General features: G+C 69.8%; 404 protein-coding genes, 5 tRNA genes and 14 pseudogenes (2 of these 423 only partly in view). 207 read left to right on the top strand and 216 right to left on the bottom strand.

What is annotated here, in order from left to right; all coding sequences use genetic code 11:
• A protein-coding gene (locus AC5DRG_RS28530; RefSeq protein WP_491802302.1) for a 3-oxoacyl-ACP reductase family protein crosses the window boundary here: on the bottom strand, positions 1 to 600 show its 5' portion. Its footprint begins 180 nt before the window's first position; 600 of the gene's 780 nt are visible here — the first part of the coding sequence; the start codon lies at positions 598 to 600; its stop codon lies off the left edge, out of view.
• A 123-nt stretch (positions 601 to 723) separates the two neighbouring features.
• Between AC5DRG_RS28530 and AC5DRG_RS28525 the strand changes: the two genes are divergently transcribed.
• Positions 724 to 1317 (top strand): TetR/AcrR family transcriptional regulator, encoded by a 594-nt coding sequence (locus AC5DRG_RS28525; protein ID WP_491802301.1) that lies wholly within the window; start codon positions 724 to 726, stop codon positions 1315 to 1317.
• Positions 1318 to 1340: 23 nt separating this feature from the next.
• Here AC5DRG_RS28525 and AC5DRG_RS28520 read toward each other — a convergent pair whose 3' ends face one another.
• The 4 genes from AC5DRG_RS28520 to AC5DRG_RS28505 form a co-directional block, all read right to left on the bottom strand.
• Positions 1341 to 2174: an alpha/beta fold hydrolase gene (locus AC5DRG_RS28520; RefSeq protein WP_491802300.1), complete on the bottom strand. Its 834-nt coding sequence runs from the start codon at positions 2172 to 2174 to the stop codon at positions 1341 to 1343.
• Position 2175: 1 nt separating this feature from the next.
• Positions 2176 to 3030 carry an alpha/beta fold hydrolase gene (locus AC5DRG_RS28515; RefSeq protein WP_491802299.1) on the bottom strand — a complete coding sequence of 285 codons (855 nt, stop codon included), beginning with the start codon at positions 3028 to 3030 and terminating at the stop codon, positions 2176 to 2178.
• Positions 3031 to 3162: 132 nt separating this feature from the next.
• Positions 3163 to 3966, bottom strand: a complete 804-nt coding sequence (locus AC5DRG_RS28510) for an alpha/beta hydrolase (RefSeq protein ID WP_491802298.1) — start codon at positions 3964 to 3966, stop codon at positions 3163 to 3165.
• Between the two features lie 451 nt (positions 3967 to 4417).
• The gene (locus AC5DRG_RS28505; protein ID WP_491802297.1) at positions 4418 to 7201 is read right to left on the bottom strand and encodes a helix-turn-helix transcriptional regulator; all 2784 of its coding nucleotides are present in this window, start codon (positions 7199 to 7201) and stop codon (positions 4418 to 4420) included.
• Between the two features lie 459 nt (positions 7202 to 7660).
• Here AC5DRG_RS28505 and AC5DRG_RS28500 point away from each other — a divergent pair, with 459 nt between their 5' ends.
• On the top strand, positions 7661 to 8569 hold the full coding sequence (locus tag AC5DRG_RS28500) for a helix-turn-helix domain-containing protein (protein ID WP_405536125.1): 909 nt from the start codon (positions 7661 to 7663) through the stop codon (positions 8567 to 8569).
• Positions 8569 to 9537 (top strand): alpha/beta hydrolase, encoded by a 969-nt coding sequence (locus AC5DRG_RS28495; RefSeq protein ID WP_491802296.1) that lies wholly within the window; start codon positions 8569 to 8571, stop codon positions 9535 to 9537. Before AC5DRG_RS28500 ends, AC5DRG_RS28495 begins: the two co-directional genes overlap by 1 nt.
• 225 nt (positions 9538 to 9762) lie before the next feature.
• Here AC5DRG_RS28495 and AC5DRG_RS28490 read toward each other — a convergent pair whose 3' ends face one another.
• The gene (locus AC5DRG_RS28490) at positions 9763 to 10287 is read right to left on the bottom strand and encodes a SigE family RNA polymerase sigma factor (protein WP_491813182.1); all 525 of its coding nucleotides are present in this window, start codon (positions 10285 to 10287) and stop codon (positions 9763 to 9765) included.
• A 218-nt stretch (positions 10288 to 10505) separates the two neighbouring features.
• Positions 10506 to 11348, bottom strand: coding sequence for a sigma factor-like helix-turn-helix DNA-binding protein (locus AC5DRG_RS28485; RefSeq protein ID WP_491802295.1), 843 nt, complete (start codon positions 11346 to 11348; stop codon positions 10506 to 10508).
• Between the two features lie 247 nt (positions 11349 to 11595).
• Here AC5DRG_RS28485 and AC5DRG_RS28480 point away from each other — a divergent pair, with 247 nt between their 5' ends.
• Positions 11596 to 11796 carry a hypothetical protein gene (locus tag AC5DRG_RS28480; protein WP_491802294.1) on the top strand — a complete coding sequence of 67 codons (201 nt, stop codon included), beginning with the start codon at positions 11596 to 11598 and terminating at the stop codon, positions 11794 to 11796.
• Between the two features lie 455 nt (positions 11797 to 12251).
• On the opposite strand, the gene AC5DRG_RS28475 is transcribed toward AC5DRG_RS28480, so the two are convergent.
• Positions 12252 to 12695, bottom strand: coding sequence for a PIN domain-containing protein (locus tag AC5DRG_RS28475; protein ID WP_491802293.1), 444 nt, complete (start codon positions 12693 to 12695; stop codon positions 12252 to 12254).
• Positions 12692 to 12952 (bottom strand): ribbon-helix-helix domain-containing protein, encoded by a 261-nt coding sequence (locus AC5DRG_RS28470; protein WP_491802292.1) that lies wholly within the window; start codon positions 12950 to 12952, stop codon positions 12692 to 12694. The genes AC5DRG_RS28475 and AC5DRG_RS28470 overlap by 4 nt, the downstream gene beginning before the upstream one ends.
• Before the next feature lie 248 nt (positions 12953 to 13200).
• On the opposite strand from AC5DRG_RS28470, the gene AC5DRG_RS28465 reads away from it, so the two are divergent.
• Positions 13201 to 13515, top strand: a complete 315-nt coding sequence (locus tag AC5DRG_RS28465) for a substrate-binding domain-containing protein (RefSeq protein WP_491802291.1) — start codon at positions 13201 to 13203, stop codon at positions 13513 to 13515.
• Between the two features lie 21 nt (positions 13516 to 13536).
• On the opposite strand, the gene AC5DRG_RS28460 is transcribed toward AC5DRG_RS28465, so the two are convergent.
• Positions 13537 to 14133, bottom strand: coding sequence for a helix-turn-helix domain-containing protein (locus AC5DRG_RS28460; RefSeq protein WP_491802290.1), 597 nt, complete (start codon positions 14131 to 14133; stop codon positions 13537 to 13539).
• 132 nt (positions 14134 to 14265) lie between these two features.
• Here AC5DRG_RS28460 and AC5DRG_RS28455 point away from each other — a divergent pair, with 132 nt between their 5' ends.
• Both AC5DRG_RS28455 and AC5DRG_RS28450 read left to right on the top strand, forming a co-directional pair.
• Positions 14266 to 14910 carry a class I SAM-dependent methyltransferase gene (locus tag AC5DRG_RS28455; protein ID WP_491802289.1) on the top strand — a complete coding sequence of 215 codons (645 nt, stop codon included), beginning with the start codon at positions 14266 to 14268 and terminating at the stop codon, positions 14908 to 14910.
• Between the two features lie 70 nt (positions 14911 to 14980).
• Positions 14981 to 16576, top strand: coding sequence for an MFS transporter (locus tag AC5DRG_RS28450; RefSeq protein WP_491802288.1), 1596 nt, complete (start codon positions 14981 to 14983; stop codon positions 16574 to 16576).
• Positions 16577 to 17220: 644 nt separating this feature from the next.
• On the opposite strand, the gene AC5DRG_RS28445 is transcribed toward AC5DRG_RS28450, so the two are convergent.
• Genes AC5DRG_RS28445 through AC5DRG_RS28430 form a run of 4 tightly spaced genes read right to left on the bottom strand, consistent with a single transcriptional unit; the run spans position 17221 to position 22089 of the window.
• Complete coding sequence (locus AC5DRG_RS28445) at positions 17221 to 18882, bottom strand: glycoside hydrolase family 13 protein (RefSeq protein WP_491802287.1); 1662 nt, start codon at positions 18880 to 18882, stop codon at positions 17221 to 17223.
• Between the two features lie 44 nt (positions 18883 to 18926).
• A complete protein-coding gene (locus tag AC5DRG_RS28440; protein WP_491802286.1) occupies positions 18927 to 19775 on the bottom strand; it encodes a carbohydrate ABC transporter permease in 849 nt (282 codons plus the stop codon).
• A 2-nt stretch (positions 19776 to 19777) separates the two neighbouring features.
• Positions 19778 to 20698 (bottom strand): carbohydrate ABC transporter permease, encoded by a 921-nt coding sequence (locus tag AC5DRG_RS28435; protein WP_491802285.1) that lies wholly within the window; start codon positions 20696 to 20698, stop codon positions 19778 to 19780.
• Positions 20699 to 20703: 5 nt separating this feature from the next.
• Positions 20704 to 22089, bottom strand: coding sequence for an ABC transporter substrate-binding protein (locus AC5DRG_RS28430; RefSeq protein ID WP_491802284.1), 1386 nt, complete (start codon positions 22087 to 22089; stop codon positions 20704 to 20706).
• A 291-nt stretch (positions 22090 to 22380) separates the two neighbouring features.
• Between AC5DRG_RS28430 and AC5DRG_RS28425 the strand changes: the two genes are divergently transcribed.
• Positions 22381 to 23400 carry a LacI family DNA-binding transcriptional regulator gene (locus AC5DRG_RS28425; RefSeq protein ID WP_491802283.1) on the top strand — a complete coding sequence of 340 codons (1020 nt, stop codon included), beginning with the start codon at positions 22381 to 22383 and terminating at the stop codon, positions 23398 to 23400.
• A 624-nt stretch (positions 23401 to 24024) separates the two neighbouring features.
• Here AC5DRG_RS28425 and AC5DRG_RS28420 read toward each other — a convergent pair.
• The 4 genes and pseudogenes from AC5DRG_RS28420 to AC5DRG_RS28405 all read right to left on the bottom strand — a co-directional run bounded on the left by AC5DRG_RS28420 (position 24025) and on the right by AC5DRG_RS28405 (position 29087).
• Entirely contained in the window at positions 24025 to 24375 is a 351-nt protein-coding gene (locus AC5DRG_RS28420) for a helix-turn-helix domain-containing protein (RefSeq protein WP_491802282.1), read from the bottom strand.
• 9 nt (positions 24376 to 24384) lie between these two features.
• Positions 24385 to 24695: pseudogene (locus AC5DRG_RS28415) on the bottom strand (type II toxin-antitoxin system RelE/ParE family toxin).
• 467 nt (positions 24696 to 25162) lie between these two features.
• The gene (locus AC5DRG_RS28410) at positions 25163 to 25309 is read right to left on the bottom strand and encodes a hypothetical protein (protein WP_491802281.1); all 147 of its coding nucleotides are present in this window, start codon (positions 25307 to 25309) and stop codon (positions 25163 to 25165) included.
• A gap of 712 nt (positions 25310 to 26021) precedes the next feature.
• Positions 26022 to 29087, bottom strand: a complete 3066-nt coding sequence (locus AC5DRG_RS28405) for an AfsR/SARP family transcriptional regulator (protein ID WP_491802280.1) — start codon at positions 29085 to 29087, stop codon at positions 26022 to 26024.
• A gap of 179 nt (positions 29088 to 29266) precedes the next feature.
• Between AC5DRG_RS28405 and AC5DRG_RS28400 the strand changes: the two genes are divergently transcribed.
• Positions 29267 to 31720, top strand: coding sequence for a tetratricopeptide repeat protein (locus AC5DRG_RS28400; RefSeq protein WP_491802279.1), 2454 nt, complete (start codon positions 29267 to 29269; stop codon positions 31718 to 31720).
• 618 nt (positions 31721 to 32338) lie between these two features.
• Here AC5DRG_RS28400 and AC5DRG_RS28395 read toward each other — a convergent pair.
• From AC5DRG_RS28395 to AC5DRG_RS28385, 3 genes are all read right to left on the bottom strand, one after another.
• A complete protein-coding gene (locus AC5DRG_RS28395; RefSeq protein WP_491802278.1) occupies positions 32339 to 33595 on the bottom strand; it encodes a hypothetical protein in 1257 nt (418 codons plus the stop codon).
• Between the two features lie 655 nt (positions 33596 to 34250).
• A complete protein-coding gene (locus tag AC5DRG_RS28390; protein ID WP_491802277.1) occupies positions 34251 to 34940 on the bottom strand; it encodes a response regulator in 690 nt (229 codons plus the stop codon).
• Complete coding sequence (locus AC5DRG_RS28385) at positions 34937 to 36586, bottom strand: sensor histidine kinase (RefSeq protein WP_491802276.1); 1650 nt, start codon at positions 36584 to 36586, stop codon at positions 34937 to 34939. Before AC5DRG_RS28385 ends, AC5DRG_RS28390 begins: the two co-directional genes overlap by 4 nt.
• A 295-nt stretch (positions 36587 to 36881) precedes the next feature.
• Here AC5DRG_RS28385 and AC5DRG_RS28380 point away from each other — a divergent pair, with 295 nt between their 5' ends.
• From AC5DRG_RS28380 to AC5DRG_RS28370, 3 genes are read left to right on the top strand one after another with little or no spacing between them, the layout of a single operon-like run.
• Entirely contained in the window at positions 36882 to 38021 is a 1140-nt protein-coding gene (locus tag AC5DRG_RS28380) for an ABC transporter substrate-binding protein (RefSeq protein WP_491802275.1), read from the top strand.
• Positions 38022 to 38054: 33 nt separating this feature from the next.
• Positions 38055 to 39824, top strand: coding sequence for an ABC transporter permease (locus AC5DRG_RS28375; RefSeq protein ID WP_491802274.1), 1770 nt, complete (start codon positions 38055 to 38057; stop codon positions 39822 to 39824).
• Positions 39817 to 40944 (top strand): ABC transporter ATP-binding protein, encoded by a 1128-nt coding sequence (locus AC5DRG_RS28370; protein WP_491802273.1) that lies wholly within the window; start codon positions 39817 to 39819, stop codon positions 40942 to 40944. Before AC5DRG_RS28375 ends, AC5DRG_RS28370 begins: the two co-directional genes overlap by 8 nt.
• A gap of 478 nt (positions 40945 to 41422) precedes the next feature.
• Here AC5DRG_RS28370 and AC5DRG_RS28365 read toward each other — a convergent pair whose 3' ends face one another.
• A complete protein-coding gene (locus AC5DRG_RS28365) occupies positions 41423 to 42913 on the bottom strand; it encodes a sensor histidine kinase (RefSeq protein ID WP_491802272.1) in 1491 nt (496 codons plus the stop codon).
• The gene (locus AC5DRG_RS28360) at positions 42910 to 43659 is read right to left on the bottom strand and encodes a response regulator transcription factor (RefSeq protein ID WP_491802271.1); all 750 of its coding nucleotides are present in this window, start codon (positions 43657 to 43659) and stop codon (positions 42910 to 42912) included. The genes AC5DRG_RS28365 and AC5DRG_RS28360 overlap by 4 nt, the downstream gene beginning before the upstream one ends.
• Positions 43660 to 43882: 223 nt before the next feature.
• Here AC5DRG_RS28360 and AC5DRG_RS28355 point away from each other — a divergent pair, with 223 nt between their 5' ends.
• The 4 genes and pseudogenes from AC5DRG_RS28355 to AC5DRG_RS28340 form a co-directional block, all read left to right on the top strand.
• The gene (locus AC5DRG_RS28355; RefSeq protein WP_491802270.1) at positions 43883 to 45235 is read left to right on the top strand and encodes a ferredoxin reductase family protein; all 1353 of its coding nucleotides are present in this window, start codon (positions 43883 to 43885) and stop codon (positions 45233 to 45235) included.
• A gap of 7 nt (positions 45236 to 45242) precedes the next feature.
• Entirely contained in the window at positions 45243 to 45692 is a 450-nt protein-coding gene (locus AC5DRG_RS28350; protein WP_491802269.1) for an FMN-binding protein, read from the top strand.
• Between the two features lie 149 nt (positions 45693 to 45841).
• Positions 45842 to 46228 (top strand): class II glutamine amidotransferase domain-containing protein, encoded by a 387-nt coding sequence (locus AC5DRG_RS28345; RefSeq protein WP_491802268.1) that lies wholly within the window; start codon positions 45842 to 45844, stop codon positions 46226 to 46228.
• Positions 46229 to 46455: 227 nt separating this feature from the next.
• Positions 46456 to 46627, top strand: a pseudogene (locus AC5DRG_RS28340) (PIN domain-containing protein); the annotation flags it as partial.
• Between the two features lie 110 nt (positions 46628 to 46737).
• Here AC5DRG_RS28340 and AC5DRG_RS28335 read toward each other — a convergent pair.
• Together AC5DRG_RS28335 and AC5DRG_RS28330 are read right to left on the bottom strand one after the other, a co-directional pair.
• Positions 46738 to 47337 carry an FMN-binding protein gene (locus AC5DRG_RS28335; protein WP_491802267.1) on the bottom strand — a complete coding sequence of 200 codons (600 nt, stop codon included), beginning with the start codon at positions 47335 to 47337 and terminating at the stop codon, positions 46738 to 46740.
• A 43-nt stretch (positions 47338 to 47380) separates the two neighbouring features.
• Positions 47381 to 48712 (bottom strand): ferredoxin reductase family protein, encoded by a 1332-nt coding sequence (locus tag AC5DRG_RS28330; RefSeq protein WP_491802266.1) that lies wholly within the window; start codon positions 48710 to 48712, stop codon positions 47381 to 47383.
• Positions 48713 to 49283: 571 nt separating this feature from the next.
• Here AC5DRG_RS28330 and AC5DRG_RS28325 point away from each other — a divergent pair.
• The 5 genes from AC5DRG_RS28325 (at position 49284) to AC5DRG_RS28305 (ending at position 55730) form a co-directional block, all read left to right on the top strand.
• A complete protein-coding gene (locus AC5DRG_RS28325; RefSeq protein ID WP_491802265.1) occupies positions 49284 to 51383 on the top strand; it encodes a bifunctional polysaccharide deacetylase/glycosyltransferase family 2 protein in 2100 nt (699 codons plus the stop codon).
• 16 nt (positions 51384 to 51399) lie between these two features.
• Positions 51400 to 52587: an LCP family protein gene (locus AC5DRG_RS28320; RefSeq protein WP_491802264.1), complete on the top strand. Its 1188-nt coding sequence runs from the start codon at positions 51400 to 51402 to the stop codon at positions 52585 to 52587.
• 285 nt (positions 52588 to 52872) lie between these two features.
• The gene (gene tgmA, locus AC5DRG_RS28315; RefSeq protein ID WP_491802263.1) at positions 52873 to 53064 is read left to right on the top strand and encodes a putative ATP-grasp-modified RiPP; all 192 of its coding nucleotides are present in this window, start codon (positions 52873 to 52875) and stop codon (positions 53062 to 53064) included.
• Between the two features lie 15 nt (positions 53065 to 53079).
• Positions 53080 to 54036, top strand: coding sequence for an ATP-grasp ribosomal peptide maturase (gene tgmB, locus AC5DRG_RS28310; protein WP_491802262.1), 957 nt, complete (start codon positions 53080 to 53082; stop codon positions 54034 to 54036).
• Positions 54037 to 54485: 449 nt separating this feature from the next.
• Positions 54486 to 55730, top strand: coding sequence for an IS110 family RNA-guided transposase (locus tag AC5DRG_RS28305; protein WP_491802261.1), 1245 nt, complete (start codon positions 54486 to 54488; stop codon positions 55728 to 55730).
• Between the two features lie 181 nt (positions 55731 to 55911).
• On the opposite strand, the gene AC5DRG_RS28300 is transcribed toward AC5DRG_RS28305, so the two are convergent.
• On the bottom strand, positions 55912 to 56166 hold the full coding sequence (locus tag AC5DRG_RS28300; RefSeq protein WP_491802260.1) for a hypothetical protein: 255 nt from the start codon (positions 56164 to 56166) through the stop codon (positions 55912 to 55914).
• 577 nt (positions 56167 to 56743) lie between these two features.
• Between AC5DRG_RS28300 and AC5DRG_RS28295 the strand changes: the two genes are divergently transcribed.
• On the top strand, positions 56744 to 57568 hold the full coding sequence (locus tag AC5DRG_RS28295; RefSeq protein WP_491802259.1) for a DUF2637 domain-containing protein: 825 nt from the start codon (positions 56744 to 56746) through the stop codon (positions 57566 to 57568).
• A 185-nt stretch (positions 57569 to 57753) separates the two neighbouring features.
• Positions 57754 to 58731 carry a thiopeptide-type bacteriocin biosynthesis protein gene (locus AC5DRG_RS28290; RefSeq protein ID WP_491802258.1) on the top strand — a complete coding sequence of 326 codons (978 nt, stop codon included), beginning with the start codon at positions 57754 to 57756 and terminating at the stop codon, positions 58729 to 58731.
• 72 nt (positions 58732 to 58803) lie between these two features.
• Here the strand turns inward: AC5DRG_RS28290 and AC5DRG_RS28285 are convergent, their stop codons facing one another.
• Positions 58804 to 59424, bottom strand: coding sequence for a hypothetical protein (locus tag AC5DRG_RS28285; protein ID WP_491802257.1), 621 nt, complete (start codon positions 59422 to 59424; stop codon positions 58804 to 58806).
• Positions 59425 to 59633: 209 nt separating this feature from the next.
• Between AC5DRG_RS28285 and AC5DRG_RS28280 the strand changes: the two genes are divergently transcribed.
• Positions 59634 to 60851 (top strand): sensor histidine kinase, encoded by a 1218-nt coding sequence (locus AC5DRG_RS28280; RefSeq protein ID WP_491802256.1) that lies wholly within the window; start codon positions 59634 to 59636, stop codon positions 60849 to 60851.
• Positions 60848 to 61513, top strand: coding sequence for a response regulator (locus tag AC5DRG_RS28275; RefSeq protein ID WP_491802255.1), 666 nt, complete (start codon positions 60848 to 60850; stop codon positions 61511 to 61513). Before AC5DRG_RS28280 ends, AC5DRG_RS28275 begins: the two co-directional genes overlap by 4 nt.
• A gap of 8 nt (positions 61514 to 61521) precedes the next feature.
• On the opposite strand, the gene AC5DRG_RS28270 is transcribed toward AC5DRG_RS28275, so the two are convergent.
• A complete protein-coding gene (locus AC5DRG_RS28270; protein ID WP_491802254.1) occupies positions 61522 to 62172 on the bottom strand; it encodes a response regulator in 651 nt (216 codons plus the stop codon).
• The gene (locus AC5DRG_RS28265; protein WP_491802253.1) at positions 62172 to 64538 is read right to left on the bottom strand and encodes a histidine kinase; all 2367 of its coding nucleotides are present in this window, start codon (positions 64536 to 64538) and stop codon (positions 62172 to 62174) included. The genes AC5DRG_RS28270 and AC5DRG_RS28265 overlap by 1 nt, the downstream gene beginning before the upstream one ends.
• Positions 64539 to 64675: 137 nt before the next feature.
• On the opposite strand from AC5DRG_RS28265, the gene AC5DRG_RS28260 reads away from it, so the two are divergent.
• Positions 64676 to 65740 carry a CPBP family intramembrane glutamic endopeptidase gene (locus tag AC5DRG_RS28260; protein WP_491802252.1) on the top strand — a complete coding sequence of 355 codons (1065 nt, stop codon included), beginning with the start codon at positions 64676 to 64678 and terminating at the stop codon, positions 65738 to 65740.
• Positions 65741 to 65776: 36 nt separating this feature from the next.
• On the opposite strand, the gene AC5DRG_RS28255 is transcribed toward AC5DRG_RS28260, so the two are convergent.
• The 3 genes from AC5DRG_RS28255 to AC5DRG_RS28245 all read right to left on the bottom strand — a co-directional run bounded on the left by AC5DRG_RS28255 (position 65777) and on the right by AC5DRG_RS28245 (position 68815).
• Entirely contained in the window at positions 65777 to 67267 is a 1491-nt protein-coding gene (locus AC5DRG_RS28255) for an MFS transporter (protein WP_491802251.1), read from the bottom strand.
• 135 nt (positions 67268 to 67402) lie between these two features.
• A complete protein-coding gene (gene alr / locus AC5DRG_RS28250; protein WP_491802250.1) occupies positions 67403 to 68566 on the bottom strand; it encodes an alanine racemase in 1164 nt (387 codons plus the stop codon).
• A gap of 84 nt (positions 68567 to 68650) precedes the next feature.
• Positions 68651 to 68815, bottom strand: coding sequence for a hypothetical protein (locus tag AC5DRG_RS28245; protein WP_491802249.1), 165 nt, complete (start codon positions 68813 to 68815; stop codon positions 68651 to 68653).
• Positions 68816 to 69094: 279 nt separating this feature from the next.
• On the opposite strand from AC5DRG_RS28245, the gene AC5DRG_RS28240 reads away from it, so the two are divergent.
• Both AC5DRG_RS28240 and AC5DRG_RS28235 read left to right on the top strand, forming a co-directional pair.
• Positions 69095 to 69244: a hypothetical protein gene (locus AC5DRG_RS28240; protein ID WP_491802248.1), complete on the top strand. Its 150-nt coding sequence runs from the start codon at positions 69095 to 69097 to the stop codon at positions 69242 to 69244.
• Between the two features lie 19 nt (positions 69245 to 69263).
• Positions 69264 to 69551: a hypothetical protein gene (locus tag AC5DRG_RS28235; protein WP_491802247.1), complete on the top strand. Its 288-nt coding sequence runs from the start codon at positions 69264 to 69266 to the stop codon at positions 69549 to 69551.
• 110 nt (positions 69552 to 69661) lie between these two features.
• Here the strand turns inward: AC5DRG_RS28235 and AC5DRG_RS28230 are convergent, their stop codons facing one another.
• Entirely contained in the window at positions 69662 to 70657 is a 996-nt protein-coding gene (locus tag AC5DRG_RS28230) for a helix-turn-helix transcriptional regulator (RefSeq protein WP_491802246.1), read from the bottom strand.
• A gap of 37 nt (positions 70658 to 70694) precedes the next feature.
• Positions 70695 to 71492, bottom strand: coding sequence for an SGNH/GDSL hydrolase family protein (locus AC5DRG_RS28225; RefSeq protein WP_491802245.1), 798 nt, complete (start codon positions 71490 to 71492; stop codon positions 70695 to 70697).
• A 132-nt stretch (positions 71493 to 71624) separates the two neighbouring features.
• Between AC5DRG_RS28225 and AC5DRG_RS28220 the strand changes: the two genes are divergently transcribed.
• Genes AC5DRG_RS28220 through AC5DRG_RS28195 form a run of 6 tightly spaced genes read left to right on the top strand, consistent with a single transcriptional unit; the run spans position 71625 to position 79438 of the window.
• Positions 71625 to 72800: a sensor histidine kinase gene (locus tag AC5DRG_RS28220; protein WP_491802244.1), complete on the top strand. Its 1176-nt coding sequence runs from the start codon at positions 71625 to 71627 to the stop codon at positions 72798 to 72800.
• Between the two features lie 20 nt (positions 72801 to 72820).
• A complete protein-coding gene (locus tag AC5DRG_RS28215) occupies positions 72821 to 73486 on the top strand; it encodes a response regulator (protein WP_491802243.1) in 666 nt (221 codons plus the stop codon).
• A 34-nt stretch (positions 73487 to 73520) separates the two neighbouring features.
• A complete protein-coding gene (locus AC5DRG_RS28210; RefSeq protein WP_491802242.1) occupies positions 73521 to 74039 on the top strand; it encodes a hypothetical protein in 519 nt (172 codons plus the stop codon).
• A 28-nt stretch (positions 74040 to 74067) separates the two neighbouring features.
• Positions 74068 to 74856, top strand: a complete 789-nt coding sequence (locus AC5DRG_RS28205) for an ABC transporter ATP-binding protein (protein ID WP_491802241.1) — start codon at positions 74068 to 74070, stop codon at positions 74854 to 74856.
• The gene (locus AC5DRG_RS28200) at positions 74853 to 77384 is read left to right on the top strand and encodes an FtsX-like permease family protein (protein WP_491802240.1); all 2532 of its coding nucleotides are present in this window, start codon (positions 74853 to 74855) and stop codon (positions 77382 to 77384) included. Before AC5DRG_RS28205 ends, AC5DRG_RS28200 begins: the two co-directional genes overlap by 4 nt.
• Positions 77381 to 79438: an ATP-binding protein gene (locus AC5DRG_RS28195; RefSeq protein ID WP_491802239.1), complete on the top strand. Its 2058-nt coding sequence runs from the start codon at positions 77381 to 77383 to the stop codon at positions 79436 to 79438. The genes AC5DRG_RS28200 and AC5DRG_RS28195 overlap by 4 nt, the downstream gene beginning before the upstream one ends.
• A 53-nt stretch (positions 79439 to 79491) precedes the next feature.
• On the opposite strand, the pseudogene AC5DRG_RS28190 reads toward AC5DRG_RS28195, so the two are convergent.
• Positions 79492 to 80094 (bottom strand): annotated as a pseudogene (locus tag AC5DRG_RS28190) (SDR family oxidoreductase); the annotation flags it as partial.
• A gap of 22 nt (positions 80095 to 80116) precedes the next feature.
• Here AC5DRG_RS28190 and AC5DRG_RS28185 point away from each other — a divergent pair.
• Positions 80117 to 80698 carry a TetR/AcrR family transcriptional regulator gene (locus tag AC5DRG_RS28185; protein ID WP_491802238.1) on the top strand — a complete coding sequence of 194 codons (582 nt, stop codon included), beginning with the start codon at positions 80117 to 80119 and terminating at the stop codon, positions 80696 to 80698.
• 322 nt (positions 80699 to 81020) lie between these two features.
• Here the strand turns inward: AC5DRG_RS28185 and AC5DRG_RS28180 are convergent, their stop codons facing one another.
• From AC5DRG_RS28180 to AC5DRG_RS28170, 3 genes are read right to left on the bottom strand one after another with little or no spacing between them, the layout of a single operon-like run.
• Entirely contained in the window at positions 81021 to 81965 is a 945-nt protein-coding gene (locus tag AC5DRG_RS28180; protein ID WP_491802237.1) for a fumarylacetoacetate hydrolase family protein, read from the bottom strand.
• Positions 81962 to 83548, bottom strand: coding sequence for an MFS transporter (locus AC5DRG_RS28175; RefSeq protein WP_491802236.1), 1587 nt, complete (start codon positions 83546 to 83548; stop codon positions 81962 to 81964). Before AC5DRG_RS28175 ends, AC5DRG_RS28180 begins: the two co-directional genes overlap by 4 nt.
• Before the next feature lie 23 nt (positions 83549 to 83571).
• Positions 83572 to 84507, bottom strand: a complete 936-nt coding sequence (locus AC5DRG_RS28170; RefSeq protein WP_491802235.1) for an MBL fold metallo-hydrolase — start codon at positions 84505 to 84507, stop codon at positions 83572 to 83574.
• A gap of 120 nt (positions 84508 to 84627) precedes the next feature.
• Here AC5DRG_RS28170 and AC5DRG_RS28165 point away from each other — a divergent pair, with 120 nt between their 5' ends.
• Complete coding sequence (locus AC5DRG_RS28165) at positions 84628 to 85284, top strand: TetR/AcrR family transcriptional regulator (RefSeq protein ID WP_491802234.1); 657 nt, start codon at positions 84628 to 84630, stop codon at positions 85282 to 85284.
• A gap of 27 nt (positions 85285 to 85311) precedes the next feature.
• Here AC5DRG_RS28165 and AC5DRG_RS28160 read toward each other — a convergent pair whose 3' ends face one another.
• Positions 85312 to 85944: a TetR/AcrR family transcriptional regulator gene (locus tag AC5DRG_RS28160; protein WP_491802233.1), complete on the bottom strand. Its 633-nt coding sequence runs from the start codon at positions 85942 to 85944 to the stop codon at positions 85312 to 85314.
• 64 nt (positions 85945 to 86008) lie between these two features.
• Between AC5DRG_RS28160 and AC5DRG_RS28155 the strand changes: the two genes are divergently transcribed.
• From AC5DRG_RS28155 to AC5DRG_RS28130, 6 genes are all read left to right on the top strand, one after another.
• Positions 86009 to 86776 (top strand): MBL fold metallo-hydrolase, encoded by a 768-nt coding sequence (locus tag AC5DRG_RS28155; RefSeq protein ID WP_491802232.1) that lies wholly within the window; start codon positions 86009 to 86011, stop codon positions 86774 to 86776.
• A gap of 100 nt (positions 86777 to 86876) precedes the next feature.
• Positions 86877 to 87266: a cupin domain-containing protein gene (locus tag AC5DRG_RS28150; RefSeq protein WP_491802231.1), complete on the top strand. Its 390-nt coding sequence runs from the start codon at positions 86877 to 86879 to the stop codon at positions 87264 to 87266.
• The gene (locus AC5DRG_RS28145) at positions 87263 to 88567 is read left to right on the top strand and encodes a glycosyltransferase (RefSeq protein ID WP_491802230.1); all 1305 of its coding nucleotides are present in this window, start codon (positions 87263 to 87265) and stop codon (positions 88565 to 88567) included. The genes AC5DRG_RS28150 and AC5DRG_RS28145 overlap by 4 nt, the downstream gene beginning before the upstream one ends.
• A gap of 117 nt (positions 88568 to 88684) precedes the next feature.
• Positions 88685 to 90754, top strand: a complete 2070-nt coding sequence (locus AC5DRG_RS28140; RefSeq protein WP_491802229.1) for an AfsR/SARP family transcriptional regulator — start codon at positions 88685 to 88687, stop codon at positions 90752 to 90754.
• Positions 90751 to 91587 (top strand): alpha/beta fold hydrolase, encoded by an 837-nt coding sequence (locus AC5DRG_RS28135; RefSeq protein ID WP_491802228.1) that lies wholly within the window; start codon positions 90751 to 90753, stop codon positions 91585 to 91587. The genes AC5DRG_RS28140 and AC5DRG_RS28135 overlap by 4 nt, the downstream gene beginning before the upstream one ends.
• 67 nt (positions 91588 to 91654) lie before the next feature.
• A complete protein-coding gene (locus AC5DRG_RS28130; RefSeq protein ID WP_491802227.1) occupies positions 91655 to 94705 on the top strand; it encodes an AfsR/SARP family transcriptional regulator in 3051 nt (1016 codons plus the stop codon).
• A gap of 96 nt (positions 94706 to 94801) precedes the next feature.
• Here AC5DRG_RS28130 and AC5DRG_RS28125 read toward each other — a convergent pair.
• The 3 genes and pseudogenes from AC5DRG_RS28125 to AC5DRG_RS28115 all read right to left on the bottom strand — a co-directional run.
• Positions 94802 to 95620 (bottom strand): annotated as a pseudogene (locus AC5DRG_RS28125) (TIGR03619 family F420-dependent LLM class oxidoreductase); the annotation flags it as partial.
• Positions 95621 to 95701: 81 nt separating this feature from the next.
• Positions 95702 to 98758: an FG-GAP repeat domain-containing protein gene (locus AC5DRG_RS28120; protein ID WP_491802226.1), complete on the bottom strand. Its 3057-nt coding sequence runs from the start codon at positions 98756 to 98758 to the stop codon at positions 95702 to 95704.
• Positions 98759 to 98954: 196 nt separating this feature from the next.
• Positions 98955 to 100916 carry an RICIN domain-containing protein gene (locus AC5DRG_RS28115; RefSeq protein ID WP_491802225.1) on the bottom strand — a complete coding sequence of 654 codons (1962 nt, stop codon included), beginning with the start codon at positions 100914 to 100916 and terminating at the stop codon, positions 98955 to 98957.
• A gap of 149 nt (positions 100917 to 101065) precedes the next feature.
• On the opposite strand from AC5DRG_RS28115, the gene AC5DRG_RS28110 reads away from it, so the two are divergent.
• Positions 101066 to 101449 (top strand): ATP-binding protein, encoded by a 384-nt coding sequence (locus AC5DRG_RS28110; protein WP_491802224.1) that lies wholly within the window; start codon positions 101066 to 101068, stop codon positions 101447 to 101449.
• Between the two features lie 28 nt (positions 101450 to 101477).
• Here the strand turns inward: AC5DRG_RS28110 and AC5DRG_RS28105 are convergent, their stop codons facing one another.
• Complete coding sequence (locus tag AC5DRG_RS28105; protein ID WP_491802223.1) at positions 101478 to 101696, bottom strand: DUF7192 family protein; 219 nt, start codon at positions 101694 to 101696, stop codon at positions 101478 to 101480.
• 36 nt (positions 101697 to 101732) lie between these two features.
• Positions 101733 to 102395, bottom strand: a complete 663-nt coding sequence (locus AC5DRG_RS28100) for a TetR/AcrR family transcriptional regulator (protein ID WP_491802222.1) — start codon at positions 102393 to 102395, stop codon at positions 101733 to 101735.
• A gap of 220 nt (positions 102396 to 102615) precedes the next feature.
• Here AC5DRG_RS28100 and AC5DRG_RS28095 point away from each other — a divergent pair, with 220 nt between their 5' ends.
• On the top strand, positions 102616 to 104241 hold the full coding sequence (locus AC5DRG_RS28095) for a GMC oxidoreductase (RefSeq protein ID WP_491813181.1): 1626 nt from the start codon (positions 102616 to 102618) through the stop codon (positions 104239 to 104241).
• A 48-nt stretch (positions 104242 to 104289) separates the two neighbouring features.
• Here the strand turns inward: AC5DRG_RS28095 and AC5DRG_RS28090 are convergent, their stop codons facing one another.
• Together AC5DRG_RS28090 and AC5DRG_RS28085 are read right to left on the bottom strand one after the other, a co-directional pair.
• Positions 104290 to 104778, bottom strand: a complete 489-nt coding sequence (locus tag AC5DRG_RS28090; RefSeq protein ID WP_491802221.1) for a carboxymuconolactone decarboxylase family protein — start codon at positions 104776 to 104778, stop codon at positions 104290 to 104292.
• Positions 104779 to 104780: 2 nt separating this feature from the next.
• The gene (locus tag AC5DRG_RS28085) at positions 104781 to 105869 is read right to left on the bottom strand and encodes an NAD(P)H-dependent amine dehydrogenase family protein (protein WP_491802220.1); all 1089 of its coding nucleotides are present in this window, start codon (positions 105867 to 105869) and stop codon (positions 104781 to 104783) included.
• A 221-nt stretch (positions 105870 to 106090) separates the two neighbouring features.
• On the opposite strand from AC5DRG_RS28085, the gene AC5DRG_RS28080 reads away from it, so the two are divergent.
• The 3 genes from AC5DRG_RS28080 (at position 106091) to AC5DRG_RS28070 (ending at position 110206) form a co-directional block, all read left to right on the top strand.
• Positions 106091 to 106858: a polysaccharide deacetylase family protein gene (locus AC5DRG_RS28080; protein ID WP_491802219.1), complete on the top strand. Its 768-nt coding sequence runs from the start codon at positions 106091 to 106093 to the stop codon at positions 106856 to 106858.
• Between the two features lie 112 nt (positions 106859 to 106970).
• Positions 106971 to 108641: a serine/threonine-protein kinase gene (locus AC5DRG_RS28075; RefSeq protein ID WP_491802218.1), complete on the top strand. Its 1671-nt coding sequence runs from the start codon at positions 106971 to 106973 to the stop codon at positions 108639 to 108641.
• A gap of 83 nt (positions 108642 to 108724) precedes the next feature.
• Complete coding sequence (locus tag AC5DRG_RS28070) at positions 108725 to 110206, top strand: FAD-binding protein (protein WP_491802217.1); 1482 nt, start codon at positions 108725 to 108727, stop codon at positions 110204 to 110206.
• Here AC5DRG_RS28070 and AC5DRG_RS28065 read toward each other — a convergent pair.
• Complete coding sequence (locus tag AC5DRG_RS28065; protein ID WP_491802216.1) at positions 110203 to 111420, bottom strand: serine hydrolase domain-containing protein; 1218 nt, start codon at positions 111418 to 111420, stop codon at positions 110203 to 110205. The two genes, AC5DRG_RS28070 and AC5DRG_RS28065, sit on opposite strands and share 4 nt — an antisense overlap.
• Positions 111421 to 111839: 419 nt before the next feature.
• On the opposite strand from AC5DRG_RS28065, the gene AC5DRG_RS28060 reads away from it, so the two are divergent.
• Both AC5DRG_RS28060 and AC5DRG_RS28055 read left to right on the top strand, forming a co-directional pair.
• Complete coding sequence (locus AC5DRG_RS28060; RefSeq protein WP_491802215.1) at positions 111840 to 112502, top strand: Type 1 glutamine amidotransferase-like domain-containing protein; 663 nt, start codon at positions 111840 to 111842, stop codon at positions 112500 to 112502.
• Positions 112503 to 112616: 114 nt separating this feature from the next.
• A complete protein-coding gene (locus AC5DRG_RS28055; protein WP_491802214.1) occupies positions 112617 to 113765 on the top strand; it encodes a phosphotransferase family protein in 1149 nt (382 codons plus the stop codon).
• A gap of 217 nt (positions 113766 to 113982) precedes the next feature.
• Here the strand turns inward: AC5DRG_RS28055 and AC5DRG_RS28050 are convergent, their stop codons facing one another.
• The gene (locus AC5DRG_RS28050) at positions 113983 to 114831 is read right to left on the bottom strand and encodes a LysR family transcriptional regulator (protein ID WP_491802213.1); all 849 of its coding nucleotides are present in this window, start codon (positions 114829 to 114831) and stop codon (positions 113983 to 113985) included.
• Positions 114832 to 114936: 105 nt separating this feature from the next.
• On the opposite strand from AC5DRG_RS28050, the gene AC5DRG_RS28045 reads away from it, so the two are divergent.
• The gene (locus AC5DRG_RS28045; RefSeq protein ID WP_491802212.1) at positions 114937 to 115419 is read left to right on the top strand and encodes a nuclear transport factor 2 family protein; all 483 of its coding nucleotides are present in this window, start codon (positions 114937 to 114939) and stop codon (positions 115417 to 115419) included.
• Between the two features lies 1 nt (position 115420).
• A pseudogene (locus AC5DRG_RS28040) lies at positions 115421 to 115567 on the top strand (NADP-dependent oxidoreductase); the annotation flags it as partial.
• Between the two features lie 217 nt (positions 115568 to 115784).
• Here the strand turns inward: AC5DRG_RS28040 and AC5DRG_RS28035 are convergent.
• Positions 115785 to 116510, bottom strand: coding sequence for a DUF4232 domain-containing protein (locus AC5DRG_RS28035; protein ID WP_491802211.1), 726 nt, complete (start codon positions 116508 to 116510; stop codon positions 115785 to 115787).
• Between the two features lie 214 nt (positions 116511 to 116724).
• On the opposite strand from AC5DRG_RS28035, the gene AC5DRG_RS28030 reads away from it, so the two are divergent.
• Positions 116725 to 118002 (top strand): helix-turn-helix domain-containing protein, encoded by a 1278-nt coding sequence (locus AC5DRG_RS28030; RefSeq protein WP_491802210.1) that lies wholly within the window; start codon positions 116725 to 116727, stop codon positions 118000 to 118002.
• Between the two features lie 24 nt (positions 118003 to 118026).
• Here AC5DRG_RS28030 and AC5DRG_RS28025 read toward each other — a convergent pair whose 3' ends face one another.
• The 4 genes and pseudogenes from AC5DRG_RS28025 to AC5DRG_RS28010 all read right to left on the bottom strand — a co-directional run bounded on the left by AC5DRG_RS28025 (position 118027) and on the right by AC5DRG_RS28010 (position 119866).
• Complete coding sequence (locus AC5DRG_RS28025; protein ID WP_491802209.1) at positions 118027 to 118614, bottom strand: HAD family acid phosphatase; 588 nt, start codon at positions 118612 to 118614, stop codon at positions 118027 to 118029.
• Positions 118615 to 118748: 134 nt separating this feature from the next.
• Positions 118749 to 118943 carry a DUF397 domain-containing protein gene (locus AC5DRG_RS28020; protein ID WP_491813180.1) on the bottom strand — a complete coding sequence of 65 codons (195 nt, stop codon included), beginning with the start codon at positions 118941 to 118943 and terminating at the stop codon, positions 118749 to 118751.
• A 15-nt stretch (positions 118944 to 118958) separates the two neighbouring features.
• Positions 118959 to 119006 (bottom strand): annotated as a pseudogene (locus AC5DRG_RS28015) (hypothetical protein); the annotation flags it as partial.
• A gap of 8 nt (positions 119007 to 119014) precedes the next feature.
• Positions 119015 to 119866, bottom strand: a complete 852-nt coding sequence (locus tag AC5DRG_RS28010; RefSeq protein WP_491802208.1) for a helix-turn-helix domain-containing protein — start codon at positions 119864 to 119866, stop codon at positions 119015 to 119017.
• A 225-nt stretch (positions 119867 to 120091) separates the two neighbouring features.
• On the opposite strand from AC5DRG_RS28010, the gene AC5DRG_RS28005 reads away from it, so the two are divergent.
• Positions 120092 to 120514 carry an ATP-binding protein gene (locus tag AC5DRG_RS28005; RefSeq protein ID WP_491802207.1) on the top strand — a complete coding sequence of 141 codons (423 nt, stop codon included), beginning with the start codon at positions 120092 to 120094 and terminating at the stop codon, positions 120512 to 120514.
• Between the two features lie 96 nt (positions 120515 to 120610).
• On the opposite strand, the gene fxsT is transcribed toward AC5DRG_RS28005, so the two are convergent.
• The 5 genes from fxsT to AC5DRG_RS27980 all read right to left on the bottom strand — a co-directional run bounded on the left by fxsT (position 120611) and on the right by AC5DRG_RS27980 (position 125909).
• Complete coding sequence (gene fxsT, locus AC5DRG_RS28000; protein ID WP_491802206.1) at positions 120611 to 122920, bottom strand: FxSxx-COOH system tetratricopeptide repeat protein; 2310 nt, start codon at positions 122918 to 122920, stop codon at positions 120611 to 120613.
• 398 nt (positions 122921 to 123318) lie between these two features.
• Complete coding sequence (locus AC5DRG_RS27995; RefSeq protein WP_491802205.1) at positions 123319 to 123762, bottom strand: PIN domain-containing protein; 444 nt, start codon at positions 123760 to 123762, stop codon at positions 123319 to 123321.
• Positions 123759 to 124031 (bottom strand): ribbon-helix-helix domain-containing protein, encoded by a 273-nt coding sequence (locus tag AC5DRG_RS27990; RefSeq protein WP_491802204.1) that lies wholly within the window; start codon positions 124029 to 124031, stop codon positions 123759 to 123761. Before AC5DRG_RS27990 ends, AC5DRG_RS27995 begins: the two co-directional genes overlap by 4 nt.
• Before the next feature lie 58 nt (positions 124032 to 124089).
• Positions 124090 to 125142, bottom strand: coding sequence for a formylglycine-generating enzyme family protein (locus tag AC5DRG_RS27985; RefSeq protein WP_491802203.1), 1053 nt, complete (start codon positions 125140 to 125142; stop codon positions 124090 to 124092).
• A gap of 179 nt (positions 125143 to 125321) precedes the next feature.
• Complete coding sequence (locus AC5DRG_RS27980; protein ID WP_491802202.1) at positions 125322 to 125909, bottom strand: TetR/AcrR family transcriptional regulator; 588 nt, start codon at positions 125907 to 125909, stop codon at positions 125322 to 125324.
• Positions 125910 to 125987: 78 nt separating this feature from the next.
• Between AC5DRG_RS27980 and AC5DRG_RS27975 the strand changes: the two genes are divergently transcribed.
• Positions 125988 to 126710: an alpha/beta fold hydrolase gene (locus AC5DRG_RS27975; protein ID WP_491802201.1), complete on the top strand. Its 723-nt coding sequence runs from the start codon at positions 125988 to 125990 to the stop codon at positions 126708 to 126710.
• A 45-nt stretch (positions 126711 to 126755) separates the two neighbouring features.
• Here AC5DRG_RS27975 and AC5DRG_RS27970 read toward each other — a convergent pair whose 3' ends face one another.
• From AC5DRG_RS27970 to AC5DRG_RS27960, 3 genes are read right to left on the bottom strand one after another with little or no spacing between them, the layout of a single operon-like run.
• Positions 126756 to 127256, bottom strand: a complete 501-nt coding sequence (locus AC5DRG_RS27970; RefSeq protein WP_491802200.1) for a hypothetical protein — start codon at positions 127254 to 127256, stop codon at positions 126756 to 126758.
• Between the two features lie 29 nt (positions 127257 to 127285).
• Positions 127286 to 128779, bottom strand: coding sequence for an alpha/beta hydrolase domain-containing protein (locus AC5DRG_RS27965; protein WP_491802199.1), 1494 nt, complete (start codon positions 128777 to 128779; stop codon positions 127286 to 127288).
• A 13-nt stretch (positions 128780 to 128792) separates the two neighbouring features.
• Positions 128793 to 130469, bottom strand: a complete 1677-nt coding sequence (locus AC5DRG_RS27960; RefSeq protein WP_491802198.1) for a GMC oxidoreductase — start codon at positions 130467 to 130469, stop codon at positions 128793 to 128795.
• Positions 130470 to 130690: 221 nt separating this feature from the next.
• On the opposite strand from AC5DRG_RS27960, the gene AC5DRG_RS27955 reads away from it, so the two are divergent.
• On the top strand, positions 130691 to 131359 hold the full coding sequence (locus AC5DRG_RS27955) for a TetR/AcrR family transcriptional regulator (RefSeq protein WP_491802197.1): 669 nt from the start codon (positions 130691 to 130693) through the stop codon (positions 131357 to 131359).
• A 76-nt stretch (positions 131360 to 131435) separates the two neighbouring features.
• Here the strand turns inward: AC5DRG_RS27955 and AC5DRG_RS27950 are convergent, their stop codons facing one another.
• From AC5DRG_RS27950 to AC5DRG_RS27935, 4 genes and pseudogenes are all read right to left on the bottom strand, one after another.
• Positions 131436 to 134816, bottom strand: coding sequence for a S8 family peptidase (locus tag AC5DRG_RS27950; protein WP_491802196.1), 3381 nt, complete (start codon positions 134814 to 134816; stop codon positions 131436 to 131438).
• Between the two features lie 668 nt (positions 134817 to 135484).
• A complete protein-coding gene (locus AC5DRG_RS27945; RefSeq protein ID WP_491802195.1) occupies positions 135485 to 136231 on the bottom strand; it encodes a phosphotransferase family protein in 747 nt (248 codons plus the stop codon).
• 433 nt (positions 136232 to 136664) lie between these two features.
• The gene (locus AC5DRG_RS27940) at positions 136665 to 136907 is read right to left on the bottom strand and encodes a DUF397 domain-containing protein (RefSeq protein ID WP_491802194.1); all 243 of its coding nucleotides are present in this window, start codon (positions 136905 to 136907) and stop codon (positions 136665 to 136667) included.
• Positions 136904 to 137624 (bottom strand): annotated as a pseudogene (locus tag AC5DRG_RS27935) (helix-turn-helix domain-containing protein). The gene AC5DRG_RS27940 and the pseudogene AC5DRG_RS27935 overlap by 4 nt, the downstream one beginning before the upstream one ends.
• Positions 137625 to 137802: 178 nt before the next feature.
• Here AC5DRG_RS27935 and AC5DRG_RS27930 point away from each other — a divergent pair.
• The 3 genes from AC5DRG_RS27930 (at position 137803) to AC5DRG_RS27920 (ending at position 139294) form a co-directional block, all read left to right on the top strand.
• Complete coding sequence (locus tag AC5DRG_RS27930; protein WP_491802193.1) at positions 137803 to 138144, top strand: ATP-binding protein; 342 nt, start codon at positions 137803 to 137805, stop codon at positions 138142 to 138144.
• Positions 138145 to 138177: 33 nt separating this feature from the next.
• Entirely contained in the window at positions 138178 to 138609 is a 432-nt protein-coding gene (locus AC5DRG_RS27925) for a DUF6153 family protein (protein WP_491802192.1), read from the top strand.
• A gap of 70 nt (positions 138610 to 138679) precedes the next feature.
• Positions 138680 to 139294 carry a DUF305 domain-containing protein gene (locus AC5DRG_RS27920; protein WP_491802191.1) on the top strand — a complete coding sequence of 205 codons (615 nt, stop codon included), beginning with the start codon at positions 138680 to 138682 and terminating at the stop codon, positions 139292 to 139294.
• A 65-nt stretch (positions 139295 to 139359) separates the two neighbouring features.
• On the opposite strand, the gene AC5DRG_RS27915 is transcribed toward AC5DRG_RS27920, so the two are convergent.
• Positions 139360 to 139935: a TetR/AcrR family transcriptional regulator gene (locus AC5DRG_RS27915; RefSeq protein WP_491802190.1), complete on the bottom strand. Its 576-nt coding sequence runs from the start codon at positions 139933 to 139935 to the stop codon at positions 139360 to 139362.
• A gap of 77 nt (positions 139936 to 140012) precedes the next feature.
• Here AC5DRG_RS27915 and AC5DRG_RS27910 point away from each other — a divergent pair, with 77 nt between their 5' ends.
• The 5 genes from AC5DRG_RS27910 (at position 140013) to AC5DRG_RS27890 (ending at position 143910) form a co-directional block, all read left to right on the top strand.
• Positions 140013 to 140639: a DUF2218 domain-containing protein gene (locus AC5DRG_RS27910; RefSeq protein ID WP_491802189.1), complete on the top strand. Its 627-nt coding sequence runs from the start codon at positions 140013 to 140015 to the stop codon at positions 140637 to 140639.
• A 409-nt stretch (positions 140640 to 141048) separates the two neighbouring features.
• On the top strand, positions 141049 to 141252 hold the full coding sequence (locus AC5DRG_RS27905; RefSeq protein ID WP_491802188.1) for a cold-shock protein: 204 nt from the start codon (positions 141049 to 141051) through the stop codon (positions 141250 to 141252).
• A 195-nt stretch (positions 141253 to 141447) separates the two neighbouring features.
• Positions 141448 to 143013, top strand: coding sequence for a DEAD/DEAH box helicase (locus AC5DRG_RS27900; protein ID WP_491802187.1), 1566 nt, complete (start codon positions 141448 to 141450; stop codon positions 143011 to 143013).
• 58 nt (positions 143014 to 143071) lie between these two features.
• Positions 143072 to 143419 carry an SCO5918 family protein gene (locus AC5DRG_RS27895; protein WP_491802186.1) on the top strand — a complete coding sequence of 116 codons (348 nt, stop codon included), beginning with the start codon at positions 143072 to 143074 and terminating at the stop codon, positions 143417 to 143419.
• Positions 143420 to 143568: 149 nt separating this feature from the next.
• A complete protein-coding gene (locus AC5DRG_RS27890; protein ID WP_491802185.1) occupies positions 143569 to 143910 on the top strand; it encodes a helix-turn-helix domain-containing protein in 342 nt (113 codons plus the stop codon).
• On the opposite strand, the gene AC5DRG_RS27885 is transcribed toward AC5DRG_RS27890, so the two are convergent.
• Positions 143897 to 144514, bottom strand: coding sequence for a TetR/AcrR family transcriptional regulator (locus AC5DRG_RS27885; RefSeq protein ID WP_491802184.1), 618 nt, complete (start codon positions 144512 to 144514; stop codon positions 143897 to 143899). The genes AC5DRG_RS27890 and AC5DRG_RS27885 overlap by 14 nt on opposite strands.
• Positions 144515 to 144686: 172 nt before the next feature.
• Here AC5DRG_RS27885 and AC5DRG_RS27880 point away from each other — a divergent pair.
• Together AC5DRG_RS27880 and AC5DRG_RS27875 are read left to right on the top strand one after the other, a co-directional pair.
• Positions 144687 to 144974, top strand: a pseudogene (locus AC5DRG_RS27880) (cupin domain-containing protein); the annotation flags it as partial.
• Between the two features lie 53 nt (positions 144975 to 145027).
• On the top strand, positions 145028 to 145819 hold the full coding sequence (locus AC5DRG_RS27875) for an alpha/beta fold hydrolase (protein ID WP_491802183.1): 792 nt from the start codon (positions 145028 to 145030) through the stop codon (positions 145817 to 145819).
• Positions 145820 to 145824: 5 nt separating this feature from the next.
• Here the strand turns inward: AC5DRG_RS27875 and AC5DRG_RS27870 are convergent.
• Positions 145825 to 146070 (bottom strand): annotated as a pseudogene (locus tag AC5DRG_RS27870) (hypothetical protein); the annotation flags it as partial.
• Between the two features lie 18 nt (positions 146071 to 146088).
• Positions 146089 to 147747, bottom strand: coding sequence for a sigma-70 family RNA polymerase sigma factor (locus AC5DRG_RS27865; RefSeq protein WP_491802182.1), 1659 nt, complete (start codon positions 147745 to 147747; stop codon positions 146089 to 146091).
• A 183-nt stretch (positions 147748 to 147930) separates the two neighbouring features.
• Between AC5DRG_RS27865 and AC5DRG_RS27860 the strand changes: the two genes are divergently transcribed.
• Positions 147931 to 148353 (top strand): SsgA family sporulation/cell division regulator, encoded by a 423-nt coding sequence (locus AC5DRG_RS27860; protein ID WP_491802181.1) that lies wholly within the window; start codon positions 147931 to 147933, stop codon positions 148351 to 148353.
• An 8-nt stretch (positions 148354 to 148361) separates the two neighbouring features.
• Here AC5DRG_RS27860 and AC5DRG_RS27855 read toward each other — a convergent pair whose 3' ends face one another.
• On the bottom strand, positions 148362 to 148781 hold the full coding sequence (locus tag AC5DRG_RS27855) for a MarR family winged helix-turn-helix transcriptional regulator (protein ID WP_491813179.1): 420 nt from the start codon (positions 148779 to 148781) through the stop codon (positions 148362 to 148364).
• A 248-nt stretch (positions 148782 to 149029) separates the two neighbouring features.
• On the opposite strand from AC5DRG_RS27855, the gene AC5DRG_RS27850 reads away from it, so the two are divergent.
• On the top strand, positions 149030 to 149998 hold the full coding sequence (locus tag AC5DRG_RS27850; protein WP_491802180.1) for an alpha/beta hydrolase: 969 nt from the start codon (positions 149030 to 149032) through the stop codon (positions 149996 to 149998).
• A gap of 27 nt (positions 149999 to 150025) precedes the next feature.
• Here the strand turns inward: AC5DRG_RS27850 and AC5DRG_RS27845 are convergent, their stop codons facing one another.
• Positions 150026 to 150796: a class I SAM-dependent methyltransferase gene (locus AC5DRG_RS27845; RefSeq protein ID WP_491802179.1), complete on the bottom strand. Its 771-nt coding sequence runs from the start codon at positions 150794 to 150796 to the stop codon at positions 150026 to 150028.
• 144 nt (positions 150797 to 150940) lie between these two features.
• Here AC5DRG_RS27845 and AC5DRG_RS27840 point away from each other — a divergent pair, with 144 nt between their 5' ends.
• Both AC5DRG_RS27840 and AC5DRG_RS27835 read left to right on the top strand, forming a co-directional pair.
• A complete protein-coding gene (locus AC5DRG_RS27840; protein WP_491802178.1) occupies positions 150941 to 151867 on the top strand; it encodes a peptidoglycan-binding protein in 927 nt (308 codons plus the stop codon).
• A gap of 124 nt (positions 151868 to 151991) precedes the next feature.
• Complete coding sequence (locus AC5DRG_RS27835) at positions 151992 to 152141, top strand: hypothetical protein (RefSeq protein ID WP_491802177.1); 150 nt, start codon at positions 151992 to 151994, stop codon at positions 152139 to 152141.
• A 10-nt stretch (positions 152142 to 152151) separates the two neighbouring features.
• On the opposite strand, the gene AC5DRG_RS27830 is transcribed toward AC5DRG_RS27835, so the two are convergent.
• The 9 genes from AC5DRG_RS27830 to AC5DRG_RS27790 all read right to left on the bottom strand — a co-directional run bounded on the left by AC5DRG_RS27830 (position 152152) and on the right by AC5DRG_RS27790 (position 164505).
• On the bottom strand, positions 152152 to 153495 hold the full coding sequence (locus tag AC5DRG_RS27830) for an acyltransferase family protein (protein ID WP_491802176.1): 1344 nt from the start codon (positions 153493 to 153495) through the stop codon (positions 152152 to 152154).
• Positions 153496 to 153597: 102 nt separating this feature from the next.
• Entirely contained in the window at positions 153598 to 154569 is a 972-nt protein-coding gene (locus AC5DRG_RS27825; protein ID WP_491802175.1) for an SGNH/GDSL hydrolase family protein, read from the bottom strand.
• Between the two features lie 230 nt (positions 154570 to 154799).
• Positions 154800 to 157019, bottom strand: coding sequence for an MMPL family transporter (locus tag AC5DRG_RS27820; RefSeq protein ID WP_491802174.1), 2220 nt, complete (start codon positions 157017 to 157019; stop codon positions 154800 to 154802).
• A gap of 75 nt (positions 157020 to 157094) precedes the next feature.
• Positions 157095 to 157460, bottom strand: coding sequence for a hypothetical protein (locus AC5DRG_RS27815; RefSeq protein ID WP_491802173.1), 366 nt, complete (start codon positions 157458 to 157460; stop codon positions 157095 to 157097).
• Between the two features lie 666 nt (positions 157461 to 158126).
• On the bottom strand, positions 158127 to 158660 hold the full coding sequence (locus tag AC5DRG_RS27810) for an SMI1/KNR4 family protein (RefSeq protein ID WP_491802172.1): 534 nt from the start codon (positions 158658 to 158660) through the stop codon (positions 158127 to 158129).
• 641 nt (positions 158661 to 159301) lie between these two features.
• Positions 159302 to 161905 (bottom strand): immunoglobulin I-set domain protein, encoded by a 2604-nt coding sequence (locus AC5DRG_RS27805; protein WP_491802171.1) that lies wholly within the window; start codon positions 161903 to 161905, stop codon positions 159302 to 159304.
• A 104-nt stretch (positions 161906 to 162009) separates the two neighbouring features.
• Positions 162010 to 162546, bottom strand: a complete 537-nt coding sequence (locus AC5DRG_RS27800) for a hypothetical protein (protein ID WP_491802170.1) — start codon at positions 162544 to 162546, stop codon at positions 162010 to 162012.
• A gap of 193 nt (positions 162547 to 162739) precedes the next feature.
• Positions 162740 to 163735: a hypothetical protein gene (locus AC5DRG_RS27795; RefSeq protein WP_491802169.1), complete on the bottom strand. Its 996-nt coding sequence runs from the start codon at positions 163733 to 163735 to the stop codon at positions 162740 to 162742.
• 47 nt (positions 163736 to 163782) lie between these two features.
• On the bottom strand, positions 163783 to 164505 hold the full coding sequence (locus AC5DRG_RS27790; RefSeq protein WP_491802168.1) for a hypothetical protein: 723 nt from the start codon (positions 164503 to 164505) through the stop codon (positions 163783 to 163785).
• A gap of 172 nt (positions 164506 to 164677) precedes the next feature.
• On the opposite strand from AC5DRG_RS27790, the gene AC5DRG_RS27785 reads away from it, so the two are divergent.
• On the top strand, positions 164678 to 165766 hold the full coding sequence (locus AC5DRG_RS27785; protein ID WP_491802167.1) for a heme/hemin ABC transporter substrate-binding protein: 1089 nt from the start codon (positions 164678 to 164680) through the stop codon (positions 165764 to 165766).
• A 13-nt stretch (positions 165767 to 165779) separates the two neighbouring features.
• On the opposite strand, the gene AC5DRG_RS27780 is transcribed toward AC5DRG_RS27785, so the two are convergent.
• The 3 genes from AC5DRG_RS27780 to AC5DRG_RS27770 all read right to left on the bottom strand — a co-directional run bounded on the left by AC5DRG_RS27780 (position 165780) and on the right by AC5DRG_RS27770 (position 167948).
• The gene (locus AC5DRG_RS27780) at positions 165780 to 166235 is read right to left on the bottom strand and encodes a PaaI family thioesterase (protein ID WP_491802166.1); all 456 of its coding nucleotides are present in this window, start codon (positions 166233 to 166235) and stop codon (positions 165780 to 165782) included.
• Between the two features lie 89 nt (positions 166236 to 166324).
• Positions 166325 to 166714 (bottom strand): luciferase domain-containing protein, encoded by a 390-nt coding sequence (locus AC5DRG_RS27775; protein ID WP_491802165.1) that lies wholly within the window; start codon positions 166712 to 166714, stop codon positions 166325 to 166327.
• A 136-nt stretch (positions 166715 to 166850) separates the two neighbouring features.
• On the bottom strand, positions 166851 to 167948 hold the full coding sequence (locus tag AC5DRG_RS27770; RefSeq protein ID WP_491802164.1) for a magnesium and cobalt transport protein CorA: 1098 nt from the start codon (positions 167946 to 167948) through the stop codon (positions 166851 to 166853).
• Between the two features lie 393 nt (positions 167949 to 168341).
• Between AC5DRG_RS27770 and AC5DRG_RS27765 the strand changes: the two genes are divergently transcribed.
• Together AC5DRG_RS27765 and AC5DRG_RS27760 are read left to right on the top strand one after the other, a co-directional pair.
• Entirely contained in the window at positions 168342 to 169871 is a 1530-nt protein-coding gene (locus AC5DRG_RS27765) for an alpha/beta fold hydrolase (RefSeq protein ID WP_491802163.1), read from the top strand.
• Between the two features lie 185 nt (positions 169872 to 170056).
• Positions 170057 to 170611, top strand: coding sequence for a hypothetical protein (locus tag AC5DRG_RS27760; protein WP_491802162.1), 555 nt, complete (start codon positions 170057 to 170059; stop codon positions 170609 to 170611).
• Positions 170612 to 170699: 88 nt separating this feature from the next.
• Here the strand turns inward: AC5DRG_RS27760 and AC5DRG_RS27755 are convergent, their stop codons facing one another.
• The gene (locus tag AC5DRG_RS27755) at positions 170700 to 171167 is read right to left on the bottom strand and encodes a potassium channel family protein (RefSeq protein WP_491813178.1); all 468 of its coding nucleotides are present in this window, start codon (positions 171165 to 171167) and stop codon (positions 170700 to 170702) included.
• 162 nt (positions 171168 to 171329) lie between these two features.
• On the opposite strand from AC5DRG_RS27755, the gene AC5DRG_RS27750 reads away from it, so the two are divergent.
• Positions 171330 to 171701, top strand: coding sequence for a DUF6479 family protein (locus AC5DRG_RS27750; RefSeq protein ID WP_491802161.1), 372 nt, complete (start codon positions 171330 to 171332; stop codon positions 171699 to 171701).
• Positions 171702 to 171817: 116 nt separating this feature from the next.
• Here the strand turns inward: AC5DRG_RS27750 and AC5DRG_RS27745 are convergent, their stop codons facing one another.
• The 4 genes from AC5DRG_RS27745 to AC5DRG_RS27730 all read right to left on the bottom strand — a co-directional run bounded on the left by AC5DRG_RS27745 (position 171818) and on the right by AC5DRG_RS27730 (position 174378).
• Positions 171818 to 172021 (bottom strand): cold-shock protein, encoded by a 204-nt coding sequence (locus AC5DRG_RS27745; RefSeq protein ID WP_491802160.1) that lies wholly within the window; start codon positions 172019 to 172021, stop codon positions 171818 to 171820.
• Positions 172022 to 172225: 204 nt separating this feature from the next.
• Positions 172226 to 172726 carry a DUF7144 family membrane protein gene (locus tag AC5DRG_RS27740; protein ID WP_491802159.1) on the bottom strand — a complete coding sequence of 167 codons (501 nt, stop codon included), beginning with the start codon at positions 172724 to 172726 and terminating at the stop codon, positions 172226 to 172228.
• 94 nt (positions 172727 to 172820) lie between these two features.
• Positions 172821 to 173522, bottom strand: a complete 702-nt coding sequence (locus tag AC5DRG_RS27735; protein WP_491802158.1) for a DUF6445 family protein — start codon at positions 173520 to 173522, stop codon at positions 172821 to 172823.
• Positions 173523 to 173625: 103 nt separating this feature from the next.
• Complete coding sequence (locus AC5DRG_RS27730; RefSeq protein WP_491802157.1) at positions 173626 to 174378, bottom strand: Ig-like domain-containing protein; 753 nt, start codon at positions 174376 to 174378, stop codon at positions 173626 to 173628.
• 283 nt (positions 174379 to 174661) lie between these two features.
• Here AC5DRG_RS27730 and AC5DRG_RS27725 point away from each other — a divergent pair, with 283 nt between their 5' ends.
• On the top strand, positions 174662 to 175354 hold the full coding sequence (locus AC5DRG_RS27725; protein ID WP_491813177.1) for a DUF4142 domain-containing protein: 693 nt from the start codon (positions 174662 to 174664) through the stop codon (positions 175352 to 175354).
• Between the two features lie 9 nt (positions 175355 to 175363).
• Here the strand turns inward: AC5DRG_RS27725 and AC5DRG_RS27720 are convergent, their stop codons facing one another.
• Positions 175364 to 177013 (bottom strand): glycoside hydrolase family 13 protein, encoded by a 1650-nt coding sequence (locus AC5DRG_RS27720; protein WP_491802156.1) that lies wholly within the window; start codon positions 177011 to 177013, stop codon positions 175364 to 175366.
• Between the two features lie 378 nt (positions 177014 to 177391).
• On the opposite strand from AC5DRG_RS27720, the gene AC5DRG_RS27715 reads away from it, so the two are divergent.
• From AC5DRG_RS27715 to AC5DRG_RS27705, 3 genes are all read left to right on the top strand, one after another.
• Positions 177392 to 178324, top strand: coding sequence for an LAETG motif-containing sortase-dependent surface protein (locus AC5DRG_RS27715; RefSeq protein ID WP_491802155.1), 933 nt, complete (start codon positions 177392 to 177394; stop codon positions 178322 to 178324).
• 107 nt (positions 178325 to 178431) lie between these two features.
• The gene (gene nicT, locus AC5DRG_RS27710) at positions 178432 to 179553 is read left to right on the top strand and encodes a Nickel transporter NicT (protein ID WP_491813176.1); all 1122 of its coding nucleotides are present in this window, start codon (positions 178432 to 178434) and stop codon (positions 179551 to 179553) included.
• Between the two features lie 10 nt (positions 179554 to 179563).
• Positions 179564 to 179884: a DUF6191 domain-containing protein gene (locus AC5DRG_RS27705; RefSeq protein ID WP_491802154.1), complete on the top strand. Its 321-nt coding sequence runs from the start codon at positions 179564 to 179566 to the stop codon at positions 179882 to 179884.
• 29 nt (positions 179885 to 179913) lie between these two features.
• On the opposite strand, the gene AC5DRG_RS27700 is transcribed toward AC5DRG_RS27705, so the two are convergent.
• A complete protein-coding gene (locus AC5DRG_RS27700) occupies positions 179914 to 180876 on the bottom strand; it encodes a nucleoside hydrolase (RefSeq protein ID WP_491802153.1) in 963 nt (320 codons plus the stop codon).
• A 47-nt stretch (positions 180877 to 180923) separates the two neighbouring features.
• On the bottom strand, positions 180924 to 182144 hold the full coding sequence (gene thrS, locus AC5DRG_RS27695; protein WP_491802152.1) for a threonine--tRNA ligase: 1221 nt from the start codon (positions 182142 to 182144) through the stop codon (positions 180924 to 180926).
• Between the two features lie 300 nt (positions 182145 to 182444).
• On the opposite strand from thrS, the gene AC5DRG_RS27690 reads away from it, so the two are divergent.
• Positions 182445 to 183233 (top strand): hypothetical protein, encoded by a 789-nt coding sequence (locus AC5DRG_RS27690; protein ID WP_491802151.1) that lies wholly within the window; start codon positions 182445 to 182447, stop codon positions 183231 to 183233.
• Between the two features lie 13 nt (positions 183234 to 183246).
• Here the strand turns inward: AC5DRG_RS27690 and AC5DRG_RS27685 are convergent, their stop codons facing one another.
• The 3 genes from AC5DRG_RS27685 to AC5DRG_RS27675 all read right to left on the bottom strand — a co-directional run bounded on the left by AC5DRG_RS27685 (position 183247) and on the right by AC5DRG_RS27675 (position 186426).
• On the bottom strand, positions 183247 to 183984 hold the full coding sequence (locus tag AC5DRG_RS27685) for a TIGR03943 family putative permease subunit (protein WP_491802150.1): 738 nt from the start codon (positions 183982 to 183984) through the stop codon (positions 183247 to 183249).
• Positions 183981 to 184973, bottom strand: coding sequence for a permease (locus AC5DRG_RS27680; protein WP_491802149.1), 993 nt, complete (start codon positions 184971 to 184973; stop codon positions 183981 to 183983). Before AC5DRG_RS27680 ends, AC5DRG_RS27685 begins: the two co-directional genes overlap by 4 nt.
• A 109-nt stretch (positions 184974 to 185082) precedes the next feature.
• Positions 185083 to 186426 (bottom strand): helix-turn-helix domain-containing protein, encoded by a 1344-nt coding sequence (locus tag AC5DRG_RS27675; protein ID WP_491802148.1) that lies wholly within the window; start codon positions 186424 to 186426, stop codon positions 185083 to 185085.
• Between the two features lie 109 nt (positions 186427 to 186535).
• Here AC5DRG_RS27675 and AC5DRG_RS27670 point away from each other — a divergent pair, with 109 nt between their 5' ends.
• The 3 genes and pseudogenes from AC5DRG_RS27670 (at position 186536) to AC5DRG_RS27660 (ending at position 191196) form a co-directional block, all read left to right on the top strand.
• On the top strand, positions 186536 to 186745 hold the full coding sequence (locus tag AC5DRG_RS27670; RefSeq protein ID WP_491813397.1) for a hypothetical protein: 210 nt from the start codon (positions 186536 to 186538) through the stop codon (positions 186743 to 186745).
• 179 nt (positions 186746 to 186924) lie between these two features.
• Positions 186925 to 187614: pseudogene (locus tag AC5DRG_RS27665) on the top strand (NACHT domain-containing protein); the annotation flags it as partial.
• Positions 187615 to 188259: 645 nt separating this feature from the next.
• Complete coding sequence (locus AC5DRG_RS27660; RefSeq protein ID WP_491813396.1) at positions 188260 to 191196, top strand: hypothetical protein; 2937 nt, start codon at positions 188260 to 188262, stop codon at positions 191194 to 191196.
• Here the strand turns inward: AC5DRG_RS27660 and AC5DRG_RS27655 are convergent, their stop codons facing one another.
• Positions 191197 to 192696, bottom strand: a complete 1500-nt coding sequence (locus AC5DRG_RS27655; RefSeq protein WP_491802147.1) for an NCS1 family nucleobase:cation symporter-1 — start codon at positions 192694 to 192696, stop codon at positions 191197 to 191199.
• Positions 192697 to 192844: 148 nt separating this feature from the next.
• Positions 192845 to 193411: a tellurite resistance TerB family protein gene (locus AC5DRG_RS27650; RefSeq protein ID WP_491802146.1), complete on the bottom strand. Its 567-nt coding sequence runs from the start codon at positions 193409 to 193411 to the stop codon at positions 192845 to 192847.
• A 240-nt stretch (positions 193412 to 193651) separates the two neighbouring features.
• Here AC5DRG_RS27650 and AC5DRG_RS27645 point away from each other — a divergent pair, with 240 nt between their 5' ends.
• Complete coding sequence (locus AC5DRG_RS27645; protein ID WP_491802145.1) at positions 193652 to 194149, top strand: hypothetical protein; 498 nt, start codon at positions 193652 to 193654, stop codon at positions 194147 to 194149.
• On the top strand, positions 194146 to 196356 hold the full coding sequence (locus AC5DRG_RS27640; RefSeq protein ID WP_491802144.1) for a tetratricopeptide repeat protein: 2211 nt from the start codon (positions 194146 to 194148) through the stop codon (positions 196354 to 196356). Before AC5DRG_RS27645 ends, AC5DRG_RS27640 begins: the two co-directional genes overlap by 4 nt.
• Positions 196357 to 196515: 159 nt before the next feature.
• On the opposite strand, the gene AC5DRG_RS27635 is transcribed toward AC5DRG_RS27640, so the two are convergent.
• On the bottom strand, positions 196516 to 197247 hold the full coding sequence (locus AC5DRG_RS27635; protein ID WP_491802143.1) for a helix-turn-helix domain-containing protein: 732 nt from the start codon (positions 197245 to 197247) through the stop codon (positions 196516 to 196518).
• 87 nt (positions 197248 to 197334) lie between these two features.
• Between AC5DRG_RS27635 and AC5DRG_RS27630 the strand changes: the two genes are divergently transcribed.
• The 5 genes from AC5DRG_RS27630 (at position 197335) to AC5DRG_RS27610 (ending at position 201151) form a co-directional block, all read left to right on the top strand.
• Complete coding sequence (locus AC5DRG_RS27630) at positions 197335 to 197790, top strand: ATP-binding protein (protein ID WP_491802142.1); 456 nt, start codon at positions 197335 to 197337, stop codon at positions 197788 to 197790.
• A gap of 277 nt (positions 197791 to 198067) precedes the next feature.
• Complete coding sequence (locus AC5DRG_RS27625) at positions 198068 to 198241, top strand: hypothetical protein (RefSeq protein ID WP_491802141.1); 174 nt, start codon at positions 198068 to 198070, stop codon at positions 198239 to 198241.
• A 286-nt stretch (positions 198242 to 198527) separates the two neighbouring features.
• Positions 198528 to 198617, top strand: coding sequence for a hypothetical protein (locus AC5DRG_RS27620; RefSeq protein WP_491802140.1), 90 nt, complete (start codon positions 198528 to 198530; stop codon positions 198615 to 198617).
• Positions 198618 to 198775: 158 nt separating this feature from the next.
• The gene (locus tag AC5DRG_RS27615) at positions 198776 to 199432 is read left to right on the top strand and encodes an IS607 family transposase (protein WP_491802139.1); all 657 of its coding nucleotides are present in this window, start codon (positions 198776 to 198778) and stop codon (positions 199430 to 199432) included.
• A gap of 54 nt (positions 199433 to 199486) precedes the next feature.
• Positions 199487 to 201151 (top strand): nuclease/transposase family protein, encoded by a 1665-nt coding sequence (locus AC5DRG_RS27610; RefSeq protein WP_491802138.1) that lies wholly within the window; start codon positions 199487 to 199489, stop codon positions 201149 to 201151.
• Positions 201152 to 201292: 141 nt separating this feature from the next.
• Here the strand turns inward: AC5DRG_RS27610 and AC5DRG_RS27605 are convergent, their stop codons facing one another.
• Positions 201293 to 205075: an nSTAND1 domain-containing NTPase gene (locus tag AC5DRG_RS27605; protein ID WP_491802137.1), complete on the bottom strand. Its 3783-nt coding sequence runs from the start codon at positions 205073 to 205075 to the stop codon at positions 201293 to 201295.
• Between the two features lie 200 nt (positions 205076 to 205275).
• On the opposite strand from AC5DRG_RS27605, the gene AC5DRG_RS27600 reads away from it, so the two are divergent.
• Positions 205276 to 205956 carry an NPP1 family protein gene (locus tag AC5DRG_RS27600; protein WP_491802136.1) on the top strand — a complete coding sequence of 227 codons (681 nt, stop codon included), beginning with the start codon at positions 205276 to 205278 and terminating at the stop codon, positions 205954 to 205956.
• A 113-nt stretch (positions 205957 to 206069) separates the two neighbouring features.
• Positions 206070 to 207314 (top strand): amidohydrolase, encoded by a 1245-nt coding sequence (locus tag AC5DRG_RS27595; RefSeq protein ID WP_491802135.1) that lies wholly within the window; start codon positions 206070 to 206072, stop codon positions 207312 to 207314.
• A 119-nt stretch (positions 207315 to 207433) separates the two neighbouring features.
• Here the strand turns inward: AC5DRG_RS27595 and AC5DRG_RS27590 are convergent, their stop codons facing one another.
• Together AC5DRG_RS27590 and AC5DRG_RS27585 are read right to left on the bottom strand one after the other, a co-directional pair.
• Positions 207434 to 208594 carry a hypothetical protein gene (locus AC5DRG_RS27590; protein WP_491802134.1) on the bottom strand — a complete coding sequence of 387 codons (1161 nt, stop codon included), beginning with the start codon at positions 208592 to 208594 and terminating at the stop codon, positions 207434 to 207436.
• 84 nt (positions 208595 to 208678) lie between these two features.
• Positions 208679 to 209890: a PP2C family protein-serine/threonine phosphatase gene (locus AC5DRG_RS27585; protein ID WP_491802133.1), complete on the bottom strand. Its 1212-nt coding sequence runs from the start codon at positions 209888 to 209890 to the stop codon at positions 208679 to 208681.
• Positions 209891 to 210016: 126 nt separating this feature from the next.
• Here AC5DRG_RS27585 and AC5DRG_RS27580 point away from each other — a divergent pair, with 126 nt between their 5' ends.
• Positions 210017 to 210454 (top strand): hypothetical protein, encoded by a 438-nt coding sequence (locus tag AC5DRG_RS27580; protein ID WP_491802132.1) that lies wholly within the window; start codon positions 210017 to 210019, stop codon positions 210452 to 210454.
• Between the two features lie 67 nt (positions 210455 to 210521).
• Here the strand turns inward: AC5DRG_RS27580 and AC5DRG_RS27575 are convergent, their stop codons facing one another.
• Positions 210522 to 211076, bottom strand: a complete 555-nt coding sequence (locus AC5DRG_RS27575) for an SH3 domain-containing protein (RefSeq protein ID WP_491802131.1) — start codon at positions 211074 to 211076, stop codon at positions 210522 to 210524.
• 241 nt (positions 211077 to 211317) lie between these two features.
• On the opposite strand from AC5DRG_RS27575, the gene AC5DRG_RS27570 reads away from it, so the two are divergent.
• Complete coding sequence (locus AC5DRG_RS27570; protein ID WP_491802130.1) at positions 211318 to 212232, top strand: hypothetical protein; 915 nt, start codon at positions 211318 to 211320, stop codon at positions 212230 to 212232.
• On the opposite strand, the gene AC5DRG_RS27565 is transcribed toward AC5DRG_RS27570, so the two are convergent.
• The gene (locus tag AC5DRG_RS27565; protein ID WP_491802129.1) at positions 212132 to 213481 is read right to left on the bottom strand and encodes an aminotransferase-like domain-containing protein; all 1350 of its coding nucleotides are present in this window, start codon (positions 213479 to 213481) and stop codon (positions 212132 to 212134) included. The two genes, AC5DRG_RS27570 and AC5DRG_RS27565, sit on opposite strands and share 101 nt — an antisense overlap.
• 105 nt (positions 213482 to 213586) lie before the next feature.
• Here AC5DRG_RS27565 and AC5DRG_RS27560 point away from each other — a divergent pair, with 105 nt between their 5' ends.
• A complete protein-coding gene (locus AC5DRG_RS27560) occupies positions 213587 to 214372 on the top strand; it encodes an alpha/beta fold hydrolase (RefSeq protein ID WP_491802128.1) in 786 nt (261 codons plus the stop codon).
• Positions 214373 to 214375: 3 nt separating this feature from the next.
• On the opposite strand, the gene AC5DRG_RS27555 is transcribed toward AC5DRG_RS27560, so the two are convergent.
• On the bottom strand, positions 214376 to 215125 hold the full coding sequence (locus AC5DRG_RS27555; RefSeq protein ID WP_491802127.1) for a 4a-hydroxytetrahydrobiopterin dehydratase family protein: 750 nt from the start codon (positions 215123 to 215125) through the stop codon (positions 214376 to 214378).
• 81 nt (positions 215126 to 215206) lie between these two features.
• Here AC5DRG_RS27555 and AC5DRG_RS27550 point away from each other — a divergent pair, with 81 nt between their 5' ends.
• Complete coding sequence (locus tag AC5DRG_RS27550; protein WP_491802126.1) at positions 215207 to 216205, top strand: endonuclease/exonuclease/phosphatase family protein; 999 nt, start codon at positions 215207 to 215209, stop codon at positions 216203 to 216205.
• 267 nt (positions 216206 to 216472) lie between these two features.
• Here AC5DRG_RS27550 and AC5DRG_RS27545 read toward each other — a convergent pair whose 3' ends face one another.
• On the bottom strand, positions 216473 to 218545 hold the full coding sequence (locus tag AC5DRG_RS27545) for a PhoX family protein (protein WP_491802125.1): 2073 nt from the start codon (positions 218543 to 218545) through the stop codon (positions 216473 to 216475).
• Between the two features lie 253 nt (positions 218546 to 218798).
• Here AC5DRG_RS27545 and AC5DRG_RS27540 point away from each other — a divergent pair, with 253 nt between their 5' ends.
• The 3 genes from AC5DRG_RS27540 to AC5DRG_RS27530 all read left to right on the top strand — a co-directional run bounded on the left by AC5DRG_RS27540 (position 218799) and on the right by AC5DRG_RS27530 (position 222974).
• Positions 218799 to 220247: a VWA domain-containing protein gene (locus AC5DRG_RS27540; RefSeq protein ID WP_491802124.1), complete on the top strand. Its 1449-nt coding sequence runs from the start codon at positions 218799 to 218801 to the stop codon at positions 220245 to 220247.
• A gap of 142 nt (positions 220248 to 220389) precedes the next feature.
• Entirely contained in the window at positions 220390 to 222099 is a 1710-nt protein-coding gene (gene metG, locus AC5DRG_RS27535) for a methionine--tRNA ligase (RefSeq protein WP_491802123.1), read from the top strand.
• A gap of 314 nt (positions 222100 to 222413) precedes the next feature.
• The gene (locus AC5DRG_RS27530) at positions 222414 to 222974 is read left to right on the top strand and encodes a DUF6082 family protein (RefSeq protein ID WP_491802122.1); all 561 of its coding nucleotides are present in this window, start codon (positions 222414 to 222416) and stop codon (positions 222972 to 222974) included.
• 4 nt (positions 222975 to 222978) lie between these two features.
• Here the strand turns inward: AC5DRG_RS27530 and AC5DRG_RS27525 are convergent, their stop codons facing one another.
• The gene (locus AC5DRG_RS27525) at positions 222979 to 223209 is read right to left on the bottom strand and encodes a hypothetical protein (RefSeq protein ID WP_491802121.1); all 231 of its coding nucleotides are present in this window, start codon (positions 223207 to 223209) and stop codon (positions 222979 to 222981) included.
• A 224-nt stretch (positions 223210 to 223433) separates the two neighbouring features.
• Here AC5DRG_RS27525 and AC5DRG_RS27520 point away from each other — a divergent pair, with 224 nt between their 5' ends.
• Positions 223434 to 224216, top strand: coding sequence for an SAM-dependent methyltransferase (locus AC5DRG_RS27520; RefSeq protein ID WP_491813175.1), 783 nt, complete (start codon positions 223434 to 223436; stop codon positions 224214 to 224216).
• Here AC5DRG_RS27520 and AC5DRG_RS27515 read toward each other — a convergent pair.
• Positions 224186 to 224584, bottom strand: a complete 399-nt coding sequence (locus AC5DRG_RS27515; protein WP_491813174.1) for an ATP-binding protein — start codon at positions 224582 to 224584, stop codon at positions 224186 to 224188. The two genes, AC5DRG_RS27520 and AC5DRG_RS27515, sit on opposite strands and share 31 nt — an antisense overlap.
• Positions 224585 to 224774: 190 nt before the next feature.
• On the opposite strand from AC5DRG_RS27515, the gene AC5DRG_RS27510 reads away from it, so the two are divergent.
• Together AC5DRG_RS27510 and AC5DRG_RS27505 are read left to right on the top strand one after the other, a co-directional pair.
• Positions 224775 to 225233, top strand: coding sequence for a hypothetical protein (locus tag AC5DRG_RS27510; protein WP_491802120.1), 459 nt, complete (start codon positions 224775 to 224777; stop codon positions 225231 to 225233).
• A 222-nt stretch (positions 225234 to 225455) separates the two neighbouring features.
• On the top strand, positions 225456 to 225800 hold the full coding sequence (locus AC5DRG_RS27505; RefSeq protein ID WP_491802119.1) for an SCO4225 family membrane protein: 345 nt from the start codon (positions 225456 to 225458) through the stop codon (positions 225798 to 225800).
• A gap of 6 nt (positions 225801 to 225806) precedes the next feature.
• Here the strand turns inward: AC5DRG_RS27505 and AC5DRG_RS27500 are convergent, their stop codons facing one another.
• Genes AC5DRG_RS27500 through AC5DRG_RS27490 form a run of 3 tightly spaced genes read right to left on the bottom strand, consistent with a single transcriptional unit; the run spans position 225807 to position 229023 of the window.
• Positions 225807 to 227627: a carbohydrate-binding domain-containing protein gene (locus AC5DRG_RS27500; RefSeq protein WP_491802118.1), complete on the bottom strand. Its 1821-nt coding sequence runs from the start codon at positions 227625 to 227627 to the stop codon at positions 225807 to 225809.
• A gap of 2 nt (positions 227628 to 227629) precedes the next feature.
• Positions 227630 to 228427: a VTC domain-containing protein gene (locus tag AC5DRG_RS27495; protein WP_491802117.1), complete on the bottom strand. Its 798-nt coding sequence runs from the start codon at positions 228425 to 228427 to the stop codon at positions 227630 to 227632.
• A complete protein-coding gene (locus AC5DRG_RS27490; RefSeq protein WP_491802116.1) occupies positions 228424 to 229023 on the bottom strand; it encodes a DUF4956 domain-containing protein in 600 nt (199 codons plus the stop codon). The genes AC5DRG_RS27495 and AC5DRG_RS27490 overlap by 4 nt, the downstream gene beginning before the upstream one ends.
• A 201-nt stretch (positions 229024 to 229224) precedes the next feature.
• Between AC5DRG_RS27490 and AC5DRG_RS27485 the strand changes: the two genes are divergently transcribed.
• Both AC5DRG_RS27485 and AC5DRG_RS27480 read left to right on the top strand, forming a co-directional pair.
• Complete coding sequence (locus AC5DRG_RS27485; RefSeq protein ID WP_491802115.1) at positions 229225 to 232365, top strand: FG-GAP repeat domain-containing protein; 3141 nt, start codon at positions 229225 to 229227, stop codon at positions 232363 to 232365.
• Positions 232366 to 232492: 127 nt separating this feature from the next.
• Positions 232493 to 233926 (top strand): FG-GAP-like repeat-containing protein, encoded by a 1434-nt coding sequence (locus AC5DRG_RS27480; protein WP_491802114.1) that lies wholly within the window; start codon positions 232493 to 232495, stop codon positions 233924 to 233926.
• 72 nt (positions 233927 to 233998) lie between these two features.
• On the opposite strand, the gene AC5DRG_RS27475 is transcribed toward AC5DRG_RS27480, so the two are convergent.
• The gene (locus AC5DRG_RS27475) at positions 233999 to 234958 is read right to left on the bottom strand and encodes an intradiol ring-cleavage dioxygenase (protein WP_491802113.1); all 960 of its coding nucleotides are present in this window, start codon (positions 234956 to 234958) and stop codon (positions 233999 to 234001) included.
• A 321-nt stretch (positions 234959 to 235279) separates the two neighbouring features.
• On the opposite strand from AC5DRG_RS27475, the gene AC5DRG_RS27470 reads away from it, so the two are divergent.
• Positions 235280 to 236734 carry an AAA family ATPase gene (locus tag AC5DRG_RS27470; RefSeq protein WP_491802112.1) on the top strand — a complete coding sequence of 485 codons (1455 nt, stop codon included), beginning with the start codon at positions 235280 to 235282 and terminating at the stop codon, positions 236732 to 236734.
• 46 nt (positions 236735 to 236780) lie between these two features.
• Here AC5DRG_RS27470 and AC5DRG_RS27465 read toward each other — a convergent pair whose 3' ends face one another.
• Both AC5DRG_RS27465 and AC5DRG_RS27460 read right to left on the bottom strand, forming a co-directional pair.
• Positions 236781 to 236990 carry a DUF397 domain-containing protein gene (locus AC5DRG_RS27465; protein WP_491802111.1) on the bottom strand — a complete coding sequence of 70 codons (210 nt, stop codon included), beginning with the start codon at positions 236988 to 236990 and terminating at the stop codon, positions 236781 to 236783.
• Complete coding sequence (locus AC5DRG_RS27460) at positions 236987 to 237838, bottom strand: helix-turn-helix domain-containing protein (protein WP_491802110.1); 852 nt, start codon at positions 237836 to 237838, stop codon at positions 236987 to 236989. Before AC5DRG_RS27460 ends, AC5DRG_RS27465 begins: the two co-directional genes overlap by 4 nt.
• A 267-nt stretch (positions 237839 to 238105) precedes the next feature.
• Here AC5DRG_RS27460 and AC5DRG_RS27455 point away from each other — a divergent pair, with 267 nt between their 5' ends.
• From AC5DRG_RS27455 to AC5DRG_RS27445, 3 genes are all read left to right on the top strand, one after another.
• Positions 238106 to 238513, top strand: coding sequence for an ATP-binding protein (locus AC5DRG_RS27455; RefSeq protein ID WP_491802109.1), 408 nt, complete (start codon positions 238106 to 238108; stop codon positions 238511 to 238513).
• Positions 238514 to 238592: 79 nt separating this feature from the next.
• A complete protein-coding gene (locus AC5DRG_RS27450) occupies positions 238593 to 239534 on the top strand; it encodes an RpnC/YadD family protein (RefSeq protein ID WP_491802108.1) in 942 nt (313 codons plus the stop codon).
• A 13-nt stretch (positions 239535 to 239547) separates the two neighbouring features.
• Positions 239548 to 239991: a hypothetical protein gene (locus AC5DRG_RS27445; protein WP_491802107.1), complete on the top strand. Its 444-nt coding sequence runs from the start codon at positions 239548 to 239550 to the stop codon at positions 239989 to 239991.
• Between the two features lie 61 nt (positions 239992 to 240052).
• Here the strand turns inward: AC5DRG_RS27445 and AC5DRG_RS27440 are convergent, their stop codons facing one another.
• Positions 240053 to 241015 (bottom strand): intradiol ring-cleavage dioxygenase, encoded by a 963-nt coding sequence (locus AC5DRG_RS27440; RefSeq protein WP_491802106.1) that lies wholly within the window; start codon positions 241013 to 241015, stop codon positions 240053 to 240055.
• Between the two features lie 120 nt (positions 241016 to 241135).
• Positions 241136 to 242899 (bottom strand): aspartate--tRNA ligase, encoded by a 1764-nt coding sequence (aspS, locus tag AC5DRG_RS27435; protein ID WP_491802105.1) that lies wholly within the window; start codon positions 242897 to 242899, stop codon positions 241136 to 241138.
• Between the two features lie 162 nt (positions 242900 to 243061).
• On the opposite strand from aspS, the gene AC5DRG_RS27430 reads away from it, so the two are divergent.
• Entirely contained in the window at positions 243062 to 245224 is a 2163-nt protein-coding gene (locus tag AC5DRG_RS27430; protein WP_491802104.1) for an ATP-binding SpoIIE family protein phosphatase, read from the top strand.
• Positions 245225 to 245268: 44 nt separating this feature from the next.
• On the opposite strand, the gene AC5DRG_RS27425 is transcribed toward AC5DRG_RS27430, so the two are convergent.
• Complete coding sequence (locus tag AC5DRG_RS27425) at positions 245269 to 246315, bottom strand: AI-2E family transporter (protein WP_491802103.1); 1047 nt, start codon at positions 246313 to 246315, stop codon at positions 245269 to 245271.
• A gap of 91 nt (positions 246316 to 246406) precedes the next feature.
• On the opposite strand from AC5DRG_RS27425, the gene AC5DRG_RS27420 reads away from it, so the two are divergent.
• Positions 246407 to 247774: a cytochrome P450 gene (locus AC5DRG_RS27420; protein WP_491802102.1), complete on the top strand. Its 1368-nt coding sequence runs from the start codon at positions 246407 to 246409 to the stop codon at positions 247772 to 247774.
• 26 nt (positions 247775 to 247800) lie between these two features.
• Here AC5DRG_RS27420 and AC5DRG_RS27415 read toward each other — a convergent pair.
• From AC5DRG_RS27415 to AC5DRG_RS27405, 3 genes and pseudogenes are all read right to left on the bottom strand, one after another.
• Positions 247801 to 248127, bottom strand: a pseudogene (locus AC5DRG_RS27415) (DUF4232 domain-containing protein); the annotation flags it as partial.
• 182 nt (positions 248128 to 248309) lie between these two features.
• A complete protein-coding gene (locus AC5DRG_RS27410) occupies positions 248310 to 249287 on the bottom strand; it encodes a pirin family protein (protein WP_491802101.1) in 978 nt (325 codons plus the stop codon).
• 487 nt (positions 249288 to 249774) lie between these two features.
• Positions 249775 to 250263, bottom strand: a complete 489-nt coding sequence (locus AC5DRG_RS27405; RefSeq protein ID WP_491802100.1) for an SseB family protein — start codon at positions 250261 to 250263, stop codon at positions 249775 to 249777.
• A gap of 184 nt (positions 250264 to 250447) precedes the next feature.
• Between AC5DRG_RS27405 and AC5DRG_RS27400 the strand changes: the two genes are divergently transcribed.
• From AC5DRG_RS27400 to AC5DRG_RS27380, 5 genes are all read left to right on the top strand, one after another.
• Positions 250448 to 251323, top strand: coding sequence for an intradiol ring-cleavage dioxygenase (locus AC5DRG_RS27400; RefSeq protein WP_491802099.1), 876 nt, complete (start codon positions 250448 to 250450; stop codon positions 251321 to 251323).
• 167 nt (positions 251324 to 251490) lie between these two features.
• Entirely contained in the window at positions 251491 to 253332 is a 1842-nt protein-coding gene (locus AC5DRG_RS27395; protein ID WP_491813173.1) for an acyl-CoA dehydrogenase, read from the top strand.
• Positions 253333 to 253472: 140 nt separating this feature from the next.
• On the top strand, positions 253473 to 254771 hold the full coding sequence (locus tag AC5DRG_RS27390) for a M18 family aminopeptidase (RefSeq protein ID WP_491802098.1): 1299 nt from the start codon (positions 253473 to 253475) through the stop codon (positions 254769 to 254771).
• 267 nt (positions 254772 to 255038) lie between these two features.
• On the top strand, positions 255039 to 256076 hold the full coding sequence (locus AC5DRG_RS27385) for a glycosyltransferase family 2 protein (protein WP_491813172.1): 1038 nt from the start codon (positions 255039 to 255041) through the stop codon (positions 256074 to 256076).
• A 36-nt stretch (positions 256077 to 256112) separates the two neighbouring features.
• On the top strand, positions 256113 to 256277 hold the full coding sequence (locus tag AC5DRG_RS27380) for a hypothetical protein (protein WP_491802097.1): 165 nt from the start codon (positions 256113 to 256115) through the stop codon (positions 256275 to 256277).
• Between the two features lie 13 nt (positions 256278 to 256290).
• On the opposite strand, the gene AC5DRG_RS27375 is transcribed toward AC5DRG_RS27380, so the two are convergent.
• A complete protein-coding gene (locus AC5DRG_RS27375) occupies positions 256291 to 256683 on the bottom strand; it encodes a cupin domain-containing protein (protein ID WP_491802096.1) in 393 nt (130 codons plus the stop codon).
• Positions 256684 to 256729: 46 nt separating this feature from the next.
• On the opposite strand from AC5DRG_RS27375, the gene AC5DRG_RS27370 reads away from it, so the two are divergent.
• On the top strand, positions 256730 to 257749 hold the full coding sequence (locus AC5DRG_RS27370; protein ID WP_491802095.1) for a helix-turn-helix domain-containing protein: 1020 nt from the start codon (positions 256730 to 256732) through the stop codon (positions 257747 to 257749).
• Between the two features lie 58 nt (positions 257750 to 257807).
• Positions 257808 to 258305: an LURP-one-related/scramblase family protein gene (locus AC5DRG_RS27365; RefSeq protein WP_491802094.1), complete on the top strand. Its 498-nt coding sequence runs from the start codon at positions 257808 to 257810 to the stop codon at positions 258303 to 258305.
• A 13-nt stretch (positions 258306 to 258318) separates the two neighbouring features.
• Here the strand turns inward: AC5DRG_RS27365 and AC5DRG_RS27360 are convergent, their stop codons facing one another.
• On the bottom strand, positions 258319 to 259383 hold the full coding sequence (locus tag AC5DRG_RS27360; protein ID WP_491802093.1) for a hypothetical protein: 1065 nt from the start codon (positions 259381 to 259383) through the stop codon (positions 258319 to 258321).
• A gap of 167 nt (positions 259384 to 259550) precedes the next feature.
• Between AC5DRG_RS27360 and AC5DRG_RS27355 the strand changes: the two genes are divergently transcribed.
• The 12 genes from AC5DRG_RS27355 (at position 259551) to AC5DRG_RS27300 (ending at position 270601) form a co-directional block, all read left to right on the top strand.
• Positions 259551 to 259721 carry a hypothetical protein gene (locus AC5DRG_RS27355; protein ID WP_491802092.1) on the top strand — a complete coding sequence of 57 codons (171 nt, stop codon included), beginning with the start codon at positions 259551 to 259553 and terminating at the stop codon, positions 259719 to 259721.
• A gap of 397 nt (positions 259722 to 260118) precedes the next feature.
• Positions 260119 to 261171, top strand: a complete 1053-nt coding sequence (locus AC5DRG_RS27350) for an NAD(P)/FAD-dependent oxidoreductase (RefSeq protein ID WP_491802091.1) — start codon at positions 260119 to 260121, stop codon at positions 261169 to 261171.
• A 4-nt stretch (positions 261172 to 261175) separates the two neighbouring features.
• Positions 261176 to 261484: a 2Fe-2S iron-sulfur cluster-binding protein gene (locus AC5DRG_RS27345; protein ID WP_491802090.1), complete on the top strand. Its 309-nt coding sequence runs from the start codon at positions 261176 to 261178 to the stop codon at positions 261482 to 261484.
• 72 nt (positions 261485 to 261556) lie between these two features.
• Positions 261557 to 262318 (top strand): hypothetical protein, encoded by a 762-nt coding sequence (locus AC5DRG_RS27340; RefSeq protein ID WP_491802089.1) that lies wholly within the window; start codon positions 261557 to 261559, stop codon positions 262316 to 262318.
• A gap of 112 nt (positions 262319 to 262430) precedes the next feature.
• Positions 262431 to 263819: an ATP-grasp domain-containing protein gene (locus tag AC5DRG_RS27335; protein WP_491802088.1), complete on the top strand. Its 1389-nt coding sequence runs from the start codon at positions 262431 to 262433 to the stop codon at positions 263817 to 263819.
• A 43-nt stretch (positions 263820 to 263862) separates the two neighbouring features.
• Positions 263863 to 265203 (top strand): ATP-grasp domain-containing protein, encoded by a 1341-nt coding sequence (locus AC5DRG_RS27330; RefSeq protein WP_491802087.1) that lies wholly within the window; start codon positions 263863 to 263865, stop codon positions 265201 to 265203.
• Positions 265200 to 266468, top strand: coding sequence for an ATP-grasp domain-containing protein (locus AC5DRG_RS27325; RefSeq protein WP_491802086.1), 1269 nt, complete (start codon positions 265200 to 265202; stop codon positions 266466 to 266468). Before AC5DRG_RS27330 ends, AC5DRG_RS27325 begins: the two co-directional genes overlap by 4 nt.
• On the top strand, positions 266465 to 267538 hold the full coding sequence (locus AC5DRG_RS27320; protein ID WP_491802085.1) for an LLM class flavin-dependent oxidoreductase: 1074 nt from the start codon (positions 266465 to 266467) through the stop codon (positions 267536 to 267538). Before AC5DRG_RS27325 ends, AC5DRG_RS27320 begins: the two co-directional genes overlap by 4 nt.
• Positions 267535 to 268812, top strand: a complete 1278-nt coding sequence (locus tag AC5DRG_RS27315; RefSeq protein WP_491802084.1) for an MFS transporter — start codon at positions 267535 to 267537, stop codon at positions 268810 to 268812. The genes AC5DRG_RS27320 and AC5DRG_RS27315 overlap by 4 nt, the downstream gene beginning before the upstream one ends.
• A gap of 43 nt (positions 268813 to 268855) precedes the next feature.
• Positions 268856 to 269374 (top strand): flavin reductase family protein, encoded by a 519-nt coding sequence (locus AC5DRG_RS27310; protein ID WP_491802083.1) that lies wholly within the window; start codon positions 268856 to 268858, stop codon positions 269372 to 269374.
• Between the two features lie 55 nt (positions 269375 to 269429).
• Entirely contained in the window at positions 269430 to 270335 is a 906-nt protein-coding gene (locus tag AC5DRG_RS27305) for an EamA family transporter (RefSeq protein WP_491802082.1), read from the top strand.
• Positions 270332 to 270601, top strand: a complete 270-nt coding sequence (locus AC5DRG_RS27300; protein WP_491802081.1) for a hypothetical protein — start codon at positions 270332 to 270334, stop codon at positions 270599 to 270601. Before AC5DRG_RS27305 ends, AC5DRG_RS27300 begins: the two co-directional genes overlap by 4 nt.
• 16 nt (positions 270602 to 270617) lie before the next feature.
• Here the strand turns inward: AC5DRG_RS27300 and AC5DRG_RS27295 are convergent, their stop codons facing one another.
• Positions 270618 to 271436, bottom strand: a complete 819-nt coding sequence (locus AC5DRG_RS27295) for a carbon-nitrogen family hydrolase (protein ID WP_491802080.1) — start codon at positions 271434 to 271436, stop codon at positions 270618 to 270620.
• Positions 271437 to 271659: 223 nt separating this feature from the next.
• On the opposite strand from AC5DRG_RS27295, the gene AC5DRG_RS27290 reads away from it, so the two are divergent.
• Positions 271660 to 272484: a maleylpyruvate isomerase family mycothiol-dependent enzyme gene (locus tag AC5DRG_RS27290; RefSeq protein ID WP_491802079.1), complete on the top strand. Its 825-nt coding sequence runs from the start codon at positions 271660 to 271662 to the stop codon at positions 272482 to 272484.
• 101 nt (positions 272485 to 272585) lie between these two features.
• On the opposite strand, the gene AC5DRG_RS27285 is transcribed toward AC5DRG_RS27290, so the two are convergent.
• Both AC5DRG_RS27285 and AC5DRG_RS27280 read right to left on the bottom strand, forming a co-directional pair.
• Positions 272586 to 273893 (bottom strand): MFS transporter, encoded by a 1308-nt coding sequence (locus AC5DRG_RS27285; RefSeq protein ID WP_491802078.1) that lies wholly within the window; start codon positions 273891 to 273893, stop codon positions 272586 to 272588.
• The gene (locus tag AC5DRG_RS27280) at positions 273890 to 274582 is read right to left on the bottom strand and encodes a GntR family transcriptional regulator (protein WP_491802077.1); all 693 of its coding nucleotides are present in this window, start codon (positions 274580 to 274582) and stop codon (positions 273890 to 273892) included. The genes AC5DRG_RS27285 and AC5DRG_RS27280 overlap by 4 nt, the downstream gene beginning before the upstream one ends.
• Before the next feature lie 209 nt (positions 274583 to 274791).
• Here AC5DRG_RS27280 and AC5DRG_RS27275 point away from each other — a divergent pair, with 209 nt between their 5' ends.
• Positions 274792 to 275691 (top strand): D-alanyl-D-alanine carboxypeptidase family protein, encoded by a 900-nt coding sequence (locus AC5DRG_RS27275; RefSeq protein WP_491802076.1) that lies wholly within the window; start codon positions 274792 to 274794, stop codon positions 275689 to 275691.
• A 185-nt stretch (positions 275692 to 275876) separates the two neighbouring features.
• Positions 275877 to 276836: pseudogene (locus AC5DRG_RS27270) on the top strand (BRO-N domain-containing protein).
• A gap of 90 nt (positions 276837 to 276926) precedes the next feature.
• On the opposite strand, the gene AC5DRG_RS27265 reads toward AC5DRG_RS27270, so the two are convergent.
• From AC5DRG_RS27265 to pdhA (AC5DRG_RS27255), 3 genes are read right to left on the bottom strand one after another with little or no spacing between them, the layout of a single operon-like run.
• A complete protein-coding gene (locus AC5DRG_RS27265) occupies positions 276927 to 278378 on the bottom strand; it encodes a dihydrolipoamide acetyltransferase family protein (protein ID WP_491802075.1) in 1452 nt (483 codons plus the stop codon).
• 10 nt (positions 278379 to 278388) lie between these two features.
• Positions 278389 to 279399 (bottom strand): alpha-ketoacid dehydrogenase subunit beta, encoded by a 1011-nt coding sequence (locus AC5DRG_RS27260; RefSeq protein ID WP_491802074.1) that lies wholly within the window; start codon positions 279397 to 279399, stop codon positions 278389 to 278391.
• A 2-nt stretch (positions 279400 to 279401) separates the two neighbouring features.
• On the bottom strand, positions 279402 to 280556 hold the full coding sequence (pdhA, locus tag AC5DRG_RS27255) for a pyruvate dehydrogenase (acetyl-transferring) E1 component subunit alpha (protein WP_491802073.1): 1155 nt from the start codon (positions 280554 to 280556) through the stop codon (positions 279402 to 279404).
• A gap of 417 nt (positions 280557 to 280973) precedes the next feature.
• Between pdhA (AC5DRG_RS27255) and AC5DRG_RS27250 the strand changes: the two are divergent.
• Together AC5DRG_RS27250 and AC5DRG_RS27245 are read left to right on the top strand one after the other, a co-directional pair.
• Positions 280974 to 281129 (top strand): annotated as a pseudogene (locus AC5DRG_RS27250) (pyridoxamine 5'-phosphate oxidase family protein); the annotation flags it as partial.
• 128 nt (positions 281130 to 281257) lie between these two features.
• Entirely contained in the window at positions 281258 to 282262 is a 1005-nt protein-coding gene (locus AC5DRG_RS27245; protein WP_491802072.1) for a phosphotransferase, read from the top strand.
• A 43-nt stretch (positions 282263 to 282305) separates the two neighbouring features.
• On the opposite strand, the gene AC5DRG_RS27240 is transcribed toward AC5DRG_RS27245, so the two are convergent.
• Together AC5DRG_RS27240 and AC5DRG_RS27235 are read right to left on the bottom strand one after the other, a co-directional pair.
• A complete protein-coding gene (locus AC5DRG_RS27240; protein ID WP_491802071.1) occupies positions 282306 to 283868 on the bottom strand; it encodes a protein kinase domain-containing protein in 1563 nt (520 codons plus the stop codon).
• 348 nt (positions 283869 to 284216) lie between these two features.
• Positions 284217 to 284759 (bottom strand): bacterial proteasome activator family protein, encoded by a 543-nt coding sequence (locus AC5DRG_RS27235; protein ID WP_491813171.1) that lies wholly within the window; start codon positions 284757 to 284759, stop codon positions 284217 to 284219.
• 141 nt (positions 284760 to 284900) lie between these two features.
• Here AC5DRG_RS27235 and AC5DRG_RS27230 point away from each other — a divergent pair, with 141 nt between their 5' ends.
• Positions 284901 to 285434, top strand: a complete 534-nt coding sequence (locus tag AC5DRG_RS27230; RefSeq protein WP_491802070.1) for a hypothetical protein — start codon at positions 284901 to 284903, stop codon at positions 285432 to 285434.
• Between the two features lie 26 nt (positions 285435 to 285460).
• Here the strand turns inward: AC5DRG_RS27230 and AC5DRG_RS27225 are convergent, their stop codons facing one another.
• On the bottom strand, positions 285461 to 286441 hold the full coding sequence (locus AC5DRG_RS27225) for an NAD(P)H-quinone oxidoreductase (protein WP_491802069.1): 981 nt from the start codon (positions 286439 to 286441) through the stop codon (positions 285461 to 285463).
• Between the two features lie 132 nt (positions 286442 to 286573).
• On the opposite strand from AC5DRG_RS27225, the gene AC5DRG_RS27220 reads away from it, so the two are divergent.
• Both AC5DRG_RS27220 and AC5DRG_RS27215 read left to right on the top strand, forming a co-directional pair.
• Entirely contained in the window at positions 286574 to 287593 is a 1020-nt protein-coding gene (locus tag AC5DRG_RS27220) for an ATP-binding cassette domain-containing protein (protein ID WP_491802068.1), read from the top strand.
• Complete coding sequence (locus tag AC5DRG_RS27215) at positions 287590 to 288438, top strand: ABC transporter permease (protein WP_491802067.1); 849 nt, start codon at positions 287590 to 287592, stop codon at positions 288436 to 288438. Before AC5DRG_RS27220 ends, AC5DRG_RS27215 begins: the two co-directional genes overlap by 4 nt.
• A 13-nt stretch (positions 288439 to 288451) precedes the next feature.
• Here AC5DRG_RS27215 and AC5DRG_RS27210 read toward each other — a convergent pair whose 3' ends face one another.
• From AC5DRG_RS27210 to pdhA (AC5DRG_RS27185), 6 genes are read right to left on the bottom strand one after another with little or no spacing between them, the layout of a single operon-like run.
• A complete protein-coding gene (locus AC5DRG_RS27210) occupies positions 288452 to 288991 on the bottom strand; it encodes an ion channel (protein ID WP_491802066.1) in 540 nt (179 codons plus the stop codon).
• A complete protein-coding gene (locus AC5DRG_RS27205; RefSeq protein ID WP_491802065.1) occupies positions 288988 to 290397 on the bottom strand; it encodes a molybdopterin molybdotransferase MoeA in 1410 nt (469 codons plus the stop codon). The genes AC5DRG_RS27210 and AC5DRG_RS27205 overlap by 4 nt, the downstream gene beginning before the upstream one ends.
• Positions 290394 to 291296 (bottom strand): NTP transferase domain-containing protein, encoded by a 903-nt coding sequence (locus tag AC5DRG_RS27200; RefSeq protein WP_491802064.1) that lies wholly within the window; start codon positions 291294 to 291296, stop codon positions 290394 to 290396. The genes AC5DRG_RS27205 and AC5DRG_RS27200 overlap by 4 nt, the downstream gene beginning before the upstream one ends.
• Positions 291297 to 291350: 54 nt before the next feature.
• Positions 291351 to 292748, bottom strand: a complete 1398-nt coding sequence (locus tag AC5DRG_RS27195) for a dihydrolipoamide acetyltransferase family protein (RefSeq protein ID WP_491802063.1) — start codon at positions 292746 to 292748, stop codon at positions 291351 to 291353.
• Positions 292748 to 293752 (bottom strand): alpha-ketoacid dehydrogenase subunit beta, encoded by a 1005-nt coding sequence (locus tag AC5DRG_RS27190; protein ID WP_491802062.1) that lies wholly within the window; start codon positions 293750 to 293752, stop codon positions 292748 to 292750. The genes AC5DRG_RS27195 and AC5DRG_RS27190 overlap by 1 nt, the downstream gene beginning before the upstream one ends.
• Positions 293749 to 294885, bottom strand: a complete 1137-nt coding sequence (pdhA, locus tag AC5DRG_RS27185; protein ID WP_491802061.1) for a pyruvate dehydrogenase (acetyl-transferring) E1 component subunit alpha — start codon at positions 294883 to 294885, stop codon at positions 293749 to 293751. The genes AC5DRG_RS27190 and pdhA (AC5DRG_RS27185) overlap by 4 nt, the downstream gene beginning before the upstream one ends.
• Before the next feature lie 190 nt (positions 294886 to 295075).
• Here pdhA (AC5DRG_RS27185) and AC5DRG_RS27180 point away from each other — a divergent pair, with 190 nt between their 5' ends.
• A complete protein-coding gene (locus AC5DRG_RS27180; protein WP_491813170.1) occupies positions 295076 to 295561 on the top strand; it encodes an Lrp/AsnC family transcriptional regulator in 486 nt (161 codons plus the stop codon).
• Positions 295562 to 295586: 25 nt separating this feature from the next.
• Here AC5DRG_RS27180 and AC5DRG_RS27175 read toward each other — a convergent pair whose 3' ends face one another.
• Positions 295587 to 296177, bottom strand: a complete 591-nt coding sequence (locus tag AC5DRG_RS27175) for a TetR/AcrR family transcriptional regulator (RefSeq protein WP_491802060.1) — start codon at positions 296175 to 296177, stop codon at positions 295587 to 295589.
• Positions 296174 to 297691, bottom strand: a complete 1518-nt coding sequence (locus tag AC5DRG_RS27170) for a 3-hydroxyacyl-CoA dehydrogenase (protein WP_491802059.1) — start codon at positions 297689 to 297691, stop codon at positions 296174 to 296176. The genes AC5DRG_RS27175 and AC5DRG_RS27170 overlap by 4 nt, the downstream gene beginning before the upstream one ends.
• 160 nt (positions 297692 to 297851) lie before the next feature.
• Here AC5DRG_RS27170 and paaN point away from each other — a divergent pair, with 160 nt between their 5' ends.
• Positions 297852 to 299558 (top strand): phenylacetic acid degradation protein PaaN, encoded by a 1707-nt coding sequence (gene paaN, locus AC5DRG_RS27165; protein WP_491802058.1) that lies wholly within the window; start codon positions 297852 to 297854, stop codon positions 299556 to 299558.
• Here paaN and AC5DRG_RS27160 read toward each other — a convergent pair.
• From AC5DRG_RS27160 to AC5DRG_RS27150, 3 genes are read right to left on the bottom strand one after another with little or no spacing between them, the layout of a single operon-like run.
• Positions 299555 to 300334, bottom strand: coding sequence for a TrmH family RNA methyltransferase (locus AC5DRG_RS27160; protein ID WP_491802057.1), 780 nt, complete (start codon positions 300332 to 300334; stop codon positions 299555 to 299557). The genes paaN and AC5DRG_RS27160 overlap by 4 nt on opposite strands.
• Complete coding sequence (locus tag AC5DRG_RS27155) at positions 300331 to 301548, bottom strand: HTTM domain-containing protein (RefSeq protein ID WP_491802056.1); 1218 nt, start codon at positions 301546 to 301548, stop codon at positions 300331 to 300333. Before AC5DRG_RS27155 ends, AC5DRG_RS27160 begins: the two co-directional genes overlap by 4 nt.
• The gene (locus AC5DRG_RS27150) at positions 301545 to 302402 is read right to left on the bottom strand and encodes a DUF5819 family protein (RefSeq protein ID WP_491802055.1); all 858 of its coding nucleotides are present in this window, start codon (positions 302400 to 302402) and stop codon (positions 301545 to 301547) included. Before AC5DRG_RS27150 ends, AC5DRG_RS27155 begins: the two co-directional genes overlap by 4 nt.
• A 300-nt stretch (positions 302403 to 302702) precedes the next feature.
• Here AC5DRG_RS27150 and paaA point away from each other — a divergent pair, with 300 nt between their 5' ends.
• The 6 genes from paaA (at position 302703) to AC5DRG_RS27120 (ending at position 307562) form a co-directional block, all read left to right on the top strand.
• Positions 302703 to 303704, top strand: a complete 1002-nt coding sequence (paaA, locus tag AC5DRG_RS27145) for a 1,2-phenylacetyl-CoA epoxidase subunit PaaA (protein ID WP_491802054.1) — start codon at positions 302703 to 302705, stop codon at positions 303702 to 303704.
• A 2-nt stretch (positions 303705 to 303706) separates the two neighbouring features.
• On the top strand, positions 303707 to 303994 hold the full coding sequence (gene paaB, locus AC5DRG_RS27140; protein WP_491802053.1) for a 1,2-phenylacetyl-CoA epoxidase subunit PaaB: 288 nt from the start codon (positions 303707 to 303709) through the stop codon (positions 303992 to 303994).
• Positions 303991 to 304719: a 1,2-phenylacetyl-CoA epoxidase subunit PaaC gene (gene paaC, locus AC5DRG_RS27135; RefSeq protein ID WP_491802052.1), complete on the top strand. Its 729-nt coding sequence runs from the start codon at positions 303991 to 303993 to the stop codon at positions 304717 to 304719. The genes paaB and paaC overlap by 4 nt, the downstream gene beginning before the upstream one ends.
• Positions 304713 to 305246, top strand: a complete 534-nt coding sequence (gene paaD / locus AC5DRG_RS27130; protein ID WP_491802051.1) for a 1,2-phenylacetyl-CoA epoxidase subunit PaaD — start codon at positions 304713 to 304715, stop codon at positions 305244 to 305246. The genes paaC and paaD overlap by 7 nt, the downstream gene beginning before the upstream one ends.
• Positions 305246 to 306301, top strand: coding sequence for a 2Fe-2S iron-sulfur cluster-binding protein (locus tag AC5DRG_RS27125; protein WP_491802050.1), 1056 nt, complete (start codon positions 305246 to 305248; stop codon positions 306299 to 306301). Before paaD ends, AC5DRG_RS27125 begins: the two co-directional genes overlap by 1 nt.
• 127 nt (positions 306302 to 306428) lie before the next feature.
• The gene (locus AC5DRG_RS27120; RefSeq protein WP_491802049.1) at positions 306429 to 307562 is read left to right on the top strand and encodes an acyl-CoA dehydrogenase family protein; all 1134 of its coding nucleotides are present in this window, start codon (positions 306429 to 306431) and stop codon (positions 307560 to 307562) included.
• Positions 307563 to 307574: 12 nt separating this feature from the next.
• Here AC5DRG_RS27120 and AC5DRG_RS27115 read toward each other — a convergent pair whose 3' ends face one another.
• From AC5DRG_RS27115 to AC5DRG_RS27095, 5 genes are all read right to left on the bottom strand, one after another.
• Positions 307575 to 307904: a rhodanese-like domain-containing protein gene (locus AC5DRG_RS27115; RefSeq protein WP_491813169.1), complete on the bottom strand. Its 330-nt coding sequence runs from the start codon at positions 307902 to 307904 to the stop codon at positions 307575 to 307577.
• A 56-nt stretch (positions 307905 to 307960) separates the two neighbouring features.
• The gene (locus AC5DRG_RS27110; RefSeq protein WP_491802048.1) at positions 307961 to 308782 is read right to left on the bottom strand and encodes a J domain-containing protein; all 822 of its coding nucleotides are present in this window, start codon (positions 308780 to 308782) and stop codon (positions 307961 to 307963) included.
• Between the two features lie 118 nt (positions 308783 to 308900).
• The gene (locus AC5DRG_RS27105) at positions 308901 to 310400 is read right to left on the bottom strand and encodes a DUF2252 domain-containing protein (protein WP_491802047.1); all 1500 of its coding nucleotides are present in this window, start codon (positions 310398 to 310400) and stop codon (positions 308901 to 308903) included.
• Between the two features lie 166 nt (positions 310401 to 310566).
• Positions 310567 to 311454 carry an NAD(P)H-binding protein gene (locus AC5DRG_RS27100; RefSeq protein WP_491802046.1) on the bottom strand — a complete coding sequence of 296 codons (888 nt, stop codon included), beginning with the start codon at positions 311452 to 311454 and terminating at the stop codon, positions 310567 to 310569.
• A 161-nt stretch (positions 311455 to 311615) separates the two neighbouring features.
• Positions 311616 to 311699, bottom strand: a tRNA-Leu gene (locus AC5DRG_RS27095).
• Between the two features lie 534 nt (positions 311700 to 312233).
• On the opposite strand from AC5DRG_RS27095, the gene AC5DRG_RS27090 reads away from it, so the two are divergent.
• From AC5DRG_RS27090 to pknB, 6 genes are all read left to right on the top strand, one after another.
• The gene (locus AC5DRG_RS27090) at positions 312234 to 313085 is read left to right on the top strand and encodes an FHA domain-containing protein (RefSeq protein WP_491802045.1); all 852 of its coding nucleotides are present in this window, start codon (positions 312234 to 312236) and stop codon (positions 313083 to 313085) included.
• A 10-nt stretch (positions 313086 to 313095) separates the two neighbouring features.
• Positions 313096 to 313611, top strand: coding sequence for an FHA domain-containing protein FhaB/FipA (locus AC5DRG_RS27085; RefSeq protein WP_491802044.1), 516 nt, complete (start codon positions 313096 to 313098; stop codon positions 313609 to 313611).
• 98 nt (positions 313612 to 313709) lie between these two features.
• Positions 313710 to 315275 (top strand): Stp1/IreP family PP2C-type Ser/Thr phosphatase, encoded by a 1566-nt coding sequence (locus AC5DRG_RS27080; protein WP_491813168.1) that lies wholly within the window; start codon positions 313710 to 313712, stop codon positions 315273 to 315275.
• A 27-nt stretch (positions 315276 to 315302) separates the two neighbouring features.
• Positions 315303 to 316742 (top strand): FtsW/RodA/SpoVE family cell cycle protein, encoded by a 1440-nt coding sequence (locus tag AC5DRG_RS27075; RefSeq protein WP_491802043.1) that lies wholly within the window; start codon positions 315303 to 315305, stop codon positions 316740 to 316742.
• Complete coding sequence (locus AC5DRG_RS27070; RefSeq protein ID WP_491802042.1) at positions 316739 to 318217, top strand: peptidoglycan D,D-transpeptidase FtsI family protein; 1479 nt, start codon at positions 316739 to 316741, stop codon at positions 318215 to 318217. Before AC5DRG_RS27075 ends, AC5DRG_RS27070 begins: the two co-directional genes overlap by 4 nt.
• Positions 318218 to 318385: 168 nt before the next feature.
• A complete protein-coding gene (gene pknB / locus AC5DRG_RS27065; protein ID WP_491802041.1) occupies positions 318386 to 320395 on the top strand; it encodes a Stk1 family PASTA domain-containing Ser/Thr kinase in 2010 nt (669 codons plus the stop codon).
• A gap of 79 nt (positions 320396 to 320474) precedes the next feature.
• Here pknB and AC5DRG_RS27060 read toward each other — a convergent pair whose 3' ends face one another.
• From AC5DRG_RS27060 to AC5DRG_RS27035, 6 genes are read right to left on the bottom strand one after another with little or no spacing between them, the layout of a single operon-like run.
• Positions 320475 to 321227, bottom strand: a complete 753-nt coding sequence (locus AC5DRG_RS27060; protein ID WP_491802040.1) for a class E sortase — start codon at positions 321225 to 321227, stop codon at positions 320475 to 320477.
• A gap of 6 nt (positions 321228 to 321233) precedes the next feature.
• Positions 321234 to 322289, bottom strand: a complete 1056-nt coding sequence (locus AC5DRG_RS27055) for a class E sortase (RefSeq protein ID WP_491802039.1) — start codon at positions 322287 to 322289, stop codon at positions 321234 to 321236.
• Positions 322286 to 322924, bottom strand: coding sequence for an aminodeoxychorismate/anthranilate synthase component II (locus AC5DRG_RS27050; RefSeq protein WP_491802038.1), 639 nt, complete (start codon positions 322922 to 322924; stop codon positions 322286 to 322288). The genes AC5DRG_RS27055 and AC5DRG_RS27050 overlap by 4 nt, the downstream gene beginning before the upstream one ends.
• A complete protein-coding gene (locus tag AC5DRG_RS27045; RefSeq protein WP_491813395.1) occupies positions 322921 to 323118 on the bottom strand; it encodes a hypothetical protein in 198 nt (65 codons plus the stop codon). Before AC5DRG_RS27045 ends, AC5DRG_RS27050 begins: the two co-directional genes overlap by 4 nt.
• Before the next feature lie 17 nt (positions 323119 to 323135).
• Entirely contained in the window at positions 323136 to 323840 is a 705-nt protein-coding gene (locus AC5DRG_RS27040) for a class E sortase (RefSeq protein WP_491802037.1), read from the bottom strand.
• An 18-nt stretch (positions 323841 to 323858) separates the two neighbouring features.
• Positions 323859 to 324647, bottom strand: a complete 789-nt coding sequence (locus AC5DRG_RS27035) for a DUF881 domain-containing protein (RefSeq protein ID WP_491802036.1) — start codon at positions 324645 to 324647, stop codon at positions 323859 to 323861.
• 142 nt (positions 324648 to 324789) lie between these two features.
• On the opposite strand from AC5DRG_RS27035, the gene crgA reads away from it, so the two are divergent.
• Entirely contained in the window at positions 324790 to 325044 is a 255-nt protein-coding gene (gene crgA, locus AC5DRG_RS27030) for a cell division protein CrgA (protein ID WP_491802035.1), read from the top strand.
• A 269-nt stretch (positions 325045 to 325313) separates the two neighbouring features.
• Here crgA and AC5DRG_RS27025 read toward each other — a convergent pair whose 3' ends face one another.
• Both AC5DRG_RS27025 and AC5DRG_RS27020 read right to left on the bottom strand, forming a co-directional pair.
• Positions 325314 to 326201 (bottom strand): rhomboid family intramembrane serine protease, encoded by an 888-nt coding sequence (locus tag AC5DRG_RS27025; RefSeq protein WP_491802034.1) that lies wholly within the window; start codon positions 326199 to 326201, stop codon positions 325314 to 325316.
• A gap of 143 nt (positions 326202 to 326344) precedes the next feature.
• The gene (locus tag AC5DRG_RS27020; RefSeq protein ID WP_491802033.1) at positions 326345 to 326872 is read right to left on the bottom strand and encodes a peptidylprolyl isomerase; all 528 of its coding nucleotides are present in this window, start codon (positions 326870 to 326872) and stop codon (positions 326345 to 326347) included.
• Between the two features lie 329 nt (positions 326873 to 327201).
• Here AC5DRG_RS27020 and AC5DRG_RS27015 point away from each other — a divergent pair, with 329 nt between their 5' ends.
• Complete coding sequence (locus AC5DRG_RS27015; protein WP_491802032.1) at positions 327202 to 327906, top strand: DUF5324 family protein; 705 nt, start codon at positions 327202 to 327204, stop codon at positions 327904 to 327906.
• A 96-nt stretch (positions 327907 to 328002) separates the two neighbouring features.
• On the opposite strand, the gene AC5DRG_RS27010 is transcribed toward AC5DRG_RS27015, so the two are convergent.
• Positions 328003 to 328075, bottom strand: a tRNA-Ala gene (locus AC5DRG_RS27010).
• A gap of 182 nt (positions 328076 to 328257) precedes the next feature.
• Between AC5DRG_RS27010 and AC5DRG_RS27005 the strand changes: the two genes are divergently transcribed.
• Both AC5DRG_RS27005 and AC5DRG_RS27000 read left to right on the top strand, forming a co-directional pair.
• A complete protein-coding gene (locus AC5DRG_RS27005) occupies positions 328258 to 328806 on the top strand; it encodes a helix-turn-helix domain-containing protein (protein WP_491802031.1) in 549 nt (182 codons plus the stop codon).
• A gap of 201 nt (positions 328807 to 329007) precedes the next feature.
• Positions 329008 to 330597 (top strand): serine/threonine-protein kinase, encoded by a 1590-nt coding sequence (locus AC5DRG_RS27000; protein WP_491802030.1) that lies wholly within the window; start codon positions 329008 to 329010, stop codon positions 330595 to 330597.
• A 66-nt stretch (positions 330598 to 330663) separates the two neighbouring features.
• On the opposite strand, the gene AC5DRG_RS26995 is transcribed toward AC5DRG_RS27000, so the two are convergent.
• Together AC5DRG_RS26995 and AC5DRG_RS26990 are read right to left on the bottom strand one after the other, a co-directional pair.
• Entirely contained in the window at positions 330664 to 332001 is a 1338-nt protein-coding gene (locus AC5DRG_RS26995; protein WP_491802029.1) for a hypothetical protein, read from the bottom strand.
• A gap of 151 nt (positions 332002 to 332152) precedes the next feature.
• The gene (locus AC5DRG_RS26990; protein WP_003999697.1) at positions 332153 to 332281 is read right to left on the bottom strand and encodes a DLW-39 family protein; all 129 of its coding nucleotides are present in this window, start codon (positions 332279 to 332281) and stop codon (positions 332153 to 332155) included.
• Positions 332282 to 332620: 339 nt separating this feature from the next.
• On the opposite strand from AC5DRG_RS26990, the gene AC5DRG_RS26985 reads away from it, so the two are divergent.
• On the top strand, positions 332621 to 332980 hold the full coding sequence (locus tag AC5DRG_RS26985; RefSeq protein WP_491802028.1) for a DUF6344 domain-containing protein: 360 nt from the start codon (positions 332621 to 332623) through the stop codon (positions 332978 to 332980).
• Positions 332981 to 333078: 98 nt separating this feature from the next.
• On the opposite strand, the gene AC5DRG_RS26980 is transcribed toward AC5DRG_RS26985, so the two are convergent.
• The 9 genes from AC5DRG_RS26980 to dnaA form a co-directional block, all read right to left on the bottom strand.
• A tRNA-Ile gene (locus AC5DRG_RS26980) sits at positions 333079 to 333155 on the bottom strand.
• A 124-nt stretch (positions 333156 to 333279) separates the two neighbouring features.
• The gene (locus tag AC5DRG_RS26975; protein ID WP_491802027.1) at positions 333280 to 334101 is read right to left on the bottom strand and encodes a DUF3566 domain-containing protein; all 822 of its coding nucleotides are present in this window, start codon (positions 334099 to 334101) and stop codon (positions 333280 to 333282) included.
• A gap of 18 nt (positions 334102 to 334119) precedes the next feature.
• Positions 334120 to 336714 (bottom strand): DNA gyrase subunit A, encoded by a 2595-nt coding sequence (gyrA, locus tag AC5DRG_RS26970; protein ID WP_491802026.1) that lies wholly within the window; start codon positions 336712 to 336714, stop codon positions 334120 to 334122.
• 42 nt (positions 336715 to 336756) lie between these two features.
• Positions 336757 to 338820, bottom strand: a complete 2064-nt coding sequence (gyrB, locus tag AC5DRG_RS26965) for a DNA topoisomerase (ATP-hydrolyzing) subunit B (RefSeq protein WP_491802025.1) — start codon at positions 338818 to 338820, stop codon at positions 336757 to 336759.
• A 385-nt stretch (positions 338821 to 339205) separates the two neighbouring features.
• Entirely contained in the window at positions 339206 to 339742 is a 537-nt protein-coding gene (locus AC5DRG_RS26960) for a DciA family protein (protein WP_491802024.1), read from the bottom strand.
• Complete coding sequence (gene recF, locus AC5DRG_RS26955; RefSeq protein ID WP_491802023.1) at positions 339739 to 340860, bottom strand: DNA replication/repair protein RecF; 1122 nt, start codon at positions 340858 to 340860, stop codon at positions 339739 to 339741. Before recF ends, AC5DRG_RS26960 begins: the two co-directional genes overlap by 4 nt.
• Before the next feature lie 53 nt (positions 340861 to 340913).
• Positions 340914 to 341789, bottom strand: coding sequence for a phosphogluconate dehydrogenase (NAD(+)-dependent, decarboxylating) (gene gnd / locus AC5DRG_RS26950; protein ID WP_491802022.1), 876 nt, complete (start codon positions 341787 to 341789; stop codon positions 340914 to 340916).
• Between the two features lie 140 nt (positions 341790 to 341929).
• Positions 341930 to 343060 carry a DNA polymerase III subunit beta gene (gene dnaN, locus AC5DRG_RS26945; protein ID WP_491802021.1) on the bottom strand — a complete coding sequence of 377 codons (1131 nt, stop codon included), beginning with the start codon at positions 343058 to 343060 and terminating at the stop codon, positions 341930 to 341932.
• A gap of 901 nt (positions 343061 to 343961) precedes the next feature.
• Complete coding sequence (dnaA, locus tag AC5DRG_RS26940; protein WP_491802020.1) at positions 343962 to 345938, bottom strand: chromosomal replication initiator protein DnaA; 1977 nt, start codon at positions 345936 to 345938, stop codon at positions 343962 to 343964.
• Positions 345939 to 346302: 364 nt separating this feature from the next.
• On the opposite strand from dnaA, the gene rpmH reads away from it, so the two are divergent.
• The 9 genes from rpmH (at position 346303) to AC5DRG_RS26895 (ending at position 353254) form a co-directional block, all read left to right on the top strand.
• Positions 346303 to 346440 carry a 50S ribosomal protein L34 gene (rpmH, locus tag AC5DRG_RS26935; RefSeq protein WP_005482975.1) on the top strand — a complete coding sequence of 46 codons (138 nt, stop codon included), beginning with the start codon at positions 346303 to 346305 and terminating at the stop codon, positions 346438 to 346440.
• Between the two features lie 21 nt (positions 346441 to 346461).
• Positions 346462 to 346833, top strand: a complete 372-nt coding sequence (gene rnpA, locus AC5DRG_RS26930; protein WP_491802019.1) for a ribonuclease P protein component — start codon at positions 346462 to 346464, stop codon at positions 346831 to 346833.
• Positions 346830 to 347183 (top strand): membrane protein insertion efficiency factor YidD, encoded by a 354-nt coding sequence (gene yidD / locus AC5DRG_RS26925; RefSeq protein WP_491802018.1) that lies wholly within the window; start codon positions 346830 to 346832, stop codon positions 347181 to 347183. The genes rnpA and yidD overlap by 4 nt, the downstream gene beginning before the upstream one ends.
• A gap of 3 nt (positions 347184 to 347186) precedes the next feature.
• A complete protein-coding gene (gene yidC / locus AC5DRG_RS26920) occupies positions 347187 to 348482 on the top strand; it encodes a membrane protein insertase YidC (RefSeq protein ID WP_491802017.1) in 1296 nt (431 codons plus the stop codon).
• Positions 348483 to 348497: 15 nt separating this feature from the next.
• On the top strand, positions 348498 to 349010 hold the full coding sequence (locus AC5DRG_RS26915) for a Jag family protein (protein WP_491802016.1): 513 nt from the start codon (positions 348498 to 348500) through the stop codon (positions 349008 to 349010).
• A 118-nt stretch (positions 349011 to 349128) separates the two neighbouring features.
• On the top strand, positions 349129 to 349845 hold the full coding sequence (gene rsmG / locus AC5DRG_RS26910; RefSeq protein WP_491802015.1) for a 16S rRNA (guanine(527)-N(7))-methyltransferase RsmG: 717 nt from the start codon (positions 349129 to 349131) through the stop codon (positions 349843 to 349845).
• Between the two features lie 294 nt (positions 349846 to 350139).
• Positions 350140 to 351213 carry a ParA family protein gene (locus AC5DRG_RS26905; RefSeq protein WP_491813167.1) on the top strand — a complete coding sequence of 358 codons (1074 nt, stop codon included), beginning with the start codon at positions 350140 to 350142 and terminating at the stop codon, positions 351211 to 351213.
• A complete protein-coding gene (locus AC5DRG_RS26900) occupies positions 351210 to 352313 on the top strand; it encodes a ParB/RepB/Spo0J family partition protein (protein ID WP_491802014.1) in 1104 nt (367 codons plus the stop codon). The genes AC5DRG_RS26905 and AC5DRG_RS26900 overlap by 4 nt, the downstream gene beginning before the upstream one ends.
• 323 nt (positions 352314 to 352636) lie before the next feature.
• The gene (locus AC5DRG_RS26895; protein WP_491802013.1) at positions 352637 to 353254 is read left to right on the top strand and encodes a GNAT family N-acetyltransferase; all 618 of its coding nucleotides are present in this window, start codon (positions 352637 to 352639) and stop codon (positions 353252 to 353254) included.
• 80 nt (positions 353255 to 353334) lie between these two features.
• Here AC5DRG_RS26895 and trxA read toward each other — a convergent pair whose 3' ends face one another.
• The 7 genes from trxA to AC5DRG_RS26860 all read right to left on the bottom strand — a co-directional run bounded on the left by trxA (position 353335) and on the right by AC5DRG_RS26860 (position 362926).
• On the bottom strand, positions 353335 to 353667 hold the full coding sequence (trxA, locus tag AC5DRG_RS26890) for a thioredoxin (protein WP_356352707.1): 333 nt from the start codon (positions 353665 to 353667) through the stop codon (positions 353335 to 353337).
• A 43-nt stretch (positions 353668 to 353710) separates the two neighbouring features.
• Positions 353711 to 354679: a thioredoxin-disulfide reductase gene (gene trxB, locus AC5DRG_RS26885; RefSeq protein ID WP_491802012.1), complete on the bottom strand. Its 969-nt coding sequence runs from the start codon at positions 354677 to 354679 to the stop codon at positions 353711 to 353713.
• Positions 354680 to 354847: 168 nt separating this feature from the next.
• Positions 354848 to 355711: an anti-sigma factor family protein gene (locus tag AC5DRG_RS26880; RefSeq protein ID WP_491802011.1), complete on the bottom strand. Its 864-nt coding sequence runs from the start codon at positions 355709 to 355711 to the stop codon at positions 354848 to 354850.
• Positions 355708 to 356433: an RNA polymerase sigma factor SigM gene (gene sigM, locus AC5DRG_RS26875; RefSeq protein WP_491802010.1), complete on the bottom strand. Its 726-nt coding sequence runs from the start codon at positions 356431 to 356433 to the stop codon at positions 355708 to 355710. Before sigM ends, AC5DRG_RS26880 begins: the two co-directional genes overlap by 4 nt.
• 16 nt (positions 356434 to 356449) lie before the next feature.
• Positions 356450 to 358141, bottom strand: a complete 1692-nt coding sequence (locus AC5DRG_RS26870; RefSeq protein WP_491802009.1) for a protein kinase family protein — start codon at positions 358139 to 358141, stop codon at positions 356450 to 356452.
• A 115-nt stretch (positions 358142 to 358256) separates the two neighbouring features.
• Positions 358257 to 360515 carry a murein biosynthesis integral membrane protein MurJ gene (murJ, locus tag AC5DRG_RS26865; RefSeq protein WP_491802008.1) on the bottom strand — a complete coding sequence of 753 codons (2259 nt, stop codon included), beginning with the start codon at positions 360513 to 360515 and terminating at the stop codon, positions 358257 to 358259.
• A 44-nt stretch (positions 360516 to 360559) separates the two neighbouring features.
• A complete protein-coding gene (locus AC5DRG_RS26860; protein WP_491802007.1) occupies positions 360560 to 362926 on the bottom strand; it encodes a DUF6049 family protein in 2367 nt (788 codons plus the stop codon).
• 259 nt (positions 362927 to 363185) lie between these two features.
• Here AC5DRG_RS26860 and AC5DRG_RS26855 point away from each other — a divergent pair, with 259 nt between their 5' ends.
• A complete protein-coding gene (locus AC5DRG_RS26855; RefSeq protein WP_491802006.1) occupies positions 363186 to 364628 on the top strand; it encodes a CCA tRNA nucleotidyltransferase in 1443 nt (480 codons plus the stop codon).
• Between the two features lie 115 nt (positions 364629 to 364743).
• Here the strand turns inward: AC5DRG_RS26855 and AC5DRG_RS26850 are convergent, their stop codons facing one another.
• From AC5DRG_RS26850 to AC5DRG_RS26835, 4 genes are all read right to left on the bottom strand, one after another.
• Positions 364744 to 365211 (bottom strand): LppU/SCO3897 family protein, encoded by a 468-nt coding sequence (locus AC5DRG_RS26850; RefSeq protein WP_491802005.1) that lies wholly within the window; start codon positions 365209 to 365211, stop codon positions 364744 to 364746.
• A gap of 124 nt (positions 365212 to 365335) precedes the next feature.
• Positions 365336 to 366598 carry an MFS transporter gene (locus AC5DRG_RS26845; RefSeq protein ID WP_491802004.1) on the bottom strand — a complete coding sequence of 421 codons (1263 nt, stop codon included), beginning with the start codon at positions 366596 to 366598 and terminating at the stop codon, positions 365336 to 365338.
• 102 nt (positions 366599 to 366700) lie between these two features.
• Positions 366701 to 367783 (bottom strand): inositol-3-phosphate synthase, encoded by a 1083-nt coding sequence (locus AC5DRG_RS26840; RefSeq protein ID WP_491802003.1) that lies wholly within the window; start codon positions 367781 to 367783, stop codon positions 366701 to 366703.
• A gap of 44 nt (positions 367784 to 367827) precedes the next feature.
• On the bottom strand, positions 367828 to 368508 hold the full coding sequence (locus AC5DRG_RS26835; RefSeq protein WP_491802002.1) for a PadR family transcriptional regulator: 681 nt from the start codon (positions 368506 to 368508) through the stop codon (positions 367828 to 367830).
• Positions 368509 to 368882: 374 nt separating this feature from the next.
• Between AC5DRG_RS26835 and AC5DRG_RS26830 the strand changes: the two genes are divergently transcribed.
• Both AC5DRG_RS26830 and AC5DRG_RS26825 read left to right on the top strand, forming a co-directional pair.
• Entirely contained in the window at positions 368883 to 371492 is a 2610-nt protein-coding gene (locus AC5DRG_RS26830) for a transglycosylase domain-containing protein (protein ID WP_491802001.1), read from the top strand.
• Positions 371493 to 371612: 120 nt separating this feature from the next.
• A complete protein-coding gene (locus tag AC5DRG_RS26825; protein WP_491802000.1) occupies positions 371613 to 373130 on the top strand; it encodes a glycosyltransferase family 87 protein in 1518 nt (505 codons plus the stop codon).
• A gap of 112 nt (positions 373131 to 373242) precedes the next feature.
• On the opposite strand, the gene AC5DRG_RS26820 is transcribed toward AC5DRG_RS26825, so the two are convergent.
• From AC5DRG_RS26820 to AC5DRG_RS26810, 3 genes are all read right to left on the bottom strand, one after another.
• A complete protein-coding gene (locus AC5DRG_RS26820) occupies positions 373243 to 374274 on the bottom strand; it encodes an alanine racemase (protein WP_491801999.1) in 1032 nt (343 codons plus the stop codon).
• Positions 374275 to 374354: 80 nt separating this feature from the next.
• Positions 374355 to 375476, bottom strand: a complete 1122-nt coding sequence (gene femX, locus AC5DRG_RS26815; protein ID WP_491801998.1) for a peptidoglycan bridge formation glycyltransferase FemX — start codon at positions 375474 to 375476, stop codon at positions 374355 to 374357.
• Positions 375477 to 375703: 227 nt separating this feature from the next.
• Entirely contained in the window at positions 375704 to 376018 is a 315-nt protein-coding gene (locus tag AC5DRG_RS26810; protein ID WP_491801997.1) for a hypothetical protein, read from the bottom strand.
• Positions 376019 to 376282: 264 nt separating this feature from the next.
• Between AC5DRG_RS26810 and rpsF the strand changes: the two genes are divergently transcribed.
• The 4 genes from rpsF (at position 376283) to rplI (ending at position 378014) form a co-directional block, all read left to right on the top strand.
• Positions 376283 to 376573: a 30S ribosomal protein S6 gene (rpsF, locus tag AC5DRG_RS26805; protein WP_006604399.1), complete on the top strand. Its 291-nt coding sequence runs from the start codon at positions 376283 to 376285 to the stop codon at positions 376571 to 376573.
• A gap of 79 nt (positions 376574 to 376652) precedes the next feature.
• Positions 376653 to 377249, top strand: coding sequence for a single-stranded DNA-binding protein (locus tag AC5DRG_RS26800; RefSeq protein ID WP_491801996.1), 597 nt, complete (start codon positions 376653 to 376655; stop codon positions 377247 to 377249).
• Between the two features lie 63 nt (positions 377250 to 377312).
• Entirely contained in the window at positions 377313 to 377549 is a 237-nt protein-coding gene (rpsR, locus tag AC5DRG_RS26795) for a 30S ribosomal protein S18 (RefSeq protein ID WP_006381652.1), read from the top strand.
• Positions 377550 to 377567: 18 nt separating this feature from the next.
• Positions 377568 to 378014 (top strand): 50S ribosomal protein L9, encoded by a 447-nt coding sequence (rplI, locus tag AC5DRG_RS26790; protein WP_491801995.1) that lies wholly within the window; start codon positions 377568 to 377570, stop codon positions 378012 to 378014.
• A 198-nt stretch (positions 378015 to 378212) separates the two neighbouring features.
• Here rplI and AC5DRG_RS26785 read toward each other — a convergent pair whose 3' ends face one another.
• Complete coding sequence (locus AC5DRG_RS26785; RefSeq protein ID WP_491801994.1) at positions 378213 to 379550, bottom strand: MATE family efflux transporter; 1338 nt, start codon at positions 379548 to 379550, stop codon at positions 378213 to 378215.
• Between the two features lie 459 nt (positions 379551 to 380009).
• Between AC5DRG_RS26785 and dnaB the strand changes: the two genes are divergently transcribed.
• The 3 genes from dnaB to AC5DRG_RS26770 all read left to right on the top strand — a co-directional run bounded on the left by dnaB (position 380010) and on the right by AC5DRG_RS26770 (position 383435).
• Positions 380010 to 381488 (top strand): replicative DNA helicase, encoded by a 1479-nt coding sequence (gene dnaB / locus AC5DRG_RS26780; RefSeq protein WP_491801993.1) that lies wholly within the window; start codon positions 380010 to 380012, stop codon positions 381486 to 381488.
• Positions 381489 to 381515: 27 nt separating this feature from the next.
• Complete coding sequence (locus AC5DRG_RS26775; protein WP_491801992.1) at positions 381516 to 381950, top strand: VOC family protein; 435 nt, start codon at positions 381516 to 381518, stop codon at positions 381948 to 381950.
• Positions 381951 to 382049: 99 nt separating this feature from the next.
• Positions 382050 to 383435 carry a serine hydrolase domain-containing protein gene (locus tag AC5DRG_RS26770; protein ID WP_491801991.1) on the top strand — a complete coding sequence of 462 codons (1386 nt, stop codon included), beginning with the start codon at positions 382050 to 382052 and terminating at the stop codon, positions 383433 to 383435.
• A 99-nt stretch (positions 383436 to 383534) separates the two neighbouring features.
• Here AC5DRG_RS26770 and AC5DRG_RS26765 read toward each other — a convergent pair whose 3' ends face one another.
• Both AC5DRG_RS26765 and AC5DRG_RS26760 read right to left on the bottom strand, forming a co-directional pair.
• Complete coding sequence (locus AC5DRG_RS26765) at positions 383535 to 383987, bottom strand: GNAT family N-acetyltransferase (RefSeq protein ID WP_491801990.1); 453 nt, start codon at positions 383985 to 383987, stop codon at positions 383535 to 383537.
• A gap of 9 nt (positions 383988 to 383996) precedes the next feature.
• Positions 383997 to 384455 (bottom strand): MarR family winged helix-turn-helix transcriptional regulator, encoded by a 459-nt coding sequence (locus tag AC5DRG_RS26760; protein WP_491801989.1) that lies wholly within the window; start codon positions 384453 to 384455, stop codon positions 383997 to 383999.
• Positions 384456 to 384596: 141 nt separating this feature from the next.
• Here AC5DRG_RS26760 and AC5DRG_RS26755 point away from each other — a divergent pair, with 141 nt between their 5' ends.
• Together AC5DRG_RS26755 and AC5DRG_RS26750 are read left to right on the top strand one after the other, a co-directional pair.
• Positions 384597 to 385805, top strand: coding sequence for an MFS transporter (locus AC5DRG_RS26755; protein WP_491801988.1), 1209 nt, complete (start codon positions 384597 to 384599; stop codon positions 385803 to 385805).
• A gap of 112 nt (positions 385806 to 385917) precedes the next feature.
• A complete protein-coding gene (locus tag AC5DRG_RS26750; protein WP_491801987.1) occupies positions 385918 to 386340 on the top strand; it encodes a GlcG/HbpS family heme-binding protein in 423 nt (140 codons plus the stop codon).
• A gap of 79 nt (positions 386341 to 386419) precedes the next feature.
• Here the strand turns inward: AC5DRG_RS26750 and AC5DRG_RS26745 are convergent, their stop codons facing one another.
• On the bottom strand, positions 386420 to 387286 hold the full coding sequence (locus AC5DRG_RS26745) for a GNAT family N-acetyltransferase (protein WP_491801986.1): 867 nt from the start codon (positions 387284 to 387286) through the stop codon (positions 386420 to 386422).
• Positions 387287 to 387481: 195 nt separating this feature from the next.
• Between AC5DRG_RS26745 and AC5DRG_RS26740 the strand changes: the two genes are divergently transcribed.
• Both AC5DRG_RS26740 and AC5DRG_RS26735 read left to right on the top strand, forming a co-directional pair.
• Positions 387482 to 388114 carry an HAD family hydrolase gene (locus AC5DRG_RS26740; protein WP_491801985.1) on the top strand — a complete coding sequence of 211 codons (633 nt, stop codon included), beginning with the start codon at positions 387482 to 387484 and terminating at the stop codon, positions 388112 to 388114.
• Positions 388115 to 388525: 411 nt separating this feature from the next.
• Positions 388526 to 390016: a globin domain-containing protein gene (locus AC5DRG_RS26735; RefSeq protein ID WP_491801984.1), complete on the top strand. Its 1491-nt coding sequence runs from the start codon at positions 388526 to 388528 to the stop codon at positions 390014 to 390016.
• A 15-nt stretch (positions 390017 to 390031) separates the two neighbouring features.
• Here the strand turns inward: AC5DRG_RS26735 and AC5DRG_RS26730 are convergent, their stop codons facing one another.
• The 5 genes from AC5DRG_RS26730 to AC5DRG_RS26710 all read right to left on the bottom strand — a co-directional run bounded on the left by AC5DRG_RS26730 (position 390032) and on the right by AC5DRG_RS26710 (position 393810).
• Complete coding sequence (locus tag AC5DRG_RS26730; RefSeq protein WP_491801983.1) at positions 390032 to 390514, bottom strand: NUDIX domain-containing protein; 483 nt, start codon at positions 390512 to 390514, stop codon at positions 390032 to 390034.
• A 142-nt stretch (positions 390515 to 390656) separates the two neighbouring features.
• Positions 390657 to 391562: a LysR family transcriptional regulator gene (locus tag AC5DRG_RS26725; protein ID WP_491801982.1), complete on the bottom strand. Its 906-nt coding sequence runs from the start codon at positions 391560 to 391562 to the stop codon at positions 390657 to 390659.
• 226 nt (positions 391563 to 391788) lie between these two features.
• Positions 391789 to 392937 carry a cystathionine gamma-lyase gene (locus AC5DRG_RS26720; protein ID WP_491801981.1) on the bottom strand — a complete coding sequence of 383 codons (1149 nt, stop codon included), beginning with the start codon at positions 392935 to 392937 and terminating at the stop codon, positions 391789 to 391791.
• Positions 392934 to 393425: a low molecular weight protein-tyrosine-phosphatase gene (locus AC5DRG_RS26715; protein WP_491801980.1), complete on the bottom strand. Its 492-nt coding sequence runs from the start codon at positions 393423 to 393425 to the stop codon at positions 392934 to 392936. Before AC5DRG_RS26715 ends, AC5DRG_RS26720 begins: the two co-directional genes overlap by 4 nt.
• Before the next feature lie 7 nt (positions 393426 to 393432).
• Entirely contained in the window at positions 393433 to 393810 is a 378-nt protein-coding gene (locus tag AC5DRG_RS26710; protein ID WP_491801979.1) for a phage holin family protein, read from the bottom strand.
• A 58-nt stretch (positions 393811 to 393868) separates the two neighbouring features.
• Between AC5DRG_RS26710 and AC5DRG_RS26705 the strand changes: the two genes are divergently transcribed.
• The 4 genes from AC5DRG_RS26705 to AC5DRG_RS26690 all read left to right on the top strand — a co-directional run bounded on the left by AC5DRG_RS26705 (position 393869) and on the right by AC5DRG_RS26690 (position 396217).
• A complete protein-coding gene (locus AC5DRG_RS26705; protein WP_491813166.1) occupies positions 393869 to 394186 on the top strand; it encodes a cupin domain-containing protein in 318 nt (105 codons plus the stop codon).
• A 176-nt stretch (positions 394187 to 394362) separates the two neighbouring features.
• Positions 394363 to 394575 carry a DUF5326 family protein gene (locus tag AC5DRG_RS26700; RefSeq protein WP_491801978.1) on the top strand — a complete coding sequence of 71 codons (213 nt, stop codon included), beginning with the start codon at positions 394363 to 394365 and terminating at the stop codon, positions 394573 to 394575.
• 196 nt (positions 394576 to 394771) lie between these two features.
• Positions 394772 to 395680, top strand: a complete 909-nt coding sequence (locus AC5DRG_RS26695) for an IclR family transcriptional regulator (RefSeq protein WP_491801977.1) — start codon at positions 394772 to 394774, stop codon at positions 395678 to 395680.
• A gap of 99 nt (positions 395681 to 395779) precedes the next feature.
• Positions 395780 to 396217, top strand: coding sequence for an SsgA family sporulation/cell division regulator (locus tag AC5DRG_RS26690; RefSeq protein WP_491801976.1), 438 nt, complete (start codon positions 395780 to 395782; stop codon positions 396215 to 396217).
• A gap of 174 nt (positions 396218 to 396391) precedes the next feature.
• On the opposite strand, the gene AC5DRG_RS26685 is transcribed toward AC5DRG_RS26690, so the two are convergent.
• The gene (locus tag AC5DRG_RS26685; protein WP_491801975.1) at positions 396392 to 397852 is read right to left on the bottom strand and encodes a YibE/F family protein; all 1461 of its coding nucleotides are present in this window, start codon (positions 397850 to 397852) and stop codon (positions 396392 to 396394) included.
• A 241-nt stretch (positions 397853 to 398093) separates the two neighbouring features.
• Here AC5DRG_RS26685 and thiC point away from each other — a divergent pair, with 241 nt between their 5' ends.
• Positions 398094 to 399869 (top strand): phosphomethylpyrimidine synthase ThiC, encoded by a 1776-nt coding sequence (thiC, locus tag AC5DRG_RS26680; protein WP_491801974.1) that lies wholly within the window; start codon positions 398094 to 398096, stop codon positions 399867 to 399869.
• Positions 399870 to 399939: 70 nt separating this feature from the next.
• On the opposite strand, the gene AC5DRG_RS26675 is transcribed toward thiC, so the two are convergent.
• From AC5DRG_RS26675 to AC5DRG_RS26665, 3 genes are all read right to left on the bottom strand, one after another.
• Positions 399940 to 400806 carry a hypothetical protein gene (locus AC5DRG_RS26675; protein WP_491801973.1) on the bottom strand — a complete coding sequence of 289 codons (867 nt, stop codon included), beginning with the start codon at positions 400804 to 400806 and terminating at the stop codon, positions 399940 to 399942.
• 182 nt (positions 400807 to 400988) lie between these two features.
• Positions 400989 to 402086, bottom strand: coding sequence for a metallophosphoesterase (locus AC5DRG_RS26670; RefSeq protein ID WP_491801972.1), 1098 nt, complete (start codon positions 402084 to 402086; stop codon positions 400989 to 400991).
• Between the two features lie 284 nt (positions 402087 to 402370).
• Positions 402371 to 403483, bottom strand: coding sequence for a LacI family DNA-binding transcriptional regulator (locus AC5DRG_RS26665; protein WP_491801971.1), 1113 nt, complete (start codon positions 403481 to 403483; stop codon positions 402371 to 402373).
• Between the two features lie 407 nt (positions 403484 to 403890).
• Between AC5DRG_RS26665 and hisC the strand changes: the two genes are divergently transcribed.
• The 6 genes and pseudogenes from hisC to AC5DRG_RS26635 all read left to right on the top strand — a co-directional run bounded on the left by hisC (position 403891) and on the right by AC5DRG_RS26635 (position 413296).
• A complete protein-coding gene (gene hisC / locus AC5DRG_RS26660; protein WP_491801970.1) occupies positions 403891 to 404970 on the top strand; it encodes a histidinol-phosphate transaminase in 1080 nt (359 codons plus the stop codon).
• A gap of 215 nt (positions 404971 to 405185) precedes the next feature.
• Entirely contained in the window at positions 405186 to 406694 is a 1509-nt protein-coding gene (locus AC5DRG_RS26655; RefSeq protein ID WP_491801969.1) for a cytochrome ubiquinol oxidase subunit I, read from the top strand.
• A gap of 20 nt (positions 406695 to 406714) precedes the next feature.
• Positions 406715 to 407734, top strand: a complete 1020-nt coding sequence (gene cydB, locus AC5DRG_RS26650; protein ID WP_491801968.1) for a cytochrome d ubiquinol oxidase subunit II — start codon at positions 406715 to 406717, stop codon at positions 407732 to 407734.
• Between the two features lie 81 nt (positions 407735 to 407815).
• A complete protein-coding gene (gene cydD / locus AC5DRG_RS26645) occupies positions 407816 to 411328 on the top strand; it encodes a thiol reductant ABC exporter subunit CydD (RefSeq protein WP_491801967.1) in 3513 nt (1170 codons plus the stop codon).
• Between the two features lie 79 nt (positions 411329 to 411407).
• A pseudogene (locus AC5DRG_RS26640) lies at positions 411408 to 412072 on the top strand (hypothetical protein).
• A 150-nt stretch (positions 412073 to 412222) separates the two neighbouring features.
• The gene (locus AC5DRG_RS26635; protein WP_491801966.1) at positions 412223 to 413296 is read left to right on the top strand and encodes a peptidoglycan DD-metalloendopeptidase family protein; all 1074 of its coding nucleotides are present in this window, start codon (positions 412223 to 412225) and stop codon (positions 413294 to 413296) included.
• Positions 413297 to 413308: 12 nt separating this feature from the next.
• On the opposite strand, the gene AC5DRG_RS26630 is transcribed toward AC5DRG_RS26635, so the two are convergent.
• The 8 genes from AC5DRG_RS26630 to AC5DRG_RS26595 form a co-directional block, all read right to left on the bottom strand.
• Complete coding sequence (locus tag AC5DRG_RS26630) at positions 413309 to 414196, bottom strand: Cof-type HAD-IIB family hydrolase (RefSeq protein ID WP_491801965.1); 888 nt, start codon at positions 414194 to 414196, stop codon at positions 413309 to 413311.
• Between the two features lie 49 nt (positions 414197 to 414245).
• Positions 414246 to 415139, bottom strand: a complete 894-nt coding sequence (locus AC5DRG_RS26625) for an LLM class flavin-dependent oxidoreductase (RefSeq protein WP_491801964.1) — start codon at positions 415137 to 415139, stop codon at positions 414246 to 414248.
• Between the two features lie 110 nt (positions 415140 to 415249).
• Entirely contained in the window at positions 415250 to 416713 is a 1464-nt protein-coding gene (locus AC5DRG_RS26620; RefSeq protein WP_491801963.1) for an MFS transporter, read from the bottom strand.
• Between the two features lie 607 nt (positions 416714 to 417320).
• Complete coding sequence (locus tag AC5DRG_RS26615) at positions 417321 to 417863, bottom strand: RNA 2'-phosphotransferase (protein ID WP_491801962.1); 543 nt, start codon at positions 417861 to 417863, stop codon at positions 417321 to 417323.
• Positions 417864 to 417986: 123 nt separating this feature from the next.
• Positions 417987 to 418934: a MerR family transcriptional regulator gene (locus AC5DRG_RS26610; protein ID WP_491801961.1), complete on the bottom strand. Its 948-nt coding sequence runs from the start codon at positions 418932 to 418934 to the stop codon at positions 417987 to 417989.
• Positions 418931 to 419812, bottom strand: a complete 882-nt coding sequence (locus AC5DRG_RS26605) for a metal-dependent hydrolase (protein WP_491801960.1) — start codon at positions 419810 to 419812, stop codon at positions 418931 to 418933. The genes AC5DRG_RS26610 and AC5DRG_RS26605 overlap by 4 nt, the downstream gene beginning before the upstream one ends.
• A complete protein-coding gene (locus tag AC5DRG_RS26600) occupies positions 419809 to 421587 on the bottom strand; it encodes an SDR family oxidoreductase (protein WP_491813165.1) in 1779 nt (592 codons plus the stop codon). The genes AC5DRG_RS26605 and AC5DRG_RS26600 overlap by 4 nt, the downstream gene beginning before the upstream one ends.
• Before the next feature lie 5 nt (positions 421588 to 421592).
• Entirely contained in the window at positions 421593 to 422435 is an 843-nt protein-coding gene (locus AC5DRG_RS26595; RefSeq protein ID WP_491801959.1) for a M24 family metallopeptidase, read from the bottom strand.
• Positions 422436 to 422695: 260 nt separating this feature from the next.
• Here AC5DRG_RS26595 and AC5DRG_RS26590 point away from each other — a divergent pair, with 260 nt between their 5' ends.
• The 7 genes from AC5DRG_RS26590 to AC5DRG_RS26560 all read left to right on the top strand — a co-directional run bounded on the left by AC5DRG_RS26590 (position 422696) and on the right by AC5DRG_RS26560 (position 427311).
• Positions 422696 to 423658 carry an ABC transporter ATP-binding protein gene (locus AC5DRG_RS26590; RefSeq protein ID WP_491813164.1) on the top strand — a complete coding sequence of 321 codons (963 nt, stop codon included), beginning with the start codon at positions 422696 to 422698 and terminating at the stop codon, positions 423656 to 423658.
• On the top strand, positions 423648 to 424556 hold the full coding sequence (locus AC5DRG_RS26585) for an ABC transporter permease (protein ID WP_491801958.1): 909 nt from the start codon (positions 423648 to 423650) through the stop codon (positions 424554 to 424556). Before AC5DRG_RS26590 ends, AC5DRG_RS26585 begins: the two co-directional genes overlap by 11 nt.
• On the top strand, positions 424553 to 425464 hold the full coding sequence (locus tag AC5DRG_RS26580; RefSeq protein WP_491801957.1) for an ABC transporter ATP-binding protein: 912 nt from the start codon (positions 424553 to 424555) through the stop codon (positions 425462 to 425464). Before AC5DRG_RS26585 ends, AC5DRG_RS26580 begins: the two co-directional genes overlap by 4 nt.
• A gap of 11 nt (positions 425465 to 425475) precedes the next feature.
• Complete coding sequence (locus AC5DRG_RS26575) at positions 425476 to 426195, top strand: ABC transporter permease subunit (protein WP_491801956.1); 720 nt, start codon at positions 425476 to 425478, stop codon at positions 426193 to 426195.
• Between the two features lie 69 nt (positions 426196 to 426264).
• A complete protein-coding gene (locus AC5DRG_RS26570; protein WP_491801955.1) occupies positions 426265 to 426504 on the top strand; it encodes an SGM_3592 family protein in 240 nt (79 codons plus the stop codon).
• A 284-nt stretch (positions 426505 to 426788) separates the two neighbouring features.
• A tRNA-OTHER gene (locus AC5DRG_RS26565) sits at positions 426789 to 426894 on the top strand.
• 33 nt (positions 426895 to 426927) lie between these two features.
• On the top strand, positions 426928 to 427311 hold the full coding sequence (locus tag AC5DRG_RS26560; RefSeq protein ID WP_491801954.1) for a hypothetical protein: 384 nt from the start codon (positions 426928 to 426930) through the stop codon (positions 427309 to 427311).
• A gap of 40 nt (positions 427312 to 427351) precedes the next feature.
• Here AC5DRG_RS26560 and AC5DRG_RS26555 read toward each other — a convergent pair whose 3' ends face one another.
• The 9 genes from AC5DRG_RS26555 to AC5DRG_RS26515 form a co-directional block, all read right to left on the bottom strand.
• Complete coding sequence (locus tag AC5DRG_RS26555) at positions 427352 to 428161, bottom strand: HAD family hydrolase (protein ID WP_491801952.1); 810 nt, start codon at positions 428159 to 428161, stop codon at positions 427352 to 427354.
• On the bottom strand, positions 428158 to 429435 hold the full coding sequence (gene serS, locus AC5DRG_RS26550; protein ID WP_491801951.1) for a serine--tRNA ligase: 1278 nt from the start codon (positions 429433 to 429435) through the stop codon (positions 428158 to 428160). Before serS ends, AC5DRG_RS26555 begins: the two co-directional genes overlap by 4 nt.
• 575 nt (positions 429436 to 430010) lie before the next feature.
• Complete coding sequence (gene pheA / locus AC5DRG_RS26545; RefSeq protein ID WP_491801949.1) at positions 430011 to 430943, bottom strand: prephenate dehydratase; 933 nt, start codon at positions 430941 to 430943, stop codon at positions 430011 to 430013.
• A gap of 68 nt (positions 430944 to 431011) precedes the next feature.
• Entirely contained in the window at positions 431012 to 432295 is a 1284-nt protein-coding gene (gene efeB, locus AC5DRG_RS26540; protein ID WP_491801947.1) for an iron uptake transporter deferrochelatase/peroxidase subunit, read from the bottom strand.
• 8 nt (positions 432296 to 432303) lie between these two features.
• Entirely contained in the window at positions 432304 to 434211 is a 1908-nt protein-coding gene (locus AC5DRG_RS26535) for a copper resistance CopC/CopD family protein (protein ID WP_491801946.1), read from the bottom strand.
• 21 nt (positions 434212 to 434232) lie between these two features.
• Positions 434233 to 434676 carry a copper chaperone PCu(A)C gene (locus AC5DRG_RS26530; RefSeq protein WP_491801944.1) on the bottom strand — a complete coding sequence of 148 codons (444 nt, stop codon included), beginning with the start codon at positions 434674 to 434676 and terminating at the stop codon, positions 434233 to 434235.
• Positions 434673 to 435326: an SCO family protein gene (locus tag AC5DRG_RS26525; RefSeq protein WP_491801943.1), complete on the bottom strand. Its 654-nt coding sequence runs from the start codon at positions 435324 to 435326 to the stop codon at positions 434673 to 434675. Before AC5DRG_RS26525 ends, AC5DRG_RS26530 begins: the two co-directional genes overlap by 4 nt.
• An 80-nt stretch (positions 435327 to 435406) precedes the next feature.
• A complete protein-coding gene (locus AC5DRG_RS26520) occupies positions 435407 to 436162 on the bottom strand; it encodes a YcnI family copper-binding membrane protein (RefSeq protein WP_491801941.1) in 756 nt (251 codons plus the stop codon).
• Positions 436163 to 436333: 171 nt separating this feature from the next.
• Positions 436334 to 437155 carry a hypothetical protein gene (locus AC5DRG_RS26515; protein WP_491801939.1) on the bottom strand — a complete coding sequence of 274 codons (822 nt, stop codon included), beginning with the start codon at positions 437153 to 437155 and terminating at the stop codon, positions 436334 to 436336.
• Between the two features lie 224 nt (positions 437156 to 437379).
• Here AC5DRG_RS26515 and AC5DRG_RS26510 point away from each other — a divergent pair, with 224 nt between their 5' ends.
• The 3 genes from AC5DRG_RS26510 (at position 437380) to AC5DRG_RS26500 (ending at position 439748) form a co-directional block, all read left to right on the top strand.
• Entirely contained in the window at positions 437380 to 437829 is a 450-nt protein-coding gene (locus tag AC5DRG_RS26510) for an ATP-binding protein (protein ID WP_491801938.1), read from the top strand.
• 113 nt (positions 437830 to 437942) lie between these two features.
• Complete coding sequence (locus tag AC5DRG_RS26505; protein ID WP_491801937.1) at positions 437943 to 438902, top strand: intradiol ring-cleavage dioxygenase; 960 nt, start codon at positions 437943 to 437945, stop codon at positions 438900 to 438902.
• Positions 438903 to 438911: 9 nt separating this feature from the next.
• Complete coding sequence (locus AC5DRG_RS26500; protein ID WP_491801935.1) at positions 438912 to 439748, top strand: triphosphoribosyl-dephospho-CoA synthase; 837 nt, start codon at positions 438912 to 438914, stop codon at positions 439746 to 439748.
• A 74-nt stretch (positions 439749 to 439822) separates the two neighbouring features.
• On the opposite strand, the gene AC5DRG_RS26495 is transcribed toward AC5DRG_RS26500, so the two are convergent.
• Positions 439823 to 441298, bottom strand: a complete 1476-nt coding sequence (locus tag AC5DRG_RS26495) for an aminopeptidase P family protein (protein ID WP_491801934.1) — start codon at positions 441296 to 441298, stop codon at positions 439823 to 439825.
• Positions 441299 to 441391: 93 nt separating this feature from the next.
• Positions 441392 to 442912, bottom strand: coding sequence for a PP2C family protein-serine/threonine phosphatase (locus AC5DRG_RS26490; protein ID WP_491801933.1), 1521 nt, complete (start codon positions 442910 to 442912; stop codon positions 441392 to 441394).
• 516 nt (positions 442913 to 443428) lie between these two features.
• Here AC5DRG_RS26490 and AC5DRG_RS26485 point away from each other — a divergent pair.
• Together AC5DRG_RS26485 and AC5DRG_RS26480 are read left to right on the top strand one after the other, a co-directional pair.
• Positions 443429 to 444127, top strand: a complete 699-nt coding sequence (locus AC5DRG_RS26485) for a bifunctional DNA primase/polymerase (protein WP_491801932.1) — start codon at positions 443429 to 443431, stop codon at positions 444125 to 444127.
• Between the two features lie 56 nt (positions 444128 to 444183).
• On the top strand, positions 444184 to 444798 hold the full coding sequence (locus AC5DRG_RS26480; RefSeq protein ID WP_491801930.1) for a hypothetical protein: 615 nt from the start codon (positions 444184 to 444186) through the stop codon (positions 444796 to 444798).
• Positions 444799 to 445063: 265 nt separating this feature from the next.
• Here AC5DRG_RS26480 and AC5DRG_RS26475 read toward each other — a convergent pair whose 3' ends face one another.
• The 3 genes from AC5DRG_RS26475 to AC5DRG_RS26465 all read right to left on the bottom strand — a co-directional run bounded on the left by AC5DRG_RS26475 (position 445064) and on the right by AC5DRG_RS26465 (position 447783).
• Positions 445064 to 446029, bottom strand: coding sequence for a DUF5926 family protein (locus AC5DRG_RS26475; RefSeq protein WP_491801929.1), 966 nt, complete (start codon positions 446027 to 446029; stop codon positions 445064 to 445066).
• A gap of 160 nt (positions 446030 to 446189) precedes the next feature.
• Positions 446190 to 446828: an ATP-binding protein gene (locus tag AC5DRG_RS26470; protein ID WP_491801928.1), complete on the bottom strand. Its 639-nt coding sequence runs from the start codon at positions 446826 to 446828 to the stop codon at positions 446190 to 446192.
• A 127-nt stretch (positions 446829 to 446955) separates the two neighbouring features.
• Entirely contained in the window at positions 446956 to 447783 is an 828-nt protein-coding gene (locus AC5DRG_RS26465) for a glycerophosphodiester phosphodiesterase (RefSeq protein WP_491801927.1), read from the bottom strand.
• Positions 447784 to 448041: 258 nt separating this feature from the next.
• Between AC5DRG_RS26465 and AC5DRG_RS26460 the strand changes: the two genes are divergently transcribed.
• From AC5DRG_RS26460 to AC5DRG_RS26450, 3 genes are all read left to right on the top strand, one after another.
• Positions 448042 to 449526, top strand: coding sequence for a S1C family serine protease (locus AC5DRG_RS26460; RefSeq protein WP_491801926.1), 1485 nt, complete (start codon positions 448042 to 448044; stop codon positions 449524 to 449526).
• A 65-nt stretch (positions 449527 to 449591) separates the two neighbouring features.
• Positions 449592 to 449678, top strand: a tRNA-Ser gene (locus AC5DRG_RS26455).
• A gap of 71 nt (positions 449679 to 449749) precedes the next feature.
• Positions 449750 to 450040: a zinc-ribbon domain-containing protein gene (locus AC5DRG_RS26450; RefSeq protein ID WP_491801925.1), complete on the top strand. Its 291-nt coding sequence runs from the start codon at positions 449750 to 449752 to the stop codon at positions 450038 to 450040.
• A gap of 42 nt (positions 450041 to 450082) precedes the next feature.
• On the opposite strand, the gene AC5DRG_RS26445 is transcribed toward AC5DRG_RS26450, so the two are convergent.
• Positions 450083 to 450529, bottom strand: coding sequence for a hypothetical protein (locus tag AC5DRG_RS26445; RefSeq protein WP_491801924.1), 447 nt, complete (start codon positions 450527 to 450529; stop codon positions 450083 to 450085).
• A 52-nt stretch (positions 450530 to 450581) separates the two neighbouring features.
• Entirely contained in the window at positions 450582 to 451448 is an 867-nt protein-coding gene (locus AC5DRG_RS26440; RefSeq protein ID WP_491801923.1) for a bifunctional DNA primase/polymerase, read from the bottom strand.
• 353 nt (positions 451449 to 451801) lie between these two features.
• Between AC5DRG_RS26440 and AC5DRG_RS26435 the strand changes: the two genes are divergently transcribed.
• The 4 genes from AC5DRG_RS26435 to AC5DRG_RS26420 all read left to right on the top strand — a co-directional run.
• Entirely contained in the window at positions 451802 to 452113 is a 312-nt protein-coding gene (locus tag AC5DRG_RS26435) for a hypothetical protein (RefSeq protein WP_491801921.1), read from the top strand.
• Positions 452114 to 452299: 186 nt separating this feature from the next.
• Positions 452300 to 453475, top strand: a complete 1176-nt coding sequence (locus AC5DRG_RS26430; RefSeq protein ID WP_491801920.1) for an acyl-CoA dehydrogenase family protein — start codon at positions 452300 to 452302, stop codon at positions 453473 to 453475.
• A 26-nt stretch (positions 453476 to 453501) separates the two neighbouring features.
• The gene (locus AC5DRG_RS26425; RefSeq protein ID WP_491813163.1) at positions 453502 to 454467 is read left to right on the top strand and encodes a bifunctional MaoC family dehydratase N-terminal/OB-fold nucleic acid binding domain-containing protein; all 966 of its coding nucleotides are present in this window, start codon (positions 453502 to 453504) and stop codon (positions 454465 to 454467) included.
• 1 nt (position 454468) lies between these two features.
• Positions 454469 to 455436, top strand: the 5' portion of a protein-coding gene (locus tag AC5DRG_RS26420; protein WP_491801919.1) for an acyl-CoA dehydrogenase family protein. It continues 112 nt past the right edge of the window; only the first 968 of its 1080 coding nucleotides appear in the window; its start codon is at positions 454469 to 454471; its stop codon lies beyond the right edge, outside the window.

Here is a 455436-nt window from a genome sequence, read left to right as displayed (position 1 = left end):
GGGGCCGGGCTGCACGGTGTTGACAGTGATGCCGCGCGGACCGAGCTCGCGGGCCAGGCCCCGGGTAAGGCCGGCAACAGCGGCCTTGGTCAGGGAGTACACGCCCACGCCCGGCACCGGGATGCGGTCGGCGTTGATGCTGCCGATGGTGATGATCCGCCCGCCCCGGCCGAGGAGGGGGGCGGCGGCCTGGATGGCGGTGAACACGCCACGCACGTTGACCGCGATCATGCGGTCGAACTCCTCCAACGGGAACTCCTCCAACGGTGCGACGTGGGCGACGCCCGCGTTGTTCACCAGGATGTCCAAGGCTCCAAGGTGCTGGACCGTCTCGGTGATCGCGGCGCGTACGGCGTCCTCGTCCGCGCTGTCCGCCTGGATCGCGAGCGCGCTGCCGCCCTGCTGGGTGATCTCTTCGGCGAGGGCTTCGGCGGTGTCCTTGGCGCTGGAGTAGGTGAAGGCGACGGCAGCGCCGTCGGCGGCCAGGCGGCGCACGATCGCGGCGCCGATCCCCCGTGAGCCGCCCGTCACCAGGGCGACCTTTCCGGTGAGAGGCGTGTGAGCGGTAGCGGTGGCCGCGTCTGCGAGCTGGGTGGTCATGACTGGTGGTCTCCGTTCCGACATCCATAATTCCGAACCGTTCGGTTACTATGTCGTGGTGGCTGGAACACGGGCCACGACCGATCCATTCCGCGGCGGCGGACTTCTTTTCGGGAGGCTTGGATGGCCAGGACAGGACGGCCCCGCTCCTTCGACACCGACGAGGCCCTCGACAAAGCGATGCGCCTGTTCTGGGCCGAGGGCTACGAAGGCGCCTCGCTGAACGAACTCACCGAGACCATGGGCATCAACCGGCGCAGCGTCTACGCCGCCTACGGCAACAAGGAGGAGCTGTTCCGCAAGGCCGTTGACCGCTACCTCGCAGGCCCCGGCGCATTTGTCGCCGAAGCCCTCGACCAGCCCACGGCCCGCCAGGTCGCCGAGACGATGCTGCACGGCTGTGCGGATGCCTACACCACGCCCGGCTGCCCGCGCGGCTGTCTGCTGGTGCAGTCCGCCCTCGCCTGCGGGCCCGAGGGCGAACCGGCCCGCGCCGACCTCGCCGCCCGCCGCGAGGCCGGAGTGGGCACGCTGCGGGAACGGTTCGAGCGCGCGCAACGCGAGGGGGACCTGCCCAAGTCGGCCGATGCCGATGCACTGGCCCGCTACCTGACCGCCGTGGGCCAGGGCATCTCGGTGCAGGCCGCCGGCGGCGCGGGCCGCGAGGACCTGCACCGCGTCGCCGACCAGGCTCTCGCCGGCTGGCCCGGCAACTGACCTGTGCCGCTCACGGCCGGTGGCTACTTGGCGAGGAAGGCCAGCAAGGCGGCGTTGACCTCCGCCGCGTGCGTCCAGAGCAGCCCGTGCGGCGCCCCGTCGATCTCCACGTACTCCGCGGACGGCAGCAGGGCGTGAAAGGGGCGGCCGGTCGCGTCGACGGGAAGGATCCGGTCGGCGGTGCCGTGCACGATCAGCGCGGGGACGTCGATGCGGGCCACGTCGGCGCGGAAGTCGGTCAGCCAGGTCGGCACGCACGCCACCGACGCGATGGCCGACGACCCGGCCGCCACCGACCAGCTCGCGCTCACCGCCTCGTTGCTGATCCGCTCGCCGAGGGTGTCGTCGAGGTTGTAGAACGCCTGGAAGAAGCCGGTGAAGTAGGCGTAGCGGTCGGTGGTGACCGCCTCCAGGATGCCGTCGAACACCGCTTGGTCGACGCCCGTGGGGTTGTCGTCTCTCTTGAGCAGGAACGGCTCCAGCGACGCCAGGAACACCGCCTTGGCAATCCGCCGCGAGCCGTAGGTGCCCAGGTAACGCCCAACCTCACCGGTGCCCATGGAGAAACCCACCAGCACGGCGTCGGTGAGGTCCAGGGTGGTCAGCAACCGGTCGAGGTCGGCGGCGAAGGTGTCGTAGTCGTAGCCCGTGGCGGCCTGGGAGGAGCGGCCGAAGCCGCGTCGGTCGTACGTGATGACCCGGTGCCCGGCGTCCAGCAGGGCGGGTAGCTGCTTCTCCCACGAGTGGCCGTCCAGCGGGTAGCCGTGGATGAGGACGACCGGCTGACCGCTGCCGTGGTCCTCGTAGTACAGCTCGATGGGGGCGCTGTTTTCCTCGCCGACGGTGATGTACGGCATGTCAGCTGGTCTCCTTCGCTGCGCGGCGGATGAGCCGGACGACGGTCTCGGGGTGGGTGAGGTGGACGGCGTGCGGGGCGTCGGCCTCCACGGTGTGCGCACCGGCGCGGGTGGCCATGAAGCGTTCGGCGGCGGGCGGGATGGTGCGGTCCGCGCGGGCGACGAGCGCGTAGGACGGTACGGCCTTCCAGGTAGCCGCCTGCGCGGGCTCGCCCAGCGCGATCGTGCTCGCCGGACGCTGTGTGGCCGCGAGCACGGCGGCACGCTGTGTCGACAGCCGGTTGCTGAGGAAGACGTCGCGGAACTTCTCGGCCTTGAGGTACAGGTCGATGCCGCCGTCGTAGGGCACCGGCTGCAGCGCGGTCGGGATCGGCGCGGTCGGGTCGTCACTCAGGTGCGAGCCGGGGAACTTCGCCGCGAGCGCCGCCGCGCTCTCACCGGCGTCGGGGATGAAGGCGGCCACGTACACCAGCGCCCGCACACGGTCGTTGCCGGCAGCGGCCTGGGTGATGACCGCGCCGCCGTAGGAGTGGCCGACCAGCACCAGCGGGCCCGGTGTCACCTCCAGCAGCTTGGCGAGGTAGGCGGCGTCCGAGGAGAGTCCTCTCAGTGGGACGGCGGGGGCGATCACCGGGTATCCGGCGTCCTGAAGGTGACCTACCACCGTGCTCCAGCCGGACGCGTCGGCCCACGCGCCGTGGACCAGCACGATCATCGGCCGGTTTCCGCCGCCGGTGGAGCGGGTGGCGGCGACCGCGTCGGCCAGCGGAGTGACCGCCATGGCCGCGCCGGCCGTCGCCGCGGCGGCGGCGAACGCCAGCGCCGAGCGCCGGGAAGGGGAAGAAGGGACGGACACGTGTTTCCTCCGGATCAGGTCAGCACAGTGGGTGCGAGCAAGGGCGTACGGCGGTCTCGGTCGGCGCCTTCGCGAGGTCGCCGCCGAGCCGCTTCGCGGCGCGGCCGTCGCGGTGGGCCGCGCCCGGGATCGTCAGGCGGGGCGGTTCTTGTCCAGCCAGGACACGGCCGCGTCCGCGACCTCGCGCCAGCCGTGGTCGAGGGTCAGGGAGTGGCCCCGGTCGGGGAACTCACGGATCTCCGTCACGGCCGTCGAGTGCCGGTACTGCTTCGCCGCCGACCGCACCACCGCCGGGGGCACGATGTGGTCCTTGCCTCCGGAGACGAACAGCAGCGGGCCGCGCGCGCTGTTGGTGGTGGCGACCCGCGCGGGCGAGGACGGGCTGAAGTTGGCGAACGCGGCCTCGAACAGCGGCCGGGCCGGTCCCGGGACGGCCCAGCGTGCGTACAGGTCGTCCGACTCGTCGGCGGGCAGGGCGTTGCCGAACGCGTAGCGGAACTGCTTGGCGTTCAGCGAGACGGCCTTGGAGCGGTTGCCCGGATTGCCCAGCGCCACGAACGACGAGCGCAGTGTGGAGACCGGGACCGGCAGCACGCCCTTGATGGGCGCCGGGTCGATCGCGACCGCGGCCCCGACCAGCTCCCTGCCCAGCAGGTTCTGTGCGATCAGGCCGCCGAAGGAATGCCCGATCACCACGGGCTTCACCGGCAGGTCGGCGATGATGCGGGCATAGTGGTCGGCGATGTCGGTGATCCCGAAACCGGCGGTGGCCGCCGGGTGCGCCCGGGTCTCCTCCGGGGTGTCGGCCACACCTGGCCAGCCCGGCGCGATCGGGTCGTAGCCGGCCTCCTCCAGGAGTTCGATCCAGCTCTGCCAGCTCGCCGGGTGGATCCACAGCCCGTGGATGAGCACCACGGGCACCGTACTGGGGGCCATGTGAGCCCTCCTCGTCTTCAGAACAGCGGAAGGGGAACCGGTCGCGCCGACCGGCCGGCACGAGCGGACCCGTCCCGCTTCACTTCTCCGACCGGACCCTCACAGCCTGGAACGAGCAGCCCGCAGCTCGCGTCTGTCACGTGACTGTTTCTGCACGGACAGACACCGCCTGACCAGGGACGTCCCCTCGGATCGACCGCCCAGGAGGCGTACGGCACGGCCGCTGCACCGACCCTGAGCAGCGCATCATCAGCCAGGGCAGCTCACACTCCGGGCCGCGTGTCGGTACGGGGCTCGCCCACTGCCGGCCGGTACGGAGAACCGGTCGCCGGTCGCCGGTCAGCCGGCAGGGGCCGCTTCGGGTCTGCACGACCTGTCCCGCGGGCAGGCTGAACACACGTCCCGCAACCGCGCAGCGGCCGTCGGGTCCCCCTGCGGAGGTGTCGGAACGTCAGTCGGCGGAGCTGTCGTCCCCGACGAGGTCACGGAGTTGGTGGCGGGAGGCGATGCCGAGCTTGGGGAACACCCGATACAGGTGGTGGCTGACGGTGCGGGGTGAGAGGAAGAGGCGCTCGCCGATTTCCCGGTTGGTCATGCCCTGGGCGGCCAGGTGGACGATCTGCTGCTGTTGTGCGGACAGTTCGCCCAGCGCGTGGACTGCCGGGGTGTCGCGAGTGACGCCGGCGGCACGCAGTTCGGTGGCGGTGCGGCTGGTCCAGGGTGTGGCGCCCAGACGCTGGAAGATCTCCAGAGCGTGAGTGAGGGGTGCGCGGGCGTCGTTGATACGGCCGTTGCGGCGCAGCCATCGACCGTGGGCGAGACAGGTCTGGGCGTGCTCGAAGGGCCAGGGCGCGAGTCGGTCGCCGGCCAGGGCCGAACGGAAGAGGTCGTCGGCGCGGCCGGTGTTGTCGAGGAGCGCCTGGGCGTGCCGAAGGCGTCCGTCGAGCCGGGCGGAGCGCGAACGGGGGAGGGTGTCCAGCAGGTTGGTGAGGATGACGCGCGCATCATCGGTGTGGCCGCTTCGTACAGCGGCCTGGGCGAGGTCGGCGACGGCGTAGGGAGAGGCGTGGAAATGCAGGGGGGTGCCGTCGGGGCGGAACAGGCGGCGTAGTGAGGTGAAGGCGGCGGCGTGGTCGTCGGTTGCGGCGAAGGCGAGGCCGACGGCCCAGTGGGTGCGTGCCCGGATCTGGTTCACCACCTCGTCGCCGGTGAGGTCGAAGACCTGTCCTGCGAGGTGGTGGGTCTGGTCGGTGTCGCCCTGCAGGGCGCACAAGGTGGCCTCCAGCGTCATCACGTACACCTCGGCGCGGCCGAGGGGCCGGGTGTCCGCAGCAGCGGTGGCCTCGTCGATGACGGCGCGGGTCTGGAGCCACCAGCCGTGTTCGAGGCTGGCCCAGCCGTAGGTGAGGGCCATCTGGCGGTTGCGGAACTCCGGCCGGTCGCGCGCCAGCGGGTTGCAATTACGGCCGAAGTGAAGTGCGGCGGCAGTCTCGTCGAGCAGCCAGGCCATCCCGGACAGCCAGATCCGCTCCCTCGGACTGTGCGGGGGGCTGCCCGGCGGGCGGGGGGCGAGGGCTTCGCGGACGGCGGCCAGCGCGTCGGTGCGGCAGGCCAGGGGATCGATGGCCGTGCGCACCCACAGCCGGGGTAACCCGCAGGCGTGGGGCATGCGGTCCAGTGCCGCATCGACCTCTCGACGGAAGGTGTCGTCTCCGGCGTGGTTCGCGACGGCGGCGCCGACGGCGAGTGCTTGCAGGGCGGCTTCAGGGGCGGTCTTGGTGAGGGACCGTGCGGTGGCCATCAGGTGGGTGAAGGCTTCGCCCTGGCGCAGGCCGGCCGACAGTGCCCAGCCGCGCAGCATCTCGGCCTGCCGGCGCAGGCCCTCGTCCACGGAGGTGTCGGCGGCGCGGGCGGCGAGCCGCTCGGCACGTTCGACATGGTCGTCGACGGCCAGGACGTTGGCGGCCTTGATCAGCCGTTCCGCCTGCTGAACAGCGGTGGTGCTCAGGGCCGCGGCACGTTCCAGGGCGGCTGCGGCGGATTCCGTCGCTCCCCGGCCGACGGCCCGTTCGGCGGTCTTTTCCAGGGCCGTCGCGGCGTCGTCGTCGGGGCCGAAGGCGGCCGCCGCGAGGTGCCAGGCCCTGCGGTCGAAGTCCTGGCTGAGGGCTTCGGCCAGGGTCAGATGGGCCTGCCGGCGTTCAGGCTGGCTCGCCGCCTGATAGACCGCCGACCGGATCAGTGGATGGCGGAAGGTGATGGTGCTGCCGCTGATGTGGATCAGGTCCGCCTGTTCGGCAGGCTGCCAGGTCACCGGATCGGCGGCGTCGGGTTCGACGCCCAGGACGATGGACAGGTCCGGGGCGTCGGCGGCTGCAGCGATCAGCAGCACGTTGCGGGTTGTGGGAGGCAGCATGGCGAGCTGGGCCGCGTACAGGCCCTCCAAACGGCGGTTGATCGGCAACGGGGCCGCGCCGAGCTGCTCGGGATCGGTGCAGCGGGCCAGTTCGACGAGGGCGAGCGGATTTCCGTGCGCATACTCCAGGATGCGGGCGCGGTGGCGTCCCGCGGGAGGAGTGGGCTGGGCGTCAAGCAGCGCATGGGCGGCCGGTTCGTCTAGCGGGGCCAGGGCGACGGCGCGCATGGCCTGACAGAGGGACTCCGGCAGGACCTCGGGCCGGCACGCGGCGAGGATGCCGATGGCTTCACCGTCCAACCGGCGTGCCAGGAACGACAGGGCGTCGAGCGAGCCGGAGTCGACCCAGTGCGCGTCGTCGACCACGATCAGCAGGGGCGTCTCGGTGGCGAGGTCGGACAGCAGGGTGAGGGTGGCCAGGCCCAGCAGCAGCCTGTCGGGGGTGTGGGCGGCCTGTTCTTCGTCGTCCTCCAGGCCGAACGCCGCCTCCAGCGCGTGCTTCTGCCGCGGAGGCAGGGCATGGGCGCGGGAGAGGACCGGCCGCAGCAGTTGGTGCAGGCCGGCGAAGGCGAGGTCGGCCTCCCCCTGGGTGCCGCGCACCCGCAGGACTCGCGTCCCGGCCTGCGCGGCGTGGGCGGTCGTCGCGTCCAGCAACACGGTCTTGCCGATGCCCGCCTCTGCGACGAGCAGGACAGCTGTCCCTTCGTCGGTGTGCTGCGCAGTGAGACACTGTCTGAGCAGGGCCAATTCACTGTCTCGGCCGACCAGTTCGACCGCTGTGCTCTTCGACGCGCCCCACGCGGACGCCTGGATCGAGTCCACCCCCACCACTGTGCCCGCCCCTTTCACCCTCAGGCCCCGTCCGGCCACTCGTGCATCGGCGACGAGCCGCAGACCCGGCCGCAGTGCCCCAGGCCGGTGGGCCACGCCTCGCGCAGAAGTCGTGGGCGGCGCTGACGTCGGCGGCAGCGCGCGATGCACCCTTGCAGGAAGAGAGTCCGGAACCTTGGCGGGTGCCTTCTCACCGTAAGCAGCACAACCGGACGTCTGCCTGTCCGCGGCGATACCCGTGCACGCACAGGCAATCCGCCTGCCGAACCCGTGCTGTGATGGAGACTGGGGAATCCGCAGCGCCGCCGCCGATGCCGGCGGGCGATGGCGACGCCCGCTCACACCGGCGCCGCCACCTGCCCTGTGCGGTGAGATGCCGGAGACGCCGCCAACGTGCGGCAGTGGTCACGCTACGGTGGCGTCGGCCCAGTCGGGACAGGAGCCGGAGGCATGGAAGAGCCGACCGCCACGCTGCCGCTGTTGGACCGGCGGGAGACGAACGATCCGTTACCGCCGTCGTGGCCCGAACCCCGCTTCGAACAATTCGCCCACATCCTGGTGGTCACCCAGCCGCAGGGACGCCCGTTCGTAGCCCGCCGCACCTGGCGGCACATCGCCGAAGACCCCGGCGAAAACCTGCAGTTGGCCTTCCTCGACTCCGGCCGCAGCCGACTCGAACAGAACGGCCGGGAGGTGTTCCTGGAACAGGGCGACTTCACCCTGATCGACTCCGCCCGCCCCTACGACATCGAGACCCCGACCGCGTTCGTCACCCGGGTCTTTCTGTTCCCCAAGTCCGCGCTCGGCCTGTCGGAAACGGACCTGACCCGGCTGACCGGCACCCCGCTGCGGCAGAACCACGCCCTGTCGGCGTTCCTCGTCCCGTTCCTGACCCGACTGTCCCACCAGGGCGCCCGGCTGCACCCGCAGACCCGCGACAAGCTTGTCGGCGAGGTCACCGACATCCTGACCACCCTGGTCGGCGAAGCCCTGCGCGAGATGCCCAGCGACGACGCCGCCCGCCACACCTTCGTCCTGCGCGTGAAGGCGTTCATCCTCGCCCACCTCGACCGCCCCGACCTCACGCCGGAACTGATCGCCACCGCCCACCACGTCTCACTGCGCTACCTGCACAAGGTATTCGCCGGCGAGGACACCACGGTGGCCCGCTTCATCCTGCGCGCCCGCCTGGAACGCTGCCGCCTGGAGCTGGCCAAGTACGACCCGCGCGACACCAGCGTCCGCGACCTGGCCTACACCTGGGGGTTCGTCAGCGCATCGCACTTCAGCCGCGTCTTCCGGGAGGCTTACGGCATGACACCGAGACAGTGGCAGCTGGCCGCGAAGGCATGGCGCTGATGAGCAATGCCAACCCGCTGGACCTCCCCCTCGAGCCCGAGGCCCAGGCGTTTGTGGAGGCCGGCGAGGTCATCCCCTACCTGTACACGGTGCCGCCCTCGGAGAAGCGCCGCATGCTCGACGAACTCCAGGCCCGCCCCACCCCACGCCCCGACGTGGAGGAGGAATGGCTGCTCGTCGACGACGTCCCCGTCCGTATGGTCCGCCCACCAGGGGTGACCGGCCCGCTGCCTACCCTGCTGTTCGTCCACGGCGGCGGCTGGGTCATGGGCAGCGCCGCCACCCACGACCGCCTGGTCCGCGAACTCGCCGTCGGCGCACACATCGCCGTCGCCTTCCCTGAATACACCCTCTCCCCCGAGGCCAAGTTCCCCACCGCCCTGGAGGAGTGCTGGAAGGTCGCCACCTGGCTGACCAAGCAGGCCCAGGCCCCCCTGGCCGTCGGAGGAGACCAGATGGGCGCCACCATCGCCTGCGGCCTCACCCTGCTCGCCGCCCGCCGAGGAGGCGTAGACTTCACCCACCAGCTGCTGTTCTACCCCGCCACCGACACCACCTTCGACACCGGCTCCTACCAGCAGTTCGCCGTCGGCTACGCTCTGCGCGCCCAGGGATACCGCGACTTCTGGGACCAGTACTGCCCCGACCCGGACGCCCGCCTCGACCCCGTCGCCGCACCACTGCGCACCAGCCCGGACGAACTGGCCCTGCTGCCGCCGGCCACCGTCATCACCGCCGAAGCCGACTGCCTGCGCGACGAGGGCGAAGCGTACGCCGGTGCCCTGCGCACCGCCGGGGTCCCCGTTCTCTCCGTCCGCTACGCCGGCGTCACCAACGGCTTCGTCATGCTCGACGCCCTGCGCGGCACCCACGCCGCCGACGCCGCCATCAGCCAGGCCGCCTCCGTCCTGCGTACGGCCCTGCACACGGACCCCTCACGGTCGGATCTCCGCCCGCCAGCGAGCTGAGCAAAGGCTGTCCGGTCACGGAGAGTCGCTCATACGCATTCATCCCCGTCCAGCGCCGTCCGTCATCTGCCCCTAACTCCACTCCACCGCAGATCAGGACCCTCCTGATCCCTCCCGAACCCCAGACGAATATTCAGAAAGCGTGTTGGTGACCCCATCCGGGCATGTCGGGCGTCGCCCCACCAGCGGGACAAAGCGGCGAACCATCTCGCCTGAGCAACCGGACTAGGCCGGGCTCTCCATGGCCACGCGCAGGCTGGCGATCCCGCGGGATCTGTACGCCTTGACCGCTCCGAGGCTGATGCCCAGCGTCTCCGCGACCTGGGCCTCCGTCATATCGACGAAGTAGCACAGCACCAAGACCTCCCGCTGCCTGCGCTGAAGGGACTTCATCGCCCTGATGAGCGAATCTCGCTCCAACTGGTCATATGCGCCCTCCTCGGCGCTCGCCATGTCAGGCATCGGCTTGGACAGCAGCTTCAGGCCGAGGAGGCGTCGGCGCAGTACCGAGCGCGAAAGGTTCACAACCGTCTGCCGCAGTTGTGTGAGGACCTTCTCCGGGTCACGCGTCCGCCTGTTACCGGAGTGCACCCGAATGAACGCCTCTTGAACGACGTCCTCACAAGAGGTGGTGTCGTCGAGGAGGAGAGCCGCAAGCGTTACCAGAGAGCGGTAGTGGCTCCGATACAAGTTGACGAGCGCGTCCGTGGCACGCTCCGGCGAGACGTCCAGGTTCTGGTGCGTACGCACTTCACGACTGCCGACGGAGGAGCGGTCCAAGGCATCCAGAAACCGGCCCGTCCGGTGCCCAGGGCTGTCTTCCGGAAGCGCGCTCCAGTCGCCGTCGGCAGCCTGGATCTGCCGAATGCCGGTGCGGGTGAGCTGTGCGTCTTCGGCGTCCGAGCTCTGCCGCGCGCTCTCCTCTGCGCGGTCCACCAGCCCAGGGTCCAGGCGACGTCGCACTGCGGTCATGGCTGGACCTCCTCCCACAATTGGTTTCCACGCAAGGCACGGCGCAAGCGGTACAGGCGTGCTCTCACACGGTCCGCGGGCAAAGCAAGCCTCGACGCGATCTCGGCAGGTCCGTGGCCCTCGATCCGCAGCTCGACAATCCGCCTGTTCGTCTCCTCCAGGGTGCTGAGGAATTCGGCCACAATGTCTTCGCCGACGACATCCCCCTCCACGTCGGCACCGACCTCCTCTAGCGGAAGCCAGGTGTCGATGTCGGCACCGGTCCCTCCCAGTACCTCTCTCTGACGGTGTTGGTACTCACGGGCCCACCGGGCATGCGTGTCCTTGAAGACCAGGATGATCGCTCCGACGAAGTAGCTCCTCAGCGAGGCGCCGCCTTCCGGATCCCAGCGTCCACCGCTCAGCGCGTGCCGGTGGAAGTGCTGCAAGCCGGCCGCGACAGCGTCGTGTGCCAACTGCTCCCGCGCGTCCATGTCTTCCCGGAGTAGTTCGCGCAGTTCCTCCCATCCTTTGACAGGACGGTTGCGTTCAGCGCAACGCCGGTAGATCTCGCCGGTGATGAGCCATCGGCGCATCACTGGCCGCCCGTACGCTGCCAGTTCATTGCAGAAGATCTCGTACCGCACGCCGACGAAGCCGTCGCTCTTGAGCTCGGCGAACAGTTCGCGATCGGCCAGGAGACGTGAGGTCTGGTCGGGGGAACTCCCCGTCAGACTTTCGAGGTTGAGGGTGCCTCCGGGGATGACATCGGCCAGCGCCATCGAAGCGGACGACGTCGTCGGATCCATGACCAGTTGAGGCTGGCGACGCGACACGCTGCCGGACGCCTCGCTCCTCATCCGACCTCCCTGCGCGATGTCGCTACGCGGTCCCCTCCGCGACACCGCAGCCAGCTACTCCACTTGTAGGGCAGGCGGTTGCCCGGCTGTGACGCGAATTTCAAAAAAATCTTGGCCACCTTGAAAAACGGCGTCACACCCGCCCCACCGGAGTCCCTATAGCTCGAACAACAGGGCGTCGAGGAACGCCCCTCGTGACCCATCTGCCCCGTCGAGACCTCAGCCGCCACCTATGGAGAACCACACCGTGAACCCAGCCGACCGCGATCCTTCCGGCACCCCACTGCTGACGCTGCGGGCCGCTGTCATCCTGCTCCTGGGAGTACTGAGCGGTGTCGGTGCAGGGATCCTCACGTTCTTCACCGGCAACGACCTCGCCACCTGCGCCATGGCAGGGTGCGGCTCCGGTGCCATGGCCGTGCTCTTCTTCCACAGCATCATCAACTGAACCGGCACGCACCTGCCCCTCTCCATCGCGACTGCAATGCCCGGTTCCGGCCGCCCGATGAAGCAGGACGCGGCACGATGGTTCGGGCTTGTCGGCGACCGCGATCGGGGCCCTGGATGCGTCCTGTGCCCAAGCCGTGCCCATAAGACCGGACAACCACGGTAAACAGCGGTGCGAAACCACTCCGTGAAGCTGCACCGAAAGCGCTGTACACCCAGGTCAGAAGCCATGTCCCCGGTCAAGCGCCGTCGCTTCCCAAGCTGAGAGTGCGAGTTCGATTCTCGTCACCCGCTCTTTTCGAAGCCCCAGGTCAGCGACCTGGGGCTTGTTTGTTGGTAAGCAGTTTCGGCGTTTCGCCTGCGGCCCTGCGCCGGACGCCACCCTGTATCGCACTTCGGCAGTCAGGGACACAAGTCCCTTGTAAGTGCAGGTGCTTGACCGCAGAGGATCTCGTGTCAGAGCGGGAGGTCGTCGGGCAGCACCCGGAACGCCTTGTGGCGGCCCAGCGGACGTACGGCCCGGAAGTCCCGGCGGTCGAGGGTGAGGATCGCGTCGGTGTCGTAGTCGGCGGCCAGCGCCACGTTCACCGCGTCGGCGAGGTCCAGGTCGAGCGCGCCGTAGCGGACTCGGACGGACTGCGCGGCGCCCAAGTGGTCCTCCGTGATCTCCGGCATCACGACCCGGCCCCGGCTCATCCAGCGCCGCAGGTCGTCGACCGCGCTCAGGGCGGCCTCGCGCCCCAACTCGCGCGTGGCCACGTGGTCGAGTTCCGCCAGCAGGAGCGGGGACATGACCAGGAGACCGGCCGCCATGATCGCCTCGTTCGCCGCTCCGTGCTCCGGGTGCGTCGAGTCGAGAGCGGCCAGGAGACCGGACGTATCCGCGATGACGATGATCACGCGGCGGATCCGGAGTCCGTCTCGCGGCGGACCGCATCGGTGACCGCGTCACGGACTTCACCCTTGGACGGCGTACGCCCCGGCCCCTCGAACGTCCGCGAGAAGAGCGGTTCGTCCCAGACCCGGTTCGCCATGGCCGCGAGATGGATCCCCTGACGGATGATCTCGGCCTCGCTTATGCCCCGCCGCTTGGCCGCCTCCTTGATGATCGCCAGGTCTTCGGGGTCGGCGTAGACGTTCGTGCGCTTCATGGACATGTACCAAGGCTAGTCCATGTACTGGATTAATGTATGAGTCGCCGTCCTCCATCGGACTGCCGAGCTGCCCTCGCAGGCCCTGTCGTGATGCCAGACCGATCCTGGGGAGAGGGGTACGTCATGGGGTTCGGCTTCCGTGTCGGTGCGCCTGGGATGAGTGTGTGTCTCCACGCGTGGGGTACGGACCTCGATCGGCCGCGCGCCGCAAGGCTCAGCGTGGGCAGTGGCGGTGCCAGGATGTCGACGCCATGGCCAAACTCCTCAGCCGGCCCGAACCGCCCACCGCCGTATACGCCCACTCTGACGAGGCCGCTCTCGGCGCGCTCCGCACCCTGCTCCGGGCGGGGCTGCGGAACCCCGACGAGCTGTCCGTCATCGGCATCGACGACCATCCCGTGGCCGAGCCGACGGACCTGACGACTGTGCGGCAACCGGTGGGGAACAGGGGGGAGTCGGCGGGGCGGATGCTGCTGGGCATCCTGGGCGGCGAGGAGACCGAACCGGACGTCGTCGTGCCGACCCGGCTCGTCATTCGGGGGAGCACTGCGCCGCCGCGTCAGTAGTCGTGGCCGAGTGCGGCCTTCCTACTCGGCCGGGCCGGGTCTCGGTGCTGCCCGGACGTGCGTGCGTTCACCTTGTCGGCCGATGAGGCTCAGGTACTCGACGGGACCGGCGCCGGTGGCGCCGAACCAGTGCGGGGTGCGCGTGTCGAACTCCGCGGCCTCCCCGGGCCTGAGGACGAGATCGCGTTCCCCGAGAACGAGGCGGAGCGTTCCGTTGAGGACGTACACCCAGTCGTAGCCCTCGTGGGTGCGCAGGTCGGGTTCGGTCTCGTCGCTTCCGGTCGGGAGGACGAACTTGTACGCCTGGATTCCTCCGGGCCTGCGGGTGAGCGGCAGGATGACCGACCCGTCGCTGCAGGGGATGGGACGCATGTTGATACGGGGGTCACCGGTCGGCGGCGCATCGACGAGCTCGTCGAGCGTGACCCCGTAGGCGCGAGCGAGCGGAAGCAGTTGCTCGAGCGTCGGACGGCGCAGGCCCGCCTCGAGCCGGGACAAGGTGCTGGCAGAGATGCCGGTCTCCGCCGCGAGGTCGGCGAGCGTGACCTCGCGACGCAGCCGAAGGCGCTTCAGTCTCGGTCCGACGGCGTCAAGAGTGCGGTCAATGGCTTCGTCCACCCTCCGATTTTGCCATTCGGCAACAACGATTGCACATCCGCCCTCTCCTGCGGCACGGTGCGGAACCAACCGACGACCGAGGAACACACCCGCTCGGAGAGTCGGAGAGACCGTCGCGAACGAGAAGGGCGGATGGTGACGTACGTATCCGACTTCGACAAGGACTTCTGGGAGCGGCACTGGCGGCAAGGGCGAGCCGACGGCCCGGCTTCCATGGGTGGCAACCCGCCGAATCCCTACCTCGCCCGTGAGGCCGGTGGCCTCGCGCCGGGAACCGCGCTGGATGCGGGATGCGGCGGCGGTGCCGAGGCGATCTGGCTCGCCTCCCACGGCTGGTCCGTCACCGCGGCCGACATCTCGTCCGAGGCCCTTGCTCGCGCTGCCGAGCGGGCGGCGACGAGCAGCGGCGCCGAGCGCCTGCGGTGGGTCGAGGCGGATCTGGGCACCTGGCGCCCGGACGAGCGGTTCGACCTGGTCATGACCCACTACGCCCACCCGGCCATGCCTCAGCTGGAGTTCTACGACCGCATCGCCGGATGGGTGGCTCCCGGCGGCACGCTGCTCATCGTGGGGCACCTGCACACCTCGGGCTCCGCCGGCCACGGGCACCACCCACCCGCGGAGGCATCGGCCACCTCGGCGGCCGTCACCGCGCGCCTGGACGGCGCGGAGTGGGAGATCGTCACCGCCGAAGAGCACCGCCGCACGCTCACCGGCCACGGGGGCCGAGCGGTCCCCCTCCACGTCGTCGTCGTGCGCGCCACCCGACGCCGTTAGCCCCACCGTCCCACAACGCCAGGGCCCCGGCTCCGGCGCCGATTCCCCCTGCCTTCCTGAAAGGATTCCCATGAGCACGAACCGGCCCTCGGTCGCGGCAGCCCCCGACCCGACCATCCAGGACCCGCGACAACGACGCACGATCCTGGCCGGGGTCTGCATCGCGCTCATGGCGGTCATCGCCTCGGTGTCCGGGCTGAACGTCGCCCAGTCGGAACTCGCCGTCGCCTTCGCCGCCTCGCAGACCGAGGTCCTGTGGTTCATCAACATCTACGCCGTCACTCTGGCCGCGCTGCTCCTGCCGCTCGGCGCGCTGGGCGACCGGTGGGGCCGCAGGCCGGTGCTGCTCGCGGGCCTGCTCGTCTTCGGAACGGCGAGTGCGGCGGCCGGCCTCGCCACGTCGTCCGAGATCATGCTCGCCGCGCGCTTCCTGAGCGGCGTGGGCGCGTCGATGGTCATGCCGGTCACCCTCGCCGTCATCACCTCGACCTTCCCGGACGAAGAACGCTCCAAGGCGATCGGCGTGTGGACCGGGGTCGCCGGCGGTGGCGGCATCCTGGGGATGTACCTGTCGGCCCTCCTGGTCGACCTGGCGAGCTGGCGGTGGCTCTTCGTCCTTCCGGTCGTACTCGTCGCCGTCGCCGTCGTCATGGCGCTGCGGTTCGTCCCGGACTCTCGCGAGGCGTCGGTGCACGGGTTCGACACCGTCGGTTCGCTGTCGTCCGTGGTCGCGGTGGTCGGGCTCGTCCTCTTCCTCCACGAGGGTCCCGCACGAGGCTGGACCGCGCCCGCGACGCTGTTGAGCCTCCTCGTCGGCGTCATCGCCGCTGCCGGATTCGTGGCATGGGAACTGCGCCGACAGGCTCCGCTCCTCGACGTCCGCCTGTTCCGCGAGCTCGGTCTCGCGAGCGGTTCCGTGTCGCTCCTGACGGTGTTCGGCGTGCAGGCAGGGATCTTCGTGGTCCTCTTCCCGTACTTCCAGGCGGTGCTCGGCTGGTCCGGCCTTCGCTCCACCCTGGCGCTCATGCCGATGGCGCTGCTGATGATGGCCGCCTCCGGCCTCGCCCCGCGGGCTGCCGTGCGCGTCGGCAGCCGCTCGACGATGGCCTCGGGGATCTTCCTGAGCTGCGCCGGGATAGTCCTCATGGCCACCTTCGTCTCCGTCGACGGCGGCTACCTCTCGGTGCTCCCCGGCATGCTCGTCATGGGAGCAGGCATGGGTCTGACGATGACGCCGTCCACCGAGGCCATCACCACCGCTCTGCCGCGGGAACGCCAAGGTGTCGCGTCCGCACTCAACGACGTCACCCGGGAACTCGGCACGGCGCTCGGTGTCGCGCTGCTCGGAGCGGTCCTGACCGCCGGCTACCGCAGCGCCATCGACTCCCGGCTCGACGGAGTGCCGGACGACGCCGCCGACACCGCCCGTGAGGGCGTCGCCAACACCCTCACGGCCGCCGGCGAAGTCGCCGGCCCCCAGGCGCAGGCACTGATCCGAGCAGCCCAGGAGTCCTTCGTCGACGGCTGGCGACAGGCCATGTGGACCGGCGCGGTGGTCATGGCCGTCCTGTTCTTCTACGTTCTCGCGCGAGGTCCGCGACAACGGCCCTCGGGGTCCGGCGGCAACCACCGTGCGGCCGACGATGCAGTCACCAACCTGGGCTGACCCGCCGAGGGGAGCGAACACCGGCCGGCTCCAGGACCTTCACCCGTAGCGGGTCGAGGGCACATCCAGGGCACATGAGCCCGGGAAACGGCGTTGATCCGTGAGAACTACCGAGAGGAGTTTCCGCAGGACCAGCTCTCGCTTCCAGGGCTCGGCCGCTCGTCGGCCGTCAAGAGGGACTCCATGCCTCCGACGCGACTGCGTGCCCACGGCGTGCCCTCAAGACCGGCAAACCACGGTCAACAGCGGTGCAATCCGGCCCACACGATCACCTCAAGGGCCAGGCATCTGCGCTGGTCAGAGCCCGGGAGCCCGCCCAAGCGCCGTCGCTTCCCAAGCTGTGAGTGCGAGTTCGATTCTCGTCACCCGCTCCATGACAAAGGCCCAGGTCATCGACCGGGCCTCTGTGCTGTCCAACGTGATGTCGGGTCCGACAGCAACCTCCTTCTGTCAGTCATGGTCGGCATGCAGGTGGAAGGGTCGCCCATCGCGCCTTCGGAGCCACTCGTTCCTGCCTGCGATGCTGGGCAGCCTCTTGCTCTTGGGGGTCGAGAGGCGGGTTCGGCCGCCCAGGATTGGACCAGGGCCTGTCCGGTAGGCGGGGAGTAGTACCGGACAGGCCCTGGTGGACCGGGGTGTCTCGGTCAGTCGCGCTGGAGCAGGACCGTGGTGTTCGGCGGCAGCAGGCCGTCCTCGGTCAGGCGGCCCGAGGCCATGATGGGGCTGGTGTCTTCGGGGAGCGGGATCGGGCGGTCGGAGAGGTTGACCGCGCACAGGAGGCCCTCGCCCCGTTCGAAGAGGAGCGTGTCGGCCGGGCTGTCCAGCCAGCGGAAGTGCTCACCGTGCAGGCCGGGGTGGGTGCGGCGCAGGCGCAGGGCGGCGCGGTAGAACTGGAGCATCGAGGTGGGGTCTGACTGGTTGGCTTCGGCGGTGTACGTCTTCCAGCCCTCGGGCTGGGGCAGCCAGGGGGTGGCGGAAGGGGAGGTGCTGAAGCCGAAGGGCGGGGTGCCGCCGGTCCAGGGGAGGGGAACGCGGCAGCCGTCGCGGCCTCGGATGGTGTGGCCGGTGCGTTCCCAGATGGGGTCCTGCAACATCGACTCCGGGATGTCCTCGACCTCGTAGAGGCCCAACTCCTCGCCCTGGTAGACGTACGCGCCGCCGGGCAGGGCGAACATCAGGAGGGCGGCGGCGCGGGCGCGGCGGGTACCGAGGGCGAGGTCGGTGGGGATGGGCTTGTCCCGGAACAGGGCCTGGACGCCGGTGTCGGCGCGGCCGTAACGGGTGACGTGGCGGGTCTCGTCGTGGTTGGACAACACCCAGGTGGCGGGGGCTCCGACGGCGGCGAGGCTGGTGATGCTGCGGTCGATGACCTCGCGCAACTTGCCCGCGTCCAAGGGGCACTTGAGGAAGTCGAAGTTGAAGGCCGTGTGGAGCTGGTCCGGCCGGAGGTACTCCGGCATGCGGCTCGGGCGGACGTGGGCCTCGGCGACGAAGACGCGCGGGTCGGGGTAGCTGTCGGCGATGGCCCGCCAGCTGCGGAAGATGTCGTGCAGGCCCTCGCGGTCCCAGTGCGGGTGGTCCTGCTGGCCCTCCCCCGTCAGGACCGAGAACTCGGTCAGGCCGAGGTCCGGGAGCGCCGGGTCCTTGATCATGCCGTGGGCGACGTCGATGCGGAAGCCGTCGACGCCCAGGTCGAACCAGAAGCGCAGGATCGACTCGAACTCGGCGCGGACCTCGGGGTTGTCCCAGTTGAGGTCGGGCTGTTCGGGGGCGAAGAGGTGGAGGTACCACTGGCCGTCGGGGGTGCGGGTCCAGGTGGGGCCGCCGAAGGCCGCGTGCCAGTCGTTGGGGGGCTCGCTGCCGTCCTCGCCCTTGCCGTCGCGGAAGATGAACCGGTCGCGTTCCGGTGAGCCGGGCGCCGCCGCCAACGCCTCCTGGAACCAGGCGTGTTGGTCGGAGGTGTGGTTCGGGACGATGTCCAGAATCACCCGCAGGCCCAGCTCATGCGCCTCCCCGATCAGCTGCTTCGCCTCGTCGAGGGTGCCGTACGCGGGGTGGATGTCCCGGTAGTCGGAGACGTCGTAGCCGCCGTCGGCGAGCGGGGACGGGTACCAGGGGTTGATCCAGATCGCGTCGATGCCGAGGTAGGCGAGGTACTGGAGGCGGGAGCGCAGGCCCGCGATGTCGCCGGTGCCGTCACCGTCGCCGTCGGCGAAGCTGCGTATGTAGACCTGGTAGATGGCGGCCCTGCGCCACCAGTCGGCATCGGCGTCGGAGCGCGGTGTGGTGGGGGTCGGGTTGCTCATGGTGCTCGGTCCTGACTGTTTCTGAAGAGTGGTGGGGGTGGGGGTCAGCCCTTGACCGAGCCCTGGAGCAGCGCCTTGACGAAGTGGCGTTGCAGGAACAGGAACACGAGGATCGTGGGGGCCATGATCAGCAGAGCGCCGGCGTTCAACAGCACCTGGTCGGTGGCGTACTTGGTGGTGAACGCCTGCAGCGCGCCGGCCATCGTGCGCTTGTCGGGGTCGTCGATCAGCACCAGGGCCAGCAGGAACTGGTTCCAGGTGGACAGGAACATCAGCAGCGCCAGGGAGGCGATCGCCGGGCGGGCCAGGGGCAGGTGGATGTGGAACAGGGCGCGCCAGGGGCCTGCTCCGTCCATGCCCGCCGCCTCGTTCAGTTCCTTCGGTACGCCGGCGAAGTGCGCCCGCATCCAGAACACCGCGAACGGCATGTTCATCCCGATGAGTGGGAGGATCAGCGCCCACTGGGTGCCCAACAGGCCCATCGCCTTGGTCTGTTCGTAGAGCGGGACGATCACGATCTCGTACGGCAGGGTCAGCGTCATGACCAGGACGATGTAGAAGATCCTGCCCAGTGGGATCTCCAGTACGGCGATCGCGTACGCCGCCATCGTCGCGATCAGGACCGCGACCGGGACCACCCCGAGCACGATGAGCGTGCTGGACTTCAGCAGGGTCGTGATGTTGGCGACGTTCCAGGCGTCGACGAAGTTGTGCCAGTGCGGGTCGGTCGGCCAGCTCAGGCCCGAGGGGAAGGTTCCCTGGGGTGCGAGGGCGGCGCTGACCATGCTCAGCAGCGGGACGATCGAGTAGAGCGCGGCGGCCGTGATGAGGATGAGTCCGGGGGCGCGGCGGCGCAGTGACCGTACGGTCTGTGTCTGCGTGCGTTCGGGCATGGTCACTTCTCCCGGAACAGGCGCTGGAGCGGGACGACGACCGCGATGACGATCAGGGCGAGGACGACGGCGAGGGCGGAGGCCGCGCCGAGGCGGCTGTCGTTGAAGGCCAGGGTGTAGACGGCGACGCCGGGGACCATGGTCTGGGTGCCGGGGCCGCCCTGGGTGGCGAGGTAGACGACGTCGAAGCTGGCGAGGGCGGCGATGATCGTGATGGTGACGCAGACGCCGATCTCGTTGCGCAGGCCGGGCAGGGTGACCGCGAAGAACTGGCGGATCGGTCCGGCGCCGTCGATGCGGGCGGCCTCGTACAGGCTGCCGTCGATCTTTCCGATGCCGGCCAGGAGCAGCATCGTGCACAGTCCGGTGGACAGCCAGGTGCCGATGAAGCCGACCGCGGTCAGGGCCCAGGTGAAGTCCGCCAGCCAGGGGCGGGCGACGTCGTCGAGGCCGACGGCGCGCAGGAGTTGGTTGACCACGCCGTTCTCGGAGTACATCCACGTCCAGGCCACACCTGCGGCGGCGCCCGGGATGATCTGCGGCAGGAACAGGAGGGTGCGGGCCAGGGCGCCGGTGAAGCGGCCCTCCAACTGCCGTAGTACGGAGGCGGTGATCAGGGCGAGGGTCACCGGCAGGACGGTGAAGAAGAGGATCAGGTAGAAGGCGTGGAGCAGGGTGGTGAACTGCTCCGAGTCGGTGAAGACGTCGGTGTAGTTCTCCAGGCCCACCCAGGTGGAGGCTCCGATGCCGTCCCAGTCGTAGAAGGAGTACTGGATCGACAGCAGGACCGGGTAGAAGTTGAAGACGCCGTAGAAGGCGAGGGCGGGGAGGGCGAAGAGCCAGCCGGCCCACCGGCGGGCCCGGAGCCTGCGGCGGCTCCGGGCGGCGACGGCGCCCTCCTTGGTCGGTCGGGTCGAGGACATGGTGCTCAGCTGCTCTTGAGGGCGTCAGCGTAGGTGGCCTGAAGGGTCTTGACCATCGCGGCGGGCTCGACCTTGCCGGAGACCAGGAGCTGGAGCTGCTGGTTCAGCTTGGTGTTGACGGCCGGGGCGGAGTTCTGCAGCCAGCTGTCGAAGCCGTTGTCGGCGGCGATGGCGGCGTAGCCGGTCTGGATCTGCTCGGTCAGCGTGCCGGAGAGCGAGGGCTCGGCCGCCTCCGACGCGCCGGAGGTCAGCGCCGCGTATCCGCTGTCGACCGCGACCTTCGCCGCCTCCGGCGTGGTGAGGAAGTCCAGGAAGAGGCCGGCGGCGTCCTTGTTCTTCGACTTGGCGGCGATCGAGAAGGCGAGCGTGTTGCTGGTCATGCCCGCGTACTTGCCGCCCTCCTCGGCCGGCGGCATCGGGAAGACGCCGTACTTGCCCTTGAAGTTCTTGTCGATGGTCTGCGTGATCCAGCTGCCCTGGAAGAAGAACAGGCCCTTGCCCCCGGTGAACTGGCCGTACGACGCCTCCTGGTTGAGGGCGTTGACGTCGGAGGCGAAGTAGCCCGCCTTGATCCACTTCTGGAGGGTCTCGGTGGCCTGCACCGCCGCCGGGGTGTCCAGGGTGGCGCCCGGCTGGTGGTACACGATGTCGCTCAGCTTGTCGGCGCCCATGTAGTCGCCGAGGAGCAGGCTGTAGAGGTGGCCGATCAGTCCGTCCTGGTTGGAGGCGACGATCGGGGTGATCCCGGACTTCTTCGCCTTGGCCATCACGTCTTCGAGCTCAGCGACGGAGGCGGGCACGGCCTTCATGCCGACCTTGGCGGCCAGCTCCTTGTTGTAGAAGACGCCGACGAGGGGGCCGGCCGAGCCGCCCGCCTGGTACAGCGGGCCCGAACCGATCACACCATCCGACACCCGGCCCGGGGCGAGCGCGGAGGCCGGGACCTTGTCGCTCCAGCCGTACGCCTTGTCGTAGGCGTCGAGGTTGGTGAGCAGGTCGTCCTTCACGCCGCCGAGGAGGTCGCTCGGCTGGACGATGTCGGGCGTGGAGTCGGAGGCCAGCAGCCTCGGCAGCACGGTGTTGTAGTTGTTGTCCGCCTCGACCCGCAGCTTGACCTTGATCTTCGGGTACTTGGCCGTGAAGGCATCGGCCAGCCCCTGCTCGTAGGTCTCCAGACCGGCCGCGGAGAACAGGGTCAGGGTCGCCGGGGTGTCACCGACGGCGGTGTTCACGGCGGTCGGGGTCGCGTTCGCCGAGGAGCCGGAGTCGGAGCCGGGGCCGCTGCACGCGGCCAGGGTGACCAGCGCGGACGCGGCGGCCACGGCCGCCAGCGGGGCCCGCAGACGGCGGCCGGCGCTTCTGGCGGGGGAGGTGGGGTGCTGCTCAGGCATGATGCCTCCTCGCATCCATGCAGCTGCCGGTTCCAGGCGTGGTCGGCAGACAGAGATCGGTGTGCTTCTCGGTCCGGGCCGCAGGGAGTACGAAGCGGGTTTCGGAAGCGTTTCCGTTGCCGAAAGACCGAGGGCCCTCGAGGGGCCTGTCAAGTAACGAACCCGCAACATGCATTTGACGTGCTGAAACGATGAGATGGACCTACCTGCCGGTAATCGCCACCTCGGAAGGCTTCGGAAACCCTTCCGAGAATCATGGAAGCGTTTCCAGAAATGGGTTAGCCTTCCGGCATGGCGCAGAGCTCCCAGAAGATCAACATGGCGGACGTGGCCCGCGCGGCCGGTGTCTCGATGGCCACCGCCTCCCGCGCGCTCAACAACGAGAGCGGCGTCGCGGAGTCCACACGGCGACGGGTGCTCGCGGTCGCGGAGGAGCTCTCCTACGTCGTCTCCCCCGAGGCGTCACGCCTGGCCGGCGGCGACACGGGCCGCGTCGCGGTGGTCGTACCGCACATCTCCCGGTGGTTCTTCGCGGCGCTACTGGAGGGGCTGGAGTCGGTACTCCGCGCGGCCGACCTCGACGTACTGCTCTATCACGTGGACGGCATCGAGGACCGGCACGACTTCTTCCACCGGCTCCCGGCGCGACGGAAGGTCGACGCGGTGGTCGTGTTGGCCTTCCCGGTCGGGGAGGAGGAGCAGCGGCGCCTTGAGCTGATGGGCGTCACGGTCATCGCGGCGGGCGGCCAGCACGCGCCGTATCCGAACGTCTCGATCGACGACGAGACGGCGGGCCGCCAGGCCATGGACCACCTGCTCTTCCTGGGCCACCGCCGGATCGCGATGATCGCGGCGGTCGACCCCGACCAGCCGGACGAGGTCCAGCCCTCGGGCCGCTCCCACGCCTACTACGCCGCGCTGGACGCCGCGGGCATCCCCCTCGACGAGCGTCTCGTCGTCACCGTCGACTGGGGCGGCGACCAGGGCGCCGACGCCATGGCCAAGCTCCTCAGCCAGCCCGAGCCGCCCACCGCCGTCTACGCCCACTCCGACGAGGTCGCCCTCGGCGCGATCCGCACCCTGCGCCGGGCGGGCCTGCGGATCCCCGACGACCTGTCCGTCATCGGCATCGACGACCATCCCGTGGCCGAGCTGACGGACCTGACGACCGTGCGGCAACCAGTACGGGAGCAGGGGGAGTTGGCGGGGCGGATGCTGCTGAGCATCCTGGGCGGCAAAGAGACCGAGCACGATGTGGTCGTACCGACCCAGCTCGTGATTCGAGGGAGCACGGCGCCGCCGCGCACGTAGCCACGCGGGCGCATGCAGGACACATGAGCCTGGGAAACGACGCCTACCGGTGAGCACTACCGAGAGGGGTCGCTCCGTGTGCTCTCGCAACCGCGCCCTTCCGGCGAGCGCTCGTTCCCAGGGCTCGGTGGTTCGTCAGCTGCCGGAAGGGGCTCTACACGCCTCCGCGCTGACTCCGTGCCCAGAGCGTGCCCATAAGACCGGTAAACCACGGTCAACAGCGGCTCCCACGGTCCCTGACCCGTGGCTGCTCAAACGGCGTATGACCAGGTCAGCAGCGATATAGCTCCCCAAGCGCCGTCGCTTCCCAAGCTGAGAGTGCGAGTTCGATTCTCGTCACCCGCTCTTACGAAAGCCCCAGGTCAGCGGCCTGGGGCTTGTACTTTTGCCGTTACCCCTCTTGGCCTTTTCGCACCGCTATGCACCCGAAGATTGGGCACGCGGAGGGCACGAGGGCTTGACGGAGGCCACACGCGCACCACGTGTCATGCCGCAGTGCAGCGCTGACCTGCGGATTCACGCGGCGCATGGTGAGATTCGAGCAGGGAAGCTCTCAGCCTGCCTTTCCCCGAAGAATGCTGTTGGGTTCGACGCACAGCGCCATCCGGAAGCCTGTGCAGCCAACTACGCTGCCGCGCTGCCCTGATCACCGCTCGCTGGCATACGCACCGTGTGATCCCCGAAATCGGCAACCAAGTCCAGTCGGCCGCCGAGTGCCTCGACATAGCGCGCGACGACATCGAGAGTGGCGACCTCGCCGTGCTCAATCTGGGACACGCGGGCAATACTCACCCCCATGCGGGCCGCGACATCCTTCTGCGCCAGCCCGTACTGCTTGCGTGCCTCAGCCAGTTGGTGCCCACGGGCTTCCGCCAGGAGGCGGCGCGATCCGGCTTCCACCTCGGCAGGATCCACGCCGGCCGAGTACAGCTCCTGCTCCAGGGTCTCCCAGTCCTGCGGGGCCTTCTTGGGCATACCCACTCCTCAATCATCCGTGTCGCCGGTGTAGTCGCGGTAGAGCTGCTCAGCCAGAGGAATGTTGTCGCGGTACCAGCGCTCCCAGTTTCCAGCCTTGTCGCCTCCGAGGAGCAAGAGGGCCGAACGCGTCGGGTCGAAGGCGAAGATGACCCGGATCTCGGACCGACCGCCCGATCCCGGCCGTAGCTCCTTCAGGTGATGCAGTTCCGATCCCTTGAGCCGGTCCACGAGAGGGCGCCCCAGAGTGGGACCCGTCTCACGCAGGGCGGCAACAGCCTGGGCGACCTGAGTGGCTGAGCCGAGATCTCCTTGATCATCTGCCTGAACCATTCCGCGTACTCATCGGTGACCTCGACCGCCCAACTCAAGACGGCTCCCCTCGACGCCAGCACTACAAGTTTAAGGCTTTCCTTAAATCGTAGCAAGCGGCGCCAGCTCTGATCACCTTTGCCAGAGCCACCCTCCATGCCTGAAGCCCCAAGCATCCGTCCAGGCCAGTGATGCGAACGTGATCCTGATCGCCCGCATCCAGGCAAGCGGCAAAACAGCACCCCGACAATCAGAAAACGATCCCTCTTCCTCCAGCCAGCGACGACCAAGCTCAGGAACGACAAGTACGCGGTATCGACGCACCGGGCTCGCCGCCCCCGGCCGGGAGAACCTGAACCGCGTGGGCAGGTACAGGTAAGGCGTCGCCCGACGCGAGGCCCCACAGTTTCATCTGCCCACCGACTACACCGAACGAACCGTACTCCTGCGGAGGGGCCAACCGGTGTCGAGAGCGCTACCCCTGGCCCGGGACATTGAAGTTGATCCCGGAGAAGTCACGTCCCTGTACGACCGGCGCGCTCTGATTGCCGCCGCTGATGGTGTTGGTCGTGTCCCCGTCTCCGGTGCGCAGCAGCTGCGCCTCCTGCTGCCATTGCGTCAAGTTCGCGCGGAACAAGGGGTCTTGTTCCGCTCTGCGACTCAAGGCGTCACTGAGTGCCCGTGCTCGGTCGACATCATGGGGAGCCTCGGACAAAGAGGCCAGTTCAACTTCCCCGGTCGCCGGGCCCAGCAATCCCGTGGCTTGCTCTAGGGGATTTCTCCGGACCAACCCGCGCAGTGCTTCCCAGAGCTGCCGGCCCATCTCACCACCTGCCCCGGTCGCCGCCGCCACGAGAAGGCTCGCCGAGATCGGATCCACGCCTGTACCCCCAGTGGCCCAGCGGAGTCGAACGGATCGGAACGCCATCGTCTCAGAACCGCCCGCTCACTGGAGCGGTCGCGGTCGGCCACATCCGGGGGGCCGGTGTCCGGTACCGAGCCACGAGCAACAGATACCGGACACCGGGTCGTTCACATGCTCAAGTAGGTCGGGCCGGATCCGTTACTGATTGCATATGCTATGCACGTCAGTGTCACGGCGGCGATCAAGAGTCTCACGAAGCCTTGCACCTTTCGGTCTTTCAAGAAGTGGCGGACAACCTCTGAAACGCGGGCGAGGCAGAACTCCAGCCAGGAGCGGCGGCGCCAGTGCCTCGGACGTGAGTACAGTAGCGCCTCACTCGGACACGTGTGCACACTCACGGCAACACAGCTGAACTCCGCGCCGGTTTACGCGTGTATCCCTGCGCTCCGGCCCACCAACCCCGAATTTCCTACGCAGTGGCTTCGCCACGAAGCGCCGCCAACACCCCCGTGGCACGGGCCTCCTCGGCGGTAGCGCCCATACGGCGGCTGAGCGCCACGCTGGCCTCCAAGTGGGCCACGGCCTGAGACGTGCGGCCCGCATCCCGTTCGGCCAGGGCCAAGTCGTAGAGCACATCGACCTCCTCACCCGCCGCGTGAATGGCACGTGCCACCTCAAGTGCGGCGACATGCTGCCGCAGGGCCTCCTCCGTGCGGCCGGCCGTGCGGTGTGCCCTGCCCATTCGGGTGAGCGCGATCGCCTCCGCACGCCGGTCTCCGACGGCCTGCAGCACCGGCAGCACCGTGCCGTACAACGCGAGGGCTTCATCGGCTCGGCCGAACGCTTCCATAACGGATGCCACATTCATTTGAAGCGTGGCCTTGTCTCTCGGATTTCCCATCCGATCCGCCACGACCATCGCCTGACGGTAAGCAGCTTCCGCAGCCTCCAGACGTTCTGTTCTTTTGTAGAGTTCCGCCGCGTTGTTCAGCGCGCTATACCTTCCCCGCTCGTCTCCTATTGCCGTGAAATCGGCCAGGGCCGAGGTAAAGCATGCCAACGCTTCTACGTTCTCGGACAGATGGAGGTGAGTTATCCCCAGCAGGTTTCGACAGCGTGCGATCTGGAGGAGGTTTCCAGTTTGCAAGAGGAAATTCAGGGAATCCTTCTGGAGCGACCTGGCCAGCGTGTACTGACCCGTCTGCCACAGGGAGATCGAGAGTTGGTGGATGCACTCGCTCTCCAGCACCCGGTCACGCAGGGAACGCGCGATGTCGAGCGCCTCGCGCGCGGCCGAGATCGCCTCGTCGTAGCGGGAGCCGTGGGTGTACACGGCGCAGAGGTCGAGCAGAGCTCGTGCTCTGGCCGCGCTGTCACCTGCGGTGCTCCAATGTGCTGCGGCGCGCCGCAGCAACGGCTCGGCCGCGGCAAGGTGTCCCTCCATGTCCAGGAATCCCGCCAACACATGAACGGAAATGGCGAGTTGACGTTCCGTGCCATGGTGTACAAGCCAGTCCAGAGTGTCCAGAAGATTGGCCGATTCGGCGATCAGCCACTGTTCTGCCGACTGCGCGTCGACGATTTCCGGACATGGTGGAGTGGCAGGATCTCTGGTGTCGAGTTCCGTGCGCGAGCGGAAGGGATAGGCCAGCCGGTCGGCCTGGTCCGCGGAATGAACGTAGTGATCCACCAGGCGTTGTTCGGCCTGTCGGACATCACTCTCGGAATCGATGTCGCCGGTTTCGATCAGCGATCGCGCGTAGTCGCGCAGAAGATCATGCATGGTGAAACGGTGTGGCGTGGGCTCGGACACAAGGTAATGAGCCAGAAGTTCCTCTAGTACGCCTTCGGCCGTTTCCAGGGAGAATCCTGTGAGCGCGGCGATCGCCCGTGGCCCGAACGCCACCCCCACATGCAGCCCGACGCGGCGGAAGACGAGCTGCTGCTCGGCGTTCAGAGCGTCGTACGAGGTTGCGAAGACGGGTGCCAACGCCCTGTCCATGTCGTGCAGTTGGGCCAGATGGCCACCGCTGCCGGCCAGTTGCCGCAACAGGTCGGACGTGGTCCACGAGGCGCGGGCAAGCAATCGGCTCGCGGCGATCTCGATGGCCAGCGGGAGATTCCCGCAAATCCGGACGATCTCCGCCACGTCCGACGGATCGGTCTCGCGCCCTCTCCCCAGCCGCTGCGAGAAGAGCGCCGCGGCGTCCTCGGGCGGCAGCGCGTCGAGGGAGACCGGCCGTACTCCGGGCAGTTCGGGCAGCCGTCGGCGGCTGGTCACGAGAACCGCTGTCGGGGAGGCGCCTGGAAGCAGGGGACGGATCTGGGCGGAGGAGGTCGCGTCGTCGAGGATCACCAGCATCCGGCGGTCGCGCGCCACCGAACGCCACAGTGCGACCAACTCGTCGAGTTCGCGGGGTAGTTCCTTGGTGGCCAGGCCCAGCAGCCGCAGCAGTTCGGTGAGTGCCCGCGCCGGCGTCGGCGGTGTGCGGTCGGCGGAACACCCGCCCAGGTGAAGGAAAATGCGCCCGTCCGGGAACCGGTCCCGTAATCGATGCGCCAGATGGACGGCCAGGGCGCTTTTCCCCACACCCCCCATTCCATGAATGGCCTCGACGGTGACGATGTCCGAGGCTCCCCGTCCCTCGCAGAGCGCCGCCGTGAGCCGCCGCAGTTCGTCGCGCCGTCCCGCCCACGGAACATCGCGCGGCAGATTATCCGGAACCCGATGCGTCGGCCGCGGAGCCGTCTTCCCGTCGGTTCCGGCGCGGGAGAGCAGGGTCGCCGCGGGCGTCCCCGCCAGGATTCCCTGGTGGACCCGGTGCAGCCCACGGCCGGCGTCGAGACCGATGTCACGGACGACTCGCTGCCGCGTTCGCTGGAGCAGTCTGGTCGCCTCGGCCGTCCGGTTGCTGCCGTACAGGGCGACGGCCAGTCGTTCGGCCAGGGCCTCGTCCACCGGATGTGCCTCGGCCAACGGCAGGAGCACGGGAACGGCGTCGGTGAACTTCCCTCCGTCGAGGAGGATCTCCGCCCTGGTCACCGCGGCCACCAGGCCGGTCTCACCGATGGCGGCGCGCAGATGCTCGGCCCAGGATCCGCTGATCCCGGCCAGCGGTTCACCGTGCCAGAGCCCGTCCGCCCGGTCCAGCAAGCGCAGGGCGGCTTCCTCGTCCCCGCTGTCCCTGAGGGAACGGGCTCGCTCGACGCAGTTCGTGTAGCAGCGCAGGTCCACCCGGTCCGGGTCGACCTCCAGAGAGTAGGAGTTCGTACGGCTGACGATCGCGGGGGCGTCGCCCTCCGCGATCCGCAGGGAGCCCCGGATCCGCGAGATGTGGGTGTGGAGCGCTTCCCTCGCCTTGCCGGGCGGATGCTCGTCCCAGATGCGGTGGATCAGGGTGTCGACACTCACCGTACGGCCCGCGTCCCAGGCGAGGGCGGCGAGCGCGATCCTCGTTTTCGTCGATCCCAGGTCACTACGGCGGCCCTCTGCCCGAAGCTCCACCGATCCCGAAAGCCTGATCTCGAACTCCACCAGCGTCCTCCCCGCCGGTAGCGCCTGCGATTGCCGAGCATTCGAGAGTGTCATGCCCCTGGCACCTACGACCACAGGAGAACGCTATGAGTCCAATGTTGACCGATAAATAGCCGCATTAGTTCACATCTTGTCCGGAGCGGGGAGTGACTCCCGAAGAAGCGAAAGGGGTTGCCCACGTGCGTGATTTCTCCCCAGACGGACTGGAGACATTGCTGTCGGCGATGGTCGCCTGCGACGCCGACCCAGAGTCCCGCGCGTGGCGCGATCTGGCCCGAGTGGTGGACACTGCGGCCTGCGCGGACCCGTCGGTGACCCGTCTCTGGCCCCCGTATACCGCGCAGGGACAGCCGACCGCGGCGGCGTCTTGGCGGGAACTGGCCCAAGAGATCCACGCGTTGGCCTCGCGCGACACGGCGACACAGCAGGCGCTGACCGAGTGGTTGCACCACCATCCCGGCCCCGCCCGCACATCACCCGGCCCCGCGGCTTCGGCGACCGCCAACGTCATCAGTGGCGACTCCGTGCTCCACGGCCCCAGCGTGCAGGCCCGGGACATCCACGGGGGCATCCACTTCCACCCGCCCTCCCCGGCTCCCCCGCCCCGCCTCCCCGTGCCCCGTCAACTGCCTCCGGTGACCGCACGGTTCCTCGACCGGGAGGCCGACCGGCGGACCGTCGACACCCTGCGTGCCCGGCGACCGGCGCACGCACCCCAGATCCTGGTGGTCAGCGGGCTCGCGGGCGTCGGGAAGACCACCTTCGCCGCCCACTGGTTGTACGAGCACGCCGACGGCTTTCCCGACGGCCAGTTCTACGCCGACCTGGGCGGAGGGACCGCCGACGGGCCCCTCTCCCCTGCCGTCGTCTTGGAAGCCTTCCTGGTCGCGCTCGGCGCGTCCTCGGTGCCTGCCGGGATCGCACAACGGAGCGCGCTGTGGCGTTCGTTGACCGCGGGACTACGGCTGGCCGTCCTTCTGGACAGCGCGTTCACGGCGGCTCAGGTACGCCCGCTGCTGCTCGGTACCCCGACCGGCCTCACCATGGTGACCAGCAGAAACAACCTGACCGGACTGCGCGTCGACGGCGCGTCCGTGCACCGGCTGGAGGGGCTTCCCGCCGGGGCGGCCGTCGAACTCCTCGCTGTCGGCGGCGGGACGCGCGTGGCGCGGGAGCCGGCCGCCGCGCGCGAAGTGGTCAGACTGTGCGGCCGCCTGCCGCTGGCAGTGGCCCTGGCCTCCGCCCAACTCGCCCTGCGCCCCCACCATTCCGTGTCCGCCCTGGCCGACAGCCTGTCCGGAGGCCGGGGTGTCGTCGACGCGCTGCGCGTCGACGGGGAGTCCGTGATGCGTACGGCACTCGACATGTCGTACGACGTCCTCCCGCACGAGAGCCGCGCGCTCTACCGCCGGATGGGACTGCTGCCCGCTGATCGCCACGACCTCGCGTTCCTGACCGGCCTCGCGGACGACGGGGAGGGATCGCCTGGGACCGGGCAATCCGCCGACATCGCCGTCAACGCGCTCGTGGAGGCGAATCTCCTGGAGGAGACGGGTCCGGGCACCTGTCGATTCCATGACCTCGTCCAGCCGCACGCCCGTCGGCTCGGCAAGGAGCTGGAGGACCCCGGCGGGCGCGAACGCGCGCTGCGCCGCTTCGTCGACTGGTGCCTGTCCACCGCGGCTTCGGCGGAGGGCATCCTCACCCCCAGCCATCGGCTGCCGGGGCACGACCTCCCCGCGGGAACCGTGCCTCCGACCCCACTCGACGGTCCCGAGGAGGCGCTCACCTGGTTGGATACGCACCGCAACGGACTGATGGGGGCCGTACGGCACTCGGCCCGGGCGGGCTGGGACTTTTCCTGTTGGCGTCTGACGGACCTCATGTGGCCCCTCTTTCTCCGGTTGCGTCCGTCCGAGATGTGGATCGAGGCACACCGACTCGGTCTCGAAGCCGCACGCCGGAGCGGATCGAGGGAGGGAGAGGGCCGCATGCTCACCTCCGGCGCGATCGGTCTGCGCAACGCCGGCCGGTACCCGGAGGCGGCCGACTGGTACCGGCAGGCGCTGGAGATGGCCACGGCGGACCGTGACGTACGCCAACAGGCGCAGGCCATAAGCGGATTGGGACACATCAGTCTCCTGGCCCACCGGCTCGACGAGGCACGCGACCACTTCGAGCACGCCCTGCGGCTGAGGGAGTCGATCGGCTACCGGCGTGGGGCCGCCCTTTCCCGGCGGCGCCTCGGCGAAACCGCCCTGGCCGACGGCGATCTGACCACCGCCGCCGAGCAACTGCGCGGGGCCCACGCCGAGTTGGACGCGCTGGGAGAGACGTACGAGGCGACCCGCGTCCTGGCCCTTCTCGGCCATGTCCTGGACCGCGACGGGGACCGCGACGGGGACCGCGACGGAGGCGTCCGCCGATTGTGGGAGGCGTTCGCGCGCTTCCAGGCGGGCGACGCCCGGTCGGAGCACTGGGAGGCACGCTGCCTCGAATGGCTCGGGCAGGCCGCCGAGTCACGTGGCGATCATGCCGAATCGGTACGCCACTACGAGGCCGCCCGGGATCTCTTCCGACGCCTGAGCCCCGAGGACGCACAACGTCTGGACGACCGGCTGCGGCAGCCGTGACCGCCACGGCCGGCCGTCCCGCCGCTCAGCGACTCGGCATCGGAAGGATGGAACGCAGCGCGCGGGGCGATCCTCCGGACACCACCCAGGCATGGACGACCGAGACGACCACCTGCGGTGGGACCGGAGCATCGGATCCGCACCGATCCGGCCGTACGAACGACACGGCATCCTTCCGGTCCCGTACCCCGACCACATACACCAGGGCTGTATCAGGTACGGCGGCGGCAAGGCATCCGGGATGGCCCGCCAGCAACTCGCGCACCCGCCGGTGAGCCGACACCGGCGGCAGGGGCACGCGGCTCACGAGCACATCGGCGTGTTCCATGAGCTCTGTCCGTTTCGGGCCGTCCGCGTGCACCCACAGGTGGACGTCGCAGGGAAGCGGACCGAGTGCGTGCGGGCAGGCCGCCGGGTACGGATAGGGGCGATCCCCCGCCGACGAGGGCAGCGGGTCGGATCGGACGAGAGCCGGGCCGTGCGCCGTATCCGAACGCCAGACGACGAAGGAGGACCGGTCGTCGAAGCCGTCACCACGGGATACCCAACCGTTCCGTACCGCGCGGAAGCACACCGTGACCCACCCGGCATCCAGCTCGAGGTTCGCGGGCCGGTCGCTCACAGCGCCGCCCCGCTGCCCGTGGAAATCTCCCACCGCGTCAGGGACGGCGGCAGCGGGGGCGGCGCGACGAACGGCGGACGGGCCGGTTCTCCCAGCCCGAGCATGCGGTAGACCACCGAACGCATCCGTCGGTGGAACTGCCCCGGCGCCGACGACAGCGAGGCGACGACCTGGTCGTACTGTCCCGGGCTGTGCGACTGTGCCGCGTACTCTAGTTGCTCCGCCAGCGGGTACCCCGGAGCGATTACCGGCGCGACGGCGGACAGCAGAGCCGCCGGAGAACAGGCCGACACCTCACGCCGGTATCCGGCCGTCAACAGCATCGTCGCGTCCGTGAGCGTTCCATAGGCGGTCAGTGATCCGTGGTCCCCGATGATCCAGTCGGCCGCGATCAACAGCGCCTGCCAGTCGGCCTCAGGCGGGACGACCGCGATCCCCCGGTCCTGGCAACAGGACAGCCAGGCGTGCACCTGTCGGCTGCCGTGCCCCGAGAACACATTGGGGTGGACCAGCATCGCGACCCGGTAGCCGTCGCCGGGCAGCTGACTCAACAGCTGCGGCAGCAGGGAGTCGAGCCGCCCGAACGTCGAGGCCGGTCCCCAGGTGGAGGTGACGACCACGAGTCGCTGTCCGTCCTCGATTCCCAGCGCACGGCGATAGGAATCGCGCCTGGGCCTGCCGACCGAGATCCGGTCGACGCACGGATCGCCCATCACATGAGCCACCGCAAGCGCCTCCGGGCAGGACCGGGCGAGTTCCTCCAGATCCCGGTCATGGGCATAGACGATCGCCGCGGGAACCAGCCGCCCCTCGTGCAGCAGGTGCTGGCGGCTCAGCATCCCGGGCAACCTCCGCTCTCCTGGCGCCAGCGCGGTTACGTCGGTGAGCAGTTTGATCTGCCCTGCCCCGTGCGAGATGCGTACGACCGGAGTCCGCAGTCCGTGTACTCCGCGGGAGCCCGCCGCGAGCGCGAGGTCGAACTCGGCCTCTAGGGCCTCTTCCCAGGACACCGTGGCGATGCCCAGACTCCGCAGGAACTCGGTGACTCCGTTGCCGAAGGCATGTGGTGCGACCGTGAAGACCAGTTGAATGCGCAGGTCGGTCTCCAGGAGTTCGAAGACCTCGCGCAGTCGCTGGGCGAAGGTCACGGTGTGGATGACCACCAGAACCCTCTTGCAGTCCTGCACCGTCAGCCAGTGCCCCTGCTCGATCAGTGCTGCTTTCGTTGTTCGGACAGACACGCGATCCCCCATCGCTCGTCGCTGCGTAGAACAGACGGCATGGGGGTTCCCTGTCCGCACGATGCTTTCCTTGCATGCCTCTTGCAACACCCTTGCCCTGGCGTGTGGCGCATGGCAGGGAGTTGTCGGGTCTGCGGGTGAGCAGTCAGATGGGACCAGGCGGTGTCACCGGCCGGGCACTCCAGTGGTATGGCCCCGTCGTCGGCAAGTGAGCCAGAGCCGAGCAGAAGACGCGTACACACGCAAAGGCGCCCCGGACTGGACATCCCCGCGTGCCCAGCCAAGCGCAGAGCCCGTGCGCGCAGGCTCGCTGCCCCTCCTTCCGCAAAGCCGTGCCCAGAGCGTGCCCTTGAGAGCGGACAACCACGGTCACCAGCGGTCCAGCCAGGCACACGCAACGACGCCAGCACAACGCGTCCACACAGGTCAGCAGCCATGCTGCCGCCCAAGCGCCGTCGCTTCCCAAGCTGAGAGTGCGAGTTCGATTCTCGTCACCCGCTCCATGATGAAACCCCAGGCCAGCGGCCTGGGGTTTGTTGTTCATCTGGACCGTCTTTGGCATCACGTGCCCTCCGCGTGCCCCCAAGTCGCGCGAATGCGCTGCCCGGAGGGGCCCTGAAGGGCCCTGAAGGGGGACGCCGATCCGCCCCCGTGTCCGCTGTCCGTGTCAGTCCGCGGCCCATACGTATTGGTGTTCGGGGCGGCCGGTCTCGCCGTACTTGAGGGTGAGGCCGATGCGTCCGGCACGTTCGAGGTATTTGAGGTAGCGCTGGGCGGTGGACCGGCTGATGCCGGTGCGTTCGGCGACCTCGTGGGCGGAGAGGGGCTGTCCTGCCTGGTCCAGGGCGCGGCGAATGATGTCGATGGTGGGAGTGGAGTAGCCCTTGGGGAGGGTGGAGCTGAGTTCGGTGGTGGATCTCAGGGCGCCGAAGATCTGATCCACCTGGTCCTGGCCCGCCCGGCCGTGTCCGCCGACGTCCTCGAGGGCGTGGCGGAGTGTGGTGTAGCTGTCGAGTTTGGCGCGCAGGGCAGCGAAGGTGAAGGGTTTGACGAGGTACTGGAGGGCTCCGTACCGCATGGCGGCCTGGACGGTGGCGATGTCGCTGGCCGCCGTCACCATGATGACGTCGGCGTGGTGGCCGAGTTGCCGCATGCGGCGCACCAGGGTCAGCCCGGTCTCGTCGGGGAGGAAGTGGTCGAGGAGGACGAGGTCGATGTGAGTGCGCTCCAGGGTGGCCAGGGCGTGGGCGGCGGTGTGGGCGCGGGCAGCGACCCGGAAGCCGGGTAGCTGGGTGACGTACGTGGCGTTGATCTCGGCGACGTGGAAGTCGTCGTCCACGACGAGGACATCGATCATCTGGACTCTCCTGAGGCGGCGAGCTCGACCACGGCGGCGCTCTCCTCGGCGATGTCGTCGAGGGTGAGCGCTTCGGGCAGGACGACGGTGAAGATGGCGCCTCCGCCGGCGCGGGCGGTGACCCGGGCCGTTCCGCCGTAGCGCTCGGCGAGTCGCCTGACCAGGGCCAGGCCGATACCTCGGCCGTGCGGACTGTGGTCCGGGGGTTTGGTGGACCAGCCCTCGGTGAACACCTGCTCGCGCATCTCGGGCGGTACGCCGGGGCCGTTGTCGGCCACGCGCATGACAGCGGTGGTGCCCTCGGCCCGCAGCTCCACCTCGACGAAGGGGCCGGAGGGTCGGTGCCCGGCCACCGCGTCCAGGGCGTTGTCGATGAGGTTGCCCAGGACGGTGACCAGGTCCCGCGGGTCGACCACCCGCTCGGCCAGCAGCGTGGCGGGGGACAGGCGCAGGGGTACGCCGCGTTCGGCCGCGACGGCGGACTTGCCGACCAGCAGCGCCGACAGCAGCGGGTCCCGTACCCGCTCGGCGATCTGCTCGGCGGAGGACCGGTGGGTGTGGGCGACGCCGGCGATGAGCTGTGCGGCCCGGTCGTAGCGGCCGATCTCGATCAGCCCGAGGAGGGTGTGCAGGCGGTTGGCGTGTTCGTGGCCCTGAGCGCGCAGCGCGTCCAGCAGCCCTTGCGTGCTGTCCAGTTCGCGGCCGAGGAGTTCCAGTTCGGTGCGGTCGCGCAGCGTCACCACCGCCCCGCCGTCCCGGGTCGGCATGCGGTTGGCGACCAGTACCCGGCCGCCGCTGACGGTCAGCAGGTCGGCCCCGTCGACGCGTCCGGCCAGCACGTCCACCGTTCGGCCCGGGGGCAGGGCCTCGTCCGGGGTGCGGCCGGTGGCGTCCGCATCGAGGTTCAGCAGTCTCCTGGCCTCGTCGTTGACCAGGCGGATCCGACCGCGCCGGTCGCAGGCGACGACGCCCTCCCGGACGCCGTGCAGCATGGCCTCGCGCTCGTCGAGGAGGGCGGAGATGTCGGCGAAGGCGACGCCATGGGTGCGGCGGCGCACACTGCGGGAGACCAGGAGCGCGGCCAGGACACCGACGGCGAGCGCGGCGCCCGCGTACAGCATCATTCCGGGAACCGCGCCGAACAGCTGGTCGCGCACGCTGCCGTAGGCGATGCCGACCGAGACCGCTCCCACGATCTCGCCCCGGTCGTCGCGCAGCGGCACTTTGGCGCGGGCGGAGCGGCCGAGCGTTCCGGTGTCGATCTCCATGACCTCGTGGCCGGCGAGCACGCGACCGGGATCCGTGGAGACGTGGTAGCCGATCTCGGCCGGGTTGGTGTGCGACCAGCGCACGCCGTGGGTGTCCATCACGACGACGTACAGCGCGCTGGTGGCCCGGCGTATGCGTTCGGCCTCCTGTTGCACCGGCCCCGACGCACTCGGCTCGGTGGCGACCAGATCGCGCGCGACGTCCGGCTCGGCGGCGGTCTGGGCGATGGCGAGCGCCCGGCGCATCGCCTGGTCGTCGAGCTGAGAGCCGAACGGGGCGAGGAACAGGCCGGTGGCGAGAATCGTCACCCCCGTGGTGATGGCCAGTTGCACGGCCAGCACCTGGGCGAAGACACGCCGGGGCCGGGGAATCCGCACCTGCCCACCTCAACTCTCCTGGTCACCCGACGTCGCCCGCCGTCTCATGGGACTGATTCATCCGATTGACGCGGTTGTGAACGCAAGGTAAGCGCCCGAGAGGCCGCTGCCCAGACCTCTGGCGCATTTTCGTCGTCACAGCGTCATCACGGCGTTGGCGCGGCGTCGGCACAACGAGCAGAACGCGGCTTGTGAGCACAAGAGCAGGTTGCGCCCACAAGACTCCCGGTGTGGCCCCGGTCACTCCTAGCCTCCCGGCAACAGCTGCCAGCGGGCATGCACCAGGAGGAGAACCATGGCCAGAACCCACCGCTCCGCGATCGCGCTTGTCCTTGCGCTCACGCTCGGCGGCGCGCTGACCGCCTGCGGGGGCGACAGTGACACGCCCAAGGCGGCGGAGAACAAGATCGCCACGGGCGAGGTGCCCGCCTACTACCCCAAGGACTACGACGCCCTGGTCGAGGCGGCCAAGAAGGAGGGCGGCAAGGTCACCCTCTACTCCAACCTCGGCGACGACAACATGGCGCCCATCGTCCGGGACTTCAAGAAGAAGTACGACTTCATCAAGACCGTCGATGTCAACGAACTCGACAGCGACGAACTGTTCCAGAAGGTCCTCTCGGAGAACGCGGCCGGCTCGTCCCCGGCGGACGTGATGATCTCCAGCGCGGCGACCGCCTGGGCGGACTTCTCCGGGCGCAAGGACACGGTGCTGGAGTACAAGTCCCCGGAGCTCTCCGAACTCGGCGAATCCGCGGAACTGCTGCCCAGCGTCTACTCGATGTCGAAGGACCCGATGACGATCGCCTACAACACCTCGCTGCTGGAGAAGGCGCCGACCGGCATCGCCGACCTGGCCGAGATCATGAAGGCCGACGAGGGCAAGTTCAAGAACAAGGTCACTGTCCGTGACCCGGAGGGCTCGTTCGGCTTCACGGTGACCCGTGCCCTCACCGAGGGCAACTCCGGGGCGTGGGACGCGCTGGAGACCATGCTCCCGCTGACCCGTCCGGAGACCTCCTCCGGCACGCAGCTGGAGAAGATCGTAGCCGGGGAGTACACGGCCGGCTTCCTGATCAGTGCCTCCCCTGCGTACCCGGTCGTCGAGGACAGCGCGGGCCTGGTGAAGATCGTCTTCCCGAAGGACGGAACCGTCGTCCTGCCGCGCGGCATCGGCATCGCCGCCGAGGCGCCGCACCCGGCCACCTCGAAGCTGTTCCTGGACTTCGCGCTCTCGGAGGAGGGCCAGCGCGCGGTCGCCGAGGGCGGCCTGTCGTCCTACCGGAAGGGCGTCGAGGGCGAGGGCCTGCACACCTACCAGGAGGTCGTCGACGCGGTCGGCGAGGACAACATCATCCCCGTCGAGTACGCCCCCGTCGCCAAGAACGACGCCGACGCCTGGCTCGACCGCTTCAACGGACTCGCCAAGAAGTAGGCACCCCTGACGCGACGATCGGAGCCAGAGCACATGTCAACCCTGACCCAACCGCCCGGCACAGCGGCCGACGAACATGCGGAGACGTTCGAGCCGCCGCGCTACCGCCGCCCCTTCGGCATCGGACGGGACCAGGCCGTCCAGTACGCGGTACTCGCGTTCCTCGCCGTCCTGGTACTGGCTCCGATCGTCCCGACCCTCTACCAGAGTGTGCGCAACCGCCCGCTCTACGAGGCCGGGGGAGCCTTCACCCTCAGCGGCTACACCAGGCTCTTCACCGACGCGGGCTTCGGCGAAGTGGCGCTCAACACGCTGCTGTTCGCCCTGCTGACCACGGTGCTGAGCCTGGCCATCGCCATCCCCATGGCGGTCGTGGTGGTCCGCACCAAGCTGCCGGGCGGCCGGCTGATCGCCCTGGCGATGCAGTGGCCGTTCTTCATCTCCTCGCTGATCCTGGGCTTCGGCTGGATCATCATGTACGGTCCGGCCGGGTTCGTCAGCATCAAGGTCCAGCAGGTCCTCGGCTCCGTGCCGTGGAACCTCTACTCGATTCCCGGGATGGCACTCACGGAGGCCGTGGCGCTCGCCCCGATCGCCTACGTGTTCTGCGCGGGCGCGCTGCGGCAGTCGGACGCGTCCCTGGAGTCGGCGGCCCAGGTCTGCGGTGCCGGACCGCTGCGGATCCTGGTGCAGGTGGTCGTCCCGATGCTGCGACCGCCCATCGTCTACAGCGCCATCCTGGTGTTCTCCGTCTCGCTCGAGACCTTGAGTGTGCCGCTGCTGTACGGCCAGCCGGTGAACATCGACGTGTTCTCGACGTTCCTCTACCACAACGGCCTGACGTCGGTGGACCCCGACTACACGGTCCTGGGCGCCGCCTCCACGCTCATCCTGCTGATCGCGCTCAGTCTGGTGGCGGTGCAGGCCAAGCTGCTCAAGAACGCCGCCCGGTTCGTGTCCGTGCGCGGCAAGGCGACCCGCCCCCGCAAGCTCGACCTGGGCTGGCTGAAGTGGGTGAGCATCGTGTTCATCTGGTGCTACATCATCGCCGGCGCCCTGCTCCCGATCGCCGGCCTGGTCTTCCGCTCCTTCACGCTGATCTTCACCCCACTCCAGTCGCCTCTGAAGACGGTCACCACGAAGAACTACGAGATGGTGTTCGAGTCCGACAACTATGTCCGGTCCATCTGGAACAGCCTCATCGTCGCCGGGGTCGGCGCGGTGACGATCAGCGCCCTCGCGGTGGTCGCCGTCATGGTCGCCCGGCGCTCCACCTTCCGCTTCGGCCGGGCCGTGGAGTACCTCGCGCTGATCCCGCAGTCGATGCCGGGCATCATCGTCGGTATCGGCTTCTTCTGGGCCCTCGCCCTCGCCCCGTTCGGCATCGGCACGGTGCTGCAGGGCACGATCTACGCCGTCATCATCGCCTTCGGCATACGCGCCCTGCCCAGCGCGTTCGGCTCGGTCGCCCCGGCGATCATGCAGATCGGCGCCGAACTGGACAACGCGGCCCGGGTCTCCGGCGCCGATTGGGTGATGACGTTCTTCCGCGTTCTGCGGGCGCTCGTCACCCCGGCCTTCGCCGGTGCGCTGATCCTCACGTTCGTGATCATGCTCAAGGAATACTCCCCCGCGGTGTTCATCAGCTCCGCGGACAACAACATCCTGGGAACCACCATGCTGCGGCTCTGGACCCAGGGCCGGGCCGGATCCGTCGCCGCTCTGGCAACCCTCCAGATCGCCATCACCGCGGTCTTCGTCGCACTCGCAGGTCTGCTCATGAAGGGAAAGCACGATGCCTGAGGTGACCGTGAAGAACCTGGCCAAGACGTTCGGGGACAACTCCGTCCTGCGCGATGTCACCTTCACCATCCAGGACGGCGAGTTCTTCACCCTCCTGGGAGCCAGCGGCTGCGGGAAGTCCACGACGCTCAACTGCATAGCCGGGCTCGAACAGCCCACCGAGGGCTCCATCACCGTGGGCGGCAAGCCCTTCGTCGACACGGCGGCCGGCGTCTTCCTGCCCCCCGAGGAGCGCAATCTCGGCATGGTGTTCCAGTCCTACGCGCTGTGGCCGCACATGACCATCGCCAAGAACCTCGCGCTGCCCCTCAACATCCGCAAGGTCCCCAAGGACCAGCAGAAGACCCTGATCCACGACGCGCTCGACAAGGTCGGCCTCGCCGAGCTGAGCGGCCGCTACCCGCACCAGCTCTCCGGCGGCCAGCAGCAGCGGGTCGCGCTCGCCCGCGCCCTGGTCTACTCCCCGACGGTCCTCCTCCTCGACGAGCCGCTGTCCAACCTCGACGCCAAGCTCCGTGAACAGGCCCGCGCCTGGCTCAAGCGCCTGCAGGAGGAGCTGGGCATCACCACCGTCTACGTCACCCATGACCAGGAGGAGGCCCTCGCCCTCAGCGACCGGATCGCGGTCATGGAGGGCGGCAACATGATCCAGATCGGCACGCCGCACGAGATCTACGAGCGGCCGGCCGCCCCGGCGGTGGCCGCCTTCGTGGGCCGCTGCAACTTCCTCACCGGCCGGGTGATCGGACAGGAGGGCAAGCGGCACCGGATCCTCCTCGACTGCAGCGCCGACGTGGTCCAGGTCGACAGCGACGAGCGCGTCCAGGGCGGCGACTCCGTCACGGTGGCGATCCGTCCGGAACGCCTCGAGGTCGTCCCGCAGTCCGGTACGGCGTCCGGCACCAACCGTCTGACGACCCAGGTCCTCACCAGCTCCTACGTCGGCTCCCGCTACGAGTACGACGTCCGCCTCGGCGACCAGGTCGTCCAGGTCCTCAGCGGCCATGGCGGACTCTCCGGGGAGGTGTCCCTCGTCTTCGAGCCCGCCCATGCGCTCCTGTACGCGGACAAGGTCGAACTCCCCGAGGAACAGCGCGACTTGCTGACAGTCAGTCCGTGAGGAACGCGAACCCCGGCTGACCGGCCCGGAGACGGCGCCCCCGACCCGCGTTCGGGTCGGGGCGCCACCGGGGCCTTCACCGGATCCCAGGTCCTCCGCGGGGCGCGCTGAACGGCCGCTCTGCTCCGCGCCCGGCCCATCGTGTGCATCCGCAAGCCTGCGTGGCGCCCGCTCAGCGCCCGAAGAATGCAGCCGTTCGCACCGGCGAGTCGGCCCTGGCGAGAGCGCGATGAGCGCGCCCGTGCCCAAAGCGTGCCCGTAAGGCCGGACAACCACGGTGAGCAGCGGTCCGAACCACGCCGTCGGAACGCGGCACGGGCAGCGTATGCCCAAGTCAGAAGCCATTCCCCCGGACAAGCGCCGTCGCTTCCCAAGCTGAGAGTGCGAGTTCGATTCTCGTCACCCGCTCCACGGAGAAGGCCCAGCTCATCGAGCCGGGCCTTTTCGCTGTCCGCTCGGCCGGATGCCGCCCTTCGCGTCACGGGTGCCGCCGGTCACTCTCGCCGATGGGGAGCCGCACGGTGAACGTGGTCGATCCGGGGCGGCTTTCGAGTGCGACGTCTCCGCCGTGGGCCTCCGCCACCGCCGCCACGATGGACAGGCCGAGGCCGGTGCCGGTGCCCGCGCCCTCGGTGCGGCGGCGGTCCGCGCGGGTGAAGCGTTCGAAGACCTTGGGCCGGATGTCCTCGGCGACGCCCGGCCCGTCGTCGTGGACCTTCAGTACCGCCGTACCGGCGTCGGTCCGCAGGGAGATGGTCACCGTGGTCCCGGCGGGTGTGTGCAGACGGGCGTTGGCCAGCAGGTTGGCCAGTACCTGGTGCAGGCGGTGGGCGTCGCCCGGCACCGTCACCGGCTCCTCCGCCAGCTCCAGCGTCCAGCGGTGCCCGGGGCCCGCGGCCTGCGCGTCCGTCACAGCGTCCAGGACGAGGCGGGTCAGGTCGACGGGACCGCGTTCCAGGGGGCGGCCCGCGTCCAGGCGGGCGAGGAGCAGCAGGTCGTCGACCACCTCGCCCATCCGCGCCGCCTCGGCCTCGATGCGCTCCAGGGCCCGTACGACCTTCTGCGGCACCGGGTCCGGGTGCAACAGCGCCAGTTCCGCGTGGCCGCGGATCGACGCCACGGGCGTACGCAGTTCATGGCTGGCGTCGGCGGCGAAACTGCGCAGCCTCTCCTCGCTCGCGTGCCGTTTGGTCAGCGCGTCCTCGACGTGGCCGAGCATCGCGTTGAAGGCGCCGGCGACGCGTCCCACCTCGCTGCGCGGGTCGCTCTCGGGCGCGCGGGGCGGAAGGGCCACCTCGCCGCTGGAGAGCGGGAGTTCACTGACCCGGGTGGCGGTCGCGGCCACACTGCTGAGCGGGCGCAGCGACCAGCGCACCCACATCGCTCCCGCGACGCCGGCGACGGCGAGCGCCGCGCCGAAGACGATGGCGGCGACCAGTTCCAGCCGGTGGACGGTGGCCTCCACGGACTCCATGGGCAGCCCGGTGACCAGGACGTCACCGTCCCTGCCGCCGGTCGCCATCATGCGGTAGTCGCCCAGCGACGAGAGTTCGGTCGTGTGCCCCTCGCCGTCAGCCGGCAGTCCGGCGAGCCTTCTCCTGTCCTGCGCGCCGAGCGACACGGTCACCGTGCCCGCGCCTGAGCCGGACGGCACCACCGCGGCGTTGGTGACCGTGTCGCCGACCAGCCGGGCGCCGAAGGTTCCGACCGCCTGGCGGCGGGTGTCGCCGTCGGCGTCCTCGTCGCCGTCGTGGTCGGACGGGAGCGTCCCGCCGTGCTCCAGGCTGGCCGGGAAGCGCACGCCTGCCTCGCGCAGCTGCTGGTCGAGACGGCCGGTGAGAAAGCCGTTCAGCTCCACCACCGCCGCCACCCCGACGGCCGCGCAGCTGACCGCGAGCAGCACGACGAGGCCGGCGGTGAGTCGCGCCCGCAGCGTGTGGAGGCGGGGGAGCCACCGACGTGGCCTCACCGGGCGGCCGGCTTCAGTACGTATCCGGCGCCCCGCACTGTGTGGATCATGGGCGGGCGGCCCGCGTCCACCTTCTTGCGCAGGTAGGAGATGTACAGCTCGACGACATGGGCCTGGCCGCCGAAGTCGTAGGACCACACGCGGTCGAGGATCTGCGCCTTGCTGAGCACGCGCCGCGGGTTGCGCATGAGGAAGCGCAGCAGTTCGAACTCGGTCGGGGACAGCTCGACGAGCTCGCCGCCGCGGGTGACCTCGCGGGCCTCCTCGTCCATGACGAGGTCGCCGACGGTCAGCCGCGGCCCGTCCTCCGTCTGGCGGGCCATGCCGGCGCGGCGCAGCAGTCCGCGCAGCCGGGCGACGACCTCCTCCAGGCTGAACGGCTTCGTCACGTAGTCGTCGCCGCCCGCCGTGATGCCGGCGATGCGGTCCTCGACGGCGTCCCGCGCGGTCAGGAAGAGCACGCACACGTCGGGCCGTACGGCGTGCAGCGAGCGCAGCACGGCGAAGCCGTCGGTGTCCGGGAGCATGACGTCGAGGACGACGGCGTCGGGGAGCAGTTCGCGTGCCTCGGCGACGGCCGAGACGCCGTCGCCCGCCGTGCGTACCTCCCAGCCCTCGTACCGCAGGGCGCCGGAGAGGACCTCCGCGAGGTCGGGATCGTCGTCGACGACGAGGACCCGGAGCGGGGTGCCGTCGGTCCGGGTGAGCGCGGGGCGGGCGGGGCCGCGGGGGCGGTGGGCGTTCATCTCACGTACCAGGATGCGGCCTCGCCGCGTTCGGGGCCGCTCCCCGGACCTCTGAGTTCGCTCTGAGTCCGCCGTGCCCCCGGACCGCCCCGGCCGCCCTCCCCACCTGCGGCGGGGCCGCGCCGCGGGCCACCCGCTGAGAGCGGGCTCAGAGGTTGCGTCGGCACAGTGGCATCCCGCACGGCCGACGGACGTGCGGACAGACAGCCGAAGGGACCTACGGATGACGACGGCGTACGCGCGACAAAGGGTCGCCCCCGCGCCTCCCGCACCACGGCGCTCCCCCGCGGGCCCCGTGCTCGCCGTCCTGTGGGGCGGGGCCGCCGCCGTGATCGCCCTGTGGTGGTACGACACGGGGTCGGTGGTGGGCACCGCGGGCTGGCTGACCGGCGCCGGGCGGATCGCGGGGCTGCTGAGCGGGTACGCCTGCGCCGTCCTCGTCGCTCTGATGGCCCGCGTCCCGCTCCTGGAGCGGCGGATCGGGTCGGACCGGGTGGCGCGCTGGCACGCGATGGCGGGCCGCTACACGATCTGTCTGCTGGTCGCCCACATCGTGCTGATCCTTCTCGGGTACGCCGCCCAGGACGGCTCCTCGATCGTGGACGAGACGCTCACCGTGGTCCTGGACTACCCGGAGATGCTCAAGGCCACCGCCGGGACGGTCATCCTGTTCGCGGTCGGGATCGTCTCGGCCCGCGCGGTGCGCCGCCGGGTCAGCCACGAGTTCTGGTACTACGTCCATCTGCTCACGTACGCCGCGGTCTTCCTCTCCTTCGGCCACCAGCTCGCCCTGGGCTCCGACTTCGCCGGCAACGGGCCGGCCCAGGTCGCCTGGTACGTGCTGTACCTGGGCGTCGCGGCCCTGGTGGGGTGGTTCCGGATCCTCGCTCCGGTCCGGCTCAACCTGAGGCACCGGCTGCGGGTCGACTCGGTGCACAGGGAGGCGCCGGGCGTGTACTCCGTCGTCATCCGTGGGCGACGACTGCACGAGATGGGGGCGCGGCCGGGGCAGTTCCTGCGCTGGCGGTTCCTCACCGAGGGCATGCGCCGGACCTCCACTCCGTACTCCCTGTCGGCGCCGCCGCGCCCGGACCTGCTGCGCATCACCGTCAAGGCGCTCGGCGACCACAGTGCCGCCGTCGCCCTGCTGCGGCCGGGCACCCGGGTGTGGGCGGAGGGCCCCTACGGGGCGCTGACCGCCGAACGGCAGACCGCGCACAGGTCGCTGCTGATCGCGGGCGGTGTCGGCATCACCCCGCTGCGGGCCCTGTTCGAGACGCTGCCCGGCGACGTCACCCTCCTCTACCGCGCCCGTACGGCCGAGGACCTCGCCCTGGGCGGCGAACTGGAGGCGATCGCACGGTGGCGCGGGGCGAAGGTGCTGTACGCGCTCAACGGCCCGGACGGCCGGCGCCCGGACCTCACGGCCCACTCCCTGCGCGCGGCCGTGCCCGACCTGGACGCCCACGACGTGTACCTGTGCGGCCCGCACGGGTTCGCGCGGGAGCTGTACGAGGCGCTGCACACCGCCGGGGTCCCGGACCGCCGTATCCACCACGAGTCCTTCGAGCTGTGAGGCCGTCTTGCACACGTTGAGGAAGAACCGCCCGCTGCGCCGCGTCGTGCTGGCGGGTGCCGCGACCGTCTCCGGGATGGTGCTGCTGCTGTCGCTGAAGCCGCACACCACGCCGACCGTCGCCGGGTCGGCGGCCTCTCCCGCGCCGACCAGCAGTGCCGGCGCTTCGACGGCGTCCGGCACCCGGACGCTCACCGGCGACTCGGTCCAGACCCGCTACGGCCCCGTCCAGGTCCGCGTCACCCTGAAGGACGGGAAACTCACCGACGTCACCGCGGTCACCTATCCCCAGGAGAACCCGAGGGACCAGCAGATCAACAGCTACGCCATCCCGCAGCTGACCAGGGAGGCGCTCACCGCCCAGAGCGCCGACATCGACACCGTCTCCGGAGCCACGTACACCAGCGAGGGCTACCGCCAGTCACTCCAGTCGGCGCTGGACTCCTTGAGCCGCTGACACCTGCCCGGCGGGCGCTCTTCGGTCACACCGGTGAGCCCTCGGCCTTCCTGTCCCCCTGGCAGGACTGACGGGTTCCCGCCCGCTCCCAGCTGCTTCCCGGCCGGTACGAGGTGTGACCCGGGCGGGGCCTGATCGTTTCTGTGGTGATGGCCGGCGTACCGGGTCCGGCCTCGGGATCCCCTCTCAAGGTGATGACCGAGACGCTGGTGTGCCGGGGGCCTGACGCCTCTGGCGTGTGGGGCGAGGGGGCGGCGGCTCTGGGACACACCCGGCTGGCCACCGTGGACCCGGTCGGCGGCCGGCAGCCCATGGTCCTGGCCCGCGACGGGCGCACGGTGCTGGCGGTGGCGTTCACGGGCGAGGTCTACAACCACGCCCGGCTGCGGTCCGAACTGACCGCCCTCGGGCGCCGGTTCACCACCCGCTGCGACAGCGAGGTCGTGCTGCACGCGATCGACACCTGGGGCGAGGAGGCTCCGGCCCGGCCGGAGGGCATGTTCGCGCTCAGAGCTGTGCCCACAGCGTGCCCATAAGGGCGGACAACCACCGTCGACAGCGGTGCGAACCCGTTCTTGAGAGGTGGCCGCCGTGCAGCAAAAGCGCAGGTCAACGATCACATGACCTTCCAAGCGCCGTCGCTTCCCAAGCTGAGAGTGCGAGTTCGATTCTCGTCACCCGCTCTTTTTGAAGCCCCAGGTCAGCGGCCTGGGGCTTGTGTTTTGCCGGTACCGCCCCCGCCTTTTCCTGGCGCTCGCCCGTCTGTTGCGTCACCGAGCTGGGGTTCTTCTACAGCGCACGTTCCGCCGCTGATCGGGCCCAGGGCATCGAGGACCTGCGCCTGCTCCTCGGCCGGGTACCGGTCGACGACCTTCGAGTGCATCGCCGCCGTCACCGGCCAGGCACTCCAGTGGTACGGCCCAGAAGCCGGCAAATCAGCAACACGGCCCCAGCTCTGCGCCAACCCACGCCAAGTCACCGAGGAATCCCTCCGCGCCCTCCTCATCGACGCCCTTGTGAGACCCCGGTCGATGTGGTCGATGTATCAGACGCCGGCCCGGTCGAGAGCGTTCTGCAGGGACTGTCTGTAGCCCGCGCTGGTGTACGTGGCGCCTGACACCGTGTCGATGTCCGCGCTCTGTGCCTGCAGCGTCTCCTGGTTGAGCTTGGGGACAGCCGTGGAGTTGATGTCCTTGCTCCGCGCCGTCTCGTCGGGGGACCGGACGGCGGTCGCCCCGGTGATCCTGCTGCCGGTGAGGGTGATCCGTACCTGGACCGGGCCGTACTTCGTCTCGGCCGTGGACCCGGTGACGGTGCGGGTGGTGGGTGCGACCGCGGTGGTCTTCGGTGCGGAGGGGGCGCTGCTGGTCCTCGTGGGGGCGGCCGACGCCGTGTGCGGCGACTGTGTGCTCGCCGAGGACGGGGGGCGCTTCTTCTTGGGCGTCTTCGACTGCGCGGGTGACACAGACGGGGAGTGCGCGAACGCCGACGGGGAAGCGGACCCGGTGGCGCTCGACGTGATCGCGGGCTCGGCCAGTGCCGCCGACGGGTCCGTGGTCGGCTTGAGCGCAAGCAGCAGCACGATGCCCGAGACGGTGCCGACAGTGGCCAGCAGCGCGTGGCGGAACGGATGCCTCTTCCTCACGGGAGCACCAGCGCATCAGCGGTACGAAGTGTCACGGCCCGCCTCAGAACTCGAAGGACTCGTGGTGGATACGGCGGTGTGGGACACCTGCCTCGCGGAGTGCGGCGTACGACTCCTCGGCCAGTCCGGGCGGTCCGCACAGGTACACGTCGTGTCGCGCGATGTCCGGCAGGATCCTGCGCAGCATCTTCGCGGTGATCGGCGTCCGGCGGCCGTCGGATTTGTTCACGGCGTACAGGAGCTGCGCCCCGCGCGCGTCCGCGATCGTCTCCAGTTCGTCCCGTAGCGCCAGCTCCTCCGCGGTACGGGCCCGGTAGAGCAGCGTCAGGTCCCCGGGTGCCCCGGGCAGAGTCTCGAACAGGGCTCGCAGCGGGGTGATGCCCGCCCCTCCCGCGAGCAGCAGCACCTTGCCGCGGCTGCGGCGGGCCGCGGTCATCGCCCCGTACGGCCCTTCCGCCCACACACGTGTGCCCGGCCGCAGCCCGGCCAGCGCCGCACTGTGCCGGCCGACGGCCTTGACGGTGATCCTCAGCAGGTCGGGGCGGGGCGGCGCCGACAGCGAGTACGGGTTGGCACTCCACCGCAGCCCCTTGGTGAGAAACCGCCAGCGGAAGAACTGCCCCGCCTCGGCACCCAGCCGGTGCAGGCGCCGGCCCCGGATCAGCACGGAGACCACGCCCGGAGCCTCCCGTACGACCGATTCGACCCGCATACGGTGCCGGAAGTTGAGCCGTACCGGGGTGAGCACGCGATACCACAGCAGCAGAGCACCGACCGTGAGGTACAGGGCGCACCAGGCCGCGCGGGCGGCGGCATCGCCGACGAACTCGCTCCCCGTGGAGAGCTGGTGCCAGAAGGCCAGGTAGACCGCGGCGTAGGTGAGCAAATGCAGGTAGTACCAGAGCTCATAGCGCATACGGCGCCGCACGACACCCGCGGACACGAAGCCGACGAGGAACAGCAGGAGCATGCCGACGGCCGCTTCGATCATCCTCGGGTATTCGGTGACGACGGAGACCGTCTGCGCCACGATGCCGGTGTGCGCCTGCAGCGCGTATCCGTACAGGATCAGCACGACGTGGGCGAGGGTCAGGGTCAGCGCGTAGCGGCCGCTTCGCGCGTGCCAGCGCGCCACGCGGTCGGATCCGACCCGGCGTTCCAGGGCCGGGATGCGCGCCATCTGGGCGATCACCAGGGCGATCGCATAGCCGGCGAGCAGTCCGGTGATCCGGCCCGCGTTCACCAGCCGGTCGGCGGTGGTCGCGGCGACCGCGGGGGTGTCCCGCCACCACAGCCACAGCACGGCGGCGGCGCCCGTCCAGGCGAGCCCCAGCAGTGGTGCCGCGGGGGAACGCCGGGGCCGGATCCGACGCATGGCCTGCCGTCTTCCCGTCCGGCTGTGCTGGATCGTCGTCACAAGGCCGTTCTTCCCTCTGCCGACTTCGGTGCCCCGGCACCGTACACGGTCCGGTTGGCCGAAAACAGTCGGTGAAGAGGGGGGACCGACCTACCGGCGATCCACTGCCGGGGAGGGTGCGCGAGGGCCCACTTCCCCCTATCTACCTAGCCCAGTGCACCGGCGGGGCCAAGCGTCACACCCTCCGTGGCGCGATGGCGGTCCTTCTCTTTCAGACACACCCGCGACCTCACTCATGGCTACACTCGCCGCCCATGCAACAGCTCGGCCGGAAGACAAACCGGCAGATAACGCACGCGCCTTCATCGGGTGCCGACATCTTCGACACCCCCGTGAAGAGCACGTGGAGTGCCACCGCACTCGTCGCTGTCCGCGCCGTCAGATCGACACCCACCGCCGGTTCGGGCGGTCTCAGGCACGAGCTCGATTCACCCGTCCGCACCGCACCAGGAGCACTCACGGCCACCCCCGACTCCCGCCGAGCAGCCCCCGATTCAGCTGTGATTGATGTCACTCCGGGGAGCGTGGTGTGAGCCGCTCGTCACGACGCCGCCACGCCCGCTCCCGCGAACCCCGCCGTCACTGGCGGCTGTTGGCCCTCACCCTGTCCGTCGTCTTCGCCGCCCTGCTCTTCGAGGGCTGGACCATCCATGAGGTCGACGCCGCCAAAACGCGCCTCCCCTGCACCAGGCCCGCGCCCAAGGCCGTGGACGAGAGCGGTCCGGTCCTGCGCCGTGTCAGCGGGAACAACGTCGAGTCCTCGGCCGCACCCGCCCGTACCGTCGCTCTCACGTACGACGGCGGCCCCGATCCCTACTGGACCCCGCGCCTCCTCGACCTGCTGCGCAAGCACCATGCGCACGCGACCTTCTTCCTGTTCGGCGCCCAGGCGGCACGCCATCCGGAGCTGGTACGGCGAATCCTCGACGAGGGCCACGAGATCGGCTCGAACACGTACACCGGCGCCGACCTCGGTTCCTCGTCGCGCGTGCGCACCGCGATGGAGCTGACGCTCACCCAGCAGACCCTCGCCGGCTCGGCGGGTATCCGCACCGACCTGCTGCGGATGCCGTTGACCACCCAGGTGGACACGCTGTGCGGGGCCGAGTGGTCGGCGGCCCGCCGCGCCGCCGCGGACGGCTATGTGCTGGTCGCCGCGGACCGGCCCGACCGCGATCCGAAGTACGGCACGGTCCGCCAGTTCAGCCAGACGGACCTGGCGTACCAGGAGACGAAGGACCTGCTCGGCAACCCGCACGCCGACCGGTTCACCACCGTCACGGACGCGCTCGGCATGCCCCCGGCCGACACCCGGGTGTCCACCGCCGAACGCTGGCAGGGCAAGGCACTGATCTGGACCACGACCGCCGGTCACACGTTCACGAACGCCATGACCTGGGTGCTGCTCGCGCTCGGCGTACTGGGCGTGCTGCGGCTGGTGATGCTGACCGTGTTCGCCCGCGCCCACGTCCGGCGCCTGACCCGCTTCCGTCCCGGCTCGCCCTGGCTGCGGGAGGTCGGCGCACCCGTGACGGTGCTGGTCCCGGCGTACAACGAAGAGGCCGGCATCGAGTCCACCGTCCGTTCGCTGCTCGCGTCCACGCACCGGCACCTGGAGGTCATCGTCATCGACGACGGGTCGACGGACCAGACCGCGGACCTCGCGACCTGGATCAACGACCCGCGCGTGCGGGTGATCCGGCAGCCCAACTCGGGCAAGGCGGCCGCGCTCAACACCGGCCTGGCGTACGCCTCGTACGACATCGTCGTGATGGTCGACGCCGACACCGTCTTCGAGCCCGACGCCCTGTACCGGCTCATCCAGCCACTCGCGCACCCGGCCGTCGGCGCCGTCAGCGGCAACACCAAGGTCGGCAACCGGCGCGGGCTGCTCGGCAGATGGCAGCATCTGGAGTACGTCTTCGGCTTCAACCTCGACCGACGGATGTTCGAGGTGCTGGAGTGCATGCCGACGGTTCCGGGAGCCATCGGCGCCTTCCGGCGGGACGCGCTGATGGGCGTCGGCGGAGTCAGCGAGGACACCCTCGCCGAGGACACCGACCTCACGATGGCCCTGTGGCGGGCCGGCTGGCGGGTGGTCTACGAGGAGTCGGCCATCGCCTGGACCGAAGTGCCCACCTCGCTGCGGCAGTTGTGGCGGCAGCGCTACCGCTGGTGCTACGGCACGCTCCAGGCGATGTGGAAGCACCGCGGAGCCGTCCTCGAAGTGGGAACCGCCGGACGCTTCGCGCGCCGCGGGCTGACGTACCTGATGCTCTTTCAGGTGTGTCTGCCGCTGATCGCCCCGGTCATCGACCTGTTCGCGCTGTACGGGGTGCTCTTCGGCGATCCCGCGCAGTCGCTCGGGATATGGCTGGCCTTTCTCGGCGTCCAACTTCTCTGTGCCGGTTACGCGTTGAGGCTCGACAGGGAGAAGCTGCGGGCCCTGTGGTCGATGCCGTTCCAGATCTTCGTCTACCGGCAGCTGATGTATCTGGTCGTCATCCAGTCCGTGTTCGCCCTCCTGGGCGGCACCCGGCTGAAGTGGCACCGCATGCAGCGCTCGGGTACGGCCGCCACGGAACAGCTGAGACAGCCGGTCGCCGCACGGGAGTTGTCGTCGAGGTGATCACGGGGTGGAACGCATGAGCGACTGGAACGACTGGAGCAGGGAGACACGGGCTCCCCTGGTCATCCCGGGACAGGTCATCGCGCACACGGAACAGATACGGCCGTACGAGGAAACTGTCACGAGCCCCCCGTACGAGGGCCCCGCCCCGGACCCGTACGAGGCGCGGCCCCGCGGTGGTCACACCCGCGGCACGCGCCCCCCTTGGGTACGCCCCAGCCGGCGCCGCCGTATTGCACGCCTGCTGGCGCTGCTGCTCGGCGCGCTGCTCCTCACCGGCGGCGGCACGTACGCCTGGGCCGACTTCGAGCTCGACCGGGCGGTCGACCTCGGCGAGGCCCACGACCGTCCGCCGCAGGGGAAGGGGACCACGTACCTCATCGTGGGCTCCGACAGCCGTGACGGCCTGTCCGAGCAGGACAGGAAGGATCTGCACGCAGGCGGTGGCGGTGGCGGACGTACCGACTCGATGATGCTGCTGCACACCGGCGCCCACGGCACCACCATGGTGAGCCTGCCCCGCGACTCGTGGGTGTCCCTCCCGTCGTACCTCGACCCCGACACCGGAAAGCGGCACCACCCGGCGAAGAACAAGCTGAACGCGGCCTACTCGCTGGGCGGCGCCCGGCTGCTGGTACGGACCGTCGAGCTCAACACGGGCCTGCGCATCGACCACTACGCGGAGATCGGCTTCGGCGGCTTCGTCGGTGTCGTGAACGCCGTCGGCGGCGTGGACATGTGCGTGGACCGGAACATCAAGGACAAGAAGTCGGGTCTCGACCTGACGAAGGGCTGCCACACCCTGGACGGTGCCCAGGCACTCGCGTTCGTCCGCCAGCGGCACCAGGAGGCCCAGGGCGACCTGGGGCGCAGCAGAAACCAGCAGAAGTTCCTCGCCGCGCTCGCCCACAAGGCGGCGACACCGGGCACCGCGCTCAATCCGCTGCGGACGTATCCCCTGCTGGGTGCGGTGCTGGACACCCTCGTGGTGGACAAGGACATGGAACTGCGCACCCTCGTCTCGCTGTTCCGGGCGATGCGGAGCGTCTCGTCCGGGGACGGCAGGCAACTCAACGTTCCCGTGGCCGGAGCCGGCATCAGCACGTCGAAGGGCAGCGCCGTGAAGTGGGACGAGGCGAAGGCGAAGGAGCTCTTCAGAGAGCTCAGGAACGACCAACCGGTGAGCATCGAGGGGAAGGACTGACCGGCCGTGGGAGGCCACCTCAGACTGCCCCTTTGCATGTGAAAGCGACCACGGGGATCTGCCTGCCAGTAAGGAAGCACTCACCTTTGGTTGCCGTGTGACACCTGCGATACCCAATCCGTTGTGTAGTTAGTGGGATTGATGATGAAGGTGCTGCAAAGGATGTGAAGGAAACGGCAGTAAACGTAACGGTCTTTGACCAATGCGACGGAAACCGACTAATTCCCTTACGCGAAGAGGGCGTAAGGGCCGTATCGCAGCAACATGCGACATTGGAGGTCTGGAGTGCGACCGTTCACCCTCAACTACACCCTCCCCCGTGGGTGCCCGATCGTGATGATGCCGTACCGCTTCGACGAGTCGCGTCAACTGAACGTGCTTCACGACGGCCGCCCGGCAGTCAGTGAACCGGGCCTCCTCCTGGCGGCAGGCACGACGACATCGACCGCCGGTTCCAAGACGCACTTCGACGACTGAACGACCGGTACCCGAATGACCGTACTGATTCTCACGTCCGAGGAGGACGTGACCGCCGACATGGTGGTCAGCAAGCTGCACGGGGCGGGGATACCCGTGATACGGCTGGACCCCGCCGACCTGCCGGGCAAGGCCGTGTTGTCAGCCGAATACGCCCACGGCGACTTCGAGGGCCACCTGTCTGTGAACGGGCATGTGCTCAGCATGGGAGGTCTGCGCTCCGTATGGGTGCGCAGGCCCGGCGAACCGGCCGCGCACTCGGCACACCCCTCACGGTGGCTGACCGCCGAGACCCGTCAGGCGCTGTTCGGCACGCTCCACTCCGCCTCCACGCGATGGATGAACCATCCGCGCAACGCCGATCAGGCCCGCCTGAAACCATGGCAGTTGAGGATCGCTCACCTCAGCGGCTTCGCCGTACCGCCCACCGTTTTCACCACCGCCCCACGTCTGGCACAGCAGTTCGCCGAGGAGCACGGGGACGTCGTGGTGAAGTCCGCCTCGGGACCGCCGCCCGGTGAACCCACCCTGGCCCTGCCCACCACTCTGGTCGGCCCCGACACGGACTTCTCCGCCGTCGCGGCCGGTCCCGCGCTGCTGCAGCGGTACATACCCAAGCGCGCAGATATTCGTCTGACCTGCGTCGGCACCCGGCTGTTCGCCGCGCGCAAGACGGCCGAACCCGGCCAGGTCGACGGGCGCTACGGCGACACCGGGCACGCCTGGGAGGCGATCGCGGTGCCCGAGCGCATCGGCAAATCGGTGCACGAGTACGTCGCCCTTGCCGGACTGGCGTACGCCGCCTTCGACTTCGCCGAGGACGAGGAGGGCATCTGGTGGTTCCTGGAGTGCAATCAGGGCGGCCAGTTCGGATTCGTCGAGTTGGAGACCGGCCAGCCGGTCTCGCAGGCGATCGCCTCATGGCTGTCACGGCGCGAGACGGATCGCCGTGTTCCTGGGAGCCACTGGTGAGGACGAGGCCGTCTCGACGAAGAGCTCAATCATGCCTGGAGGCGAGCTCAACCCGCCTCCGTGCCCTGGGCGTGCCCTTCAGGGCGGACAGCCACGGTCACCGGCGGTTCACCGGCGTGGACCAAGGCACCGGTCAAAGCTCGAAACCACTGGTCAGCGGTCCAGCGCACCTTCGGTGCGCGCCGGGGGCGTGGTAAATCCTGTGGCGTGCGCCGGGTTGCCTCTGTCTGCCTCTGACGTGGGCTGATACCTCCGCGGGACGCTGGTGGGGTTCGTTCCGGCCGAAGTCGATGTCTCTGTGATGCCGGTGAGCTCGCAGGTCAGCGTGACGCTGAGGGCCGTCCACGGGAACCGTGGAGTGTTGCTGTGAGCACGTGCGTCAGAATTCCTGTTACACCCTGGCCTTCCCGGAACGGCGTACCGGTTGCCGTCCGGGAGGGAGTAGAGCCGTGGACGTGCTGCACGAACGCTGCGCTGGTGTGGACATCAGCAAGAAGGACGCCAAGGTGTGCGTGCGCACGCCGAGTACGAAGCGGCGGGGGTCGTTCACCACCGAGACCACGACGTGGGGTTCGACGACGAACGCGGTCCTTGCCCTGCGGGATCACCTGCTCGCCGCCGAGGTCACGCTGGTGGTGATCGAGGCCACCAGCGACTACTGGAAGCCGTTTTACTACCTGCTGGCCGAGGACTTGGACGTGATCCTGGTCAATGCGAGGCAGGTCAAGAACCTGCCCGGCCGCAAGACCGACGTTTCCGATGCGGCCTGGCTGGCCCAGCTCGGAGCGCACGGCCTGGTCAGGCCGTCGTTCGTACCCGACCAGCCCGTGCGTGAACTGCGGGACCTGACCCGCGCCCGCACCCAGCTCACCCGCGAGCGCGGCCAGATCGTCCAGCGCCTGGAGAAGCTGCTGGAGGACACCGGGATCAAGCTCGCCGCGGTCGCCTCCGACATCATGGGCGTCTCCGGCCGGGCCATGCTGGAGGCTCTCGTCTCGGGCGAACGCGAACCGCAGACCCTCGCGGAACTGGCCAGGCGCAAGCTCCGCAACAAGATCCCCGAACTCACCGAGGCCCTGACCGGTCGCTTCCGCGACCATCACGCCTTCCTGGTCCGGCTGCACCTGGACCACTACGACCAGCTCACGGATGCGGTCGGACAGCTGGATGCACGCATCGAGGAGGCGATGGCCCCCTTTCGAGGCGCCCTCGACCTCCTCGACACCATCCCCGGGATCAACCACGCGGTCGCCGAGGTGATCATCGCCGAGACCGGCGGCGACATGACCCGGTTCGCCTCCGCCCGGCACCTCGCCTCCTGGGCCGGGGTCTGCCCCGGCCACCACGAGTCCGCCGGCCGCACCAAAAACACCAAGGTCCGCCCCGGCAATCCCTACCTGAAGGGAGCACTCGGACTCGCGGCATTCGGCGCGGTGAGAACCAAAGACACCTACCTGCAAGCCCGTTACAAGCGGCTCACCGCCCGCCGCGGCCCGCTCAGGGCCCTGGTCGCCGTCGAACACTCGATCACCACCGCGATCTGGCACATGCTCACCGACCATGTCACCTACCGCGAGCTCGGCGGCGCCTACTTCACCCAGCGCGACCCCGAACGCGCCACCCGCCGCGCGATCAACGCCCTCAACCAGCTCGGCTACACCGTCACCCTCAACCCTCGGGAAGCCACAGCCTGACCACCCCACGACCAAACACCCGGCAGCACCTCCGGCCACCGGGCGCCCAGCCCTGCCCAAACAACCCCTGACCTGGACCTATTTACGCGTCAGAGGCTTGGTGGTGCGCCAAGCGCCGTCGCTCCCCAAGCTGAGAGCGCGAGTTCGATTCTCGTCACCCGCTCCGGCAGAAACCCCCAGGTCATCGACTTGGGGGTTGCTTGTTATCTAGAGGATGGCGGCGCGTACGCCGCTGCCGCTCCGGGTCCGGCCGGCGTTCGGCCAGGGCGTTTGCGACGATCTGCTCCTGCCGCTGGTAGTTGGCCTTCTTGCGCGCGCGAAGCGTCTCGGTGGAGCGCATCAGCCGGTCGGTCGCCAGGGCTTCGTCCGTCCCGTAGCTGACACCGATCCGGCAATTCGCGGTCCGCCCGGCCGTGCCGGAGTACCGGCGCTGCACTCCTGCACAACGAACTGATCGTCGCGCTGCCATTACGTGCGGCGTGGGCACACGTTCGTGGGACGGCACAGAAGTCCGGTTGGAGTACTAGTTCGATTCTCGTCAACCGCTCTGTAATAAGAAATATTCACTCCCTTTCGCAACCCAGGGGCCACATGCATTCTTTTCGTACAGGGATATATAGAGCCTGAATGGCCCCTAGACTAAATACTTAAACCAGGCACCCCTTCACCCGTTCGCCGCGCATCTGTTGAAGTGAGGCGACGTTAGTCGGGATATGAACGTGGCAACCATGGAAGGGCGCCGCCGCCTCCACGCAGGTCAAGAGCGGGAGAGCCGGACAGCCAATGGGGTAACGCTGGGGCCCTACACCTACACCCCCGCCCCCATGCACTCATCAGAGGCCGCGAACGGCACTCTGACACGAGGGGGATTTCCGGTCGCGCTAGCGGTTACTGAGCCTCTTCTGCGGGAATTCCTGGACGTAATGAGCGCACTAGAAGCTGATCTCACTCGACGATGGGTCAAATCCGAGGGTCTTTACGCCTTCCCGGGCGCGGAATAATCAGGCTGCGTCATGTACGACGAAGGAATCGATCATCTGCGAGTGCGCTCCGTCGATGACCCTGGTGTGCCCAACAATGGAGGCACGGGTCGACACCGGGCCCCGGCCGAGTTTCTCTCGGCACCCTTGGTGCCACCAGATGCGGGCTGGGATCCGGCCGAAGAATTGGCCTGGGTGCTCCAGGACGCCATGGAGGAGCGGCTCCCAAGAATCCCCACGACCCGCCACGAGACATCGGTCACCACCCCGCCCGCCGGCACGCCCCTATGGAACCTCCAAGAAATCACGGCGGAACTGCCGCCCTTGGAAAGACTTCGCCGTGGTCACCGTAAGGTTCGTGAGCGCAAGCGCCTGAGCGTGCACCAAGCCACCAGCTATTTCATTGCCGCACTGGCCGCAGCAATCACCTCCGCAGTGAGTTTTTTCAGCGGGATGGCTGCCTACGATCCTCTGCGCGTCATGGCCATGTCCCGCACGCAGAGCGGCATCGCGGCATGGTGGCCTCTGCTGGTGTACGGGCCTTGGCTGGTTGCGTCGCTCTCCATCCTTCGGGCCGCACTGCATCAGCGCCGCACTGTGCACTCCTGGTGCATGATCCTCCTCTTTTCATCGATTGCGATCCTTTTGTGTGTCGATCAGGCGCCCAAAACCTTCCTCGACACCACAGCAGCCGCCTTGCCGGGACTCGCCGCTCTCTCATGCTTCCAGCAAGCCGTCCGCCAAATCACCCTGACCCGGGCACCCCGACGGATGATGCCCCGCCATCGTTCGAGGCGCTCCCCACTGCATGCCCCCTCTGACGAAGAACCGACGGACACCGGCGTCCCAGCGCGATGACGTGCGTGGGCGATGGTGGCCGGGCTCACCGACCATGGCATCGACTCCACCGGTGTCCTGCCTCCCTGCTCCACACGCGCCACGACCGGACCGCCGCATCGCCCCATGGCGAAGCCGTCTGCCGCCGCCGGTGCAGCACCGGCCGCCCGGCTTCTCACCGGACCGACCCAGCAGAAAGGACCCGGATGGACCTGCACGACAGCAGCACGACTGAGCAGGCCGTCCTGGCCGTCCTCACCGGTACGCCCGTCACGGAGGCCGCCGGCTGGGCGCGCTCGTCCCCCGAGTTCCTCGCCGAGGCGGCCGCGCGGTACCGCGCGGCCGGACGCACGGCCCTCCGAACACGTCCGGAACCGTCGGGGTGGCACGAGGTGAACATCGAGTTCACCGACTACCCGACCGCCGAACTCACCTTCCTCACCTACCTGGTGCCGCCCTTGCGGCAGGCGACGGACTCCGGGACGGTCGGGTCCTGGTGGTTCGTCCGCACGTACCCCTGCTGGCGCCTCCGCGTCACTCCCGGCCGAGAGGCCACAGCCGAGGAGGTGTCGGAGCGCCTCGTCAGGGCTCTCGACAGTGCGGTGTCGTGGGGCGTGGTCAAGCGCTGGTGGTCAACGCTGTACGAACCGGAGACCACGGCATTCGGCGGCCCGGAGGGCATCAGGATCGCCCACGACTTGTTTCATGTCGACAGTGTCGGTGTCCTCGACTATCTGCACGGAACGAGTACGGCCGACAACGGGATACTCGATACCAGGACGACCTCGTTTCTCGTCATCAGCGACTTCCTCCGCGCCGCCGGACAAGAGCGGAGCGACCTGGGAGACGTGTGGGCGCGCGTCGAAGCGAAACGGCCCCTGCCCGATGACGTTCCGATGGACCGTGTCACCGCCATGGTCAGCAGGCTCCGCGAGCTTCTGGCGATCGATACCAGCCTCGCCCGTGCGAACACCAACGGGCTCGCGCCGTACGTGGATTGGACGGCCGGAATGCGGCACGGCGGCCAAGCCCTTGCGTTGGCCGGGAACGCGGGACGGCTCGGCCTCGGCACCCGCAGTGTCCTTGCCCGGCACATCCTCATCCACTGGAACCGCATGGGCTTCACCGCGCGCCAACAAGGCATCTGGGCACGAGCGGCACGCGAGACGATCCTGGGGAGCTGACCAACGAGCATGCCAGAAGCTTCAGCGGCAGCCGCTTGTGCTGCCCGCTCGTCTCACGGAGCGCACGTCGTCTCAGGCCGGTACCCGGTTCGGGGCCGTGGTGTGCTCCGCGTTGGGGACCGTGCGCCACAGTGCGGCGGATAGCCAGACCAGGATGATGCCGACCAGGACGTGCAGCGCGCTGGTGAGCAGGGAGTCGGGTAGCGCGGTCAGGAACGCGAAGATCGGCAGCACCACGGCGTACCCCCACGACGGGATCCTCGGGAACATGCGGGCGCGGATCATGGTCGCCCCGAACAGGGCGCAGCCCACGGCGAAGACGGCCGCGGAACCGATGAGCGCGGGGACGGTGGGGCCGGTCAGGGTCTCGTCGATGATGTCGTCGTCCAAGTAGAAGAGCACCAGGTTCGACGCGAACGCGGCACCGCCGAACAGGCCGAGGCCGATGAGGTTCATGGTGGCGGCGGTCCTTCCCAGGCTCCCGGCAGCCGGGGCCTGGCGCTGGTGCAGTGCGGTGAGCAGAGGCAGGGCGAACGCGGGGGCGAGGGCGAGCGGGACGCTGGTCGCCGAGGTCTCTCCGGTGAACGTCTCGACCAGGCCGGGCAGGGCGATCAGCAGGCCGGCCAGCACGCCGCACAGGGCGCCGGCGCGGAACGTCGATGAGGTTGTCGATGAGGTTACGGATGAGGGCATGGGGCTGCTCCGGTTGTTCGGACGGTGGGTGGTTGGTTGGTTGCTCGGACCGCGGTCCAGGTCGCCACCGTAGGAGGCGGCCGGTCGGCGTCGGGAGGTGAAGGACGTCGTGCGTCGGCGGCCGAAAGTCACCGTCCTACGGGCGACGCCGGGCCGTTCGGCACATGCCGTCGGGCTCGATCCGGGCGTGATGTGCTCGCCGGTGTCCCGTGGCGGTCGGGGTCGGCCTAGCCTGGCGGGAGCGGGTGGAGGGGGTGCGCATCGTGGCGTATGTGCCCGTGCGGTGGGTGTCGCCGCTGCTGTACGGCGTCGTGCTGGTGGGTGGGTTGTATTCCGCGGTGGCCGGTCTGGACGACAGCCGCGGGTTCGCGGGCTGGCGGACGGGCGGCTTCGTCGTCGCGATCGGTGCGCTGTTCGTCCTGGAGGCGGTCGGGCGGCGGCGGCCCGTTGCCCGGGTGGCGCCGCTGCTGGCCCGCTGTGCCCTGATCGGGGCGGTGGTGCTGCTTGACGCTTCGGGACTGTCCCAAGTGCTGTTCGTGCTGGTGCCGTTCACCGCCTACTTCGCCTTCGGTCGCACCGTCTCGGTGGCGCTGGGCGCGCTGTGTGTGGCCGGGCTGCTCACCGCGTACCTGCTGACCGCGCCCGGCTGGTACCGCGAACAGGAGCGCGTGGCCGACCTGTTGATGCTCTGCGTCGGGCTGGTGCTGGCGATCTCGATGGCGGCGGTGGCCGTCGGAGAGCAGCGCGCGCGGATCGAACTGGAGGCGTATGCCGCGCGGGTCGCCGAACTGTCCGCCGCCACCGAGCGCAACCGGCTGGCGCGGGACATCCATGACAGCCTCGGCCACCATCTCACCGCGATGTCCGTGCAGTTGGAGATGGCCTCGGACTTCCAGAGCCTGGACCCCGACGCGGCCCGGCGGGCACTGGACGAGGCACGGCGATCGGTGCGGCTCGCGCTGGGAGACGTACGGCAGTCGGTGCGCGCTCTGCGGGACGAGGCGACGCGCCCCACGCTGTCGGCGGCGCTCGCCGCACTGGCGCGGGACGGTGCGGCGCGGCCGCGGGTCACGGTCGAGGTGAGCGGCGACGAGGACGGTTACGGCGTGGCCGAGCTGACCGCGCTGTACCGGGCCGCGCAGGAGGCCGTGACCAATGCGCGCCGCCATGCGCGGGCCTCGGAGGTGGCCATTGTGGTCCACCTGTCCGGGGACGCCGCGCGGCTGGAGGTCATGGACGACGGTCGCGGTTTCGAACCGGACACGGCCGGCGCCGGGTTCGGGCTGCTCGGTATGCGGGAGCGGGTACATCTGGTGGCGGGGAGCGTCGTCGTCGACAGCGGCCCGGGCGCCGGCACCCGGGTGACGGTGACGGTCCCGCGCGGGACGACGGCGAAGTCCTCGATGAACGGGGAGGCAGGGACATGAACAATGGCGAGCCGGAGCAGGCGGCGCCCGTGCGGGTGCTGGTGGTGGACGACCAGCGGCTCATCCGGGACGGCATCGCCTCCCTGCTGTCCATCCGGCCGGGCATCGAGGTCGTCGGCACCGCCGTGGACGGCCGGGACGCCGTGGCGAAGACTCTGGAAAGGCAGCCGGACGTCGTGCTCATGGATGTCCGGATGCCGAAGATGGACGGTGTCGAGGCGGTCGCCGTCCTGCGCGACCGGGCGCCCGAGTGCCGGGTCGTGATGCTGACGACGTTCGACGACGAGGAGTACGTCGTGCAGGCGCTGCGGGCCGGCGCGCACGGCTATCTCCTCAAGGATCTGCCGGCCGAGGACCTCGCCCACGCGGTCCGCCTGGCGCACGCGGGCGTCACCCAGCTCGACTCGTCCGTCGCCCGCCGCCTGACCGCCTTCCTGCCTCATCCCGAACCGGCCGCCGAGGCTCCCGCCGTCTCCCTCAGCCCGCGCGAGACGGACATCCTGCGGCTCATGGCACACGGGCACACCAACAGGGAGATCGCCGCGCGGCTGTACCTCAGCGAGGGCACGGTCAAGAACCACGTCTCCCGCATCCTCAGACGCCTCGCCCTGCGCGACCGCACGCAGGCGGCGCTCCGTGCCCGGGACCTCGGCCTGCTGTGAAGCCGGGTTCAACCTGTTCCGCGTGGTCTGACCAGTCCGCTCTCGTAGGCCAGGATCGTGGCCTGCACCCGGTCCCGTAGGCCCAGCTTGGACAGCAGGGCGTTCACGTGGGTCTTCACGGTGCCTGTGGTCACTCCGAGGGCGGAGGCGATCTCGGCGTTCGTCAGGCCCGAGGCGATGTGCAGGAGGACCTCGTTCTCGCGGGGTGTGAGGGAGGACAGCTCGCCCGTCACCGATGGTGGCTGTGGGGCGCCTTGCGCGAAGGTGTCGATGAGGCGGCGGGTCACGGTAGGGGCCAGGATGCCCTCGCCGGTGGCGACCACGCGGATCGCGGAGAGCAGGTCCTCGGGCAGGGCGTCCTTGAGCAGGAAGCCGGAAGCCCCGGCGCGCAAGGCCTCGTAGACGTAGGCGTCCAGGTCGAAGGTGGTCAGGACGAGGACTCGCGGTGGGCGCTCCTGCGCGGTGATGAGACGGGTCGCGGTGAGGCCGTCCATGCCGGGCATGCGGATGTCCATCAGGACCAGGTCGGGTGCCGTGGTTGCGGCGAGTTCCACCGCCGACGCCCCGTCACCGGCCTCGGCGACCACCGTCAGATCGGGTTCGGCGTCCACGATGGCGGCGAATCCTGCGCGGACCACCGCCTGGTCGTCGACGACCATCACGCGGGTGGTGGTGACGGGAACACCTCCTGGACGGGCTCCCGCGGACTCGGGCGCGTCGACAGCAACACCCGTACGGTACCTGTCTGTTCGAGGGCTACACGTCCAGCCCCTGTCCCCACTTGTGCCTTCAGGCATTCGGCCACCGGACCGGTCACGGCCAGTGGTACGCCCGTCACCGTGACGCGCAGGGTGTCCCGCCGTCGGCGCAGTGTGACCCGTGCCGGGCCCTGGTCGCCCGCGGTGAGCGCCGCCTCGACTATCCGGTACGCCGACAGGGTCACGGAGGGTGGGAGGTTCCGCGCGGCCTGCGGCAGGCCCCGCAGTGTCACGTCCCTGCCGGCCGCGCGTACCGTCCGGCACAGCGTGTCGAGGTCTGCGGCGGTGGGCGCCGGAGCGAGCCCCGGCCCGGGATCCTCCTCCGACTTGCCCAGGCTGTGCAGGAGTTCGCGCATGGCGGCGAGGGCCGAGCGGGCGCCGGCGGCCACCTCGTCCAGCCGTCCCTGGCGGGCCTGTTCGACCAGTTCCGCTGCGGGGTGCAGGACGGCGTCGTGCAACTTCGCCGCCAGTCGGTGCCGTTCGGCGTCCGCGGCCCGTTCCGCGTGCCACAGTGCGCCGGCCAGCGCGTAGTCGTCCCGGGCCAGGATGCGCAGCCGTCGGTGGCGTACGGCGAGCCCGGCACCCCACAGGCCGGCGAACACGGCGGCGAGCACCACGGTCAACGGCACGAACATCACCACGGCGGTGGGCCACATGGAGCCCTCTCCCTGCAACTCGCCGTCCGCGCCCGCCGTCGCGACCAGGGTCCCGGAGAGCGAGACCGCCGCCGCGCACCACGCGGGCCAGGTGCGGGAGGCCCCCCGGCCGTAGACCGCCACCGCGTACACCGCGAGCAGTTCCGCGAGCGCTCCTCCGGCGAAGAACTCGGACACCCGCGACGGCAGGCCGCCCCAGGCGACCGCCACCGGCCACAGCCACGACGTGGCCAGCACGCCGAGGAACGCCGGCCACGGAGCGCGTCGCCGCCACAGCAGCGGCACCGCGTGAGCGGCCAGCAGCACGGCCACGACGAGCAGGCCGGGCACCGCGGCGCGCAGGCTCGCGCCGGTCCAGTCCTCCACGGTGACCAGGGCGAACACCAGGGGAAGGAGCGTCGCCGTGAACACCAGCGCGGGGTCGGCCAGCCGCTGCTCCCGCAGCACGTCGCGCCGGCCCGCGCCCTCGGGCGGACCCCACGGTCCCGTGACGTCGGGCAGTGTGGCCCGCACCCGCCAGCCGCCGCCGGGTGCGGGGCCGGCCGTCAGTTCCCCGCCCACGGCCGCCGCCCGCTCCTTCATCCCGGCGACGCCGCGTCCCGAACCGAGTCCACCGACGCCGTCCGGCGCCGTGCCGCGCGGGGGAGCGTTGTCGACAGTCAGTTCCAGGACGCCCTGCCCGCGTACGACGCTGACGTGCGCGGCGGAGCCGGGGGCGTACCGCAGGACGTTCGTCAGGGCCTCGCGGACGATCCCGTGGACCGCCTCGGCCGCCGGACCGGCCAGGTCGTCGGGGAGGACTGCGTCGATCGGACGTCCCAACCGGCCGAATCCGGCGATGAGTTCCTCGATGCGGGCGGTCATCGGGCGGGGATCCGGAGGGTCTACGTCGCGCAGCAGGCCTACGAGCCTTCGCAGCGCCGTCAGGGTCTCGGTGCCGGTGCGCTCGGCGAACGACAGTGCCTCGGCCGTCAACTCGGGCCTGCTGCCGCCGAGTCGTCGCGCGGCGTCGGCCGTGATGACGACGGACGTCAGGTGATGCGCGCTCACGTCGTGCAACTCGCGGGCCAGCCGCCGCCGTTCGGTGTCGCCCGCCCGCCGCCGGGTCTCCTCCGCACCGGCCAGCCGACGGGTCGCGAGCGACCGCCCCTTGAGCCACTGCCGTCGGGCCTCACCGAGCCCCGCGCAGACGACGTACAGGAGCGCGCCGAGCGCCCACTCCGAAGCGAGCGCGGGCCGGACCCCGACGTGGACGATCGACAGGAGCCACTCGACACCCACGGCCGCGGCGAGCGCCCGTACGGTCACGGGCACGGGGCGACGGACCGCGACCGAATACAGCGCGATCGGCGCACCCACCCCGAAGTAGCCGTCCTGCCACGCCACTTGGCCCAGCAGGAGAGCGCCGAGGGACCACGCCAGGGCCCGGACCGGCGCCTGCCGTCGGCGGCCCAGCGCGGCCGTCTCGACGACCACCGCGCCGAGGACGGCTACGAGTGCCGCTGCCCCGGGCACGTCCTCGCCGGCCAAGCCTGCTCCGGGCCACAGCCAGGCGAGCTGTCCGGCCGCGAGCAGGGCGGGGAGCAGCCAGTTGCGTATCGTCGTCTCCATGTCGGCACGAGCGTAGGCGGGGTGCTGTGGCGCGGCACCGGCCCCAGGTACGAGGCCGCTCTCTACCTTCCGACAGAGGCGCCGTTCGTGCCCGCGGCCGATGTGGGGGACATGGGCCCGCGGGGAGGCTTGTCACCATGACGAATCCGCTCGCCGCCCCGACGCCCGCGCTCCTGCCCTACCACCGGATGGCACACGCCTCGGCACATCACAGATGGTGGCGGCCCGTGCTGGGCACCGGGTTCGTGGCCGTGGCGGGCGTGCTCGTGGCCGCACTGGCCTACGGCATCGGCTCCGCCCTGGGAGCGGCCAAGGGGTACCCCGAAGCCCCCGACGGAACCGTCGAGTTCGGCCCCGTCTCGGGCACCGCCCTCGACCTGCTGGCGATCGCCGCCGCCCTGCCCGTCGTCCTGCTCGCGGTGCGCTGGATCGGGCGCCGCCCGGCGGGCACGGTCTCGTCCGTGACGGGCGGACTGCGGTGGGGCTGGCTGGGGCTGTGTGTGCTGGCGGCCCTCCCGGTCCTCGCCATGACCACCGGGGCCGCGTTCCTGCTGCCCATGGACGACGCCGCGCCGTCGCGGTGGGCGGGCTGGGAGGTCTTCGGCCCGGCCCTCGCCATGCTGGTCGTCCTGGTGCCGCTGCAGGCGGCCGCCGAGGAGTACGTCTTCCGCGGCTGGCTCACGCAGGCGGTCGGCGGTTTCCTGCGCTCTCCCTGGTGGACGCTCGTGCCCCAGGCCGTCCTGTTCGCCGCCGCCCACGGCTGGGGCACCCCGTGGGGCTTCGCCGACCTGGCCGTGTTCGCGGTGGTCGCGGGCTGGCTCACCGTACGCACCGGCGGGCTGGAGGCGGCCATCGGACTGCACGCCGTGAACAACCTCCTGGCCTTCGGGGTCTCGGCCGCCGTCGTCGACGGCCTCAAGACCGATGACACCGCAGCGGACGCTCCCTGGCAGCTCGTGGCCGTCGACCTGGCCGGCATCGCTCTGTACACGGCGGCCGTCCTCTGGCTGGCGCGTCGCCGCACACCGACCCGCGCCGTCCCCGCGCCGGCACCGGTCCCGCCGCCGCTGCCCTTCTCCGCCGCGTATCCCCAGGCTCCCGCCGTCCACGTCCCTCTCCCCCGCGTCCCGGTCCCGGTTCCGTCCCTGGGGGAGGCTCCCTCCGCTGCTCCGCTCGGCGTCGCCGACCGGACCCCGCGCTGACGGCGCGGAGCCCGTTCGCGCACTGCCGGCGGTCGGTCACGACGCGAGATCGAGGTTGTCGCGGTTCAGGGCCTTGGCCTGGGTCTGGTCGGTGAGCACCGGGGTGGCGGTCGGGGCCGGCGTGCGGCGCAGGAAGAGGAACGTGATGGCGGCGGTGGCGGTCAGGATCGCCACACCGGTCAGGACGCCCGTGTGCAGGCCGTCCAGGAATCCGGCCGGCGTGCTGACGAGTCCGCCGAGCAGGGCGATGGCGAAGCAACTGCCCACCTGGCGGCAGGTGTTGAGTACGGCCGCGGAGGTGGCGGCGAGTTCGGACGGCACGCCACCCAGGAGGGTGGAGGTCAGGGGCGGCACGGCGAGCCCGGCGCCGAAGCCGAGGGGAAGCAGCAGAAGCGCGGTGAGCCAGGCGGGGGTCGTGCCGTCGATCAGCAGCATGAGGCCCGCGCCGAGTGCCATCAGGAGCTGGCCCACGACCAGGAGTACCGGGGCGCCGAACCTGGCTTCGAGCTTCATCACCACGATGTTGCCCAGCGGGTCGACGGCACACATGGGCAGGAAGACGGCTCCGGCCAGGACCGGGCTGTAGCCGTTGACCTGCTGGAAGTAGAGCCCGAGCGCGAACACCATCCCGTAGAAGACCGCGTTGACGGCGAATCCGGCGGCGATGGTCACCAGGGCGGGGCGGGTGCGCAGGATCCTCAGGGGGACCATCGGCTGGGCGCGGCGCGCCTGGAGGGTGAAGAAGACGCCGAAGGCCAGTGCGGAGAAGAGCAGCAACTGCGGTACGGGGTAGGCGAATCCGGCGTGGCCCATGGTGATGACGGCCTGCGTGACGCTGACGAGGGCGAGGAGGAACGTCAGCTGGCTGGGGATGTCGATCGGGGCGGGCCGGCGGGGCGAGCGGGCGATGCGGCTGAGGAGGGCCAGGCCCAGAAGGCCGATGGGGACGTTGAGGAGGAAGATCATCCGCCAGCCGGTGGCGGAGGTCACGGCCCCTCCGATGACGGGACCCAGGGCGATGGCGACACCGCCCACCGCTGTCCATATCGCGATGGCGCGTGCTCGTTCCGCCTGGTCCTCGTACGCCTGACGGATCAGGGCGAGGGAGGTGGGGAGCATCAGCGCCGCCGCCAGGCCCTGTGCCATCCGGGCGGCGATCAGCGCGTTCAGGTCCGGTGCCAGGAAGCAGACGGCGGAGGCGATGCTGAACCCGGCGAGTCCGATGGCGTACACGCGCTTGGCGCCGAGGCGGTCGGAGAACACGCCTGCGGACAGCATGAACGCGGCGAAGGTGAGGGTGTAGCCGTCGATGACCCACTGGAGGCCCGACATACCGCCGCCGATGTCCTGCGAGATGGCGGGCAGCGACACGTTGATGGCCGAGCCGTCGAGCGAGATCAGGAAGAAGCTGACCAGCGCCGAGTACAGAACGAAGCGCTTGGATGAGCTGGTGGGGGCGTTGCTGGACGCGGACTGGGCCTTGGGCCGGCCGGTCGTGGCGGGGCGCCTGGGCATGACGAGAGACATGAGGGCATCCGTAAGTGGTCGCGCGGCCTCAAGGGCCGGGGTGTCAGTGAGGTTTTGTCGTCAAGGGCGTGGCGGAGTGGCAGCACGGTGCTGCGGACGCCCTTGGGAAAAGGTGCGCGGTGTTGGCCGGGTCGGTCAGGCCGGTTCCCCCGCCGCGTTCAGGAAGACGCGCGGGACCCGTGGGCCGACCCTGGTGACGATCTCGTACGCGATGGAGCCTGCCGCGTCGGCCCAGTCCTGGGCGGTGGGCTCGCCCCGGTCGCCCGGTCCGAAGAGCAGTGCCCGGGAGCCGGGCGCCACGGTGTCGCCGCCCAGGTCCACCGCGAACTGGTCCATGGCGATCCGCCCGGCGACCCGCCGCCAAGCGGTCTCGCCCTCGATCAACAGCGGTCCCTGGCCGGAGGCGTGGCGTGGAATGCCGTCGGCGTATCCGACGGGCACGAGACCCAGGGTGGTCTTGTGGGTGGTCGTGTAGGTGTGGCCGTAGCCGACACCGTGTCCGTCCGGGACCTCCTTGACCTGTGCCAGTGACGCGGACAGCGTCATCACCGGTCGTAGTCCGAAGTCCTCGGGCCGGCCGATCTCGGGGCTGGGCGAGATTCCGTACAGGGCGATGCCTGTCCGTACGAGATCGAAGTGTGTCTCGGGGAGGGTGAGCGCGGCGGCGGAGTTGGCGATGTGGCGGACCTCCGGCTCGACGCCGGCCTTCTCGGCGTGCGCGATCATCTCGTGGAAGAGGTCGAGTTGTGCGTCGATCGAGGGGTGTCCTGGCTCGTCGGCGCACGCGAAGTGGGACCACAGGCCGGTGACGGTCAGTTCGCCCGCGGCTTGGCGGGTGAGTGCCGCGTCGACCAGTTCGGCCCAGTCGCCGGGCTGGCAACCGCTGCGGCCGAGTCCGGTGTCGGCCTTCAGCTGCACCCGTGCGGGGCGCCCCGCCGCGCGGGCGGCGGCTCCTGCCTCGGCGAGCGCCCAGAGGTCGCTGACGGATACGTCGATGGAGGCCTCGACGCATGCCTGCCACGGGTCGCCGGGTGTCCACAGCCAGCACATGAGGGGGCCGTCGATGCCCGCGGCACGCAGGGCGAGCGCCTCGTGCGGAGTGGCCGTGCCGAGCCATCGCGCACCGGCCGTCCGGGCGGCGCGAGCGCACTCGACCATGCCGTGACCGTATGCGTCGGCCTTCACCACGGCCATGAGTCCGGCGCCGGGCGCGACCCGCGCGCTCAAGGCGTGCACGTTCGAGCGCAGTGCGGCGAGGTCGATCTCGGCGCGTGCTCTGACCTGGGGTGCGTGGCACATGAAGGCGGCTCTCCTAACTCGGGTTCACGTGGTGACGGCTGGTGGGGAAGGGCAAGAGGAGGGGGAAATGCTCGGCGGACGTGGTCAGTCGACCAGGACGAAGTCGTCCCGGTTCAGCTTCCGGGGCCGCGCGGCGACCATCAGGACGGGGACACGTGCGCCACGGTCGCTGGTCCCCGTAGCCCGGGTGCCGCGTACGGCGGTCGTGGCGGCCGGGCGGACGGCGGCGGAGGCAGTGTGGTTGGCCATGATCGGTTCTCCCTGAGTGCGGCGGGGCCGGTCCCGACGACCGGCGATGTCGCCAATCTTTACGGGCCGTTCGCGGCGGACGACAGCCATGCGGGCTGGTCGGAACAGGCCTGTCCGCAAGCGTCCACGGGTCCCACGCGCGGTGCCGTTGATGTCACCTTGTGGCCAGGCCGGTTGGTGCCAGCCCTCTCGCCTTCCGCGACCCCACCGGCCGGGACAGACTGGGTTTCCGGAAGACGGAGCCGCCCGGCCTCCCCGAATCAAGGGAATGGATCTGCCATGCGTGTCACCACCCGAACCCTGTTCTCCCTGGTCCTGTCGGCCGCGGTGCTCATCGGCCTCGCGTACGTCGCGACAGGGACGGCGGGGGGCGACGGTGACCGCACGGTCAGCGCCGAGGCCGGCACCAGCAGCGTCATCTGGGACTGAGGGGGAAGGAGGGGATGAAGTGATCTGCGCGTACACGTACTTGGGGCGCCGCGACGGCCTGGCGCCCGGGGCGGGGGAATCCCAGATCGTCCAGGACGCCATCTGGGTGCATTCGAGACCGGAGGACGCTCTTCAGCACATCAGGGTGAAGGACGACGGCGCCGGCCTGGCGGTGCACTTGTTTCTCCGGGGGACGGACGCCGGCGAGGCGTCCTCGCGTCTGGAACGTCTGCTGAAGAACCTTCGGATCGTCCCGGCGCTCCAGGCGTACCAACGGCTCGACGTGCCTGCCGAACTCCAGGCGTAGACGGAGTGGGCGAAGCAGACGATCCAGCCCGCTGAGCCGTGGCGTACCGGCTCAGCGGGCTGGATCCGAGGGATGAATCTGCGGGCGCGCTCTGGGGGAGGGCGCGAGCCCTACAGCCACCCCCGTCTGGCGGCGTTGATTCCCGCCTCGAAGCGGCTGGAGGCGCCGAGACGCTCCATCAGCGCCGCCATCTGGCGGCGCACGGTCCTCATGGAGACGCCCAGCCGCCGCGATGCGGCCTCGTCGGTGATGCCGCTCGCGAGAAGCTTGAGGATCTCCTGTTCCGTCGGCGTCAGACTGCCCGCGTCAGACGTCCCGTCCGCACCGAGCGGTACGGCCATCTCCCACGCCTGCTCGAACATCGCCACGAGGTTCTTGACCACGGCGGGATCCTCGGTCCGCAGGGCCCCGGCCCGGGTGTCGGACGGTTTGAGCGGGATCATGGCGATGCGGCCGTCGAAGACCAGCAGCCGCGGCGGCAGGAGAGGCGCCGTACGGACCTGGCCCTCATGCTCCGTCAGCCACTTCGCGTGGTCGATGGTCGCGGCGTCGTTGCGGGCACTGTCCTGATACAGCGTCCGCATCCGTACGCCCCGTGCGAGAACCTCCGCGTCAAGGGGGCGTGCCGCGGCCAGCGCGGCCTCGGACTGGGCGCCGCCCGGGACGACGGACCGGAGATCCGAGCGCAACCCCCGGGCCAGGACCTCGAGTTCGCTCTGAATGGCGTCGAGGCCGGTGATACGGACCGACCGGTGCTCGTCACCGCTCTCCACCCGGCCCGGCCGCTCGAACTCCGCCAGCACCTGTGCGGCCTTGGCCTTGCTGGCCTCCAACTTCCGCTGCTTGCGGTGGAGTTCTTCCTCCTCCTGCCGGAGAGCCCGCTCCAGGGCCACCCTCGGGTCGACGACCCGGAATGTGCCGGGGGTCGCCCTCGACGGTTCCAGCAGTGCGCTGTCGGCCAACGCGTCCAAGGCGTCCCCCACTTCACCCACGGTGAGCTGGAGCATGTCGCTCAGCTCGGCGACGTCGGCCGCGGGGTTGCCGAGCATGGCTCGGTAGACAGCGGAAGCCGTCGTGTCGAGACCTATGACATCGGACAGTGACACAGTTCGTCCTCCTGTGGTTGCGTGGGTCAGCCCCGAGTCAGCCCCAAGTCGCCTTGAGCTTCGCGGCGTAACCCTTCGTGTAGCCCGCCGCGTTGGGATGGAAGACCGAGGCCGCGTTGGTCAGGTCGTTGATCCACGAGTCGGAGCCGCACGCCCCGTGGCCGGTGAACGTCGCCCGCATGTCGAGGAAGTAGACCGGCTCCTTGACGGTCGCGGCCTTGGTGCCCTCGGCCAGGGCGTCGGCCAGGCCGTTCATGGCGGTGCGCTTGGCGGAGCTGAGGTCGATCACGGGGCAGGTGCCGGTCGAGGAGAGCGTCTGCGGGTAGCCGAGGACGAGGATCAGGGCCTTGGGCGCGCGGGTCTTGATGTCCTTGTAGAGGCCGGCGAGCTCCGTCACCAGCTGGTTCTGGGCGTAGTACGACATCCAGCTCGTGGCCGTCTTGCAGTAGCTGTCGCTCTCGGTGAGGCAGGCCTTGGCCACCGTGGCGAACTGGGCGTCGTTGCCGCCCACCGTGAGGGTGACGAAGTTGGTCGTCGAACTCAGGGCGGACAGCTGGTTGTTGCGGACGTCGGCGATGGTCGCGCCGCTGCAGGTGACGTCCTTCAGCGTGTACTCGGGGTTCGCGGCCACCCACTGGTGCGGGTAGTTGAGCGTGCTCCGCTTGCAGTCGCCGCTGGCGGCGTCGTAGGAACCCGCGCCGACTCCGGATGCGTACGAATCACCCAGGGCAACGTATTCCGCTCCGGTCGCCGCCTGGGCGGGGGTACCGACCATTGCCGCGACACCGGCGAACGCCATCGTCGCGCTGACGACAACCGACTTCAATTTACGCATGAGTTCCTTCTGGTTCGGGTAGCTGATCCCGAAGGTAACGGCGGCCTGTTGCTCAGGAATTGTCGGTTTGTTGTCGGGAATTGACTTCCTTTCAGGAAAAGCGGCGCGCAGCAATGTCGTAGCCTGTTCGCCATGTTGCGCCGCATACAGGCACTGCCGTGGATACACACGGCGTACGACATCGCGATCGCGATACTGGTGATCTCCGTGACCCTGACCTACGAGGGCGCGGAAGACCGGTTCGTCGGCGTGGCGATGGCCCTGGCACTGGTGTTCCGCCGGCACCGGCCGATGCCGGTGATGTGGCTGGTCTCGGGGCTCGGGCTGATCCAGTACGCGATGGCGTCCGTCCCGGCGGCGTACGACATGGCACTGCTCATCGCGATGGTCTCGGTGGTCACCCATACCCGGCGGATGTGGCAGGCGTACACGTCGGGCGCGATCGTGGTGCTGGGCTCGGCGAAGGTCATGGGTATGGGCGAGAGCGTCGGCGAGGGCCTCACCGACATCACCGCCCTCAGTGGTATCTGCGCGGCCATCTGGCTGACCGCCATGGTCCTGCGGACCCGCCGGCTCTACGTGGACAGCCTGGAGGCCCGGGCCGTCACCGCCGAACGGGAACGTGAGCATCTGGTGCGGATCGCGGCCGCCGAGGAGCGCGCGGAGATCGCCCGGGAGCTGCACGACGTGGTGGCCCACAGTCTGGCCGTGATGACCCTTCAGGCGGACGGCGCCGGGTACGCCCTCAAGTCGGACCCGGACAAGGCGGGTTCGGCACTGAAGGCGATCGGCGACACCGGGCGCGACGCACTGGAGGACATGCACCGGATCGTGCGGGTCCTGCGGGCCGGCCGGACCTCCGCGCAGTCCGCGCAGGACACCGACTCCATGCGCCGCCGGGTCTCGCTGGACGACCTGGAGACGGTGGCCGAGCGGGCCCGGGCCGCGGGGCTGAAGGTGGACCTGGTGGTCGAAGGTGAGCGGGGCGGGCTTTCGACGGCGGACGAGCTGACCGTGCTGCGGATCGTCCAGGAGAGCCTGACCAACGTGCTGCGGCATGCCGGTCCCGGTGCGCAGGTCGAGATCACGCTGCGGTTCGACAGGGACGTCGTACTGATCGGCGTGGTCGACGACGGGGCCGGCAAGCTGGCCGGCCCCGGGACGGCTGCGGAGCGGGTCAGCGGTGGGAACGGGCTGGTGGGCATGCGCGAGCGGGTGGAGGTGTCCGGCGGCAGCTTCACCGCCGGGCCACGCCTGGGCGCGGGATGGCAGGTCAACGCGGAGATTCCGGTGAGGACGAGTGCATGAGTGACGAGTGCGGGAATGACATGAGCAGGCCCATCCGGGTCGTCGTGGTGGACGACCAGCCGCTGATCCGGGCGGGGTTCGCGATGGTGCTGGCCGCACAGAGCGACATCGAGGTCGTGGGGGAGGCCGAGAACGGCGCGGACGCCCTCGCGTTGCTCGCCCGCACCGAGGCCGACGTGGTCATCATGGACATCCGGATGCCCGTCATGGACGGGGTCGAGGCGACCCGGCGACTTGCCGAACTCCCCTACAGCCCCCGAGTGTTGGTGCTCACCACCTTCGACACCGACGAGGACGCCTTCGCCGCGCTCCAGGCCGGGGCGAGCGGCTTCCTGCTGAAGAACACCCCGCCCGAGGAGGTCGTGGCGGCGATCCGGGTCGTGGCGGCCGGCGAGTCCGTCGTCGCCCCGCGCGTCACCCGCCAGCTCCTGGACCGGTTCGCGGGGAAGCTGGCGCCCGAGTCCCGCCACGACGAGCGGCTTGACCTGCTGACCGTGCGCGAACGAGAGGTACTCGGGCTGATCGCCGAGGGCCTGTCCAACAGCGAGATCGCCGCCCGTCTGTTCATCGCGGAGGCGACCGTGAAGACCCACTTCGGCAAGATCCTGACCAAGCTGGAGCTGCGCGACCGCGTCCAGGCCGTCATCTTCGCCTTCGACTCGGGGCTTGTCAGCCCACAGTCGTAGTCCCGCCCTCTAACTGCGGTTGCAGAGAAGCGGCGTGGGGATCAGGTTGCGGGCCGATGCGCCGCGATGCCCGGTCTTCGAGAATCAATCCGTACCGAACGACGAAAGCGTCGGACGGAATTCCTCGGAGGTCATCATGAATGCTCCCGCACGCCCGCAGCACAGCAAGGCAATTCTTTCCGGCGTCATCGCACTGCTCATTCTCACGGCGGCCGCGATCGCGAGCGGCTCTTGGTGGAACGAGCGCAACCAGCCCAGCCAGGCGTCGAAGACCGACTGCCTCCTGGCACAGAAGCTCGTCGACTCCGCGCGGGAAATACCCAGCGACAAGGCGGCCATCGAGAAGTGGGTGAAAAGCGAGCGGCAGATCAGGTCGCAGCTCGATGACGGATATCTCGGCGCCAACATATCGATGTACAACGGCTGGGCGGCCCTGAACGCGAAGGGCGAGGGCACGCCCTCGCAGAAGGAACTGCAGAAGGTGGCGGACGAGGCCAACAGCCACTGCTCGACCGCGAACGTCACGCTCGAATTCCCTCCGATCGCTTCCTGACGCGCCGCGACAAAGGGGGGTTCACCTCATGACCACGACTCAAGCACCGGCCATGTACGCGGACGGCGGCCGGCACATCGCCGCGGCCGTGGACCTGGTCAAGGTCTATCGGCAGGGCGAGGCTCAGGTCAGGGCCCTGGACGGAGTGACCGTCGGTTTCGCCCATGGGCGGTTCACGGCGATCGTGGGTCCGTCGGGCTCGGGCAAGTCGACGCTGATGCACTGCCTGGCCGGTCTCGACTCGGCCACCTCGGGCCAAGTGATCCTGGGTGACACGGAGTTGACGGGCCTGTCCGACCGGCAGCTGACCCGCGTACGGCGGGACAAGGTCGGCTTCGTCTTCCAGTCGTTCAATCTGCTGCCCCAGCTGACGGCTCTGGAGAACATCGTGCTGCCCGTCACCCTGTCCGGCCGGCACCTGGACAACGATCTGCTCGACCACCTCGTCGGTGTGCTCGGCATCGGCGACCGGATGTCCCACCGGCCCGGTGAACTCTCCGGCGGCCAGCAGCAGCGCGTGGCGCTGGCCCGGGCCCTGCTGGCGCGGCCCGTCGTGCTCTTCGCCGACGAGCCCACCGGCAACCTGGACTCGCGGTCCGGCGCGGAGGTCCTCGACCTGCTGCGGCGCTCCGTGCGCGACCTCGGCCAGACCGTGGTCATGGTGACGCACGACCAGCGGGCCGCCGCCCACGCCGACCGCGTGCTCGTCCTCGCCGACGGACGCGTCGTCGACGACATCGACGCCACCCGGGCCCCGAAGGCCCCGCAGACCGCGGAAACCGTGGGAACCGTCGGGACCGTGGGGAGGGCCCGGTGAACGCCTCCTGGCGCGCGAGCGTCCTCGGCTCGCAACTCGCCGAACTCCTGCGCCGGCCGGGCCGTTTGCTGACGACCGGACTGTCCGTCCTGGTGGCCGCCTTCGTGGTCTTCGCCACGGTCATGGCCCAGCAGATCGCCACCAACACCACCCTCGACCGCTTCCGCGGCACACCCGAGGCCGTGAGCCTGGTCGCGACCGCCGGCGACTCCACCATCAGCGGTGCCGCGCTGCAGCGGATCCGCGCGCTGCCGGGTGTGGCCGAGGCCGTCGGCCGCGTCGACTCCGGGGCGCCGCTCGCCGGCCCGTCCGAGCGCTGGCTGGAGCTCCGCGCCGACCCCGGCACCGGAGCGCTGTCCCTGGTCCGGCTCGTCGAGGGCGACTACCCCGACCGGGCCGGCGAGATCGCGGTCAACCGGCGGGCCGCCGAAGAGCTGGGACTCGCCCCCGGCTCCCGCACGACCCTGCTGGTCCCCGACCCGCAGGACGCGGAGAGAACCGTCAAGGTCGCCGTCACCGTCATCGGGGTCGTGAAGAGCACCGCCACCGCCGAGCAGCAGCCCGGCGGATACACCACCGACGCGCACATCGAGTCCCTCGCGGATCTGCCGGGCTATCAGCACGTGGACATCCGCGCCGAGGACGGTGTCCCGGCAGGCGAACTGTCCCAGCGGGTGCGCGATGTGCTCGGCGACGGCGCGTCGCTCAGGTCCGGTACGGCCGTACGGGCGCAGGAGGAACGCGAGGCCGTCGGCGGGGACCTGCGTGAGGTCTTCCTCCTCATCTCCGTGTTCCTCGCCGTGGCGGTGGGGGCCGCGGCCCTGGTCGCCACCTCGTCCTTCCGCATCGTCTTCGCCCAGCGGCTACGGCAGTTGGCACTCCTGCGCGCCATCGGCGCCTCGCAGCGCCGACTGGTGACCGCACTCGCCGTCGAGGGCGCCCTGGTGGGCGGGATCGCGGGCTCGCTCGGGGTGGCGTCCGCGCTGGGTGCCGGGCACCTGGCCCCCCTGGTGGCCCGCAGCGCCGGACGGGAGCTGTCGGCGCCGGGTTTCCCGATGACGTACGCCGTGCTCGTGGTCGTAGGAACCATGCTGGTGACGGTCGGCGCGGTCCTCGCCCCCGCCCTGTCGGCTGCCCGCGTGTCCCCGCTCCAGGCGCTGCGCGCGGCGGGCACCGTCGCGGGCGAACGCCGTGTCGAGGTCGGGCGTCTGATCACCGGAGGCCTCCTCGCCGCCATGGCCACGGCCACGGCGCTCGCGGCACTTCGCGGCCAGGATCGCGACCTCGCCATGGCGGCCACGGTCGCGTCCGCGGTCCTCGCCTTCCTGGCGCTGATCGCCCTCGGCCCGATCCTGGTCCGCCCCGTCCTGGCGGTGGCCGGATGGCCGCTGCGCCGCCTCGGCACCACCGGCAGGCTGGCCGTCAGCGGCGTCGGAGGCACGCCCCGCCGTGCGGCGGCCGTCTCCGTCGTCGTCGCCCTCGGTGTCGCCCTGGTCTCCGGCGCCCTCGTCTGCGTCGCCTGTCTGGGCGGCTACATGGAACGCACCGACGCCGTCGACGCCCCCGCCGACTTCCGGGTCGCGGCCGGCGCCAAGGGCCTGGACGCCACCGTCGTACGACAGTTCGCCGCAGCGCCCGAGCTCGCCCATGTCACCGGCTACCGGACCGTCCAAGTCAAGGCAGGATCGCGGGAGTTCGAGGTGTCGGACTTGGACCCCGACGCCCTGCCCACCGGCGGGTCCATCGACACCGCCACCGGCTCCCTCGACGACCTCGGCCACGGCGGCGCGGTCGTCTCGGCCGACGTGGCCGACCTCCTGGGCGTACGGGCGGGCGACGACCTCACCCTCAACTCCCGGCGTGGCGACATCCAGTTGACCGTCGCCGCCACGCTGCCCGGCACGGGTCCGGGCCTGGCGGACGTACTCGTCACACCCGCCGATCTCGACCGGATGGGCGCCGCCGAGAACGCGAGCGGCATCTTCGCCGACGCCGCCACGGACGGTCTCGCCGCCCGTGGCGAGGCGCAGCGGGCGCTGGAGAGCACGATCCGCGCACAGGTCCCCGACCCGGACGACGTCGGCATCAGCGTCCTCGCGGAGGGCCGGGACAGCAACCAGGACACGGTCGGCATGATGGGCACGATCTCCCTCGGGCTCGTCGCCCTGACCGTCCTCATGGCCGTCGTCGGCGTCACCGCCACCACCAGCCTGACCGCGATCGAACGCACCCGTGAGTTCGGGCTGTTGCGCGCCCTCGGGCTGAGCGGCGGCGCACTGCGTCGGACCATCACCCTGGAGGCGGGCCTGTACGGAGTCCTCGGCGGCGTCCTCGGTCTGGCCCTCGGCGTCCCCTACGCCTGGCTCCTCATCCGCACCGCCGTCACCGACGCGCCGCTGCGACTGCCGGGCGCCCAACTGCTACTGGTCTTCGCGGGGTTGGCGGTTCTCACCGCGCTCGCCGGTCTGCTGCCCGCCCGCCGCGCCACCCGTATCACGCCCATGACCGCGCTGGGAGACACCGAATGAACCAGGACCGCCGCGAACAGCACGCGGACGACAACGGAGCGACGATCCCTTGGTTAGCCGCCCCCGGACCCGCCGTGCGGATGCGGTTCTGCGTGCTCGGCCCCGTCGAGGTGTGGCACAGCGACGTCTGCCTCGAAGTGGGGCCCCGGCAGCGCCGGTTGCTGCTCGTCCGCCTGCTCATCGAGGACGGCCGCCCCGTCTCGCAGGACACCCTCCTGCGCGACCTGTGGCCCACGGACCGGCCGACGGGCGCCGCCTCCTCCGTGCGCGCCCACATCAGCCGGCTGCGCGCGGTGCTCGACCCGGTACGGCAGGGCCGGTCCACCATGCTGGTCAGCGGCCCGGCCGGCTACACCCTGAAGGTGCCCCGCGAAGCCCGCGACACGACCCTCTTCGAGGAGTCCGTGAGCAGGGCCCGCGAGGCCCTGCGGAACCGCCAACTCCCCACCGCCAGGCAGGAGATCGATACGGCGCTCGGGCTGTGGCGCGGCGAGGCCCTCGCCGAGGCCGGCGAGCACGCCTTCGCGATGCGCGAGCGCACCCGGCTCGACGGCGCCCTCAAGGACGCCAAGGAGCTCCAGGCCACGATCCTCGTCCAGCAGGGCGCGACGGAACAGGCGATCGACGTCGCCGACAGACTCGTACTCAAGGACCCTCATCGGGAGACGTCCTGGGCACTGCTGATGCGTGCGCTGTACGCGGCGGGACGGCCGGTCGAGGCGCTGCGGCAGTACGAGCGGCTCCGCCACATGCTGGCCACGGAGCTCGGCCTGGACCCCAGCCCCCAGTTGAGGGACCTGCACACCGCGATCCTGCGGCACGACGTCGGCGTCCTCGGCACTCCTTCGTCCGGTGCTTCGTCCGGTACGACGCTCTCCCCGGGCCCCGACTTCACCACCACCTGCGCACACCCCGAGCCGGAACCCTTCGTGGGCCGGGACGAGGAGATGACGCGGCTGGCGGCCCTGCTGTCGGCGGCGTCCGCGAACCGCCCCCAGTGGGCCGTGGTCAACGGGGAGCAGGGATCCGGCAAGACCCGGCTGGCGGAGGAGCTGGCCGCCCGGGCCGCGGCGGCCGGGTTCACCGTCGCCCGCACCAGGGCCGGCCAGGCGCTCAGCGGGAACCGCGGGTTCTCCCACACCTGCCCCACCGTCCAACTCCTGGACGCGCTACGGCAGGACGGCACCGACTCCGGTCAGGACGACGTCGCGCAGCAGGACCCGCTCGGGACGGTCGTCCGTGAGCTCACCCAGGCTCCCACGCTGTGTGTCGTCGACGACCTCGACCAGGCCTCGCAGGGCTTCCACCGCCTGCTGAGGCGGCTCGCGAAGGTGCTGCGGGAGGCCCCGGTCGTCTTCGTGTGCACCCTGCGCAACCCCGACGCCCCCGTGTCCAGCAAGCTGCTCGCCGACCTGTCCCTGCTCGGGGCGACCTGGCTCACCCTGGACCCGCTGACCACCGACGACGTGGCCGAACTGCTCGCGGCGCACGGCGAGAAGGACGTCCCGCCCGAGGAGGCGGCGGCACTGCACCGGCGCGCGGAGGGGCACCCGTTCGCCCTGGCCGAGCTGCTCAAGCTCCCACCCGGGCAGCGCACCGGGCCCAGGGCACAGGTGCCGGCGGCAGTACGCAACATCCTGCACGCGAGACTCGTCGAACTGCCCGACGCGGCACGGACCATGCTCGCCTACGCCGCCGCCGACGGTGACTGGCTGGACGTCGGCCTGCTCGTCGCCGTCCAGGGCCTGGCCCCGGACGAGTTGCTGCCGCTGATCGACGCCGCCGTCACCGCCCGCATCCTGGTCTGGGACGCGGACCCCACCGCGAGTGGCACCGGCCGCTACCGCTTGCCCGAGCTGCCCCGCGACGTGGTGCTGAGCACCCAGACCCCGTCCTCCCGACAACTCCGGCACGCCGCGCTCGCCCGCGAGCTGGCGGTTCGCGACGACACCGACCCGGCACGCCTGGCCCGGCATCTGCGCGGGGCCGGCCCTACGGCTCCGACCGCGTGCCCTGCCCGCAAGGACGACTCCGACCCGGGACACGGGCACTGAGGACAAGGGCAGCGATCGCCGTCGGGCATGGGGTTCTCGTCCACAACCCGCGATCAGACGCGCGGGCCGAGAAACAGGCCACCGCTCGCATCGATGACCTGGCCGGTGACCCAGCGCGCCTCGTCGGAGGCCAGGAACGCGACCACGTCGGCGACATCGTCGGGCCCGCCCAGCCGATCCAGCGCCGTCATGCCCGAGATGAACTCGGCCAGGCCCGGCGCCTCGAAGAACGCGCCGTTCGTCGCCGTTCTGGTGGCGCCGGGAGCGACCGCGTTCACCGTGATTCCCCGGACCCCGAGCTCGCCGGCCAGGGTCATGCTCATCGTCTCGACCGCGCCCTTCGTCATGGCGAAGGACGTCTGGGCGGGGTTGGCCATCCGGGTCGCCACGGAGGAGATCGTGACGATGCGACCACCGTCGCGGAGCAGGGGCAGGGCCCGCTGGATGATGAAGTACGGCGCTCGCACGTTCACCGCGAAGAGCCGGTCGAACTCCGTCCGCGTCGTGACTCCGAGCGGACCGGCGGGCGCGGCCGCCGCGTTGTTGACCAGGATGTCGAGCGGCCGCCCGGCCAGGGCGGCCTCGACTCCCGCGAAGAGGGTCTCGACGTCGTCGTCCACGCCCAGCTCCGCCCTGACGGCGAGCGCGGTTCCACCGGGCCGAGCCGAGACTCAGCGCGTGATCCAGGCGCACGCGGTACGGCTGTTCACCACGCGCGGATACGACGCCACGACCGTGACCGACGTCGCCGAAGCCGCGGGGGTGTCCCCCATGACCGTGTACCGGCACTTCCCCACGAAGGAAGACCTCGTGCTCGTCGACGAGATTGGTCGGCTCATCGCCGAGCGGATCGTCGCGTCGTCCGCCGCACAGCCCCTCGTCCGCCGTATCGGCGGCGCGCTCGTCGACTCGGCCACGGCGTTGACCGGGGGCGGCCATGCCGACGGCCTGACGGCTGACGAGCAGTTCCTGCTGGCCCGCCTCCGGCTCATGATCTCGACGCCGGCCCTGCGGGCCAGGCACCTGGACAACCACTACGCCCTTCAGCAGGCGATCGTCGACGCCCTCGGGGTCGACGCCACCGATCCCGACACGGCCTTCCACGCCCAGGCGGCGGCCGGCGCCTGTCTTGCCGCCATGCACACAGCGTTGGTGCGCTGGGCCGAGGACGACGGACGGACCGAACTGCCCGGCCTGATCACCAAGGCGCTCGCCGCGGCCTTCGGTGAGGACATCACCGACACCGGCACAGAGGCGTGAGAGGGCCCCTCCGGGAACCGCACGGCGTCCGTCAGTCGACGGAGGCCATTGAAGTCCAGCATCCGGCGGTTGGTCTCCTCCGCTTGGTCGATCTGCGGTCCGTGGCCGGGGGCCGGGCGGCGGATGCGGGGTCTGCGGCGCTACGTGGCCCGACCACAAGCAGGGCGGCGCCGCCATCTCACGTCATGAAGGTCCGACGGCCGCGATGACCGAACTCGCCGGACGCTTCGCGTGCCCGATCGTCCTCCAAAACCCCGGCAGCCACCAGCCTCGCGGGGAGGAACAGCAGTACCACCCCCGGTCCTTTCGCTGTCCGCTGTGATCAGCGTCGGTGACGCGCGCGCGGTACGGGTATGGGCCGCACCCCTTCGACGACGGTGTTGCTGATGCTTCCGATGCCCTGGACGGTCATGGTGACCGTGTCTCCGGCATGGAGCGGTGACGGTTCCAAGACGCGGTGGCGGCCCCAGAGTTCGGCCAGGCAGCCGCCGTTGCCGCAGGTGCCGGAGCCCAGGACGTCGCCGGGGCGGACCCAGGTGCCGCGGGAGGCGTAGGCCGTCATCTCCTCGAAGGTCCATGCCATGTTGGCAAGGCTGTCCTGGCCGACGGTCTCGCCGTTGACCTCGACGGTGAGGTGGAGGTCGAGGAAGCCGTCGGCCGTGCGGTGGGGTTCGAGTTCGTCCGCGGTGACCAGCCAGGGGCCGAGAGTGGTGGCGGAGTCCTTGCCCTTGGCCGGGCCCAGTCTCACGTTCATCTCGCGGGCCTGGAGGTCGCGGGCGGACCAGTCGTTGAGGATCGTGTAGCCGATGATGTGCTCGCGGGCCTGGTCGGGGGTGAGGTCGCGGCCTGCCTTGCCGATGACTGCGGCTACTTCCAGTTCGAAGTCGAAGCGTTCGCAGCCGGGCGGGACGGGCACGTCGTCGTGGGCGCCGATCACCGCGTAGGGGTTGGTGAAGTAGAAGGTGGGGGCCTCGTACCACTCCTCGGGGACGGTGTCGCCGTGTCCTCGCGCCATGCCCTCCACATGGCGCTCGAAGGTCACGAAGTCCCGCACCGTGGGCGGCTGAAGAGGGGGCAGCAGTCGTACGTCGGCCAGCGGCAGGGGTGTTGTCCCGGCCAGGGCGTCCGCAGCTGCCGTGCGCAACACGTCCTCTCCCGCCTTGATGAACTCCTGTAGTTCTGCCGGGACTTCGAAGGGGTAGACATGGTCGTCCACCACGACTCCCGGCTGCCGTCGGCCGCCGTACAGGAAGGTCGCGAACCTCATGACCGGCTCCCCTCCAGCTGGGCGACAGCGCGCGGCCTGACTCCCAGGAAGACGGCGGCGATCACCGCGGCGGTCACACAGGCGCCGGCGGTGAGCAGCAGGACGTCGGCGTATCCGACCGCCAGGGCCCGTTCGGTGAGCGGGGCGAGCTTGGCGCTGAGCGGGCCCAGGTCGGCGGTGTGCAGCGCGAGCGGGCCGCCCGCGTCGAGGACGGCCGTGGCCGTGCCGTGTTCGGCGGGGGTGAGGGCCGCCGAACTGAGGCTGCCGGTCAGTTGGTCCGTGGCCGCGGCGAGGGCGACGGCGCCGACGACCGCAGGGCCGAGGGTCTGGCCGAGGTCGCGGACCAGGCTGGTGGTCGCGGCGGCCATACCGGTGAGGTGGGGCGGTACGACGTTGACGGCGGCGGCGGTGATGGCGGCGACGACGAGTCCGAAGCCGACGCCGTTGAGCACAAGTGGTCCCAGCAGGGCGGGAATTCCGGTCTCGTGCACCGGCACGGCACGCAGCCACAGTTGGGCGACGGCCAGCGAGACGAATCCGGTGACCAGCATCGGGCCCGGCCCCACCCGCTGGAGCAGGCGGACAAGGAGCGGCCAGATGAGCGGGGTGACGGCCTGGATGATCAGGAACGGCACCGCGGCCCGCAGCGGGCTCTGGTGCTGGATGACGCCGAGCCGGATGCTCAGGTCGTACGCGCCGCCCAGGAAGCCGAACAGGCCGATCACCGCCATGGCGGCCGAGGCCGCGAACGCGGGGTTGCGGAACAACTCCAGGCGCAGCATGGGTGACTTGCCGCGCGACTCGGCCGCGATGAACGCCCCCAGCATCAGCGCGGCGAGGACGAAGGAGCCGACGACCGTCACCGACCACCAGCCGTCGGTGGGGCCCTGGATGATGCCGTAGAGCAGGGCCAGCAGGGCGAGGGCGATGGTGATCTGCCCCGGCCAGTCCAGCGAGCGGCCTTCGGGTGCGCTCGATTCGGCGGTCAGCCGCCAGGCCACGACCGCGGTGACGAGCGCGAGGACGCCGGTGGCCGCGAACGCCCAGTGGAAGGAGGCGTGTTCGACGACCGCGCCGGACAGCAGCGGGGCGATGAGGGCACCCATCGACAGCGCGGTGGTCCAGGAGGCCAGCCCCCTGGCGCGGGCCGCCGGTGTCGGGGTCCCGGCGATGATCACGGCGAGGGAGGCGGGGAAGAGGGCCGCGGCGCCGATGCCGGACAGCGCCTGCCCGGTGATCAGCTGCGCCGCAGAGTCGGAGGTGGCGGAGACCAGGTAGCCGACCGCCGCCAGGAGGGCGCCGCCCACCAGGAGTTTCTTACGACCGTACAGGTCACCTACGACACCGAAGGTCAACGCCAGGACCGCAGCGGGCACGAGGAACGCGTCGCTGATCCAGGTGAGTTCGGCGCCGGAGGTCTGCAGGGAGCGCTGGATGACGCCGTTGATCGCGGCGGGCAGGACGAGGCCTATCTGGGCGAGGCAGACCGCCAGGCAGCCGGCGACGAGGGTGCCCGGGCGCAGGACGGCCGGGGTGTCGGAGGAAGCGGCGGCGGGTGGATCGTAGGCGGGGCTGGAGACCATGTCTCCTCCTTGATGGGTGCGGCTCAGGGGTGGGCGAGGCAGGCCATGCGGCCGAAGAGCTGGGGGCCGTCGAGCGGGGACAGGCCGGGGTCGAGTTCGCGGTAGACCGTGTACACGTTGACCGCGAGGCGTTCGCTCTCCTCCAGGCCGGCGAAGGGGCCGAGGCGGATGTCCCGTGCGGCGTCCGCGGCCGGCATTCCGGCGGTGAAGCGGGCGGTGGCCTCTTCATGGACGTACGACAGGTAGTCGCGGACGGTCCGGACGGCCGCCTTGGTGGTGACCGGGCCGTGTCCGGGCACGACGGTGTCCACGTCGAGGCTCAACAGCAGGTCGCAGGCGGCGAGGCCGACCGCGAGCGGGCCGTGCCATACGACGGGTGTGGCGCCGGCGAAGACGATGTCACCGGTGTAGACGGTCCGCGCGCTCGGGACGTGGACGATCGTGTCTCCGGCGCTGTGCGCGGCCCCCGCGTCGATCAGCCGGACCTCCGTCCCGCCGATGTCGAGGACCGTCTCTCCGTCGAAGACCCGGTTCGGGAGGACGGGGCGGACGTCGCGGTGGTCGAAGCGGGCGAAGATCCGGCGGGCGAATCGTCCGGCGTCGCTGTCCTCGGCCAGCAGCGCCCGCACCTCGGCCGGGCCCGCCTGCCGCATGTCGGTCAGCGATCCGCGGGCGGCGATGATCTCGGCGTGGGCCACGAGCTGGTTGCCGAACCAGTGATCGCCGTTGCCGTGGGTGTTGACCACGGTCGAGATGGGCGCGGGGCCGGTCAGCGGCGCCAGTGCGGCCAGCATGGTCCGGGTCAGGTGCAGGTCGAAGAGGGTGTCGACGAGCAGGGACTCGCCGCGGCCGGTGACCAGCCCGGCGTTGCTCATGCCCCAGCCGCCGGCGCTCGGGATCCACGCATGACAGCTACGGCCGAGATCGACCGGACGGAGGGGGGAAACCAGGGAAGCCACGCTGCCTCCAGTGCAAGACTTGAGTCCATTGATGGACTCAAGTCCACCGATGGATGGCAATCTAAAGAGAAGGGTCCGGGCGGGTCAAGACCCGTGCACGTCCGTGCTGTACTGGGGGCCATGCAGATCCCGGAGGCAGGAGCCACAGCCGCAGCGGACACCCGGCCCACCGGACGTCGCGAGCGCAAGCGCCGACAGGTGCGCGATCAGCTCTACGCCGCCGCGCTGGACCTGTTCGTCTCCCAGGGCTACGAGGCGACGACCATGGAGCAGATCGCGGAGACCGCCGACGTCGCCCGGGCCACCGTCTTCAACCACTTCTCCCAGAAGGTCGGCTTCCTGGAGGAGTGGGGCGCCCGGCGGCGGGCGCGGGTCGCGGAGATCCTCGGCTCGTCCCAGCTGGAGGACCTGTCGACGGGCGACCAACTGCGCCGCTACCTACGGGAGATGGCCGAACTCAATATCGCTTCCCGGGCGGAGACCACCATCCTGATGGACGCCGGCGCCCGGGTCGGCAGCCTCCTGCACGACCGCTCCCTGGAGATCGAACTGGCGAAGATCGCCGAGCGGGGACGGCAGCGCGGAGAACTCCGGACAGGCGTCGACGCCGACCAGGTCGGCGCGATGCTGGCCGCCAGCTACTTCTCCACGGTCCTGCGCTGGATCCGGGTGGAGCCCGCCCCCTTCGACCTGCGCGACCGCCTCGACGGCGCCCTCGACGTCATCCTGCTCGGCATCCTCGACAGGAAAGGGGAGGGCGCACCTCCCGGCCGCTGAACCGGGCGCCAGGGTTTGCGGACGCCTTCACCCGAGCGTGGCCGTGAGCATGTCGGCCAGCCATTTCTCGTACGTGTCGGCGGACCAGCCCCGCCCCGCCGTGAGCTGGGTGTACAGCTGGGGGCCGGCCAGGGCCCAGACGGCGTCCACCAGCTGGGCCGGATCCGCCTCCGGGGCCAGCGCGCCGGTCTCGTCGAGGTGCGTGACGAACGCGGTGACGCCGGTCAGCCGTTCCCGCTCGGCGGTCTCCAGGACCTCCCCGACGTCCGGCCCGGCCTGGGTCAGCAGGGCGAACAGCGCGGCGACGCGTTCATGGATGCCGCGCGCGTACGCGGCGTAGAGCCGGAGCTTCGCGCCCAACTCCCTTGTCCCCAGGATCTCCTGCACCTGGGGGCGTTCCCCCATCGGAACCGGCTCGTCGTCCCCGGCCAGCGTGATGTCCCACAGGGCCTTGACCATGCCCGGCTTGCCGCCGAACGACTTGTACACCGTCTCGGCGGAGACACCCGCCCGCTCGGCCACCGCGCGCACGGTCGTGGCTTGGTAGCCCTCCCGGAAGAGCAGCTCACGGCAGGCCGCCAGCACGGCGGCACGGTTGCGGCGCGCGGCCTCGCGCCGGCCCTCGGAGTTGTAGGACCGGCGTGGCGTCCCATCCGCCATCGGCACACCTCCAATTCCGTTACAGTCGACTGTATCGAATACTGTTCGGCCGCCGGAGGCTCGCATGTCCCGTCCCGCGCCCACGCAGGTCGCCCCTGGCGTCCACCGTCTCGGCGATCATGCCGTCAACTTCTACCTGATCGAGAACCCCGACGGTCTCGTCCTGGTCGACGCGGGAGTGCCCGCCCAGCTCAAACAGCTGCGCACGCTGCTGAACGGCCTCGGCCACTCCCCGGCCGACATCCGTGCCGTACTCCTGACCCACGGCCATGCCGACCACACCGGGCTGGCCCACACCCTCCAGGAAGCCGGCGCCGACCTCTGGGTCCACGAGCGGGACGCCGTCATCCTGCGCGACGGCCCGCGCAGCTCGATGCGTCACGCCAAGCCCGAGCGTTCGATGCTTCCCTACCTGCTGCGCAGGCCCTCCGCGCTCGTCCTTCCCCTCCGACTGGCCCGCTCCGGAGCCTTCACAGCGCCCGCGGTGCAGGGTGCGCGGGTCTTCGACGCCGACCAGGTGCTGAAGGACGTCCCCGGCGCCCCGCAGGCCGTCGTACTGCCCGGCCACACACCCGGCAGCACCGCGTACGTCTTCACCGACCGCGGGCTGCTCTTCACGGGCGACGCCCTGGTCACCGCCGACGGCTTCACCGACCGCACCGGACCCACCATCGTGAGCCGCTGCTTCACCCACGACAGCCGGGCCGCGCTCACCGCCCTCGACCGTCTCGACGAACTGACGGCGGACCTGCTGCTGCCCGGCCACGGCGAGCCCTTCACCGAAGGCGTCCGGACCGCCACCGCGCAGGCACGGCGGTTCGGCGCCCACTGACCTCCTGCATCCAACCTATTGCTTCCAACTCCCGAGGAAACGACATGGGTTACTACACTCCGCGCGTCCTGCACGTCCCCGCCGAGAAGAGGGTGCCCAAGTGGATGTCGGACCGATAGCGCACGTGCACAAGAGCGCCGACGAATCCTTCTACCTCATCTCGGGTTCGCTGGAATTCCTGAACGGCGACCAGACCTTCATGGCGCACGCCGGTGACTTCGTCTTCGTACCGAGGGGCACACGGCACCGGTTCCGGAACCTCGCCGACGAACAGGCGTACATGGTCTCCTTCTTCACCCCCGGCGGAGGCGAAGGGCTGTGGCTGGAAGGCGGGGACGACCCCGTCCCCGGCGCGAAGCCCGAGTTCTGGCCGCCGGAGCGCGGCCTGGCGCTGGGCCCGCGGCAACTGTCAGGCGGCCCGCACTTGTTCTGCACACCCGGCTCCTACGCTCCCTGCGCACCGTACGTCGAGCGCAGGGAGCCCTCGTGACACTGGTCATCGCCACTGCAACGCCCTTTCACGGCCACGTTCAGCCCGTCCTCACCGTGGCCGCCGATCTCGTCCGGCGCGGGCACGAGGTCGTCGTGCTGACCGGGAGCCGGTTCGCCGAGGATGTGCGGGCCGCCGGTGCCCTGCACGTGTCGTTGCCGCCGGACGCGGACTTCGACGACCGGCGGCTGGAGCTGTACTTCCCCGAGCGCGGCGCCCTCGCGGCGGGGCCGAGGCAGCTGGACTACGACCTGAAGCACGTCTTCGGCGATCCCACCGCCGCCCAGTACCGTGCGCTGCGGAGCCTGCTCGCCCGCCGTTTCCCGGCGTCCGTCGTGATCGGCGATCCGCTGTTCCTGGGCGCCACCGCGCTCGCCCTGTCCGCTCCGCCGGGCCGCCGGCCGGTCACCGTCAGCCTCGGCATCACCATGCCGACCCTGCTCAGCGAGGACGCGCCGCCCATCGGTCTCGGCATGCAGCCCCTGGTCGGAGAGGGCGCGAAGAAGCGGCACCGGGAGATGAACGACCAGGTCAGGGACGTCTTCGCGGACGCCCAGCGGCACGTCGAGGACAACTTCGGGGAGAGCGGCACCGAGCTGCCGGGCTTCCTGCTGGACTGCCTGGTGACCGTGCCGGACCACTATCTCCAGCTGACCGTCCCCGGGTTCGAGTATCCGCGCGGCGACCTGCCGCCGTCGTTCCGGTTCGTCGGGCCGCTGCCGGCCGCGCCGCCGAGCGGATCGCGGCCGCTTCCCGACTGGTGGGCGGAGATGGTGGGTTCGGACCGTCCGGTCGTCGTGGTCACCCAGGGGTCCTTCGACAACCGTGATCTGGGACGACTGGTGCGGCCCGCCCTCGACGCGCTGGCCGGCGAGGACGTCCTGGTCGTCGCCGCGACCGGCCGCGCGGACGGCCCGGACGCGATCCGGGCGGCCGGACCCGTCCCCGGGAACACCCGACTCGGCGGCTACGTCCCCTTCGACGCACTCCTCCCGCACGCCTCGGCCCTGGTCACCAACGGGGGATACGGCGGGGTCCACCAGGCCCTGCGGCACGGCGTCCCGCTCGTCGTGGCCGGGGACGGGGAGGACAAGCCGGAGGTCGCGGCCCGGGTGGAGTGGAGCGGGACCGGGCTCGACCTGCGCACCGGGCGGCCGTCGCCCGAGGCCGTGCGGGACGCCGTGCGAAGGGTGCTGGCCGAGCCCGGGTTCCGGAAGCGGGCGGCCGGGTTGCGGGAGGAGTTCGAGCGCCATGACGCGCTCGGGGCGATCGCGGAGGTGGTCGCGGCGGCGGGCACGTAGGACGCGAGCTCGGCCGCCGTTCCCTCGCCGTGCCACGCCGGAAATGTCCAGCCCCGTGAGTACCGTTCCCGCCGCTGCCTAGCATGACGACCAGGTCGGCGGGGGCGGAGGGATGCGATGACACCGGTGCCGTTACGGTTCACGGTTCTCGGGGACGTACGGGTCTGGCGGGACGAGGTCGAGGTGGACCCGGGACCGCCCCTGCGGCGCACGCTCCTCGCCCTTCTGCTGGCCCGGTCCGGTTCCCCGGTGCCGTTGCCGGACATCGTCGACGCGCTCTGGGGCGCGGACCGGCAGCCCGCACGCGCGGTGAACATGGTGCATCGCCATGTCGGCGCGCTACGACGGCTGTTGGAGCCGGATCTGCCCAACCGGGCGGCAGGCACACTGCTGTTGCGGGGCGGAGGCGGCTATCGGCTGCTGGCGCCGACCGACTCGGTGGATCTGTCGCGGTTCCGCCAACAGGTCGGCACAGCAAGGAAGTTGCTACGGCGACCCGACCCCGGGCAGGCCGTGGAGGTGTTTGCGGACGCGCTCGCGCTACGGCACGGCCCGACCGCCGGCTGCCCCGCCGAGGCTCCCCCGCATCCCGTCTTCACCGAGCTGGATCGCGAGTACGACGCCGTGGTCCGCGAGGCCGCCGACGTGGCCCTCGGCTGCGGCGCGGCGACCCGCATCCTGCCCGCCCTCACCGAGACCGCGACCCGCCACCCGCTCGACGAGGGGCTCCAGTCCCTGCTCGTCCGGGCCCTCACGGCGACCGGCCGACGGACGGAGGCGCTGGAGGTGTTCCGCTCGGCGGCGACCCGGCTGACCGACGAGCTGGGCGTCGACCCCGGGTCGGAGCTGACCGCGGCCGGGCGAGAGGCGACCGCGGCGGATGCGGAAGCCCGCACGGCGGCACACGCGCCGGGAGTTGAAGGCCGTACGGAATCCGGCACCGCTCTCGCGGACTCGTCCGGCGACCCAACGCCGCCCGCCTCCGTGACCTCACCTACGTCCGCCCCCGACACACCACCCGTAATGCCGGCCCAACTCCCCGCGCCGCTCCCAGTCTTCGTCGGCCGGGAAGCCGAACTGGCCCGTCTGCGCGCCCTGGTCACCGAAACCGACCCCGGTCCCGAGACCACTGCCACCACCCCGCCCTCCACCGTCATCAGCACCATCACCGGCCCCGCCGGCGTCGGCAAGACCGCCCTCGCCCTGCACCTCGCCCACGACGTGGCCGATCGCTTCCCGGACGGGCAGCTGTATGCCGGCCTCCGTGGCTTCGCGCCCGACGCCGCCCGGCCCACGCATCCCCAGGACGCCCTACGGGGGTTCCTGGACGCCCTCGGCGTACCGGCCGCGCGCATACCCGACGGACTCGACGCCCAAGCCGCCCTGTACCGCAGCCTGTTGGCGGGCCGCAGGGTGCTGGTGGTGCTGGACAACGCACGCGACGGCGCGCAGGTGCGGCCGTTGCTCCCCGGGGCCCCCGGCTGTCTGGTGCTCGTGACCAGCCGCAACCGGCTCACCGGGCTGGTCTCCGCCGACGGCGCCCACCCGCTCGCCCTGGACGTGCTCACTGCGGCCGAGGCCCGCTCGGCCCTGGCCCTGCGGGTCGGTGCGGCCAGGGTGAACGCCGAACCGGAGGCGGCGTCGGAGATCGTGTCGCTCACCGCGCGGCTCCCCCTCGCCCTGGCCATGGTCGCCGCGCGCGCCGCCGCGCACCCCGGGTTTCCGCTGGCGGCGCTGGCCGGGCAGTTGCGGGCGGCTCAGGGCGGGCTCGACGCGTTCCGGGACACCGACCCCGCGACCGACGTACGGGCGGTGTTCTCATGGTCGTACGACGCACTCGGGGCCGCCGCCGCCCGCCTCTTCCGGCTGCTGTCGCTGCATCCGGGCGCCGAGTTGACCGTCCAAGCCGCAGCCGCCCTCGCCGGCGAGCCCGTCGCACGAACCCGGTCCCTGCTCGCCGAACTCGCCGACGCCCACCTGCTCACCGAACGCTCGCCCGGCCGATACGGCTGCCACGACCTGCTGCGCGCGTACGCCACCGAACTCGTCCGCGCCGACGAGAGCGTGGACGAGCGCATGCGTGGTCACAAGCCAGGCACACTTCGTCCACTGCGCCCTGCCTACGCTCCCGCCACCTTCGAAGGGCCCGCAGAACCAGTGAACTTGCGCGAGGAGCGTGTGCAGTGACGTACAGCGTGATCAACGGAAACCGACTGTTCCACACCGACGAGGGCCCCGCGGGCGACCGTTCGGGCGAGACCCTGCTGCTGGTGCACGGCGCGACCTGCGACTCACACGACTGGTCGGCGCAGATCGGGGCGTTCGCCGCGCGGCACCGGGTGATCGCGCCCGACCTGCGCGGTCACGGCCGGTCGTCCGGGCTGACCGGCGGGCAGCGCCCGCGGGACTTCGCGGCGGACCTGGTGGAGCTGATCGACGAGATCGACGCCGGTCCGGTGGTCGTCGTGGGGCACTCGCTGGGCGCTCTCGTCGGCTCCGTCCTCGCGGTCGAACACCCCTCCCTGGTACGGGCGGTGGTCACCGTGGACCCCTCTTACGGCTTCGAGGCGGAGTTCGCGCCGCAGCTCGCCGCCGCCTTCCGCGTCCCGGACCCGGTCGGTACGGCCGCCGCGGTACTCGGCGGCCTGGAGAACACCGCCGCGACCGGCCCCGAGGCGGACGCCCTGCGCGTCTGGCACCGCAGGCGGACCCTCGGCATGGACCCGATGACCGTACGGGACGTCTTCCACGGCCTGTTCGACGAGAGCGCCGTCGCGCTGACCGTGCGGCCCGGCGTCGAGACGTACCTCGCCCGCCGCGCCTGCCCGGTGCTGTCGCTGTCGGCGGCCGACTCCCTCAAGGCCAAGGGGATCGACGGGGACTGGGAGGAGTCCCTGAGCACGCACCCGTACAGCGCTTCGGTCGTGCTCGAAGAGGTCGGCCACTGGCTGTTCCAGGAGCGGGCGGCCGAGTTCAACGCGCTGGTGCTGGGCTGGATCGACGGGCTTCCGGCCGCCTGACCGGGCTGCGGGGCGCCCGCACGGGGGACCGCGCGCGAGGAATGACCACGGGGACTGTGCACGAGGGATGGCTACGACGGTGACGATGCGGTTCGCGGTTCTGGGACCGGTACGAGTGTGGCGCGACGGCGCGGAGGTGCCGCTCGGCGCCGCCCAGCAACGTCTGCTGCTGGCGCTGCTGATGGCACACGCGGGGCGCCCGGTGGCCATGGAGGAGGTACAGCTCGCGCTGTGGGGCGAGGCACCGCCGGGCTCGCCCGCGAACGCGGTGTACCGGCACATCGGCGTACTGCGGCGGCTGCTGGAGCCGGAGTTGGCGATGCGGGCGACGGGGCGGTGGCTGGTCCGGGACGCGGGCGGCTACCGGCTGAACGCGTCGCCGGAGACCCTGGACCTGCTGGGGTTCCGGGAGCTGGTGCGGAGGGCGCGGGCGGCCGGGGGTGCCGAGGCCGCCGTAGCGCTGTACCTGGAGGCGCTGAACCTGCGCACCGGTACGGTCGCGACGGGGGTGCCCGTGGAGGCGCGTTCGCACCCCGCGTTCGTCGCGTTGGAGCGGGAATACCTGGGGGTGGTGAGGGAGGCGGCCGACGCGGGGATGGGAGCGGGAACGGGCACGGGCGCGGGCGCGGCAGTAGGTGCCGGTGCGGTCGGGCAGTTGCTCGCCGTGCTGCACCGGGCCGCGGCCGAGCATCCGCTCGACGAGCCACTCCAGGCCCGCCTGGTGCGCGCCCTGGCGGCGACCGGGCAGCGGGCGGCGGCCCTTGACACCTGGCAGCGGGTCCGGGCCGTGCTCGCCGCCGAGCTGGGCGTCGAGCCCGGGGCCGAGCTGCGGGCCGTACAGGAGGAAGTGCTGCGTGCGGGCGTCCCGGCGCAGCCGACGGGGCCCGTGACGCCCGCGCTACGGGTGCACTCGCCGCCCGCGACGCCCTTGCCCGAGACTCCCGAGTCGTCGGCTTCCACGCCCGTGACGCCCATACCCCCCACTCCCTCTCCGGCCCGGCTCTCCGTCGTCCCCGACGCACCGGAGCGGCACACGGCGCCCGCCCCCTTCGTACGGCCGACCCAACTCCCTTCCGAGCTCGGCGCGTTCGCGGGCCGGCGGTCCGAACTCGCCGAGCTGGTAGGCCTGTCGGCCAGGGACATACCCGGCATGCGGATCGCCGTGATCAGCGGGATGGGCGGCATCGGCAAGACCACGCTGGCCGTGCGCTGGGCGTACCGCATCGCGCACCGTTTCCCGGACGGGCAGTTGTACGTCAACCTGCGCGGCTTCGACCCCGGCGGCGCGGCGACGGACCCGGGCGAGGCGCTGCGCGGCTTCCTGGAGGCGCTCGGGGTGCCGCCGCAGCGGATGCCGGCCGGCACGGACGCCCAGACCGGTCTCTACCGCAGTCTGCTCGCCCGGCGCCGCGTGCTGATCCTCCTGGACAACGCGCGGGACGCCGAACAGGTCCGTCCGCTGCTCCCGGGCAGCCCGGGTTGCCTGGTCGTCGTCACCAGCCGGGACCGGCTGTTCGGCCTGGTCACCGCCGAGGCCGCGCATCCCCTCGCCCTGGACCGGCTCTCGTCCGCCGAGGCCCGGGAGTCCCTCGTACGGCGGCTCGGCGCCGACCGGGTGCTGGCCGAGCCGGACGCCGTGGCGGAGATCGTCGCCCGGTGCGCGGGGCTGCCGCTGGCCCTGGCCGTCGTCGCCACCCGGGCGGCCACCCACCCCGCCTTCCCGCTGGCCGCTGTCGCCGCCGACCTGCGGGAGGCCCGGGACAGCCTGGACGCCTTCACGGATCCCGACCCGGCCGGTGACGTACGGGCGGTCCTGTCGTGGTCCTACCGTGCGCTGAGCCCGGGGGCCGCGCGGCTGCTGCGGCTGCTGTCGACGCACCCCGGTCCGGACGTCACGGTGCCGGCCGCGACGGCCGTCGCGGACCGCGCCCCGGAGGAGATCCGCCGACTGCTGGCCGAACTCACCCGCGCCCACCTGCTCACGGAACACCTGCCCGGCCGATACACGTGCCACGACCTGCTGCGGACGTACGCCATGGAACGCGCGGCGCGGGACGACGGGCCGGCCGAGCGGGACGCGGCCCGGCTCCGCCTCCTCGACCACTGTCTGCACACCGCGTACGCCGCCGGACTCCGCTACTCCCCCTGGTGGACGACCAGTTCTCTGTCCACAGCTGTGGACGGCGCCCGCCCCGAGTCCTTCGCCGACGACGGACAGGCGCTGCGCTGGTACACGGCCGAGCGGCGGGTCCTGCACGCGCTCGTTGCCCCGGCTGCGGAGGCGGGCCATGACGCCCATGTGTGGCGGCTGGCCTGGGCGCTGGAGCGCTTCATGGACCGGCAGGGCCACTGGCACGAGTCCGCCGCGCTGCACCGTGCCGGTCTCGACGCGGCCGTACGCGACGGCGACCGCACCGCGCAGGCGCATCTGCACCGCGGCCTGGCCCGCGCCTCGGCCCGCCTCGAACGGTACGAGGACGCCCGCACCCACATCCGGCACTCCCTCGGCCTGTGCACCGAACTCGGCGACTCCCTCGGCCTCGCCCACGCCCACCGCAGCCACGGCTGGCTGCTCGACCGGCTCGGCGACCACGACGGAGCGCTGGACGCGGCCGGCCGGGCGCTCGCCCTCTACCGGGCGGCCGGCGACCACCTGGCCGCGACCAGCGCCCTGCACGCCCTGGGCTGGACCCACGTCCTGCGGGGCGACCACCGCCGGGCCGCCGCCCACTTCGAGGAGACCCTGACCGCGATCGCCGGCCTCGGCGGAACCCGCTACGGCGAGGCCGGCACCTGGGCCAGCCTCGGCATCGCCCGCCACCACCTGGGCGAACACCAACAGGCCATCGCCTGCTACCAGTGCGCGCTACGGCTCTACCGCGAGGTCGGCGACACCTTCAGCGAGGCCGGGACACTGCGCCACCTCGGCGACACCTACCTCGCCACCGGCGACCCCGGCGCCGCCCGCACCGTATGGGAGCGCGCCCTGCACCTGCTGGCCGCGGCCGACCCCACGACCGCGGAGGAACTGCGCACCAGGCTCCTCGCGTTGGGGGACGAGGTGTCCGCGCCGAGGATCACCGCGGTCCCCGAACCGCACACCCGGGCCTCGACCTAGACGCAGCCGCTTCGCCAACTCCTCGACGGCATCAAGGAGTTGCCCGGTCGTGGTGGTGGTCTGCTGGAAATCGACGAACGCCTCCACCTCGCCGATGCCGGCCTCGGCCGTGCTCAGCAGATAGTCGGCGATCTGCGCGACCGTGCCCTCGTTCGGGACGCGGTCCGCGGGCGCCGGGGTGTCGGTCAGGTTGGCGTTGACGCGGATGACCGTGCGCAGCGCGTCCGCGTCCCGGCCGGCCATGTCGGCCGCCCGGCGCACGGTGTCCCACAGCGTGGTGAGCACGGGTGCCGGCAGCCCCGCCGACAGCCAGCCGTCTCCGCGCCGCCCGATCCGCTCCAGGGCGCCGGGTGAGAATCCGCCGAACAGCAGGGGCGGCCGGGGCCGTTGGACCGGCTTGGGCCCGATGCTCGACGGCGGAATCGACCACCGCTCACCGTCATGACACACCTCGGCGCTGCCCCAGATGGCCTCCGCCGCGTCCAGCCACTGCTCCAGCTGCTCCCCGCGCCGCTCCCACGGCACCCCGACCGCCCGGTACTCGTCGCGCATCCAGCCGAGGCCGATGCCGACGTCGAGGCGTCCGTGGCTGACGACGTCCAGGGAGGTCAGCGTGCGGGCGAGCAGGACCGGCGCGTACCACAGGGCGTTCAACGTGCTGGTGCCCAGCCGCACCCGCCCGGTGACCGCCGCGGCCAGCGTCAGCACGGTGAGCGGGTCGAGAAACGTGCGGTATTCCTCCGGCATCGTGCCGTCCCCGCCCGGATAGGGGTCCTTCAGCTGACGCGGGGTGAGGATGCGGTCCGCGGTCCAGAGACTGTCGTAGCCCAACTCCTCGGCGGCACGGGCGACTTCGATCACCGCCTCGGGCGTGGCGAAGACACCGTACTGAGGCACGGCGAGACCTGTACGCATGGGAGTTCCCCTCTCTTCTCCTGACTCCGTCGCAGGAGGGGCGCCCACGCTAGGCCGCGCTTGTGCACGAGAAGTGACCGCTCAGAACACACCCTTGAACGCCTGCCACCCCGAGGCGATCTTCGTGCGGCCCCCGAACGAACCCTTCCCGTTCCCGCTGTTGCGCCACACGTTGCCGGAGGTGTCCCGGGAGATGATGTCCGCCTTGCCGTCGCCGGTGATGTCGCCGACGCCGACGACGGCGTTGTAGGAACCGCCCCAGGCCGCGAACAGCTTCACGCGCGCCTTGAAGCCGCCCGTGCCCTTGCCGAAGTACCGGTACAGGTTGTTGGACTTGTCCTGGGCGATCAGGTCGCCGACGCCGTCGCCGTTGAGGTCGCCGACGCCCACGATCTTCTTGTACGTCTTCCAGTTGGCGTAGAGCTTCACGCGCGCCGACAGCTTCCCCGCCGATGTCCCCTTGTAGAGGTAGACGGCCCCGGTGGAGCTGTTGCGGGCGATGAGGTCGGGCCGGCCGTCGCCGTTCACATCCCCGGGCGCGGTCAGCACGTCGTACTGGTTCCAGCCCTTGCCGAGCGAGGTGTGCGGGGTGCTCTTGATGAAGGCCTGTCCGCGCATGGTCCGGTAGACCCGCAGCTCGCCGCTGCTGAACCGCACGAGGACGTCGTTGCGGCGGTCGCCGTTGAGGTCGCCGAACGGGACCAGCGTCACGGAGGAGGGCCAGCCGGAGGCCTGCATGGCCGTGCCGAAGGCGCCCGTCCCGTTGCCCGGCCGGTAGCTGATGACGCCGGACGAGCTGAGGGTCAGGGCGTCGCCGATTCCGTCGGGCGCCCAGGTGCCGCCGTTGGTGAAGTCGCGGCGTACGGCGGCTCCTTCGGACACCTTCACCGTCTTGGACACCGTCAGCGCCGGTCCCGAACCGTCGGCGGACGGGGCCGTCAACTTGAAGGTGTACGTGCCGTTGGGGACAAGCGCGCCCTTGCTGTCGCGCTCGTCCCAGCGCGTGGTCAGGGTGCCGGACGTCTCCCCGCCGGAGAACGTGCGGACCACCGCGCCGGTGGCCTTGCTGGTGACCGTGGCCGTCCAGGACGCGGCGGGCTTGGAGAGCAGCCCGCGCCACTGCCACCACGGGCTGCTCGTCTCCGAGGAGTAGACCGTCTCGGACTCGGCCGCGGCGAGCCCCTGGGTGGCGACCTCGCTCGGTACCAGGTGGATCCGCTTGTCCGCGTCCACGTAGGCCGCGGGCCCGCCGAACTTGTCCACCGTCCAGGTCACCCCGCGCAGGCTGGACGTGCCCGCCGCCAGGTCGCCGATCTTGCGGGTGGTCGCGGTGCCGCCGGAAAAGGCGGTGAGGAGGAGCGTCCCGGCCGAGGTGTCGTGCCGGACGAGGTAGCCGTCGCCGAGCAGGGCCTCGCCGGACGGGACGGGGATGTTCTTTTTCGCTGTACGGTCCCAGACGCCCGCCGTCGCGGCCGTGCCGCAGGACCAGTAGATCCAACGGCCCACCGCCTGAAGCTCCTTGGGGACGCACGGGGCGCCCGTGCTGACGGTGTCGGTGGTCTTGCCGGTCTTCAGGTCCTTGGCGGTGACGACACCGGTACCGGAACCCGGCGTCCACAGGCTGCTCCCCCAGACGGAGGCGGCCGTGACGGAGCGGGTGACGATGGGCTGCAGGTCCGTGTAGACGCCGAGGTCGCCGACGTACTGCTTGGTGGGGGACGTGCCGTTGACGATGGCGTAGCGGCCGGTGATGTCGAGGACGGTTCCGGCGGCCGAGGGCAGGAAGAAGCCCGCCTGGTTGTCGAGGGACTGGACGATCGAGTCGACGGTGGGGTCGGGCTCGGCGGCGAACGTCACCACCTGTCCGTCGCCGGTGGCGTAGGGCCCCTCCCCGCGGCTGTCCCAGGTCTGCCAGGTCGGCGCGCTCGGCGTTCCGTCGGCGGCGATGCGCCGGGTGTAATAGGCGCCCATGAAGCTGCTGTTGGTCTCGTCGGTGGCCAGGGTGCCGTTCTGCAGCGACAGATGGCTGATCGTCGCGGCCATCGGCGGAACGGAGGTCAGTTCCGTCAGGGTCGGGGTGTCCGCGCCCGTGTCGGTGACCCGGCGTACCGCCCAGTGCCCGGCGTCGGCGCCGCCGACGGCCAGCAGACTGCCGTCCGGTGCCGTGACGAGGGAACTGTTCGCGTGCCGGAGCAGGGTGAGCGGGTCACCGCCCGTGAGCGGGACGGCCATGAGCGGCTGCCCGGACTTGTCGACCAGGTTGTTCGGGGTCAGCGTCATGGAACGGGACACCACCAGCCAGCGTCCGGCGATGCCCACGGACGGGGTGCCCTCCGCGTCGGGCAGCGTCACCGTCGTCTCGGCGGCGGAGAGGTCGGCGCGGTCCAGGACGTGTGCCACCGGGTTGTCGGACCGGTACCAGACCAGCCGGTCCGCGCTCAGCGCGACGGCCGTCGGAGCGGCGGACACGGTCACATCGCCGGTGACCGTCGCGGTGGCCAGGTCCACCAGCGCCAGGTGCCGCTCGCCGCTCGCCGGCGCGTAGCCGATGACGGCAGTGCCACTGTCGCCGCCCAGGACGCTGAAGTTGGTCGTGATTCCGGTCGGCCATCCCTCGACGAGGGTGCCGTCGGCGGGGGAGCCGTCGCCGTAGAGCCACAGCACGCGGTTGTCTTCGGCGTCCCGGGCCTGGGTCAGCACATGGGTGCCGAAGGTGGCCATGTAAGTGCCGTGGGTGATGGCGACGTCCGTGCTGGTGCCGGCGGAGACGTCTCTGAGGACGACCTTCTCGGTGCGCGAAACCACATCGGCCACGACGTCGGACGACGATCCCAGGTACGCGGTGGGTTCGAGTCGGGCCAGTTCGCCCAGCTCGGTCGTCGTACCGGTGTCGTACGACGTCCACAGGTAGCCGGAACTCCCCTCCTGGACATGCAGATAGCCACTGGGTCCTGCGGTGTGGATCCGGTCCCCGCGCGGTATGTAGCGATCCGCCTGGAAGACCTTCTCCGCCGTGAGGGCGGTGCCCGCGACATCGCCCGCCGCGTCGGCAGTGACGGCGAGCGGGCCGGGGCCGGCGCTCACGGCGAGGACTGCCAACGCAGCGACGACGCCACGGGTGATGGTGGGACGGGCCATCGTCGACTCCTGGGCCTCTCAACGGAAAAGGCGTGACGGGACGGCGGCGGCCGATCAGGCGCGCGTCGGCGGTGCTGCGAAAATGTCCAGCCCCCCGAGCTGCCCCCCCATGCACAGCGGCACGAGAGTAACAGCAGACGCAGGCCCATCAGGAGTAACGGGAAGAGATCACGGAACGGCCCCCAACCCCCGTGGTTCAGTCGGTGAGGTGGGCGATCGACAGAGTCGTGGTGGTCGGGGAGGCGCCGGACATCGCGGAGCTGTAGTCGGGCGTGGAGGACGCGAAGGCCCAGGTGAGGCTGCCGTCCGGAAGGGTCGCGATGTCTCCGGCGATACGGGCGTCCACCACCTGATCCGCCGCGACCGGCGTTCCCGTGGCGTCGACGACGCGCAGGTGGGTGCCGGTGAACTTGCCGGTGCAGGTGCCCTCCTTGCAGGTGGCGTTGGCGACGCTCTCCCAGGAGACGAGCAGGTTCTTGCCGTACGGGGTGATGTGGACGTTGCGGTGATCGGTGCCGGTGTCGTCGGTCAGGGCCACCACACTGCCGGGTGTCGAGGCGTCCTTCAGGAACGCGACCGCCACCTGGTGGGTGTCCCTCTTGGGCGTGACCGTCCAGCCACGGCCGCTGCTGTCCGCCGTGTTCTTGACCGCCGAGGCCGCTCCCCGGGAGGCAAAGGCCGTGGCGTAACCGCCGGTCGAGGTCTTCACCATGTCTCCGGAGGAACTCGGGTACGCCCCACCGCAGTAACCCGCCCAGCACTGCTCGCGCTGCACGACGGGGGCGTCGTCCGGAGCGCCGATCCCGGTGCTGACGAACAGTCCGGACCGCCAGTCGTCGAAGCAGAGGGAGGGGAAGGCGCCGGAGGCCGCCGGGGCCAGGGCGATGCCCTCGTTGTGGCTGCAACCCCAGTCCCAGCCACCGGACTTCACAGTTCCGGAGTCGTCGACGTAGGCCAGCTTGTCGCCGTAGTGGCCGTCGGCGAAGCCGCCCGCGCCGTGCACGACGAAGTAGGCGCCGTACTGGCTGCCGTTCCACTTCAGGGCGCCGTCGAGCACCGGTGAGGTGTCGTTGCTCGCGGTGCCGGTCAGCTTCTTGCTGAAGAGTGCGGAGCCGTTCTGGTAGCGGATCAGGGCGGCGGCCGTGTCGCCCCACTTGTTGGTGTCCGGGACCCTGGTCAGCAGCGCGAAGCCGTCGTCGTGGGCGACCAGTCCGCTGACCTCATCCGTGTCCGGGACCACGGTGTCGGAGCCCTGCCGCTCCAAGGTGGGTGAAAGCGAGGTCACATGGACGCCGTCGGCCGCCGGCCAGGCCACCCGCACCGAACCGTCGGGGGCCGCCTGGGTGTCGACGCGGGTCCACTGCGGGAGTTGGTTGTAGCCGGACTCCAGGTAGCCGAAGGCCGTCGGAAGCGTCACCTTGGAGACGGTGAGCTTCTGGGCGAGCGTGGTGGCGGTGCTCGCGGAGGCAGAGGCGGAGGCGGAGACAGACGCGGAGGCGGAGGGTGCGGCGGAAGTGGTGGCCGACGCCGACGGGCTCGCCGTGGACGTGGCGGTGCCGGCGACCGGCGCCAGCTTCCACTGCTGGTTGGCGCCGCTGTTGGCCTTGTACTGGATGATCCCCGCGCCGTCGGCGGTGGAACGCGCCCTGACGTCCAGCGCCTTGCCGCTGTTGCGGTTGACGACCTTGACGGCGCCGCCGGCCAGGTCGGTGATCTTCCACTGCTGGTGCGCGGCTGCGGAGTCGGCCGCCTGGTCGACCGCGGCCTTGTCCGCCTTCGAGGCGCCCTTGACCTCCAGCACCTTGCCGCTGTTGCGGTTGACCAGTTCGTAGTAGCCGCTGTCGGTGGACTTCAGCCGCCACTGCTGGTTCTCACCACCGTTGTCGACGCGCTGGACGGCCTGCGCGCCGTCGGCGGTGGAACTCCCCGTGATTTCCAGCACCTTGCCGCTGCCGACCGACACCAGACGGTAGTAGACCGTGGAGTCGATCGTCGCGGCCTCGGAGTCCGGCTGCGAGAGCAAGAGATACGGCCCCAGCACCGCCGGCACACCGATCAGCAGGCCGGCCACGGTCCAGCGCTTGCGGTGCCGGCCGCGCGGTCGCCGCCGCGTGGCGGCCGCAGGTGCCGTGAGGCCGGGGTCCTTGATGTCACTCATGCGACAGATCTCCTTGAACGAGCACTGTGGATCGGCTCGTAAGTGGTCGCCGAGGAAGCGAAGGTTGCCGCGCCCATGCCGTGGTCCATGCCGTGGTCATGCCAATACGGGGTGGGGGCTCAGGTCGGCAGGCGCTCGGAGGTGGCAGATTGGCACGTCGCCCCAGTCGGAACGACCGGAACGATCCGGATGCCCCGCACTCCCCCGGCCACCCGCACTCCTCCGGCGCCCCGGACCTCATCGGGCGTGCGGACGAACTCGCCGCCCTGCTCGACGTGTTGGAGAACGGACCGGCGCTCGTCGTGATCGAGGGGGAGGCCGGCATCGGGAAGACGCGGCTCATCCGCGAGGCGGTCGCCTCGATGGTCAACACACCTGAGGTGTCCGTGGAGTTCGTGTCCCGGGGCGCCACCGGGCGAGCCGTCCTCGCGGCCCACGCCGGCAGCGGATGGGCGTCACTGCGCGCGAGCGGTGCGGACCACTCCGGCAACACCTTCAGGCAGACGGTGATCCGCGCCTACCCCATCGGCTGACACCGGCCGGGTCTCCGACGTACGGGGGTCACCCTCCCGCCACCGAGGCGAAGCGGTCGGTCGCGCTCGGGTAGCTGCAGAAGCCCGACCAGATCTCGACGCTGTGCCCCGAGGCGATGATGGCCGAGCACAACGCGGCCAGGGCCACTCCGCGATGACGTACGGCCGAGTGCGGTGTGGTGTTGACGTAGCCGGTCGGGACCAGGAAGGTCACCACCCGGCCCCGCGCCGAGATCCGCTGGGGCACCGCGTCGTACCGCGCGGTAGCGGTCGCCCCGGGTTGTCAGGTCGCCGTGGGCCGCCCCAGCAGGTCGGCGAGCTCGGCCTCGTAGAACTGCGCGGGGTCGAAGCCCATGCCGGTGAAGTGGCCGGCGAGTTCCAGGGAAAGGACGCCGTGCAGACGGGTCCAGAAGGTCAGGGCCCGGTGGAGTAGGGCGGGTGGGGCGGGGTGGTCGCCCGCCCAGTCGCGGTGGTCGGCGAGGTGGGCGGCGAACGGGGTCGCCGGGCCGTCGGCGGGGGGTTCGGCGTAGAGCGCGTCGAGCAGGGTCGCCATGATCTCCGAGGCGATCGCGGTGATGTCGTCGGGGGCGTGATAGCCGGGGACCGGCGTTCCGTAGACGAGGAAGTACCGGTGGGGGTCGGTCAGGGCCCAGTCGCGCAGGGCGTGCGCGAGGCCGGTCGGGTCGGCGCCCTTCGTGCGGGCCGCTCGGAGGGTGTCGGCGAGGCTGCGGTACGCGTCCCTGATCAGCTCGGTGATCAGGTCGTCGCGGCTGGCGAAGTAGCGGTAGAGGGCGGGTCCGCTCATCCCCATCTGCTTGGCGATCGCGTTGAGGGAGAGCGCGGACGCGCCCGCCGTGGCGATCTGCTCCCACGCGCGCTCCTTGACCTCCGTACGCACCTGGGTGCGGTAGCGCTCGCGCGGTGTCGTCGCCCCTGCTCCGGCCATGGTCGGCCCTCCTTCAGCGTCGAGTTAGACGCTATCACGAAGGTTATGGACACTCTCTTCATGATTCGCGGGTTCGAATTGATGCCAAAGGGAGGGGTGCGCCACCGGTCTATTCCTGGTGCGAAAAACTCGCGAACGGCACTCAAGTTACCCGTAGGTTTCTCGTGACTTATTTCACCCTTCTGAGTAGAACTCGTTTCGATTATGGAATCGAAAGGAGATCTACGTGGGCACCAGACCCGGCAAAACAGTGCAGGGAAGAGGCTTGTCCCGGCGTCGACTTATTGGAGGAACAGGTTCTATTATTGGCGCCGCCGCTCTGGGCGCATTCGACATCCCGACCGCCGCAGCGATCGAACCCGGCGCACAGGTAGCCGCACTCGTGATAGGCACCGGATACGGCGGTTCCGTCACCGCGCTGCGGCTGGCGCAGGCCGGCGTGGACGTGCAGATGGTGGAAATGGGGATGGCGTGGGACACCCCGGGAACGGACGGAAAGATCTTCGCCAACACCGCCAGCCCCGACTACCGCTCCTTCTGGCTGCGGACCCGCACCAAGCAGCCGGTCACCCAGTTCCTCGGCTATCCGCTCGACAAGGACGTCCCGCTGTACACCGGCGTCCTGGACGCCGAGGACATGGGCGGCATCCTCGTGTACCAGGGGCGGGGCGTCGGCGGCGGCTCCCTCGTCAACGGCGGTATGGCGGTGACCCCCGACCGCTCCCGCTTCCCCGGGGTGCTCCCCTCGGTCGACGCCGACGAGATGTACGACGTGTACTACCCGCGCGCGAACAGCACGCTCGGCGCCGCCACGATCGACCCGGCGTGGTTCGAGACGACGGACTGCTACCAGTACGCGCGCGTAGGCCGTAAGCACGCGCAACGCTCCGGCTTCACCTTCAGGTTCGTCCCCAGCGTCTACGACTGGGACTACATGGAGCGGGAGGCCGCGGGGTCGGTGCCCAAGTCGGCGCTGGCCGGCGAGATCCTGTACGGCAACAACTACGGCAAGAAGTCCCTCCAGAAGACCTATCTCGCCCAGGCCCGCGCGACCGGCCGGGTCGCCATCTCACCGCTGCACAGGGTCACTTCGGTGACCCCGGCCACCAGCGGTTACACCGTGACCATGGAGCAGCTCGACACCAGCGGGAACGTCATCACCACCAAGACCGTCACCGCCGCGCGGGTGTTCTTCGCCGCGGGCAGCGTCGGCACCAGCAAGCTGCTGGTCAAACTGAAGGCCACGGGCGCGCTGCCCGCCCTCAACTCCGAGATCGGCAACGGCTGGGGCGAGAACGGCAACGTCATGTGCGGCCGGGCCAACCATCTGTGGGACCCGACCGGAGCGCTCCAGTCGTCGATGCCGACCGCGGGGATCGACAACTGGGCCGCGGGCGGGGCGTTCGCCGAGATCGCGCCGCTACCGACCGGGATCGAGACCTATGCGTCGTTCTATCTGTCGATCACCAACAACCCCAACCGGGCCAGGTTCACCTGGAACGCCTCGACGGGGAAGGTGGAGCTGAACTGGCAGACCGCGTGGAAGCAGGCCTCGATCGACATGGCGGAGACGATCTTCGACAAGATCAACTCCACCGAGGGGACCGTCTACCGCTCGGACCTGTTCGGCGCCTACAAGATCTGGGGCGACCATCTCACGTACCACCCGCTCGGTGGCGCGGTGCTCAACAAGGCCACTGACAACTACGGCCGTCTGCACGGCTATTCGGGCCTGTACGTGATGGACGGCGCGCTGATCCCGGGCAATGTCACGGTCAATCCCTTCGTGACCATCACCGCGCTCGCCGAGCGCAACATCGAGAAGGTCATCGACCAGGACTTCTGACCCCTGTGGGCCGTGGCCGATGTGCCACGGCCCGCATCCCGAAACGCCTTACGAACCCTGTGCCGAGGGAAGCACACAGACACTGTCGAGGCCCAGCACATGGTTGAGCCGGCCGAAGGCCAGCCAGGAGCCGATGCTCATGCTCAGCTCCACGATCTCGGCCTGGGTGTAGTGGGCCTTCATCCGGTCCCAGAACTCGTCGTCCAGGTGGTGATGGTCGAGGGCGTAACGCTCCGCGTACTCGGCGGCGAGCCGGGTCCGTTCGTCGAAGGAGTCCGTCGTACGCCACCGCTCGACCGCGCTCAGGAACCCCTCCTCGACCTTCTGCCCGTCGCGTTCGGTGCGCCAGTCCAGGCAGAACTGACAGCCGTTGATCTGCGCGATGCGCATGCGGGCGGCCTCGAACTCGCGCAGCCCGAGGGTCGAGTACTCGTAGACGGACAGGGAGAAGGTGCTGGCCGCGTGTCCGATCTTGGGCACCATGTCACCCCAGACGTACGGGATGGGCTCGGCGCCCTCGGGAATGTCGATCCGCATGATCACTTCTTTCCCAGTCTGCCCACCGCGGGGCGCAGCGGGACGTCGAGTGCGTCGAAAAGACCCGGCTCGGCGTCGACGAGCCAGTCGATGGCGTTCACCAGCCGGCCGGCCGCCGTCGCGTTGCCGCCGGCGGCCCTGTTCCCACCCTCGTCGGTGGCTTCGACCGTGACCTCTATCCGGGGGCGCCCTTCGATGATCACGCGATGTGCGCCCGCCCCGCCGTCGGACGGCGTCGGCCAGTCCGGGGCACAGGCGGCGTGAATACGGGTGACATGCTCGATGACGATGCGGGGCTCGCCCGCCACCACGCCCTGCACCTCGAAACGCACGGCTCCCTGGGTACCGGCCGAGAACTCCCCCATCGTGTCGGTCACGACGGAGGATTCGAGGGGACGACGCTCCAAGGTCTCCTCGATACCGTCCAGTTCGACGCCCAGGGCCCGCGCCATCATCCGCAGCTGTCCGCCCCAGACCATCGTCGGAATGCCCTCGGCGAGCATCAGCGGCTGATAGTCCAGCGGATGTCCCATACCGATCAGCTGGCGTACGGCTTCCTCCTGGTCGTACGTCGAGTAGTCGAAGATCTCCTGGCAGCGGACGGCGTCGATGTCGGACCCGAGCCCACTGGCCAACAGCGGCAGCACGTCGTTGGCCCACCCCGGGTCCACACCCGACACGAACAGCGAGCCGCCCCCGGCCTCGACGGATGCGAGCAGTACGTCGCGGATCTCGTCCGGCGCGTTCGTGCAGTCGTACATGCCGTACAGGGACGGCGTGACGACCACCGCGCCGGCGCGGATCGCGCGGCTGATGTCATCGAGGGCACCGTCCATACGGACGTCACCGGACGCCGCGTACACGACCGCGCGGGGCGCTTCGGAAAGAACCCCGGAGAGAACCCCGTCCACGTCGTCCGTCGCCGCCACCCCGAGGCGCCGGCCGAGTCCGCTGAGTTCGCCCGCGTCCTTGCCGACCTTGGCGGGACTGGACACCAGCACGGCCACCAGGCTGAGCATCGGATGCGCCACGACAGCCCGAACGGCCGCCCGCCCAACGTTGCCTGTGCCCCAAACCACCGTGGGAATCATGGCCGGAGGGTAACGATGCACCCCAAAACTTCCCATAGCCGTGCACGAGGAATCGGGTTCCGGGCCAGGGCCACCCGCCGCTCGCTCAGTTGTCCGGGAACCACCCCGGGATTGTCCTTGATCGGTAACGGACGCATCCCGTGGCCGCTGTTTCTCGTCCTGCCAGTTGGTCGCGAGTTGACCAAGGTATCGGCGAGTAACTGCGGGGAAGCGGAGCGGACATGGCGCGGCACGGCGGCGGGCGAGGCTGGTACGGCCAGGTGCTGGGCGCGGCGCTCGGGGTGACGTTGCTGGCCGCCGGTGCCTCGATGTGGACCGCGCAGGCCGGTGCCGTGGGCGGCTCGCCATCGAAGGCGACCGTGTCGGCCACGCCCGACGTCAAGCCGGTCTCGGTGACCATCGCGCACGCCTCGGACCAGGGGGCGCGCGGCGTCAACATCACCATCGACGACGGTCCAGACCCCGTGTGGACCCCCCAAGTGCTCGACGTGCTGCGGGAGTACGGGGTGAAGGCCACGTTCTGCATGGTGGGGATGCAGGCGCAGGCCCACCCGGACCTCGTGAAGCAGGTGGTCGCGGCCGGGCACCGGCTGTGCGACCACTCGGTGTCGCACGACACCACCATGGACAAGAAGTCCGAGGCCTACCAGTCGCAGCAGATCCTCGACGCCGAACACATGATCACCGAGGCGTCCGGGGGCGTACGACCGATGTACTACCGGGCGCCCGGCGGGGCCTTCACCCCGTACAGCCGCAAGCTCGCCGCCTCCCGCGGCATGCGCCCGCTGGGCTGGAACGTGGACACCAAGGACTTCGAGCAGCCCGGCACGGACGCCATCGTCGCCACCGTCGAGCAGGAGCTGCCGGGCGGGCCGACGGTCCTCTTCCACGACGCGGGAGGCGACCGCTCCCAGACCGTCGAGGCCCTGCGCCTGATCCTCCCCCGGCTCAAGGAGCAGGGCTACTCGTTCGGCTTCCCGGTGCGCTGAGCCCCGGCCCTGCTGCCAAGCCAAGAAGCCTGCCGAGGCCCAGGGGAGCCGATACGCTCGAAGGTGGCCATGAACCGGGGGCGGGGCTGGGGGCGGGGGCATGGATCCGCGGATGCAGTTGTCGGTGGGCGGATACGTCTGCGAGCGCGTACTGGGCCGAGGCGGGCAGGGTGTGGTGTGGCTCGCCAAGGACCGGTCGGGGCGGCAGGTCGTGGTGAAGTTCCTGCTGCCGGGCAAGGAGTACGACGAGGTCGCGCTCGCCCGCATACGCCGGGAGTTCGACGCGGCGAGCCGGGTCGGTGAACTGGCCACGGCCCGGGTCCTCGACGCCGACCTGACCGGGCGAAACCCTTACATCGTCAGCGAGTTCGTGCCGGGTCCCACGATCCACCAGCATGTGGACGCGGGCGGCCCGCTGCCCTCCGGCCGGCTCCAGTCCGTGGCGCTGGCCGTCGCGCACGCGTTGGCGCAGGTGCACCGGCTGAGTGTCGTGCACCGGGACATCAAACCGTCCAACATCCTGCTCTCCCCGGACGGACCGCGGATCATCGACTTCGGTATCGCCCGCGACGACCGCTTGCTCGAATCGGCGCTCACCACACCGGGCAGTGTGCTCGGCTCGCCCGCGTACATGTCGCCCGAGCAGGTCAAGTCGGCCCGGGTCACCGCCGCTTCCGACGTGTTCTCCCTCGGCGGCACGCTGTACTTCGCCGCGACGGGGCGCCATCCCTTCGACGGGGAGAGCGACTACGAAGTACTCGTCGCCGTGTGCACCCTCGACGCGGATCTCACGGAGGTACCGGAGCCGGTCCGTTCGGTCATCGCCGACTGTCTGCACAAGGACCCGGCCCAACGTCCCACCGCCGCCCAGCTCGTCACCCGGCTCGCGGGGGCGACGGAGGCGGATGCGGAAGCCGAAGCGGAGGCCGAAGTGAGAGCTATGGCGGGCGCGCGGACAGAGCCGGGTACGCCCTCGCCACCGCCGCCGCCCGACCCCGGCACGAGCGGCAAGCAACTACGGCTGTGGGGGTTCGCCGGCGGTTGTGCCGCGGCGGCCGTGCTGCTGGCCATCGTGCTCAGCACCACCTCGGGGGGATCGTCGACGGAGGACGGCCCGCAGGCCGACGGCTCGGCCTCCTCGTCCTCGTCCACACCGTCCGGGAGACCCCTGAGCTCCCAACCTCTCTCGTACACCGATGACTTGACCGACTCGGGCGACTGGTCGTACAAGGACCCGGCCCTGGGCAAGGTCACGCATGCGGGCGGGACCATGCTGGTGGATCCCAGGACCCAGCTGGAGGTGTGGCCGCAGGCGCCCTTCGAGCCGTCCTCGTTCGCGGTACGGCTGAGCACCCAGACGACCTGGTACGGGGGCGACGGCGGGGTCGGGCTGTGGTGCAACGGCTCGGGGGACTACTGGAAGGGGTCCCGCTGGACGACGTACCTGACCACAGGTCAGGAGGCCCTGATCGTGCGGGAGTTCCGGTACAAGGGAACCTTCCAACACGACCGGGTCGTCGAGGTCGACCTCGCGGACCTGGGCCTGAAGGTGGAGAGTCAACAGCAGGTCGACATGGCGATGACCTGCTCCTCGGCCGGCGAGGGCCGGATCAAGGTGGAGCTCGCCGTCGACGGCACCCGGGTCGCCTCGTACACCGGCGCCGCCTTCGACGCGCGGGGCTGCGGTGTGGCCGCCTTCCACTACAACGAGACCGATCCGCAGGGCACGGCCTTCCACGCGGGCTTCGAACGCTTCACGGCGTCGGAGCCGCCGACGCGCTGAACTCGACGAGCCGGCTTCGTGGTGAACTCCCTTAGACTCCGGGGGATTTGACCATTCCGCACGGCTTCGAGGTGGTAGCGCTCATGTCTCACACACCGTCACGGCGTAGCGTTCTGCGCGGGCTCACGGTCGCCGGTGCGACAGTGGTCGGCTTCGATCCCGCCGCCCGGAGCTGGGCCGTAACCGGGGCCGAGTCCGAGTCCGGCTCGGGCGAGCTGGCGGGGATTCCTGCGTTGGACGGGACGCTCGTCTTCGACGAAGCGTCTCTCGTCGCCGCCGCCGACGACTACGGGCACATCGTGCACCGCAGACCCGTCGCCGTCCTGCGCCCGGGCTCGGTCCGCGATGTCGTCGTCATGGTGCGGTTCTGCAATGAGCACCGTCTCCAGGTCGCGCCGCGCGGTCAGGGGCACGCCACGTTCGGGCAGGCGCAGGTCCAGGGAGGCCTGGTCATCGAGACGGCGACCCTCGCCGACGTCGGCCCCCTGACGCCGGACGCCACCACCGTCACCGTCGGGGCCGGCGCCCGTTGGAGCGAGGTGACCAAGGCGACGCTCGTCCACGGGCTCACCCCGCCCGTCTTCACCGACTACCTCGAACTCTCCGTCGGCGGCACCCTGTCCGTGGGTGGGCTTGGCGGCCAGTCCCACCAGCACGGAGCCCAGGTCGACAACGTCGCCGAGCTCCAGGTCGTCACCGGAGCCGGCGAGTTCGTACGCTGCTCCCCGACCCGGCGCGCCGACCTCTTCGACGCCGTCCTGGCCGGCCTCGGCCAGTGCGCGATCGTCGTCGGCGCCACCGTCCGCCTGGTGCGGGCGCCCGAGACCGTACGGCACTATCTGCTGCCCTACACCGACCTGGAGACCTTCCTCGACGACCAGCACATGCTCGTCCGGGACGGCCGCTTCGCCTACGTCGAGGGCCAGGTCTCGGCCGACGCCGACGGGAACTTCAACGTCTACACCCTGGAGGCGGTGGCCTACGGCCCTCCGGTCGGCCCCACCCCCGACGACACGGTCCTGCTGCGCGGCCTGCGACACGACCCGTCCGGCGTCCAGGCCTCCGACCTCCCCTACTACGACTTCCTCGACCGGCTGGCCCCCGTCGTCGCCGCCCTGAAGGCGGCCGGCCTCTGGGCGTACGCCCACCCCTGGCTCAACCTGCTGCTCCCCGGCAAGTCCGCCGCCTCCCTCATCGCGGCGGAGCTGGCCACCCTCACCCCGGCCGACGTGGGCCCCGGCGTCGTCCTCGCCTACCCGTTCCCGAGCGACCGCCTCACCACCCCGCTGCTGCCCACGCCGGACGACGAGATGACGTACCTCTTCGCGATCCTGCGGACCACGCCGCCCGAGGACACGGCCACCGTCGAGCGTCTCCTGGCCGCCAACCGCTCCGCCTACGAGGCCGCCGCGGCGGCGGGCGGCACCCAGTACCCGGTCGGCAGCATCCCCTTCACCCGCGCGGACTGGCGGGCCCACTTCGGGGCGGCCTGGCCGCGGCTGAAGTCGGCGAAGCGGACGTACGACCCGCGTGGGGTGCTGGTGCCGGGGCAGGGCATCTTCTAGCGCGGGGGGATCGGCCGGTCGTAGACGTTGCCGGGGGTCACGATCTCGGTGATCGCCCGGGCGACCAGGGAGGACGGCTCCTGGCCGGCGTGTGTGATGTCGGTGTTCATCAGCAGCACCAAGGTCGCCTTCCGCGCGGGGAGGTAGACCGTCACACTCTCGTAGCCCGGGATGGAGCCGTTGTGCCCGATCCAGCCGCCGCTCTCGAAGATGCCGAGGCCGTAACTCGTGCCGGGGTAGCCGGTCGGCAGCATCTTCAGCCGCTGCTTCTGGGTCTCCGGGCTGAGCAGCGTCCCGGTGGCGACGATCTTGGCCCAGCGGCGCAGGTCGTGCAGGTTCGAGATCATCGCCCCCGCCGACCAGGCCCAACTGGGGTTCCAGTCGGTGGAGTCCGCGACCTCGCCGCTCAGCGTCTGGTTGGTGTAGCCGTGCGCGTGCGGCTCGGGGAACTCGCGGACGTTCGGGCCGTCCGGGAACAGCGTGTCATCGAGGCGGGCCGGGCGCAGCACCCGCCGGTCGATGAAGTCGGCGATCCGGTGGCCACTGACCCTCTCGACCACCAGGCCGAGGAGGACCAGGTTGGTGTTGGAGTACTCGAACTGCTTGCCCGGCTTGAAGGTGTTGCGATGCCTGAAGCCGTACGCCAGCACCTCCTGCGGGGTGAACGAGCGGCTCGGGTCGCTCAGCAGGTCGTGCACGAAGTCCTTGTCGGAGGTGTACGGGAACAGGCCGCTGCGCATCTCGGCGAGGTGACGCAGCGTGATCCGGCGGCCGCCTGGCACGTGGTGGACGTAGCGGGAGATCGGGTCGTCCAGCCGGATCCGCCCGTCGTCGACGAGCTTGAGCAGCGCGGTGACCGTGAAGGTCTTGGTCTCGCTGCCGATCCGTGAGTACAGGTCGGTGGTCATCGGCCTGCCGGTGGCGGCGTCGGCGACCCCGGTCGCGCGGACGTAGCATCCCCGGCCCGGCATCCACAGTCCGACGGTGACACCGGGGATGCCGGCCTCCCGGCGCACGTCCGCGACGGCCTTGTCCAGCCGGGCGTTCAGCTCGCGCCCCAGGCCCTCCTGCGCGCACTTGTCCTGGTCATGCCCGTCGGCGCCGGCGAGGCGGACGGCGGTGGCGGCGGTGGCGGGAGTCGCCGCCGCCGGGGCCAGCACAGACGCCACGAGCAGCGCTGCGGCGAACAGGCGTCGGGTGGTGGTACGTCGCATGTCGGGGCGCTTCTTCCGGGACGGGGGTGAGGGTGCAACGGGGTTGAGGGTGCAACGGCACCATCCGGAGCGGGGTGGGGGGTCCTCGTGCGGTACGCGCCCCGGCGAGTCCACTCGATCGGACCCGGGCGCACCGCCGAGGCGGCGAACGAGCGGTGAGGGTCCGTCAGCAGGCTGACGGACCCTCACTCAAGGTCGGGGCTGACGCCCTGCGGCTACTTCCCGTATGCCTGGCGGAACTTGCGCCCCGTAGGACGACCCCTCAGAGAATCATCCGTGCTGCTCAGAGCGATAGAGAGCGCCCGAGCACTGTCGCTTCCCAAGCGGAGAGTGAACTTTGCGACCGAACTGCGATGAGTTCCAGCACGATTCCAGGTCTTCAGGTACGTCCACCTTCCGCGCGCGAATTTGGAGGCACCTTGAAGCTCTTGCTCACGTCAGGCGGCGTCACGAACCCGAGCATCCACTCGGCGCTCGTGGAGCTTCTCGGCAAGCCGATCGCCGAGTGCCACGCCCTCTGCGTCCCGACAGCACAGTGGGGGCACCCGATGTGCGGTCCGGCATCGGTGCGGGGCTTCGTGGCCGCCGAGCCCACGTGGCAGCACCTGTCCGGCCTGGGCTGGGCGTCGCTCGGTGTCCTTGAGCTCACCGCACTGCCCACCATCGGTGCCGAGCGATACGTCCCCTGGATCCGGGAGGCCGACGTGCTCCTGGTCGACGGCGGCGACGCGACCTATCTGTGCCACTGGATGCGGCAGTCCGGGCTGGCCGATCTGCTGCCTTCGCTGCCCGACACGGTCTGGGTGGGAGTGAGCGCCGGAAGCATGGTGATGACACCCCGGATCGGGGCGTACTTCGTCGAGTGGCCGTCCGCGCCGGACGACCGCACCCTGGGAGTCGTCGACTTCTCGATCTTCCCGCACCTGGACGCTTTCCCGCACAACACCCTGGCTGACGCAGAGCGGTGGGCCGCCGACATCGGCGTCCCGGCCTACGCCATCGACGAACAAACCGCCATCAAGGTCGTCGACGGCTCCGTCGAGGTGGTCTCCGAAGGGCAATGGACGAAATTCGGGTCATAGCCGCCCGCCATTCGTGACGTCGCGTCGTGCCGTGAGCGGCACGCCAGAGGTGCAGGCGTACACAGTGACCGGACAACTCGGCGCGAGGACGAGCGACGGTCGTAAACTGCGCTGATGTCCGCCGCCGGAGCGACCCCCCAGCGCGCCACCGTCGAAGCGCTCTTGACGGATCTCTATTCCTCGCCGCTCAAGATCGACACCTGGGTGCGCCTGGAACCCTGGGCCGCTGCGCGTGTGACATTCGGCGGAGCGATCACTCCCCGAAGTGTCGTCGTCAAATGGGTGCGGAGCCATCCGAGCGAAACCCGCACCGAACCCTGGAGACTCCGTACCGAAGTGGCCGCACTCCGGTTCCTCTCCGACGACCTCGGTCTGGAACTCACCCCTCGGGTCCTCGCCGCCGACCTTCCCGAGGGACTCATGGTCCTGGAAGACCTTGCGCCCCGCACTGCCCTGGATCACCTGCTCCGCCGTGACGGCGCCGCAACCCATGCTGACCGGTTGGCCGTCTTTGCTCGCGCCTACGGCCGACTCAACGCCGCGACCGTCGGCCACGCCGACATCTACCGCACGCGACGGATCTCCCTCGGACCGATCGACCCGCCGACCGACCACGTGAGTCGGCTCGTCCGGCACAGGGGCGAGGCACATGGACACGCCGCAGCTCTCGGCGCACCCATCACCGGACAAGCCGAGGCCGAACTCAGTGCCGCTCTCGCCGAGTTGAGCGACCCCGGCCCGTTCCTGGCCCTCAGTAACGGTGACGCGGAGACCAATAACATCCTCCTCCACGAATCCGGCCCCGCCGACGCCCGCCTCATCGACTTCGAGTCCGCCGGCTACACCCACGCCCTTGTCGACGCTGTCTGCCTGCATGTCCCGGGCCCGGCGTGGATGACCGTGGGCGACCCCATCGCCACCGGTCTTGCCGACCACTACCGCCACGCCCTGGCCGACGGAGTGCCCGAGGCCGAGGATGACCGGCGGTACGGATTCGGCCTGGCGGCAGCCTGCATCTCCTGGGCGATCATCCGTTTGCAACGGTTCGCCCTGCTCGACACCCGCGCGCCCGGCGACGACAGCAGACCCCAGCTCGTCGAGACGCTGGAGGCCGCAGCTCGCACCGCCACGGCCCATCGTGCCATCCCCCACCTCACCGGCTGGGCCCTCCGCACAGCCGACCTGCTGCGCCGACGCTGGCCCGACGCAGACCTGGACTTCACCGATGCCGCCGCTTTTCCGCCTTACACAGCGCGTCGCTGACTGATGAGAGAGTCTTCCAAAGACGGCGCGGAGTCTGGTGATCACACGTAGACCAGATCGAGGCTACGGGACGGCCCCATGATCGACGCTTGTTGAGCAAGCAATCGAGTGGGGAAGGCGAGCGGCCCTGGGGAGTTTCACGGCTGCGGCCGCATTTGTGTGAAAGGACAGCTCGGCGCCCGGCAAGGAGGAAAAGGGCCGTCGTGCGTGACGGCCCTCAGCTGGCGGCGGGAGTGATGGTGGTCTCGGCGGTGGTTGGCGGCGGCACCGATGGCATGGTGCTGTCCGCCAGGTCAAGGAGGTTCGCGATCCGGCGGTCCCGCGACTCTGCCGGCCAAGCGAGCCGGAGGTTGGTGGGGGGCAGGTCTGTGACGGGAATCCCGACCACGCCGGAGCCGAGGCGATCCGTCACGCTGTGGCCCACGACGACTACGAGCCGTCCGAGTGCAACGCGGTCGGTGAGTTCGTCCAGGCCGGTCGCGGGGGGCTCGGAGACGTAGGCGGGATCGCTGCGCAGACGAGTCAGGGAGACGTCCCGGCGCCCGGCGAGGGGATGGTTCGCGGGCAGCAGCGCGACCGGGTACTCCTCGCCGATGTCGCTGCTTTCAAGATCGAGGGGGGCCTCGGTCACACACAGCAGGGCGACGTCGGCCTGCCCGCCTCGGACAGCCGCGGCCTGATCATGGGTGAAGAGCAGGTGCATCGTGCCGTGACCGTGGCGGGTCTCGTAGCGGCGGTGGAGGTTACGCAGCAGCCCGGAGCCCATGCCCGGGGCGACGGCGATCCGCAAGGCGCCGCTTGCAGCATGGATTGTTCGCTGGGTCGCGCGATCGATTGCCTGCAATGCGTTGCGGGACTCGACCAGGAGGACCTTGCCCGCGGGGGTGAGGTCGACGCGTCGGCTTGTCCGTTCGAACAGCGTGACGCCCAGGCGCCGCTCCAACTGCGCGATGGCACGGGACAGCGGCGGGGGTGCGATGCCCAGCCGTTCGGCGGCTCGGCTGAAGTGCAGTTCCTCGGCTACTGCGACGAAGTATTCGAGCTGCCGAACCTCAAGGCGATCCATACCTCCAGGGTAATGATCTGCGAATAAGTCTGCATCGCTCTCCCCGTTGACCAGGCGGCACGCTGGACTCGTTCTCAGACCGACAAGAAGTCAAGAGGAGAGAAGATGGACGACGAGCGCGCGGTGGCCCAGGTGCTGGCCCGGTACGTGCGAGCGGCCGACCACCGCGACGGCGCGGCCATGGCCGCGCTGTTCGCGGAGGACGCTGTTGCCGAGATCTTCTACAGCAACGGCGGAACCCGGGAGAAGCTCGCCGAGCTCACCGGGGCCGAGGCCATCGGCAAGGCCGTCGCCGGGCTGATGGCGCCGCACCCGCCGCGCGGGTGGAGCCACCACACCACCCACGACCACATTATCGAGGTCGACGGGGACGAGGCGACGCTCGACGCCCAGTTCGTCGTGTTCAACACCCGGGGCCACAAGCGTCCGGCCGACGGCTGGCCCGAGGGGACGTACGGCGCACAGGGCACCATCACCCCGATCGAGTCCGGCTACTACCAACCGCGACTGCGCCGGATCGACGGCGCCTGGCGCATTTTCCACCACACGATCCTCATGGACCAGCCGATGGCCTTTCCGGGAGCCTGACTTGAAGGCGATCATCTACCAGCGGTACGGCGGCCCGGAGGTACTGGAGCTGGCCGAGGTGGAGTCGCCCAAGGTTCACGTCGACTCCGTGCTCGTCCGGGTAAGAGCCGCCGCTGTGAACCCGGCCGATCTCCAGATGCGCGAGGGACTGGCCCACGCGAACGTCCCCACCTACTCGCGAGCGTCCGGGCCTGCCACCTCCTCCGCTCCACGGCGGCACACGGCCCGACCTCGGCGCTGGAGCTCGACGACGAGGACGGGCGGCGCGTCGCGGTGATCACGCAGTTCGGGATGGTCGGGGAGGACGTGCACGCGGCGTGGGAGCATCTGGCGGCGTCGCTGCCAGATGCTTAGCCCGCCGTGCGTCACCAGGCCAGGGCGTCGGCCATGTTGGACTGCCAGTACGACACCTGGATCGAGCTGTCGATGTACACACCCTTCGAGGGCAGGGACGGGTGGGCGACGCTTTCGGTGCGGTCGAAGTGGACCGCGAGGGTCTTGGCCGTGTAGCCGTCGGAGCCACTGCCGTCGGCGGCCGAGAGGACGACGCTCGCGTAGCCCGACTCGCCGGGGGCCAGCGTGACCACGGCCTGGGGCTGGGAGTCCTCGATGACCGGCGGGACGGACTGGGCGCCGGTGAACTCGACGGCCGGGTAGCCGATCAGGTCGCAGTTCTTCGAGCCGGTGTTGGTGACGGTGAGGAGGAGGTGGTTCAGGGGTCGGGTGACCTCCGTGGCGGTCGTCCTCGCGGAGGTGGTGGTGCAGGGGTTGAGGGTGGCTTCCGAGTCGTCCGAGCCGTCCGAGCCGGAGGAGCCAGACGAACCCGAGGAGCCGGACGAACCCGAGGAACCCGTCGTACCCGTCGAGCCCTTGAAGTCCGAGTCGGTGGAGTCGGAGTCGGAGTCGGCCTGTCCCGCCCCCGTGGACGTTCCCCCGTCCGCCTCGGGCGAGGACGTGCCGGTGGATGCCGACACCGTGGACGCGCCCTCGTCCTTGGTGCCCAGTCCGTCGTTGCACGCCGTCAGTGTGAGGGTGGCGAGCGTCAGTGCGGCGGCGGCGAGCAGGCGGGTGCGCTGGGTACGTGCGGACATGGTGATCCCCCTGTGAGGTACGGGTCTGTGCACGGGCCGCTCGACCGGATGCCGGTGGCGGCGTGCTTGGATGACCAGAGCTTGTGCGGTGATCCGTCCCAGCCGCCACAACTGCCGGGGGATCCGGGACACTGGGACGCTTGCAACGGCCCTGACCTGGGGGAACGACCTCCCCCTGGAATGCCGGTCCGGGACGCGGAGAGAGGGAGGAACAGTGGCGGGGGACGAGTTCTCGGAGCTGCTCGGCCGGTTGAAGGAGCGGTCCGGGCTCAGTTACGGGGTGCTCGGGAAGCGGCTGCACATGAGTGCGTCCACGCTTCACCGATACGTCAACGGGGACGCCGTACCGACGGATTACGCGCCCGTGGAACGCTTCGCCCGGGTGTGCAAGGCGACTCCCGAGGAACTGGTGGAGCTGCACCGGCGGTGGATTCTCGCGGATGCGCGGCGGGGGCAGGGGCAGGCCCAGAAGGCGGGCGCCCCTGCTGCTGAGGCGGCAGCCGAAGCCGTGGTCGCGGACGTTCCCGAGGATGTTCCCGAGGTCGTGGTTGAGGTCGAGCCGGGATCCCCAGCCGAGGCTCCCCTTGCCCGACGCCGACGCACCCTCGTCCTCGCCTCCGCCGCCGTCGTCGCCGCAGCCACCGCAGCCGCACTCGTGGTGAACCTCGTACCCGCCGACGGCCAGGACGACCGAAATGGGAAGCAGTCCGTGGGAGCCGCCGCCTCCGAATCCGCCGGAGACAGTCCCAGCGCCTCCGAGCCGACTGGCGACGCGACGGGTGGGTCGGCCTCACCGTCCGCCTCACGCAGCGGCAGCCCGACGGCCTCCGCCGCAGCCTCTACCTCTTCCTCGCTGAGCGGCGGTTCCGTGGGCGGGGCCACCGCGCCAGCCGTCGCCGTCAATCCGTACAAGTGGGACGGCCCGTGCAGCCAGCACTACTTGGTCGACCGGCAACCCGAGCAGGTGCCCCCGCCGCCGGCCGAGCAGGACGCCCGCGGATGGGTCAGCGCGCTGGGCGGGGTCGCCGCCGGGGAGCAGATGCTCGCGGTGACCGTGCAGGGCACCGGGGAGGCGACGGTCGTCCTGGACGCGCTGCATGTGCGGGTGGTGGAGAAGAGCTCTCCGCTCGCATGGAACGACTTCGCGATGGGCGTCGGGTGCGGTGGCGGCGTGGAGACGGCGTCGTTCGGTGTGGACCTCGACGCCGGGCGGCCCACGCTCTCGCCCAAGGCCGGGCAGCGGGACTTCCCGTACAAGGTGAGTGAGTCCGACCCCGAGGTCTTCTACATCTTCGCCGACGCGCGGGCGCACAACGTGAGTTGGTACCTGGAGCTGGACTGGTCGAGCGGCGACCAGCACGGCGTCGTACGCGTCGACGACAAGGGCAACCCGTTCCGGACGAGCGGGAACGTGGGGCGGCCCGCGTACTACTACCCGCTCGGTGACTCCGAGTGGAGCCGGAACGACTACGAGCCCAACATCCCCGGCTGAGAACGGTCCGGCGCGCGCCGGCCGTCAGTCCAACAGGCCGTCGTAGTCGGGCAGCTTGTACGTCGTGTCGGCGTAACCGCCGGACAGGTCCGTCGTGTTGTTGCCGATGTTGGCGATGATGTCGTAGCCGTCGGCCTCGATCTCCTTGCGCTGGGAGGTCTTGAACTCCTCCACGGTCATGCTCGCGATCTCGCTGAGCGAGCGCGTGTAGAGGCCGTCGACGGTGTAACCGACGTGCGTCAGGTTGTACGTGGTCGCCACGTCGATCAGATTGGTGCGGGCGCTGACGAAGAAGACGCTGATCCCCTTGGCGTGCGCGTCCTGGGCGAGCGCGAGCACCGGCGCGGTGGCGGGGGTGGGGTAGCCGCCCTCGAAGTAGCTGGCCAGGGACGTGTTGTCGATGTCCAGCACGATCGCCAGGTCGGCGCCCGAGGTGTTGGCGGCGGCACGACCGTCGATGTAGGTCTGCGCGGGGCCGGTGACGGCGGCGACGTCGGACAGCCACTGGGCCTCGGTCACGGTCGCGGCCTGCGCGGGCAGGGCGGTGGCGAACGTCAGGGCGAGGCCGGCCAGAACGGCTACGGCGGCGCCGCGTGCGGTGAGACGGTTCATACCGTCACCCTGCGCGGGGCGGGCGTGCAGTGGGTGACTGCCGGAGGTCCGTGGGGCGACGTAAGGCCCACGTTCTGAGGGGGAGCCTGTGAATTGCCCCTGAGGGGAGGGGAGTTGAGGGGCGCCAATGGTTGTTATGGGCGCGGGGTGAGGGAGCCGGTGCGTATCGCTTGGAGGAGTTGGGCGAGGCGGGTGGGGGTGGTGGTGAGGTGCGTGGTGGGGGTGTCGGACTCGCGGAGGTGGATGGTGGTGGGGGTTGCGGCGAGTTCGACACAATCGTTGCCTTCACCGCCGCCGGAGAAGGAGGACTTCTGCCAGCCGACTTCCACACAGGCGTTGCCCTCGCCTCCGCCGGAGAAGGAGGACTTCTGCCAGTTGTCGACGGTGGCCATGGTTCGCCTCACAGTTCCTTAGCCAGCTGGTGGATGAAGTCACGCGACCGCGCTGGGTCGAGCGACAGTGCCTCCACTTTACGGAAGAGCGTTCGAAAGTGGTCCAGTTGGGCCGCGGAGTCGATGAACGTGGTGCCATGCGGTGCGTCGCGTACGACAGTGTCCAGTGCGGGGACCGCACCTCCCGCGTACACCATGGTGCTCCCGGCGCCGGGAAAGTCGTCGAGGTCGAAAGGGATGACGCGCACGGTGACGTGATCCGCCTGCGACAGCTCCAGCACGCTGGCCAGTTGAGATCGGAAAGCGGTCCGGCCGCCGACCCTGATGCGGAGCGCCGCTTCGTGGATCACCGCCTCGTACGGGGTAGGTCGGGGATCGTCGATGATCACGCGCCGTTGCATGCGGTGATTCACGCAGGCGTTGAGTTCACTCTCGGGCAGCTCGGGTGTGGTGAACGAGAAGAGCGCACGGGCGTAGTCCTCGGTCTGGAGTAGCCCCGGGATGTGCAGGAAGTCCAAGTCCCATCGGTAGATGGCGTGGTGCTCCAGCTCGGACAGATCGAGGAAAGGCGTGGGCAGCAGACCCCGGTACTCCTCCCACCATCCGCGTGTCCGATCTGTCGCCATGGTCACCAACGCGTCGACCAACTCCCTGTCTGTGCAGGCGTAATGGGCGGTGAGACGACGCAGGCGTTCTTCACTGACGCCGGCGACACCGGACTCGATCTGACTCATCTGGGTGGAGTTCACTCCCAGCATGACGCCTGCCTCGGTGGCCTTCAGCCCTGCGGCATCCCGAAGTTTGCGCAGTTCGCAGCCCAGACGCGTCTGCCTTGCCGTGGGGTTTCGCCGTGTCGCCATGTGCAGTTCCCTGGTTCAACTCGCCGTGCCGGGTGCCCCGTTCGGGTGCGAGATTACGTGAGCGACTTGCGCGGTCGCAAGTTTCAGACCTACCGTCAGTGATGCGCCGCACACCCTGCGGAACGCCGGGCGACCGGAAGCGCACCGCTCCGCCCTGCCACGACGGCTGCGGCAATGCCACCGTCCCCGAACACCAACTCCCCACCCCACACCCGGAGTTCACCCATGCCTGAAACAGCCGAAGCCGAAAGCGCCCCCTGGGAATACACCCTCCAGATCCCCCACGACCCTCGCGCCGTCACCGTCTGTCGCCGCACCCTCCGCCTGATCCTGACCATGCACGGCCTGATCAACCTCGTCGACACCGCCGAACTTCTCGCGACGGAGCTGATCGCCAACGCCGTACGCCACACAAAGGGCCCCGCAGCCCTACGGGTGTCCTGGACCCCCCACACCCTCCGCATCGGCGCCTGGGACGCGAACCCCGAACCCCCGGAACCACCACGCGAGTTCGCCACTCTCACCGACCTGGAGGAGGGTCGCGGCCTCGCCCTGGTCAAGGCCTGCGCCGACCTCTGGGGCTGGCAGCCACAGTCCAGGCTCGGCAACCGGGGCAAGTACGTGTGGTGCGAACTGACCGCCGCGTGAGCGTGCGCCCGCCAGGGAATGCGCGGATTGACGGCGCAACGCCTTGCCGAATGCGGCGCTTCGCTCCGGTTCCTACCTGGCTGGATACTGGTACGGCTACGGCGTTGGCTCGCTCGTGCCGTCAGTCAGCTCCTGGTGGAGGCTGGCGAGGTTGCTCCGGTATAGCTCGGTGTCGGGGTGGTCGGGGCCGAGTGTGGCTTCCGCGATCTGCAGTGCCCGCTCTGCCAGCGGCAAGGCCTCGGTGTACCGCCCCAGGGCGCTGAAGGTCGTTGCGAGGTTGTTCACGCGCAGGGCGGTGCTGGGGTGGTCGGGGCCCAGTGCGGCCTCAGAGATCTGCAACGCCCGCTCCGCCAGCGGCAAGGCCTCGGCGCGCCGCCCGAGATCGCTGAAGGTCTGGGCGAGGTTGCCCAGGCGCAAGGCGGTGTCGGGGTGGTCGGGGCCCAGTGCGGCCTCAGAGATCTGCAACGCCCGCTCCGCCAGCGGCAAGGCCTCGGCGTACCGGCCTAGATCGCTGAAAGTTACTGCGAGGTTGCCCAGACGCAGGGCAGTGTCGGGGTGGTCGGGGCCCAATGCGGCCTCGGCGATCTGCAACGCCCGCTCCTTCAACGGCAGGGCCTCGGCGTGCCGCCCCAGGGCGCCGAAGGTCGATGCTAGGTTGCCCAGACGCAGGGCAGTGTCGGGGTGGTCGGGGCCCAATGCGGCCTCAGTGATCTGCAACGCTCGCTCCTTCAACGGCAGGGCCTCGGCGTGCCGCCCCAGGGCGCCGAAGGTCGATGCTAGGTTGCCCAGACGCAGGGCAGTGTCGGGGTGGTCGGGGCCCAATGCGGCCTCAGTGATCTGCAACGCCCGCTCCGCCAGCGGCAGGGCCTCGACATACCGCCCCAGGGCACTGAAGGTCAGGGCGAGGTTGTTCAGGCGCATGGCGGTGTCGGGCTGGTCGGGGCCCAATGCGGCCTCAGTGATCTGCAATGCCCGCTCCTCCAGCGGCAGCGCCTGATCTGCCTGGCCTCGGGCCCAGAGGTAGAAGGCAGCTTGCCCCAGCAAGGCAGCAAGTTCGGCGACATCACTGGTGGCGAGCTGATGGTTGCCCGCGGCCTGGACGTGGGGCAGCAGTCTTTGCCACTCCGGCCAGGACACCACGTCTTCGGGGCTGTCGGGGGGCATGGCCGCATGGAGGAGCGTCAGAGCGGTCTGGCTGGGGTGTGGCGGAGCCTTAGGCGGGTTTCGGCGCAGCAGGCGCCTGACCCCTCTGGGGTCGGGAGGCGGAACGTGGGCCGGCGTGGCGGTGCGTACGACGGTTTGTACAAGGCGGTGGACAGTGACGGCGCTATCGGTGAGGGCGACCATGCTGTAAGCCGCAAGCGTGCCCAAGGCATGGTCGACGGCTTGAGTGGTCGGCAACGCCGTGCCCAGGACGTGGCGCGGCAGCGGGTCCGGCGCGAAGTGGGCCAAGACCCGCAGGAGTTCCACCGCGTGGGGGTCGGCATCATGCACGGCATTGAGACTGACACTCCACAACTGAGCGATGGTCCGCTGCTGGGGGTCACCCGGCGCAGCAGTGGCCAGCACTCCGGCAGGGTCCGCGCGCAACTGCCTGAGATAGGCGTCAGCGCTGGTCCGAGTCTGTGCGAGGTAGGCCCCAGCCTGCTGCAAAGCCAGCGGCAGATGCCCGAGTTCCTCAGCCAGGTCGGCCAACAAGCCGGCCTCGCTCTCACCGTGACGTTCAGTGATCGCCTGAAGGACCGCCAACGACGCCTCAGGGGCCAGGGTGTCCAGGCGCAACGGCGTGCCAAGGTCCCGCCAGGGAAGGTCGCGCCGGGTCGTGACCAGGACCTGCCCGGTGCTCAACCGGCCCAGATAGGGGCCCAAGTCTGTTGGATCGTCCGCGTTGTCGAAGACGAGGAGCCATCCAGTGCGGCCCTGCAACCAGCTCACGGCCCACACGGCGGCATCGTCCAACGGCAGCGTCGCATGCACCGGATTGAGAGCCGTGGCCAAGGAGGCCAATCCGGCTATGACCCCCGCTTCAGCCGATGCCTCGATCCACCAAACCGGCCCGTGTCCGGCCGCCAGATAGCCGTGGGCGTGATGCAGAACCAGCGTGCTCTTGCCGACGCCACCCATGCCCCGCACACTCTGCGCCACGATGCCCGTCCCCGTCGACGGCAGCGCATCCAGGGTGGCGAGTGCCTCGTCCCGGCCCTTGAAGACACGATGGTCGGGGGCGGGAAGGTTGTTCAGTCGCCCGATCTCCTCGGCCGAAACGGCTGCCTGGAGTGCATCGGGAGGCAGGACCAGAGTCCGTTGCTCGATGCGGGCCTGATCCCCTGTGGCGATCACTCCAGAGCTGTGGCCGGCCGCAGCGGAGCGGCCTCCCGAGGCGGGCGGTGTCTGCGCGTTCGTCATCGCTGAACGGTGCCGTTGTCCCCGGTGATGATGATCCCGGAATTGTCCTGTGTGGCAACCGCCCGCTCACCAGACGCCGTTGGGCCACCCGCTGTCGCCCCAGCGGGCGGAGCCGAGGAACCGATCAGGGAGGACGCCCAGGTCCCCAGCACCCCGGCGATGACGGCACCGGCTCCCGCGCCCGTCCCGATGCGCGTCGCCTGGTCCCACGGAAGCAGCAGATCCCCCAACACCACGCACACCGCGAAAACCGCCAACGTCCCTACGACGACCAGCAACCAACGCCCCGTCCGGCCCATCTGATGCCCCCCACGCAGAATCAGACAACCATGCTCCCACCAAGGCACGACGGACCACATGGTTCTGCCGAACCCGGCTTCAGAACCGGGATGCTCCCGTCAGAGCGGCAGGTCGTCGGGCAGGACCCTGAATGCCTTGTGCCGGCTCAACGGGCGTACGGCCCGGAAGTCGCGCCGGTCGAGGGTGAGGATCGCGTCGGTGTCGTAGTCGGCGGCCAGCGCCACGTTCACGGCGTCGGCCAGATCGAGGTCCAGCGCGTTGTAGCGGGCGCGGACCGACTGGGCGGCGGTCAGGTGGTCCTCGGTGATCTCCGGCATGACGACGCGGCCCCGGCTCATCCAGCGCCGGAGATCGTCGACCGCGCTGAGGGCGGCCGCACGCCCGAGTTCGCGCGTGGCGACGTGGTCCAGCTCCGCCAGCAGCAGCGGCGACATGACAAGGAGCCCGGCCGCCATGATCGCCTCGTTGGCCGCCGCCTGCTCCGGGTGAGCGGAGTCCAGGGCCGCCAAGAGGCCGGATGTGTCGGCGATGACGATGATCACGCGGTGGTTCCAGGCTCGGGCTCGGAGTCGGCCTCACGGCGGACCGCGTCGGCGACTGTGTCACGGACCTCGGCCTTGGACGGAGTACGCCCCGCCCCCTCGAAGGTGCGCGAGAACAGCGGTTCGTCCCAGACGCGGTTCGCCATGGCCGCGAGGTGAATCCCCTGGCGGATGATCTCGGCCTCGCTTATCCCGCGGCGCTTGGCGGCCTCCTTGATGATCGCCAGGTCCTCGGGGTCGGCATAGACGTTCGTGCGCTTCATGGACATGTACTAAGAGTAGTTCATGTACCACGAGTGGTCCATGTACCAGATGGGCACACCCTCGTCACCCCGCCGCCTGACCCGTCGCCGCGACCCGGAAGCCGACGGTCGAATAGCGCCCCGAGGGGTCGCGGCCCTCACCTCGGTAGATGGCGGTGCAGCTGTTGAGGTTGGCGTACCAGGAGCCGCCGCGGATGGCGTTGACCTGTGTTCCCATCTCGCCGCCGTGGGTGGCGGTGATGACGGAGGTGGTCCACTCCCAGCAGTTGCCGCACAGGTCCAGGACGCCGTCCGCGCTGGCCCCGCCGGAGTAGGTGGTGACGGGGGTGGTGTAGCCGCCGACATCGGTGAGGGCGTCGTAGACGTCGGTGTAGATGAAGCCGGTGCGGCTCGCGGTGACGTTCCAGCCGGCCACGGTTCCGGTGCTGCCGATGGAGAGGATCTCGGAGATCGGGAAGCTCTGTCCGTACAGGTCGGAGGCGGTGGCGGTGTAGGTGGCCAACTCGTCGCCGTGCTCGGCGAGTTCGTAGGCGGCGCATACCGCCATGTAGTTGTAGTTGCTGGTCAGGACGAGGTCGGAGTACGTGGTTCCGGCCGCGTTCCCCCAGGGGTAGGTGAGGGCGTCGGGGCCGGAGGCGGCGTTCTCCCATTCGGCCTCGGTGGGCAGCCGGAAGGTCCAACCATCCGCGTCCGCCTGCGCGTTGAGCCAGGCGCAGTAGGCGGTGGCGGAGTCCAGGGAGACCGTCAGTACGGGGTGGTCGGCCTTGCCGTCGGGGTACGTGCCGCCGTCCCAGTAGGGGGGAGCTTCCTGGCCGGAGTCGGTGACAAACTCCAGGTACTGGGCGTTGGTGACCTCGTATGTCCCCAGCCAGTAGGCGGTGTTGAGGGGCGAGGCCTCTCCCGAGCCCACCGTTCCGGCGAGGTCGGTGGCGAAGACGAAGGAAGGGTTGGCGGCGATCCCGGTCAGCTCCTGGCCCGCGACCGTGGCGGTGGCCGTAGCGGCCGCCGTGGCGGTCGCGGCTGCGGCGCGGGTCGGTCGCAGGAGGGCGGTCGCGCCCGGGAGGGCGAGGAAGGCGAGAAGGGTCCTTCTGCCGATACCGGGGGAAGTCGCGCTCATGACAACTCCTGAGGGGATTGGCGGCACGCATCCCTGCGCGCTCCTCGACGCCGATGCTCCATCAATCCTCATAAGGTGTCGACACCTCGACCGTAACAGTCCCCTGAGACTGAGCTGTGAGCCCCATTACGTCGACAGTCGACTGGCGACAGCAGAAGGCCGAGCTTCGCGCGAGCCGGTCACACACTCCCAGCCGGACCGTGCGAGACCTCCGCGCAGGCAAGGGCGTACGGCCATATCGCGGCGCCGATCTCCTCCGGTGTGCCGGGACAGTCGTGGCGTAGCCAGTCGATGATCGTGCCGAGGACGGCGCCCGCCAGGAAGGCGGCGACCGGGTCGTGCGGGGTCTCGCCGGGCAGGCCGCGGCTGATGCGGGCGGCCAGGGCGATGCGGTGGAGGAGGTGGTTGATCATCCGTGCGCTGCCCTCGTCGCAGAGCAGGGCCCGGTAGAGGGGTGCGTGCTCGGCGACGTGGGCGAACAGTCTGGGCATGGGGTTGGCCAGCGGCTCGCCGTCGGGTTCGCGCGGCCCACGCGGGATCGGCGCGACGGCCACCAGCCGGTCGTAGGTCGCCGTGCACGCGGCAACGGCCAGGTCATGGACGTCCACGTAGTGCTCGTAGAACGTCGAACGGTTGACGCCGGCCCGCTTGGTGAGGTCGGCGACCGAGATCTGCCTCAGCTCCCGCTCGGTGACCAGCTCGCGCAGTGCGGCTTCGAGGGCGGCGCGGGAACGGAGAACACGTCGGTCGGGGGGTTGCGCAGGCATGCCCCGACAGTATCCTTTCCAACACCTGATGGATATCCAACAGTTGTCGGATCCAGTTGTCGGACAGGAGAGGCTCCCATGGCCACATTCGTCCTCGTCCACGGCGGCAGTCACGGCGGCTGGTGCTACCAGCGCGTCGCCCGCCTCCTGCGCACGGCCGGCCACGAGGTGTACGCCCCGACCCTGACCGGACTCGGCGAGCGCGCGCATCTGCTCGGGCCCGACATCGACCTCGACACCCACATCACCGACATCGTCCAGGTCCTGCGCTACGAGGACCTGCACGACGTGATCCTCGTCGGCCACAGCTACGGCGGCATGGTCATCACCGGCGTCGCCGACCGCGCCCTGGACCGCGTCGGCCACCTCGTCTACCTGGACGCCGCCACCCCCGCGAACGGCCAGTCCCTCGCCGACCTCGCGCCGGAACTCATGACGGCCTCCCGCGCGTTGGGCCGGGTGATCGACGGTGTGGAACTCGTCAACTTCCCCGGCGAAGGCCCCATGCCGTACTACGGCGTGACCGACCCGGACGACATCGCCTGGCTGGAGTCGAAGATCACCCCCCACCCCTGGAAGTGCTTCACCCAGCCACTGCGCCTGGAGAACGAGCCGAGCGTGCGCAAGATCCCGCAAACCCAGATCGTGTGCACGTCGACCCTCCCCTACCGCGCCCCGGCCGACCTGGAGCCCGCCCGCGCGGCCGGCCGCCTGTGGGACATCGACACCGGCCACGACCTGATGATCACCGAGCCGGAAGCCGTCGCCGACCTGCTCGGGCGGGTGCCGACGGGCGCATAGGAGAAGGCCCGGGTCACGGGGACCCGGGCCTCCAGTTGTGTGCCGTCATACCGCCAGGACGAGAACCCCGGCCGCCAGCGCCTGCGGAAGCACGGCCAGGATCCCGAAGAACAGGGCCCTGTTCCGCGCGACGTCCGACCCAAGTCCCCGCAGCCTCGACCAACCCCATGCCACGACGCTGGTGAGCGGGGGCAGCAGGGCCACTCCTGCGCACCCCGCCGCGTACAGCGCGCCCGAGTGGTCCGCGGTCGTGGTCCACAGGGGCCAGGCGATGCCCAGGTCGAGGAGCAGGAGGGACAGCAGTCCGGCCCTGACTCCCCGCGCTTCCGCGCCCTCGGGGCGACCGATGTGTGCGGCACCGTAGACGGCGGTGTGCACGATCGCCACGAGGGCGCAGATGAGGACGATGGTCAGGGCCGAGTCGCCCAGAGCCGGCAGGAGGTTCCCCGACCGGACTCCGTCGACGACGTCCCCCGCCAGGCCGAAGGCGCTCAGTCCGAGCACGACCAGGAGGGAGACGCGCAACTGCTTGACCAGGCCACTCATCACGGCGCCGAGGATATTCGGCGCGCCTGTCAGCCGCCGATGTCCGACTGGACGGCCGCGCCGACGAGTTCGGCGGCGTCGGCGGGGCGGATGAAGCCCGCGTTCACCGCCCGGGTGGTGGCCAGTGCCCACTTCGTGACGAAGGTGGCGTGGGTGGGGTACAGGGCCGTCAACTGCTCGGCGCTGAACGGGGTGGTCGTGCCGAACAGGAAGCAGAACGACGCCCCCGACTGCCCGAGACCGGACAGCGTGGCGAGGGGTGCGTCGACCGACGGGGTGCGGATGCCGCCGGCGACATTGCCGTTGGCGTCGAGGACGAAGGCGGGTGCGGAGCCGGAGGTGTCCACCTGGAGGCGGGGCGCCCTGGCCGGCGGGATACCGGTGGTCACCCAACGGTTCAGGGCGAACTCGGCGGTGTCCAGGACGTAGTGCGCCTGCCCGGTGTTGATCGGCGAGCCGCAGCCGGTCCTGGTCGGCGGAGTGAGCATGGCGTTGAGACCCGCGAGGCCCACCGCGCCGCTGCCGTCGTCACGCGCGCCGAGGCCGATGTAGGCGTCGGCGTGCGAGGTGCCGGCCACCTCCCAGAGCCGCAGGCGCGAGGTGTCGTCCTGCCGGGCGGCCAGCGAACCGAGCGCGATCAGGTCGGTCTCGGTCTGCACGGTGAGCACCGGTTCGTCCAGGTCGGTGCGGAAACGGACGACCGCCGGAGTCGGCACGTCCTCCTGCGGAGCCTGCGACAGAGGCGCCCCGATGTCCCGGCGGCTGTGCACGAGGAACCCGTCGTACACGCCCACCAGGGGCTGGATCGCGTTGATGTACGTGGTGAGCCGGAACGCCGACTGCGACTCGCCGTTGGCGAGCACCGTGCGCGGGCGGAGCCCGTCGAGGAGCGTGGCGGCGGAGTCCCGTACGGCCTGTCCTGCCTGGCTGAAGATGTCGTACGAGTAGCTGTCACCGGGGTGGGACAGGTCCGCGTAGCGCACCGGGTCGGCCGTCTCGGTGGCGGCGACTCCGGTGGCCTGGGCGGAGACACCGACCCAGGCGTAGCCCTCGCGGATCAGCTCGTTGTGGGCGTAGATCCACTCCGGGGCCGCGTCGACTCCGCCGCTGACGTTCAGCCATTCCACTACGACGGTTCCGTTGAACTCGGCCGCATCGGCGGGCCGGTTGACGACGACCCGGGTGGTGTACGGCGCGATGGTCGCCGGCGTCACCTGCCACTGCCCGTCGGAGTCGAGGGGTGCGGCCGGTACGTAGGACTCGGCGTTCCCGGAGAGGAAGAACTCGGACTGGGTGTATCCAACGGTGGCGAGGTCGAACGTCGTTGTTCCCGGCATCACGACGGCACCGTTGCCGCCCGTCACCGGGCCGGTGACAGTCGGGCTCGCCGCCGCGTGGGCGGCCGGTCCGGCCTCCGCGGCGACCGCGGAGGAGGCCCCGAGGAGGAGCGGGAGGACGGTGAGTGCGGCTGCCGCTAAGAGGTGCGGGCGGACTCGTGCCGCCCGCCTGAATGTGAGGTGCATGACATCTCCTGCCTTAGAAAACGCGGCCGACGTCCTTGCGGACGATGGTCTGCATGCTGTGTTCGGCGAGGGCTGCGATGGTCATGGAGGGGTTGCAGGCGCCGGTGGAGCCGGGGATGCGGGCGCCGTCGAGGACGTAGAGGCCCTTGTGGCCCAGGACGCGGCCGGTGAGGTCGACGGCCTCGCCCATGGGGACGCCGCCGAGGGCGTGCCAGGTGGAGGCGGAGCTCGCGTTGGTGTCGATCATCATGCCGCCGCCCGCTGCCGCGATGGCCTGCATCCGGGTCGCGATCTGCGCCTGCAGTTCGGCCTCCGCGGCGGCGGGCCAGGTCAGGACGGCGTCGTCGGTGTCGGCGTCGTAGGCCCAGGTGCCCGCGCCCTCGACGATGCCGAAGCCAACGACGGTCAGCGCGGTGTAGGCGGAGCTCTGGATGGGCGAGCCGGCGTGGATGACGGTGAGCGGGATGGAGCTCGTGTCGTCGGTGCCGCCGATGCAGGCGGGGCCGCCCTGCTGGGTTCCGGCGTCGCCGGCCGTCGGGTTGATCCAGGCCCAGATCCGGTCGCCGTTGTTGCCCCACCCGGTGCCGATGGCGTCGGGCAGGTCGGGGATCAGGTTCTTGGCGCGGGACTTGACGAGGAGGCGGGTGGTGCCCGGGGAGCCGGCGTTGAGGAACACGGCGTCGGCGGTGATGCGGATCTGCTCCTGGACGGTGCCGCTGGTGTCGATGCGGTCGACGGACAGCACCCAGCGCTTGCTGGCGTCCATCGCGAGGTCGCGCACGACGTGCAGGGGCGCCACCTCGACCAGCCCGGTGGACTCCGCCTGGGCGAGGTAGGTGACGTCGATGGAGTGCTTGCCGCCGTTGTTGACGCCGAAGGCGATGTCGCTGGTGGAGTACGTCGGCTCGTACTGACCCGTCAACTCGCCCCGGACGAAGCTCCAGTCGACGGGCAGCGGCACCTTGAACGGCGTCAGACCCGCCTGGGGCGCGACCTCCTGGAAGAGACGGGACGACTTGTACGCGTCCGAGGCCAGGATGTCGTAGGGGATGGTGGAGATGCCCAGCATCCGGGCGACGGTCGGGTACGCCCACAGGTTGAGGTCGTCGTAGAGGCCGGCCGCCACCGGTATCGACTTGGCGAAGTTGGCCTTCGTCGGCTGCAGGGTCATGCCGTGGTACATGATCGAGCCGCCGCCGACCGCCGCGCCGACCATGGCGGTCATGCCGTTGCCCACGACGGGTTCGAGTACGCCGGTGTAGGGGTCCCAGGTCTGGTTGCCGCCGCCGACGATGGCGTGGTCGGTCAGCCAGGCGGAGCGGTTGTCCATGTTCGCGAAGCGGCAGAACGTGGTGGCGTTCGGGCCGGTGCGCCAGCGCCGGCCGCGCTCCAGGACCAGGGTGGAGACTCCGGCCTGCGCCAGCCGCAGCGCGGTCACGCCGCCGCCGAAGCCGGTACCCACGACCACGGCCCTGACGCGCCGCTCGGTGACGGCGGCGGTCACCGAGGTCGAGGAGACCGCGGCCGACGCTCTGCCGGTGCCGGCCACGGCCCCGCCGAGTGCGGCCGCACCGAGGGCCGCCGCGCCGAGCGCCCGACGACGGCTGATGCCGGACGCGGGGTGGGGGGACGCGGCGTGGGGGGACGCGGACCGCGCGGAAAGGGCCTGGTGGGAAACCTTGTCGGGCATGAGACTCCCGTCGGGAGGGCCCGTCGTGGCCGCCGGCTCACGAGGGCCGGACTGTGGGGGCAAGCTCATTCGTGACCGGTCTGGCGTGTACATGAGGGACCAGCGCGCGGTCACCGTAGCACCACCTGTCACGCCGTGCCACAAAGTCTCAGTGCGACATGAACTAAGATTGGCATATCTATGTCAAGGAGGGGTGAATGGGCGGACAGGCCGGTAGCCGCATGGGGCGACCTCCTCTGACGGAGCGGCGCCGCCAGGCGACACGCATGGAGATCGCCGACGAGGCGGTACGGCTCTTCGTCACCCAAGGCGTGGCGGCGACCACCGCGGAGGACATCGCCTCGGCCGCCGGGATCTCCACCCGCACGCTCTGGCGCTACTTCCGCTCCAAGGAGGAGTGCGCGCGCCCCCTCCTCACGGCAGGCATGGACCTGATGACCGAGCGTCTGCGGGCCTACTGGCACAAGGGCAGTTCACCCGCCGAGACGTTCGCGAACGCGGCCGACCCGGGTCTGGTCGCCACCCAACACGTGGGTGCACTACGGGATCTCGTACGCCTGACCCGTGACGAGCCCGGACTGCGTGCCGTCTGGCTGGAGACCCACTTCGACGCCGAGGCCGTCTTCGCCCGCGTGATCGCCGACGGCACCGACCGCTCCGAACACGACCTCGCGATCCGCCTGGAGGCGGGCATGCTGAACGCCGCCCTGCGCATCACGGTGGAGGACTGGGCCCTTCAGCCCGACGACCCGGCCGGCCCGCCGCTCGGCGAGACCCTCGCCCGGGCGCTGCAGGTGATGACCAAGCTGCTCGATCCGGAAGCCGCCGAGTTTCCCGACCACCGACGGGTGATCCACCGGCCGGCGACGGACTCCCGGCCCGGACAGTAGGGCCGTACGGCATACGGCATACGGCATACGGCCATAGGGCCTGTCCGGGCCGGGAGGTACGCCAACTACCTGGGAATTACTGGGTGGTGAGGTAGGCCCGCTCGATCGTCTGGACCAGCGTGTTGCCGGCCCGGTCGGTCAGCTTGGCCCGCAGCGAGACGGAGCCCGCCCCGGCCGGGTGCTTCAGCACCAGGTGCTTACCGCCGACGGCCTTGGCGTGCTGCCAGGTGACACCGTCGTCGTACGACACCTCGAAGGCCAGCTTCTTGGGCCGCTGTCCGGCCGCCGCACCCTCGACGGTGAACGGCACCTTGAACCACTGACCCGCCTTCGCCGTGCTGGACAGGCTCAGTTGGGGCGAGAAGCGGACCACCGACAGCGGGAGCTCGGTCGAGTCGTCCTCGGCGGTGGTGGCGGACCGGAAGGTCCACTCCGTACGGACGCGGGTGCTGACCGGGTACACCGCGGGGTCACGCGACGCATCCACGGTCAGCTTGTACGCGCTGTCGTCGGCCGGAACGGTGTACTCGGTGAGGTCGATCGGCGAGTAGCCGTAGTCGTCGGGGATCTCCTTGCCGTCGGCCTGGAGCGAGCTCGTCACCGAGGTGTAGTCGCTGAGGCCCCAGTGCCCGGAGCCGTCGCCGAACAGCGGCGTGTAGGCCCGGATGACGTTGCCGGACCGCATGACTCCGGGGAATCCCTGTTCCGGTCCGGCGTCACCGGCGGCGGGCAGAACAGGCCCGAAGACACCGACGTTGAACCGCTCGGTGTAGTTGCGTCCGGCCTCCCAGGTCCTGGGCATCCGCATCAGGAAGTTCTCCCAGACCGTGTCGCGGCCCTCGCCGCTGGTCTGCCAGGTGCGGAAAGACCACTTGACGTCGCCTGCGAGGACGTACTCGGTGGTGCTCAGCGGCAGTTCGCCGCGCATGTCGTTGTAGGTGAAGATCAGGCTGCCGTCCGGTGCGTGGGGCGACACCTCGACCTGGACACGCCTGCCGGCGACGGGCACGCCCACCTGAAGGTCGACCTTGGCGAGCTGGTCCCGCTCGACGGCGGCGGCGAAGCCGTCAAGGCGCCCGGCGCGGTTCCAGGCCAGGTGGTAGGTGACGAGCCGGCCCGCGTCGTCGGTACGGGTCCAGTCACCGGCGAACACTGCGGACATGCCGTCCGCGGACTCATCGGATCCGAGCTGCCCAAACCGTGTGCCCTGGAAGGTCGGCACCATGAACTGGAGGTTGCCCGCGCCCAGTTCCTCACCCCGGTCGTAGGTGAAGACGACCGTGGCCTCGGTGTTCTCGGCCGCCGCGTCGGGCACGGTGATGTCAACCGGCCGCGCCTGCCGGGCGTCGACGGTGACGGTGGTGTCCCCGTCCAGCTTCATCATCGGCTGCACCAGCACGGCGTGGGTGGCGGACTCGAACGCCGGGTGGATCACCCCGCTCAGGGTGTAGACGCCCTTGGGCAGCCGTACGGTCAGCTCGCCGTCCTGCTCGTCTGCGAGGTCGGCGTAGAAGTCGCTGCCGATACCGCTGACTTGGGTGGCGGCGTCGCCGATCGGCTCACCGTTCTCGTCAAGGTGCTTGACCGTCAGATCGTACGACTCCACCTCGCGCTCCACGCCGACAGCGGTACGCACCTGGGTCTTGCCGTCAGCGGAGACGGCGGCGACGGAGCCGCCGAAGGAACCGTCAACCGTTCCGGCGCGGGTGTCGGCGGTGACGGAGGCGCTGGCCTCGCCGCCCGCAGGGACGGTGAGTTGCTTGGGCGACACGGCGAACATGCCCTCGGCGGCGGGCTTTCCGTCCACCGAGAGGGCGTCGACGGACAGGTCCAGGGTGACCGGCTCCGTACCGAGGTTGCGGTACGTCACCTGCTTGGTCGCCGGGGCGTCGTCGCCGTGCGGCCACTGCTGGAGACCGAAGTCGAGCGGCTGCTGCTCGGTGACGACACCCTGCTCCAACGCCCGGACCAGATCGGTACGGCCGGTTCCCTGCTGGAATGAGCTGTACGAGCCCGGCTTGGCGGAGCCCGTGAGGACCGCCTTGATGCGCTCGCCGGTCCAGTCGGGATGCTGCTGGGCGAGGAGGGCGGCGGCGCCCGCGACGTGCGGGGTCGCCATGGAGGTGCCCTCGATGGTGAGGTAGCCGGGTATGTCGGAGGGGTACCCCTCCTCCAGGATGCTGCCGGCTGCCGCGGCGGCCGTGATGGCGACGCCGGGCGCGGTCAGGTCGGGCTTGACCCCGCCGTCACCGACGCGCGGGCCACGGCTGGAGAAGTCCGCGAGCTGGTCGGCGTCGTCGACCGCGCCGACGGTGAGCGCGGCGTCGGCGCTGCCGGGCGAGCCGACGGTCTTCTCCCCGAACTCGCCCTCGTTGCCGGCCGCGATGACGAAGAGCGAGTCGCTCTCGGCGGAGAGCCGGTTGACCGCCTCCTCCATCGGGTCGATACCGGGGGTGTCCGTGCCGCCGAGGCTGAGGTTGACGACGTCAGCGCCCTGGGCGACCGCCCACTCCATGCCGGCGATGATCCCGGAGTCCGACCCGTACCCGTCGTCGTCCAGAACCTTGCCGTTGAGCAGCTTCGCACCCGGGGCAACGCCCTTGTACTTGCCCCCGGCCTTGGCACCCGTACCGGCCGCGGTGGACGCCACGTGCGTGCCGTGGCCGAACTTGTCGCCGGTACCGGAGGAGTTGGAGAAGTCCTGCTCGGCGATCACCTGTCCGGCGAGGTCGGGGTGGGTGGTGTCGATGCCGGTGTCGAGCACGGCAATCTTGGTCCCGCTGCCGTCATAACCGGCGGCCCAGGCAGTCGGCGCACCGATCTGCGGCACGCTCTTGTCGAGGCTGGCCTTGCGCCGCCCGTCGAGCCACAGCTTCTCGACGGAGGTGGAGGCGGTGAACTCGGCTGCTGACTCCGGGGCCTTGCCGGTCACGGCGTCCCAGAACTCGGCGCCGCGCTTCTTGGCGGGGCGCATCGCCTTGCCGTTGACGACGGGCAGGGCCCGCCCGATCTTGGCCCCGGCCCCGGTGAAGGGGGTCATGGAGGGCGCCTTCTTGCCCTTGAAGGTGACGATGAGCGGTACGTCGCTACGCCCGGCGTCGTCGTACCCATCGGCGACGAGCTGAGTGACGTCGAACAGCCGGGCATCCAACTTGCCCTGCGCCAACAGCAGTTCGGCATCCCCGGGCACGACCCGGGTATGCCCGTCGACCACCCGGACAGAGAACGCCACGCGTTCCCGCCCCTCGGCCCGCACCACGCCGGCGACCTTGCCGAGGGCGTCCACCAGAACCTTGTCACCGGTGACGAGCGTCACCGTCTTCACAGCCTTGCCGGTACTGCCGCCCTTGGCGACGCCGGCCACCTCGACCACACCGTCACCGCTCACCCCCTGGGCCACCCCGCCACCCGGCACACCGGCCAGCAGAAGGGCCGCGGAAGCGACCCCGGCCGCCATGACGGCACGCCTTGGCTTCGCGGGTCTCGCGCGTAACTCCACCTGAACTCCTGACACTTGGGAAGACTTCGAGATCCGGATCGGATCGGATCGGATCGGATCGGTGAACCGGATCACTTGTCAGAGACGTGTGGGGAGGGGGTGGGTTGTCGGGAGGTGGGGGCTTATTTCTGACGGGGGGTCAGGGGGTGTGCGTGGGGGGCGTTTCAGGTTGAGGCGGGGAAGGGGTTGGGGGGTTGGCTGGGGCGGGGGTGTGTTGGTGGGGTGGGCGTGGGGCCGCCCGCTTCTTGGTCAGTGTCGTGCTTCCGCGATCCGAGTAAAGGGCGCTCCAGCACGGGTGAGAAGCGAGCGGGCGGCCCGGAGGGATGGGTGGCCTTGGTGGGTTGCGTGTGCTGTTGGCTGCCTTGTCGGCCGGGGATGGCGTGCGCGGTCGCGCCTCGCCTGCTCGCCGGGTCGGCTCAGCGGCGAACGGCCGGCAAGGGGGTGCGACGACATCCGCCACGCGTTCGTCGTCCTCGGCTGCGCCGTCATCTGCTGGCGATGACTGCGCACCGCACTTTGTCGAGAGTGTCGAGAGTAGGGGCGGGCGATAGCCCCAGGGGATGGCCTCAGGGGGTGGTCTGCTCGATGCGTCAGAACGCATGCGTAGCAGTCGGGTCCGCGCAGGCTCACATCCGGGATCTCAGCACGTCGACCTCACAGCCCGGCGCGAACGGGTCGAAGCCGTGCTCGGTCAGCCAGCGAATCACCAGCAGGCTTCGCAACGACCACCACGCGTGGATCACGTCGAGGTCGACGTCTGTGCCATAGCCGGCGATGACGTCGTCGAGGCGCTCCTCGTGTCCGAGCGTGAACGTGGCGAGGTCGTACAGGGCATCGCCCTGGCCCGCCTCGGACCAGTCGATGATGCCCGTGACCTCGTCGCCGTCGACGAAGACGTGCGCGATCTGCAGGTCGCCGTGCGTGAACGCCGGAGTCCACGGCCGGAGCGCGGCCTCGGCGACCTGGCGGTTGTGGGTGACCAGGTCAGCGGGCAGGAGGCCGTTCGTCACGAGCAACTCGCACTCGTCGTCGAGTTCCGCCGCCAGCGCGACGATGCTCCGGCCGGCCTGGCCCGTCCGGGACGGCAGGGGCGCGTCGTGCAGCTTCCGGATGGCGGCGCCCGCCGCGGCCCACGCCGCCGGCGACCCGGTCGCCGGCCCGCCGAGGCGCCCAAGCGTCGTCCCCGGGAGCGCGGCGATCGCGAGCACGTGCGGCTTGTGCCACAGGACCTGCGGGGTCGGAACCGGTGCCAGGGCCATCACCTCGGCCTCGACGTCGATGCGCGCCTGATCGCCGTCCACCTTCAAGAACACGTCACCGACGCGCAGAGTCGCGCGCTCAGAATGGGCGACAACGACTTCGACCTCATCCATGGCCGCCCAGTATCCCGGGGCCGATCGCCGACGTCGCCAGGTTTGTCAGGTTTATCGCGTGCTATTACGCGGCTGACCGCGTCCCACTACCCGGCTGCAGCGAACGGCCGATGGGGGCGGCGCGCGGGCGTCTCGCCTGCACGCCGGGCTGTCGCACCCCCCACCCACCGTTCGCCGCCAAGCCCACCCGGCGTGCAGGCGAGGCGCGACCGCGCCCGCCGACCCCGGCCCACAGCCCAACCCACGGCTGCCGTCGGCCGACCCGGGACCCCCGCTTTCCGGGCCGCTCGCTCGCTTCTCACCCGTGCTGGAGCGGACCGGGTCAAGGGTGGCCCGGAGGGCCATCGGCGCAGCCGACGCGGAGCGCAGCGCAGCGCCCTTGATGCGGGCCGTGGAAGCACGACACTGCCAAAGAAGCGAGTGGCCCCGACGGTCACTTCACGGCGTACGGGACGAAGGCCGACCAGGCGCCGGGGGAGAGGGCGATGCGGGGACCGTCGGGGTTCTTGGAGTCGCGGAGGTGGATGGTGTGGGGGCAGGTGGCGACTTCGAGGCACTGGCCGCCTTCACCGTCGCTGTAGCTCGACTTGCGCCAGGTGTAGGCGACTTCGAGGCACTCGCCGCCCCCGCCACTGCTGTAGCTGCTCTTGAACCAACCCGGTTCGTCAGCGCTCATAGCCGTCCCCGCAGTTTCTCGATCAGGTCCAGCGACTCGCTGGGCCTGAGGGCCTGCGCCCGGAGGAGCCCGTAGCGCTCGCTCAGGACGCGTACTTCTTCTGCGTCCGTGATCAGGCGTGGATACGTGTGGATCTCCACGTACGCTACCTGCTCCCCCTTCTTCAGGGTCAGCAGGTTGAACGGGCCGTCCATGCTTGGCTGTTCCTCACGGGCCATCGGCATCACCTGAAGCTCAACGGACCGGAGGCCGCCGATGCGCAGCAGGCTCTGCAACTGATCCGCGTGCACCGATCGCCCGCCGATGGGCCGCAGCAACACGCTCTCGTCCAGCACGAAGCTGAACGTCGGCGACGGCCATGGCTCGAAGATCTGCTGGCGTGCCATCCGGTCGGTCACGCGCTTCTCGACGGTCTCCTCGCTCAGCAGCGGCCGCCACTGCGAGAACAGGGCGCGAGCGTAGGCCTCGGTCTGCAGCAGCCCCGGCACCAACTGGTTGCTGTACACGTGCAGCGCCTTGGCCTCGGCCTCCAACCCCGCATAACTCCGATACCACTCCGGATGCCTCGTCCGCGCCTTCTTCATCGCCTCCTTGACCTCCGGGCTGCGTCACCCGGACCCCCCGCTCCATCGCCGAGATCGCGTCGGGCCCGTACCCGACGATCTGCCCGAATTCCTTCTGCGTGAGCCCCTTCCGCTCACGCAGCAGTTTCAGCATCTTGCCGAGGGCGGTGAACAGCCCCGTCGTCCCGTCCGCCTCCGCCGGCGTCTCCGCACCCACACCCTCACGCTCCCGCCCGACAACCCGTACACCGAACCCACCGCACCCGTACAGCTACCCAGCGTCGCCAAGTCGCCCCTGGTCAGCGTAGATACAACCGGCCACTCTCGGTGACGTGAACGCAGAAATCTCCACCCCCACCACCTCCACCACGGAGCTGGCCCAGCGCCTCAGCTCCACCCCACGCGGCGCGCGGCTGGCCCGCAGGCTCACCGCGCAGCAACTCGACGCATGGGGATACCCGCACGACACCGACGCGAACGACACCGCACAGCACCTCGTGGCCGAGCTCGCGGCCAACTCCGTCACCCACGGCCGGGTGCCAGGGCGTGACTTCGAGCTCCGCCTGCTGCTCCTCTCGCTGCCGGCCTCGACCTGGGGCGTCGCCAAGCGCGAAGTAGGCAAGACGGTCTGGGCCGAACTCGCCCTCAACGGGACCCGGTGGTCGAGCCGCTGAACGGTCGATACCCCACCCTCGTACCATGTGGGCGTGACAGCCGCCCCACAGCAGAGCACGCGACCGCCCCGGCGGTGGCGCGCGCTGCTCGTGCTCGGGATGCTGGCCGGGCTGTTCGGTATGCACGCGCTCGGTCCGGGCGGAGTGAGCGCGGCCCATCACGGAACCGAAGACCGGCATAGGGCCGTGGCGATGGCCATGGCTACGGCGATGAGCACCGCCGCCGACAGCGCCGAGTTCGTCTGTGACAGCGACGAGGCGGGACACGGCGGCGGACACGCGCAGCACGCCGATGCGACCTGCGCGTCCGGTGCCGTGGGCGCGGGGCCGGTGCTGCCCGCGCTGCTGCCGGACCCGGCCGGCCAGGCCGCCGACGCCGGGGCGCCCGGCTCGTACGTGATCGTCTCCCCGGACGGCGGACGCGCGCCGCCTTCACTGGCAGAACTTCAACTCCTGCGGATCTAGGACAAGACCGGGCCGCACCAGCGGCGGCCTAGTCAGTCATGTCCTACTTCCACCATCCGCAGGAGTTCCCATGAGCAACACCCGTTCCCTGACCCGCCGCGCCGCCCTCGGCGCTACGGCCGTCACCGCCGCCCTCGCCCTCGCCGCCTGCGGCAGCGACACCGACTCCGACACCGGCTCCGGCTCCGGCTCCGGCTCCGGCTCCAGTTCCACCGCGAGCGCGCACAACGACCAGGACGTCTCCTTCGCGCAGGAGATGATCCCGCACCACGAGCAGGCCATCGAGATGGCGAAGCTGGCCGCCTCCCACGCCTCCTCCTCCCAGGTCAAGGACCTCGCCTCGCGCGTCGAGAAGGCCCAGGACCCGGAGATCGAGACCATGACCGGCTGGCTGAAGACGTGGGGCGAGGACGTGCCCGCCTCGATGCCGGGCATGAACCACTCCACGAGCACCGACATGCCCGGGATGATGGATCAGCAGGACATGGACGAGCTGGAGAAGTCCTCCGGCAAGGGCTTCGACACCATGTTCCTGACGATGATGGTCGAGCATCACGAGGGTGCGGTCGAGATGGCCGACACCGAGAAGAGCAAGGGCGAGTACGGCCCGGCCAAGGAGATGGCCGACGACATCGTCACCGCCCAGAAGGCCGAGATCGTCGAGATGAACAAGCTCCTCGGATAGTCCGGCAAGAACTGACCGAGCCGGGCGGTCGTGCCGCGCATGCGTACGCGGACACGACCGCCCCGTCAGTTCTCGGGACGCAGCCCCGCCAAAGTGACCGCGACGAGCCGACGTACCGCGGCCTGGGACGGCAGGCCGCCCGCCCCCGCGAGCGCGTAGAGGCAGAAGCCCGCCAGCTCGTCCGGTGAGACGTCGTCCCGGACCTCGCCGGCCTCGGCGCACTCGGCGAGGAGATCCCGGACGAAGCGGTGGAGATGCTGTTGCGCCTGGTCGACGTGTTCGCCCCGGTGCAGCAGGGCGCCGAGTTCGGGGCCGTGACCGTGCCGCCGTTGCTGGATGAACGCGTACGTCTCCAGGACGGCCGCCAGCCGTTTCCCGGGGGCGTCGGTCCCGTCGCGGAGTTCGGCGAGCTGGTGCAGGTGGTCCATGACCTGGCGCTCATGCCAGGCGACCATGATCGACTCGACGTCCGGGAAGTACTTGTACAGCGTGGCCCGGCCGATCCCGGTCTCCTCCGCGATCCGCGACATCGTGACCGACCGCAGCCCCTGCTCCGTCACCAGTGCCGCCGTGGCCTCCAGCACCGCGTCCCGCACGGCCCGGCGGTGCCCCTCGATCGTCTCGTTCCACAGCTTCGGCACCGGTCCACCGTACAGCTCGACGCTATCGATACAGAGTGTATTGACAGAGACAGTGTGTATCGATAAGGCTGGCCGACATGCCGATCGCCGAAGCCCGAGTCGAGACCGAGCGACCTAGCCGGTACCTCGTCCAGCTGTGCCGACACTTCGACAACAAGGGCCGGCACCTGACCGGTCACCGCCCACGCCGCCATGAAGGCGGTGACGTACCGCGCGACACACCGCCGGACCAGATCCACGTCGAATGGTCCGAGACCGAGGGGATGGTCCGTCTCCCCTGGGGCCGCTGCACCATGCGGGCCGTCCCGGGCACGCTGGTCCTGCGGGCCGAGGCGGACGACGACGAGGGCCTGCACCGGATCCAGGCCCTGCTCACCTCGCACCTGGGCAGGTTCGGCAGGCGGGACGAACTGAAGGTCGGCTGGCTGCCGCCGGAGCCGACCACGGAGCCCACCGTCCCCACCAGGAACACCCACACCCCACCGACACCCCCGCGTCGAAGCAAGCGCGCCTGGGCGGGCATCGCGCTCCTCGGAGCCCTGGTCGTCGCCGCGCACATCGGCCTCGGCGGCGCCGCCCTCGCCGTACCGGGTTGGACGGGCTGGGTAGTCGGGGCGGTCCTGGTGATCGTCCTCGTCAAGGTCGCAGCCGTGATCGCCCTGGGCCGCCATGCCGTCCGCCGGGGACACCGCCGTACCGGCTGAATCCGGGAGGAGCGGGCGGTGTGCCAGGTCACGGAGTGTACTCAGCACGCACTCAACAGTGATCAGACTCACAGGACTTCACACAGCCCCGGCCAGGACCACCACAGCACCGGGCGGCCCGCCCCCTCGTTGCCCGCCACGGAGAACGGCCAATCGCCGCCGCGGGGCAAAATCTGTCGTCGTGACGTGAGAATTTTGTTCCACGTGCGGTGAAGGTTGGTTATTCGGCAGGCGGGGCAGCTTTGTTCACCGTCCGTGACGGGTCGCGTCCGTGCTACCGTCGACGTCAGTTGCAGTTGTGGTTCCCGAAGCGCTTGCAAACCGGTTTAGTTTCCGGCGGGGCAATCATCGCGGCGACTCGGAGTCCGCACACGGTGGGCTCCGACGCTCTGTCCCAAGGAGATTAGACATGGCTGCCGGTACCGTTAAGTGGTTCAACGCGGAAAAGGGCTTCGGCTTCATCGAGCAGGACGGCGGCGGCCCCGACGTCTTCGCCCACTACTCGAACATCGCCGCCCAGGGCTTCCGCGAGCTTCAGGAAGGCCAGAAGGTGACCTTCGACATCGCGCAGGGCCAGAAGGGCCCGACGGCGGAGAACATCACTCCCGCCTGATCAGCACGCACTTCGCAGCTGGGGCCCGCACCTTGGGGTGCGGGCCCCAGCTCGCTGCTTTTTCCGGGCGCCCGTTCAACACGGGAATTCTCCGCGATTCGCCCCCGCATTACTCCGGCTCGTTCTTGCAATTCTCTGCGCTGTTCATTCGCTGCGGGAATTCCTTGATGCGTGCCGTATCAAGGAAGGTTCCACATGGACCGCAGCAGGCGCACCAGCGACCGCTTCGCCCGCACCCGCACCACCAGTAATTCCGCCGGTTCCGGCGGCTCCGCCGGCTCGGGCCGTTCCGGCTCCGGCCGGGGCACGGGCGCCGGCCGCTCCGCCGCCCCCAACCGCTCGAAGGGCAACGGCAAGGGCAAGGGCCAGGGCCGCCGACCCGTCGCGCTGCAGGGCGAGTTCGCCCTGCCGGAGACGATCACCCCCGCGCTGCCCGCCGTCGAGGCGTTCGCCGACCTCGACCTGCCGGCGCCGATGCTGGCCGCGCTCGGCACGGAGGGCGTGACCGTACCGTTCCCCATCCAGGGCGCGACCCTGCCGAACTCGCTGGCCGGCCGTGACGTGCTGGGCCGTGGCCGCACCGGCTCGGGCAAGACGCTCGCCTTCGGCCTGGCCCTGCTGGCCCGTACCGCGGGGCGACGTGCTGAACCTCGCCAGCCGCTCGGTCTGGTCCTCGTACCGACCCGCGAGCTCGCCCAGCAGGTCACCGTCGCGCTCACCCCGTACGCCCGCGCCGTGAAGCTGCGCCTGACCACGGTGGTCGGCGGTATGTCGATCGGCAAGCAGGCCAGCGCTCTGCGCGGCGGCGCCGAGATCGTCGTAGCGACGCCCGGGCGGCTCAAGGACCTCATCGACCGTGCCGACTGCCGGCTGGACCAGGTCGCCATCACCGTCCTCGACGAGGCCGACCAGATGGCCGACATGGGCTTCATGCCGCAGGTCACCGCGCTGCTCGACCAGGTGCGGCCCGGCGGACAGCGGATGCTGTTCTCGGCCACCCTGGACCGCAACGTCGACCTGCTGGTCCGGCGTTACCTGTCCGACCCGGTCGTCCACTCCGTCGACCCGTCCGCGGGCGCGGTCACCACGATGGAGCACCACATCCTCCACGTGCACGACGCGGACAAGCGTCAGACGACCACCGAGATCGCGGCCCGCGAAGGCCGGGTGATCATGTTCCTGGACACCAAGCACGCGGTGGACCGGCTGGTCAAGCACCTGCTGAGCAGCGGTGTCCGCGCGGCCGGCCTGCACGGCGGCAAGTCCCAGCCGCAGCGCACCCGCACGCTCGCCCAGTTCAAGGACGGGCATGTGACGGCGCTGGTGGCGACCAATGTCGCGGCGCGCGGCATCCACGTAGACAACCTCGACCTGGTCGTGAACGTCGATCCGCCGACCGACCCCAAGGACTACCTGCACCGCGGCGGCCGTACGGCCCGTGCGGGCGAGTCCGGCAGTGTCGTCACCCTGGTGACGCCTGACCAGCGACGCGACATGAGCCGACTGATGGTTTCCGCCGGGATCACTCCGACGACCACTCAAGTGCGCTCGGGCGAGGCAGAATTGACCCGTATCACGGGAGCGCAGGTCCCCTCGGGCGTGCCTGTCACGATCAGCGTGCCGGTCGTCGAGAGCCCCCGCCGCAACGCCTCTTCCTCTACGTCTTCCCGCAGCCGCCGTGGCGGCCGCACCTCCCGAGGCCGGTCCACGTCGTCGGCATCGTCGAACGCCACAGCGAACCGGCGTTCCCGAGCCGCGTGATCGCAAGGCTCATCCGTCTCCGCTCCACTCCCTCCGTCTGACTGTCTGTGAGGCCTCCATGCGCTTTGTCATCGCCCGGTTCCCGTTCGACTTCTCCAAGGACGAAGTCATCGCCAAGCTGGAGGGCGTGAAGCCCGAGCCCCTCACGGCGGGTGCGTCCGTGATCATCGGGCGCCGTACCTACCCGGTCAAGCAGGTGGGCGAGGTCATCACCCGCCAGGACCGGCGTGACTTCTCCGCGGGCGAGGTCATCCGGGCCATGACCGCCCTGGGCTTCACCTGCCGCACCGGCGAGGAGACCGTCGCCCCCGCGCAGGCCGCCCCTTCGTCGGTCGAGACGGCGTCGGCCATGCTCGGCGGCCCGGCCGGTCCGGTCGCCGTTCCGCTGGAGGAGCAGCAGTTCTGAGGCGCTGAGCTCCGGAAACTCCGTAGCCCGGTGTGGGACCGTTCCCGACGGCCCGCACCGGGCTCTTGCGCGCCCGGGGATGGTGTTGAATTTCCCTGGGGCCCAGGCGGGGTACGGCGGGTCCCGGACGCGTTGCACTACGAGGTGACATGACAGCAGACAGTCCGCTCGGTGATCGCCTGGCCGACGACGACTATCCCGCGTACACGATGGGCCGGGCCGCGGAGATGCTCGGCACCACCCCGGGCTTCCTCCGTGCCATCGGCGAGGCGCGTCTGATCACCCCGCTCCGCTCGGAGGGCGGACACCGCCGGTACTCCCGCTACCAGTTGCGGATCGCGGCCCGCGCCCGCGAACTCGTCGACAAGGGCACCCCGATCGAGGCCGCGTGCCGCATCGTCATCCTTGAGGACCAGTTGGAGGAGGCGCAGCGCATCAACGCCGAGTACCGCCGCGCCGCGCAGGAAGCGCCCGGCTCTACGAAGAAGTAGCGGAAGCAGGGGCAGCGGCCTCGGTCAGTGTCCGCGCCGTGTGGACCGCGCTGGCGACCGCCTCGTCGGGGCCGAGCCCGCACAGGTCGGTGAGGACGAACAGGGCCTCCGCGCTGACGGCCACGGCCAAGTCCCGCTTGAGCTGGGCGAAGGCGTCGGGATCCGTCGCCCCCAGGGTGCCCTCAAGGGGCTTCAGCGCGTGGTCGATGAGGCCGAAGCGGATACCGGGCCGGGTGGCCGCCGCCTCGGGCCGTGTGATGGTGGCCGCGATCATCGCGCGTACCGCCCCCTGCCGGGCGAGGACGCCGCGGAGCAGGAACTCGCAGGCGTGGGCGACGCGTTCGACCGGGTCGCGGGAGTCCTCGACCGGGCGGAGCGCGTCCTCGGGGGTAGGCCATTCGCCGGTCAGGGCCTCGCCGATCAGTGACGGCAGGTCGGGGAAGTACCGGTAGGCGGTGGCCTCGGAGAGCAGTGCCGCGCGGGCGATCGCGGGCATGGTCACCTCGGCGCCGGTGCCGACGAGTTCGCGGGCGGCCTCGACGATCGCCGCGCGGGTGCGCTTCTTCTGGTTGGTGCGGCCGGTGTCGGTCGGCGTCTGCGCCATCGGTACGTCCTCGCTCCCGCGGGTCCTTCTGTCCTGCCTCACGCCCGCACTCTACCAAGAGTTCACCCTCGTCGTGAGAGTTCACTTGCACGAAGAGGGTAGACTCCCATAACCTCCTTCCTGAGAGCGCACTCTCACGAAGCGCGAAGGAGGAGGCAGTGATGGAGGCAGCGACGAGGGCTTCTACGTCGTTTCCGGCACCGTCCACTTCACCATCGGCGACACCACGCACACGGCCCCGGCGGGCACCCTCGCGATGATCCCGCCCGGCGCCCCGCACACCTTCGCCAACCGCGGCGACGAACCGGCGGTGCTGCTCAACACCTTCACGCCCGACCTGTACGTGCGGTACTTCCGCGACCTGCGGGACATGGTCGCCGGCGGCCGGGAGCTGACGGCCGAGTCGACCGTCGAGGTGATGAGCCGCTACGCCACGGTCCCGGCGACCGACTTCGCCTGACGGACCCGTCCGATCCATCCGCCTCATCCGCCTCATCCGAGGAGACATGCCACATGACCAGCACCGTCCACACCCTCCCCTTCACAGCCCAAAGCACGACCGTCGATGTCACGGTCGACGACCAGGGCCAGGGCCGCCCCTTCCTGCTCCTGCACGGCGGCGGTGGCCCGCAGACCGTCGCGTCGTTCGCCGGCCTGCTCGCCGAGCGGCACCCGGCCAGGGTCCTCACCCCCGTCCACCCCGGCTTCGGCGGCACCGCACGCCCCGACGGACTGACCGACGTCCCCGCCCTGGCCCGGCTCTACGACCACCTGCTCGACACCCTCGGCCTGACAGACGTCACCGTCGTCGGCAACTCCATAGGCGGCTGGATCGCCGCCGAGCTGGCCCTCCTCGGCAGCGCCCGCATCAGCGGCGTCGTCCTCGTCAACGCGGTCGGCATCGAGGTCCCCGGCCACCCCGTCGCCGACACCTTCTCCCTCACCCCCGCCGAGCTCTCCCGCCTCTCCTTCCACGACCCGGCGGCCTCCCCCATGGCCGTCGACCCGGCCACCATCCCCGACGCCCAGCGCACGGTCATGGCCGCCAACCGGGCCGCCCTGGAGGTGTATTCGGGCCCGCACGCCATGGCCGACCCCACCCTCCGCGAGCGCCTGGCCAAGGTCACCCACCCGACCCTCGTGGCCTGGGGCGAGAGCGACCGGGTCGTCGATGTCGACTACGGACGCGCCTACGCGGCAGCCGTCCCGGACGCCCGCTTCGAGCCGCTCCCCCGCTCCGGCCACCTGCCCCAGATCGAGACGCCCGAGCAACTCCTCGCGGTGATCGCCGACTTCACCGGCTGACGTCCTCACTCCCGCACCGCGAGCGCGTCCGCCGGGGCCGTCCGCAGCGCCTGCCGGGTGGGCAGTTCGACGGTGAGGAAAGCGGTGCTGACGACCAGCAGCGCGAGAGCGGGCGCGAGCCACAACGGCCCCGCCGGCCAAGGCCGTTCGAGGAACCCGAGGCCCAGCAGCACCAGCGGAATCACGGACAGCAGCCCTCCCGCCACAACGGCTCCAGCACCGATCACCGCTGCCTCCCGGCGCATCATCGCGAGTCCGACGTCCGGCGGCTATGAGGGAGTGTTGCCGCCGGCCTGGCGCGACGATCCGGGCCCGCTCCCGTCGTCCTCGCAGTCGCCGCCCGGGTTCGTGGGCGTGGGCTGCGGGGTGGTGGGGTCGGGCTCGGTTGTGGTGGGGGGCTCCTCAACAGGCGTGGGATCCGCGGGGGTTGGGTCCTCGGGAGTTGGGGTGGGCGTCTCCGGAGTCGGCTCGGTCGGATCCGGGGTCGGCTCGGTGGGCTCCGTCGGGGTGGTCGGCTCTGTCGGCTCCGTCGGCTCCGTCGGGACCGGAGTCTCCTCAACAGGCGTGGGATCCACGGGAGTCGGAGGGCTCGGCTCGTCGGGCTTGGGCTTGGGCTTGGGCTTGGGCTCCGGCGCCGGCGTCACCGGGTCGTCGGCTTCCGGGGGTTCCGGGGCTTGCGGCTCGGAGGGTTCCGGGGCCGGGTCATTGGCCTCCGGGGGTTCCGGTGCCGGGCTCTCGGCGACCGGGGGTGCCGGGTCCGCCGTAGACCCCCCGGAGCTCACCCTCGTACCCGTATCCGTGTCCACCTGAACCGCGCCACCGGTGTCGGCCGCCCCGAAGTCCTCCGAGGGAGTGCTCCCGCCCTCCGTCTGGTCGGCCACATCGACCGACATACCCGGCGCTTCCACAGGCTCCCCCACCGGTGAAGCCGCGCTCGGCCCCGCCGCCAGCGGCATGCGGTCCGGCGATATCGGAGAGGGGTCGGTGGAGCCGAGGGCGATGGTGACCGCGACGGCGGCCGCGACGGCCACGCCGAGCGCGCCCGCCGTAGAGGCCTTGGCCGCCTTCGAACCGCTGGTGGCGGCATGGCGGGCCGCGTGCAGCACTCCGCCCACGCCCCCGCCGCCGGCACCACTGGCGCCGACGACCGCACCGGCGGAGCCGGCCGCGAACGACAGCAGGTACTTGCCCGCGCCGCCCACCAGGAAAATGAGCAGGGCCGGGCCGATGAGCGCGGGGAGGCGGTCGTTGGTGCGCATCAGGACCGCGAGCCGGTGGCGGCAGTCGTCGCACGTGTCGACGTGGCCGAGCAGCTGCTCGGACTGGCGGGCGGTGGCGGTGCCGCGGACGTACGCGGGTATGCGCCCCCAGTACGGCTCGCACGCCGGGTCGTCCGGAACGCCCGGCTGGGTCCGCAGGAACGCCTGGCGCATGCCTTCGCGGGCCCGGTGCAGGAGTACGGCGGTGGCGCCCTGCTTGGTGCCGATCTGCGGCCCGATCGCGGCCAGGGGCTGCCCTTCCGCCTCCGCGAGCCACAGCGCCTTGACCCAGCGTTCGGGGAGTTGGCCAAGGACCCGCACCAACAGGTCGACCTCGGAGACCTGTTCGGCCGGGTCGTCGTCACCGTGGGTGGCGTGCGCGACCGCTCCGGCCTGCTCCTCCGCCGCCGGATCCCTCGGGGTCTCGCGCGCGGCGCTGCCCACGGTGGCGGCGAGATGCCGGACCGTCGTCATGAGATACGCGGGCACATTGTCGATCTCGTGGCCCGTGGACAGGCGTCTCCACACACGGAAGTGCGCCTCGGCGACCAGGTCCTCTGCGACCCAGGAGTTCTTGGTGAGGGAACGCGCGTACGCGACGAGACGCGGCTGCTGTTCCTCGTAGATGCGGGTGTAGGCGGCGGTGGTGGTCGCTGAGGCGGATGCCATTGCGGGGCCGTCGATCATGGCAGGAACGCTCCAGTTACCTGCTGGATGGGGCGAGATGGGGTGAGGAAGAGTTTGTAAGGCTAGTTGGTGAAAATCTCAAGTAATCACGGAAGGTGATACACGTCACATGGAGTAACTCCAGTAACGGCGTAATCAACAGCCCCTCCGCAAGGTCGAGACGGCATGGACATCACTTTCGGTTCCCTCGAACAGCACGCCCGCGCCCGCCTGATCACCCCCGGCTACCGCGAACTCCCCGTCAACACCACCCTGCTCTACGCCGCCGCCGACCCCCTCGCCGTGCACATCGACTTCCCCGCCTCCGTTTCGGCCGGCGGCAAGCCGGTGACCTGGACCTTCGCCCGCGCACTCCTGGAGGAGGGGCTGGAGACACCCGCCGGCATCGGGGACGTGCACGTGTGGCCGTGCGGCCGCTCCCGAACGGTCATGGAGTTCCGCTCACCGCACGGCATCGCCGTACTCCGCTTCCAGACACGCACCTTGGACCGCTTCCTGCTCCGCTCCTACGACCTGGTGGAACCGGGAGCGGAAGACCTGGGCCCGGCTCTGGACCGGGGCCTCGTGTCCATGCTGGGAGGGGTCTGACGCGGACGTCAGTCCTCCGTGACGTTGTGCGTGAGCAGGCGGAGGAGTTGCTTGGCCAGGGCGTCCTGCTCGGGGGTCAGGCCCATCGCGTCGCCGATGGCGAGCGGCACGGTGCCGGCCTTCTCTTGGAGCCGGGCGCCCTCTTCCGTGAGGCGGATGGCGACGGAGCGCTCGTCCTCCGGGCGCCGCTCACGCCGGAGCAGGCCGTTCGCCTCCAGGCGTTTGAGCAGCGGGGACAGGGTGCTGGACTCCAACTGGAGGGCCGTGCCCAGGTCGCGCACGGAGATCGAGTCCTGCTCCCACAGCACGAGCATCACCAGGTACTGCGGATAGGTGAGCCCCAGCGCGTCCAGCAGCGGCCGGTAGCGGGCCGTGACCGCGCGGGAGGCGGCGTAGAGGGCGAAGCAGAGCTGGTCGTCGAGGAGCAGGGAGCCGCCCTGCGGCGGAGTCGACGTCAGCGTCTGTATCGGTGCTGATTCCGGCCTGTTTGCCGTGCTCACTGGAAACCTCCCTCGTCCCGCCCGTCCTTCATCCGTCATCCGTCAACCGGAGATCTCCACTCTACAGTTCAAGTCCCCTCGATTGCATCGAGCCCTAACAAGTTGTGCACGACTAAATAGTGCGCTACCTTGATGATGTGACCGCAGCCCGCGGCACCCGATCCGAGGAGATCGCCATGACCCACACCACAGCCTCTCGCCCCGTCCTCGAACCCGCAGCCGCTGCCTTCGCCGAGGCCACCGCGAACCCGCCGTACCTGTTCGACCTCGGGCCCGCCGAGGGCCGTAAGACCGTCGACGAGGTGCAGTCGGGCGAGATCGCCAAGCCGGAGGTCGACGAGGAGTGGGTCACCGTCTCCGGCGGCCCCACCGGCCAGGTCCGGGCGCGCATCGTCCGCCCCGCCGGAGCGACCGGCACCCTCCCCGTGATCGTCTACATCCACGGCGCCGGCTGGGTCTTCGGCAACGCCCACACCCACGACCGCCTGGTCCGCGAACTGGCCGTCGGCACCGGCGCGGCCGTGGTCTTCCCCGAGTACGACCTCTCGCCCGAGGCCCGCTACCCGGTAGCCGTCGAGCAGAACTACGCGGTGGCGCAGTGGATCGTTCAGCAGGGCGCCGCGAAGAACCTGGACGCCACGCGCATCGCCGTGGCCGGCGACTCCGTGGGCGGCAACATGGCGGCGGCCCTGACCCTGACGGCCAAGGAGCGGGGCGATGTCCCCCTGGTCCAGCAGGTGCTGTTCTACCCGGTGACCGACGCGGCCTTCGACACCGGCTCCTACCACCAGTTCGCCGAGGGCTACTTCCTGCGCCGGGACGCGATGCAGTGGTTCTGGGACCAGTACACGACCGACGAGGCGGACCGCGCCCAGATCACCGCGTCCCCGCTCCGCGCCACGACCGACCAGCTCACCGGCCTGCCCCCGGCCCTGGTCATCACCGCCGAGGCCGACGTCCTGCGCGACGAGGGCGAGGCCTACGCCAACAAGCTCCGCGAGGCCGGGGTTCCGGTCACGGCGGTCCGCTACCAGGGGATCATCCACGACTTCGTGATGCTCAACGCCCTCCGCGAGACCCACGCCGCGGAGGCGGCGATCGGGCAGGCGATCAGCGTGCTGCGCAAGGCGTTCGGGACGGCGTGACCCGGCAAGTCACCGTGGGGGCGCTGCTCATGGGAACCGGCGCCCGCACCGACGTCCCGCGATGACAAGTCGGTACCCGTAGTCCATGCTCTCCCGCCCCAGCAAGTCGCCGTGGCGGCGCTGCCAGGCACCCGATTCCAGGTCGGTTCGGAGTCTCTCCATCGCCGGTTCGACTACGGAGGGCCGGAGTTGGGCGAAGGTGGAGTTCGCCCTGCGGACGGCGGGGTCGAGGTAGTGCTCCGGGCGTCTCCAATACGCGCTCTGGAAGCCGTCCGTGAAGTCGTGCGGGATGGGGAAGGGCAGCACCGTGTGGGCGTCCAGTGCCTCTACGACCTCGGAGAGTGGTGTGAAGCGGGCCTGTTCTATCCGACGGATCTCCGGGACGTACTCGTCCACCAGCCACAGCGCCGGTACATGCGCCGGGTCCCAGGTGAAGACGGCCTGGCGGCGGGAGACGCGGCGCAGTTCGCGCAGGCCGCGGTGGAGGTCGGGCCAGTGGTGCACGGTCATCACCGCCATCGCCGCGTCAAACTCGCCGTTGGAGAAGGGAAGTTGCTCAGCGCCCGCCACCACCTTCCGTTCGGCGGGGCCCGGATGCTGGTCGAGCATCACCCGTGAGGGGTCCACGGCGGTGACTTCCGCGTCCGGCGGCTCGTAGGAACCGGCGCCCGCACCGACGTTGACCACCGTGCGGGCCCCGTCCAGGGCGCGGTGGATCAACTCCGCGAGACGCGGGTCGGGTTGGCGGATCTGCTTGTATCCGATGCCTATGCGGTCGTACGTCGCGTCAGCCGTCACGCTTCCCATGGTCCCGCGAACCGGCGCGGTGGACTCGGGAACCGGCTGTCGAGTTGGGGCATCTACACTTGCGCCACCCTCGACACCGCTGTCAACACCCGCACGTTTAATTGCCGTTGGATCACTTGTTCCCGAGGAGATGCGATGAGCACCAAGACCGGACCGCAGAGATACCCCGGCGCCAGCCGGGCCAACTGGTACCAGGACGACTTCGGCGGTGACGCGATGGAGGTCAACGTCGTCGTCCTGCACACCACCGAAGGGCGCACGCTGCCCGGCTACAGCGGCGGTGCCCTGGCGCCGAACCTGACCGCGGTGCCCGATCTGTCCGCCAAGAAGCTGAAGTGGTACCAGCACTTCGACATTGAGACCTCCTCCAGGGCGCTGGCGAACCTGCGCGGCGGTGTCGAGACGAACACCATGAACGTCACGCAGGTGGAGCTGGTCGGCACCTGCGACCCCAAGTCGCACGCGAAGTGGCAGCAGGCCGGCCAGGAGCACATCTACTGGCCGGACGCCCCCGAGTGGGCGCTGCAGGGCGTCGCCCGCTTCCTGGCCTGGATGCACGAGGAGCACGGGGTGCCGCTGTCCGGGCCGTCGGCGTGGCCCGCGTACCCGACGTCGTACGGGAAGGCCGGCGGCCAGCGGATGACCGGCGCCAAGTGGTCGTCCTTCAAGGGGGTTTGCGGGCACATGCACGTGCCCGAGAACGACCACGGCGACCCCGGCGCGATCGACTTCGCCCGGGTGCTGAAGCTCGCCAAGGCCGAGCTGGACGTCGACGACGACGACACGACGACCGAGACCAAGCCGTCGACCACCAAGCCGAAGGTGCCGGCCTTCCCGGGCCGCAAGTACTTCATCGAGGGCGCCTCGAACAAGTACGTCCTGCAGCTCGGCAAGCAGCTGGTCAAGCGCGGCTTCGGCGACCACTACAAGGTCGGCCCCAGCAAGACGTGGGGCGAGTCCGACCGCCTCAACGTCCGCGACTTCCAGAAGTCCCGCAAGGAACTCCGCGGCGACGCCGACGGCACACCGGGCCCGCTGACCTGGCGTCTGCTCTTCGCCTGAGGGACACCCCGACGGGGCCGTCCCTACTCCGTGTCCTGCCGTCCGACGGCGCCCGGTCGGGCGTCGAGCACGGCAGGAGCGGAGTCGGCGTCCCGAAGTTCGGCGAGGGCGGTCAGCGCGTCGGTTGAGTGCGGAGCGGCCCGCCGACGGGCTCAGCCTCAACAAGAGCAGTGTGCTCGGGCATCTGTGGCGCGACGGGCTCATGTCGGCCGGTGCCCGGGCCCTGTCCCTGCCGCCGCTGGGCTGGTCCATCGCCACGGCCGCATCACGCTGACCGCCCGGACTCAGGCTGCTTCCTTCCAGGCCTCCGCCGGGCTGCCGCGACGCACCTCCGCCCACCGGGTGGCCATCACCAACGCCGTCCCCAACGCCAGCCCCAGCGCCGGGAGTACGGGGAACCGGCCGTCGTACGCGAACCCGCGCACGGCGAAACGGATCAGTGCTACGACGGCCAGTGTGAGCCCGGCCCACAACGTCCAGCTCCACGGGCGCCGCAGGTCGGCGTCCGGCAGGGTCCGCTCGTACAGTCGCGTCAACGCGCGTTCCAGCGGGCCCAACCCCCTTACCACCAGGACCAGTACGACCCCGAGCACGACCAGCCACGGCACCCTGAACCACCACCACACCCCCGACCCGTACGCCGGATCGGGCGCGAGGCCGGTCAGGTAGAACGCGGCGGCGATCACCAGCACCGGCAGCATGTGCCAGAGATAGAGCGTCATGCTGGCCCCGGCGACGGGGCGCACGGCCCGCCACACCCGCTCGCGGTCCAGCAGCCGTCGTAGCGCCGGGGCGGCGAGCAGGCACAGGCCCGTCTGGGCCACCACCCACGCGAGCATCGCCGCCGACGGCGGATTGGTGTTGCTGACTTCCTGGCCGGTCACGAGGATCAGGCTGACGGGGAAGGGGCCGACCGTGATCAGCGCCGCAAAAGCCACCCCACCGCCCGTCGCGAGCGCGGCCGGGAGCCACCCGCGCTCCCGCACCAGGCCGTCCCGCCAGCAGAAGGCCAACTGGTAGGCGACGCCCCAGACCAGGACGTAGTTGAGGAGGCCGACGTACGGCGTGTGTGCCGTCACCACCAGCGCGTCGGCCGCCACCGCGACCGCGCCCATCGCGGCGGGGACGGCGAGCCCCCAGCGGCGGTGTGCCGCGTGCAGCGGCGGGGTCAGGGCGCTCAGCAGCAGATACACCGGCAGGAACCAGAACTGCATCGCCATCGCCCAGCCGACGAGGGCGAGCGTGTACGGGTCCGCCCCGACCGCCGAGCAGATCGCTACGGCCGTCAGCACCAAGGCGGCGTAGACACCCGTCGGCAGCAGCAGGCGCAGGGCCCGTCCGCCGACCCACCCGGCGGCCGTACCGCCCCTCGCCTGAGCGCGAGTCCAGGAGCCGCCCGCCGCATGGCCTCCGGCCAGGAAAAACAGCGGCATGATCTGGAAACCCAGGGTCAGCCACTGGGTCCAGGGGAGGGTGGCGAGGAGTTCGGGGGCGGTGATCTCGCCGTCGGGGCCCCGGTCCAGGGCGGTGATCAGCCAGTGCCCGAGCACGACGAGGCCGATGGCCCACGCGCGCAGGAAGTCGACGTATCGGTCTCTGCTCGCGGGTGGGCTCGCGGGTCGGCTCATGCGTCGTCATGCTGCCGGAAGGGTGGCGGGCGTACGGCGGGAAGTCCGGGCCGCAACCAATTCGTGCCCGGGGCTCAACCAGCAGGTCGGTGAGCCTTGGTCTCAGGAACCCCTCACCGCCCGTACGACCGCCTCGGCCATCCCCTTCTCCCCCCGCACGTTGGGATGCATCGGAGCGGCCGGTGAACTCGGCATCAAGGGCTCGACCCAACGGGTCTCCCGGGCCGAGCAGGCGTCGTGCCCGACGGAGGGCGTGTACGTGTCGACGTACTCGGCGCCGGCCGCCTCCGCACGCTCGCGCAGCACGCTGTTGAGCTGGCGTTCCTTGTAGTTGAGGTAGGTCGCGTCGTCGGGGGCGAGGGTCATGTCGTCGTCGCAGCCGGTGCCTTCGGAGGGCAGGATCGCCGGGTAGCCGACGACGTAGACGTGGGCCTGCGGGGCGCGGCGGGCGACTTCGGCGAGGGTGTCGGTGAGGCGGTCGCCGGCCGTGTTGATCTTCCGCTCGATCTCGTCGGTGCCGTCGGAGACGTACTGGCTGCGGCAGGGCGCGTCGTCCCCGGTGTACTTGCCGCTGCCGGTGGCGACGTAGATGGCGCCCGCCTTGACGCACTCGGTGACGAGCTTGCTGAAGCCGATGTCGTTGCCGCCGACGCCGATGGTGACCAGGCCGGTCGTGGACGAAAGGGCGGACAGCTGGGCGGGGTTGACGCCGTCGTCGGTGGACTGGCGGCCGGTGAGGTCGGCGATGGTGGCACCGCTGCAGCTCATGTCACGGAAGTCGGAGGCGTCGATGTCGAGCTTCTTCGCCACCAGCGAGGGGTAGTTGGCGCCGGAGCGGTCGCACCCGGCGGGCTTGGCGGTCTGCGGCGGGATGGCGGGGCCGGAGGTGTAGGAGTCGCCGAGTGCGACGTACGACTGCGCGGCCGGCGCGTGGACGGAGGTCGTCCTCGTCGGTGTGGACGCGGCTGCGGAGTCGTCGCCGTCGTTGTCGCCGAGGGTCACGGCGAGGAAGAGCGCGCCGAACACGACGCCCACTCCGGCCAGCCCCATGCGGGTGTATGCGTGGTGTGCCATCGGTTTGTCCTGTCCTTGTTCGTGAGATCCGAGAGGTTCGTGAGGTCCGTGAGGTCCGTGAGGTCCGTGAGGTCCGTGAGGTCGGGTGGTGCGCGGTTGGTGCCCGGGCCCGGCGGCGGAATAGGGGGGTGATCCGCCGCCGGGGCCCGGGGCTTGCGCCGCTCCCCCGTCCCCACGGGGTTCGGCGCGACGGGACCGCCTCCGCTTCGGTGGTCCCGTCGTTCTGGGGGTCAGATACGGACCGGCTCCGGCTCAGAAGAGGGAGCAGGGGTGTCCGTGGCCATCTCGGCGTCCGCCTTGCGCGTGAGGGCCTCGCCCTCGACGTCGATGTTCGGCAGGATGCGGTCCAGCCAACGGGGCATCCACCAGGCCGACTTGCCGAGGAGGGCGAGTACGGCGGGCACGAGGGCCATGCGGACCACGAAGGCGTCGAAGAGGACGGCGACCGCGAGCCCGAAGCCGATCATCTTGATCATCGACTCGCCGGCCCCGATGAAGCCGGAGAACACCGCCATCATGATCAGCGCGGCGGCCACGACCACCCGGGCGCTGTACCGGAACCCGGTGACGATCGCCTGCCCCGGCCGGTCGCCGTGGACGTACGCCTCCCGCATCCGGGCGACGAGGAACACCTCGTAGTCCATGGCCAGTCCGAAGACGATGCCCACCAGGAAGATCGGCATCAGGCTCATGATCGGGCCGGTGGTCTCGACGCCGAGGAGTTCGGCGCCCCAGCCCCACTGGAAGACCGCGATGACGGAACCGAGCGCGGCGAGCACCGAGAGGAGGAAGCCGACGGCCGCCTTGACCGGTACCAGGACGGAGCGGAAGACCACCATCAGCAGGAGGATGGCGAGTCCGACCACGACGATCAGATACGGGATGAGCGCGTCCTGCGTCTTCTGGGCGACGTCGATGTTCAGCGCGGTCGTGCCGGTGACCTCGAAGGAGGCGCCGGACTCGGCCTCGGTGGCGGGGCGTTCGGCCCTGATGGTCTTGACGAGGTCCTTGGTCTTCTCGTCGGTCGGCGCGGTGGACGGGATCGCGGAGAAGATCGCGGTGTCACCGGCGGTGTTGAAGGTCGCCGGGGAGACGGAGACGACGCCTTCGGTGGCCTTGATGGTGTCGGTGATGGTGGTGACGGCGGCCTTGGGATCCGCCGCGCCCTTGGCGTCGACGACGATGGTCAGAGGTCCGTTGAAGCCGGGGCCGAAGCCTTCGGCGAGGTCGTCGTAGGCGCGGCGTTCGGTGGTGGAGGTGGGCTTGGCCTCGGCGCCGGGCATGCCCAGTTGGAGGTCCATGACCGGGACGGCGAGGGTGCCCAGGCCGACGACGCTCAGCATCAGCACGACCACCGGCCGACGCAGCACGAACCGCGCCCAGCGGCTGCCGCCGTTGTTCTCACCGGCCTCCTTGATACGGCCGCGCTTGCGGGAGCGGCGGGAGAGGACGGCGTTCGGCCAGAACCCGAGGAGGGCGGGGACGAGCGTCAGCGCGATGAGCACCCCGACAACGACCGCACCGGCGGCGGCCAAGCCCATCTTGGTGAGCATCGGAATGCCCACAACCGACAGCCCGGCAAGGGCGATGACGACGGTCAGACCGGCGAAGACGACCGCGGATCCGGCGGTGCCGGTGGCCATTCCGGCCGCCTCCTGGGGCGTACGGCCCTTCGCGCGCTCCTCGCGGAAACGGGAGACGATGAACAGCGCGTAGTCGATGCCGCAGGCGAGGCCGAGCATGGTGGCGAGCGTGCCGGTGGTGGACGACAGCCCGAAGGTGCTGGCCACGGCCATGATGCCGGCCATGCTGATGCCGACGCCGAGGACCGCGGTGAGCAACGGCAGCCCGGCCGCGGCCAGCGAACCGAACGTGATCAGCAGGACGAGGGCGGCGATGGCGATACCGATCGCCTCGGCGGAGCCGCCCGCGGAGGGCTGGGTCTCCAGCGCGGTACCGCCGACCTCGACGGTCAGGCCCGCGTCCCGGGCCTCGTCTATGGCCGACTCCAGGTGGTGCTTGGTGGCGTCGGTGAGGTCGTCGGCCACCACCTTGTAGGTGACGGTGGCGTAGGCGGTCGTACCGTCCTTACTGACCGCGTCGGCCTTGAAGGGGCTCACGGCACTCGCGACCTGCGAGCCGTCGGATGCCTCGTCGACGAGCTGGTCGATGGCGGCACGGTTGTCGGTCGCGGTGATCTTCTCGCCGTCCGGGGCGACGAAGACGATCCGGGCACTCGCGCCGTCCGCCTTGGCGCCCGGGAAGCGCTGTTCCATCAGGTCGAACGCCTTCTGGGACTCGATCCCAGGCATGGAGTTGTTGTCGTCGGGGGCGGCGGGCGCCTTGGCGGCGGCGAAGCCGACGGCGGCCAGAACGGCCACCCATAGGAGGGTGAAGTACCAACGGCGCCGGAAGGCCAGGCGGCCGAGTCGGTGCAGGAACGTAGCCACGGGAGAGTCTCCAGAGTCAGGTGCGGCGGAGGTCGCGAAGAGGCGCGGAGAAGACGGAGGAGTATGCGGGGCCGGTCAGGCCCGGTGGGCGGCGGCGGGCTTCTTGCGGCCGGCGAGCAGGCCGAAACCCGCCCCGAGCGCTACGACGCCCATGCCGGCGGCGGTCATGACGCCCTGCGCGCCGTCGATGAGGAAGGGGGCGGAGACGGCGACGGCTCCGTTGAAGAGGAACAGGAACCACAGCACGGGCCGCGAGGACAGGAACGACTTGATCGGCTCCCGCTTCGCCAGCCGGGACCCCGCCACCAGCGAGACGGCGATGCCGCTGTAGGTGGCCACGTCCTTCTCCGTACCGTCCAACACGGCACCGGAGGCGACGGCGGCCGCGAGGCCGACGACGAAGAGGAGGGTGAGCACCGTCCAGGAGAACAGCGACTTCATCGGGGGGTCCTTCCAGGGATTCCGTTGAGCTCAGAGGGGTGGAGAGGCTCGGAAAAACTCCGAGAACTTCTGAGATCAACAATCCCGGGCGGGGCCCGTGGCCACGAGAGAGGCCACTCCCGAACTGGGGGTGTAGCGGGGTACACCATCGGGGTCGGTTTGCGGGTGAGGTGGGTTGGGTTGAGGGCCGGGGTTGGCGGGCGCGGTCGCGTCTCGCCTGCACGCCGGGTGGGCTTGGCGGCGGGCGGTGGGTGGGGTCGCGCGCCGGGTCCGGGGGCGGCACGCCGGGTGGGGGCACGCCGGGTCGGCTTAGCGGCCTGCGGTGGGTGGGCGGTGCGTGGCGATTCCGAGGCCGTGGGGGTGGGGGGCGGGGTGGGCCGGGAGGGGCCGGGGCGGATCCCGGCTGTCGCAGTGGCCTCGGTCGTCACGTCGGGGGGAGTGATTGGCGTGCGGGTACCGCCAGCTGCCCCCGACCGCACGCCGCCGAATCCGCTTCGCCCCCTCAGTCACAGCCACCTCACCCGCCGCGCCGGAGTGGGTGATTGGAGCCTTTGGACCACGACCTGGACCGCCGACCTGCGGTTTTCCTCCCGCAGTCTGGTCCAAAGAGGCCAATCACTGAGTTACGAGGCACTACGGTCGAGCGGTCAGCCGAACTGACCCGCCTCAGCGACAAAGCTGGTCGATGTCCTCGGTGAAGGTCGCGAACTCGGCCTGGGCCTCGGTGATGATCTCGCGGGCGGGTCGGCGGGGAGTGGTCGCGTGGCGTTCGGCGAGTTGGGTCAGGTGTGTGTTCGGGCGGGCCTCGCGCTCCTCGTCCGAGGCGGCCTCTGCCGGCCCGAAGCCATCGGCCAGCACCCACAGGAAGTCGGACAGGCTTCCGGCCACCACCCCGCACTCGCCCTCCGAGCCCATGAACACCACGGGCTGCTCGGCGAGTGGCTGTCCTGGTCGCGCGTACCAAATGGCGGCGAGACCGCCGGTGCCGTCCTGCCCAAAGACTCGGTAGGCACCGCCGTCGAGCTCGTGGTTGCCGGTCCAGTGGCGCAGCCAGTCGGTGGTCTCCTCAGGGGAGTCGAAGGCGTCGTACGGCTCGAAGTCCACACCCTCGCCCTCGTCGCCGTAGTCGAACTCCACCCGGGCCACATCGGCCAGAGCGGGTGGAAAGCGGCGGTCGTCATAGGTCGTCGTCTCGATCACCCGCGCAGGGTAACCGCCCCCACCGACATCGCCAGGTGGGACGAGAGCTGCACGTCCTCCGACCTGCACACCGATCCGTAGCCAGCCGCTCTGGTTGCCATACTCACCCGCCGGTCCTGCCGCCACCTAGCTGATGCGCGCCACCCACCGGCTCTCCGCCGCCAACCCCACCCGGCGCGCAAGCGGAGCCCTCGCGCACCGCCCGCAGGCCGCAGGCCGCAGGCCGCTGAGCCGACCCGGCGTACCCCCACCCGGCTGCCGCGCCACCCCACCGGCAGTCCGCCGCTAAGCCCACCCGGCGTGCAGGCGAGACGCGACCGCGCCCGCCAACCCCGGCCCGCACCCCAACCCACCGCACCCGCAAACCGACCCGGGACCCCCGCTTTCCGGGCCGCTCGCTCGCTTCTCCCCCGTGCTGGAGCGGCCCGGGTCAAGGGTGGCCCGCAGGGCCATCGCCGAAGGCGACGCGACCGCAGGGAGCGCCCTTGATGCGGGCCGTGGAAGCACGACACTGACAAAGAAGCGAGTGGCCCCAACGCCCACGCCACCAACAAGGGGCCGGACAAGCCCCCCAAGTGACCGCAACGCCGAGAGGGCTCCCCACCGCCAGGTGAGAAGCCCTCTCGGGAACGGGTCCGGAATCAACTACCCTTCGGCGCCCCCGCGTTGGCCCGCCGATACGCGAACCAACCCGCCCCCGTCAGCAACACGGCCAGCCCGGCCAAGGTGCCCACCGTCACGCCCGTGGACGCAAGGCTGCCGCCAGTCGTCGACGTAGACGTAGAACCACCCGTCGTAGAACTACCCGTCGTAGATCCAGACGTCGAGGTGCCCGTGCTGCCGTCGTCCGAGTCGTCCGAGCCCCCGCCCGTCTCCTCATCCGTGTCCACCGGATCCTGCCCCACGAACGCCACCGCCACCTTCACGTCCTGCGAGCGGTCGCCGGAGAGGGTGTGGTCGGCCCGAGTAGCCAGGACGCACTTTGCTTCGAAGCAGTCGGTGTAGTCGTCCTTGGCGTCGATCGTCAGCTCGACCTCGAAGGTGCCGCCGTCGCCGTACGGGGTCGCCAAGTCCTCCCCGTAGTCGGGCGGGTTGGAGGAGATCCAGGCCGAACTGTGCGACGTTCCCGTCATGTCCACCCCGCCGATGCACGGCGTGGGCAACTCCCCCTCACCGTTGTCCACGCACAGGGCCACGTAGATGCCCTTGTCGATGTCGTAGCCGGAGCCGGTGATCTTCAGGGTCTGGTCCTCGGTGGCCAGGTTGTTGACCGGGGTGACGGTGAGCTGCTGGCCCTCGGGGCCGGTGCCGGTCTTCGTGCCGGACGGTTCCTCGGGCTCCTCCTCACCCCCGTCACCGGTACCTGTACCCGCCTCCGTCACCGTCAACGTGATCGGTGAAGTCCTCGTCGTACCAACCGAGTTGGTGAACTCCGCCCGGTACCGGTAACCGTCCTGCGCAGTCTTCGCCGTGAAGGCGTACGCGTTCCCCGTCGCGCCCTCCATCGTCGACCAGGTCTGTCCACCGTCCGGGCTGACCTGCCAGCTCACGGTCGGTTCCGGCGTTCCCTCGGCCGCCGCCACGAACGTGACCTCGTCGCCGGCCGTGGCGGTCTGGTCCGTCGGGGACTGGGTGACCTTCGGGGAGACGCGGACGTCGAACTTGAGGACCTTGCTCTCGGCGACGCTGGTGACGAAGACGGAGGTGGCGCCCGGGGTCACGGCGACGGCGGCGCCGGTACCCGTGCGGCTGCCGGGGAGGGCGACGGACTCGGCGGCCTTCTCGAACGTGGCGCTGTCGACGACGTCGAGTGCGCCGACGTAATCCGCGCCGTCCGTGTCGGTGCCATAGTCCTCGCGCAGGACGAACGCCCGGCGGGAGGCCGTGTCGAAGGCCATCGCCATCGGCCGGTCCGTGCCCTCAAGCGTGGTCAGGAGCTTGGCGTCCTTGTCGTAGACGAGCACGGAGTAGCCGACGCCCACCCAGACGTTGCCGGTCGCGGGGTCGGGCTCGACGAAGGAGAGGAATCCTTCGGGGAGTTGGGCCGTCGCGATGACGGCGAAGGAGCCGGTGTCGACCCGGCTGAGCAGGCCGCCGCCGTACGCGGACCAGGCGACGCCACGCGTGGAGTCGACGCCCAGCTCGGCACCGCCGTCGAGCGTCACGGTCCGCTTGAAGGTGCCGGTGGCGGTCTCGACCTCCGACAGGTTGGCGCCCTGCTGGACGAGGATCGTGGACGCCGACGTACCCGGACCCGTGGCGGTGACCGTCGCGCCGGTCAGCCAGACGCCCTGCGCGGCCGTGTCGCCGTCCTTGGCGGTGCCGATGCCGCGCAGCGGGTAGTGGAAGACGACCCCGTCGCCGGAGAGCGGGACGGTGATCTCCTTGGCGACCCGGCCGGCGAGCGTGCCCGTGGAGCCGGGGGCCTGGGCTATGTGGCTGCGGACCGTTCCGTCGCCGGCGTCGAGGACGTAGAGGCCGCGCTCGTTGACGTCTCCGGTGTCGACGACGTCGTCCGAACCGACGTACAGCTTCCCGGAGTCGGGGTGCAGCAGCAGGTCGAGCGGCTTTCCGGCGCCGGTGAACTCGGCCGACCTGACGTAACTGACGGTGCCCGCGGGCACGTCCACGCCGTCGCCGCCGTCGTCTCCGTCACCGGGGTCCTGGCCCTCGAAGGTGACGGGGATGCGGACGTCCTGGGAGCGGTCACCGCTGTTGCGGTGGTCGACGCGGGTGACCACCGAGCACGCCACCTGGGTGCAGTCCAGGCTGCTGTCCTTGGCCTTGACGGCGATCTCGACGTCGAAGGTGCCGCCCGCACCCCAGTTCACGGCGAGGTCGCCCGCGTACTCGTCGCCCTCGGGCACGATCCACTTCGAGGACTCGCCGCCCCCGCTGGTATCGGCGCCGCCGAGGCAGGGGCTGGGGAGGCGGTTGTCGCCGTTGTCCTTGCAGAGGGCGACGTAGATGGCCTTGGTCGCGTCGTAGCCCTCGCCGGTGACGCGGAGCGTCTCCCCTTCGGGGGCCAGGTTGGCGGAGGCGGAGACGGTGAGTTTCTGACCGTCCTTGCCGAGCGCCGACTTGGGGGTGTCGGAGGCCTGCGCGGGCGACCCGACAACCACGCCGATGGCCACGGCCGACGCGGCGACCAGGGTGGCCGCGGCCAGCAGTGCCGGGCCTGCCAGGCGTCCGAGTCTGGGTCTGGGTCTGGGTCTGGGTCTGGGTCTGGGTCTGTCAACTGCCATGGAAAATGTCCTCACTTGGGGGTGTGCCCGGCGCCCCGGTCGTGCCGAGAGCCGGGTCCCGCGCGTACGGGACCCGGTCCCAGGTCCTGTCGCCCTGGGGGCGGTTACTGGAAGGCGATCGGGACGTGCACGTCGTAGTTGCGGTCCTCGGCGTCCGTGTGGTCGGCGCGCGTGACGACGGCGCAGGTGACGTCCTCGCCGCAGACGCTGCCGTCGTCGAGGGTCGCCTTGACGTAGATGCTCGCGCTGAAGGTGCCGCCGGTGCCGAACTTGGAGCTGTTGGCGAACAGGCCGCCGAAGACGTTGTTGACCCAGTGCGAGGCACCGGTCGCACCGGTCTCGTCCTGGCCGCCGAGGCAGGGGGTCGGCTTGTTGGCGCCGACCGCCCCGTCGACTACACACAGGCCGACGTAGATGCCCTGGCCGGTGTTGAAGCCGGAGCCCGTGACGGTGATGACCTGGCCGGACGCGGCGGCGGTGGACGGCGCGGTGACCGACAGGTTGTAGGTCGTGGTGCCGTCGACGATCGTGCGCGTCGAGGTCGCGGCGGAGGCCGAGGTGGCCAGGCCCAGGGTCAGCGCGGCGGAGGCGGCGACGGCGAGGCCGGTGCGGGCGGCGGTGCGAGCGGAGATGGGTCTCATGGTGTGTGGAACACCTTTCTCGGCGAGAAGGAATTAGGTAAGGCAAACCTAAGTACGCCACTCTTGAGTTTGTCAACGGAACGCAAAGAGATCCCCAACACCCGTATTTCCCAAGGGATTTGGGCATGCCGAGGAGCGGACCGACCCGGCCCGCCTCTCAACTGAATTTGTCCCCGCTAACACCACGCCGGTGTCAGCTCGACCCGCTCGACCCCTGAACGCCGAACCGCACGACGGCCCGCCGATCCCCCGTCACGGCGTACAACTCGGCCGTGTGCTCACCCTCGACGGCGGTCGCGTACACGGGAAAACTCCGCGAGACCCGCCCCGCCGCGTCGGCCACCGCCTGATACCGGGTGTCGTCATCGATCGCGACGAGCACGACCTCGCCGGGCTCGAACCCCTCGCCGGTGACTTCCTGTTCGGCACCGGGGGCGAGGGTCGCGTGCCCGACGGCGGCCGTGGGACCGGCCGAACTCCCTTGGCTCTCAGGCGATTTGGGCGCGTCCACGCTCGGGGACCCCGCCGCCGAGCTCTCGGCCGGCACGGCGTCCTCCGCCGAACCGCCGCCCCCACTACCGCTACCGCTCCCGCTACCGCTCCCTGTCCCAACGGTGACGTCGAACATCCCCAGCCCATCCCCCGCCGCGAACCCCTCCCCGCTCCAGGAGGCCAGCAGCGCCGCCCCCTCGTCGGTGAGCGAAGCCCGCAACCCGGCCCAGGTCACACCCGAAGTCCGTACGACGGGTTCGGCACCGTCCAACACAACGTCGGCCAGGGCGAGTTCACGCGCCTGCCCATCGACTGCCGTACGGACATACAGCGCACCCGAGCCCCCGTCCAACCGCAGCCGCAGCGCCCCGAGCACAAGCGGCCGCTCGGCCCCCGCAGACCCGCTGAGCCGAGCGACCCCGCCCAACTCGACCTCGGCACCCCCACTTTCGGGATCCGCACCCCCACCGGTCGCCGGGAACCAACTCCGGTCCCCAGCCCCTTCTACGGCGGGTTCGGCGACGTCCATCGACACGCCACGGCCGGACAGCGCGGCGCTCGCCGAGGTCCAGCTCGCGTAACCGCCGGACACCTCACGCGGGAACGCCACCGCGTCCTGCGCACTGGCCGCGCCCGGGCTCAGCAGCGCCATCAACGCGCCGCCCGCCAGGACGGCGGCACCGGGTCTCTTCGCCATCTTCAAGTCTCCCTATGAGGTGAGGAGTTGAGGGATGTGGAGTTGGATCAGCCCGCGCCCCCGGCACCCCGGCGCCGACGTGCCCAGAACCAGGTGCCGGCGCCCGCCGCGACCAGCGCGACCGCGGTCAGCCCGAGCGGCAGGGCGAGCGATCCGGTGCTGGCCAGGGGCCCGTCGGACGTACCGGAGTCGTCACTGGAACCTGAGCCGGAGCCGGAGCCGGAGCCACCGACAGTGCTCGCAGTGGCCGTAGAACTGGGCGAAGCCGAAGAACCGCTACCGCTGCCGCTCCCGCCCCCACTCCCCCCGAACGTCACCGGAATCCGCACCGTCTGGCTCTGATCCCCGCCCCGCGTATGGTCGTTACGGGTGATGACGGAACACGTGACACCCGACTTACTACAGTCGGTGTTCGCATCCTTCTGTCGCACCTTGAGCTTCACGCTGAACGACCCGTCATGCCCGCTGCCGCTATAGGGCTTGGCCAACCCCTCCCCGTACAAAGGCGGGTTGGAGGAGATCCACACGGAGGCCCCGGACTCGCCGGACATGTCGACGCCGCCGATGCAGGGCGTGGGTGTCTTGCCGGCGCCGTTGTCCACGCAGAAGGCGACGTAGATGCCCTTCTCGGTGTTGTAGCCGGAGCCGGTCACGGTGACCGTTTCGCCCGCCGGATCGAGCCCGGTGGAGGCGGAGACGGTGAGTTTCTGCCCCTCCGGTCCGGTCGCCGACGCGCCCGCGGCCATCGCCGGCGAGGCCGCCGGAAGCACCAGGGCGATCGAGGCGGCCGCGACAGTTACGACGGCCGCGCCACCAACTCGCCTTCCACGCAGGCTACTTGGCCATAACATGCAACACCCCCACCACGAATAAAGAAGGTAAGGCTAACCTAAGCTACCGGTCAGCTGTGCACCAGGAGTACACGCACAAGGACCGACAGGAATGACAGGACCGACGAAGGGCCCGGCATTGCGCACATCCGCAAGACCTCACCGACTCCCGCGGCACCACGGCGTCGCCGCCGTGACCCTGACCCTCGCCCTCACGCTGCTGACGGGCGCCTGCGCGGGCGACTCGGGTTCCTCCGTCGGCTCCTCGGACACGACCCCTCTCTCCGCGAGCGCCCGCGCCACCGCCGCCGAGAAGCAGCTCGCGAAGAACACGATCGTGCCGCTCGAAGGGCAGCCGCCCACACCGGAGTTGCCGGTCACCGTCGACTCGTCCGACGGGCGGAAGGTGACCGTCGAGGACGCGTCCCGCATCCTGCCCCTCAACGGCGGCGTGGCGGAGATCGTGTTCACGCTGGGGCTCGGCGACCGCGTCGTAGGACGGGACATCACCGCCACCTTCGAGGAGGCGAAGGACCTTCCGCAGGTCACGACGGCGCACGACGTGAGTGCGGAGAGCGTGCTGTCGCTGGACCCGACGGTGGTGCTGGCCGACACGGACACGGGCCCGAGCGAGGCCGTCGACCAGATCCGCGACGCCGGCATCCCGGTGGTGGTCCTGGACCCGGCGACCAAGTTGGCGGACGTGACGACCCGAACCACCCGTATAGCCACGGCACTTGGCGTCCCGGACGCGGGCAAGGCCCTCAACGACCGTATGGGCGACGAACTCGCCGCCGCCCGTGCCGGCGTGCCCAAGGGCAGCAAGCCGACGGTCGCCTTCCTCTACATGCGCGGCAGCGCGGCCGTCTATCTGATCGGCGGCAAGGGCTCGGGCGCGGACTCACTCATCGAGGCGGCCGGCGCGGTGGACGCGGGCGTCGACTCGGGCCTGGACAAGCCGTTCACCCCCATCACCACCGAGGCCCTGGCCACGGCCCAGCCGGACGTCATCCTGATGATGACCAAGGGCCTGGACTCGGTGGGCGGCGTCGACGGCCTGGTCGCCATCCCGGGCATCGCCCAGACCCCGGCCGGCATGAACCGCCGCGTCGTCGACATGGAGGACGGCGTACTGCTGAGCTTCGGCCCGCGCACCCCGCTGGTCATCGACATCCTGGTGGACCGCATCCACCGGACATAGGCGCAGGGGGAGTTCACCTCCGCCGGAGACTCCACTGGAACGCCCCCCGGCACACCACCGCCCCCGCCTCGTCGGTCACCTCCACCTCGGTGGAGAGCCGGGCCCGGTCGGACTCACGTGACAGCAGCGGTCGTACGGCTGCCAGGGCCTCGTCGCTGAGCCGGCACGCGGCGACGAGCCGGCCGCGGGCCGGGGCGAGGAACTCCAGGGACGCCGTCGCACCAAGGGGTACGACTCCCTCGAAGTCGCCCGCGTCCCCACTGGCGGCGATGATCGCGCCGAGCCCGGCCGCGTCGACGAGGGCGGCGAGCCCGCTGGAGTGGAGGGATCCGATGACGTTGGTCAGCGCCTCGGGGGTCGTGGTGGCGAGTTCGGCGGCGCCGTCGGCGGCCCGGAGTACCTCGATACCGGCGGTGCGGTGCGCGGGAATCGGCTCAAGCAGCGCACGGGCGAGTGCCGTCATGTCCATCGCCACAGCGTCGCAGGTGCGGCTTACGAACGTATGACCTCAGGGGCTCCCAGTCATGTCGCCTTTCATAGCGCCTTTCATAGCGCCTTTCATGTCGCCTTGTCGCGCGGCAGCACGGTGACGCGATGGAAGTTGCACCCGGGCGACGGCAGAACGCCATTCGGAACGGTCGTCTCATGGGCCTGAAGAGCCACGCTCACCAGGCTGATCAGCAGGTCGACGTCCGCGTCGCAGTCAAGATGGACGGTCACCCAGCGGGAACCGGGCACCATCCGGATGGCCGTGGACTCTCTGAGGTCGTCGGAGAAACGGTCGATGGCCCTGATGGTGAGATGCAGGTCCACATCCCGGTCGGAGTGGAAGTGCACGATCTCGCTGCGCGGCGAGTGGAGCGCCCGCCCCGTACCGCAGCTGGCCGGCCCGGCCGTCAGATCGGGCCAGGCCTCCAGTTGCTCCAGGGCGCGCTGGGCCAGAGTCATGACCCCATAGTCACCCTCTCACCTCGATGCCACCAGAGGTTGAGGGATTCGTAACCTGGGCGAGAGGTAGGCGCACACCGGGGCGGAGCGGACTGTGAGGAAGTTCGAGGAGCTGCGCGGGGGTGTGCGGGGGTGCTCAGAGCCAGCCGTTGCGCTTGAAGCCCCGGTGGACGAGGAAACAGACGGTGGCGATGACGGAGAGAACGAGCGGATAGCCGAAGGTCCAGTGCAGTTCGGGCATGTGGTCGAAGTTCATGCCGTAGATACCGCACACCATGGTCGGTACGGCGACGATCGCGGCCCAGGACGTGATCTTCCGCATGTCCTCGTTCTGCGCGACGGTCACCTGCGCGAGATGGGCCTGGAGGATGGAGTCGAGGAGGGCGTCGAAGGCGTTGATCTGCTCGGTGACGCGGGCGAGATGGTCGGCCACGTCACGGAAGTAGGCCCGTATCTCGGGGGCGATGGTGTGCGTGGGCTCAAGGGCGAGCCCGGCGAGCGGCCGGGCCAGCGGCGCCACGGCCCGCTTCAACTCCAGCAGCTCACGCTTGAGCTGATAGATACGGCCGGCGTCGGCGCTCCCCGGACGGCTCAGGGAGAAGACGTGGGTCTCGACCTGGTCGATGTCGTTCTGCACGGCGTCGGTGACGTGGAGGTAGTCGTCGACGACGTGGTCGGCGATGGCGTGCAGCACGGCGGTGGGCCCCTTGGACAGCTGCCCGGGATCGTCCTCCAGTCCCTCCCGCAAGGGCCCGAGCGAACCATGCAGCCCGTGCCGCACGGTCACGACGAAGTCCGGCCCGGTGAAGACCATGATCTCCCCGGTGTTGACGACCTCACTGGTCGCGGTGAGCTCGGCGTGCTCGACATAGGTGACGGTCTTGAACACGGCGAACAGCACATCGCCGTACTGTTCGACCTTGGGCCGCTGATGGGCCTGTACAGCGTCCTCGACGGCCAGCGGATGCAGCCCGAACAACTCGGCGACCTGCGCGAACTCCTTCTGGCTCGGCTCATGCAACCCCAGCCAGACGAACCCGCGCCCACCATGCCTACGCGCCCGGGCAACGGACTCCTCGACCGTGGCACAGGCCGGCTCACGCACCCCGTCGCGATAGATGACGCAGTTCACCACGGTGGAACCGAGCGGGGAACGCGCGGGGTGACTGAGATCCACCTTGCGACCCCGGCGCGCGAGACGGGCGACTTTGCGCAGGTTGCCGACCATCGACATGCGGGGCTCTCCTAACGGCGTGATCCGGACAGTCTGCCAGGTGGGGGTAAGGGGGAGGTCAGGGCCGGGTGACGGGTCGCGCCCTGACCGGCACGACTGCTTGCGTCACCGCTTGCCTGGCGTCGGCTCAGCGATGGGCGTGCCGAGCCCGGATCCCGTTCGTCGTGCCCAGGCAACCCGTTCGCGAGGCTGAACGCCTCGGCCAGTTCCTTGGTCCTCAGCACAGGCCACGCACATGTGTTCCCCCATCTCGGCATCCTGCTAGAGCAACGCGTCGCTCACGCTTCATCAGAGCTGATGCGCGCACCACAGCGGAATTGGGGCTGGCCCCAGGGGAGATTCGGTGGATATCCGCAGTGATGTCGAGGGCGTTCGCGACCTAGCGTGCTGTGGATGCGGACGACTACACGGATACGGATCGCGATCGCCGGTGCTGCGGTACTGGCCACAGGAACCGCGGCGTTACCCGCCGCCGCGGCGGCGGAGCCTGTGGGGCTCGGGCGGTACTACTCCCAGGACATCTCCTGGCACGACTGCGCCCTCGGCCCCGACGACACCACGGGGAAGGAACTCGACGCGGCCGGTGCCCGGTGTGGCGACCTCGCCGTGCCGCTGGACTACGCCGACCCGGGCGGGCGGACCATCACCGTCGCCCTGTCCCGGCTTCCCGCCACCGACCGGGCGCACCGGGTCGGGCCGCTGCTGCTCAATGACGGCGGGCCCGGCGGGCCGAGTCTCGGGATGCCGCTCAAGGTGGGGGCGGCAATGGGCAAGGTGGCCGGGAAGTACGACCTGGTCGGGATGGATCCGCGGTTCGTCGGGCGTTCCACGCCGCTGGACTGTGGTTGGGACATCGGTTCGGCCGTCTTCTCCGCCGGCCGCGACCGGGCGGCGTTCGACCGTTCCGTCGGCATCCAGCGCGAGTTGGCGGAACGGTGCCGGCGGACGAACGGCGACGTGCTGCCGTACGTCACGACCCGCAACACCGCCCGCGACATGGACGTGGTCCGGGCCGCGCTGGGTGCGAAGCGGATCTCCTACCTCGGGTATTCGTACGGCAGTTATCTCGGCGAGGTCTACAGCCGGCTGTTCCCCGGACGCACCGACCGCATGGTGCTCGACAGCGTCGTCGACCCCGCCCGGTACACCCAGACCCTGCTCGTGGGCACCGAGTCGGCCAACGAGCGGGCCCTGCGGGCATGGGCCGACTGGACCGCCGCCCGTGACGACACCGACGGCCTCGGCGACACCTCGGACGCGGTGGTGGCCACGGTCGAGCGCATCCAACAGGCGGCGGCCGAGGAGCCGTTGAGGGTCGGGGACTTCCGGCTCGATGAACACTTCGTACCCGTCGTCTACTTCGGCGGCCTGGGCAGCGATCTGGACGAGCGCCGGGCCGGGTTGGCCACCACGACGCAGGTCCTGGCACGCGCCGCCGACCGTGACCCCGACGTGCGCCCGGGCCCCGAGCTGGCCGAGATGCTGACGTTCCTGACGACCGAGGCGGGCTCGCAGCTTGCCAGTGCGCAGTCCGCCATCATCTGCGGGGACGTCGCCACCCGGCGCGGAATCGAAAGCTACTGGGACGCCATCCAGGCCAGCCGTGTCGAGTCCCCCTTCGCCGGTCCGCTGGCGAACAACATCTCCCCCTGCGAGTTCTGGGGCTCCCCGGCCGAGGCACCGACGGCACTCGACAACGACGTACCGGCACTGCTGGTCAACGCCATGGGCGACCCCCGGACCCTCTACTCCGGCGCACAGCGGATACGCGACCAGTGGTCCCGCTCCCGGCTGATCACCGTGTCCGACGCCAACCAGCACGGCGTCTACGGCGAGTACGGCAACGCCTGCGCGGACAGCCAGGTCAACGCCTACCTGGCCACCGGCCGGCTGCCCGCACATGACGTGACCTGCCGCAAGTAGCCGCTGCCCACCCCTGACAGCCGAATGCCCCTGCGGCAGGGGGAGAGGCGTGTGTCCCGCTAAACGTACAGGTCAGCACTGCGACGTCCGCTGGTCGCGGTGGGTAGCCCCGCTGTGATCGGTTGCGGCGGGGTGGAGTGGTTCTCACCGTGGGCCCAAAGAGTGCAGCTTTCGAAAGGACTGTGATGCGCGCCCTTGTATCCCGCGGACTCCTGCTGTCTCCCCTCGTCTGCGCCGCCCTGATCGCCGGACCGGTCGGTGTCGCCGCTGCCGCCGTCGACATACCCCGGGAGGCCCCGGGCATCTCCGCGCTGCATGAGCTGGACGAGTGGGGAGAACTGGAAGAGCTCGACACGCTGACGGCTGCGGACCACGAAGACGCCGCCGTCGGCCCGATGCTGGACGCACTGTCCGACGTCGCCGGCCTGGAGGGCGACCGCCTCGAGCCCACCGAGGCCGCCGCGTACGTGAAATCCCTGGAGGCCGCCAACACCACCCTCCAGCAGCAGGTACGCGAGCGGGCCGGTGTCGCGCCCGCCGATCCCGTCTCCGACCTCGTCGCCCAGCTCCAGGCCACCCTCGACGACCTCATCAAGGCCCTGACCTCGCTGGACGTGGGCGGGGTACTGGGCGCGGTGACCGGTGTGGTGTCATCCGTCGTCGAGGTGGTCACCGGGCTCCTCGGCGGCGCCCTGTCGTCGCTGCCGGCCATCCCCGCACCGGGAGCGCCGTCGGTCTGACCTGGCCGCGCGCATGCGGCGGGACGCGGACGCCTACCCTCGTCCCGCCGCGTACGGCTCCGGCCCAGAGCTTCCTAGGCGCCCACCGCTACGAGGCCCCCCTCTCCTCAAGCAACCGCTCCAGCCGGTCGAAGCGTTCATGCAGCTCACGCGCCGCCCGTTCCGCCCCCTCCTCCGCGCTCCGCACCAGGTGACGGTGCCGGCGCTTCTGGTCCCGGCCCACGAACCACGTCGCCAGCGCCGCCGTGACCATCCCGTACGCCGTGATGCCGACGATCATCACCACCGCGCCGATGACGCGGCCCCAGAGAGTCACCGGGTAGAAGTCGCCGTAGCCGACCGTCGTCGCCGTTTCGATCGACCACCACAGGGCCTTCGGGTACGTCGTCAGGTTGGCGCCCCGCGCTCCGTCCTCCACGGCCACCACCGCCCACGAGCCGGCGACCATCACCGCGGCCAGTGTCGCCGTCGCCCAGCCCGCCGCCCGCACATGCAGTGAGCGGCCCTCCCTGCCGAGCAGCAGTTCGACGGCTCTGGTGAGGAATCCGGGCAGCATCCCCCGATGCTGGGGCATGGGATGGACCGCAGCGCGGCGGACGCGCATCCGGCCTCGTGAACCGTCACCCCGACTCACCCGGACGGCCCGGTGGACCACGGCCTCGCCGGAAATTCCCCGTCACCAGGAGCCAAATCTCACCCCATCGGCGATAATTAGGACATGAGTACGGCGACGTTTGAGCTGGCGGCCACGTCGAGCGATGTACTCAACGTGCTTGCCGCCTTTGGTGGTGGCCTGTTCATCGCGGGCGGCCTGGTCTGGGCTGTCCGCTTCGGTATGAAGGTCATGGACCGGGAATCGGCACGGCCCAGCCTGGATGAACAGCCGAAGATGCCCGCCTCGGGCCCGGTCCACGAGATGCGGGAGATGCGGGAGCCGGACGAGATGCCGGTCGCGGAGCAGGAGAGCGAGCGGCTCATGCCGTACGAACTCCACCACGCGGGCAGCAAGCGACGTGAGGATCAGCATCGACGGCGCTGGTCGCCGGGCTCGAGTGGGTCCTTCGGAAGTGGAGGCCTGGGGCACGTGTGACCCCGCGTCCGACCCCGCACAAACCGGACTACAAAAAACTACGACGCCGGATGCAATGTCCTTGACAGACACTGCACCCGGCGTCGTATTTACTGCGTTCCTGCGAAAAGCCAGGGTTAGGCGGGAACGATGTTCTCCGCCTGCGGGCCCTTCTGGCCCTGCGTGATGTCGAAGTTCACCTTCTGGCCCTCGTGCAGCTCGCGGAAGCCCTGGGTGGCGATGTTCGAGTAGTGAGCGAAGACGTCGGGACCGCCGCCATCCTGCTCAATGAAGCCGAAGCCCTTTTCCGCGTTGAACCACTTCACGGTGCCGGTAGCCATGTCAAATTCTCCTTGGGGCACTTGCTCGGGGATTCACACCGTGTGAACCCCGCGTCGCTGAGATGATCGCCCCGTCCGGGTGAGTACACCGGAAAAATGCGGGAACCAAACCACAACTGCAACCAAAAAAAGAACGTAGCACAGAAACCCGACGCAGTCGCGGTCCGACCATTTCCACATGTCAGAGCCGTATCGCAGCCTCTATCACACCTGCGTGCGCTCCGGGCGGTACACGGCCAACGCCCAGATGACGAACACGTCAATCGCGATCATGATCACTGACCAGACCGGGGCATACGGCAGGAAGACGAACTGGAGGATCGCGCTCAGGCTCGCCAGCACGATGCCGGAAACCCGGGCCCACGCGGCGCCCATCAGGATGCCCCAGCCGGTGACCGCCGCGAAGACGCCCACGCAGAGCAGGATCCAGCCCCAGCCGGTGAGGTTGATCCGGTAGATGTAGTCGCCGACGGAGGCGTACACCTCGTCCTCGGTGATCGCGGCGATGCCCTGGAGCACGGCGATGACGCCGTGCATCATCATCAGGACGCCCGCGAAGGTCACCCCGCCCACGGCCCAGCCGCCACCACCGGCCGGCGGCCGCTCGGGCTCCCGCTGGTGGGCATCGCCCCACACCGGAGGCTTCGTCTGGGGCGTCTGCTCCCCGCCGGCCTGCGGCTGGGTCGCGTGCGGCTGCTGGGTCATGGTGGTACCCCGTCTCTGACAAGGAACGGAAGAGTCGTACCTACGACCATCCGGCCAAGTCGGGGCCACCACCACGCGGGCTACGCCGTACAGGTCACGCCATCCAGAAGAACACCGCCGTCATCCGCTTGTCCTCCAGCGTGCCGCCGAAGTAGCCGGTCGCGCTGTGCACGAGGTTGGCGTTGTACAGGAGGAGGCGGTTGTACTTGTGCGGGACTCGGACGTCCTCCTCGAAGGCGTCCGGCGCCACGAAGCGGGTGCCGAGTGCGTCGACCAGGTTGTTGTGGGGGGCCTGGACGACGTTGCCGCCGAGCCGGCCGCCGGGCAGGGACTGGCGGTAGAAGCTCGTGCCGCAGTCCTTGGGGACCTTGGGGTTGAGGTACAGCACGGCCGCGTACCGGCACAGCGAACGCGAGTCGGTGTGCGGGCGGGGCGTGCTCTCGCCCTCGCCGACGACCTGGACGCAGTTGTGGTTGAGGGTGCCGCCGCCGGGGGTGCGCTGGACCCAGAGTTCCTTCGCCCCGGTCTCCTTCCTCACCAGCCGTTCCACGCGGGCGAGTTCGGCGGGTTCGAGGCCGGGCATCGCACGCAGCCCGGGCCAGGCCTCCGGCTTGTGCGGATACCCCTCGACCCAGTCGTCCTTGGCGAGACAGCGCTCCCGTACGGCGTCCACGTCGGGCAGGACGTCGTCCAGGACCCAGTAGTCGCGGCCCTTGGTGGGCTTGCGGTAGGGGAGGACGGGGAGGGGGGTGGCGGTTCTCTGGGGCTGTGGTGGGCGTGGGGGGAGTGGGGGCATGCGGCGAACTTAGGTCTGGGGGTGGTCTCGACTCTCCCGCCAACCGGTCAACTGTTCCCCAATGAACCCAAGCGTTCCCCAACTCCCGCCCGACAAAAGGGTGTTAAGGGACAGTCACGTCAGTCCGGCCGCTCCGCGCGTGCACGCCGTTCAGGGTGGCGGTCGCCCTGAGGTGGTGGCCGCCGGTGGGGAGGGCCGGGCCCGGGACGCACGTCCAGGTGCCGTCGGCAGCCGCGGTCGTCGAACAGACCTCGACCTCCGCGTCGTCCTCCCGCCCCGCCCCGTGCTCGATCTCCTCCCGCACGGTGACCTGCGCCCCCGGATACGCCGTCCCCGCCATCTCCGGCCGCCCGCCCTGCATCCCGCCCGGCGTAGGCCGCACCAGCACCGGCGCGGGCAGCCCCACCGTCACCGCACAGCTCCCCTCGTCCCTCGCCACGCCGGACGCGTCGCGGAGGATGAGCGAACAGCCCGCCAGCCGGGTCCCGGGCACGGCGTCGACCGGCACAGCCACCACGAACGGGAACCCGTGGCCCGCCCACGACTCCGACGCGCCCATGGACATGAAGGTGTACGTCCCACTGCTCCCGTCGACCGCGACGCTCCCCCGGTAACCACGGGCGCGCAGAGGCACGGCCGTGACCTCGGCCCGCTCCGGCGCCGTCAGCTTCAGCGCGGAACCGGCGGCGAGGGGCGGCCCCGCGTATCCCGTGACCTCGACGACTCCCGCCCGGCCGGGGACGATCGTCGCCGCGCCCCACAACTCACCGCCCTGCGCGGTGGCCGACGGGGCGGCGGCCAATGCCCATGCCATGGCCATCGCTGCGGCCGACTTCCCGGACCTGGTCGTCAACATGCGTGCGATTCTCGTGGCCCGTTCCCGCAGCTGACGTGTGCTGAGCCGCCGTATGGCCGAGCGGTGCCGCGCCGCCACCCGTACGGCCGCGGATACGTTCCCGGCGTCCGGCGGCGCTGTTCCAGCCGAAGTAGGCCTCGTCGAACATCCTTTACGAAACCAAAAGGTTCGGCTGGCCCCTACATCCGTACTCCCGTCCGTACCCGCGTAACGGGAGTACGGACGTATTGGCTTGGCAGGAGGCAAGGTGCGCTTTTCGCGGAACGCGACGGGAACCCTCTTTGTGGGCGGTGCTCTGAGCCTGACGCTCGCAGCTCTCGCCTACCCCTCGATGCTGGGGCTCAGCACGGTGTCCAGTTCGCCGGACCGGATCATCGCGAACACCTCGTCCGGGCCGCTGACGGAGGCGGACCGGGACTTCGTGGTGAAGGTGCGGGCGGCGGGGCTGTGGGAGTACCCGGTCGGTCAGATGGGGATGCAGAAGGGCACCTCGAAGGCGGTCCTCACGGCGTCGGAGCACCTGGTCGACGGGCACGCGGCGCTCGACGCGACCGTCCGCAAGATCGCCCCGGAGCTCGGCATCACGATCCCCAACTCGCCGAGCCCCCAACAGCAGGGCTTCATCGACACGTTGAGCGCGGACGCCAAGGGCACGCAGTTCGACTCCGACTTCGCCAACATCCTGCGCATCACCCATGGGCAGATCTTCAACACGGTCGCGAAGATCCGCTCCACCACCAAGAACACCAAGGTACGCGCCCTCGCCGACCAGGCGAACGTCACCGTCCTCGACCACATCACGGTCATGGAGAAGACCGGCCTGGTCAACTTCGACCAGGCCCTCTTCCAGCAGACCACCCCGCCGAAGCTGCCCTCCGACGACGTGACACCGCCGGCCCCCGTGCCGGGCGCCCCGGTCGTCGTCCTCACCCCACGGGCGAACGCGAGCGCCAGTTCCACTCCGTCGGCGGGGTGAGTCAGAGGGTCACTCCCCGCCGAGCCAGACCGTCGTGTCCGGCCCCAGCAGCCCGTCCCCGACCGGCCCGCTGCTCAGCAGCACCTCCCCCGGCGGCAGCGGGACCGCCGCGTCCGACAGGTTGGTGACACACCGCCAGCCGTCCGTGCGGGCGAAGTCCAGCACGCCGTCGGGGGCCGAGGCCGCCCAGGTCAGGGCCTCGCCCTCCAGCAGCTTGCGGCGCAGGCGCAGGGCCCTGCGGTAGAGCTCCAGGGTCGAGCCCTCGACCCCGTCCTGCGCCTCGACGGCGTACGCCGCGAACCACTCCGGCTGCGGCAGCCAGGCGGCGCCCGCCCCGAAGCCGTACGACGGTCCCGTCGACGTCCACGGAATCGGCACCCGGCAGCCGTCGCGGCCCTTGCGGGTGTGGGCCGTCTGTTCCCAGATGGGGTCCTGGAGGGCTTCGGCGGGCAGGTCGGCGACCTCGGGCAGGCCGAGTTCCTCGCCCTGGTAGACGTAGGAGGAGCCGGGCAGCGCGAGCATCAGCAGGGTCGCCGCGCGGGCCCGGCGCGCCGCCCGGGTCTCGTCCACGGCGGGGACCTGGCCGTCGCTCAGCAGCCAGGCGTTGTCGTCCGTGCCCGGCGGGAGCATGAGGCGGGAGGCGTGGCGTACGACGTCGTGGTTGGAGAGGACCCAGGTGGCCGAGGCTCCGGCCGAGCGGGCGGTCTCCAGGGAGCCGGTGATGACTTGGCGGAGTTCCGCAGCGTCCCAACCCGCTTGCAGATACTCGAAGTTGAAGGCCTGGCCCAGTTCGTCCGGGCGAGCGTACTGGGCGCGCCGGGCGCCCGGTACCCAGGCCTCGGCGACGGCCGTGCGGGGCGGGGTGTAGGTGTCGAAGATCTTGCGCCAGTCGCGGTAGATCTCGTGGACCTCGTCGCGGTCGAAGAAGGGGTGGGTGCCGGGGGCGAACTCCGCGAGGGCCGCCTCCCCGCTCAACTCGGGTGCGCCCAGGTCGCGGAGCGGTTCGGCGAGGTCCTTGGCGAGGGCGTGGGCGACGTCGATGCGGAAGCCGTCGACGCCCCGGTCGGACCAGAAGCGCAGGGTGGTGCGGAAGTCGGCGCGGATCTCCTCGTTGTCCCAGTTGAGGTCGGGCTGCTCGGGGGTGAACAGGTGCAGGAACCACTGTCCGTCGTCCACCCGCTTCCAGGCGCTGCCCCCGAACACGGACTGCCAGTCGGTGGGCGGCAGTTCGCCGTGCTCGCCGCGTCCGTCGCGGAAGACGTAGCGGTCGCGGGCGGGGGAGCCGGGTGCCGCGCGCAGCGCCTCCTCGAACCAGACGTGCTGCCGGGAGGTGTGGTTGGGGACGATGTCGACCATGACCTTCAGGCCCAGGCGGTGGGCCTCGGCGACCATGGCGTCGAAGTCGTCGAGGGTGCCGAGGCGGGGGTCGACATCGCGGTAGTCGGCGACGTCGTAGCCGCCGTCGGCGAGTTCGGAGGGGTAGAAGGGGCTGAGCCACAGGGCGTCGACGCCCAGGCCGGCCAGATGGGTCAGGCGCTGGGCGATGCCCTTCAGGTCGCCGAGCCCGTCGCCGTCGGCGTCGGCGAAACTGCGCGGATAGACCTGGTAGATGACGGACTGGCGCCACCAGTTGGGGTCGCGGGACGAAAGGTCGGTCACGCGGTCTCCTCTGAGGTGCGTGTGAGCGGGCGGTGAGCGGTCGACGGTGACCGGTCAGCGGGCAAAGCGGTCATGCGGGCGGGCGATAAGCAGAACTCTGTCCACAACGCCGGAAAAGCGAACCTGCCGCGCTCCCGTGCGCCCCGGAGGGGGTCGTTCCCCGTGTGGCGAAATTGTGATGACTCTTGAACGGCCCGTGCATTCCCGCAGGTTGACAGGCCCGCGATGACACGACGACGATGGGGATCACTGTGGCGCATGTGACCAATGGGCCCGGTGTTTTTCTTCGACCACTCAACCCTGGCATGGCCCAGCAGCAGCGCGCTGCTCTCTCGCCGTGCCCGGGTTCTGCTTACGTCAAGCCAGATGGGGATCTGCATGTCCATAGCGAGTCGTGTCATCGCACGTCGGCTGCTGGGAACGGGCGCCGCGACGCTCGCCCTCTGCGCCGCCTCCGCCGCCGGTGCCTGGGCCAGTGACTGCCCCGGCGGTGACGGCTGGGAGTCCGGCGGCAGCTACAAGCCCGGAACGGGCGCCGGCTCGAAGACCGAGACCGACCGCTGCGAGTTCTCCCTGGACGGCAAGAACTTCTACGCCTCGGTCAAGGTCGACGACCAGAACCTCAAGCCGTCGGAGGACGGAAAGGTCCACGTCAAGGTCCGCACAGCGGGCGACGCGTCCACCTGCACGGCCTCCCTGGCCTCCTACCGCACCCACGGCGCCACCTTCGCCACCTCCGGCGAGCAGGTCTTCCACGACTGGGACACGGTGACCGTCAAGGCCGGCCAGACCGACACCCTCGACACCTCGATCCCCGACGCGGGCTGCTTCGCGCAGGTCGACCTCTACCGCGGCGCCGTGAAGTACGACGGCAAGCTCGACGCGAACGACGGCTTCGAGCACGGCGCGCTCCCCAAGGGCCCCGACGGCGCGGTCATCAAGGACAAGCTGATCGCGGCCTGGAACGGCGGCACGAAGGACTGCACGGTCACCGAGTCCGAGTCCCCGTCGCCGTCGACCCCCGCGACCCCGACCCCGTCGACCCCGGCCGCGGAGTCCTCGGAGCCGTCGACCCCGGCGGAGGAGACCACGACTCCGGCCACGGAGACCCCCTCGACGTCCACCCCGACGCCCGAGGCCTCGGAGTCCACGACCGCCCCGGCGGCGACCCCGAACGGCGGCGGTGGCGACCTCGCGGAGACCGGCGGTTCCAGCGCGACCGGCCCGATCGCGATCGGCGCGGCCGTGCTGCTCGCCGGCGGCGCGGGCATCGTAGTGGCGACGAAGCGGCGCCGCTCGGCCCGCGCGTAACACCAGCTCCTCCCAAGGCGGCCGCCCCGTGACCAGCGGGGCGGCCGCTTTTGGCCATCGGTTACCGTTGCCTGGCCGTGGTGTTCGGGTTGCCGGCATCTCACGAAGTGATCCACGAGGTGCTGGAGCGTGACCGTATGACCCTGCCCGAACCTGCCGTTTCTTTTCGCTGGCGGCGCGAAGACACCGTAAGGACCGCGGGGTTGATGGCAGTGATAGCCGCCCTGCACGTCGTCGCCTTCGGCATCCTGTTCCTGCTGGTGGTCCCCGGGCACTACGAGGTCGGCTCCAAGGCCTTCGGCATCGGCCTCGGCGTCACCGCCTACACGCTCGGCATGCGGCACGCCTTCGACGCCGACCACATCGCCGCGATCGACAACACCACCCGCAAGCTGATGGCCGACGGCAAACGCCCGGTGTCGGTGGGGTTCTGGTTCGCGCTGGGCCACTCAAGCGTGGTGGTCATCCTCGCCGCACTGATAGCGGGCGGCACCCAACTCGCGGGCCGCATCATGAACGACGGCTCGCGCACCCACCAACTCCTGGGCGTGATGGGTACGACGATCTCGGGATCGTTCCTCTACCTGATCGCCGCCCTCAACCTGGTAGCCCTGGTGGGCATCCTGAAGGTCTTCCGGGCGATGAGGTCGGGAACGTACGACGAGAAGGAACTGGAACAGCACCTGGACTCAAGGGGATTCATGAACAGAATCCTCGGCCGCCTCACCAAGTCCATAACGCGACCAGGCCAGATGTACCCGCTGGGCTTCCTCTTCGGCCTCGGCTTCGACACTGCTACGGAAGTCACCCTCATGGTGATGGCCGGCTCGGGCGCGGCAGCGGGCCTGCCCTGGTACGCGATCCTCTGCCTCCCCCTCCTCTTCGCGGCCGGCATGAGCCTCTTCGACACCCTCGACGGCACCTTCATGAACTTCGCCTACCAGTGGGCCTTCTCCAACCCGGTCCGCAAGGTCTTCTACAACCTCACCATCACCGGCCTCTCCATCGCCGTCGCCTTCTTCATCGGCACGATCGAACTCGTCGGCGTCCTCCACGACAAACTCGCCCTGACGGACGCGACCACCGACTGGATAGCGGGGCTCGACCTCGACAACGTGGGGTACGTCATCGTGGGGTTGTTCGTGGTGGTGTGGGCGGGGGCCGTGGCCTATTGGCGGCTGGCGAAAGTAGAGCAGCGGTGGGCGGTCCAGAGCGCCGACACCCAGTAATACTGGGGCCATGGGATTCGCCGTCTTGATGACCCTGCCCGGACTCGTCATCCTGCTGACCGTCGTCGCCTTCACGGACCAACTGCTCCTGCGAGCCGGGCGAGCCGGAATGCTGCCATGGCGCAACAGCGCCCGGCAGGGCCAGATATCGGCGACCGGTTTCGAGCAACTCCACGCGACCTTCTCACCGGGCAAGCAGAGCGAACTCAAGGAACGGCAGTCGGCACTGCTGATGCGCGACGACGAGGAGGACGGGGCCCCTCCGAACCGCACGACGGTGGACCTGGACGGCGGGGTCGCGGTGGTCCGGATGCCGCGGGCCGACCGGTAGCGACCCGCCGACAGCCGCCGGACCTACTGCTACTGCTCCACCGCCCCCAGCCACAGCTTCACGTACCGCTCCACGTCCACGGCCAACGCCACGTCCACCAGGGCCTGTTCGCGGGTGCCGTCGTGGATTTCCGATTCGCCGGGGCGGGGGCGGCGGTCGACGATCGTCTGGCCTCGGGCCGGGCCCGGGGCGAGTTGGACCTCTACCGGGAGCAGGCTGGTGGTCAGGCCCGCCGGGTCGGCTACCGCGCAGACCGCGCCCGCGTCGCCGAGGCCGCCGGCCGGGTCGTCACCGTCCGGGTCCGGGGAGGAGGGGCGGTGGGCGAGGAGGTCGCCGGCCAGGCGGGTGCCCGGGTCCGTCGCGGAACGTAGGCGGCGTACGTCCGGTGCCGGGACCGCTACCTGCTGGAAGACGTCCAGGCCGTACATCGTGATCGGGACGCCCGCGGTGAGCAGGATCGCCGCCGCCTCCGGGTCGTGCCAGACGTTGAACTCGGCGACCGGCGTGGCGTTCCCGGTGGCCACCGCGCCGCCCATGAAGACGATTCGCTCAATGTTGCGGACCACCTCCGGGTGCGTGCGGAGGAGCAGCGCGATGTTCGTGAGGGGGGCTGTGGGGATGAGGGTGACCGGCCTCGGAGACGCCAGGATCTCCCGCCTCAGCAGGGTCACCGCGTCCACGTCCACCGGTGTGCGCGACGGTGCCGGCAGGCCCAGGTCGCCCATGCCGTCCACGCCATGTACGTGCTCGGCGGGGCGGGCCGGTTCGATCAACGGGCGCTCGGCGCCTCGCGCCACGGGGATGTCATCGGCGCCCGCGAGTTCCAGGACGGTCAGGGTGTTGCGTACGACCTGGTCCACGCCCGTGTTCCCGGCCACGCAGCTCACCGCCCGCAGGTCGAGGCCCGGGTGGCGGACGGCGAACAGCAGGGCAAGGGCGTCGTCGATGCCGGTGTCGCAGTCGATGATCACCGGGATGGGCTGACCGGTCACGGCGGTGCTCCTCTTTCCACGGGCCACGGGGCTCTACGACTGTGACCTTACGCAGGCTCCCAGAGCTCGGCCCTACGAGCCTCGACGCGGGCCGCGATGCGGTCCAGCAAGTCGGTGGCGGGTACCGGTCCGGGGCGGCCGCCGTCCCTCAGGCGAACGGCTGCAAGGTCGTCCTTCGCCTCCCGCTCCCCGATCACCGCCTGATACGGGATCAGGCGGGCGGATCGGATGCGGGCGGCCAGGGTGCCCTGGTCGGGGGCGGCGAGTTCCGCCCGTAGGCCGCGGGTCGCTGCCCGGCGTACGAGGTCCGCGGCCTGGGCCTCCTGTGCCTCCGACACCGGGAGGACGAGGAGTTGTACGGGCGCCAGCCAGGGCGGGAAGGCGCCCCCGTGCTGCTCGATGAGGTGGGCCACCGCTCGTTCCACGCTGCCGATGACGCTGCGGTGGACCATGACCGGGCGGTGTTTCGCGCCGTCGGGGCCGATGTAGTGGAGGTCGAAGCGTTCGGGCTGGTGGAAGTCGATCTGGACGGTGGAGAGGGTGGACTCGCGGCCGGCGGGGTCGGTGATCTGTACGTCGATCTTGGGGCCGTAGAAAGCCGCCTCGCCCTCCGCCGCCTCGTACTCGACACCGCTGTCGTCCAGGACCTCTCTGAGGAGGGCGGTCGCCTTTTTCCACAGGTGTGGATCGGCGACGTACTTGCCGCCCTCGCCCGGGAGGGAGAGGCGGTGGCGGGATGCCCGGATACCGAGGTCGGCGTAGGCGCGGGCGATGAGTTCCAGGGCCTGCCTCGCCTCCTCCACCGCCTGGTCCAGGGTGCAGAAGATGTGCGCGTCGTTCAGGTGGATGGCTCGGACGCGGGTCAGGCCGCCCAGGACGCCGGAGAGTTCGGAGCGGTACATGCCGCCCAACTCGGCCATGCGGAAGGGGAGTTCGCGGTAGCTGTGGGAGCGGGAGCGGTAGATGAGGGCGTGGTGGGGGCAGAGGGACGGGCGCAGGACGACCTCCTCCGCACCGAGTTGCATCGGGGGGAACATGTCCTCGCTGTAGTGGGACCAGTGCCCGGAGATTTCGTACAGCTCGCGCTTGCCGAGGACCGGCGAGTACACGTGCCGGTAGCCGGCCGCGCGTTCCGCCTCACGGATGTACTCCTCCAGGGTGTGACGGACGATCGCGCCGTCGGGCAGCCAGTACGGCAGGCCCGCGCCCATCAGCGGGTCGGTGTCGAAGAGGTCGAGTTCGCGGCCGAGGCGACGGTGGTCGTGCATGGCGGGCTCCTCAGGAACGGGGGGCGAGGAACCCGGCAACGACAATGCCCCGGGGCACTCGCCCCGGGGCTTTCGACATCTGGGTCAGCTGTCAGCGCGCCGGGACACTCTCCGGCGTCGTCGTGGACATCGACTTGGCGCGCTTCATGTGCGGGACCGTAACAGGGGGTGGGCGGGGGCGCGACGGGTTTTACGGGCGGCCGCTCACCCGGACGGACCGGCGCGCTGGTGGGCGTACGACACCGATGTTCCCGTGGGAGCACGCACCCGTACCGCCAGGTCAACAGGAGGCATCCCCACATGGCCCGTGCCCGTCCCCCGGCCCGCGTCCTCGTCGCCTCCGCGCTCTGTGCGAGCGCCCTGCTGAGCGTGGCCGCGTGCTCGGGCGGCGGGCACCACAAGGCGTCGGCGGCCGCCGCGTCGCCCGCGGTCGAGCAGACCTCGGCCGCCCCGGCCCCGTCGACCTCCGCCGCCCCCATGCTCACCGAGGCCCAGGCGCGGGCCGCGCTGATCTCGGACGCCGACCTGGGGGAGCCGTGGACGCCGACGCAGGGCGCCGCGACCTGGCGGGACGGCCTGCTCAAGGCGACGACCGAGAAGCCCGAGTGCGGGCGGCTGCTCGACGCCCTCTACACCGAGGAGTTGTTCGGGGCGTCCGTCGCCACCCGGGCGGTGGTCGGCCTCGACGACGGCTACGACGAGGCCCAGCTCCGCTACCAGGTCACCGCGCACCGCCCGCACGAGGCGGACAAGACGCTGGCCTGGCTGAAGACGCTGCCGCGGCGGTGCGGCCAGTTCACGGCCGCGACCGCGAACGGCGCGGTGCTCGGCGCCCAGGTCACCGACGCCTGGTTGCCGGCCGTCGGGGACGCCCGGCAGGGCCTGCGGGTCACCCTGGACGGCGAGACGGCCGACGGCGAGCCGCAGACCCTCACCCTCGACGTCGCCGCCGTCCGCGTCGGCGACGACGCGATCAGCCTCACCTACGGAGGCCTCGGCGAGGTCCCGGCCGACTGGACCCGGCAGGCGACGGAACTGGGCGCGCAGCGGCTGGCGGAGGTGCAGAAGCAGAGCCGGGTGCAGGCCTGAACCCCGCCTCCGGCTAACGCTTCTCGTACGGGTCCGACGGCTGTTTGATCTGCTTGAGCGTCGTCGCGGCGAGGACCGGCGGCCAGGCCGCGTCGGAGCCGAGCTTGCCCTTCTGGACCCAGGTGCCGGTGACGGTGACCCAGGTGTCGGTGGGCGGTGGGTCGGCGTCGCGGATCTCGACCTTGCTGGGGGCGGCGTCGGCGGCGCAGCAGGTGACGAGGAGGCGGGTGACGTACCAGGTGCCGTCGTCGTCCCGGGTGACGAAGCCGGTGATGCGGAGAGTGCGGGCCTTGAGGGAACGGCCGCTGTCGTAGATCGCGCGGGAGCTGTACTCGCCGACGGTCAGGGTGAGCGGGTTCCCGGCGGGGAGGGCGGGGAAGGTGCCGACCCCCTGGGCAGCGCGCTGCGCCGCCGCGCGGTCGGCGCTGTAGGAGCCGAGGGCCGGGGGCGGAAAGAGGAGCAGGGCGAGGGCGGGGAGGGTGAGCAGCCAGGCGATGCGGGGGCCGGCGGGGCCGTGGCTGTGACCGTGATCGTCCCCTTCCTCGTCGTGGTCGTGTTCATCGTGGTCCGGCGAAAGTCGTCGTATGACCGCCGTCGCCAACCCCAGCAGCACCAGCGCCACGCCGGACACGATCAGGTAGGGGCGCAGGCCCGACTGGACGTAGCGCAGATACAGGTCGCTGAAGAGCGTGATGCGCAGGACCGCCGCGCCGACCAGGAGCAGCAGGACCGAGGAGCCGTATCGCCTCACAGGAGCCACCACCCCACCAGGACGCTGCTCGTCACGGCCACCAGCCAGGTGACCGACGAGAAGCGGACCGCGAAGGACCTGCCGAACGTGCCGGCCTGCAACGCGAACAGCTTCAGGTCGACCATCGGGCCGACCACCATGAACGTGAGCCGGGCGGTCGGCGAGAAGGAGCTCAGCGACGCCGCGACGAACGCGTCGGCCTCGCTGCACACGCACAGGACGACGGCCAGGACGGCCAGCAGCAGCACCGACAGCCAGGCGGAACCCGTGAACAGGTCGAGGACCGACCGCGGGACGGCGATGTTGAACGTGGCCGCGGCCGCCGCGCCCAGCACCAGGAAGCCGCCCGCGTGCAGGAAGTCGTGCTGGAGGCCGGAGAGGAAGGCGCGCGGCCCGGTGGACGAGTTGGAGACGCGGGTCTTCGGCAGCCGCAGCCACTCCTCCTTGCCGAAGCGCGCCCACAGCCAGCCCATGACCACGGCGGTCGCGAGCGAGGCGACGAGCCGGCCGAGCACCATCTTCGGCTGGCCGGGGAAGGCGATGGACGTGGCGACGAGGACGACGGGGTTGATCGCGGGGGCGGAGAGGAGGAAGGCGAGGGCCGCCGCCGGGGCGACCCCGCGCCGCATCAGGCTCCCCGCCACGGGGACGGACGCGCACTCACAGCCCGGCAGTACGACCCCTGCCGCGCCCGCGAGGGGAACGGCCAGTGCCTGGTTGCGCGGGAGCAGCCGGGTGAAGACCCGCTCCGGTACGAAGGCGCCGATGGCCGCGGACACGACCGTGCCGAGCAGGAGGAAGGGAACAGCCTGGACGGCGACCGCCGTGAAGACGGTCCACCAGGCCGCGACGGGAGGGGTGTAGAGGTCGAGGGCGAGCATCGGGCCGAGGACGGTGGCGACGGTGGCGATCGCGATGAGCGCGGCGCCGCCGAGGACGGCGTACACGAGCACGCGTACGACGAGCCGCAGACCGTCGATCACGGCCATCCGTTGATTCGGCTGATCCGCCTGATTCGCCACGCGCCTCGCTCCGGCAGTCCCTGTTCCCTCTCGCAGCGGAGGCTAACCGGCGGCGCTGTGCGCCACCCCGCCTTCGTCAAAGAGGAGGCTGTGCGGGTGCGGGCCCGAGGGTGGTGGTGCCGGGGGCCGTACGGTGGCCAAGACCCGTCCGGTACGCGTCCAGCGCCGCCTCGATTCGGCCGGTACGGCGGAGCAGATCGCCGAGCAGCCGGCACAGGTCGGCCAGGTCACCGACCGCGCCGGCCCGCTCCAGGAGGCTCAGGGCGCGGACGTAGTGCTCCTCGGCGGTCTCCGTGTCGCGGGCGTCCTCGGCGATGATGCCGAGGAGCCGGTGGGCGGCGGCGGAGTGGATGGCGCCGCGTTCGGGGGAGAGATCGCCGAGGACGTCGTGGAGGAGGGCTGCGGCCTCGTCGGACTTGCCGCGCCGGTGCAGTACGTCGGCCAGCTCGACGGCGACCTGGCTGCTGTAGAGGGCGGCGCGGGTGGCGGACAGCATGGTCTGCGCCTGTCTCAACTCGCCCTCGGCCCGCTCCAGTTCGCCGTTCTGGGCGTACACGTAGCCGCGCATCCAGTGGCAGTTGGCGAGTTCGGTACGGAGCTGGAGCTGGCGGTAGAGCTCGGCGGCCTTGGCGAGTGAGGCGTCGGCCTCGGCGATGCGCCCCTCGGCGAGCAGCGTGCGGGCGACGGAACGGTGCATCCGGGCCACCAGCGCGGGGTCGCCCGACCGCGGGGCCAGCGCCAGCGCGAACTCGGCCGCCTGTGCGGCGCGGGCATGGGCGCCCATGTCCATGTAGGGGCCGATGGCGCTGGCGTAGAGCAGGAGCAGCGCGTCCGGGTCGTGCAGTTGGGCACGGTTGAGCTCGTCGAGGGTGGACTCCAACAGGTAGACGGCGTAACGGAGTTCACCGGCGAGATAGTGGGAGACGGCACGTCCGCGCAGGGCGGGGACCCGAGCGGGCAGGGGCTGGCCGGCGAGAGCCTCCTCGGCCCGCTCGAAGTACCGCCGGGCGGCGGTCAGATCACCGGTGTCCACCCCGCACTCGCCGAGCCCGAGCAGCGCGCCGGCCCGTACCTCGGCCAGCCCGTGGGACTCCGCCTCGGCGAGCAGGATCGTGTACTGTCCGGCGGCCTCCTCGGCATCACCGGCGGAGAGCGTCCGCTGCGCCTCGGTGAGCCGCAGCCGCAACTCGGTGGCGAGGCGGGCCGGGCGCCCGGTCACCAACTCCTCGTACGCCACCCCGAGCCGCTCGGCGATATGCCTGAGCGCCCCGTCGGAGGCCCGCACCCGCCCGGCCTCCAGGGTGGAGATATAGGCGGGCGTGTACATCGGCTCGGCCAACTGCTTCTGCGTCAGCCCGCGTTCGGCACGCAGCTGCTGCACCCGGCGCCCGATGATCTCCGGGTCGTCCCGCTCCGACATTGCCAACTCCCCCTGGGGCCCTTGCCGTTCGACGCCCCCGACCCCTAGGTTAAGCGCTGAATTAACCGGGCTTAACAGCCCACTGTCGTCACTGCCGACAGTTACCTATTTGTCGCTGCGAGACTGCCGTTGCGAGGTCGCCGTGCTCCAACGCTCTTCCGCACGTTACGCCAGAGGGCTCGGCGCCGCCGTCGTGGCCGTCGCCGCCCTGATCGCCGCGGCGAACGCGGGCCCGGCCCGGGCGGCGGACCCGGCACCGCAGCCGCAGCACCAGCAGGTGCAGCAGACCCAGACCCAGACGCAGACCCAGTCGCGCTGACTGGCTGATGCCGCCCAATGTCGCGCTATGCGAGCAATGGCACCCCATGAGATCCGGCGGTCCGGGATGATGCGGCGGTGGTCAACTCAAGAGGGTCACGCTGGGGCCTGACACCTGATCGGCTGCTGGTGGGCGGGGTCGTCGTGTTCGTGGTGGTCGTCACCTCGTTCGCACCGCTGATGGGAGTGACCGTCGTCGGCTCGGCCGCGGTCGCGGTCGGTACAGCCGTGGTGTGGCAGCGGCGTGCGGCGCGTCGGCTGTCTCCCGCGTACACCACCGCCGAGCAACTGCGGCGGCGGGTGGTGACGATCGAGTCCGAGCAACTGCGGCTCGTGGGCATCATGCCGGGAGCGAGGCTCGGCCCGCCGTCTCCCGCGGAACCCTCGCCGGGGCCCTCCGAGAGCCTCGTGACGCTCTACGAATCCCTCCACCGCAAACGCGTCGTCGTCGTCGGCGACCCGGGCTCGGGGAAGACGATCGCCGTGAGCAAACTCGCGGCCGAACTGGCCGAACGGGCCATACACACGTCGTCGCCCGAAGCCCCCGTGCCCGTCATGGTCGGCCTCAGATCATGGGATCCGGCGTCCCAGGGGGTGGAGGACTGGTTCACCTCCCGTGTCGCCGACCGCTACAGAATCGGCCAGAACACCGTCCGCAACCTGGTGACTTGGGGACTGATCATCCCCGTACTCGACGGTCTGGACGAGCTCCCCACCTCCCAACGCCCTGCCGCGATACCCCTGTTGGCGCGCTGGCTCGCCGGGTTCAATGGATACGTACTGACCTGCCGCGCCTCCGCCTACCAAGAGCTGGCCGCACTCCTGGGAACGGACGTCGGTACGACGGTGACGCTGCAGCCCTTGCCCGGGCACGCCGTCGCCGCCGGTCTGCGCAGCGCCGCCCCACAACGCTGGGAGCCGGTCGCGACGGCCATCGAAGCCGACCCGGGCGGGCCGCTGGCCGAGGTCCTCTCCTCGCCCTTGCTCCTGTCGCTCGCGGTCAGCGGCTACGAAGGCGCCCGGCACCGGAATCCGGCAGAACTGACGGACCGCGAGGCGCTGCCCGACGCCGCCGCGGTACGGCAGCGGATCCTGGACACCGCCGACCCCACGGCGAACATCCTGGGCCGGTACGGCAAGGCCGGGAGAAGCCGCCTTGAGCTGCTCACCGACGCGACGGGCCGCGAGAGCGACGGGCTGCTGCTGTGGTGGCGGATGGCGGAGAAGTACGGCTCGTGGCGGGTGACGGGGTATCTGAACGCGGCGCTGCTGGGGATACCCCTGCTGCTGTTCATGGCGGCCGACCTGGAACCCACGACCAAGGTGATCGCCTTGTTGGCGCCGGCGGTCTCCCTGTTGTTCGCCGCTCTCCAGCGCGTGACGCCGGGGCCCGGGCGCATCGGTCGGTCCAGGTTCGTCCCCTCCCTGTCGGACGATCGGGTCCTTGACCGGCTCCTCGGACTCGGGGTCGGCGCCTTTCTGGGCGCCCTCCCCTTCCTATTTCTCACGGCCATCATGCGGGATACCCCGTACACGGCGTCCGCCCACGAGTGGCTCGCCGTACTGGTGGCCTGCGCCCTCGCCGGGTCGACGATCGCCGCAACGGGCACGGACGCCGAACCCGGCCGAGGCCGACGGGCCGGCGATCTGCGCGGCGACCTGTGGGCCGCCCTCCTCGCATCGAACGCGGTCACCGTCCTCACCTGCCTTCCCCTGGGCCTTTTCACCTGGGACCGACTCACGGTCAACGGCGTCGGCCTCCCGGCGGCCACCTACGCGGCACTGCCCGCCGGCATCTTCGTCGTGACCCTGCTGACGGGCAGCGCCTGGGGTCGCTACCGCATCGCCCACCTCCGCCTCGTCCTCGACGGTGAACTGCCCCTGCGCCTGGGCCGTTTCCTGGCCGAGGCCGAAGAGCGGGGGCTCCTCGTCCCCGCCGACGGATACGGCGCCGGCTGCTACGCCTTCCGTCACGACCTGGTCCGCGAGGCACTCAGCGGCCGCGGGGCCGACCGGCAGGCCCACATCCGCGCCACCGTGCGGTTCCGGGCGGCGATCCGCACCGAGGTCCTGACCCTGCCGGAGTCCGTCGCGCACCTGGCCCGCGCCTCGGACGGCGCTCCCGAGGCCTACGCCCGCGAGGCGGAGCTCGTCGCAAGGCTGACCGACGAGGTACTCGACGAGGAGTTGCGGTCCGTGGCGGACCAGGGCTTCGAGGCGTACGAGCGTTACCGGAACGCCCGGAGACGGACCCGGGACGCGGTCAGCATCCCCGGCTGGGCACTGCCGGTGGCGTCTCTCTGCTACGGGTTCCTGGCCCTGGTCCTCACCGGCGTCGCCTACGCGACCTTGGGGATGATCAGCGTCCCGGACCGCCCCCCACTGGACAACACGCTCTTCGGATCGCTGTTCACCCTGTTCTTCCTGACGGCGCTGGCGTTTTTCAAGAGATGGACCAAGCAGAAAACGCTGGTGGACCGTGTCCTGCTGACGACCTACCGGCTTGGGCTCCTCATGGGTGTGTACACGATGGTCGCCGGGCTCCTGGCCCCCATGCTCCCCGTGCACCAGCGGCAACCGGTGCTCTGGACCACGGCAGCCCTCGCCACCGCCTTCGCCCTGGCCTGGCTCTACACCCGCCCCCACCTCGCCCGCGCCCGCGCCGTCCTGGACGACGACCCGGCCAACTGGCCCGATCTCCCCTCCGCCCTCTCCCGCTACCGCGACGTCGCCCTCCAGGCCCACGAGTCCTGGCTGACCGCACTGGCCCGCGACGGCGTCATGCCACTGATCCGGGGCCGGCTGAGCGCACCCGACGACACGGGTACGACACCCTCCCTGCCCGCCATCGCCCCGGCCCGCCTCACCGGGTCGCGCCGCTCCGACCAGTTCGTCGGTACCGCCGCCGCCGACGAGATCGCCTTCCACCTCCGCGAGTTGGACAGTGCCAGCATCGGGGTCAGCGGGCCGCGCGGTGCGGGCAAGTCGAGCCTGATGCAGCGGTTCTGCACCCCGGGGTCCACGTCCGCCGCCGACGACCTGCTGGTCCTGGTCCCCGCCCCGACCTCCTACGACCCCCGCGAGTTCCTGATCCACCTGTTCGCGGAGGTGTGCCGCAAGGTCACCGGAGACGGTCCGGCGGACGACGGACGTCCGGGCTTCGACCCGGCCCGTCACCGCACCCGTTTCCACGACGTGGGCGCCGCGTTGACGACGACCGTGGGTGTCCTGATGATCAGCGCGACTCTGCTGTGGCCCCATCTCACCGCGGCGGCACGGGGGATCACGGAGCACATGAGGATCGTGCTGATCTCGGTCGGCGGGACGCTCATCGCGGCCGGACTCGCCTGGCCCCTGCTGCGATCCCTGCGGGCGATCCTCCGCACCCGAACCCGCCGCCCACACGGCGCCGAGGCCGCGGCCGCCCTCCATCTCCGCACCTTGCACTACCAGTTGACGGTCATGCGCACCCGCAACGCCCAACTCGCCCTACCGGCGGGGCTTCAGCTCTCCGACGGCGCCCAGACCCAGCACACCCAGCAACTCCTCACCTACCCCGAACTGGTCTCCCGTTTCCGTGCGTTCCTCGACCAGGTCGCCCTGGAGCGGCGGGCCGTGGGCGGGCGGGTCGTCATCGGGATCGACGAGCTCGACAAGCTGGGCAGCGCGCAGGAGGCCGAACGCTTCCTCAACGACCTCAAGGTGGTCTTCGGCATCCGGGGCTGTCATTTCCTCGTCGCCGTCTCCGAGGACGCGCTCACCGCCTTCGGCCGCCATGTCCTCGACGTCCGTACCGTCTTCGACAGCGCCTTCGACCGAATAGTCGCCGTCCGCCCCCTCGACCTCGACCAGGCGCGCACGCTCCTCGAACTGCGGGGCGTCTGGCTGCCCGAGCCGTACCTGTGGCTGTGCCAGGTGCTGTCCGGTGGCATACCCCGCGACCTGCTGCGGGCGGTGACGAGCCTCGCGACCGACCGCACCCTGCGCAACGCCACGGACATGCGGCAGTTGATGGGGAAACTCATCGAGGACGACGGCCGTGCCGTCCTCTCCGGGCAGACCCGGCACGCCACCACGCTCACCGGCGATCACGCCCCGGCCGTCACCCGCTGGATCGCCGACGCGTCGCAGGCCCCGGTCACCGTCGGCACCTGGGAGACGGCCGTCACCAACGCGCCGGCCGTCCCGCCGGACGAGTACGAGGCCAGGCGCGCGGTGACCCAGGTGCGCACCTTCCTCGCGCTGGGCGCCACCCTCATGTGGAACTTCACGCAGACCGATGACGCCATCCTGACCGACAACCTCGAACGGCTGCGCGCCGCGGGCCCCAGCCCCGTGGACCTCCTCACCACCGCCCGCGCCAAGCTCGCCGCAGAGCCGGAGGCGTCCTGGGCGGCACTGGTCAGGTGCCGCCGCGAACTGAACCTGTGGAGCCTTCCCGAGCTGAACTGATCAGGCGGCTTTGCGTGCCAGCGGGCTCTTCCCCCCACTCACCCCGAAGTAGATCGCCCCCGCGACCAGCACCCCGATGAACCAGGAGTACGGCCCCAGCGCCGCCCCATACCCCGCCGGACCGTACGTCGGCAGGATGCTGGAGAAGATCGCGCCGATGCCCGCCGCCACGAAGGCCCGTACGTTCCAGCCGCCCTGGAAGCGGAACTCGCCGTCCTCCTTGTAGAGGTCGGGGACGTTGAGCTGGGCCTTGCGGAGGAGGTAGTAGTCGACGACGACCACGCCGAAGATCGGGCCCATCGTCGAGCCGATGGCGTTGACGAAGCTGGGGGCGTTGTCCCAGGGGTGGAGGGGGTAGAGGAGCAGGGCGATGACCGCCGCGATCAGGCCGCCTCGCTTGAACGTGATGTGCTTCGGGGCCACGTTGGCGAAGTCGAAGGCCGGGCTGACGAAGTTGGCGACGACGTTGATGCCCAGGGTCGCCACCGCGAAGGTCAAGGCGGCCAGCAACACCAGGAACGCGCTGTCGAACTTCGCGGAGATCGCGGCCGGTTCGAGGATGACCTCGCCGTACACCTTGCTCGCCGAGGCCGTTGTCAGTGCCGCCACCAGGGAGAACAGGATCAGGTTGACCGGCAGGCCCCAGACGTTGCCCTTCTTCAGGGTCTTCTCGTCCGGGGTGAAGCGGGCGAAGTCGCCGAAGTTCAGGAAGAGCGCGGCGAAGTACGTCACCCAGGTCGCCGCGATGGCCGCGATCGCCGCGAAGGAACCCGGCGTCACGTCCAGGCCCGTCGCGCTCTTCGCCAGCGCCGCGAGGTCCTTGGCCGGCATGTCCACGGAGAAGGAGAGCGTGCCCGCCTTCACCGACAGGGCCACGGCCAGCACCAGCATCATCAGCCAGACCGCCGGGCCCGCGAAGTCCTGGAAGCGGCGGACCGTCTCCATGCCCTTGCTGATGATCAGCAGCTGCGCCGCCCAGACGCCGAGGTAGCAGATCACCTCAAGGCCGCTGTGGTCGAAGAGGTGACTCGTCTCGTGCAGGCTCTTCGGGCCGTCGTAGCGGACGAGGAAAGCGACGATGGCGCCCGCCGCCGCGCTCGTCTGGGCGCCGTACCAGAACGTGGCGACCACCGCCCTGACCAGGGCCGGGACGTTCGCGCCGAACGTGCCGAAGGAGGCGCGGGCCAGGACCGGGTACGGCACGCCCGTCTTCACCCCCGCCTTCCCGATCAGCGTCATCAGGTAGTAGATGACCAGCGAGCCGACGCCGATGCCGATGAGGAACTTGAAGGTGTTGCCCGCGACCAGGAACAGGCTGGCGGCGAGGAAGTAGCCGAAGAGGCTGTGTACGTCGGAGGTCCAGACGTTGAAGATGCTGAACGCGCCCCACTTGCGCTCGGTGGCCGGGGCGAGGTCCTCGTTGTAGAGCCGGGGGGAGTACCCCTCGGGTATGGCCACGGCCTTCGTGTCCGTGTCGCCCGTGGGCTGCGTGTCCGTCATCTCGTTCTCTTCCTGCGCAGGCCGCCACGATGGCGCCGGATGGCGTAAGAGAACGGGCAGGCTGTTACTGCCGGATACCGGACACGTTGCTGACCTGCAAACCTGCGAACACCCCCACGAAAGCGGTGTAGGGCTCAGGCTTCGCTTCTCAGAGCTGGAACTCCGCGGGCGACAGGCCCAGTGCCGCGCAGGCCTCCCTGAGGACCGCCGCTTCGGCCTGGGAGAAGTGGCCGTCGGCACCGGCGATCACGATGCCGGTCTGGATCACCGCGCGGGCCTCGGTCGGCTTCTTGGCGGCCTTGGCGATCTCCTGCATCGCCTCGGCCTTGCCCTGCTGGAAGTCGCGGGTGAGCTGACCCACGTGCTTGTGGAAGCGCGTGCGCAGCTGCTCCGGCGGGAAGTTCTGCAGCACCTCGTTGCTGAGGATCAGCGACTCCATCTGCTGCTGCTCGTGCGCGTCCACCTGCCCGTCCGCCGCCGCGACCAGCGCGCACATCGCCATGCTGGCGTCCCGGTACGCACCGCTCTTCAGCTCGGTCTTGAGGGAGCCGAGCTGCGTCTTGAGGACGCCCACCAGCTGGGCCCGCGAACCACCGCGCGAACCACTGCCGGACGCGCCACCGTGTCCGTGCCCGCCGGTCGTCGTGGAGCGCCCGCCCTGCGCCTGCTGCTGCAGGGCCTTGGCCTGGTCCTTGAGCCGGTCGAACAGTGCCATTGACGTCACCTCGGTACTCGTCTTGGTCGTTTCACCGGATCAACGGGCACGTCCTGGTAAAGGTTCCACCAAGGGACCTCAGCCGGAAGACTCACGGTGACGGACCGAGCCACGCACGGCGACGGGGGCGGCAACGGTGGCCCGGCCTGGTGCGCTCGGTATGGGCAAGTACGGGTCGGGAGCGGGGTGTTGCTGCCATCGTGGTGGTGAACACGGGCATTCGGCACAGCGGGGGACGGCATGGGGCGGAACGTCAGATGGGCGGTGGCGGGGCTGGTGACGGCCGCGGCCTTCGCCGTGCCGGTATGGCTGTGCGGGGCGGTCGTGCTGCCGCCGCTGCTGAAGGACCCCGCGATCCGCTGGTCGGTGGCCACCGCCCTGGGCGCGTTGCTGGGCGGGCTGGCCGTCCTGTGGGGCCAGGGTTTCGCCACCCGGACCCCGGGGACCCCGGCGGCGACCGGGACCTCCGGCGGCACGGTCCAGGCCACGGCCGAGCGCGCCGTCGCCATCGGCGGGGACAACCAGGGTTCCGTCTCCACCGGCGACGGCATCACGCCCGCCCGGCCCGCGCCCTCACCCACCCCGCCCGCTACCGGTCAACCCTCCGCCCCGCCACCGGCCCCAGACACCGTGTCCGCGTCCGGGAACCGTTCGATCGCCATCGGCGGAACCAACTCGGGCCCGCTGTCCACCGGCGACCAGTCCGCCGGTGAGCAGCCTGGCGGCGCCCAGCCGTGAGGTGGCCGTTCAGGCGGGCCGAGACACAACCGGAAGCACCCGCCACCGAAGTCATCGAAGCCACCGGCACCGGCACACGGGTGGAGGCGAACGCCGAGCGGTCCGCCGCGATCGGGCGCGACAACTACGCCTCCGTACTGACCGGGGACAACTCCCGAGCGGTGTCCCTGCCCCCCGAGGCACTGAAACCCCCCGCCCAGGTCACCGCTCCGGCCGGGCTGGACACCCTGGCGGTGCGCCCGGGCCTGTTCGTCGGCCGCACGAGCGAACTGGACCGGCTCGACGCCGCGCTCGCCACCCCCGGCGGGGCCGTCGTCCAAGCCGTGCACGGCCTCGGCGGCATCGGCAAGAGCACCCTGGCCGCGCACTGGGCCGCCACCCGCCCCCACCGCTGCGCCCCCGTCCGGTGGATCACCGCCGACACCCCCGCCGGCGTGCAGCAGGGTTTGGCGGACCTGGCCGGCGCTCTCCAACCGGCCCTGATGACCGGCGCCCTGCCCATCGAGGCGCTCGCGGAGTGGGCCCTGCAGTGGCTTGCCACCCACACCGGCTGGCTGCTGATCCTGGACAACGTCAACGACCCCGCCGACATCGCCCCACTCCTGGCCCGCGCCCACGTGCAAGGCCGTTTCCTGATCACCAGCCGCCTAGCCACCGTCTGGCACCACGTCCCCACCGTCGTACGCCTGGACGTCCTGGACGAGGCCGAGGCCCTCGACCTCCTCACCCGCACCGCCACCGCCACCGCACCCGGGCGGGACATGGACGGCGCCGCCGAGCTGTGCGCGGAACTGGGCCGGCTGCCCCTGGCCGTCGAACAGGCAGCCGCCTACCTCGCGCAGAACCCGCTCACCACTCCCCGCGCCTACCTCGCCCTGCTCGCCGATCACCCGGCGGAGATGTACGGCACCGGCGCCGTAGGCATCACCGCGCCCGAACGCACCATCGCCCGGATCTGGCACGTCACCCTGGACCGGATCACCGAACTCCACCCCCAGGCCGCCGACCTACTGCGCGTGCTGGCCTGGTACGCCCCCGACCAGATCCCGGTAACCCTCCTGGACGGCTTGGCCGACCCGCCCACCCTGAACACCGCGCTCGGCCTCCTGACCGCCTACAGCATGATCGCCCCCGACCCCGCCACCACCACCCTGTCCGTCCACCGCCTCGTCCAGTCCTACGCCCGCACCCCCGACGCCGACGACCCTCACCGCGCGCCCGACCTCGTCGACCAGGCCCGCACGGACGCCACCGCCCAACTGGAGACCGCCGTGCCCGCCACCTGGGACACCCCTGCCGCCTGGCCCACCTGGCGAACCCTGCTCCCCCACATCGACGCCCTCGCCGACCACGCCCCCGGGGACACCGACACCGGTACCACCGCGCGCCTCCTCAACGACACCGGGGCCTTCCTCGACAACCAGGGCCAGCTCACCCGCGCGACCAGCCACTTCCGACGTGTCCTCGCTGCCTGCGTGCGGGTACTGGGCGAAGACCACCCCGACACGCTGGCCTCCCGCAACAACCTCGCGGGCGCCTACGAGTCCGCGGGGGACCTGGAACGAGCCATCCCGCTGTACGAACAAACCCTCACCGCCCGCGTACGGGTACTGGGCGAAGACCACCCCGACACGCTGACCTCCCGCAACAACCTCGCGGTCGCCTACCAGTCAGCCGGGGACCTGGGACAAGCCATCCCACTGCACGAGCAAACCCTCACTATCCGCCTGCAGGTACTGGGCGAAGACCACCCCAACACGCTGAACTCCCGCAACAACCTCGCGGGCGCCTACGAGTCCGCGGGGGACCTGGAACGAGCCATCCCACTGTACGAACAAACCCTCACCGCCCGCGTACGGGTACTGGGCGAAGACCACCCCAACACGCTGACCTCCCGCAACAACCTCGCCTACGCCTACCAGTCAGCCGGAGACCTTGAACGAGCCATCCCACTGCACGAGCAAACCCTCACCGACAGCGTGCGGGTACTGGGCGAAGACCACCCCAACACGCTGGGCTCCCGCAACAACCTCGCGGGCGCCTACGAGTCCGCGGGGGACCTGGAACGAGCCATCCCGCTGTACGAACAAACCCTCACCGACAGCGTGCGGGTACTGGGCGAAGACCACCCACTGACACGAACCGTCCGAAGCAATCTCGCTCTTACAATCGCCGAACACGAAGGTGGCGAAGCCGAGCGGCTCTGAATCCTGTGTCACAAGCAGAGGCCGGAGACGTTCAGCCGCCCCTCGTGGAGAAGACAACAGCCGACGCCGACCACGCCAAAGACGGCGCCCGTCGTCAAGCCAACGCCGTTGCCAAAACTCGGCGCGTCACCCCACAACTCCCGTCACCCACCCGGCAGCTCAGATCAAAGCGCCCCACGCACAGCCGCCCCCACAAACGCCCCGAACGCCCCCGGCGAGACCGCAAGGCTGCCCACCCCAGGGTTCTTCGAGTCGCGCACGGCGATGTGGGGCACGGCCTGGGGAGTGAGGTCGGCGACCTCGACGCAGTCGCCGCCGGCGGATCCAGCGTTCGTCCCGCAGACCCAACAAGTGGCGGAGTTGGTCCCGCATGACCTCGGGGCCGCCGACCGGGCGGTGCAGCACCGCCTCGTCGAGCACGATCAGGCCCACCGGCGGCTTGTCTCGCCGCAGGATGCGCTGGCGTTCCAAGCGTGCGGCGACCAGGTCGTCGAGGTTGTCCGGCCGCCCCGTCGCCAGGACCGCTCGCGCGTACGCCTCCGTCTGGAGAAGGCCGTACACCAACTGGCACTGATACGTGGAGAGGTACGTCGCCCGCGCCTCCATGTCCGCGTACGCCTGAAACCACGTAGGAAGTTGGCTTCGCAGAACCAACCCCACCAGCCGCGAGAACGCCCCGTCCGTCATCAGCGCCGCGTCGATCCGCTCGGCGAACTCGCGGGTCGGGACCTTGTGGGCGGTCTCTACCTGGCCGATGAGCGAAGCCGTGCAGAAGACGATCTCACCCAGCTGCCACTGCTTCAGCCCCGCCGCCTCCCTGAAGCGGCGCAGTTCCGAGCCGAAGTAGTCCAACGGCGAGGCGCAGGGATCGAGTTCGCGGATGTTGGGCATGGGACGGGTCACCCCCGGTTCGGAACGCCGGACGGCGTTGGTTTCGGTCTGTTGCCGAGCGTAATCACTCCATTCCAATCTGATGACGTGAATCACGTAACTGACCAGCCAGAGGCGGTCGTTGACACCAGGTACGGCCTCAGCCTCACCGTCGGTGACCATTCGGCCCGGCACCTGCGCCGCATCCTGCGGGCCTACCTCGGCGTCTGGGAGATGCCGGAGCTGACCGACGCGGCGACGCTCGCACTGACCGAGCTGCTCGCGAACGTCGTACGGCATGTGCCGGACCGGCGGGCCACGCTACTGATGCTGCGGCGGGCGGACGGTGTACGGGTGGAGGTGACCGACTCGTGCCCTCGGCCGCTCCGGCCGCCGTCGTCCACAGCTGTGGACGACGACCTCGCGGAGGGCGGGCGCAGGCTGCTCCTCGTGGATTCCGTCACCGACCGCTGGGGCTGGTATCCACTGCCGGGGCGGAGCAAGACGGTGTGGTTCGAGTGCGACGGCATGAACGGCCAGGGGCATACCGCGGGCCTCGTGTGACGGGTTCACCCAACTCGCCCACGCACACGCCCTGTTGTCGCCTGGTCGGCGCGGCGACCATCCTCGCGGTGGCCTTCGCGCAGGTCCCGGCGCACGCGGACCATGCCGGGACGGTGACCTACGTCTGCCAGGGCGATGAGGTGCAGAACTACTCGGTTCGCATCCAGGGGACCTTGCCGCCGCCGTACTCGTCACCGCACCCGCGAACCTGGTCTGCACGGGAAGCAACCGCACCGACTTAACTCCCGGCCTGAGCACGACCCCGCAGTCGGCGGCAGTGGAGGACGAGGCACTGGTCGACATGTGCACCAACACCGAGGGCGACACCGTCTTCCGTACCGCCTACTGGGACGATTTCGCCCCCCAGTCCCTGTCCTGCCTGACCGGCTGTCTCCTCAACCCGCTCACCACCGTCACCGGCCAGGCGGTCCTGGAGATCGGCGTCGTCTGAAAACCAGCGCCGACGACATGTGACGTAAACCATGACGAACCGCCCTCCATGGTAGGCAACACCCCGCCTACCGTGGAGGCATGTCCCCCCTGGCCAGAATCAGCAGCTCGTTCGCGCCCCGCTTCGCGGAGTTCGCCTTCGAGCCCGCCTTCACGGCCGCCGTGGACCAGCACGTGGCGGAGATAAGGGACCGGCTCGCCGCCAACACCCCGGGCTCATCCCCCGGCAGCCGCACCGCGAGGACCTCGCCGACTACGCCCTCGGGTTCCTCGACGCTCTCGACGAGATGGACTGGCGGGAGCCCGTCGGATACGACTACGCGGTGTGCCGCCTCACCGCCATCAGCTGGCTGGTGACGCGGCACGGCCTCGGCTGAGGGTCGTCAGCACTTCCAGGTCGCCCAGTACAACTGGCCCTTCAGCGAGCCGTCCGACCAGGCGACGGGGGTGTCGGCGTGAACGCCCTTGGAGCCCTGGCCCGGACAGGTGACCGCTGGTTCGGTTGTAGGCCACTGTAGGTCATAGGGTCCCTCACATGAGTGAGCGGGAAGACGATTGGATCTCTGCCGGTAAGGCCGCGAAGCGGTTGGGTGTGTCTACACGAACGCTACGCCGCTACACCCTCGAAGGGGTGCTGGAGGACAGGCGGTCGCCCGGTGGCCGCCGGGTCTTCCGGGTGGGGGATCTGGACCGTGTGGCCAGACGTAGAGGGCAGGCGTTGGGCGAGGCCGGCTCGGTGGTGCTGTATGGGCGGGTGTCTTCCCACCGGCAGCGTCAGGCAGGTGACTTGGACCGGCAGTTGGGGCGGCTGCGTGAGGTTGCCGGTGGGCGGACGGTTGCCGGGGAGTTCTTCGATGTGGCCTCGGGGCTGTCGGACAGGCGCAAAGGGCTGCGGCGCGCCTTGAGGGCATGTCAGGACGATGCGGTGACGGTGCTGCTGGTGACCCACGAGGAGCGGCTGGCCCGGTTCGGGACTGCGTTGCTGGCGGAGGTCGTCCTTCCTTCCTGGGGCTGCCGGTTGGAGATCGCCGGGTGGGATGCAGAGCCGGACGGGGCCGGTGATACCGATCTGGTGCGGGACATGCTGGCGGTGGTCACCTCGTTTTCGGGCCGGTTGTACGGGGCCCGGTCGGCGCAGGCGCGGGCGTTGACCCGGGCGGTCAAGTCCGCTGCCGGCGAAGCAGACTTGTAGGCCATAGTTGGACACATATACTCTCGTGGAGATGAGTTGAGAGGAGGTCGGCCGGTGGCACGTAGACGAGTGAAGAAGCGCGAGTTGCGCACCCTGGCCGCCCCGTTCACCGTCGCCGCGCCGTCCGGTGCCCGTATCAGGGACCGGCTTCGCCTGCCCGCAACCGATGCCGAGGTCCTGTGCCTGGTCGGCTCGCATCTCGGCCACCACGCCCGTGCGGACCTCGCGGCGCGGGTCCGCCTCGGTGACGTGACGATGAAGGACAATCGGCGCGCCGAGCGAAAGAAGGCTCTCACCGTCCATGCGTCGTCGCGGTGGGCGGGGTCGATGACCCGCGCCGCTGAGGACCAGTACCAGTTGTCCAAGCGGGCCCTGTTGGATGAGCGGTCCTCCCTGCGCCGCGCTATTCGGATCATCAAGAACCGTCTCGCGGTGCCGTGCGGTACACGCGTCAACGGTGTGCGCGGCTACCCGGACCAGGCCGAACGCGCCCAGAAGCAACGCCGTCTCGGGGTACTCACCGCCCGCCTGACCCGCGTGGAGCAGCGCATCGAAACCGGCCGTCCCACGATCGTGGTGGGTGGCCGTCGGCTCGCCGGGGTCCGCCACCACCTCACCGACGCCCAGCTCACCCAAGACGATTGGCGCCGCAGGTGGGACGCGGAGCGCATGTTCCTGACCGCCGATGGCGAAACGGGAGCCCCGTACGGGAACTACACGATCACCGTTGACCCGGCTGACGGCAGCGTGACGATCGTGCTGCCCGAACCGCTCAGGCACCTGGCGAACGCCCCGCGCGGCCGGTACCGGCTGACCTGCGCCGTCGCCTTCTCTCACCGCCGTGAGGAATGGCTGGACCGGACTACCGGGCATCAGGCCGTGCGGTACGACATCGTGTGTGATCCGGTACGTGGCCGCTGGTACCTCGACGCCTCCTGGTCGGCCCCAGCGGCCGTGCTGCCCACGCCGGAAGAACTGGCCGCCACTAGCACGCGCCTGCTCGCGGTGGACCACAACGCCGACCACCTCGCCGTCTGCGTTGTGGACGTGCACGGCAACCCGGTCGCCTCGCCGATGACCATCACCACCGACCTGACCGGACCCGCCAGCCGACGTGATGGGCGGCTCCGTGCGGCGATCACCGAGCTCATCCGCCTCGCCCGCGAGCACGACTGCGCCGGGATTGTCATCGAAAACCTCGGCTTCGACGACGCCCGCGCCACCGGCCGCGAGACCATGGGCCGGGGCAGACGCGGCAAGACGTTCCGCCGCACCGTCGCCGGAATGCCGACCGCGCGCTTTCGGGAACGCCTGCGCGGCATGACCCACCACGCCGGACTCGTCGTCATCGCGGTCGATCCCGCCTACACCTCCCGCTGGGGCGGCCAGCACTGGCAGACCCCGCTCCAGAACCAGACCAAGACCACCGTCACCCGGCACCACGGTGCCGCCGTGGCAATCGGACGACGCGCCCTCGGACACGGGATACGGCGTCGGCCAGGTGTGACCACCAGCGACCAGAGGATCGCTGGGCGGAGAGCTACCGGCCAGACCGTATTCATCCCGAGAGCGCGTGGGACCGCGAACCCGCACAGGACCACAGGCACGCCGACAAGGGCAACAAGACCTGCCGGGACCCAGGCGGACAACTCGCGCTGTTCCCAGCACCCAACACCGTTCGGGGTGCAACCGGACCACGTCCGGAATCCACCGAGCTGACCAACATTGGCCAACTCGGTCAGGAACGGTAGTACCAGTAGTAGTGCCTCAGTAGGCGCCCGCTTAGCTGGGACGGATGGTGTGGGTGAGTCCGGTCAGCCCCGCCATCAGGTCAATCAATCGCCCGACCCATCGCCGCCGTCATGCTCCACACACCTTCCGGTACGACACCTCCGGCACGTACGTCTCCCACTGCGCCCGCGTCAGGCCGCCCCCACCCGCCCCCTCTCCCGTCCGCGCGCACACCGACTCGACCGCCCGTGACGGAGCGATCGTGTAGCGCTGAACCGGGACATGCGCGCTCCCCGCGTACACCGTGCCGCTGTCCGCGCCGAACGCCACCGTGTCGATCGCCTCGCCGGGTGTCGTCAGCGGGCCGCCCAGCGGCTGCTGCGTGGCGATGTCCCACAACTGGAGCGTGCCCGCCTCGCCGCCCACCGCCAGCGTGTTGCCGTCGGGGCTGATGGCGAGGGCGCTGACGGCCTCCGAGGTGTCGCCGAAGAGTGCGTCGTAGGTGCCGTCCGCGAGCGCGGGGAAGACGTTCCGCAGCACCCCCGCCCGCTGCCCCAGCGCTCCGTCCCACAGCGCGACCCGGCCCGTCTGGTCCCCGGCGACCAGCCGCGAGCCGTCCGAGGCGAAGGCGAGGGCTCCGATCTCGTCGCCCTGGACGAGATCACGTGCGGCGACCTTGCCGCGAGGCAGGGCGGCCGTACGGTTGTCGCCGACCAGGAGCCCGCCGTCGGGGCGGACCGCGAGATGGCTGCCGACCGGGGCCGGGAACACCGCCGTCCTGCGGTGGTCAGCGACGTCCCAGACCTCGTTGGCCGGCTCACCGACCGACGGAGTGCGGGTGGCGTAGAGCGTACGGGCGCCCGGGCCCAGGGCGATCGTGATCACGGCGCCTGCCGATGTCCTCGTCGCCAGGTCCAGCGTCGTGCGGACACGGCCCCTTGTGACGTCCCAGACCGTGACGCGCTGCGGGGACGCCTCGCTGCCGGGTGCCGAGACGCCGTACGCGAGTGTCTTGCCGTCGGGGGCGAACGCGAGCAGCGGGGAGGTGAACTCCGGGGTCACCGGCTGGGACGGGTCACGGGAGACGGGGAGCGGCGGGGTCGGCGGCGTCCGCAGCAGTCGGCCGTCTCGGGTGGCGCGCAGTTCGACGCGGTAGGTGTCGCCCGTGCGTCGGGCGGTGGCGACGGTACGGCCGTCCGGGCTGAGCAGCACCTTGTCCAGGGGCTGGTCCAGCCAGGCGGACGTGACGGCGGTCGCGACGTCCAGCGCGTGCACGGTGCCGCCCTCCAGGTACCGCAGCACCGGGCGCGCGGGGTCCCAGGCCAGGCCGCCGTACAGGTGCTGGCTGTTGAGGGAGTGCCGGAACACGGGGGCGGCGACGCCCAGCCGCCAGACCCGGACCTCCTGCCCGTCGGCGGTCGCCAGGAAGTCGCCGTCCTTGCTGAGGGCGACGTATTTCACCCCGGCGTCGGGGAGGTCGGCCAGCTGCTGCCCCGAGCGGACGTCCCAGACGCGTACCCCGCTCCCGGTCACCGCGGCGAGCCGCTCCCCACCGCCGGAACCGCCGCCGAGCGCCAGCAGCGACCGCTCCTGGCCGCAGACGTCACCCACCCGTTCCCAGGCCCCGTGCAGCGTGCGTCCGGTCGCCGGGTCCCGCACCCGCAGCGCGTCCCCGACCGGACAGGCCGCGACCAGCCGGCCGTCCGCGCTCGGCGCCACCACGGCCGCGCTCTCCGCCCGCGTCTCGAACAGCAGCGCTCCGTCCGCTGCGGAACGCACCCGCACCCGGTCGTCGTCCATGTCGCTGACGACGTAGTCGCGCCCGGTGAAGTCCACGACGGACGACACCGGCAGCCGGTCACCGCGCCACCGTCCGGCGGCCGTGTCCCACAGCCGTACGTCATCGTCCCCCTGGACCGCCAGCAGGCGGCCGTCCGGACTCGCCCCGAGCACCCTGCCGTCTTCCGGAAGCCGCCCCGAGGCGGTCCGCCGGTGCCGGGCCACGTCCCAGGTCCGCCAAATACGCCCCTCGACGCTGAGCAACGTACGGCCCGAGTCGGTCAGGAAGCGCGCGGGGCCGTCGCCCGGTGCGGGATCGCTGAAGGTGTCCAGTTCCGGCTGGCCGAGTGAGCCGAGCAGCGCCCGCCGGGTCTCCGGCAGGTGGGCCACCCGCCAGGCGGCGACGCCAAGGAGCTGGGCGGTGCGCGGGTCGGTCGTACGCAGGGCGTCCGCGACGCCGGCGATGCGGCGGGCCGCGTCGTCCGTGCGTTGGCGCTGGTTGTCGCGGCGCAGGGCCCAGGCGGACAGGCCGGCCACCAGGGCCACCGCGAGGACGGCGGAGACCGTGGCCGTCAGGGTCCGCATGCGGCGCGTGTGGCGGGCGGCGGTCAGGCGCTCGGCCTCGCGGGCCGCGAACGTGGCGGCCAGGAACTCCCGTTCCGGCGCCGTCAGGGCCGTATCCCGCTCGTGATCGGGGAAGAGCTCCTCCGCGCGCGCCAGCCGCGCCCCCCGGTACAGCGAGCCGGGGTCGCGGTCGTGCTCCAGCCAGGTGTGCGCGGCCTCGGTCAGCCGCCGGTGGTGGCGCAGCCGTTCCCGGTCCTCCTCGATCCAGCGGCGCAGCCGGGGCCAGCCGGTGATCAGCGCCTCGTGGGCGACCTGGACGCCGTCCCCGTCCACGGTGAGCAGGCGGGCACGGGCCAGCCGTTCCACGACGACCGGCACCGCCGGGTCCGTCCACTGCTCCAGTTCGGCCCGGGTGAGGGGGCGCCGGGTGTCGGCGGTGCCCTGTCCGGGTTCGATCAGCCGCAGCAGCAGTTGCCGGGCGGTCCGCGCCTCGGCCTCGGACAGCTGCCCGTACACGTGCTCGGCGCTCGCGGCGATCGCGCCGCCGACCCCGCCGGACGCCTCGTAGGCGGCCAGGGTCAGCAGCCGGCTGCGGCGCCGCCGCCAGGTCTCCAGCAGGGCGTGCGAGAGCATCGGCAGCGCGCCGGGGCGGTCGAGGACGTCGTCCACGATCCGCGCGGTCAGCTCCCGCTCGACGAGGAGTCCGACCGTGCCCGCCGGTCTGGTCACCGCCTCCCGCAGCTCGTCCGCGGTCATCGGGCCGACCAGGAGTCCGGCGCCGCGCAGGGCGTCCGCGAGGTCCCGGTGCTCGGCGCAGCGGCCGTAGAAGTCCGCTCGTACGGCGACGAGCACGCGCAGTCGGCTGTCCGGCTCGCGCGCCGCGAGCAGCAGGTCGACGAAGCGGTCCCGCTCGGCGCGGTCCCTGCACAGGGTGAAGACCTCCTCGAACTGGTCGACCACCACCCAGCTCTCCGGCTCGTCCTCGCCGGGGGTGAGGAGATGGCCGTACGTCGTCGCGGGCCGCGCGCCCGGGGTGAGCACCCGCAGCACCGCCGGGCGTCCGCGCTCCGCGATCTCCTCCCGCAGGCAGGGGATCAGCCCGGCCCGCAGCAGCGAGGACTTGCCGCTGCCGGACGCGCCGAAGACCACGGCGAAGCGGTGCTCGCACACCAGCTGTCTGAGCTCCGCCACCAGCCGGTCCCGGCCGAAGAACAGCGCCCGGTCGGCCGGTTCGAAGCGGGCCAGCCCCCGGTACGGCGCCGCCCCCGCGTCTTCCTCGTCCCGCTCCTCGCGCGTCTGCCCCACGGCCTCCGTCTCGGCGTCCTTCCACCGGGGCTCCCACTCGCCCGGGTCGCCGCCGCACGCGCGCACGTACCCCTGGACCACGGCGAGCGACGGCAGCCGTTCCCCGCGCGCCGCCTCGGACAGGGTCGTCGCCGAGAAGCCCGCCGTCTCGGCCATGGTCCGGTACGACGGGCTCCCGGCGCCCCTGCGCAGTTCCCGCAGCTCATGGGCGAGCCGCTGCACGGGGCCGGCATCGGGGTCCACAGGTCTTTCGGGACGCCCCACGGGCTCCACCTCCACACGGCACAACCGGAGAAAACCGACGTCACACGCGACTCACCCGGCAAGACGCCGATCAGGCGCAAACGGTGCCTCTCCGGCATGTGGCGTTGATGACAGCGAGGCGACGCGCCGCCGAACAATCCACCGACCGATCCAGTGATCTATCCAGTGATGTCCGGAATTGATCGCCCTGATGGAACGGGGTGCCGGTCAACCTCCCGCCTGCCAGCGTCGGTTCCGGCACCCCGCACACCACATCCCGAGCAAGTGGAGAACAGCCGTATGTCCCAGGCAGTCAAGACCCGCAGAAAGCGGTCGACGCGAGCGGACGGCTCAACGGCGGCCTCAACAACAGCGGATCGATCACCGGCGGCTGCCGGACCAAACACCTCGGCAAGGCCAACACGTACTCGCAGGGATGGTGCAAGAACGGCTGGTGCGCGTACGTCTACGCGCTCTACTTCGAGAAGGACCAGACGCTCAACGGCGCCGACGCCTTCGGGCACCGCCACGACTGGGAGTCCGTCGTGGTGTTCCAGAAGCAGGGCGAGGAGCGGCCCCGGTACGTCGCCGCCTCCCGGCACGGCGGCTACAGCACCCACCCGGTCAACGAGGTGCCGATGGACGGCAACCGCGTCAAGATCGTCTACCACAAGGACGGCGCGAGCACCCACGCCTTCCGCTTCGCCAAGTGGGGCGAGAACCCGGTGGCCTGGGGCAACGGGGGCTGGGACCGCCCGGCGCTGGTCACCATGCAGAACATGGCCGACGCACCGCGCAACGCATTGTGGAACTCCACGTGGGGCAAGGCCAACTTCCCGCTGACGGGCAACCTCCAGAGCGACATCAACAAGGCCCGACCGTCCGCGGTCCCGGCCTTCTGACCCGGGGGCCACACAAACAGCCGCCGGCGGGACAATCCCCCCAGTCCCGCCGGCGGCACCCCCATGTGCGGGAGACGCCCGTACGAGTGACACGTGCCGCTTACGCTGCCCCCATGACCTCTGCCGCAGCCCGCGCCGCGCTGGACCTCACCGCAGACCTCCCGGTCCCCGCCCTGGAGGACCTCTACCGGGACCTGCACCGCCACCCCGAGCTGTCCCTGAACGAACACCGCACGGCCGCCAAGCTCACCGAGGGCCTCACCAAGGCGGGCTACGAGATGGTGGAGGGTATCGGCGGCACCGGAGTCGTCGGCCTGCTCCGCAACGGCGACGGCCCGACCGTGCTGCTGCGCGCGGACATGGACGCGCTGCCGGTGCGGGAGGAGACCGGACTGCCGTACGCCTCCTCGGTACCCGGCGTCATGCACGCCTGCGGGCACGACCTGCACGTGACGTGGCTGTCGGGCGCGGCCCGGGCGCTGGCCGAGGGCCGGGACACCTGGAACGGCACGCTGATCGTCGTCGGCCAGCCGGCGGAGGAGACGGGACAGGGCGCGGCACGGATGGTCGCCGACGGCCTGTACGACCGTGTCCCGCGCCCCGACGTGCTGCTCGGCCAGCACGCGGCACCCGGCCCCGCCGGGCTCTACCCGCACGTCCCCGGTCTGATCATGTCGGCCTCGACGGACATCGACATCGTCGTGCACGGGCGGGGCGGACACGGTTCGCGGCCGGAGACGACGGTCGACCCGGTGGTGACGGCCGCGTACATCGTCACGCGGCTGCAGACGGTGGTCTCCCGGGAGATCGCGGCGCGCGACTCCGCCGTACTGACCGTCGGCATGATCGAGGCGGGCACCCGGCACAACATCATCCCGGCCACGGCCCGGATCGCCCTCAACCTGCGGACCCAGTCGGACGACGTACGGACACGGATGCTCGCGGCGATCCGCCGGATCACGGCCGGCGAGTGCCAGGCGGCGGGCTGCCCGCGCGAGCCCGAGGTGACCGTCAGTGGCAGCTTCCCGGTGACCGTCAACGACGCCCCGACCGACGAACGCGTGGCGGACGTACACCGCGAGGTCTTCGGCGCGGGCACGGTGTTCGACCCGGGCCCGGCCATGGGCAGCGAGGACTTCGCCCATCTGGCGCCGGCCGGAGTGCCGTACGCCTACTGGTTCGTGACGAGCACCCCGGCCCAGGTGTGGGACGCGGCGGACGGGGGCGACGACCTGATGGCGAAGCTCGCGGCGGTCCCCAGCAACCACAGTCCGCACTTCGCCCCCGACCTGTCCGTGGTCGCGCCGGGCGTACGGACGCTGGTGTCGGGGGCGCTGGCCGTGTTGTCGGTGGCGTGACTTAGTCTTCGCTCACTCGCCACACGCGGCGCACAGGTAACACGCACGGCCCGCGCCTGGCCTTCACTCGGGCGACACGGTCAACTCGACGACGCACGGCGCCTGGAAGTACTTCACGTTCACGAACTGAGCTGGTGCAGCTGCTTCTGAATGTGATGCAGCGCGCCTTCCCGCCGCCCCGGCACCCGCATCCTCAAGTCGGCCAGCGCGGGCCCGAGTTCCCGGGCCCGCGCCGGGTCGCCGATCTGCCCCCACTGGTGATGGGCCCGATCGACAGCCGACTCGACGGCAGGATCCCCGGCCACCTGCCCGGCGGCCAGCCGGGCGGAGGCGACCGCCATCCAGGTACGACAGCTCCGGGCCGGGTCTCCCGCGAACATCGCCAGATCGGCCCGGACTTCGGTCCAGTGCAGGGCTTGCGGGGAGCCGGTTCCGTACGCCTGCTGGGCGGCTTGCTCGTGCTGGGCGGCGAGCGCGTCGGCTTCGTCGTGGCGTTGGGCTTGAACGGCGGTGGAGATGGCGGCGTGAGGGTCGGCAACTTCTTGGCTGACGGGGGCGACTACTCCCAGCCCGTCCGGCGATTGAGGACGAGGCCGTTCAGGCCGATACGGGGGTCTGGGGGCGTAGCCCCCAGGGGCGGCGGCCACACCAGCGCCGGATGACGACAACACCAGGTCGCCATACGCCTCGCTGCCCAGTCGACTCAACGCCAGCTGATGCAACTGCTCAATCGCCGGACGGTGCCCGCTTCGCAAAATCGTCGCGATCGCCTTCATATACGTCGGCGCAGCCACCGTACGACGAGAAGGCGGCGGCGCGATACGGCCGTAAACGGCGTTGTTCCGCCCGGAGTCGAGCAGGTTCGTGCGCAGATACGCCCAGGTCTCGGCGTCCGCGTGCAAGTCCAGCACAAGCGTCGCAGACCCCGGTGGGCGCAGCCGCAGTTCCTCCCTGATCCACTGCCAGGGCAACCCGGTGTAACGGACGGTCTGCGGCGTCGCACGGGCCAGCGCGAGGTGGGGCAGGTGCTGGCGGCGGTCGAGTTGGAGTTGCCCGGTGATGAACACGGTGAGCGGACCGGGGGCCCCGGCCACCGCACGGAGCCGGGTGAGAACCGCCTGCGGCTCGACGGGGTCGGCGAGTTCGACGACGTTCGCGGTGTCGGTGCCGGACAGTACGGCGGGCGCGACGGCCGCGAGCACGGGGAGCACGGAGGCCGCGTCCACCAACCGCCCCTTGCCCACCGGCGAGGCCGCGAGCAGCAGCACGGTCCCGGGCATCGGTCCCTCCCCCATCGTCAACATCGTCAACTCATCAGTGTGCAGCAGTCAGCACCGTAACCTCTGCCGCTGCAAAGCACGATGTCAGGACCGCGAAGGTCCGGCCCGTCGAACAGCGAAGATCGTCGTGTCGTCGGCGAGATGCCCGCCGCAGTGCCGCAACGTGGCGTCGCGCACGAAGGCGACGAGGACGGGAGGTTCGACCATGCGCGGGTCCGTGGTGGCAGCGGCGGCGACCTGCTCCGGAAGCGGATAGAACACCCCGGCGTCGTCGCGGGCCTCCGTCACCCCGTCCGTGACCAGCAGCAGGGTCTCGCCGGGGCCGACGGTGACGCGAAGGGTGGGCGGTGGTCCGGGAGTTCGCGCGAGTTCGGCGAGGCCGAGGGGAAGGCCGTCGCCGGGCGGCAGGCGCCGTACGCCGTCGGGGCCGACCACCAGCGGGGGATCGTGGCCGAAGTTGACGACCTCCACGGTGTCCGGGTCGGAGTCGGGGAAGCCGAGCAGGACCGCGGTGGCGAAACGGTCGCCGTCGTCCCGGCCCAGGGCGCTGGTGTGGACGCAGTGCCGCAGCATACGGATCTCCAGGCGTTCGGCGACCGTCGCGAGGTCCGCCTCGTGATAGGCCGCCTCACGGAACGTGCCGAGCAGCGCGGCCGCCGCCTCCACCGCGCCGAGCCCCTTGCCCTGGACGTCCCCGACGAGGACGCGGGTGCCGTGCACGCCGGGCTGGACGTCGTAGAAGTCGCCGCCGACACGGGCGTCGGTGTCGGCGGCGAGGTAGACGGCCGCGTGGTCGAGGCCGCCCCACACCGGGGGCAGGGGGCGCAGCACGGTGCGGCGGGTGGTGTCGGCGACGTCCGCCATGTGCAGCATCCGGCGCTCGCCGCGCACCCGGACCACGCAGGCCAGCACGGCCAGGGCGCCGCCGCAGACGACGAGGATGAAGTCGGGCACGCCGGTCTGGTCCTGCAGCTCCCAGGAGCCGTCCACGACGACGTACGTGATCACCGAGAGCAGGGCGTACGCGGCCGTGCCCCACACCCCGCAGAGCGCGGCGGCGATACCGGGGACCAGGACGATCCAGGAGATGATCCGGAAGTCGTTGGTGGTGTTCCAGTCGATCAGGGCGATGGCGATGAGCAGGAGGAGCGGCGGCAGCCAGGCGACGCTGCGGCCGCGGACGCGCAGCAGATGCTGCCGCTGGAGCGGATCCCGCTGCGCGGCGCCGGACACGCGGGTGAGCGGGGGCCGGCCGACATCGCCGTACCGGACCGGCCTCAGCCCACGACCACTCATGCTTGCAGCGAAGCACGGCCGTGTGGGGGCCGCATTCTGGGGGCTGAAGTTACCTCCGCCGACTTGCCACGCGGCCGGCGCAGGTGTGCGCTGGAGGCGGGGGCGAGGAGAGAGAGGAGTGCTCTCATGGCTCATGCAGCACCCGCGTCCGGTGGTGGATCCAGGACCGGTACGCCCGACATCTTCAGCGAGCGCGTCCACGTGGCGGCCAGGTTCGGCATACCCGTCGTACTGGGACTCGTCTACGGCTACTGGGCCGCGGCCAACCGGCGCGGCGGCGGTCCCATCACCGGCTGGAACATCCTTTTCGGCTTCGTGACCGCGATCGCGTTCATCGTGCTGTGCATCGCCGTGGCGACACTGGCCCCGCGGCTGAAGCGCGAGCTGCACTCGCTGGTGAAGTCCGGGTTCGCCGGCGCCGCGATCGGCTTCCTGTACAGCCAGACCGGGGAGAGCATCCTGAGGTCCACGGCCCTGGGCCTTGCGGTCACGGCGGGCATCTTCATGGTGTTCTTCTACCGCTACTACACACGCGAGGACGCCGAGGGCAACCGCATCCGCTGACCCGTCACTTCGGACACGCGCGTGGGCCCCGGCGCAACCGCCGGGGCCCACGCGCTCCCCTGTCCTTTCACGGAAGCGAGTTCCAGAAGTCCGCCGAGGACCCGGACACGCTCCAGCTCCACGAACCCGAGCCCGAGGCGCTCCAGGAACCGGACGACGATGACGAACTCGAGCCCCACGAGTCGTTCCAGAACGGGTCGTCCCAGTTGCTCCAGGAACCGTCCTTCCATCGCGGGCACGGGTCCGAGCAATTCGGCACCCACGCACCGCCGGTGTCTATGAAGGCGGCGCTGGCCCAGGCCTGCGCTCCGACGAGCCAGTACCAGTACGGATTGCCATTGACGCTCTGTCCGATGACCCTGCACTCGACACGATCCTGACTCCATGGCGACAGCCAGCCGACGGCAGGCGACTGAGTGGTGGGCGCCTGCCTCAGATTGAGGTTGGTGCCGGAGACGACAGTGCCCCAGATCGGACCGCCGGATCCGCCGCCACCGCCATGTCCGTCGGCGTAGGTCGGCGGAGACGCGGCTGCTGCCGTGGTGCCCACCGCAGCGGCGGCGAAGGTGCCGCCGGTGAGCAGGATCGCGGCCAGGGTCCGCAGGGCCGGAGTGGTGCGCATAATCGGCCTCCTTCTCCCCAGCTCCAGGAAACACCCGTTCGGGGGAACCCTCCACCGGAGAGCGGAGTCCCCAGTTCCGCCAAGGGATCCGACGGTTCGCGCACGGGTATGCGCGGCCCGGTCGCACGGGTATGCGCGGCCCGGTCGCACGGGTATGCGCGCCCCTCATTCGGCTTGCGCCATGCCCCCATATGCAGTCAGACCGCTCGCGCCCGCCACCCCCAGCCCCTTGCCTGGAGGGGTGCCCCCACGCATCCGGAGCGCCCTGTCGGCCGCACTGATCGCCCTCTCCTGCCTCCTCCTGCCCTTCGGCGCACTGGCGGCCTGGGCGGGCTACGGGCTGGCCGACACCGGACGGTACGTCTCCACGATGGCGCCCCTGGCCACCGACCCGGACGTGCGGAACGCGGTCGCGGACACCGTCGGGACCGGCATCATGCACGAGCTCGACGTGGGCCCCGCGGAGAGCACGGTGGCCCCGTTCCTGCACGACGCGGTGCGTTCGTTCACGCAGACCAAGGCCTTCCGCTCGGCGTGGGACGCGGGCAACCGGGCCACCCACGACGCCATACTGCGAGCGCTCCAGGAGGAGTCCCAGGCCCGCCCGGTGACGGTCGACCTGGCCCCCGTCACCGCCCAGCTCAAACGCCAACTCACCCACGACCACGTGCCGTTGGCGCACCGCATCCCGGTCGAGCACACCGAGGTCGCGGTCCTGCCCGCCCACGAACTGGGCCCGCTCCGGAAGGGGTTCCACGTGCTCGAAGTCGCCGGTTTCTGGCTCCCCGTCGCGGCCGTCGTCTTCGCTGTCGCCGGGATCGCCCTCGCCGTCCACCGCCGCCGCGCGATCACCGCGACCGCCCTCGGCACGGCTCTGGGCGGCGCGCTGCTGGGCATCGCCCTCGCGGTGGGCCGCCACCTCACGGTCTCCGATCTGCCGGCCGAGGTCTCCCACCCGGCCGCCGGCGCGGTCTACGACGCCCTCACCGCGACCCTCCGCACGGCCTCCTGGCTCCTCCTCGCCCTCGGCCTGACGGTGGCCCTGACGACCTGGCTCACCCGCACCCTCCGGCTGCCCCGTCTCCTACGACGCCGGCGAGCGTCCGCAACGCCCGCTCCAGATCCGGCTCAGCAGCCGACGCGAGCCCAAGCCTGACGGCATCCGGCGTCCGGTTCGGGTCGACGACGAAGGCGGGCCCGGGCGTCACGGCGATCCCGTGCGCCGCCGCGGCGGCGGTGAAGGTGTCCGCCCGCCACGGAGCCGGCAACTCCCACCAGGCGAAATAGGCGTGCGGATCGGACCGTACGGCGAACCCGTCGAGGTGCTGGGCCAGCAACCGCTGCCGCCGCGCCGCGTCCGCCCGTTTCGCTGCGACCAGCCGCTCCACGGTCCCGTCCGCCATCCACCGCACGGCCGCCGCCAGCGCGAACGACCCCGCACTCCACCCCCCGGAACGGACAGCCGCCGCCACCGCCTCGACCCGCTGCGGCGGTACGACGAGAAAGCCGACGGTGAGACCGGGCGCGACGCGCTTGGAGAGACCGTCGACGAGGTGGACGAGGTGGGGTGCGTGGGCGGCGAGCGGGTCGGGGGCTCGGGGGTGGAGGAACGACCAGATGCGGTCCTCGACGACGGGGATGTCCAAATCACTTACAGCGCGGGCGATTTCGATTCTCCGCGCCTCACCGGTCGTCACCGCCGTCGGGTTGTGCAGCGTCGGCTGGAGGTAGAGGGCGGACAGCGGGGCGGTGCGGTGAGCGGCGGCCACGGCCTCCGGGCGCAGCCCGCCCTCGTCCGTGAAGAGCGGCACGAGAACGATGCCGAGCCGGGCCGCGATCTCCTTGACCAGCGGATACGTGAGCTCTTCGACGCCGACCCGCCCTCCGGGCCGGACGAGCGAGGCGAGGGTGGCGGCGATGGCCTGACGGGCATTGCCGGCGAAGAGGAACCGGCCCGGGTCGGGGCGCCAGCCCGGGGTGGCGAGGAGTGCGGCGGCCGCGTCACGGGCGGGGGCGGTGCCGGTGGCGGCGGCCGGGCGGAGGGACTCGGTCAGGACGTCGGGGCGGAGGAGGGGGGCGAGGGCGGGGGCGAGGAGTTCTGACTGGCCTGGCGCGGATGGGTAGTTGAGTTCGAGGTTGATGGTCGGGGTGGATGCGGGAGGCTCAGTGAGCGCGCGGCCGGTGGGACCAGGCGCAGCCGCCGCCCGGACGAACGTGCCGCGACCGACCTCGCCGACGACCAGTCCACGCCGCACGAGTTCGCCGTAGACGCGCCCGGCCGTGGAGGAGGCGATCCCGCGTCGCCGGGCGAACACCCGTTGCGGGGGCAGCCGTTCACCGGGCGCGAGCCGTCCGGCTGCGATGGCGGCGGCTATGCGGTCGGCAATGCGGCGGTAGTCGTCCACGAGGACAAGGACCCCTCACGTGGGATTGCTTGGGATTACTTGGGATTGCACCGAGGGCAAAGATCTTATTGCACTGAGGAGTTGAGCGACTCTAGGGTCGATCACATGACCCCCTTCCTCGCATATGAGGACAAGGGAACCGATTCCGGTCGGCCTCCTCTCGTCCTGATCCACGGCCACCCCTTCGACCGCACGATGTGGGCGCCCCAGATCGCGGCCCTGTCCCCCTCCCGCCGGGTCATCGCCCCCGACCTGCGCGGCTACGGCGGTTCCCCGGTGGTCCCCGGCATCACGCCCCTCTCGACGTTCGCGCGGGACATCGGGGAACTGCTCGACGAACTGAAGGTGGAGTCCTTCGTCCTCGGCGGGTTGTCGATGGGCGGCCAGGTGGTGATGGAGTGCTACGACCGCTTCGCGGAACGCGTCCGGGGTCTCGTCCTCGCCGACACGTTTCCGTCGCCGGAGACGTCGGAGGGCAGGCTGGCCCGCAATGTCATGGCTGACCGGCTTCTCGGCGAGGGTATGCGCGGGTACGCCGACGAGGTGCTGGAGAGGATGGTGGCGCCGTATGCGTCCGCCGACGTCAAAGCCCACGTCCACCGCATGATGGCGGACACGGACCCTGCGGGGGCGGCCGCGGCTCTCCGGGGGCGGGCCGAACGGCCTGACTATCGGGGCCTGTTGACTCGGGTGACGGTGCCGGCCCTGGTCGTGGTCGGCGTGGATGACTCGTATACGCCTGTCTCGGACGCGGAGGAGATGCACGCGGCGCTTCCCGACTCCGTGCTGCGGGTGATCGAGGGGGCGGCACATATGCCGAATCTGGAACGGCCGGCTGAGTTCAACGCGGCGCTGGGGGAGTTTCTGGCGCGGGTGGACGGGGTCGCATAGGTCCTAGTCGCGCTCCAGGGCCGTGCAGATGCAGACCCTGTTTCCGTCCGGGTCTGCCAGGACCGTGAACGAAGGCGCATACGTGGCGTCTACGACCGTGCCCCCAGCCGCCACCGCGGCCGCGATCCGCGCGTCCGCCACCTCCGGCGCCAGCCACAGGTCGAAGTGCCAGCGCTGGCGTGGGGTCGGGTGGGTGTCGGTGCCCTGGAACCAGACGGTGGGTACCCGGTCCGTCGGGTCGAAGACCGAGTCCCGCACGGTGTTGCCGGGATCCCCGGTGAGCAGCGCCGCCCAGAACGGCCCCACCACCTCGTAGTCGGCGGTGTCGAGCGCGAGCTCCAGCTGAGCCACCTCGCCGGGCACGGCAACCAGCCCACGCTCCCGAGCAAGCCCACTGATGGTCCGGGCCAGCGCGAGGTCCGCCGCCGTGACCCACCGCTCCCCGTTGTCCTCGTCGACAGTCACCAGGGACACGTCGACGAACCCACGCCCGAGCCTCACCTCAGGCTCCCGCCCACCGGCAACGGCCGCCTCCGCGATCGCGGCCACGAAAGCCGCCCCTTGGACAGCCCCGTCGACGCGATAACGAGCGGCGATCGGCTGAGCAAGCTTGCGCCAGTCGCCGAGATCGGCGGCGATGGCTTTGATGATCTCCGGGTTGCCGAGCATCTCGATGGCCATGGATTCATGGTCGCGGAGCTCGGCGGGGACGGCCACCGTATTGCCGGCACTGATCGACCCCTTGGCAACCATCCGCCACACCTTCCCGTCTATGAGGGATGATTCGGGCACCCCATTCCTCATGCCCACCCCTCTGTTGCGAAAGGCCGGGACTTGGACACTGTGGCCGATGAGCGGGCGGTGTCCGGTGCTGGGCGGGAGCGGCGGGTCGGGCGGCGGTTGGCTGTCTGGTGTGCGGGGCTGGTGCTGGCCGGGGTCAGTGTGATCGTGGGGTGCCGGGTCGCCGACACCGATGGGATCACCCCGATCCCCCAGTTGCTCGCGTTTCTGCCCTGGCTGCTCGTGCCCACCGGTTTCGCGCTGCTGCTCGCCCTGCCGGCGCGTTGGTGGGCCGGGGTGGTGTGGGGAGTCGTGGTCCTGGGGCTGTTGTCGTGGTTCATCGAGCCGTACGGGAAGAGTGGTCAGCCGCACGGGGTCGCTCTCGCCGACGTGCGGGTGCTGGCCTCGAACGTCGAGTTCGGGGAGGGCACCGGCTCGCTGATCGCCGCCGTGCGACGCGAGAAGCCGGACATCGTGTTCGTGGAGGAGTGCGAGTACACCTGCGACGCGGCGCTCAAGGCGGCTCTGGACGGCACTTACCCGTACCGGGAGGCCGTGGAGGCGGGCGGGTCCGTCGGCTCCGTCATCCTCAGCCGCTTCCCCCTCAAGGGCACCGACGGCGTACCCGCCACCATGGGCATGCCCGGCGCCGTCGCCGACGTACGCGGACACGACGTACGCCTCCAACTCGCGCACCCCATGCCCCCGCTGCCCGGCACGGTGGACGTCTGGCGCAGCGAACTCGGCGACCTGCGCGACTTCGCAGCCGCCGACACCAAGACCCCCACCATCCTCGCGGGCGACTTCAACGCCTCCCAGGACCACGCCGTCTTCCGCCGCATCCTCGACACCGGCCTGCGCGACGCCGCCCGCCTGGCAGGCCACGACCGCACGCCGAGCTGGCCGGCGGGCACCACACCGACGCTGGGCGCCCAGATCGACCACGTGCTCGTGTCCGAGGACTTCTCCGCGAGCGCCGCCCGCTTCCTCGACATCGCCGACTCCGACCACCGCGCACTGCTCGTCGACATCACACTTCACCAGCGGAAATAAGGGGCACATGTCCCGCGAGTCCCCATCGGGAGGATCGTCGACGCGACGACGGCGACGAGGGTGCGGGTGAAGCATGGGGCGAAACCGCCGTCGGAGGCGGAGATCACCCAAGTGGCCCTCCAACTACGGGAGTTGCCGGAAGGGGTGCGGGAGGCGGAAACCCTGGTGGAGGTCCGCACGGATACAGCCCCGCGCCCCTTCAGGGCGCTGCAGCGGGCCGCCCCCTGCCAGGTGCGGCCCGCAACACACTCAGCGAACTGGTCGGTCTCAGACGCCGATGTCGCAGCCGTTCTTCTGCCACACGGCCACGACCGCCGGGCGCACGATCTTGCCGGCGCCGTCGGGCCAGACGCTGGCCGGGTTCTCGACGGTCGCGCCGGTGATCTCGCCCGGGTGCTGGACGGCGACGACCACGCGGCGGTCCTGGACGATCGGCCCGCAGGTCTCGGCGCCGGTCGGCACGGTCAGGAACTGCTTGAGCTCACCGCGCCGGTCGCCCTTGGTCGCGACGCCGAACATGCCGTCGTGCGAGCCGAGCTGGTTGCCGTCGGTGGAGATCCACAGGTTGCCGTGCGCGTCGAACGCCACGTTGTCCGGGCAGGAGATCGGGCTGACGTCGTCCTTGGGGAACCCGGCGAAGTAGGTGGCCGGGTCGTCCGGGTCGCCCGCGACGAGGAAGAGCGTCCAGGCGAACTTGGTGCTGTCGGCCCGGTTCCAGCGCTCGGTGAGCTCCAGGATCTGGCCGTGCTTGTTGGCGTTGCGCGGGTTGGCCTCGTCGGCGGCCGCGTACCCGGTCAGACCGCGGTTGGAGTTGTTGGTGAGGACGACGTACACCTTGCCGGTGCGCGGCGAGGGCTCGATGTCCTCGGGGCGGTCCATCTTGGTCGCGCCGACCTTGTCACCGGCGAGCCGCGTGAAGACGCAGACCTCCTCGGCGGTCATGCCGTCGACGTGCGAGACGGCTCCCTTGGCGGTGGCGGTGACCAGCGGAATCCACTCACCGCTGCCGTCGAACTCGCCGTCGGAGGGCAGCGTGCCCGTCCCGTCGATCTCGATGGCGGGGGAGTCACCGGTGAGCTTGGCGACGTAGAGCGTGCCTTCGTCGAGGAGGGAGAGATTGTGCTCGCGCACGGCGCGGGAGGTGCCGTACTTCATCCGCTTGCTGCCGATGAACTTGTAGAAGTAGTCGAAGCGCTCGTCGTCACCGGTGTAGACGACGGGACGCCCGTCGTCGGTGAGCCGCACGGTGGCGCCTTCGTGCTTCACGCGCCCGAGGGCGGTGTGTTTGCGGGGCGTGGAGGAGGGGTCGTACGGGTCGAACTCGACGACATACCCGAAGCGGTGCACCTCGTTGGGCTCCTGGGCGACGTCGAACCGCTTGTCGAAACGCTCCCACTTGCGCTCGGTGGCGCCGGTGCCGATGCCGTACCGCTTGTCGGTGGTGCGGCTGCTGTTGGCGAAGTACTGGTTGAAGTTCTCCTCGCCGTGGAGCGTGGTGCCCCACGGGGTGGTACCACCGGAGCAGTTGTTGAGCGTGCCAAGAACCTTCGTACCCGTCGGGTCGACGGAGGTCTTGAGCAGGTCGGCCCCGGCGGCGGGACCGGTGACCCGGAACTCGGTGGTGGCGGTGACGCGGCGGTTGAGCTGGTGCCGGGTGACGGCGGTGAGCTTGCCGGTCTTGCGGTCCTCTTCCACGACGACGGCGGACAGCCCGTGGGCGGCCCAGGCGACCTCGACCTGGTTCCGCGTCGGGTTCGCGGCGTCGTAGCCGCGGAACATGAGGACCTCGTCGGTGTACTCGTGGTTCGAGACGAGGATCTGCCGACCGCGCTCGCCAGGGAGCGGGAGCAGCGCGAGGAAGTCGTTGTTGTACCCGAACTGGGCGGCCTGGGAGGCGCCGGTCTGGTTCTCCGGGTCGAAGGCGGGGGCACCGCGCAGGATGGGCTCGCCCCAGCGGATGACGACGTTCTGGGAGTAACCCTCAGGGACGACGACCGCGTCGGTGGTGTTGGGGGCGACGGCGTCGAAGCGGAGGCCGCGGGCACCCTTGGAGCTGGTCGCGGTGGTTGTGCCGGCCACGGTGGTGGCTGCCTGGGCGGGACGCGCACCCGTGACGGTGGCGGCGCCGGCCGCGGAGGCGACGGTGACGACAGCGGCGGCTCTCATCACCGAGCGGCGGCTGAGCGCACTGGCGATGACGTCACCGACGTACTCGTTGGTGCTGGTGTTGGGCACCTCGTGGAAGCAGGCGTCACCACACCGGAAACGACAGGTCATGGCGGACCGGCCGCCGGGATGCGAGTCGGACGGAGTTCCGATCAACGGCAGCAGCTTGCGCACTTTACTCTCCCCTTGGGTGCCCATGGTGTGAGCGTGACGGTAGGGGTACGTATGTGCGGGGACGCGGCGTCAAGGCAAACGGAAGGTGAACCCACAAGAGCCGCAGTGGTGTTGGGCGGGCGTTGGTGTGGTGTTCGCGCGCAAGCGACGCACGGAACCGCCCCTAGCCAAGATCACCATCCGGGGCCGCTAACCTTACGTGTCCGTCCTGGCCAGGGATTGACGGCTTCAACTCACGCGAAGGGTTGCGCACATGGGCATTCTCACTCTCCTGCGGAACGCGTTCGGCAGGTCACGCAAGGGGCGTGCCGCCGAAGCAGAGGGTGCGGATCGGACTCCTTCGCAGGAGCTTCCCGTCCAGAAAACCTCCTCCCTCCGGGAAACGGAGCCAAGGCTCCCGTCCCAGTCGGGGGCACCGACGCCGGCTTCGACTCCGGCCCCAACACCGACTCCGTCGGCAACCGCCCAGGTCCCGGAACCTCGCCTGTCGGAAGCGGAACAGGCCGAGCACGACTTGGTGGCGGCGGCTTTCAACAACGTGACCGTGCCTAAGCCGACGGAGTCGGTGGAGGGGGCGGGGGAGACACCGGCTGCGGTGGAGACACCGGCTGCGGTGGAGACGCCAGCTGCGGTGGAGACGCCAGCTGAGGCGCCGGTCGAGCCTGTGGTCGAGACCGAGGTGGAGCCGGTGGTCGAGGTGACGCCGGAGGCCGAGGCCGTGGCGGAGATCGCTGAGCCTGAGCCGGTGGTCAAGGCCGAGGCCGAGGTCGAGCCGGTTGCTGAGGTCGAGCCCGAGCCGGTGTCGGCGGAGGTGACGCCGGAGGCGGAGACCGTGGCCAAGGCCGCTGAGCCCGAGCCGGTGATCGAGGTCGAGGCGGAGCCGGAGCCGGAGGCAGTGGTCGAGCCCGAGCCCGAGCCGGAGGCAGTGGTCGAGCCCGAGCCCGAGCCGGTCGCAGAGGTCACCCCCGAGCCTGAGCCCGAACCTGTTGCCGTACCGGAGCCGGAGCCGGCCGCGGCGGAGGAACCGATCGCTGCCGCAGAGGAGCCGATCGCAGCTGAGGCGACGGACGAGCCGTTGGCCGTCGGCGTCGGCTCCGCCGCCACGGCCCTCGCCAAGGCCAACCTCACCGGTACCCGAGCGAAGGTCTACCTCGTCCTCGACCGCTCCGCGAGCATGCGCCCGTACTACAAGGACGGTTCCGCCCAGGCCCTCGCCGACCAGACCCTCGCCCTCGCGACCCACCTGGACCCGGCCCCCACCCCCACCGTCCACGTCGTCTTCTTCTCCACGGAAGTGGACGGCACCATCGACCTCACCCCCACCTCCCCCGAGAACGCGATCGACGAGGCCCACGCCGGCCTCGGCCGCATGGGCCGCACCAGCTACCACGCCGCCGTGCAAGCCGTACTCGCGCACTACGACAAGAACGCCACCCCCGGCACCCCCGCCCTAGTCGTCTTCCAGACGGACGGCGCCCCGGACGCGAAGACCCCGGCCACCCAGTCCCTCACGGACGCAGCGAAGTCCCACGCCTCGGTGTTCTTCTCGTTCGTCGCGTTCGGCGACCACGACAACAAGGCCTTCGACTACCTCCGCAAGCTGAAGACCGACAACACGGCCTTCTTCCACGCGGGCCCGACCCCCCTGGAGCTCACGGACGCGGAGCTCTACGACGGCGTACTGATCGACTGGCGCCCGTAAGCCCCACCGGCACCACCGTCGGACACCATGCCGCCCGCTTCCCACCCCATAAAACGGGAAGCGGGCGGCATACCCATGTCGGCTACGATTTCAAGGTTCGCAAGAAGCAAGCCGCAAGAAACCGACCTGGGAGCAGCCCCCGATGGCTCGACACCTCATCACCAGCGCCCTTCCGTACATCAACGGGATCAAGCACCTGGGCAACATGGTGGGGTCCATGCTCCCGGCGGACGTGTACTCCCGGTACCTCCGCCAGCGCGGCCACGACGTCCTCTACATCTGCGCGACGGACGAGCACGGCACCCCGGCCGAACTGGCGGCGAAGGAGCAGGGCCTCCCGGTAGACGAGTTCTGCGCACAAGCCCACGACGCCCAGAAGGCGGTCTACGACGGTTTCGCGCTGGCCTTCGACTACTTCGGCCGCAGCTCCAGCGAGCAGAACGTCGAGATCACGCAGCACTTCGCCCGCCGCCTCAACGAGAACGGCTTCATCGAAGAGCGAGCGATCCGCCAGGTCTACTCGCCCGCCGACGGCCGCTTCCTCCCGGACCGCTACGTAGAGGGCACCTGCCCTCACTGCGGCTACGACAAGGCCCGCGGCGACCAGTGCGAGAACTGCACGCGCGTCCTCGACCCGACCGACCTGATCAACCCGCGCTCGGCGATCAGCGGATCCACGGACCTGGAGGTCCGCGAGACGAAGCACCTCTTCCTCCTCCAGTCGAAGCTCCAGAACGAGGTCGAGGAGTGGGTGGCGGCCCACGAGGCCGAGTGGCCCCAGCTCGCCTCCTCGATCGCCCGCAAGTGGCTGACCGAGGGCCTGCACGACCGCGCGATCACCCGTGACCTGGACTGGGGCGTCCCGGTCCCCGCCGACACCTGGCCGGAGCTGGCGGCGGAGGGCAAGGTCTTCTACGTCTGGTTCGACGCCCCGATCGAGTACATCGGCGCGACGAAGGAGTGGTCGGACGAGGACCCGGAGAACAGGGACTGGAAGTCGTGGTGGTACGAGAGTGACGCGACCGTCCGCTACACGGAGTTCATGGCCAAGGACAACGTCCCCTTCCACACGGTGATGTTCCCGGCGACGGAACTCGGCGTCCGCGAACCGTGGAAGAAGGTCGACTACGTCAAGGCCTTCAACTGGCTGACGTACTACGGCGGAAAGTTCTCCACGTCCCAGAAGCGCGGCGTCTTCACGGACCAGGCCCTGGCGATCCTCCCGGCCGACTACTGGCGCCACTTCCTCATCGCCAACGCCCCCGAGTCCGACGACTCGTCCTTCACCTGGGAACACTTCACGGCCACGGTGAACAAGGACCTGGCGGACACCCTGGGCAACTTCGTAAACCGGGTCCTGTCCTTCTCTCGCAAGCGCTTCGGCGACGAGGTCCCGGCGGGAGCGGAGCCGGGGGAGCCGGAGGCGAAGCTGGGCGAGGAGATCGCGCGTCTGCTCTCGGAGTACGAGCAGCAGATGGAGTCCCTCCAGTTCCGCAAGGCGGCGGCAGCCCTCCGCGCGCTCTGGTCAGCAGGCAACTCCTACCTGGAGGAAAAGGCCCCCTGGCTGGAGATCAAAACGGACAAGGACGCAGCGGCCCTCACCCTCCGCACAGCAATGAACCTGATCCACCTCTACTCGGTGATCTCGGAACCCTTCATCCCGACGACGGCGACCATCATGCGTACGTCTTTCGCTCTGCCTGACGACACGGCAACGTGGGTGTCACCGGAAGAGGCGAAGTCCCTGACGGCAGTCCCGGCAGGCACACCCTTCACCGTCCCCCCGGTCCTCTTCGCCAAGCTGACGGACGAGGACCTGGAGACGTACAAGGAGCGCTTCGGCGGCGAGTAAAGCCGAGGGGCCATTGTTTTCCCGCCCCTATCAAAAGCCCCAGGAGAATCCGGAAGTAATCATTCTCCTGGGGTTCTTCCGACTGCCGTGCCTCCATGCGCCCTCCCTGCCCCTACCGCCCTGTTTTCAATGGACATGACGCGGGAATAAAGCCGTTGGGTCGAAGACATACCCACCAGTAATGGGGGTCTTCCATCGGGGGTGCCATGACAGGGGCTCGTAGTGCTCGCGAGGTTTGCATCCTGATAGGCGTCACTATTACTTCCTGCGCGGGAACGATAGGCCTATCCATTGTCCTGACCAGCTTCTCCGGAATGCAGTCCGCTGCGCGCGGATACGCCGGAGAGGCCTTCGGGGCAGCGGCGGCCGCCGCATCGGTCGTCGTACTCATCTACATCGCCCGGACGTTTCACCAGCAGGGCGAGGAATCCCGCCTGATGCGCGAGGTCGCCAAGAATCAGCACGAAACGACCCGGCGCGTCGCAGAGGCAGCGGTCCGGGAACAACATCAGCGGCTGATTCAGATGGCGCTCGACGATCCTCTGTTGATGACCGTCTGGCCAGGATATGGTCCAGGGATTTCCGATGAACTGCGCAAGCAGTTCATGTACGCCAACCTGATCATTTCGTTCGAGTGGATGTGCTGGGAACTGGGCTACTTCGACGATAATGAAGTCGAGAACCAGTTGCACAACCTTTTCAGCAGCGCCAAAATACGGGAATTTTGGGAACGATCACGGGCCGCCCGCGATCGTTCCACACCGCACACCGGAGGAATGCGCCAGTTCTACGACGTCGCCGAACTGGCCTACCAGAGCCAGATCCTGCACCTGGCAACACGGTCCGAGACGGACGATCTGGCCGAACCGCGCTGAGGGATCAACCGGTCGGCGGGATCCAGCCGGCGCTGATGAGCACGTCCCGGGGCACGACCACAAGCCTCTCGCCGCTCCCCACCCCCGAGCCCGCCGGAAGCGTCGCATGGACCTCGGCGGAGGCCTCGCGCCCGATGAAGGCAACGTCCCCGGAGGACGTGGCGAACGCTGCGGGGCAGTTGGAGTCGCCGATGCACTGCTGCACGGGGGTGTCCAGCCGTCTCGTAATCCTCATGCGGTTCCCTTGATCCCTTGAGCGCCAGTGTTCAACGGCCGCACCTTAAGGGCACCCACATCCGTGGTCTCACGCGGGTCGCCAGTACTGCACGTTGACGACCGGGTTGCACAGTGAACTACAGTCATACGCGCCGGAGTTGATGTGCGAAACTGTCGTCACTCGATCGAGTGCGAGGGCGCCAATGCGGTTGCCAAGAGGAGCGCAGCGTGGCACAGGACGGTATGGGCGCCGAGGAGATCGACACCAGTAGGCCTCATCCTGCGCGGATCTACGACTACCTGCTGGGCGGCAAGGACAACTACGAGGTGGATCAGCAGGCCGGTGACGCGCTCGTGGCCAAGGCGCCCGAGGCGCGGGTCAGCGTGCGGGCCAATCGCGCCTTCATGCACCGTGCCGTCCGCCACGTCGTCGACAGCGGCGTCCGCCAGATCCTCGACATAGGCACCGGGCTGCCCACCTCCCCGAACGTGCACGAGATCGCCCACGAAACGGCGCCCGACGTACGCGTGGCGTACGTCGACAACGACCCCATCGTGAAGGCCCACGCCGACGCCCTGCTCGCCAACTCCGGCACGACCAGCATCGCGCTCGGCGACCTGCGCGACCCTCAGGCCATCATCGAGCACCCCGATGTCCGCAGGATCATCGACTTCGACCAGCCGGTCGCTCTGCTCCTCGTCGCCATTCTCCACTTCGTCACCGACGCCGAGAAGCCCGCGCAGACCGTCGCCACCCTGCGCGACGCGCTACCGGCCGGCAGCTACCTCGTGCTCTCGCACGCCACGGGCGACTTCGCCGATCGCCGCGAGGCCTCGGCCGTCTACAACAACGCCACCGCCACCATGAACCCGCGTTCCCGTTCCCAGGTCGAGGCGCTCTTCGACGGCTTCGAACTGGTCGAGCCCGGCCTGGCCCAGGTCCCGTTCTGGCGCCCGGACAGCACCCCGCCGGCCCGTTCCGCCGAGGTCGGCTTTTACGGCGGCGTCGCCCGCAAGCTCGGCTGAACCAGCTCGCACCACACGTACTTACCCCGGTTGCCGTGTCTGGACAGCGGCTGCCAGCCCCACAGGTCGGAACAGGCGACGACGAGTGCGAGACCCCGGCCGTCCACACCGGTAAGGTCCTCCAACCTGCCTGGCGGCTCAGGGGGTTGAGGGTCCGCGTCCCATGCGCCGATCCGCAGCACGCCCGCCGACCAACGGACACGGAGAGCCGCCGGGCCCTTGGTGTGGCGTACGGCGTTGCTGACCAACTCCGTTGCGAGGAGCTCGGCGGTGTCGACGAGGTTGATCAGGCCGTGCATCGTCAGGATGAGGCGGAGGGTTCGGCGGCAGATGGTGACGGCTCTGACGCGCAGCCCCAACTCGACCAGCTCCGGGGGCTGTTCCGTAAGGCAGAGAGCGCGTCGCTGGACCCCGCGGCGTCGCGGGAGTTCATCCACCGTCTGGCAAAGGACACCTGCGTCGAGCTGGCCGCGGCCCCCACCCCCCTCACGCACCTCCTCCACGCCATACGCTCCGGCTCCCTCATCCCGCCCGGGAGCTGACCCGTATCGTTCCGGCATGGCAATTCCACAGCTCATCCCGATATCCCATGAACCGGAACACCGCACCGCGACCATAGGCCGGTACGCGCACGGTCAGTTCCTCGGTTCCGTCACCTACGCCTTCCCCATCGGCTACCGCCCCGCCGACGGCTGGGAAGAGCACAAGCGGCTCTACGCCGTGCTGCACACCTTCGATGCCGACGGCCGGTACCGCGACTCGGAGATCTGGTGTGCGGGGACGTGGGCGCAGGACGCCGTACTCGCGCGGGCCGAGGCTCATCTGGCGAAGCTTCTTGCCGCGCTGCCCGGCGCGACCTACGGCGACATCGCCGTACGGCCCTTCCAACGCACCGTCGAGGGCGTGCTGTTCGGGCTTGTCGTCGATGGCGAGGCGGACGGGGAGGACGACTGGGTCGAGCTGTACCCGGACCGGCTGGGGTTCGGGGCGCCCTGGGACGGGAGTTACGACACCTGAGCCCCACACTTCATCCAGCCCGCCCATCTGAGCTCCAGGACGCTGAGCCAGGTCCTGGATCCCGACAGCCCCGAGGCGACGCCGGCGAGCCCACGTCGAATCCAAGTAAGCCAAACAAGTAAGCCAAAGAGACACTCGTGTCTGAGTAGCGGAACCCATGCCGCGCCCCCTACGTCTCCGACATCGTGGTGATCAGCCTCGACCAACCGATCGGAGAACACCGTGAGTTCCTCTCGCCGCATCCGCGCCGCGCTCACTCTCGCCGTGAACAACTGGCTGTCCCGCGGCTACCTGGCCGCAGTCATCCTCACGGCCGGATTCACGCTCTACGAAGGCCTTTTCGTGAGCGACGCCGACACGTCCATGGCCTTTGTCGTACCCATGTTGCTGACGGCTCCGGCGAACCTGCCGGTGATGGTCGTGCTCGGCTGGATCCCCACCGACGCCCCCTTCTACCTGGGCATCGCGATCGGCGGGCTCGTGAACGCCGTCGTCCTGGGCGTGCTCGTCCGCGAAGTGCACCGGCGCCGCCGGCCGTCATCCGTACGTCCCGCCCCCAGCGCCTGACCACCCCTACCTTCCCCCGCCGAAGCCTCCTCCTCCCTCCGCCGCCTCGCCCGCCGTCGTCGTCGCGATCTGCTCCGCGTCGCCCAGGTCGCCCGCCTTCGCCGACAGGCCTCCGGTGCCGGCGCCCGAACCCTCGCCGCCGCCCGCGTAAACGCGGTACTCCTCCCCGCTCTTGATCTCGACGGAGGAGTAGACGACGTTCTGGATCGTCTTCGAAGTCACGTACGTCGCAAGGACTTTGCCGTCCGAGTCGACGATGTGGAGTGTCGTGCCGGCGTCGACCGCCTCGTCGAGGGTCGTCGACAGCCAGCCCTGTGCCGATTCCGTGTCCGGTGCCTCCGCCATGCCCGCGCTGCCGGCCGCGATGAGGAGACCTCCGCTGACGGTGAAGCTGCCGTTGACGTCGAGGGCGCCGTTGCCGCCCTGTTGGGGGCCGTTGACGACGACGGTGCCGCCGGTGATCTCGGCGGTGCCGTTGGAGTCGAAGCCGTCGCCGTCGGAGTTGATGACGAGGGTGCCGCCGGTGACCTTGGCCGTGTAGTCGCCGGTCTCCATGCCACCGCCGCCGCCACCCGGGCCGCCGCCTCCGCCGGGGCCGCCTCCCTGGTCCTCGGACGTCGTCGAGTCGCTGCCGGACGCGTTGACGCCGTCGTCGTTGGAGGTGACCTTCGTCGAGCCGCCGCTGACCAGGATGTCCTTGCCTTCGAGGCCCTCGTTCGACCCCGTGATCGTCAACGAGCCCTTGCTGATGACCAGATCGCCCTCGGCGTGTACGCCGTCGTCGCCGGCCACCACCGTGACGTCCGCTCCGTTGAAGTGCACGGCCGCCTCCCCGTGGACGGCATCCGCGGAGGAGTCGACGGTGACGGTGCCACCCTCCAGGACGCTGATCACGCCCGACTTCAGCCCGTGCGCGGATGAGTCGTCGGCGGCCTTGCTCTTGACGCTCAACTCGCCCCCGGTGACGACGAGATCGGTGGCCGCGTCCACGCCGTCACCCTCGGAGGTCACCTCGACGGTCCCCTCGCCGACGAGGATGTAACCGGCGTCCGCGTCCTCGGAGTTGTCGGACTTCAGCCCGTCGCCCCCGGCCGTCACCTTCACCGTCCCGCCGCTCACCACCAGGTAGTCCTTGCCGCGTACGCCGTCGTCGGCGGCGACGACCGTGACGGTGCCGCCGACGATCGACAGGCCGTCCGAACTCGCGATCCCGTCATTGCCGTTGCCGCGCACGGTGAGCGAACCGTCGCCCCCGATCGTCAGCTCGCCGGCGCTGTGGAGCGCGGCGTTCGCGTCGGCGTCCTCGGCGTAGGAGTCGGTGTCCGCGAGCTTGTTCGCGCTGCCGTCGGCCAAGACGACCACCAGCCGGTCCGCCTCCGTGGCGGCGATCGCGGCGCCGGAGGAACTGGAGATGTCGACACCGTCGAGGACGAGCTTCACGGTCGCCTCGGGGGCGGTGACGACGATCTGCCCGTCAGTGAGGGTGCCGGTCAGCCGGTAGGTGCCGCTGGAGGTGATGGTGACGGTGGACCCGTCCACGTCCACCCCACCACCGCCGTCCACCGACGCCGAATCACCGGTCAGTTCGATGGCTACGGCGTCGGACTCGTCGTAGTCCATGTCGTCGTCCTCGGCGCGGACGTCCTTGTTGTCGGCGAGGACGGAGGCGGCGGTCTGGTCGCCGTCCACCGCAGGGGTCGTACTCGATGAACTCGACGACGAGCCCGAGTTGGAGCTGGAATCGTCACCCGAGGAACAACCGGCCAGGGCCGCCGCCGCGAGGGCGACGGAGGCCAGCGCACCCGCCGACTTCCTAAGCGTTCTCATGCTCACGCGAGGCTCCCGTTCAGTACCGGTGCGGTTGGAAAGTGGCGGCGCAGGACGGGCAGCCAGCGGTTGGCGGGCAGGTCGGGGCGGAGGGCGGCGAGGCCCGTGCCGTACTTGGACACCGGGATCGGGCGGTGTTTCAGCGACCACAGCAGGCGGTCGGCGGTCGAACCCGCCCGTCCCGCCTTCGTTTCTACGATCGCCCGCTCGGGGGTGGTGAGTTCGGTGCCGTCGGGCAGGGTCCAGATCAGGTCGGTGTCGACGGTGAGGCGGCTGTCGCTCGACGGCAGGAAGAGGGTCGTGCGCCGGTAGCGGGTGGTGAGGGTGCGGACGAAGCGGAGGCCGCGGGAGTTGATGCCGGCCTGGCCGAGGACTTCGTCGGCGTAGGCGCGGGCCGTGCTGTCCAGGCGCAGTACGTCACCCTCGTACGGGATCCGCTGTTTGACCGTCGTGCCGCGCGGGCCGCGGGTCTTGACCTCGAAGAAGTGCTCGCCGGAGTCGAGATAGGTGCGGATGCGGAGCTTGAAGCGGCGGCGTCGGCGGCGGGCGGCGGCCAGGTAGCCGTCCATGTCGGGGGTGTCGTAGTAGACGGAGCGGTAGCCGAAGCGGCGGCGGCCGTCGGCCGTTTCCAGGACGCGTACGTCCTCGTCGAGGCCGGCGATCACCAGCGGCAGGTCGGCGACCGGCAGCATGTACTTGCGGTCGAGGCGGGTCAACAGCTCGGCCCTGTCGACGAGTTCGGCGAGCGGGATCGGCCGTAGGGCTCCTACCAGGGTGGTCAGGAAGTCGGCGGGACTCATGCCCGGACCTCTTGGTCGTCCCGCGAGCCCGCTTCCTGCGGCACCTTCGCGCCACTGCCGACCACGTACCGGACCTCGACCTGTGTCGTGTCGTTGACGAGGTCGATGCCCTTGACCGACAGGTTCACCACGCGTCCGCCGAGCAGTACTTCGAGGTGGGCGCGCAGGGCGTCCTCGTCGGTGTACGCGGTGTCGAGGCGGAGGCTGCGGGTGCGGTGGCGGCCGAAGAGGTGGGGGTGGTCGCCGACGTAGAGCGTGGCGACGATCAGCAGCATCAGGGATGCCGTCAACACGCCTACCTGCTCGGGGAGTCCGGCGAGCAGGCCGAGGGCGAGGGCGGAGAAGTAGTAGGCGATCTCATGCTGCGCGATCTCGTAGGAGCGCAGGCGGATGATCGACAGGACTCCGAACAGGCCCATGCCCAGGCCGATTCCGACCGAGGCCGAGCTCAGCGTCATGGCGACCGCGAGGACGCCGACGTTGACGCCGAGGAACGCGGTGACCAGGTCCCGGCGGTGGTGGCGGGGGAAATACACGCCGAAGGTGAGGAGGGAGATGGCGACCAGGTCGGAGGCGACGAGCACCAAGTGGTTCATGCCGACTCCCCCGCCTCGCGTCTACCGCCCGTAACTATGGGTTCGCTCATCCGTCAACCATGAGACACCTTCCTGTGGGTCAACTTTTCGGTTCCTTAAGGCCGCTTGAGAAACCCAAGCCAATCCGAAGGAAATCCCAAGCGCTGATAAAGTCCGTTCACTTGTACGAGGGTGGGGACCCTCGTGGGGAGGGAACTTGACGTGGGCAGACACGCCCTGGGACGGGGCGGTCTGACCGCCGCCGTCTCCACCACCGCGCTGGCCCTGATGGCCGGCGCCCTGTATGTCTTCTCCGGCTCGGTGGACGGTGCCGACGCCGAGGCGGCCACCGCCACCACCACGGAGATCACGCTCATCGATCCGAGCACGGACACTCCGCGCGCCGACCGCCCGTTCGTCGCGGGCGAGACGGGGTTCCTGCAACGGCAGAGCGGGGTCGCCGGGCTGCTGTGGACGGACTACGACGACGGCACCACCGTCACGGTCGAGGACGCGAACGGCGTCTACACGCCCGGCGAGGGCTGCACGGCCCTCGCCTCCAGCTGCCGTACGGCCTGGTACGGCTCGGACAGCGACCTGGTCGCCCTGCCGACGGGCCTGACCAAGAGGGCCGTCGACCTCTGGGACCCGGCGACGCACGAGCTGAAGACCGTGGCCTCCACCAGCAGCTCCAACTACTACCGGGGACTGGCCGGGGAGACCGTCGTCACCACCTCCACCCTGATCGACTTCGTGGACGGCGAGCGGCGCGAGCGTGCCATCACAGGTGAGGCGACCAGCATCGGGGACGACGAGCTCGAAGCCGCGGACTCCTCCGGCGTGCTCCGGGACTACAACGGCACGGTCGACTACATCGACCTCGCGACGGCCGTGAGCACCGAGGTGTTCACGTCCGTCCCGAGCACCGCGCACTTCGTCCAGAACGAGGACCGGATCGGCTGGGTCAACGCCAACGGCACGGAGCTGCACCTCAAGTCCCGCACGGACCTGGCCGCCACGGAACAGGTCATCACCCTCCCGGACGTCAACGAGCTGACGTACCTGGGCACGCTCGGCGGCAACCCCGCCCTGGTCGGCGACCAACTGCTGCTGCCCATCACCAGGAGAAGCGGCGGCCAGGCCCTCAAAGCGGTCTCGATCGCCGACGGCACCTCCAAGACCCTGCTCGCCCTCTCCGGCGCCTACACGATCCAGGCATCCGGGGGCGACGCGCTCGTCACTGGCGGCACCGGCCCCGCCGACTGGTGGGTCCAGCGCGTGAGCCAGGCCGAGGACGGCTCGCTCCAGCTGACGAACGTGCACCAGGTCCCGGCGGTGGAGAACGCCAAGACGGGCCTCGCCCTCAGCCGGGGCAGCCTGCGCGTGGCCGAGGACGACCCCTCCGCCACCAGCGACACCACGTCCCTGCGGACCCTGACCACCGACGGCGCCGCCACGCTCACCGCGTCCGCCGCCACGGAGAGCTCCTCCGTCAGCCCCGTGTGCCCGTACGCCGACACCACCTGCTCGGTGCTGTGGGGCAACATGGGAAGCGCGCCCCGGGACGTCTATCTCGACACGTTCTACGACGGGGACGACGGCGGCAGCGGCCTGACCGACGCGGACCGGCTGGTGACGATCGGCTACAACGCCCCCCTGGAGTTCGGCACCGAGGCCGGCACGATCGTCGACGTCTCCGACGACTACGCCGTCTACAACTCCGGTGGTTCGACACCCATGCAGTACGTCGGCGAGTCCGGCCAGGGCCAGAAGCTGAAGAGATCCATCCGCGCCGCCGCCCTGAACGGTTCGGTGTTGTGGAGCGCCACCTCCACCTCCGGCAAGCTCACCTCGTACAGCATCCCCCTGGAGAAGACCCTCACCACGGTCACCGTCCCGGGCATGGGCTGCGTGCCGAGCGAACTACAGGCGGCCGGCCGCTGGGTGTACTGGTCCTGCGACAGCGCCTCGGCGGGTGTGTACGACACCAAGGCCGCTACGGCCGTCTCCGTCGAGCCCGGTGACGTGCTGCTCGGCGACGGGTTCACCGTGCGCCACGACCACACCGCCGACCAACTGGTCCTGACCGACACATCGGACGGCACCACCCGCATCGTCGCCTCCGGCCTGCCCGACTCGGGCCTCGCCGTGGACCGTCGCTTCCGGTGGACGGTCGACGAGTACACGGGCCTGGTCGCCTGGATCGGCGCGTACGAGCAGACGCACGTCGCGACGACCGGCGTCACGCCGTCGGCCATGACCGCGTTCGAGACGGAGGTCGAGTTCTACGCCGAACCGCCCTCCTCGGACCCCTGGAACGGCCAGTGGCTCCTCTCCCGCCCCGCCACCTCCTGGTCCCTGACCTTCACCTCGGTCCAGAGCGGCGCGACGGGCAAGGCCACCCGCACCATCACCGGCTCCGCAGCCACGGCTTGGGTGTCGGCGACCTGGAACGGCAAGACGGAGAGCGGGAGTTACTTCCCCAACGGCGAGTTCAAGTGGACGCTGAAGGCGACCGGCCTGGGCACCACGACGCCGGTCACGGTGACCACCGGGGAGGGCTTCCTGTCCCGTGGGGCGGCGGTACGCCGCGACTTCGTCAGCCCCGACGGCCCGGACGGCCGCGGTGACCTGTTCACCCTCAACTCCTCCGGCGGCCTCACGATCCACAGCGGCACCGGAACGGGCAAGTTCAGCGAAAAGTACACGGGCACCGGCTGGGCGACGACCGTCAAGGTGATCCCCTTCGGCGACCTCAGTGGCGACCGCTACAACGACGTCCTCGTACGGCTGAGCAGCGGGGCCCTGCGCCTCTACAAGCCGGGCCGCAACGCCGCGGTCAAGCCGTCGACGTCGTACACGACTCTCGGGACCAGCGGTTGGACGCAGTACGACGTCCTGACCTCACCCGGCGACGTGAGCGGCGACGGCCGCCCGGACCTGATCGCGCGCAACGCGTCCACCGGCGCCGTCTACCTCTACAAGGGAACGAGCACGCACAAGCTCTCCGCCCGCGTGAAGCTCTACGACAACTGGAAGACGTACAAGAAGATCGTGGGCGCCGGCGACCTCAACGGCGACGGCATCGGCGACCTTCTCGCCCAGGACAAGTCGAACAACCTCTACCGCTACGACGGCAAGGGCACGGGCGGCTTCAAGGCCCGCGTGAAGCTGTTCAGCGACTGGGGCGGCTCGTACAACGCGGTCGTCGGCGTCGGCGACATCACCGACGACGGCAAGGCGGACCTGGTCTCGCGCGACACGAGCGGGAACCTGTGGCGCAACACCGGGAACGGGAAGGGGTCGTTCGGGGCGCGGGTGAAGATCGGGACGGGCTGGGGCGGTTACAAGTCCGTCTCCTGACCGATCTCACATAACACTGTTCTCAAATAGCGCTGGGCGCCCGGGACTTCACGTTCCCGGGCGCCTTTACACTTCGCGAGGGATGTCGGAGCGCACGTGTGGTGCGCCCGAGGCGGAGGGGGTTCGCATGGCGAGCAGCAGTGTGTCCAGGGGGAGTTGGAGAGCCGCGGCGGTCGTCGTGGCCGCGCTGGTCGGGAGCGCGTTGGTTCCCGCTGGTCCAGCGGCCGCCGTACACGGCGGTGTGCCAGGTGACTTCAACGGTGACGGATACCGGGACGCCGTCCTGCCCGCACCCGGTGCGAACGTCGCCGGCAAGGAGGCGGCCGGTGCCGTCGTCGTGCTGTACGGGTCGTCGACAGGGCTCGCCACGGCCCGGCGCAAGACGCTCACGCAGAACACGTCCGGGATTCCGGGCACGGCTGAGGCGTACGACCGTTTCGGCGCCGCCACCGCCACGGAGGACCTGAACCGGGACGGGTACGCCGACCTGGTGATCTCGTCTCCCTACGAGGACACGACGAAGGGCACCAACTCGGGGACGGTGACGGTGGTTTGGGGCAGCAAGAGCGGTTTGGCGGGCGGGACGGACCTGCCGACGCCGTCGAGTGACCCGACGTACTACGGACTCGATCTCGCCGCGCTGAGCGGCGGATCGGGGGGCAAAACACAGGTGTTGGTCGGCGGATACGACGGTTCCGCGCTCTTCCAAGGCTCGTTCAGCCGCAGCGGCAGCTTCGGCTCGCGCACCTTCAACGAGGACATCGCGTCCCTGGAGTCCGTGGCGCTCGGCGACCTCAACGGCGACAGCACGCCGGACCAGGTCCGCATCACCACCCGCCTGAGCGGGCTGACGGGCGGCGAGATCTACACGACCCCCGCCTCCGGGGAAGCCTTCCAGCAAGGCAACGGCCTCATCTCCGCCACCGGCGACCTCAACGGCGACGGCTACGCGGACCTCGTCGTCGGCGACCCGGACGAGCCCGAAGTCGCGGGCGTGGACGGGGCGTTGGGCGGCCGGGTCTCCGTCTGGTACGGGTCGGCCACCGGCATCGCGGCGAACGCCACCCCGGTCCACCTCACGCAGAACACCTCAGGCGTGCCGGACACGAGCGAGAAGTACGACGCGTTCGGCGGTGCGGTGGCCGTGGCCGACCTCAACGGGGACGGGCTCGCGGACATCGTGGTCGGCACGCCGTACGAAAGCACCGGCGGCAAGAAGCGAGCCGGCCGCGTCACGGTGATCCCGGGTCGCGCCTCGGGTGCCCTGGGCACCGGCTCGTACTCCTTCACCCAGGACACTTCAGGTGTGCCCAGCGCTTCCGAGACCGACGACTTCTTCGGTACGACGGTCTCGGTGGGGGACGTGAACAAGAACAACAAGCCGGAGTTGTTCATCGGCGCCTCGGGCGAGAACAACTCCACGGGCGCGGTCTTCGTTCTCCCCGGCGGCTCCACCCGCCCGACGGGCACCGGCAGCAAGGTGATCACGGGACCGGCCGTCGGCCTCAAGCAGCAGAGCGGCACGCTGCTGGGCGGCGAGGGCCTGCTCTGGGTGATCTGAACATGGCGAGGGCGCCCGGGACTTGATGTCCCGGGCGCCCTCGCGCACGTACAAGTGACTGCTTACCGGTGACTACGACGCTGATGCCGACGCCGTGGCGCCCGGCACGGTGTCCGTGCTGTCGTGGGTCTCGTCCGGGGCGACGCCCATCGTGATGGAGCCGATGACGCCCTTGGCGATGTTCTTCTTGTTGTACTTCAGCTTGAGGAGACCACCGGTGGTGCCGGACTGGTCGTAGATGGTGTCCTCGGTGAGCGTGGTACGCGTCGTCGTCGAGGTCGAGTACGGGTCGACCTCGGCGGAGGCGAGGACGGACTCCTCGTCGAAGAAGAACTGGCCGGTGTGGCAGGTGTGGCCGCCCTCGTAGCCGGCGTCGGTCCACTCGCCGTCCACGTGCACCTTGGTGTGGATGTGGACACAGCGGCCCTGGTACCAGCCCGGGAAGATCGTCTTGAAGGTGACGACACCCTGCTTGTCGGTCTTCCACGTGCCGCGCAGGTAACGCTCGTCGTCGGTCGGCTCCTGGTGGCCGCCACCGGTACCGCCGGAGGGCGCGCCGGACGGGGGCTCACCCGTCGGGGTACCGGTCGGCGTGCCCGAGGGGGCGTCGGTCGGGGCGGTGCCGCCGCCGCCCGTGGACGAGTCCTCGTAGCCGGAGTAGATACCCAGGGCGTCGCAGTGCCAGATGTCGACGGCCGCGTTCTTCAGCGGCTTGCACGTCTCGGCGTCGATCACCTTGAGACGGAGGGTCAGCGGAATGCCCTCCTTGTCCTCGGTGATGTCGGTGCGGAGCTTGTCGGCGTCGATGTAGTACGGCCCCTCGGTGGTTTCCGAGGTGAGCGTGTAGCAGGCCTCGCCGGCACTCGCGGAGGAACTGGCGGAAGCCTTCGCGCCGTCCTGGCTCGCACTGGCGGACGCGGCGATCGCACCACCGACACCCACGGCGGCCACAGCCGCTCCACCTGCGACGACGACCTTGCGCCGCGTCATGTTCCGCTTATGGGCCGGTCCTTGGTTCTGGTTTCCCGTCATGATCAAGAAGCTAGGTAAGAGGACTGTCAGGACCATGGGAAAGCACTGTGGATTTCCATGAGAGTGCAAAAGACGCCCGAAATATACGACGTTTTCGAGCCCGTTCTGATAATGGAATTAGGCAAGGCTTTCCTTATCTGACCATGGCATTGCTGGTTTGGACGTTTTGCCGTCATGGGGGTGACGGGTGGGGCGGAGCGGACGGGGCGGCGCTGGACAACAGCGTCGAGAACGGCGACCCCGAGCAGGGCTGAAGCGGGAGCTCGGCTTTATGTAGACTCAATCTACGTAGAACGAATCTACATACCTGGGGAGTCCCCCATGCCCACCCCTTTCGTCGGCCGTCAGACCGAGCTGGCCCTCCTCCGCAAGCGCCTCGCCCGCGTCTCCGCGGACACCACTGGCGTGGCCGTGGCCATACGGGGCCGGAGGCAGGTGGGAAAGTCACGGCTCGTGCAGGAGTTCTGCGACAGCGCCGAGCTGCCGTACGTCTTCTTCACCGCGACCAAGGGTGCCTCCCCCCTGGAAGCAATCGCCGACTTCACTGCGGAGCTCAGGGAGTCGTCCCTCCCCACCGCCCCCGAGCTGGTGCCGACGACCGCCCCCACAAACTGGCCGGACGCCCTCCGGATGCTCGCCGCCGCCCTGCCCGCCTCGCCCAGCATCGTCGTCCTCGACGAACTGCCCTGGCTCGCCGAGCAGGACCCCGTATTCGACGGCGCCCTCCAGACGGCCTGGGACAGGCTGCTGGCCGGCAGACCCGTGCTCCTGCTACTGCTCGGCAGCGACCTGCACATGATGGAGCGTTTCACGGCCTACGACCGCCCCTTCTACGGGCGGGCCGACAGCCTCGTCCTCGGCCCGCTCAATCCCGCCGAGACCGGAGACGCGCTGGGGCTGGACGGCGCCGACGCCATCGACGCCCATCTCGTGTCCGGCGGCCTGCCGGGCATCCTGCGTGCCTGGCCGCACGCCACACCGGCGCTCGACTTCATCAAGGCCGAGTGCGCCGACCCGGCCTCGCCGCTCTTCGGGGTGCCGGAGGCGGCGCTCATGGCCGAGTTCCCGGCACCCGACCAGTCACGCCGGGTTCTGGAGGCCGTGGGGAGCGGAGACCGTACGCACGCGAACATCGCCGCGACCGCGGGCAGCCAGAGCGGTGCGCTGCCCTCCGGGATACTGTCCCCATTGCTGAAGCGCCTGACCGTCGAGAAGCGGGTGCTCGCCGCGGACTCGCCACTGTCCACCAGCCCCGGAAAACCCGCCCTCTATCGCGTGGCCGACAGCAACCTTCGGCTCTACCTGGCCGCGACGCGATCCGCGCAGGAACTGTCCAGGCGCGGGCGCCCCGAAGCCGCCTACCGGATCGTGGAGCGACGTTGGGCGGCCTGGCGGGGACGAGCCGTCGAGCCCCTGATCCGTGAGGCGCTGGAACTGGCCGCAGCGGCTTCCGAGGATTTCCCCTGGCCCGACACCGAGGTCGTCGGCGGCTGGTGGAACCGTCAGTTCTCGCCGGAGATCGACCTGATCGGCGCGGACCGCGCCCCCGTCGCCGGGACCCTGCACTTCGCCGGCTCGGTGAAGTGGCTGACCTCGCCGTTCGACCAGCATGACCTGAACGCCCTACGGGCCGGCGCCGCCGAGGTTCCCGGATTCAGTCCGGGCAGCACCGGCCTCACGGTCGTGTCCCTCTCGGGCACCACCCGCGCGGTGTCCGACAGGGCTGTCGATCTGGTGTGGGGTGCGAGGGATGTGGTCGCGGCGTGGCGGTCGTAGGGCTGGACCGGCGCCCCAGGCATCTCCTGGCACGGCCTCATGTCCCTTAGAACGTCCGGGACTTCACGATCTCGGGCGCTGTTACCCGCATCCTGTGAAGGAGGGCGGCGAGGGCGGCAGGAGCGGCGTTGAGTATTCGCTCGGGGTCGTCGCTCTCGCGCAGAAGCGACGTGCCGGCATCTTGCGCGAGTTCGATGCAAGAGTTGCCGTCGGCGCCGCCGGAGAAGGATGACTTCTGCCACTCGATCACGGTCACAGCTCCTTTTCCAGGCGGTGGATGTACGCCTTCGACCGGACCGGGTCGAGGGCTGCCGACTCCACCCTATGGAGAAGTGTTCGCATGGAGGCAAGTTGGGCGGCGGCATCCACGAAGGCCGAGCCGTAAGGCGTGTCGCGGTGAACGGTGTCCAGCGCCGGGACAGGACCGCCCGCGTAGATCAGCGCAGTACTCGCTCCGCCGAAGCCGTCCACGTCGAAGGGGATCACCCGGACTGTGATGTTGGGGCGCTCCACCAGGAGCAGGATTTCTTGGAGTTGCGCCCGAGCCACCGCGCGATCCGCGACACGCGTACGCAGCACGGACTCGTGCAGAACCGCCGTGTACGGAGCCGCCTCATCCCGCGTGAGTACGGTTCGGCGGCGCATGCGGTGTGCCACCCGCGGCCCCAGTTCGCTTTCCGGGAGTTCCGGCCGCCAGTAGGCGAACACCGCCCGCGCGTAGGCCTCGGTCTGGAGCACACCCGGAACGTGCGCGGTGGCGATTTCCTGGATGAACGTCGCGTGGTGCTCCAACTCCGCCAAGTCCAGGAAGGCGGGCGGCAGTACACCCCGATACTCCTCCCACCATCCACCGGTACGTTCCGCCGCCATCTGCGCGAGAGCTTCGATCAACTCCGAGTCCGTGCAGGCGTAGTGAGCCGCCAGCCGCCGTACTCGCTCACCGGTGATCCCCGCGTTGCCGGCCTCGAACTGACTCATCTGGGCTGGAGCCACGCCCAGCAGCCCCGCTGCCTCCCTGGACGACATGCCCGCCGTCTCCCGTAGTTTCCGCAGCTCAACGCCGAGGCGCACCTGGCGAGCGGTTGGCTGAATCCTGGCGGGCATTCGACTCCCAGTTCCCAATTGCGCCGGTCTCGGGCGGGGTTGGACGTCCCCGATCGGGTGCCAGATTACTGGAACGACTTGCGGACGCTAAATATTTAGCCCTACCTTCAGTGATGCGACGCACACCCTGCGAAATCCCGGGACCCCGGAAGCGCACCGCACCGCCATGCCATGACGGACGCGACAGAGCCACCGCCCGCCAATCCGCAGACCAGCCCAACCCAGCTCCGCGCAACCCAACTCCCCCTCCCTGACCAGGAGTCACCCATGCCCGAACCCTGGGAGTACACCCTGTACATCCCCAACGACCTCCGAGCCGTGCCGATCTGCCGCCGCACCCTCCGGATGATCCTCGCCGCCCACGGTCTCCCCCACCTCACCGAAGCCGCCGAACTCCTGGCGACCGAGCTGATCACCAACGCCGTACAGCACACGACGGGCCCCGCGGCCATAAGGCTCCGCGCGGAAGGCACCGCCCTGCGGATCGGCGTCTGGGACTCGGACCCGACACCGCCCCGCCCGGCCCAACACCCCGCCCCGGACGCCGAGTCGGGCCGCGGCCTCGCCCTGGTCGGAAGCTGCGCGGACACCTGGGGCTGGGTTCCGCAGCGGGATGTCAAGAACATCGTCGGCACCGGCAAGTACGTCTGGTGCGAACTGACCGCCGCGGCCTGAACGTTCCTTCGCCCCTCGAAAGAGTGAACGTACCGAATCGGCCGGACAGCCTGGCCCTTGATCCACCTAGGTTGCGCACATGGTCACATCAGCTCACGAGGGCATGCACCGCATCTTCCAGGAGCGGCCCGAGATCCTGGCTCCCGTGTTCGGGGTGCTGGGCGTCCCGTTATCCGCGAAGGCGACCGTAGATGCCGTCACCACGGACGTGACGGAGTCCCGGCCGCTGGAACGGCGAGTGGACACCGCACTGCGCATCGGCCCGTCCGACGGCGACGACTTCCTGCTCGCCATCGAGGCGCAGTCGGGCAAGAACGAGGACAAGGCGTCGAGTTGGGCGTACTACGTCGCCTACCTCCAGGCGAAGTACCGCCTGCCCGTGCTGCTGCTCGTGGTCTGTCAGGACAGGGCCACGGCCAAGTGGGCGGCAGGCCCCTTCGACTGCGGCACGCGCGGCTGGACGGCCCTGCGGGTGTATCCACTGGTCGCCGGGCCGGACAACCTACCGGTGATCACCGATCCCCGGACCGCGGCGAAGAATCTCGCACTGGCCGCACTCTCCGCCTTGGCACACGCCGGCCGCCCCGACTGCGGCGCCATACTGGAAGCAATCGGCAGCGCCCTCCAGGAACTCCGGGAAACGGACCCCGAGACCGCCGGATACTTCTTCGAGTTCTTGGAAATCACCCTGGGTAAGACCCCAGCCGGAGAGAAATGGAAGGAAATCATGGGTTTCGTCAGCTACTTCCCCGGCCGGGGGACGGTTCGTGAAACCGCCTACCTGGAAGGCAAGGCGGAGGGCAAGGCAGAAGGTCAGGCCCAAGACCGTGCCTCGTTGATCCTGCGCGTGCTGGAGAAGCACGGCATTTCCGTCCCCGAGGACACACGGGAGCGCATCACCTCGTGCACCGACCTCGACACCCTCGCCCTCTGGTTCGACCGCTCCCTGACGGCTACGGAGGCCGAGGACCTGTTCGCCGAGGACCCGGAGGACCCGGAGCCCAGTCCTGAACAGGCCTGAACAGGCCTGAACATTGACCGACCAGCAAGACGACCAGTCAGGCGACCAACAGGACGAACCGCCCGAGTTACTCGACCTCTTCCGGTTCTCGTGGACATGCCTCGCGCTGGGCATCCCCCAGGAGAAGGTGGCCGGTGACTTCCTGTTCGGGCTGGAGGGTCTCAGGCAGCGCGGGGTTCTTCGCATTGAGGACCTGGCCCGGGTGCGCGCCAGCGAGGTGGCGGAGAGCGAGGAAGATCGCGCGCAATGGGCCGCGGGCTTCGCCTCCGGGTATCTCTCGGCCTGGGCCGCAGCGGTCCTGCGCATCCCGGACACACGCGGCATCGAGTACTCCAAGCATCTCTTCCGAGGCCTCAACCTGTGCCCCGACGCGGACGCGCTCACCCGTTTCGTCGACCGAGCCGTCACCGCCACCGACGTGATGGATCTGTTCGCCGAACCGTCGGAACACGCCTGACGAAAGGACGAGACGCCCGGAACTCCACGGCCCCGGGCGCCCCTCGTTCACGTACGGAGGCCTACGATGCCGAAGCCGAAGGAGTCGCCGAAGCACCCGGCGGCGTATCCGTGCTGTCGTGTGTCTCGTCCGGCGCCACCCCCATCGTCAGGTGGGCGTGGACGCCCCGGGCGATGTGGCGCTTGTCGTAGCGGAGATGGAGCAGGCCGCCCTCGGCGCCGTTGTCCGGGTAGATCGTGTCCTCGTCGAGGGTTGTACGCGTCGCGGTGTTCGTGGAGTACGGCTCCACCTCGGCCGACGCCAGGACCGACTCCTCGTCGAAGAACAGCTGGCCCGTATGGCAGGTGTGGCCGCCCTCGTAGCCGGCGTCCGTCCAGGTGCCGTCGACGTGGACCTTGACGTGGATGTGCACGCAACGGCCCCGGTACCAGCCCGGGAACACGGTCCGGAAGACGACGTGACCGTGTTTGTCCGTGCGCCAGGTGCCCCGTAGATAGCGCTCGTCGTCGGTCGGCTCCTGGTGGCCGCCGCCTCCGCCCGGGGGCGGGCCGGTGGGTGCGTCCGTAGGCGCAACCGTGGGGGCGTCGGTCGGCGGAGTTCCGCCACCGCCGCCTCCGTTGCCCATGTCCTCGTAGCCCGAGTAGACGCCCAGCGCCGAGCAGTGCCAGATGTCCACGGCGGCGTTGCGTACCGGTCGGCAGGTCTCCGCGTCGATCACCTTGAGCTTGAGGGTGAGGGGGATGCCCTCCTCGTCCTCGGTGACGTCCTGGCGGATCTTGTCGGCGTCGATGTAGTACGGGCCCTCGGTCGTCTCCGTGGTCAGGAGGTAGCAGGCCTCCGGGGTACCGGACGGGCTCAACGAGTCCAACGGTCTCGGACGACCCGCCGTCAAAGTCCCGGCCTCCGCGTTCGCCGCCAAGCCGGCCGCCAGGCCCGCCGCCGCGACCATCGCGCCGCCCGCGATGACGACCTTACGGCGCGTCAGTTCCCGTTCCGTTGCTGCCTGTTGGGGGGTATCAGTCATGGCCGTGGAGGCTATGAAGTGAACCTGTCAACGAACTGTGATTCGTGAGGGCCACATGAGAATGGCTCGGAATCGGTGTCGATTCCGAGCCACCCTCACGAACTCACGGCATCCGATTGACTACTTCGGCTGCGGCTTCCGCACCGACAAGTGCAGCTCCCTCAGCCGCGTCTCATCCAGCTCCGTCGGCGCCCCCATCATCAGATCCTGGGCGTTGCCGTTGAGCGGGAAGGCGATCGTCTCGCGGATGTTCGGCTCGTCGGCGAGGAGCATGACGATGCGGTCGACACCCGGCGCGATACCGCCGTGCGGCGGGGCGCCGAAGCGGAACGCCCGCAGCATGCCGGCGAACTTGTCCTCGACGGTGTCCCGGTCGTAGCCCGCGATCTCGAAGGCCTTGAGCATGATGTCGGGCTCGTGGTTCCGGATCGCGCCGGAGGAGAGCTCGACGCCGTTGCAGACGATGTCGTACTGCCAGCCCAGGATGTCCAGCGGGTCCTGGGTCTCCAGGGCCTCAAGACCGCCCTGCGGCATGGAGAACGGGTTGTGCGAGAAGTCGATCTTCCCCGTCTCCTCGTCCTTCTCGTACATCGGGAAGTCGACGATCCAGCAGAAGCGGAAGACGCCTTCCTCGAAGTGACCGGCGCGCTTCGCGGCCTCGACCCGCACCGCGCCCATGATCTTCGAGACCTCGTCGAACTCGCCCGCGCCGAAGAACACCGCGTGGCCGGGGGCCAGGGTAAGGCGCTTGGTCAGCTCCGCGACGTTGTCCTCGGTGAGGAACTTCGCGATCGGGCCCGTCAGCGAACCGTCCTCCGCGACCCGCACCCACGCCAGGCCCTTCGCGCCCAGCGTGACGGCGAAGTCGCCGAGCTGGTCGAAGAACTTCCGCGGCTGGCCGGAGACATCCGGCACCGCCAGCGCACGCACATGCTTGCCGGCGAAGGCCTTGAACTCCGAGCCCTCGAAGACGTCGGTGATGTCGACGAGCTCCAGCTGGGCCCGCAGGTCCGGCTTGTCGGAGCCGTACTTCAGCATCGACTCGCGGAACGGGATACGGGGGAAGGGGGACGTCACATGGCGTCCGCCGCCGAACTCCTCGAACAGCTCCGTCATCAGCTTCTCGACCGGCTGGAAGACGTCCTCCTGCTCGACGAAGCTCATCTCGATGTCGAGCTGGTAGAACTCGCCCGGCGAACGGTCCGCGCGCGCGTCCTCGTCGCGGAAACAGGGTGCGATCTGGAAGTAGCGGTCGAAGCCGGAGATCATCAGCAGCTGCTTGAACTGCTGCGGGGCCTGCGGCAGCGCGTAGAACTTGCCCGGGTGGACCCGGGAGGGAACGACGTAGTCGCGCGCGCCCTCGGGAGAGGTGGCGGACAGGATCGGCGTCGCCATCTCGTTGAAGCCGAGGGTCACCATCTTGTGGCGGATCGCCGAGATGACCGCCGTACGCAGCATGATGTTGCGGTGCATGCGCTCGCGGCGCAGGTCCAGGAAGCGGTACTCCAGGCGCCGCTCCTCGTTGACCCCGTCCTCGGTGTTGATCGTGAAGGGCAGCGGCTGGGCCGCGCCGAGCAGCTCGACCTCGCCGACCTCGACCTCGATCTCGCCGGTCGGCAGGTCCGGGTTCACGTTGTCTGTTCCACGTGAAACAACCGTGCCGTCTACACGGACCGTCGACTCCTTGGTGACCTTGTCGAGGGCCTCGTAGGCGGGGGTGCCCGGGCGGGCGACGAGCTGCGTGATGCCGTAGTGGTCGCGCAGATCGATGAAGAGGATGCCGCCCAGGTCGCGCCGATTGTGCAGCCAGCCGCTCAGCCGGACGTCGGTGCCGACGTCAGAGGCGCGGAGCTCGCCGCAGGTGTGGGACCTGTACCGATGCATCGTCGTTCATCCAGTCTTCGCGATCGGGGATCTCCGGGCGGGCAGAGCCCGGACCTCCCAAGGGTACCGGGCACCCCGAGATCGCCTCCCCACCATTAACCGCGGGCGGCCGAGGCCCGTCTTCGGTGGCACCCATCGATCACCTCTTCTTACAGTGGTCCAATGCGCACTGGTGAGCCTCTGCCCGCCGTGGGGGAGGTCCTCGCCGCCCTCGCGACCGGCCTGTGGCACTGGGACACCGCAACAGGCCTGGTCACCGTGGACGCCGAGGCGGCACGGCTGCTCGGGCTGCCCGCCCGGCAGACCACCCTCACGGAGGCCCAGACGCGCGCCCGGCTGAACCCGATCGACTGGAACGAGATCACCGGCGTGGTCGGCCTCGCCGTCGCGGAGGGCACCCTCGCCGAGGTGCGGATCCGGGTCATGGACGAGCGAGGCCGGGTGATCCGTACCGTCCGCAGCCGTTCCAAGCCGTCCTACGACACCGAGCGGCGGTCCTTCGAGCTGATCGGCACCCTGCAGGAGGTCACCGACGCGGCGCCTGGCACCCCGGCCGGGCGGACGGCCGTAACCGGGGACTGGCGGCGCTCCAGGGAGGCGTTCCTGCTGGACGCGGGCCGGGCGCTGGCCGAGGCGCGGTCCACGGCCGAGGTGCTGCGGGTCGCGGCCGGGCTGTCCATGCCGGGGTTTTCGCCGGACGGCCTCGCGGTCTTCGGCGTGGAGGCCGACCGGCTGACGATCATCGGCCACCACGGGCAGCAGCCCGGCGACGAGGGCCCCTTCTCGCACATGGCCCTGGCGACGGACTACCCGGCCGCCGAGGTGGTCCGCACGGGCCGCGCGGTCTACCTCTCCAGCCCCGGGGAGTACAAATCCCGCTACCCGGTCACCTGGCCGCTCGCCCAGCACTTCGGCCGCGAGTCCTGGGCGTTCCTGCCGCTGACGGTCGCAGGCCGCACGATGGGCGCCTGGATGGCGGCCTTCACCTACCCGGTCGCGTTCACGCCGGACGAGCGCTCGGTCCTGACGACGGTCGCCCGGATGCTCGCCCAGGCCCTCTCCCGCGCCGGAACGGCCGAGACGGAGCGCGAGCTCACCGACGGCCTCCAGCGCTCCATGCTCCCCACCCTCGGCCCCCGCATACCGGGAATGAGCGTCGCCGCACGCTACGTCCCCACCGGCGGCGGCCTCCAGGTCGGCGGCGACTGGTACGACATGATCCCGCTGCCCGGAGGCACCCCCTCCGGGGGCGGCCGTTTCGCGCTCGTCATGGGCGACGTACAGGGCCACGACGTCCGCGCGGCGGGCCTGATGGGCCAGCTCCGGATCGCGCTACGGGCGTACGCCTCGGAAGGCCACCGCCCGGACGCCGTCCTCTCCCGCGCCTCCCGCTTCCTGCACGGCGTCACCGACGACGGCGAGAATGCCGACCTGCGCTTCGCGACCTGCCTCTACGTCGAGGTCGACCCCGCGACCGGCCTCCTGGAGATCGCCCGCGCCGGCCACCCCGACCCCGCGATACGCATGGCGGACGGCACGGTGCTGGCCCGTCCCACCGCGGGCGGACTCCCCCTCGGCATCGACCCGGACGCCGACTACCCGACGACCCGGCTCACCCTGGAACCCGGCGAAACCATGCTGATCTGCACCGACGGCCTGATCGAGACCGGCGGCCACGACCTGGAGACCGGCTGGCAGCGCATCCGTACGATCCTCGAAGAGCACAAGGGCGACCTGGAGAAACTCGCCGACGCCCTGGTCCAGGCCGTCCACGGCCCCTCCTCCCACCACACCACCGGCCCACTGGCCGACCGCCGCGAGGACGACATAGCCGTACTGCTGCTGAGCCGGGAGGGCGACGGTTGCGGCTGCGGTGACACGGTGACGGTCCAGCAGGCACCGATACGGCGCACGATCCTCACGGTCGCCCAGGCCGAACCGGAACGCATAGCCGTGGCCCGCCAGCAACTCCGCGAACTCCTCCACGACTGGCCCAGCGACGACCAGATCGACTCGGCCGTCCTCCTGGTCTCCGAAATGCTCACCAACGTCCTCGTCCACACCGACGCCGACGCCCTCCTCCAAGCCCAGGTAGCGGGCGAGCCGGGCGCGAGACGCATGCGAGTCGAGGTCACGGACGTCAGCGACGACCTCCCCCACAAACGCCGCCCCGGCGAACTGGCCTCCTCCGGCCGCGGCCTGGTCCTCATCGAACTCCTCGCGGACACCTGGGGCGTGGACCCGCGGGGGGAGGGCAAGAGCATCTGGTTCGAGCTCTATGAGTCGGACGGGGCGGGGCCGGCAAGCGGTTCACAGCTGTCGTAGAAACACCGCTCGAAGAAGGCGGCCTTGCTGATGTGATCGTTCCTCTACGACCCGGAAGGCTCGGTCGGCGCGTAACGCGTACGAAGCTCATGTACGACCCCGAAGGCGGCCGCCGTCAACGGCACCGCCAGCAGCATCCCCAGGATTCCGGCCACGGACGCGCCCGCGGTGATCGCGAGCATGACCACCGCCGGATGCATCTGCACGGTTCGGCTGTGGACCATGGGCTGAAGCACATGCCCTTCCAGCACCTGCACGGCAAGCACCACCCCCAGCGCCCACAGGGCGATGACGAACCCCCGGTCGGCGAGCGCGACGAGTACGGCGACGGCGCCGGAGATGAAGGCGCCGAGATACGGAAGATAGGCCCCGATGAAGACGAGCGCCCCAAGCCCCACAACCCCCGGCACATCCAGAATCAGCAGCCCTACGGTGATGCAGATGGCGTCGATGAGGGCGATGAGGGTGGTCCCCCGCATGAACCCCTCGACACTTTCGTAGGCACGCCGGGCCATGGCCTCCACGATGTCACCGGTCGTGCGGGGAGCCATCGCGCGCAGGGCGCCGACAGCCCGATGTGAGTCGCGCAGGAAGAAGAAGACGAGCAGCAGCGCCAGTACGGCCATGGCGATGGCCTCGCCGACGACGCTGACCCCGCCGATGACGTTGGACACGGCCGTGCCGCCGAACTTGGTCAGCAGGTCCTTCGAGTTGGTGGCGAGGTCGTCGAGGGAGGTCCCGGCCGCCCCGAAGTTCTCGGTGAGCGACTTCGCCGCCTCCCTCAGCGAGGAGACGATCTGCTCCCCGGAGTCGATGAGCGCGGCCACGACGATGTAAACGGCCCCACCGACAACGGCGACCACGGCAACGCAGGTGAGCCCGGCGGCAACGGACCGATTGACCTTGGCCTGGACGAGCCGCCGGTACAGCGGCCCCAGCAGCGCGGTCCCGAGCAACGCCAGCAACACCGGCACCACGGCCGTCCGCAACTCCCCGCACAACACGACCCCGACCCACCCGACGCCGGCGACGAGCAGAACGACGGCGCACCAGGCCGCGAACCGGCGGACGGGGTCGGGGAGAAGGTGCACGGCCCCACCTGATCATGCGTCAGACGGAGTGTCGCCTCAGGAGGGCCGAAAGGGGGAGCCAGCGGCGGGCCGGAGCGCCGATGATGGAGGCATGGCGACCGTCATCACTGAGATTCCCGGCCCCAAAGGCCTCCCCATCCTCGGCTCGGCGCTCGACATGCGGCGTGACGCGCTGGGGGTCTTCCTCCGTGCGCGGCGGGAGCACGGCGACGTGGTCCGTATCCACGCGGGCCCGCCCGGACTCCGTACCGTCATCCACTGCGTGTTCTCCGCCGAGGGCGCCCAGCAGGTACTGGCCTCCCAAGCCGCCAACTTCCGCAAGGACAACCAGTTCTACGAGGAACTGCGCCAGTCGGCCGGCAACGGCCTGCTCACCAGCCAGGACGCCGACTATCTGCGCCAACGCCGCCTGATCCAGCCGCTGTTCACCAAGCGGAGGGTGGACAGCTACGCGAGCGCGATCACCCTGGAGGCCGCCGCCACGGTGGAGCGCTGGCGCACGCGGCCCGAGGTGGACGTCGTACGCGAGATGGACCGACTCGCCCTGCGCACCGTCTCGCGCATCCTCTTCGGCGCCGACGTCGAGGCCGCCGTAGACGTCATCCACGACAACTTCCCGGTCGTCAACGCCTATGTGACGCGGCGCGGTTACTCACCCCTCAACCCACCCCGCACCTGGCCCACCCCGGCCAACCGCCGGGCCGAGGCGGCAACGCGCGCGGTATACGCGGTCTGCGACCGAATCATCGCCGAGCGCCGAGCCAAGGGCGACCCGGGCGGCGACGACCTGCTCTCGTTGCTCGCGGTAGCGAACAGCGAGGAGGACGGCAGCCTCGACGCGACGGAAATCCGCGACCAGGTCCTGGTGTTCCTGGTGGCGGGCCATGAGACGACGGCGACGTCCATGGCGTTCGCGTTGCACCTGCTGGCCCGGCACCCGGAGGCAAGGGCGCGGGCACACGAGGAGGTCGACGGACTGCCGGCCGGCAGCGGCACCTCGGCCGCCGACCTTGCCCAACTCCCGTATCTGACCATGGTGTTGAAGGAGGCAATGCGGCTGTACCCGGCCGCCCCGGTGGTGGGCCGCCGCTCGGTCGATCCCGCCGAGATCGACGGCCACCTCATCCCCGCCGGCGCCGACGTACTGGTCCTCCCCTGGGTGACCCACCGCCACCCGGACCTCTGGTCCAACCCGGAACACTTCGACCCAACCCGCTTCACCCCCGAACGCGAAGCGGCCCGCCACCGCTACGCCTGGTTCCCCTTCGGCGGCGGCCCCCGGGCCTGCATCGGCCAGCACTTCTCGATGCTGGAGTCGGTACTGGCCCTGGCGGCCCTCCTCCGCTCCTACGACCTCCACGCGGTGGACACCGAGGTCCCCCTGTCCGCCGGAATCACCCTCCAGGCGACGGGTCCGGCACGGGTGCGGCTGACGCCGCGAGGGAGTGTTCATCCCTGAAGTCAGCAATACCGAAGAACCCTCCCTCAGCTGAAGGGAACGGCGTCCGCCGCGGCGGTGTGCCAGTTGGTGACGATCGGGTCCTCGACCGTGATGGTGCCGACCGGAAGGGAAACCGGGTTGGGGTCGTCGTCACCGACGGCGACGAGGATGCTGTCCAGTTCCTTGCCACCGTTTCCGCCGGTGCTCTTCGGGTTCACCCCGGCGTAGGCGACGGTGCTCCCACTCAGCGTGATCTCCTGGCCGACGGCCTGCTCCGCGGGACCCGCCTCGGTGCCGTCGGATCCGAACGCCACGGTCGGAAGCGCGGCGGGCAGAACACAGGTGATCCCCGACTTCGCCTTCGCGATGACCTGCCCGTGGTCCATGGCTCCGCCCACGAGGGCAGCGGAGACGAGGAGGGCCTTGCGACGGTTGCCGGACATGAAATCCCTAGCACGACCGGGCCGGCGACTGGGATGGCGACTGGGCCGGCTCGCGAAGAAGCCCCGTCCGGCACGCAGACGGGGCTTCCTTGGGCCTCAGATCTCCCGTGTCAGGCCTGCGGCCCGCCCTCGGTCATCCCGTGCACGGCCGGGATCGTGCCCAGCCGCCCCTTCTGGAAGTCCTCGAAAGCCTGCTGAAGCTCTTCCCGGGTGTTCATCACGAAGGGACCGTAGTGGGCCATGGGCTCACGGATCGGCTGGCCGCCCAAGAGCACGACCTCCAGGTCCGGGGTGTGGGAGTCCTGCTGCTCGTCCGCGCGGACGGTCAGGGACGACCCGGCGCCGAAGACGGCCGTCTGGCCCAGGTGGATCGGACGTCGCTCCGCACCGACGCTTCCCTTGCCCGCCAGCACGTACGCCAGGCCGTTGAAGTCCTCGCGCCAGGGCAGGGTCAGTTCCGCGCCCGGCGCCAGTGTCGCGTGGATCATCGTGATCGGGGTGTGCGTCATGCCGGGGCCCTCGTGGCCGTCCAGGTCGCCGGCGATGACGCGCAGGAGTGCGCCGCCGTCGAGGGAGGCGAGCAGCTGGACCTGGCCGCCTCGGATGTCCTGGTACTTGGGGGCCATCATCTTGTCCTTGGCCGGGAGGTTCACCCACAGCTGGAGGCCGTGGAAGAGGCCGCCGGACAGGACGAGGGACTCCGGCGGAGCCTCGATGTGGAGCAGACCCGAGCCCGCCGTCATCCACTGGGTGTCGCCGTTGGTGATGGTGCCGCCACCGCCGTGCGAGTCCTGGTGGTCGAAGACGCCGTCGATGATGTAGGTGACGGTCTCGAAGCCACGGTGCGGGTGCCAGGGGGTGCCCTTCGGCTCGCCCGGCGCGTACTCCACCTCGCCCATCTGGTCCATCATGATGAACGGGTCGAGGTGGCGATAGTTGATCCCGGCGAACGCCCGGCGCACCGGGAAGCCCTCACCTTCGAAACCGCTCGGCGCGGTAGTGACGGTCAGCACGGGACGCGCCACGGCGTCGGCCGGCGCGGCCACACGGGGCAGGGTCAGCGGGTTCTCGACGGTCACTGCAGGCATGGTCGGTACCTCCTTGGTGCGTCCAGTTTAGTTGAGCATTGAACTTTCTGCTACCCCCCAACAGCAAAAGCCCGGAGGCCATTCCCTCCACCCCTACCGCGACCCAGTGATTGACCCCTTCGGCCCAGGCAGCGAGAAGAAACCCGCAGGTCAGCTCTCGGATTCGTGAGCCAAAGGCTCCAATCACCCACCACCCCACGAGACGCCAGCGCGCCCGTCCACCCCGGCCCGCAGCGCAACCCACCCAAGACGCAGACCGACCCGGGACCCCCGCTTTCCGGGCCGCTCGCTCGCTTCTCACCCGTGCTGGAGCGAGCCGTGTCAAGGGTGGCCCAAAGGGCCATCGCCGAAGGCGACGCGACCGCAGGGAGCGCCCTTTACTCGGCTCGCGGAAGCACGACACTCGCAAGGAAGCGAGCGGCCCCAACGCCCACGCCTCCAACACACCCAGGCGAAGCCCGCCCCCAGCCTCCCCCAAGCTCCAGCCCTAACCCCCGTACATCCTGCGCATAGCGAACTCCACCATCTGCTCGACCGCCTTCGCGTCGAAGACCACCCGGTGCTCGCCCTCCATGTCGAGGACGAAGCCGTAGCCGGTCGGCAGCAGGTCGATCACCTCGGCCCCGGTGATCACGAAGTACTTGGACTCCTTGCCCGCGTACCGGCGGAGTTCCTTCAGCGAGGTGAACATCGGGATGACCGGCTGCTGGGTGTTGTGCAGGGCGAGGAAGCCGGGGCCCTCACCGCGTGGGCAGTAGACCTTCGAGGTCGCGAAGACCTGCTGGAAATCCTCGGCCGACATCTGCCCGGTCGTGAAGGCGCGCACGGCGTCCGCGAGCGAGGGCGGGGACGGCTCGGGGTAGAGGGGCGGCTGCTGGCCGTATCCGCCGACACCGCCGGGCATGTTCTGCTGCGGCGGGGCGTACCCCTGCTGAGCGCCGGCGCTACCGTCCATGGGCTGGCCGTATCCGTACATGCGGCCAGCCTACCCACCGGCCCGCCCAGCCGGGCCGGTACCAAGTACTGCCCGGCCCGGCACACACATCGGAACCTCACAGACTTGCCCTTGGATCCCCACAGCGGCCGCTCATAGCGTCACCCTCATCAAAGTGCTCGCCAAATACCGGCAAAGCACGGTCAATCACCGGAGGGGGCACACCATGGCCACGCACGGACACGGACACGGACTCGGACACCACCACCACGACGGCGAGGACCACGAGCACGACAGAGGACTCTCCTACGACCTCCCCGTCCTCGCCCGCCGCCGCATGATCCGCCTGCTGGCGGGAGCCAGCCTCATACCGCTGGTGGGCTGCGCGGCCGAGGACGACAGCACCTCCACCACCTCGTCCTCCACCACCTCCGCCGCCTCCTCTTCCTCCTCCGCCTCCTCCTCCACGGAATGCGCCGTCATCCCCAACGAAACAGCCGGCCCCTACCCCGGCGACGGTTCCAACGGTGTGAACGTCCTCAAGGAGAGCGGTGTCGTCCGCAGCGACATCACGAAGAGCTTCGGCGACTCGGCCGGCGGCACCGCCGAGGGCATCCCGCTGACCATCACGCTCACCGTCGTCGACGCCGCCTCCGGCTGCGGCACCCCGAAGGAGGGCGCCGCCGTCTACCTCTGGCACTGCGACCGGGACGGCAACTACTCCCTCTACTCGGAGGGGGTCACCGAGGAGAACTACCTCCGAGGCGTCCAGGAGACCGACGACAAGGGCCAGGTCACCTTCACCAGCATCTTCCCGGCCTGCTACTCGGGCCGCTGGCCGCACATCCACTTCGAGGTCTACGGCAGCCTGGAGGACGCCACCGCGGCCACCTCCATCACGAACACCTCGCAGCTGGCGTTCCCGAAGGACGTCTGCGACACGGTGTACGCGACGGACGGCTACAGCAAGAGCGTGCAGAACCTGAGCCAGCTCTCCATCGACACGGACAACATCTTCAGCGACGGCTACGACCAGCAGCTGGCGACGGTCGAGGGCAGCACGGACAAGGGGTACACGGCGACCCTCACGGTGCCCGTCTGAGCCCGCACCATGCGCCGGGGCGCGGAACGCGTCACACATGGGCGGTTCGGGGTTGCTTCTTATTACCGACGGGTAGCATCATCAGTAGCTACTTGTTGGTACGTGAAATAAGAACCAGCCGCGAGGAGCCAGTGAGTGCCTCGCCGATCCTCTACGGAGCCGTCGCCATGGGGCACTACAAGTCGAATCTCCGCGACATCGAGTTCAACCTCTTCGAGGTCCTCGGGCGCGACAAGCTGTACGGGACGGGTCCGTTCGCGGAGATGGACACCGACACCGCCAAGAGCATCCTGGAGGAGCTGACGCGCCTCTCGGAGAACGAGCTGGCGGAGTCCTTCGCGGACGCCGACCGCAACCCGCCGGTGTTCGACCCGGAGACGAACACCGCTCCGGTCCCGGCGTCCTTCAAGAAGAGCTACAAAGCCTTCATGGACTCCGAGTACTGGCGGCTCGGGCTCCCCGAGGAGATCGGCGGCACCACCGCTCCCCCCTCGCTCATCTGGTCGTACGCGGAGCTGATCCTCGGTGCGAACCCGGCCGTGTGGATGTACTCCTCCGGTCCGGCGTTCGCCGGGATCCTCTTCGACGAGGGCAACGACGTACAGAAGAAGATCGCCCAGATCGCCGTGGAGCGGACCTGGGGTTCGACCATGGTGCTCACCGAGCCCGACGCCGGTTCCGACGTCGGCGCCGGTCGCACCAAGGCGATCCAGCAGGAGGACGGCTCCTGGCACATCGAGGGCGTGAAGCGCTTCATCACCTCCGGTGAGCACGACATGGAGGAGAACATCCTCCACTACGTCCTCGCCCGCCCCGAGGGCCACGGCCCCGGCACCAAGGGCCTGTCCCTCTTCATGGTCCCGAAGTACCTCTTCGACTTCGAGACCGGGGAGCTGGGCGAGCGCAACGGCGCCTACGCCACCAACGTCGAGCACAAGATGGGCCTCAAGGCCTCCAACACCTGCGAGATGACCTTCGGCGACCGTCACCCGGCCAAGGGCTGGCTGATCGGTGACAAGCACGACGGCATCCGCCAGATGTTCCGGATCATCGAGTTCGCTCGCATGATGGTCGGTACGAAGGCCATCTCGACGCTGTCGACCGGCTACCTCAACGCCCTTGAGTACGCCAAGGAGCGCGTCCAGGGTCCGGACCTCGCGAACTTCATGGACAAGGCCGCGCCCAAGGTCACCATCACGCACCACCCGGATGTGCGCCGCTCGCTGATGACGCAGAAGGCGTACGCCGAGGGCATGCGCGCCCTCGTCCTGTACACCGCCTCGATCCAGGACGCGATCGCCGTCAAGGAGACGAACGGCGAGGACGCGAAGACCGAGCACGCGCTCAACGACCTCCTCCTGCCGATCGTCAAGGGCTACGGCTCCGAGAAGGGCTACGAGCAGCTCGCCCAGTCGCTGCAGACCTTCGGCGGCTCCGGCTTCCTGCAGGAGTACCCGATCGAGCAGTACATCCGCGACGCGAAGATCGACACCCTGTACGAGGGCACGACCGCGATCCAGGGCCAGGACTTCTTCTTCCGGAAGATCGTCCGCAACCAGGGCGCGGCGCTGAACTCCCTCGCCGAGGACATCAAGAAGTTCCTCGCGCTCGGCACCGGCGGCGAGGACCTGGCGGGCGCCCGCGAGCACCTCGCGAAGGCCGCCGTCGAGCTGGAGGCCATCGTCGGCCTGATGCTCACCGACCTCGCCGCCACCGAGCAGGACGTCAAGAACATCTACAAGGTGGGCCTCAACACCACCCGCCTGCTGATGGCCTCCGGTGACGTCGTCGTCGGTTACCTGCTGCTCAAGGGCGCTGCCGTGGCCGCCGAGAAGCTGGAGACGGCCTCCGCCAAGGCTGTGTCTGTCAGGGATGTGGCCTTCTACACCGGCAAGATCGCGGCCGCGAAGTTCTTCGCCGCGAACGTCCTGCCGGGCGTCACCGGTGCGCGCAAGCTCGCCGAGGGCGTCGAGCTGGACCTGATGGAGCTCGACGAGGCCGCGTTCTAGGACACGGTTGCGGGAGTTCCTGACACGGTTCCAGGATTCTGGGACACATCGGGACAGCTGCACCCGGTCCGCACACTGCCCGCACGAGGGCCCGTTCCCACTCACGGGAACGGGCCCTGTCGCGTCGTTAAGGTGAACCCATGAGCGAACCAGTCCGCCTCGATCGCGGCCACACCGACGACCTGATGACCTTCCTCGCGGTGAGCCCGTCGCCGTACCACGCCGTGGCGAACGCCGCCGAGCGGCTGGAGAAGGCCGGCTTCCGACAGGTCGCCGAGACGGACGCCTGGGACGGGACGAGCGGCGGCAAGTACGTGCTGCGCGGTGGCGCGATCGTGGCCTGGTACGTCCCCGAGGGCGCCGAGCCGCACACGCCGTTCCGGATCGTCGGCGCGCACACCGACTCCCCCAACCTGCGGGTCAAGCCGCTGCCCGACACCGGGGCGCACGGCTGGCGCCAGGTGGCAGTGGAGATCTACGGCGGTCCCCTCCTCAACTCCTGGCTCGACCGCGACCTGGGCATGTCGGGCCGGCTGACCCTGCGCGACGGCTCGACCCGCCTGGTGAACGTCGACCGGCCCCTGCTGCGCGTCCCCCAACTCGCCATCCACCTCGACCGTTCCGTGTCGGCGGAGGGCCTCAAGCTCGACAAGCAGCGCCATCTCCAGCCCATCTGGGGCCTGGGCGACGACGTCCGCGACGGTGACCTGATCGCCTTCCTGGAGGAGGAGTCCGGCCTCCCGGCGGGCGAGGTCACCGGCTGGGACCTGATGGTGCACTCCGTGGAGCCGCCGGCCTACCTGGGCCGCGACCAGGACCTGGTCGCCGGTCCGCGCATGGACAACCTGCTGTCCGTGCACGCCGCCACGGCCGCGCTGACCGCCGTCGCGACCTCGAGTGCGCAGCTGCCGTACGTCCCCGTCCTGGTCGCCTTCGACCACGAGGAGAACGGCTCGCAGTCGGACACGGGAGCGGACGGGCCGCTGCTAGGCAGTGTGCTGGAGCGCTCGGTGTTCGCGCGCGGTGGATCGTACGAGGACCGGGCGAGGGCCTTCGCCGGCACCGTCTGTCTGTCGTCGGACACGGGCCACGCGGTCCACCCCAACTACGCGGAGCGGCACGACCCGACGCACCACCCGCGGGTCAACGGCGGCCCCATCCTCAAGGTGAACGTCAACCAGCGCTACGCGACGGACGGTTCGGGCCGCGCCGTATGGGCCGCGGCCTGTGAGAAGGCGGGCGTGCCCTTCCAGTCCTTCGTCTCCAACAACTCCATGCCGTGCGGCACGACGATCGGCCCGATCACCGCCGCCCGGCACGGCATCAAGACCGTCGACATCGGTGTCGCGATCCTGTCGATGCACAGCGCCCGGGAGTTGTGCGGCGCGGACGACCCGCATCTGCTGGCGAACGCGCTGGTGGCGTTCCTGGAAGGGTGACGGAGGGTCAACTCGGACCCACAGGGCAAACACAGACAACCGTGAGCAGTCCGTTACTCGGTATGACTTGTGCGGTTGTGTGAATTCCGTGAAGACTCGGGAGTCGTAAGGGCCCGGGGGGTGAGCAGTGCCGGGCCCTGTTCCACTGCGCGACAGGGGGCTCTCGTGCTCGACACGGCGGTACGGCAGGGCCGGGCGCGGCGCCGGCACGCCGCCCGGCGCGCCCATGCCGCGCCGGAGGAACCGGTCGGCAGACCGCGCCTCGCGGTGCTGATACCGGCCCACAACGAGGCGGACCGCATCGCCGCCGCCATCGAGGGACTCTGGGACCAGACCCGGCGACCGGACCTGATCGTGGTCGTCGCCGACAACTGCACCGACGAAACCGCCGAGATCGCCGCCGCGCACGGCGCCCAGGTCTTCCACACCCAGGGCAACACCCACAAGAAGGCCGGCGCCCTCAACCAGGCCATCGCCTGGATGCTGCCCCACCTCGACGACCGGGACCTGCTGCTCGTGCAGGACGCCGACACCGTCCTGGACCCATGGTTCGCCGAAACCGCCCTCGCCACCTTCAACCGCAAGGTCGGCGCCGTCGGCGGCGTCTTCTACGGCGAGCAGGGCGGCGGCTTCATCGGCCTCCTCCAGCGCATGGAGTTCCACCGCTACGCCTGGGAGCTGGAGCGCACCGGCGGCAAGGCCCAGGTGCTCACCGGCACCGGCACCATGTTCCGCGCCCGCGTCCTGCGCGAGGTGCGCGCCGCCCGCCGCGCCGGGGTCATCGGCGGCGGCACCGGCTACTACAGCTTCGCCTCGCTCACCGAGGACGACGAGATGACCAAGGCGGTCAAGACGCTCGGCTACCGGACCATGTCCCCGGCCGGCTGCGCGGTCACCACCGAGGTCATGCCCAGCCTGGGCAAACTGTGGCACCAGCGGCTGCGCTGGCAGCGCGGCGCCCTGGAGAACCTGCGCGACTACGGCTGGACCAAGGTCACCGCCCGCTACTTCCTCCAGCAGTTCCTGATGGGCTTCGGCGCGCTGTCCTTCCTCGTCTACCTCACCTACATGACCACGTACACGACGCTGTACGGCTGGCCCGGCTTCTCGCCGTTCTGGACGGCGATCGGCCTGATCTTCGTGGTCGAGAAGACCGTCTCCGTACGCCGCGCGGGGCCCAAGGCCGTCCTGGTCGCGGCGCTGATGATCCCCGAGATGCTCTACGACCTGTTCCAGCACGCCGTCTACTTCACCTCCCTGTGGGGACTGCTCCGCCGCAGCGAGGAGAAGTGGGTGGCGACATGAGCCCCCCGCAACCTGTCTACCTCTAGGAGAAGCACGATGTACGGAAGAGTGATCGGCGCCGGTACCACCGGTGCGGGCGGCGCCACCCTGGCCGCCACCGGCCTGTGGCTGAACAGCATGGCGCTGATGGTCACGGCCACCACCCTGGTCGCCGCGGGCATGGCCATCTACAAGCTGGCGCCCCGCCCGCGCCGCCGCTGACCCCGGCAGACGGTCACCTCAGCGCGTGGCCCGTCGTCGAGTCCACATGGGCCGGTATCTCGTCGTGGCGGTCGCCCACGGTCGAGGTACCGGTCGGTTCCAGGAGCAGGATGTCGGTCGGGACGGGCGCGTACGGCTTGTGCTCGATGCCTCGGGGGACGGTGAAGACGGCGCCCTTGGCGAGCGTCACCGTGCGCTCACCGGCCGACTCCCGCAGGGCGATGCGTAGTTCCCCCTCCAGGACCAGGAAGAACTCGTCGGTGTCGTCGTGGACGTGCCAGAGGTGCTCGCCCTCGACATGCGTGACGCGTACGTCGTAGTCGTTGACCGTGGTGACGATGCGGGGGCTCCACTGCTCCGTGAAGGAGGCCAGGGCGGCGGACAGCGAGATGGGTTCCATGGGCACATCGTGCGGGGTGCCGTATCCGGCGTGCGAGTGCTAGGAATCGCACATGCCGCAAGGATCCTCTCAATCGAGTCCTGGGAAGCCGCACCGGGTCGTGCTCGTCGTCGACGAGAACTCCAACCCGTTCGAGATGAGCTGTGCCATCGAGGTCTTCGGGCTGCGCAGGCCGGAGTTGGGGCGGGAGCTGTACGACTTCGGGCTCTGCGCGGCCGAGCCGCACACCCGTATGCGGGACGGCTTCTTCACCCTCACCGGTGTCGCCGGGCTGGAGGCGGCCGATGAGGCGGACACGCTGATCGTGCCGAACCGGCCCGACACCGATGCGCCACGCGCGCGTGAGGTACTCGACGTGATCCGGCGGGCACACGCGCGTGGAGCCCGGCTGATCGGTTTCTGTTCGGGCGCGTTCACCATCGCCGAAGCCGGGCTGCTGGACGGGCGGCGCGCGGCCTGCCACTGGATGTGGGCCGAGTCCTTCCGGGCCCGTTTCCCGCGCGTACTGCTGGAGCCGGACGTCCTCTTCGTCGACGACGGGGACATCCTCACCGCATCCGGCAGCGCGTCGGCGCTCGACCTGGGGCTGCACGTCGTACGACGCGACCACGGCGCCGAAGTCGCCAACCACGTCTCCCGTCGCCTCGTCTTCGCCGCCCACCGGGACGGCGGGCAACGCCAGTTCGTGGAACGACCCGTGCCGGACGTACCCGACGACTCGCTCGGCCCCCTGGTGGCGTGGGCCCAGGAGCGGCTGGGGGAGCCGTTGACCGTGGCGGAGTTGGCGGCCCGCGCGGCCGTGTCCCCCGCCACCCTCCACCGCCGCTTCCGCACCCAACTCGGCACGACCCCGCTGGCCTGGCTGACGGGGGAGCGCGTGGCGCTGGCGTGCCGGCTGATCGAGCGCGGAGAGGAACGGCTCGACGTGGTGGCGGCAAGGAGCGGACTCGGTACGGCCGCGAACCTACGGGCCCGGCTACGGCGCGAGACAGGGCTCAGTCCGTCGGCTTACCGGCGACGCTTCGGAACCGCCGGCGGGGACGCCCTCCGCGGCCGTGGGACTGGTGGGTGATCATCCCATCGGCCCAACCCGGCTGGTTCCGCACAGGCCGCCGGGGAAGTCGTACGGCATGAGATTTCTCGTACGCGATCGGCTCCTCGGCATCGGTGACGACTACTGGATCGAGGACGACGACGGCAACAAGGTGTTTCTCGTGGACGGCAAGGCCATGCGGCTGCGGGACACCTTCGAGCTCAAGGACACGCTGGGGCGGGTCGTGATCGACATTCGCCAGAAGATGTTCGCCCTGCGGGACACGATGGTGATCGAGCGGGACGGTGAGCCGCTGGCGACGGTCAGGCGCAAGCGGCTGTCGCTGTTGCGCAACCACTACCGGGTGACGCTGGCGGACGGCAGTACCGAGCTGGACGTCAGCGGGAAGATCCTCGACCGCGAGTTCGGCATCGACTACGACGGTGAGCTGCTCGCCCAGATCTCCCGGAGGTGGCTGCGCGTCCGGGAGACGTACGGCGTCGATGTCGTACAGGACGACGCGGATCCGGCGCTGCTGATCGCGGTGGCGGTGTGCGTGATCCATCTCGCCGACAAGGAACGGGAGTCGGACTGACCCCGGCCGCCTGTCACTCCTCCAGCCAGCCCACCCTGCGGGCGTAGCTGCCGGCCTGGAAGCGGCTCTGGGCGCCGAGTTCGAGCAGGAGTTCCGAGACGTGGCGGCGGTAGGTGGTGGTGGACATGGACAGCCGGCGGGCGGCCATCTCGTCCTTCATGCCGGAGTCGAGCATCTGCAGGACGGCCCGGCGCATCTCGTCCTTGGGCGCGGCGCTCTCGTCGGTGTCCGCCACCGTGAAGGGGCGTGCGGCCTCCCACACGCTCTCCCACGAGCGGTACAGATGGCGGGCCAGGGAAGGGTCCCGCACCACGAGCGCGCCCTCGCCGTCGGGCTGGTCGGGGTCGGTGACGACGGCCGTCTCGGCGTCGAAGAGGATGACGCGGTCCGGTATGTGGGCGACGGTGCGGAACTGCACGCCGGCGTCGGCCGCCGCGCTCATGTGCTGCCGCATGTAGGGGTGGGAGAGCACGGAGTGCGGATAGATCGTACGGAGCCGGATGCCGCGCTCGGCGGCCTCGACGGTCCGTGACCTGCCCTCGTCGATGACTTTCTGGGCGGGCACGGAGGGGTGGGCGGAGGCGATCTCGAACGTCGCGGAGACCGTGAGCCGTTCCAGGACGGTCCGGATGGCGTCGAGGCCGTTCAGCCGCTCGGCCGTGGTCTGCTGGAAGTGGCTCTGCCAGGCCTCCTCGAACACGGTCCGCATGGTCATCACATGGTTGTTGACCTGGTCGACCTGGCGTTGGAGCTGCCGTATTCGGGCCTCCACCGGGCCGTTGAGGTGGGCTACGGCGACATCGGGGCTGTTGGCCGTGTAGGTGGAGTTGGCGTTGCGGGCCGACCGGCCGTCGCCTGCGGTGCTCCGGCCGTCGCCGTGGGCGCGGAACGCGGGGAGCTGGGTCTGGTGCAGGAGGTGGAGGGTGAGGAGGTCCTCGATGGCCGCCTCCACCTCCTCAAGCGGTACGCCGAACTCCGCGGCGGCCCGCTCGGAACGCACGGTTCCGCTCTCCAGCGCCCTCCGGTACAGGCGTTGATGCAGCTCACGCAGGGTCGGAAGCTTCGGTTCCGTGTCCATTTGACTCACGTTTCTCGCACTGTGGGGGGCGCTGGGCCATGACGACTAGTCGTCTACGACTTGTCACCACCAGTGATTGGTGGCGGTTGTCGAGCCCTGTCCGGCAGGCTGCATGTCGGGGCACGGGGAGACCCCCCGGCCCCTCAATACAAACGGGGGAGAAGAAAGTGAGCTTTGATCGAGCTGTAGCGTCGCTCGTGGTCGCCCTTTCCTTTATCGGAATTCTTGGCGCGACATCGGCGGTTTCCGCCGGCAACTTGGCCGAATCCGATCTGGGCGTACACGGCTTGGCCGATTCCACGGGGCAGGTCGGGGCGGACGACATCATCTGGGGCTGAGCAGACCAGCACGCCACTGACATCCCCCTTCTGTGATCCACCCGGCCCCCACCGATACCGACTCATACGACTACCGGCCAAGCGCCTGAACTATAGCGGAAGTCGCTGAACAGCGCCGGTTTTCGGGCTGCCCGAGGATTGCCTCGGCCGGCGGATCGCAGCGAATCACAATGGCAAAGTTCCCACTGCCGCATGCCACTCGGCCGACGCCATGAAGGCCGACGGGGAAACACCCTGAACGCCCGCAAAAACATCCAGCCACAAGCGAGGAAACGATCGTGAAAGCAGCGGTAATCGGCACAGGCGGTATCGGAGGTCACTTCGGTACGCGCCCGGAAACACCGCTCCGTGACGAACCGACCGTATACAGCCCGCCGTTCGTGGAGCGGGACGGCCGGTGAACACACTCACGGGGGAGGTAGGCGCCGACGAGTCGAACGTCGACATCGCCGTCGTAGGAGCCGGGCCGTCCGGGCTCTACGCGGCCTACTACGCCGGATTCCGCGGCCTGACCTGTGCCGTCGTGGACGCGCTCGACGAGCCGGGCGGTCAAGTGGCCGCGCTCTACCCGGAGAAGCCGCTCTACGACGTCGCCGGGCACCCCGCGGTCAAGGGCCGTGAGCTGGTCGACAACCTGGTGGCGCAGACGGCGGTGTTCGAGCCGCGGTATCTGCTCGGGCACGGCGCGACCACGCTCAACTCCCGTGCCGGGGGCGGCTGGACGGTCGGTACCGACCAGGGGCATCTCGTGCACGCCGGTGCCGTGGTGATCGCCGTCGGGCTGGGCCGGTTCACGCCCCGCGCGCTGCCCTGTGCCCTGCCCTACCTGGGCCGGGGGGCGGCCTACCACGTGCCGCGACCCGACGACCACCGTGGCCGGGACGTGGTCGTCGTGGGCGGCGGGGACAGCGCGGTGGACTGGGCGTTGGCGCTCGCGCCGATCGCGCGCAGCACCACCCTGGTGCACCGGCGGGGTTCGTTCCGGGCGCACGAGCACAGCGTGAAGCAGCTGTACGACGCCCCGGTGCGGATCCTCACGGACGCGCGGGTGACCGCCTGTCATGGCGCCGGGGCGCTGGAGCGGGTGACGGTCACGTCCTCCGTTGAAGGTGAAGTCGGCGCCGGGACAGTCGAGTTGCCCGCCCAGACGCTGGTCGCCGCCCTGGGTTTCTCCGCCAACCTCGGCCCGCTCGCCCACTGGGGGGCGGACCTGGAGAACCGCCAGTTCCTGGTGGACCCGGCGACCCAGGCCACCAGCCTGCCCGGGGTCTACGCCGTCGGCGACGGCTGTACCCGCCCCGGCAGAGTCCCGCTGATCTCGGTCGGCTTCGGCGAGGCCGCGACCGCGGTCAACCACGCCGCCGTAGCGCTGCGCCCCGGCAGCCGGCTGGCCCCCGAGCACTCCTCCGACACCACTCCGCCGGAACACACCGCCCCAGGGAGCCTGTGACGCCGTGCTGTTGAAGAAGCTGACCCTGCTTCCGCAGGGCCTGGAAATCCTGCTGCCCGCGGGCTCTCCACTGACCGACGTCGAGTACGAGACCGACCAGCGCGTCATTCCGTTCGGCTGCCGTTCCGGCGCCTGCGGGGCCTGTGTCGTCGAGGTCGTCGAGGCCGTCGGGGGTGGCGCAGCCGCGCTCGGCGAGAGCGACCCCGAGGAACTCGACTTCCTGGAAGACCTGGGCAAGGCCGACGGCAGGCACCGCCTCGCCTGTCAGTGCCGCCTCCTGGACTCCGCGACGATCCGCGTCGCGGCCGACTGACTCACGTCAGCACACCGCACGAATCCGAGAACTCCGAAACCTCCGAAAACACCGACAAGACAAGGAAGTTCCATGTCCAACCTGTCCAACCGTGTGGTCAACGTCGGCTACGAGAGCCGCCGCCCGTTCCTCAACGCCGCCGCCTCCGCCGAACTGCGCGCGGAGATCGACGTACAGATCGACCGGCAGATCGACGAGTGGTACGCGAGCGTCCCCGCCGCCGCCCACCTAGAGGGCAAGGACGTCAACTCCGAGTACTACAAGCGGAACCTGATCGAGACGGCCTGGCGCATCCGGCTGCTGCGGGTCGCCGAGTCGAAGGCGCTGACCTCGATAGCCAAGCTCAGCCCGGAGGCCGCACAGGTGTGGGCCAACTACGAGCAGGAGGAGATGCTCCACGACGAGCTGTTCATCGACGACCTGGCCAAGGTCGGCGTGGACCGCGAGGAGTTCCTGTCGGTCGAGCCGTACCTGTCGACCAAGCTGCTCACCGGCTACTTCTCCTACCTCCTGGACCACGAGGGCCCGCTCGGCGTCGTCGCCTACTCGTACCTGGTCGAGTACGTGAACGTGAAGCTGGAGCCGCGCAAGCTCGTCGCCCTGAAGGAGTCGATCGGCGAGGGCAACATCGGCGGCCAGATCAGCCACTCGCACACCGACATCAACGACGACCACCCGGGCGAGGTCTGGGCGGCGCTGCGCTTCCTGATCCGTGGCGAGCAGGACATCGCCGCGCTGAAGAAGTACCTGGAGGAGCACCAGCGGCTGCTCGCCCTGTACTTCGAGGAGCTCTACGCCAACACCCTCGCCGAGAAGGCCACCGCGGCGGCCTGATCCGCGTCATCCCGCTCCGTTCCGTGGGCCGGCCTGTCCCCTCCGCCGGCCCCCGGAACGGGCCCACACCATGACTCCCGCACCCACGCACGCGTACCGAAAGGACAGCGAGGTGAACCACCCGATAACGGCCCAGGACAGCGGCGTTCTGCTGCTCAGCCATGTCGGTTACTCCTTCATGGAGGACCTGATCGCCGCGCTCGACGCGCGTGGACTGAGGAGTTACGTCCTGACCTCCCTGCCGGAACGGGAGCATGTTCCCGCCCGGCTGCACGACCTCGGGGCGAAAGCGACCCGGGTACGTTCCACCGACGACCACGTCCTGACCGGCGCCGACGTCGAGGCCTACCTCGGCGAACTGCGCGCGGACGGGGAGCGGGTCCTGGCCTGCGTCACCGTCTGGGAGGCGTACCGGCATCTGATGGCGCGGGCCAACGCGCTGCTCGGCGTGTCCGACCTCGACCCGGACGGGGTGCTGACGCTGCGCGACAAACTGGCGCTGCGCAACCGGCTGGCCGACGCCGGGCTGAGCGGGGTGCGGGCGGTGCCGCTCACCGAGGAGTCGCTCGCCGAGTACCGGGAACGGCCCGGGCGTTACTTCGTCAAGCCGGTGAGCGGGATCGCGTCCTACGGCACCTTCCCGCTGACGGCCGCGACGAGTTGGGCGGAGATCGAGCGGATCACCGCCGACGCCGGGGACGACACCGTGTACGCGTCCGCCTTCGGCGATTCGGGGCTGGCCTTCCTGATCGAGGACTATCTGCCGGGGCGCGAGTTCAGCTTCGAGGTGATCGCCGCCGACGGGGAGCCCTTCGTGGTCGCCGTGCACGAGAAGTGCGAGGTGACGGAGACCGACGGGGCCGTCCTGGAGAACGCCTGCACGAGCCCGCCGAAGTCACTCACCCCGGCGCAGACCGCCGAGGGCATCACCTGGGTCACCGGTCTCCTCACCCACCTGGAACTGGGCTGGGGCTGCTTCCACGTCGAGGCCCGGCACGACGGCACCCGGTGGGACCTGATCGAGGTCAACCCCCGGGTGGGCGGCAGCCTCATCTCGCACAGCGTGCGCGAACTCAACGGCGAGGCCAGCCTGTTGGACCTCTGGCTGGACCAACTGATCGCCACGGTGGACGGCACGACCGACCGCCTGCGCGAACGCCTGCGGCACCTCGCCTTCCGGGCCGACGGCACCAGCCCGGCGCCGAACGCCACCTTCTTCCGCGTCTTCTTCGCCGACCCCGGCCGCATCGCGCGGATCGGCATCGCCGACGACCTGCCCGCCCAGCCCGTCGTCTCGCAGATCCTCCTCACCGAGGGCGAGACGGTCGAACCCCGCTCCCGTGAGGTGTTCCTGGGCCAACTGCTGTGGGCCTTCCCGCACACCGAACGCGACCGGCTCCTCCCGGAGTTGGAGCGAACCTCCGAACACGCCGTGGACGTGCGCTACGAGCCCGTCACCGGTACCGAAACCCAGCCCGTGGCGACCCCCGACGCCGACTGACCAGCCGATCACCCGATCGCCCACAGGCAGGAGAACACCCACGATGTCCACCGCCCCGCCCAGGTTCCTGATCGTCGACTACAACCTGAGCCGCGTCGAGGACGTACAGCACATGAGCGCCTACGCACGGGAGAGGCACGGCGCGCTCACCACCCTCGTACGGGCCCGCCCGGACGAGACCGACGCCCGCGTCTGTGACGAGGCGATCGACCTCGACCCGCTCGACCCGGACTTCGCCGAGGCGGGCGAGAAGCTGCTCGGCCCGCGCCGCGAGGAGTTCGTGGCGGGCATCGTGTTCTCCGACAACGCGGTGCACAGCGGAGCCGACCTGCTGGAGCGCCTCGGCCTGCGCGTGGACGCCCCGGAACCGGCCGCGGGCGCCTTCTGCAAACTCACCTACCGCGACGCCGAGACCCGCCACGCCCCTCTGCTGGCGGCCCAGCGCGTGATGGTGCCGGACTTCGTACGGGTCGAATCCCCTGAGGAACTACGGGAGTTCGCCCTGCGCCACCCCGAGGGCTTCGTCGTCAAGCCCGCCAAGGAGGGCAACAACCGCGGAGTCGTCCTGGTGCGCCCCGGCGACGACCTCGACGCGGCGTTCGCGGAGGTCCTGCCGTATGTGGAGGACGGGGTGCTGTGCGAGGAACTCATCCCGTACGGGCGGGAGTTCTCCTACGACGGCCTCGGCCCGCTCTCCTTCGTCACCGAGAAGGTCAGCGCAGCCGGCCGGTACCCCGTCGAGGTCGCGCAGGTGCTGCCGGCCCGGGTGAGCCCCGTAGGACAGGCCACGCTGCGGCGGGCGGGCGAGCTGGCGAACTGGCTTGTCGGGCAGTGCGACGGCCCCTTCCACAACGAGATCAAGCTCAGCGACGACGACGCGCACGCCGCCGTGGTCGAGCCCAACCGGCGGCCGGCCGGCATGAAGATCTGGTCCCTGGCGCGCTGGGTGCACGACGTCGACCTGTACGAGAAGTGGGTCGACGCGGCCTTCGGCCACCCCGTCGAGGCACGGCTGCCGGTCCCCGACCGCGCCGCCGCCACCGCGATGCTCGGCGTCGGCGCCGACCGCGACTTCGCGCCCGCCGACGTCCGCCCGGGGGCCACGCCCTTCGAGGACGCCCTGGCGGCCACCCGCGCCCGGCACGGCCTGGCCCCCGACGACCTGACCGCCACCGAGTTCGGCTGGCTCGCGGACGAGCGCCGCGCGCTGCACGCCGTACCCCGCGACAACGCCGACTTCGCCGCCCAGTGCTGCCTGGTCCTGCGCTCCGCGCACACCGATGTCCGGGACGTCGTCCACACCCTGCGCGAGGTGTGGCCGGCCGCGCTCGACGCCGCCTGCGGCACCCCCCACGAGACCGCCCTGCTGGAGGCCCACCGATGAGGATCCTGATACTCCACCGCGTCCCGTATCCCAAGATCGAGTACCACCGGGGCATCGACCACGACCACCACGACGTCACGTACTTCGGCGTCCGCTCCGCCCTCGCCACCCTCCCCGCGGGCCTGCGCTGCGAGCAGGTCGAACGCGCGGGCACGGGCACGCCGTACGACGAGGCGGTGGCCTGGCTCGACGGGAACCCGCGATCGTTCGACCGGATCATCTCGATGTCCGAGTACGAACTCCTGGACGCGGCCCGCCTCAGGGAGCGGCTCGGTGTGCCCGGCGCCCCCGTGGAGCGAGTACTGCTCTCCCGCGACAAGGTGCTGATGAAGGCTGCCGTGGAGCGGGCCGGGCTGCGCGTACCGCGCTTCCTGCCGCTCGGCGACTTCCTGGAGCGGGCCGGCTCCGTGCCGTGGACCGGCGCGACCGTGCTGAAGCCGCACCGCGGCGCCTCCAGCGTCGATGTCGTCGTCTTCGGCAGCACGAAGGAGGCGTACGAGTCCGTCACCGACCGCCGCTCCGGGGTTGCCGAACTGGACGGCCCCGACGCCGCCGAGGCCCTGAGCGGCTTCGAGGTCGAGGAGTTCGTGGACGGTCCGGTGCTGCACTTCGACGGGCTGGTCGAGGAGGGCCGGGTGGTCGCCCTGACCGCCAGCGAGTACCTGGGCAACTGCCTCGCGTACGCGCAGGGCGTGCCGCTGGGCTCGTTCCAGATCCGGTTCGCGGAGGGCGCCGAGGAGTGGGTCGACCGCGCCCTGGCGGCCGTGGAGATCCGGGACGGCAGCTTCCACCTGGAGGCCATCCGGGACGACGGCGCACAGGAGTTGGTGTTCCTGGAGGTGGCCAACCGGGTCGGCGGCGCCGACGTGGCCGCCACCTTCGAACTGCGCACCGGCGTCCACCTCCCGTCCTGGGAATTGCGCGTCCTGCTGGGCGAGCGCGTCACCGGCAAACTCCCCGAGCCACCCGCCGAACCCCTCTGGTACGGCTGGTTCGTGCACCCCGGCCACCACCTCGGCGCCGGTGTCTTCGAGGGCTTCGACGGGGCCGACGCCTTCCGCGCGGACCCGCACGCGGTCACCTGGCAGGAACTGGCGCCCGGCGCCGACCTCCCCGACCACGTCACCTACGGCGCCCACGAGACGGCCCTCGCCGGCATCGCGTCCGGCGCGACCCCCGAGGAGACCCGGGACTGGATGGCACGCCTGTTCGCATCGCTGCGGATCCGCACCAGTGCGGGCGTCCACGAAGGAGCGCAGGCATGAGCACCGAGACATCCCAACTCCTCCGGTTCCACTGGGGATCGGCGCTGGACAGCGGCCAGAAGAAGTCGACGGAGAAGTACCGCGCCGACATCCTGGACCTGGAGGGCGCCCTGGACTTCGCCCGCGAGGCGGACTCCCTCGGCGTCGAGTCCCTGCTGATGGCGCAGAGTTACGGCCTGCCCGACCCGGTGCCGCTGCTCGGCGCGATGGTCCGGGAGACGAGGCGGGTGAAGTTCATCCTCGCCTACCGCCCGGGCCTCCTCTCCCCGACCCTGTTCACCCAGATGGTGAACACCGTCTCCTGGATGTCCAAGGGCCGCATCGCCCTCAACCTGGTCGCGGGCATCTCCCCGGTGGAGCAGGCCTATTACGGCGACTTCCTCGCCCACGACGACCGCTACGCCCGCGCCGAGGAGTTCCTCGACATCCTGCACCGCATGTGGAACGGCGAGACCCCGCTGACGTACGAGGGCAGTCACTACCGCCTCCAGGACGCCCAGTTGGGCCTCGGCCTGCACGAGGGCAAGCGCCCGGAGATCTACGTCAGCGGCGCCTCCGAGCCCGCCCAGCGGATGGCGCTGAAGTACGGCGACTGCTGGTTCCGGTACGGCGACACGCCTGCGGAGATCGGCAAGGTGACCGAGCCGTTCCTGGAGCAGGGACGTGAAGTGGGCCTGCGTATGCAGGTGTTGGCGCGTGCCACCCGCGAGGAGGCCCTGGAGGATCTCGCCGAGGTGATGCGCGACACCGACGAGGACCATCGCGCGTTCGTGGCGAAGTTCGTCGCCGCCGCCGACTCCCACGCGGTCCGCAACTCCTTCCGGCTCGCCGAACAGTCCGAGGACGGCTGGCTCTCCCCCATGATCTACTCCGGGGCCGTCGCCTACCGCGGCGGACCGGCCCTGTGCCTGGTGGGCAGCTACGCCGAGGTGGCCGCGTATCTGATGGAGTACAAGGCGGCCGGGGTGGGCCAGTTCATCTTCTCCGGCTGGCCCGCGCGCGACGAGATGCGGCACTTCTTCCACGGAGTGCTGCCCCTGGTACGGGAGTTGGAGCGGGGGACTCGGTGATCCGTACCCGCGCCGAGCGCGTCCGCCGGTTCTTCTTCAGTACCGGCGTGGTGTCCGGCCTGATGGCGGACCAGCTGGTGCTGTTCGCCGTCCCGCTGCTCATCTACAAGGAGACCGGGAAGGTCTCCACCCTGGGCCTGTCCTTCGCCCTGGAGTGGCTGCCCTGTCTGCTGATGTACCCGTTCGCGGGGCTGCTGGCCGACCGGGACGGCGGGCCTCGCCTGTTCTCACGCGCCAACACCGCGCGTGCGGGCGTCCTGGCCGCCACGCTCGTGCTCTGCCTGCTCCAGCCGTCCTGGACCGTCCCGCTGCTGATGGTCAACGGCGCACTGCTGGCGTCGGTGCTGCCGGCGGTGCGCATGTCGGTCGAGAAGGTCGTACCGCAGCTCGCCAAGGGCGATGACCTGCCGCGCACCCAGGCCCTGTTCCAGAACATGGAGCTGCTGGCCACCGCCCTCGGCCCCGGCCTGGCCGTGCTGGCCGCGGCCCTCCTCGGCAAGATCTGGCTGCTGGGCATGGCCGCGGCGCTGTTCGCGGGCGGCGCCGCCTGCTGGCAGGGCCTGCCGCGCATGAAGGGCACGGGCAGCGCGAGCGGCGCCGGCAGCGTCCGGGCGACCCTGTCCGACCTGGGGCTCGGCTGGCGGCTGCTGGTGACGAACCGTCCCGTCGTGCTGCTGGCCGGCCTCAACTTCGCCATCAACCTGGCCTTCGCGACCATGCTGGCCGCCAACCCCGCCGTGGTCACCGGCGAACTGGGCGCCCCGGAGTCGTCGTTCGCCCTGCTCAACATGCTCGTCGGGGTGACAGGCCTGGCGAACCTGGCGCTGACACCGATGCTGGTGAAGCGGTTCGGGGTGCCGTTCCTGGGCATCTTCGGCTACATCGTCCAGTGCGTGGCGCTGTTCGTGCTCTCCTTCGCCCCGACGTTCTCGCTCTACGCGACCGGGTTCGTGGTGGCGATGGTCGGGGTCGCCTACTTCAACGTGTTCAACCGCACCGAACGCGTCAAGGTGATCCCCGCCGACCACCTGGGCAAGGTGATGGGCCCCTTCTTCCTGGTGGGCCTGTCCTCGTATCCGATCGGGGGCCTGCTCATCAGCACGCTGGGCGCCTCGGTCGGACCGCAGCGGCTGGTCGCGATCCTCACGGTGCTGCTGGCGGTGGCCGGCGCGATCGCCATGCCGCTGACCATCCGCAGCTTCCGCGTGGCCCTGGCCGCCCTCCCGGACCCCGACACGACGCCCGACGCGACCCCCGCGACGGCCAAGGCATGACCGGCCCGATGACATCGCCGACGTCGATGACAAGGAGACCCCCGTGCGCACCCTCACCTGTAGCAACGCCGCCCCGGTGGACGCTGCGGCCTTCCGCGAGGCCATGTCACTGCTCGCCGCCCCGCTGACCGTGGTCACCACCCGGGACCCGGACGGCCGACGCTGGGGATTCACCGCGAGCTCGGTGACCTCGGCGTCCCTGGAACCGCCGCTGGTCGTCGTAGGCCTGTCCAACACCTCCAGCTGCCGGCCGGCGCTCGCCGAGGCGGACGCCTTCGTGGTCAACGTCCTCGGCGAGCGCCACACCGACGTGGCCCGCAGATTCTCCACCCGCGACGTCGACCGTTTCGCCGAGCACGACTTCGAGGACTGGCCCGGCGACCGACTGCCCCGCCTGGTCGACGCGCACGCGGCGATGCGCTGCCGCCTGGTGGAGCGCGTACCGGTGGGCGACCACCAGCTCCTGGTGGGCGAGTTGACGGGCCTGCACTCCGCCGCCAGGACCGCCGGCCCCCTGCTCTGGTACCGACGGGACTTCCGCACGACGACCCACCCTGCTTGACCACAAATCCGGCCCGACCATGCGCCCGGCCCGACCCGCGGGAGAACTCGCCCCGATGAAAACCAGACACGTCCTCCTCGCGGTCGCGATCACCGCGATCTGGGGCTTCAACTTCTCGGTCATCAAGATCGGCCTGGAGTCGGTCGACCCGTTCATCCTGGCCGGCATCCGCTTCACGCTGTGCGCGTTCCCCGCGGTGCTGTTCATCCGCCGCCCAGACGTGCCCTGGCGCTACCTGGTCGGATACGGCCTGGTCTTCGGCGTGGGCCTGTGGGGCGTGGTGAACCTGGGCGTGAAGGCCGGGGTGTCCGCGGGCATCGCCTCGCTGGTGCTGCAGCTCAGCGCGTTCCTGACGATCATGCTGGGCGCGGTCGTCTTCCGCGAGAAGCTCACCCGCCACCAGATCACCGGCACCGTGATCGCGCTGGGCGGCCTGGCCTGCACGACACTCCTCACGGACGGCAGCGTGAGCGCCGCGGGCCTGGCCCTGGTGGTCCTGGGCGCCTTCTCCTGGAGCACGGCCAACGTATTGCTGAAGAAGGCCGCCCCGACGGACATGGTCGCCTTCTTGGTGTGGTCCTGCGTGTTCGCGCCGATTCCCCTGTTCCTGCTGGACCTGGCGGTCAACGGCACGACGGGCTACACGGACCTGGGCACCCAACTGGACCTGACCGCCGTAGCGTCGATCCTCTTCCAGGCGTACCCGACAACCCTGTTCGCCTACGCGGTCTGGAACTGGCTCCTGAAGGAGTACCCGGTCTCCACGGTCGCCCCGCTGTCGCTGCTGGTGCCCCTGTTCGGCGTGGCCGGCTCGATGCTGATCTTCGGCGAGGACCTGCCCGCCCTCAAGATCTTCTCCGGCCTGCTGATCCTGCTGGGCCTGGTGATCAGCCTGTACGGCGCCCGTCTGCAAGCGGCGCTGACACGTCCCGAAGTACCGTCCGAGGAGGCACCCGCATGAAAACAGCAGCGCCCGCAATGATCCCCGGTGTGGTCGACGGCTCCGTGACCGCCTCGTCGGACCCGGACGGCACCGTCTCGTTCCACATCACCATCGGCGAGGCCACGGACAGCGGCAGCTACGTCGAACTGGTCGTCTCCGGCGAGCACGCCAGGCGGCTGGGCGCGACCCTGCTGGCGGAGGGAGAGCACGGTACGGGCGCGGGCGTGACGGAACCGGTGCCGTGCTCGGTCGGAGTACGGCTGGGCAACGACCACTTGATGTGACGCGGCGCGGCCCGGTTCAACGCCGCGGCGCGTCCAGCCCCAGCATCCGGTCCTTGAGGACGGGGAACTGCTCCCGTGTCGTAGCGACCTTCGAGGGATCGAACTCGACAGTGAGGATCTCCTCGCCCGCACCGGCCTCGGCCAGCACCTCACCCCACGGATCGACCACGATCGAGTGACCGGCCTGCGGAACTCCCGCGTGCGTACCGGCCGTTCCACAAGCAAGGACGTACGCCTGGTTCTCGACCGCCCGCGCCTGGGCCAGCAGCGTCCAGTGGGCCCGGCGGCGCTCCGGCCAGCCCGCCGGCAGGACGATGGTCTCGGCGCCGGCGTCGACGAGCCCGCGGAAGAGTTCGGGAAAGCGGAGGTCGTAGCAGGTGGCGAGCCCGAGGGTCGTCTCGGGCAGCCGGGCGGTCACGAGCTCACTCCCCGCACCCATCAACACGGCCTCGCCCTTGTCGAATCCGAAGCGGTGGATCTTGCGGTAGGCGGCGACGAGATCACCGGAGGGAGAGAAGAGGAGGGAGGTGTTGAAGAGGGGCCCGTCACCCGCGGCGGAGCCGCTGTCGGATGCAGCCCTCTCCGGAATGGACCCGGCGTGCAACCAAACGCCCGCGTCGCTGGCCGCCTTGGCCATGGCCTCGTAGGTGGGCCCCTCCAGCGGCTCGGCCTCACTGCCGAACTCCTGATAGGCGAACGCACCCGTGGTCCACAACTCCGGCAGCACGACGAGATCGGCGCCGGCCTGCTCCCGTACCAGCGAAGCAACCCGCTGACGCCGGGAATCGACCGATTCGGCCTGGTCTACGGCGATCTGGATGAGATGGGCGAGCACACTACCACCGTCCTGGCATTCGAGCCGTGCACACGGGCCTACGATCGTCACACCAAAGCACTGCCGGGGTGCCTCACAGCAGCGTAACTTAGCGTTCCAAGACACCCGCCGACAGTTCACCGTCCCCGCCGACACCGCCGTCAGCAGACGACATCAGCCGTCGCCCGCCGTCACCCGCTGCCATCACCTGCCCGAGTTCCGACCGCCCGAGGGGTCCCGTTCCGTGAGTCTGCATCCCACTCTCCAGCCCTACGCCGACGCCTGGACCCACTCCATCGAAGCGATATCCGAGCTGGTGCAACCCCTTGTGGAGGGCGAGTGGAATCGGCGGACCCCCTGCCCCGGCTGGTCCGTCCGCGATGTCGTCTCCCATGTCATCGGCCTCGACTGCGAGATGCTCGGCGACCCGCGCCCCATCCACACGCTGCCCCGTGACCTGTTCCACGTCACCAACGAGCACCAGCGCTACATGGAGATGCAGGTCGACGTCCGCCGCCACCACACGGCACCGGAGATGACGTCCGAGCTGGAGTACACGGTCATCCGCCGCAACCGCCAGCTGCGCAACGAGTCCCGCGAGCCCGGCACGAAGGTGCGCGGCCCGCTCGGCACCGAGATCACCCTCGAAGCGGCGATGCGCTACCGCGCGTTCGACGTGTGGGTACACGAACAGGACCTGCGCGCGGCCCTGGGCCGCCCCGGCAACCTCGACTCCCCCGGCGCGCAGATAGCCCGCGACTACCTCCTGGCCGCGCTCCCGGAGATCGTGGCCAAGGACGCGGGCGCCCCCCGCAGTTCGGCGATCGTCTTCGACGTCCACGGCCCCATCGAGTTCCTCCGCACGATCCGAGTGGACATCCAGGGCCGAGGCACCCTGGAAACGGCCCCCGCACTGGGCCCCGCCGCGACCCTCACCCTGGACTGGGAGACTTACGTCCGCCTGGCGTGCGGCCGAGTGACCCTGGAGTCGGCGGCGGACCGTATCAAGGCGGAGGGGGATCCGGAACTCACGGCGGGGATACTGCGGAACTTCACGGTGACGCAGTGATTCTCAGCCCGTCCGGCGATTGAGGACAAGGCCCGTTCAGGGCCGACAGCGGGGGTCTGGGGGCGCAGCCCCCAGGACCGCCCGCACCAACACCCCCGGTGCTACGCGGGAACGTGGACTGTGGACACCCGGCTCGCAACCAACCGTTCCCGCTCCCTCCGAGCCGCCCTCTTCCGCAACCGCAGAATCTGGCTCACCCCCACCCCCTGAAGAACGAACACCACCGAGAACGCCACGGCGTAGTCACCCCCCGTGGCATCCAACAGCACCCCGATCGCGAACAACGTCGTCATCGAGGCGACAAAGCCCCCCATGTTCGTGATCCCGGACGCCGTACCCTGCCGCTCAGGCGGATTCGCGGGCCGCGCGAAGTCGAACCCGAGCATCGAAGCCGGCCCGCAAGCACCAAGCACCGCACACATCACAACCAACAGCCACATCGGCGCATGCTCACCGGGGAACACCAGCACCGCCGCCCACACAACCGCCGTAGCCCCGACCGTGCCCAACGCCAGAGGCAACCGCGCCATGTGATGCCGGGCGACGACCTGCCCGTAGACGAGCCCGACGACCATGTTCGAGAGCACGACGAGCGTGAGCAGTTCCCCGGCCGTGGCCCGGGACAGCCCCTGCGCCTCGACAAGGAACGGCAGACCCCACAGCAGCAGGAACACCATCGCCGGGAACTGGGTGGTGAAGTGCACCCACAGCCCCAGCCGGGTCCCCGGCTCCCGCCACGACGCGGCGATCTGCCGACGGACGTACGCGGCCCCCTGATGCGGGAACGGCTCAGGCTCGTGCCCCTCGGGATGATCCTTGAGGAAGAGCACGAGCAGCACGAACACGACACCGCCCATGACCGCGCTCCCGGCGAACGCGGCCGTCCACCCGACCCCGTGCAGCAGCCGCGCCAGCACCAGCGTGGAGACGAGGTTGCCCGCCATGCCCGCGAGCCCCGCGAGCTGGGCGACGAGCGGTCCACGCCGCGCCGGGAACCACCGGGTACCGAGCCGCAGCACGCTGATGAAGGTCATCGCGTCACCGCACCCGAGCAGCGCGCGCGAGGCGAGCGCGGTGCCGTACGAGGGGGAGAAGGCGAAGCCGAGCTGCCCGGCGGTGAACAGCACAACTCCCAGCCCCAGCACCTTCTTGGTGCCGAGCCGGTCGACCAGCAGCCCGACGGGTATCTGCATGCCCGCGTAGACCAGCAGCTGAAAGATCGAGAAGGTGGACAGGGCGGAGGCGTTGACGTGGAAGCGGTCCGCGGCGTCGAGGCCGGCGACCCCCAGGGACGTACGGAAGATGACGGCGACGAAGTAGACGGAGACGCCGATGCCCCACACCGCGACGGCGCGGCGGCCGCCGGGCGGATCCCCCGGGAGGGTGGTGGCGGAGGTGGCGGATCTCATCGGACCTCACCCCGGGCGAGATGCGAGAACCAGTCGACGTGCCGGTGGACGATGCCGACGGCCGCCTCGGTGTCGCCGGAGCGCAGCGCGTCCAGGATCTCCTCGTGCTCGACAAGCGTCTTGGTGATCCGGTCGGGGTGCGAGTGCATGATGGCGACGCCCATCCGCAGTTGCCGGTCGCGGAGTTGGTCGTAGAGGCGGGAGAGGATCTCGTTGCCGCCGCTGCGGACGATCTCGGCGTGGAAGCAGCGGTCGGTGACGGCGGCCCCGGCGAGGTCGCCGGCGGCGGCCTGTTCCTTCTGGCGTGCGAGGAGTTCTTCGAGTCGCTCGATGAGGGCCGGCGGGGCGGGTACGGCCTTGCGCGCCGCGTGTTCCTCCACGAGCAGCCGGGTCTCGACGACGTCGGCTATCTCCTGCGCGGAGACGGGCAGGACGAGCGCGCCCTTCTTCGGGTAGAGCTTGATCAGCCCCTCGACCTCAAGCCGCAGCAGCGCCTCGCGCACCGGGGTCCGGGAGACCCCGACGGCCTCGGCGAGCTCGCCCTCGGTGAGGAGGGTGCCGCCCTCGTAGCGCCGGTCCAGGACGCCTTGCTTGACGTGGGTGTAGACGCGGTCGGCGGCGGGTGGTTGCTTCGTGGGAGGGGCCGTAGAGGACGACGCGGCGGACACAGCGGGCGGGGCTGAAGGCATGCGCACATGTTAGATACAACGCGTACGCATGAGGAGAGCGGTCCATCATGCGGACGGGACCGTATCGAGCACGTCACAGAACTCAGCTTGGCCCCAGCAGGCGCACAACTTTCCGTGCTACTTACGTGTCACACACATGCGGCCCCACTTTCTCCCCCTCACAACTCGGCCGCACCACTGGGGCATTCGACGTATTCGGGGTATTTCAGTTGATAACCGCCATCAAGGGCTTCCGTGTCCGCAGAGCCGCAGCCGTCGCCGTCACGGCCGGCGCAGTGCTCGCCACCGGAGCTCTCACCGCGGCACCGGCGCAGGCTGTCACGACGCCCACCATCACCGCCAAGAGCGGGTACCTGATGAACAGCGCCACCGGTACGACCCTCTTCAGCAAGACCGCGGCAACGCACCGGCTCACCGCCTCCACCACCAAGATCATGACCGCGAAGGTCGTGCTCACGCAGTCGAACCTGAACCTGGACGCCAAGGTCACGATCAAGAAGGCGTACAGCGACTACATCGTCTCCAAGGGCGCCTCGTCGGCCCACCTGATCGTCGGCGACAAGGTCACCGTCCGCCAGCTGCTCTACGGGATGATGCTCCCGTCCGGCTGCGACGCCGCGATGGCCCTCGCCGACAAGTTCGGCACCGGCACGACCGTGGCCGCGCGCACGAAGAACTTCATCGCCAAGATGAACAACAAGGCTTCGGCACTCGGCATGACGAACACGCACTTCGACTCGTTCGACGGCATCAGCAACGGCTCCAACTACTCCACGGCGAAGGACCTGACGCTCCTCGCCCGCAGCACGATGAAGAGCTCCACCTTCAAGTCCGTCGTGAAGACCAAGTCGTACACGGCGAAGACGATCACGAGCAGCGGCTCCACGCGCACCATGTCGCCGTGGACGAACACCAACACCCTGCTCGGCTGGAACGGCACGCTCGGCATCAAGACCGGCTCCGGCACCTCGGCCCAGTACTGCCTCGTCTTCGCCGCCACGCTCAACGGCGAGTCGGTCATGGGCGCGGTCCTCACCGCCTCCTCGGCGGCCAACCGCACGGCGGACGTGAAGAAGCTCATCAACTACGGCTACGCCAGGATCAGCTGACGTCCCTCGCAACAAACACCCGAAGGCCCGCCGCCACCAGCGCGGCGGGCCTTGTGTCTGTCTTGCACGCAGCGGCGGTCCGGCGCAGCGAAATCGGCGATCTTCGCTCGCAATCGTGAACATTCATGCATGGGCTGGCATGTTCGATTTCCTCCGCTCTACGGTCCGCGGCGGAGGTGGTTCACGTGATCGAACCCAGCAAGCACGACCCCAACCCGCGCATGCGGCACGAGGCGATCGACATCGGCGACTTCGTGTACGCGGCTACAGGGGCCCGCGTACGACGGCTGACCATGCCGGACGCGGCGCATTGGTTCCCGGCGGTGGATGTGTGCAGGCAGTTGGGGCACACCAATCCGTAGAAGGCGCTCTCCGACCATGTCCCAGAGGACCATCGAGAAACTCTTGAGACCCTAACTGGAGGTTACGGTCTCAGCATTCCCGCAGGTAGAGAGTGGCGTCGAGACCTGAACGTCATCTCTCTCCAAGGTCTGATCCTTCTGGTCAACGCGTGCACAAAGCCCACTTGCCTGCCCTTCAAGCAGTGGGTCGCCGAGGTGATCGAGACGGTCCAGCGGGACGGCTCCTACAGGCTCGCAGTAGCCGAGGTACAGCCCTCCGGACCTGAGGGCCCTATCGCCTACGCGATGCCGGAACAAGTCGCGGAGGCCATTGTCCGGCTCGAAGAGCGCAATCTGCAGGCCGACGAACAATTCACCGCCGCCCAAGACAGGTCGCTCGCCCTGCAACAGGAGATGGTGGAGATGCAGCGCGCCGCCCTCACCGCGCAGCAAACCATGGCCCAGGCCATGGAACGCATCGCGGACCAGCTCGCCATGCTGGCCCTCGACCGTCCGGCGCCCACCACAGCCTCGTGTCCGCAGCCGACGACGGAGTCCGTGCTGGCCGACTGGCGGCGGCGGTTGTCCGTGACGGAGGACGTCTGGACCGTGGCCGTGGTCATCGCCCCGGTCCTCGTCGCTGAGGGTGTGCTCCGCCAGCCGCTCGACTCGATCGCGGCACGTACGGGTCTGTCCGTGCACCGCGTCAACGAATGTATGCGGCTGCTGCGCAAACACGCCTGTATCCGCTCGCAGGGGGCGACGGACGACGGGGCACCGGTGTACGTGCTCAACCAGCCCTGACCGACCTCACGAATGAAGGGGCGGCCGCAAATCGAAGTTGCGGCCGTCCCTTCAGACTTCAACCTATACCGCCTATGCCGCCCCGGACCGTCACCCCCAGGTGATCAACTTCTTCGGCTGCTCCAGAATCGCCGCCACATCCGCCAGGACCTTGGAGCCCAACTCCCCGTCCACCAACCGGTGATCGAAGCTCAGCGCCAACGTCGTCACCTGACGTGGCTTCACCTTGCCCTTGTGGACCCACGGCTGGAGTTTGATCGCGCCGACGGCCAGGATCGCGGCCTCGCCCGGGGGGAGGATGGGCGTGCCTGTGTCGACGCCGAAGACACCGACGTTGGTGATGGTCACCGTGCCGCCCTGCATCGCCGCCGGGGTTGTCTTGCCGTCCCGGGCCACCGCGACCAGCTCGCTCAGCGCCTCCGCGAGTTGCGGGAGCGTCTTGGCGTGGGCGTCCTTGATGTTCGGGACGATCAGGCCTCGGGGAGTGGCGGCCGCGATGCCCAGGTTGACGTAGTGCTTCTGCACGATCTCCTGGTTGGCCTCGTCCCAGGACGCGTTGACGTCGGGGTGGCGTTTGATCGCGACCAGCAGGGCCTTGGCGATCAGCAGGAGCGGGTTGACCCGCACGCCCTGCATCTCCTTGTCCTGCTTGAGCTCCTCGACCAGCTTCATCGTGCGGGTCACGTCGACCGTCACGAACTCCGTGACATGTGGCGCCGTGAACGCCGAGCCGACCATCGCCGCCGCGGTCGCCTTGCGCACTCCCTTGACCGGGATACGGGTCTCACGCGCCGTGTCGTACGTGGTCACCGGGGCCGGAGCCGGGGCGGTGACCGGCACCGGCGTCACCGGCTCGGGGGCCTTCGGCGGAGCCACCGCCGCGTGGACGTCCTCGCGCGTGATGATGCCGTCCGGGCCGGAAGGGGTCACCGTGGCCAGGTCGACGCCCAGGTCCTTCGCCAGCTTGCGCACCGGCGGCTTCGCCAGCGGGCGCTCCTTCACCGAAGCCGACGCCGGGGCGGCGGCTGGGGCTGCCGCTGGGGCGGGGCCGTGGCCGTGGCCGTTCAGCTCGGTCTGGATCGCCTTCGACGCCTCCTGGACCGGATCCTGGGCCGGGATCTCGGGGCCCTTGCGGGGGCGGCGCTTGGTCGAGGAAGTGGCCACGCCGTAGCCGACCAGGACCGGGGTGCGGCCCTCGGGCTTCTTCTCGGCGGGGGGCGCGACCGGGGCCGCGACGGGAGCCTCGGCCACCGGAGTCGCGGTCTCAGGAGCCGCGGTGCCGCCCGTCACATCCACGGCGATGATCGACGTGCCCACGTCCACCGTGGTGCCCTCGGGGAAGTGGAGCGCGGTCACGACTCCGTCGTAGGGGATGGGGAGTTCGACGGCGGCCTTGGCCGTCTCGACCTCGCACACCACCTGGCCGTCCGTCACCGTGTCGCCTGGCTGGACGTACCACTTGAGGATCTCGGCCTCGGTGAGTCCCTCGCCCACGTCGGGCATCTTGAACTCGCGTACGGACGCTTCGGTCATCGTCGTCACGACCCTCTCCTCAGTACGCCAGGGCGCGGTCGACGGCGTCGAGCACCCGGTCCAGGCCCGGCAGGTACTCGTCCTCCAGGCGGGCCGGCGGATACGGGGCGTGGTAGCCGCCGACCCGGAGCACCGGGGCCTCCAGGTGGTAGAAGCAGCGCTCCGTGATCCGGGCCGCGATCTCCGCGCCCGCGCCGAAGAACACCGGCGCCTCGTGGACGACCACCAGTCGGCGGGTCTTCTCGACGGAGGCCTGGATGGAGTCGAAGTCGAGCGGGGACACCGAGCGCAGGTCGAGGACCTCCAGGGACTTGCCCTCCTCGGCGGCCGCGTCGGCGACCTCGTGGCAGAGCTTCACCATCGGGCCGTAGGCGACGAGCGTGAGGTCGGTGCCCTCGCGGACGACGCGTGCCTTGTGCAGTGGGCCGGGGATGGCCTCGGTGTTGACTTCGCCCTTGTCCCAGTAGCGCCGCTTGGGCTCGAAGAAGATCACCGGGTCGTCGCTCTGGATGGCCTGCTGCATCATCCAGTAGGCGTCCGACGCGTTCGACGGGGACACCACCTTCAGGCCCGCCACGTGCGCGAACAGGGACTCCGGGGACTCGGAGTGGTGTTCCACCGCGCCGATGCCGCCGCCGTAGGGGATGCGGACCACGACCGGGAGTTTGACCTTGCCCAGCGAGCGCGCGTGCATCTTCGCGAGCTGCGTGACGATCTGGTCGTAGGCCGGGAAGACGAAGCCGTCGAACTGGATCTCCACGACCGGGCGGTAGCCGCGCAGGGCCAGGCCGATCGCCGTGCCGACGATGCCGGACTCGGCCAGCGGGGTGTCGATGACCCGCTCCTCGCCGAAGTCCTTCTGCAGGCCGTCGGTGACGCGGAAGACGCCGCCGAGTTTGCCGACGTCCTCGCCCATGACGAGGACCTTGGGGTCGGAGTCGAGGGCGTGGCGCAGCGATTCGGTGATCGCCTTGGCCAGGGCCATGCTTTTGAAAGATGCAGCCTTGAACGTCACAGTCTCCGTAGCCATGATCAGACCCCCTCTCCCGTTACGTCCGCGAACGACGCCTGGTAGGCGGCGAACTGGGCGCGCTCCTCGTCGACGAGCGCGTGCCCGTCCGCGTACGCGTGCTCGAAGATGGCGAACCGGTCCGGGTCCGGCATGGCACGGACCGCTTCGCGCACTCGCCTTCCCAACGCCTCGCTCTCGGCCTCCAGTTCCGCGAAAAATCCCTCGTCCGCGTGGTTTGAGGCTTCGAGATACGTGCGCAGGCGGGCGATCGGGTCCTTCGCCTCCCAGGCGACCCGCTCGTCGTCGTGGCGGTAGCGGGTCGGGTCGTCGGAGGTGGTGTGGGCGCCCATGCGGTAGGTGAACGCCTCGACCAGGGTCGGGCCCTCGCCGTTGCGGGCGCGCTCCAGCGCCCACTTGGTGACCGCGAGACAGGCCAGCACGTCGTTGCCGTCGACCCGGACGCCCGGGAAGCCGAAGCCCTGCGCGCGCTGGTAGAGCGGGACGCGGGTCTGCTTCTCGGTCGGTTCGGAGATCGCCCACTGGTTGTTCTGGCAGAAGAACACCACGGGCGCGTTGTAGACCGCGGAGAACGTGAACGACTCCGCCACGTCGCCCTGGCTGGAGGCGCCGTCGCCGAAGTAGGCGATGACCGCGGCGTCCGCGCCGTCCTTGGCGATGCCCATCGCGTAGCCCGTGGCGTGCAGTGTCTGGGCGCCGATGACGATCGTGTAGAGGTGGAAGTTGTTGCTGTTGGGGTCCCAGCCGCCGTTGTTCACGCCGCGGAACATGCCGAGCAGGTTGGCCGGGTCGACCCCGCGGCACCAGGCGACGCCGTGCTCGCGGTAGGTCGGGAAGACGTAGTCGTCCTCCCGGGTGGCGCGGCCTGAGCCGATCTGGGCGGCCTCCTGGCCGAGCAGCGAGGCCCACAGGCCCAGCTCGCCCTGGCGTTGGAGGGAGGTGGCCTCGGCGTCGAAGCGGCGGGTGAGCACCATGTCGCGGTACAGGCCGCGGAGCTCTTCGGGAGTGATGCCGGCGACGTACTTGTCGTAGGTGGCGTTCTTGACGCGCTTGCCCTCGGGCGTCAGCAGCTGAACGAGTTCGGGCTGGGTGCTCGGGGACTTCTTGGTCCCGGCGCTGCGTCGCGGCTTGCGCGCGGCAGTGCTCTCCACGGTCACGTGTGCTCCTCCGTCGGTCCGGCCCCCGGGATTGCCGGGTGAACCAGTGCGGCTCGCCTGGTCCGGCACCCGTGCACGGGGTGGGTGCCACTCGGCCGGAACAGGCGTGACAGGTGCCCCGGCCAGCGCCCTGCAACAATCACGTTACCCAGTGCTCCACATTTCTGTGAAACCCCCTTTGACCTGCGATTTTGCTTGGATTTCCAAGTAAATCGGGTACAGCCCGAAGGGGTGCTGGTCACAGCCTTGCAGGAGGCCGGAGCAACGGCACGTTATCCCGAGCACCCAGGTCACCGGAAGAGGATGGGTGTGAGACTTGCCGAGTCCGCAAAAATGGAAAAATCAGGGTATTTCTACTCGATCTTTCGTCTGCGGCGCCATCGTGGCTGGTCGCGCAGTTCCCCGCGCCCCTTCGGGGCGCTGCCCTTCCTGGCCTTCGCCCGGCACATCGTGGTGGACGGCCGGCTGCTGCTGCGTATGCCCAGAAGCTGCGACTACCACCAGGCGTGCATCGGCAGCGTGGTGGCGTACGGCTCCCGTCCATTCCACGGACGGCGGCCTGGAACGCCACTTCTAGGGCACCCAGTGACCGAAAGCGACTGTCGGTGACAGTCAGCGACTTTCTGTGACAAGCCCCAGCTCACGGTCCCGGCTCGTGCCCTAGCATCTGGCGCGTGCCGCGCCCTTGTGTACCACCCCCTGTGTCTCACGCGCCCCCGCTGAGCACCCTCCTCCGCCACTACGGCGCCGGATCCGCCGTCACCTGCGAGCCCGTCGAACAGGGGCTGCTCAACCGCGGCTACCGGCTCCGCACGACCCGCGGCCGCTACTTCCTCAAGCACCACTTCGACCCCGAGACCGCCGACCCGGCCGCCATCGCCCGCCAGCACCGGGCCACCCAGCGTCTGGCCGACCTGGGCGTCCCGGTGGCCCCGCCGCTGACCGGCCGCGACGGGCGCACGGTGGCGGTCGTGGGCGGCCACGCGTACGCCCTGCACCCGTGGATCGACGGCCGGCACCGCGACGGCGGCCAGCTCACCACCGGGCAGTGCGCGCGGCTCGGGGCGCTGCTGGGGGTGGTGCACGCGAGCCTGGAGCGAGTGATGCCGGCGCAGGCGCGGGCGCACGCGCGCCCCGAGGCGAGCGCCGACCCCGCCGACACCTTCGCCCTCATCGACGACCTGCTCGCCCAGGTCCGCCGGCACCGGCCCGCCGACTGCTTCGACGCCCTGGCCCTGCGCCGGCTCCTGGAGCGGCGCGCGCTCCTCGAACAGCACGCGGACCGGCGGCCCCCGCGCGGCGCCTCGGTGGGCTGGGTGCACGGCGACTTCCACCCGTTCAACCTGCTCTACCAGGGAGACGCGCCCGCCGCGATCGTCGACTGGGACCGGCTCGGCGTGCGCCCCCGCGCGGAGGAGGCCGTACGCGCCGCCGCGATCTTCTTCGTGCGCCCCGTCGGCGCCCTCAGCCTGCCCAAGGTGAGGGCGTACGCGCGTGCGTATCGGCGCACGGCTGGCGCCACGCCCTCGGAGCTCGCGGCGGCCGTGCACCGCGTGTGGTGGGAGCGCCTCAACGACTTCTGGATGCTGCGCTGGCACTACGAGCGCGGCGACACCCGCGCGGACCCGCAGTTCCCGGCCACCTCGGCACTCGCGGGGTGGTGGACGCGGGAGTACGACGCGGTGTGCGAGGCGTTCGCGGGGTGACGCCCGGGAGGACGCCACCCTGCGGATCAGGTACCCCTGACGATCAGGTGCCGTCGCCCCCGCCGTCGGCCCCGCCGTCCGCGCCGCCGGTCGCCGTGCTGCTCGGGTCCGACGACGTGCTCGGGTCCGACGAGGTCGGCTCGTCCGTGGGCTCGCTGGAGGCCGTCTCGGACGGCGTGTACGAGGGCTCGCTGGAGGCCGTCTCGGACGGCGTGTACGACGGGGTGTACGACGGCGTGTAGCCCGAGCCGCCGTCCGTGCTGCCGCTGTCGTCCGTGGAGTCGTCCGTCGCCTCGTCGCTCGCCTCGTCGCTCGGCGTCTCGCTGGCCTCGTCCGTGGCGGACTGCGAGGTGGTCGGCGACTGGGTGGTGCCGGTGCCGCCGTCGCCGTTGCTGCCGCTGTTCAGCGCCAGTGCGACGCCCGCGGCGATGGCGATCACCGCCAGAACGGCCAGTATCCACAGCTTGCCGCGACCGCTGCCCCGGTTGCCGTGCCCCTCGAAGCCGCCGTCGTCCCCGCCGCCGTAGCCCGAGGGCATGATCTGCTGGGGGATCTGCGAGGTGCCCGCGGAGTCGCCCTGGCCCATCACGGTCGTGTTCGCGAAGCCGCCCTGCGAGGCGTACCGGCCGTCGTGCACGGTCACGGGCCCGGTGTTCCAGGTGCCGGTGTGGCTGCCCTGGTCGTACAGCATCTGCAAGCCGTACTGGACGAGTCCGCGCATCTCCTCGGCGGTCTGGAAGCGGTCGTCCGGCTCCTTGGCGAGGGAGCGCATGACGAGTCCGTCGAGCTCCGGCGGCGCCACCTCCGAGACCTCGGACGGGGGCGTCGGGACGTCCTGGACGTGCTGGTAGACCACGGACAGCGGGGTCTCACCCATGAACGGGGGCCGCAGCGCGAGGAGTTCGTAGAGGAGGCAGCCGGTGGCGTAGAGGTCGGAGCGGTGGTCGACCGCCTTGCCGAGCGCCTGCTCGGGCGACAGATACTGCGGCGTGCCCATGACCATGCCGGTCTGGGTCATCGTCGACTGCGCGCCGTGCAGGGCGCGCGCGATGCCGAAGTCCATCACCTTGACCGCGCCGGTGTGCGTGATGATGACGTTCGCCGGCTTGATGTCGCGGTGCACGATGCCGTGCTGGTGCGAGTAGGCGAGCGCCTCCAGGACACCGGAGACGATGATCAGGGCCTGCTCGGGGCCGGGCGCCTCCGCGTTGAGGAGCAGGTCGCGGATGGTCCGCCCCTCGACGATCTCCATCACGATGTACGGCACCGACTGGCCGCCCACGAAGTCCTCGCCGGAGTCGTACACGGCGACGATCGCGTGGTGGTTGAGGCCGGCCACCGACTGGGCCTCGCGTGTGAAGCGGGCCTTGGAGACCGGGTCCTCGGCCAGATCGGAACGGAGCAGCTTGACCGCGACCGTCCGCCCGAGACGTACGTCCTCGGCCGCGAACACCTCGGCCATACCGCCCCGGCCGAGTCTGCGCGTCAGCCGATACCGGCCGTCTCCGACAAGCCCGCCATTGCCCCACATCTCCGGCGCATCTGACATACCGCCGCCAGTCGCCTCGGGGTCGGACGGGCCCTGAGAGCGCTGCTGCTGTGCCATCAGTCCTCGCCGTCGTTTCTGCCCGCGGTGCGCGCGGTGTTGTTACGGTCTCCGTCGGCCACGCTACAGCCTCCGCGCAAGCCTCCGGCCCGGGATGAGTGCCGGAATCGGCCGGGCATGAACCGGCCATCCAACCGGTATCACGCACTGTGGTGCAAATTCTGTGTACCGCCCGTACGGCCCCTGTAACGCTCCCACCGCGCTTATCTCGGCCCAGGCCGTGTCCAAGTTCACGCGCGCGTGCCGAAGAAGAACCCGAACGAGCACTTCCCGAACGCGGGGACAACGGAAAGGGCCCGGCAGTCGGTCGCCGGGCCCTTCATATGGGCGTCTTTTGTGTGGCGTGTCCTACAGGTACGGCCCGCCCGCGCGACCTCCCGTGCGCGGGTCGGCGCCTTCGTCGTCGTGGCCGACACCCGGCGGAAGAGCGCGGCGCATCTGCTCCAGTTGGGCCCGGGCGGCCATCTGCTGGGCGAACAGCGCGGTCTGGATCCCGTGGAAGAGGCCCTCCAGCCAGCCGACCAACTGGGCCTGCGCGATGCGCAGTTCCGCGTCGCTCGGGATCGCGTCGTCCGTGAAGGGCAGGGAGAGCCGCTCCAGCTCCTCGACCAGCTCCGGCGCCAGACCGTCCTCCAGTTCCTTCACGGAACTGGCGTGGATCTCCTTGAGCCGCACCCGGCTCGCCTCGTCGAGAGGAGCGGCACGCACCTCCTCAAGGAGCTGCTTGATCATGCTGCCGATCCGCATGACCTTCGCGGGCTGCTCCACCATGTCCGTCACCGGAATCTCGCGGGAGTCCTCGTCTCCTCCGCCACCGAGCGCCATCCCGTCCTGGCCAACGACCAGAATTTGGGGGTTCTCGGACGACCTTTCGTTCCTCGGCATCTCCATGCCGCCATTCTCTCGCACGCGTACACCTCACCACCGTGCTGCCCCCCATGGAGGGTGATCCACCGTTTACGTCCGGGACGCTTGCGTCCCCCCGGCGGAACCCCGGGTGCCGGAATAGTCGCGGAATGTGAGGCTTGTCCCGTGACTCCATGGCTGCGCACACTACGCGCGACGGGACTGGTGCTGGTCGTGGGGGCGTGCACGGCGGTGTTCCCCGGCGGGACCGTCCCGTCGTACGGGAGCGTCTCATCGTACGAGATCGGCTCGTCGTACGACGTCCGGGCCGGCCTCGCCGCACTCCCCTCCGCCTCCGCCCCGGACGCCGAGCCGTCGCGCGCCGGGAGCAGGGCGGGCGAGGGGCGGCAGCGGCCGGGGCGGGCGGAGGAGCCGGAGATTGCGGAACCCGAGGATGAGGAAGAGGCCGAGGAAGAGGCCGAGGAGGAAGACTCGGAGACCGAAGAGCCAGGGGCGGAGGAATCGGCGGCCGCAGAGCCGGAAGCCGAGGTCGTCGCACCCTCACCCGAGCCCCCGGCCTCGCCCGCGCCCCGAACCGCCGCCCGTGCCCAGGGCCCAGCCGAGCCCGTCCTGCGGATCCTGCCCCTGGGCAGCGGGCTGGTCCTCATCGGACTGGGGCTCGGCCTCGCCTTCGTCGGCCTGCGAGTGCGGCGGAGTTAGGTAGCGCCATTCGGTGTTGGTCGGCGTCAAGGCGCCACCAGCAGCACCTTTCCGACATGCCCGCTCTCCTCCAGCACCCGGTGGGCGGCGGCCGCGTCGCTCATTGGCAGCTCGCGGTCGACGATCGGCCGTACTTGGCCGGCGTCGATCAGCGGCCACACATGCTCGCGTACGGCCGCCACGATCGCCGTCTTCTCGTCGAGCGGGCGGGCGCGCAGCGAGGTCGCGCTGATCGCGGCCCGCTTGTTGAGGAGCATGGCGATGTTCAGTTCGCCCTTGATGCCGCCCTGCATGCCGATGATCGCGAGCCGGCCGTTGAAGGCGAGGGAGCGGACGTTGCCGTCCAGGTACTTGGCGCCCATGTTGTCGAGGATGACGTCGGCGCCCGCACCGTTGGTGGCCCGCTCGATCTCGGCGACGAAGTCCTGCTCGCGGTAGTTGATCAGGATGTCGGCGCCCAGCTCGGCGCACTGGTCGAGTTTCTCCTTGGTGCCGGCCGTGACGGCGACCCGGGCGCCGACCGCCTTCGCGAGCTGGATCGCCATCGTGCCGATGCCGCTGGAACCGCCGTGGACGAGGAAGGTCTCGCCGGGACGCAGGTGGGAGATCATGAAGACGTTCGACCAGACCGTGCAGACCACCTCGGGGAGCGCGGCGGCCCGCGTGAGGTCGATGCCCTGCGGCACGGGCAGCAGCTGGCCGGCCGGGACGGCGACCTTCTGGGCGTAGCCGCCGCCCGCGAGCAGCGCGCACACCTCATCGCCGACCGACCAGCCGGAGACACCGGGACCGAGGGCGGCGATCCGGCCCGAGCATTCGAGGCCGGGGTAGGGGGACGCGCCGGGCGGCGGATTGTAGAAGCCCTGCCGTTGCAGAAGGTCGGCCCGGTTGACGGCGCTGGCCGCCACCTCGACCAGGACCTCGCCCTCACCGGGCACGGGATCGGGGACCTCGTCCCACACCAGCGCCTCGGGCCCACCAGGTTCGGGAATCGTGATCGCATACATGACGGGGACGCTACTCCCAGACCGGGACGGGGCTCTGGCGGCCCTGTGAATTCCCGTGGCGTGAGCGATGAGTTTGCGCGACGGTAAAGGTCTTCCCATGCGTACCCCAAGCACGCGGAAGGACCCCGACACATGAGCACGCACATGTCCGACCTCGCGATCGAGACCGCGGGCCTGGTGAAGACGTTCGGCGAGACGAGGGCCGTCGACGGAGTCGACCTGGCCGTACCGACCGGCACGGTGTACGGCGTCCTCGGACCGAACGGCGCCGGCAAGACGACCACCGTGAAGATGCTCGCCACCCTGCTGCGACCGGACGGCGGCCAGGCGCACGTCTTCGGCCACGACGTCGTCCACGAGGCCGACGAGGTACGCGGCCGGGTCAGCCTGACCGGCCAGTACGCGTCCGTGGACGAGGACCTCACCGGCGCCGAGAACCTCATCCTGCTCGCCCGCCTCCTCGGCCACGCCAGGAAGCACGCGCGCGAGCGCTCCGCCCAGCTCCTTGAGGCCTTCGGGCTCACGGACGCGGCGGCCAAGCAGGTCAAGCACTACTCGGGCGGCATGCGGCGCCGCATCGACATCGCCGCGTCCATCCTCAACACCCCTGAGCTGCTCTTCCTCGACGAGCCGACCACCGGCCTCGACCCGCGCAGCCGCAACCAGGTGTGGGACATCGTGCGCGCGGTCGTCGCCCAGGGCACCACCGTGCTGCTGACCACGCAGTACCTCGACGAGGCCGACCAGCTGGCCTCCCGGATCGCCGTCATCGACCACGGGAAGGTGATCGCGGAGGGCACGAAGGGCGAGCTGAAGGCGTCCGTCGGCGCCGGCACCGTACATCTGCGACTGCGTGACGCGGCGCAGCGGCCACAGGCGGAGGAGTTGCTACGGCTGGCCCTCGACGCGCGCGTGCAGCCCGAGGCGGATCCGGTGTCGCTGACGGCCCGGGTCGGTACGGCGATGAGCGACACCGCGGCCGAGCGGGCCGCCCGGGCACTGGGCGAGCTGGCCCGGGCCGGCATCACCGTGGACAACTTCTCGCTCGGCCAGCCCAGCCTGGACGAGGTGTTCCTGGCCCTCACCGGACACGACACCAGGGTCCACCCCACGACGAGCACCGACGGCACGGAAGGCGAGGCGGCGGCATGAGCACCGCGACGACCACGGACTCCCAGAACCTCGCCCCCGTCAGCGCCGAGTCGCTGGCCGCGCTGCTGATCGCCAAGGAGCGGCCGCCGCGACCGAGCGCCCTGTCGGCCTCGCTGACCTTCGGCTGGCGGGCGATCCTCAAGATCAAGCACGTGCCGGAGCAGCTCTTCGACGTCACCGCGTTCCCGATCATGATGGTGCTGATGTACACGTACCTGTTCGGGGGCGCCCTCGCGGGCTCTCCCCGCGAGTACATCCAGTTCCTGCTGCCCGGCATCCTCGTGATGTCGGTCGTGATGATCACGATGTACACCGGTGTCTCGGTCAACACGGACATCGAGAAGGGCGTCTTCGACCGCTTCCGTTCGCTGCCCATCTGGCGGCCGTCGGTGATGGTCGGCTATCTCCTCGGCGACGCCCTGCGCTACACGATCGCGTCCCTGGTGATGCTCGTCGTCGGCGTGATCCTGGGCTACCGCCCGGACGGCGGCGTGATCGGCGTGATCGCCGGAATCGCGCTGCTGGTCGTCTTCTCGTTCGCGTTCTCGTGGATCTGGACGATGTTCGGGCTGCTGCTGCGCACCGAGAAGTCGGTGATGGGCGTCAGCATGATGGTGATCTTCCCGCTGACCTTCCTGTCCAACGTCTTCGTCGACCCGAGGACCATGCCCGGCTGGCTCCAGGCCTTCGTCAACAACAGCCCCATCACCCATCTCGCCTCGGCGGTGCGCGAGTTGATGGCCGGCGACTGGCCGACGGCGGAAATCGCCTGGTCCCTGGGCTGGGCGGGCCTGTTCGTGCTGGTCTTCGGCCCGGTCACGATGCGGCTCTACAACCGCAAGTAGCTCGTCGGGTACGTCAGTGGGACGACCGTACGATCGCGATCAGCCGGTCCGTCAACTGGAGTTCGCCGACAGCCGGATCGTCGTAGCCGAGCACCCGATGCCCTCGTACGACGCTCACCACCAGGTCGTCCGTCTCGCGCGGCCCCTTGCCCACCTCGGCCTTTATGACCGGCCGTTCGACCATGTCGAGCCCGCTGCCCTGCTGGATGAGGTCCTCCATGACCATGCCGGCAGTCGGGCTGAGCACCGAGAGGCCGAGGAGGCGGCCGGCCGCGCTGGCGCTGGTGACGGCGTAGCCGGTGGTGGAGAGGCTGACGGTCGCGTAGTAGAAGGCGTCGAGGAGATCGACGGAACCGTCGGAGTTGTCGTTGTAGCCGTCGTGGTCGGCGTAGACGATCAGGGCCGTCGCGACGAGCAGCAGCAGGGCCATCGCCAGCCGTTTGGCGACCTGGCGGATCGGACGGTCCACCACCGCCTTCGGGAGTCGCACGTGGTGGGTCACGAGATGTTCGTCCGCCTGGTGGGCGATCACGTCATGGCCCGGACGTTTCACGTGAAACACACCCCGATTCCGGCGAACGCCCAGGGCAGGTCGAGGAGTTCCGCCTCCTGACCCTGCCTGGCGCCGCCCGGGGGTACGACGGCGAGCGCATCGGCGGCGGCGATACCGCGCAGCATGGCCGGGCCGTTGTAGTGCAGCGGGATGGCGAGGTCGCCGCGCAGGGCGACGGGGATGAGCCGGGTGTCGTGCGGATGCCCGTGCACGGCGTCCTGGAGTGGCAGTGTGTACGGCTCCGGGGCGGGGTGGGCGGCGAGGGTGCGCAGCAGCGGTTCGGCGAGGGTGAGCAGGCCGGAGACGGCCGCGAGGGGGTTGCCAGGCAGGCCGACGAGGTGCTGGTTCTCCTTGGTGCGGGCCAGCAGCATGGGGTGGCCGGGGCGCACCTTGACGCCGTTCACGAGGAGTTCGGCACCGATGCGGCGCAGGGTGGGGTGGACGTGGTCGACCGGGCCGGCGGCGGTGCCGCCGGTGGTGACGATGAGGTCGGCGTCGGACGTCGTGATCGCCTTGTGCAGGGCCTTGGCGTCGTCGCCGAGCCTGCGCGTCGCGATGACCTCGGCACCGAGCGCCCGCATCCAGGGCGGCAGCATCGGGCCGAGCGCGTCCCGGATCAGACCGCCGTGGGGCAGTCCCTCGGTGAGCAACTCGTCGCCGAGGACGAGGACTTCGACGCGGGGGCGGGGAACGGTGGTGAGCGTGTCGTATCCCGCGGCCGAGGCGAGGCCGAGCACGGCCGGGGTCACCAGCGTGCCGACAGGCAGCAACTGGTCGCCGCTACGGCACTCCTGGCCACGCGGGCGGATGTCCTGGCCGTGGCCGGGCTCGCGGGTGGCGTGCAGGCGTCCCTTGTCGTCGGTGCGGCCGTGTTCGCTGCGGATCACGGCGGTCGTGTCCAGGGGGATACGGGCGCCGGTGGCGATCCGGACGGCCTCGCCGTCGGTGAGCGGCTGCGGCTCCGCGTGGCCGGCGAGCACGCCCTCGTCCCGTACGTCCCAGGGGCCGGGTCCCGCGACCGCCCAGCCGTCCATGGCGGAGGTGTCGAAGGAGGGCAGGTCGGTGAGGGCGTCAAGGGGGGCGGCCAGCACGAGGCCGAGGGCGGAGTCCAGGGACACGGAGACGGGGGCGCGGCGTGCGGAGGAGCGGGCGGCCCTTCCGGCGATCGCGCGGGCCTCGGGCCAGGGGGTGGCGGTGTGGTGGGCGCCGGGTTTGCCGGAAGTGTCCTGGCCCTGGCGTTCGCCCAGGGGGGCGGGCGCGGGTACGGCGGCGGCCTCGCGCGCGTGGCCGTTGTCGTGGTCGTCCTTCACGAGGGCGAGCGCCTCCTCGACGTCGAAGTCGTCCAGGTCGTCGGCGGTCTCGGCACTCCTGGCGTTCCCGCCGTCCCGGAGGGAGCGGGCGGTCATCCGGCGTCCGGCTTGGCGTCGGGGGTGGCTGGGGCGGTTTCGTCCGCCCAGCGCAGCGCGAGCGCGGCGGCCTTGCGGGCGGCTTCGGCCACCGCCTCGGGGCCGCCCTGGCCGCCCTGTGCCTGGGCGGCCGCGTAGCCGACGAGGAAGGTGGTCAGCGGCGCCGCCGGCCTGGCCACGCCGTGCGCGGCGTCGCGGGCGAGGTCGAGCAGGACGCCGGTGTCGACGTCCAGGTCGATGCCCAGCTCGTCCTTGACTGCGGTGATCCATTCATCCAACACGTGACCATGCTCCCTGATGCGTGCCCTGGCAGTGGCGATGTCGTCCCAGGTGTCGCAGTCGAAGGACGCGACGGGGTCGGGGACGCGGGTGAGGTCGAGGCCGGCCGTCAGCCGGCGCAGGGGCAGCCCGGTGAGACCGCTCTGCGCCTGGCTGAGCGAGGCCAGCTCGCGGCGCAGCGCGGGCGCGCTGTACGCGGCGACCAGCGGCTGGTCGCGGCCGTCGGCGTCGGTGAGCAGCACGCCTTCGGCACCGCTCGCCCGGAGCGCGGCCAGCAGCCGCTCCACCGTGGCCGCTTCGAGGAACGGCAGGTCGGCGGAGAGCACGACCACGTGGTCCGCCGTGGTGCGGCGCAGGCCGGCGTCGAGCGCGGCGACCGGTCCCGCGCCGGGCGGGTCCTCGCGAGCCCACAGCACCGGTCGCGCGGTGGACCTGCGGTCGGCCACCACGACCCTGACGGCGGCGTCGGCGCAGGCTGTGAGCACCCGGTCGAGCAGGGCACGCCCGCCCACCCGGACGCCGGGCTTGTCGGCGCCGCCGAGCCGCCGGGCCGCGCCACCGGCGAGCACGACGGCGTCGTACGCGGTGTCGGGGGCGCCGGGGGGCTCGTACGCGGTCACCCCCCGAGTATGCGCGCCCCCGTGATCACAGGGAACGTGCGTGTACCCGCGTGATCACAGTGTGCGCAGCAGTAGCGCCGGCTGCTCCACGCAGTCCGCCACGAACCGCAGGAAGCCGCCCGCCGTGCCGCCGTCGCACACCCGGTGGTCGAAGGTGAGCGAGAGCTGCACGACCTGCCGCACCGCCAGCTCGCCCTCGTGCACCCAGGGCTTGGGGACGATGCGGCCGACGCCCAGCATGGCCGCCTCGGGGTGGTTGATGATCGGCGTGGAGCCGTCGACCCCGAACACCCCGTAGTTGTTCAACGTGAAGGTCCCGCCGGTGAGTTCCCGGGGTGTGAGCGTGCCTGTCCGCGCGGCCTCCGTCAGCCGGGCGAACTCCGCGCCGATCGACTCGGCGTTGCGTGCGTGCGCGTCCCGGACGACGGGTACGACGAGCCCGCGCTCGGTCTGTGCGGCGAAGCCGAGGTGGACGTGGTCGAACTGGACGACCTCCCTGGCCTCGGTGTCGACGGTGGAGTTGAGCTCGGGGAACCGGGCGAGAGCTGCCGTGCAGATCCGGGCGAGGAGCGCGAGGAGGGAGATCTTCGGGCCTCCCGCGGCGTTCATCGCCGTCCGCGCGCGCATGAGTTCCGTCGCGTCGGCGTCCACCCAGCAGGTCGCGTCCGGTATCTCGCGACGGCTGCGGGAGAGCTTGTCGGCGACGGCGCCGCGGATGCCCTTGAGGGGGATGCGGGTGGAGCGGGACGCGGGAGGGGCCAGGGGAGCGGTCTGGGGTCCGGCTGGTACGGGGGTCACCCGTGCGACCAGGGATTCAGCGGGCGTGGGAGCCGGTTCGGTGACCGGTGTGAGTGGGGCCGCGGGCCGGGCCGGTCGTGCGACGGAGGTGCCGGCGGCGCGCAGGGCGTACTCGACGTCGGCCCTGAGGATCAGCCCGTCGGGTCCGGAACCGGCCAGCTCCCGCAGGTCCAGGCCGTGCTCCCGGGCGAGCCTGCGCACGAGCGGGGACATGACGGGGACGGGGCCATCGGGTGTTTCGGGGGTGCGGGCGGCCGCCTCGGTGTCCGGGACGTGCCCGTTCGGCCCGCCGGCGGGCGTGGCTGCGGGCTGGTCCGGCAGGACCCGGCGTCGCCGCGCCGGCGCTTCCGAGGTGCCGTACCCCACCAGCACGTTTCCGGATCCCTCGCTCTCACCGCCGGAGGCCGCCGCGCCCACCGCCACGGTCAGCAGCGGGGCCCCGACGGGCAGTTCCGTGCCCTCCTCGCCGAAGCGGGCCGTGACCACACCGCCGTAGGGGCAGGGCACGTCGACCAGCGCCTTGGCCGTCTCGACCTCGACGACCGGCTGGTCGATCGCGACGACTTCGCCGACCTCCACCAGCCAGCGCACGATCGACGCCTCGGTGAGCCCCTCCCCGAGGTCGGGAAGCTTGAACTCCAGCACCTGTGCCATCAGCTTTCGGCCTCCCATTGCAGACGCGCCACCGCGTCCAGGATCCGGTCGACACCGGGCAGGTGGTGACGCTCCAGCATCGGCGGCGGATACGGGATGTCGAACCCGGCCACCCGCAGGACCGGCGCCTCCAGATGATGGAAGCAGCGCTCCGTGACGCGGGCCGCGATCTCCCCTCCCGGGCCGCCGAACCCGCCCGATTCGTGCACGACGACCGCTCGCCCGGTCCGCCGTACCGAGGCGGAGACCGTCTCGTCGTCGAACGGCACCAGGGAGCGCAGATCGACGACTTCGAGGTCCCAGCCCTCGGCCCGCGCCGCCTCGGCGGCTTCGAGGCAGACGGGCACGGACGGCCCGTACGTGATGAGTGTGGCGCTCCGGCCCGAGCGCCGCACCACCGCGCGGCCTATGGGTTGAACGGTCGACGGGTCCTCCGGGTTCCAGGAGTCCTTCGACCAGTACAGCCGCTTGGGCTCCAGGAAGACGACCGGGTCGTCGGAGGCGATGGCGGCGCGCAACAGCCCGTAGGCATCCGCGACGGTGGCGGGCGTGACGACATGGAGCCCCGCGGTCGCCATGTAGTACGCCTCGGAGGAGTCGCTGTGGTGCTCGACGCCGCCGATGCCGCCGCCGTAGGGGACGCGGATGGTGATCGGCAGCGGCAGCGCCCCGCGCGTGCGGTTGCGCATCCGGGCGACATGGCTGATGAGCTGCTCGAACGCTGGGTAGGCGAACGCGTCGAACTGCATCTCGACGACCGGCCTCAGGCCGTACATCGCCATGCCGACCGCCGTGCCGAGGATGCCGGCCTCGGCGAGTGGGGTGTCCGTGCAGCGGTCCTCGCCGAACTCCGCGGCGAGCCCGTCGGTGACCCGGAAGACCCCGCCGAGTGTGCCGACGTCCTCGCCCATGACGTGGACGGTCGGGTCGGCCGCCATGGCGTCGCGCAACGCGCGCGTGAGGGCCTGCGCCATGGTGGCCGGTTTGAGGGCGACGGTGGTCATCGGTGCGCCCCCTCCGCTTCGGCCTCCAGCTCGGCCCGCAACAGGGCCCGCTGTTCGCGCAGTTGCGGTGTGGGCTCGGCGTACACATGGGCGAAGAGGTCCATGGGGTCGAGCACCGGGTCCTGGTTCATGCGCTCGCGCAGGTCGGCGGCCATGGTCTCGGCGGCGTCGCGGGCGGCCCGTATGCCGTCCTCGTCGAGCCACCCGCGCGCGGTCAGCTCGCCCTCCAGGAGGGCGATCGGGTCGTGCTCGCGCCAGGCCTGGACCTCGGCGTCGCCGCGGTAGCGGGTCGCGTCGTCGGCGTTGGTGTGGGCTTCGACGCGGTAGGTGATCGCCTCGACCAGCGTGGGTCCGCCGCCCGCGCGCGCGTGCCGCATCGCGTCGCTCAGGACCTCGTGCACGGCGGCCGCGTCGTTGCCGTCGACCAGGCGGCCCGGCATCCCGTAGCCGACGGCCTTGTGGGCCAGCGACGGGGCGGCGGTCTGCTTGGCGAGCGGGACGGAGATCGCGAAGCCGTTGTTCTGGACCAGGAAGACGACCGGGGCCTGCCATACGGCGGCGAAGTTCAGCGCCTCGTGGAAGTCGCCCTCGCTGGAGCCGCCGTCGCCGACCATGGCGAGCGCGACCACGTCGTCGCCCTTGAGGCGGGCGGCGTGCGCGAGGCCCACGGCGTGCGGGAGCTGGGTGGCGAGCGGGGTGCACAGGGGGGCCACGCGGTGCTCGCGCGGGTCGTAGCCGGTGTGCCAGTCGCCTCTCAGGAGGGTGAGTGCCTGGACGGGGTCAAGGCCCCGGGCGACGGCGGCGAGGGTGTCGCGGTAGCTGGGGAAGAGCCAGTCGCGCTCTTCAAGGACCAGAGCGGCGGCGACCTCGCAGGCCTCCTGGCCGGTGCTGGACGGGTAGACGGCGAGCCTGCCCTGCTTGGTGAGGGCCGTGGCCTGCGCGTTGTACCGCCTGCCGCGCACCAGCTGCGCGTACAGCCGACGCAGCAGCTCCGGGTCGGCCTGTGCGGCCACCTCCGTGCCGAGGACGCGGTAGGGAACCGCGTCGGGCAGCAACGGCGCGGGGTCCATACGGGGCTGCCAGGCGGGCGGCGGCGTTGGCCGATATGCGCCCCGCTGCTCCATGACCGTCATGACGGCACCTCCTCGTGGGAGCGGCTTGGAGAGGCGCGCCGGTTGTGATGCGCCTCACCTACCGATTGTTCGGTCGTCGGCACAGTTTGGCTACAGGCACCTCCAGGCTGTGGACAAACGGTTCTGCACAGCCTGAGATGGACGCAGTACGTCCATGGTAGGGAGGCGGGGGGACATGGCACCTGAACAAATGGCCGAACGCCCTGAAGGCAGCGTCCCCCTGCCGCCCCCGCGTCCGCTGGACGCCATTGATCAGGACATCCTCCAGATGCTCCAGGCGGACGGCCGTGCCTCGATCCGGTCCGTCGCCGAACGCGTCCATGTCTCGCGGGCCAACGCCTACGCGCGTATCAACCGGCTCATCGAGGACGGCGTCATCCGCGGCTTCGGGGCCCGCGTCGACCACGAACGCGCAGGCCAGGGCACCTCGGCGTACATCACCCTGAAGATCGTCCAGAACTCCTGGCGCACGGTGCGCGAGCAGCTCAGACAGCTGCCCGGGGCCTCCCACATCGCCCTGGTGGGCGGCGACTTCGACGTCCTGCTGCTGGTGCACACGCCCGACAACAGGTCGCTGCGCGAACTCGTGCTCATGCGGCTCCAGGCGATCCCGGAAGTGCTCAGCACGCGCACGCTGCTGGTGTTCGAGGAGGAGGACCTGGAGCCGGAGGGGTGAGCTCCGCGCGCACCTGAGGCATGTCCTAGCGCTCTCTGCGCAGCCCCGAGAAGACCAACTGCACCACCGCGTCCGCGACTTCCCGCTCGTTCATGCCCCGACCGTCCGGCCGGTACCACTCCACGATCGAGTTGATCATCCCGAAGACGAGCCGCGTCGCGAGCCGCACGTCCACGTCCTCGCGTACGTCCCCGTCGGCCTCCGCCGCCTTCAGCAGCTCGGCGACCCGGTGGTCGAAGTCGCGGCGCCGCTCCAGGGCCCACCGCTCGGTGTCCGTGTTGCCGCGCACGCGCAGCAGCAGCGTCACGTACGGCAGCTCGGCGATGAGCACCTCGACCATGCGCCGCACGACGTACTCCAGGCACTCCACGGAACGCCCCACGCGCGCGTGCTCCTCGTCGAGGATCTCGAAGAGGCCGTCAAGGGCACGGCTCACGGCCCGGCGCAGCAGCTCCTCCTTGCCCGTGACGTGGTGGTAGATCGACGACTTGGAGATACCGGCCGCCTTGGAGAGGTGCTCCATGGAGGTGCCGTCGTAGCCGCGCTCGTTGAAGACCTGGACGGCGACCGACAGCAGGGTCTCCGGGGTGTACGTGTCGCGCTTGGCGGTGGTCATGAGGTGCTGCCCTCCCGCTTGTCGGAGGCGTACGCGTGGCGGTACAGCGCGAGGGAGGGCGCGTAACGCCCCGAGGGGTCGCGCATGTGCAGGTCGTCGAGGAGGGCGTACGCCCAGTTGCGGCCGAGCTTGCGGCTCCACTCGAAGGGACCCAGGGGGTAGTTGACGCCCAGGCGCATCGCGGTGTCGACGTCCTCCTCGGTGGCCACGCCCTTGGCGACGGCGTCGTGCGCGAGGTCGACGATCCGCGCGACCGTGCGGGCGACGATCATGCCGGGCACGTCGCCGATGATGCTGACGTTCTTGCCGAGCGCCTGGAAGAGGCCGGTGGCCTCCACGAGGGTCTGCGGGGCGGTGTCCTGGGAGGCGGACAGGGCGATGCGGGTGGCCCTGCGGTAGTCGAGCGCAAGGTCGAAGTAGACGACGTCCCGGAACTCCACGGACGTCTGGCCGTCGGCCAGGGCCAGCTGGCCGCCGCCGGGCAGCACCAGGCGCGTGCCGTGGTCCTCTTCCTCCTCGCGCACCGGGATGCCCGCTTCACGGATCAGCGCGAGCAGGTCGGCAGCCGGGCCCAGGTCGCCCTCGGCGACGACGTAGGCGGGCGCCTGCGCCTGCTCGGCGGTGTGCGGTTCGGAGCGCTCGGCGCCCTCCTGGTAGTCGTACCAGCCGTGCCCGCTCTTGCGGCCGAGCCGGCCCGACTCGACGAGGCGCCGCTGGGCGAGCGAGGGCGTGAAGCGCACGTCCTGGAAGAAGGACTGCCACACGGAGTGCGTGACGGACTCGTTGACGTCCTGCCCGATGAGGTCGGTGAGTTCGAAGGCGCCCATGCGGAAACCGCCGGACTCGCGCAGGATCGCGTCGATGGTGGCGGGGTCGGCGCCCTGGGCCTCGTACACCGCGAAGGCCTCGGCATAGAAGGGCCGCGCGATGCGGTTGACGATAAAGCCGGGGGTGTCGGCGCAGGCGACGGGGGTCTTGCCCCAGACGCGGGCCGTCTCGTACGCGCGCGTGGCGTAAGTGACGTCCGTGGCGTGACCGGAGACGACCTCGACGAGCGGCAGCAGTGGGGCCGGGTTGAAGAAGTGCAGGCCCACGAGGCGGCCGGGGTCGCGCAGTCCGCCGCCGATGGACGTCACCGACAGGGACGAGGTGTTGGTGGCGAGCAGACAGTCCTCGTCGACGATGTCCTCCAGCTCCCGGAAGAGCTGCTGTTTCACGTCGAGCCGCTCCAGCACCGCCTCGGCGACCAGGGCGCAGTCGGCGAGTTCGGCGAGGCTCTCGGCGGGCACCAGCCGGGCGCGCGCGGCGTCCCGGTCGGCGGCGGTGAGCCGGTCCTTCTCGACGAGCCGGTCGAGACGGGCGCCGATCGCGTCGGTCGCCTCCCGGGCCCGCCCGGGAACGGCGTCGTACAGCCGCACGGGATGGCCCGCGACCAGCGCGACCTGTGCGATGCCCTGGCCCATGGTGCCGGCGCCGACGACGGCCACGGGGCTGCTGAGGTCGAGTGCTGTCATGTGCGCGATCCTCCCGCACGCCGTTTTCCACAGATGCGGCGGACCCCCTTGTCCCGACCGATCGTTCGGTTACTCTAACTCTCACCGGCTGTTTCCGCCCATGTTTCTGCCCAGGTCATGAGCTCGACGAAGAGTTCACAAGACGAGGAGTTGGTCCCGCATGGCCGCCGAACTCACCGCCCATCAGCTGATCGCCCAGCACCGGCCCACCCTCGACCAGGCGCTGGAAGCGATCCGCACGCGCGCGTACTGGTCCCCACACCCCGAGCACCCGAAGGCCTACGGCGAGAGCGGCAGCCTGGACGCGGCGGCGGGCAAGGCCGCCTTCGACGCCCTCCTCGGCACCCGCGTCGACCTCGGCCAGCCCGGTACCGACGACTGGGCGGGCGAGGAGGTCTCGCCGTACGGCATCGAGTTGGGCGTCAGTTATCCGCACGCGGATCTCGACGTGCTGCTGCCCGCCATGCAGGCCGGCATGCGCGCGTGGCGGGACGCGGGCGCGGAGGCGCGTGCCATGGTCTGTCTGGAGATCCTCAAGCGGATCAGCGACCGGACGCACGAGTTCGCGCACGCGGTCATGCACACCAGCGGCCAGGCGTTCATGATGGCGTTCCAGGCGGGCGGCCCGCACGCCCAGGACCGCGGCCTGGAGGCGGTGGCGTACGCGTACGTGGAGCAGGTCCGCACGCCCGACACGGCGGAGTGGACCAAGCCCCAGGGCAAGCGCGACCCGCTCGCGCTGACCAAGCGGTTCACGCCCGTCCCGCGCGGGATCGCGCTGGTCATCGGCTGCAACACCTTCCCGACGTGGAACGGCTATCCGGGCCTGTTCGCCTCCCTCGCCACCGGCAACGCGGTCCTGGTCAAGCCCCACCCGCGCGCGGTGCTGCCGCTCGCGCTCACCGTGCGGATCGCGCGCGAGGTGCTCGCCGAGGCCGGCTTCGACCCCAACCTCGTGGCGCTGGCCGCCGAGCGCCCCGGTGAGGGCATCGCGAAGACCCTGGCCGTGCGCCCCGAGATCCGGATCATCGACTACACCGGCTCGACGGCGTTCGGCGACTGGCTGGAGGCCAACGCCCGCCAGGCGCAGGTCTACACGGAGAAGGCCGGCGTCAACACGGTGATCGTGGAATCGACCGGCAACTACAAGGGGATGCTCGCCAACCTGGCCTTCTCGCTGTCCCTCTACAGCGGCCAGATGTGCACGACCCCGCAGAACCTCCTCGTCCCGCGCGACGGCATCCACACCGACGAGGGCCCCAAGTCCTTCGACGAGGTGGTCGCCGACCTCGCCCGCTCGGTCGACGGCCTCCTCGGTGACGACGCGCGTGCGAACGGCCTGCTGGGCGCGATCGTCAACCCGGACGTGAAGGCCCGCCTGGAGGCCGCGGCGGGGCTCGGCGAAGTCGCCCTGCCCTCACGGGAGGTCGGCAACCCCGAGTTCCCGGGCGCGGTGGTGCGTACGCCCGTGATCGTCAAGCTGGACGGAGCGCGGAAGTACTGGGAGGGGGCAGACGACGAAGCCGCCTACCTGAGCGAATGCTTCGGCCCGGTCTCCTTCGCCGTCGCGGTCGACTCGGCCACGGACGCGGTGGACCTGCTGCGGCGCACGGTCCGTGACAAGGGCGCGATGACGGTCGGCGCGTACACGACCGACGAGGAGTTCGAGCAGGCGGTGCAGGAGGTCTGCCTGGAGGAGGCCGCCCAGCTCTCGCTCAACCTCACCGGCGGGGTGTACGTCAACCAGACCGCAGCCTTCTCCGACTTCCACGGCTCGGGCGGCAACCCGGCGGCGAACGCGGCGCTGTGCGACGGCGCGTTCGTGGCCAACCGCTTCCGGGTGGTTGAGGTGCGGCGGGACGCCTAGGGCACGTGCGATGCGCCCCCGGTGACGCTCCAGTGGTACAGCGTCATGGCCACACTGGTCGCGAGGTTGTAGCTGGAGACCTGGGGGCGCATCGGCAGCGCCACCAAGTGGTCGGTACGCGCGCGTAGTTCGGCGGACAGCCCGCTGCGCTCCGAGCCGAAGGCGAGGACGGCGTCGTCCGGAAGCTTGGTGCCCCGGATGTCCTCGCCCTCCGGGTCGAGGGCGAACACCGGTCCGGGCGGCAGTTCGTCGACAGTCAGCCGCTCCACGGCGGTCGCGAAGTGCAGTCCGGCCCCGCCGCGCACCACCGTGGGATGCCAGGCGTCGAGCGTGCCGGTGGTGACGACGCCGGTCGCCCCGAAGCCGGCGGCCAGCCGGATCACGGCCCCCGCGTTGCCCAGGTTGCGCGGGTTGTCGAGGACCACGACAGGCGTGTGGCGAGGTGTGCGGGCCAGCTTCTCCAGGTTGGCCTCGCGGGAGGGACGTACGGCCAGGGCGGCCACCGCGGTGGGGTGCGGGCGCGGCACGAGCGCGCGGTACGTCGTCTCCGGGACCTCCGTCAGGAGCGCCTCCAGCGTCTCCCGTACGTCCCGCGCCAGCTCGTCGGCGAGGGCGAGCGCGGCCGCCCGGTCGACGGCGACCGCCACCGGGACCTCGGCCCCGAAGCGCACCGCGTGCTTGAGGGCGTGGAAGCCGTCGAGCAGTACGGACGTGCCCGCGAGCCGGTGCCACAGGCTCACCGGATCCGGGCCGGTCACGGCGGCGGGGTCGGTCATGCGGTGAAGCCTACGTGCGTGTGCTCGGCGTTCTCCGGGGTGTGCGGCGGCTTCCCCTCGGCGTGGGCGTCCCGGGATGGCCGCAGGCGTTCACGCGCGCGTGCCGCCCAGCCGCCCAGGCGGCGCAGGAACGGCGTCGGCAGGAAGACGGCGTCCGCCGCGATCATCGCCAGGGAGAAGAACGGCAGCCCGAGGACCACGGCGATCACCGCGTGCTCGGTGATCATCGCCGCGAGCAGGACGTTCTTGACCCGCCGGTTGAACAGCGTGAACGGGAAGGCGACCTGCACGGCGACCGTTCCGTACGTCACGAGCATGACCATCACGCCGTTCGCGGACAGCAGGTCGGCGAGCGCGGGCCAGGGCGAGAAGTAGTCCAGGTGGAGCGGGTAGTAGACGGCCGTGCCGTCCTGCCAGCGCGAGCCCTGGATCTTGTACCAGCCGGCCGTCGCGTAGATCAGACAGGCCTCGGCCATGATCACGAACAGGGCGCCGTTGTGCACGATGTTGCCGACGACGTCGAGCAGTATCCGCGGCTCGGGGCTCCTGGCCAGGCGCCCGACGGCCCACCACAGGGCGAGCGCGAGCCAGACGCCCCACAGCAGCCTGGGCACGAGCGGGTCACCGTCGGACAGCAGGCCCGCCGAGGTCACCGCGACGAGGACCACGCCCAGTACGGCCCACAGGGCGGGCCCGACCCGGTCCACGACGAGCTCTCCACGCGCGCGTGCGTCACGGGTGAGCCGGGCCCGCCGGGCGTCCAGCGACCACACCTGGCCGCAGCGCGTGAAGATCAGGTAGAGGCACATCAGGTGCAGGACGTTGTCGCCGCCGTCGCCCATGAAGATGCTGCGGTTCTGCAGCGAGAGCACGCCGACCATGAAGAGCACGGACATCGTGCGCGTGCGCCAGCCCACGATCAGCAGCAGGCTCGACAGGGCGGCCAGCGCGTAGACGGCCTCGAACCAGAACTGGCCGTCGGACCACATCAGGATCGTGAAGGAGCCGTTGGTCGAGGTCAGCTGCTGCGCCAGATCCCAGTTCCACGGGCCGTCGGGGCCGTACAGCTCCTGGCGGTGCGGGAACTCCCGCACCAGGAACAGCAGCCAGGTCGCGGCGAACCCGATCCGGACCACGGCGGTCTGGTACGGGCCGAGGGCCGCCTCGGTGACGCGCGCGATGCCGCGGGAGACCGACAGGGCGAAACCGTTCACCGCACGCCCCCCGCAGCCTCGTCCGCGGGCACCGTCCACCAGGGCAGCAGCCGGTACATGGGCTTGTCCGACACCTTTTCCTCGCTCCACTTCGGCGGGGCCACATTGGTGGTGCGGGAGCGGACCTGGACGCGCTCGATGACGCCGCCCGTCCCGGCCGCGTCGTCACGGTCCAGGCGCAGCACCACGATCCGGCGCAGATACGTCTCGGACAGCGAACCGCGCAGGCCCACCGGACGGTTGTCGCTGCCGTGCGAGCCGGCGAAGAAGTCCCAGGCCCTGCGCAGCTCGTTCTGCTGAGTGTGGCTCGGCAGCAGATTGCCGTCGATCGCCTGGCCGTCCTCGGCGGACAGGTCGTACCAGCCGGTGGTCCGCGAGGTGCCGTCCGCCGCCAGCACCTGCGCGCGCACCTGGACGGCGATGTTCTGCTGCAACGGGTTCGGCGCGAAGAGCTTCCAGTTCTGCTCGAACTCCGGGTAGATCCACTCCTCGATCGCCTTGCCGTGCTGCTTGGTGAGGGTGTTCGCCGGGGCGACGTGCAGAAAGACCATGCCGAGGTGGACACAGGCGGCGACCGCGACGACGGCGAGCGCCAGGGCGGCGCCGACCTGGTAGCGCAGGGAGAGCGCGGCGACACCGGTGCGGGCCTCGACGGGGGCCGGTCCGGCCGGGTCGGCGTGCGGCTCGGCGAGGTCGTCCGGGGCGGTCCGGGTGTGCGGTACGTCCGTCTCGGTCGGGGCGGGTGGGATGTCCGGCTCGGCGCGGCCGACGGGCCGCCCCGGCTCGCCCCGCCCCGGCTCGGCCGACTCGTCCGGCCCGTGCGGGGCGTTCGAGCCTCCGTCGTACGCGTCCATTCCGCCCCGTTCCCGATTCCGGTCCGTCTTCCGGCCTGCCCGGCCCGCCCGACGCCAGGGCGTCCCACCGCCCCGGCACACACCGCTCCACCACGCTCGCACGGGAACGGTACTCAGCCCCACCCGTCGCGCACAGCCCCTTCCGGCACGCCCGGCGGCCCGCGCGGTTGTCCACAGGAGACGCCCGCAGGTTATCCACAGCGGTTGACACCTTACGGCGCCCGGCACACCATGGAATCGCACGAACCGAACGATCGGTCGGGAGCATGTTCCGAACGGAGAGCAGGTCGAGGGGGCCTCATGGCGACAGCAGCCGCGCACCAGACAGCGCGCACACAGGCGTACGGCGGACAGGACGCCACCGCCGACACCGATGCCTACGAGCGCGCCTTCGACGCGGCCGTGGCCGCCGACGAGCGCATCGAGCCGCGCGACTGGATGCCGGACGCCTATCGCGCGACGCTGGTGCGACAGATCGCGCAGCACGCCCACTCCGAGATCATCGGCATGCAGCCGGAGGCCAACTGGATCACCCGCGCGCCCTCGCTGCGCCGCAAGGCCATCCTCATGGCCAAGGTCCAGGACGAGGCGGGCCACGGGCTGTATCTGTACAGCGCGGCGGAGACCCTCGGCACCGGACGCGAGGAGCTGCTCGACAAGCTCCACACCGGCCGCCAGAAGTACTCCTCGATCTTCAACTACCCGACGCTGACCTGGGCGGACGTCGGCGCGATCGGCTGGCTGGTGGACGGGGCCGCGATCACCAACCAGGTCCCGCTGTGCCGCTGCTCCTACGGTCCGTACGCGCGCGCGATGGTCCGCGTCTGCAAGGAGGAGTCCTTCCACCAGCGCCAGGGCTACGAGCTGCTGCTGACCCTCAGCCACGGCACCCCGGAGCAGCACGCGATGGCACAGGACGCCGTGGACCGCTGGTGGTGGCCGTCGCTGATGATGTTCGGCCCGCCCGACGACGAGTCCGCGCACTCCGCGCAGTCGACGGCGTGGAAGATCAAGCGCCACTCGAACGACGAGCTGCGCCAGCGCTTCGTCGACATCTGCGTCCCCCAGGCCGAATCGCTGGGCCTCGCCCTCCCCGACCCCGACCTGAAGTGGAACGAGGAGCGGGGGCACCACGACTTCGGCGCGATCGACTGGACGGAGTTCTGGGAGGTCATCAAGGGCAACGGGCCGTGCAACGAGCAGCGGATCACCCAGCGCAGGCGCGCGCACGACGAGGGCGCCTGGGTGCGGGAGGCGGCCGCGGCGTACGCGGACAAACACAACTCGGTTGGGAAGGCGTGAGGATGACCACCAACGACTGGCCCCTGTGGGAGGTCTTCGTGCGCTCCCGCCGCGGCCTCTCGCACACCCACGCCGGCAGCCTGCACGCGCCGGACGCGGAGTTCGCCCTGCGCAACGCGCGCGATCTGTACACCCGGCGCGGCGAGGGCGTCTCGATCTGGGTCGTCCCGTCGACCTCGATCACCGCGTCCTCGCCCGACGAGAAGGACCCGTTCTTCGAACCGTCCGCCGACAAGCCCTACCGGCACCCGACGTTCTACGAGATCCCGGAAGGGGTGAAGCACCTGTGACCGTCACCGTTCCTTCCGCGGCCGCTCTCGCCCTCGGCGACGACGCCCTGGTGCTCTCGCACCGCCTGGGGGAGTGGGCGGGACACGCCCCCGTCCTGGAGGAGGAGGTCGCCCTCGCCAATATCGCGCTGGACCTGCTGGGCCAGGCGCGGGTGCTGCTGTCGATGGCCGGCGACGAGGACGAGCTGGCGTATCTGCGCGAGGAGCGCGCCTTCCGCAACCTCCAGCTGGTGGAGCAGCCGAACGGCGACTTCGCGCACACCATCGTCCGCCAACTGTTCTTCTCCACCTACCAGCACCTGCTGTACGCCCGACTGGCCGTCGGGGACAGCGAGTTCGCCCCCCTCGCCGCGAAGGCCGTCAAGGAGGTCGCCTACCACCGCGACCACGCCGAGCAGTGGACCCTGCGGCTCGGTGACGGCACGGATGTCAGCCATGACCGGATGCGGCGGGCGTGCGAGGAGCTGTGGCGGTTCACCGGCGAGATGTTCCAGCCGGTCGAGGGCCTGGACGTCGACCAGGAAGGGCTGGAAGGGATGGAGGCGGCCTGGCTGGAGTCCGTCGGGGACGTGCTGCGCCGGGCCACGCTGACCGTCCCCGAAGGGCCTCGGTCCGGAGCGTGGGCGGCCGGCGCCGGCCGCCAGGACCTGCACACCGAGTCCTTCGGGCGGATGCTCGCCGAGATGCAGCACCTGCACCGCAGCCACCCGGGGGCGTCATGGTGACCGCCACCGCTCTGGAGGCGGAACTCCTGGAGGTCGCCGGCTCGGTGCTCGACCCCGAGCTGCCCGTGCTCACCCTCCGGGAGCTGGGTGTCGTGCGCGCGGTGCATGTCCGCGGCGCGGACTCGGTCGAGGTCGAGCTGACCCCGACGTACACCGGTTGCCCGGCCGTCGAGGCGATGTCCGTGGACATAGAGCGGGTGCTGCACGAGCACGGGGTACGGGACGTCACCGTCCGCACGGTGCTCGCGCCCGCCTGGTCGACCGACGACATCTCGGCCGAAGGACGGCGCAAGCTGCGGGAGTTCGGCATCGCCCCGCCGCGCACGCGTACGGCGGACGGACCGGTCGCCCTGGACCTGGGCCCGACGCGCACCTCCACGGACGAACGGGACACCGATCCGGTGCGCTGCCCGCACTGCGGGTCGCCGCGGACCGAGCTGCTGAGCCGTTTCTCCTCCACCGCCTGCAAGGCGCTGCGGCGCTGCCTTGCCTGCCGTGAACCGTTCGACCACTTCAAGGAGTTGTGATGGCCCGCTTCCACCCGCTGGAGGTGGCCGCGGTCGACCGGCTCACCGACGACTCCGTGGCCCTCACCCTCACAGTGCCCCCGGAGCTGAGGGACACCTACCGGCACGCACCGGGCCAGCACCTCGCCCTGCGGCGCACGGTCGACGGTACGGAGATCCGGCGCACGTACTCGATCTGCTCGCCCGCACCCGCCACCGAGGGGCCCCGCACGCTGCGGGTCGGGGTGCGCCTTGTGGAGGGCGGGGCCTTCTCGGCGTACGCGCTCAAGGAGATCAACGTCGGTGACGAGCTGGAGGTGATGACTCCGGCCGGCCGTTTCACTCTGGAACCCACGCCCGGCCTGTACGCGGCGATCGTCGGCGGCAGCGGCATCACCCCGGTGCTGTCGATCGTCTCGACGCTGCTGGCACGGGTGCCCGAGGCCGAGTTCTGCCTCATACGCAGCGACCGGACGTCCGCCTCGACGATGTTCCTGGAGGAGGTCGCCGACCTGAAGGACCGCTATCCGCAGCGGTTCCAGCTGGTGACAGTGCTCTCCCGGGAGGAGCAGCAGGCCGGGCTGCCGTCCGGGCGGCTCGACCAAGAGCGGCTGACCGGGCTGCTGCCCGCGCTGCTGCCGGTGGAGCGGGTGAACGGGTGGTTCCTGTGCGGGCCGTTCGGGCTGGTGCAGGGTGCCGAGCGGGCGCTGCGCGGGCTCGGGGTGCCCCGGACCCGTGTCCACGAGGAGATCTTCCATGTGGACTCCGTCGCCGCGCCGACCACGTCACCGGCTCCCGCGCACAGCACGGTGACCGCCCGGCTCGACGGGCGCGGCGGAACCTGGCCCGTCCAGGACGGCGAATCACTCCTGGAGACGGTGCTGCGCAACCGACCTGACGCGCCCTACGCCTGCAAGGGCGGCGTGTGCGGGACATGCCGGGCCTTCCTGGTCTCGGGCGAGGTGCGGATGGACCGCAACTTCGCGCTGGAGCCGGAGGAGACGGACGCGGGCTATGTGCTGGCGTGCCAGTCACATCCGGCGACGGAGAAGGTGGAGCTGGACTTCGACCGCTGAGGCGGAGGCCGCCGAGGGATGAGCCTTTGAGGAACGGGCCGTCGGGGACGGGCCGTTCCCTTCTTGTAGAACCTGTTCTATCTTGACGCCCCGTCAGACGACTGGATCCGCCGGAGGGACAGGCACCGTGGACTTCACCTTCACCGAGGAGCAGCAGGCGGCGTCCGAGGCGGCACGGGGGGTGTTCGCCGGGGTCGCGCCGGACGGGGTGCCCAGCCCCGCGCTCACCACCGGCGCCGTCGCCGACGACTTCGACCGGGAACTGTGGGCCAGGCTCGCCGACGCGGACCTGCTGAGCCTGCTGCTCGACGAGGGGTACGGCGGAGCGGGTCTGGACGCCATCGCGCTGTGCCTGGTGCTGCGCGAGTCGGCGAAGGTGCTGGCACGGGTGCCGCTGCTGGAGAGCAGCGCCGCCGCGGCGGCCGTACAGGCCTACGGGGACGAGGAGTTGAAGTCCGTGCTGCTCGCGCGGGCGGGCCGCGGCGAGGTCGTGCTGACCGTCGCCGCACAGGGCCGCACCGGCCACGACCCGGCCGAACTCGCGGTGACCGCCCGCCAGGACGGCGACGCGTGGCTCCTGGACGGAGTGCAGACTGCGGTGCCCTGGGCGTACAACACCGACTTCGTCGTCGTCCCCGCGCACACCGGCGCCGGCCGGACCGTCCTCGCCCTGGTCCCTCCCGTCCACGAAGGAGTCGCCCTGGCCGAGCAGTTCTCGACCGCCGGTGAGCGGCTGGCCGAACTGCGCCTGGAGTCGGTGCGGATCGATTCCCCGTACGTCATTGACGACGACGGGGCGTGGGAATGGCTGCGGGATCTGCTGACGGTGGGGACGTGTGCGCTGGCGCTCGGGCTCGGCGAGAACGTGCTGCGGATGACCGGCGAATACACCGGCAAGCGGGAGCAGTTCGGGTTCCCGGTCGCGACCTTCCAGGCCGTCGCCGTACAGGCCGCCGACCGCTACATCGACCTGCGCGCAATGGAGGTCACGCTGTGGCAGGCCGCGTGGCGGATCGCTTCCGGGGCACCGGGCGCGCTGCCCGCCTCCGGGGACGTCGCCGTCGCCAAGATCTGGGCCGCCGAAGGGGTACGCCGGGTCGTGCAGACCGCGCAGCATCTGCACGGCGGATTCGGCGCCGACACGGACTATCCCCTGCACCGGTACCACGCCTGGGCCAAGCACCTGGAGCTGTCGCTCGGCCCGGCGGCGGCGCACGAGGAGGCACTGGGCGACCTACTGGCGGCCCACCCGCTCGGCTGACGGGACCGTCCCTCAGAGGACGAAGCCCTGCTGACCCTCGTCCGTCGTGACCGGGCGGCCCACGGCGGCCCACACCTGCATGCCGCCGTCGACGTTCACGGCGTCGATACCCTGCTGGACGAGGTACATCGTGACCTGGGCCGAACGCCCGCCGGAGCGGCAGATCACATGGACCCGCCCGTCCTGCGGCGCCGCCTCGGTCAACTCCCCGTACCGGGCCACGAAGTCACTGATCGGGATGTGCAGCGCCCCTTCGGCGTGACCCGCCTGCCACTCGTCGTCCTCGCGGACGTCCAGCAGGAAGTCGCCGTCCTTCAGGTCCGTGACCTCGACCGTGGGCACACCAGCTCCGAAACTCATGCCCCGACGCTACCCGAGACGCACGCCGAAGTGACCGGCTACCCCAGCAGTACGGCCAGCTCCGACTCGCGCTCGGCGACCTGGGCGAGCAGCTGGTCGGCGATCTCGTCCAACAACCGGTCGGGGTCGTCCGGAGCCATCCGGAGCATCGACCCGATCGCGCTCTCTTCCATCTCGCGAGCGACCAGCGTAAGCATCTCCTTGCGCCGGGCAAGCCATTCGAGGCGCTCGTAGAGCTCCTCGCTGGGGCTCGGGCGCCGCTCCTTCGGCGCCGGCCCCGCGGCCCACTCCTCGGCCAGCTCCCGCAGCAGCGGCTCGTCGCCACGGCCGTAGGCGCCGTTGACCCGCGTGATGAACTCCTCACGCCGCTTGCGCTCGTCCTCGTCCTGAGCCAGGTCGGGGTGGGCCTTGCGGGCCAGCTCGCGGTAGAGCTTGCGGGCCTCGTCGCTGGGACGCACCCGCTGCGGAGGCCGGACCTGCTGGTCCGTGAGCATCGCCACGGCCTCCGGGAACAGCCCCTCCCCGTCCATCCAGCCGTTGAACAGCTCCTCGACACCCGGCATCGGCATGACCCTGGCCCGCGCCTCGTCCGCCTTGCGCCGGTCCTCGGGGTCACCGGTGCGGGCAGCCGTCGCCTCGGCGATCTGGGCGTCCAGTTCGTCGAGGCGGGTGTACATCGGGCCGAGCTTCTGGTGGTGCAGCCGGGAGAAGTTCTCGACCTCGATACGGAAGGTCTCCACCGCGATCTCGTACTCGATCAGCGCCTGCTCGGCGGCCCGCACGGCCCGCTCCAGCCGCTCCTCGGGCCGGGACGCCGCGCCCTCTTCTGGCTGGGACTGCTCAGCTTCCGGCTTCGTCACCCGACCAGCGTAGGCCACGACCCGACCGACCAACGAGGCTCGCCCGTCACACCTGCGGACAATCCGCTCCGACCCACTCCGGTCGACGAACGTCACCCCGCACCGGACGCCAAGGCCCTCACACCCCCATCTCCGCCGGAATCCGCCCCGCCCGTACCGCCGTCAGCAGGTCGGCGTGATCCGCCTCAGTGCGGTCGGCGTAGGCGACGGCGAAGGTGGCGATCGCCTCGTCCAGTTCCTCGTTCTTGCCGCAGTAGCCGGCGACCAGGCGGGGGTCGGCGCTGTGGGAGTGGGCGCGGGCCAGGAGGGCGCCGGTCATGCGGCCGTAGTCGTCTATCTGGTCGGCGGAGAGGGCGGCCGGGTCGACGCTGCCCTTGCGGTTGCGGAACTGCCGTACCTGGAAGGGCAGTCCGTCGACCGAGGTCCAGCCCAGCAGGATGTCACTGACGACCTGCATGCGCTTCTGGCCGAGGACCACCCGGCGACCCTCGTGTACGGCGAACGGCGCGTCGAAGCCGGCGCTCACCAGATGCGGGACCAGTACCGAGGGCCGGGTCTCCTTGACCTGGAGGACGAGCGGCTCACCACGGTGGTCCAGAAGCAGCACGACGTACGACCGCGCGCCCACGCTGCCCGTGCCGACGACCCGGAATGCCACGTCGTGCACCGTGTGGCGGGCCAGCAGGGGGAGACGGTCCTCGGAGAGCGTGGTCAGGTACTGCTCCAGCGAGGACGCCACCGCCGCGGCCTCCGCGTCCGGGACCCGCCGCAGCACCGGCGAGGCGTCGACGAAGAGCCGTCCGCCGTCCGCCGTGACCTCGGTCGACTTGGCCGCGAAGCGCCCACTGGTGTTGGACCGCGCCTTCTCCGAGACCCGCTCCAACGTACCGAGCAGGTCATGGGCGTCCGTGTGGGAGACGAGCTCCTCATCCGCGATCGCGTTCCACGCGTCCAGGACCGGAAGCTTGGCCAGCAGCCGCATCGTGCGCCGGTACGCGCCCACCGCGTCGTGCGCCGCCTTGCGACAGGCGTCCTCGTCGGCGCCCGCCTCACGGCCCGCGAGCACGAGCGAGGCGGCGAGCCGCTTGAGGTCCCACTCCCAGGGGCCGTGGACCGTCTCGTCGAAGTCGTTCAGATCGATGACCAGGCCGCCGCGCGCGTCGCCGTACAGCCCGAAGTTCGCCGCGTGCGCGTCACCGCAGATCTGGGAGAGGATCCGGGTCATGGGCGTGCGCGCCAGGTCGTAGGCCATGAGACCCGCCGAACCGCGCAGGAACGAGAACGGCGTGGCCGCCATTCTGCCGACGCGTATCGGCGTGAGCCCGGGGATACGGCCCTGGTTGGACTCCTCGACCGCGGTCACCGCGTCGGGGCGAGTGGCGTCCAGGTCCAGGACGGCGTGCGCACTACGCGGAACCCGTTCCCGCAGCGCCTTCCCCTCTTCCCTGGGCGACCCCGTGGCGGGCCACTCGGCGAAGCCCGGCACCCGGGGCAGCCTGTGTGGTGCCACGACGCTCACCTCTCGCTGGGCCGCTTCCTCGCCCGCCTCCGCGACTCCTGCTTGGACCGCACCGGCATCGGTCACCACGACCGCCTCCCCCGCAACACACACGAACATCAACTTGTGCCGACGGTACAGCCGGTGGCCAAAACGCGTCAGACCCTGTGGACAACTTCGCCCCTGTGGACAGAGCGGGACGACCCCGGCGAGGTTTCACGTGAAACATCCCGCCCGCCCCCGAGCTCCCGTTTCACGTGAAACACCGGCTCGGCCGCGCTGCCCCTCAGGGTCGTGACCCAGACCCGCCGAACTCCGAAATCCGCCCCCTCGCCCACTCCCCGAACGACAGCGCAGGCCGCCCGGTGACCTGCTCCACTCCTCCCGTCACTGTCCCCTTCGCACCCGCACGCTGCCGTTCGGCGCCGGCGACGAGCGCCTCGACGACCGGCTCGGGCCAGCGGCTCAGCCACCGCTCCCGGGCCTGCTCGGGGGTCAGTTCCACGCAGCGCAGTTCGCGACCGAGGAGTGCGCCCAGCGTGGCCGTCTGCTGACGTACGGAGAGTGCCTCGGGCCCGCTCAGGGAGTAGCACTCGTTCTCGTGACCGGCGCCGGTGAGGACCCGTACCGCCACGTCGGCGATGTCCTCCGGAGCGATGCAGGCGTTGCGCGAGTCGACGTAGAGGGCCGCGACCGTGCCGTCCCGGATGATGCTCTCGCGCCAGGCCAGGGCGTGGGTCATGAAGGACCGGGGGCGCAGCATGGTCCAGGCGAGGCCGGACGTCATGATGCGCTGTTCGTTCGCGCGCTGCCAGCGGGTGATCAAGTCCTGCGCGCCGGTGTCCTCGACGGCCGTGGCGGACAGTTTGACGAGGTGCCGGACACCGGCCGCCCGGGCGGCGAGCACGATGTTCTCGTCATGATCGGGCCGCAGCGGATTGTTGGTGATCACCAGGACGGTGTCGACCCCGGCGAGCCCTGCCTGGACGCTCGCCTCGCTCTCGAAGTCCACCTCGGCGAGATGCCCGGACAGCCCGGCACCGCGGGCCCGCTCGGGGTCCCGGGTGAGCAGCGTGACGTCGTACGGCTCCCCGGCGTTCTGCTCGGCCAGCCGTCGCGCCACAAGGCGTCCCACAGTGCCGGTTGCTCCGGTGACAGCGATACGGCGCCGCATGCTCTGACCCGCCTCCCCACTCCCCGTGAGATACCTCACCGATGAGACGGCCGATGAGAGGGACCTCACACCACCTGGCGCTCCCCGATCACGGCCACCATCACGGCAACGAGAAAACGGGCCTCACAAGAACTTTCGTCCTCGTGAGGCCCGTTTCACTGTGCGCGAGGGGGGAGTTGAACCCCCACGCCCTTGCGGGCACTGGAACCTGAATCCAGCGCGTCTGCCTATTCCGCCACCCGCGCATTGGGTGTGTCCTCGGGCTTGTCCCCCTAGGGGGCTGGCGCCTTCCGACATGCAGAAGATTAGCACGGTGGGGAGGGTGGGTTCACATCCCTTTCCCCGTCGCGGGACGTTCCCCGAGGCCACCGTCGTGCGAGGCCACCCGGCCCCCGGAGCCCGACCAACCCACGAAGCGGCCGGCTACGTATCAACGTGTACCGGTTCACGTATCAACCTCGTACCGGTCCCGCGCATCTATCCAGGAGCCGGGCAAGGTCCACAGTCAGGTGCGGGACACTGGTCTGCGGCCACCTCTACGATCCTGGGCAGGAGTACTCACAGGAGTGCTCGCCTGAGGAGTTCGAAGGGGAGCCCCGAGGGGAACTCACCGAGGGAACTCCTCAGGGGTCGACATCCGTCGACCGGGCCGACAGGGGGAACCAGCCGATTTCCCGGCGCGTGGATACGATCAGTAAGCAGTACCAGGCAAGGCACGAGCACAGACACGAGCACAGGTACAGACACAGACACGGCGGCAACGACGAAGGAGGTGCCCCATGGGAGTCCTGAAGAAGTTCGAGCAACGTCTCGAAGGTCTGGTCAACGGCACCTTCGCCAAGGTGTTCAAGTCCGAGGTCCAGCCCGTGGAGATCGCCGGAGCGCTCCAGCGCGAGTGCGACAACAACGCGACCATCTGGAACCGCGACCGGACCGTCGTACCCAACGACTTCATCGTGGAACTGAGCACACCCGACTTCGAGCGGCTCAGCCCCTACTCCGGCCAGCTCGGCGACGAGCTCGCCGGCATGGTCCGCGACTACGCCAAGCAGCAGCGATACGCCTTCATGGGACCCATCAAGGTCCACCTGGAGAAGGCGGACGACCTGGACACCGGTCTGTACCGGGTACGCAGTCGTACGCTCGCCGGCTCCACCAACCAGCAGGCTCCCGGGTCCGCCGCTCCGGCCGGACGGCCGGCGCCCGCTGCACCCGCGGCCCCAGGCGGCTACGGCTACCCGCCGGCCGCCGCGGGCGCCCCGCCCATGCCCGCCGCCCCGCCGCCCGGCGGCCGCCCCGCCGCCTCCCCCTACGGGCAGCGGCCGACGGCGGCACCGGCGTCCGCAGGGCGGATGCGGTACTGGATCGAGATCAACGGCACCCGCCATCAGATCTCCCGCCCGACGCTGGTGCTGGGCCGCAGCACCGAAGCCGACGTGCGGATCGACGACCCCGGCGTATCCCGCCGGCACTGTGAGATCCGGACCGGAACGCCCTCGACGATCCAGGATCTCGGGTCCACCAACGGAATCGTGGTGGACGGGCAGCACACCACCCGCGCTACGCTCCGCGACGGCTCGCGGATCGTCGTGGGCAACTCCACCATCATTTACCGGCAAGCCGAAGGGTGAAGCGGGGGCAATGTCAGAGCTGACCCTCACGGTCATGCGGCTGGGTTTCCTGGCCGTACTGTGGCTGTTCGTGATCGTGGCCGTGCAGGTCATCCGCAGCGACCTGTTCGGAACGCGCGTCACTCAGCGCGGCTCCAGGCGTGAAAGCGGGCGGCAGCAACAAGCCGCCCGGCAGCAGGCGGCGCCACCGCAGCAGCGCCAGCAGGCCGCCGCGGGCCGCCAGCGCCGCAACGCCCCCAGCAAGCTGGTCGTCTCCGAAGGCACCCTCACCGGTACCACGGTCGCGCTCCAGGGGCAGACCATCACCCTGGGCCGCGCGCACGACAGCACCATCGTGCTGGACGACGACTACGCCTCCAGCCGCCATGCCAGGATCTACCCGGACCGCGACGGCCAGTGGATCGTCGAGGACCTTGGCTCCACCAACGGCACGTACCTGGACCGGTCCCGGCTGACGACCCCCACGCCGATTCCGCTGGGCGCGCCGATCCGCATCGGCAAGACCGTTATCGAGCTGCGGAAGTAGTGCTACGTCATGATTAGGCGCGAGCGGAGCGAGCACGCAGCGGCGGTCCACACGACGGACCCCGGCGCGCTCCCGACCGGAGGGTGGGCACCGTGCGGATGTACCCGGAGCCGACGGGCGAGGTGCGCATGAGTCTGTCACTGCGCTTCGCCGCCGGATCGCACAAAGGCATGATCCGCGAGGGCAACGAGGACTCCGGCTACGCGGGCCCGCGGCTGCTCGCGATCGCCGACGGCATGGGCGGCGCGGCAGCCGGTGAGGTCGCCTCGTCCGAGGCCATCTCCACGATCGTCGCCCTCGACGACGACGTGCCCGGCTCCGACATCCTCACCTCGCTCGGCACCGCCGTACAGCGGGCCAACGACCAGCTACGGATGATGGTCGAGGAGGACCCCCAGCTCGAAGGCATGGGGACCACCCTCACCGCCCTCCTGTGGACGGGACAGCGCCTCGGGCTCGTCCACGTCGGCGACTCGCGCGCGTACCTGCTCCGCGACGGTGTCCTCACGCAGATCACGCAGGACCACACCTGGGTGCAGCGCCTCGTCGACGAGGGACGCATCACCGAAGAGGAAGCCACGACCCACCCGCAGAGGTCGCTCCTCATGCGCGCGCTGGGCAGCGGCGACCATGTCGAACCCGACCTCTCCATCCGCGAGGTCCGGGCCGGCGACCGCTACCTGATCTGCTCCGACGGACTGTCCGGCGTCGTGTCCCACCAGACGATGGAGGACACCCTCGCCAGCTACCAGGGCCCCCAGGAGACCGTGCAGGAGCTGATCCAGCTCGCGCTGCGTGGCGGCGGCCCCGACAACATCACCGTCATCATCGCCGACGTCCTCGACCTCGACACCGGTGACACCCTCGCGGGCCAGCTGTCCGACACCCCGGTCGTCGTCGGCGCCGTGGCCGAGAACCAGCAGCACCAGATGCACGACAACGGCATCATGCAGACCCCGGCCGGCCGCGCCTCGGGCCTCGGCCGCCAGGTGCCCGGACAGGGCGGCGGGGGCGAGTTCGGCCCGCCCGGCAGCGGCGACACCACCGGCTACGTCCCCGCGGGCAGCTTCGGCGACTACACCGACGACGACTTCGTGAAGCCCAGCGCCGGCCGCAAGTGGCTGAAGAGATCCCTCTACACCGCGCTCGCGCTGGCCGTGATCGGCGGCGGCCTGTACGGCGGCTGGCGCTGGACGCAGACGCAGTACTACGTCGGTGCCAACGGCGAGCACGTCGCGCTGTACCGGGGCATCAGCCAGGACCTGGCCTGGGTCTCGCTGTCGAAGGTGGAGAAGGACCACCCCGACATCGAACTCAAGTACCTGCCGCAGTACCAGCAGAAGCTGGTGGAGGGCACGATCGCCGAAGGCGGCCTGGCCAAGGCGCAGGCGAAGATCGAAGAGCTGTCCGTGCAGGCCTCCGCGTGCAAGAAGGAGTCGCAGCGGCAGGCCGCCGAGAGCGCGAACAACTCCAAGACCGGCGAAGGCGAGGCCGGCGGCACCACGGGAACCACCACCACCTCGCTCACGTCCAAGGCAACACCGAGCCCCACGGGGTCCTCGTCCCCGTCTCCGTCCACGTCCGCGACCGCTCCCACTCCCAGCCCCGGCCCCACACTCTCGGAGGAAGAGCAGAAGGTCGTCTCGCAGTGCGGTACGCAGTAGGCAAGCCGTGAGAGGCCCCGTCACACGATGAGCAGTACAACCAACACGTCGACGCAGCACACGTCCACGATCGGCTCGATCGGCACGCCGAGCCGGCGCAACACCGAACTCGCGCTCCTGGTGTTCGCCGTCCTCATCCCGGTCTTCGCCTACGCCAACGTAGGCCTCGCGATCGACGACAAGGTCCCCACCGGCCTGCTCAGCTACGGCCTGGGCCTCGGCCTGCTGGCTGCCGTCGCCCATCTAGTCGTACGCAAGTTCGCGCCGTACGCGGACCCGCTGCTGCTGCCCCTGGCAACTCTCCTGAACGGCCTCGGACTTGTCGCCATCTGGCGGCTCGACCAGTCCAAGCTGCTGCAGCAGATCAACGTCGCCGGCGGCAAGGCCACCAACCAGCTGATCTACACGGCGCTCGGCATCACCCTGTTCGTCGTCGTCCTGGTCTTCCTCAAGGACCACCGCGTCCTGCAGCGCTACACCTACATCTCCATGGTCGGCGCGCTGTTCCTGCTGCTGCTCCCGCTCGTCCCGGGCCTCGGTCTCAACGTCTACGGCGCCAAGATCTGGATCCAGGTCGGCAGCTTCACCATCCAGCCCGGTGAGTTCGCCAAGATCGTCCTTGCGGTCTTCTTCGCCGGCTATCTGATGGTCAAGCGCGACGCGCTCGCCCTCGCCAGCCGCCGCTTCATGGGCCTGTACCTGCCGCGCGGCCGCGACCTCGGGCCGATCATCGTCGTCTGGGCGATCTCGATCCTCATCCTGGTCTTCGAGACCGACCTCGGAACGTCGCTGCTGTTCTTCGGAATGTTCGTCATCATGCTGTACGTCGCCACCGAGCGGACCAGCTGGATCGTCTTCGGCATGCTGATGTCCGCGGCCGGCGCGGTCGGCGTCGCCAGCATCGAACCGCACGTGAAGAGCCGCGTCCAGGCCTGGCTCGACCCCATGCGCGAGTACACGCTCAGCCAGAAGGGCGTCTCCGGCCACTCCGAGCAGGCCATGCAGGCCCTGTGGGCCTTCGGCTCCGGCGGCACCCTCGGCACCGGCTGGGGCCAGGGCCACTCCGAGCTGATCCGCTTCGCCGCCAACTCCGACTTCATCCTCGCCACCTTCGGCGAGGAACTGGGCCTGGCCGGCGTCATGGCGATCCTGCTGCTCTACGGCCTGATCGTGGAGCGCGGCGTGCGCACCGCACTCGCCGCCCGCGACCCCTTCGGCAAGCTCCTCGCCGTCGGCCTGTCCGGCGCCTTCGCCCTCCAGGTCTTCGTCGTCGCCGGCGGCGTCATGGGCCTCATCCCGCTGACCGGCATGACCATGCCGTTCCTGGCGTACGGCGGTTCCTCCGTCATCGCCAACTGGGCCCTCATCGGCATCCTGATCAGAATCAGCGACACCGCCCGCCGCCCGGCACCGGCCCCCGCCCCCAACCCCGACGCCGAGATGACCCAGGTGGTCCGCCCGTCATGAACAAGCCCCTGCGCCGGATCGCGATCTTCTGCGGCCTCCTGGTCCTCGCCCTGCTCGTCCGCGACAACTGGCTCCAGTACTTCAAGGCCGACTCCCTTGCCACCGACGACAAGAACCGCCGCGTCGCCATCGAGCGGTACGCCAGCCCGCGCGGCGACATCATCGTCGACGGCAAGGCCATCACCGGGCACACGACGTCGGACTCGGGCGACTTCGAGTACAAGCGCACCTACAAGGACGGCGCGATGTGGGCGCCCGTCACCGGCTTCGTCTCCCAGGTCTACGGCGCCAACCAGCTGGAGTCGATCGAGGACGGCATACTCACCGGCAACGACGACCGCCTCTTCTTCCGCAACACGCTCGACATGCTCACGGGCAAGAAGAAGGAGGGCGGCAACGTCGTCACCACCCTCAACGCCGCCGCCCAGAAGGCCGCCTACGACGGCCTGAAGGCGCAGGGCGGCAAGGGTGCCGTAGCCGCGATCGACCCGTCCACCGGCAAGATCCTGGCGCTGGCTTCCTACCCGTCGTACGACCCCTCGACGATCGCCGGCGACGACGACTCGGACGCGACGGCCTGGTCGAAGCTGCAGAAGAAGAACAACTCCAACGACCCGATGCTCAACCGGGCGCTGCGCGACATCTACCCGCCGGGCTCCACCTTCAAGGTCGTCACCGCGGCCGCCGCCCTGGAGAACGGCCTGTACGACTCCGCGGACGTGGCCACCAAGTCGCCGCTCCCGTGGACCATGCCGGGCACCACGACCGAGCTGAAGAACGAGGGCGACATCCCCTGCGAGAACGCCACGCTGCGCGAGGCGCTGCGGGTGTCTTGCAACACCGTCTTCGGCAAGGTCGGCTCCGACCTCGGCAACGACAAGATGCTCGAAGAGGCCAAGAAGTTCGGCTTCACCGAGGAGCAGTTCGTCCCGGTCCGCTCCAATGCCTCGGTCTTCTCCGACGGCATGAACCAGTCGCAGACCGCGCTGTCCTCCATCGGCCAGTACAACACCGCCGCGACCCCGCTCCAGATGGCCATGGTCGCTTCGGCCGTCGCCAACAACGGCACGCTGATGAAGCCCTACATGGTCGACGAACTCCAGGCGCCGAGCCTCGACGTCATCGAGAAGAACGACCCGCAGGAGATGAGCCAACCTCTCTCCGAGAAGAACGCGCAGATCCTTCAGTCGATGATGGAGACGGTCGTCACGGACGGCACCGGCAAGAACGCGCAGATCGGCAACGGCATCACCGTCGGCGGCAAGACCGGCACCGCCCAGCACGGCGTCGACAACAGCGAGAACCCGTACGCCTGGTTCCTCTCGTACGCCAAGCTCAGCGACGGCAGCTCGCCGGTCGCCGTGGCCGTGGTGATCGAGGACGAGGACGCCAGCCGCGACGACATCTCCGGCGGTGGCCTCGCGGCCCCCATCGCGAAGAGCGTGATGGAGGCGGTCATCAACCAGAAGCAGTGACCCCGATCACGTCCCCTTCACATCGGTGCACGTTGCGATACCGGTCCTGTATCGGGTGACGGGCTTGGCCAGGTCACACAAAGCTAGCCGGGTACGGTAGGCCCGGAAACAGCCTCCGGGCCGCACAACGGTGCGGGCCGGGACCGACGGAGAGGGCTGGTAGGAGCTATGGAAGAGCCGCGTCGCCTCGGCGGCCGGTACGAGCTGGGCCAGGTGCTCGGCCGTGGTGGCATGGCGGAGGTCTACCTCGCGCATGACACCCGGCTCGGCCGCACCGTGGCTGTGAAGACGCTGCGTGTCGACCTCGCACGCGACCCTTCCTTCCAGGCCCGGTTCCGCCGGGAGGCCCAGTCGGCCGCCTCGCTCAACCATCCCGCGATCGTCGCGGTCTACGACACGGGCGAGGACTACGTCGACGGGGTCTCGATCCCGTACATCGTCATGGAGTACGTCGACGGCTCCACGCTCCGCGAGCTTCTGCACAGCGGCCGCAAGCTGCTGCCGGAGCGCTCCATGGAGATGACCATCGGCATCCTCCAGGCCCTGGAGTACTCCCACCGCAACGGCATCGTCCACCGCGACATCAAGCCCGCGAACGTCATGCTGACGCGCAACGGCCAGGTCAAGGTGATGGACTTCGGCATCGCCCGCGCCATGGGCGACGCCGGCATGACGATGACGCAGACCGCCGCGGTCATCGGCACGGCGCAGTACCTCTCGCCGGAGCAGGCGAAGGGCGAGCAGGTCGACGCCCGCTCCGACCTGTACTCGACCGGCTGTCTGCTGTACGAGCTCCTGACGGTCCGCCCGCCGTTCATCGGTGACTCCCCGGTCGCGGTCGCGTACCAGCACGTACGGGAGGAGCCGCAGCCCCCGTCGGTCTTCGACCCCGAGATCACGCCCGAGATGGACGCGATCGTGCTGAAGGCCCTCACCAAGGACCCGAACTACCGCTACCAGTCCGCGGACGAGATGCGCGTCGACATCGAAGCCTGCCTCGACGGCCAGCCCGTCGCGGCCACGGCGGCGATGGGTTCGGTCGGCTACGGCGGCTACCCCGACGACCAGCCGACCACGGCCCTGCGCACCGCGGACGCCGGCGCCACGTCGATGCTGCCCCCGATGAACCCGGACGACGGCGGCTACGGCTACGACGACCGCCCCGGCCGGCGCCGCCAGCAGAAGAAGACGAACACCTCGACGATCCTGCTGGTCGTGGCCGCCGTACTGGTCCTCGTCGGCGCGATCCTCATCGGCAAGTGGGCCTTCGGCGGCGACAACAGCGCGGGCAACGACACGGTGAGTACGCCCGCCTTCGTCGACCACACCGAGGCCGAGGCCCAGTCGATGGCGGACAACGTCGGCCTCAAGGTGACCTTCAAGGAACAACCCTGCGAGGACACGACCAAGGGCAAGGTCTGCTCGCAGAACCCGAAGGAGAACACGACGGTCGACAAGGGCTCCACCGTCGCTCTGGTGCTGTCGACCGGCGCCCCGAAGGTGACCGTGCCCAGCGTCATCGGCCTGAGCCTCGAAGAGGCCAAGTCGAAACTGGAGGGCTCCGACTACGAGTTCACGGTCAAGACGGAGACCCGCGAGTCCAGCGACGAACCGGGCACCGTCCTGGACCAGGACCCGATCAAGGGCAACGAGGTGGAGAAGGGCTCCACCATCACCCTCACCGTCGCCAAGGCCGAGGAGAAGGCCACGGTCCCGGACGTCACGGGTCAAACCTGCGAAGCGGCCCAGGCCCAGATGCAGGACAACGACCTCACCGGCACCTGCACCGAAGTGGACACCACCGACCAGAACCAGGTCGGCAAGGTCATCGCCACCTCGCCGCAGGTCGGCTCGCAGGTCGACAAGAACTCGACGGTGACCATCCAGATCGGCAAGCTGGCCAACACCCAGGTCACCGTGCCGAGCGTGACCGGGCAGTCCCTCGACGACGCCAGGCAGGCCATCGAGGACGCCGGACTGACTGTGGGCAACGTCCAGGGTTCCCAGGACGACGACGCCACCGTGTTCACCCAGGACCCGCAACCCGGCACCCAGGTCGCCCAGGGCACCGCGGTCAACCTGGTGGCCGTCGACAGCGGCGGCAACAACGGAGGCAACAACGCCGGAGGCGTCGTCTTCGGCGGCACCACCGGAACACCGGCCCGCCTGGAGGACTGACCGACCCCGGCTGCTCCTACGAACAGAGCCCCGGCCCCCTTCTCACGGGGGCCGGGGCTCTGTGGCGTTACAGAGTCTCTTAACGCAGTTCCTTCGGCGGCGTCCGGTCACTGTTCACGTCGTCCACCCGCACCAGCTCGCCCCACACGATGTACCGGTACCGGGAGGTGTACACCGGCGTGCAGGTCGTCAGCGTGATGTAGTGGCCGGCCTTCTTCTTGCCGGACTCATTCGGGACGGAGCCGAGGACCTTCACGTTGTACTTCGAGGTCTCGGGAAGGATGGCGTACGCCTTGTAGACGTACCACTTGTCCTTCGTCTCGAAGACGATCGCGTCGCCCTTCTTGATCTTGTCGATGTTGTGGAACTTGGCGCCATGGCCGTCGCGGTGGGCGGCAAGGGTGAAGTTGCCGTTCTTGTCCGACGTCGGCAGGGTCGCCTTGATCGGGTCGATGTAGTAGCCGGCGACTCCGTCGTTGAGGACCTTCGAGTCGGTGCCCTTCTCGACCAGGACCTCGCCGTTCTTCATCGCGGGCACGTGCAGGAAGCCGATGCCGTTCTTGGTGTCCAGTGCGCCGGGGCCGGTGTCCTGGGCCCAGTTGTCGCGGACCTTGTCGCCCTCTTTGTCGGCCTTCTGGTCGGCGAGGACGTTGGTCCACCACAGGGAGTAGACGACGAACAGGCCGAGCACCAGGCCCGCCGTGATGAGGAGTTCGCCGAAGACGCTGACCGCCATGGCGATCCGGCCCATGCCGCGGCGGCGTGCCGCCGGCGCCGGGGGCGCGTCTGTCTGCTCGTGAGTGTCGTCGTCAGTGGTCGCTGCCACGTTCATCTGCCCTTACTGGACTAGCGCATCCGGCTTGCCCTTGCTGCGCGGCCGTTCCTCGACCATCTTGCCCCAGACGATCATCCGGTACTTGCTGGTGAATTCGGGGGTGCACGTGGTGAGAGTGATGTAGCGGCCCGGCTCGGTGAGCCCCGAACCCTTGGGGATGGGGTCGATGACACCCGTGTTGCTCGGTGACGTCACCGGCAGGATCGACGTCATCTCGTAGACGTAGTACTTGTCCTGTGTCTCTACGACGATGGAGTCGCCCTTCTCAAGCTTGTTGATGTACCGGAAGGGTTCGCCATGGGTGTTGCGGTGGCCCGCGAGCGCGAAGTTGCCGGTCTTCGCGTCGGGCATCGCGGTGGTGAGCTCGCCCTCGCTGTAGTGCCCGACCATGCCCTTGTCGAGCACCTTGCTCTTGCTGACCCCCTGGGCTATCGGCACCACGACGTCCAGCTTCGGTATGTCGAGGATGGCGAAGCCCTCCCCGGGCTCGAAGGTCCCGGGGGCGCCTTTGCCGCTCGCCCAGTCCTGCTGGAGGCTGCTGGCCTCCTTGCCGGCCTGCTGGTGCGCCCGGATGTTCGTCCACCACAGCTGGTAGGTGACGAACAGGAGCATCAGTACGCCGGTGGTGATGAACACCTCGCCGATCGCCCGGCTCGCGATGACCCCCGCGCCGGGCTTACGCGCGCGTGCCTGCTTGCGGGCCTCGACACGCGAGAGAGGTTGCTGAGGCGAGCCCTCCTCCGGCTGCGTCTCCGGCGCCGCGCCCCCATGACGCCCGTGACGGCGCTTGGCGGCCTTTCTGCGGGCGGCACGGCCGCCCGGGGCAACTCCTGTGGCAGACGAGGCCGAAGAGGCCGTAGAAGCCGATGCAGGCCCGCCGCCGGTCGTGGGAGGCGGATCGGGTATCCGCAGGGCCACCGTCTCGTCGTCGGCCGGGGGCACGTACGACCACTCCTCGAACGCGCCCGGCGCCTCGTACGACTCCTGCCCGTACGAGGTCCCGTGGTCGCCGACGCCCCCGTAGGCGCCGGACTCGCGCTCGGGGCGCAGGGCGGTCACGCCGTGGCCCTGCCCACCACCGGGGCGAGCCCCGCCGACCTCGCCACGGCACCCTGGTCGCCGCACTCCACCAGCCAGTTGGCCAGCATCCGGTGCCCGTGCTCGGTCAGCACCGACTCCGGGTGGAACTGCACGCCCTCGACCGGGAGTTCCCGGTGGCGCAGGCCCATGATGATGCCGTCGTGCGTGCGGGCGGTCACTTCGAGCTCGGCCGGCACCGTCTCCGGCTCGGCGGCGAGCGAGTGGTAGCGGGTCGCCGTGAAGGGCGTCGGCAGGCCCGCGAAGACGCCCTTGCCGCCGTGTTCGACCAGCGAGGTCTTGCCGTGCAGCAACTCGGGCGCACGGTCCACGACACCGCCGTACGCCACCTGCATCGACTGCATGCCGAGGCACACGCCGAACACCGGGACGCCGGTCGCGGCACAGTGGCGCACCATCTCGATGCAGACGCCCGCCTCTTCGGGGGTACCGGGGCCCGGCGACAGCAGGACGCCGGCGAAACCGTCCTGGGCGTGCGCCGTCGACACCTCGTCGTTGCGCAGCACCTCGCACTCGGCGCCCAGCTGGTAGAGGTACTGGACCAGGTTGAAGACGAAGCTGTCGTAGTTGTCGACGACGAGAATCCGCGCGCTCACTGGTTGTCCACCGTCACATCGTTGAAGGGAAGCAGCGGTTCGGCCCACGGGAAGACGTACTGGAAAAGGACGTAGACCACGGCCGTGACCAGCACGAGTGAGATCAGCGCCTTCACCCATGCGTTCCCCGGCAGATTCCGCCAGATCCAGCCGTACATGCCGTCCCTTCCGTCGCACCACGGCACCAGACTCACGCCGTACCCGCACCAGACTAACGGCGCAGGGCGTCTGGTTTCCCGGCCTCCACAGGCTGTGTGGAGTCGAGATGGGCCCAGACGATCAGCCGATGGCTGTGTCCCCACTCCGGATCGCACGTGGTCAGCGTGAGATAGCGCCCCGAACGCGTGTACCCCGACTTACGTGGCACAGGATCGATCACCTCAACGTCGGAGGGCACTGTTTTGTAGGGCCCTTTGTCGATCCGATACGTGAACCACGTCGTCCCGTCCGTCAGCACCACCGCGTCCCCACGCCGCAGCTCGGGAAAGTCCTTGAACGGATCGCCGTACGTGCGCCGGTGGCCGGCGACCGAGAAGTTGCCCCGCTGCCCGAGCTGCCCGGTGCGCGCGTAGTGGCCCAGGCCCTTCTTCAGCGTGTCGGTGGCGGTGCCTTCGAGGACGGGCTTGTTCCACGTGAAACCAAGACGCGGGATGTACATGATCGCGAAAGGCTTGCCCTGCGCGTAGGGAGCGGGCCGCTGGAGGGCGGCGGAGGCGCTGGGGGATGCCGCCGTCGGCGCCGGCTGGGCCGGTTGGACCGTCCCCTTCGACCACTGGTCCTGGAGCTGGTCGATCTGGTCGTCCATCACGCTGTCGGCCTTCACGCCGGTCCAGAACAGCACGTAGACCACGAACAACACGATCACGGCGCCGACGGTGATACAGAGCTCGCTGACGGTCCTGACGATCACGCGCACCGGCGGCTCCCGAAAGGCTTACTCCACGGGCTGGGCGTACTGCAGATCCACTGTGCCCGAGTACCCGGGCAGAGTCACCGCCCCGTCCTCGGTCACTTTCCACCCGAGCCCGTAGACATTGACGTAGACCATGTAGTTCTGGATCGCCGGAGAGGCCGTGAGCGCGTCCTGGAGCTTGTCCGGGTCACCGACCGCCGTGATCTTGTACGGCGGTGAGTAGACGCGGCCCTGGAGGATCAGGGTGTTGCCCACGCAGCGCACGGCGCTGGTGGAGATCAGCCGCTGGTCCATGACCTTGATGCCCTGGGCGCCGCCCTCCCAGAGGGCGTTCACCACGGCCTGGAGGTCCTGCTGGTGGATGACCAGGTAGTCGGGCTGCGGCTCGGGATAGCCGGGGAGTTTGGCGGTGGCGTTCGGCGGAGCGTCGTCGAGGGTGACCGTGACGGCCTCGCCCTTGAGCCGGCGGGTGCCCGCGTTCTTCTCCAGGGCGGCCAGTTTCTTGTCCTCGGCCTCGGTGCTGCCGTCGTCGCGCCCGGCGAGCGACTCGATGTCCTCGCGCAGGGTCGCGTTGGACTCGTCGAGCTGACCGTTCTTCTGGCTGCGCTCCTGGATGAGGTCGGACAGCCTCAGCAAGGAGGCATCCGTGCGGATATTGGTGCCTTTGGCAGTATTGAAACTGGTGAAGAAGATGAGCCCCGCGAGGGCGAAGACGGCCACCGTGAGCAAGCGCACAGGGCGAAAGCGGCGAACGACGCCAACACGGGCGGGGCTGGTACCCGTCCCGGGTGAGTCGGCAGAATTGCTCAACGTACCCTTATCTCCTTCGGCGCCGCGGAAGCACTACGCTAACGGACGCCCGGGGGAGCACTAAGTGTCCCCTTGTACGCTGCCCCGGAGCCCGCCCCAGTTCCCTGCGCGGCCACGCAGCGCATCGACAGGAGAGACCCTCGTGCCGAAGTCACGTATCCGCAAGAAGGCCGACTACACGCCGCCGCCGGCGAAGCAGGCGACCACGATCAAGCTGAACAGCCGCGCCTGGGTCGCACCCGTCATGCTGGCCATGTTCCTCATCGGGCTGGCCTGGATCGTCGTTTTCTATGTGACGGACGGCTCGCTGCCCATCGACGGGCTGGACAACTGGAACATCGTGGTGGGCTTCGGCTTCATCGCGGCCGGTTTCGGTGTCTCCACGCAGTGGAAGTAGCGGCCACCTGCCGGTGAACGCAGCTCTGCCCAGGGCTATCCGCTGAGTTATCCACAGAACGGAAAGATTTCCACAGCCCCTCTGGGGATAAAGAACGACGATCTGTGGATAACCCACGGAGTGTTGACACCGGTACGACCGTCGGACCGCTCGTTCGGATACCTGTTCGCCCCCTGCCTGACCTGCGGAGACTCGGGTCAGCGACAGGGGGCACGCTTGTTCCCGCACGGTATGCACAAGATCCGCCACCCGCTGTGGACAACCCCAGCTCAGGTGAGCTGCAGGGTCCTCAGAACGGTCACCAGCACCACCACGGCCAGGACCAGGGCACATGTGCCGTACTGGATCAGGTTCCGCCGCTCGCGCGGGGCGTGGACCATGGCGTAGCCGATCACGACACCGCCGACCAGGCCGCCGATGTGGGCCTGCCAGGAGATGTTGAAGGACGGGTTGAAGGTGAAGAGCAGGTTGATCGCCAGCAGGGCGATCACCGGGCGCATGTCGTACCTGAGCCGGCGCATCAGGACCGCGGTCGCACCGAACAGCCCGAAAACCGCGCCCGAGGCACCCAGCGAGGCCGTGGTCGGGGATTCCAGCAGATAGGTCAGGGCGCTGCCCGCCAGGCCCGAGACGAGGTAGAGGGCGAGATAGCGGGCCCGGCCGAGGGCCTGTTCGAGCGGGCCGCCGAGCCACCACAGGCTCAGCATGTTGAACCCGATGTGCCACACGGCCTCGTGGGTGAACATCGAGGTCACCATGCGGTACCACTCGCCGTCCGCGACGCCCTCGGTGGGTGCGAACGGGGCTGGGGGCCACTCGCCGATGAGGACCAGGTCGTTCAGGAGTGACGACCACACGTGGACGGCGATGAACACCGCGACATTGATCGCGACGAGGATCTTGGTGATCAGGCGGGGGTCGGCGGTGACGGCGCCGCCTGCCAGGGTGCGGGGCTGGGAGGCGGCGGGCGGGTGCCCGGTGCCGGAGCCGCCGCGGACGCATTCGGGGCATTGGAAGCCGACGGAGGCGCTGACCATGCACTCGGGGCAGATGGGGCGCTCGCAGCGGGTGCAGCGCACGCCGGTCTCGCGGCCCGGGTGGCGGTAACAGGAGGGCAGGCTCTGGGCGTGCTGCTCGCTGTCTGGCGCCTGGTCCATGAGGTGTCCCCTATGCCGTCAGATCCGTCGTACGGCGCTGCACAAGCTGTCTGTCGTACACAATGCACCGCCCCGCCCATCCTTACGGATGAGCGGGGCGTTTGGTTCCCTACGGGAGGTACCGGGCCCTTCGGGCTCAGACCTCAGCGGGTCTCGACGACGACCGACTCGATCACGACGTCGTTGAGCGGCCGGTCGGTGCGGGGGTTGGTCTGCGCGGCCGCGATGGCGTCCACGACCTTCTGGCTCGCCGCGTCGGTGACCTCACCGAAGATGGTGTGCTTGCGGGTCAGCCAGGCCGTCGGGGAGACGGTGATGAAGAACTGCGAGCCGTTGGTGCCCGGGCCCGCGTTGGCCATCGCCAGCAGGTACGGCTTGTCGAAGCGGAGGTCCGGGTGGAACTCGTCCTCGAACTGGTAGCCGGGGCCGCCGGTGCCGTTGCCCAGCGGGTCACCGCCCTGAATCATGAAACCGCTGATCACCCTGTGGAAGACCGTGCCGTCGTAGAGCTTGTCCGTGGACTTCTGGCCGGTCGCCGGGTTGACCCATTCGCGCTCGCCGGTGGCGAGCTCGACAAAGTTCTGGACCGTCTTGGGCGCGTGGTTCGGCAGAAGCCGGACTTCGATGTCGCCGTTGTTGGTCTTCAGGGTGGCGTAAAGCTGCTCAGCCACGATCTGCCTTCCGTTGTCTTCCTGTGACCCCCTGATCCTCGCACGGTCCACGCCGTGCGTCGCCCGGCGACCGCTTCCGACCGAATATCTGCGGACTTCCCTTGCAGAAAACCGGTCGAGTGGGTCCGGGGCGGGCGCGCTGCGCGGCGATCCGTGGCATTGTCGACGACAAGCTCCTGTTGCCCTGTATTCATCGCTATTGCACGTGATCGTTGCAGTTGACCGTGACCCGGATGCCCGCCCTCACATGCCCGCCGGCTGTTTGGCATGCATGATCCGTAAAAGGGTGGAAAGACGAAATAACGTACGCCACCGAGGAGGAGGATCCCGTGACCCGCATCGACAGCGTGCGCGCCGCGACCGGCTCGGCGAAGGGCAGCGTGCTGCACGCCGCGGACGTGGTGGCGCCCTACGCCGAAACGGCCAAGGACAAGGCCGCGCACTATGCACAGGAGGCACGGGTACGGCTCGCGCCCAAGGTGTCTCAAGCCGCCGACCAGGCTCGTGTCCAGTACGACGTCCATGTCGTGCCGCGCCTTGAACAGGCCCGTACCCATGTGCCGCCCAAGGTCGACGTGGCCGCCCATGAGGCCGCGGTCCGGGCCCGCCTGGCGGCCCGGCAGGCGGCCGACTACTCCCGGCCGAGGATCGAGCAGGCGGTGGCCGCCGCGGGCCCCGTCCGTGAGGAGGCCGCGTCCCGCGGTGCGGCCGCGCTGGCCGCGCTGCGCGGTCAGGTCTCGCCCGAGGAGATCCAGAAACTGGCCCGCAAGCACGAACGGCGGGCGAGGGCCGGACGTATCGCGAAGGGCCTGGCCATTCTGGGCCTCCTCGCGGGTGGCGCCTTCGCCGCCTGGAAGTGGTGGGACAAGCAGGCCAACCCGGACTGGCTGGTCGAACCGCCCGCTGCGACGGAGGTCCCCGAGTCGGGCCGGCTGACGTCGGTGGACGGCAGCGCCGACCGTTCCGTGCTCGACCCGGAGGTCCAGGCGAAGGAGGCCGAGGAGGAGGCCGCCAAGCGCGAAGAGGGCCGCTGAACCGAGGCCGACGCTCTCCGCTGTTTCACGTGAAACAGCGGAGAGCGAAAAAGAACCCCCTGACCACGTTCTTCAAGGTCAGGGGGTTCTTCGGTGTGGAGCCTAGGGGAGTCGAACCCCTGACATCTGCCATGCAAAGACAGCGCTCTACCAACTGAGCTAAGGCCCCGGAGGATGGCCGTCCAACCGGAAGAACCGCGTACCGGTGGGCGCCGCAGACCAGAGTACCGGGTCACCCGGGGTATCTCGCAAAAAGTTGGGGGGTCCCCGTGCACGACCACTCTCCGTAAGATGCGGGACGTGGTTCGCTGGAGCGAACCGCGGTACTTGGGGAAGCGATGGGGAGACGCAATGGACGCCGCACAGCAGGAAGCCACCGCCAGAGCGCGGGAGCTTCAGCGGAACTGGTACGGAGAGCCACTGGGGGCGCTCTTCCGTAAGCTCATAGACGATCTTGGCCTCAACCAGGCTCGTCTCGCGGGGGTACTGGGACTGTCCGCACCGATGCTGTCACAGCTGATGAGCGGCCAGCGGGCGAAGATCGGCAATCCCGCGGTGGTTCAGCGGGTGCAGCTGCTGCAGGACCTGGCGGGGCAGGTCGCGGACGGCAGCGTGAGCGCCGCCGAGGCGACGGACCGCATGGACGAGATCAAGAAGTCGCAGGGGGGCTCGGTGCTCAGCAACACCACGACCACGACGAGCAGTTCGGGAGCTCCGACGGTCAAGCGGGTGGTCCGCGAGATCCAGTCGCTGCTGCGCTCGGTGGCCGCCGCGGGAGACATCATCGAGGCGGCTGACACCCTCGCCCCGACCCACCCCGAACTGGCAGAGTTCCTCCGGGTGTACGGCGCCGGCCGCACCTCGGACGCGGTGTCGCACTACCAGTCCCACCAGAACTGAGCTGTCGGCCCGGTCACCGAAGGGGGTTCGGCGACCGGGCCGAAGGCCGACGAGAGGCGCGAGGGGGTCGCGTCACTCGCCGAGGAGTTCTGTACGGGGGTTGTGCACGACGTTTGTGTGCGGGGGGCGCGAGGGGAGTCGTATCGCTCATCACGGGGCAAGCAAGGGGGGTAGCCGAAGGGGGAGGAGCGACGCACAGCCATGGGTGAGGTCTTCGCCGGCCGGTACGAACTGGTCGACCCGATCGGGCGCGGAGGTGTCGGCGCGGTCTGGCGTGCCTGGGATCACCGCCGCCGCCGCTATGTGGCCGCCAAGGTGCTGCAGCAGAGCGACGCGCACTCGCTGCTGCGCTTCGTCCGTGAGCAGGCGCTGCGGATCGATCACCCCCATGTGCTCGCACCGGCCAGCTGGGCCGCTGACGACGACAAGGTCCTGTTCACCATGGATCTGGTCACCGGCGGTTCCCTGGTCCATCTGATCGGGGACTACGGGCCGCTGCCGCCGGCGTTCGTCTGCACCCTGCTGGACCAGCTCCTGTCGGGGCTGTCCGCGGTGCACGCGGAAGGCGTCGTACACCGTGACGTCAAGCCCGCCAACCTGCTGCTGGAGGCCACCGGCACGGGGCGGCCGCGGCTGAGGCTGTCCGACTTCGGCATCGCGATGCGGCTGGGCGAGCCGCGCCTGACCGAGACCAACCTCGTGGTGGGGACGCCCGGTTACATCGCGCCCGAGCAGATGATGGGCGCGGAGCCGGACTTCGCCGCCGACCTGTTCGCCGTAGGACTGGTCGCCCTGTACCTGCTGGAGGGCGCCAAGCCGGACGCGAAGGCCCTCGTCCAGTACTTCGCCGCGCACGGGACTCCGAGCGCGCCCAAGGGCATTCCCGAGCCGCTGTGGCAGGTCGTGGCGAATCTCCTCCAACCGGATCCCCAGGCGCGGTTCCGCACGGCCACGGGGGCGCGCAAGGCCCTTGCCTCGGCCAGGGAACTCCTCCCGGAGCCCGGACCCGACGACGAGCTGATCGAGATCTTCGACCAAGTCGGCCCACTGCCACCGGGCTTCGGACCTTCGGGGCCGCTCAAACCGGCGCCAGGGGTGGAGAGGGACAGACAGCGGGACACCAGGGCAGCGGGGGGTGCCGACAGCTCGGTCCCAGGGGCGGGCACGGGCTCTGTGCCGTCCGGGTCGGGCACAGGCTATGTATCGTCCGGGGCTGGCAACGGCTACATACCCTCCGGGGCCGGGACAGGCTCCGGATCTCCTGGTCCGGGCGCAGGTGCCGTACCGGCCGATCCACGTCAGGGGACCGGTCCGCTGCCGGCGCCGGACGTCACGCCGTCGCGGCCCGCCGAGCCGTCCTCCATGTCGGACACCGGCAGCTTCCATCTCCCACCGCCGCAGGCCACGGCACCGACGGTCCGCACCCAGGCACCGCAGCCCCAGCACTCCCCCCATCCGCACACTCCACAGCAGCACCAGGGCGCTCAGGACCACTACGCCTACTCGCCCCACGACCCCACGCATGTGCTCCCCTCCCCCCAGACGCACACACCGCTGAACCCCACTCAGGCTCTGACCCCGGTGCCGCGCCAGCGCGCTGACGCCTCTACTGCTTCATACACCGCTCAAAGCCCGCAGGTTCCGCCTCCCGCGCAGCCGATTTCGCGACACCACGCCGACCGTTCCCGCGCCCGCCGCCGCCCCGGGCCACCGGCCAAGGTGGCGATCCCGGTGCTGCTGCTCGCGCTGGCCTGCTACGCCGTGGGTTTCTGGGCCCTGACCCAGATCTGAACCGTGCCCGAACCGAGCCGGGCGTCGTGAGTACCGAGCCGGGCCTCGCCAAAGCCGAGCCAGGCCCTAAGCCGCCCGGGACACGCCGGCAGGCTTCCGCCGCGCAAGGACCGTCCACAACCCGAGTCCCGCCAGCAGTACGGTCCCGGCGCCGATCCCGCCCGCCGCGACCAGCGTCATCGTGGTGTCGCTGCCCCCGGCCCCGGTCGGCGTCGCGGCCTCCCGGTCCTGGGCGGTGACCCCGAAGACGTCGCCCGGCTCGGACTCCCCGGCGTATCCCGGAGCGGCCTCGGCCGTGCCGCCGACCCGCACACGCAGCGTCAGCTCGAACGGCCCGCCACCGTACTTGCCGGCCATCTGCGCGCCTAGATGCACGACGAGGTAGTAGGAGCCGGCGAACCGCATGCCGTTCACCCGTTGGGAAACGGCGTAGCGGTTGGCGTACTCGACGGGCGGCAGGGGGTCGAGGGCGACCGAGAGCTGTGTGCCGGTGTAGCCGCGGCTCGCGTCGTCGACGGGTGCGCGCACCGGGTTGTAAAGGGACACGTTCAGGGCGCTGGTCACATATCCGTTGCCGCCGCTGCTCGAACTGGCCAGTTCGGCGGTGACATCGAGCTGCCGGCCCCAGTCGAGCGGCACCTTGTAGAACAGCGTCTGCCCGGCCGAGATGCCGGCGTCCCAGACGCCCTGCCCCACGGAGCTCGCCCGGTCGAAGCCCGCGCCGCCCGCGCGCGGCCTGGCCTCGCCCGTGAGGGCCGCGGGGGAGGCGGAGTCCCACACCTCGGGTGCGCTCGACGGCCCGGCCTTCGTCAGCGGGGGTTCCGACACGGGGACGAGCTCCAGGTCCCAGGCGTCCGGCGAGGATCCGGTCGTATCGACGCGCTCGACGAGCACGTAGTACGTGCCGGTGCCACTGCACACGGAGGCAGCGGGGTCGCGCTTCCCCCAGGTCGCGATCGGATGCGGGCTACGGCTCGCGCCGAAGCGGTTGGTCTCGAAGGAGCAGGAGTTGCCGTCGGCGTCCTCGACCGACACCTTGAGGCTGTCGTTGGCACCGACGGTCGTGCCCGCGCGCGGGACGGCGGTGGCGGAGATATACGTGGTCGACTTGGCGTCGAGTTCGAGGCGGTAGTAGAGCGTGCTGTTGCTCGGGAGAGAGCTGCGGTAGCTGCTGCCGGGCTCCAGGAGTTCGGCGTCCGCGCTGGTCGTAGCGCCCTCGACCGACCGCGCGTCCTCGGCGAAGGCGTACGGGGCGGGGCTCGCCGTCTCGGCAGCCAGCGCGGTATGCCCCGGCAGGGCCGCCGCCGTCAGCAGCACCGCTCCTACGACGGCCACACGCGCGCGTGCCTGCGGACGACCGTGCCATGTCCTCACGCGCCACCACGCCGTACACCGCCGCCCCATCACGCGCCACCCCTCGTCGTCGACCCCGCGTCGTCGCCCGGACCGTCGCCCATCCTGCCCCGCCCGGGCGCACCCCATCCGTGCAAACACAAAACCCCGACCGCAAGGCGGCCGGGGTCTGTTCAGAACCGAAGAATGTCGGTGTCGGTACTCACGAACCCGTGGGCACGGAGTCAGTCGCCTCCGTCCACAGATCCTGCTCGGCGCGATCCGCCTGGATCTGGCGGTACACGAGGAGCCCGCCGATGGCGGCCAGTGCGACCAGGAGAAGCTTCTTCACCGCGCGACCTCGTCTTTCCTTGACGTAGGGGACCTCTGGCGCCCGACTATACACACCGACCGAGACCGATCGGTGACCTGCGTCAGCCCTCCAACTCCCCTCCGGAACAGCGCAATCGAAGTGGATGAAGCCGCTCCGATCGGAGGGTGATCACACCTCTACCGACCGTGATTTATGAGTGCTCTCATCCACTCTCCTCCACTTCTCGACCCCATTGCACCCATCCGGGTGGTGTTCATCGGAAGATCGACGCGCCACAGGCGCAGGTCCACGATTTCGCGGCCTCCATACACATCATGAGGAAAGTACGCAAATCGCCCAACCCGAAAGTGAGGGGCCATGACCCAGAACAAGGTCATGAAGCTGTGGACGGCCATCATCACCGCCTTCCTCGCGCTGTGCACGACGCTCGGACTCGTCACGACCACGGCCGCCGCGGCGGTACCGCAGCCCGAGACGACGCGCAACAGCACCACCGCGAACATGACGGTGCCGGCGATGGCCCCCTGGGCCTGGGCCTACGCCCGGTCCCTGCCCCCCACGATGAAACAGCGCATCCGAGCCGAGGCCCACGGCAAGTCCCCCAGCTGCCGCCACCGCCCGCCCACGGACACGGAACCCGACGAGTCCGCCCTGCCCGACGCCGAGTGCGACCCCACCGCAACCCCGGACGAACCGACGGCACCCCTCCAGCGCTGACCGCGCCCCGCACACCCGACGTAACGGCGAACTTGCGTACACGCCGCTCACGCTCATGCAAAAGGCCCCCAACCGTAATCGGTTGGGGGCCTTCGTGCTGGTGGGGCTAACAGGATTTGAACCTGTGGCCTCATCCTTATCAGGGATGCGCTCTAACCAACTGAGCTATAGCCCCGCCGCGCTCTGCGGTGTGTGTCCCGCGCGCTGACCCCTGAAGATTAGCGCACGACGTGGGCAGTCCCAAAATCGATAGTCGCTGGACCGTCAGGGGAGGTTTGAAACGGCGCTCGGAGTTAATGTCACTCGTCTTCGGCGAGCGTCAGCTCGATGCCGCCGACGAAGCCCGCGGAGAGGTTGTAGATGAACGCGCCGAGCGTCGCGAGAGCCGTCGCGAGGACGACGTCGATGACCGCGATGATCGACGTGAACGTCAGGACGTGGGGGAGCGACAAGAAGGACTGCAGGTCGAAGCCGTTGGACTCGTTGGAGCCGGTCGCCTCGGAGATCGTGCCGCCGACCGTCGAGAAGACGCCCATCGCGTCCATGACCATCCACAGCACCGCCGACGCGACGATGGTGCAGATGCCCAGCGCGATCGACAGCAGGAAGCTGACCTTCATCACCGACCACGGGTCGGCCTTCGACACGCGCAGCCGCGCCTTGCGGGTGCGCGGCGTGGTGCGCGCGCCGGTGCGCGGAAGGCGTACGGCACCGGCGGGCGTCGCCTGCTGGGCGGGCGGGTAGGCCTGCGGCGGGTGGTACGGCCCGGCGGGCTGCTGCTGTTGCTGACGCTCCCCCGGCAGCGGCGAGGGCGGTGCCACGGGAGGCGCCGCCGGCGGCGGACCCGCAGGCGGCGCGGGCTGGGCCGGCGGCTGGGCGCCCGGCGCGGCCGGGCCCGCTCCAGCCGCGTACTGCTGGGTCTGCGGACCTCGGGTGTCCGTCACAGTTCCCCCCTGGGATCCATGCGTGTCAGGCGAGTTCGAGTCTTTCGCGGGCGACTTGATCGCTTGCAGATTGGTCGTGTGCGAATCCGTCGCTTTCGCGGCGGAGCCACGGCCGCCGCCGTCCGTGTCCGTACCGGTCGAAGTACCGGACGGGCCGGCGCCCGTGGCTCCGCTCACGATGACTCACTCCTCGTGTTACTCGTCCGAGGGCGCCTCGCCCTCGTCCGTGCCGGTGGTCGCGACACCCTCGGCGGTCTCGTCGACGGCATCGTCGCCGTCGATCTCCTCCGCCTCGGATCCCGCCTCGGCGTTACGTGCGATACCGACGACGGCATCGCGCTTGCCCAGGTTGATCAGTTGGACGCCCATGGTGTCACGGCCCGTCTCCCTGACCTCGTTGACTCGCGTACGAATCACACCGCCGCCCAGCGTGATGGCGAGGATCTCGTCGGTCTCCTCGACCACCAGCGCACCGACGAGCGATCCGCGGTCCTCCACGATCTTGGCGGCCTTGATACCGAGGCCGCCACGACCCTGGACGCGGTACTCGTCGACGGCGGTCCGCTTCGCGTACCCGCCGTCGGTGGCAGTGAACACGAACGTACCGGGTCGAACAACATTCATCGAGAGCAACTGGTCTCCCTCACGGAAACTCATGCCCTTGACACCCGAGGTCGCACGGCCCATCGGACGCAATGCGTCATCCGTTGCCGTGAACCTGATCGACTGCGCCTTCTTGCTGATCAGAAGCAGATCGTCCTCGGCCGAAACGAGTTCGGCTCCGATCAGTTCGTCGTCGGAACCGTCCTCCGTCTCACGGAGGTTGATCGCGATCACACCGCCGGAGCGCGGAGAATCGTAATCCTTCAGAGGCGTCTTCTTGACCAGACCGCCCTTGGTCGCAAGCACCAGGTAGGGCGCCGCCTCGTAGTCGCGGATCGCGAGGATCTCGGCGATCGCCTCGTCCGGCTGGAAGGCCAGCAGGTTGGCGACGTGCTGTCCACGCGCGTCACGCCCGGCGTCGGGCAGCTCGTACGCCTTCGCCCGGTAGACGCGGCCCTTGTTGGTGAAGAACAGCAGCCAGTGGTGCGTGGTCGACACGAAGAAGTGGTCGACGATGTCGTCTTCCTTGAGCTTCGCGCCGCGTACGCCCTTGCCGCCACGCTTCTGGGCGCGGTAGTCGTCGGCCTTGGTGCGCTTGACGTAGCCGCCGCGGGTGACCGTGACGACGATGTCCTCCTCGGCGATCAGGTCCTCGATGGACATGTCACCGTCGTAGGGCACCAGCATGGTCTTGCGGTCGTCGCCGAACTTCTCGACGATCGCCGCCAGTTCCTCGCTGACGATGCCGCGCTGGCGGACCGGCGAGGCGAGGATCTCGTTGTACTCGTTGATCTTCGCCTGGAGTTCGGCGTGCTCCTGAAGGATCTTCTGACGCTCCAGGGCGGCGAGGCGCCGCAGCTGCATCTCGAGGATGGCGTTCGCCTGGATCTCGTCGATCTCCAGAAGGCCCATCAGACCGGTACGCGCGATCTCGACGGTGTCACTGCGCCGGATCAGCGCGATGACCTCGTCGATGGCGTCCAGGGCCTTCAGCAGGCCGCGCAGGATGTGCGCCCGCTCCTCCGCCTTGCGCAGCCTGAAGCGCGTACGACGGACGATGACCTCGATCTGGTGCGTCACCCAGTGCCGGATGAACGCGTCGAGCGACAGGGTGCGCGGCACGCCGTCGACCAGCGCCAGCATGTTGGCGCCGAAGTTCGTCTGCAGATCGGTGTGCTTGTAGAGGTTGTTCAGTACGACCTTGGCGACCGCGTCCCTCTTGAGGACGATGACGAGACGCTGGCCGGTACGGGAGCTGCTCTCGTCGCGCACATCCGCGATGCCGCCGACCTTGCCGTCCTTCACCAGGTCGGCGATCTTCTGCGCGAGGTTGTCGGGGTTGACCTGGTACGGAAGTTCCGTCACCACCAGGCACTGGCGGCCCTGGATCTCCTCGACCTCGACGACCGCGCGCATGGTGATGGAGCCGCGGCCCGTGCGGTAGGCCTCCTCGATGCCCTTGCGGCCCACCACCAGGGCGCCGGTCGGGAAGTCGGGGCCCTTGATGCGCTCGATCAGGGCGTCGAGCAGCTCCTCGTGCGAGGCCTCCGGGTTCTCCAGGTACCACTGGGCGCCGGCCGCGACCTCGCGCAGGTTGTGCGAGGGGATGTTGGTCGCCATGCCGACCGCGATGCCCGCCGAGCCGTTGATCAGCAGGTTCGGGAAGCGCGCCGGCAGAACCGTCGGCTCCTGGTTGCGGCCGTCGTAGTTGTCCTGGAAGTCGACGGTCTCCTCGTCGATGTCCCGGACCATCTCCATGGACAGCGGCATCATCTTGCACTCGGTGTACCGCATGGCCGCGGCCGGGTCGTTGCCCGGAGAACCGAAGTTGCCGTTGGAGTCGACCAGCGGCATCCGCATCGACCACGGCTGCGCGAGGCGGACCAGCGCGTCGTAGATCGAGGAGTCGCCGTGCGGGTGGTACGTACCCATGACGTCACCGACGACACGGGCGCACTTGTAGAAGCCTTTCTCGGGCCGGTAGCCGCCGTCGTACATGGCGTACAGGACGCGGCGGTGGACGGGCTTGAGGCCGTCCCGTACGTCGGGCAGGGCGCGCGAGACGATGACGGACATCGCGTAGTCGAGGTACGAGCGCTGCATCTCGGTCTCGAGCCCGACGGGCTCGACGCGGAGCTGGAAGCCCTGCTCTTCCTCAGGCGTGCTCGGGGTGTTTTCGTCGGCCATTGCTGGTGAAGATCCTTCCTGGTGCGGTCAGCTGAGACCGACTCAGATGTCGAGGAAGCGGACGTCCTTGGCGTTGCGCTGGATGAACTGGCGGCGCGCCTCGACGTCCTCGCCCATGAGGACCGAGAACAGGTCGTCGGCCTGGGCGGCGTCGTCGAGGGTGACCTGGCCGAGGACGCGGTGCTCCTGGTCCATGGTGGTGATGCGCAGTTCCTCGGCGTTCATCTCGCCGAGACCCTTGAAGCGCTGGACCGAGTCGTCCTTGATGCGCTTGCCGGCCTGCTTGCCCAGCTCGATCAGCGCGTCGCGCTCACGGTCCGAGTACGCGTACTCGAAGTCCTCACGGCCCCACTTGATCTTGTACAGCGGGGGACGGGACAGGAACACGTGTCCGGCCTCGACCAGCGGCCGCATGAAGCGGAACAGGAAGGTCAGCAGCAGGGTGTTGATGTGCTGGCCGTCGACGTCGGCGTCCGCCATCAGGATGATCTTGTGATAGCGGAGCTTCTCGATGTCGAAGTCCTCGTGGACTCCGGTGCCGAAGGCCGAGATCAGCGCCTGGATCTCCTGGTTCTGCAGGATCTTGTCGATCCGCGCCTTCTCGACGTTGAGGATCTTGCCGCGGATCGGGAGGATCGCCTGGATCAGCGGGTTGCGGCCGGACTTGGCCGAGCCGCCGGCGGAGTCACCCTCGACGATGAAGATCTCGCACTTGGTGGGGTCGTTCGACTGGCAGTCGGAGAGCTTGCCCGGCAGGGACGCCGTCTCCAGCAGGCCCTTGCGACGCGTGAGGTCGCGCGCCTTACGGGCCGCCACGCGCGCGGTGGCCGCCTGGATGCCCTTGCGGATGATGTCCGTGGCCTCGACCGGGTTGCGGTCCAGCCAGTCGTTGAGGTGCTCGTAGACCGCCTTCTGGACGAAGGTCTTCGCCTCCGTGTTGCCCAGCTTGGTCTTGGTCTGGCCCTCGAACTGGGGCTCGCTCAGCTTGACCGAGATGATCGCGGTCAGACCCTCGCGGATGTCGTCGCCCGTGAGGTTGTCGTCCTTCTCCCGCAGCAGCTTCTTGTCGCGCGCGTACTTGTTGATCAGCGAGGTCAGCGCCGCCCGGAAGCCCTCCTCGTGCGTACCGCCCTCGTGCGTGTGGATGATGTTGGCGAAGGAGTACACACCCTCGCTGTAACCACTGTTCCACTGCATGGCGACCTCGAGGGACAGGCTCTTGTCCTTGTCCTCGGCCTCCAGGTCGATGACCGTGGGGTGCACCGCGTCTCCCTTGCGGGAGTTGAGGTACGTCACGTAGTCGACGATGCCGCCCTCGTAGTGGTACGAGACGGTCTTGACCTCGTCCGTCGTCTCGTCGGCGCCGGCCTCGTCCGCCCCGATGGTGGCCTTCGCCACCTCGCGCTCATCAGTGAGTTTGATAGTCAAACCCTTGTTGAGGAACGCCATCTCCTGGAAGCGCCGCGAGAGCGTCTCGAAGGAGTACTCGGTGGTCTCGAAGATGTCCGGGTCGGCCCAGAAGGTGACCGACGTGCCGGTCTCGTCCGTGGCCTCGTGCTGCGCGAGCGGGGCCGTGGGGACGCCCAGCTTGTAGTCCTGCGTCCAGCGGTAGCCGTCGGTCCTGACCTCTACGGCGACCTTGCTGGACAGCGCGTTGACGACGGAGACGCCCACGCCGTGCAGACCGCCGGAGACCGCGTAGCCGCCGCCGCCGAACTTGCCGCCCGCGTGCAGCACGGTCAGCACGACCTCGACGGCGGGCTTGCCCTCGGACGGGACGATGCCCACCGGGATGCCGCGGCCGTTGTCGATGACCCGCACGCCGCCGTCGTGGAGGATCGTCACGTCGATGGTGTCCGCGTGACCGGCCAGCGCCTCGTCGACGGAGTTGTCGACGACCTCTTGCACCAGGTGGTGAAGGCCGCGCTCACCGGTCGAGCCGATGTACATACCGGGTCGCTTGCGGACCGCGTCCAGACCCTCGAGGACGGTGATGGCGCTGGCGTCGTACGAGGCGGTGACCTCGCCGTTCGAGGAGATTGCCGCGCCGTTCGCGCCTGCGTCGGTGGACGGGATGTTCTCGTTGGGGTTGCCGGAATCGGCCACGAAGCGCCCTTTCTGGCACAGCACCAGCCAGGCTCGTCGGCGGGTTGCCGGAGCGGCTGCGGCATGTTGCGTTGGTAAGCCTTGATCAGCGTTGCTCAGCTTTTCCCGGGCGGTCCCCACGTTTGGGGCGGGATTAGCTTCCAGTCTACCGGTAGCGCCGACAGTGATGGGGGTTTGCCGGTACCTGAGTCCGCATGTGCCGCCCTCGACCCGCCTCGGAGGACTCCCCATATACGGAACGGGGCTCAAAGAGGCTCACGGAGGCACTCAGCGCTTCCGGGTGTCAACCCTTTGCTACTCCGGGGTCAGGTCGGTGTTCGCAACCGCGTGCGGTCGTACGCCGGGACAGCGAGGGCACAGCTCAGCGGCCTGCATGTGATCTAAGTCACCCGTAGGTGTCACCGGGTCCCACGCTGCCCGGGGCGCGCAGAGGACCGTAGCGACGGGCGGGACCGTTGGGTCCGAGCACCTTGATCAGCTTCACCGTGCCGTGGCCGAGATCCTCGTTCAGGCGCGCGACCAGCTGCGGGGCGAGCAGGCGCAGGTTCGTCGCCCAGGCCGTGGAGTCGCAGCGCACGATCAGGACCCGCTCGTCCTCGTCGTACTTCTCCGGCTCGCAGTGCTTGGCCAGGTCCTCGCCGACGATCTGCGGCCAGCGGCCCATGACGCCGCCCACCGCGGCCGGCGCCTCCCAGCCCCGCTCGGTGAGGAGGCGGTTGATGGCGGCGCCCAGTGCCATGGGGTCGCGCCCGTCGGCGCGCGCGCCGGAGCGCAGGCCGCCGCGCCGCGCCTGCTTCTTCTGCTGCGCCGCGTCCCCACGCGCGCGTGCCGCCTCCTTCGCCGCCCGCAGCGCCACGCGCGCGAGGTCGACGCCGGAGGGTTCGGCGGCCTTCTTGGGCTCGGGATCCCGGTCGGTGCTCATGCCCGCTCCACCGTCCCGTCCGACACGACGTACCGCGTCCCCGTCAGTACGTGCGGTACGTCGTCGTCGACCGCGGCCGTCACGAGCACCTGCTCACCGGGCGCGACCAGCTCCGCGAGCCGCTCACGCCGCCGCGTGTCCAGCTCGGCGAACACATCGTCGAGCACCAGCACCGGCTCGTTCCCCTCGGCCCGCAGCAGGTCGTACGACGCCAGCCGCAGCGCCAGCGCATAGGACCAGGACTCGCCGTGGGAGGCGTAGCCCTTGGCCGGCAGCTGACCGAGTTTGAGATTCAAATCGTCTCGATGGGGGCCTACGAGAGTGACGCCCCGCTCGATCTCCTGCTTGCGGACCTCGGCGAGGGCGGCCATCAACTGCTCGTAGAGGTCATCACGCGTGTGTGCCTCACCGGGCGCCGACGGCTTGTACTCCAGGGCCAGCGGGCCGCCGCCGGGGGCCAGTTGCTCGTACGCCTTGTCGGCGAGCGGCTGGATCGTGGCGATCAGGTCGAGGCGCTGGGCGAGCAGTTCGGCGCCCACGCGCGCGAGGTGCTGGTCCCACACGTCGAGCGTGGAGAGGTCCATGGAGCGGCCGCCGTGGCGGCGGGCCAGGGCGGCCGTCTTGAGGAGGGTGTTGCGCTGCTTGAGGACCCGGTCGTAGTCGGAACGGACGCCGGCCATGCGCGGGGATCGGGCGGTGATCAGCTCGTCGAGGAACCGGCGCCGCTCGCCCGGGTCGCCCTTGACCAGGGCGAGATCCTCCGGCGCGAACAGCACACTCCGTACGATGCCCAGCACATCCCGGGGTCTGACCTGCGAGGACCTGTTGATGCGGGCGCGGTTGGACTTGCCCGGGTTGAGCTCCAGTTCCACCAACTGCTGACGTTCGCCCTGCTTGACCTGCGCCCGGATGATCGCGCGCTCGGCGCCCATGCGGACCAGCGGGGCGTCGGAGGAGACACGGTGGCTGCCGAGGGTGGCGAGATAGCCGACCGCCTCGACAAGGTTGGTCTTCCCCTGTCCATTGGGGCCCACGAAGGCGGTGACGCCGGGATCGAGCGGAACCTCGACCCCGGCGTACGAGCGGAAGTCGGCCAGCGACAGATGCGTGACGTGCATGGTCGTTCGCCGACCTCCCCCGGTGTTGTGGACCGAACGAGCGGCCCTGTGGACTACTTCTTCTCGACCGCGTGGCCGCCGAACTGGTTGCGCAGCGCCGCGATCATCTTCATCTGCGGAGAGTCCTCCTGGCGCGACGCGAACCGCGCGAAGAGGGAAGCCGTGATCGCGGGCAGCGGCACGGCGTTGTCGATGGCGGCTTCCACAGTCCAGCGGCCCTCGCCGGAGTCCTGTGCATAACCCTTGAGCTTGTCGAGGTGCTCGTCGTCGTTCAGAGCGTTGACGGCCAGGTCGAGCAGCCAGGAGCGGATAACCGTGCCCTCCTGCCAGGAGCGGAAGACCTCGCGCACGTCGGTGACGGAGTCGACCTTCTCCAGGAGCTCCCAGCCCTCGGCGTAGGCCTGCATCATGGCGTACTCGATGCCGTTGTGGACCATCTTCGAGAAGTGGCCCGCGCCCACCTTGCCCGCGTGCACGGCGCCGAAGTCGCCCTCGGGCTTGAGCGCGTCGAAGACCGGCTGCACCTTGGCGATGTTCTCGGCGTCGCCGCCGTACATCAGCGCGTAGCCGTTCTGCAGGCCCCAGACGCCGCCGGAGACGCCGCAGTCGACGAAGCCGATGCCCTTGGCCGCGAGCTCCTCGGCGTGCTTCTCGTCGTCCGTCCAGCGAGAGTTGCCGCCGTCCACGACGACGTCACCCGGCTCCAGGAGCTCGGCGAGCTCGTCGACGGTCGACTGGGTGGCGGCACCCGCCGGGACCATCACCCAGACCACGCGCGGGCCCTTGAGCTTGCCCACAAGCTCTTCCAGGCTGGAGACGTCGGCGACGTCCGGATTGCGGTCGTATCCGATGACGGTGTGACCTGCGCGGCGGATCCGCTCGCGCATGTTGCCGCCCATCTTGCCGAGGCCGACGAGACCGAGCTCCATCAGTTGTTCCTTAGGTTGCGACGTGGCATGAGGGCACTTGTCGTACCCATGTCCGAGCCTAAACCCGGACGGTCATGCACACCTGTGGGCATACGCGCTCAGACGTACGCCCCCACCTGCGGTGTTCTCGTCGGAGAAGATCAGCCGCTCAGACGGACCGGCATGATCAGGTACTTGTAGGCCTCGTCCGCCTCCGCGTCCAGCGCCGGCTTGCCGCTGAGCAGCGCGGGCTTCGTGGACGTCGTGAAGGAAAGCTGGGCGACCGGAGAGTCGATGGCGCTCAGACCGTCCAGCAGGAACGTCGGGTTGAAGGCGATCGAGATGTCGTCGCCCTCCAGCTGCGCGTCGACCCTTTCCACAGCCTGTGCGTCGTCGCTGGAGCCGGCCTCCAGGATCAGCACGCCCTGCTCGAAGCTGAGCCGCACCGGGGTGTTGCGCTCGGCGACCAGGGCCACACGCTTGACGGCCTCCACGAAGGGGGCGGTCTCGATCACGGCGACGGAGTTGAACTCGGTCGGGAACAGCGTGCGGTACTTCGGGAGGTCGCCCTCCAGGAGTCGGGTCGTCGTACGACGACCGGCGCCCTCGAAGCCGATGAGGCCCTCGCCCGCGCCGGAGCCGGAGAGCGCCAGGATCACGCTGTCGCCGCTCGTGAGCGCCTTGGCGGTGTCCAGAAGCGTCTTGGCGGGCACCAGGGCGACCGCGGACGCCTCCGGGTTCTCCGGCTTCCACAGGAACTCACGGACCGCGAAGCGGTAGCGGTCGGTGGAGGCCAGCGTCACCGTGTCGCCCTCGATCTCGATGCGCACACCGGTGAGGACGGGCAGCGTGTCGTCACGGCCGGCCGCGATGGCGACCTGGGCGGCCGCGGCGGCGAAGACCTCGCCGGGGACCGTCCCCGTCGCGTTCGGCATCTGCGGCAGGGACGGGTACTCCTCCACAGGCAGGGTGTGGAGTGTGAATCGCGAGGAGCCGCAGACCACGGTCGCCCGTACACCGTCTGTGGAAATCTCCACCGGCCGGTTGGGGAGGGCGCGGCAGATGTCGGCGAGCAGGCGGCCGGAGACGAGCACCGTGCCCTCCTCCTCGATCTCCGCGTCCACAGACACCCGCGCCGAGACCTCGTAGTCGAAGCTGGACAGGCTCAGCTGGCCTTCCTCGGCCCTCAGCAGAAGGCCGGCGAGGACAGGCGCCGGCGGACGGGCCGGGAGGCTGCGGGCCGCCCAGGCCACTGCCTCCGCGAGTACGTCGCGTTCCACCCGGATCTTCACTGTTGCCGCCTCCTGCTGTTGCCGGCGCTTCTCGGCCTGCCTGGCTTCGTCGTCTGTCTCGGTGTGGTCGGTCCCTGTGAGGGGAAGGACACCGGGGAACAGTCTGACGCACCGCACTGACAGTCGGTGCCCCTCGGGGTCAAGTCGTGACGAGGGGCAGTCGGGAGCGAGACAGCGAGTTGTGCACAGGACCCTCTTCTAAACGGATTCCCAGCTCTCTCTAGTTGGGAGTAGTAGTAGGGGCTGTGGAAACCGTGGATAACCCCGTTTTCGCAGCTCAGGGGCGATTTTTTGTCCACCGGCCCTGTGGGCGACGACGGTGGACAACTGGGGGTGTCTGTGGAGAACGGAAAGTTCTGCACACCCCGTGCACAGGCTGAGGCGACTTCTCCCCAGTGCCGTCCCCAGTTTTACCCACCTTTCCCACAGGCCAACCCGACACCTTGGTGTGACGCCTTTCACTCGACCCGGTGAGTAGGCGCGTCGCGTTGCCGAACAGTGGACAGCGATGTGGAGAAGGTGGGATTCGCTGGGGACAACAGGCCGCAGCCTGTGGGTTGGCGGTGGACAACTTCGTGCACAGCCTGTGGATCTATCACTTGTCCACAGTCTGTGGAGATCCTTCGTCCACGAATCCACAGGCGGTTGAGCTGGCCTGATGGTCTTTCGACAGCACAGCCTGTGGACACGATCTGGACAACTTCGCCCTCCCCAGGATGTGGACGGAAGAAAGTCACCGAATCTGTGGAGAGTGGCCGTAACGCGGCAGGTATTCGAACAGTGGGCGGCCCGCGCGTGACCCGGGAACGGCTGAGGGCGCCCTCGGGAACTCGTCCCGGGGCGCCCTCAGCGACGTAACTCTGGCCTTCTGCGGGCCTTCTGCGGACCCTCTGTGGGGTCGTCAGCCGTTCTTGATGCGGTTCGTGAGCTCGGTGACCTGGTTGTAGATGGAGCGTCGCTCGGCCATCAGATTGCGGATCTTGCGGTCGGCGTGCATCACCGTCGTGTGGTCGCGGCCGCCGAACAGCGCGCCGATCTTCGGCAGCGACAGGTCCGTCAGCTCACGGCACAGGTACATGGCGATCTGCCGGGCCGTCACCAGTGCGCGGCCGCGTGAGGTGCCGCACAGGTCCTCGACCGTCAGCCCGAAGTAGTCGGCGGTAGCGCCCATGATGGCCGTCGAGGTGATCTCGGGGGCCGAGTCCTCGCCGCCGGGGATGAGGTCCTTGAGGACGATCTCGGTCAGCCCGAGGTCCACCGGCTGCCGGTTGAGCGACGCGAACGCCGTCACCCGGATCAGCGCGCCCTCCAGCTCGCGGATGTTGCGCGAGATGCGGGACGCGATGAACTCCAGTACCTCCGGCGGGGCGTTGAGCTGCTCCTGCACGGCCTTCTTGCGCAGGATCGCGATGCGCGTCTCCAGCTCCGGCGGCTGGACGTCGGTGATCAGCCCCCACTCGAAACGGTTCCGCAGCCTGTCCTCCAGCGTCACCAGCTGCTTGGGCGGCCGGTCGGAGGACAGCACGATCTGCTTGTTCGCGTTATGGAGCGTGTTGAAGGTGTGGAAGAACTCCTCCTGCGTCGACTCCTTGTCCGCGAGGAACTGGATGTCGTCGACGAGCAGGATGTCCATCTCGCGGTAGCGCTTGCGGAAGCTGTCGCCCTTGCCGTCGCGGATGGAGTTGATGAACTCGTTGGTGAACTCCTCCGAGCTCACGTACCGCACGCGCGTGCCCGGATAGAGGCTCCGCGCGTAGTGCCCGATCGCGTGCAGCAGGTGCGTCTTGCCGAGCCCCGACTCTCCGTAGATGAAGAGCGGGTTGTACGCCTTCGCGGGCGCCTCGGCGACGGCGACCGCGGCCGCGTGCGCGAAACGGTTCGAGGCGCCGATCACGAACGTGTCGAAGAGGTACTTCGGATTCAGTCGCGCGGTCGGCTCGCCGGGACCCGACGCCGGCGCCGGCTTCGCGGCCAGCGGGCCCGGGGCGCCGCTGGAGGCCGAGGAGCCGACCGGGCCGCCGCGGTGGACGTGCCCGGGAGCCGACGGGGGTTCCGACAGATCCCGGCGGGCGTCGCGCTGGTCGTAGTCGGAGCGCTTCTGCTCGTAATCCGCACGCTGCTGGTCATAGTCGGCGCGCTGCTGGTCGTAGGGCGGGCGCTCCATCGACTGCGGGCGGTACTCCTGCGACGGAGGGCCGTACGAGTCCTGTGTCGAACCTCCGTACGGGGCCTGGTGCGAGGAGCCGTACGAGTCCTGCGACGGCGACGCGTACGGGTCGCGCTCGGGGAAGCCGAACCGCTGCTGCTGCCAGCTGTACTCGTCCTGCGAGGGGCGCGGCCAGGCGCCGGGCTCGGGGCGCTGGTAGTCCGCCGGGTAGGCGGGGCGGGCGGTCGGGAGTTGATCGCTGGGTGTTCCGGAATGCTGCTCGGGGCGTGACGGCCGGTGGTCGTCGTTGCGGCGGTCGGCGCGGTGGCGGCCGTATCCCTCGTATGTGTCGCGTCCCTGGGAGTAGGCTTCGCGGCCCGTTCCGGAGGACGACGGAGGCTCCGGCTCCTCGTAGCGGGGCTGGGACGGCGGCATCGGCGGGGGCGGGGGTTCGCCGGCGGAGTCGTCGACGGTGATCGCGATGCGGATCGGCCGACCGCACTCGCGGCTCAGCGACTCGCTGACGATCGGCGCGAGGCGGCCTTCGAGCACGCCCTTCGCAAATTCGTTCGGTACGGCGAGCAGTGCGGTGTCCGCCACCAGTGCCAGCGGTTGGCAGCGTCGGATCCAGTGCTCGTCCTTGCCCTCGACGCCCTGCCCCCGACCCTCTCCGAGGAGTTGTTCCAGCACTCGTGGCCACACTGCGGCAAGATCGGCAGGTACGTCAGCCACAGGGCACGCTCTCTCACGGGTCCCACGAACGTGTGGTTCTGGGACGTATCGGGATGTAAATCGGGTGGGACGGGCGAATCGGAGTCCAGCCACGGTAGTCAGGGCGACGGGTGCGGTTCAAGTTGTTGTCCCCAGCCTGTGGATAGTGTCTCGCCGTGACCGCTGGTTTGACCGGATGGCGTAGCCGCGCGTACCGTAACCAGGTCGAGTTGTCGATGGCTGCTGCCGCCTGCCTCCGATGGGCACAGATCGCGTTCGGGTGATCGGGAAGCGGTGCAATCGGGCGTAACGCGAGCTACTCGTGGGCGCACGGTGACAGCCAGGACGGCACCCGCAACCAACGATTTATTTCTGGAGCCCCCGAGTGAGCAAGCGCACCTTCCAGCCGAACAACCGTCGCCGCGCGAAGACCCACGGCTTCCGCCTGCGGATGCGCACCCGTGCCGGCCGCGCGATTCTCGCGAACCGCCGCAGCAAGGGTCGCGCCAGCCTGTCCGCCTGATTCTGATCAGGTCATGACGTCGTGCTGCCTACCGAGCATCGGCTGAGGCGGCGCGAAGACTTCGCGACCGCGGTACGGCGAGGACGTCGGGCTGGACGCCCGACTCTCGTCGTCCACCTTCGTAGCGGTTCCACGGACCCGCACGCGCCTGGGGAGAGCGCTCCCCCGACGCGTGCGGGTTTCGTCGTGAGCAAGGCCGTGGGTGGCGCGGTCGTGCGCAACCAAGTGAAGCGCAGACTTCGCCATCTGATGCGTGAGCGGGTAGCCCTGTTGCCCCCCGGTAGCCTGGTAGTCGTACGAGCGCTGCCCGGTGCGGGCGACGCCGACCATGCACAGCTGGCCCAAGACCTGGATGCCGCCTTGCAGCGGCTGCTGGGAGGGGGCGCGCGATGAAGTACCCGCTACTGGCGCTGATCAAGCTGTACCAGTGGACCATCAGTCCGCTGCTCGGGCCGGTCTGCAAGTACTACCCGTCGTGCTCCCACTATGGCTATACGGCCATCGACCGGCACGGCGCTGTCAAAGGCACGGCCCTGACAGCCTGGCGCATCCTGCGGTGCAATCCGTGGTCGCTCGGCGGTGTGGACCATGTCCCGCCGCGCAAGCGCCCGCGGTGGCACGAAATGCTGCGTAACGCCTGGCGCGCACGCAAGGGCGGGCCCTCCGCCGCCGAAACGGCCACCGAGGGGCAGAACCCCTCGAGCCCGGCCGCAGAGACCCCGTCCCATGCCCAAGGAGCATGATTAGTGGACACGATTGCCAGTCTTTTCAGCTTCATCACGACACCTGTCTCCTGGGTCATCGTCCAGTTCCACACGGTGTACGGCGCCATCTTCGGCCCCGACACCGGGTGGGCCTGGGGCCTGTCGATCGTGTCCCTGGTGATTCTGATCCGTATCTGCTTGATCCCGCTCTTCGTGAAGCAGATCAAGTCGACTCGGGCCATGCAGACGCTGCAGCCCGAGATGAAGAAGATCCAGGAGCGCTACAAGAACGACAAACAGCGCCAGTCCGAAGAGATGATGAAGATGTACAAGGAGGCGGGTACCAACCCGCTCTCCTCGTGCCTTCCCATCCTGGCGCAGTCCCCGTTCTTCTTCGCCCTGTACCACGTGCTCAACGGCATCGCGACCGGCGACACCATCGGCGTGATCAACAAGAGCCTGCTGGAGAGCGCGCAGAAGGCCCACATCTTCGGTGCCCCGCTGGCGGCGAAGTTCACGGACGGTGCGTCGAAGGTCGAGGCCCTCGGTGCCTCGCTCACCGACGTGCGGGTCGTCACCGCGGTCATGATCGTGCTGATGTCCGCGTCGCAGTTCTACACGCAGCGTCAGCTGATGACGAAGAACGTCGACACCACGGTGAAGACGCCGTTCATGCAGCAGCAGAAGATGCTGATGTACGTCTTCCCCGTCATGTTCGCTGTCTTCGGCATCAACTTCCCGGTCGGTGTCCTCGTCTACTGGCTGACCACCAACGTGTGGACCATGGGCCAGCAGATGTACGTCATCCGCAACAACCCGACGCCGGGTTCCAAGGCTCAGGCCGCGTACCTGGAGCGCCTGCACAAGCACGTCACGCACCACGGCAAGACCCGCAGCCGCAGCGAGCGCACCATCGTCAAGGCGATCGTCGCCAAGGGCCGTGACCGCAACGAGTTCGAGCGCAAGTTCATCAATGGCCTGAGCAAGGCGGGTCTGGCGGCCCAGGCGGACGGCACCGTGGTGAAGGCCGAGGCTTCGGCTGTCGCCACCGCCGAAGACGGTACGCCGACGACCGCCACGCCCAGGCGGCAGCAGCCCAAGCGTCAGTCCAAGGCCCAGCGCCAGTCCGCTGCTCAGAAGGCGGCCGAGGACTCCGAGCCGAAGCCGAAGACGTCGCTGAGCAAGTCCGAGGAGCCTCAGGACGCCAAGTCGGAGGATGCCAAGCCCTCCGCAGCTGCCAACAAACCCGCCGCGAAGCCCGGCTCCGGTACCCGCAGCAAGGCCCAGTCCGGACAGCGCAAGGGTCCGCAGCGGCCCAAGTCCCCGTCCAAGAAGTAAGAAGGAGTCCATCCCGTGACGGAAGGCACCACCTCCGCTGCTGCCGAGGGTGTAGACACCCTGTCCCGCCTGGAGCAGGAGGGCGAGATCGCGGCGGACTACCTCGAAGGTCTGCTGGACATCGCCGATCTCGACGGCGACATCGACATGGATGTCGAGGCCGACCGCGCCGCTGTCTCGATCATCAGCGACTCCGGCGGCCGCGATCTGCAGAAGCTGGTCGGGCGCGACGGCGAGGTGCTGGAGGCACTCCAGGAGCTCACGCGCCTGGCGGTGCACCGGGAGACCGGCGACCGCAGTCGGCTCATGCTCGACATCGCGGGCTACCGCGCCAGGAAGCGCGAGGAGCTCTCCGAGCTGGGCGCGAAGGCCGCTGCCGAGGTGAAGAACACCGGCGAGCCGGTCAAGCTGAACCCGATGACGCCGTTCGAGCGCAAGGTAGTGCACGACGCGGTCAAGACCGCAGGTCTGCGCAGCGAGTCAGAGGGCGAGGAGCCGCAGCGCTTCGTCGTTGTGCTTCCCGCCTGATCGGTCCATACGTTCCACCGGCCCCGTCTGTTGCGCAGGCGGGGCCGAACTTTGTCAGCCTGGTACTCCTGGTGGTCAGCGCCGAGGGCGCTCTTGCGGTACGGAAGGACGGTCCCCCGTGACGGAGGCAGCGGAGCTTCCCCCCGCGCCCGAGGTGGCGCGTGAGGTGTTCGGAGATCGCTTCGCGGATGCGGTCCGGTACGCCGAGCTGCTCGCTGAGGCGGGCGTCCAGCGTGGCCTGATCGGCCCACGCGAGGTGCCCCGCCTGTGGGAGCGGCATCTGCTGAACTGCGCGGTGCTTTCGGAGGTCGTTCCCGAGGGCGTGACCGTGTGCGATGTCGGTTCGGGCGCCGGCCTGCCCGGCATTCCCCTGGCGCTCGTCCGGGAGGACCTGAAGATCACGCTGCTGGAGCCCCTTCTGCGGCGTACCAATTTCCTGACCGAGGTCGTGGAGCTGCTGGGACTCGATCACGTGACCGTCATGCGCGGCCGCGCCGAGGAAGTCATGGGAAAGGTCCAGCCCGTGCACGTCGTTACAGCGCGAGCCGTGGCTCCGCTGGACCGGCTGGCCGCGTGGGGCGTTCCGCTGCTGCGCCCGTACGGGGAGATGCTCGCGCTCAAGGGAGACACCGCCGAGGAAGAGCTCAAGAGCGCGGCTGTGGCGCTGAGCAAGCTCGGTGCCGTGGAGACGTCCATCTTGCATGTGGGTGAAGGCGTGGTGGATCCGATGTCCACCGTTGTGCGCGTCGAGGTCGGTGAGAGCCCTGGCGGCGTGCGCTTCGCGGCGAAGCGGGCGAAGGCTGCTCGTACGGGGAGAACACGCAGGCGTCGTTGAGAAGCGCCGGGTGGGCGGAGTGACGTTACTGATCCGTCCTGACGAAGAGACGTACTCCACACAAGCTGGCAAACCTACGCATGCCGGAGTGTCGCGACAGTTCGGCCGCCGCTGCTGTGCATCGTGTTTCACGTGAAACGTCGCTCACTGCTTCACGGCATCATCAGCCGCGGTCGCGCGGCCGAACCCCGCGAAAGGAAGCCTCTTGGGTCACTCCGAGAGGTAACGGAGTTGTCCACAGAGGTGGATTTCTCCACAGAACAACAGGCCTCACTGGTTCACGACCCCGAAGGCATGGGAGGCTCTGTTCATTGCGAGCCTGAAGTCGAGGAGAGTGAATCCTTGCGGTCCGACGCCAACATCGCGGGACCGATGACCGATCCGGTCCCCGGTCCCCGTACCGAATCGATGGGGGACGATGTTTCACGTGAAACACCGCCCCCGATGGACGACACTCCCATCGGTCGTGCTGCCCAACTGGCGGTGGAGGCTCTGGGCCGTGCCGGCGAAGGCCTGCCACGACCGGAGCAGACCAGAGTCATGGTGGTCGCCAACCAGAAGGGTGGAGTGGGCAAGACGACGACGACCGTCAATCTTGCCGCTTCCCTCGCTCTGCACGGCGCCCGTGTCCTGGTGATCGACCTCGACCCTCAGGGCAATGCGTCCACCGCTCTGGGGATCGACCATCATGCCGAGGTCCCCTCGATCTACGACGTGCTGGTCGAGAGCAAGCCGCTTGCAGAAGTCGTCCAGCCAGTCCCCGATGTCGAGGGTCTGTTCTGTGCCCCCGCCACGATCGATCTCGCCGGTGCGGAGATCGAGCTGGTGTCCCTGGTGGCACGAGAGAGCCGTCTCCAGCGGGCGATCCAGGCTTACGAGCAGCCGCTGGACTACGTCCTCATCGACTGCCCTCCTTCGCTCGGCCTTCTGACGGTCAATGCCTTGGTGGCCGGCGAGGAGGTCCTCATTCCGATCCAGTGCGAGTACTACGCGCTGGAAGGGCTGGGGCAGCTGCTGCGCAACGTCGACCTGGTGCGGGGGCACCTCAACCCCGCCCTGCATGTGTCGACCATCCTGCTCACCATGTACGACGGCCGGACGCGCCTCGCGTCTCAGGTTGCGGACGAGGTGCGCACCCACTTCGGCGACGAGGTGCTGCGGACGAGCATTCCCCGCTCAGTCCGTATCTCCGAGGCGCCCAGCTATGGGCAGACGGTACTGACGTACGATCCAGGATCCAGCGGTGCCCTCTCCTATCTAGAGGCGGCACGGGAAATCGCGCTGAAGGGTGTCGGCGTCAGCTATGACGCGCCGCACGCCCACATCGGCGCTCAGGGCGACCAGAACATGGTGGAGGGCATCCAGTGAGCGAGCGACGGAGGGGGTTGGGCCGTGGTCTCGGCGCACTGATCCCTGCTGCCCCAACTGGGGAGAAGACGGCGGCTCCGGCCGCGGTGGGGGGTGCGGCTGCCACGTCGCCCACGGCTGTGCCGGTGTTGACCACCGACCGTGGCGTGGCCGCGGCCAAGGTGGCCACGCTGCCGCCTGTTTCACATGAAACAGAGGAACCGTCGGTCTTCGGCGTGGTGGAGACACCCGGCCCTCCGGTCGGGGCCCACTTCGCCGAGCTTCCCCTCGATTCCATCTCGCCGAACCCGCGGCAGCCGCGTGAGGTCTTCGACGAGGACGCGTTGGCAGAGCTTGTCACCTCCATCCAGGAAGTCGGCCTTCTCCAGCCCGTCGTCGTACGGCAACTCGGCCCCTCGCGCTACGAGCTCATCATGGGCGAGCGGCGTTTTCGGGCCTGCCGTGAGGCCGGCCTGGATGCGATCCCGGCGATCGTGCGGGCCACGGACGACGACAAGCTTCTCCTGGACGCTCTCCTGGAGAACCTGCACCGGGCTCAGCTGAACCCGCTGGAAGAGGCTGCCGCCTACGACCAGTTGCTCAAGGACTTCAACTGCACGCACGACCAGCTGGCGGACCGCATCGGTCGTTCCCGCCCTCAGGTCTCCAACACCCTGCGTCTGCTGAAGCTCTCGCCGTCCGTTCAGCGCCGGGTCGCCGCCGGAGTCCTCTCCGCAGGGCACGCACGGGCTCTGCTGTCCGTCGATGACTCGGAGGAACAGGACCGGCTGGCTCACCGGATCGTGGCCGAGGGGCTCTCGGTGCGGGCCGTCGAGGAGATCGTGACCCTGATGGGTTCGCGGCCGCAGACGACCCAGCGCTCGAAGGGACCGAGGGCCGGCGCCCGGGTCTCCCCTGCGCTGACCGACCTGGCGTCCCGTCTCTCGGACCGCTTCGAGACGCGGGTGAAGGTCGATCTGGGGCAGAAGAAGGGCAAGATCACGGTTGAGTTCGCGTCGATAGAGGATCTTGAGCGGATCCTCGGCTCGATCGCTCCCGGGGAGGGACCTGTCCTGCAGAAGAGCCTTCTGGACGGCGACTCCGAGGACACCGAGGACTGAGCCTGCGGTCGTCGGTGGCCGTCCTCAGTCGATCAGCAGAGCGGCCCGTGTCCGGTGTGTACCGGAACACGGGCCGCTCTTTGCTTTCTGACAGTATCGATGGAATCCCATCGTGGATACGATGCGATGGGGAATGGCGCATCCACCCGGCAGCACCTCTTAGGGGAGGCGGGGGTCATGCGAACGGTGAGCCGGACCGGACTGGTGAGCGCAGGCTTGGGACTGGGCGCGGTCGGCGGGTTCGTCGGCAGTCTGCTCAGGGAACGAAGCGCTCTGACAGCCGCTCGCGACGCTGCGGGCGAAGGAAGCGAGGAACAGCCTTCATGGGGCGTCGGCTCGTACCGCTCACGCTGGACAACCTCCAGGATCTTCCCAAGCGTTGCCGCTCGTGTGTCTTCTGGGAGTTGGACCCCGTCAGCGGAGAAGCCGCGGTAAAGGCGGGCACCCCCGCGCTGGAGAAGGAAGCCTGGATCTCCGCCGTCCTGCTCGACTGGGGATCCTGCGGACGGGTCGTCTACGTCGATGACGCGCCCGTGGGGTTCGTGCTCTATGCACCCCCGGCCTACGTTCCCCGCTCGACCGCGTTCCCCACGAGCCCTGTATCACCGGATGCCGTGCAGCTGATGACCGCGTTCATCATGCCGGGCTACCAGGGACAGGGGCTGGGACGGGTGATGGTCCAGACGGTCGCCAAGGATCTGCTGCGGAGGGGCTTCAAAGCGATCGAGGCCTTCGGCGACGCCCGCTGGTCGGAGCCCGCCTGCGTACTGCCCGCCGACCATCTGCTGGCTGTGGGCTTCAAGACGGTCCGTCCCCACCCCACGTATCCGCGACTGCGGCTGGAGTTGCGGACGACGCTCTCCTGGAAGGAAGACGTGGAGATGGCGCTGGACCGGCTCCTGGGGGCAGTGCAGAAGGAGCCTGTGCTGCGGCCGCTCTGAGGACTGACGACAAGCGAATGGGCCAGCCCTTCCGGGCTGGCCCATTCGTGTTTCACGTGAAACATCGTCCACCGCATCGACTACTCGGCGATGAAGTCCTCAAGGTCGCGGACGATCGCGGCCTTCGGCTTCGCGCCGACGATGGTCTTGGCAACCTCACCATCCTGGTAGACGTTCAGGGTCGGGATGGACATGACGCCGTACTTGGCGGCCGTACCCGGGTTCTCGTCGATGTTGAGCTTGACGATCTCGATCTTGTCGCCGTACTCGGCGGCGATCGCCTCGAGGGATGGCGCGATCTGGCGGCACGGACCGCACCAGGCGGCCCAGAAGTCCACCAGTACGGGCTTGTCGCTCTTCAGGACGTCCTGCTCGAAGGAATCGTCTGTCACGTTCTTCAGGGTGCCGGCCACGGCGGGGCTCCTTAACTGGTTGGTGCGGTGGGGCGAATGGGGGTCAGACAGAGGTCTTCTCGGACACGGCCTTCTCCTCGTCCGCGAGGGCGGAGAGGAAGCGCTCGGCGTCGAGGGCGGCTGCACAGCCGGTGCCGGCCGCGGTGATCGCCTGGCGGTACGTGTGGTCGACTACGTCGCCGGCACCGAAGACACCGGTGAGGTTCGTCCGGGTCGAGGGAGCGACGACCTTGAGGTAACCCTCTTCGTCGAGGTCCAGCTGGCCCTTGAACAGCTCGGTGCGCGGGTCGTGGCCGATCGCGATGAACAGGCCCGTCACCGCTAGGTCCGAGAGCTCACCGGTCTTGACGTTGCGCAGCTTCAGACCGGCGAGCTTCTGCTCGCCTTGGACCTCGGCAATCTCGCTGTCCCACACGAACTTGATCTTCGGGTCGGCGAAGGCGCGCTCCTGCATCGCCTTGGACGCGCGCAGCGAGTCCCGGCGGTGGACGATCGTCACGGACTTGGCGAACCGGGAGAGGAAGGTGGCCTCCTCCATCGCGGTGTCGCCGCCGCCGATCACGGCGATGTCCTGGTCCTTGAAGAAGAACCCGTCGCACGTGGCACACCAGGAGACACCGCGACCGGAGAGGGCGTCCTCATTCGGCAGGCCGAGCTTGCGGTGCTGGGAGCCGGTGGTGACGATGACGGCCTTCGCCTTGTGCACCGTGCCAGCGGTGTCCGTGACGGTCTTGATCTCGCCGGACAGGTCGACGGAGACCACGTCGTCCGGGACGAGCTCGGCACCGAAGCGCTCGGCCTGGGCGCGCATGTTGTCCATGAGCTCGGGGCCCATGATGCCGTCCTGGAAGCCCGGGAAGTTCTCCACCTCGGTGGTGTTCATCAGCGCACCACCCGCGGTGACGGCGCCCTCGAACACCAGCGGCTTCAGCGACGCGCGCGCGGTGTAGAGCGCCGCCGTGTAGCCGGCAGGCCCGGAGCCGATGATGATCACGTTTCGGACGTCGCTCACGGCTTGTTTCCTCGTCTCTGGAATGCGTCGTACGACGGTGGGAGCCCCTTTCAGAACTCTCACCCCACCCAACGGATCCTAAGGGGCCAACATTCCCGGTGTGTCCGGGCACACGGAGACGCCGCACCGCAGGGGATACCGCGGCGGACGGAGACGACGAGACTGCGCTCAGGAACGTGCGTAGGACCGCGTCAACAGAACCTTGGCAGCGGCGGACGACGACTGCCCCACACAGGCACTGTCGACGACGTAGGCATTGACCCGACTGTTGTCGGACGCGTCGGGCAGCACCACAAGAAGCGCATCCTTGCCCTTGTACGTGCCTTCCTTGGTCGCGATCGCCGCCTGCTCGCGGCCGATCCCCTGCCGGATGCAGGGGGGAACCTCGACCGTGGGCTCAATGAGAGTGCTGACCTCGGGGGTGGACTGCACGCCGAAGCTGTCCGGGGCGCGGGATTCCCCCTCGGAGCTCTTCTTGGTCGTCGTTGAGAGGAGCTCGGCGACCTGCTCCTGCAGCTTTCCCTCGGAGAGAGTGTCTGCGGACGGCGTGCCGTTGTTGAGGGAGGACAGCAGAACGGAACCGAGCCCCAGGGCTGCCGCAGTGAAGACCGTGCCCAGGACAGCGATCCTGCGGCGTCCGCTCTGCTTGCGGTTCTTGCGGCCCGGGCCGGTGGTGGACGTACGCGGCTGTCCGACGGGGCGCTCCGCTGTGGTCGATGTTTCACGTGAAACATGCGCACCGAACGGCGCCGGGGTGTCCATGGCATCGGGAGCGGTGGCGCTCAGCAGAGCTTCCGCGGCCAGGGCGGCGTCGATACGGCTCGCGACGTCGGCGGGCATGCGCGGCGGGCCCGGCAGCGTGCCAAGCAGTCCGCGGATCTCTTCCAGGGAGGTGTAGACGTCGGCGCAGAGTTCGCACTCGTCCAGATGTCGCCGTACATCAGAGGTGCGGGTGGTCGGGAGCAGGCCTTCGGCGAGGTCGGAGATCTCCGCGACATCCGGGTGCCCGGTCGTGTCCGTCGTGGCCGTCACGCTCGCCCACCTCCGCCCTTCACAGCAGCTGAATCGCTTGGTCCTGCATCCCGTGGACCTGCGTTGTGCGGTCCCGCTGCGGGTGGGACGGATGTCCCCTGCGCCCGGTTCCGTCCCGGGCCCGACTGCTCGCCGTCACCGGTACTTTCCGGCCTCAGATGGGTGAGCAGTGGCAGGAGTCTGGCTCTGCCGCGGGCGCAGCGGCTCTTCACCGTCCCGGTCGGCACGTCGAGCATGCGGGCGGCCTCGGCGACGGGGTAGCCCTGCATGTCCACGAGGACGAGGGCCGCCCGCTGATCGGGCGGGAGCGTGCCGAGCGCCTCGATGAGCTGACGGTGCAGATCGTTTCGCTCCGCGGGCGCCGACGCCGACTCGTGCGGCTCAAGGAGCTGCTCCAGGCGCTCGGTGTCGTCGACCGGGGACGTCTTCCGTGAGGCCGCCTTGCGGGCGCGGTCCAGGCACGCGTTCACGGTGATGCGGTGCAGCCACGTCGTGACGGCCGACTGGCCACGGAAGGTGTGGGCGGCCCGGTAGGCGGAGACGAGAGCGTCCTGGACGGCGTCAGCGGCCTCCTCGCGGTCCCCCAGGGTGCGCAGCGCCACCGCCCAGAGCCGATCACGGTGACGCCGCACGAGCTCACCGAAGGCATCGGGGTCACCTTCGACATGGCGGGCGAGCAGCTCCTGATCGCTCACTCCGTCATATCCGGCGCCTTCCGCCATCGGACCCCCTTCGCCCTCAGTCGGTCACCTTGATGTCCGCCACCCGGCCACGGTACGTGCCGTCGTCGGTCAGCGGCAGCTCGGTCAGCCAGACCAAGAGATAGCGGGTCTTCACGGTTTCGTCGGGCTTGAGTGCCACGCTCGCACCGGAGCCTTCGGCGACCTTCGTGTACGCATCGAAGGACGTGGGCTCCGAACTCGCGTCGCTGGATGCGGTGAGGAGTTCGACGGACGTGTCCCCCACGAAGGTAACGCTCGTGCTCCCGACTTCCTGGACCTTGCCGAGGTCGAGGATGAGGCCGAGACCCGGCTTCAGGTTTCCGAAATCGGCGCCCTTGTAGAAGTCCGTCTGCCAGTACGTTGTGGGGCTGCTGTCGTAGGCCTTCTGTATGTCGAACGGCTTCTCGGATCCGTCGCCGAACGGGTCGAAGTCGCGCGCGCCGGTGATAGCGATCGGCTCGCTGGCCGACTTCGTCGGACCCTTGTCCCCGTCGTCCGTCGGCTGCGTCTTGTTCGTGTCGTCGGACTGGTTGCCCTGCTCCATGAGCGCGTCCGCCAGTTGCCAGCTGCCGAGGCCCAGCGCGGCGATCAGCAGTGCCGAGACGGCCCACTTGAGGACCTTGCCGGTGCGGGTCTGCAGCGGGGGCGGCGGGGGCGGTAGCGGCTGTGTGACGCCCGGATGCGGTGCGGGGCGACCGTACGTGCCCTGCTGGTACGTCGTGCGCTGGTACTCGGGCGGTGCGGTGAACGCGGGCTCCGGCGGGCGGATGCGAGGCATCTCGCCGATCGCCTTCACCAGCTCCTCCGGAGTGGTGCAGGGGGCCTCGTGACGGGACGCGGTGGCGCCGTCGTTGGCGAGCGCCCGCATGGCGAGTTCGGACAGGCCGCGGTGGACGCCGGCGCGCACCTGGTCGGGGGCGATGAGGCCAACGCCCTTGGGTAGTCCGGACAGTCCGTAGGCGTCGGCCTCGTACGGCCAGCGCTGGGTGAGCGCCGCGTACAGCAGGGCGCCGATCGACTCGGTGTCGGTGCGCTGGGGGGTGTCGGAGGTGATGCCTCGCAGCGCGGCGTTCACGGCGAGACCTCGGATGCGCCATTGGCCGGACGATGTGCGCAGCACCGCGTTCGGGTTCAGGCGCAGATGAGCGAGGCCCTCGCGGTGGGCCGCGGCCATCGCCGAGGCGATCTGGCTGACCATCTGGTAGGCGTCGTGTGGCTCCAGAGGGGCGCTCGCGAGGAGCGGGGTCAGCTCCGTGGCATCCGGCAGCCACTCGTGCACGACGTAGACGAGGTCGTTCTCCTCGACCGCGTCCAGGACCTGGACGAAGCGCGGATCACCGAGCAGTGCCGAGGAACGGGCCGCCGCCAGGACGGAGCGTGCCCGTGCATGGTCCGCCGGCAGGATGTGGACGCCGACCGCGCGGCGGAGTTTCTCGTCGACCGCACGCCAACTGCTGAAACCGTCCAGACGGGTGACGCACTCTTCGAGGCGGTACCGTCTGGCGAGCTTGTGGCCGCTGTGCAGTTCGGGCGGTGAGGCCTTTCCGGGACTCTCGGTCCCGCCGCTCCCCTGTGCCTCGTCGTGTTCCGTGTCCCGCTCCCGGTTCTGGGCCACCCCGTCGGCCGTGGACTGGTCCGCCTGTGCGGTCAGCGGCTCGTCGCCGCTGTTGTCTGCCACGTCGACGGCAGCCGTACTCCGTTCCGCCACCGTCGTTCCGCCTCCCCATCCATTGCGTGCTTCCGACGCAGAAACCAATTGTGCCCACAGTCCGCCGGTATGCACGACACACGGTGGCGGACGATGGTTGTGCGCTACCTCCGCCTCAGCGCCCCAGACGCCCGCGGACCATGCCCACGAGGGAGTTGAGCTCCTCGATGCGCATGCGGCGTGCCGCGATGTAGAAGATCCCAAGCAGTACGGCCCCGCCCACGACGAGCGCGGCGAACGAGCCGAGGACACCCTGGCCGATCGCGTGCCCGATGCCGTAGCAGGCCGCCCCACTGAGGAGCGCGGCCGGCACCGAGGCGATGCCGAGCCGTGCGTACGTCCGCAGCACACGGCCGCCGTCCAGGTCGCCGCCCAGCCGCTTGCGCAGCCGGTTCCAGGCGACACCGACACCGATCGCGTAGGCGAGCCCGTACGCGGCGGACATGCCCACCACGGCCCAGCGGGCCGGGAGGACGAAGTAACAGAGCGCCGAGGCGCTGGCGTTGACCGCGGCCACGATGACCGTGTTGTAGAAGGGCGTCCGGGTGTCCTCGTAGGCGTAGAAGGCACGCAGGACGACGTACTGCACGGAGAACGGGATCAGGCCGAGGCCGAAGGCCATCAGCATGTAGCCCATGTTGGTGGCCGCGCCGATGCCCGAGGAGCCGAAGATCAGCGTGCACATCGGGATGCCGAGCGCGAGGAAGCCGAAGGCGATGGGCACGATCGCGACCGCGGTCGTGCGCAGGCCCTGGGAGATGTCGTCGCGTACGGCGCCGGCGTCGTCCTCGGCCGCCGAGCGCGAGATGCGCGGCAGCAGGGCGGCCATGAGGGAGACGGTGATGATGGCCTGCGGCAGGCCCCAGATCAGCTGGGCGTTGGCGTAGGCGCTGATTCCGGTGCCGGGGATGTTCGTGTCCACGACCGCCGAGGTGGCCAGCTGGGTGACGACGAGCGCGCCGGCCTGGTTGGCGAGGACGAACAGGATCGTCCACTTGGCGAGCATCGCAGCCTTGCCGAGGCCGTGGCCCTTCCAGTCGAAGCGCAGCCGCAGCCGGAATCCGGTCTCGCGCAGGTAGGGGATCATCGCGAGCGCCTGGACGACGAGTCCGAGAAGGATGCCGATGCCGATGAGCCGCTGGCCCTCCGCCGGGATGTTGTCCACGGACATCTTCGAGTCCGCCGAAGTGCCGTACACCCAGAGGAACATGCCCAACGTGACGATGATGACGATGTTGTTGAGGACCGGGGTCCACATCATCGCGCCGAACTTGCCGCGGGCGTTGAGGATCTGACCCATCACCACATGGACGCCCATGAAGAAGATCGAGGGCAGGAAGTACTGGGTGAAGGTGACGGCGACGTCGTTGGCCGCCGGGTTGCTGGCCACCGGGTTCGACAGCGCGCGCACCAGGAGCGGTGCGGCGAACATCGCGAGGCCGGTGAGCGCGGCGAGCGCCACCATCACGAGGGTCAGCAGCCGGTTGGCGTACGCCTCGCCGCCGTCCTCGTCCTCCTTCATGGCCCGTACGAGCTGGGGGACGAACACGGAGTTCAGGCCGCCGCCGACGGTGAGGATGTAGATCATCGTCGGCAGCTGGTAGGCCACCTGGAAGGAGTCGCCCAGGACGGCGGTGCCGAGTGCCGCGACAATCAGCGCCGAGCGGATGAACCCGGTGAGACGGGACACCATCGTGCCCGCCGCCATCACCGCGCTCGACTTCAACAGACCCCCTGCACGCCCGCCCTTCGCGGCGGTGGCAGCGGCCACGGGGTTGGGCGGCGAGGCGGGAGCCTTGGGCACGGGAGGCGGCGTCGGCGCCGCGTACTGCCCGGCCGTCGGATACTGGCCCGCGCCCGGTGCGGCGGCCGGACCCGGTACCGCCGGGGGCTCCGTCGGCGGGCGGCCGCCCTGCTGCTGGTCCCTGAAGAGGTGTGCGAAGGCGTCCGGCTCGTGGCGCTCCTCGCCGGCCTGGGTGACCAGGTCGTCGACGCCCACGAACTGGGTCGTGCGGGGGTCGTCGCCGTAGGGCAGGTACTGGGTCACGCCCTCCGGCTCGGGTGCCGGGGTCTGGGCCCACACCTGCGGGTCGGGGGCGTACTGCGACTGGGACGGCTGGGCGTAGAGCGGCGGCTGCGGCTGGTACGTGCCCGGGGGCGGCGGGGGATGTGCGGCACGGTCGTAGAGCGCCTCGGCGACCGGGTCCTGGGAGGAGAGGTCCTGCGACCGGTAGGGGTCCTGGTCGTAGGCGTCCTGGAGGTACATGTCCGCGGGGGGCTGCGGCGGCACCTGGCCGTGCTCGGGCGGCGGGCCCTCGGGGTAGCCCGAGCTGCCCGCGGCCTGGCCGCGGTCACCGTCGTACGGCGCGTTCATGGTTACCCACCCTCATCGTCCCGGGCCCACCGGCCACGACATCCTCAACGGTCCACTCTCTCACCCGTGCCGGACGGGTCGGCGTTTTCCGCTGGGGTGTCCGGTGTCGGGTCACTCGGCTGCTCCGGGTCGTCTGCCCCGGCCCGAGTGCCGGACTCCTCCGTAAGACGGTTGGCGGGACCCTCGGGGTTCTCCGGGCCGTCTGTCGGCTCGCCCGCCTCGTCGGGACCGTCGTCCTCGGCCCGGCGGGCCGCCGCGCGCTTGCGCTGCGTGTACATACGGAAGCCGGCGAGGACGAGAAGCAGGAATCCGCCGCCGATGACCAGCATCACGGTGGCTGTGAACTCGGTGACCTTCACATCGAACCTGACTTCGCTGCCGTACTTCTGGCCGTCCTCCGTGTACAGCTGGGCGACCAGCCCGACCCGGCCGTTGGCATTGGCCGACGTCGTGAACTTCACCGACTGGCTGTGGCCGCCGTTGACCGCGACGGGCTGCTCTGCGTAGGCCTCGCCGCCGATCTTGAGCCGCCTCGGGCTGGATGAGGTGAGCCGCAGAACCAGGTGGTCGACACCCTGCACCAGGTTGTTCTGCACGGTCACGGGAATCGTGACGCTGCGCCCGGAGAGCTTCGTCTCGGACTTGTCGATCAGTGTGACCTGGCCGGTGAGGCCGTCGAGGTACGACTCCACGTCCTGGCGGAAGCTCTCCGCCTCGGTGGCCCGGCCACGCCAGGACGTGGACATCTCGCGATTCATGGCCCGCCCGAAGGGGGTCACCACCCGAGACTGGTCGGTGAGGATGACCTTGAAGTTGTCGAGCTTGTCCTGGGTGCTCTCGATCTGCTCGAAGGCCGTCCGCGGCAGCTCCTGCTTGCGCAGCGAGGAGGGGTACGCCGACGCTGACGGCACCTTCGTCGTGGCACTCGAGTCCGGCTCGGCCTTGGCGGCCGCGGTGAGCTCCTGGGACTGGGACCAGGTCCCGCCCTGGAGGGCGGTGAGCGCCTTGGCCATCGCCTGGGCCTGGCCGGCGGACGGCATGCGCTGCGGGGCGACGACGATGCTGCGCTGCTTGTCCGTCTGGAGGTTGAGGGTCAGGCTCTGGGCGAGGAACTTCTGTACGGCGAGCGTGGCGGCGCCCGCCTTCGTCAGGTCGCCCTGGAAGGCGGTCGACAGGCGCGTGTCCGCGACCACCGCCGTGGTGCCGCCGCCGATGGGGCGGGCCGCGGAGGGCGTGTAGGGCAGACCGCCGGTCTCCTGGAGGCTGTCGCTACGCGCGATCACCTTGTCGGCGCCCGCGGAGGTGGCCACCTTGACGATCGACGGGTCGATGGCGCCGTCCACCGGCCAGGCGAAGTCCGTGTTCGGCGTCACGTGGAGGATCGGCTCCACCGTGTTGGCGACCACGTCGGTGGCTTCCTTGAGGCGGCTCAGCGAGCCGGTGACGGTCGTGCCCTGGTGGGCAAGGGAGGCGAGGTCCGGGTCGGCGAAGGGCAGGGCGACGACCTCCTTGTCCGCCACCGCCTGCTGGAGTTCGGCCAGCCACGCCTTGGCGACCGTCTGGTGGGTTCCGGCCTTGGTGGTGTCGCCGTCGACGCGGACCCGGTAGCTGCGGGTCATCGCGTCGACGGAGGCCAACAGGTCGGGATCGATCACCCAGGTGACGTCGAGGTCCTTGCCCAGCGACAGCATCTGCTCCAGACGGCCGCCCGCGGAGATCTCCTTGGCGAGGTCGTCGTTGAGGAAGACCGGTGTCTGCTGCTCGTTCGATCCCGTCTCCGCCGTCATGTGGACGGTGGAGATGAGCGGCCACAGATACGTCGTCCTGGTCTTCGTGTCCGCCTCGTCGGGCTGCCACGGCAGGAACGTTCGCTGGATGCCCAGCACCTGGTCCCACGGCTGCGCGGAGGTCTGGCCCGAGAGCGAGACACCGAGCTGGTAGACCCCGTCCTCACCGAGGTCCAGCTCGTCGACCGGCACGGAGATGCTGAACGGCTCGGCGACGCCCGGAGTGAGCTTGGAGAACTTCTCGACGTACTTGCCGCCGACCTCCGTCCCGTCCGCTCCCTGCTCGTAGTCGGTGCGCTCGGCGGCTTCGTCGATCGACGAGCGGGTGGTCAGCACAGACCCCAGGAGCAGATCCACCTGGGCGTCGGTGACCGCCTGCTTGCCGTTGTTCGTCACCGTGCCGGAGACGGTCAGGGTGTCCCCGTCCGTGGGGACGCTCGGGCTGAGGGTGTTGACGGAGACCGCGACCGTGCTTGAGCCGGAGGCGGCCTGTGCGGGCGCGGCAGCGGGCAGCTGGAGCAGGCCGGCCAGCAGAGGCGCCCCCGCGAGCAGTGCTCCGGTGCGCCGCAGCCACCGGCGGGCAGGTGAGGGACTCGTCCCCTGGAAGTCTGCCGCCTCGGCCACGCGCTCGCCCGTCCCTCGTCGTCGTCAGTGGTCGTCGCAATGTGCGTCCACGCATGGTAACGATGCGCGCTGAGGGGAAGTGCCGCGGACTGCTCCACAAGACCAGGGGAGTACGCCGACCTGTTCCCTATGTGCGCGTATCCAAGGGAAGCGGTGGTGTACGTCACAGGGGCAGCGTCTGTGCATGTATTGAGGGAGCTGTCCGTGCACGTTTAATGAAGGCGCCTCCGGCTGCCCGGGCCACGTACCCTCTTCTGTTGTGCCGAACGCCAACGAAGAGAACCTCAGTGCACTGAGCCAGGTGCAGGACCGCGCGGTGAGTGAACCGCTGTCGGTGGCCCCTGTCGCCGACGACCTCGCCCGCCGCTTCCAGGAAGCCGGGTTCTCACTCGCCCTGGTCGGCGGCTCGGTCCGGGACGCGCTGCTCGGCCGGCTCGGCAACGACCTGGACTTCACGACTGACGCCCGCCCCGAGGCCGTACTGAAGATCGTGCGGCCGTGGGCGGATGCCGTGTGGGAGGTCGGGATCGCCTTCGGCACGGTCGGAGCGCAGAAGGACGGCTACCAGATCGAGGTCACCACCTACCGTTCCGAGGCGTACGACCGGACCTCGCGCAAGCCGGAGGTGTCCTACGGCGACTCCATCGAGGAGGACCTCGTCCGGCGTGACTTCACCGTGAACGCGATGGCCGTGGCGCTTCCGGAGAAGGAGTTCATCGACCCGCACGGCGGGCTCGACGACCTCGCGGCGCGGGTGCTTCGCACCCCGGGCACGCCGGAGGAGTCCTTCTCGGACGACCCGCTGCGGATGATGCGGGCGGCGCGATTCGCGGCCCAGTTGGACTTCGAGGTGGCCCCCGAGGTCGTCACAGCCATGCGGGGGATGGCCGGGCGTATCGAGATCGTCTCGGCCGAGCGTGTTCAGGGCGAGCTGAACAAGCTGATCCTGTCGGCGAACCCGCGCAAGGGTCTGACGCTGCTCGTCGATACAGGAATCGCCGACCACGTGCTGCCCGAGCTGCCGGCCCTGCGGCTGGAGAGCGACGAGCACCACCGGCACAAGGACGTCTACGAGCACTCGCTGATCGTCCTGGAGCAGGCGATCGAGCTGGAGGGGAACGACCCCGATCTGACCCTCCGGCTGGCCGCCCTGCTGCACGACATCGGTAAGCCGCGTACGCGCCGCTTCGAAAAGGACGGCGGGGTCTCCTTCCACCACCACGAAGTGGTCGGGGCGAAGATGACCAAGAAGCGGATGTTGGCGCTCAAGTACTCCAACGAACTGGTGAAGGACGTCTCGCGTCTCGTCGAGCTCCACCTGCGTTTCCACGGATACGGCACCGGAGAGTGGACGGACTCCGCGGTCCGTCGCTATGTCCGGGACGCGGGACCGCTGCTCGACCGTCTCCACAAGCTGACCCGCTCGGACTGCACCACGCGGAACAAGCGCAAGGCGTCCGCACTGTCACGGGCGTACGACGGTCTGGAGGAGCGCATCGCCCAGCTTCAGGAGCAGGAGGAGCTGGACTCGATCCGCCCGGACCTCGACGGCAACCAGATCATGGAGATCTTGGGCGTCGGCCCTGGCCCGGCCATCGGCCAGGCGTACAAGTTCCTGCTGGAGCTGCGCCTGGAGAACGGGCCTATGGAGCATGACGCGGCGGTGGCGGCGCTCAAGGAGTGGTGGGCCGAGCAGAGCTGAGGTCGTGAAACGGGGTCAATGTTTCACGTGAAACATGCGGGGTGGGACAGCGGACGGGGCCATGTTTCACGTGAAACATGGCCCCGTTCCTGTGCGCCCGCTTCGGGCGGGGGAGTTACTTGGAAGCCGAGTAGTCCTCAAGGCACAGGACGAACGAGTCGCCGTCGCCGCTCTGCGAGTACTCGGAGTACTTGGTGCGGTCGCAGCTGGCCGAGGTCCCGTCGTGCTTCTCGGCGACCTTGTAGGCGGCCTTGGAGTCACCGCAGTCCACGACTTCAAGGTCCGGGTCGGTGGTGCTGTCCGGGTTGCCGATGCTCATGCAGTCGCCCACCGCTGCCGTCTCTGCGTCGTCACGGCTGGCTATGAAGCCACCGACCACCACGCCGACTACCACCACACCGACGACGATGTTCTTGATGGTCTTGAAGCTGAGCTTGCGACCGGGCTGCTGCGGCGGAACCGGGGCGTACGGGGCCTGGCCCTGGGTCTGCTGGGCGTAGGGGTTCTCGCCCTGCGGCTGCTGCGCGTAAGGGTTCTGGCCCTGGGCGAATGGGTTCTGGCCCTGAGGTGGCGGAGTTGTCATGTGAAGTCCCCCCTGGAACTTTGGTGCCTGACGCTTGGTAAGGCGCGAGTAAGACGCACGAAAGCTACCGGTTGCCTGTGACAAGCCAGTGGCCCGGAGTGACTCTGTGGCATTGATGTGACACTTACTGGCGTTCAAAGCGGGCCATAGTCCCGGCAACTGCCGCATAGACGACGGCGATTGTGACCACCAGGACCGACGAGCGGCCGTCCGGCGGGAGCATCAGGGCGGCCATCCCAGCGGCACCGACGAAGGCGACGTTGAACAGGACGTCGTAGACGGAGAAGGTACGGCCGCGGAAGGCGTCGTCGACGGACGACTGCACGATGGTGTCCGTGGCGATCTTCGCGCCTTGCGTGGTCAGTCCCAGGACGAACGCCGAGACCAGCATGGGGGCGGTGGCGAACGGCAGGCCCAGGGCGGGGACCAGGATCGCGGCCGCCGCGGCGCACACGACGATCCAGCGGCCGGGCCCGAGCCGGCCCGCGGTCCACGGGGTCACCACGGCCGCGGTGAAGAAGCCCGCACCGGAGATGCCCAACGCCAGGCCCAGCAGGGCGAGTCCGTCGTCCGGGTCCGAGGTGAGGGCGTAGCGGCAGAGCATCAGCACCATGACCGTCAGGGCGCCGTAGCAGAACCGCATCAGCGTCATCGAGGCGAGCGCCCAGGCGGCCTCCCGGCGCGGCGGTGCGGTGAGGTGTCGTACACCTGCCGCCAGGTCGCGAGCGGTGCCGGTGAGTGCCTTCGTCAGGCGTGTCTGTACCAACTCGCGGTCGGGTCCCAGCAGTTCCACCGCCATGCGGAGTGACGCGAGGGCCGCGCACAGGTACAGGGCGGCACCCAGCAGCACCACTGCCGCGTCGGAGTCCGCGACCACCAGACGTACGGCGAAGGCGAGGCCGCCGCCCGCGGTCGCGGCGAGCGTTCCGGCTGTCGGGGAGAGTGAGTTGGCCATGACCAGGCGCTCGGCGTCGACGACGCGCGGGAGGGCGGCGGACAGGCCTGAGAGGACGAAGCGGTTGACCGCGGTGACGCACAGGGCGGAGACGTAGAAGAGCCAGTCCGGGACGTGGCTCAGCATCAGGACGGCCGTCACCGTCGCCAGCAGGACGCGCAGCAGGTTGCCGTACAGGAAGACCTGACGGCGGCGCCAGCGGTCCAGCAGGACGCCCGCGAAGGGGCCCACCAAGGAGTACGGGAGGAGGAGGACCGCCATTGCCGAGGCGATCGCGGCGGCCGAGGTCTGTTTCTCCGGGGAGAAGACGACGTAGGTGGCCAGCGCGACCTGGTAGACGCCGTCGGCGCCCTGGGAGAGCAGCCGTACGGCGAGCAGGCGTCTGAAGTCCCGGAAGCGCAGCAGGACGCGCAGGTCACGCACGACGGACATGGGGCTCAGCCTCACATAAGGGGAGGGTCCCCGGGCCGTATGACCCAGGGACCCTCAACAGCCGGTACAGCGAGCGTCTTTAGCGCGCCGTGCCCTGTCTCGCTATCGCTCGACCTCGCCCTTGATGAACTTCTCGACATTGGCGTAGGCCTCGTCGTCGAAGTACTGGACCGGCGGGGACTTCATGAAGTAGCTCGACGCGGAGAGGATCGGGCCGCCGATGCCGCGGTCCTTGGCGATCTTCGCGGCGCGCAGGGCGTCGATGATGACACCCGCGGAGTTCGGGGAGTCCCAGACCTCCAGCTTGTACTCCAGGTTCAGCGGGACGTCACCGAACGCGCGGCCCTCGAGGCGGACGTAGGCCCACTTGCGGTCGTCCAGCCAGGCCACGTAGTCCGACGGACCGATGTGGACGTTCTTCTCGCCCAGGTCGCGGTCCGGGATCTGCGAGGTGACGGCCTGCGTCTTGGAGATCTTCTTGGACTCCAGGCGGTCGCGCTCCAGCATGTTCTTGAAGTCCATGTTGCCGCCGACGTTGAGCTGCATGGTGCGCTCAAGACGGACACCGCGGTCCTCGAACAGCTTCGCCATCACACGGTGCGTGATGGTGGCACCGACCTGCGACTTGATGTCGTCGCCGACGATCGGGACGCCCGCCTCGGTGAACTTGTCCGCCCACTCCTTGGTGCCGGCGATGAAGACCGGAAGGGCGTTGACGAAGGCGACCTTGGCGTCGATGGCGCACTGGGCGTAGAACTTCGCCGCGTCCTCGGAACCGACGGGCAGGTAGCAGACGAGGACGTCGACCTGGCGGTCCTTGAGGATCTGGACGATGTCGACCGGCTCCTCGGCGGACTCCTCGATGGTCATGCGGTAGTACTTACCGAGACCGTCGAGGGTGTGGCCGCGCTGGACCGTGACGCCCTTGTTCGGGACGTCGCAGATCTTGATGGTGTTGTTCTCGCTGGCACCGATGGCGTCGGAGAGGTCGAGGCCGACCTTCTTCGCGTCGACGTCGAAGGCGGCGACGAACTCGACGTCACCGACGTGGTAGTCGCCGAACTGGACGTGCATCAGACCGGGCACCTTGGCCGCCGGGTCGGCGTCCTTGTAGTACTCGACGCCCTGCACCAGCGAGGCGGCGCAGTTGCCCACGCCGACGATGGCTACGCGAACCGAACCCATTCCGGTTGCTCCCTGTGTGTACGAGTGAGGCCCTGGCAGGGGTCTCACGTGGTGGTGTCGCCGGGCGTATCCGGACCGGGGTTGTCCCCGGTCCGGGGCAGGACGCCCGGCGCTCCCTCTGTGGTGTCGCGAGTGGGCTCTCCATGGGCGGGACCCTTCAGGTCCCGGCCCGCCCGCTCACTTTCGATGAGCTCGTTCAGCCAGCGCACTTCGCGCTCCACGGACTCCATCCCGTGGCGCTGGAGCTCAAGCGTGTAGTCGTCGAGGCGCTCCCGGGTGCGCGCCAGGGAGGCGCGCATCTTTTCGAGGCGCTCCTCCAGCCGGCTGCGGCGGCCCTCCAGTACGCGCATGCGTACGTCGCGTGACGTCTGCCCGAAGAAGGCGAATCGAGCGGCGAAGTGTTCGTCCTCGTACGCGTCGGGCCCCGTCTGCGAGAGCAGGTCCTCGAAGTGTTCCTTACCTTCCGCCGTCAACCGGTAGACGATCTTGGCGCGGCGCCCCGCGAGTGAGGCGGCGAGGGCGTCCTCGGGGGCGTTCCCCGGCTCCTCGATCAACCAGCCGTTGGCGACCAGCGTCTTGAGGCAGGGATAGAGCGTCCCGTAGCTGAACGCACGGAACACGCCCAGTGACGTATTGAGTCGTTTGCGCAGCTCATAACCGTGCATCGGCGACTCGCGGAGCAGGCCGAGGACGGCGAACTCGAGGATCCCGGAACGCCGGCTCATCGTCGCCTCCTCTCTGCCGCGGTCGCACTGTGACGGTCCTTATGCCGAGCTGATGTATCGACTCGATACATCCAGACGATAGAACGGCCTTCCGGATGCGACAAGTGGAAGGACGGTGAACGGCGTCACATCAAGGATTCATGGGAGGCAAGTTGCCTGATTTGGGGTGAACTTCGGGGCTAGGTGGGTTTTGACGGTGCGTAGTCTGTGCGGCATGCACACCACCGGGAACCGAGTGACGCCTGAGGGCGTCCTCGCCCTCGGTGTAGTACGGGTGAATGCGGAAGCGACCACATCCGTACTTCGGGGGGACCGGAAACCAGCCGCCGCTTCCAGGCGCGCAAAGGTGCGCCTGCCCGAGGAGTAATCGTTCGATGAGCGAGCACCGTCGCAAACCGCCGCAGCCGCAGGGAGGCGGACGTGCCGCGGCCCGACGCGGCCAGTCCGGCCCGTCCTCCGGCCGCCGTGCGGCACCGCGAGGCGCCACCACCGGTTCCCTTTCCGACTCCTACGGGTCGGGTTCCACTGGGGCGGGAGGCGAGGAGCCTCAGTACGGCAGCCGAGCCGAGGCCCGGCGCGCGGCACAGAGAAGCAGTGGCGGGCGCCGCAGAGCGGCCGAGCCCGCCGGCCGCCGTCCCGGCGGTCCCAACGGCCCCGGGCAGGGCAGAGGACGCTCCGCGCCCGGCAAGAAGCGGATCATCGACTATCCGCGCTTCGACAAGTACGGATGGCGCCGCTGGGTGCCCTCCTGGAAGCTCGTCTCCGGCCTGTGCGTGTTCTTCTTCGGCAGCCTGGTGGCCGCGGTGGGCATCGGGTACGCAATGGTCGGCGTCCCCAACGAGAACGATGCGGCGAAGTCGCAGAACAACGTCTACTACTGGGCCAATGGCGCCCAGATGGTCGCCACGGGCTCGGGCGTCAACCGGCAGAACGTGTCCATCGACCAGATCCCCAGGGCGATGCAGTACGCGGTGGTCTCGGCCGAGAACAAGAGCTTCTACGACGACAACGGCATCGACCCCTCGGGTATCGCCAGGGCGGTCCTCAACATGGCTCGGGGTGGTGAGACGCAGGGTGGTTCGACGATCACCCAGCAGTTCGTCAAGAACACCTACCTGAGCCAGGACCAGACGGTCACGCGCAAGGTCAAGGAGATGTTCATCTCCATAAAGGTGGGCACGCAGTTCACCAAAGACCAGATCATGCAGGGCTACCTGAACACCGCGTACTACGGCCGTGACGCGTACGGCATCCAGGCCGCCGCGCAGACCTACTACGGCAAGGACGCGGTCGAACTCACGCCGAGCGAGTGCGCCTTCCTGGCGTCCCTGCTCAAGGGCGCGACGTACTACGACCCGATCGGCAACCCGGGCATCGACGCCGTCAACGCGACCGCGGCGAAGAACAAGGCGCGTTCCCAGGAGCGCTGGAGCTGGATCCTCGAGCAGATGCACGACGACGGGCATCTGACGGACGCCGAGTACCAGACGGCCACCAAGAAGTACCCCATGCCCGATGACCTCAAGGCGACCAAGGGCATGACCGGCCAGGTCAGCTACCTGGTCGACACGGCCAAGAAGTACGTCCTGGCCCACTCCGACATCTCGCAGACCGAGTTCGACCAGGGCGGCTTCCAGATCTACACGACCTTCGAGAAGGACAAGGTCAACGCCCTCAGCAAGGCCGTCAAGAAGATCGAGGAAGACCGCCTCGACCCGAAGAAGAACGATCTGGACAAGTACGTCCAGTTCGGCGCGGCGTCGGTGAAGCCCAACGATGGTGCGATCGTCGCCCTCTACGGCGGCGCGGGCTACGAGAACAACCACTTCACCAACAACGCGGACAGCTCGGGCGTGCCCGTCGGTTCGACGTGGAAGCCGTTCGTGCTGGCCGCGGCCATGGACTACGGCACGTACAAGACTGACGGCGAGGGGCTCTCACCGTCGAGCAAGTACAACGGCAACGACCATCTCAAGGTCATGAACAACGACGGCAGCTACGTCCTGAAGAAGGACAACACGCCCTTCTTCCAGGAGAACGAGAGCAACTACCCCTGGGGCTACATCAGCCTCCGCAAGGCGATGGAGCAGTCCATCAACACGCCGTTCGTGCAGCTCGGTATGGACGTGGGGATGAAGAACGTGGCGGAAGTCGCGGAGAAGTCCGGAATCCTGGAAAGCACCTTCGCAGGCTTCAACGCGTCCTTCGCACTCGGCACCTCGACCCCCAGCGCGATTCGCATGGCCGACGCCTACGCGACGTTCGCCGCCTCCGGCAAGCAGGCGGACCCGTACTCGGTGACTGCCGTCAAGTCCGGCGGAGAGACGGTCTCCGGCTTCGACAAGCCGAAGATCACCCAGGCGATGCCGGAGAACGTGGCGAACAACGTCACGGACGTCCTCGAGAACGTCATCGAGAACGGTACGGGTACGAACGCGAAGGCCCTGGGCCGTACGGCGGCCGGCAAGACCGGTACCACCGACAGCAACAAGTCGGCCTGGTTCGTCGGCTACACCCAGCAGCTCTCGACTTCGGTCGCGATGTTCAGGGAGAACCCGAAGGACCACAAGCTGCTCTCCATGAACGGCACGGCGGGTGTGGACTCCATCCACGGTGGTGACATCCCGACGTCGGTGTGGACTGAGTACATGAAGGCCGCACTCAAGGGCGACAGCGACCCCGGCTTCCCGGACGCCGAGAAGATCGGCAAGGTCGACGACGAGTCCGGCGCCCCGTCGCCGACCCCGACGTTCAGTGAGACGCCGAGCGCCACGCCGTCCGAGGCGCCGAGCGCGACGCCCAGCGAGACGGTCATCCAGCCGTCGGCCACGGCGAGCGAGACCTGCACGTCGGCCTTCGGCTGCAACGGCAACGGCAACGGTGGGACGGAGACCGGTGGCGTGACCTCGACACCGACGGCCACGGAAACTGATACCACCAATGGGAATCAAAACGGAGGCATCTTCGGCGGAAATTCCGGCTAGCTCGAAGCCCCGACCGGTTGGCGGGCATATCGCCTGCCAAGGGTGTTTCACGTGAAACATGGGCCGTCGCACCCACGAGGTGCGGCGGCCCTCGGCGTATTCCTAGGCGCGTACGGCAGGATGTGCCCCATGCCCAGCGCAGAATCGACGCCAACGAGCGTGTACGAGCCGGACCCGGTGCGGCCGACCAGAGAGGACAGGGTCGCCGCGAGCGGGAGTGAGCTGATCGGCGGCCCGATCGGGCGGCGCGCCCTGTTCGGGACGTCCTGGTGGACTCCCGTACGGGTCGTCGCACTCGTGGCGATCGGCATGTTCGCCCTCGGTCTGGTCCAGAAGGCGCCCTGCTACAACGGCGCCTGGTTCTTCGGTGCGAGTTCGCAGTACACGCACGCGTGCTACTCGGACATCCCGCACCTCTACCAGGGGCGCGGCTTCGCCGACGGGCTCGTGCCGTACTTCGACAAGCTCTCCGGCGACATGCAGTACCTCGAATACCCGGTGCTGACCGGTGTGTTCATGGAGGTGGCCGCCTGGCTCACGCCCGCCACCGGCAGCATCCAGGACCAGGAACAGTGGTACTGGATGGTCAACGCCGGGATGCTGATGGTGTGCGCGGTCGTCATCGTCGTATGCGTGTCCCGTACGCACGCGCGGCGCCCCTGGGACGGTCTGCTCGTCGCCCTGGCGCCCGCCTTCGCGCTGACCGCGACCATCAACTGGGACCTGCTGGCGGTCGCTCTGACGGCCGCGGCGATGCTGATGTGGTCGCGGAGTCGCCCCCTCGCCTTCGGCGTCCTCCTGGGGCTCGCCACGGCCGCCAAACTGTATCCCGTGTTCCTGCTGGGGCCGCTGTTCCTGCTGTGCTGGCGCGCGGGCAAGTGGCGGGACTTCGGGAAGGCCCTGGGGGGCACGGCGGTCGCCTGGCTGGTCGTGAACCTGCCGGTGATGCTCTTCGCCTTCGACGGCTGGTCGAAGTTCTACACGTTCTCCCAGGAGCGGGGCGTCGACTTCGGCTCCTTCTGGCTGATCATGGCCCAGAACTCCACCGACCCGCTCAGCACCGACACCGTCAACACCCTGGCCACGCTGCTGGTGCTGCTGTGTTGCGTGGGCATCGCTGTGCTCACGCTGACCGCCCCGCGCCGGCCGCGCTTCGCCCAACTGGCCTTCCTGATCGTGGCCGCCTTCATCCTCACCAACAAGGTCTACTCGCCGCAGTACGTACTGTGGCTGGTCCCCCTCGCCGTGCTGGCCCGACCCAAGTGGCGGGACTTCCTGATCTGGCAGGCGTGCGAGGTGGCGTACTTCCTGGGGATCTGGATGTACCTCGCGTACACGACCAGCGGGGACGCCCACAAGGGACTGCCGCAGGACGGCTACCACTGGGCGATCGCCGTGCACCTGCTGGGCACGCTGTACCTGTGCGCCGTGGTCGTGCGCGACATCTACATGCCGGAGCGCGACGTGGTGCGCCGGGCCGGCGACGACGACCCCTCGGGCGGTGTACTCGACGGCGCGGAGGACGTCTTCGTCCTCGGCCCCGCAGCCCATCCCCCGCGGCACGCCGCGTACTTCGACGGGCCTCAGGTGGAGTGGGGCAGCGAGGATTCGGCACCCGCCCAGGACCGTTCGCTCTGAGCGAACAGATCGTAGGAAGGCCACGCGAAAGGCCGTACACGAAGAGTTCGAGATCTTCGTGTACGGCCTTCTCGCTGTCGTCGGCGCCCCGCGCGGTTGCCTTTCCCGCGGCTCAGCGGTCGACGATGCGGTCGAACTGCGTGGTGGTGTGCCGCAGATGGGCCACCAGCTCCTCGCCGACCTTCGGCTCGGGGGCGTCCGCGGGCACGAACAGGATCGAGACCTGCATGTGCGGCGGCTCCGCGAACCAGCGCTGCTTGCCGCCCCAGACGAACGGAGAAAGGTTCCGGTTGACCGTGGCGAGACCCGCGCGTGCGACGCCCTTGGCACGCGGCATGACGCCGTGCAGCGCCTTCGGGGCCTCCAGACCCACCCCGTGCGACGTACCGCCCGCCACGACCACCAGATAGCCGTCCGACGCCGCCTTCTGCTGCCGGTAGCCGAAGCGGTCGCCCTTGGACACGCGCGTGACGTCCAGGACGGCACCGCGGTACTCGGTGGCCTCGTGGTCCCCCAGCCACAGCCGCGTGCCGATACGCGCGCGGAAGCGGGTCTGCGGGAACTGCTGCTGCAGCCGGGCGAGTTCCTCGGCCTTGAGGTGGCTGACGAACATGGTGTGCAGCGGCAGCCGGGCCGCGCGCAGCCGGTCCATCCAGCCGATGACCTCCTCGACGGCGTCAGAGCCGTCGGTGCGGTCCAGCGGCAGGTGGATCGCGAAGCCCTCCAGGCGGATGTTCTCTATGGCGGCGTGGAGTTGCGGCAGTTCCCGCTCGCTCACGCCGTGCCGCTTCATCGAGGACATCACCTCGATGACCACACGGGCGCCCACGAGGCCGTACACGCCGTCGATCGACGACACGGAGCGGATGACGCGGTCGGGCAGCGGTACGGGTTCCTCGCCGCGCCGGTATGGCGTCAGCACCAGCAGGTCACCGCCGAACCAGTCCTTGATCCGGGCGGCCTCGTACGTCGTGCCGACGGCGAGGACGTCAGAGCCCAGCCGCGTGGCCTCCTCCGCGAGCCGCTCGTGTCCGAAGCCGTAGCCGTTGCCCTTGCAGACCGGGACGAGCCCCGGGAACTGCTCGGACACGTGCTTGTGATGCGCCCGCCAGCGCGCGGTGTCGACGTAGAGCGTGAGCGCCATGGCCGGACCTGGAACCTTTCTGGTGGCTGCGGTGTATCAGAGGTGTGAAAGCAAATTGTGGTGCGTCACCGGTGCCTGTGTCAGCGGCGCGACATGTAGATGTCGAGGGCCTTGTGGAGCAGCTTGTTCAGCGGGAAGTCCCACTCGCCCAGGTACTCGGCAGCCTGCCCGCCCGTGCCCACCTTGAACTGGATCAGGCCGAAGAGGTGATCGGTCTCGTCCAGCGAGTCGGAGATGCCGCGCAGGTCGTAGACGGTGGCACCGAGCGCGTAGGCGTCGCGCAGCATCCGCCACTGCATCGCGTTCGAGGGCCGGACCTCACGGCCGATGTTGTCGGAGGCGCCATAGGAGTACCAGACGTGCCCGCCGACCACCAGCATCGTCGCCGCCGCCAGGTTCACCCCGTCGTGCCGGGCGAAGTACAGCCGCATCCGGTTGGGGTCCTCGCTGTTGAGAGCCGTCCACATGCGCTGGAAGTACGACAGCGGGCGGGGCCGGAAGTGGTCGCGCACCGCCGTGATCTCGTACAGCCGCTGCCATTCCGCAAGGTCCTCGTAGCCGCCCTGGACGACCTCGACACCGGCCTTCTCGGCCTTCTTGATGTTGCGGCGCCACAGCTGGTTGAAGTTCTTGTGGACCTCTTCCAGGGACCGGTTGGCCAGCGGCACCTGGTAGACGTACCGGGGTTGTACGTCACCGAAGCCGGCGCCCCCGTCCTCGCCCTGCTGCCAGCCCATACGACGGAGCTTGTCGGCGACCTCGAAGGCGCGCGGTTCGATGAAGTCGGCCTCGATGTCACGCAGTCGCTTCACATCCGGGTTCTGGATGCCCGCCTTGATGGAGGTGGCCTCCCAGCGCCGGATGATCACCGGCGGGCCCATCTTCACGGAGAAGGCGCCCTGGTGCTTGAGGTGCGCAAGCATCGGCTGGATCCAGTCGTCCAGATTCGGCGCGAACCAGTTGATGACCGGGCCTTCGGGCAGATAGGCGAGGTAGCGCTTGATCTTGGGGAGCTGCCGGTAGAGGACAAGACCCGCGCCGACGAGCTCGCCGGTCTTCTCGTCGAACCAGCCGAGGTTCTCGGAGCGCCATTCCGCCTTGACATCAGCCCACGCCGGGACCTGCATGTGGCTCGCCGCGGGCAGGCTCTGGATGTAGGCCAGATGCTGCTCTCGGCTGATGGTCCTCAGGGTCAGGCTCATTCGGGGCGCTCCTCGGGCTGGTGTGTCCCCATGGGTACAGGGGCTCCGGCTCTCGCGCCGAAGCCTACTGCGCCTTGCGAGCGCCCTGACTGGGCGTACGGAACCTTCGCCCCGGCCTGTGGGCCGCCGAGGTGTTCCGGCGCGCGTTCCGCGGTACTTGCGCGCCCGTGCGAGTGGCTGCGTGGTACTTCCGCGGTGAGGGATGTGGGTGGCCTCTGCGGCCGGCCTCAGCCGAAGACGCCGCCGAAGAGGCCGCCGTGTGCCATGCCGAGGCCGAAGCCGATGGCTGCGGCGCCGAGACCCAGGATCAGGCCGAAGCGTTCGCGGGTGGTCACCGAGATCCACTGTCCGTACGCGCCGGTGAAGATCCCCACCAGACCGGTCCACGAGCTCACCAGATGGAGGCTGTGGAACATCGCCGTGACGAAGGCGATCGCCCCGAGTACCACGGTCACCGCCAGAAGGGTGTCCTGGAGTGGGTGGGACTTGCCGTCTGTGGCGAAGAGAGATCCGGCGGTGTTGGGTCGCAATGCTTGTGCCATGGGGCACCTCCTGCGGAAGGCGGCGCATCGTAGCGCCGTACACACCCGATGTGTACAGATTGACGGTCTACGCGGCCGGATTTCAACCGGAAGCCGGTGTGCGGGTACTCTGTACCCTCTGCACCGGTGTCTGCCCTGACCACTGCAGGCGCTTCCGCTCGGGAGCACCGATTGTCAGTGGCGGCCGATACCGTTGCGAACGCATCACAACCCTCCTGCCACGGAACGACCGTGGCCGCTGAGTCCAAAGGAGGTGGGTTCCACATGCGTCACTACGAAGTGATGGTCATCCTCGACCCCGATCTCGAAGAGCGTGCTGTCTCTCCGCTGATCGAGAACTTCCTCTCCGTCGTCCGTGAGGGCAACGGAAAGGTGGAGAAGGTCGACACCTGGGGCCGTCGTCGTCTCTCGTACGAGATCAAGAAGAAGCCCGAGGGCATCTACTCGGTCATCGACCTGCAGGCCGAGCCTGCGGTCGTCAAGGAGCTCGACCGCCAGATGAACCTGAACGAGTCGGTCCTCCGGACCAAGGTCCTCCGCCCCGAGACCCACTGAGCATCCCGCTCAGCTGATCTCGGGATTCGAGTAGCAGCACCAAAAGCAGCCAGCAGCAAACCCGCCGAGAGGTTCCCCCATGGCAGGCGAGACCGTCATCACGGTCGTCGGCAATCTTGTCGACGACCCCGAGCTGCGCTTCACCCCTTCCGGTGCGGCGGTCGCGAAGTTCCGTGTCGCGTCCACTCCCCGCACCTTCGATCGCCAGACGAACGAGTGGAAGGACGGCGAAAGCCTCTTCCTCACGTGCTCGGTCTGGCGTCAGGCGGCTGAGAACGTCGCCGAATCGCTCCAGCGAGGCATGCGCGTCATTGTGCAGGGCCGGCTGAAGCAGCGGTCCTACGAGGACCGTGAGGGCGTCAAGCGCACGGTCTACGAGCTGGACGTCGAGGAAGTCGGCGCCAGCCTGCGGAGCGCCACGGCCAAGGTCACCAAGACCGCCGGCCGCGGTGGTCAGGGTGGTGGCTTCGGCGGCGGTAGCGGTGGCGGCCAGGCTGGCGGCAGCTGGGGTGGAAACTCCGGCGGTGGCCAGCAGGGCGGCGGCGCTCCTGCCGAAGACCCGTGGGCAACCGGCGCTCCCGCCGGTGGCCAGCAGGGTGGCGGCGGTGGCGGCGGCTGGGGTGGAAACTCCGGCGGCAGCACCGGCGGCGGCTACTCGGACGAGCCCCCCTTCTAGGGCCAGGGCCCTCGATGGGCCGGGTTCGTACCCAAACTTCTTGATCACACAGGAGAAACACACATGGCTAAGCCGCCTGTGCGCAAGCCGAAGAAGAAGGTCTGCGCATTCTGCAAGGACAAGGTCCAGTACGTGGACTACAAGGACACGAACATGCTGCGGAAGTTCATTTCCGACCGCGGCAAGATCCGTGCCCGCCGCGTGACCGGCAACTGCACGCAGCACCAGCGTGACGTCGCCACGGCCGTGAAGAACAGCCGTGAGATGGCGCTGCTGCCCTACACCTCCACCGCGCGATAAGGGAAGGGTGACCGACTAATGAAGATCATCCTCACCCACGAGGTCTCCGGCCTCGGTGCCGCGGGCGACGTCGTCGACGTCAAGGACGGTTACGCTCGCAACTACCTGATCCCGCGGAACTTCGCGATCCGTTGGACCAAGGGTGGCGAGAAGGACGTCGAGCAGATCCGTCGTGCTCGCAAGATCCACGAGATCCAGACCATCGAGCAGGCCAACTCTGTGAAGGCCCAGCTCGAAGGCGTCAAGGTCCGCCTGGCCGTCCGCTCCGGCGACGCCGGTCGACTCTTCGGTTCCGTCACCCCGGCCGACATCGCTTCGGCGATCAAGGCTTCCGGTGGCCCCGAGGTCGACAAGCGCCGCATCGAGTTGGGCACGCCCATCAAGACGCTGGGCGCCCACGAGACGTCCGTGCGTCTGCACCCCGAGGTTGCCGCCAAGGTCAACATCGAGGTCGTCGCGGCCTGACGGCTGCGCTCGGCATAGCTGAGAGAGGGGCCGCACCCAGCCGGGTGCGGCCCCTCTTCGCGTTCCTTGTGTGCCTCTTCCGAGTGCTTCACGTGGCCGGAGGCGGTGGACGGCTGGGCGTGTTTCACGTGAAACATGACACTTTCCGGGATGCCACTCGCGTTGTTTCACGTGAAACGGTGAGCGTGTCCGGGACGGTCAGCGCGTTGCGCCCGTGACGATCCACCGACCCGAGCGGGTGCGGAGCCACAGCGTCAGCATCCGCGTGGTCATCATCAGCGTCATGGCCGCCCAGAGTGCGGTGAGCCCACCGCCGAGCGCTGGGACGAGCAGCGCGACCGGTACGAAGACGGCCAGGGTGATCAGCATGGCCCAGGCCAGATACGGTCCGTCGCCCGCGCCCATCAGGACGCCGTCCAGGACGAAGACGATGCCGCAGATCGGCTGGGAGAGGGCCACCATCAGCAGGGCGGGCAGCGCTGCATCGTTGACCACCGAGTCGCTGGTGAACAGGGGCAGGAACAGCGGTCGGGCGGCTACCACCAACAGGCCCAGCATGACGCCGGCCGCGATGCCCCACTCCACCATCCGACGGCAGGCCTCCCGGGCGCCCTGGGAGTCGCCGGCGCCGAGGTAGCGTCCGATGATCGCCTGACCGGCGATGGCGATGGCGTCGAGGGCGAAGGCGAGCAGGCTCCACAGCGACAGGATGATCTGGTGCGCCGCGATGTCCGCGTCACCCAGCCGGGCCGCGACAGCCGTGGCGATCATCAGGATCGCCCGCAGGGAGAGAGTGCGTACCAGGAGAGGAACGCCGGCCTGGGCGGAAGCCCTGATCCCCGCGAGGTCGGGACGCAGCGAAGCGCCGTGTCGGCGGGCTCCGCGGACCACCACCACGAGATAGACCCCGGCCATGCCGCACTGGGCGATGACGGTGCCCCAGGCGGATCCCGCGATGCCGAGGTCGGCGCCGTAGACGAGGCCCGCGTTGAGGGCGGCGTTGGCGACGAAACCGGCGACGGCGACGTACAGGGGTGTTCTCGTGTTCTGCAGTCCCCGCAGGACGCCGGTCGAGGCGAGCACGACGAGCATGGCCGGAATGCCGAGGGCGGAGATACGGAGATACGTGGTCGCGTACGGGGCTGCCGTGTCCGACGCGCCGAAGAGTCCGACGAGGCCGGGTGCCGTGGGCAGGACCACGGCGATGACTGCGGCGCCGAGCAGCAGGGCCAGCCAGATGCCGTCCATGCCCTGGCGGATGGCGGACTGGAGATCGCCGCCGCCGACGCGTCGGGCGACCGCGGCCGTGGTGGCGTAGGCGAGGAAGACGAAGATGCTGACGGCTGTCGTGAGAAGGGCCGAGGCGACGCCGAGTCCGGCGAGTTGCGGCGTGCCGAGGTGTCCGACGATCGCGCTGTCGGCCATGACGAAGAGGGGCTCGGCGACCAGTGCGCCGAAGGCCGGGACGGCCAGTGCGACGATCTCTCGATCGTGCTGTCGCCGAGTGGCCTTGGGGGTCACGGGAGCCTGTGTCATGAGCACTAATCTAATCGTCCACAGGTAAGAGATGCAATGCCATTATGACCCTTACCGCTCTTCTCGTGGCGTGTCCTCTCGCGCACTGTTCGATGCGATCTTGGTCCGACTGGGAAAGTTTTTCTTCTGCACAGCCGGTGGACGGGAAATGGGCAGGTCAGATGGGGTGAGGAGAATGAGGCGATGGCTTGTTCACAGGCCTGTCCACCGGGTCGTGCACAGGTTTTGCGGGGTTCTCCACAGCATCCGGGCCGTCGTCCACATGGCCTGTGGATAACCAGATTGGCTGACGGTGCCCGCGGGCCTACCGTGGACCGGCGCCCGCTCCATGCTTCGGCCTCGGAAACGTCACAAAACCGACGTGCCTGAAGCGGAGTTGGGCCTCTCATTTGTCAGTGCCGTGCCGTAGAAAAGAGTGGCACGGTTAGGTCCGCTCGGCGGACGGGAGGAGGTGGCTCGGTGAGTATTTCCGAGCCCTTGGACGACCCGTGGGCCGACAGCGGCCCCAGTGATCGTCCGCCCGCTTCCCGACGGCGCGGCGAGGGTGGTCGAGGCCGCGACGAACAGCATGACCGCGGAGGGGACAGCGGTGCCTGGGAGGGCGGCGGTTCGTCCTTCGAGCGGGTACCGCCGCAGGATCTCGACGCGGAGCAGTCCGTCCTCGGCGGCATGTTGCTTTCCAAGGACGCCATCGCGGACGTGGTCGAGGTCCTCAAGGGCCATGACTTCTACAAACCCGCACACGAGACGATCTTCCAGGCGATCCTCGACGTCTACGCCAAGGGTGAGCCGGCCGACCCGATCACCATCGCCGCCGAACTCACCAAGCGCGGTGAGATCAACAAGGTTGGCGGCGCATCGTATCTGCACACCCTCGTCCAGACGGTGCCGACGGCAGCGAACGCCGAGTACTACGCGGAGATCGTCCATGAGCGCGCCGTCCTGCGCCGCCTGGTCGAAGCCGGTACGCGCATCACACAGATGGGATACGCGGCCGACGACGACGTGGACGAGATCGTCAACCGGGCCCAGGCCGAGATCTACGCTGTCACCGAGCAGCGCACCAGCGAGGACTATCTGCCGCTCGGCGACATCATGGAGGGCGCGCTCGACGAGATCGAGGCGATCGGCTCCCGCAGCGGCGAGATGACCGGTGTGCCCACAGGGTTCACGGACTTCGACTCGCTCACCAACGGACTGCACCCGGGCCAGATGATCGTCATCGCCGCACGTCCCGCCATGGGCAAGTCGACCCTCGCGCTGGACTTCGCCCGGGCCGCGTCCATCAAGCACAACCTGCCGAGCGTCATCTTCTCCCTGGAAATGGGGCGCAACGAGATCGCGATGCGCCTGCTGTCCGCGGAGGCACGCGTGGCCCTGCACCACATGCGCTCCGGCACCATGACCGACGAGGACTGGACGCGGCTCGCGCGCCGGATGCCCGAGGTCTCGGCGGCTCCGCTCTACATCGACGACTCCCCGAACCTGACGATGATGGAGATCCGCGCGAAATGCCGCCGGCTCAAGCAGCGCAATGACATCAAGCTGGTGATCATCGACTATCTGCAGCTGATGCAGGCCGGTGGTTCGAAGCGTTCAGAGAGCCGTCAGCAGGAGGTCTCGGACATGTCCCGAAACCTCAAACTGCTGGCCAAGGAGCTGGAAGTCCCGGTGATCGCGCTCTCGCAGCTGAACCGTGGCCCCGAGCAGCGCACGGACAAGAAGCCCATGGTCTCCGACCTGCGTGAATCCGGCTCGATCGAGCAGGACGCGGACATGGTGATCCTGCTGCACCGCGAGGACGCGTACGAGAAGGAGTCACCGCGCGCGGGCGAGGCGGACATCATCGTGGGCAAGCACCGAAACGGCCCGACGGCGACCATCACCGTCGCCTTCCAGGGCCACTACTCCCGCTTCGTGGATATGGCGCAGACGTGATCCCGTGTCCGCCATTACGGTGGACCGATGACGTCGATCAAGCAGTTCCAAGTCACCTTCGACTGCGCAGAACCGGAGCGCGTCGCGCGTTTCTGGTGCGAGGTGTTGGGATACGTCGTACCGCCGCCGCCGGAGGGGTTTGCCAGTTGGGACGAGTTCGATCGCTCTCTGCCGCCTGAGCGTCAGGGCGCAGCGTTCGCCTGCAGTGATCCCTCAGGTGTGGGTCCGCGGTTGTTCTTCCAGCGCGTTCCCGAAGGCAAGGTCGTCAAGAATCGGGTGCATCTTTGCGTGCGGGTCGGCACCGGGCTCGTGGGTGAAGAGCGACTCGCCACACTCGAGGCCGAGTGCGCACGACTGATCGCGTTCGGCGCGGTACGCGAGCGACTGCTGCGTGCCGATGGCGTCTACGAGTCGTGCATCGTGATGCAGGACATCGAGGGCAACGAGTTCTGTCTCGACTGAGGGGTCGCGAACGTGGGTTCCGCCGGACGTGTCCGCCGTGTCCGCCGTTTCCGGGGAAAAGAACTCGACGTGTGATGTCCCTCCCGATGGACTGGGGGCATGACGACATCTCAGGACGAGCTGCTTCCCGGTACCCGTCGGGCACTGCTGCACCGAATCGCCGTGGCCCAGGCCGAAGGACGTACACCCTCACTCGTCGCGGCGGTCGTACGGGACGGACGGGTGGTGTGGCACGGCTCGCGCACCTCGGTCGACGGGCACGGTCCGGACGACAACGTGCAGTATCGGATCGGCTCGATCACCAAGACCTTCACTGCTGTCCTCGTGCTGCGGTTGCGCGACGAGGGTGTGCTCGACCTCGGCGACCCGTTGGAGAAGCATCTGCCGGGTACGGGGGCGGGGGAGGTCACCGTCGCCGAACTGCTCGCGCACACCGGCGGGTTGGCGGCCGAGTCACCCGCCCCGTGGTGGGAGCGCACTCCGGGATCCTTGCGCCCCGAACTCGCCGATGTGCTGGGTGAACAGCCCTTCCTGCATCCGGTCGGCCGTCGGTTCCACTACTCCAACCCCGGCTACACGCTGCTGGGCGCGCTGGTCGAGGAGCTGCGAGGGGCTCCGTGGGAGGACGTCCTGCGCCGCGAAGTGCTGGAGCCGCTGGGCCTGGACCGCACGAGCGGGACACCGCAGGCGCCGCACGCGGGCGGCTGGGCGGTGCACCCCTGGGCCGATGTGCTGCTGCCGGAGCCCACCGAGGATCTGGGACGGATGGCCCCGGCCGGTCAACTGTGGTCCACCACAGGGGACTTGGCGAGGTTCGCCGTTTTCCTGGCGAAGGGCGACGACCGGGTGCTGAGCGCGGAGAGCGTGCGCGAGATGCGGACCCCCGCGGCGCCGGCGGAGGCCGCGGATGTGGCGGACGGTGCCACATACGGCCTCGGCATGCAGATCCAGCACCGGCACGGCCGGCTGCTCGTGGGGCACTCGGGCTCGCTGCCGGGCTTCCTGGCGAGCCTCACCATCAGCGTGGCGGATGACGTCGCGGCGGTCGTGCTGACCAACTGCACCTCCGGCCTCCTGGTGTCCACGCTGGGTGCCGATCTCGTACACATCCTCGCCGAGGCCGAGCCCCGGATTCCCGAACCGTGGCGCCCGCTGCCCGAAGTGGACGCGGCCGCGCTGGAGTTGGCCGGTCAGTGGTACTGGGGCACGCATGCGTTCGCCCTGCGGCTGACGGCCGACGGGGGCGCCTCTCTGGGGCCGCTGTCCGGCAACGGCCGCCGATCCCGCTTCCGGGCGAACGGCGATGGCACATGGACCGGCCTTGAGGGCTACTACGCCGGAGAGCTCCTGAGGGCCGTACGGCGCCCGGACGGGACCGTGAGCCACCTCGACCTCGGGTCGTTCGTGTTCACCCGTCAGCCGTACGAGGAGGGGGCTTCAGCGCCGGGCGGGGTGGATCCGGAGGGGTGGCGGGGGATCGGTTAGGCCGGACAGCTCGGGGAGGCGGAGTGTTTCACGTGAAACACTCCGCCTCCCCGAGTCAGAACAGACCCCCTCCCGCTTCAGAACAGTCCGCTTCCCGCGTCAGAGGGGGAGCTTGAAGCCCACATGGGAGGCGGTGAAACCGAGCCGCTCATAGAAGCGGTGGGCATCGGTGCGGCTGGCATCGGACGTCAGCTGGACCAACTGGCAGTCCTGGCGCCGGGATTCGTCGATAGCCCACTCGATCAGCCCGGTGCCCAGACCGCTGCCGCGCTCGTCGGCGTGGATACGGACGCCCTCGATGATCGAGCGGGTAGCGCCCTGGCGGGACAGCCCCGGAACGATCGTCAGCTGAAGTGTGCCAACGGTCCGGCCTTCCCGTACGGCCACGACCAGTTGCTGGTTCGGATCGCTGCTGAGGCGCTTCAGCGCGGCCAGGTACGGAGCCAGGTCGTCCGGTGACTCACGTGTGGCCCCCAGCGGATCGTCGGCAAGCATCGCGACGATGGCGGGTAGGTCGTCCGCGGTCGCGGGCCGTATCTCAAGATCTCCCATGACCGCACCCTATGCAGGTGCGTTCATCGACTCCACGACCCGGACCAGCGGCGCCAGCTCGGGGTTCCTGGCCGCTTCGTCGAGTGCCTCGCGCAGTGCGGTGTCGTTGGTTGGACGGGCCTCTTCGAGCAGCGTGAGGCCCGCCTGGGAGACGTTCGTGTAGATGCCTCGCCGGTCCGTCGGGCACAGGTAGCGCGCGAGCAGACCGCGGTCCTCGAGCCGTGTGACCAGCCGGGTGGTGGCGCTCTGGCTGAGGACGACCGCCTCGGCGACCTGCCTCATCTGCAGATGGCCCCCGTCACCGTCGTGCTGGCGGCTGAGCACGTCGAGCAGCGAGTACTCACGCATGCTCAGGTCGTGCTTGGACTGCAGCGCGCGCTCGATGTGTGCCTCGATCCTCCCGTGCAGCAGGGAGAGGGCGCACCAGCTCTGGGAGAGGGCGGTGAGCGCGGGGTCCGTCGCTGTCATTGGCGTTTCCTCCGTCCAGGAGTGGCTGAACCCAGGATAGAGCACAGATGAAATAGTCCGCGCTTGCATTTAGCCCGCGTCTGCAACTATTGTGAGCGCACGCTAAGTGCTCCTGCAATCGTCTGGAAAGGCTACATCGCCATGCCTCTCGCGCTTCTGGCCCTCGCGATCGGGGCCTTCGGAATCGGCACGACCGAGTTCGTGATCATGGGCTTGCTGCCCGAGGTCGCCGGCGACTTCGGGGTCTCCATCCCCACCGCGGGACTGCTGGTGACCGGCTACGCGTTGGGCGTGGTGATCGGCGCCCCACTGATGACCGTGCTCGGCACCAAGGTCCCCCGCAAGCGGATGCTGATGCTGCTGATGGGCCTGTTCATCGCCGGCAACCTGCTCTCCGCCGTCGCCCCCGTCTTCGCGGTGATGCTGATCGGCCGCGTGGTCGCCTCGCTCGCCCACGGCGCCTTCTTCGGCATCGGATCCGTCGTCGCGGCCGAGCTCGTCGCCCCGGACAAGAAGGCCGGAGCGATCGCGATGATGTTCACCGGGCTGACCGTCGCCAATGTCGTGGGCGTCCCGCTGGGCACCCTCGTCGGGCAGTCCGTCGGCTGGCGCGTCACCTTCACCATCGTCGCGGGCCTCGGCGTGGTCGGCCTGGTCGGCATCGCCAAGCTCGTACCCGACCTGCCCAAGCCGGAGGGCGTGCGGCTGCGGCATGAACTGGCAGCCTTCAAGAGCGCCCAGGTCCTGCTCGCCATGGCGATGACCGTCCTCGGCTTCGGCGGCGTCTTCGCGGCCATCACCTACATCGCGCCGATGATGACGCACGTCGCCGGCTTCGCCGACGGCTCCGTCACCTGGCTGCTCGTTCTCTTCGGCCTCGGCATGGTCGGCGGCAACCTCGTCGGCGGCAGGTTCGCCGACCGCGCCCTGATGCCCATGCTGTACGTCTCGCTGGGCGCCCTGTCCGTCGTGCTCGCGCTGTTCACGATCACCGCGCACAACAAGATCGCGGCAGCCGTCACCATCGCCCTCATCGGAGCCCTGGGCTTCGCCACCGTCCCTCCGCTCCAGAAGCGGGTCCTCGACCAGGCGCACGGCGCCCCGACGCTGGCCTCGGCCGTGAACATCGGCGCCTTCAACCTCGGCAACGCGCTGTCCGCCTGGCTCGGCGGCCTCGTCATCGCGGCCGGACTCGGTTACACCGCCCCCAACTGGGTCGGTGCCGTCCTCGCCGCGGCTGCCCTGGTCCTCGCGATCCTCTCGGCAGCCCTGGAGCGCCGCACCGGCGCCCGCAGCGCGGTCGTGGCGGGCGGAGCGCCGAGCGAGCAGCGGACCGCCGTCCACCACTGAACCGCCCGACCGGAGCTGGGAAGCGCGGGGCCAGAGCAGGCCCGAGTCCGGCCGCCGCACTCGGCCATTTCCCCGACACACGAAACAGCAACACCCGCAAGGAGAAACCCTCATGAGCACCACCACCGCCGTAGCCCCTTTGACCATCCAGGACGCCGAGGCTCTCGTCGCCCAGGCCCATCGGGCCGCAGAGGCCGCCGGGACCACGGTCAGCATCACCGTGTTGGACGCGGGTGGTCATCTGCTCGCCTTCCGGCGGGACGACCGGGCTGTGCTGATCTCCGGCGAGACCAGCACTCGCAAGGCGTACACCGCACTGCAGTTGAACGCGGCCACCGCCGACCTCGTCGACACCGTCCAGCCCGGAGGTCCTTTCCACACCCTGCCCACCGCGCTCGACCGGCCGCTGCTGTTCATCGCGGGCGGGATTCCCGTACACCGTGACGGCCGTCTGATCGGAGCGATCGGGGTCGGCGGGGGCGCACCGGCGCAGGACCACGGTTTCGCTCAGGCCGCGATAGAGGCACTCGTCTGACGCCGTGAACCTGACACCGTGAAGAAGACGCCGGTTCCCGGGAAAGTCGGGAGCCGGCGTTCCCCGTACCCGGAACCTGTCAGCCGGCCGCGACCGTCAGCGGGGCGAACCGCCGAGTCCAGTCGCCGGGCAACTCCGCGATCCCGTACGTCATCACGGCGTTGAACGCGATCGAGGCCAGCCCGTGTTCCTTCGCCCAGGCCAGCAGTTCTTCGTGCCGCACGTCGATGTCGGTGCGCAGCGGGCGGTCGGTGTGGGCGGCGAGGGAGGCGATCAGGGCCTTTGCGGTCTCCGTGTCGCGTGCGATCAGCGGGCCCACGACATGGGTGTCCATGTTGGGCCACGCAGCCGCGTACCCGATGATCCGGCCGCCCTCCTCGGCGACGTGCAACTGGTCGGCGAACGCGGGCAGCCGCGTGACGATGTGTGTGCGATCGGCGCCGAACACCTCCTCGTCGAGGTGGACGATCGCGGCGAGATCCTCGGCGGTGGCCGCACGCGTGCTGATCCGGGGTTCCGGCCCACCCGGGGTGAAGTGCCCGCGCAGCATCTCCGTCCGGCCGGTGGTCTTGAAACCGAGCTCCTCGTAGAGCGGACGGCCGTTCGGCGTCGCATGCAGGGTCAGCGGTGTGGTGCCCATCTCTGAGACCACATGGAGCATCAGTCGGCGTCCGATGCCCTGACGCGCGTGCCGTTCCGCGACCAGCACCATGCCGATGGCTCCCAGATCCGGGCGTTCCCGAAGGCCGTACTCGGTGACGACGCAGGCGGTGACGAGGCCGCCGTCGGGGTCGTCGATGCCGTATCCCTTCCCGGCCGTGAGGAGGAAGCCCCACTTGTGCTCCTCGCGTGGCCACCCCCGGTCCTGGGACAAGTCGGCGCAAGCGGCGAGATCACGGTGCGTCAGACGGCGGATGGGCAGAACGGCGGGGGATGGAGTCGACACGCAGGTCAGGCTGTCTGACGGGTGCCCTCGCCGTCCACCTGTTTCCGGGTAGACGGACGCGCTTTTGGCCATGTCGTGGCCATCGGCACAGCGCGGGGACAGAAGCGGGGTGTTTCACGTGAAACATCGACGAACGGCGTGCGTCCGTTGCCTCGATGGCAGGGTGACCACCACGTCCCACTAGCCTCGGATCCCATGGCGAGACTCCATCTCTTCGACCTCGACGGCACGTTGCTGCACGGCGCCTCCGCACCCGTGGAAATCTCACGGCAGCTTGGACTGGAGGCCGAGACCGTGGCGCTGGACCGGGCGATCTCAGCGGGGCGGATAGGCCCGCCGGAATACGCGACACAGGTGCACGCCCTGTGGGCGGAGCTCACCGAGGCGCATGTGATCGCGGCCTTCGAAGGGGCCCCGTGGCTGGCCCGTATCCGTGAAGTGTGGGCGGAGATCAGACGGGGCGGTGACTACTGCGCCGTCGTGTCGCTCTCCCCCTCCTTCTTCGTGGAGCGGCTCACTGGTTGGGGCGCGCACGCGGCGTACGGATCCCGGTTTCCCGCGGTGCCCTTCACCGAGCCCGTGGATCCGGCCGGGGTGCTGAGCGCCGCGGCCAAGGTGCGGGTCGCGGACCAGTTGTGTGAGGGGTTCGGGGTGGCGTGGGCCGATTGTGTCGCCTATGGCGACTCGTTGTCGGACAAGGATCTGTTCGGCGCGGTACCGGTCTCCGTCGCGGTCAATGCGGATGTCCATCTGTCCGGGCTCGCGACCCACTCCTATGTCGGGCGGGATCTGTGGGATGCCTATGAATTGGTGCGCCACGCCCGTTAATTGAAGGAATTGATGGTTCGCGCCGCGATCAATTCGTGGTCGAGCAAGGGTGGACTTGTGTGCGGGGCGGCGGCCGGTATGGTCGACTCCGGTTCGCGTTGGCGCGGGGTCGACCCGTCGTGTGCGTGCCGAGCGCAGGCATCGCAGCCTAACGGGACGGAGAGATCGAAGACCCCTATTTCCGGTTATGCGGCCGGGGCATCCGATGAGGATGGGATGCTGCGGGAGAGCACTGCGGCCAATGTCACACTCTCGCCTACTTGTCCGTACAGAGCCGGAATCCGGGTTGAATGTGGCCGTATTGGCCGATGAATCGAACGGGGAAAGCAAACAGTCTGCGGGGGAAAGCAGGCATCTTCCGACCGAGGAAGTGCGCAGACCGACCGAAAGATGTTCGAGGCGAGGCACACCATGGACGCTCCGACCACCATGTCGGCCGACAACGGCACTTCCGGCGGCGGAGGAAGCGGCTGGTTCACGCCGCGAAAGCAGCCCGAGACGCCTCCGGGCGGCGAGCGGGAGACGGCCGAGGGCCGCCGTCCGGCCGTGCTGCGACCCGTCGGCAGGCCCAGGAGGGCGGCCGCCGCGAACCCCACCGATCCCACCGCCCCGCAGACCCCGGATGCCACCGCACCGGACCAGGAGCGAATACCCCCGGCCGCGCCGCCCGCCCCAGCACCCGCCTCCCCACCCGCACTCGCACCGGCCCACCCCCGTCCTCCCGAGGAGCCCGGTCCCGCTCGCGAGGAGCGCGTTCCTGCCCAACGGCCCGCCCCCGCCGAGAGCGCGTCCCCGGACGCCATTCTCATCCGCCGGACCATGGCCGAGGTCGGTCCCGTGGCTGACAAGGTCACCTCGTACTTCTACGCACTGCTCTTCGTCCGCCACCCCGAACTGCGGTCGCTGTTCCCGGCGGCGATGGACACCCAGCGCGACCGGCTGCTGAAGGCCCTGCTCACCGCAGCCGAGCACATCGACAACACCGAGGTCCTGGTCGCGTATCTGCAGAACCTCGGCCGAGGCCACCGCAAGTACGGCACGAGAGCCGAGCACTACCCGGCTGTCGGCGAGTGCCTCATCGGCGCGCTGAGCCGGTACGCCTCCGCCATCTGGGACCCGGAACTGGAAGCGGCCTGGGTGCGGGCGTACACGACGATCTCCCAGGTCATGATCGACGCGGCCGCCGCGGACGAACTGCGCGCCCCGGCCTGGTGGCACGCGCAGATCGTCACACACGACCTGAGGACCCCGGACGTCGCCGTCATCACTCTCCGCCCCGACCAGCCCTATCCGTTCCTCGCCGGGCAGTACACGAGCCTGGAGACACCGTGGTGGCCGCGGATCTGGCGGCACTACTCCTTCGCTTCGGCGCCCCGCTCCGACGGGCTGCTGTCGCTCCATGTGAAGGCCGTCCCGGCGGGTTGGGTCTCGAACGCCCTGGTGCACCGCGCCCGCCCCGGCGACATCATCCGCCTCGGCCCGCCAGCCGGCTCGATGACCGTCGACCACACCACCGACAGCGGGCTGCTCTGCCTGGGCGGCGGCACCGGCATAGCGCCCATCAAGGCCCTGGTCGAGGATGTCGCCGAGCACGGCGAGCGGCGGCCGGTCGAGGTCTTCTACGGCGCCCGCACCGATCACGACCTCTACGACATCGACACGATGCTCAGACTCCAGCAGAGCCACCCCTGGCTCTCGGTCCGCGCGATCGTCGACGAGCAGGCGCACCTCCAGCTCCCCGACGCCATACGCGCGTACGGGCCATGGATCGAGTACGACGCCTATCTCTCGGGCCCGCCCGGAATGATCCGCAGCGGAGTGGACGCCCTGCGGGACATCGGCATCCCGACGGAGCGCATACGCCACGACTCCGTCGAGGAACTCGTCGCCGCCGGAGACTGACCTCGGATCGGGGTATCAGCCCAGATCCGGGGCGTGCATGGCACGTACGCCCTCGATGTTGCCGTCCAGATAGTGCCGCAGCGACAGCGGTACGAGATGGACGGAGGCGATCCCGACGCGGGTGAACGGCACTCGTACGATCTCGTACTCGCCGGCGGGCTCGTCCACCTCGGGGCCGTGCCGCAGGGACGTGTCCATGGACTCCAGGTGGCACACGAAGAAGTGCTGCACCTTCACGCCGGTCGCGCCGCCGTCCTCGCCGATGTGCTCGACGGTGTCCACGAAGCAGGGCACCACGTCGGTGATCTTGGCGCCGAGCTCCTCGTACACCTCTCGGTGCAGGGCATCGACGACGGTCGTGTCCTCGGGTTCGACCCCGCCACCGGGCGTGACCCAGTAGGGATCGACACCGGGCTTGGTGCGCTTGATCAGGATCAGGGCGTCGCCGTCGAGCAGAACGGCACGGGCGGTGCGCTTGACCACGGGTCGGACGGTCATGGGAGAAATGTGGCCCGGCTGGTTCCACGTGAAACATCGCGAGACGTCACCGGTCGAGCTCAGGGCGTGACAGCCGGCCGAATCCCTTGGAAAAACGCCGAGTTCGCCGGTGGACCTGGAGGAACCGGAGGAGAAACCGGACTCAGCCCCAGTCGGAGGCCGCCCGCAGCAGCCATTCATGGGCGCGCGTGATGTGCGGCATCGCCAGAGTGCCGGTACGCACCACCAAGAAGTACGTCCGCAACGGCGGCACCGCGGGATCGTGCAGGGCGACGACGTCACCGCGCTCCAGCGCGGCCGCGCACAGATAACGGGGCAGCACCGCCAGCCCGGCGCCCGCACTCGCGCAGGCGAGGACCGCGCGCAGGTCGGGGACGATCACCGTGCCCGAGGCCGCGGGGCGGGAGTCGAAGACGGAGGCCCAGTACCGGGAGACGAAGGGCAGCGACTCGTGGACCTCGACCACGGGAAGGTTCTCCAGGGCGTGCGCTCCCTTGCGGAGCGGCTTCCCTTCGTTGATCTCCTCGGCCCAGCGCGGGGCGGCGACCAGGACGTGCACCTCGTCGCAGAGCGGAGTCGCGGTGAGCAGGGCGCCGCGCGGACGGGCCGTACAGATGGCCAGATCATGATGTCCCGCGGCCAGCCCCTCCAGGATCTCCTCCGCGTTCCCGAAGGAGGCGCGCAGGGCGAACCCCTGGCCGTCCTCGCCGGTCAGCTCGGTGAGCGCGGGCAGCGCTCGCTCGGCGATGAACTCGGGAGGCCCTGCGAGATGGAGCGTCCGCAGGGAGGACTCGTCGTCGAGACCGGTCTCGGCGATCTCCACGAGCGCGTCGAGATGCGGAGCGGCTTTGTGTGCCAGCTCGTCGCCGATCGTCGTGGGGGTCACTCCACGGGCCTGTCGCAGGAACAGAGGGCGGCCCAATTGCCGCTCCAGCGTGCGGATCTGGGAGGTGACGGCCGGCTGCGAGAGGCCGAGCAGGGCGGCGGCGCGGGTGAAGGAACCGGCCCGGTGCACGGTCACGAAGGTGCGCAGCAAGGCCAGATCCATGACGCGCCCTCCCCTTCCCTGCCCTTGTCCCGGCCCCGGGCAGGGCCCAACTATAAATAAGTCGATAGGTCTCTGTCGCTACTGTGATTGGACACTGACACAGAGTCAACTAGCCTTGTTCGCGCGGTTCTTCGCGCGCAGAACCGGGACGGTCCGAGCCACGAGGGGGGAGGCTCGGACCGTCCGTTGTACGTAGTCGGACACCCGCCGACGCCGCGTAAGGCCGTCACTCCGCCGACTCGTCCAGCGCACGCAGCACATCCGCCACCAGGTCCTCGGGGTCCTCAGCGCCGACCGAGAAGCGGATGAAGCCCTCAGGCACCGCGTCTCCGCCCCAGCGCCCACGCCGTTCGGCCGTGGACCGCACACCGCCGAAACTCGTGGCGTCGTCCACCAGCCGCAGCGCGTCGAGGAAACGGTCGGCACGCGCGCGTGTGGGGAGCGTGAACGACACCACGCACCCGTAGCGCCGCATCTGCTGCGAAGCGACCTTGTGCGAGGGGTCGTCGGGCAGCCCCGGGTAGCGCAGCCCGGTCACCTCCGGCCGCTCGCGCAGGGCCTCGGCGAGGGTCAGCGCGCTCGCGTCCTGTCGGTCGACGCGCAAATGGAGCGTGGCGATCGAACGGTGCGCGAGCCAGGCCTCCATGGGCCCGGGGATGGCCCCGGCGATCTTGCGCCAGCGGCGTACGGCGACCATGGCGTCGGCGTCGCGGCCGGTGACGCAGCCGAGCAGGATGTCGCCGTGCCCCGTGAGCTGTTTGGTGCCGCTCGCCACGGAGAAGTCGGCGCCCAGCTCCAGCGGGCGCTGCCCGAGCGGGGTCGCGAGCGTGTTGTCGACGGCGACCACGGCGCCACGCGCGTGTGCCGCCTCGGCGAGCCGCCGGATGTCGCACACGTCGAGTCCGGGGTTCGACGGGGTCTCGATCCACAGCAGCTTCGCCCCGTCGAGAACGTCGAGCTGCGCATCGCCGCCGGTCGGCGCGGTGCGCACCTCGATGCCGTACGCCTCCAGCTGGGCGCCTACCAGGGGCAGCAGGTTGTAGCCGTCGCTGGGCAGCACGACCGCGTCCCCGGCGCGCAGCTGGGAGAAGAGCACCGCGGAGATGGCGGCCATACCGGAGGCGAAGACGAGCGTCTCGACGCCGTCCTGTCCGGGCGCCTCCAGCTCGCGGACGGCCCGCTCCAGATGCGTCCAGGTCGGGTTGTCGTCGCGCCCGTAGGCGTACGGGCCCGTCGCCTCGCCCGGCAGATGGTAGTGAGCGGCGAACACCGGCCCGGGCAGGGTCGGTTCGTGCTTGACCGGTTCGGGCAGCCCGGCCCGCACCGCGCGCGTGCCGTCACCGGTGGCGCCGCCGCTCGTAGCGGAATCACTCATGCCGCCTGTCCCTCCACTTGTTCACGCACCTCGGCGAGCAGACCCGTGCTCGCCGCCTCCACCATCTCAAGGCACTCCTCGAAGCCGTCCAGAGCGCCGTAGTACGGATCCGGTACGTCCACGTCGTCGCCGGCGGCAGGGTCGTAGGAGCGGAGCAGCCGGACCTTCTCCGCGTCCTGCGGAGAAGGTGCGAGGCGGCGCAGCGCCCTGAGGTGGCCGGAGTCGAGGGCGATGACGAGGTCGAGCCGGGAGAACCACGACGACTGGAACTGGCGGGCCGTGTGGCCGCCGTCGTAGCCGTGCTCCTCCAGGACGGCGACGGTTCGCGGGTCGGCACCGTCGCCCTCGTGCCAGCCGCCTGTACCGGCGCTGTCGACCTCCACCCGGTCGTCGAGCCCCGCCTCCGCCACGCGCGCGCGGAAGACGGACTCGGCTATCGGGGAGCGGCAGATGTTGCCGGTACAGACGAAGCAGACGCGATAGGTCATGGAGTGCTCAGTCCCCGTCGGGCAGCACGACGTTGAGCGCCCAGGACACGATCGAGATGATCAGACCGCCCACGACCGCGGTCCAGAAGCCCTCGACGTGGAAACTCAGGTCGAGGGCGTCGGCCAGCCACGAGGTCAGCAGCAGCATCAGCGCGTTGATGATCAGGGTGATCAGGCCGAGCGTCAGGATGAACAGCGGGAAGGTCAGCAGCTGCACGATCGGCTTGACCAGGAAGTTCACCAGGCCGAAGACCAGGGCGACCAGGAGAAGCGTGCCGATCTTCTTGCCCGTGCTGTCACCGGTCAGGGTGATCTTGTCGAGCAGCCACACGGCGACGGCCAGGGCGCCCGCGTTGGCCAGTGTCTTGACTACGAAATTCTTCATGTGTCTGATCGTGGCAGAAGAGATCGGATACGAGCAGTGGGGCTGGGGCGACAGAACGATGAAGGCATTCCGGCTGGACGAACTGGAGACGGAGCGTGCCGCCAACGACGGCGCCTACCTGCAGTTCCTGCGCGAGAAGAACATGTCGGTCGGCCTGTACGCGCTCAACGCGGGCGAGCACGACCCGCAGCAGCCGCACAACCAGGACGAGGTGTACTTCGTCGTGAGCGGCCGCGCCGCGATCACCGTCGGCCTGGAGACCACCCAGGTGGCACGCGGCAGCGTCGTGTACGTGCCGGCCGGCGTCGCCCACAAGTTCCACCACATCAGCGAGGACCTGAGGGTCATGGTGGTCTTCTCTCCGCCCGAGAGCTGACCTTCCGTCTCGGGGTTCCCTAGGGGATCAGTCAGGGGAGGACAAGGGATGCGAGGGCCCCGCCCGGCCCCCTCGCGGCTCTAGCATCGAGTGCAGGACATCAATGGACCCGGGACGGACGACCGAGGGCACAGGCCCCGGCACGGGCAACGGGCGGAGAGGTAAGGACGAGGGCGATGCGAGAGATCTTCACGGGACTTCCGTGGTGGGTGAAGTGGGTCGCGGTGCCTGTCATCGCCCTGGTGGTGTTCGGCGGGCTGATAGCCACCGTCGTCGGATTCGTGATCGGCCTGCTCTTCAAGCTGCTGGTCTTCGTCGCGCTGGTCGGCGGACTGGTCTACGTCGTACGGAAGTTCACGTCGAGCTCCTCCTCACGCAGCGACTGGTGAGCATGCCGGGAGCCGGTGGCCGGTAACAGGAACCACCGGTTCCCTCGGGCGAGGGAAGTTTTCCGTACGGACCGTATGCGAGCGGTGGCAGACGGTTAGAGTCCGGAATTCGACGCGGGGGCGACCCCGCGAGCGGCGTACACCCCCTCCCGTGTTCCTCCGCACGGGCTGCCCCCTCGCGCTTCGGGAGTACCCCTTGGCCACGACTGACACCGCACCCGCAGTCCCGCACTCACCCCTGGCGCAGCCGCACGCGACGGCGCCCCCGGGACGCGCGCGTTCGACGACGCTCCCCATCCAGCCGAACTCCGCGGCCCCCCCGGGGCAACAGCGACCCGCGGCACCGCCGGGGCAGCACTCCGCGACCCTCATCGGCTCCGTGCAGCGGGCGATGCGCCTCCTGGAAGCGGTCGCCGCGCACGAGTACGGAGCCCCCGCGAAGCAGCTCGCCCGCGAGACCGGCCTGGCGCTCCCCACGGCGTACCACCTGCTGCGCACCCTCGCGCACGAGGGCTATCTGCGGCGCGAGAAGGGGCTGTTCTTCCTCGGCGAGGCGGCCGAGCGGCTGAGCGGCAGTGGAGCCGAGCAGAAACGTCGCAGCACGATCGTCGACGCGCTCGCACACTGGCGCGATCTGATCGGCGTACCCATCTACTACGCGATCTACCGCGACGGCGAGATCCAGGTCATGTGCGTCTCCGACTCCCCGGGCGCTCCGGCGGTCGAGGAATGGGCCGACTTCCGCGAGACCGCGCACGCGCACGCGATCGGACAGTGCCTGCTGTCCCAGCTCGACGAGGACGCCCGCCGGGACCACCTCGACCGCTACCCCGCGCAATCCATCACCCCGTACACCGTGCGCGACAACCACACCCTGCTGCGGCGCCTCGAACGGGCGCGGCGGATGGACCCGGTGATCGAGCGTCAGGAGTACGCGCTGGGGACGGTCTGTGCGGCGATTCCGATCACGGTGGGTGACACGGCCGCGACCATGGCCATTTCCCTGTCCGTGCAGCAGGCCGACCGGTTGCTGCCCGCGGCCCTGCAACTGCAACGAGAAGTAGGGAAGCTGCTGGGGTCACTCTCGATCTCTATCAGCATCTGAAAACTCACTCCTTGTGATCTCGCGAGCACGTTAAGCAAGATTCCATCAGTGTCAGAGGGATCATTCCCGGCCAGTCGACGGCAAGTGACGAGGTAGGCGATGCGCGAGTCTGTACAGGCAGAGGTCATGATGAGCTTTCTCGTCTCCGAGGAGCTCTCCTTCCGCATCCCGGTGGAGCTGCGCTACGAGACCGGTGATCCGTACGCCGTGCGGCTGACCTTCCATCTCCCCGGCGACGCCCCGGTGACCTGGGCGTTCGGGCGCGAGCTGCTGATCGACGGCGTGGGCCGGGCGTGCGGGGACGGGGACGTGCGGATCTCGCCGGCCGCTCCGGAGTCGCTGGGCGAGGTGCTGATCCGGCTTCAGGTGGGCAGCGACCAGGCGCTGTTCCGCTCCTCGACGCCACCGCTCGTGGCCTTCCTCGACCGCACCGACAAGCTGGTGCCGCTGGGCCAGGAGGGCGCGCACGCCGACTTCGACGCCCATCTCGACGAAGCCCTGGACCGCATCCTGGCGGAGGAACAGAGCGCCGGCTGAAGCCCTACGGCGATGCGGGCGGCGGAACGCTTCAGCGGCGGCCTGGAGCCGCGCAGGAACGCTTCTCCACAAGGGGGCGGGCGTGCCTGAGCGAGTCCGGCGAAGTCCGGTGAGGTTCACCGAAGTCCGGCGAGGTGCGGCAGCGCCCGCACTCCCCGCGGGGCGCGGAGCACATCAGTGCTTGCGCCGTCGGCCCTTCCCGCCGCGGGCCGGTGTCGGCCCGGCACCGGCGGGCACCTGACCGGCCCCCGCCAACGCCGCATCCGGGCCCGGCCGGTCCGCCGAAACCACCAGGGCCGCGAGCACGGTGGTGACCGGCACCGACGCCACCAGGCCGATCGATCCCACCAGTGTGCGCACGATCTCCTCGGCGACCAGCTCGCTGTTGGCGACCGTGCCCACGCTGCTCTCCGCGATCGAGAAGAGCAGCAGCAGCGGCAGCGCGGCGCCCGCGTACGCGAGGACCAGCGTGTTGACGACGGACGCGATGTGGTCGCGGCCGATCCGGATGCCGGCGCGGTACAGCCCGCGCCAGCCCATCGTCGGATTGGCCTCGTGCAGCTCCCATACCGCCGAGGTCTGGGTGACCGTCACATCGTCGAGGACACCGAGCGAACCGATGATGACGCCGGCGAGCAGCAGACCGCTCATGTCGATCGACGGATACAGGCCGTGGATCAGACCGGTGTTGTCGTCCGTGTTCCCGGTGAGGGCCGCCCAGTCGATGAACCCCGAGCCCAGGATGCCGATCAGCAGCAGCGAGAGCAGGGTGCCGATCACCGCCACCGACGTACGGGCCGAGAGGCCGTGGCACATGTAGAGGGCGATCAGCATGATGGCGCTCGCCCCGACCACCGCCACGATCAGCGGATTCGAGCCTTGCAGGATCGCGGGCAGGATGAAGAAGTTCAGGATGAGGAAGCTGATGGCCAGCGCGACCAGCGCCATGACTCCCCGGATCCGCCCGACGACCACCACGGCGAGCGCGAAGATACCGGCGAGCAGGGCCATCGGCAGCCTGCGGTTCACGTCGGTGACCGAGTACTGCAGATCCTTCGGCGCGGAGGGCTCGTAGGCGACCACGACCTTCTCGCCCTCGTGTAGCTGCCGTGACTGGTCGGGCTGCACGATCTCCGTGAACGTACGGCCCTTGTCGTCACCGGTGTCGACCCGGATCGTCGCCTTCTTGCAGGTGCCATCTTCCTCCTGCTGCGCGGAGGAGCCCTCCGCGGTGGAGGTGTCACCGGTCGCGCTGTCTCCCGAGGCGTTCACCGACTTGCAGCTCACGCTCACGACCTTGGTGACCGTGGCCTGCTGCGTCTGCCGGTCGAAGCCGACCCCCGTGCGCTCGTGCGCGGGGGCACCGCCCGGCCAGAGCACCGCGAGCCCGACCACGACGGCCGCTCCGAACGGGATGAGCACCGCCGCGATGACCTTGCGCAGATGCTTGGAGACGGGGGCGGCCGGCCCATGGCTGTGCGAATGGCCGTGCCCGCCACCGGAGCCGTGCCCCCCGCCGGACCCATGGCCACCATCGGATCCGTGAGCGCCGTCCCCATGTCTGTCGCCGCCCTCGGAGCCGTGCCGGTGGGGCGGCTCGGGCGGGGGGAACGAGGGACGCTGTGTCGTGGTCACCGCCCGATCATCGCAAGAACGGCGAGGGCGCACTGTTCACCGCGCCACAAATGACGCTAGCGTGGAGACACCTTTGCACACGCGGGAGCTCGGAGCACCGGGCTGAGAGGGCGCTGACCTCCGTAGATGCGATGTTTCACGTGGAACAAGTGATGTTTCACATGAAACATCGGCAGACGGAAACCGCTGCGTCGACCGATGAACCTGTTACCGGGTAATGCCGGCGTAGGGAGTAGGTCTCATGACCATCAAGGACGCACGCACGCCTGCCTCCGCACAGAACGGGGAGGCCGGGAAGTCCATCGGCTGGCACAAGGGGTACGTCGGGGGCACGCGCCCCGATCTGCGGGTGCCCGTCCGTCAGGTGCACCTCACCAACGGGCAGTCGGTCACGCTGTACGACACCTCCGGCCCGTACACCGATCCGCTCGTCGACACCGATGTCCGCCGGGGTCTGGCGCCGCTGCGGGAGAACTGGATCGTCGCCCGCGGCGACACCGAGGAGTACGCGGGCCGTCCCGTCCGCCCCGAGGACGACGGGATCAAGCACACTTCGCCGCGTGGCGGGCTGCGCAACCTGGACGCGGTCTTCCCCGGACGGCCGCGCCAGCCGCGTCGCAGCCGTGACGGTGAGGCGGTCACACAACTCGCGTACGCGCGCCGCGGCGAGGTCACGCCCGAGATGGAGTTCGTGGCCGTCAGGGAGAACGTTTCGCCCGAGGTGGTCCGCGAGGAGATCGCCGCGGGCAGGGCCGTTCTGCCGGCCAACGTGAACCACCCGGAGATCGAGCCGATGATCATCGGCAAGCGGTTCCTGGTGAAGGTCAACGCCAACATCGGCAACTCCGCGGTCACTTCCTCCATCGAGGAGGAGGTCGAGAAGATGACCTGGGCGACCCGCTGGGGCGCCGACACGGTCATGGACCTGTCCACCGGCCGCAACATCCACACCACCCGCGAGTGGGTGTTGCGCAACTCCCCTGTCCCCATCGGCACGGTGCCGCTCTACCAGGCCCTCGAAAAGGTCGACGGCAGGGCCGAGGAACTGACCTGGGAGATCTACAAGGACACGGTCGTCGAGCAGGCAGAGCAGGGCGTGGACTACATGACGGTCCACGCGGGCGTCCGCCTCCCGTTCGTGCCACTCACCGCCAACCGCAAGACGGGCATCGTCTCGCGCGGCGGCTCGATCATGGCCGCGTGGTGCCTCGCGCACCACCAGGAGAGCTTCTTGTACGAGAACTTCGAGGAGCTCTGCGAGATCCTCGCCGCCTACGACGTCACGTACTCGCTCGGCGACGGTCTGCGGCCCGGTTCGATCGCGGACGCCAACGACGAGGCGCAGTTCGCGGAGTTGCGCACGCTCGGGGAACTCAACCGGATCGCGAAGCGTTTCAATGTTCAGACGATGATCGAGGGCCCGGGACATGTCCCGATGCACAAGATCAAGGAGAACATCGACCTTCAGCAGGAGATCTGTGATGAAGCTCCGTTCTATACGCTCGGCCCGCTGACGACGGACGTCGCGCCGGCGTACGACCACATCACCTCCGGCATCGGTGCCGCGATGATCGCCTGGTGGGGCACGGCCATGCTCTGCTATGTCACGCCCAAGGAGCACTTGGGCCTGCCCAACCGTGACGACGTCAAGACCGGCGTCATCACCTACAAGATCGCCGCCCATGCAGCCGACCTCGCCAAGGGGCACCCAGGTGCACAGGAGTGGGATGACGCGCTGTCCGACGCCCGCTTCGAGTTCCGGTGGGAGGACCAGTTCAACCTCGCCCTGGACCCGGACACGGCACGCGAGTTCCACGACGAGACCCTCCCTGCCGAGCCCGCCAAGACGGCCCACTTCTGCTCGATGTGCGGGCCGAAATTCTGTTCGATGAAGATCTCCCAGGACATCCGCCGCGAACACGGCGGGACCCGGGCGGAGATCGAGGAGGGTATGGCCCAGAAGTCGCAGGAGTTCGCGGCGGCGGGGAACAGGGTGTATCTGCCGATCGCGGACTGAGATCCGCGGGAGGCATGGGTAGCCCGGCGGTCGGCTTGCGCTCCCCGGGGCGGGGGCGCAAGCCGAGGGGCTACTCCGGCTGGTGTTCTGGCCCCCCGAAGTCCGGGCTGGTGTAGTCCGGGCTGGTGAAGCTCGGGCGGGGGCCCGCTGCGGGGCCGTCGTCCGGGCTGCTGAAACCGGGGCGGCCGTAGCCGAGGTTCGGCATGCGGCTGGTCGGCGTCGGTGTCGGCGTGCGGTGCAGCGCCGGCGTGCCGGGGTCGGCCAGTGCATCCCGTAGGAACGGCAGGATGCCGCGCTCCAGCAGTGCCTCGCGCCAGGCTTCCCTGGCCCGGGCCACCTCCCCGCTCAACTCGCCGTAGGGCCCGGTTTCGAGCGAGGGCCTGTTGCGCAGGGCGGTGATGAGCAGGCAGACAGCAGCGACCAGGATCGCGGCCGCGGCCATGGCGCCGAACACCCACCCCGTGGTGAGCATGGTCCGGGCGAACGCCTGCTCGGGGTCGAGCATCCTCAGGATGTAACCCACGAGCAGGAAGATCGCCGCGGCGGTGCCGGCGAGGACGGGTGTCAGGACGGCGACGACGGCGACGGCACCCGCGCCCGTGGTCTCGACGGCCTCACCCATGGTGGCGGCGAGCCCCGCCGCGCTCGCGTTCGGCTCCGAGGAGCCGGGTTCGCGGGCGGAGGACGGGGTGGACGGCGCCGGGTGGCGCAGTTCCTCGCGGACCTTCACATAGTGCTGGTACTCGGTCGCCGCGGCCGCCGTGATGATCGCGGTGGCGTTCAGCGCCATGGTGCGCAGCTGTTCCGGGTTGAGCCGCTTACCGACAGCGGCCAGTTCCGGGCGGTTTGGGGCGGAGCGCAGCGCCTCGTCGAGGATCCGCTCGTACTCCTGGCGGTCCTCGCTGTGCAGGTGCTGCGGAACGCTGTTCATGTGCATCCCCCGATGCTCCGTAGGGCTTGGGGCTCGCATGACGACGAGCCGTCGGGCAGAAACGGAGGGGAGCCTGCTACGGATAAGCCGATGGTAGAGCGGCGACGGCACGCGGTGACAGGGGGTTTGCAGAAATTGGCCCCTGGCCAGCACGATCCTTCGTCGGGGAGCGTCTGCCCAGTGAACGTTCAGATATCCAGAGGAAGTTGCTGGACCAGCAGCTTTCCGGCCATGGTCACGCCGCCGTCCATCGCGATGGCGAGCCCGTCGGCGTAGACATGGGGTCCTGCGACCACGGGACCCCCGGCGTCCTCGCCGTCCTCCGAGCCGACTTCGCCCAGCAGATAGGGAATCGGGCTGTGGCCGTGAACGATCCGGGTGCCGCCGTACGTATCGAGCAGGGAGCGCACATGGTCGGCGCCGCCCTCGTCGCGGAAGGAGAAGCGCTTGGTGAACTTGCGGAACAGGTCCCACACCTCGTCCGCGTCGTTGCGCGTGAGGGTCTCGCGGACGGTGTCGTTGACCGCCTCGATCGAGTCGCCGTAGTCGAGATAGGCGGTGGTGTCGGAGTGGACGAGCAGATGCCCGTCGACCTCCTCGACGGCGTCGAGGCGGGCCATCCACTGGAGGTGGTGGTCCTGGAGGCGGTCCATGTCGGTCTTCTGGCCGCCGTTGAGCAGCCAGGCCGCCTGGAAGGTGGCGGTGCCCGCGCCGGAGTTGACGGGGGTGTCGCCGAACCGCTTGGCGCCGAGCACCAGCAGCTCGTGGTTGCCCATCAGGGCCTTGCAGTAGCCGCCGGCCGCGGCGGCCTCGGCGGACAGCCGCATCACGAGGTCGATGACGCCGATGCCGTCGGGGCCGCGGTCGGTGAAGTCGCCGAGGAACCAGAGCCGGGCGGTGCCCGCGCACCAGTTGCCCCCGGCGTCGATCAGCCCCTTCTCCTGCAGGGCGGCCACCAGTTCGTCGAGATACCCGTGCACGTCGCCGACGACGAACAGCGGGCCGGGGCCTTCCTCGGACTGCGCGGCCGGTCCGGACTCCGGGTCGACGGCCACCTCGAGCGTGTCACCCCGGCTGATGACGGGCAGGTCGCGCTGGGTCGGGGTGTACCCCTCCGGGAGGTCGGCCGGGTCCTCCACGGGTCTGGCCACCTCGCCGGGGTGCGTGCTCTGGCTGTACGGGCCGGCCTCATGGACGTACGCGGGTACGCGGAAGTCGCGCAACGCCGCTGTCCCCATCGCCTCGGGTCCCTGACCGGCCCCCTGAGTCATCGACCCCTCCACCATCACGCCGCATCTGCACCGCATCGGACTGCCTGGTCGCAGCGGCCCGCGGTGTCGTGGGCCCATCATAGGAATGCGGATCGCGCCGTGTGATGACCCAGGGGTGGTGAATCAGAGCAAGAGTCCAGTTCATCGCGGCATTCGCCCCGATTGGGTCGGGCTTTGTCCACCGGGCGATCGTCAGGATCTCTCCGGGAACTCTCAGGCTTCGGCCGACGGCCAACCATTGACCCCTCCACGCCGAGCCCGAGGGCGGGCCCGGCGCGGACGTTCGCCCCGGATCCGGACTACCCCTTTTCGGGCGACCGCGGCGGACTGACGGTCGTACGCGGCGGGCGTCGCTGGGACGAGGTACGCACGATCAGTTCGGTCGGTATCACCTGCTCGACCGGCTGGTCCGATTCGACTCCCTCGATGGCGTCGATGAGGAGCTGGACGACCGCCGTGCCGATGCGGCGCGGCTTCAGGGAGAGCGTGGTGATGGGCGGCTCGGTGTTGGCGTACACGGTGGACTCGCTGCAGCAGACGAGCAGCAGGTCCTCCGGGACGCGCAGCCCGTAGCGGCGGGCGGCGGCGAGCAGGTCGGTGCCGTTCGGGTCGAAGAGGCCGTAGACGGCGTCCGGACGGTCGGGGCGGGCCAGCAGCCGGTCGGCGGCGACGGCACCCGCGCACGGGTCGTGGGCCGGGTAGGCCTCGTAGACCGGGTCCTGGCCGACGCGCTCGCACCAGCGCAGGTACGCGGTGGTCGACAGATGGGTGTAGGTGTCCGTCGTAGTGCCCGTGAGCAGGCCGATCCGGCGGGCGCCCGCGTCGGCCAGGTGGTCGAGGATGCCCAGGACCGCGGCCTCGTGGTCGTTGTCCACCCAGGCGGTCACCGGGAGCGAGCCGGCCGGGCGGCCGTCGGAGACGACCGGTAAGCCCTGCCGGACCAGTTCGCTGACCACCGGGTCGTGGTCGGACGGGTCGATGACGACCGTGCCGTCCAGGGCGACGTTCGACCACACGTCGTGGCGCGAGGTCGCGGGCAGGATGACAAGGGCGTAGCCGCGGGCGAGCGCGGCCGACGTGGCGGCGCGGGCCATCTCGGCGAAGTACGCGAACTCGGTGAAGGTGAAAGGTTCATCCCCGTATGTCGTCACGGTCAGGCCGATGAGGCCCGACTTGCCGGTACGGAGCGTGCGGGCCGCGGCCGAGGGGCGATAGCCCAGTCGGTCGGCGACTTCGCGGACATGGCGTCGGGTGGCGTCCGGGAGCCGCCCCTTGCCGTTGAGGGCGTCGGAGACGGTCGTGATCGAGACCCCGGCGGCGGCGGCTACGTCTCTGATGCCCGCTCGGCCCGGCCGGTTGCCTCGGCGGGTGGTCTCCGCGCGGCTCACCTGGTGCTTCCCTGCTGCTGTCATGGCGAGCCGATAGTAGGGCTCATGCGGTGGGGTAGTGCGGACGCATATGCACTCGTTGACAGGCACGTTTCTGCAAGGTCATTTACTGCTAACTGCCGTAGAAATAAAGGAAGTTGAACGATGCAATGGCATTGCCTGACTTGTCGGCGCGCACAAGCCTGCCAAGTCGCCGATGTTTCGAAGAGGTCTCAACTCACCTGCACGGGTGATGCGCGCCAGGGCGTGAGCCACCGGCGCATAGATATATGTGCGGCGCGCCCCCGGTTCGTACGCCTTCATACGGTGTTGCCCCTGATGCGCATGTGACGGATGAGGTCGGTCCTCTCCTGTACGCAGCCGCGCCGAATCCTCATAGGGTGAGGAGCATTGGAAGCCGGGAGCCGGTGGTGGTCACGAGGAGGACTGCGGTGAGCGAGACGAACCCCAAGCTGCGCGCGGAGCTGGAGGGAATCCCCACCTACAAGCCGGGCAGGCCCGCCGCGGCCGGCGGACCGGTGGCGTACAAGCTGTCCTCCAACGAGAACCCGTATCCGCCGCTGCCCGGCGTGATGGAGAGCGTGACGGCGGCGGCCGACTCCTTCAACCGGTATCCCGACATGGCGTGCACGGGCCTGATGAACGAGCTGGCCGATCGTTTCGCCGTGCCGGTCTCCCACCTGGCCACCGGCACCGGCTCGGTCGGCGTCGCCCAACAGCTGGTCCAGGCGACCAGCGGACCCGGCGACGAGGTCGTCTATGCCTGGCGGTCCTTCGAGGCGTACCCGATCATCACGCAGGTCAGCGGTGCCACGTCCGTGCAGGTGCCGCTGACGCCGGGCGATGTGCACGACCTCGACGCGATGGCGGACGCGATCACCGACCGGACCCGGTTGATCTTCGTCTGCAACCCCAACAACCCGACGGGCACGGTCGTGCGGCGGGCCGAGCTGGAGCGGTTCCTGGACCGGGTGCCCGGCGATGTGCTGGTCGTGCTGGACGAGGCGTACCGCGAGTTCAACCGTGATGTCGAGGTGCCGGACGGTGTGGCGCTGTATCGCGACCGGCCGAACGTCTGTGTCCTGCGGACGTTCTCCAAGGCGTACGGCCTCGCGGGTCTGCGCGTCGGCTTCGCGATCGCCCATGAGCCGGTCGCGGCGGCGCTGCGCAAGACGGCGGTGCCCTTCGGTGTGAGTCAGCTCGCACAGGACGCGGCGGTCGCCTCGCTGCGTGCCGAGGACGAACTGCTCGGCCGTGTCGGCTCGCTGGTGGGCGAGCGCAACCGTGTGGTCGACACGCTGCGCGCCCAGGGCTGGACCGTGCCCGAGACCCAGGCCAACTTCGTCTGGCTGCGGCTGGGGGAGCACACGGTCGGCTTCGCGGCGGCGTGCGAGCAGGCGGGCGTGGTGGTCCGGCCGTTCCCGGGCGAGGGTGTTCGGGTGACGATCGGGGAGACCGAGGCGAACGACATCCTCCTGAAGGTGGCGGAAGGGTTCCGCAAGGAGCTGTAGAGCCTCTTCGACGCCATAGGCCGACCGGTCCCTCCCTGGTGGGGCCGGTCGGTCGCGTTAGGGGACCCCCCGCCTCTCACGCCTCGAACGGCCATGCGCCATAATTCCTTGTGAATGTGAACGCGTTCACAAGCGTGTCCCGGTTGCTCCAATGATGCGTGTGACATAAGGGGCAAACTGCCGCAGTACCACGGCGACGTAAGGAGACTGACGACGTGGATTTGGCTTTGGCGCCGGAGACTTTGGCGCGCTGGCAGTTCGGCATCACCACCGTCTACCACTTCCTCTTCGTCCCCCTGACGATTTCGCTGGCGGCCCTCACGGCCGGCCTGCAGACCGCCTGGGTGCGCACGGAGAACGAGAAGTACCTCAGGGCGACCAAGTTCTGGGGCAAGCTCTTCCTGATCAACATCGCGATGGGCGTCGTCACCGGCATCGTGCAGGAGTTCCAGTTCGGTATGAACTGGTCCGCCTACTCGCGCTTCGTGGGGGACATCTTCGGCGCCCCGCTCGCCTTCGAGGCGCTGATCGCCTTCTTCTTCGAGTCGACCTTCATCGGCCTGTGGATCTTCGGCTGGGACAAGCTGCCCAAGAAGATCCATCTGGCCTGCATCTGGATGGTCTCGATCGGCACGATCCTGTCGGCGTACTTCATCCTCGCGGCCAACTCATGGATGCAGCACCCCGTCGGCTACAAGATCAACAAGGCGAAGGGGCGTGCCGAACTCACCGACTTCTGGCACGTGCTGACCCAGAACACCGCACTGGCCCAGGCGTTCCACACGCTCAGCGCCTCCTTCCTGACCGGCGGCGCCTTCATGGTCGGCATCGCCGCGTTCCACCTGCTCCGCAAGAAGCACATCCCGGTGATGAAGACCTCGCTGCGGCTCGGTCTGATCACCGTCATCATCGGCGGACTGCTCACCGCGGTCAGCGGTGACACCCTCGGCAAGGTCATGTTCAAGCAGCAGCCGATGAAGATGGCCGCCGCCGAGGCGCTGTGGGACGGGCAGGACTCCGCGCCGTTCTCGATCTTCGCGTACGGCGATGTCAGCAAGGGGCACAACACCGTCGAGCTGTCGATCCCCGGGATACTGTCGTTCCTCGCCGACGACGACTTCACCTCGTACGTCCCGGGCATCAACGACACCAACAAGGCCGAGCAGGAGAAGTACGGCCCCGGCGACTACCGCCCGATCATCCCCGTCACCTTCTGGGCCTTCCGCTGGATGATCGGTTTCGGGATGGCGTCCCTCGCCATCGGCATCGTCGGACTCTGGCTGACCCGCAAGAAGTTCATGCTGCCGCAGCATCTGCGGGTCGGTGACGACGAAGTGCCGCACCTGGTCCTCTTCAAGAACAAGGCACTCGGCCCGACGCTCACCAAGTGGTACTGGCGCATTGCGATCTGGACCCTGGCCTTCCCGCTGATCGCCAACTCCTGGGGCTGGATCTTCACCGAGATGGGCCGTCAGCCGTGGGTCGTCTACGGCCTCTTCCAGACCCGTGACGCGGTCTCCCCCAGCGTCTCCCAGGGCGAGGTCCTCACCTCGATGATCGTCTTCACCACGCTGTACGCCATCCTCGCCGTCGTCGAGGTCAAGCTGCTCGTGAAGTACGTCAAGGCCGGCCCGCCCGAGCTCACCGAGGCCGACCTCAATCCGCCCACGAAGATCGGCGGCGACTCCCGTGACGCCGACAAGCCGATGGCCTTCTCCTACTAGGCCGAGGGAGCTGCACAGTCATGGAACTGCACGACGTCTGGTTCGTCCTCATCGCCGTCCTGTGGACCGGCTACTTCTTCCTGGAGGGCTTCGACTTCGGGGTCGGCATCCTCACCAAGCTGCTCGCCCGGGACCGGACCGAGAAGCGGGTGCTGATCAACACCATCGGCCCCGTCTGGGACGGCAACGAGGTGTGGCTGCTCACGGCCGGCGGCGCGACCTTCGCCGCCTTCCCCGAGTGGTACGCCACGCTCTTCTCCGGCTTCTATCTCCCTCTGCTGATCATCCTGGTCTGCCTGATCGTCCGGGGCGTCGCCTTCGAGTACCGGTCGAAGCGGCCTGAGGAGAACTGGCAGCGCAACTGGGAGACGGCGATCTTCTGGACCTCGCTGATCCCTGCGTTCCTGTGGGGCGTCGCCTTCGGCAACATCGTGCGGGGCGTGAAGATCGACCAGAACTTCGAGTACGCCGGCAACTTCTGGGATCTGCTCAACCCGTACGCCCTGCTCGGCGGCCTGGTGACGCTGACCCTGTTCACCTTTCACGGTGCGGTGTTCGTGGCGCTCAAGACCGTTGGGGACATCCGGGTCCGGGCACGGAACCTGGCGCTGCAAGTCGGCCTCGTCACGGCCGTGTTGGCGTTGATCTTCCTGCTCTGGACGCAGGTCGAGAACGGCGACGGCAAGAGCCTGGTCGCGCTGGTCGTGGCCGTGCTGGCGCTGGTCGCGGCGCTGGTGGCGATTCGGGTCGGGCGTGAGGGCTGGTCGTTCGCGCTGTCCGGCGTCACCATTGTCGCCGCCGTCGCGATGCTCTTCCTGACGCTCTTCCCGAACGTCATGCCGTCCTCGCTCAATGCGGACTGGAGCCTCACGGTCACGAATGCCTCGTCGAGCCCGTACACCCTGAAGATCATGACCTGGTGTGCGGGGATCGCCACGCCGATCGTGTTGCTCTATCAGAGTTGGACGTACTGGGTGTTCCGCAAGCGGATCGGGACGCAGCACATCGCCGCGGACGCGGCTGCCGGATCCGCGCACTGAGTCTCAATTGGGGCATGTTTCACGTGAAACATGCCCCTTGAGGCCTCCGTTGAGGCTTGTTGACAAGAGGGTGTGTTTCACGTGAAACCAATCGACCCGCGCCTGCTGCGCTACGCCCGCGCCACCCGCCTCTTCCTGGCGGCGGTCGTCGGCCTGGGTGCTGTCGGAGCGGCGCTGGTCATCGCCCAGGCGATGCTCATCGCCGAGGTCGTGGTGGGCGCGTTCCAGCACGGACTGTCGGTCACCGAACTCCGTACTCCGCTGCTGCTGTTGGTGGCCGTCGCAGGTGGGCGGGCGCTGGTCTCCTGGCTCACCGAGCTCGCCGCACACCGGGCGAGCGCGGCGGTGAAGTCAGAGCTGCGGGGGCGGCTGTTGGAGCGTTCCGCCGCGCTGGGGCCCGGCTGGCTGAGCGGGCAGCGGACCGGTTCGCTGGTCGCCCTCGCCACGCGGGGAGTCGACGCCCTCGACGACTACTTCTCGCGCTATCTGCCGCAGTTGGGGCTCGCGGTCGTCGTGCCGGTGGCGGTGCTGGCGCGGATCGTCACCGAGGACTGGGTGTCGGCGGCCATCATCGTCGGTACCCTGCCGCTCATCCCGGTCTTCATGGTGCTGATCGGCTGGGCCACGCAGTCGCGGATGGACCGTCAGTGGCAGTTGCTGTCCCGGCTCTCCGGACACTTCCTGGACGTCGTGGCGGGGCTGCCCACCCTGAAGGTGTTCGGGCGGGCCAAGGCGCAGGCCGACTCGATCCGGCGGATCACCGGCGAGTACCGGCAGGCGACCATGCGAACCCTGCGGATCGCCTTCATCTCCTCCTTCGCCCTGGAGTTGCTGGCCACCCTGTCCGTGGCCCTGGTCGCCGTGACCATCGGCATGCGGCTCGTCCACGGCGACATGGACCTGTACATCGGCCTGGTCATCCTGGTGCTCGCACCCGAGGCGTATCTCCCACTGCGCCAGGTCGGTGCGCAGTACCACGCGGCGGCGGAGGGGCTCGCGGCCGCCGAGGAGATCTTCTCGGTGCTGGAGACACCGGTGCCGGTGCCGGGGACCGGTGTTGTGCCGTCGGGGCCCTTGGCCTTCGAGGGGGTGACAGTTCGCTACCCCGGGCGGTCCATGGCTGCCGTGTCGGACGTCTCCTTCGCCGTGGAACCCGGGGAGACGGTCGCGCTCGTCGGACCGAGCGGGGCGGGCAAGTCGACGCTGCTGAGCGCCCTTCTGGGGTTCGTGCGGCCGGCCGAGGGGCGGGTGAGCGTCGGGGGAGTCGATCTCGCCGAGGTCGACCTGGAGCAGTGGCGCTCGCGGATCGCGTGGGTTCCGCAGCGACCGCATCTGTACGCCGGGACGATCGCCGAGAACGTACGGCTGGCGCGATCCGACGCGGACGAGGCTGCTGTACGGCGGGCGTTGGGGGACGCGGGGGCGCTGGAGTTCGTGGACGCGCTGCCGCGGGGGATCGACACCTTGCTCGGCGAGGACGGGGCCGGGCTGTCCGCCGGGCAGCGGCAACGGCTGGCGCTGGCAAGGGCGTTCCTCGCGGACCGGCCGGTGCTGCTGCTCGACGAACCGACGGCCGCGCTCGACGGGGAGACCGAGGCCGAGGTCGTGGCGGCGGTACGGCGGCTGGCCGTTGGGCGGACGGTGTTGCTGGTGGTGCATCGACCGGCGCTGCTGGGGGTGGCGGACCGGGTGGTGCGGCTGGAGGAAGCCGAGGCTCACACTCCGGCAGAAGCCGTGTCCAAGGCGGCCCAGCCGATTGAGGAGGCCGTGGCGGGGGATCCCGCATTCGGCGAGTTGGAGGCGGGGACTTCCGGGGAGTCGGAGGCAGCGGCAGCGCAGACCACGGTCGGCGTGCTCGCCCGCGTTCGTGCCATGTCCGCCGCCCGACGTGGCCGGCTCGCCCTCGCGTTGCTGCTCGGGAGTCTGGCGCTCGGCAGTGCCGTGGGGCTGATGGCGACCTCCGGGTGGCTCATCTCGCGGGCCTCGCAGCAGCCGCCCGTGCTGTATCTGATGGTGGCCGTGACGGCGACGCGGACCTTCGGGATCGGGCGGGCCGTCTTCCGCTACGCCGAGCGGCTCGTGTCGCACGACGCCGTGCTGCGGATGCTGGCCGACACCCGGGTCGCGGTCTACCGGCGGCTGGAGCGGCTGGCGCCCGCCGGGCTGCGGCAGACCCGCCGAGGCGATCTGCTGTCGCGGCTCGTCGCCGACGTGGACGCGCTCCAGGACTACTGGCTGCGCTGGCTGCTGCCCACCGGTGCCGCCGTGTTCGTGTCCGCCGCGGCCGTCGGTTTCACGGCCTGGCTGCTGCCCGAGGCCGGGGCAGTGCTCGCGGCCGGGCTGCTGGCGGCCGGCGCAGGCGTCCCGCTGCTCACGGGCGTCGTGGCGCGGCGCGCCGAGCGCAGGCTGGCCCCCGCCCGCGGGGAGCTCGCGACGCGCGTGACCGACCTGCTCACCGGGACCGCGGAACTGACGGTCGCCGGCGCCCTGCCCGCCCGTACCGCCGAGACGCGCAAGGCCGACGCGGTCCTGACGCGGATCGCCTCGCGCACCGCGACCGCGACCGCTCTCGGCGACGGACTCACCGCGCTCGTCTGCGGCCTGACCGTCGCCGCCACCGCCCTCGTCGGCGTCCAGGCGGTCACCGACGGGCGGCTGAGCGGTGTGGTGATGGCCGTCGTCGTCCTCACCCCGCTGGCCGCCTTCGAGGCCGTCCTCGGGCTGCCGCTCGCCGTGCAGTACCGGCAGCGGGTCCGCAAGAGCGCGGAGCGCGTGTACGAGGTCCTGGACGCCCCCGCGCCCGTGCGTGAGCCGGAGCGGCCGCGACAGGCGCCCGCAACGCCCTTCCCCGTCGTCGTGAGGGGCCTGGCCGCCCGGTACGCCGGGCAGGACCGGGACGCCCTCGCCGGGCTCGACCTGACCTTGGAGGAGGGGCACAGGGTCGCCGTGGTCGGGCCGTCCGGGTCCGGCAAGACGACGCTGGCGCAGGTACTGCTGCGGTTCCTGGACGCGGACGCCGGTTCGTACACGCTGGGCGGCGTGGACGCGTACGCGCTGGACGGCGACGACGTACGGCGGCTGGTCGGGCTGTGCGCCCAGGACGCGCACCTCTTCGACAGTTCCGTGCGCGAGAACCTGCTCCTCGCGAAGAAGGACGCCTCCGAGGCCGAACTGCGGGGCGCGCTCGCGCGGGCGCGGCTGCTCGACTGGGCCGAGACCCTGCCCGACGGCCTCGACACGCTGATCGGCGAGCACGGGGCGCGGCTGTCCGGCGGGCAGCGACAGCGGCTGGCGCTCGCCCGGGCGCTGCTCGCGGACTTCCCGGTGCTCGTGCTCGACGAGCCCGCCGAACATCTGGACCTGCCCACGGCCGACGCGCTCACCGCCGATCTGCTGGCCGCCACCGAGGGTCGTACGACGCTGCTCATCACCCACCGGCTGGCCGGTCTTGAGGCCGTGGACGAAGTAGTCGTGCTGGACGCGGGACGCGTCGTGCAGCGGGGGACGTACGCGGAGCTTGCCGCGGTAGAGGGGCCGTTGCGGCGGATGGCGGAGCGGGAGGCGGAGTCGGAGGTGTTGGTGGGGGCGGGCTGACGGCGCCCGTGTAGGAGCTGTGTCGCCCCACGCCACATCTCGACTTTCCTTGCCAAATAGGACTATTTAGGCTCGTGGCATGCCCTCAGCGCCGCGCCCCGATGCCCCGCCGCCCGCCCCGGGCCTCTCGGCCGAACTGGCCATACGGGTGCCGCAACTTCTCGATGCGATGCGGGCCGTCGGGAGCGGGCTGGAACTGCATTCCACGCTGGACCGGATCTGCGAGACCGCGGCCACCCTCGCGGACGCCCGATACGCGGCCATCGGCGTCGTCGACGAGGACATCGCCCGGCGGATCGGACGACTGCCCGACTGCCCGACGGTCACAAGGGGCTGCTGGGCGCCCTCAACCTGTACCTGGCCGAGAAGCGCGGCGGGCCGTTCAACGACTACAACCTCAACATGGTCCGGGTGCTGGCCACGGAAGCCGGCATCGCCGTCGGCAACGCCCGGCTGTACGAGGCGGCCAAGCAGCGCGTGCTGCGCGAGATCAACACGGCCGCCGTACCGCTCGGGTTCAAGCCCTCGCACCGCTTCGTCGGTCCGGTCGACTCCGTGGTCGGCGACCTCACCGGCAAGAACCTCATCGCCGCCCTGCGCGAGGCCCTCCCCAACGCCCGCCGGCGCAGCGGCCTGAAGAACCTCAAACGGCGGGCCGAATCGCTGGGCGGCGACAGCCGGCACGGGCCGGGAATCGGGGAGAACGGCGGCGGTACGACGGTGGCGTGGCAGGCACCGCTCTGAGTGAACCGCTCAACGCGCTGGGTGAATACTCCTGTTCAGTATGGAATGCCCCTGGTCGGCCCAGTGAGGTCAGCCATACGGGGCGCCTGGTCCCCCAGGCGTACGACTTCAACAGGACCAGGGGCCACGGCCCGGGTCACGATCGCTGACATGCGCTCATCTCGCCGCCATCCACTGCTCGTTCCGGCGCTGCTGTGCGCGCTCGCCGTTCTCGTGGCCCGGCCCACCGACGCCTCGGGCGACGGTGAAAGCACCGGGAACAGTGGCGCGGCCGGTTCCGACTCCGGTCTCAGTGTCCAGGTGGCGCGGTTGTACGACGACGCGGCGCTGGCGACGCAGCAGTACGAGGCGGGACGGCGTGAGGCCGAGGTGCAGCGGGCGCAGGCCCAGCGGTTCGAGCGACTTCTCGATCGCGAGCGGCGGGAGACCGCCGTCATGCACGAGGACCTGGGCCGGATCGCCCGCGCCCAGTACCGCAGTGGCGGCGGGCTCCCGATCACCGCGCAGATGATCCTCGCGGACAGCCCCGATGAGCTGATGCGCGGTCAGCGGGCCGTGTGGCAGGCGGATCTCGCCGTCAACAACGCGATCGGCAAGAGCCGCAGGGCTGAGGCCCGGCTCTCCGCCGACGAGGCGAAGGCCGCGGCGGCCTGGCAGAAACTGGAGAAACGGAGCGCCGAACTCGCCGGCGTCAAGACGACCATCCAGCAGAAGCTCGAAGAGGCGCGCTGGCAGTTGCAGGGCCAGGCGGACGCGTCGGTCGCGGCGGGCTCCTGCCGCGGTGCCGTCCGGCTCGACCAGACGCGAACGGACGTCACGCGCGCGTGGGTCGCGCCGGTCGAGACGTACGAGCTGTCCGCGGGCTTCGGCAGCGGTGGTGCGCGATGGGCGAACCGGCACACTGGGCAGGACTTCGCGGTGCCGATCGGTACGCCGGTGCGGTCGGTCGGCACGGGCCAGGTCGTGCGGGTCTCGTGCGGGGGCCCGTTCGGCATCGAGATCGTGATCGAGCACGCGGGCGGCTACTACACGCAGTACGCGCACCTCGCCGCCGTCACCGTCGACCAGGGCGACCGCGTGGCTCCCGGCCAGTGGATCGGCCAGTCGGGCACCTCCGGCAACTCCACCGGCCCGCACCTGCACTTCGAAGTGCGGGTCACCCCGGAGTTGGGGTCGGCGGTGGATCCGGTGCCGTGGCTGGCGGCGCGCGGTGTGCCGCTCTGACCGCCACGGCGGCTACAGCCGCTCCGCCACCATCCGCTCGATCACGACCGCCACCCCGTCGTCGTTGTTGGCGACCGTCCGTCCCGACGCCGCCGCGATCACATCGGGGTGCGCGTTGCCCATCGCGTACGACTGCCCGGCCCACGTCAGCATCTCGACGTCGTTCGGCATGTCCCCGAACGCGACGACCTCCTCGTGCGAGATGCCCCGCTCGGCACAGCACAGGGCGAGCGTGCTCGCCTTGGAGACACCCGGGCCGCTGATCTCCAGCAGGGCGCTGGGGCTGGACCGGGTGACGTTGGCGCGGTCGCCGATCGCGAGTCGGGCGAGGGTGAGGAAGGCGTCCGGGTCCATCTCGGGGTGGTAGGCGAGGATCTTGAGCACCGGTTCGTCGGCGCCGGGGGCGTCCGGGGCCAGCAGCTTCTCGGCGGGCGCGAGGGTGTCGGGGACCTCCATGTGCAGCTTCGGGTAGGCCGGCTCCTGGTAGAAGCCGTACGTCTGCTCGATCGCGTACACCGTTCCCGGCGCCGAATCACGCAGCAGTCGTACGGCGTCGAGCGCGTTCTGTCTGGCCAGCTCGCGCACCTTCACGAACCGGTGGGTGCCGGGGCCGCCGTGCAGGTCGACCACGGCGGCGCCGTTGCCGCAGATCGCCAGGCCGTGACCGTGGACGTGTTCACTGACGACGTCCATCCAGCGGGCCGGGCGGCCGGTGACGAAGAAGACCTCGATGCCCGCCTCCTCGGCGGACGCCAGGGCGGCGACCGTACGCGGGGACACCGACTTGTCGTCGCGCAGCAGGGTGCCGTCCAGGTCGGTGGCGATCAGCCGTGGCGGGACAAAGGCGGCCGGGGTCTCGGGCTGTCTGGTCGCTGAGGTCACCGGGCCATTCTCCCGCATATGCCCGCACGGGCGTGCGGCAGTCCGCACATGTGAGTAGACGCCACCCTCAGCCCAACTGCGCCGGGGCCTCCATGGCGATCTCCTCGAAGATCTTCTCGTCCGTCGCGAAGACCGAGTCGGGGATGGGCCAGTGGATCACGATCTCGGTGAACCCCAGCTCCTGGTGCCGCCCCGCGAAGTCCACGAACGCGTCCAAAGACTCCAGCGGACGCCCACGGTCCGGGGTGAACGCGGTGAGCAGGATCTTGTCGAGATCGGCCGCGTCCCGGCCGATCGCGGCGCACGCGTCGGCCAGGTTCTCGGCCTGTCCGCGAATGGCCTGAACCGACTGTTCGGGAGTGCCGTTCTCGTACAGCTTGGGGTCACCGGTCGTCACCCACGCCTGCCCGTACCGCGCCGCGAGCTTCAGCCCGCGCGGCCCGGTCGCGGCCACCGCGAAGGGCAGCCGAGGCCGCTGCACACAGCCCGGGATGTTGCGCGCCTCGTGCGCCGAGTAGAAGTCGCCCTCGTACGACACCGAGTCCTCGGTCAGCAGCCGGTCGAGCAGCGGCAGGAACTCCCCGAACCGGTCGGCCCGCTCGCGCGGGGTCCATGGCTCCTGGCCGAGCGCGGTGGCGTCGAAGCCGGTGCCGCCCGCCCCGATGCCGAGCGTGACCCGGCCGCCGGAGATGTCGTCCAGGGAGATCAGTTCCTTGGCGAGGGTCACCGGGTGCCGGAAGTTCGGCGAGGTAACGAGAGTACCCAGTCGCATACTCTGCGTAGCCGTCGCCGCTGCGGTCAACGTGGGTACCGCCCCGAACCACGGCCCGTCCCGGAAGGTGCGCCAGGAGAGGTGGTCGTAGGTGTAGGAGGTGTGAAACCCGAGGTCTTCGGCTCGCTGCCAGACCTTCTGTCCCTCGCCCCACCCGTGGATGGGGAGGATTACCGTGCTCAGTCGCATGCCTACGACCTTAAGCTCCGGTGACTGCGAGCCAGGAGCGCCGGCCCCACGGCCCGGAGGCGGGAACCGTGGGGTGCACCGGACCGGTCCGGCGCACCCCACGAGAAGGCTCACACGGAGATGGCCGCGGTGGAGTCGGTGGAGTCGCCGGTATCCGGTGCTCCAGGGCGGACGAGCAAGCCACAGAGGACGGCGCCGACGGCGAAGATGGCGCCGGCCCAGGCGAAAGCGGTGGTGTAGCTGTGGATCGCAGCATTGGCGAGGGTATCGGGGGTGGGGGTCCTGCCCTTGGTGTAGCTGCTGGCGGCATTGGCCGCGATGGTGCTGAGCAGGGCGATGCCGAGGGATCCCCCGATCTGCTGGGCGACGTTGACGGTGGCTGAGGCGACGCCCGCGTCGTGGGAGGCGACACCCCTGGTGGCGGTGTTCACCGACGGCGCCATGGCCGTGCCGAGCCCGATGCCGGTGACGATGAGGGCGGCCAGGATGTCGGCCGCGTAGGAGCTGTGGAGGGTGATTCCCGTCAGCCAGAGCATGCCGCCGGCGGCCGTGAGCATACCGGCGCCGATGAGGACACGGGGGCCGGTGCGGGACAGCAGGAGGCTGGTGGCGAAGGTGGCGGCGACGGCCGTCGCGCCGACCAGGGGCAGGAAGGCCAGGCCAGTTCGGATGGGGGAGAAACCGAGGTTCTGCTGCAGGTAGTAAGTGAGGAACAGGAAGATCCCGAACATCCCGACGCCCATGACGAACATGGCCAGATAGGCGCCACCGCGGTTGCGGTCGAGGAGGATCCGCAGGGGCAGCAAGGGGTGGGCGGCCTTGGTCTGCCGGATCACGAACACGGTCAGGAGTACGACTCCCACCAGCAGGAAGACCCAGGTGCTCGTGGCGCTCCAGGAGTGGGTCTGTGCGTTGGCGAAGCCGTAGACGAGGGCGAAGAGACCGGCACTGGCGGTGACGGTGCTCGGCAGGTCGAGGTGGGGTCGCCCTTCGACCGTGGTGTGGGGCAGCAGGGCCGCGGTGCCGACGAGGGCGACGGCGGCGAAGGCGAGGTTGACGTACAGACACCAGCGCCAGTCGAGGTACTCGGTGAGCACTCCGCCGAGCAGCAGGCCGAATGCGCCGCCGGCGCCGGCGATGGCGCCGTAGATGCCGAACGCCCGGTCGCGTTCCGCGGCCACGGTGAAGGTGGTGGTGAGCAGGGAGAGGACGGCGGGGGCGAGCAGCGCGGCGCACAGCCCCTGAGCGGCACGGGCCGTGACCAGCATCCCGAAGCTGGTGGCGGCGCCACCGAGCGCGGAGGCGACGGCGAAACCGGCCAGCCCGACGACCAGCGTCAGCTTGCGGCCGAACAGGTCGGCGATCCGCCCGCCGAGCAGCAGCAGACTGCCGAACGCGAGAGCGTAGGCGGTGACGACCCACTGTCGTTGGTTGTCGGAGAAGCCGAGGTCGTGCTGGGCTGAGGGTAGTGCGATGTTCACGATCGTGGAATCGAGGATCACCATCAACTGGGCGACGCCGAGCACCACGAGGATCCACCAGCGCCGAGCGTGGTTCGGGCCGCCCTCGCCCACGACTACGGACGTGCCTGGAGTGTGGCCCGCCGATGTGCCGCCGGGCCCGCCGGCCGGGCCATCGGAGTGGGTCTCCCCGGTCGTGGTCTCGCCGGATGCGGTAGTGGTACCCCCGTTGCCATGCCACGGGAGGTGGAATTCCCTGCGGTGAGACGGGTGCCTTCGGATCGCCACGATGATTGTCCCTTCAGGGGCGACGCGCGAGATCTGCCGAACTGGTCGTTGAGTTACGCAATCAATATCCCGTTACGTCGACGGTGCGCGCTGGGGCCGGATGGTCCCTACGTATCGGGCCGAACGGCATAGCGCGCACAGGGGCCTGTCGGGACACCGGGCGGGCCGCCCACGGCTGATGCCGACCCGGCCCAAAGCGAATTCCCCCAGGTCAGGCTGCGATAGGCGAAAAGGGCTTGGTTGAGGTCACCGGCGTGCCCAGCCAGCTGCTCCGCGCGCTGCCATGCCTCACGGCCCCCTTCGTTCCAGCGGCGGTGCGGGAGGATCGCGGTGCTCAGGCGCGGACTCGTGTTTTCGAGACCGAGCGGCCCAACGTGTTTCACGTGAAACGGTCACCGTGCGCGGCTGCTCGGCCACGGGCTGAGGCGCGCGCTCACCCGGGGAATCGCAGGTACTGCGGCGGTACGGCCTCGGTGAGCCACACCCCGTTCGCGCTGACCCGGAACACATGGCCGTCGCGGTGCATGGCGGCCGCGTCCACCGAGAGCACGACGGGCCGGCCGCGGCGGGCGCCCACGCGGGTCGCGGTCTCGCGGTCCGGCGAGAGGTGTACGTCGTGCCGGTTCATGGGGCGGAGGCCCTCGGCGCGGATCGCGTCCAGATTGCGGGCCACGGTCCCGTGATAGAGGTACGGCGGTGGGGGCGTCGGCGGCAGGCCGAGGTCGACCTCGATGCTGTGGCCCTGGCTGGCGCGGATTCTGGTTCCCTCGATCGCGAACCGCCGCTTGTCGTTCGTGGCCACCACGTGGTCGAGCTCGTCCCGCGTGAACCGGAACCCGTGCGCCGCGCACGCCGCGATCAGCGTGTCGATCTCGACCCAGCCGGCCTCGTCGAGGACTAGCCCGATCCGCTCGGGCTGATGCCGGAGGTGCTTCGAGAGGTACTTCGACACCTTCACGGTGCGTCTTTCATCCATGCTCACCAGCGTGGCGGAAGAGACGCGGATCACGCATTTGATTTTGGTACCCAGGTTTGATCCACAGCCAAGTGCAGTTATCCACAGGGGAATTGGCGATTCTGTGGACAACCAACCGTGGATTCAGGGGGTTTGATCAAGATCATCTGACTTGGCGTGGGTTGAGGCGAGCTCGTCCAAGGTCCGTGCCCGCACTTCACGTTCGGCGGCCAGCGTGATGAAGGTGGCGGCCTGTCCGGAGCCAACCAGTCGCTCCACGGCCCGCATTGTCTCCGCCGGTATGGGCACGGAGCGTGGTTCGTCGCGCGACGGTGCGGCCATCACGCCGCCGAGGTGCCGGCGCAGGTGACGGGTCGCGAACAACCGCATGGCACGGGCCAGTTCGGCGTCCACCGTCTGCTGGGCGAGCGGCCGCAGCCGTCGTACGAGTGATGCCGCCTCGGCCGCGTCCGCGTCGGTCGGGCGGTGCGGGCCGTCGAGGTAGCGGGCGAAGACGTGCTCGGTCGTGAACTCCAGGAAACGGGCGGCGATGTGCTCGACCTGGCCCCTCAACTCCCGTAGGTGGTCCGAGATCGCCGACAGCGGGACTCCGGCCGCGTGCAACTCGACGGCCACGGCGAGTTCTTGGGGGCTCGGCACGAGGAAGGAGTCCTCGTTCCCGGGCACCGGCTCCAGCACGCCGAGCTCGACCGCTTCGGCGACCGCCGCGTCGTCCGGGCTGCCGCCGAACCGCTCGTCCAGCTCGGCACGGGTGATCCGGACCGCCTCCTCGTCGGTCCACGGTCCGCCCACCTCGGCGACCAGGCCGAGCACCCCGCGCAGGCCACGGCCCGTGTCGTAGGCCTCCAGGAGTTCCTTGATGGAGGCCAGCGTGTAGCCGCGGTCGAGGAGGTCGGCGATCTGGCGCAGGCGGGCGAGATGGGCGTCCGCGTAGACATTGGCGCGACCGCGGCGCTCGGGGCGGGGGAGCAGGCCGCGGTCCTGGTAGGCGCGGATGGTGCGGACGGTGGCGCCGCTGAGCCGCGCCAGGTCCTCTATGCGCAGGTCGGGCCCACTCCGCGCGTCGCTCACGAGGCTGCCCTCGCCGCCGGTGACCTGCGCAGATACTCCACCGCCCGGGCGGGCGAACCCTCCCGCGACGGATGGTACGACCGCCGCAGATAGCGGGGTATCGCCGCGCCGAGCTCCTGCCAGGTGGGCAGCAGGCCCTTGCGTACGGCCCTGTTGTGCTCGGCGAGCGAATAGCGCAGGCGGCCGGCCAGTTGGGGGTCGTGGCGTATGAGGTAGGCCGTGCCCCACGCCCACAGGTAGAGCATCACGGGGGCGGTGACCGTCATGCCGGCGAGGCGGCGGGCGTAGCGCTTTCGCGCACCCCGGCCACCGCAGTGCTCGTACATGTCGAAGGCGACCGCGCGGTGTTCGACCTCCTCCGCGCCGTGCCAGCGCAGCAGGTCGAGCATGATCTCGTCGGTGCCCGCCCGGTCCAGGCCGTCGGCGGCCAGCACCCAGTCGCCGAGCACCGCCGTGAACTGCTCGATCGCCGCGACGACCGACAGCCGGAAGCGCAGCCACTCCCGCGCGGGTATCGGCGCGCCGAGCGGCGGGTGCTCGCCGAGCAGCCGCTCGAAGAGGAAGTCGACGTACTTGGTGAACTCCTCAGTGTCCAGCCGCTGCGCCTTGAGGTGTTCCAGCACGTACGTGTGCTGCACGCTGTGCGTGGCCTCCTGGCCCATGAATCCCTTGACGTCCTTGAGGAGTTCGGGGTCCCGGATCAGTGGCAGGCCCTCCTTGAAGACCTTCACGAACCACCGCTCCCCCGCCGGCAGCAGCAGGTGCAGTACGTTCATGACGTGCGTGGCGGTCGGCTCGTCGGGGATCCAGTGCAGGGGCGTGCGCGACCAGTCGAAGGACACGCGGCGTGGCGCGATGGCGTGCCGCTCGGCGCTCACAGCGGTGGCTCCAGCCGTGCGATCGCCCGCAACGCCCTGGGCGTGAACCGGGACATGAGATGCGCGCCGCGCGCCTCCGGTGTGACGGGCACGACGGCCGCGCCCCGCACGACCGCCCGCAGGATCGCGTCGGCGACCTTCTCCGGCGGATAGTTGCGCAGCCCGTACAGGCGCGCGCTCCGCTTCTGGCGCCGCTTCTCCTCGGCGGCGTCGACGCCCGTGAAGCGCGCGGTCGAGGTGATGTTGGTGTTGACGAACCCCGGGCAGATCGCCGTGACGCCGATCCCCTGCCCGGCCAGCTCCGCGCGCAGGCACTCGCTGAGCATCAGCACCGCCGCCTTGGAGGTGCTGTAGGCGGGCAGCGCCTTCGAGGGCTGGTACGCCGCCGCCGACGCGGTGTTGACGATGTGGCCGCCCTGTCCGCGCTCGGCCATCTGCTTCCCGAAGAGCCGGCAGCCGTGGATCACGCCCCACAGATTGACGTCGAGGACCTTCTTCCAGTCCTCCGGGGTCGTGTCGAAGAAGGAACCGGAGAGTCCGATTCCGGCGTTGTTCACCAGGACGTCGACCACGCCGTACTCGGTGGCGACCTTCTCGGCGAGCTTCTCCATGGCCTCCGCGTCGGAGACGTCCACGGTCTCCGCCCAGGCCGCGGGGGCGCCGATCAGCCGGGCCAGCTCCGCCGTGCGGGCCGCGCTCTCCGCGTCCCGGTCGACTGCGACCACGCGCGCGCCGGCCTCCGCGAACGCGAACGCCGTGGCCCGCCCGATGCCGCTGCCGGCACCGGTGACCAGGACGAGCTGCCCGCCGAAGCGTTCCGCGTACTTGTCGGCGGACTTGCCCTTGCGCTTACCGGTGGCGATCACTTCCGTCCTCCCGCCCTCGTTGGCGGTCACGAACTCGGTGATCCAGGACGCCAGTTGATCGGGTCGCGTGCGCGGTATCCAGTGCTTCGCCGGGAGTGTACGGCGGACCAGCCGGGGCGCCCACAGCTCCAGTTCGTCGTAGAGCTTCTCCGACAGGAACGCGTCCCCCAGAGGCGTGATGAGTTGCACGGGCGCGTGGGCGTAAGCGTCCGTGCGCGGCCTGCTCAGCCGTGCCCGGACGTTGTCCCGGTACAGCCATGTGCCGTGTGCCGCGTCCGAGGGCAGCGACGAGGTCGGGTAGCCGCCGACGGGCACCTTCTCGACGCGCTCCAGGATCTTCGGCCAGCGTTTGCCGAGCGGGCCGCGCCAGGCCAGCTCGGGCAGCACGGGCGTGTGCAGCAGATACACGTACCAGGACTTGGCGCCCTGGCCCAGGAGCTGGCCGACCCGGCGCGGGGTGGGGCGCTTCACGCGCGTGTGGATCCAGTGCCCGAGGTGGTCGAGGGAGGGCCCCGACATCGACGTGAAGGAGGCGATGCGCCCCTCGGTGCGCTTGACCGTGACGAACTCCCAGGACTGCACCGAGCCCCAGTCGTGCCCCACCAGGTGCACCGGCTCGTCCGGGCTCACCGCGTCCGCGACGGCCAGGAAGTCGTCCGTCAGCTTCTCCAGCGTGAACCCGCCCCGCAGCGGCTTCGGGGCCGTGGACCGGCCGTGGCCCCGGACGTCGTACAGCACGACGTGGAAGCGCTCGGCGAGGCGGACGGCGACCTCCGACCAGACCTCCTTGCTGTCCGGGTAGCCGTGCACGAGGACGACCGTCGGCAGCGCCGGGTCCCCCAACTCGGCCACGCACAGCTCGACCCCGCCGGTGCGCACCCGGCGCTCCCGCGCACCCTCAAGCGTCACCGGCGTCACTTGTCCTCCGCCCAGCGCCGCACATGCGGCAGATCGTCGTCCAGCCAGAACGCGCTCTGCTCGGGGTCCCTGGAGTCGGTGACGACCAGGATCTCCTCGAACTTCGCGCCCGTGCCCCGGAAGCCGAGGTGCGGTTCGACCGCCCACAGGCCCGGCTTCGGCGGATGGTCGGAGAAGCGGTACGGCGACCACAGCGGGGACCAGCCCTCGCGGTGGCCGTGCAGCGCGTCGCTCGCCAGCCCCTTCAGGGACTGCGTGCCGAAGCCGAAGAGCCGCGGCGACCATGGCCTCTCCCTCACCCGGCCGACCTTGTGCGCGATCACGCCGAAGGGGTACGCGCGATGCCGGTTGGCGTAGCCCTGGCGGACCATGAGGCGGTCCACGTCCTCGTAGATCGTGCGCAGCGGGCGGCGCTCGCGCACCTCGCGCAGGATCAGCTCGCGGTGCGCCTCCAGGTCGTCCATCAGCCGGTCCTGGACCGGGTTGACGCCGAGCGAGCCGGAGTAGCCGATGTCCGCCGCGTAGCCCTTGTAGACGGGTGCCATGTCCAGGATGAACGGCATCCCCGGCTCCAGTCGGCGGTTGGTCGGGAAGAACTGGAGCGGCACCCGGAAGTTCACGAACGCCGTGCGGTCCCCGAACCACGCGAAGGGCAGATGGAACCAGTCCCGCACCCCTCGCTCGCGCAGCCACTCGCGCTGCATCCGCGCCGCCCCGCGCTCGGTCACTCCCGGTCTCAGCCGGGCCGCCACAGCCTGAGCGCACTCGTAGGCGAGGCGCTGTACTTGCCTGAATCCCCGTAGTTCCGCCGCTAGTTCACCTGTCGCTGCCGTCGTCATGCCGAATCCGCCCCACTCGTCCACGCTGACACTGCGGTACGTGCCCGTAACTTGACACTGGCGAATGTGACAGTCGTTAGAGGCTGCGTCAATAGGCCTGTGCGGGCCTGTGGACAACCGCGCCGATGTGGAAAACCAGGGGCCCGTTGTTCGACCTCAGGGTGACCCTTACGGTCCCGTACAACCTCAGAGGGATGCCAAGACGGCTCTCGGGTCTGACGACTGGCGTGGTCTGGGTCACTATCTTCGAAGACGTGACTGTGATCGCGACCGAAAGCCTGAGCAAGCGGTTCCCCAGGGTGACCGCTCTTGACCGGCTCTCCGTGGACGTCGGCCCCGGTGTGACGGGGCTCGTCGGGGCCAACGGAGCCGGCAAGTCAACACTGATCAAGATCCTGCTGGGTCTGTCCCCCGCCACCGAGGGCCGAGCCGAAGTGCTCGGACTCGATGTCGCCACCAAGGGCGGCGACATCCGTGAGCGGGTCGGGTACATGCCCGAGCACGACTGCCTGCCGCCCGACGTCTCGGCCACCGAGTTCGTCGTGCACATGGCCCGCATGTCCGGCCTCCCGCCGGCCGCCGCCCGCGAGCGCACCGCGGACACCCTGCGGCACGTCGGTCTCTACGAGGAGCGATACCGCCCCATCGGCGGCTACTCGACCGGCATGAAGCAGCGCGTGAAGCTCGCGCAGGCCCTGGTCCACGACCCGCAGCTGGTCTTCCTGGACGAGCCGACCAACGGCCTCGACCCGGTCGGCCGCGACGAGATGCTCGGCCTGATCCGCCGCATCTACACCGACTTCGGCATCTCGGTCCTGGTCACCTCCCACCTGCTGGGCGAACTGGAGCGCACCTGCGACCACGTCGTCGTCATCGACGGCGGCAAGCTCCTGCGCTCCAGCTCCACCACGGACTTCACCCAGAACACGACCACGATCGCGATCGAGGTCACCGACAGCGACGAGCACCCGGACGGCACGCGCGCGGTGCGCGAGGCGCTCCACGCGCGCGGGGTGGAGGTCCACGAGGGCAGCGGCCTGCCGGGCGCCGGCCACATCCTGCTCCTCACCGCACAGGGCGAGGAGACCTACGACCTCGTGCGCGACCTCGTCGTCGACCTCGGGCTCGGCCTGGTGCGCATGGAGCAGCGCAGGCACCACATCTCCGAGGTCTTCACCGACAGCGACGCAGAGCGGAAGGAGGCCGTCGGCCATGGCAATTGACCAGCCCGTGGTTCCTCAGCCGGGCGACCAGACCCGCATCCACAACATCGGCTACCGCACCTACGACGGCCCGCGCCTGGGCCGCGCCTACGCCCGCCGCTCGCTCTACTCGCAGTCCCTGCGCGGCGCCTACGGCCTCGGCCGCTCGGTGAAGTCCAAGGTGCTGCCGATGCTGCTGTTCGTGGTGATGTGCGTGCCCGCGGCCATCATGGTCGCCGTCGCGGTCGCCACCAAGGCCAACGACCTGCCCGTCGACTACACGCGCTACGCGATCATCATGCAGGCCGTCATCAGCCTGTACGTCGCCTCGCAGGCGCCCCAGTCCGTCTCCCGCGACCTGCGCTTCAAGACCGTACCGCTGTACTTCTCGCGGCCCATCGAGACCGCCGACTACGTACGCGCGAAGTACGCGGCGCTGGCCTCCGCGATGTTCATCCTCACCGCGGCTCCCCTGCTCGTGCTCTATGTGGGCGCGCTGCTGGCCAAGCTCGACTTCTCCGACCAGACCAAGGGATTCGCACAGGGGCTCGTCTCCGTGGCACTGCTCTCACTGCTCTTCGCCGGACTGGGCCTGGTCATCGCGGCCATCACCCCGCGCCGCGGCTTCGGCATCGCGGCGATCATCGCCGTACTGACCATCTCCTACGGCGCCGTCACCACGCTCCAGGCCATCGCCGACTCGCAGGGCAGCACGAGCGCCATCCCCTGGATCGGCCTGTTCTCGCCCGTCACGCTCATCGACGGCGTGCAGTCCGCCTTCCTGGGCGCGACCCCGGCGCTGCCCGGCGAACACGGCCCCTCAAGCGGCCAGGGCGTGATCTACGTCCTCGTCGTCCTGGGCCTCGTCGCCGCCTGCTACGGCCTCATGATGCGCCGCTACCGAAAGGCCGGACTGTGACCACGCTCAGCATCGACCACGTCTCCCGCTGGTTCGGCAACGTGGTCGCCGTCAACGACATCACCATGACCATCGGCCCCGGCGTCACCGGCCTCCTCGGCCCCAACGGCGCCGGAAAGTCCACCCTCATCAACATGATGGGCGGCTTCCTGGCTCCCTCCACCGGCACCGTCACCCTCGACGGACAGCAGGTGTGGCGCAACGAGGAGATCTACAAGCACATCGGCATCGTCCCTGAGCGCGAGGCGATGTACGACTTCCTCACCGGCCGCGAATTCGTCGTCGCCAACGCCGAGTTGCAGGGGCTGGGTGCCAAGGCCGCGCAGAAGGCGCTGGCCACGGTCGAGATGGAGTACGCGCAGGACCGCAAGATCTCGACGTACTCCAAGGGCATGCGCCAGCGCGTGAAGATGGCGTCCGCCCTGGTCCACGAACCGTCGCTGCTCCTGCTCGACGAGCCCTTCAACGGCATGGACCCGCGCCAGCGCATGCAGCTCATGGACCTGCTCCGGCGCATGGGCGACGAGGGCCGCACCGTCTTGTTCTCGTCCCACATCCTTGAAGAGGTCGAGCAACTCGCCTGGCACATCGAGGTCGTCGTCGCCGGACGGCACGCGGCCAGCGGCGACTTCCGCAGGATCCGCCGCCTGATGACCGACCGCCCGCACCGCTATCTCGTACGCTCCAGCGACGACCGCGCCCTCGCGTCCGCGCTGATCGCCGACCCGTCGACCTCCGGCATCGAAGTCGACCTGGCGGAGGGCGTGTTGCGCGTCCAGGCCGTCGACTTCGGCCGCTTCACAGCCCTGTTGCCGCGGGTGGCAAGGGACCACGGCATCCGGCTGTTCACGGTCTCGCCGTCCGACGAGTCCCTCGAGTCCGTCTTCTCGTATCTCGTCGCGGCGTAGGAGGCCGAATCATGTACGACCCCACAGTCGCCCGACTCACCTACCGGGCCCTGCTCGGCCGCCGCCGGGCACTCATCCTGGGCGCGCTGCCACTGTTGCTCATCGCGATCTCCGTGGTCGTGCGCGGGCTCGCCGGCGCCGACGACCAGACCGCGTCCGACCTGCTGGGCGGCCTCGCGCTCGCCACGATGGTGCCGATCATCGGCGTCATCGCGGGCACCGGCGCGATCGGCCCGGAAATCGACGACGGCTCCGTCGTCTACCTGCTGTCCAAGCCGCTCAAGCGGCCGTCGATCATCTTCACCAAGCTGATCGTCGCGATCGCCGTGACCATGGTGTTCTCGGCGGTGCCCACGCTCATCGCGGGCCTGATCCTCAACGGCAACGGCCAGCAGATCGCCGTCGCCTACATGGTGGCCGCGCTGGTCGCCTCGATCGCGTACGCGGCGCTCTTCCTGCTGCTGGGCACGGTGTCCCGGCACGCGGTGGTCTTCGGCCTCGTCTACGCCCTCGTCTGGGAGGCCCTGTTCGGGTCCCTGGTCTCCGGTGCGCGCACGCTCAGCGTCCAGCAGTGGTCGCTGGCGGTGGCTCACAAGGTCGCCGGCGGAGACCTGGTGACCTCGGACGTCGGACTGACGACGGCGACCGTGCTGCTGGTCGCGGTGACCGTGCTGGCCACCTGGTACGCCGGGCAGAAGCTGCGCTCGCTGACCCTGGCGGGCGAGGAGTGATCTTGACAGGGACTTCACCCCTGCCCGGGCACACTGGGCAAACGGGGATGGAAGGCTAGGAGGACGGGGATGGCTGGAGAGGCTACGTTCGGCGGCGGGCAGGCGGAGTCGGGGGACGTCTGGGACGAGCTGGTCCTGGACGACGACTTCATACGCTCCGCCGAGACCGCCGAGCCGTCCGCACGCGCCCGGATGCTCGCCGCCCGCTGGCGCAACGAGTCGCCCGAGCCACAGCCCTGGCGCTCCGACGAACCGCCCGCCGGCTGGTTCTTCAGCAAGGCCCGCCGCCGCAGGTGGCGCCGCCGTTAGGACAGGGCCAGGCCGTCCCCGGCCGCCGTTTAATCAGTGGCGCTCAACTCGGTGTACCGGCACAGTGGTTGTGTCCACGACGCCGGATCGAGCCGGCGCCACGTTCTGGGAGAGGAGCTGAGCGATGTCCATGCACGACAGTACGCACAGCTCCCCACAGGGCAGCCCGCGGCGGTCTCCGGAGTAGTTACCCCTCCGTCGAGCCCGCCCATCACGGGGAGCTGCCCGGGGCGGCCGCTTCGAGCACGCGACGCACCACCGCGTTTCGCGTGGGCCGCCCACCCGGAGGATTGGCCGAGTGGTAAGGCACTGGCTTGCGCTGTGTTCAATTAAGGGCGAGTCATGGTCGGGCCTGGAAAGCCCGCGCACGTTCGATTCGTGCATCCTCCGCAAAACGTCGTCGCCAAGATAGGTTCAGGCGGCATGACGGAACCCATCTACTACGTCGACCGTTCGGACCTCCTTGAGGGCAGGCTCGCGGAGGTCAAGGACGGGATGCGCGACCTGGCCGCGTTCGTCGAGGCCCGCGAGCCGCAGCTGATCGCCTACCACTTCTACGTCGACGAGGCCGAGTCCACGATGACCACGGTGGCCGTCCATCCCGATTCGGCGTCGCTGGAGCTCCACATGGAGCTCGGTGGACCGAAGTTCCGCGGGTTCCGTGAGCTCATCCGCATGAACTCCATCGACGTGTACGGACGACCGAGCCCGGTGGTCGTCGACCAGCTCCGCCAGAAGGCCGAGATGCTCGGCGGCGGCACCGTCACCTTCCACACCCTGCAGGCGGGCTTCAGTCGACCGACCTGACCGACAGGAACTGGCCCCGGGACCCCGGGGCCTGTCGGCCCTAGCCCAGCAACCGCTCCAGCACCACCGCGATCCCGTCCTCCTCGTTGGAGGACGTCACCTCGTCCGCGACCGCCTTCAGCTCCTCGTGCGCATTGGCCATAGCCACGCCATACGACGCCCAACCGAACATCGGGATGTCATTGGGCATGTCACCGAAGGCAACCGTGTCCGCGGCCTTGAGACCCAGCCGCCGGGCCGCCAGTGACAGCCCGGTCGCCTTGGACAGGCCGAGGGGGAGGAGCTCGACGATCCCCTCACCGGCCATGGCGACCCCGACGAAGCCGCCGGCGGCAACCCGCGCGGCCTCGGCGAGCTCGTCGTCCGAGAGGCTCGGATGCTGTATGTAGATCTTGTTCAGCGGGGCCGCCCACAGATCCGCCGCGTCCGTGAACGGCGTCGCCGGAAGCTTGCCCGTGACCGAGTACCCGGGACCGACCAGCACGTCACCGTCCAGGCCGTCGCGGCTGGCCGCCAGGAACAGCGGACCGACCTCCGCCTCGATCTTCGCCAGGGCCACACCCGCCAGCTGACGGTCCAGGGTCACCGACGTCAGCAGACGATGCGCCCCGGCGTCGTACACCTGTGCGCCCTGGCCGCAGACCGCGAGTCCGTCGTAGCCCAGGTCGTCGAGGATGTGCCGGGTCCAGGGCACCGCCCGGCCCGTCACGATGATGTGCGCCGCGCCCGCGGCGGTGGCCGCCGCGAGCGCGTCACGGGTGCGTGGCGAGACCGACTCGTCGGAGCGCAGGAGCGTTCCGTCCAGGTCGGTCGCGATCAGCTTGAAGGGAAAGCCGGTGGCCGCACTCACTTGGCGATCGGCTCCAGGACCTCACGCCCGCCCAGGTACGGCCGCAGTACCTCAGGCACCCGCACGGAGCCGTCGGCCAGCTGGTGGTTCTCCAGCAGCGCGACGATCGTGCGCGGTACGGCGCACAGCGTGCCGTTCAGCGTCGCCAGCGGCTGCACCTTCTTGCCGTCGCGCATACGGACGGACAGGCGTCGCGCCTGGAAGCCGTCGCAGTTGGAGGCCGAGGTCAGCTCGCGGTACTTGCCCTGGGTCGGGATCCACGCCTCGCAGTCGAACTTGCGGGAGGCGGACGCGCCCAGGTCGCCCGAGGCCACGTCGATGACCTGGAAGGGCAGTTCGAGGCCGGTAAGCCACTGCTTCTCCCAGTCCAGGAGCCGCTGGTGCTCGTTCTCGGCGTCCGCGGGGTCGACGTACGAGAACATCTCGACCTTGTCGAACTGGTGCACGCGGAAGATGCCGCGTGTGTCTTTGCCGTACGTGCCGGCCTCGCGGCGGAAGCACGGCGAGAAGCCGGCGTAGCGCAGCGGCAGTTTGTCGGCGTCGAGGATCTCGTCCATGTGGTATGCGGCGAGCGGGACCTCGGAGGTGCCGACCAGGTAGTAGTCGTCCTTCTCCAGGTGGTACACGTTCTCCGCGGCCTGGCCGAGGAAGCCGGTGCCCTCCATGGCGCGCGGGCGGACCAGCGCGGGGGTGAGCATCGGGATGAAGCCGGCCTCGGTGGCCTGGGCGATCGCCGCGTTGACGAGCGCGAGCTCCAGGAGGGCGCCGACACCCGTCAGGTAGTAGAAGCGCGAGCCGGACACCTTGGCGCCGCGCTCGACGTCGATGGCGCCCAGCGCCTCGCCGAGCTCCAGGTGGTCCTTGGGCTCGAAGCCCTCGGCGCCGAAGTCACGGATCGTGCCGTGCGTCTCCAGGACGACGAAGTCCTCCTCGCCGCCGACGGGGACGTCGGGGTGGATGAGGTTGCCGAGTTGGAGCAGGAGGCGCTTGGTCTCCTCGTCCGCCTCGTGCTGCTCGGCGTCGGCCGTCTTGACGTCGGCGGCGAGCTGGCCCGCCCGCTGGAGGAGCTCGGCCTTCTCGTCCGGGGAGGCCTTGGGGATCAGCTTGCCGAGCGACTTCTGCTCGGAGCGGAGCTCATCGAAGCGGACGCCGGACGACCTGCGCCGCTCGTCGGCAGACAGGAGAGCGTCGACGAGCGCGACGTCCTCTCCACGGGCGCGCTGCGACGCACGCACACGGTCGGGGTCCTCACGGAGCAGGCGAAGGTCAATCACGCGCTCAAGGCTACCGGTGCGGGGTTGGGGCCCACGACCCAGAATTTCAGTACGCGGCTTGTGTTGCGTTTTGACCGAAATGTCGATCAACGTCAATTCAAGGTGAACGCTCCCTGAAGAGGATCAGGCGCGTGTCCCTGGTTGACTCGATTCCCTTGTGGGAGACGGAACTTGAGGGCGTCTTCATCCACAGAAGTCCACAGCCCCGAGAAGTTATCCACAGGGTGTGCGGAAGATCTGTGGACGCTGGAATTGATCATTCCGAAACGGCTCCACGGGGCGAGGAATTCCCGATCCAAACCAGGCGCACACCCACTTTCGGGTGGAAATGGGTCGCCTCAAAGGATTGATCAAAGGAAACGGGTGGACGAAGAGTGACCGTAGTGACTGTGGACGAACTTGTGGGCTGTAGGCCGATTTGTCGACTAGATGGCGCTTCCTTGTCGACTTGTCCCCAGGTCGAGAAGCAAGCCTGTGGATAACTTCTGTGGATAACGAAAATCGGCAGGTAGGACTGGTGGAAACCCGTCCGCAACCCGCGGGAAACCCGACGTACGCCTGCCTGGAAGGCAGGCTCAGAACCGCCCGTCCTGACACCGGGCCACCCAGTCCGACGCCGCCACGAACTCCTCGTCCGACGTCCCCGGGAAGGTGGGGCGTACGTCCTCCACCGCCGCGTCGGCGCGCGGGTACGAGCCGAGGAAGCGCACCTGGAGGCAGATCCGCTTGAGCCCCATCAGGGCCTCGGCGACCCGGCGGTCGGAGATGTGGCCCTCGGCATCGATGCAGAAGCAGTAGTTGCCGATGCCCTCGCCGGTGGGCCGAGACTGGAGCAGCATCAGGTTGATGCCCCGGGTGGCGAACTCGCCCAGCAGGTCGCGCAGACCCCCGGGGTGGTCGTCCCGCTGCCACAGCACCACCGACGTCTTGTCCGCACCGGTCGGTGCCGCGGGCCGGGCGGGCCGGCCGACCAGCACGAACCGCGTCTGCGCGTTCTCCGCGTCGTGGATCCCGGTCTCCAGGGCTTCGAGCCCGTACCGGGCGGCCGCGAACTCACCGGCGAAGGCGGCGTCGTACTGGCCCTCCTGGACCAGGCGCGCGGCGTCCGCGTTCGAGGCGGCCGACTCCCAGAGGGCGTCCGGGAGGTTCTTCTTGAGCCAGTTGCGCACCTGCGGCTGGGCGGCCGGATGTGCGGAGACCGTCTTGATGTCCGACAGCTTCGTGCCGGGCCGCACCAGCAGCGCGAAGGTGATCGACAGCAGCACCTCGCGGTAGATCATCAGCGGGGCGCCGGCTACCAGCTCGTCGAGGGTCGTCGTGATGCCGCCCTCGACGGAGTTCTCGATCGGCACGAACGCCGCCTCGGCCTCGCCGCCGCGCACCGCGTCGAGCGCGGACTGTACGGACACGTACGGGATCAGCTCCCGGGTGGCCGCCTCGGGAAGCGTGCGCAGGGCGACTTCGGTGAAGGTGCCCTCGGGACCGAGATACGCGTAGCTGGCTGGCATGACCTCACCCTAATGGGCCCTTGCGACAGCGGCGTCCACGTCTCACGACCGGGTGAATCCGAGTGACCTCACCCCTCCAGCAACCGCTGCCCCACGTACTCCCCCTCCGCCGCACCGCCCGGTACCGCGAACAGCCCGCTCGCCTCGTGCCGGATGTAGCGCGACAGCGCGTCCCCGCGGTCCAGCTTGCGCTGCACGGTCACGAAGCCGCGCAGCGGATCCGCCTGCCAGCAGACGAAGAGGAGCCCGGCGTCCGGGGTGCCGTCGGCGTCGATGCCGTCGTGGAAGGAGAACGGCCGCCTGAGCATCGCCGCGCCGCCGTTCTGGTCGGGCCGGGTGATCCGTGCGTGGGCGTTGATGGGGACGACCAGGTTGCCGTCGGCGTCCGTCTTCTCCAGGTCCATCTCGGTCGTCTCGGTACCCCCGGACAGCGCCGCCCCGTCGGACTTGCGGCGCCCGACGACGTCCTCCTGGGCCTTGACCGAGAGCTTCTCCCAGTCGTCGAGGAGCATGCGGATACGGCGTACGACGGCGTAGGAGCCGTCCGCCATCCAGGCGGGGTCCTTCGAACCCGAGGCCGGCACGAAGATCCGCTCGTCGAAGTCGGACTCGGTCGGCTTGGGATTGCGCGTGCCGTCCAGCTGGCCCATGAGGTTGCGGGCCGTCATGGGGTGGGCGGTGGCGCCGGGCGTGCGGTTGAAGCCGTTCATCTGCCAGCGGACCTTGGCGGCGCCGCCCGCGTCCTTCTGGACCGCGCGCAGAGCGTGAAAGGCCACCAGGGCGTCGTTCGCGCCGATCTGCACCCACAGATCGCCGTCGCTGCGGGACTTGTCGAGATGGTCGGAGGAGAAGTCGGGCAGGGGATCCAGGGCGACCGGGCGCTGCTTGTCCAGGCCGGTCCTCGCGAAGAAGCTGTGGCCGAACCCGAAGGTGATCGTCAGCGACGACGGCCCCGCGTCCCGGGCCACGTCCGTATCGTCCTGAGTCGCGGCCTCCCCCGCCATTAGCCGCCGGGCCGTCTGTGACCAGCGGCGCAGCAGCGCGGCGGCCTCCTTGCGGCCCGCGCCGGCCGCGAGGTCGAAGGCGACGAGGTGGCCGCGGGCCTGGAGGCCCTGGGTGATGCCGGGCTGATGTTTCACGTGAAACACCACCCGATCGGCCCCGATCGACGACAGCGGGGTCGCCTGCGCGGGCGCGGCGGCATAGCCGGCGGCCGCGCCCGCGGCGCCGAGCACGAGCCCGGTGGCCCCGGCCGTGCCCAGCAGCTTGCGCCGGGTCAGACCCTCGGGCGAGGCGGACCGCTCGGTGACGGCCTCGGGGGCAGGCGCCTGAGGGATGGACTGGTCGGTCATGGTGCGGTTCAGCCGATCTGCGCGTTCTTGGAGACGGTCACCTGGTCGATGTCGGATGTCCGCACGGTCACGGCGATCTTCCATTCGCCCGCCATGGGAATCTGCACCCCGCTCGCCGCCCAGTGTCCGGTGGTGACGTGGTCGGGGACGACGGGCAGTGGCCCGATGTCCTTGGCTTCGAGGGTGAAGGCGACCTTCACCTCGGGGACGTCGAAGGCGCGTCCGTTGGGCCGCTCGACGTAGACGTGCATCTCGTTGCCGCCCACGCGCGCGGGGTCGATGTCGACGCTGACGACGCCCTTGCCGTCCTCGCCGCCCGTGTCGAACGACATGACCAGGGTCAGCGCCCCGGACCCCTGGGACGTAGAAGAGGAATCGGAGGACGACGAGGACGAGGTCGCCGCCTTGGCGTCCTCCTCCGTGCGCCCGGGTTCGGTCGACGTCAGTGCGGTGGTGACGGCGAGCAGCACGACGGCGACACACGCCTCGGCGAGCACCGAGCGTCGTAGCCCGAAGCGGTTCGGGTCGGCGTCCCGCTGCCGCTTCTGCTGGGCGGCGTCCACGGCGGCCTGCTGCCGGGCGAGCTGGGCGGCACGCTTGGAGTCACCCCCGGACGCGGCTGCGGTCGTCACGGGTTGCTTCTCCCGCACGCGCTGCACGCCCACCTTGGTCCGTGAGGCGGCCGCGTCCGCCAGTTGCGTCGTCCACCGCCGGGAGATCCACGCGATACCCACCAGCAGCACCACGAGCCCGATCTTGACGAACAGCAGCTGCCCGTACGTCGTCTCCGTGAACGCCGACCAGGAGCCGAGCTGGCGCCACGACTGGTAGACGCCGGTCGCGACCAGCGCGATCACGCTGCCGAAGGCGACCTGCGAGAAACGGCGCACGGCCGAGGCCTCGACCGGGTTGTCCACGGGCGCCCGGTACAGCGCGACAAGGAGGGCGGTGAGCCCACCGAGCCAGGTGGCGACGGCGAGCAGGTGGACGACGTCGACCGGCATCGCGATGCCCGGCTGGAGCCCGGTCGAGGCGTGCTCGGCCATCGCCCAGCTCGCGGCGAGCCCGGCGGCCACCACGCCCCCGCCGATCGCGAGCCCGAAGGTCAGGTCCCGCTTCTCCTCGTCCTCGCGCTTGTCGTACGCCCCGAACAGCACCGCGATGAACAGCGCGCCCGCGGCGAGCAGCAGCAGCCGGGAGACGAGGGCTGCGCCCGTCTTTGTCTGGAGCACTTCTCCGAGCAGGTCCAGGTCGAAGATGTCGCCGACCTTGCCGGAGCCGGTGTAGGAGCCGCGCAGGAGCAACAGCCCGAGCGTGGCGGCGGTCAGCGCGAGCCAGCCGGAGACGACCAGCCGCTGCACGGCCCGCACTCCCGCGCCGCGCTGCCAGCAGGCCAGGACGAAGGCGGCCCCGCCGACCATCACGATGAAGCCGGCGTACGACAGGTAGCGCCCGAAGCCGTACAGCCAGCCGACGACTCCGCCGCCCGCCGCCGGCTGGTCGGACACCGAGACGGCGGTCTGTGAGGGGGCGCCGACGGAGAAGGTGTAGGCGCCGGCGACGGGATGGCTGTCCGCCGACACGACCTGGTAGGTGACGGTGTACGTGCCGTCGGGCAGGCCGCTGTGCAGCTGTACGGCGTACGTCGTGCCGCTCACGTTGGACGGCTTGCCGGTGTCGACGCGCTTGCCCTTGGGGTCGAGCACGCGCAGCGCGTCGTCGGAGAGCGCGACCTTTTCGGAGAAGATCAGCGACACCTGGGAGGGCGCCTTGTCGACCACCACTCCCTGCTGGGGGGCGCTGCCGGTCAGCGCGGCGTGCGCGGAGGCCGGACCGGCGCCCGCGAGGAGCGCGCCGGTGACGGCCAGGAGCAGCAGCACCAGAGTGCGGAGCCGCGGGGCGATGGTGTGCGTCAAGGTGGGTCCCTCCCTCGGTTCTCAGTGACCGGTCTTCGGGTTGTACGTGGCGGACTTCACCGGCATCTCGACCGTGACGGGGCCGGACTTCCGGAAGTGCAGGACCACGGACACCGTCTCGCCCTGCGTCGGTTTGCGCTTCAGCTTCTCGAACATCAGATGGTTGCCGCCGCTTTTGAACACGAGTTGACCGTGTGCGGGCACATCGAGGCTCTTGACCTCTTCCATCGAGGAGTCGACGGTCTCGTGCACGGTGATCTGGCCGGCGTCGCTGGTGACGGAGGTCAGTTCGTCCTGTGAGCCGCCCTTGTTGGTGATGGTGAGGAATCCCGCGGCCATGGTGTCGGAGACCGGCTGGGGCATGTAGGCGGCGCTGACGGACAGTTCGGCCTCATCGGAGTCCGAGCCGCAGCCGGTCAGGACCAGGGCGCCCACTACGGCCGCGGCGACAGCGACCAGCTTCACGGGTTCTGCCCCTTGATGATCTTGGGGAGGTCCTTGGTGTAGTCGTCCACGGTCGCGTCCTCGCCGTAGAGCAGATAACCCCCGTCGGTCTTCGGCGAGAAGGCGATGACCTGGGTGCCGTGCGTCGAGACGATCTTGTTGTTCTTGTCCTTGTGCGGCGCCTCGATGGTGATGCCGAGGGTGCGGGCGGCGGCCTGGATGGTGGAGAAGTCGCCGGTCAGGCCGACGACCTGGGAGTCGATGCCCTTGAGCCACTTGCCGAGTGCGGACGGGGTGTCGCGATCCGGGTCGGTGGTGACGAACACGATCCGCAGCTTGTCCTGGTCGGCCTTGGACAACTGCTTCTTGGCGACGGCGAGGTTGTTCATCGTCAGCGGGCAGACGTCGGGGCAGTTGGTGTAGCCGAAGTAGATGAGCGTCGGCCGGCCCTCGGTCTCCTTGCGGAAGTCGTAGCTGTCGCCGTTGGTGTCGGTGAGCACGAGGTCGGGCTTCTCGAACGGCTGGTCGAGAACGGTGGCGGCCTTGTCCGAACCGGCCTCCTCGGAGACCACGGAGATGGGGCTGCCGCTGTCGTCGCCGCTGCCGCAGGCGGAGAGGGTCAGCGTGGCGGCGGCGAGCAGTGCGGCCGCGGCGAACGTCTTCTTGCGCATAGAAAAATGTCCCAGATGTGTGAACTCGGGCGCGTACCGGGGTCGCCAGGACCCCGGTACACACCGCGAACGAGGGTTCCTCAGCTGTTGTCGGTCCGCCGACGCCCGGCGAGAACGCCGTACGCCACACCCGCGGCGCCGACGACGATGCCCACCAGGGCGAGCACGCGCGCGGTGGTGTCGCTGCTGTCGGCGGCAGTGGTCGAGTCGGCGGCGACGGTCTCGGCGGTCGCCTTGGCGTCGTCGGACGTGTCGGACGCGTCCTCGGCCGTGGTGGAGCCGTGCGCGTGCTCGTCCTCGGAGGCGGCGGACAGCGCGAGCACCGGGGCCGGGTTCTCGGGCTCCTCCTCGCCGTCCTGCTGCTCCTCGATCCAGCGCACGACCTCGTCGTTGGAGTACGTCTGGATCGCCTTGAAGACGAGTTCGTCGCTGTCCTCGGGCAGCGGGCCCAGGGCGACCGGGAACTTCTGGAAGTAGCCGGCCTCGACGCCCTTGCCGGTGGCGGTCCAGGTGACCTTGGTGACCGCCTCGGAGATCTCCTCGCCGTGCAGCTCGACCGGCTTGTCCAGCGTGGACTTGGTGACTTTGACGCTCCAGCCGGAAATCGGCTCCGGCATCACCGAGGCCAGCGGGTGGTCGGTCGGGAAGCTGATCTCCAGCTTGGTGGTCGAGGCGTTGTCTCGCTCGTTGGGGACACGGAAGTCGACGACCGCGTAACCGCCCTTGGCGGCGGTTCCCTCCGGCTCCACGCTGACGTGCGCGAAGGCGGGCGAGGACAGGGCGAGAACGGCCGAGCCCGCGACGGCAGCGGCGGCGGCGAAACGAGAAGCCTTCATGGGAGAGAGCACTCCACTTCGAGAGAGGGTTCCGGTGATGAAGAGGGGTGCGCGTACGCGGCGGTGGTGACCCGCGGGTCACGAAAAAACGCGCACGCGCGCGTGCCGCACGACGGCGGCCGTCCCCTCCCGGCGGATCTCCGCTCGGTCGTGGTGGGTGGTCGCGTCGCGTCAGGCGGCGAGGACGAGCGCGGCGGCGGGCGGGCCGCGCCGGATCACCGTGTGCTGGAGCGCGGTGGTGCGGAGCGCGGGGGGCGCGAGCAGGACGGCGCGCGGGAAGCGCGGGCCCGCGCCCGGCATGGCTGGCAGCCCGGCACAGAGGGCGCGCGCCAGAGCGAGCGCCCCGCGCAGGGATCGTACGAGCGCCCCCTCGGCGACCCCCTGCGCCGACAGCCGCGTCAGCCGCAGCAGAGCCAGGTCCCCGTGGCGCAGCAGCCAGCCGGCGGCGATCGCGGCGAGGAGGTGGCCGATCAGCATGGGCAGCGACGGCAGCATCGAGGCGGAGGAACCGGCCGCGGTCGACATGGCGTCCGCCGGGTGATGCATGGCGCTCATGTCCGTGTCGGCGCCTACGCCGATCCGCGCGTCGATGAGGATCCGGCGGGCCTGCGCCGGGCTGATCGCCGCCGTACCTGCCCCGCACAGGAGGCCTGCGGCGCGTGCGACCAGGGAGTCGTCCGACAGGGACGTCGAACTGGTGGTCGTACTCGATATGCCGTGCTGGCTCAGCCCGAACAGCGTGTGCAGGACCGTCTGGCCGACCGCCAGCAGTGCGGCGATCCCCGGCAGCGAGCGCTCGCGCCCGGCGAGCGGTGACGCGACCAGAACCACCCCGAGGAAGCCCGCGCCCAGCGCCCACAGCGGAACCGTGGCGCAGGAGGCGAGGGCGTGCCCCGCCGCGGCCAGCACGACGCAGACCGCGGCGAACACCGTGGCCCTGAGTATCCGGAGATCGCTTCCGGAGCGCGCCGCGCGCTGGTGGGGGGCAGTCATGGCGGGCTCATCATCGCACTGGGCTTATCGCCGCCATACGGCAGGTCCGCAAGGTTCTGTAAAGAACCGTTAGTTCACTTTCGCCACAGGGAAACCTCACATACACCGATTTCGTTCCTGGGCGCACCCCCCGTATGGGCGGTATCACGTCAACGACGCGCTTACAACCGGGTACTGGCGGCAATAGGTAACGGTATGTCGAGCCGCGGCCAGGAGGCTGGAGCATGAGCATCTGGTGGTCACTCCATCTGCGGCGCGAGGCTGCGAGCGTTCCGCTCGCGCGGCGCCTGCTCCTGGGCACCATGGAGACCGCGGGGGTGGACCCCGATGTGTCGTACGACCTCTCCGTGGCGCTCAGCGAGGCCTGCGCGAACGCCGTCGAGCACGGCGGCGGGGACACCGTGCGCGGCGGCCCCTCCGAGGCCTACCGCGTCACCGCCTACCTGGATGGCGAGAAGTGCCGCATCGAGGTTGCCGACTCAGGCCCCGGCTTCGCCCGTCCGCAGGTCGCCCGCCGCGCACACAGCGACGCCGAGCACGGCCGCGGCCTGTGTCTCATCGAGGAACTCGCCGACCACGTCCGCATCGACAGCGGACCGGGCAGAGGCGGCGCGGTGGTCAGTTTCGACAAGATCCTCAAGTGGAAGAAGGACGCGCCGCTGATGGCGGTGTGAAACGTGTCCCTGATGGCCGTGCGAAATCCGGAAGTTCAGCTTCCTCAGCATTCACAGGCTGTTCTCAGCCCGCCCCCACGTTTCTGACGGTCGGCGTCCATACGTTCCCGATCATGACGGGAAGCCACAGAGACTCATCGATCACCCGGCGCCGCGCTCTCGCGGTGACCGGCGGCACGGTCGCGGCCGGCGGACTCGCGGTCGCCGGATACCAGGCGGCCTTCGCCGACGACGCCACCACCACGGACACGGAGGCCACCGCGACGGCCTCGGCCACCTCCACCGACAGCGGCACCTGCGTGCTCATGTCCAGCGTCACGGAGGGGCCGTACTACCTCGACGGCGCCCTGGTGCGCAAGGACATCACCGAGGGCAAGAGCGGCGTTCCGCTCACGCTGCGCATCACCGTGCAGGACACCACCGAGTCCTGCGCCCCGGTCGCTGGCGCGGCCGTGGAGATCTGGCACTGCGACGCCTGGGGCTACTACTCCGGCTACACCACAGCCAACCCCGGCGGTTCGGCCCCCGCCGAGAGCGAGGACGGCTCCACCGCCAACGACAACACCTACCTGCGCGGCTACCAGGTCGCCAACGCCAACGGGGTCGTCAAGTTCGAGACGATCTTCCCGGGCTGGTACACCCCGCGCACCTGCCACATCCACGTCAAGGTGCACACCGGCGGCGAGAAGGAGGACGGCACCTACGAGGGCGGCACGGTCAACTTCACCGGCCAGCTGTTCTTCCCGGACGACGCGGCCGAGGCGATCTTCGCCCTGGAGCCCTACTCCCAGCACACCGGCAGCTACACCACCCTCGACAACGACATGGTGTACGACGGCGGCGGCGCCTCCAGCGGCCTGCTCACCCTGAAGCCGGTCCACAAGACGGACGTCTCCAAGGGCTACAAGGGCTTCATCACCCTCGGCATCGACCCCGACGCCGAGAACACCGGCGCGGGCAGCGGCGGTGGCGGCACGCCCCCGAGCGGCGACGCTCCGACGGGCACCCCGCCGAGCGACGCCCCGAGCGACAGTGCCACCGCGTCCTCGTCGGCCTCCTCGGCCTCCTCGTAAGGTACGGCCATGAGTTGCCGCGAGGACGAGGCGCTGGCGCAGACCGCCGTGGACGCACTGACCGGACAGCTGGCGCTTGTTCCCAAGCCGGGGTTGCCCGATCCGCGCGACCTCGACGCCCGTGTCACCCGCCTGGACCACTGCTCCCTGCGCTGGTCGGCCAAGGCGCTCGCGCCCGGCCTCGCGGCGATGGCCGCCGCCGCCCGCCGAACCGGCGAGCCCACCCCGCAGTTGCGTGCGGAGCTGGGCTCGATCGGGCGCTCCACCGAGCACTCGGTGGGGCTCGCGGGCGGCGGACATCGAGGCGCCCTGTGGGCGCTCGGCCTGCTGGTCGCCGCCTCCGCCCTCAACCCCCGAGCCAAGGCGCTGGACGTCGCCGCCTCCGCCAAGCGGATCGCCGCGCTCCCCGACAAGCGCGCCCCGCGACGCCCGTCGCGCGGTTCCTCGGTGTCGGCCAAGTACGGCGCGGCCGGCGCCCGAGGCGAGGCAAGGGCCGGATTCCCGCACGTACGCCGGGCGTTGGACGCACTGGCCAAGTCCCGCTCCAACGGCGCCACCGAGGGCGAGGCCCGCCTGGACGCCCTGCTCACCGTGATGTCGACTCTCCAGGACACCGAATTGCTCTACACGGTGGGCCCGTTGGGCCTACGCCACGTCCAGGCAGGCGCCCGCGGAGTCCTGGAAGCGGGCGGCACGTCGACGGATGCGGGCCGAGAAGCCCTGGCCGCCCTGGACGACGACCTCCACACGCGCGCGTGGAGCCCAAGGGGCAGCGCGGGCCTGCTGGCGGGGGCGTTGTTCCTGGACGCCCTGCCTCTCAGTGCAGGCTCACACCAACCCACCTAGGGGCGCGGGGCTGTATCGATATGCGGCTCCGCCGCGTGGGCGCGACCAGCCACCACGGACCCGCAGACGGCAGATCAGCTCTCCGCCCCCTTCAGAGCCGCCATCCAAGCCTCAACCTCATCGGATCGGCGGGGCAAACCGGCGGAAAGATTCCGGTTCCCGTCCTCCGTGACGAGGATGTCGTCCTCGATCCGAACCCCGATACCCCGGTACTCCTCAGGCACGGTGAGATCGTCGGCCTGGAAGTACAGCCCGGGCTCAACGGTGAGGCACATGCCAGGCTCCAACGTGCCCTCGACATACGTCTCCCGCCGCGCGGCCGCACAGTCATGGACATCCAGGCCAAGCATGTGGCCGGTTCCGTGCAGCGTCCAGCGCCGCTGGAGACCGAGCTCCAGGACACGCTCGACGGGCCCCTCGACCAGCCCCCACTCGACCAGCTTCTCGGCCAGCACACGCTGCGCGGCATCGTGGAAGTCCTTGTACTTGCCGCCGGGCTGAACGGCCGCGATCCCGGCCTCCTGGGCCTCGTACACGGCGTCGTAGATCTTCCGCTGGATCTCGCTGAACCGGCCGTTGATCGGCAGCGTGCGCGTGATGTCGGCGGTGTACAGCGTGTGCGTCTCGACGCCCGCGTCGAGCAGGAGCAGCTCGCCGGACCGGACCGGGCCATCGTTGCGCACCCAGTGCAGCGTGCAGGCGTGCGGCCCGGCGGCGCAGATGGAGCTGTAGCCGATGTCGTTGCCCTCCACGCGCGCGCGGAGGAAGAACGTGCCCTCGATGTAGCGCTCCGAGGTCGCCTCGGCCTTGTCGAGGACCTTCACGACGTCCTCGAAGCCGCGGACGGTCGAGTCGACGGCCTTCTGCAGCTCGCCGATCTCGAAGTCGTCCTTGACCAGGCGCGCTTCGGACAGGAAGACCCGCAGCTCCTCGTCGCGCTCGGCGGTGACCTTGTCGGTCAGCGCGGCCTCGATACCGGCGTCGTACCCTCGCACGACCCGCACCGGACCGGTCGCCTCACGCAGCGCCTCGGCCAGCTCGCGCACGTCGGAGGCGGGAATGCCGTAGAGCTTCTCCGCCTCGGTGAGGGAGTTGCGGCGGCCGACCCACAGCTCGCCCTGGCCGGAGAGCCAGAACTCGCCGTTCTCGCGGTCGGAGCGAGGCAACAGGTAGATCGTCGCCTTGTGGCCGTCGGTCGCGGGCTCCAGGACCAGGACGCCGTCCTCGGTCTGGTTGCCGGTCAGATACGCGTACTCGACGGACGCCCGGAACGGGTACTCGGTGTCGTTCGAGCGGGTCTTCAGATGGCCCGCGGGGATCACCAGGCGCTCGCCCGGGAAGCGCGCGGAGAGCGCGGCGCGGCGGGCGGAGGTCTCGGCGGCCTGGGGGATCAGCTCCAGGCCGCGCAGCTCCGTGTCGGCCCAGCCGGACTTCATGCTGTCGGCCAGCTCGTCGGAAACGCCCGGGTACAGGCCGTTCTTGCGCTGCTTGATCGGCTCTTCAGACTCAGTTTCCGGGGTCTCCGGGTTGAGCTCGTCGGCCACGGTCATCCTCCTAGATACGGCACTGGACCCCCTCCATCGTACGGTCGTACGGAAGGGGGCCCAGGGCCGGAAGACCTATTACGCGCGGCACCGCCACGGCTACTCGAAGCGAGCCGCCAGCAGCACGACGTCCTCGTCGCTGTCCGCCGCGTCCAGCCCGTCGGGCAGCACGGTCCGCAGGACGTGGTCGGCGATGGCGTCCGGGTCGTTGCGCAGCGCCTTGGGCACGCCGGCCGCCGCCGCGTGCAGCCGGGCGAAGGCACGGTCCATGGGGTCGCCGGTACGGTGCAGCAGCCCGTCTGTGTACAGCAGAACCGTCTCTCCGGGCTCCGCCTCGAACTCCACGCTCGGCGCCTCCCAGCAGGCGAGCATGCCGAGGGGGGCGGAGACGGACGTCTCCACGAACTCGGCGCGCCGCCCGCCGATCAGCAGCGGCGGGCTGTGCCCGGCGCCGGCCAGCGTGATCTTGCGCAGCGCGGGTTCGCAGTAGGCGAACAGGGCGGTGGCCGAACGGGCGGGCTCGGTGAGCCGCAGCAGGAGTTCGAGGTCGGACAGGACGGCGACGGGGTCCTCGCCCTCCATGACGGCGTACGCGCGCAAGGAGGCCCGCAGTCGCCCCATCGCGGCGACGGCGCTGGGCCCCGAACCGGTAACCGACCCCACCGCGAGGCCGAGGGCGGCGTCGGGCAGCGGCAGCGCGTCGTACCAGTCGCCGCCCCCGCGCGGGCCGGTGCGGTGCCGCGCGGCGAGCTGGACGCCGGCCACCCGGGGCAGCCGTGAGGGGAGCAGTTCCTCGGCCATCGTCGTCATGCACGCGCGCGTGCGCTCGACTTCGACCAGCCGGGCCAGGTGCTCGGTCGCGTAACGCGCGTACAGGCCGACGAGGTGGCGCTGGCGCTCGACCGGCTCGGCGGGCTCGTCGTACAGCCACACGGCGGCGCCGAGACGGCCGGCCGCCTCGCTGGACAGGGGCAGCGCGTAGCTCGCGGCGAAGCCGAGGCGGGCGGCCACCTCGCGGCAGCGCGGGTCGAGGCCGTCCTCGGCGAACAGGTCGGGCCGGACGATCTCGCTCTCGCCGCCGGGCAGTCCGGCGGGCGTGTCGAGGAGCGTGCCGTACGACAGGGAGCTGCGCGGCACGGTTTCGATGTGACCGAGGTCCGCGCGGGCGAGGCCCAGGCCGATGGTCGTGTCCGGGCCGAGTCCGTCGGCCGGTTCGAGGACTACGAGACCGCGCCGGGCGCCCACGAGGGCGGCTCCGGCGCGCAGCAGTTCCTGGAGTGCGTCGGCCAGTGCGTCCGTGCGCACCAGGCGTTCGGTGAGTTCGTGGAGGGTGGTGAGATCCGAGACCCAGCCTGCGAGACGGTCCTGGAGAAGGGCCCCCGGACCGGTCGGGGAGGGAACCGGTGAGGTGCCCGGGACGGCGGGCGCGGGCGCGACAGTGTGTGTGGGCGAGGGAACCGTGGCATCGATTCCAGCCACTTTCGGAGGGTGAGGGGCGTTCATCGCGTCCGGCTTTCCGACCGGTGCGTATTGCTGAAAAGCATCGCAAACCCCCATGTCATTCTGCGCCGCTAGCAGTGTCTCCACATGTACACGCACTCGTAAGGGGATGTCCAGCATTGTCCTGCTGGGATTCCTGGTGTCCGTGGGCCGCTTGTGGGCTCTGCGCAGGTCTGGCCCAGACCAACTTGTCGAATGGCAAAGTTGGCTTAAAACTGACCCAGGTAACGGCTTATTGCTGTCGACTGGGCTTGCTCCACGGAGCGTCACAGCGGTCGTGATGGGTACGTACTCGGAGAAGGCCAGGGGTGGTTGGGAATCACCCGGAACCTGGCGACGGACCCGGGCGTCTTAGCCACCGACGACCGTGACCCATCCTCCCGTGGCAGTGGCGAAGAGAAATACGCGGGACGGCAAAACGCCAGACTTCGCCACCCCCACGCCACGCCCATGCTTTTGATGGACGCAGTATGGACGCGGACGAAGCGGACGCAGCCAACGCTCGACCCATAGGGGTTCCCCTTGTCTCCGACAGGGGTGTGATGCGCCAAAAGGTACGCACAGTGAAGTGATCGACACATGGTGTGATGTAGCCCACGGTGTTGCCAGGCGTGCAACGGAAAGGAACGAGCGCTCATGCGCGAGATCCTCGGAAAGCTCGGAAGGCGACGCAGGCTCCTGTCCAAGCTGAACTCCAAGCTGAGCCCCAAGCGAAACGACGGGAGGCCTGAATTGATCGGCGCTGCCCTGACCTTCGCGACGGAATGGCAGTGGCCCGTACTCCCGGGTGTGGCGGCGGACCCGCAGGGCCGCGCCCGCTGCGGCTGCCCGGACCCGGAGTGCACGGTGCCCGGTGCGCACCCCTTCGACCCCGGCCTGCTCGCGGCCACCACCGACGAGCGCATGGTGCGCTGGTGGTGGAGCAACCGGCCCACCGCGCCGATCGTCCTCGCGACCGGCGGCACGGCCCCGTGCGCGGTCAGCCTGCCCGCCCTCGCGGCCGCCCGCGCCCTGGAGGCGCTCGACCGCATGGGCATGCGCCTCGGCCCGGTCGTCGCCTCGCCCACCAGGTGGGCGCTGCTCGTGAAGCCGTACTCCATGGAGCAGTTGGGCGAACTGCTCTACGCCAAGGACTTCGTGCCCCACTCCCTCCGCTTCCACGGCGAGGGCGGCTATATCGCGCTGCCCCCGTCCGAGACCGGCCACGGCCAGATCCGCTGGGAGCGCGCACCACTGCCCGGCTCGGCCTCGCCCTGGGTGCCGGACGTGGAGGCCGTGGTGGACGCCGTGGTCGAGGCGCTCACTCGTACGGGTGTGAGCGCGCCCGAGTTGTAGGGGTGTCGGGCGCGCGCCGAACCGGGCGCCCGCCCAACCTCGTTATCTTCCGCTACATGCTGCGACATTCTGGGGGACGACCCCCAGACCCCCGAAGAGTTCGCCTGCTCGCCCTGTCGGGCGCCGTGGTGTGCGCGGTCGCGCTGCCGCTGGCCATGGCGTCCGCGGGCCCCGTGGGCGACGACGACCGCGCGGTCGTACGTCCCGCCGCCGATCGTTCCGACGCCGAACGTTCCGATGGCGTACGGTCCACCCCTCGCGAAGACGCCAAGGCGCCCTCCGCCGAGCCCAGCGGCTCCCCGCTGCTGCTCGGCCTGGGCCTGGCCACCGCCGCCCGCTGCGGTCCCGAACTCACCTCCCCCGACGGCATCGAGGCGCAGACCTGTGTCCTGACGCAGGGCGAGGACACCTGGGCGCGCACCTACTACCGCAATGTGACCGGCGGCGCGCTGGACTCCGTACTGAGCCTCATGGGGCCGGGAGGCCGCACCGTGCAGATGCACTGCGCGGTCGGCGCGGAGGACGAGCCGGGGACGTGTGAGACGCCGCGTGAGCGCACTCAGGGGCACTTGGACGCCTATGCGGCCGTCGCGGAGTTCGCGGGAGCGTCCGGGCGGGGACCGTTGCTGCTGCGCTCCGGGAGTAATCCCGGGGAGCCTGAGACCGGTTGACCTGCGGTGGGTCGGGCCGGGTGCCGTCCGCGAGTCGTGGCGCATGGAAAGACCCGGTTGCTGGCGACGGGGGATGCACCAGCAACCGGGCTATTGGAACGGTAACAAGAGATCGGCCGTTCGCAAATTCGATCTCCGGGCTTGGTCGGGGAATTGGCCACCGACTCGCCTGTCAGAAAGGGGAGTTGTGACTGGACTCACCCGATTCACCAGGGCCTGAGCGGCTGACCGACCAGTCAGCCGCTCCGAAGACCTTGGCCGTGACTCAGCTGAGAGTCACCTGTCGGTTCGTCAGGCCGCCGCGCGCGCGGCGCTCGTCGGCGGTCAGCGGCGCGTCCACGGCCAGCGCCGCGGTGAGGCGCTCGGCGAACTCGGCCGCCGGCTTCTCGACGTCCTCCGCGGTGACCCCGCTCGGCAGGTCCCAGACCGGCACAGTGAGCCCGTGAGCACGGAAGGAGCCCACGAGGCGCGTGCCTTCCCCGAGGCTCGACGTCCCGGCCGCGTGCAGCCGCGCGAGGGCGTCCAGAAGGTGCTCCTCGCCGTACGGCATGACCCAGCGCAGGTGGTTCTTGTCCGGGGTCTCGCACCAGTAGGCGGCGTCCACGCCGGTCAGCCGCACGGTGGGGATCGCCGCGGCGTTGGCCCGCTCCAGGGACGCGGTCACGTCCGGTGTGGCGTTCTCCGAGTCCGGGACCCAGAACTCGAAGCCCTCGTGCACAACTGGCTCGAACGCGCCTTCGGGGGCGAGCAGATCCTGCAGTCGCGGACCCTCGGCCGGGGCACGGCGGCCCTGGATCGGAGTGCCGGGCTGGGCCTCAAGGGCGCGCTGGAGGGTGTCGGCGAGGTCGCGGCTGATGTCGCCGGACGCCGTGTCGTTCTGCAGGCCGAGCAGCACCGAGCCGTCGTCGCGGCGCAGGGCCGGCCAGGCCATCGGCAGGACCGTGGCGAGCGTGACCGACGGGACACCCTCGGGAAGGCCGTCCTTCAGCGTCAGTTCGACCGTGGCGGCCGGCACCAGCTCGCGCAGGGCCACCCAGTCGCCCTCGCTCGGCAGGCCCTCGAAGGGGCGCTGCACCAGCTCGGTCACGGCGTGCGCGGCGGCCCGGCCGTGGCAGGCCTTGTAGCGGCGGCCACTGCCGCAGGGGCAGGGTTCGCGGGCACCGACGACCGGGATCTCAGCGTCTGTGAGCTGAGGCCGCTGGGCCTTCGTCTGGGGTCGCTTCTTGGCCATCGTGGGTGTCTCCCGGTTACGGCTCGTCTCGTACGGGCGGGAGCCTAGCCGTTCACGCCTTGACGGACGGGACCCTGTGGACAACGCACGGCCTGTGGACAACGCGCCGGCTGTCCCGCCCCATGCCGATGCAGGGGGTCTGCTCGGTCAGCGGGCCGGCTCAGTCCCGGTCGTCGAACGCGTCCGCGAAGTCCATGTCCGACATGGACGGAACCCGAGGGGCCACGACGCGCGCGGCGAAGTCGTCGCGACGGTGGCGGGCGTCCCTGTCGTGCATGTCGTCGTGGACGACGACCCACACCGTGACCTCGCCCCGGGCGTCGTCCCGCACGCCCCAGTCGTCGGCCAGTGCCGTGATGATGTTCAGCCCGCGGCCGCCGTGCGCGGTCACCGAGGGGGTGGCCGGAGCCGGGCGGGTCGGGCCGCCACCGTCCGTCACCTCGACCGTGAGCCTGCCGCCCCCGTCCACACGCCACGCGGCCCGGACGTCACCGTCCCCGGCCAGAGCGTCACCCAAGGGCCGACCGTGTTTGCACGCATTGCTCAAAAGTTCGGAAAGGATCAGTACGGCATCGTCGATGACCGATTCCGAAACACCGTTCGTACGCAACTGATCACGCATTCGGTGTCTTGCCTGGCCCACGCCCGCAGGGCCATGGGTTACGGCCATGCTCGACGACGTGGGCACCTCCTGTGCCACCACCAACGCCACCCCCGAGACCTCCTTCGCCCCACGCCACGGTGTGGATGCCCCATTGGCCTGAACCGGAAACCGGCCAACCCAGGTACGGTGACGCATTCGCAACGATCGAACACGGGCCGAACGCGCCGGAGCACTCCCTGTAGCCGAGTGGCTTGATTTCGATGGTGTGGCCGAGGGCGTCAGGCTGCTTCAGCCCGGCGGCCGGGTCAAGGGCCGTGACCGATCAGCGACCCAGTTGATGCAGTACCGCGCGCGGGCGGTTCGTGATGATGGCGTCAACGCCCAGGTCGACGCAGAGGTCGACGTCCTCGGGCTCGTTCACGGTCCACACGTGCACCTGGTGGCCGGCCCGCTTCAGGCGCTCGATGTACGCCGGATGGTTGCGCACGATCCGCATCGAGGGGCCCGCGATCCGGACACCCGCCGGCAGCCGTCCGTCACGCAGCCGGGGCGAGACGAACTGCAGCAGATAGACCGTCGGCAGCGTCGGCGAGGCGGCACGCACGCGATGCAGCGAGCGCGCGGAGAAGCTCATGACGCGCACGGGAGATTCGGCGGCCGAGGCCGGCGCGTCAAGCCCGAAACGCTTCAGGAGCACCAGCAGCCGCTCCTCGACCTGGCCCGCCCAGCGCGTGGGGTGCTTGGTCTCGATGGCCATCTCCACCCGGCGCCCCGCGTCGGCGACGAGCTCGAGGAGCCGCTCCAGGGTGAGGACGGAGGTCTCCGCCGGATCCTCGGGCAGGTGCTCCCAGTCGGGCTCCTCGTCGCGGGTCTTCCAGACGTCGCGGTTCTTGCGGGACCCGAAGTCCAGGGCGGCCAGCTCGGCGAGCTCCAGGGCCGAGACCGCTCCGCGGCCGTTGGACGTACGGTTGACGCGACGGTCGTGAACGCAGACCAGATGGCCGTCCGCGGTCAGCCGTACATCGCACTCGAGGGCGTCGGCGCCGTCCTCGATCGCCTTCTTGTACGCGGCCAGGGTGTGCTCGGGAGCGTCGTCGGAGGCTCCGCGGTGAGCGACGACTTGAATCCGGTGCTGCCGTGCGTGGGTCACCGCGTCATGGTGCCACCGAGAAGGGGTATCCCGGGGATCGGGGTGATGTCGGAATGCGGCCGTCACGCCAGAAAGGTCTCATATAAGCGTTGGCCACAGACCCACAGGCACCGCTTATGGTGCTCTGACGGCCTGTGGGAAAAGCTGACGGCATACAAAAGCAATCGCACAGCTGAATCGCGCCGGACCGTCCACAGGCATGAGTGAGCGTGACCGAGTGCGACCGAGGACAACAGCCGTGGATCGAGGAGAAAAGCTGTGAGCACCGAGAACGAGGGCACTGCGGTACCCCCGGCCCCGTCCGCACCTCCCGTGCCGGTGGAAACTCCCGCAGCTTCCCCGCACGCAGCCCCGCCCGAGGGGAGCGCGCCGACGACTCCGATCCCGGCGGTGCCCCAGGACGCCCCCGGCGCACCGGAGCAGCCGCTGGTGCACGCGGGGCCCGCCCCGGCCTACGCGTCGTCGGGAGCCACCGGACCGCACGGGCCCGAGGGCACGGGGTCCGCCCCGGACGCCTCCTGGCCGCCCCCGCCGCCCGCCACGCCCGCGTACGCGGACGGCGGCGCCGGCTCGGGCGACGCCTGGGGTGCGTCGTACCAGCAACAGCCCACGCCCAAGCCCGGCGGCGGTCGCGGTGGCCTGATCGCCGCGGTCCTGGTGGCCGCGCTGGTCGCGGGCGGCCTCGGCGGTGGCCTCGGCTACGCGCTGGCCAAGAACAACGACGACTCCTCCAGCTCGACGACGGTCTCCGCCTCGGACAGCGGCGGCGAGGTCAAACGCGCCGCCGACACGGTCGCCGGCGTGGCCGAGAAGGCGCTGCCGAGCACCGTCACCATCGAGGCGGAGAGCAGCAGCGGCGAGGGCGGCACCGGCACCGGCTTCGTCTTCGACACCGAGGGCCACATCGTCACCAACAACCACGTGGTGGCCGACGCGGTGGACGGCGGCAAGGTCACGGCGACCTTCCCCGACGGCAAGAAGTACGACGCCGAGGTGGTGGGCCACGCGCAGGGCTACGACGTCGCCGTCATCAAGCTCAAGAACGCCCCGTCAAACCTCAAGCCGCTCGCCCTGGGCGACTCCGACAAGGTGGCCGTCGGCGACTCGACGATCGCGATCGGTGCGCCCTTCGGCCTGTCCAACACGGTCACGACGGGCATCATCAGCGCGAAGAACCGCCCGGTGGCCTCCAGTGACGGCAGCGGTTCGAACGCCTCCTACATGAGCGCCCTGCAGACCGACGCGTCGATCAACCCGGGCAACTCCGGAGGCCCGCTGCTCGACGCGCAGGGCAACGTCATCGGCATCAACTCCGCGATCCAGTCCACCAGCAGCGGCGGCCTGGGCGGCACCAGCCAGTCCGGCTCCATCGGCCTGGGCTTCGCCATCCCGATCAACCAGGCGAAGTACGTCGCCCAGCAGCTGATCAAGACCGGCAAGCCCGTCTACGCGAAGATCGGCGCCTCGGTCTCCCTGGAGGACGGCACCGGCGGCGCGAAGATCACGGAAGAGGGCGCCAGCGGCTCCGACGCCGTCGAGGCGGGCGGCCCGGCCGCCGAGGCGGGCCTCAAACCCGGCGACGTCATCACCAAGCTCGACGACCACGTGATCGATTCCGGCCCCACCCTGATCGGCGAGATCTGGACCCACCAGCCCGGCGACAAGGTCAAGATCACCTACGAGCGCGACGGCAAGACCAACACGGTCGAACTCACCCTGGGCTCCCGCGTCGGCGACAGCTGACCCCACGCACCGCACTCCCGACCCGTTACTCTTGTCCCCGCGCCGCCGATCACCGGCCGGCGCGGGGTGGGTTGCCCGAGCGGCCTAAGGGAACGGTCTTGAAAACCGTCGTCGCAGCGATGTGACCGTGGGTTCAAATCCCACACCCACCGCGCTCGCGGTAAGGGGTGTTCCTCATGGAGGGACACCCCTTACGGCATTCCCAAGAAGAAGGGCCAATGGCGTGATCATCTTCGGTACCAAGGGGTACTTGTACCAGCTCGCGATACTGACCCTGGTCTGCGGCCAGTGCGGCAACCCCGCCGCGCACACGCTCAGGAAGCGGGTCACGAAGTTCACCCTGTTCTTCGTGCCGCTGTTCCCGTTCTCGACGAAGTACACGACGCAGTGCACCTTCTGCGGCGCGGAGTCGAAGGTGACCAAGGAGCAGGCGGAGCAGCTGCAGGCGCAGACCGCGAGCGGTCAGGGCGGCCAGGCGCACGGACAGCCGCAGCAGCAGCCGTATCAGTCCTGAGGACAGGCCAAGGGCCACTGCAACGCGGTCGGTTCGGGCCGCTCAGAGCTCGTAGTCTCGCGCCAGCTCCTCCCACGCCACTTCCCGGAGCCCGCTCTCCGCATCGCACCCCGACGGCATCCGCGAGGTGGGCTGGAACCAGATGACCGTCAGGTGGGAGGCATCCAGGTTCGGGTCGAGGGGTGTGGAGTGAAAGGTGCCGACGCAGGCCACCGCCGGCAGCACCTCCACCGGGCCGAGGGCGCCCGCGTACTGGTCCGGGTACTCCCGCGGAGGGGGAACGAGGTGCACCGGCGCGGCCGGGTAGGCGCGCTCGGCGGACCGCAGCAGGCCCTTGATCTTCAGCTCGTTGACCGGCTTGCAGGGATAGCCCACCGGTGTTCCGCCGTACGTCGAGGAGAGCCGCAGGTCGGCCAGGTCGAGCGAGCGGCCGGAGGCGAGGACGACCCGGGCCAGCGACATGGTCGGCGCTCTGAAACGGTCTTGCATCTGGTTCCTTTGGTTCCCTTGGTTCTTGCGGCCCCGCTGCCCGCCCCGCTTCTCACGGACGCTGCCCCGTCATCCGGGCCGCCGAGGCGATCGTCGCGCGGGCCTCGCGTTCGGTGAGACCCGTGTTCACGGCCGCCTCGACCAGCGGGGCGATCAGGTCGGGGCCGATGCCGTTCTCGTAGGCGCGGCAGGCGGCCCAGTAGAGGCGGGTGTTGCGCTGGCCCTCGTGGGCGGCGAGGACGAACTGGACGAGGCCCTGGCCGTGCTGGCCGGCGGACGGGGGCGTGGGGTGGTGGGTGCGGGGCGGGGGAAGCAGGAGGCGTAGCAGGGCTCGCGGGCAGGGCGCGGGGGCCAGGTGTGCGGTGCCCGGGGCGGTGCCGTACACGCCGTGTTCGGTGCGGGAGCCGGGGCCGACGAGGTAGCCGCCGGCGCCGCGGATGTCGATGCCGGGGGCGAGGCGGCCCGCGGAGTTGGGGACGACGGTGTCCGGCGGGCCGCTGAGCCAGAGGTGGCGGCCGCCGCTGGGGGTCAGGACGACCACGGTGGCGGGGATCGTGAACAGGTGGCGCAGCGCGAGCTCGCGCAGGGCCGCGGAGGAGTCGGTGCCGGACTTGGTGTCCAGGTCGACGCCGATGAGGTGGTGTGGGGGGAGCCCGCAGGCGATGCCGTAGCCGGTGGCCCAGGGGGCAGCGGCGAACAGTTCGCGGATGCGCGCGGGGTCGGTCGAGGCGTCGTAGATCCCGTGGCCGAGGCGGCCGCACTCGCCGTGGCACGGCTCGGGCGCGGGGTCGTCTCGGTGCGGGGAGCGCAGGGCCGGGAGTTTCGTCCGGGACAGAGGAATGACGGCCAGTCCGCGTTCCGCGGCTGACAGGGCGTGTGCGAGGGCCAGCGTCGTGGCCTGCCGGTCGGTGGTGGCCATGACTCCATGTTCGTACGAGTGTTCGAAAAAGGGAAGGGGGGGCGGGTGCGACTCGCCGGGTCTGTCGGATTGGCCGGAAAAGTGGCGGAACGTTTCCCCCCTTGCGGCAGTTGGGGGCTGCTGCCCTTACTGCCCTGAGCTGCGGCTTCAGAGGTGGCAAAGGGGGTTTATCGACTTGTCATCACACTTGAGGTGGAATAGGGGCTTCCGGGGTGGTTCGCCGGGGATTCGGTGGGCAACTCTGGTCTCGCGACGTCGTGCAGCACACCGAGGCGGTCGGCCAACTGCCTTGGCAGAAGCCGCAGTTCTGGCTTCACGTACTTCAAGCTCTGCGCCTGTTCTGGAGGAACAACATGGCAAGCATCCGTACCGCCCGCGTCATCGCCGCCGTCTCCGCACTGCCGCTCGCAGCCGCCCTCTTCACCGGCGTCGCGGCGGCCGACAACGGCGCCTTCGCGGACGACGGATCGAACGCGGGTGTGGCGACGGTCAGCGGCAGCGGGGTCGGACACGACAACAACGGCAACTCGTCCACCACGCAACAGCAGGCGATCGGTTCCGGCGCCTCGAACCAGAGCAACACCGCCCAGGTCAACGGCTCCGCGTTCACGGCCATCAACCAGGGGAACGAGAACGTGGCCATCAACTTCGCCAGCCTCTGGTAACCCGCCAACTCCCTTGCGGGGGGTGCTCTGTGGGGTGGTAACGCGTCTGCGCGGCGGTGTTTCGGTGCCGCCGCGCAGACGTTTTTCGTGAGCCGTCATCCCGTGCGGGAGCGACCTTGACAGTGGTTTGTATCTGACGGACAGTCAGAAACCATTGTTCGTACGAGGTCCAGGAGGCCCGCCGCCGTGCACCTCGCCCCCACCGAGCGCCAGCGACGCCTGCGCGCCGAACTCCGTACGTACTTCCGCGACCTGATGCCCGACGGGCCGCCCCGCGCGGACGACCCCCAAGGACAGCGCGCGCTGTTGCGCCGCATCGGCGCCGACGGCCGTCTCGGCCTCGGCTGGCCGGTCGAGTACGCCGGCCAGGGCCGGGGCGCCGACGAGCAGTTCGTGTTCTTCGACGAGGCGTACCGCGCGGGCGCCCCGGTCTCGATGGTCACGCTGAACACGGTCGGACCGACCCTCATGCGCTACGGCAGCCAGGAGCAGCGGGACTACTTCCTGCCCCGGATCCTGCGCGGGGAGCTCGTCTTCGCGATCGGCTACAGCGAGCCGGAGGCCGGTACCGACCTGGCCTCGCTGCGGACCCGGGCCGTGCGTGACGAGCGGGGCTGGACGATCGACGGCCAGAAGATCTTCACCTCGAACGCCCACAACGCCGACTGGATATGGCTCGCCTGCCGCACCGACCCCGACGCACCCCGCAAACACCACGGCATCTCGATCATCCTCGTCCCCACCGACGCCCCCGGCTTCTCCTGGACCCCGATCGAGACGGTGGGCGGTCAGACGACGACAGCCACCTACTACGACGGGGTCAGCGTCCCGGCGGAGAACCTCGTCGGCACCCTCCACGAGGGCTGGCAGCTCATCACCAACCAGCTCAACCACGAACGGGTCGCCCTCGCCGCGATCGGCATGCAGGCCGAGGACTTCTACGCGGCCGCGCTCCAGGCGGCGCGCACCCCCGATCCGGTGACCGGCAGGCGCCGGGTTGACGAGCCGTGGGTGCGCTCGGCACTGGCCGAGGCACAGGCCCGGCTGGCGGCAACGCGCCTGCTCAGCTGGCGTTTGGTGGCGGACGTGGGGGCGGGCCGGCTGGCCCCCGGCGACGCGAGCGGCGTGAAAGTGGTGGGAACCGAATCGGCGGTGGCGGTGTACCGAATATGTCAGCACGTCGCCGGGACGGACGGGCTGTCGGGGCTGGTGCGTTCGGGGTCGCCGGGGGTGTTCGGGGACGGCGAGCTGGAGCGGCTGAACAGGGCGGCGCAGATCAACACGTTCGGGGGCGGGGTGAGCGAGGTGCAGCGGGAGATCGTCGCGACGATGCGGCTCGGGATGACGAGGGGGCGGAGGTGACAGGCGAGTTGGACGAGCCAGATGAGATGGACGAGTTGGGGACGAGGCTGAAGGCGTACGAGGGGCGGGCGGCCGCCGTCGCCGCGGTGGGCAAGGATCCCGTCAACGAGCCGATGATCCGGCACTGGTGCGAGGCGATGGGCGACACCGACCCGGCGTACGCGGGGCCGGACGCCGTCGCCCCGCCCACGATGCTCCAGGCATGGACCATGGGCGGCCTCTCCGGGCACGAGGGGCGCAGCGCGGCGTACGACGAGCTGCTCGGCCTGCTCGACGAGGCGGGGTACACCTCGGTGGTCGCGACCGACTGCGAGCAGGAGTATCTACGGCCCCTGCACCCGGGGGACGAGATCACCTTCGACGTGGTGATCGAGTCGGTGTCGGACCGCAAGACGACCAAGCTCGGCACCGGGTACTTCGTCACCACACGGATGGACGTCCGCGCGAGCGGCGAGCCGGCGGGCACCCACCGCTTCCGCATCCTCAAGTACGCCCCCGCGCGGGGCAGACGGGCCACCTCGAAGAGCTCGGGAGGTGCCAGGCGCCCGCGCCCGGTGGTCAACCGCGACAACGCCGGCTTCTGGGAGGGCGTGGAGCAACGCCGGCTCCTGATCCAGCGGTGCACGTCCTGCGACACCCCGCGCTTTCCCTGGCTGCCGGGCTGCAACGCCTGCGGCAGCCCGGACTGGGACACGGTGGAGGCGAGCGGCGAGGGCATCGTCTACTCGTACGTCGTCATGCACCACCCCCCGTTCCCGGCCTTCGACCCTCCCTACGCGGTCGGCCTGATCGAACTCGCGGAGGGCGTGCGGATGGTGAGCAATGTGGTGGGGGTGCCGTACGACAAGGTCCGCATCGGGCTGCCGGTACGGCTGGAATTCCGGCGGTACGAGGATGACGGGGGCGGGGGCAGGGATGTGGACGGAGACGGTGACGGCCCGCTGATGCTGCCGGTCTTCCGGGTTCACGACGGCCATGGGAGCGGGGGCTGACATGGACTTCACACCGACGGAGGAGCAGGCCGCGGCCCGCGATCTGGCCGCCCGCATCTTCACCGACCTGTCCACACACGAGCGGCTGCGAGCCGCCGGCACGGACAGCGACCCCGAGCTCTGGAAGGCCCTGTGCGCGTCCGGACTGGTGGGCGCGGTGGAGGAGTTGGGCCTGCTGGGCCTCGTCCTCCTCCTGGAGGAACAGGGGCGCGTGACGGCCCAGGTGCCGTTCGCGGCGACGTGCGTGTACGGGCTGCTGGCGGTGGCGGCCCATGGCTCGGTGGAGCAGCGTGAGCGGTTGTTGCCGGGGATCGGGGACGGGTCGGTGGTGGTGAGCGGGGCGTTTCCGGCGCAGGGGGGTGTACGGGGGTCTGCCGACGGCGGACTGACCGGCACCGTCCCGGTCGTCCCCTGGCTCCGGGACGCCACGCATGTCCTCATTGCGGACGACAGCCGTCGGCTGTGGTTGGCGCCGCTCTCGGACGCCACCCGGACAGAGCCGGTCGAGCTGACCGCCCCCTGGTCGGCCGGGCGGCTCACACTCGACGGCGCGCCGGCCGAACTCCTCGGCGACGGGGGCGCCGACGAGAGTGCTGGAGGGGGCGCGTACGCCGACGTCCTGGCCACCGCCCGTACCGCCTTCGCCGGTCTCCAGGCCGGGGTCTGTGCGGGGTCGCTCGCGCGGGCCGTGGCGCACACGAACACCCGGGAGCAGTTCGGGCGCCCCCTGGCCGCCAAACAGGCGGTCCAACTCCGGGCCGCCGACGCGTACATGGACACGGAGGCCATACGCGTGACCGCGTACGAGGCGGCCTGGCGGCGTGACGCGGGGCTGCCGTACGCCACGCAGGCGCTGACCGCCGCGTGGTGGGCGTCCGAGGCGGGCCGGAGCGTCGTCCACACCGGCCAGCATCTGCACGGCGGCACGGGGGCCGACCTCGATCATCCCGTCCACCGGCACTTCCTGTG

The sequence above is a fragment of the Streptomyces sp. JLBG701 genome (assembly GCF_058544905.1).
The sequence above is the reverse complement of the archived record's forward strand: the minus strand, read 5'-3'. Positions and strand labels throughout refer to the sequence as shown.

Excerpts from the sequence above, each read along its gene's own strand:
- AC5DRG_RS28525 (WP_491802301.1), top strand. The coding sequence starts at position 724 with ATGGCCAGGACAGGACGGCCCCGCTCCTTCGACACCGACGAGGCCCTC.
- AC5DRG_RS28520 (WP_491802300.1), bottom strand. The coding sequence starts at position 2,174 with ATGCCGTACATCACCGTCGGCGAGGAAAACAGCGCCCCCATCGAGCTG.
- AC5DRG_RS28510 (WP_491802298.1), bottom strand. The coding sequence starts at position 3,966 with ATGGCCCCCAGTACGGTGCCCGTGGTGCTCATCCACGGGCTGTGGATC.
- AC5DRG_RS28500 (WP_405536125.1), top strand. The coding sequence starts at position 7,661 with ATGGAAGAGCCGACCGCCACGCTGCCGCTGTTGGACCGGCGGGAGACG.
- AC5DRG_RS28495 (WP_491802296.1), top strand. The coding sequence starts at position 8,569 with ATGAGCAATGCCAACCCGCTGGACCTCCCCCTCGAGCCCGAGGCCCAG.
- AC5DRG_RS28485 (WP_491802295.1), bottom strand. The coding sequence starts at position 11,348 with ATGAGGAGCGAGGCGTCCGGCAGCGTGTCGCGTCGCCAGCCTCAACTG.
- AC5DRG_RS28470 (WP_491802292.1), bottom strand. The coding sequence starts at position 12,952 with ATGTCCATGAAGCGCACGAACGTCTACGCCGACCCCGAAGACCTGGCG.
- AC5DRG_RS28465 (WP_491802291.1), top strand. The coding sequence starts at position 13,201 with ATGGCCAAACTCCTCAGCCGGCCCGAACCGCCCACCGCCGTATACGCC.
- AC5DRG_RS28455 (WP_491802289.1), top strand. The coding sequence starts at position 14,266 with ATGGTGACGTACGTATCCGACTTCGACAAGGACTTCTGGGAGCGGCAC.
- AC5DRG_RS28450 (WP_491802288.1), top strand. The coding sequence starts at position 14,981 with ATGAGCACGAACCGGCCCTCGGTCGCGGCAGCCCCCGACCCGACCATC.
- AC5DRG_RS28445 (WP_491802287.1), bottom strand. The coding sequence starts at position 18,882 with ATGAGCAACCCGACCCCCACCACACCGCGCTCCGACGCCGATGCCGAC.
- AC5DRG_RS28440 (WP_491802286.1), bottom strand. The coding sequence starts at position 19,775 with ATGCCCGAACGCACGCAGACACAGACCGTACGGTCACTGCGCCGCCGC.
- AC5DRG_RS28435 (WP_491802285.1), bottom strand. The coding sequence starts at position 20,698 with ATGTCCTCGACCCGACCGACCAAGGAGGGCGCCGTCGCCGCCCGGAGC.
- AC5DRG_RS28430 (WP_491802284.1), bottom strand. The coding sequence starts at position 22,089 with ATGCCTGAGCAGCACCCCACCTCCCCCGCCAGAAGCGCCGGCCGCCGT.
- AC5DRG_RS28425 (WP_491802283.1), top strand. The coding sequence starts at position 22,381 with ATGGCGCAGAGCTCCCAGAAGATCAACATGGCGGACGTGGCCCGCGCG.
- AC5DRG_RS28420 (WP_491802282.1), bottom strand. The coding sequence starts at position 24,375 with ATGCCCAAGAAGGCCCCGCAGGACTGGGAGACCCTGGAGCAGGAGCTG.
- AC5DRG_RS28395 (WP_491802278.1), bottom strand. The coding sequence starts at position 33,595 with ATGGGGGATCGCGTGTCTGTCCGAACAACGAAAGCAGCACTGATCGAG.
- AC5DRG_RS28390 (WP_491802277.1), bottom strand. The coding sequence starts at position 34,940 with ATGATCGATGTCCTCGTCGTGGACGACGACTTCCACGTCGCCGAGATC.
- AC5DRG_RS28380 (WP_491802275.1), top strand. The coding sequence starts at position 36,882 with ATGGCCAGAACCCACCGCTCCGCGATCGCGCTTGTCCTTGCGCTCACG.
- AC5DRG_RS28375 (WP_491802274.1), top strand. The coding sequence starts at position 38,055 with ATGTCAACCCTGACCCAACCGCCCGGCACAGCGGCCGACGAACATGCG.
- AC5DRG_RS28370 (WP_491802273.1), top strand. The coding sequence starts at position 39,817 with ATGCCTGAGGTGACCGTGAAGAACCTGGCCAAGACGTTCGGGGACAAC.
- AC5DRG_RS28360 (WP_491802271.1), bottom strand. The coding sequence starts at position 43,659 with ATGAACGCCCACCGCCCCCGCGGCCCCGCCCGCCCCGCGCTCACCCGG.
- AC5DRG_RS28355 (WP_491802270.1), top strand. The coding sequence starts at position 43,883 with ATGACGACGGCGTACGCGCGACAAAGGGTCGCCCCCGCGCCTCCCGCA.
- AC5DRG_RS28345 (WP_491802268.1), top strand. The coding sequence starts at position 45,842 with ATGGCCGGCGTACCGGGTCCGGCCTCGGGATCCCCTCTCAAGGTGATG.
- AC5DRG_RS28330 (WP_491802266.1), bottom strand. The coding sequence starts at position 48,712 with ATGCGTCGGATCCGGCCCCGGCGTTCCCCCGCGGCACCACTGCTGGGG.
- AC5DRG_RS28320 (WP_491802264.1), top strand. The coding sequence starts at position 51,400 with ATGAGCGACTGGAACGACTGGAGCAGGGAGACACGGGCTCCCCTGGTC.
- tgmB (WP_491802262.1), top strand. The coding sequence starts at position 53,080 with ATGACCGTACTGATTCTCACGTCCGAGGAGGACGTGACCGCCGACATG.
- AC5DRG_RS28295 (WP_491802259.1), top strand. The coding sequence starts at position 56,744 with ATGTACGACGAAGGAATCGATCATCTGCGAGTGCGCTCCGTCGATGAC.
- AC5DRG_RS28290 (WP_491802258.1), top strand. The coding sequence starts at position 57,754 with ATGGACCTGCACGACAGCAGCACGACTGAGCAGGCCGTCCTGGCCGTC.
- AC5DRG_RS28285 (WP_491802257.1), bottom strand. The coding sequence starts at position 59,424 with ATGCCCTCATCCGTAACCTCATCGACAACCTCATCGACGTTCCGCGCC.
- AC5DRG_RS28275 (WP_491802255.1), top strand. The coding sequence starts at position 60,848 with ATGAACAATGGCGAGCCGGAGCAGGCGGCGCCCGTGCGGGTGCTGGTG.
- AC5DRG_RS28270 (WP_491802254.1), bottom strand. The coding sequence starts at position 62,172 with ATGGTCGTCGACGACCAGGCGGTGGTCCGCGCAGGATTCGCCGCCATC.
- AC5DRG_RS28265 (WP_491802253.1), bottom strand. The coding sequence starts at position 64,538 with ATGGAGACGACGATACGCAACTGGCTGCTCCCCGCCCTGCTCGCGGCC.
- AC5DRG_RS28260 (WP_491802252.1), top strand. The coding sequence starts at position 64,676 with ATGACGAATCCGCTCGCCGCCCCGACGCCCGCGCTCCTGCCCTACCAC.
- AC5DRG_RS28255 (WP_491802251.1), bottom strand. The coding sequence starts at position 67,267 with ATGTCTCTCGTCATGCCCAGGCGCCCCGCCACGACCGGCCGGCCCAAG.
- alr (WP_491802250.1), bottom strand. The coding sequence starts at position 68,566 with ATGTGCCACGCACCCCAGGTCAGAGCACGCGCCGAGATCGACCTCGCC.
- AC5DRG_RS28245 (WP_491802249.1), bottom strand. The coding sequence starts at position 68,815 with ATGGCCAACCACACTGCCTCCGCCGCCGTCCGCCCGGCCGCCACGACC.
- AC5DRG_RS28240 (WP_491802248.1), top strand. The coding sequence starts at position 69,095 with ATGCGTGTCACCACCCGAACCCTGTTCTCCCTGGTCCTGTCGGCCGCG.
- AC5DRG_RS28225 (WP_491802245.1), bottom strand. The coding sequence starts at position 71,492 with ATGCGTAAATTGAAGTCGGTTGTCGTCAGCGCGACGATGGCGTTCGCC.
- AC5DRG_RS28220 (WP_491802244.1), top strand. The coding sequence starts at position 71,625 with ATGTTGCGCCGCATACAGGCACTGCCGTGGATACACACGGCGTACGAC.
- AC5DRG_RS28215 (WP_491802243.1), top strand. The coding sequence starts at position 72,821 with ATGAGCAGGCCCATCCGGGTCGTCGTGGTGGACGACCAGCCGCTGATC.
- AC5DRG_RS28205 (WP_491802241.1), top strand. The coding sequence starts at position 74,068 with ATGACCACGACTCAAGCACCGGCCATGTACGCGGACGGCGGCCGGCAC.
- AC5DRG_RS28195 (WP_491802239.1), top strand. The coding sequence starts at position 77,381 with ATGAACCAGGACCGCCGCGAACAGCACGCGGACGACAACGGAGCGACG.
- AC5DRG_RS28180 (WP_491802237.1), bottom strand. The coding sequence starts at position 81,965 with ATGAGGTTCGCGACCTTCCTGTACGGCGGCCGACGGCAGCCGGGAGTC.
- AC5DRG_RS28175 (WP_491802236.1), bottom strand. The coding sequence starts at position 83,548 with ATGGTCTCCAGCCCCGCCTACGATCCACCCGCCGCCGCTTCCTCCGAC.
- AC5DRG_RS28165 (WP_491802234.1), top strand. The coding sequence starts at position 84,628 with ATGCAGATCCCGGAGGCAGGAGCCACAGCCGCAGCGGACACCCGGCCC.
- AC5DRG_RS28160 (WP_491802233.1), bottom strand. The coding sequence starts at position 85,944 with ATGGCGGATGGGACGCCACGCCGGTCCTACAACTCCGAGGGCCGGCGC.
- AC5DRG_RS28155 (WP_491802232.1), top strand. The coding sequence starts at position 86,009 with ATGTCCCGTCCCGCGCCCACGCAGGTCGCCCCTGGCGTCCACCGTCTC.
- AC5DRG_RS28140 (WP_491802229.1), top strand. The coding sequence starts at position 88,685 with ATGACACCGGTGCCGTTACGGTTCACGGTTCTCGGGGACGTACGGGTC.
- AC5DRG_RS28130 (WP_491802227.1), top strand. The coding sequence starts at position 91,655 with ATGGCTACGACGGTGACGATGCGGTTCGCGGTTCTGGGACCGGTACGA.
- AC5DRG_RS28120 (WP_491802226.1), bottom strand. The coding sequence starts at position 98,758 with ATGGCCCGTCCCACCATCACCCGTGGCGTCGTCGCTGCGTTGGCAGTC.
- AC5DRG_RS28115 (WP_491802225.1), bottom strand. The coding sequence starts at position 100,916 with ATGAGTGACATCAAGGACCCCGGCCTCACGGCACCTGCGGCCGCCACG.
- AC5DRG_RS28100 (WP_491802222.1), bottom strand. The coding sequence starts at position 102,395 with ATGGCCGGAGCAGGGGCGACGACACCGCGCGAGCGCTACCGCACCCAG.
- AC5DRG_RS28090 (WP_491802221.1), bottom strand. The coding sequence starts at position 104,778 with ATGCGGATCGACATTCCCGAGGGCGCCGAGCCCATCCCGTACGTCTGG.
- AC5DRG_RS28085 (WP_491802220.1), bottom strand. The coding sequence starts at position 105,869 with ATGATTCCCACGGTGGTTTGGGGCACAGGCAACGTTGGGCGGGCGGCC.
- AC5DRG_RS28080 (WP_491802219.1), top strand. The coding sequence starts at position 106,091 with ATGGCGCGGCACGGCGGCGGGCGAGGCTGGTACGGCCAGGTGCTGGGC.
- AC5DRG_RS28075 (WP_491802218.1), top strand. The coding sequence starts at position 106,971 with ATGCAGTTGTCGGTGGGCGGATACGTCTGCGAGCGCGTACTGGGCCGA.
- AC5DRG_RS28070 (WP_491802217.1), top strand. The coding sequence starts at position 108,725 with ATGTCTCACACACCGTCACGGCGTAGCGTTCTGCGCGGGCTCACGGTC.
- AC5DRG_RS28065 (WP_491802216.1), bottom strand. The coding sequence starts at position 111,420 with ATGCGACGTACCACCACCCGACGCCTGTTCGCCGCAGCGCTGCTCGTG.
- AC5DRG_RS28055 (WP_491802214.1), top strand. The coding sequence starts at position 112,617 with ATGTCCGCCGCCGGAGCGACCCCCCAGCGCGCCACCGTCGAAGCGCTC.
- AC5DRG_RS28050 (WP_491802213.1), bottom strand. The coding sequence starts at position 114,831 with ATGGATCGCCTTGAGGTTCGGCAGCTCGAATACTTCGTCGCAGTAGCC.
- AC5DRG_RS28045 (WP_491802212.1), top strand. The coding sequence starts at position 114,937 with ATGGACGACGAGCGCGCGGTGGCCCAGGTGCTGGCCCGGTACGTGCGA.
- AC5DRG_RS28035 (WP_491802211.1), bottom strand. The coding sequence starts at position 116,510 with ATGTCCGCACGTACCCAGCGCACCCGCCTGCTCGCCGCCGCCGCACTG.
- AC5DRG_RS28025 (WP_491802209.1), bottom strand. The coding sequence starts at position 118,614 with ATGAACCGTCTCACCGCACGCGGCGCCGCCGTAGCCGTTCTGGCCGGC.
- AC5DRG_RS28010 (WP_491802208.1), bottom strand. The coding sequence starts at position 119,866 with ATGGCGACACGGCGAAACCCCACGGCAAGGCAGACGCGTCTGGGCTGC.
- AC5DRG_RS28005 (WP_491802207.1), top strand. The coding sequence starts at position 120,092 with ATGCCTGAAACAGCCGAAGCCGAAAGCGCCCCCTGGGAATACACCCTC.
- fxsT (WP_491802206.1), bottom strand. The coding sequence starts at position 122,920 with ATGACGAACGCGCAGACACCGCCCGCCTCGGGAGGCCGCTCCGCTGCG.
- AC5DRG_RS27990 (WP_491802204.1), bottom strand. The coding sequence starts at position 124,031 with ATGTCCATGAAGCGCACGAACGTCTATGCCGACCCCGAGGACCTGGCG.
- AC5DRG_RS27985 (WP_491802203.1), bottom strand. The coding sequence starts at position 125,142 with ATGAGCGCGACTTCCCCCGGTATCGGCAGAAGGACCCTTCTCGCCTTC.
- AC5DRG_RS27980 (WP_491802202.1), bottom strand. The coding sequence starts at position 125,909 with ATGCCTGCGCAACCCCCCGACCGACGTGTTCTCCGTTCCCGCGCCGCC.
- AC5DRG_RS27975 (WP_491802201.1), top strand. The coding sequence starts at position 125,988 with ATGGCCACATTCGTCCTCGTCCACGGCGGCAGTCACGGCGGCTGGTGC.
- AC5DRG_RS27970 (WP_491802200.1), bottom strand. The coding sequence starts at position 127,256 with ATGAGTGGCCTGGTCAAGCAGTTGCGCGTCTCCCTCCTGGTCGTGCTC.
- AC5DRG_RS27965 (WP_491802199.1), bottom strand. The coding sequence starts at position 128,779 with ATGCACCTCACATTCAGGCGGGCGGCACGAGTCCGCCCGCACCTCTTA.
- AC5DRG_RS27960 (WP_491802198.1), bottom strand. The coding sequence starts at position 130,469 with ATGCCCGACAAGGTTTCCCACCAGGCCCTTTCCGCGCGGTCCGCGTCC.
- AC5DRG_RS27955 (WP_491802197.1), top strand. The coding sequence starts at position 130,691 with ATGGGGCGACCTCCTCTGACGGAGCGGCGCCGCCAGGCGACACGCATG.
- AC5DRG_RS27950 (WP_491802196.1), bottom strand. The coding sequence starts at position 134,816 with ATGGCGGCCGGGGTCGCTTCCGCGGCCCTTCTGCTGGCCGGTGTGCCG.
- AC5DRG_RS27945 (WP_491802195.1), bottom strand. The coding sequence starts at position 136,231 with ATGGATGAGGTCGAAGTCGTTGTCGCCCATTCTGAGCGCGCGACTCTG.
- AC5DRG_RS27940 (WP_491802194.1), bottom strand. The coding sequence starts at position 136,907 with ATGAGCGCTGACGAACCGGGTTGGTTCAAGAGCAGCTACAGCAGTGGC.
- AC5DRG_RS27920 (WP_491802191.1), top strand. The coding sequence starts at position 138,680 with ATGAGCAACACCCGTTCCCTGACCCGCCGCGCCGCCCTCGGCGCTACG.
- AC5DRG_RS27910 (WP_491802189.1), top strand. The coding sequence starts at position 140,013 with ATGCCGATCGCCGAAGCCCGAGTCGAGACCGAGCGACCTAGCCGGTAC.
- AC5DRG_RS27905 (WP_491802188.1), top strand. The coding sequence starts at position 141,049 with ATGGCTGCCGGTACCGTTAAGTGGTTCAACGCGGAAAAGGGCTTCGGC.
- AC5DRG_RS27900 (WP_491802187.1), top strand. The coding sequence starts at position 141,448 with ATGGACCGCAGCAGGCGCACCAGCGACCGCTTCGCCCGCACCCGCACC.
- AC5DRG_RS27895 (WP_491802186.1), top strand. The coding sequence starts at position 143,072 with ATGCGCTTTGTCATCGCCCGGTTCCCGTTCGACTTCTCCAAGGACGAA.
- AC5DRG_RS27890 (WP_491802185.1), top strand. The coding sequence starts at position 143,569 with ATGACAGCAGACAGTCCGCTCGGTGATCGCCTGGCCGACGACGACTAT.
- AC5DRG_RS27885 (WP_491802184.1), bottom strand. The coding sequence starts at position 144,514 with ATGGCGCAGACGCCGACCGACACCGGCCGCACCAACCAGAAGAAGCGC.
- AC5DRG_RS27875 (WP_491802183.1), top strand. The coding sequence starts at position 145,028 with ATGACCAGCACCGTCCACACCCTCCCCTTCACAGCCCAAAGCACGACC.
- AC5DRG_RS27865 (WP_491802182.1), bottom strand. The coding sequence starts at position 147,747 with ATGGCATCCGCCTCAGCGACCACCACCGCCGCCTACACCCGCATCTAC.
- AC5DRG_RS27860 (WP_491802181.1), top strand. The coding sequence starts at position 147,931 with ATGGACATCACTTTCGGTTCCCTCGAACAGCACGCCCGCGCCCGCCTG.
- AC5DRG_RS27850 (WP_491802180.1), top strand. The coding sequence starts at position 149,030 with ATGACCCACACCACAGCCTCTCGCCCCGTCCTCGAACCCGCAGCCGCT.
- AC5DRG_RS27840 (WP_491802178.1), top strand. The coding sequence starts at position 150,941 with ATGAGCACCAAGACCGGACCGCAGAGATACCCCGGCGCCAGCCGGGCC.
- AC5DRG_RS27830 (WP_491802176.1), bottom strand. The coding sequence starts at position 153,495 with ATGAGCCGACCCGCGAGCCCACCCGCGAGCAGAGACCGATACGTCGAC.
- AC5DRG_RS27825 (WP_491802175.1), bottom strand. The coding sequence starts at position 154,569 with ATGGCACACCACGCATACACCCGCATGGGGCTGGCCGGAGTGGGCGTC.
- AC5DRG_RS27815 (WP_491802173.1), bottom strand. The coding sequence starts at position 157,460 with ATGAAGTCGCTGTTCTCCTGGACGGTGCTCACCCTCCTCTTCGTCGTC.
- AC5DRG_RS27805 (WP_491802171.1), bottom strand. The coding sequence starts at position 161,905 with ATGGCAGTTGACAGACCCAGACCCAGACCCAGACCCAGACCCAGACCC.
- AC5DRG_RS27800 (WP_491802170.1), bottom strand. The coding sequence starts at position 162,546 with ATGAGACCCATCTCCGCTCGCACCGCCGCCCGCACCGGCCTCGCCGTC.
- AC5DRG_RS27795 (WP_491802169.1), bottom strand. The coding sequence starts at position 163,735 with ATGGCGAAGAGACCCGGTGCCGCCGTCCTGGCGGGCGGCGCGTTGATG.
- AC5DRG_RS27785 (WP_491802167.1), top strand. The coding sequence starts at position 164,678 with ATGACAGGACCGACGAAGGGCCCGGCATTGCGCACATCCGCAAGACCT.
- AC5DRG_RS27780 (WP_491802166.1), bottom strand. The coding sequence starts at position 166,235 with ATGGACATGACGGCACTCGCCCGTGCGCTGCTTGAGCCGATTCCCGCG.
- AC5DRG_RS27775 (WP_491802165.1), bottom strand. The coding sequence starts at position 166,714 with ATGACTCTGGCCCAGCGCGCCCTGGAGCAACTGGAGGCCTGGCCCGAT.
- AC5DRG_RS27770 (WP_491802164.1), bottom strand. The coding sequence starts at position 167,948 with ATGTCGATGGTCGGCAACCTGCGCAAAGTCGCCCGTCTCGCGCGCCGG.
- AC5DRG_RS27765 (WP_491802163.1), top strand. The coding sequence starts at position 168,342 with ATGCGGACGACTACACGGATACGGATCGCGATCGCCGGTGCTGCGGTA.
- AC5DRG_RS27760 (WP_491802162.1), top strand. The coding sequence starts at position 170,057 with ATGCGCGCCCTTGTATCCCGCGGACTCCTGCTGTCTCCCCTCGTCTGC.
- AC5DRG_RS27755 (WP_491813178.1), bottom strand. The coding sequence starts at position 171,167 with ATGCTGCCCGGATTCCTCACCAGAGCCGTCGAACTGCTGCTCGGCAGG.
- AC5DRG_RS27750 (WP_491802161.1), top strand. The coding sequence starts at position 171,330 with ATGAGTACGGCGACGTTTGAGCTGGCGGCCACGTCGAGCGATGTACTC.
- AC5DRG_RS27745 (WP_491802160.1), bottom strand. The coding sequence starts at position 172,021 with ATGGCTACCGGCACCGTGAAGTGGTTCAACGCGGAAAAGGGCTTCGGC.
- AC5DRG_RS27740 (WP_491802159.1), bottom strand. The coding sequence starts at position 172,726 with ATGACCCAGCAGCCGCACGCGACCCAGCCGCAGGCCGGCGGGGAGCAG.
- AC5DRG_RS27735 (WP_491802158.1), bottom strand. The coding sequence starts at position 173,522 with ATGCCCCCACTCCCCCCACGCCCACCACAGCCCCAGAGAACCGCCACC.
- AC5DRG_RS27730 (WP_491802157.1), bottom strand. The coding sequence starts at position 174,378 with ATGTTGACGACCAGGTCCGGGAAGTCGGCCGCAGCGATGGCCATGGCA.
- AC5DRG_RS27715 (WP_491802155.1), top strand. The coding sequence starts at position 177,392 with ATGTCCATAGCGAGTCGTGTCATCGCACGTCGGCTGCTGGGAACGGGC.
- AC5DRG_RS27705 (WP_491802154.1), top strand. The coding sequence starts at position 179,564 with ATGGGATTCGCCGTCTTGATGACCCTGCCCGGACTCGTCATCCTGCTG.
- thrS (WP_491802152.1), bottom strand. The coding sequence starts at position 182,144 with ATGCACGACCACCGTCGCCTCGGCCGCGAACTCGACCTCTTCGACACC.
- AC5DRG_RS27690 (WP_491802151.1), top strand. The coding sequence starts at position 182,445 with ATGGCCCGTGCCCGTCCCCCGGCCCGCGTCCTCGTCGCCTCCGCGCTC.
- AC5DRG_RS27680 (WP_491802149.1), bottom strand. The coding sequence starts at position 184,973 with ATGGCCGTGATCGACGGTCTGCGGCTCGTCGTACGCGTGCTCGTGTAC.
- AC5DRG_RS27675 (WP_491802148.1), bottom strand. The coding sequence starts at position 186,426 with ATGTCGGAGCGGGACGACCCGGAGATCATCGGGCGCCGGGTGCAGCAG.
- AC5DRG_RS27660 (WP_491813396.1), top strand. The coding sequence starts at position 188,260 with ATGCGGGATACCCCGTACACGGCGTCCGCCCACGAGTGGCTCGCCGTA.
- AC5DRG_RS27655 (WP_491802147.1), bottom strand. The coding sequence starts at position 192,696 with ATGACGGACACGCAGCCCACGGGCGACACGGACACGAAGGCCGTGGCC.
- AC5DRG_RS27650 (WP_491802146.1), bottom strand. The coding sequence starts at position 193,411 with ATGGCACTGTTCGACCGGCTCAAGGACCAGGCCAAGGCCCTGCAGCAG.
- AC5DRG_RS27645 (WP_491802145.1), top strand. The coding sequence starts at position 193,652 with ATGGGGCGGAACGTCAGATGGGCGGTGGCGGGGCTGGTGACGGCCGCG.
- AC5DRG_RS27635 (WP_491802143.1), bottom strand. The coding sequence starts at position 197,247 with ATGCCCAACATCCGCGAACTCGATCCCTGCGCCTCGCCGTTGGACTAC.
- AC5DRG_RS27620 (WP_491802140.1), top strand. The coding sequence starts at position 198,528 with ATGGACTGGCGGGAGCCCGTCGGATACGACTACGCGGTGTGCCGCCTC.
- AC5DRG_RS27615 (WP_491802139.1), top strand. The coding sequence starts at position 198,776 with ATGAGTGAGCGGGAAGACGATTGGATCTCTGCCGGTAAGGCCGCGAAG.
- AC5DRG_RS27595 (WP_491802135.1), top strand. The coding sequence starts at position 206,070 with ATGACCTCTGCCGCAGCCCGCGCCGCGCTGGACCTCACCGCAGACCTC.
- AC5DRG_RS27590 (WP_491802134.1), bottom strand. The coding sequence starts at position 208,594 with ATGCCCGGGACCGTGCTGCTGCTCGCGGCCTCGCCGGTGGGCAAGGGG.
- AC5DRG_RS27585 (WP_491802133.1), bottom strand. The coding sequence starts at position 209,890 with ATGAGTGGTCGTGGGCTGAGGCCGGTCCGGTACGGCGATGTCGGCCGG.
- AC5DRG_RS27580 (WP_491802132.1), top strand. The coding sequence starts at position 210,017 with ATGGCTCATGCAGCACCCGCGTCCGGTGGTGGATCCAGGACCGGTACG.
- AC5DRG_RS27575 (WP_491802131.1), bottom strand. The coding sequence starts at position 211,076 with ATGCGCACCACTCCGGCCCTGCGGACCCTGGCCGCGATCCTGCTCACC.
- AC5DRG_RS27560 (WP_491802128.1), top strand. The coding sequence starts at position 213,587 with ATGACCCCCTTCCTCGCATATGAGGACAAGGGAACCGATTCCGGTCGG.
- AC5DRG_RS27555 (WP_491802127.1), bottom strand. The coding sequence starts at position 215,125 with ATGGTTGCCAAGGGGTCGATCAGTGCCGGCAATACGGTGGCCGTCCCC.
- AC5DRG_RS27540 (WP_491802124.1), top strand. The coding sequence starts at position 218,799 with ATGGGCATTCTCACTCTCCTGCGGAACGCGTTCGGCAGGTCACGCAAG.
- metG (WP_491802123.1), top strand. The coding sequence starts at position 220,390 with ATGGCTCGACACCTCATCACCAGCGCCCTTCCGTACATCAACGGGATC.
- AC5DRG_RS27530 (WP_491802122.1), top strand. The coding sequence starts at position 222,414 with ATGCAGTCCGCTGCGCGCGGATACGCCGGAGAGGCCTTCGGGGCAGCG.
- AC5DRG_RS27525 (WP_491802121.1), bottom strand. The coding sequence starts at position 223,209 with ATGAGGATTACGAGACGGCTGGACACCCCCGTGCAGCAGTGCATCGGC.
- AC5DRG_RS27520 (WP_491813175.1), top strand. The coding sequence starts at position 223,434 with ATGGGCGCCGAGGAGATCGACACCAGTAGGCCTCATCCTGCGCGGATC.
- AC5DRG_RS27510 (WP_491802120.1), top strand. The coding sequence starts at position 224,775 with ATGGCAATTCCACAGCTCATCCCGATATCCCATGAACCGGAACACCGC.
- AC5DRG_RS27500 (WP_491802118.1), bottom strand. The coding sequence starts at position 227,627 with ATGAGAACGCTTAGGAAGTCGGCGGGTGCGCTGGCCTCCGTCGCCCTC.
- AC5DRG_RS27495 (WP_491802117.1), bottom strand. The coding sequence starts at position 228,427 with ATGAGTCCCGCCGACTTCCTGACCACCCTGGTAGGAGCCCTACGGCCG.
- AC5DRG_RS27490 (WP_491802116.1), bottom strand. The coding sequence starts at position 229,023 with ATGAACCACTTGGTGCTCGTCGCCTCCGACCTGGTCGCCATCTCCCTC.
- AC5DRG_RS27480 (WP_491802114.1), top strand. The coding sequence starts at position 232,493 with ATGGCGAGCAGCAGTGTGTCCAGGGGGAGTTGGAGAGCCGCGGCGGTC.
- AC5DRG_RS27475 (WP_491802113.1), bottom strand. The coding sequence starts at position 234,958 with ATGACGGGAAACCAGAACCAAGGACCGGCCCATAAGCGGAACATGACG.
- AC5DRG_RS27470 (WP_491802112.1), top strand. The coding sequence starts at position 235,280 with ATGCCCACCCCTTTCGTCGGCCGTCAGACCGAGCTGGCCCTCCTCCGC.
- AC5DRG_RS27460 (WP_491802110.1), bottom strand. The coding sequence starts at position 237,838 with ATGCCCGCCAGGATTCAGCCAACCGCTCGCCAGGTGCGCCTCGGCGTT.
- AC5DRG_RS27455 (WP_491802109.1), top strand. The coding sequence starts at position 238,106 with ATGCCCGAACCCTGGGAGTACACCCTGTACATCCCCAACGACCTCCGA.
- AC5DRG_RS27450 (WP_491802108.1), top strand. The coding sequence starts at position 238,593 with ATGGTCACATCAGCTCACGAGGGCATGCACCGCATCTTCCAGGAGCGG.
- AC5DRG_RS27440 (WP_491802106.1), bottom strand. The coding sequence starts at position 241,015 with ATGACTGATACCCCCCAACAGGCAGCAACGGAACGGGAACTGACGCGC.
- aspS (WP_491802105.1), bottom strand. The coding sequence starts at position 242,899 with ATGCATCGGTACAGGTCCCACACCTGCGGCGAGCTCCGCGCCTCTGAC.
- AC5DRG_RS27430 (WP_491802104.1), top strand. The coding sequence starts at position 243,062 with ATGCGCACTGGTGAGCCTCTGCCCGCCGTGGGGGAGGTCCTCGCCGCC.
- AC5DRG_RS27420 (WP_491802102.1), top strand. The coding sequence starts at position 246,407 with ATGGCGACCGTCATCACTGAGATTCCCGGCCCCAAAGGCCTCCCCATC.
- AC5DRG_RS27410 (WP_491802101.1), bottom strand. The coding sequence starts at position 249,287 with ATGCCTGCAGTGACCGTCGAGAACCCGCTGACCCTGCCCCGTGTGGCC.
- AC5DRG_RS27405 (WP_491802100.1), bottom strand. The coding sequence starts at position 250,263 with ATGTACGGATACGGCCAGCCCATGGACGGTAGCGCCGGCGCTCAGCAG.
- AC5DRG_RS27400 (WP_491802099.1), top strand. The coding sequence starts at position 250,448 with ATGGCCACGCACGGACACGGACACGGACTCGGACACCACCACCACGAC.
- AC5DRG_RS27395 (WP_491813173.1), top strand. The coding sequence starts at position 251,491 with ATGGGGCACTACAAGTCGAATCTCCGCGACATCGAGTTCAACCTCTTC.
- AC5DRG_RS27390 (WP_491802098.1), top strand. The coding sequence starts at position 253,473 with ATGAGCGAACCAGTCCGCCTCGATCGCGGCCACACCGACGACCTGATG.
- AC5DRG_RS27380 (WP_491802097.1), top strand. The coding sequence starts at position 256,113 with ATGTACGGAAGAGTGATCGGCGCCGGTACCACCGGTGCGGGCGGCGCC.
- AC5DRG_RS27370 (WP_491802095.1), top strand. The coding sequence starts at position 256,730 with ATGCCGCAAGGATCCTCTCAATCGAGTCCTGGGAAGCCGCACCGGGTC.
- AC5DRG_RS27365 (WP_491802094.1), top strand. The coding sequence starts at position 257,808 with ATGAGATTTCTCGTACGCGATCGGCTCCTCGGCATCGGTGACGACTAC.
- AC5DRG_RS27360 (WP_491802093.1), bottom strand. The coding sequence starts at position 259,383 with ATGGACACGGAACCGAAGCTTCCGACCCTGCGTGAGCTGCATCAACGC.
- AC5DRG_RS27340 (WP_491802089.1), top strand. The coding sequence starts at position 261,557 with ATGTCCAACCTGTCCAACCGTGTGGTCAACGTCGGCTACGAGAGCCGC.
- AC5DRG_RS27330 (WP_491802087.1), top strand. The coding sequence starts at position 263,863 with ATGTCCACCGCCCCGCCCAGGTTCCTGATCGTCGACTACAACCTGAGC.
- AC5DRG_RS27325 (WP_491802086.1), top strand. The coding sequence starts at position 265,200 with ATGAGGATCCTGATACTCCACCGCGTCCCGTATCCCAAGATCGAGTAC.
- AC5DRG_RS27320 (WP_491802085.1), top strand. The coding sequence starts at position 266,465 with ATGAGCACCGAGACATCCCAACTCCTCCGGTTCCACTGGGGATCGGCG.
- AC5DRG_RS27305 (WP_491802082.1), top strand. The coding sequence starts at position 269,430 with ATGAAAACCAGACACGTCCTCCTCGCGGTCGCGATCACCGCGATCTGG.
- AC5DRG_RS27300 (WP_491802081.1), top strand. The coding sequence starts at position 270,332 with ATGAAAACAGCAGCGCCCGCAATGATCCCCGGTGTGGTCGACGGCTCC.
- AC5DRG_RS27285 (WP_491802078.1), bottom strand. The coding sequence starts at position 273,893 with ATGAGATCCGCCACCTCCGCCACCACCCTCCCGGGGGATCCGCCCGGC.
- AC5DRG_RS27280 (WP_491802077.1), bottom strand. The coding sequence starts at position 274,582 with ATGCCTTCAGCCCCGCCCGCTGTGTCCGCCGCGTCGTCCTCTACGGCC.
- AC5DRG_RS27260 (WP_491802074.1), bottom strand. The coding sequence starts at position 279,399 with ATGGCTACGGAGACTGTGACGTTCAAGGCTGCATCTTTCAAAAGCATG.
- AC5DRG_RS27240 (WP_491802071.1), bottom strand. The coding sequence starts at position 283,868 with ATGGCACAGCAGCAGCGCTCTCAGGGCCCGTCCGACCCCGAGGCGACT.
- AC5DRG_RS27235 (WP_491813171.1), bottom strand. The coding sequence starts at position 284,759 with ATGGAGATGCCGAGGAACGAAAGGTCGTCCGAGAACCCCCAAATTCTG.
- AC5DRG_RS27225 (WP_491802069.1), bottom strand. The coding sequence starts at position 286,441 with ATGTATGCGATCACGATTCCCGAACCTGGTGGGCCCGAGGCGCTGGTG.
- AC5DRG_RS27220 (WP_491802068.1), top strand. The coding sequence starts at position 286,574 with ATGAGCACGCACATGTCCGACCTCGCGATCGAGACCGCGGGCCTGGTG.
- AC5DRG_RS27215 (WP_491802067.1), top strand. The coding sequence starts at position 287,590 with ATGAGCACCGCGACGACCACGGACTCCCAGAACCTCGCCCCCGTCAGC.
- AC5DRG_RS27205 (WP_491802065.1), bottom strand. The coding sequence starts at position 290,397 with ATGACCGCCCGCTCCCTCCGGGACGGCGGGAACGCCAGGAGTGCCGAG.
- AC5DRG_RS27195 (WP_491802063.1), bottom strand. The coding sequence starts at position 292,748 with ATGGCACAGGTGCTGGAGTTCAAGCTTCCCGACCTCGGGGAGGGGCTC.
- AC5DRG_RS27190 (WP_491802062.1), bottom strand. The coding sequence starts at position 293,752 with ATGACCACCGTCGCCCTCAAACCGGCCACCATGGCGCAGGCCCTCACG.
- pdhA (WP_491802061.1), bottom strand. The coding sequence starts at position 294,885 with ATGACGGTCATGGAGCAGCGGGGCGCATATCGGCCAACGCCGCCGCCC.
- AC5DRG_RS27180 (WP_491813170.1), top strand. The coding sequence starts at position 295,076 with ATGGCCGAACGCCCTGAAGGCAGCGTCCCCCTGCCGCCCCCGCGTCCG.
- AC5DRG_RS27175 (WP_491802060.1), bottom strand. The coding sequence starts at position 296,177 with ATGACCACCGCCAAGCGCGACACGTACACCCCGGAGACCCTGCTGTCG.
- AC5DRG_RS27170 (WP_491802059.1), bottom strand. The coding sequence starts at position 297,691 with ATGACAGCACTCGACCTCAGCAGCCCCGTGGCCGTCGTCGGCGCCGGC.
- paaN (WP_491802058.1), top strand. The coding sequence starts at position 297,852 with ATGGCCGCCGAACTCACCGCCCATCAGCTGATCGCCCAGCACCGGCCC.
- AC5DRG_RS27160 (WP_491802057.1), bottom strand. The coding sequence starts at position 300,334 with ATGACCGACCCCGCCGCCGTGACCGGCCCGGATCCGGTGAGCCTGTGG.
- AC5DRG_RS27150 (WP_491802055.1), bottom strand. The coding sequence starts at position 302,402 with ATGGACGCGTACGACGGAGGCTCGAACGCCCCGCACGGGCCGGACGAG.
- paaA (WP_491802054.1), top strand. The coding sequence starts at position 302,703 with ATGGCGACAGCAGCCGCGCACCAGACAGCGCGCACACAGGCGTACGGC.
- paaB (WP_491802053.1), top strand. The coding sequence starts at position 303,707 with ATGACCACCAACGACTGGCCCCTGTGGGAGGTCTTCGTGCGCTCCCGC.
- paaD (WP_491802051.1), top strand. The coding sequence starts at position 304,713 with ATGGTGACCGCCACCGCTCTGGAGGCGGAACTCCTGGAGGTCGCCGGC.
- AC5DRG_RS27125 (WP_491802050.1), top strand. The coding sequence starts at position 305,246 with ATGGCCCGCTTCCACCCGCTGGAGGTGGCCGCGGTCGACCGGCTCACC.
- AC5DRG_RS27105 (WP_491802047.1), bottom strand. The coding sequence starts at position 310,400 with ATGTTCGTGTGTGTTGCGGGGGAGGCGGTCGTGGTGACCGATGCCGGT.
- AC5DRG_RS27100 (WP_491802046.1), bottom strand. The coding sequence starts at position 311,454 with ATGCGGCGCCGTATCGCTGTCACCGGAGCAACCGGCACTGTGGGACGC.
- AC5DRG_RS27090 (WP_491802045.1), top strand. The coding sequence starts at position 312,234 with ATGGGAGTCCTGAAGAAGTTCGAGCAACGTCTCGAAGGTCTGGTCAAC.
- AC5DRG_RS27085 (WP_491802044.1), top strand. The coding sequence starts at position 313,096 with ATGTCAGAGCTGACCCTCACGGTCATGCGGCTGGGTTTCCTGGCCGTA.
- AC5DRG_RS27080 (WP_491813168.1), top strand. The coding sequence starts at position 313,710 with ATGTACCCGGAGCCGACGGGCGAGGTGCGCATGAGTCTGTCACTGCGC.
- AC5DRG_RS27075 (WP_491802043.1), top strand. The coding sequence starts at position 315,303 with ATGAGCAGTACAACCAACACGTCGACGCAGCACACGTCCACGATCGGC.
- AC5DRG_RS27070 (WP_491802042.1), top strand. The coding sequence starts at position 316,739 with ATGAACAAGCCCCTGCGCCGGATCGCGATCTTCTGCGGCCTCCTGGTC.
- pknB (WP_491802041.1), top strand. The coding sequence starts at position 318,386 with ATGGAAGAGCCGCGTCGCCTCGGCGGCCGGTACGAGCTGGGCCAGGTG.
- AC5DRG_RS27060 (WP_491802040.1), bottom strand. The coding sequence starts at position 321,227 with ATGAACGTGGCAGCGACCACTGACGACGACACTCACGAGCAGACAGAC.
- AC5DRG_RS27025 (WP_491802034.1), bottom strand. The coding sequence starts at position 326,201 with ATGGACCAGGCGCCAGACAGCGAGCAGCACGCCCAGAGCCTGCCCTCC.
- AC5DRG_RS27005 (WP_491802031.1), top strand. The coding sequence starts at position 328,258 with ATGGACGCCGCACAGCAGGAAGCCACCGCCAGAGCGCGGGAGCTTCAG.
- AC5DRG_RS27000 (WP_491802030.1), top strand. The coding sequence starts at position 329,008 with ATGGGTGAGGTCTTCGCCGGCCGGTACGAACTGGTCGACCCGATCGGG.
- AC5DRG_RS26995 (WP_491802029.1), bottom strand. The coding sequence starts at position 332,001 with ATGGGGCGGCGGTGTACGGCGTGGTGGCGCGTGAGGACATGGCACGGT.
- AC5DRG_RS26985 (WP_491802028.1), top strand. The coding sequence starts at position 332,621 with ATGACCCAGAACAAGGTCATGAAGCTGTGGACGGCCATCATCACCGCC.
- gyrA (WP_491802026.1), bottom strand. The coding sequence starts at position 336,714 with ATGGCCGACGAAAACACCCCGAGCACGCCTGAGGAAGAGCAGGGCTTC.
- AC5DRG_RS26960 (WP_491802024.1), bottom strand. The coding sequence starts at position 339,742 with ATGAGCACCGACCGGGATCCCGAGCCCAAGAAGGCCGCCGAACCCTCC.
- recF (WP_491802023.1), bottom strand. The coding sequence starts at position 340,860 with ATGCACGTCACGCATCTGTCGCTGGCCGACTTCCGCTCGTACGCCGGG.
- gnd (WP_491802022.1), bottom strand. The coding sequence starts at position 341,789 with ATGGAGCTCGGTCTCGTCGGCCTCGGCAAGATGGGCGGCAACATGCGC.
- yidD (WP_491802018.1), top strand. The coding sequence starts at position 346,830 with ATGAAGTACCCGCTACTGGCGCTGATCAAGCTGTACCAGTGGACCATC.
- AC5DRG_RS26905 (WP_491813167.1), top strand. The coding sequence starts at position 350,140 with ATGGGAGGCTCTGTTCATTGCGAGCCTGAAGTCGAGGAGAGTGAATCC.
- AC5DRG_RS26895 (WP_491802013.1), top strand. The coding sequence starts at position 352,637 with ATGGGGCGTCGGCTCGTACCGCTCACGCTGGACAACCTCCAGGATCTT.
- sigM (WP_491802010.1), bottom strand. The coding sequence starts at position 356,433 with ATGGCGGAAGGCGCCGGATATGACGGAGTGAGCGATCAGGAGCTGCTC.
- murJ (WP_491802008.1), bottom strand. The coding sequence starts at position 360,515 with ATGAACGCGCCGTACGACGGTGACCGCGGCCAGGCCGCGGGCAGCTCG.
- AC5DRG_RS26850 (WP_491802005.1), bottom strand. The coding sequence starts at position 365,211 with ATGACAACTCCGCCACCTCAGGGCCAGAACCCATTCGCCCAGGGCCAG.
- AC5DRG_RS26845 (WP_491802004.1), bottom strand. The coding sequence starts at position 366,598 with ATGTCCGTCGTGCGTGACCTGCGCGTCCTGCTGCGCTTCCGGGACTTC.
- AC5DRG_RS26840 (WP_491802003.1), bottom strand. The coding sequence starts at position 367,783 with ATGGGTTCGGTTCGCGTAGCCATCGTCGGCGTGGGCAACTGCGCCGCC.
- AC5DRG_RS26835 (WP_491802002.1), bottom strand. The coding sequence starts at position 368,508 with ATGAGCCGGCGTTCCGGGATCCTCGAGTTCGCCGTCCTCGGCCTGCTC.
- AC5DRG_RS26830 (WP_491802001.1), top strand. The coding sequence starts at position 368,883 with ATGAGCGAGCACCGTCGCAAACCGCCGCAGCCGCAGGGAGGCGGACGT.
- AC5DRG_RS26825 (WP_491802000.1), top strand. The coding sequence starts at position 371,613 with ATGTGCCCCATGCCCAGCGCAGAATCGACGCCAACGAGCGTGTACGAG.
- AC5DRG_RS26820 (WP_491801999.1), bottom strand. The coding sequence starts at position 374,274 with ATGGCGCTCACGCTCTACGTCGACACCGCGCGCTGGCGGGCGCATCAC.
- femX (WP_491801998.1), bottom strand. The coding sequence starts at position 375,476 with ATGAGCCTGACCCTGAGGACCATCAGCCGAGAGCAGCATCTGGCCTAC.
- AC5DRG_RS26810 (WP_491801997.1), bottom strand. The coding sequence starts at position 376,018 with ATGGCACAAGCATTGCGACCCAACACCGCCGGATCTCTCTTCGCCACA.
- rpsF (WP_006604399.1), top strand. The coding sequence starts at position 376,283 with ATGCGTCACTACGAAGTGATGGTCATCCTCGACCCCGATCTCGAAGAG.
- AC5DRG_RS26800 (WP_491801996.1), top strand. The coding sequence starts at position 376,653 with ATGGCAGGCGAGACCGTCATCACGGTCGTCGGCAATCTTGTCGACGAC.
- rpsR (WP_006381652.1), top strand. The coding sequence starts at position 377,313 with ATGGCTAAGCCGCCTGTGCGCAAGCCGAAGAAGAAGGTCTGCGCATTC.
- rplI (WP_491801995.1), top strand. The coding sequence starts at position 377,568 with ATGAAGATCATCCTCACCCACGAGGTCTCCGGCCTCGGTGCCGCGGGC.
- AC5DRG_RS26785 (WP_491801994.1), bottom strand. The coding sequence starts at position 379,550 with ATGACACAGGCTCCCGTGACCCCCAAGGCCACTCGGCGACAGCACGAT.
- AC5DRG_RS26775 (WP_491801992.1), top strand. The coding sequence starts at position 381,516 with ATGACGTCGATCAAGCAGTTCCAAGTCACCTTCGACTGCGCAGAACCG.
- AC5DRG_RS26770 (WP_491801991.1), top strand. The coding sequence starts at position 382,050 with ATGACGACATCTCAGGACGAGCTGCTTCCCGGTACCCGTCGGGCACTG.
- AC5DRG_RS26765 (WP_491801990.1), bottom strand. The coding sequence starts at position 383,987 with ATGGGAGATCTTGAGATACGGCCCGCGACCGCGGACGACCTACCCGCC.
- AC5DRG_RS26760 (WP_491801989.1), bottom strand. The coding sequence starts at position 384,455 with ATGACAGCGACGGACCCCGCGCTCACCGCCCTCTCCCAGAGCTGGTGC.
- AC5DRG_RS26755 (WP_491801988.1), top strand. The coding sequence starts at position 384,597 with ATGCCTCTCGCGCTTCTGGCCCTCGCGATCGGGGCCTTCGGAATCGGC.
- AC5DRG_RS26750 (WP_491801987.1), top strand. The coding sequence starts at position 385,918 with ATGAGCACCACCACCGCCGTAGCCCCTTTGACCATCCAGGACGCCGAG.
- AC5DRG_RS26740 (WP_491801985.1), top strand. The coding sequence starts at position 387,482 with ATGGCGAGACTCCATCTCTTCGACCTCGACGGCACGTTGCTGCACGGC.
- AC5DRG_RS26735 (WP_491801984.1), top strand. The coding sequence starts at position 388,526 with ATGGACGCTCCGACCACCATGTCGGCCGACAACGGCACTTCCGGCGGC.
- AC5DRG_RS26730 (WP_491801983.1), bottom strand. The coding sequence starts at position 390,514 with ATGACCGTCCGACCCGTGGTCAAGCGCACCGCCCGTGCCGTTCTGCTC.
- AC5DRG_RS26725 (WP_491801982.1), bottom strand. The coding sequence starts at position 391,562 with ATGGATCTGGCCTTGCTGCGCACCTTCGTGACCGTGCACCGGGCCGGT.
- AC5DRG_RS26720 (WP_491801981.1), bottom strand. The coding sequence starts at position 392,937 with ATGAGTGATTCCGCTACGAGCGGCGGCGCCACCGGTGACGGCACGCGC.
- AC5DRG_RS26715 (WP_491801980.1), bottom strand. The coding sequence starts at position 393,425 with ATGACCTATCGCGTCTGCTTCGTCTGTACCGGCAACATCTGCCGCTCC.
- AC5DRG_RS26710 (WP_491801979.1), bottom strand. The coding sequence starts at position 393,810 with ATGAAGAATTTCGTAGTCAAGACACTGGCCAACGCGGGCGCCCTGGCC.
- AC5DRG_RS26705 (WP_491813166.1), top strand. The coding sequence starts at position 393,869 with ATGAAGGCATTCCGGCTGGACGAACTGGAGACGGAGCGTGCCGCCAAC.
- AC5DRG_RS26700 (WP_491801978.1), top strand. The coding sequence starts at position 394,363 with ATGCGAGAGATCTTCACGGGACTTCCGTGGTGGGTGAAGTGGGTCGCG.
- AC5DRG_RS26690 (WP_491801976.1), top strand. The coding sequence starts at position 395,780 with ATGCGCGAGTCTGTACAGGCAGAGGTCATGATGAGCTTTCTCGTCTCC.
- thiC (WP_491801974.1), top strand. The coding sequence starts at position 398,094 with ATGACCATCAAGGACGCACGCACGCCTGCCTCCGCACAGAACGGGGAG.
- AC5DRG_RS26675 (WP_491801973.1), bottom strand. The coding sequence starts at position 400,806 with ATGCACATGAACAGCGTTCCGCAGCACCTGCACAGCGAGGACCGCCAG.
- AC5DRG_RS26670 (WP_491801972.1), bottom strand. The coding sequence starts at position 402,086 with ATGGTGGAGGGGTCGATGACTCAGGGGGCCGGTCAGGGACCCGAGGCG.
- AC5DRG_RS26665 (WP_491801971.1), bottom strand. The coding sequence starts at position 403,483 with ATGACAGCAGCAGGGAAGCACCAGGTGAGCCGCGCGGAGACCACCCGC.
- cydB (WP_491801968.1), top strand. The coding sequence starts at position 406,715 with ATGGAACTGCACGACGTCTGGTTCGTCCTCATCGCCGTCCTGTGGACC.
- AC5DRG_RS26635 (WP_491801966.1), top strand. The coding sequence starts at position 412,223 with ATGCGCTCATCTCGCCGCCATCCACTGCTCGTTCCGGCGCTGCTGTGC.
- AC5DRG_RS26630 (WP_491801965.1), bottom strand. The coding sequence starts at position 414,196 with ATGCGGGAGAATGGCCCGGTGACCTCAGCGACCAGACAGCCCGAGACC.
- AC5DRG_RS26625 (WP_491801964.1), bottom strand. The coding sequence starts at position 415,139 with ATGCGACTGAGCACGGTAATCCTCCCCATCCACGGGTGGGGCGAGGGA.
- AC5DRG_RS26615 (WP_491801962.1), bottom strand. The coding sequence starts at position 417,863 with ATGGATGAAAGACGCACCGTGAAGGTGTCGAAGTACCTCTCGAAGCAC.
- AC5DRG_RS26595 (WP_491801959.1), bottom strand. The coding sequence starts at position 422,435 with ATGACGACGGCAGCGACAGGTGAACTAGCGGCGGAACTACGGGGATTC.
- AC5DRG_RS26585 (WP_491801958.1), top strand. The coding sequence starts at position 423,648 with ATGGCAATTGACCAGCCCGTGGTTCCTCAGCCGGGCGACCAGACCCGC.
- AC5DRG_RS26575 (WP_491801956.1), top strand. The coding sequence starts at position 425,476 with ATGTACGACCCCACAGTCGCCCGACTCACCTACCGGGCCCTGCTCGGC.
- AC5DRG_RS26570 (WP_491801955.1), top strand. The coding sequence starts at position 426,265 with ATGGCTGGAGAGGCTACGTTCGGCGGCGGGCAGGCGGAGTCGGGGGAC.
- AC5DRG_RS26560 (WP_491801954.1), top strand. The coding sequence starts at position 426,928 with ATGACGGAACCCATCTACTACGTCGACCGTTCGGACCTCCTTGAGGGC.
- pheA (WP_491801949.1), bottom strand. The coding sequence starts at position 430,943 with ATGCCAGCCAGCTACGCGTATCTCGGTCCCGAGGGCACCTTCACCGAA.
- efeB (WP_491801947.1), bottom strand. The coding sequence starts at position 432,295 with ATGACCGACCAGTCCATCCCTCAGGCGCCTGCCCCCGAGGCCGTCACC.
- AC5DRG_RS26525 (WP_491801943.1), bottom strand. The coding sequence starts at position 435,326 with ATGCGCAAGAAGACGTTCGCCGCGGCCGCACTGCTCGCCGCCGCCACG.
- AC5DRG_RS26520 (WP_491801941.1), bottom strand. The coding sequence starts at position 436,162 with ATGAAGGCTTCTCGTTTCGCCGCCGCCGCTGCCGTCGCGGGCTCGGCC.
- AC5DRG_RS26515 (WP_491801939.1), bottom strand. The coding sequence starts at position 437,155 with ATGACTGCCCCCCACCAGCGCGCGGCGCGCTCCGGAAGCGATCTCCGG.
- AC5DRG_RS26510 (WP_491801938.1), top strand. The coding sequence starts at position 437,380 with ATGAGCATCTGGTGGTCACTCCATCTGCGGCGCGAGGCTGCGAGCGTT.
- AC5DRG_RS26505 (WP_491801937.1), top strand. The coding sequence starts at position 437,943 with ATGACGGGAAGCCACAGAGACTCATCGATCACCCGGCGCCGCGCTCTC.
- AC5DRG_RS26500 (WP_491801935.1), top strand. The coding sequence starts at position 438,912 with ATGAGTTGCCGCGAGGACGAGGCGCTGGCGCAGACCGCCGTGGACGCA.
- AC5DRG_RS26495 (WP_491801934.1), bottom strand. The coding sequence starts at position 441,298 with ATGACCGTGGCCGACGAGCTCAACCCGGAGACCCCGGAAACTGAGTCT.
- AC5DRG_RS26490 (WP_491801933.1), bottom strand. The coding sequence starts at position 442,912 with ATGCTGGACATCCCCTTACGAGTGCGTGTACATGTGGAGACACTGCTA.
- AC5DRG_RS26485 (WP_491801932.1), top strand. The coding sequence starts at position 443,429 with ATGCGCGAGATCCTCGGAAAGCTCGGAAGGCGACGCAGGCTCCTGTCC.
- AC5DRG_RS26480 (WP_491801930.1), top strand. The coding sequence starts at position 444,184 with ATGCTGCGACATTCTGGGGGACGACCCCCAGACCCCCGAAGAGTTCGC.
- AC5DRG_RS26475 (WP_491801929.1), bottom strand. The coding sequence starts at position 446,029 with ATGGCCAAGAAGCGACCCCAGACGAAGGCCCAGCGGCCTCAGCTCACA.
- AC5DRG_RS26470 (WP_491801928.1), bottom strand. The coding sequence starts at position 446,828 with ATGCGTCACCGTACCTGGGTTGGCCGGTTTCCGGTTCAGGCCAATGGG.
- AC5DRG_RS26445 (WP_491801924.1), bottom strand. The coding sequence starts at position 450,529 with ATGCAAGACCGTTTCAGAGCGCCGACCATGTCGCTGGCCCGGGTCGTC.
- AC5DRG_RS26440 (WP_491801923.1), bottom strand. The coding sequence starts at position 451,448 with ATGGCCACCACCGACCGGCAGGCCACGACGCTGGCCCTCGCACACGCC.
- AC5DRG_RS26435 (WP_491801921.1), top strand. The coding sequence starts at position 451,802 with ATGGCAAGCATCCGTACCGCCCGCGTCATCGCCGCCGTCTCCGCACTG.
- AC5DRG_RS26425 (WP_491813163.1), top strand. The coding sequence starts at position 453,502 with ATGGACGAGTTGGGGACGAGGCTGAAGGCGTACGAGGGGCGGGCGGCC.